At 57.8% G+C, this 327559-nt stretch carries 318 protein-coding genes, 6 tRNA genes, 1 other RNA gene, 2 pseudogenes and 1 riboswitch (1 of these 328 only partly in view); of the genes and pseudogenes, 192 read left to right on the plus strand and 135 right to left on the minus strand.

All coding sequences use genetic code 11. The features are described 5' to 3' along the window. Positions 1-1104, plus strand: the 3' portion of a protein-coding gene (locus HW561_RS01435; RefSeq protein WP_176861444.1) for an acyl-CoA synthetase. The gene continues 786 nt to the left of window position 1, outside the view; the window shows 1104 of its 1890 coding nt (coding positions 787-1890); its start codon lies off the left edge, out of view; it ends in the stop codon at positions 1102-1104. A gap of 12 nt (positions 1105-1116) precedes the next feature. Next, on the plus strand, positions 1117-2043 hold the full coding sequence (locus HW561_RS01440) for an alpha/beta hydrolase (protein ID WP_176861445.1): 927 nt from the start codon (positions 1117-1119) through the stop codon (positions 2041-2043). 1 nt (position 2044) lies between these two features. Here the strand turns inward: HW561_RS01440 and HW561_RS01445 are convergent, their stop codons facing one another. The 14 genes from HW561_RS01445 to HW561_RS01510 form a co-directional block, all read right to left on the minus strand. Beyond that, entirely contained in the window at positions 2045-2881 is an 837-nt protein-coding gene (locus HW561_RS01445; protein ID WP_176861446.1) for an alkaline phosphatase family protein, read from the minus strand. Between the two features lie 159 nt (positions 2882-3040). Next, positions 3041-4678, minus strand: a complete 1638-nt coding sequence (locus HW561_RS01450; RefSeq protein ID WP_176861447.1) for an ABC transporter ATP-binding protein — start codon at positions 4676-4678, stop codon at positions 3041-3043. Next, complete coding sequence (locus HW561_RS01455) at positions 4675-5490, minus strand: ABC transporter permease (RefSeq protein WP_176861448.1); 816 nt, start codon at positions 5488-5490, stop codon at positions 4675-4677. The genes HW561_RS01450 and HW561_RS01455 overlap by 4 nt, the downstream gene beginning before the upstream one ends. Continuing rightward, positions 5487-6443: an ABC transporter permease gene (locus HW561_RS01460; protein ID WP_176861449.1), complete on the minus strand. Its 957-nt coding sequence runs from the start codon at positions 6441-6443 to the stop codon at positions 5487-5489. Before HW561_RS01460 ends, HW561_RS01455 begins: the two co-directional genes overlap by 4 nt. 9 nt (positions 6444-6452) lie before the next feature. Next, on the minus strand, positions 6453-8042 hold the full coding sequence (locus tag HW561_RS01465) for an ABC transporter substrate-binding protein (protein ID WP_176861450.1): 1590 nt from the start codon (positions 8040-8042) through the stop codon (positions 6453-6455). Between the two features lie 237 nt (positions 8043-8279). Further along, complete coding sequence (locus tag HW561_RS01470; RefSeq protein ID WP_176861451.1) at positions 8280-9383, minus strand: glycerate kinase type-2 family protein; 1104 nt, start codon at positions 9381-9383, stop codon at positions 8280-8282. Further along, the gene (dtd, locus tag HW561_RS01475; protein ID WP_176861452.1) at positions 9383-9820 is read right to left on the minus strand and encodes a D-aminoacyl-tRNA deacylase; all 438 of its coding nucleotides are present in this window, start codon (positions 9818-9820) and stop codon (positions 9383-9385) included. The genes HW561_RS01470 and dtd overlap by 1 nt, the downstream gene beginning before the upstream one ends. Before the next feature lie 41 nt (positions 9821-9861). Then, entirely contained in the window at positions 9862-10530 is a 669-nt protein-coding gene (locus HW561_RS01480; protein ID WP_176861453.1) for a nitroreductase, read from the minus strand. A gap of 94 nt (positions 10531-10624) precedes the next feature. Continuing rightward, positions 10625-11716, minus strand: a complete 1092-nt coding sequence (locus tag HW561_RS01485; protein WP_176861454.1) for a TFIIB-type zinc finger domain-containing protein — start codon at positions 11714-11716, stop codon at positions 10625-10627. 35 nt (positions 11717-11751) lie between these two features. Next, entirely contained in the window at positions 11752-12900 is a 1149-nt protein-coding gene (locus HW561_RS01490; protein ID WP_176861455.1) for an SPFH domain-containing protein, read from the minus strand. 22 nt (positions 12901-12922) lie between these two features. Then, positions 12923-13804 (minus strand): DUF2927 domain-containing protein, encoded by an 882-nt coding sequence (locus HW561_RS01495; protein WP_235962740.1) that lies wholly within the window; start codon positions 13802-13804, stop codon positions 12923-12925. A gap of 88 nt (positions 13805-13892) precedes the next feature. Then, positions 13893-15083: a toxic anion resistance protein gene (locus HW561_RS01500; RefSeq protein WP_176861456.1), complete on the minus strand. Its 1191-nt coding sequence runs from the start codon at positions 15081-15083 to the stop codon at positions 13893-13895. 30 nt (positions 15084-15113) lie between these two features. After that, positions 15114-16028, minus strand: a complete 915-nt coding sequence (locus HW561_RS01505) for a 5-bromo-4-chloroindolyl phosphate hydrolysis family protein (RefSeq protein WP_176861457.1) — start codon at positions 16026-16028, stop codon at positions 15114-15116. Positions 16029-16203: 175 nt separating this feature from the next. Further along, positions 16204-17019, minus strand: coding sequence for a pseudouridine synthase (locus tag HW561_RS01510; RefSeq protein ID WP_408015356.1), 816 nt, complete (start codon positions 17017-17019; stop codon positions 16204-16206). A 61-nt stretch (positions 17020-17080) separates the two neighbouring features. Here HW561_RS01510 and HW561_RS01515 point away from each other — a divergent pair, with 61 nt between their 5' ends. Then, the gene (locus HW561_RS01515; protein WP_176861459.1) at positions 17081-17545 is read left to right on the plus strand and encodes a nucleoside deaminase; all 465 of its coding nucleotides are present in this window, start codon (positions 17081-17083) and stop codon (positions 17543-17545) included. Positions 17546-17564: 19 nt separating this feature from the next. On the opposite strand, the gene HW561_RS01520 is transcribed toward HW561_RS01515, so the two are convergent. Continuing rightward, positions 17565-18257, minus strand: a complete 693-nt coding sequence (locus HW561_RS01520) for a metal-dependent hydrolase (protein ID WP_176861460.1) — start codon at positions 18255-18257, stop codon at positions 17565-17567. 58 nt (positions 18258-18315) lie between these two features. On the opposite strand from HW561_RS01520, the gene HW561_RS01525 reads away from it, so the two are divergent. Next, the gene (locus HW561_RS01525; RefSeq protein ID WP_176861461.1) at positions 18316-19023 is read left to right on the plus strand and encodes a ceramidase domain-containing protein; all 708 of its coding nucleotides are present in this window, start codon (positions 18316-18318) and stop codon (positions 19021-19023) included. Here the strand turns inward: HW561_RS01525 and HW561_RS01530 are convergent. From HW561_RS01530 to HW561_RS01540, 3 genes are all read right to left on the minus strand, one after another. Beyond that, positions 19004-19693 (minus strand): SGNH/GDSL hydrolase family protein, encoded by a 690-nt coding sequence (locus HW561_RS01530; RefSeq protein WP_328803222.1) that lies wholly within the window; start codon positions 19691-19693, stop codon positions 19004-19006. The genes HW561_RS01525 and HW561_RS01530 overlap by 20 nt on opposite strands. A gap of 92 nt (positions 19694-19785) precedes the next feature. Beyond that, on the minus strand, positions 19786-20352 hold the full coding sequence (locus tag HW561_RS01535) for a DUF4202 domain-containing protein (RefSeq protein ID WP_176861463.1): 567 nt from the start codon (positions 20350-20352) through the stop codon (positions 19786-19788). Between the two features lie 155 nt (positions 20353-20507). After that, positions 20508-20666, minus strand: coding sequence for a hypothetical protein (locus HW561_RS01540; protein ID WP_176861464.1), 159 nt, complete (start codon positions 20664-20666; stop codon positions 20508-20510). 228 nt (positions 20667-20894) lie between these two features. Here HW561_RS01540 and gatC point away from each other — a divergent pair, with 228 nt between their 5' ends. The 5 genes from gatC (at position 20895) to rnpB (ending at position 24618) form a co-directional block, all read left to right on the plus strand. Beyond that, positions 20895-21182: an Asp-tRNA(Asn)/Glu-tRNA(Gln) amidotransferase subunit GatC gene (gene gatC, locus HW561_RS01545; RefSeq protein ID WP_170325838.1), complete on the plus strand. Its 288-nt coding sequence runs from the start codon at positions 20895-20897 to the stop codon at positions 21180-21182. 3 nt (positions 21183-21185) lie between these two features. Further along, positions 21186-22673 carry an Asp-tRNA(Asn)/Glu-tRNA(Gln) amidotransferase subunit GatA gene (gatA, locus tag HW561_RS01550; protein WP_176861465.1) on the plus strand — a complete coding sequence of 496 codons (1488 nt, stop codon included), beginning with the start codon at positions 21186-21188 and terminating at the stop codon, positions 22671-22673. 38 nt (positions 22674-22711) lie between these two features. Further along, on the plus strand, positions 22712-23425 hold the full coding sequence (locus HW561_RS01555) for a hypothetical protein (RefSeq protein ID WP_176861466.1): 714 nt from the start codon (positions 22712-22714) through the stop codon (positions 23423-23425). Beyond that, positions 23376-24095 (plus strand): N-acetylmuramoyl-L-alanine amidase, encoded by a 720-nt coding sequence (locus HW561_RS01560; protein WP_176861467.1) that lies wholly within the window; start codon positions 23376-23378, stop codon positions 24093-24095. Before HW561_RS01555 ends, HW561_RS01560 begins: the two co-directional genes overlap by 50 nt. A 125-nt stretch (positions 24096-24220) precedes the next feature. Further along, positions 24221-24618: RNase P RNA component class A (gene rnpB, locus HW561_RS01565), an RNA gene on the plus strand. 218 nt (positions 24619-24836) lie between these two features. Here rnpB and HW561_RS01570 read toward each other — a convergent pair. Together HW561_RS01570 and rpmG are read right to left on the minus strand one after the other, a co-directional pair. Further along, entirely contained in the window at positions 24837-25343 is a 507-nt protein-coding gene (locus HW561_RS01570) for a hypothetical protein (RefSeq protein ID WP_176861468.1), read from the minus strand. Positions 25344-25560: 217 nt separating this feature from the next. Beyond that, a complete protein-coding gene (rpmG, locus tag HW561_RS01575) occupies positions 25561-25728 on the minus strand; it encodes a 50S ribosomal protein L33 (RefSeq protein WP_007799108.1) in 168 nt (55 codons plus the stop codon). A 773-nt stretch (positions 25729-26501) separates the two neighbouring features. Here rpmG and HW561_RS01580 point away from each other — a divergent pair. Both HW561_RS01580 and HW561_RS01585 read left to right on the plus strand, forming a co-directional pair. Continuing rightward, on the plus strand, positions 26502-27137 hold the full coding sequence (locus HW561_RS01580) for a DUF1326 domain-containing protein (RefSeq protein ID WP_176861469.1): 636 nt from the start codon (positions 26502-26504) through the stop codon (positions 27135-27137). A gap of 11 nt (positions 27138-27148) precedes the next feature. Next, complete coding sequence (locus HW561_RS01585; RefSeq protein WP_176861470.1) at positions 27149-27979, plus strand: DUF2182 domain-containing protein; 831 nt, start codon at positions 27149-27151, stop codon at positions 27977-27979. A 637-nt stretch (positions 27980-28616) separates the two neighbouring features. On the opposite strand, the gene HW561_RS01590 is transcribed toward HW561_RS01585, so the two are convergent. Next, complete coding sequence (locus tag HW561_RS01590) at positions 28617-29354, minus strand: Bax inhibitor-1/YccA family protein (RefSeq protein WP_176861471.1); 738 nt, start codon at positions 29352-29354, stop codon at positions 28617-28619. Between the two features lie 184 nt (positions 29355-29538). Then, positions 29539-29748: a DUF1127 domain-containing protein gene (locus tag HW561_RS01595; RefSeq protein ID WP_176861472.1), complete on the minus strand. Its 210-nt coding sequence runs from the start codon at positions 29746-29748 to the stop codon at positions 29539-29541. A 127-nt stretch (positions 29749-29875) separates the two neighbouring features. Here HW561_RS01595 and HW561_RS01600 point away from each other — a divergent pair, with 127 nt between their 5' ends. After that, positions 29876-30757, plus strand: coding sequence for a LysR family transcriptional regulator (locus HW561_RS01600; protein WP_176861473.1), 882 nt, complete (start codon positions 29876-29878; stop codon positions 30755-30757). On the opposite strand, the gene HW561_RS01605 is transcribed toward HW561_RS01600, so the two are convergent. Next, entirely contained in the window at positions 30758-31720 is a 963-nt protein-coding gene (locus HW561_RS01605) for an NADPH:quinone oxidoreductase family protein (RefSeq protein WP_176861474.1), read from the minus strand. It abuts the gene before it with no gap. Positions 31721-32062: 342 nt separating this feature from the next. On the opposite strand from HW561_RS01605, the gene HW561_RS01610 reads away from it, so the two are divergent. The 3 genes from HW561_RS01610 to HW561_RS01620 all read left to right on the plus strand — a co-directional run bounded on the left by HW561_RS01610 (position 32063) and on the right by HW561_RS01620 (position 34721). After that, a complete protein-coding gene (locus tag HW561_RS01610) occupies positions 32063-32434 on the plus strand; it encodes a helix-turn-helix domain-containing protein (RefSeq protein WP_176861475.1) in 372 nt (123 codons plus the stop codon). 45 nt (positions 32435-32479) lie between these two features. Next, positions 32480-33271 carry a histidinol-phosphatase gene (gene hisN, locus HW561_RS01615; protein ID WP_176861476.1) on the plus strand — a complete coding sequence of 264 codons (792 nt, stop codon included), beginning with the start codon at positions 32480-32482 and terminating at the stop codon, positions 33269-33271. Positions 33272-33386: 115 nt separating this feature from the next. Beyond that, positions 33387-34721: an 8-oxoguanine deaminase gene (locus tag HW561_RS01620; protein ID WP_176861477.1), complete on the plus strand. Its 1335-nt coding sequence runs from the start codon at positions 33387-33389 to the stop codon at positions 34719-34721. On the opposite strand, the gene guaD is transcribed toward HW561_RS01620, so the two are convergent. Then, positions 34718-36007, minus strand: coding sequence for a guanine deaminase (guaD, locus tag HW561_RS01625; RefSeq protein ID WP_176861478.1), 1290 nt, complete (start codon positions 36005-36007; stop codon positions 34718-34720). The two genes, HW561_RS01620 and guaD, sit on opposite strands and share 4 nt — an antisense overlap. A 139-nt stretch (positions 36008-36146) precedes the next feature. Between guaD and mgtE the strand changes: the two genes are divergently transcribed. Further along, positions 36147-37541: a magnesium transporter gene (gene mgtE / locus HW561_RS01630; RefSeq protein WP_176861479.1), complete on the plus strand. Its 1395-nt coding sequence runs from the start codon at positions 36147-36149 to the stop codon at positions 37539-37541. Continuing rightward, complete coding sequence (locus tag HW561_RS01635) at positions 37538-38095, plus strand: 5-formyltetrahydrofolate cyclo-ligase (protein ID WP_176861480.1); 558 nt, start codon at positions 37538-37540, stop codon at positions 38093-38095. The genes mgtE and HW561_RS01635 overlap by 4 nt, the downstream gene beginning before the upstream one ends. A 3-nt stretch (positions 38096-38098) precedes the next feature. Here the strand turns inward: HW561_RS01635 and HW561_RS01640 are convergent, their stop codons facing one another. Further along, the gene (locus HW561_RS01640) at positions 38099-38329 is read right to left on the minus strand and encodes a putative hemolysin (RefSeq protein ID WP_211198489.1); all 231 of its coding nucleotides are present in this window, start codon (positions 38327-38329) and stop codon (positions 38099-38101) included. Between the two features lie 134 nt (positions 38330-38463). Here HW561_RS01640 and HW561_RS01645 point away from each other — a divergent pair, with 134 nt between their 5' ends. From HW561_RS01645 to HW561_RS01655, 3 genes are all read left to right on the plus strand, one after another. Continuing rightward, positions 38464-39276, plus strand: coding sequence for a TIGR00282 family metallophosphoesterase (locus HW561_RS01645; RefSeq protein ID WP_176861481.1), 813 nt, complete (start codon positions 38464-38466; stop codon positions 39274-39276). A gap of 86 nt (positions 39277-39362) precedes the next feature. After that, complete coding sequence (locus tag HW561_RS01650; protein WP_176861482.1) at positions 39363-41141, plus strand: SLC13 family permease; 1779 nt, start codon at positions 39363-39365, stop codon at positions 41139-41141. Between the two features lie 98 nt (positions 41142-41239). After that, a complete protein-coding gene (locus HW561_RS01655; protein ID WP_176861483.1) occupies positions 41240-41986 on the plus strand; it encodes a YbaY family lipoprotein in 747 nt (248 codons plus the stop codon). A 9-nt stretch (positions 41987-41995) separates the two neighbouring features. Here HW561_RS01655 and HW561_RS01660 read toward each other — a convergent pair whose 3' ends face one another. The 4 genes from HW561_RS01660 to HW561_RS01675 form a co-directional block, all read right to left on the minus strand. Beyond that, positions 41996-43657 (minus strand): FAD-binding dehydrogenase, encoded by a 1662-nt coding sequence (locus tag HW561_RS01660; RefSeq protein ID WP_176861484.1) that lies wholly within the window; start codon positions 43655-43657, stop codon positions 41996-41998. An 11-nt stretch (positions 43658-43668) separates the two neighbouring features. Further along, the gene (locus HW561_RS01665; RefSeq protein WP_176861485.1) at positions 43669-44526 is read right to left on the minus strand and encodes a bile acid:sodium symporter family protein; all 858 of its coding nucleotides are present in this window, start codon (positions 44524-44526) and stop codon (positions 43669-43671) included. Between the two features lie 72 nt (positions 44527-44598). Further along, entirely contained in the window at positions 44599-45333 is a 735-nt protein-coding gene (locus tag HW561_RS01670) for a glutamine amidotransferase (protein WP_176861486.1), read from the minus strand. 16 nt (positions 45334-45349) lie between these two features. Then, positions 45350-47122: an SLC13 family permease gene (locus HW561_RS01675; protein ID WP_176861487.1), complete on the minus strand. Its 1773-nt coding sequence runs from the start codon at positions 47120-47122 to the stop codon at positions 45350-45352. A gap of 110 nt (positions 47123-47232) precedes the next feature. On the opposite strand from HW561_RS01675, the gene HW561_RS01680 reads away from it, so the two are divergent. Both HW561_RS01680 and HW561_RS01685 read left to right on the plus strand, forming a co-directional pair. Continuing rightward, positions 47233-47973 carry a YebC/PmpR family DNA-binding transcriptional regulator gene (locus HW561_RS01680; protein ID WP_176861488.1) on the plus strand — a complete coding sequence of 247 codons (741 nt, stop codon included), beginning with the start codon at positions 47233-47235 and terminating at the stop codon, positions 47971-47973. Positions 47974-48152: 179 nt separating this feature from the next. After that, positions 48153-49442 (plus strand): MFS transporter, encoded by a 1290-nt coding sequence (locus HW561_RS01685; protein ID WP_176861489.1) that lies wholly within the window; start codon positions 48153-48155, stop codon positions 49440-49442. 29 nt (positions 49443-49471) lie between these two features. Here the strand turns inward: HW561_RS01685 and HW561_RS01690 are convergent, their stop codons facing one another. Next, on the minus strand, positions 49472-50161 hold the full coding sequence (locus tag HW561_RS01690) for a nitroreductase family protein (protein WP_176861490.1): 690 nt from the start codon (positions 50159-50161) through the stop codon (positions 49472-49474). A 4-nt stretch (positions 50162-50165) separates the two neighbouring features. Next, entirely contained in the window at positions 50166-51083 is a 918-nt protein-coding gene (locus HW561_RS01695) for a LysR family transcriptional regulator ArgP (protein ID WP_176861491.1), read from the minus strand. An 86-nt stretch (positions 51084-51169) separates the two neighbouring features. Here HW561_RS01695 and HW561_RS01700 point away from each other — a divergent pair, with 86 nt between their 5' ends. The 7 genes from HW561_RS01700 to HW561_RS01730 all read left to right on the plus strand — a co-directional run bounded on the left by HW561_RS01700 (position 51170) and on the right by HW561_RS01730 (position 57670). Next, positions 51170-51769 (plus strand): LysE/ArgO family amino acid transporter, encoded by a 600-nt coding sequence (locus HW561_RS01700; protein ID WP_176861492.1) that lies wholly within the window; start codon positions 51170-51172, stop codon positions 51767-51769. A 40-nt stretch (positions 51770-51809) separates the two neighbouring features. After that, on the plus strand, positions 51810-52718 hold the full coding sequence (locus tag HW561_RS01705; protein WP_176861493.1) for a DMT family transporter: 909 nt from the start codon (positions 51810-51812) through the stop codon (positions 52716-52718). 88 nt (positions 52719-52806) lie between these two features. Next, a complete protein-coding gene (gene betI, locus HW561_RS01710; protein WP_176861494.1) occupies positions 52807-53379 on the plus strand; it encodes a choline-binding transcriptional repressor BetI in 573 nt (190 codons plus the stop codon). Then, the gene (gene betC / locus HW561_RS01715; RefSeq protein ID WP_176861495.1) at positions 53376-54884 is read left to right on the plus strand and encodes a choline-sulfatase; all 1509 of its coding nucleotides are present in this window, start codon (positions 53376-53378) and stop codon (positions 54882-54884) included. The genes betI and betC overlap by 4 nt, the downstream gene beginning before the upstream one ends. An 85-nt stretch (positions 54885-54969) precedes the next feature. Next, positions 54970-56628, plus strand: coding sequence for a choline dehydrogenase (gene betA, locus HW561_RS01720; protein ID WP_176861496.1), 1659 nt, complete (start codon positions 54970-54972; stop codon positions 56626-56628). Positions 56629-56682: 54 nt separating this feature from the next. Then, a complete protein-coding gene (locus HW561_RS01725) occupies positions 56683-57330 on the plus strand; it encodes a thermonuclease family protein (protein WP_176861497.1) in 648 nt (215 codons plus the stop codon). Between the two features lie 100 nt (positions 57331-57430). Continuing rightward, positions 57431-57670, plus strand: a complete 240-nt coding sequence (locus HW561_RS01730; protein ID WP_176861498.1) for a YdcH family protein — start codon at positions 57431-57433, stop codon at positions 57668-57670. 56 nt (positions 57671-57726) lie between these two features. Here the strand turns inward: HW561_RS01730 and HW561_RS01735 are convergent, their stop codons facing one another. Together HW561_RS01735 and HW561_RS01740 are read right to left on the minus strand one after the other, a co-directional pair. Further along, positions 57727-59127, minus strand: coding sequence for a helix-turn-helix domain-containing protein (locus tag HW561_RS01735; protein ID WP_176861499.1), 1401 nt, complete (start codon positions 59125-59127; stop codon positions 57727-57729). A gap of 65 nt (positions 59128-59192) precedes the next feature. After that, positions 59193-60398, minus strand: a complete 1206-nt coding sequence (locus tag HW561_RS01740) for a multidrug effflux MFS transporter (protein WP_176861500.1) — start codon at positions 60396-60398, stop codon at positions 59193-59195. Positions 60399-60581: 183 nt separating this feature from the next. On the opposite strand from HW561_RS01740, the gene HW561_RS01745 reads away from it, so the two are divergent. The 3 genes from HW561_RS01745 (at position 60582) to HW561_RS01755 (ending at position 63201) form a co-directional block, all read left to right on the plus strand. Next, the gene (locus tag HW561_RS01745) at positions 60582-62114 is read left to right on the plus strand and encodes an acyl-CoA carboxylase subunit beta (RefSeq protein ID WP_176861501.1); all 1533 of its coding nucleotides are present in this window, start codon (positions 60582-60584) and stop codon (positions 62112-62114) included. Between the two features lie 219 nt (positions 62115-62333). Next, a complete protein-coding gene (locus HW561_RS23830; RefSeq protein ID WP_268952711.1) occupies positions 62334-62711 on the plus strand; it encodes a DUF6497 family protein in 378 nt (125 codons plus the stop codon). 136 nt (positions 62712-62847) lie between these two features. Continuing rightward, a complete protein-coding gene (locus HW561_RS01755; protein WP_176861503.1) occupies positions 62848-63201 on the plus strand; it encodes a hypothetical protein in 354 nt (117 codons plus the stop codon). An 80-nt stretch (positions 63202-63281) separates the two neighbouring features. On the opposite strand, the gene HW561_RS01760 is transcribed toward HW561_RS01755, so the two are convergent. Further along, complete coding sequence (locus HW561_RS01760) at positions 63282-64433, minus strand: DcaP family trimeric outer membrane transporter (RefSeq protein WP_176861504.1); 1152 nt, start codon at positions 64431-64433, stop codon at positions 63282-63284. A 650-nt stretch (positions 64434-65083) separates the two neighbouring features. On the opposite strand from HW561_RS01760, the gene HW561_RS01765 reads away from it, so the two are divergent. Both HW561_RS01765 and HW561_RS01770 read left to right on the plus strand, forming a co-directional pair. Further along, complete coding sequence (locus HW561_RS01765; protein WP_176861505.1) at positions 65084-65287, plus strand: hypothetical protein; 204 nt, start codon at positions 65084-65086, stop codon at positions 65285-65287. A gap of 116 nt (positions 65288-65403) precedes the next feature. Next, on the plus strand, positions 65404-67449 hold the full coding sequence (locus HW561_RS01770) for an acetyl-CoA carboxylase biotin carboxylase subunit (protein ID WP_176861506.1): 2046 nt from the start codon (positions 65404-65406) through the stop codon (positions 67447-67449). Between the two features lie 88 nt (positions 67450-67537). Here HW561_RS01770 and HW561_RS01775 read toward each other — a convergent pair whose 3' ends face one another. Then, the gene (locus tag HW561_RS01775; RefSeq protein WP_176861507.1) at positions 67538-67984 is read right to left on the minus strand and encodes a DUF4174 domain-containing protein; all 447 of its coding nucleotides are present in this window, start codon (positions 67982-67984) and stop codon (positions 67538-67540) included. A 168-nt stretch (positions 67985-68152) separates the two neighbouring features. Between HW561_RS01775 and scpA the strand changes: the two genes are divergently transcribed. The 6 genes from scpA to HW561_RS01805 all read left to right on the plus strand — a co-directional run bounded on the left by scpA (position 68153) and on the right by HW561_RS01805 (position 73638). Then, positions 68153-70279, plus strand: coding sequence for a methylmalonyl-CoA mutase (gene scpA, locus HW561_RS01780; RefSeq protein ID WP_176861508.1), 2127 nt, complete (start codon positions 68153-68155; stop codon positions 70277-70279). Positions 70280-70406: 127 nt separating this feature from the next. Beyond that, positions 70407-71009 carry a VOC family protein gene (locus HW561_RS01785; RefSeq protein WP_176861509.1) on the plus strand — a complete coding sequence of 201 codons (603 nt, stop codon included), beginning with the start codon at positions 70407-70409 and terminating at the stop codon, positions 71007-71009. After that, the gene (locus HW561_RS01790) at positions 71006-71494 is read left to right on the plus strand and encodes a GNAT family N-acetyltransferase (protein ID WP_176861510.1); all 489 of its coding nucleotides are present in this window, start codon (positions 71006-71008) and stop codon (positions 71492-71494) included. Before HW561_RS01785 ends, HW561_RS01790 begins: the two co-directional genes overlap by 4 nt. Before the next feature lie 45 nt (positions 71495-71539). Beyond that, entirely contained in the window at positions 71540-72220 is a 681-nt protein-coding gene (locus HW561_RS01795; protein WP_176861511.1) for a molecular chaperone DjiA, read from the plus strand. Between the two features lie 4 nt (positions 72221-72224). After that, positions 72225-73226 (plus strand): endonuclease/exonuclease/phosphatase family protein, encoded by a 1002-nt coding sequence (locus HW561_RS01800; protein WP_176861512.1) that lies wholly within the window; start codon positions 72225-72227, stop codon positions 73224-73226. A gap of 37 nt (positions 73227-73263) precedes the next feature. Next, positions 73264-73638 carry a hypothetical protein gene (locus tag HW561_RS01805; RefSeq protein WP_176861513.1) on the plus strand — a complete coding sequence of 125 codons (375 nt, stop codon included), beginning with the start codon at positions 73264-73266 and terminating at the stop codon, positions 73636-73638. Positions 73639-73650: 12 nt separating this feature from the next. Here HW561_RS01805 and HW561_RS01810 read toward each other — a convergent pair whose 3' ends face one another. The 3 genes from HW561_RS01810 to HW561_RS01820 are packed head-to-tail and all read right to left on the minus strand — an operon-like array spanning position 73651 to position 77008. Next, entirely contained in the window at positions 73651-75195 is a 1545-nt protein-coding gene (locus HW561_RS01810; protein WP_176861514.1) for a Ppx/GppA family phosphatase, read from the minus strand. A 49-nt stretch (positions 75196-75244) separates the two neighbouring features. Further along, a complete protein-coding gene (locus tag HW561_RS01815) occupies positions 75245-75934 on the minus strand; it encodes a P-loop NTPase family protein (RefSeq protein ID WP_176861515.1) in 690 nt (229 codons plus the stop codon). After that, entirely contained in the window at positions 75935-77008 is a 1074-nt protein-coding gene (locus HW561_RS01820) for an AI-2E family transporter (RefSeq protein WP_176861516.1), read from the minus strand. 338 nt (positions 77009-77346) lie between these two features. Here HW561_RS01820 and proS point away from each other — a divergent pair, with 338 nt between their 5' ends. Both proS and HW561_RS01830 read left to right on the plus strand, forming a co-directional pair. After that, a complete protein-coding gene (gene proS / locus HW561_RS01825; protein WP_176861517.1) occupies positions 77347-78687 on the plus strand; it encodes a proline--tRNA ligase in 1341 nt (446 codons plus the stop codon). After that, positions 78671-79564, plus strand: coding sequence for a glycosyltransferase family 2 protein (locus HW561_RS01830; RefSeq protein ID WP_176861518.1), 894 nt, complete (start codon positions 78671-78673; stop codon positions 79562-79564). The genes proS and HW561_RS01830 overlap by 17 nt, the downstream gene beginning before the upstream one ends. Here HW561_RS01830 and HW561_RS01835 read toward each other — a convergent pair. Continuing rightward, complete coding sequence (locus tag HW561_RS01835) at positions 79561-79920, minus strand: hypothetical protein (protein ID WP_176861519.1); 360 nt, start codon at positions 79918-79920, stop codon at positions 79561-79563. The genes HW561_RS01830 and HW561_RS01835 overlap by 4 nt on opposite strands. A gap of 384 nt (positions 79921-80304) precedes the next feature. Between HW561_RS01835 and HW561_RS01840 the strand changes: the two genes are divergently transcribed. Together HW561_RS01840 and HW561_RS01845 are read left to right on the plus strand one after the other, a co-directional pair. Next, positions 80305-81600 carry a lipoprotein-releasing ABC transporter permease subunit gene (locus HW561_RS01840; RefSeq protein ID WP_176861520.1) on the plus strand — a complete coding sequence of 432 codons (1296 nt, stop codon included), beginning with the start codon at positions 80305-80307 and terminating at the stop codon, positions 81598-81600. After that, positions 81593-82279 (plus strand): ABC transporter ATP-binding protein, encoded by a 687-nt coding sequence (locus HW561_RS01845; RefSeq protein WP_176861521.1) that lies wholly within the window; start codon positions 81593-81595, stop codon positions 82277-82279. Before HW561_RS01840 ends, HW561_RS01845 begins: the two co-directional genes overlap by 8 nt. On the opposite strand, the gene HW561_RS01850 is transcribed toward HW561_RS01845, so the two are convergent. After that, positions 82263-82700, minus strand: a complete 438-nt coding sequence (locus tag HW561_RS01850; protein ID WP_176861522.1) for a DMT family transporter — start codon at positions 82698-82700, stop codon at positions 82263-82265. The genes HW561_RS01845 and HW561_RS01850 overlap by 17 nt on opposite strands. A gap of 97 nt (positions 82701-82797) precedes the next feature. Here HW561_RS01850 and HW561_RS01855 point away from each other — a divergent pair, with 97 nt between their 5' ends. After that, the gene (locus HW561_RS01855; protein WP_176861523.1) at positions 82798-83205 is read left to right on the plus strand and encodes a c-type cytochrome; all 408 of its coding nucleotides are present in this window, start codon (positions 82798-82800) and stop codon (positions 83203-83205) included. Positions 83206-83208: 3 nt separating this feature from the next. Here HW561_RS01855 and HW561_RS01860 read toward each other — a convergent pair whose 3' ends face one another. Then, positions 83209-83895 carry a hypothetical protein gene (locus tag HW561_RS01860; RefSeq protein ID WP_176861524.1) on the minus strand — a complete coding sequence of 229 codons (687 nt, stop codon included), beginning with the start codon at positions 83893-83895 and terminating at the stop codon, positions 83209-83211. 42 nt (positions 83896-83937) lie between these two features. Beyond that, positions 83938-84600 carry a DNA-3-methyladenine glycosylase I gene (locus HW561_RS01865; protein WP_176861525.1) on the minus strand — a complete coding sequence of 221 codons (663 nt, stop codon included), beginning with the start codon at positions 84598-84600 and terminating at the stop codon, positions 83938-83940. Positions 84601-85015: 415 nt separating this feature from the next. Between HW561_RS01865 and HW561_RS01870 the strand changes: the two genes are divergently transcribed. From HW561_RS01870 to HW561_RS01900, 7 genes are all read left to right on the plus strand, one after another. Continuing rightward, complete coding sequence (locus HW561_RS01870; RefSeq protein ID WP_176861526.1) at positions 85016-85966, plus strand: ABC transporter substrate-binding protein; 951 nt, start codon at positions 85016-85018, stop codon at positions 85964-85966. A gap of 10 nt (positions 85967-85976) precedes the next feature. Next, positions 85977-87029, plus strand: a complete 1053-nt coding sequence (locus HW561_RS01875) for a quaternary amine ABC transporter ATP-binding protein (protein ID WP_176861527.1) — start codon at positions 85977-85979, stop codon at positions 87027-87029. Beyond that, positions 87026-89092 (plus strand): ABC transporter permease, encoded by a 2067-nt coding sequence (locus tag HW561_RS01880; RefSeq protein ID WP_176861528.1) that lies wholly within the window; start codon positions 87026-87028, stop codon positions 89090-89092. The genes HW561_RS01875 and HW561_RS01880 overlap by 4 nt, the downstream gene beginning before the upstream one ends. Positions 89093-89197: 105 nt before the next feature. Then, positions 89198-89863, plus strand: a complete 666-nt coding sequence (locus HW561_RS01885; RefSeq protein ID WP_176861529.1) for an NnrU family protein — start codon at positions 89198-89200, stop codon at positions 89861-89863. Positions 89864-89934: 71 nt separating this feature from the next. Then, the gene (locus HW561_RS01890) at positions 89935-90456 is read left to right on the plus strand and encodes a DUF2478 domain-containing protein (RefSeq protein ID WP_176861530.1); all 522 of its coding nucleotides are present in this window, start codon (positions 89935-89937) and stop codon (positions 90454-90456) included. A gap of 89 nt (positions 90457-90545) precedes the next feature. Next, positions 90546-91793 (plus strand): D-arabinono-1,4-lactone oxidase, encoded by a 1248-nt coding sequence (locus HW561_RS01895; protein ID WP_176861531.1) that lies wholly within the window; start codon positions 90546-90548, stop codon positions 91791-91793. Further along, positions 91790-92914, plus strand: coding sequence for an alanine racemase (locus tag HW561_RS01900; protein WP_176861532.1), 1125 nt, complete (start codon positions 91790-91792; stop codon positions 92912-92914). Before HW561_RS01895 ends, HW561_RS01900 begins: the two co-directional genes overlap by 4 nt. A 35-nt stretch (positions 92915-92949) precedes the next feature. Here the strand turns inward: HW561_RS01900 and HW561_RS01905 are convergent. Continuing rightward, a tRNA-Tyr gene (locus tag HW561_RS01905) sits at positions 92950-93033 on the minus strand. A 116-nt stretch (positions 93034-93149) separates the two neighbouring features. Here HW561_RS01905 and rlmB point away from each other — a divergent pair. The 4 genes from rlmB (at position 93150) to HW561_RS01925 (ending at position 95443) form a co-directional block, all read left to right on the plus strand. Further along, positions 93150-93926, plus strand: coding sequence for a 23S rRNA (guanosine(2251)-2'-O)-methyltransferase RlmB (gene rlmB, locus HW561_RS01910; RefSeq protein ID WP_176861533.1), 777 nt, complete (start codon positions 93150-93152; stop codon positions 93924-93926). Between the two features lie 9 nt (positions 93927-93935). Next, positions 93936-94217, plus strand: a complete 282-nt coding sequence (locus HW561_RS24240; RefSeq protein ID WP_176862234.1) for a hypothetical protein — start codon at positions 93936-93938, stop codon at positions 94215-94217. 105 nt (positions 94218-94322) lie between these two features. Next, on the plus strand, positions 94323-94775 hold the full coding sequence (locus tag HW561_RS01920) for a YHS domain-containing (seleno)protein (protein ID WP_176861534.1): 453 nt from the start codon (positions 94323-94325) through the stop codon (positions 94773-94775). A 197-nt stretch (positions 94776-94972) separates the two neighbouring features. Beyond that, positions 94973-95443 (plus strand): CoA-binding protein, encoded by a 471-nt coding sequence (locus HW561_RS01925; RefSeq protein ID WP_176861535.1) that lies wholly within the window; start codon positions 94973-94975, stop codon positions 95441-95443. A 2-nt stretch (positions 95444-95445) separates the two neighbouring features. Here HW561_RS01925 and HW561_RS01930 read toward each other — a convergent pair whose 3' ends face one another. The 3 genes from HW561_RS01930 to hisF all read right to left on the minus strand — a co-directional run bounded on the left by HW561_RS01930 (position 95446) and on the right by hisF (position 97179). Beyond that, a complete protein-coding gene (locus HW561_RS01930; protein WP_328803226.1) occupies positions 95446-96021 on the minus strand; it encodes a hypothetical protein in 576 nt (191 codons plus the stop codon). 82 nt (positions 96022-96103) lie between these two features. Continuing rightward, a complete protein-coding gene (locus HW561_RS01935; protein WP_176861536.1) occupies positions 96104-96421 on the minus strand; it encodes a phosphoribosyl-ATP diphosphatase in 318 nt (105 codons plus the stop codon). Next, complete coding sequence (hisF, locus tag HW561_RS01940) at positions 96418-97179, minus strand: imidazole glycerol phosphate synthase subunit HisF (protein WP_176861537.1); 762 nt, start codon at positions 97177-97179, stop codon at positions 96418-96420. Before hisF ends, HW561_RS01935 begins: the two co-directional genes overlap by 4 nt. Positions 97180-97296: 117 nt before the next feature. On the opposite strand from hisF, the gene HW561_RS01945 reads away from it, so the two are divergent. Both HW561_RS01945 and HW561_RS01950 read left to right on the plus strand, forming a co-directional pair. Continuing rightward, a complete protein-coding gene (locus HW561_RS01945) occupies positions 97297-97743 on the plus strand; it encodes a DUF302 domain-containing protein (protein WP_235962746.1) in 447 nt (148 codons plus the stop codon). A gap of 198 nt (positions 97744-97941) precedes the next feature. Next, positions 97942-98235, plus strand: a complete 294-nt coding sequence (locus HW561_RS01950; RefSeq protein ID WP_176861538.1) for a hypothetical protein — start codon at positions 97942-97944, stop codon at positions 98233-98235. Positions 98236-98250: 15 nt separating this feature from the next. On the opposite strand, the gene hisA is transcribed toward HW561_RS01950, so the two are convergent. After that, on the minus strand, positions 98251-98988 hold the full coding sequence (gene hisA, locus HW561_RS01955) for a 1-(5-phosphoribosyl)-5-[(5-phosphoribosylamino)methylideneamino]imidazole-4-carboxamide isomerase (RefSeq protein ID WP_176861539.1): 738 nt from the start codon (positions 98986-98988) through the stop codon (positions 98251-98253). Between the two features lie 133 nt (positions 98989-99121). On the opposite strand from hisA, the gene HW561_RS01960 reads away from it, so the two are divergent. Next, the gene (locus HW561_RS01960) at positions 99122-99523 is read left to right on the plus strand and encodes a DUF2147 domain-containing protein (protein WP_176861540.1); all 402 of its coding nucleotides are present in this window, start codon (positions 99122-99124) and stop codon (positions 99521-99523) included. Between the two features lie 4 nt (positions 99524-99527). On the opposite strand, the gene hisH is transcribed toward HW561_RS01960, so the two are convergent. After that, positions 99528-100166 (minus strand): imidazole glycerol phosphate synthase subunit HisH, encoded by a 639-nt coding sequence (gene hisH, locus HW561_RS01965; protein ID WP_176861541.1) that lies wholly within the window; start codon positions 100164-100166, stop codon positions 99528-99530. Beyond that, positions 100167-100754, minus strand: a complete 588-nt coding sequence (gene hisB / locus HW561_RS01970) for an imidazoleglycerol-phosphate dehydratase HisB (protein ID WP_176861542.1) — start codon at positions 100752-100754, stop codon at positions 100167-100169. A 154-nt stretch (positions 100755-100908) separates the two neighbouring features. On the opposite strand from hisB, the gene HW561_RS01975 reads away from it, so the two are divergent. Then, entirely contained in the window at positions 100909-101148 is a 240-nt protein-coding gene (locus HW561_RS01975) for an Lrp/AsnC family transcriptional regulator (RefSeq protein WP_058274459.1), read from the plus strand. A 3-nt stretch (positions 101149-101151) separates the two neighbouring features. Here the strand turns inward: HW561_RS01975 and HW561_RS01980 are convergent, their stop codons facing one another. The 3 genes from HW561_RS01980 to HW561_RS01990 form a co-directional block, all read right to left on the minus strand. Then, a complete protein-coding gene (locus HW561_RS01980; RefSeq protein ID WP_176861543.1) occupies positions 101152-102018 on the minus strand; it encodes a GNAT family N-acetyltransferase in 867 nt (288 codons plus the stop codon). A gap of 84 nt (positions 102019-102102) precedes the next feature. Beyond that, positions 102103-102177, minus strand: a tRNA-Gly gene (locus HW561_RS01985). A gap of 34 nt (positions 102178-102211) precedes the next feature. Beyond that, positions 102212-102286, minus strand: a tRNA-Gly gene (locus HW561_RS01990). A 151-nt stretch (positions 102287-102437) separates the two neighbouring features. Here HW561_RS01990 and HW561_RS01995 point away from each other — a divergent pair. Beyond that, the gene (locus HW561_RS01995) at positions 102438-102590 is read left to right on the plus strand and encodes a hypothetical protein (protein WP_176861544.1); all 153 of its coding nucleotides are present in this window, start codon (positions 102438-102440) and stop codon (positions 102588-102590) included. Positions 102591-102605: 15 nt separating this feature from the next. Here the strand turns inward: HW561_RS01995 and HW561_RS02000 are convergent, their stop codons facing one another. The 4 genes from HW561_RS02000 to HW561_RS02015 form a co-directional block, all read right to left on the minus strand. After that, positions 102606-102989, minus strand: a complete 384-nt coding sequence (locus HW561_RS02000; protein WP_176861545.1) for an MAPEG family protein — start codon at positions 102987-102989, stop codon at positions 102606-102608. A gap of 77 nt (positions 102990-103066) precedes the next feature. Then, on the minus strand, positions 103067-106504 hold the full coding sequence (locus HW561_RS02005) for a pyruvate carboxylase (protein ID WP_176861546.1): 3438 nt from the start codon (positions 106502-106504) through the stop codon (positions 103067-103069). 146 nt (positions 106505-106650) lie between these two features. Further along, a complete protein-coding gene (locus HW561_RS02010) occupies positions 106651-107787 on the minus strand; it encodes an alpha-hydroxy acid oxidase (RefSeq protein WP_176861547.1) in 1137 nt (378 codons plus the stop codon). Positions 107788-107826: 39 nt separating this feature from the next. Next, positions 107827-109626 carry a sensor domain-containing diguanylate cyclase gene (locus tag HW561_RS02015; protein WP_235962748.1) on the minus strand — a complete coding sequence of 600 codons (1800 nt, stop codon included), beginning with the start codon at positions 109624-109626 and terminating at the stop codon, positions 107827-107829. A 182-nt stretch (positions 109627-109808) separates the two neighbouring features. Between HW561_RS02015 and HW561_RS02020 the strand changes: the two genes are divergently transcribed. After that, positions 109809-112355: an ATP-dependent helicase gene (locus tag HW561_RS02020; protein ID WP_176861548.1), complete on the plus strand. Its 2547-nt coding sequence runs from the start codon at positions 109809-109811 to the stop codon at positions 112353-112355. A 405-nt stretch (positions 112356-112760) separates the two neighbouring features. Here HW561_RS02020 and HW561_RS02025 read toward each other — a convergent pair whose 3' ends face one another. Next, on the minus strand, positions 112761-112985 hold the full coding sequence (locus tag HW561_RS02025; protein ID WP_176861549.1) for a DUF1127 domain-containing protein: 225 nt from the start codon (positions 112983-112985) through the stop codon (positions 112761-112763). A 901-nt stretch (positions 112986-113886) separates the two neighbouring features. On the opposite strand from HW561_RS02025, the gene mraZ reads away from it, so the two are divergent. From mraZ to HW561_RS02070, 9 genes are all read left to right on the plus strand, one after another. Continuing rightward, positions 113887-114390, plus strand: coding sequence for a division/cell wall cluster transcriptional repressor MraZ (gene mraZ, locus HW561_RS02030; RefSeq protein ID WP_176861550.1), 504 nt, complete (start codon positions 113887-113889; stop codon positions 114388-114390). Positions 114391-114394: 4 nt separating this feature from the next. Then, positions 114395-115387: a 16S rRNA (cytosine(1402)-N(4))-methyltransferase RsmH gene (gene rsmH, locus HW561_RS02035; protein WP_176861551.1), complete on the plus strand. Its 993-nt coding sequence runs from the start codon at positions 114395-114397 to the stop codon at positions 115385-115387. After that, positions 115384-115752 (plus strand): cell division protein FtsL, encoded by a 369-nt coding sequence (ftsL, locus tag HW561_RS02040; RefSeq protein WP_176861552.1) that lies wholly within the window; start codon positions 115384-115386, stop codon positions 115750-115752. The genes rsmH and ftsL overlap by 4 nt, the downstream gene beginning before the upstream one ends. Continuing rightward, positions 115749-117536: a peptidoglycan D,D-transpeptidase FtsI family protein gene (locus tag HW561_RS02045; RefSeq protein WP_176861553.1), complete on the plus strand. Its 1788-nt coding sequence runs from the start codon at positions 115749-115751 to the stop codon at positions 117534-117536. Before ftsL ends, HW561_RS02045 begins: the two co-directional genes overlap by 4 nt. Positions 117537-117558: 22 nt before the next feature. Beyond that, positions 117559-119040, plus strand: coding sequence for a UDP-N-acetylmuramoyl-L-alanyl-D-glutamate--2,6-diaminopimelate ligase (locus HW561_RS02050; RefSeq protein WP_176861554.1), 1482 nt, complete (start codon positions 117559-117561; stop codon positions 119038-119040). Then, positions 119037-120431 carry a UDP-N-acetylmuramoyl-tripeptide--D-alanyl-D-alanine ligase gene (locus HW561_RS02055; RefSeq protein WP_176861555.1) on the plus strand — a complete coding sequence of 465 codons (1395 nt, stop codon included), beginning with the start codon at positions 119037-119039 and terminating at the stop codon, positions 120429-120431. The genes HW561_RS02050 and HW561_RS02055 overlap by 4 nt, the downstream gene beginning before the upstream one ends. A gap of 36 nt (positions 120432-120467) precedes the next feature. Then, positions 120468-121550 (plus strand): phospho-N-acetylmuramoyl-pentapeptide-transferase, encoded by a 1083-nt coding sequence (gene mraY / locus HW561_RS02060; RefSeq protein WP_176861556.1) that lies wholly within the window; start codon positions 120468-120470, stop codon positions 121548-121550. A gap of 147 nt (positions 121551-121697) precedes the next feature. Further along, a complete protein-coding gene (murD, locus tag HW561_RS02065) occupies positions 121698-123098 on the plus strand; it encodes a UDP-N-acetylmuramoyl-L-alanine--D-glutamate ligase (protein ID WP_176861557.1) in 1401 nt (466 codons plus the stop codon). Between the two features lie 105 nt (positions 123099-123203). Beyond that, positions 123204-123578, plus strand: coding sequence for a glycine zipper family protein (locus tag HW561_RS02070; RefSeq protein ID WP_235962750.1), 375 nt, complete (start codon positions 123204-123206; stop codon positions 123576-123578). Here HW561_RS02070 and HW561_RS02075 read toward each other — a convergent pair. Beyond that, complete coding sequence (locus HW561_RS02075; protein ID WP_176861559.1) at positions 123575-124756, minus strand: BaiN/RdsA family NAD(P)/FAD-dependent oxidoreductase; 1182 nt, start codon at positions 124754-124756, stop codon at positions 123575-123577. The genes HW561_RS02070 and HW561_RS02075 overlap by 4 nt on opposite strands. A 165-nt stretch (positions 124757-124921) precedes the next feature. Here HW561_RS02075 and HW561_RS02080 point away from each other — a divergent pair, with 165 nt between their 5' ends. The 17 genes from HW561_RS02080 (at position 124922) to HW561_RS02160 (ending at position 142528) form a co-directional block, all read left to right on the plus strand. Then, positions 124922-125278, plus strand: coding sequence for a cupin domain-containing protein (locus HW561_RS02080; RefSeq protein ID WP_176861560.1), 357 nt, complete (start codon positions 124922-124924; stop codon positions 125276-125278). A gap of 154 nt (positions 125279-125432) precedes the next feature. Then, positions 125433-126596 carry a putative lipid II flippase FtsW gene (gene ftsW / locus HW561_RS02085; protein WP_176861561.1) on the plus strand — a complete coding sequence of 388 codons (1164 nt, stop codon included), beginning with the start codon at positions 125433-125435 and terminating at the stop codon, positions 126594-126596. After that, a complete protein-coding gene (locus tag HW561_RS02090) occupies positions 126596-127693 on the plus strand; it encodes a UDP-N-acetylglucosamine--N-acetylmuramyl-(pentapeptide) pyrophosphoryl-undecaprenol N-acetylglucosamine transferase (RefSeq protein ID WP_176861562.1) in 1098 nt (365 codons plus the stop codon). The genes ftsW and HW561_RS02090 overlap by 1 nt, the downstream gene beginning before the upstream one ends. Beyond that, positions 127690-129099, plus strand: a complete 1410-nt coding sequence (gene murC / locus HW561_RS02095) for a UDP-N-acetylmuramate--L-alanine ligase (protein WP_176861563.1) — start codon at positions 127690-127692, stop codon at positions 129097-129099. The genes HW561_RS02090 and murC overlap by 4 nt, the downstream gene beginning before the upstream one ends. 76 nt (positions 129100-129175) lie before the next feature. After that, positions 129176-129424 carry a DUF2484 family protein gene (locus tag HW561_RS02100; RefSeq protein WP_176861564.1) on the plus strand — a complete coding sequence of 83 codons (249 nt, stop codon included), beginning with the start codon at positions 129176-129178 and terminating at the stop codon, positions 129422-129424. After that, complete coding sequence (locus tag HW561_RS02105) at positions 129421-129687, plus strand: DUF2484 family protein (protein ID WP_176861565.1); 267 nt, start codon at positions 129421-129423, stop codon at positions 129685-129687. The genes HW561_RS02100 and HW561_RS02105 overlap by 4 nt, the downstream gene beginning before the upstream one ends. A gap of 25 nt (positions 129688-129712) precedes the next feature. Further along, positions 129713-130006: a hypothetical protein gene (locus tag HW561_RS02110; protein ID WP_176861566.1), complete on the plus strand. Its 294-nt coding sequence runs from the start codon at positions 129713-129715 to the stop codon at positions 130004-130006. A gap of 274 nt (positions 130007-130280) precedes the next feature. Continuing rightward, the gene (murB, locus tag HW561_RS02115) at positions 130281-131204 is read left to right on the plus strand and encodes a UDP-N-acetylmuramate dehydrogenase (protein ID WP_408015357.1); all 924 of its coding nucleotides are present in this window, start codon (positions 130281-130283) and stop codon (positions 131202-131204) included. A gap of 111 nt (positions 131205-131315) precedes the next feature. Next, a complete protein-coding gene (locus HW561_RS02120; RefSeq protein WP_176861568.1) occupies positions 131316-132230 on the plus strand; it encodes a D-alanine--D-alanine ligase in 915 nt (304 codons plus the stop codon). Next, on the plus strand, positions 132218-133225 hold the full coding sequence (locus HW561_RS02125) for a cell division protein FtsQ/DivIB (RefSeq protein ID WP_176861569.1): 1008 nt from the start codon (positions 132218-132220) through the stop codon (positions 133223-133225). The genes HW561_RS02120 and HW561_RS02125 overlap by 13 nt, the downstream gene beginning before the upstream one ends. Before the next feature lie 8 nt (positions 133226-133233). Continuing rightward, positions 133234-134568 (plus strand): cell division protein FtsA, encoded by a 1335-nt coding sequence (ftsA, locus tag HW561_RS02130; RefSeq protein ID WP_176862242.1) that lies wholly within the window; start codon positions 133234-133236, stop codon positions 134566-134568. Next, a complete protein-coding gene (locus HW561_RS02135; RefSeq protein WP_176861570.1) occupies positions 134555-134974 on the plus strand; it encodes a hypothetical protein in 420 nt (139 codons plus the stop codon). Before ftsA ends, HW561_RS02135 begins: the two co-directional genes overlap by 14 nt. 347 nt (positions 134975-135321) lie before the next feature. Continuing rightward, positions 135322-136932, plus strand: a complete 1611-nt coding sequence (ftsZ, locus tag HW561_RS02140; protein ID WP_176861571.1) for a cell division protein FtsZ — start codon at positions 135322-135324, stop codon at positions 136930-136932. Between the two features lie 213 nt (positions 136933-137145). Beyond that, on the plus strand, positions 137146-138066 hold the full coding sequence (lpxC, locus tag HW561_RS02145) for a UDP-3-O-acyl-N-acetylglucosamine deacetylase (RefSeq protein WP_176861572.1): 921 nt from the start codon (positions 137146-137148) through the stop codon (positions 138064-138066). Positions 138067-138192: 126 nt separating this feature from the next. Continuing rightward, positions 138193-139056 (plus strand): outer membrane protein assembly factor BamD, encoded by an 864-nt coding sequence (locus tag HW561_RS02150; RefSeq protein ID WP_176861573.1) that lies wholly within the window; start codon positions 138193-138195, stop codon positions 139054-139056. 36 nt (positions 139057-139092) lie between these two features. Further along, positions 139093-140742, plus strand: coding sequence for a DNA repair protein RecN (gene recN, locus HW561_RS02155; RefSeq protein ID WP_176861574.1), 1650 nt, complete (start codon positions 139093-139095; stop codon positions 140740-140742). Between the two features lie 100 nt (positions 140743-140842). Further along, positions 140843-142528, plus strand: coding sequence for a chloride channel protein (locus HW561_RS02160; protein WP_176861575.1), 1686 nt, complete (start codon positions 140843-140845; stop codon positions 142526-142528). Between the two features lie 236 nt (positions 142529-142764). On the opposite strand, the gene HW561_RS02165 is transcribed toward HW561_RS02160, so the two are convergent. From HW561_RS02165 to cobS, 7 genes are all read right to left on the minus strand, one after another. Further along, complete coding sequence (locus tag HW561_RS02165) at positions 142765-142974, minus strand: hypothetical protein (protein WP_176861576.1); 210 nt, start codon at positions 142972-142974, stop codon at positions 142765-142767. A gap of 185 nt (positions 142975-143159) precedes the next feature. Continuing rightward, positions 143160-143504: a DUF427 domain-containing protein gene (locus tag HW561_RS02170; protein WP_176861577.1), complete on the minus strand. Its 345-nt coding sequence runs from the start codon at positions 143502-143504 to the stop codon at positions 143160-143162. A 63-nt stretch (positions 143505-143567) separates the two neighbouring features. Beyond that, positions 143568-145358 (minus strand): aminopeptidase P family protein, encoded by a 1791-nt coding sequence (locus HW561_RS02175; protein ID WP_176861578.1) that lies wholly within the window; start codon positions 145356-145358, stop codon positions 143568-143570. Between the two features lie 72 nt (positions 145359-145430). Next, complete coding sequence (locus HW561_RS02180) at positions 145431-146600, minus strand: winged helix-turn-helix domain-containing protein (RefSeq protein WP_176861579.1); 1170 nt, start codon at positions 146598-146600, stop codon at positions 145431-145433. 301 nt (positions 146601-146901) lie between these two features. Continuing rightward, positions 146902-148779 (minus strand): cobaltochelatase subunit CobT, encoded by a 1878-nt coding sequence (gene cobT / locus HW561_RS02185; RefSeq protein ID WP_176861580.1) that lies wholly within the window; start codon positions 148777-148779, stop codon positions 146902-146904. Further along, a complete protein-coding gene (locus HW561_RS02190) occupies positions 148779-149477 on the minus strand; it encodes an aspartate/glutamate racemase family protein (RefSeq protein WP_176861581.1) in 699 nt (232 codons plus the stop codon). The genes cobT and HW561_RS02190 overlap by 1 nt, the downstream gene beginning before the upstream one ends. 13 nt (positions 149478-149490) lie before the next feature. After that, entirely contained in the window at positions 149491-150477 is a 987-nt protein-coding gene (gene cobS / locus HW561_RS02195; protein ID WP_176861582.1) for a cobaltochelatase subunit CobS, read from the minus strand. 204 nt (positions 150478-150681) lie between these two features. Next, positions 150682-150891: riboswitch (cobalamin riboswitch) on the plus strand. Positions 150892-150966: 75 nt separating this feature from the next. Between cobS and HW561_RS02200 the strand changes: the two genes are divergently transcribed. Next, on the plus strand, positions 150967-151644 hold the full coding sequence (locus tag HW561_RS02200; protein ID WP_176861583.1) for an energy-coupling factor ABC transporter permease: 678 nt from the start codon (positions 150967-150969) through the stop codon (positions 151642-151644). Positions 151645-151862: 218 nt separating this feature from the next. Here HW561_RS02200 and HW561_RS02205 read toward each other — a convergent pair whose 3' ends face one another. Continuing rightward, complete coding sequence (locus HW561_RS02205) at positions 151863-152489, minus strand: J domain-containing protein (RefSeq protein ID WP_176861584.1); 627 nt, start codon at positions 152487-152489, stop codon at positions 151863-151865. A 107-nt stretch (positions 152490-152596) separates the two neighbouring features. Between HW561_RS02205 and HW561_RS02210 the strand changes: the two genes are divergently transcribed. Together HW561_RS02210 and HW561_RS02215 are read left to right on the plus strand one after the other, a co-directional pair. Beyond that, positions 152597-152851 (plus strand): BolA family protein, encoded by a 255-nt coding sequence (locus HW561_RS02210; RefSeq protein ID WP_176861585.1) that lies wholly within the window; start codon positions 152597-152599, stop codon positions 152849-152851. Positions 152852-153118: 267 nt separating this feature from the next. Continuing rightward, a complete protein-coding gene (locus HW561_RS02215; protein WP_268952712.1) occupies positions 153119-154180 on the plus strand; it encodes a glycosyltransferase family 4 protein in 1062 nt (353 codons plus the stop codon). A 105-nt stretch (positions 154181-154285) separates the two neighbouring features. Here the strand turns inward: HW561_RS02215 and HW561_RS02220 are convergent, their stop codons facing one another. From HW561_RS02220 to pepN, 7 genes are all read right to left on the minus strand, one after another. Continuing rightward, a complete protein-coding gene (locus HW561_RS02220; protein WP_176861587.1) occupies positions 154286-155656 on the minus strand; it encodes a hypothetical protein in 1371 nt (456 codons plus the stop codon). Between the two features lie 108 nt (positions 155657-155764). Next, positions 155765-156175 carry a DUF4177 domain-containing protein gene (locus HW561_RS02225; protein WP_176861588.1) on the minus strand — a complete coding sequence of 137 codons (411 nt, stop codon included), beginning with the start codon at positions 156173-156175 and terminating at the stop codon, positions 155765-155767. An 80-nt stretch (positions 156176-156255) separates the two neighbouring features. Then, positions 156256-157512, minus strand: coding sequence for a peptidase T (pepT, locus tag HW561_RS02230; protein ID WP_176861589.1), 1257 nt, complete (start codon positions 157510-157512; stop codon positions 156256-156258). A 149-nt stretch (positions 157513-157661) separates the two neighbouring features. Further along, the gene (gene gatB, locus HW561_RS02235) at positions 157662-159173 is read right to left on the minus strand and encodes an Asp-tRNA(Asn)/Glu-tRNA(Gln) amidotransferase subunit GatB (RefSeq protein ID WP_176861590.1); all 1512 of its coding nucleotides are present in this window, start codon (positions 159171-159173) and stop codon (positions 157662-157664) included. A gap of 100 nt (positions 159174-159273) precedes the next feature. Further along, positions 159274-160446: a hypothetical protein gene (locus tag HW561_RS02240; RefSeq protein ID WP_235962753.1), complete on the minus strand. Its 1173-nt coding sequence runs from the start codon at positions 160444-160446 to the stop codon at positions 159274-159276. Positions 160447-160663: 217 nt separating this feature from the next. Continuing rightward, positions 160664-161092, minus strand: coding sequence for a hypothetical protein (locus HW561_RS02245; protein ID WP_176861592.1), 429 nt, complete (start codon positions 161090-161092; stop codon positions 160664-160666). After that, positions 161089-163641 carry an aminopeptidase N gene (gene pepN / locus HW561_RS02250; RefSeq protein ID WP_176861593.1) on the minus strand — a complete coding sequence of 851 codons (2553 nt, stop codon included), beginning with the start codon at positions 163639-163641 and terminating at the stop codon, positions 161089-161091. The genes HW561_RS02245 and pepN overlap by 4 nt, the downstream gene beginning before the upstream one ends. Positions 163642-163863: 222 nt before the next feature. Here pepN and HW561_RS02255 point away from each other — a divergent pair, with 222 nt between their 5' ends. The 3 genes from HW561_RS02255 to HW561_RS02265 all read left to right on the plus strand — a co-directional run bounded on the left by HW561_RS02255 (position 163864) and on the right by HW561_RS02265 (position 167495). After that, positions 163864-165999: a malate synthase G gene (locus tag HW561_RS02255; protein ID WP_176861594.1), complete on the plus strand. Its 2136-nt coding sequence runs from the start codon at positions 163864-163866 to the stop codon at positions 165997-165999. Between the two features lie 70 nt (positions 166000-166069). Then, positions 166070-166495, plus strand: a complete 426-nt coding sequence (locus HW561_RS02260) for a GlcG/HbpS family heme-binding protein (protein WP_176861595.1) — start codon at positions 166070-166072, stop codon at positions 166493-166495. A gap of 220 nt (positions 166496-166715) precedes the next feature. After that, positions 166716-167495 carry a gamma-glutamyl-gamma-aminobutyrate hydrolase family protein gene (locus HW561_RS02265; protein WP_176861596.1) on the plus strand — a complete coding sequence of 260 codons (780 nt, stop codon included), beginning with the start codon at positions 166716-166718 and terminating at the stop codon, positions 167493-167495. Between the two features lie 47 nt (positions 167496-167542). Here HW561_RS02265 and HW561_RS02270 read toward each other — a convergent pair whose 3' ends face one another. Both HW561_RS02270 and HW561_RS02275 read right to left on the minus strand, forming a co-directional pair. Next, positions 167543-169783: a xanthine dehydrogenase family protein molybdopterin-binding subunit gene (locus tag HW561_RS02270; RefSeq protein ID WP_176861597.1), complete on the minus strand. Its 2241-nt coding sequence runs from the start codon at positions 169781-169783 to the stop codon at positions 167543-167545. Positions 169784-169786: 3 nt separating this feature from the next. Next, positions 169787-170251 (minus strand): (2Fe-2S)-binding protein, encoded by a 465-nt coding sequence (locus HW561_RS02275; protein WP_176861598.1) that lies wholly within the window; start codon positions 170249-170251, stop codon positions 169787-169789. A 99-nt stretch (positions 170252-170350) separates the two neighbouring features. Between HW561_RS02275 and HW561_RS02280 the strand changes: the two genes are divergently transcribed. Next, positions 170351-170929, plus strand: a complete 579-nt coding sequence (locus HW561_RS02280; RefSeq protein ID WP_176861599.1) for a TetR/AcrR family transcriptional regulator — start codon at positions 170351-170353, stop codon at positions 170927-170929. On the opposite strand, the gene kynU is transcribed toward HW561_RS02280, so the two are convergent. Then, positions 170922-172115: a kynureninase gene (gene kynU / locus HW561_RS02285; RefSeq protein WP_176861600.1), complete on the minus strand. Its 1194-nt coding sequence runs from the start codon at positions 172113-172115 to the stop codon at positions 170922-170924. The genes HW561_RS02280 and kynU overlap by 8 nt on opposite strands. Before the next feature lie 172 nt (positions 172116-172287). Here kynU and HW561_RS02290 point away from each other — a divergent pair, with 172 nt between their 5' ends. From HW561_RS02290 to HW561_RS02315, 6 genes are all read left to right on the plus strand, one after another. Next, the gene (locus tag HW561_RS02290; protein ID WP_176861601.1) at positions 172288-172737 is read left to right on the plus strand and encodes a methyltransferase family protein; all 450 of its coding nucleotides are present in this window, start codon (positions 172288-172290) and stop codon (positions 172735-172737) included. A 129-nt stretch (positions 172738-172866) separates the two neighbouring features. Then, positions 172867-174438 (plus strand): Re/Si-specific NAD(P)(+) transhydrogenase subunit alpha, encoded by a 1572-nt coding sequence (locus tag HW561_RS02295; RefSeq protein ID WP_176861602.1) that lies wholly within the window; start codon positions 172867-172869, stop codon positions 174436-174438. 13 nt (positions 174439-174451) lie between these two features. After that, on the plus strand, positions 174452-175906 hold the full coding sequence (locus tag HW561_RS02300; protein WP_176861603.1) for an NAD(P)(+) transhydrogenase (Re/Si-specific) subunit beta: 1455 nt from the start codon (positions 174452-174454) through the stop codon (positions 175904-175906). A 99-nt stretch (positions 175907-176005) separates the two neighbouring features. Continuing rightward, positions 176006-176362 (plus strand): VOC family protein, encoded by a 357-nt coding sequence (locus HW561_RS02305; RefSeq protein ID WP_176861604.1) that lies wholly within the window; start codon positions 176006-176008, stop codon positions 176360-176362. A 107-nt stretch (positions 176363-176469) separates the two neighbouring features. Continuing rightward, the gene (locus HW561_RS02310; RefSeq protein WP_176861605.1) at positions 176470-177744 is read left to right on the plus strand and encodes a DUF3422 family protein; all 1275 of its coding nucleotides are present in this window, start codon (positions 176470-176472) and stop codon (positions 177742-177744) included. A gap of 49 nt (positions 177745-177793) precedes the next feature. Further along, positions 177794-178954: an MFS transporter gene (locus HW561_RS02315; protein ID WP_328803229.1), complete on the plus strand. Its 1161-nt coding sequence runs from the start codon at positions 177794-177796 to the stop codon at positions 178952-178954. A 7-nt stretch (positions 178955-178961) separates the two neighbouring features. Here the strand turns inward: HW561_RS02315 and HW561_RS02320 are convergent, their stop codons facing one another. The 3 genes from HW561_RS02320 to HW561_RS02330 form a co-directional block, all read right to left on the minus strand. Next, entirely contained in the window at positions 178962-179942 is a 981-nt protein-coding gene (locus HW561_RS02320) for an ABC transporter permease (RefSeq protein WP_176861606.1), read from the minus strand. Next, entirely contained in the window at positions 179935-180942 is a 1008-nt protein-coding gene (locus tag HW561_RS02325; protein ID WP_176861607.1) for an ABC transporter permease, read from the minus strand. The genes HW561_RS02320 and HW561_RS02325 overlap by 8 nt, the downstream gene beginning before the upstream one ends. 93 nt (positions 180943-181035) lie before the next feature. Beyond that, positions 181036-182742 carry a peptide ABC transporter substrate-binding protein gene (locus tag HW561_RS02330; RefSeq protein WP_176861608.1) on the minus strand — a complete coding sequence of 569 codons (1707 nt, stop codon included), beginning with the start codon at positions 182740-182742 and terminating at the stop codon, positions 181036-181038. Positions 182743-183027: 285 nt separating this feature from the next. On the opposite strand from HW561_RS02330, the gene HW561_RS02335 reads away from it, so the two are divergent. From HW561_RS02335 to HW561_RS02355, 5 genes are read left to right on the plus strand one after another with little or no spacing between them, the layout of a single operon-like run. Further along, a complete protein-coding gene (locus tag HW561_RS02335) occupies positions 183028-184848 on the plus strand; it encodes an ABC transporter ATP-binding protein (protein WP_176861609.1) in 1821 nt (606 codons plus the stop codon). Between the two features lie 5 nt (positions 184849-184853). Beyond that, positions 184854-186020: an acetylornithine deacetylase gene (argE, locus tag HW561_RS02340; protein WP_176861610.1), complete on the plus strand. Its 1167-nt coding sequence runs from the start codon at positions 184854-184856 to the stop codon at positions 186018-186020. A 43-nt stretch (positions 186021-186063) separates the two neighbouring features. Further along, on the plus strand, positions 186064-187230 hold the full coding sequence (locus tag HW561_RS02345; RefSeq protein WP_176861611.1) for a M20 aminoacylase family protein: 1167 nt from the start codon (positions 186064-186066) through the stop codon (positions 187228-187230). Between the two features lie 15 nt (positions 187231-187245). Then, positions 187246-188409: a M20 aminoacylase family protein gene (locus tag HW561_RS02350; RefSeq protein ID WP_176861612.1), complete on the plus strand. Its 1164-nt coding sequence runs from the start codon at positions 187246-187248 to the stop codon at positions 188407-188409. Positions 188410-188431: 22 nt separating this feature from the next. After that, the gene (locus HW561_RS02355) at positions 188432-189595 is read left to right on the plus strand and encodes a M20 aminoacylase family protein (protein ID WP_176861613.1); all 1164 of its coding nucleotides are present in this window, start codon (positions 188432-188434) and stop codon (positions 189593-189595) included. A gap of 47 nt (positions 189596-189642) precedes the next feature. Here HW561_RS02355 and HW561_RS02360 read toward each other — a convergent pair whose 3' ends face one another. Both HW561_RS02360 and moaA read right to left on the minus strand, forming a co-directional pair. Then, on the minus strand, positions 189643-190941 hold the full coding sequence (locus HW561_RS02360; RefSeq protein WP_176861614.1) for a 3-deoxy-D-manno-octulosonic acid transferase: 1299 nt from the start codon (positions 190939-190941) through the stop codon (positions 189643-189645). Position 190942: 1 nt separating this feature from the next. Continuing rightward, entirely contained in the window at positions 190943-191950 is a 1008-nt protein-coding gene (gene moaA / locus HW561_RS02365; protein ID WP_176861615.1) for a GTP 3',8-cyclase MoaA, read from the minus strand. 90 nt (positions 191951-192040) lie between these two features. Here moaA and HW561_RS02370 point away from each other — a divergent pair, with 90 nt between their 5' ends. Next, positions 192041-192454 (plus strand): hypothetical protein, encoded by a 414-nt coding sequence (locus HW561_RS02370; protein WP_176861616.1) that lies wholly within the window; start codon positions 192041-192043, stop codon positions 192452-192454. On the opposite strand, the gene HW561_RS02375 is transcribed toward HW561_RS02370, so the two are convergent. The 5 genes from HW561_RS02375 to glmU form a co-directional block, all read right to left on the minus strand. After that, positions 192442-193164, minus strand: coding sequence for a DNA alkylation repair protein (locus tag HW561_RS02375; protein ID WP_408015358.1), 723 nt, complete (start codon positions 193162-193164; stop codon positions 192442-192444). The genes HW561_RS02370 and HW561_RS02375 overlap by 13 nt on opposite strands. Further along, positions 193136-193678: a pyridoxamine 5'-phosphate oxidase family protein gene (locus tag HW561_RS02380; RefSeq protein WP_176861617.1), complete on the minus strand. Its 543-nt coding sequence runs from the start codon at positions 193676-193678 to the stop codon at positions 193136-193138. Before HW561_RS02380 ends, HW561_RS02375 begins: the two co-directional genes overlap by 29 nt. 106 nt (positions 193679-193784) lie before the next feature. Next, entirely contained in the window at positions 193785-194081 is a 297-nt protein-coding gene (locus tag HW561_RS02385) for a hypothetical protein (RefSeq protein ID WP_176861618.1), read from the minus strand. A 72-nt stretch (positions 194082-194153) separates the two neighbouring features. Continuing rightward, on the minus strand, positions 194154-195977 hold the full coding sequence (gene glmS / locus HW561_RS02390) for a glutamine--fructose-6-phosphate transaminase (isomerizing) (protein ID WP_176861619.1): 1824 nt from the start codon (positions 195975-195977) through the stop codon (positions 194154-194156). A gap of 3 nt (positions 195978-195980) precedes the next feature. Further along, positions 195981-197333 carry a bifunctional UDP-N-acetylglucosamine diphosphorylase/glucosamine-1-phosphate N-acetyltransferase GlmU gene (glmU, locus tag HW561_RS02395; protein ID WP_176861620.1) on the minus strand — a complete coding sequence of 451 codons (1353 nt, stop codon included), beginning with the start codon at positions 197331-197333 and terminating at the stop codon, positions 195981-195983. Between the two features lie 134 nt (positions 197334-197467). On the opposite strand from glmU, the gene HW561_RS02400 reads away from it, so the two are divergent. The 3 genes from HW561_RS02400 to HW561_RS02410 all read left to right on the plus strand — a co-directional run bounded on the left by HW561_RS02400 (position 197468) and on the right by HW561_RS02410 (position 200703). Further along, entirely contained in the window at positions 197468-198139 is a 672-nt protein-coding gene (locus tag HW561_RS02400) for an HAD-IA family hydrolase (RefSeq protein WP_176861621.1), read from the plus strand. Between the two features lie 39 nt (positions 198140-198178). Beyond that, positions 198179-199369, plus strand: a complete 1191-nt coding sequence (locus tag HW561_RS02405) for a DegT/DnrJ/EryC1/StrS family aminotransferase (protein WP_176861622.1) — start codon at positions 198179-198181, stop codon at positions 199367-199369. A 170-nt stretch (positions 199370-199539) separates the two neighbouring features. Then, positions 199540-200703, plus strand: coding sequence for an isovaleryl-CoA dehydrogenase (locus tag HW561_RS02410; RefSeq protein WP_176861623.1), 1164 nt, complete (start codon positions 199540-199542; stop codon positions 200701-200703). Between the two features lie 53 nt (positions 200704-200756). On the opposite strand, the gene HW561_RS02415 is transcribed toward HW561_RS02410, so the two are convergent. Next, the gene (locus tag HW561_RS02415; RefSeq protein WP_176861624.1) at positions 200757-201362 is read right to left on the minus strand and encodes an OmpW/AlkL family protein; all 606 of its coding nucleotides are present in this window, start codon (positions 201360-201362) and stop codon (positions 200757-200759) included. A 91-nt stretch (positions 201363-201453) separates the two neighbouring features. Between HW561_RS02415 and HW561_RS02420 the strand changes: the two genes are divergently transcribed. The 32 genes from HW561_RS02420 to HW561_RS02575 all read left to right on the plus strand — a co-directional run bounded on the left by HW561_RS02420 (position 201454) and on the right by HW561_RS02575 (position 231019). Beyond that, positions 201454-203019, plus strand: a complete 1566-nt coding sequence (locus tag HW561_RS02420) for an AMP-binding protein (protein WP_176861625.1) — start codon at positions 201454-201456, stop codon at positions 203017-203019. Next, entirely contained in the window at positions 203019-203669 is a 651-nt protein-coding gene (locus HW561_RS02425; RefSeq protein ID WP_176861626.1) for a lysozyme inhibitor LprI family protein, read from the plus strand. The genes HW561_RS02420 and HW561_RS02425 overlap by 1 nt, the downstream gene beginning before the upstream one ends. Then, positions 203666-205270: a carboxyl transferase domain-containing protein gene (locus HW561_RS02430; RefSeq protein WP_176861627.1), complete on the plus strand. Its 1605-nt coding sequence runs from the start codon at positions 203666-203668 to the stop codon at positions 205268-205270. Before HW561_RS02425 ends, HW561_RS02430 begins: the two co-directional genes overlap by 4 nt. Before the next feature lie 8 nt (positions 205271-205278). After that, positions 205279-206166 carry an HNH endonuclease gene (locus HW561_RS02435; RefSeq protein WP_176861628.1) on the plus strand — a complete coding sequence of 296 codons (888 nt, stop codon included), beginning with the start codon at positions 205279-205281 and terminating at the stop codon, positions 206164-206166. Next, positions 206156-208087, plus strand: a complete 1932-nt coding sequence (locus HW561_RS02440) for an acetyl/propionyl/methylcrotonyl-CoA carboxylase subunit alpha (protein ID WP_176861629.1) — start codon at positions 206156-206158, stop codon at positions 208085-208087. Before HW561_RS02435 ends, HW561_RS02440 begins: the two co-directional genes overlap by 11 nt. 78 nt (positions 208088-208165) lie before the next feature. Beyond that, positions 208166-209020: a hydroxymethylglutaryl-CoA lyase gene (locus HW561_RS02445; RefSeq protein WP_176861630.1), complete on the plus strand. Its 855-nt coding sequence runs from the start codon at positions 208166-208168 to the stop codon at positions 209018-209020. A gap of 9 nt (positions 209021-209029) precedes the next feature. Then, positions 209030-209812 carry a crotonase/enoyl-CoA hydratase family protein gene (locus HW561_RS02450; protein WP_176861631.1) on the plus strand — a complete coding sequence of 261 codons (783 nt, stop codon included), beginning with the start codon at positions 209030-209032 and terminating at the stop codon, positions 209810-209812. Positions 209813-210005: 193 nt separating this feature from the next. Then, positions 210006-210371, plus strand: a complete 366-nt coding sequence (locus HW561_RS02455) for an NADH-quinone oxidoreductase subunit A (RefSeq protein ID WP_050602775.1) — start codon at positions 210006-210008, stop codon at positions 210369-210371. Next, positions 210362-210895, plus strand: a complete 534-nt coding sequence (locus HW561_RS02460; protein ID WP_037307875.1) for a NuoB/complex I 20 kDa subunit family protein — start codon at positions 210362-210364, stop codon at positions 210893-210895. Before HW561_RS02455 ends, HW561_RS02460 begins: the two co-directional genes overlap by 10 nt. Positions 210896-210905: 10 nt before the next feature. After that, entirely contained in the window at positions 210906-211511 is a 606-nt protein-coding gene (locus tag HW561_RS02465) for an NADH-quinone oxidoreductase subunit C (RefSeq protein ID WP_176861632.1), read from the plus strand. Further along, entirely contained in the window at positions 211508-211684 is a 177-nt protein-coding gene (locus tag HW561_RS02470) for a hypothetical protein (protein WP_176861130.1), read from the plus strand. Before HW561_RS02465 ends, HW561_RS02470 begins: the two co-directional genes overlap by 4 nt. Position 211685: 1 nt before the next feature. Beyond that, complete coding sequence (locus HW561_RS02475) at positions 211686-211823, plus strand: hypothetical protein (protein WP_176861633.1); 138 nt, start codon at positions 211686-211688, stop codon at positions 211821-211823. Beyond that, entirely contained in the window at positions 211823-213046 is a 1224-nt protein-coding gene (locus HW561_RS02480; RefSeq protein WP_176861634.1) for an NADH-quinone oxidoreductase subunit D, read from the plus strand. The genes HW561_RS02475 and HW561_RS02480 overlap by 1 nt, the downstream gene beginning before the upstream one ends. Next, positions 213046-213525 carry a hypothetical protein gene (locus HW561_RS02485; RefSeq protein WP_176861635.1) on the plus strand — a complete coding sequence of 160 codons (480 nt, stop codon included), beginning with the start codon at positions 213046-213048 and terminating at the stop codon, positions 213523-213525. Before HW561_RS02480 ends, HW561_RS02485 begins: the two co-directional genes overlap by 1 nt. After that, positions 213525-214628, plus strand: a complete 1104-nt coding sequence (gene nuoE, locus HW561_RS02490; RefSeq protein WP_176861636.1) for an NADH-quinone oxidoreductase subunit NuoE — start codon at positions 213525-213527, stop codon at positions 214626-214628. The genes HW561_RS02485 and nuoE overlap by 1 nt, the downstream gene beginning before the upstream one ends. A 32-nt stretch (positions 214629-214660) precedes the next feature. Continuing rightward, positions 214661-214888: a DUF5337 domain-containing protein gene (locus HW561_RS02495; RefSeq protein ID WP_176861637.1), complete on the plus strand. Its 228-nt coding sequence runs from the start codon at positions 214661-214663 to the stop codon at positions 214886-214888. Positions 214889-214895: 7 nt separating this feature from the next. Next, a complete protein-coding gene (nuoF, locus tag HW561_RS02500; protein WP_176861638.1) occupies positions 214896-216194 on the plus strand; it encodes an NADH-quinone oxidoreductase subunit NuoF in 1299 nt (432 codons plus the stop codon). A gap of 4 nt (positions 216195-216198) precedes the next feature. Beyond that, positions 216199-216615, plus strand: coding sequence for an MAPEG family protein (locus HW561_RS02505; RefSeq protein ID WP_176861639.1), 417 nt, complete (start codon positions 216199-216201; stop codon positions 216613-216615). A gap of 29 nt (positions 216616-216644) precedes the next feature. Next, a complete protein-coding gene (locus tag HW561_RS02510; RefSeq protein WP_176861640.1) occupies positions 216645-216995 on the plus strand; it encodes a hypothetical protein in 351 nt (116 codons plus the stop codon). Between the two features lie 98 nt (positions 216996-217093). Continuing rightward, on the plus strand, positions 217094-217498 hold the full coding sequence (locus HW561_RS02515) for a DUF5333 domain-containing protein (protein ID WP_235962755.1): 405 nt from the start codon (positions 217094-217096) through the stop codon (positions 217496-217498). Positions 217499-217501: 3 nt separating this feature from the next. Next, complete coding sequence (nuoG, locus tag HW561_RS02520) at positions 217502-219523, plus strand: NADH-quinone oxidoreductase subunit NuoG (protein ID WP_176861642.1); 2022 nt, start codon at positions 217502-217504, stop codon at positions 219521-219523. A gap of 228 nt (positions 219524-219751) precedes the next feature. Then, positions 219752-220789 carry an NADH-quinone oxidoreductase subunit NuoH gene (gene nuoH, locus HW561_RS02525; RefSeq protein WP_176861643.1) on the plus strand — a complete coding sequence of 346 codons (1038 nt, stop codon included), beginning with the start codon at positions 219752-219754 and terminating at the stop codon, positions 220787-220789. Position 220790: 1 nt separating this feature from the next. Then, on the plus strand, positions 220791-221285 hold the full coding sequence (gene nuoI, locus HW561_RS02530; RefSeq protein WP_176861644.1) for an NADH-quinone oxidoreductase subunit NuoI: 495 nt from the start codon (positions 220791-220793) through the stop codon (positions 221283-221285). After that, positions 221282-221692: a carboxymuconolactone decarboxylase family protein gene (locus tag HW561_RS02535; protein WP_176861645.1), complete on the plus strand. Its 411-nt coding sequence runs from the start codon at positions 221282-221284 to the stop codon at positions 221690-221692. The genes nuoI and HW561_RS02535 overlap by 4 nt, the downstream gene beginning before the upstream one ends. Next, positions 221689-222291: an NADH-quinone oxidoreductase subunit J gene (locus tag HW561_RS02540; protein WP_176861646.1), complete on the plus strand. Its 603-nt coding sequence runs from the start codon at positions 221689-221691 to the stop codon at positions 222289-222291. The genes HW561_RS02535 and HW561_RS02540 overlap by 4 nt, the downstream gene beginning before the upstream one ends. A gap of 4 nt (positions 222292-222295) precedes the next feature. Then, positions 222296-222601, plus strand: a complete 306-nt coding sequence (gene nuoK / locus HW561_RS02545) for an NADH-quinone oxidoreductase subunit NuoK (protein ID WP_005984024.1) — start codon at positions 222296-222298, stop codon at positions 222599-222601. A 6-nt stretch (positions 222602-222607) separates the two neighbouring features. Further along, positions 222608-224758 carry an NADH-quinone oxidoreductase subunit L gene (nuoL, locus tag HW561_RS02550; RefSeq protein WP_176861647.1) on the plus strand — a complete coding sequence of 717 codons (2151 nt, stop codon included), beginning with the start codon at positions 222608-222610 and terminating at the stop codon, positions 224756-224758. After that, on the plus strand, positions 224758-226302 hold the full coding sequence (locus tag HW561_RS02555; protein WP_176861648.1) for an NADH-quinone oxidoreductase subunit M: 1545 nt from the start codon (positions 224758-224760) through the stop codon (positions 226300-226302). Before nuoL ends, HW561_RS02555 begins: the two co-directional genes overlap by 1 nt. Before the next feature lie 15 nt (positions 226303-226317). Beyond that, the gene (gene nuoN, locus HW561_RS02560; protein WP_176861649.1) at positions 226318-227760 is read left to right on the plus strand and encodes an NADH-quinone oxidoreductase subunit NuoN; all 1443 of its coding nucleotides are present in this window, start codon (positions 226318-226320) and stop codon (positions 227758-227760) included. 54 nt (positions 227761-227814) lie between these two features. Beyond that, positions 227815-228564, plus strand: coding sequence for a biotin--[acetyl-CoA-carboxylase] ligase (locus HW561_RS02565; protein ID WP_176861650.1), 750 nt, complete (start codon positions 227815-227817; stop codon positions 228562-228564). Positions 228565-228575: 11 nt separating this feature from the next. Continuing rightward, entirely contained in the window at positions 228576-229355 is a 780-nt protein-coding gene (locus HW561_RS02570) for a type III pantothenate kinase (protein WP_176861651.1), read from the plus strand. After that, positions 229352-231019 carry a ribonuclease J gene (locus tag HW561_RS02575; RefSeq protein ID WP_176861652.1) on the plus strand — a complete coding sequence of 556 codons (1668 nt, stop codon included), beginning with the start codon at positions 229352-229354 and terminating at the stop codon, positions 231017-231019. Before HW561_RS02570 ends, HW561_RS02575 begins: the two co-directional genes overlap by 4 nt. Positions 231020-231028: 9 nt before the next feature. On the opposite strand, the gene HW561_RS02580 is transcribed toward HW561_RS02575, so the two are convergent. Then, on the minus strand, positions 231029-231730 hold the full coding sequence (locus HW561_RS02580) for an NUDIX hydrolase (protein ID WP_176862248.1): 702 nt from the start codon (positions 231728-231730) through the stop codon (positions 231029-231031). 25 nt (positions 231731-231755) lie between these two features. Further along, on the minus strand, positions 231756-232154 hold the full coding sequence (locus HW561_RS02585; RefSeq protein ID WP_176861653.1) for a DUF983 domain-containing protein: 399 nt from the start codon (positions 232152-232154) through the stop codon (positions 231756-231758). A 224-nt stretch (positions 232155-232378) separates the two neighbouring features. On the opposite strand from HW561_RS02585, the gene HW561_RS02590 reads away from it, so the two are divergent. From HW561_RS02590 to HW561_RS02605, 4 genes are read left to right on the plus strand one after another with little or no spacing between them, the layout of a single operon-like run. Next, positions 232379-232846: an EF-hand domain-containing protein gene (locus HW561_RS02590; protein ID WP_176861654.1), complete on the plus strand. Its 468-nt coding sequence runs from the start codon at positions 232379-232381 to the stop codon at positions 232844-232846. 6 nt (positions 232847-232852) lie between these two features. Next, positions 232853-233467, plus strand: coding sequence for an RNA polymerase sigma factor (locus HW561_RS02595; RefSeq protein ID WP_176861655.1), 615 nt, complete (start codon positions 232853-232855; stop codon positions 233465-233467). After that, the gene (locus HW561_RS02600; RefSeq protein ID WP_176861656.1) at positions 233460-233810 is read left to right on the plus strand and encodes a hypothetical protein; all 351 of its coding nucleotides are present in this window, start codon (positions 233460-233462) and stop codon (positions 233808-233810) included. The genes HW561_RS02595 and HW561_RS02600 overlap by 8 nt, the downstream gene beginning before the upstream one ends. After that, positions 233807-234280, plus strand: coding sequence for a periplasmic heavy metal sensor (locus HW561_RS02605; protein ID WP_176861657.1), 474 nt, complete (start codon positions 233807-233809; stop codon positions 234278-234280). The genes HW561_RS02600 and HW561_RS02605 overlap by 4 nt, the downstream gene beginning before the upstream one ends. Before the next feature lie 4 nt (positions 234281-234284). On the opposite strand, the gene HW561_RS02610 is transcribed toward HW561_RS02605, so the two are convergent. Beyond that, positions 234285-235685: a diguanylate cyclase gene (locus HW561_RS02610; RefSeq protein WP_176861658.1), complete on the minus strand. Its 1401-nt coding sequence runs from the start codon at positions 235683-235685 to the stop codon at positions 234285-234287. 88 nt (positions 235686-235773) lie between these two features. Here HW561_RS02610 and HW561_RS02615 point away from each other — a divergent pair, with 88 nt between their 5' ends. The 5 genes from HW561_RS02615 to HW561_RS02635 all read left to right on the plus strand — a co-directional run bounded on the left by HW561_RS02615 (position 235774) and on the right by HW561_RS02635 (position 240152). After that, positions 235774-236058, plus strand: coding sequence for a DUF3572 domain-containing protein (locus tag HW561_RS02615; RefSeq protein ID WP_176861659.1), 285 nt, complete (start codon positions 235774-235776; stop codon positions 236056-236058). 26 nt (positions 236059-236084) lie between these two features. Further along, the gene (locus HW561_RS02620; RefSeq protein WP_176861660.1) at positions 236085-236777 is read left to right on the plus strand and encodes an HAD family hydrolase; all 693 of its coding nucleotides are present in this window, start codon (positions 236085-236087) and stop codon (positions 236775-236777) included. A 118-nt stretch (positions 236778-236895) separates the two neighbouring features. Continuing rightward, the gene (locus tag HW561_RS02625) at positions 236896-238455 is read left to right on the plus strand and encodes a trimethylamine methyltransferase family protein (protein ID WP_176861661.1); all 1560 of its coding nucleotides are present in this window, start codon (positions 236896-236898) and stop codon (positions 238453-238455) included. Positions 238456-238575: 120 nt separating this feature from the next. Continuing rightward, entirely contained in the window at positions 238576-239163 is a 588-nt protein-coding gene (locus tag HW561_RS02630; protein WP_176861662.1) for a heme NO-binding domain-containing protein, read from the plus strand. Beyond that, positions 239160-240152, plus strand: a complete 993-nt coding sequence (locus HW561_RS02635; protein WP_176861663.1) for a GGDEF domain-containing protein — start codon at positions 239160-239162, stop codon at positions 240150-240152. The genes HW561_RS02630 and HW561_RS02635 overlap by 4 nt, the downstream gene beginning before the upstream one ends. Positions 240153-240280: 128 nt before the next feature. Here HW561_RS02635 and HW561_RS02640 read toward each other — a convergent pair whose 3' ends face one another. The 8 genes from HW561_RS02640 to HW561_RS02675 form a co-directional block, all read right to left on the minus strand. Next, positions 240281-240979, minus strand: coding sequence for a CbiX/SirB N-terminal domain-containing protein (locus HW561_RS02640; RefSeq protein WP_176861664.1), 699 nt, complete (start codon positions 240977-240979; stop codon positions 240281-240283). Positions 240980-241050: 71 nt separating this feature from the next. Then, positions 241051-241983 (minus strand): AEC family transporter, encoded by a 933-nt coding sequence (locus tag HW561_RS02645; protein WP_176861665.1) that lies wholly within the window; start codon positions 241981-241983, stop codon positions 241051-241053. A 57-nt stretch (positions 241984-242040) separates the two neighbouring features. After that, positions 242041-242838: an MBL fold metallo-hydrolase gene (locus HW561_RS02650; RefSeq protein ID WP_176861666.1), complete on the minus strand. Its 798-nt coding sequence runs from the start codon at positions 242836-242838 to the stop codon at positions 242041-242043. Beyond that, positions 242835-243641, minus strand: coding sequence for a TatD family hydrolase (locus HW561_RS02655; protein WP_176861667.1), 807 nt, complete (start codon positions 243639-243641; stop codon positions 242835-242837). The genes HW561_RS02650 and HW561_RS02655 overlap by 4 nt, the downstream gene beginning before the upstream one ends. Beyond that, positions 243638-244759 (minus strand): DNA polymerase III subunit delta', encoded by a 1122-nt coding sequence (locus HW561_RS02660; RefSeq protein ID WP_176861668.1) that lies wholly within the window; start codon positions 244757-244759, stop codon positions 243638-243640. Before HW561_RS02660 ends, HW561_RS02655 begins: the two co-directional genes overlap by 4 nt. 3 nt (positions 244760-244762) lie before the next feature. Further along, positions 244763-245389: a dTMP kinase gene (tmk, locus tag HW561_RS02665; protein ID WP_176861669.1), complete on the minus strand. Its 627-nt coding sequence runs from the start codon at positions 245387-245389 to the stop codon at positions 244763-244765. After that, a complete protein-coding gene (locus HW561_RS02670) occupies positions 245386-246552 on the minus strand; it encodes a D-alanyl-D-alanine carboxypeptidase family protein (RefSeq protein ID WP_176861670.1) in 1167 nt (388 codons plus the stop codon). The genes tmk and HW561_RS02670 overlap by 4 nt, the downstream gene beginning before the upstream one ends. 15 nt (positions 246553-246567) lie before the next feature. Further along, positions 246568-247707, minus strand: coding sequence for an SPOR domain-containing protein (locus HW561_RS02675; RefSeq protein WP_176861671.1), 1140 nt, complete (start codon positions 247705-247707; stop codon positions 246568-246570). Between the two features lie 202 nt (positions 247708-247909). Here HW561_RS02675 and HW561_RS02680 point away from each other — a divergent pair. Then, positions 247910-247999: transfer RNA gene (locus tag HW561_RS02680), tRNA-Ser, on the plus strand. Between the two features lie 471 nt (positions 248000-248470). Here HW561_RS02680 and HW561_RS02685 read toward each other — a convergent pair. After that, complete coding sequence (locus tag HW561_RS02685; protein ID WP_176861672.1) at positions 248471-249055, minus strand: hypothetical protein; 585 nt, start codon at positions 249053-249055, stop codon at positions 248471-248473. A gap of 633 nt (positions 249056-249688) precedes the next feature. Here HW561_RS02685 and HW561_RS02690 point away from each other — a divergent pair. Both HW561_RS02690 and HW561_RS02695 read left to right on the plus strand, forming a co-directional pair. Then, the gene (locus HW561_RS02690) at positions 249689-250216 is read left to right on the plus strand and encodes a hypothetical protein (protein WP_176861673.1); all 528 of its coding nucleotides are present in this window, start codon (positions 249689-249691) and stop codon (positions 250214-250216) included. Between the two features lie 2 nt (positions 250217-250218). Further along, the gene (locus HW561_RS02695; protein WP_176861674.1) at positions 250219-250608 is read left to right on the plus strand and encodes a hypothetical protein; all 390 of its coding nucleotides are present in this window, start codon (positions 250219-250221) and stop codon (positions 250606-250608) included. Here HW561_RS02695 and HW561_RS02700 read toward each other — a convergent pair. Beyond that, complete coding sequence (locus tag HW561_RS02700; protein ID WP_176861675.1) at positions 250584-251363, minus strand: MOSC domain-containing protein; 780 nt, start codon at positions 251361-251363, stop codon at positions 250584-250586. The genes HW561_RS02695 and HW561_RS02700 overlap by 25 nt on opposite strands. Positions 251364-251760: 397 nt before the next feature. Between HW561_RS02700 and HW561_RS02705 the strand changes: the two genes are divergently transcribed. The 13 genes from HW561_RS02705 (at position 251761) to HW561_RS02765 (ending at position 266088) form a co-directional block, all read left to right on the plus strand. After that, positions 251761-253080, plus strand: a complete 1320-nt coding sequence (locus HW561_RS02705) for an ABC transporter substrate-binding protein (protein WP_176861676.1) — start codon at positions 251761-251763, stop codon at positions 253078-253080. 81 nt (positions 253081-253161) lie between these two features. After that, positions 253162-254109, plus strand: a complete 948-nt coding sequence (locus HW561_RS02710) for a carbohydrate ABC transporter permease (protein WP_176861677.1) — start codon at positions 253162-253164, stop codon at positions 254107-254109. After that, positions 254106-255044 carry a carbohydrate ABC transporter permease gene (locus HW561_RS02715; protein WP_176861678.1) on the plus strand — a complete coding sequence of 313 codons (939 nt, stop codon included), beginning with the start codon at positions 254106-254108 and terminating at the stop codon, positions 255042-255044. The genes HW561_RS02710 and HW561_RS02715 overlap by 4 nt, the downstream gene beginning before the upstream one ends. Continuing rightward, entirely contained in the window at positions 255041-255229 is a 189-nt protein-coding gene (locus HW561_RS02720; protein ID WP_176861679.1) for a hypothetical protein, read from the plus strand. The genes HW561_RS02715 and HW561_RS02720 overlap by 4 nt, the downstream gene beginning before the upstream one ends. 2 nt (positions 255230-255231) lie before the next feature. Then, positions 255232-256329 (plus strand): ABC transporter ATP-binding protein, encoded by a 1098-nt coding sequence (locus HW561_RS02725; protein ID WP_176861680.1) that lies wholly within the window; start codon positions 255232-255234, stop codon positions 256327-256329. Continuing rightward, complete coding sequence (locus tag HW561_RS02730) at positions 256322-257314, plus strand: ABC transporter ATP-binding protein (RefSeq protein ID WP_176861681.1); 993 nt, start codon at positions 256322-256324, stop codon at positions 257312-257314. Before HW561_RS02725 ends, HW561_RS02730 begins: the two co-directional genes overlap by 8 nt. Before the next feature lie 11 nt (positions 257315-257325). Beyond that, a complete protein-coding gene (locus HW561_RS02735; protein ID WP_176861682.1) occupies positions 257326-258948 on the plus strand; it encodes a dihydroxyacetone kinase subunit DhaK in 1623 nt (540 codons plus the stop codon). Between the two features lie 7 nt (positions 258949-258955). After that, entirely contained in the window at positions 258956-260008 is a 1053-nt protein-coding gene (locus HW561_RS02740) for a LacI family DNA-binding transcriptional regulator (RefSeq protein WP_176861683.1), read from the plus strand. A 28-nt stretch (positions 260009-260036) separates the two neighbouring features. Further along, positions 260037-261092 (plus strand): sugar phosphate isomerase/epimerase family protein, encoded by a 1056-nt coding sequence (locus HW561_RS02745; protein WP_176861684.1) that lies wholly within the window; start codon positions 260037-260039, stop codon positions 261090-261092. Beyond that, entirely contained in the window at positions 261092-262246 is a 1155-nt protein-coding gene (locus HW561_RS02750) for a Gfo/Idh/MocA family protein (protein ID WP_211198490.1), read from the plus strand. The genes HW561_RS02745 and HW561_RS02750 overlap by 1 nt, the downstream gene beginning before the upstream one ends. Before the next feature lie 139 nt (positions 262247-262385). After that, positions 262386-263843, plus strand: coding sequence for a xylulokinase (gene xylB / locus HW561_RS02755; protein ID WP_176861686.1), 1458 nt, complete (start codon positions 262386-262388; stop codon positions 263841-263843). Further along, entirely contained in the window at positions 263840-264793 is a 954-nt protein-coding gene (locus HW561_RS02760) for an aldose epimerase family protein (RefSeq protein WP_268952713.1), read from the plus strand. Before xylB ends, HW561_RS02760 begins: the two co-directional genes overlap by 4 nt. After that, complete coding sequence (locus tag HW561_RS02765) at positions 264790-266088, plus strand: cytochrome-c peroxidase (RefSeq protein WP_176861688.1); 1299 nt, start codon at positions 264790-264792, stop codon at positions 266086-266088. Before HW561_RS02760 ends, HW561_RS02765 begins: the two co-directional genes overlap by 4 nt. Here HW561_RS02765 and HW561_RS02770 read toward each other — a convergent pair whose 3' ends face one another. Together HW561_RS02770 and HW561_RS02775 are read right to left on the minus strand one after the other, a co-directional pair. Beyond that, complete coding sequence (locus tag HW561_RS02770) at positions 266089-267600, minus strand: CRTAC1 family protein (protein ID WP_176861689.1); 1512 nt, start codon at positions 267598-267600, stop codon at positions 266089-266091. Further along, a complete protein-coding gene (locus HW561_RS02775; RefSeq protein WP_176861690.1) occupies positions 267590-268807 on the minus strand; it encodes an ROK family transcriptional regulator in 1218 nt (405 codons plus the stop codon). Before HW561_RS02775 ends, HW561_RS02770 begins: the two co-directional genes overlap by 11 nt. Before the next feature lie 151 nt (positions 268808-268958). Here HW561_RS02775 and xylF point away from each other — a divergent pair, with 151 nt between their 5' ends. From xylF to xylA, 4 genes are all read left to right on the plus strand, one after another. Beyond that, the gene (gene xylF / locus HW561_RS02780) at positions 268959-269978 is read left to right on the plus strand and encodes a D-xylose ABC transporter substrate-binding protein (RefSeq protein ID WP_176861691.1); all 1020 of its coding nucleotides are present in this window, start codon (positions 268959-268961) and stop codon (positions 269976-269978) included. 62 nt (positions 269979-270040) lie between these two features. Further along, positions 270041-271339 carry a sugar ABC transporter permease gene (locus HW561_RS02785; RefSeq protein WP_176861692.1) on the plus strand — a complete coding sequence of 433 codons (1299 nt, stop codon included), beginning with the start codon at positions 270041-270043 and terminating at the stop codon, positions 271337-271339. After that, positions 271339-272142, plus strand: coding sequence for an ATP-binding cassette domain-containing protein (locus HW561_RS02790; protein WP_176861693.1), 804 nt, complete (start codon positions 271339-271341; stop codon positions 272140-272142). Before HW561_RS02785 ends, HW561_RS02790 begins: the two co-directional genes overlap by 1 nt. Positions 272143-272152: 10 nt before the next feature. After that, positions 272153-273460, plus strand: coding sequence for a xylose isomerase (gene xylA / locus HW561_RS02795; RefSeq protein ID WP_176861694.1), 1308 nt, complete (start codon positions 272153-272155; stop codon positions 273458-273460). A gap of 258 nt (positions 273461-273718) precedes the next feature. Here the strand turns inward: xylA and HW561_RS02800 are convergent, their stop codons facing one another. The 21 genes from HW561_RS02800 to HW561_RS02900 all read right to left on the minus strand — a co-directional run bounded on the left by HW561_RS02800 (position 273719) and on the right by HW561_RS02900 (position 297452). Continuing rightward, positions 273719-276658 (minus strand): matrixin family metalloprotease, encoded by a 2940-nt coding sequence (locus HW561_RS02800; RefSeq protein WP_176861695.1) that lies wholly within the window; start codon positions 276656-276658, stop codon positions 273719-273721. Positions 276659-276994: 336 nt separating this feature from the next. Then, complete coding sequence (locus HW561_RS02805; protein WP_176861696.1) at positions 276995-277897, minus strand: FAD:protein FMN transferase; 903 nt, start codon at positions 277895-277897, stop codon at positions 276995-276997. After that, entirely contained in the window at positions 277894-278409 is a 516-nt protein-coding gene (locus HW561_RS02810; protein ID WP_176861697.1) for a nitrous oxide reductase accessory protein NosL, read from the minus strand. Before HW561_RS02810 ends, HW561_RS02805 begins: the two co-directional genes overlap by 4 nt. Further along, positions 278406-279227, minus strand: a complete 822-nt coding sequence (locus HW561_RS02815) for an ABC transporter permease (RefSeq protein WP_176861698.1) — start codon at positions 279225-279227, stop codon at positions 278406-278408. Before HW561_RS02815 ends, HW561_RS02810 begins: the two co-directional genes overlap by 4 nt. Next, a complete protein-coding gene (locus HW561_RS02820; RefSeq protein ID WP_176861699.1) occupies positions 279224-280117 on the minus strand; it encodes an ABC transporter ATP-binding protein in 894 nt (297 codons plus the stop codon). The genes HW561_RS02815 and HW561_RS02820 overlap by 4 nt, the downstream gene beginning before the upstream one ends. Beyond that, positions 280107-281363 carry a nitrous oxide reductase family maturation protein NosD gene (locus tag HW561_RS02825; protein WP_176861700.1) on the minus strand — a complete coding sequence of 419 codons (1257 nt, stop codon included), beginning with the start codon at positions 281361-281363 and terminating at the stop codon, positions 280107-280109. The genes HW561_RS02820 and HW561_RS02825 overlap by 11 nt, the downstream gene beginning before the upstream one ends. Positions 281364-281366: 3 nt before the next feature. Continuing rightward, positions 281367-283274, minus strand: coding sequence for a TAT-dependent nitrous-oxide reductase (gene nosZ / locus HW561_RS02830; RefSeq protein WP_176861701.1), 1908 nt, complete (start codon positions 283272-283274; stop codon positions 281367-281369). Between the two features lie 12 nt (positions 283275-283286). Further along, positions 283287-285464 (minus strand): NosR/NirI family protein, encoded by a 2178-nt coding sequence (locus HW561_RS02835; RefSeq protein WP_176861702.1) that lies wholly within the window; start codon positions 285462-285464, stop codon positions 283287-283289. Next, positions 285455-285919, minus strand: a complete 465-nt coding sequence (locus HW561_RS02840) for a DUF2946 family protein (RefSeq protein ID WP_211198493.1) — start codon at positions 285917-285919, stop codon at positions 285455-285457. The genes HW561_RS02835 and HW561_RS02840 overlap by 10 nt, the downstream gene beginning before the upstream one ends. 89 nt (positions 285920-286008) lie before the next feature. Continuing rightward, positions 286009-286272 (minus strand): hypothetical protein, encoded by a 264-nt coding sequence (locus HW561_RS02845; RefSeq protein WP_176861703.1) that lies wholly within the window; start codon positions 286270-286272, stop codon positions 286009-286011. Next, positions 286229-287782, minus strand: coding sequence for a nitrite reductase (locus tag HW561_RS02850; protein WP_176861704.1), 1554 nt, complete (start codon positions 287780-287782; stop codon positions 286229-286231). Before HW561_RS02850 ends, HW561_RS02845 begins: the two co-directional genes overlap by 44 nt. Then, complete coding sequence (nirJ, locus tag HW561_RS02855; RefSeq protein ID WP_176861705.1) at positions 287757-288971, minus strand: heme d1 biosynthesis radical SAM protein NirJ; 1215 nt, start codon at positions 288969-288971, stop codon at positions 287757-287759. The genes HW561_RS02850 and nirJ overlap by 26 nt, the downstream gene beginning before the upstream one ends. Positions 288972-288976: 5 nt before the next feature. Next, positions 288977-289459, minus strand: a complete 483-nt coding sequence (gene ahbB, locus HW561_RS02860; protein ID WP_176861706.1) for a siroheme decarboxylase subunit beta — start codon at positions 289457-289459, stop codon at positions 288977-288979. Then, entirely contained in the window at positions 289456-289905 is a 450-nt protein-coding gene (locus HW561_RS02865; protein WP_176861707.1) for an Lrp/AsnC family transcriptional regulator, read from the minus strand. The genes ahbB (HW561_RS02860) and HW561_RS02865 overlap by 4 nt, the downstream gene beginning before the upstream one ends. Further along, positions 289902-290891 (minus strand): siroheme decarboxylase subunit beta, encoded by a 990-nt coding sequence (gene ahbB, locus HW561_RS02870; protein ID WP_176861708.1) that lies wholly within the window; start codon positions 290889-290891, stop codon positions 289902-289904. Before ahbB (HW561_RS02870) ends, HW561_RS02865 begins: the two co-directional genes overlap by 4 nt. Positions 290892-290895: 4 nt before the next feature. After that, on the minus strand, positions 290896-292041 hold the full coding sequence (locus HW561_RS02875; protein WP_176861709.1) for a cytochrome D1 domain-containing protein: 1146 nt from the start codon (positions 292039-292041) through the stop codon (positions 290896-290898). After that, complete coding sequence (locus HW561_RS02880) at positions 292038-292424, minus strand: c-type cytochrome (RefSeq protein WP_328803233.1); 387 nt, start codon at positions 292422-292424, stop codon at positions 292038-292040. Before HW561_RS02880 ends, HW561_RS02875 begins: the two co-directional genes overlap by 4 nt. Next, positions 292417-293184, minus strand: a complete 768-nt coding sequence (gene cobA, locus HW561_RS02885) for a uroporphyrinogen-III C-methyltransferase (RefSeq protein ID WP_176861710.1) — start codon at positions 293182-293184, stop codon at positions 292417-292419. The genes HW561_RS02880 and cobA overlap by 8 nt, the downstream gene beginning before the upstream one ends. A gap of 213 nt (positions 293185-293397) precedes the next feature. Next, entirely contained in the window at positions 293398-293811 is a 414-nt protein-coding gene (locus tag HW561_RS02890; RefSeq protein WP_176861711.1) for a cupredoxin domain-containing protein, read from the minus strand. Positions 293812-293866: 55 nt separating this feature from the next. Further along, the gene (locus HW561_RS02895; RefSeq protein ID WP_176861712.1) at positions 293867-295651 is read right to left on the minus strand and encodes a NapC/NirT family cytochrome c; all 1785 of its coding nucleotides are present in this window, start codon (positions 295649-295651) and stop codon (positions 293867-293869) included. A gap of 124 nt (positions 295652-295775) precedes the next feature. Continuing rightward, complete coding sequence (locus HW561_RS02900) at positions 295776-297452, minus strand: cytochrome D1 domain-containing protein (RefSeq protein ID WP_176861713.1); 1677 nt, start codon at positions 297450-297452, stop codon at positions 295776-295778. Between the two features lie 243 nt (positions 297453-297695). On the opposite strand from HW561_RS02900, the gene HW561_RS02905 reads away from it, so the two are divergent. After that, the gene (locus HW561_RS02905) at positions 297696-298889 is read left to right on the plus strand and encodes an NnrS family protein (RefSeq protein ID WP_176861714.1); all 1194 of its coding nucleotides are present in this window, start codon (positions 297696-297698) and stop codon (positions 298887-298889) included. Here HW561_RS02905 and HW561_RS23835 read toward each other — a convergent pair. After that, the gene (locus HW561_RS23835) at positions 298886-299992 is read right to left on the minus strand and encodes a Hint domain-containing protein (protein ID WP_235962757.1); all 1107 of its coding nucleotides are present in this window, start codon (positions 299990-299992) and stop codon (positions 298886-298888) included. The two genes, HW561_RS02905 and HW561_RS23835, sit on opposite strands and share 4 nt — an antisense overlap. Before the next feature lie 347 nt (positions 299993-300339). Here HW561_RS23835 and HW561_RS02915 point away from each other — a divergent pair, with 347 nt between their 5' ends. Genes HW561_RS02915 through HW561_RS02940 form a run of 6 tightly spaced genes read left to right on the plus strand, consistent with a single transcriptional unit; the run spans position 300340 to position 305760 of the window. Beyond that, a complete protein-coding gene (locus tag HW561_RS02915; protein ID WP_176861715.1) occupies positions 300340-300789 on the plus strand; it encodes a c-type cytochrome in 450 nt (149 codons plus the stop codon). Positions 300790-300804: 15 nt separating this feature from the next. Further along, positions 300805-302172, plus strand: a complete 1368-nt coding sequence (locus HW561_RS02920) for a cbb3-type cytochrome c oxidase subunit I (RefSeq protein WP_176861716.1) — start codon at positions 300805-300807, stop codon at positions 302170-302172. After that, positions 302172-302987 carry a CbbQ/NirQ/NorQ/GpvN family protein gene (locus tag HW561_RS02925; RefSeq protein WP_408015359.1) on the plus strand — a complete coding sequence of 272 codons (816 nt, stop codon included), beginning with the start codon at positions 302172-302174 and terminating at the stop codon, positions 302985-302987. The genes HW561_RS02920 and HW561_RS02925 overlap by 1 nt, the downstream gene beginning before the upstream one ends. Positions 302988-302996: 9 nt before the next feature. Next, complete coding sequence (locus tag HW561_RS02930) at positions 302997-304919, plus strand: nitric oxide reductase activation protein NorD (protein ID WP_176861718.1); 1923 nt, start codon at positions 302997-302999, stop codon at positions 304917-304919. Continuing rightward, entirely contained in the window at positions 304916-305479 is a 564-nt protein-coding gene (locus HW561_RS02935) for a cytochrome c oxidase subunit 3 (RefSeq protein ID WP_235962758.1), read from the plus strand. Before HW561_RS02930 ends, HW561_RS02935 begins: the two co-directional genes overlap by 4 nt. Positions 305480-305484: 5 nt before the next feature. After that, complete coding sequence (locus HW561_RS02940; RefSeq protein WP_176861719.1) at positions 305485-305760, plus strand: nitric oxide reductase F protein; 276 nt, start codon at positions 305485-305487, stop codon at positions 305758-305760. An 89-nt stretch (positions 305761-305849) separates the two neighbouring features. Here the strand turns inward: HW561_RS02940 and hemA are convergent, their stop codons facing one another. Then, on the minus strand, positions 305850-307073 hold the full coding sequence (hemA, locus tag HW561_RS02945) for a 5-aminolevulinate synthase (protein WP_176861720.1): 1224 nt from the start codon (positions 307071-307073) through the stop codon (positions 305850-305852). A 182-nt stretch (positions 307074-307255) separates the two neighbouring features. Here hemA and HW561_RS02950 point away from each other — a divergent pair, with 182 nt between their 5' ends. Together HW561_RS02950 and HW561_RS02955 are read left to right on the plus strand one after the other, a co-directional pair. Next, positions 307256-307948 (plus strand): Crp/Fnr family transcriptional regulator, encoded by a 693-nt coding sequence (locus HW561_RS02950; protein WP_176861721.1) that lies wholly within the window; start codon positions 307256-307258, stop codon positions 307946-307948. A gap of 132 nt (positions 307949-308080) precedes the next feature. Further along, a complete protein-coding gene (locus HW561_RS02955) occupies positions 308081-309436 on the plus strand; it encodes an MATE family efflux transporter (protein WP_176861722.1) in 1356 nt (451 codons plus the stop codon). Positions 309437-309442: 6 nt separating this feature from the next. Here HW561_RS02955 and HW561_RS02960 read toward each other — a convergent pair whose 3' ends face one another. The 8 genes from HW561_RS02960 to HW561_RS02995 all read right to left on the minus strand — a co-directional run bounded on the left by HW561_RS02960 (position 309443) and on the right by HW561_RS02995 (position 317013). After that, complete coding sequence (locus tag HW561_RS02960; protein ID WP_176861723.1) at positions 309443-310540, minus strand: M56 family metallopeptidase; 1098 nt, start codon at positions 310538-310540, stop codon at positions 309443-309445. Further along, a complete protein-coding gene (locus HW561_RS02965) occupies positions 310527-310922 on the minus strand; it encodes a BlaI/MecI/CopY family transcriptional regulator (protein ID WP_176861724.1) in 396 nt (131 codons plus the stop codon). The genes HW561_RS02960 and HW561_RS02965 overlap by 14 nt, the downstream gene beginning before the upstream one ends. 66 nt (positions 310923-310988) lie before the next feature. Continuing rightward, a complete protein-coding gene (locus HW561_RS02970) occupies positions 310989-311396 on the minus strand; it encodes a DUF2160 domain-containing protein (RefSeq protein ID WP_176861725.1) in 408 nt (135 codons plus the stop codon). Positions 311397-311404: 8 nt separating this feature from the next. Next, positions 311405-312202, minus strand: a complete 798-nt coding sequence (locus tag HW561_RS02975) for a carbohydrate ABC transporter permease (RefSeq protein ID WP_176861726.1) — start codon at positions 312200-312202, stop codon at positions 311405-311407. Next, a complete protein-coding gene (locus tag HW561_RS02980; protein WP_176861727.1) occupies positions 312199-313062 on the minus strand; it encodes a carbohydrate ABC transporter permease in 864 nt (287 codons plus the stop codon). The genes HW561_RS02975 and HW561_RS02980 overlap by 4 nt, the downstream gene beginning before the upstream one ends. Next, entirely contained in the window at positions 313059-314135 is a 1077-nt protein-coding gene (locus HW561_RS02985; RefSeq protein WP_176861728.1) for an ABC transporter ATP-binding protein, read from the minus strand. The genes HW561_RS02980 and HW561_RS02985 overlap by 4 nt, the downstream gene beginning before the upstream one ends. A gap of 1 nt (position 314136) precedes the next feature. Continuing rightward, entirely contained in the window at positions 314137-315186 is a 1050-nt protein-coding gene (locus HW561_RS02990) for an ABC transporter ATP-binding protein (protein WP_176861729.1), read from the minus strand. A gap of 87 nt (positions 315187-315273) precedes the next feature. Further along, entirely contained in the window at positions 315274-317013 is a 1740-nt protein-coding gene (locus tag HW561_RS02995; protein WP_176861730.1) for an ABC transporter substrate-binding protein, read from the minus strand. A gap of 245 nt (positions 317014-317258) precedes the next feature. Here HW561_RS02995 and HW561_RS03000 point away from each other — a divergent pair, with 245 nt between their 5' ends. From HW561_RS03000 to HW561_RS03045, 12 genes and pseudogenes are all read left to right on the plus strand, one after another. Further along, complete coding sequence (locus HW561_RS03000; RefSeq protein WP_176861731.1) at positions 317259-318620, plus strand: V-type ATP synthase subunit B; 1362 nt, start codon at positions 317259-317261, stop codon at positions 318618-318620. A gap of 108 nt (positions 318621-318728) precedes the next feature. Then, positions 318729-319202: pseudogene (locus HW561_RS03005) on the plus strand (V-type ATP synthase subunit D); the annotation flags it as partial. Further along, the gene (locus HW561_RS03010; protein WP_176861733.1) at positions 319199-319945 is read left to right on the plus strand and encodes a V-type ATP synthase subunit I domain-containing protein; all 747 of its coding nucleotides are present in this window, start codon (positions 319199-319201) and stop codon (positions 319943-319945) included. The pseudogene HW561_RS03005 and the gene HW561_RS03010, both read left to right, overlap by 4 nt. Positions 319946-320027: 82 nt before the next feature. Then, on the plus strand, positions 320028-320996 hold the full coding sequence (locus HW561_RS03015) for a V-type ATP synthase subunit I (RefSeq protein WP_176861734.1): 969 nt from the start codon (positions 320028-320030) through the stop codon (positions 320994-320996). Then, the gene (locus HW561_RS23660; protein WP_211198494.1) at positions 320993-321223 is read left to right on the plus strand and encodes a hypothetical protein; all 231 of its coding nucleotides are present in this window, start codon (positions 320993-320995) and stop codon (positions 321221-321223) included. The genes HW561_RS03015 and HW561_RS23660 overlap by 4 nt, the downstream gene beginning before the upstream one ends. Positions 321224-321235: 12 nt before the next feature. Further along, the gene (locus HW561_RS23665) at positions 321236-321436 is read left to right on the plus strand and encodes a hypothetical protein (protein WP_211198495.1); all 201 of its coding nucleotides are present in this window, start codon (positions 321236-321238) and stop codon (positions 321434-321436) included. A 218-nt stretch (positions 321437-321654) separates the two neighbouring features. Further along, on the plus strand, positions 321655-322113 hold the full coding sequence (locus tag HW561_RS03025; protein ID WP_176861735.1) for a hypothetical protein: 459 nt from the start codon (positions 321655-321657) through the stop codon (positions 322111-322113). 58 nt (positions 322114-322171) lie between these two features. Further along, complete coding sequence (locus HW561_RS03030) at positions 322172-322807, plus strand: hypothetical protein (RefSeq protein WP_176861736.1); 636 nt, start codon at positions 322172-322174, stop codon at positions 322805-322807. After that, positions 322804-324189: pseudogene (locus tag HW561_RS23840) on the plus strand (V-type ATP synthase subunit A); the annotation flags it as partial. The gene HW561_RS03030 and the pseudogene HW561_RS23840, both read left to right, overlap by 4 nt. Before the next feature lie 27 nt (positions 324190-324216). Further along, complete coding sequence (locus HW561_RS24250) at positions 324217-324645, plus strand: ATP synthase beta subunit C-terminal domain-containing protein (RefSeq protein ID WP_408015362.1); 429 nt, start codon at positions 324217-324219, stop codon at positions 324643-324645. Positions 324646-324777: 132 nt separating this feature from the next. Beyond that, positions 324778-325560 (plus strand): DeoR/GlpR family DNA-binding transcription regulator, encoded by a 783-nt coding sequence (locus HW561_RS03040; RefSeq protein ID WP_328803236.1) that lies wholly within the window; start codon positions 324778-324780, stop codon positions 325558-325560. Between the two features lie 71 nt (positions 325561-325631). Continuing rightward, entirely contained in the window at positions 325632-327329 is a 1698-nt protein-coding gene (locus HW561_RS03045) for a Na/Pi cotransporter family protein (protein ID WP_176861737.1), read from the plus strand. Between the two features lie 55 nt (positions 327330-327384). Here the strand turns inward: HW561_RS03045 and HW561_RS03050 are convergent. Further along, a tRNA-Glu gene (locus tag HW561_RS03050) sits at positions 327385-327459 on the minus strand. Between the two features lie 24 nt (positions 327460-327483). Next, positions 327484-327558 (minus strand) — tRNA-Glu (locus HW561_RS03055). Position 327559 lies beyond the last annotated feature (1 nt).

Consider the following 327559-nt stretch of genomic DNA (forward strand, 5'->3'; position numbering starts at 1 on the left):
TGCCCGCTGCCCATGTTCCACGTCTTTGCCGTCCACGTTATCGTCATGGCGGCGGTGTCGTCCGGAGCGCATGTGGTTTTCCCGACGCCTGCCGGCTATCGTGGTGATGGCGTTTTCGACAACTTCTGGAAGCTGATCCAACGCTGGAAGGTGACCTTTATCATCACGGTTCCGACGGCTATTTCGGCCAAGATGCAGCGCCCGGTCGACGCGGATATCTCGTCCGTGAAAACCGCGTTTTCCGGCTCGGCCCCACTGCCAGTGGAATTGTTCCGCCGGTTTGAGGAAGCAACCGGAGTGACCATTGTCGAAGGTTACGGCCTGACCGAGGCCACATGTCTGGTGTCTTGCAACCCGGTGGACGGAGAGAAAAAGATCGGTTCGATCGGAATTCCGTTTCCCTACACGGATGTCAAAATCTTGCAGGACGGCCCGGATGGACCGAAGGAATGCGCGGCTGACGAGATCGGAGAGATCTGCATCTCGAACCCCGGCGTTTATGCGGGCAATACCTATACCGAGGCGGAGAAGAACGCGAACCTCTATCACTTTGACAAATATCTGCGTACCGGTGATCTGGGGCGGTTCGATGAGGATGGGTATTTGTGGATCACCGGTCGTGCCAAGGATCTGATCATCCGTGGCGGTCACAATATCGACCCGGCCGAGATTGAAGAAGCGCTATTGGGTCACGAAGCCGTCGCCTTTGCGGGTGCCATTGGTCAGCCGGACGCTCATTCCGGTGAGGTGCCTTGTGCCTTTGTCGAACTGGTTGATGGGGCATCCGTCACTGAGGACGCGTTGATGGAATATTGCAAGGTCCACGTACATGAACGCGCGGCGCAGCCCAAACACATGACCATCTTGTCCGAGTTGCCCAAAACCGCAGTCGGCAAAGTGTTCAAACCTGAGCTGCGCAAGCAGGCGATCACGCGAATCTACAATGGCGCGCTGGAAAAAGCGAGCGTTGATGCGCGTGTGACCTCTGTGATTGACGACAAGAAACGCGGACTTGTCGCGCAACTTGACGCGAACGGCTCCTCCGAGGACGATGTCAGCAAAGTGCTGGGGTCGTTCACCCGGCCGTGGGAGTGGGCAACCTGATCAGGAGGGGCTATGGATTATGAACGTCTGATTGATGAAGAAACCTGGGCGTTCATAAAACGAACGGCTGAAAGCTATCCCGACGATGCGGTCGATCTGTCCATCGAAGATCAGCGCCGGGTTTATGACAAGATGTGTCAGGACTTTCGCCAACCCCGTCCGGCAGGTGTTGAAACACTGGACCGGTCCGCTAACGGTGTAGCGGTCCGGATCTACACGGCTGGCGATCCGACCCGAACCGTCATCTACTTCCATGGTGGCGGTTTTATTTTGGGCGGTCTCGACAGCCACGATGATGTGTGCGCCGAGATCTGCGCGCAAACCGGATACCGCATCGTGGCCGTGGACTACCGCCTGTGTCCGGAACATGTCCACCCGATACAGTTTCAGGACAGTTGGACTGCGGTTGAATGGGCTGTGCACGAATTCGGCGATCCCCTTGTGCTTGCAGGGGACAGCGCCGGGGGTAATTTGGCAGCAGCTGTGGCGCATTACGCCCGGGGGCGTCTGAAGGCGCCCGTACTGGGGCAGGTTCTTATATACCCAGGACTAGGGGGCGACACGTCCCGAGGTTCTTATGTCGAACACGCCCATGCCCCGCTTTTATCACGCGACGACATACTGTTTTACGAAACGATGCGCTGCGCAGGCGAAGTTCCCAAAAGTGATCCCACTTTTGCGCCGTTACTGGACGCCGATTTCTCGGACCTGCCGCCCACTGTTGTCGTGACGGCCGACTGTGATCCGCTGCGCGATGATGGGTCTGCCTATTGCGACAAGGTCACCGCTGCGGGTGGGCAAGCGTATTGGATCAACGAACCGGGCTTGGTTCACGGATACCTACGCGCCCGCACTACGGTAAAGCGTGCGGCCGACAGTTTCGAGCGGATCTCGGTTGCGATCGAGGCGCTGGGGCAGGGCATCTGGTCTTACGACTAGACTATTTCAAAAACGGTTCGGCCTTCATTGTGGCCGCAATGGGCGCGCCCATACGGTTCAGGATTGTTGGGGCCAATTGCAGTTGGTCAATCACATGATCTGCATCGGGTCCAATCGCGTCTCCAAAGTAATATAGGGCCGTTTCCTGCTGCAACGCGCCGCGCCCGCCATGATGACCACGTTCATCCTGACCATGATCTGCAGTGACGATTACCTCGTAACCCAACTGCCGCCAGCGGGGGATGAAGGGCGCCAGCATCTCGTCCATGACGAAACAGGCGTGATCCATTTCTTCGCAGTCGTGGAAAAAACGGTGACCCATACTGTCCAGCGTGCAGGTGTGCAAAATGCCGTAATCGAGACCAAAGCGCAGGCATAGATTGGTCAATGTGCCGAACAGATCAACGTCCGAAGGCGTCATCTGATTGGCCTTGCCATACCCGGTCATGCTGTGAAACCGGCCATGGTTGATCGTTGTGCTATCGGGTTCGTCATACTCGATGTCGCGAACATAATCGAACGGGTGGCGATTGAAGAACTGCGACCAATAGCTGTGCGTTACGGCCCCGGTCACGCCGCCCCCGGCACGCACCTGGCTGAACACATCCTCGTGGCTCAGACGAAATACATTACCGTTACCCGTACAGCCATGTTCCTGAGGTGTGACTCCGGTGTGGATCGACGCATAGCAACTGGCCGAAGTTGACGGTAAAACGGCGCGCAGCTTCCAGACCTGCGCATCGCCACTCTGCACCCAACCTTCAAGATTGCCAAAAAGTCGACGAAAGTTACGCCACGGGACGCCATCAAGGATGATCAAAAGCAGTTTTCGGTCCATATCAAGGCCTTTGGTAGTCATGGATTTCAGGGAACCCTAGGGGATTCGTGTCTCTCGGACCGTCTGTTCGCGCCCCCGAAGGTAAAATCCCGACGCCTGCAATAAGACCAAGCGCCGGGATTTTGAATTTTCGTCAGAGTGCCGAGAAGAGGGCCGGGATCAGTTCCCGGCGCTTTCCATTTTACGGTGGGCAACAACTTCTTCCAGCCAACCCAAATGCATCTCGGGCACCGAGCTGAGCAGCAGGTCGGTATAGTCGTCAAAGGGCGGGTTCAGCACCTCGCTCTTTGAGCCATAGCGCACGACGCGGCCCTGATACATCACTGCAATCGAATCCGAGATGGCGCGTACCGTCGCCAGATCATGAGTGATGAACAGATACGCCACATCCTCAATCTTTTGCAGATCAAGCAGCAGTTTCAGGATGCCGTCCGCCACAAGCGGATCCAGCGCCGAAGTGACCTCGTCGCAGATGATCATCTTGGGCTTGGCTGCAAGTGACCGGGCGATACAGACACGCTGTTTTTGCCCACCCGACAATTCCGCCGGATAGCGATCCATGAACTTTTCGCCCAGTTCGATCTCGTCCAACAGATCGATGATCCGCTTGCGCTTTTCCGCGCCCCGCATGTTGAAGTAGAACTCCAGCGGACGTCCGATGATGGTTCCAACCGTCTGGCGCGGGTTCATCGCCACGTCTGCCATCTGATAGATCATCTGCAACTCGCGCAGATCCTCGCGCGAGCGTCTTTTCAGATCGGGGCTGAGCTTGCGGCCTGCGAACGTGATCTCACCATCGCGCGGCGGAAGCAGGCCGGTGATCACACGGGCCAGCGTGGATTTACCAGACCCGGATTCGCCCACAACCGCGAGTGTCTGACCCGGATGAAGCTCGACATTGACGTTATGTAGCACGTCGAAATTCAGCCCCTTGTAGCGCGCGGTGATGCCGTCAACGCTCAGCACCGGTTCTGGTGTGGGCTTTTTCTCTTCGTGATCAATCGAGCGAACCGAAACCAGCGCCTGAGTGTACTCTTCCTGCGGGTTGTTGATGATCTGATCGGTGGTGCCGTATTCGACTGTGTCACCCATCTTCAACACCATGATGTCGTCGCTGACCTGCGCCACAACCGCTAGGTCGTGGGTGATGTAAAGCGCACCAACACCAGTATCGCGGATGGCTTCCTTGATCGCCATCAGAACATCGATCTGCGTGGTCACATCCAGTGCCGTGGTGGGTTCATCGAACACCACCAGATCAGGTTCCGGACATAGCGCCAGCGCCGTCATGCAACGCTGTAGCTGACCCCCTGAGACCTGGTGCGGATACCTGTCCCCGATATTGTCAGGATCGGGCAGGCCCAGCTTTGCGAACAATTCACGCGCACGGCCTTCTGCCACTTTGCGTGTGAATTTTTTCTGTTCGACAGCAGCCTCGACCACCTGATCCATGATCTTCTTGGCGGGATTGAACGATGCAGCGGCGGATTGCGAGACATAAGTCACCTCGCCCCCGCGCAGCTTGCGGATATCGCCATGCGTGGTTTTCAGGATATCGCGACCGTTGACCCAGACTTCACCGCCGGTGATTTCAACGCCGCCCCGGCCATAGGCCATCGAGGCCAAACCGATGGTGGATTTGCCGGCCCCAGATTCACCGATCAGCCCCAGCACCTTGCCGCGTTCGAGGTCAAACGAGACCCCGTGCACGATCTCGATGTCACGAGGTTTCTCGCCCGGTGGATAAACAGTCGCGCCGATCTTGAGGTCGCGGACCTTGAGAAGGATATCGCTCATCCCCGGCCTCCTTTCAGTGAGGTTGTACGGTTCAGGATCCAGTCAGCCACGAGGTTGACAGAAATCGCCAGTGTGGCGATGGCGACAGCGGGATAAAGCGCCGCGCCGATGCCATAGACGATGCCGTCCTTGTTTTCCTTAACGATGCCGCCCCAATCCGCCAGCGGCGGTTGGACGCCAAGTCCAAGGAAGGACAGTGTCGAGACGAACAGAACCATGAAGATGAACCGCAGACCCAGTTCCGCGACAAGCGGCGACAGGGCGTTGGGCAGGACTTCCCGGAAGATAATCCAGATCTGACCTTCACCGCGCAGCTTGGCGGCTTCGACGTAATCCATCACAGCGATATCCACCGCGACGGCACGGGCAAGACGATAAACACGGGTGGAGTCCAGCAAACCCATGACGAGGATCAGGATCGGGATGGTTACCGGCACCATGGCGAGAATGACCAGCGCTGTGATCAGTGATGGGATCGACATGATCAGATCAACGGTTCGCGACATCACCTGATCGGCCCAGCCGCCCAGAACAGCCGCCAGAAAGCCCAAGGTCGAGCCGGTCACAAAGCTGAGAATCGTGGCCACTGTTGCGATGAAGATCGTTGTGCGTCCGCCATAGATCATGCGGCTCAGCAAATCGCGCCCGATGTTGTCGGTACCCAGCCAGAACTCGGAACTGGATGGCTCCCACACGTCGCCCACGACCTCGGCCATGCCATAAGGGGCCAGCAAAGGCGCAAACACAGCGATGACGAAATACAGGGCGGTAAAACCCAGGCCGATCATTGCAGAGATAGGGATGTTCTTCATTTCGGATGCCTCAGCCTTGGGTTGGCCAAAATGGCAACGATGTCAGCAATCATGTTCAGCCCGATGTAAATAGCGGCAAAGACAACACCGCAGGCCAGAACCACAGGAACGTCACGCTTGGTCACGTGGTCCACCAGATACTGCCCCATGCCGGGATAGACGAACACCACCTCGACCACGACAACACCAACGACCAGATAGGCCAGGTTCAGCATCACCACGTTCACGATGGGTGCGACCGCGTTGGGTAGGGCATGGCGATAAATGACCATGAAGTTGCTCAGCCCCTTCAATTCAGCGGTCTCGACATAAGCAGACTGCATCACGTTCAGGATCGCGGCACGTGTCATGCGCATCATATGCGCCAGAACGACCATGGTCAGAACCAGAACAGGCAGGGCGATTGCGTTCAGCTTCTGCCCCAGTGACATACTGTCATTGACCATGGCCAGCGGAGAAAACCACCCGATTTTTACGGCAATGAAATAAATCAGAACATAGCCGATCAGAAATTCCGGGATCGAAATCGTGGTCAATGTGACCGCCGAGATCAGCTTGTCCGGCCACCGGTTGCGATAGCGAACGGCCAGAAGACCCAGAAAGATGGCCAGAGGAACCGAGACAAGTGCGGCCCAGAAAGCCAGAAACAGTGTATTGCCCAGACGTTTGCCAACAGAATCGGCAATGTCGAGCTTGTTGGTCAGAGATGTCCCAAGGTCGCCCTGCAGGATACCGCCAAGCCACTCGACATAGCGCGTCAGAGCCGGACGATCGAGGCCCATTTCCTCACGGAGATTGGCAAGAGATTCAGGTGTTGCGGACTGTCCCAGGACGGCTTGCGCAGCGTCTCCAGGCAGGGCTTCGGTGAGGCCAAAAATCAGGGCCGAAGCGCCAAACAGCAAGAGGATTCCCAGCGCAAGGCGCTGGAAAACCAGTTTGAGGATAGGATGCATGCTTATCCCTTACGCATCCAGCCAGCACTTGACCGGTGCCCAGGAATACATCAGGAACCCGTTCGGATCGTCTTCGTAGCCCTGAACGCTATTCGAAACGCCGTCCACAAAGTCGTTGAACATCGGAGCGATCAAACCGCCCTGATCGCGTACGATCATTGCCATTTCCGCATACATCTCGACGCGTTTAGCCGTGTCCAGTTCGCCGCGTGCCTTGAACAGCAGCTCGTCGAATTTCGGGTTGTTGAAACGGGTGTCGTTCCAGTCGGCGCTCGACAGGTACGCGGTGGTGTACATCTGGTCCTGAACCGGGCGACCCGACCAGTAGGAGGCACAGAACGGTTTGACGTTCCAGACCTCGGACCAATAGCCGTCGGAGGGCGCACGCTCGATCTCGATGTTGATGCCTGCGGCTGCAGCGGATTGCTGGAACAGCTGTGCTGCGTCAACCGCACCTGCAAAGGCAGCGTCGGAAACATGCAGAACAATCGGCGATCCATCATGGCCGGACTTTTTGTAGTGCTCTGCCGCTTTGGCTGGATCGTACTTACGCTGCTCAATCTTGTTGTCGAACAGAGGATAGGATTCATTGACCGGGATATCATTGCCCACCGAACCAAAGCCGCGCAGGATCTTGTCGACCATCTCTTCGCGGTTGACTGCGTATTTCAGCGCCAGACGCAGGTCGTTGTTGTCGAACGGCGCAGTGTTCGTGTGCATCGGGAAGACATAGTGCGCGCGACCCGAGACCGAGCGGATCTCCAGATTTGGCGCGCGTCCCAGAAGGCCGGCAACTTTGGGGTCAACACTGTTGACCATGTGTACCTGGCCGGACTGAAGCGCAGCCATCCGGGCGGTGCTGTCATTGATCACCAATACCTCGACCTCATCCACGTGACCGATGCTGTCATCCCAGTAGTTCGGGTTCTTTTTAAAGCTGTGGCGGACGCCCGGTTCGTCGATCTCGACCATGTACGGGCCGGTACCGATACCGGCGTTCGGGTTGTCGAAGCCGCCATCAGGTTGCACAACCAGGTGCCAGTCGGCCATCAGGTAGGGCAGGTCGGCGGTGGGGCTTTCCATTTCAACGGTGAAAACGTCACCATCGGCCTTCATGCCTTTGATGCCTTTCAGCACACCCAGCGCGCCGGACTTGGAATCTTCATTGGCGTGGCGTTCGACCGTCCGCAGGAAATCTTCGGCGGTGACGGTTTTGCCGTTGTGGAACTCGACATCTTTGCGGACTTTGAAGTTCCACGTCTTGGCGTCTGCTGACCCCTCGACGCTTTCCGCCAGACGGCTGCTAATGTTGCCATCTGCGTCAACGTCCACAATTTGGTCACCATAGAGGCGCAGAACCATTCCAGGAACCTGCGTGGCCGCCGGTGCCGGATCCAGCGTATTGGTGCTTTCCCCGCCGAGCATACCCACCTTCATCGTGCCACCTTTTTTGGGTCCGGCAGCGCGGGCCGCGTCGGCAAACATGGTGCTGGCAATTGCGGCGGAAACACCCAGCGCCGCAGCTTTCCCCATGAAATCGCGGCGGGTCATTTTGCCGGCTGTCACTTGTCCGGCCATGTGGTTGAGTTGTTCGTTCATCCAAAGTTCTCCCTATCGAGTGGTTTCAGCCTTTGGGCAGGCTTTTTATTGACGCATGAGTCAACGTTGGCGTATTTCGGATCGCCGGGCAAGTTTTATTGTTCTGCATCGACCCCTGCAAAAGCCGCTTGGGATTTTGCGCGATGACTTCCGTCGCTACGATCGAATTCTGCATTAATCGGCATTCCGCGACAGTTTCATGGCGTTCATCACCAAGGTGAGGGGAAAAGCGTCTAATCATCTGCGTATTGCGACAACAAGGTCCATAACATTTGTGCCAGTGGGACCTGTCACCAGCAATGCACCAGCCTTGTCCAGAAAGTTCCCGCTATCGGCATTCAAGAGCGCTTCGTCGGCACTTTCGACCCAGGTTGAGCCTTGGATGATACCGCCTGCGGCATCTGTCGGACCATCCGTACCGTCTGTACCACCTACGACTACGGTGATTCCGTCAAGGCCGGAAATTTCGCGCGCCAGAGCCAAGGCCAGTGCCTGATTCCGCCCACCCCGACCCGGGGCAGGGGGCAGGACCACGGTTGGCTCACCGCCGAATACCATGACCCCGGTGTTCATCTCGCGCAATCGCGGCCCGAGATGCGCAGCCACTGAAAGGTAATCGTCATGCAGGGTTTCCTCATCAGCCCACACCGTAAGACCCGCTGCTTGTGCAGCTTCAACGACCGCAGCGCGGGCATGAGCGTTCGAAGCAATGATCTGGGTTGTGGCAGTGAATTCGCAGGTCTCGGGCACGGCTCCGATTCCTGACCCGATCACGTTCAGGTCGTCACCGGGCACATCCGATATTGCCAGAACCGTCACTTGCGCACCAGCAAAGTGTGACAGCAAACCGCCCCCTTTGATCCGGGACAATTTACGCCGTTCAGCATTCATCGCTGTGATGTCCAACCCTTCCGACAACAATTGTCGATTCAGCGCCTCGAGATCCTCAAGTGTCTTTCCCGGCAGCAGATCCTCGGCCAATGAGGACGCGCCGCCAGAGACCAGCAACAAAAGATGCGAACCCGGTTGCATTGCTTCGACGGCTTGACGCAGGGCGCGACCGCCCGCAAGGCTGCGGTTGTTGGGCACTGGGTGCGAGGCTTCGATCACTTCAACGGCCTCTGGCAGATCGCGCCCGTGATCATCCTTGGTGACCACAAGGGTCGGAACTGGCTCAAAATGATCCAGTGCGGCGCGGGCCATAGCCGCGGCGGGTTTGCCAACAGCCAGAATACGGTCAGGCGTTGAGATATCCGGCAGGGCTGTCTTGGTTGCCGCGTATCCATCGACAGCTGCCACCCCGGCCTGCCAGAACTTGATCGCTTGCTCCGTAAGGGTCATCAATTCTCGATCCAGATCGTTACCGGCCCGTCATTGACCAGCTCAACAGCCATATCAGCCCCGAATTGCCCGGTTTCGACGGAAATACCGTGTGACGCCAGTTTTTGAGCAAAGGCCTCGTACAAGTGCTTTCCGATTTCGGGGGGCGCGGCGTTTGAGAAACCCGGCCTGTTGCCACTCGATGTGTCTGCAGCCAGCGTGAACTGGCTGACCACAAGGGCAGACCCGCCCACATCAACGATGGAGCGGTTCATTTTTCCAGCGTCATCCTTGAAGATGCGCAACTTGGCGATTTTGGCAGCCAGCTTTCCGGCCTGCTGTTCGTCATCGCCCTGCATGGCGCAGACCAGGATCATCAACCCCGGGCCCGATTTCCCGATGATGGCGTCATCGACCGAGACTTTGGCATGCGAAATCCGTTGTAAAAGCGCGCGCAACAGGAGCCTCCAGCGAAGGTTAGGTCAGTTTGGGTGTGGGTTTACCCGTGCCATTCAACAATGTCACCCAGTGGCGCGCGATCCGTTCGAAAGGCATTTGCCGGATGGTCCGTGTCCGCATAACCAAAGGAAATTGCGCACAGGATCAGCCGGTCATCGGGAATCTGGAAATACTGGCGCAGAAACGGGCTGTAGGCGGCAACTGCCGCTTGCGGGATTGTCGCGATGCCAAGGGCCTGCGCGGCCAATGTAAACGCGGTGATAAACCCGCCGCAATCCAATGCACCGTAAGGGCCAAGTTCAGAAGGGCTGGAGATGATTGCGCAATGAGGTGCGCCGAATAGGGCAAAGTTCTCGGTCATTTGCCGGGCGGATGCTGTGCGATCTCCTCGTTCCACTCCGACCGCCTGGTACAACGCCCAACCACATGCACGACGACGATCCTGATAGACACCAGTGTATGATGTTGGAAATGGCAGATCAGGCGCAGGAGTTCCGGTCTGGGCTTCATTTTGCAAGGCGTGGCGGAATCGATCTGTTGCCTCACCGCTTGTGATCGTCACGTTCCAGGGCTGAGCATTGCACCAACTTGGAACGCATGAGGCGCTGGACAGAATTTGCTCGATCTGCGCCTTGGGCACCGGATCAGGGCGAAAGGCGCGGCACGAGTGTCGCCTTTCGAGAAGAGTATTCAAAGCGGATATCGTCACAGTGTCCTCATCCCCGATTGTGCGAGGCGCAGGATGGAGACTGCTCCGGCGATGTTCAAGGGGCGAGCTGTTTTCGCGGCTGGCCGAAGGAAGATTATTGCTGTCCCGTGGCTATCAGATAGCCGAAACCGGCGGCGACCAGTAGGCCCAGAACCACGGCGATGGTAATCTTGATCGCGGACCATGGCCGCTCTCCCTGCACGCGGCCTGTCCGTCCGTTCACAACGAACCGGTAGGTTTGACCGCGGTATTTATACGCAGCCATCCAGACCGGCAGCAGAATATGCTTGAACGTGACACTCCGGACATCCGTGTCCACTGCATGAATACGTTGACGATCTCCACCAATGTCAAAACGCACGTCGCGTTCAATCACCCGCGCCATGTGCGACCGGGCCTCGGTGTAGCCCTCCTGCAATTCGACAGTATAGGCCTCAGCCCGAAATCCGGCCAGATATTCGGGCTGATAGGGTTCAAGCGCGGGCAGGTCCCAGGGTTCAAGCGCGTCAGTGTACGACTTTGGCAACGAACGTGAGGCCAACACCAGCACATCATCAAAAAACCGCGCCACGCGGCCGGATTTGGGCGTCCAACGGACTTTGGGAACCTGTTGCTGGACGCGCTTTCCATCGCGCATGACTGTACGCGTCTCGTAATAAACCACCCCTCGTTCGCCGCGATAGCTGGATTTGGTGTCGGCGTCGAAGGTCCAGTAGGGCACATAGATGCCCTGCATCTTTCGTCCTTTTCTGGCGTAGTCCTTCAGCCCGTTGGGTGCGAACCACAGTTTGCCCAGCCAGCCGCTCATCGCATTATGGGCCGCTTTTTCGTCCAGCGCGAAAGGCAAAACCCCTTTGGGTTTGATATGGCGGTTCACGCCGGTGTCCGTCACCACCGGCGTGGCGCAGAACGGGCATTCCGCCGCGTGCGTGTTTGGATCGAATTCAACCTGAGCGGCGCAGTTGGGACAGGACAGAACACGCGTTTCTTCGATTTCGCTGTCCGGCAGACGGTCTGCAATGGCGGCGTCGAAATCCAGTTCCCGCAGGCTGGCGCTGCCCCAAGGACCTGTGCCAATCGGTTCGGAATGCCCGCAATGATCGCAGGTGAGGGTGCCATCCCCCGGATTGAACCGGTAATCCGCGCCGCATTGGTCGCAGGGAAAGCGGTGTTCGTCCTTGGTCATCGGGCGGCCTTGTGCTGTGGCTGATCGGGTTGAGTTCAGGCTCCGGGTGGGGGTGGTGGAAGGATCGTGAACAGCTGCGCCAGCTCTTGTACGTCTCCGGCCTTTTTCCAGCCGTCCTGACCCGCAGTCCAGACATGGGTGTCCCGCGTCAGTTCGCCGTCATGGGCCATGCGCCCCATCTTTGCTTTGGAAAATGGTCCGCTGGTCTGCCCGTCAACTGCGATATGCCAGACATGCTCGACTGGCGGAGGAGGTGGCGGTGCCGCGTGCGCTGCGGGTTGCGACGCAGCGGGGGCGGACGCGCCCCACGGGCCGCTCGGCTGACCCGCTGCCATGTTCGACATCTGTTGGGCCATTGCCATGCCCATTCCCATGCCAAGACCTGCGCCCATGCCGCCGCCCTGTCCGGGGTTGTTTGCGGCTGCGGTCATTGCCTCGGCCGCCGAATACTGGGTGAATTTTCCCAGATCACCTGCAAGACCCATAGACGTCCGCTTGTCCAGTGCCGCCTCGACAGCGGGCGGTAGCGAGATGTTCTCGATATAGAACTCCGGCATCCCCAGCCCATACCCTTCAAGGATCGGTGACACTTCGGCTGCAATCAACTTGCCCAGATCGGCCGTATTGGCGGCCATATCCAGAACCGGAATACCAGAACCGGCGATCACTCGGCTGAACTCCTGGACGATGATGTTGCGGATCTGGAAACTGATCTCATCCATGGTGAACTCGCCGTCCGTCCCGACGATTTCCACCAGGAATTTAGCCGGATCCTTAACGCGTACGGTATAGGTGCCGAAGGCGCGGATGCGGGTGGGGCCAAATTCCGGATCGCGCAGCATGATCGGATTCTTGGTGCCCCATTTCAGGTCATTGAACCGGGTCGTGTTGACGAAATAAATCTCGGATTTGAAAGGCGACTGGAACCCGTGATCCCAATGCTGCAGGGTCGTCAGGATCGGCATGTTGTTGGTCTCAAGCATATAGAGACCCGGGGTGAACACATCCGCCAGTTGCCCCTCGTGCACGAATACGGCAGCCTGACCTTCGCGCACGGTCAGCTTGGCGCCGTACTTGATCTCGTGCCCCTCGCGTTCGAACCGCCAAACCATCGTGTCGCGGGTGTCGTCCACCCAATGGATGACATCAATGAATTCTCCGGTCAGAAAATCGAAAATTCCCATTAGGGTTCTCCTGTCCTTGGGGTCAAAGCGGTTGCCCCATCAATTCGCGTGCAATGATCCGCACCACGGGCCGGGCCTGATCGACAGAAACGCCGGTCTCAAGGCGTGGATCATACAACATTGTAAGCAGTTTCTCGTCGTGACTGGTCAGCAGGGCAAACTCATCGTCATCGTTGAAGATCGATGGCCGCGCCGCCGGACTGTCGTTGGACAGCCCCAGGCCCTGCGCAATCTCTTCATGCACACAGCTGCGACGCACCAGATCAGGCAGTTCCGAGCGAATCAGCGTCACCGCACGCACATATTCGTATGGTGATGTATTGGTGGCAGACGCAAACACAAAGCAATCAAAGTTTGCGCGCGGGTTCGCGACCAGTTCCAGCGAGGCCTGACTGATATTCGGAATCAATTTACGCAGCCGTGACACGACATAGGCGCTATCATCCTTGCCCGCAAAGAAGACATGGAAATTTGCCTTGCGACCGGTCGTCGAAATCGGGTGACCGGTCAGTTTGGCCAGTCGCGCCGCATAAGATTTTACCTGCGCGGCATCCTGTTCCCGCGAGGCGGGCAGAACTGAAGGTCCAAACTCGGTCTGTATGCGCACGGGGCCGGACCAACGGCTCAGTTGCCCGTCCGTCTGTCGCGCGCCGACCGAAACCACGTGATCGGGATATTCGCTGTAGAATGCGATAGCCTCGAAATTTCGGGCCAGATCGTCGGCCTCATAAGGTGTATCCGGGCCACCACCGTCGGTGCGCAGCAGCCCGCGTGTCAGCAAATCACGCTCGACCCGCTGATAGAACCGGGCCAGATCCTGACTGGCTGCGGATGGCGGGACGTATGCATTTGGAGCAGGGGCAGGCGCGACCGGGCGCGGCTCGGGCACGATAGAAGACGTCATGGTCTCATCGCAGTTGGCGAGCATCAAAAACAAGGCTATGCCCAGTCCAACTTTTGCAATCCCCAACGGCCGCACGCCCAGCCCGCCCTTAGCCCGAAACCGCCGTTCCGGCGGTGTCGCCGATCCCGTCCTTGCGCGCCTTGGCTGAGGCCAGTGTATCGCGCAGCTCGGTTTCCATCTTTTGCAATTCCACTTCGGCTGCGGCGCGTTTGGCTTTGCCTTCATCGGCAATAGCAAGACTTTCGTTGATGGTGCCGATCAGGTCCGCATTGGCTTGTTTGACCGCTTCGATGTCAAATACTCCGCGCTCCATCTCTTCGCGGATCATCTTGTTGGATTGGCGCAGGTTGGCCGCATTCGATGTCAGCAACTCATTGGTCAGGTCATTGGCGTCCCGGACCGCAGCAGCAGCTTCGGCGCTGCGCTGAATCGTTACGGCCTGTGCCAGCTGCGTTTCCCACAAGGGTACTGTGTTCACCAAAGTCGAGTTGATCTTGGTCACCAACGACTTGTCATTTTCCTGCACCAGACGGATCGAGGGCAGCGACTGCATCGTCACCTGCCGGGTCAGTTTCAGGTCATGCACACGGCGTTCCAGATCGTCGCGGGCAGCTCGCAGGTCACGCAGCTCCTGCGCTTTCATCACCTGTTCCTCTTCTGGCGCGGCCTGAACTGCGGCTTCTTTTTCTGGGATATCTTGGCTGTCCAGCTCGGTCAGCTTTTCTTCACCGGCTGCGATGTAAAGCGCCAGTTCATCGTAAAAATTCAGTGTTTTATCATAGAGCAAGTCCAGAGACTTGATGTCTTTCAACAACGTATGTTCGTGCCCCAGCAAGCTGTCGGTGATCCGGTCGATCTGGTCCTGTACCTCTTCGTATTGCGCAGTGAACTTGGCAAAGGGCGCAGCCTTGCCCAGCAATTTTTCCCACCAACTGCGTTCGCGACGCACATCCAGTTCACTGACCGAGAAACCCCGGATCGTGGTCACGATGTTGCGAAGGCTGTCCCCGGCGGGGCCAACGTCCTTGTTGCGCACATCGGTAAGCATTGCCTGACTGATTTCCTGCAGTTCTGCCTGTGCCGAGGAACCAAACGAGACGATGGAATTGGTATTGTCCATGTCGATCTCGCCCATCCGCTTGCGGATTTCGGCACTCACAGGCTCATCTGCTTCCTCCAGCGAGATAATCTCGGCTTGTGGTTCGGGCAGGGCAACGGCGGTGATTTCCTGTACCAGTGTTTCGGCCTCGACCGCTTTGTTTTTGATCTCATCGGACATGGGGGTGTTCCTCGCTCAAATAGTGGCCGGTCAATCCAACCGGACGCCTTCGCGTTGCAGTCTTTCGCGCAACACGTCGATTTCGACCGTCAGATCACTGCGGTCATCCAATAGCAGTTTGCGCGTGCGCGCCGCGAAATTCTGTTCCAAATCGTCCAGCAAAGCAGAATAATCTGCCAGTGCCTGCGCATCCCGGGTGCGGGCATAGACGTCCGCGAATTTCACCGTCGCGTCGCGCGCGCCTTGCAGGTAGACGGTCAGGTATTTCCGGGCACCGGCCAGATCACGTGGATCTTCCTCGACCGTGCGAAACAGGTCGCGGGCCGTGTCTTGAAAACGCTCGACCCGTGCCTCGATCCGGCGATCGCCCGCGCGCTTGATCGCGTCTGTCATTTCCGTCAGATGAGTCTCGGCATCTTCAACCACGCGCGCGACACGATCTTGCTGAAAGGTGTCGATGCCCTCCATCCCTTTGTCCTTCAAAGGGTCCAGACCAAACGACGCCGAATGCAGCGCGGTCGCTGCTAAGCCAAACAAGATCGGGGCCAACAGGCTGACCTGCGAGGCTGCATCGGCATCCAAATACTCAGTTCGGTACGAGGCCAGAGCCGCGCCAAGCCCAGTCAGGGCACTGGCGAACAGCTTGCGCGGAAACGCCGGTCGCCGGGCTGTGCGGCGGGCGTTAAACGCGGCCTCGGCTCGCAATCCCTCGCGCAGCATGAAAGCGGCCGCGGTGAGCAAACCTGCCGCCACAAGCCCCATCGTCATGCCGATGGCGCCGTCGTTCAAAGATAAGAATACCAGTGGAATGGCGGGCAGGAACAGAATGTTTGCGCGTGCGCCTGCAGGTTCGACCCGCGCGCCATCGAATTGCCCACGCTGTAGTGGCTCATTGGACGAAGGCTCATCCTGGGGGCTGAATTTTCCACCATACCTTTTGGCCATGCGCTATAAGCCCCCCAAAAGGCCAGTGCAGACGCCAAACAGCAGCACCAGAAGGGCCGCATAGGCCAGTTTTTGCACTCCGGTACCGGACATGACGACCCCCAAATAGCAGCATTCACAGAAAATTTAGTGGATGCGCGGGCTTGGCGCTAGGGGGAAGGTTGGCAAACCCACATCACTTGCGAGGTTTCTTGCCTATCGGAGGCCGTTTTCTTTGCGGGCGCGCCGGGCGTTTCGGGGTTTCTTCAGGACTAGCATCTGCATCCAGACCCAATTGATCGCGCATCACGCGGCGTCGAATTTCTTCGACTTCGCCCGGTTTCAGGCTGCCCAACTGAAATGGACCGTATGAGACTCGCAGCAGCCGGTTCACGGTGTAGCCGATATCTTCGATCGCGCGGCGGATCTCTCGGTTTTTGCCTTCACGCAGACCGATGGTCAGCCACGCATTTGCGCCCTGTTGACGATCCAGTGTTACGGTCATCGGCTGGAACCGCTCGCCTTCGACTACCATCCCCTTCCGCAGGGGGGCGAAGTCTTCGTCTTTCGGACGGCCATTCACGCGGACGCGGTATTTCCGCAACCAGCCTGTCGCCGGGAGTTCCAACTGACGTTTGATGCCCCCGTCATTCGTCAACAGCAACAAACCTTCCGAATTCAGGTCCAGCCGTCCGACACTCATGACCCGAGGCAAATCTTCGGGCAGTTTGTCGAAAATCGTGGCGCGGCCTTTTTCGTCCCGGGCGGTTGTGACCAGGCCGGAGGGCTTGTGATACAGCCACAGGCGCGAGGGTTCTGGTTCCGACACCGGTTTACCGTCCACAGTGATTTTGTCTTTGTCGGTGACGTTCAGGGCTGGGCTTTCGATAGCCTTGCCATTGACCGAAACTCGGCCTGCTTCAATCATGCGTTCGGCCTCGCGGCGCGAGGCGACGCCCGCGCGGGCCAGGACTTTGGCGATACGGTCGCCGGGAAGAGGGGTGTTGCTCATGCAAGGGCCATAACGCATCCCGCCCGCTTGCGAAAGGCAGGTTTCTGATGCAGTCAGGGGCATGGTGTTCAGATCGCATATGGACAAAGCGCTGGAACAGGCGCGCGCGGCAGCGGATCGCGGTGAGGTGCCGGTTGGTGCCGTCATCGTCGCACCGGATGGCCGGGTTGTGGCCGCGGCGGGAAACCGGACACGGGAATTGAATGACCCAACCGCGCATGCCGAGATTCAGGCGCTACGGGCAGCTTGCGCCGATGCCGGGTCCGAGCGACTGCCGGATCACGACCTTTACGTCACGCTGGAACCCTGCGCGATGTGCGCCGCTGCGCTGGCCGCTGCACGTATCCGGCGGATTTATTATGGTGCGGCAGATCCGAAATCCGGTGGCGTGGCGCATGGTGCGCGCGTGTTCTCGCACCCGCAATCGCATCATGCCCCCGAGATCTATGACGGCATCGCAAGCGAGGAATCTGCCGCGATTTTGAAGGCATTCTTTGAGGCGCGCCGAAAGGATGCGCCGGACTGATCCGGCACATGCCCCTGGTCTAAAGAGTGATCGCCTGCATCAGCTGGGGTTCGATCACATCGATACCCGGCAACCCGTCAACCAACTCTTGCGCGGATTGTTCGAGAATGGGGAAGGTCTTGTAATGGCAGGGAATCACTGTCTTGAAGTTGAAATACCGCTTGGCGGCATAGGCCGTGGCTTTCATATCCATGGTGAAATGACCGCCCGCCGACAGGATGCCGATATCGGGTTTGTAGTAATCCCCCATCCAATCCATGTCCGCCATGATATCCGTGTCGCCCGAAACGTAAACCATGTGCCCTTCGGCCGCGATCATGAACCCGACCTCGCTGCCGCCGGTGCGCAGCCCATCGGGTGTTGAGAAGGTTGAGCTGTGTGACGCGGGCACCATTGTGACTTTGATGCCGTTCAGATCAACAGTGCCGCCTTTGTTGAACCCAATGGTCTCGATGCCTTCGGCCTCGCTCCAATACCCCATCAAGTCGTACTGACCGACAACTGGCACGTTCAGATGTTTGGCCAGGGGCAGCACGTCTACTACGTGGTCGAAATGCGTATGCGTCAGCAGAATGTGGGTGGCCCCCTCGACGGCCGTATCATGCTGTGTTTCTGGCAGGACGGGGTTCCCCGTCAGCCAAGGATCAATCAGCAGCACCTGACTTTCGGTTTCGATGCGGAAGCTGCCATGGCCCAGCCAAATGATGTTCATCAAAATTCCTCCCAAACATGCTGTTGGAAGCAGCCTAGCATCGGCTATGTAAAATTCCATGGATTGGATGCAGGAAATCGACGGCTATTGTGAGCGGTTGTCGCCCGACTATTGGGCGGAACCCATCAATGCGGTTACGAATGCCGCCTTTTTGATCGCGGCCTGGATCATGTGGCGGCGCGTGCGAGGGCAAGAGATGCCTCTGGCCATGGTTTTGATCGCGCTATTGGCGATCATTGGGATTGGCAGCTTTCTGTTTCATACGCACGCTCAGGTTTGGGCCGCGATTGCGGATACAACGCCCATCGCGCTGTTCATTCTGGTCTATATATTTGCTGTGAACCGGGACGTCTGGCGGATGTCACCTGCTTACGCGTTAGGGGGAACCATGCTGTTCTTTCCCTACGTGATTGCGACGATTCCTTTGTTTCGGTTGGTCCCGGGTCTTGGTGGGTCGGCGGGGTATGCGCCGGTTCCACTGCTGATTCTGATCTATGCGCTTCTGCTGCGGAACAGAGAGCCGCAGGTTGCCCGAGAGATGAGCATCGGTGCGCTCATCCTGATTTCATCCATAGCTTTCCGCGCTTTGGACGCCCCAATCTGCGGTCAATTTTCGATGGGCACACATTTTATCTGGCACATCCTGAATGCAATCACGCTTGGCTGGATGATCGAGGTGTATCGGAGAGTTGTCCTGCGGAAACGTGCTGCAGATAGTTTGATATCGAAGTTACAAACCGGTGGAGTCAGAGGCCTTCGTTCTTGATGATCTCGGCGACCCGCTCGCCGATAATTCGGCTTGATTTGCGCGAGGGGTGGATCAGGTCGAACGAGAAGTAAGAAGGATCCCCGGGATGTGCGACGTCTTGCATGGATGCAAACGTGATCCCGTCTTCCTGCTGGGCCAGCTTTGCGATGCGGGCCTCAAACTCATCACCTTCGGATTTGCAATGCTCGATCGGCGTGATCAGATTCGGGCTGCGTAAATAGCCGACATAGATGACTCGAGTCCCCCGGCTTCGAATCTGCCGCAGGAACTGCGGGATCTGCCCACTTTGACCATCCGCCGAGATCATGTTGTCCAGAACGGCGTCGCATCTCATGCACCCGCATCCTAACATCAGATCGTTACCACCGCCGTTGACGACCGCCCAGTTCCAATTACCTTCGACAAACTGCGCTTGTACGCCGGTTTTGGGTTTTCCTTCCGCGTTGAATTGGGTTTGGAGCCATGCGGCGGACACCGTTCGGTCAACGACCGGAGCGCCGATGTTCTCTTCGATCACATCCGGGATGGAAGAGCCGGATGTTGAGTTCCAAGCCATGAGAGAATCACCGACAGCGATGACTTTCGCAGTCGGTTGGTTGGCTGGCATCTCCTGACACCCAAGCAGATAGCTAAGCAACCCGACAAGGAGAATGAGTTTTCTGGACATGTACGATCTGGATTCCGGAGTTCCCTACTGATCCAATGGGACAGGTAAATGGTAAACGCATTGTTAACCGTACAAAAAAACACGCGGGTTCTTTATCTGTCCTGAAACGCCGCGGCCAGATGATCAGGCAGATCAAACTCGTTCAGAACCCGCGCCCGACCTTCAGCAGACATCTTACGCGCCGTTTTTTCTACAATGCGTTGGATCTTTTCCGCCGAGTGCTTCGCGGCAAAGGGTTGGAAATACCATTTGAGGAAAACAAAGCAGATCACGTCCTCAAGCGCTTGCACTTCGTCGTCGCGCTTGATGCCTTCTTTACGCAACATCCGTGCAGAAGCTTCGGTCTGTTCGGCGCCGTATCCGCCTTTAGTCATCAGCGATTTTACCACATCAGCGTGATGCACCGCCTGTGCCTTGCGCCAGGTCAGATAGCCCACGCGTCCGTCGGGGTATTCGCTGCGCGCCAGTTTCCAACGTTCCACATGTTGTCCGCGCGCCGCGATCTGCAATGCGTCCGAGGCATCCGGGAACAGGCGATCAAGCTCGACGCTCATGCGTTGACCATAAAGCAACGCCTCGGGCTGACCGTCTTCGATGTTGGGGTCTTGTGTGTTGGCCGCATCGATTGCGTCCAGAACCGCTTGCTTGCGCGCGCTCATATTCCGCTCCATTGGCTTGCTTGAACCGCGGCTTAAACGTGCGGTTCTATTGATCATTCCGTGCCATGATAGCGGTTTGGTGCAGCGGGCGCAGCAGCCAATTGCGTGGCAGCCGGGTCAGCGGGGGGTACTCTGACCCGGCTGCAGCGGGCCTTTTACTTGCCCGGTTTAACCTGATCCTGCGTGACCGGCTCCGAGATAGGGGTCGGAAAGGTCAGCGTGCGCGTCAGGTTGCTTGTGTCGATGCCCATCGCCATGACCGGTGCGGCCATAATGGTGGCGGACAGAATTGCGGCTGTGATGAACGTTTTCATTTTTTATCTCCGGTTTTGTGCTGTAATACAAGATAAAAATGAACGGTTCAGTTCAGTTTTTCAAGACGTGAAGTGAACCAATCAGTTTACTTTTTTGCATACCGGCTATTCAATATTGAATGGCAATTAGCGCGGTGGACTGGAATCTTGGACCAGCAGGGGCTCCAGCGGTCTTGCGACCGGTGCGACAGACAGGTAAATGCCCCATAACGTATATGAGGGAAGCCGATGTCGATTGACCAAAGCACCGCCGCCAAAGTGGCCAAACTGGCCCGGATCAAGGTCGAGGATGACGCGCTGCCGGCGCTGGCATCCGAATTCAACACCATCCTTGGATTTATCGAGCAACTGAACGAAGTGGATGTCGAGGGCGTCGAGCCGATGGTGTCGGTCGAGCCGATGCGCCTGAAGCGCCGCGAAGATGTCGTCACCGACGGCAACCAGCAGGACAAGGTTCTGGCCAACGCCCCTGACGCGCGCGAGGGCTTTTTCGCAGTCCCCAAAGTGGTGGAGTAAGACATGAGCGATCTGAACAAACTGGGTCTGGCCGAGGCCCGCGACGCGCTGCGCAAGGGTGACGTGACTTCGGTCGAGCTGACCGAGTCCTGCCTGAAGGCCATCGACGCCGCCGACGCGCTGAATGCCTTTGTCCACAAGACGCCTGAAATCGCGCTGGAACGCGCCAAGGCGGCGGACGCGCGTATCAAGGATGGAGACGCACCATCCATGTGCGGCTTGCCGATTGGCATCAAGGATCTGTTCTGCACCAAGGGCGTGCCTTCGCAGGCGGCGTCCAAGATTCTGGAAGGGTTCAAGCCCGAATACGAATCCACGGTTTCACAGCAGCTGGCTGATGCGGGCGCGGTGATGCTGGGCAAGTTGAACATGGATGAATTCGCCATGGGCTCGTCCAATGAAACATCCATTTATGGCAACGCTGTCAGCCCGTGGCGGCGTGGCAATGACGATGCACAGCTGACACCGGGTGGGTCGTCCGGCGGCTCGGCTTCTGCTGTGTCGGCTGATCTGTGCCTGGCAGCAACCGGTACCGATACCGGTGGGTCAATTCGCCAACCCGCTGCGTTTGTTGGCATTACCGGTATCAAGCCCACCTACGGACGTTGCTCGCGCTGGGGTATCGTTGCATTCGCCTCGTCGTTGGATCAGGCCGGACCGATGACCAAGAACGTGCGCGATGCGGCAATCATGCTGGAAACCATGTGCGGCCATGATCCCAAGGATTCGACCAGCACCGAACTGGCTGTACCGAATTTCGAGGCGATGTTGACCGGCGACATCAAGGGCAAGAAGATCGGTATCCCCAAGGAATACCGTATGGACGGTATGTCCGCCGAGATCGAAAAACTCTGGACCGACGGGGCCGCGATGCTAAAGGATGCAGGGGCCGAGATCGTCGACATCTCTTTGCCTCACACCAAATACGCATTGCCTGCGTACTATGTGATCGCACCGGCCGAGGCGTCCTCGAACCTCGCACGCTATGACGGCGTTCGCTATGGTCGTCGGGCGACTTTAGCACAGGGTGACGGCATCACTGAGATGTACGAAAAAACGCGCGCCGAAGGGTTCGGCCACGAGGTTCAGCGCCGCGTGATGATCGGCACTTATGTACTGTCGGCAGGCTTCTACGATGCTTACTACAACCGGGCGCGCCGTGTTCGAACCCTGATCAAGAAAGACTTCGAGGATGTGTTTGCCGCAGGGATCGACGCGATCCTGACCCCGGCAACGCCGTCCGCCTCGTTTGGTCTGGGTGAAATGACCGAGGCCGATCCGGTTCAAATGTACCTGAATGATGTCTTCACGGTCACGGTGAACCTGGCAGGGCTGCCCGGCATTTCCGTACCTGCTGGTCTGGACAAACAGGGCCTGCCTTTGGGTCTGCAGCTGATCGGACGGCCTTGGGACGAGGGCGATCTGCTCAACACCGCTTATGCGCTGGAGAACGCGGCCGGATTTGTGGCCAAGCCCGGGAAATGGTGGTAAGCCTCAGGCTGCCAGAACAACAGATACGGAGCCGCAGTATGCGCTTTTTGCTTCTGATCCCGACCATCGCACTTGTGGCCGCGTGTGACACGGTCGCACCGGTCGAGGGCACGGGGTTCAACACGCCGCAATACCAGGCGCAGCGTGAGGCGCAGTTGGCCGGGCAGGGGGTCGCGGGCAATCCGTTGCTTGCGCCTGTCGACGTCTCGCAGGAAACACTTGGAAATCCGGGTGCGGTGTCGGCATTCCCAACCGCGACCGGGGCAAACGCTGACATCGCCAATCAGGCGGCGGCAGCCTTGGCGGGGACGCCGGGACAGGAAACGGCGGCTCCGACATCGATACCGGTCGCAGGCAACACAGGTATTTCCGACGAACAGGACTTCGCTGCTGTCTCTGGCCGCCGCACTATCGAATCCGATGCAGCTCTGATCCAACAGAACCGTCAAACCTATGAGGTTGTGGCCCCGACCGCCGTGCCTGAACGAGGTAGCGATGGGCAGCCCAACATCGTGCAATACGCGATCAGTACGTCGAACCCGGTTGGAACCCAGCTGTATAGTCGGGCAGGGTTCAACTTACAGGCCAAGGCGCAGCGCAACTGCGCCCAGTTCCCGTCTTCAGATCAGGCGCAGATTGAGTTTCTGTCCAACGGCGGCCCGCAGCGTGATCGCAAGGGGCTGGACCCCGATGGTGATGGGTATGCCTGCAGCTGGGATCCCAGCCCGTTCCGCAGTGCCGTCAACAACTGATCCGCTGACGCCGATCTGGCACCCATCGCCCAATTTCGGCCCGCGCAGAGATGGGTTGAAGCCGTCACTCATTGTGCTGCACTACACCGCCATGAGCAGCGCCGTTGAGGCGGTGGAGCGTCTTTGTGATCCTGAAGTTGAAGTTTCTGCCCACTATTTGATTGGTGCAAACGGTACGCTTTGGCAGATGGTAAAGGAACAAGAGCGTGCCTGGCATGCCGGGGCCGGAGAGTGGCACAGCAAGGATGACATCAACTCGCGTTCTATCGGCATCGAGCTGGACAACCGGGGTGATCATCCCTTCTCGGCACGGCAGATGACAGTTTTGGAAACGCTGCTGAAAGAGATTATGGTACGCTGGTCAATGCAGCCATCGAGTGTCATCGGTCATTCTGATATGGCCCCCGGCCGAAAATCTGATCCCGGTCCGCGCTTTGACTGGCAGAGACTCGAGCGTCAGGGATTGGCTTCCCGTCGCGGACATGGTGAAGGCCCGCAAGATGCGCCGAACGACATATTCCGTGCTTTGGCGCGGGACGCCGGTTTCAGTGCCAATGTCGACGATGACACACTGCTCACCGCCGTCCGTCTTCGGTTTCGCCCGTGGGGAAAAGGCCCGCTGGAGCCCGCAGACTTTACTCCGCTCGGGCACACCGCCCCCTGGACCTGATCCACTGCTTCATCTGGCTCAAAATACCTCGGGGTTGAATTGGCCGCAGGCCAAGAAGGGGCTGGCCCCTTCACGCCCTTTCCGCACTTGACGCCCATGGCCACACACCCTACCCACGACCTCGCGCGGAGGGCCGGATGGCCGCTGGGGTTTACGCCCGAGAGGAAAGTCCGGACTCCACAAGACAACGGTGCCGGGTAACGCCCGGGCGGGGAAACCCGACGGAAAGCGCCACAGAAATCAGACCGCCCCGGGCTTCGGTCCGAGGTAAGGGTGAAACGGTGGGGTAAGAGCCCACCGCGCCGCTGGCAACAGTGGTGGCACGGCAAGCCCCACCGGGAGCAATGCCAAATAGGGTCCCCGCGCGGGCAGGTCGGCGTCAGCCGATACCACCGCTAAGCACGTCTTGGCCGAGAGGGACCGGGTTGGCAGCTTGAGCCGCGCAGCAATGCGCGGCCTAGAGGAATGGTCATCGAAGGGGGCAACCCCGGAACAAGATCCGGCTTACAGGCCCTCCGCGCGTTTACACTCGGCCATCTGGTGGCGCATAAGCTCCGGTCAGTTGGGCAGTTCTTTCGGTGATGGACATGAACTCATCCGCTGTCCAGGCACGGACCATTTCAACCTTGGACACCGCGTCCGAACAAGCCCACCAAAAGACGGGCGCATAATCATAGCTGCCGAAACAAAAAAGGCCCCCGCCGTTGCCGGTGGAGGCCTTCTTGGAAAGTGGGCAGAATATTAGCTGCAGTTCAACGGAACCGCAAAGCCCGAGCTGCGTTCAGACGTACCCTTGCGGAACACATCACCGGCTGGCAGGCATCCGGTAAATTGCTCAGTCTCACTGCCGAAGCTTGCTCCGATTGAGTTATCAACCCTCACGCTATTGGTCGAAGTGCGCAACACGCCGAACAGGGTGCCGTTAACACTCACGGTGCTGAGAAACAGGTTTGTGTCGCTACCTGACAATTTAACAGCGTTGGCATCTGTACGCCCGCCATTATCGATGGCCACGCTTGCCACTTTGGACGGATCAACCTGGTCTGACAGAATCGAAACCGTAGGCAGTTCTGCCAGTTCCGCAGGAACGTTTGTTGCAGGCGGGACAAAGGCTACGGTTCCCGGGACATCCGAGACCGTGCGCGGCTCGCCATCGATTCCGGTAAACCCGACACCCTGGCGATTAAACGGGTCTTCACAGGCCGACAGAGTCAGGACGGCGATTGTGGACAACAAGATTTTTTTCATGGCGGTCAACATTTTGTGGCGGTTTGCTCAACCGTACTTGCAGGCTGACGTAAAAAGCAAGCCGCAGGTGAATCGATTGGCCGCGATGCTGATGCGTCACTGCAACGGCCCAACTGGCGGACGATGTCAGCCAATGCCTCGCTTCCACATTACAATCGCAATGAAAAAGGGCTCTGCCAAAGCAGAACCCTTTAAAAAGTCCAATTGGAATGGCAGATTACTTAATCTTGCCTTCCTTGTACTCGACATGTTTACGAACAACCGGGTCGTATTTACGAACGGTCATTTTCTCGGTCATGGTGCGAGCGTTTTTCTTGGTCACGTAGAAGTGGCCCGTGCCCGCGGTCGAGTTCAGACGGATCTTGATTGTCGTCGGCTTCGCCATGGTTATCTCCTGCGTCCGAAAAGGCAGGGGCCTTTCGGTTGAATTCCTATGAGCGTGCGCTTTTACCCGGTCGCACGCCCGAGTCAACCTGAATCGGTCGTTCCACCTCACAATTCCTGCACCGTTGGCAATCACAGGTAATCGGGGTCTCGTTTAACCCATTCGGCCGGCTTTTCGTCGCACGTGACCAACTAACCAGCCATTTGGAAAGTGGGGCGCTCCGACTGACCTTCAAGCCAATTTTGAGAACGGGTCTGATTGCCGGGAACAAGCCCGAGTTAAAATCTCACATAACAATGTGTCTTGAACGGCATTTGAAACGGCAACACGCTACCAACTCGGTTCATTTTCACCTGGGCACGAGCACGAGATCAGAACCTTATTGCAGCGCGAAACGAGAACCCTGTTCTTAGCATACTTGCCTCAATGCTTGACCTGACCGACAGGTTCGAAGACTGATTGAGCAGAAATTTGGCAGGACAACCCGCAAAGAGTTACGACTGCGATGCCGATCCGGTCAAGGTACGGCAGGTTGTCCGCAGTCTTTTGGCGGACTGGTCCACAGTAAGGTCCCTGGTCGAAAGATATGGCGATCGGTCCGTTGGTATCCTGCAACCTCACGCCTACGAATTTGGAGTACGCACCCATTCCTGATACTGTGCCGCCGTTCCATCAATTCAAGAAGCCAACTTCAGGCTCGACCAGTGAGGCACCAGAAACGGGCAACGTGCTCTGACAGCAGAGTTTTTAGACACGATATTTTGGGGGCTATCATGACAGATTGGATTATTCAGGGTGAAGAATTGGCCAATTGCAATTGCAACTACGGGTGCCCTTGCCAGTTCAGTGTTCTTCCGACCCATGGAAACTGCGAGGCCGTCGTTGTTTTCAGTATCGACAGTGGCCAATACGGCGACACAGATCTGGCGGGCCTGAAAGCTGCAGGTGTGTACTATTGGCCGGGGCCTATTCACGAGGGCAATGGTCAGATGCAACTGATCATCGATGACAAAGCCAATGCCGATCAACGCGCCGCCCTGCAAGCGATCATGACCGGCGAGGACACCGACGAAATGGCAACCATGTGGTACGTCTACAGCGCGATGTCCCCCACAAAACACGAGACATTGTTCATTCCGATTGAACTGAATTGGAACCGCGAAGAAAGAACTGGATTCGCAAAGGTGCCCGGAGTGTTCGATGTTGAGGTCAGACCGATCCCCCATATCGTCTCGGGCGCACCTCACAGAGCCTCGATACAGCTGCCAAACGGGTTTGAATACCGTCACGCTGAATCCGCCTCGGGGTCGGCCAAAACCAATGGCGGCGCAATCACCCTGTCGTTTGATGCCACGCATGCGCATCTGGCGCACCTGAACATATCGGGTCATGGCGTTTTGGGCGCTTGACCGAGGCTCAGATGTCAAAAACATCCAACCTGCCTCGCGCAGGTGCGGTTGAGCGGATTCTACGAAAAGACAAGGTAATTGTTCTTGGCTGCGTGGTCCTGCTGGTCCTTGGGGCTGGTTGGTACACGATTGCCGGGATCGGCATGACGATGTCCGCGGTCGAAATGACCGGAATGGCCGGTCCAATCGGCGCCCCGATGCAGATGGGAGACCCGCCAAGTTGGAGCCTGTTTCACTGTGTCATGATCTTTTTCATGTGGTGGGTCATGATGATTGCCATGATGACACCCAGTGCCGCGCCCACCGTTCTTTTATTTTCGGCGATCAAGCGTGTGGGACCCGAGAAAGACAGAACAGCCCTGTTCAGCCTGTGTTTTCTGTTTGGTTACCTTATCGCCTGGGCGGCCTTCAGCCTTGCCGCAACCGGCGCGCAATGGGGGTTTGAGAAAATCGGGCTGTCGGATGGCCCGATGATGACGATCCGCTCAAGGATTTTCGCGGGCTTGGTCCTGATTGCAGCGGGTGCCTATCAACTCTCGGGCTTCAAGAACGCCTGCCTTCGACATTGTCAAAGCCCGGCACAGTTTCTGGCGGACCACAACAGACCCGGATGGTCAGGTGCGCTTCGGACTGGCGCTTTGCACGGGTCCTACTGTCTTGGCTGCTGCTGGGCCTTGATGCTGTTGCTGTTTGTGGGTGGGATCATGAATCTCTATTGGATTGTCGCCGTCGCCGGGTACGTCGCGATTGAAAAGCTGATGCCAAGGGCACAGTGGCTTGTCCCGACCTCCGGTGCGGCACTGATCGGCGCGGGCGTCTGGGTGATCGCAACCCTCTTTTAACCGACTCAGGGATCGGCCGAATTACAGATCTCGCCTGACTTTGATTGAAAGGGCGTACCAGTGCCTATTTTCCTTACCAATGCACCGTCAGAAAATTCCTTTTGCATTATGGAAAGATGCAGGAGTGTCACGCTGCGGCCCTTCCGTGCCATGGCAATGGACTCAATACAACTTTCGCATTGTAGGGTCGCCCCACATCAGTCGCGTGCTTGCCGAGTTTCCCGCTTACAATCCCGAGCCAGTAATGCTGCGAAGTGTTCGAGAGCTTTTCGAACCGTTGAAGGGGCGTGAGAGCAAGAGGCGAGGTGGGTTCGTCCAATCCCTCAGTCGATTCGAAGACAGCGTATTCCTATCGATCGGTGTGTGCCCCTGCTTGTGGTCGTTCATACGCGTGGTACTTGAAAGCGCAGAACTTCATTGCGTGGCAATGTAAATTCTCTGAGTAAAGGTTCTTGGGTATGCGCATGTAAACATTCGCTGGTTTTTGACATCCGAAGTTTTTCACTTCCGGATATAAAATACCGACCAACCTTCTACAGTTGCCCAGTCTTAAAAATTGCTTTGTTGGAACAAAAAAATCCTGCCAAAGCAGCGCCCTGGCAGGATTGGTGATGTCTATCAGAGACGAGGGTAAGCTTTACTCTCTGTTCCCCAAAAGTTGTAGCAGGAACATGAACATGTTGATGAAGTCCAGATACAGGTTCAAAGCGCCCATGATGGCGGCTTTGCCCAGCCATTCCTGATCGCCAGCTTGTGCCATCTGCAGGTAGGTGGTCTTGATCTTCTGCGTGTCGTAAGCAGTCAGGCCAGCAAAGATCAGGACGCCCAGAATAGACACCGCGAACATGATGGCGGGGGACTGCAGGAACAGGTTGATCACCATGGCAACAATCAGGCCGATCACACCCATCATCAGGAATGTGCCCATGCCGGACAGATCTTTTTTGGTCACGTAGCCATACAGCGACAGACCCGCAAAGGCGATCGAGGTCACCAGAAAGACCTGCGCGATCGAGACGCCGGTGAAGGCCACAAAGATCCAGCTCATGGACAGGCCCATGACGGCGGCGAATGCATAGAAGAACAACTGTGCAGCTGCGGCTGACATGCGGTTGATGCCAGCGCTAAAGCCAAACACCATGGCCAGCGGGGCAAACATCACGATCCAACCCAGAATGTTAGGGCTCAGCGTGACCGGATCACGGAACACGGACAGCAGCTGCGGGGTGGAGCCAACGGCCCATGCCACAGCAAATGTGATCAGCATGCCGACGGACATCGTGCCGTAGACTTTGTTCATGTGGGCGCGCAGGCCCTCGTCGATCTCGGCGGCGCGCGCGCCGGAAGCCGTCCGGATCGTGTCGAATTGTGCCATTAAAGGGTCTCCCTTCACATATTCCTAATACGCCCCGACGAAGCCGGACCGCTTTCCCTGCAAATATCGGCAACTGCAGGCTGTGTTTCAAGAGTTTACCGCACAAAACCGACTAAAACGCACAACAAAAATGGCAACCCACCGCAGTGGGTTGCCAAAATGATGCTATAGCGCTGATTTTTGGTTACTTATGCCAAAATTGTGGCGCATCCCAAACCGGGCGACGGGCCTCTGTGTCGGCTTCGAGGCGGGTTACGCCGATATCTTTCAGCGCGCGATCATCCAGCCGAGCCAGGCAACGACGTTGACGCAGCAGAGAGACCGCTTGTGTGATCATGCCCAAGCCGAATTTTCTTGAGGGCTTGCAGGGGTGATGGATTGCAATTTGGGTCATAGTAGTTGTCCTTTCTGCAATTTGCGATGGTTTTGTCGATTACCATCAAGTTCCTTGATTGATATGGAGGAATATGACATATTTTAAAAACGAATATTTATGATGGCATCCATAAGGAATCGTGAAGATGCGGAATCTGGACATAACCACCTTGCGCTCTTTCGTGGCAGTGGCGGATCAGGGCGGAGTAACGCGGGCTGCTGGGTTTTTGCACCTGACACAATCGGCGGTTTCAATGCAGCTGAAACGTCTTGAGGAACTGCTGGGGTTGGAGCTGTTGGACCGCAGCGGTCGGACTATCGCGCTGACTGCCTCGGGCGAGCAATTGCTGGCTTATGCCCGTCGTATGATTGCATTGAATGACGAGATTATTTCCAAACTCACCGATCAGGCGTTCGAAGGCGAAGTGGTTCTGGGTGTGCCTCATGACATTGTGTACCCGGCGATCCCACGGGTTCTGCAACGGTTCAACGCGGATTTCCCGCGGGTCCGGGTGCAATTGGTGTCATCCTATTCGTTACAATTGAAAGACATGTACAAACGCGGCGAGTGCGATGTGATCCTTACGACCGAGGCCACGACGGCCGACGGTGCCGAGACCATCGCCGAACTACCGCTGCGCTGGATTGGTGCACCCGGAGGATCGGCCTGGCGCAAGCGCCCTCTGCCACTGGCGCTTGGGCGGCGTTGCCTGTTCAGGCCGCAGGTAATCTCGGCGCTGGACGCGGCCGGGATTCCCTGGGAATTGTCGGTAGAAACCGAAAATGACCGCACTATCGAGGCCACGGTCAGCGCAGATCTGGCGGTGCACGCGATGTTGGACGGGACTGAGGCCGCCCATCTGGAGCAAATCGAAACCGGTGGGGTCTTACCCGAACTACCAGCCCACAAGATCAATCTGTACGGCGGCGATTCCGGACGCGATGCCGTGGTCGAGGCGCTGGCTGCGTTGGTGCGGCAGAACTTCCGTATGCTGGGTGGTAGCCCGCTGAGAGCCGTAGCAGGGTGATCAGGGACAGGGTGTAATCACGATCTTGCCGGTCGATTTGCGCCCTTTCAGTAGCTGTAGGCCTTCTTCGACGTCCCGAAGGGGAAGCACATGGCTGATATGGGGCTTGATTCGACCTTCTGTGTGCCAGCGAAACAGAGTGTTGAAGCTGCGTCGAACGATCTCGGGCCGGAAGTTCAGGTAACCACCGATATAAAAGCCAATCACCGTCAGGTTCTTGACCAGAAGGTGATTGGCTGGAATCTGCGGAACCTCACCCCCCGCAAATCCGATGGGCAGCAAACGTCCCTCTGGGTTGGTGGCACGAAAGGCCGCTTTGAACACATCCCCACCGATCGCGTCATAAACAACATCTGCGCCGCCCAAGGCCTTGACGCGATCCCGCAAATCTTCGGATGCGTCAACAAGGTGATCGGCACCAGCAGCACGGGCAACGGCCAGTTTCTCTTCTCCGCGCGCGTGCGCGATCACGGTCGCACCCATCAATTTGCCAATCTCAACCGCCGTCAATCCGACCCCACCTGCAGCCCCGGTGACCAACAGGGTTTCCCCGGGCTGCAGCTTGGCCCGATGATCCAGCGCGATATGACTGGTCCCATAGGCAATCTGTATTGCCGCGGCGTCCTCAAAACTGGTCGAGTCAGGTAGAAGGATCGCGCGGTCTGCATCGAAAACACCGAACTCAGCCAATCCCCCGTGACCAGAGTAAACCGCAATCCGGTCTCCGCGTTTCAGGTTTGAGACATCGCCCCCAACCTCGTCCACAACACCCGCAATCTCCATCCCTTGCGTAAAGGGGGCAGGGGGCGTGTCTTGATAAGTGCCTTTCTGCATAAGAAGGTCGGCAAAGTTCAATCCGCAGGCTTTTATGGCGACCCGCACCTGACCCGCGCCCGGGCGTGGAACGTCTGTTTCACAAAGTCGGGGCGGGGCCCCTTCGTGTTGAATGCGGTACGCAAGCATATGGCCGCCTCCTCCCTTTTTGGGAATAGGCGCGCGCCAATCCGAAATTGTCAATCAGATTGGCAGGGGGCAGAATACAGACACGCGGGTAGCTTTCCTTTTCACCGCAATTTTGGAACAGCAGGGGGAGGTTTCGCAACGACACAACCACAAACCCTTGTAGATTGTTTCCGATTCAACCTTCTTGAAAAAAAACTCAAAAGCGGCAATATAGGTAGTCAGTGCTGTTTCGGGGGGTGGCACGATCCAAATTAGGGGGCGATTAACTGCAGCCCGCTAATGTTGCGATCACGGATGTCGCGCATTCCCGTACAGATGTTTGTGTAGTAGAGGAGAATACCAATGACTCATCACGTCGATGTCCATGTGGGCAAGCGCGTCAGACATCGTCGCTGGCTGATTGGCATGACCCAGCAACAGTTGGCGCAGCAAGTTGGTATCAAGTTTCAACAGATTCAGAAATATGAAACCGGTGCCAACCGAGTCAGCGCATCCCGCCTGTGGGACATCGCCGAGGCATTGGATGTTCCGGTCAGCTTCTTTTTTGAAGGCCTGGAAGAGGTCAACAAAGAAGACGCAGGGAAAAAGTCGGTACCTGCTGATCTCATGGGTGACAAGGAAGCGTTGGATCTGGTCCGTTCATATTACGCAATTCCGGAAAATCAGCGTCGCCGCCTGTTTGAATTGGCTCGGGTGCTCAGCGACGTCGCCTGACCCGACTGGCTTGACTCTGGGGAGCATTGGTCGCACGGGTGACGTATGCAACGAACCCCACTGAGTGATATGGAAATCGCAGAAGAAATGGCTGACGCAGCGCGCGCAGCCATTCTTCCGCATTTCCGCAATAGCAATCTTGAAACATCCAACAAGCTGGCGGACGGGTTTGATCCTGTAACCGTTGCGGATCGCGCGGCAGAGAAAGCGATGCGGGAGGTCCTGATCCTACACCGCCCGGACGATGGCATATTGGGCGAAGAGTTTGGGCGGGTTGCTGGCAACAGCGGACGTACTTGGGTTCTGGACCCGATTGATGGAACACGCGGTTTTATCAGCGGGACACCGACATGGGGGGTCTTGATTGCGCTTAGCACGCAGGATGGGCCGGTTATGGGCGTGATCGATCAGCCCTATATCGGCGAACGGTTCGTGGGCTCTGCTGATATGGCCCATGTCATCGGCCCCTTGGGAACGTCTGCTTTGAAAACCCGAGCCACCAAGACATTGGATCAGGCTATTTTGTTCACGACGTTTCCGGAAGTCGGAACACCAGAAGATATGGCCGGGTTTCAGGCCGTGTCCAAACAGGTTCAATTGACGCGGTATGGCATGGATTGTTACGCCTATGCTTTGCTGGCTGCCGGCCAGGTCGACCTGGTGATCGAATCCGGGTTGAACGCTTATGACATTCAGGCACCAATCGCCGTTATTCAAGCGGCAGGTGGCATTGTGACTGATTGGCAAGGTAAACCGGCCCATAATGGCGGGCGGGCTTTGGCAGCGGCCAACCCTGACATCCACGCGGCCGCGTTGGAGATAGTGCGCCGCTTCTGATATCTGTTGCTGTGGGGGCAAGCGGCAGATACACTGAACCAAGCTGGTTCTTGTGCCCGTTTTCCACCAGCCTTCGCACTCCTTGCATGAGACGGGCAGATGCAGGAGGGCACCTATGGCCGACATTCTGATAAAAAACGCCGACTCTATTCTGACGATGGACGACACCCGGCGCGAACTTTCTGGCGCCGATATTCTGATCCGCGGCGGTCAGATCGCGCAGATCGGGCACGCGTTGACCACAACCGGCGAGGTTCACGACGCCTCAGGCTGTGTCGTGACACCGGGCTTGGTCAATACGCATCATCACCTCTATCAAACGCTGACCCGCGCGGTTCCCGGTGGGCAGGATGCGTTGTTGTTTGGCTGGCTGCAGACGCTTTACCCGATCTGGGCGCGCTTTGGACCGGAAGAGATGTTCACGTCGGCTCAAATTGGTCTGGCCGAACTGGCGCTGTCCGGCTGCACACTCAGTTCGGATCACCTGTATCTATACCCCAATGGATCACGGTTGGAGGATACTATTGCCGCCGCAGCCGAACTCGGTTTGCGGTTTCATCCGACACGCGGCGCGATGAGCATTGGTGAAAGGGATGGCGGCCTGCCACCGGACAATCTGGTTGAAGCAGAGAGCGATATCCTCGACGACATGATCCGCGTCGTCGATGCCTTTCACGATCCTGCCGACGGTTCCATGTGTCGGGTTGGCCTTGCACCTTGTTCACCATTCTCAGTCAGTCGAGAGTTGATGCGCGATGCTGCCCTGCTGGCGCGGGACAAAGGCGTGATGTTGCATACGCATCTGGCCGAGAACGACGAGGACATCGCCTATTCTCAGGCTCAGTTCGGCTGTCGGCCGGGGCAATATGCCGAAGAGCTGGGATGGACTGGTTCAGATGTCTGGCATGCGCATTGTGTTAAACTGGATTGGGCAGAGATTGATCTGTTCGCCAGAACCGGAACTGGGGTTGCCCATTGCCCCTGTTCGAATTGTCGCCTCGGCTCGGGTATTGCCCCGGTGCGAACCATGCGGGACCAAGGCGTGAAGGTAGGTCTTGGTGTGGATGGGTCCGCCAGCAATGACACTGGCAACCTGATGCTTGAAGCGCGGCAGGCCATGTTGCTGCAACGTGTGGCGAATGGGGCAGATGCCATGTCAGCCCGCGAGGCCCTCGAGATTGCCACGCGCGGCGGCGCAGATGTGCTGGGCCGTCCGGAGTGCGGGCGCTTGATGCCGGGGAAACGGGCCGACATTGCGATTTGGGACACGCATTGCATCGAAAGCGCAGGCAGCTGGGATCCAGCTGCCTTGCTTTTGGCTGGGCCGATGAAGGTCAAACATTTGTTTGTCGAAGGACGTCAAATTGTCCGCGACGGGCAAATTGCGACGCTGGAGCTGCCTAGGGTGATCGAGCGACAGAACACGTTGGCACGCGCGCTTCAGGGCTAAAACCCGGCTGGCCGTCCGCCGATCCAGACCTCGGAAATCGCCCGATCATCGCCCATCATGATGGTCGGGAAAACGGCTTCCCAGATGTCGTCGGCATGCGCTTCGCGTTGCGCAATGGCTGGGGTTGAGGCGAGATCCAGTACGATCAGATCCGCCTCCATCCCCGGTGCGATGTTACCGATACGGTCATCCATGCGCAGGGTCCGTGCCGAGCCGACAGTGCCGAGCCACAGCAATTGCGCCGGGTGCAGGGGCCGCCCGCGCAATTGGCCAATTTCATAGGCTGCAGCCATCGTGCGCAACATGGAAAAGCTTGACCCGCCGCCGGTATCCGTGGCCAGTCCGACGCGATGCCCGTCATGGATCAGGCCGTTCATGTCAAAAAGGCCCGACCCGATAAACGTGTTCGACGTTGGGCAATGGACCAGCGCTGCATCAACTTCGCGCAGTCGGTCACGCTCCCGGTCTTCCAGATGAATGACGTGACCGTAAAGACCGTTCGTCCCCAGAAGGCCGAATTTTTCATAAGTATCAAGGTAATCACGCGCGTCAGGGAACAGGGACCGGACCCATTCTATTTCGTCCGTCTGCTCGCTTAGATGGGTCTGCATCAGGCAATGTGGATGCTCGGCCCAGAGGGCGCCCATCGCTTCCAGTTGTTCTGGAGTGGATGTGGGCGAAAACCGTGGGGTGATTGCGTAGGATAACCGGTCGACACCGTGCCATTTCTCCAACAGCGCTTCTGACTGATCGTAGGCGGTTTGAGCCGTATCTCGCAGCCCGTCAGGCGCGTTGCGATCCATACAGGTTTTGCCCGCCACAACGCGCTGTCCACGGTTTTGGGCAGCGGTGAAGAAGGCATCGACACTCTCGGGGTGTATTGTGCAAAAACTGCACATGGTCGTCGTGCCATGCGCCGTGGTCAGGTCGAGATAGCGGTTGGCGATTTCCGTCGCATAATCGATATCACCGAACTTCATCTCCTCGGGGAAGGTGTAGGTATTCAACCAGTCGATCAACCGCTTGCCCCAACTCGCGATCATTGCGGTCTGCGGGTAGTGAACGTGGGGATCAATGAACCCGGCCATGATCAACCGGGCGCCATAATTTCTGACGTCGGCATCGGGATGGGCGCGGGTCAGATCGTCCGCAGTCCCCAGCGCCGACACGCGCCCATCCTGGATCAAGACGGCTTCGTCCAGTCTGGCTGCGTCGGTTGGCTCACCCTCAAAGGGTGATCCGTCAAAACTCAGAACGCGCCCTTTCAAAAGCGTTTTTTGCGCCATTTTCCCTATTCTCCACCTGTTTGGGGTCGCTCTACAGCATAGGCGGGCGAAAGTTGCGGGTAAATCGGACCATTGTCATTGTTTTCCGGTAGCTGCTTCTTCTATTTAGGGACCAATCGCGGAAAAAAGGGGGCAGCGCATGACGACAGGCATTGACGAGGCCAAGCCAGACCAGCCCCGGGAAGATGACGCCTATGCGCTGGATCGCCGGACTGTTGCGGCGATCCTCTACGCGGTGGATGTGGATGACCGCGCCAAGCTGATCGAGCTGATGGAACCGCTGCACGCCGCCGACATCGCCGACCTTCTGGAACAGATCAACGCGTATGATCGCGCCCGCCTGATCCGGCTGTATGACAAGGAATTCGACGGCGATATTCTGTCCGAGCTGGACGAGGCCGTTCGCGAAGAGATTATTGGCGTTCTGAACCCCGACGTTCTGGCCGAAGCCGTGCGCGAGATGGAAAGCGACGACGTCGTCGACTTGCTGGAAGATCTGGAAGAGCCGCAGCAGGAAACCATCCTGGAGGCGCTGGAAGATTCCGAACGGATTGCGGCTGAACAAGCACTGTCCTATCCGGAAAACTCTGCTGGCCGCCTTATGCAGCGTGAAGTGGTTATGGCACCCGAACACTGGACGGTGGGGCAGGCCATTGATTTCATGCGCGCAAATGATGGCCTGCCCGAGCAGTTCTATCACATCGTTCTGGTAGATCCCCGGCTTAAACCTGTCGCTCAGGTCACGCTGGGCAAATTGATGGCCACACGGCGCGATGTGCCGTTGCACGACATCTCGGAAGAGGAATTCCACGTTATCCCCGCCGATCAGGACGAAGAGGATGTGGCCTACGCTTTCAATCAGTACCATCTGATCTCGGCCCCCGTTGTGGATTCGGACGGTCGACTGGTTGGGGTAATCACCATTGATGACGCCATGGTTGTTCTGGATGAGGAATACGAAGAGGACATGCTGCGTCTCGCAGGTGTCAGCGACGAAAGCTCGCTGTCCGACAGTGTTGCGGCGACCAGCAAGCGGCGCTTGCCATGGCTGGCGGTCAACCTGTGTACCTCCATCTGCGCGTCGCTGGTGATTTCGCAATTCGAGATGGCGATCGATCAACTGGTGGCGCTGGCCATTCTGATGCCGATCGTGGCGTCGATGGGGGGCAATGCGGGCACGCAGTCCCTGACCGTTGCGGTACGCGCGTTGGCGACGCGTGACCTGACCCAATCCAACGTGGCACGGGTGATCCGGCGCGAGCTGTTGGTGGGCATGCTGAACGGGCTGTGCTTTGCCACCATATTGGGAACTGTCGGGATGCTCTGGTTCGACTCGCCGCTGTTGGGGGTCGTGATCGGGTCTGCATTGGTCGTGAACATGATCATCGCAGGCTTTGCAGGTACGGTAGTACCGGTGGTGCTGGATCGGTTGGGCGTTGACCCGGCGCTGGCGTCAGGAACCTTTGTGACAACGACGACGGATGTCATGGGGTTCTTCATCTTTTTGGGGCTTGCCAGCGTGGTGCTACTGTGACCGATCTGACCGAAATCAAAGCAGCTGCCCGCAAGGCGGCCTTTGCCCGCCGCAAGGCCGCGTTCGATATGCGCCCGCCGGGTGCAGCAGGGCGTCTGTCCGAGGTGCTGGCCGGGCATCGCGGGGTGCCTTTGTCGGGCTACATGCCGATCCGGACCGAAGTTGACCCTCTGCCCGCAATGGCCGAAGCTTCGGCCTATGGCTCGGTAGGCGTGCCGGTGATTCAGAGGGCGGGGCAGGCGCTCCGCTTCTCCCGCTGGACACCGGAAGGTAAGCTGAAAGATGGCCCGTTCGGGGCTAAAGTGCCCGAGCTTGATGACTATTTCGATCCAGAGATCCTGATCGTTCCGATGGTTGCTTTCGACGCACAAGGCGGCAGGTTGGGATATGGCGGCGGGTTCTATGACCGTACGCTGGAAGGGCTGCGCGCGAAACGACCCACGTTAGCCATAGGTTTTGCCTTTGACGCACAAGAGGCCGACAATCTGCCACTTGAGCCGACCGATCAGCCGCTGGATATGGTGATCACCGAAAGCCGGGTGCTGACGTTCTAGGCCTCAGTTCTCGAAGTGGCTGCGCAGGTAATCCCAGGCATCCACCTCGGTGCCGTCAGTCAGAATGCAAACGCCATACTCGCTGCCATCGGAGTTCTTGCGAATTTGGTACTCTCCGTCATTCTCGATGCAGAATGTGGCGGCCGGGTTGGCCATTGTTGTCTTTGTCGTGGTCTGTGCCAAAGCGCCTGTGGCGATCAAGCAGGCGATTGCGGCAACTGCAATGCGTTTCACAAAATTCTCCGTCAATATGAATTCGTGCGTTTCAGATTGGCATCTTTGTGTGTGATTGCAATACCGCTTTGATAGCCAGTTATTTGCACGGTTCCGCCTTGTTATTGCCGTGCTCAGCCCCTACGACCCCGGATATGAGGATTTTGTTTCTGGGTGATGTCATGGGTCGTGCGGGTCGCACGGCCATTCAAGAACACCTGCCGCGTCTGCGTGAAGACTGGCGGTTGGATTTCGTCGTGGTCAATGGCGAGAACGCCTCGAACGGGATGGGACTGACTGGCGATCACGCCAAGCTGCTACTGGATGCCGGGGCTGATTGTGTGACCCTTGGGGATCATGCATTCGATCAAAAGGATATGTTGCAGTTCATCGAGAAAGAACCGCGCATCGTGCGCCCGGTGAACTTTGCCAAAGGAGCTCCGGGACGGGGCCATCGCCTTTACACTGCGCCGGGTGGGCGCAAGGTGCTGGTTGTGCAGGTGCTGGGACAGGTGTTCATGAAGCGGCCGTTTGATGACCCGTTTTCGGCCATTGAGCCGATCCTGAAGTCCCATCCCCGCGGCGGACAAGCGCAGGCAATCATCGTGGATATGCACTGCGAGGCGACCTCGGAAAAGATGGCCATGGGGCATTATTGCGACAAGCGTGCCAGCCTCGTTGTGGGAACGCATACGCATGTCCCGACCGCGGATTCTCAGATTCTGCCGGGCGGCACGGCGTATCTGACTGATGCGGGCATGTGCGGTGACTACGACTCGGTCATTGGGATGGAAAAACAGGAACCGATGCGCCGGTTCATCACCGGAATGCCCAAGGCGCGGTTTACCCCTGCCAATGGCGAGGCAACGCTAAGCGGCGTGTTCGTCGAGACCGATGACCGCGATGGTCAGGCCAAATCGGTGCGTATGGTGCGCGTGGGTGGACGTTTGGAACAGGCGGGTCCGTAAACGACACGACGGGCTTGCCCTGTCGCGTTCAATGCGTGAAACTACCGGTCAGGCGCTTGGGCCAGGGTTCGGACAGAATACCACGAATGCAATTCCTTCCACTGACAGAAACCGGCAGCGCAATTCTGGCGCTCATGATTGTTGTGGGCATGTTCATCATGTTCCTGCGCGAGGTCTATCCGACCGAAGTGGTCGCCATCGGCGGCGTCGCCCTGATGCTGGTCACAGGCATCTTGCCGTATCAGAACGCGCTGGCGGTTCTGTCTAACCCCGCCCCTTGGACGATTGGCGCTATGTTCATCATCATGGGGGCTTTGGTTCGAACCGGGGCGCTGGACGCCTTTACCTCGACCGCGCAGAGACAGGCACAGGTGAACCCCCGCGTCGCCATAGCGTTGCTGATGGCATTTGTCGTCATTGCCTCGGCCGTGGTGTCGAACACACCGGTTGTGGTGGTGATGATCCCTGTCTTCATCCAGATCGCGCGCACGTTGAATGTTCCCGCCTCAAAACTGCTGATCCCGCTCAGCTATGCGGCCATTCTGGGCGGGACACTGACGTTGATCGGCACATCGACCAACCTGCTGGTGGACGGCGTTGCGCGCGCGCAGGGTATGAAACCGTTCACGATTTTCGAAGTCACACCTCTGGGCATCGCTCTGGTGATCTATGGCATGTTCTATTTGCGCTTCATCGCACCCCGTCTGCTGCCTGAGCGCGACAGCATGGCCTCGATGCTCAGCGACCGGTCAAGGATGAAGTTCTTTACCGAGGCAGTGATCCCGCCGGAAAGCAATCTGATTGACCGCGAAGTCACGGGCGTACAGTTGTTCAAGCGCCCCGGCGTGCGTTTGATCGACGTGATCCGCGGGGACGAGTCGTTGCGGCGCAATCTCAAGGGCGTCATGCTCAAGGTTGGTGACCGTGTGGTTCTGCGCACCGAAATGACCGAGTTGTTGAGCCTTCAAAGCAACAAAGAGCTCAAGCGTGTGGATCAGGTTTCGGCAGTGGAAACCAAAACCGTCGAGGTTCTGATCACGCCGGGTTGCCGCATGGTGGGCCGCACGCTAGGCGCGCTGCGTCTGCGCCGTCGATACGGTGTTTATGTGCTTGCGGTTCACCGCCGAAATCAGAACATCGGCCGCCAGTTGGATGAATTGGTCGTCCGGGTCGGTGATACTTTACTGCTCGAAGGTGCCCCGGCTGATATTCAAAAGCTGGCGGCGGACATGGATATGGTGGACGTGACCCAGCCATCGGCCCGGGCGTTTCGCCGCAACCATGCACCGATCGCGATTGGGGCGCTAGCCGGGATCGTGGTGCTGGCCGCGCTGGGCATTGCGCCGATCCTGCTACTTTCGATCCTTGCCGTTGCTGTTGTTCTGCTGACCCGCTGTATCGACGCGGATGAAGCATTTTCCTTTGTTGAGGGTCGGCTGCTTGCGCTTATTTTCTCGATGTTGGCCATCGGGGCAGCGTTGAACAGTTCGGGCGCAGTGTCCCTGATCGTTGAAGCCATCGCTCCGGGCTTGAGCACGTTGCCGCCATTCCTGATCATCTGGGCGGTCTATCTGCTGACCTCGGTTCTGACTGAGCTGGTGTCCAACAATGCGGTTGCCGTTGTGGTGACGCCGATTGCCATCGGGTTGGCACAGGCGGTCGGGATCGACCCTCGACCGCTTGTCGTGGCCGTTATGGTCGCTGCGTCAGCGTCGTTTGCAACACCGATCGGATACCAGACCAACATGATGGTTTACGGCCCCGGCGGATACCGGTTTGTGGATTTCATGAAAGTTGGCATCCCACTGAACCTGACGGTTGGTTTTCTGGCGTCCTTGCTGATCCCGTTGATCTGGCCGCTCTGACATCGGCGCAGATCTGCCGCTTGATGCACAAAAACCTTGCAAATGGCCACGGACACACAATCTTTTGTGAATGTGATTTGCAAAAGGGGATTTTGACCATGCTCGGAACCGGAAAGGCCTTGTTGGCCAGCACTGTGATTTGGACTGCTCTGAGCGGTGCAAGCTTTGCTGGAACGGTTGAAGGATCAGCCACCTATCGCGAGCGGATTGCGGTTCCACCCGATGCGACCCTTTTTGTCGAACTTCAGGATGTCTCATTGGCGGATGCGCCCGCCGTTACACTTGCCGCGCAACGGTATGTGGTGAGCGGCGTTCCGGCCCAGTTTAAGCTGACTTTTGATGATGCACTTATTCAAGACCGCCACCGCTATGTAGTGAGGGCGTCGATCAGTCAGGGACAAAAACTGCTCTTTACCACCGACACAGCCTATCCCGTTTTGACCGACGGGGCAGGGAATTCGGCCGATTTGGTGCTGGTGCAGGCGCAGACACAGGTGCAGGGGACAGCTATGTTGGAGAATACGCAATGGACTGCCGCTGTGTTGAATGGCGCACCTATTGAAACGGAAAAACACCCGGAAATCTCGTTTGCACAAGATGGGGCCTTTGCTGGCACCGGAGGGTGCAACCGTTTCAGTGGACAGGCAGAGATTTCAGGCAACCGGATAGAGTTTCCCGATAACATGGCGGCAACTCTGATGGCATGCCCGCCGCCGTTGGACGAGGTTGAGCGGCAATTCCTGAAAGCGTTGCAGAGTGTCACCACTTTTGCGGTGCAAGGCGACGCGCTGGCTTTGCTGGACGCCACAGGTGAGCCTGTCATCAAACTGGTACGCAAACAGTAAGGCAGGCCCTCAGGCGACGGCCCTTGATCGCCCTGCGTTGCGGCCCGAAAAGATGCAGCCACCTAAAAACGTACCTTCCAGTGCGTTGTACCCGTGATAGCCACCGCCTCCGAACCCGGCGACTTCGCCAGCAGCAAACAGGCCAGGCACGACCTGACCGTCAGCACCAATCATCTGGCTGTCAAGATTGGTCTGAAGCCCGCCCAGTGTCTTGCGGGTCAGCACGTGCAGTTTCACTGCGATCAGCGGACCATTGTTAGGGGCAAGGAACCTATGAGGTTTCGCCGTGCGGATCAGCTTATCTCCGCGATAGTTGCGCGCCGCCAGGATCGCCATCATCTGTGCGTCCTTGGAGAACGGATTGTCGACTTGTGAATCGCGTGCCTCGATCTGGGCACGCAGATGGCTCTCGTCAATCAGGCCGCCACCCAGATGATTCATACCGTTGACCAACTCAGTCAGAGTGTTCGCTACCACGAAATCTTCACCCTTGTCCTTGAACGCTTCAACCGGAGCGGTGGCTTTGGACCCTGACAGGATGCGCTGGCGGATGACTTCTTTCCAACTGCCCGAGGTGAAATCAGGGTTTTGTTCCGACCCGGACAGGGCGAATTCTTTCTTGATCACCTTCTGCGTCAGAACAAACCAGCTGTATTCATAGCCGGTTTTCAGAATCTCGCGCAGGGTACCCAGCGTATCGAATCCCGGCAGACATGGCGGCGCCAGTCGGTTGCCTTCGGCGTCGAACCACATCGAACTGGGCCCCGGCAGAATACGGATGCCGTGGGATGGCCAGATCGGATCCCAGTTCCGCACACCTTCGGTGTAATGCCACATGCGATCACCGTTGATCACGTGCCCGCCCGCCTTTTCGCTGATGGGGATCATCCGACCGTCGACGTGGAATGGCACGCCTGCCACCATGTCTTGCGGTGGTTCGCCCAAACGGTCGCGGGGCCAGCTCTTGCGCACCATCTCAAAGTTGCCACCGATCCCGCCAGACGTGACGATGACGGATGGGGCGTATACTTCGAACTCACCCATTTCATCCCGGTTGGTCTGGCCTCCGCGCTGGGCGGGGTCATCGGCCAACACTTCGCCCGACACACCTTTGGCCGTGCCGTTCTGCATGATGATATGGCTGACCTGATGTCGGAATTTCAACTGGATTAAATCGGCGCTGATGTGATCACGGATCCGGCGAATAAAATGCTCCAATACGCCCGGTCCGGTGCCCCACGTGATATGAAACCGAGGGACCGAGTTGCCGTGCCCGTCCGCAAAGGACCCGCCGCGTTCCGCCCAGCCCACAACCGGGAACCAGCGTAGGCCCATGTCGTGTAACCATGGGCGCATCTCGCCAGCGGCGAACTCGACATAGGCCTCGGCCCACTTTCGGGGCCATAGGTCATCTTCCCGGTCGAACTGCGCGCTGCCCATCCAATCACGTAAGGCCAGATCCTGACTGTCGCGGATGCCCATGCGGCGCTGTTCCGGCGTGTTGACCATGAACAACCCACCAAGGCTCCAGAACGCCTGACCGCCCAGAAAGTGCTCGGGCTCCTGATCGAGGACGATCACTTTCTTGCCGCGATCACCCAGCTCTGCCGCTGCCGCCAATCCGGCCAGGCCGCCACCGACAACAATCGCGTCTGCAGTGTTATTGGTCATCAGGTGTCCTTTCAGCGGTTGCGGAACCAGGCGAGAAACGGGATTGCGACGGCGTACATCGTGATGCCGTAAACGGCTGAGGGCAGGGCCAACGGGCTGAACCCGCTGTCTGTGCTGGTGATCAGCGCTGCCAATGTGATGCCTAGCGTCGAGTTCTGAATGCCGGTTTCGATCGAGATCGTCTTGCATTCGCTCCATGATAGGTTTGCAGCCCGCGCCAACCCCAGTCCGATCAAAAGCAAGGCAACATTCAACGAAATCAACCCGGCACCCATGATGCTCAGATTGTCCACAAAAAGCTGCCAGTTTCCAGCGAGCGCGGCGATCACGATCAGGACGAAGAGAACGGTGGCGAGTTTCGACAGGGGGGCATCAATGCGGTTCGCCAATCCTGTCGCGAAATGACGGAGGCTGACACCGATGGCGACGGGCAGAGTCGTGATCAGGAACATCGCGAATGCCAGACCACTGATCGAAACGTCGGGGCCGGCTTCTCCCATGAAATGGGCGATCGACCAGGCAGCAAGAACAGGGACGGTCAGAATTGAAAGCAGGCTGATTACAGCTGTCAGGCTGACCGAGAGCGCAACATCGGCTTTGGCCAGTTTCGACAGGATGTTGCTTGTGACGCCACCCGGGCAGAAACTCAGCAGCATGAAGCCAACCGCGATTTCAGGGGGTAGCGAAAACAGTTTGATGGTGATGAAAGCTGCGACAGGTAGCAAGACGACCTGACACAACGCGCCGATGGCAAACGGATATCGTCTGCTAAGAACGCGCCTGAAATCGGCTATCTCCAGCCCAATCCCCAGAGACAGCATGATAATGGCCAGCGACACAGGCAGGCCGACATTGATAAGCAGATCCAAGAACAACTCCTCCCAAAGCCGTTCGGATCAGCCTATGCGAGGCGGGTTCCAACAGGCAACCGCGCCGTTGGGTCATTCATAGCGTTGGGCAAATCGGCGCAGGATTTCGCCGGGTTGCGTGACATCGGCGGCATGGCATTGATCAATCAGGGGCTGCGCGTCCTCAGGTGGGAAATACCCGTGGTCTTTGTAGATGTTGATGCGTTGCTCAAAGTCTTTCGCATCCGCTTCGGGGTGGAATTGTGTGGCATAGACATTCTGACCCCAACGGATCATCTGAAACGGGCAGGGATCCGATGCCACAAGATGCACGCACCCTTCAGGCAGAGTTTGAACAGCCTCCTTGTGGCCAACAAAGGCCTCGAAGACCGGGTCCAACCCCGCTGTCAGAGGGTCTGCTGCCCCATCATCCGTCAGGTGGCAGATCGAGGGACCGACAGGCTCGCCATACTGATCCTTGCTGACGGAGCCACCCAAATGGGCTGCCAGGATACCAAGCCCGTAACAACACCCCATGAAGGGATGATCATGCGCAGTAATCTGCGGCATCAGCCCCATGATGGCACTTTCAATTCGAGCATCCAGTTCGGATTTCGCAGACGGATCATCACTGATACAGCCAGGACCGCCCCCGACAATGACACCCGCATAGCTGGTGACATTCAAATCTTGCGGCAGGTCTTCGCAATCCAGGCGTATGCGATGCGTTTGTTCCGGCGACAGGCCGGTCTTGTCCAGAATGGAGGCATACTCGGCATCCGAGGCATCACTTTCCGGGCGCAGTTGCAGGATCAGAAAACGTTTCATGCGCTGCCTTTACCCGTCAAAGCGGCCAGAAGACAAGGATGGCCGGAACCGAGACCGCTATGATCAGAATCTCCAAAGGCAGACCCATGCGCCAGTAATCCCCGAACCGATACCCTCCGGGGCCCAGAACCAGAGTATTGTTCTTATGACCGATCGGCGTCAGAAACGCGGCAGAGGCCGCCACTGCAACTGTCATCAGGAACGGGTCAGGCGACACCTCCAAAGTCCGCGCCATCTGAATGCCAACCGGTGCGGCAACGATGGCTGTGGCCGTGTTGTTCAAAACGTCCGACAGCGTCATGGTGACGATCATCAGGACAGTCAGAATGGCCCATGCTGGCAGGCCATCGGTTAATTGTATCAGCGCGTTTGCGATCAGTTCGGTGCCGCCCGACGTCTCCAAGGCGCTGCCCAGCGGGATCATCGACCCCAGTAAAACCACGACTGGCCACTCGATGTGGTTGTAGATGTCAGAGATTGGCATGATCTTGGTCAGCACATAGGCGATCACCACCAACCCCAAGGCGACTGGCAGATAAATCAATCCGACACTGGCCGCCAGAACGGCGGCTGCGAACAGACCGATGGCTAGCCACGCCTTGTCGTTGGCCGTCACGTTCAGACCGCGCTGGGCCAGCGGCAGGCAGCCTAACCATTCGGTGACGTCCACCCCTCGGTCACGGGGACATAGCAGCAGCAGGATGTCCCCCGGCTCAACTTCGGTCTTGCGGACCTGTTCTGTGATCCTGCGGCCCTGACGCGAGATGCCCATCAACACCGTGCTTTGACGCCAGGCCAGGCCAAGCCCCTGTGCCGTGCGACCAGCGATCCGAGCGCTTTCGGGGACGACAACTTCGATCACTTCAAGGCCGTCACCCTCGGCTGTCAGCAGTTCCTGTCGGCGTGTGTCCGAGAAATCGAGGTTCAATGCAGCGCGAAATTCGTCCAGTGCTTCGGGGCTGGCCTCCAGCACCAGCGCATCGCCTTCGCGGAGCGTGGCATGGGCAGATCGCCCATAGCGCCGCTTGCCATCGCGGATCAGACCGATGATCGCTACATCGGATTTCTCGGCGACTTCATATAGTTCGCTGACACGTTTGCCGATGTGGGGGGCTTCGGGCGGAATGGTCAGTTCCGCTATGTACTCGGCAAGCGTTTCTGATGTTTCGGCCTCTGGGCCCCGGTTGGGGATCAACCGCCACCCGATCAGCGACACAAAGGCCAGCCCGGCAATTGCAGCAATACCGCCGACGGGGGCGAAATCGAACATGCGGAATGGCTCGCCCAGTGTTTCGGCCCGGATTGAGGCGATAATGATATTGGGCGGTGTTCCGATCAGGGTCGCCATGCCGCCCAGAATGGTGGCGAAACTCAGCGGCATCAGCGTCAATCCCACCGACCGTCCTGCCTTGCGCGCGGTCTGAATATCGACCGGCATCAGCAACGCCAGCGCCGCCACGTTGTTCATGAAGGCCGACAGCACGGCCCCGATGCCGCCCATCAGCGCAATATGCGCGCCCAACCCACGCGATGCGTCGACCAGAGTTCGGGTGATCAGAAACACCGCCCCCGACCTGACAAGCCCCGCCGAAACCACCAGCACCAGAGCAACGATGATCGTGGCGGGATGTCCAAATCCGGCAAAGGCGTTGTCCGTGGGCACTACCCCTAACGTTACACCAACCATCAGCGCGGCAAAGGCCACAAGGTCATAGCGAAACCTGCCCCAAAGCAGCATTCCGAATACAGTGGCGAAAAGGGCAAAAAGAATGATTTGATCTGTCGTCATGCCGCCAACATACCCGGAGGTGGGCCTTGGGCAAGCCGCTCTCTTGATCCCCAGCCCCGCAAACGTCTATATGTGCGCCAAATACGCAATCACTATCACGAGGACGCAATATGGCAGGCCATTCCAAATGGGCCAACATCCAGCACCGCAAGGGGCGTCAGGACGCCGCGCGGTCCAAGCTGTTTTCCAAGCTGTCGAAAGAAATCACCGTCGCCGCCAAGATGGGCGATCCGGATCCCGACAAGAATCCACGCCTGCGTCTGGCCGTGAAAGAGGCCAAGTCGCAATCAGTTCCGAAGGACGTGATCGATCGCGCGATCAAGAAATCGCAGGCGGGCGACGGCGACGAATACGAAGAAATCCGGTATGAGGGCTATGGCCCCAACGGTGTAGCTGTGATTGTCGAGACAATGACCGACAACCGTAACCGCACCGCATCGACCGTACGCTCGACCTTTTCCAAGAACGGGGGCAATCTGGGTGAGACCGGTTCGGTCGGGTTCATGTTCGAACGCAAGGGTGAGGTCGTTTATCCCGCCACCGCAGGCGATTCCGATGCAATCTTTGAGGCTGCCATCGAAGCAGGTGCTGAAGATGTCGAAAGCTCGGAAGATGGTCACATCATCTGGTGTGCCGATACAGACCTGAACGAGGTATCCGGTGCGCTTGAGACCGCCTTGGGCGAATCCGAGTCCACCAAGCTGATCTGGAAACCCACCACAACGACAGAGTTGGGGCTGGACGACATGCAAAAGCTGATGAAGCTGGTCGATGCACTGGAAGATGATGATGACGTGCAGCGGGTGACCACCAATTTCGATGCGACAGACGATGTCATGGCGCAGCTCTGAGCTACGCTGACCTCTTGCAACAAAACCCGGCCATTTGGTCGGGTTTTTTATTGTGAACCCCCGCTGTTCAATCGGTTATTGGCCGCGACAGTCGAACCTTATAAGCTAAAGCTTAGGTTAAACGATGTGAAAGGCCGGGCGGCGCTTGAAGTCATGCGTTGCATCAAGACTGCAAACCCATGGCGACCGAACTCTCTGAACAGGCAAAACGCAACGTCCCGGTCTTGACCGGGCAAAGCATTCTGTCTCAGGTCGCCTGGACTCTGGGCAGCCCCTCAGTTGTACTGTCGTTCCTTGCCGTTTCCTTTGAACTGCCGATGTTTATCGCGGGGGCGCTGGTCTCTGTACGGATGATCGGAAGCATGATCGCGGACTTTTTCCTGGCGCAATCAATTGCGGCCAAACAGCAAAAGAAACGCGGGATCGCGATGACCGAATTTGCCATTGGCGCCTGTTTGGTTCTGGCAATGGCTGTTGCGTCGACTGGGATAGTGCCCTTGACCGCAGTCGCCTTTATCGCGGTTTTCTTTCTGATCGGTCTGGTCGACGAGATTCAGAACCTGATGCTGACGGATCTGCTTGGCGATCATGTGCAATCGAAATCTCGAATGATCATGCACTACCTGCAACTTGGGGCTGGTGGTCTTGCTGCAATCGGCCTTGCGCTGCTGGTGCATGAGATCACCAAAGAGAACCCGCCTTTTTCCCGGCACTCGGCAGTCATCGGCGTGTCCTTCGCCTTTTTTGTGCTGTCCGGTCTGGCTATTTTGGCAATGTCCGAAGCGGGTGGTCAAAAAGACCGACAACCTCTCTCGGCGCCCGGGCGAAAAATCTCGATCTCCGCCAATATCAAAACTATTCGTGGCATGTTCGACTACGCTTGGTTTCGGCGCTATTTGGTTATGCGAATGCCATTGGTGGTCGTGTCGCTTTCGGTTCCATTCTTTGCCCTGATCGCAGCCGAAGCACACCATGCCTCGGCCAAGGGATTGACGGCGATGATCGTTTCCTCGGCATCGGGGTATCTGGTGTCCGCACCGCTATGGCAGCTGGTAAATATGAAGTCACATCGTGCCGTCATGGTTGCCGGAACGCTCTTGGTGGCCCTTACGGGGACGGTTCTTCTGATCTACCACTATCTGGGGCTTGATCACGAGGTGCATCTGCATGCGATTGCCCTGTTTGTTGCGACCGTTGCGGTGACGGGCATCAGTAGTGCCCGCAAACTATATTTCCTGGACGTCGCGCCCAAGGAACTGCGTGTTCAGGGATCGGCCGCGATCAAGAGCCTTGTCCGGGTGTCCGCTGTCATCGTCTCGGCGGCTTTGGCCGGAATCGCCCATATGCACGAAGTCGCGCTGGCCGTTGCGGTCATCGTCATTGCCAGCCTGATCGCCAGCATCGCATGCTACCGCATGGTTGTTCCACATACAGATGATACGACCGGGCAACAGAAGGTAGCAGAGTAGCAATTGCATGCACTCTGACCTTTTGAGGATCAGAAAAAGGACGAAATCTCCTCAAGCGGCTTTTTCAGCTTTGCCACAGCCGGAACAGTTGCGGTCTCTGACGGGTGTCCGACGGCGATGATCATTGTCGGTTTTTCTGAGGCTGGCCGGTCCAGTGCATCGTTCAGAAACCGCATCGGGTTGGGGGTATGGGTCAGAGTGCTCAGCCCCGCGTGATGCAAGGCGGCCAACAGGAAACCGGTGGCGATGTTTACGCTTTCGGGCACGTAATAGTTCTTGTAGCGGGTCCCGTCTTCGAACTGCCCCCACCGCTGGGCAAAAACCACGATCAACCATGGGGCCACTGTCAGATGTTCCTTGACCGCGTTGGTGCCGATAGGTTCCAGCGCCTTGATCCACTCGTCCCCAGCGCCGCCTTCATAGAACCGCCGTTCTTCTTCTTCGGCCTCGGCACGGATACGCTGTTTCAATGCGGGGTCCGAGATGGCGGCAAAATGCCAGGGTTGATGGTTTGCCCCCGAAGGCGCGGTGCCCGCTGTACGCAGACAGGCTTCAATAACTGTCCGGGGGACCGCGCGGTCGGTGTAGTCGCGTACCGTGTGCCGCTGACGCATCTTATCATAGAAGGCCTGCGCCGCGTTCTGCATTCCGGAATCACTGATCTCACAGCGGTCGGGAAGAAGGATTGGGTCGTAGCTGAGGGCATCGCGTGAAAACATGAGGTTACTCCGAAGGTTTGCCCTTTATCCGGCGGCTTGGAGCCGGGATCAAGACCTTGCGCGCAGCGTGTTGGACCGCGCGGGTCAACGGGGCCAGAGCAGGGGCCAGAACACGACCAACCTGCCAGGTCAGCGCCACATCTAAATGTGCGTTGAAGACAATGGTGCACAAGCGCCCGTCCTCCAGCTCTTCACGCACCAGCCCTTCGGGGTTCATCCCCCACCCAAGCCCTGCAATCGCGGCATCAACAAACCCTTGCGAAGATGGCAGAAAGTGTGACGGTGGTGAGATACGACTTCCTGCCATGTCTGCGATCCACGCTTTTTGCAGGCCATCCTTTCGGTTGAACACAAGGCAGGGTGCGCGACTCAGCGATTTGGCATTCACTCCGTCGCCAAACCATCGTTCTGTGAATTCCGGGCTGGCGGTCGGCAGGTACCTCAGCGTTCCCAGCGCGATGGCGTCGCAGCCTGTCACCGTCTGGCCGCCGACAGTGATAGCCGCGCTAACTTCACCGCGCCGCAGCCATTCTGCCGAATAATCCTGATCGTCAACCACAAGATCGAACAGCATATCGGGAACCTGCGCCATTGCGTCGATGAACCATGTGGCCAGACTGTCCGCAGGCACAGCGATACGCACCCGAGCGGGTCCAGACCCCTGTTCCAATGTCAATTCGCGGGCCAGCTGCGCCTCAAGCAGACCTATATCCTCGGCATATTGGGCTATGCGCAACCCCGCCGGAGTTCCGGTGCAAGGAGAACCTCGGTTGATCAGGGATGCGCCGATGCGATCCTCCAGCGCTTTGATCCGTTGCGAGATGGCCGAGGGCGTCACAGCCAGTTCAGCCGCCGCCGCATCAAAGCTGCCATGGCGCAGGATGGCGGAAAGGGCCGACAATTGGTGGGGGTCCAGCAACATTAGATCAACTTAACTCGGGTCAGCATCTTTAATTTGATAGATCGGACAGAGGGCTTTAGTCAAACACTCCGAACTCAGGAGGAAACATGTCCACATCCCTCATCGCTGGTTTTGCGCTTGGATTCAGTCTGATCCTTGCCATCGGCGCGCAGAATGCCTTTGTCCTTAAGCAAGGGCTACGGCGCGAACATGTTTTCATACTGTGCCTGACTTGTGCAGTGTCCGATGCCATCCTGATTGGCGCTGGCGTTGCGGGCTTCGGCACTCTGGCGCAGGCCGCGCCCTGGTTTGAGACCGTGATGCGATATGGTGGCGCGAGTTTCCTGACATGGTATGGGATGCGCAGCTTCTGGTCGGCTTGGCAGGGTGGGGCCGCGCTTGAGGTCGGTAATGGACAGCGCACCAGTTTGCGCGCCACATTGCTGACCGTACTGGCTTTCACCTGGTTGAATCCGCATGTGTATCTGGACACGGTTGTTCTGATCGGCTCGATCTCGGCGCAGTACGATGATCGACTGGGATTTGCCATCGGCGCAATGACGTCCAGCTTTGTCTTCTTCTTTTCTCTGGGATACGGGGCTAGGGTTTTGTCGCCCGTTTTTGCCCGTCCGCGGGCCTGGCAGGTACTGGATGTGATCATCGGTATTGTCATGCTGGGTATCGCATTGAAACTTGTTATCATGTGAAGGGTTGTTCCCGGCCGGGTTTCGGTGTTCAACCGAGTTTATGACAACACTTGCCGCCTCAGCTCGTCCCGTCGCGGGCATGTTCTGGATGTTTACCGCCGGGCTGTCTTTTGTCGTGATGACCGCGCTTGTGAAGTCTCTGGGAACCACGATGGACCCCATTCAGGCGGCATTCTTGCGCTATGTGTTGGGTCTGGTGTTTCTGTTGCCCGCTCTGCGTTCGATCATGGCAACACATCTCACGCGCCGACACCTGACGCTGTTCGGGTTACGCGGTATTATCCATGCGGTCGCCGTCATGCTGTGGTTCTTTGCCATGACCCAGATCCCCTTGGCTGAGGTCACGGCCATGAATTATATGACGCCTGTCTACGTGACCTTGGGTGCCGCGTTGTTTCTTGGAGAGAAGCTGGCGTTTCGCCGGATTGCCGCCATTCTGGTCGCGCTGGTGGGCGTTCTGATCATCTTGCGTCCCGGTTTTCGTGAAGTGTCGGCCGGCCATCTGGCCATGCTGGGGACAGCACTGACATTGGGTGGGTCTTATCTGCTGGCCAAGCTGCTGGTGCGGGATATTCCGCCATCGGTGATTGTCGCCCATTTATCAATCTGGGTTACGATAGCCTTGATCCCCTTTGCGATTGCCGTTTGGATCCCACCCAGCCTGCGGGATCTTGGCGTGCTGTTTCTGGTGGCCAGCTTTGCCACCGCGGGTCACTACTTCATGACCCTGGCCCTGCAGGCAGCGCCAGTGGCGGTCACGCAACCCGTCACGTTCCTGCAGTTGATCTGGGCGACTATTTTGGGTGCTTTGGTTTTCCACGAAGGTGTCGATGTCTGGGTTGTGGCCGGGGGGACGCTGATCCTCGCCGCTGTCAGCTTCATCTCGTGGCGCGAGGCGGTATTGAATCGCAGGGACTTGACGCCCCCGAGCATCGCGCCCAAGCTGTAGGTCCGGCGCCTCTCAGATTGTTATTGATTGACGAGTCAATAAAAACCCCCTAGCGTCTTATCCTATAGCGTGTGTTCAGGGGGTAGCGATGCCTAAAGTCGGAATGGAGCCAATCCGCCGTGATGCGATCGTCCGGGCGACGATTGCCGAGTTGGGTGTGCAGAAATCCCTCGATGTTACGGTTAGCCAGATTGCCAAACGCGCGGGTATGTCCAGCGCGCTTGCCCATCACTACTTCGGTGGCAAGGAGCAGATTTTCCTCGCAGCGATGCGTCAAATTCTTGCGGATTTCGGTCAAGAGGCGCGGGCAGAGTTAAAAGCAACTGCGCCCGAAGATCGGGCTCAGGCGATCATTCGGGCCTGTTTTGCACCATCCTGTTTCACGCCGGATGTGATCGCAGCCTGGATGACTTTTTATGTGCTGGCGCAAACCAATGATGATGCCCTGCGTCTGTGGCAGATCTATCAGGCGCGTATCCGGTCCAACCTGACCTTTGCGCTGCGCCCTTTGCTCAGTGATCCGGGCCAGGCGGCCGAGAGTATGATTGCCCTGATCGACGGGCTTTATATTCGCGCCGCGCTGAGCGCTCCGGAAGAGCCGCAACTGGCCGTCAACCACGCGACACGGATTCTCAAAACACTGCTCGAGGCTGAAAAATGACAAACCCGAACATTCTGATCCTGATGGTGGATCAGCTGAACGGAACCCTCTTTCCCGATGGTCCCGCTGACTGGCTTCATGCGCCGAACCTGAAGAAACTGGCCGAGCGGTCCACGCGGTTTGCGAATGCATATACAGCCTCGCCGCTTTGCGCGCCGGGTCGGGCAAGTTTCATGTCAGGGCAACTGCCCTCGCGCACGGGCGTGTATGACAACGCGGCCGAGTTCCGCAGCGATATCCCCACCTACGCTCACCATCTGCGCCGGGCGGGGTACTACACCTGCCTGTCGGGCAAGATGCACTTCGTGGGCCCCGACCAGTTGCACGGGTTCGAGGACCGCCTGACGACCGACATCTACCCCGCCGATTTCGGCTGGACGCCGGATTATCGCAAGCCGGGTGAGCGGATCGACTGGTGGTATCACAACATGGGGTCGGTCACAGGCGCGGGTGTCGCCGAGATTTCGAACCAGATGGAATACGACGACGAGGTTGCCTATAACGCCACGGCCAAGCTTTATGATCTGGCGCGCGGCAACGATGACCGACCCTGGTGTGTGACGGTCAGCTTCACGCACCCCCATGACCCCTACGTGGCGCGGAAGAAATACTGGGATCTCTACGAAGATTGCGAGCATCTGCTGCCCGAGGTCGCGGATCTTGGCTACGACAATCAGGACCCGCATTCCAAGCGGATTTTCGACGCGAATGACTGGCGCAGCTTTGACATCACCGAAGAGGATATCCGCAAATCCCGCCGGGCGTATTTCTCCAACATTTCCTACCTGGACGACAAAATCGGCGAAATCCTCGAAGTGCTGGAAACCACCCGGCAAGAGGCGATCATCCTGTTCGTTTCCGATCACGGCGACATGTTGGGCGAGCGGGGCCTGTGGTTCAAGATGAACTTCTACGAGGGCTCGGCCCGTGTGCCGCTGATGATATCTGCGCCTGATCTGCCTGTCGGTCGGATCGATACACCGGTATCGACGATCGATGTCGCGCCGACACTGGGTGCCCTCGCTGGCGTGGACATGGCGGAAATCGCGCCATGGACCGATGGCGAAGATCTTTTGCCTTTGGCCAAAGGGGTTGAACGCACTGCGCCGGTGGCAATGGAATACGCTGCCGAGGCGTCTTATGCGCCGCTGGTGTCCTTGCGTTACGGCAAGTGGAAATACAATCGGTGCGCTTTGGACCCCGATCAACTGTACAACCTGGAAGATGATCCAAAAGAGCTGAACAATCTGGCTGACAGCCCGGAACACGCGGGCACGTTGGAAACCTTGCGCGCCAAATCCGACGCCCGATGGGATCTGGAGCAGTTCGACGCTGATATCCGTGCCAGCCAGGCACGTCGTTGGGTTGTGTACGAGGCGTTGCGTCAGGGCGGCTACTATCCATGGGACTACCAGCCGCTGCAAAAAGCGTCCGAACGGTACATGCGCAACCACATGGATCTGAACACGGTTGAGGACAGCCAGCGTTTCCCGCGCGGCGAATGACTTTGTAATCTTTCGGAAAATTCCCCTGCCGGATGCGACGACTGTATCGAAAACCCGGGTCCGGCGGGCACAGGAGAGTTGAGAAATGGAAGCAGATTTCGTCATCGTGGGCGCAGGATCCGCCGGTTGCGCGATGGCTTACCGACTGAGCGAGGCCGGGGCCTCGGTTCTGGTGATCGAACATGGTGGCACTGATATGGGGCCGTTCATTCAGATGCCCGCAGCGCTCAGTTATCCGATGAACATGTCCCGCTATGACTGGGGCTACCAGTCCGAGCCCGAGCAGCATCTGAACAATCGCCGACTGGCCTGTCCGCGTGGTAAGGTGATCGGGGGGTCATCCTCGATCAACGGGATGGTCTATGTACGCGGCCACGCGCGCGACTTTGACACCTGGGCCGAGATGGGTGCCGAAGGATGGTCTTACGCAGACGTGCTGCCCTATTACAAACGTATGGAAACCTGGCATGACGGTGGTCATGGCGGAGATTCGACCTGGCGCGGAACCGACGGACCCCTGCATGTATCGCGCGGCCCGCGAGATAACCCTTTGTTTCAGGCCTTTGTCGATGCCGGACAGCAGGCGGGATACGAAGTCACCGGCGACTACAACGGTGAAAAGCAGGAAGGCTTTGGCCCGATGGAGCAGACCGTCTGGAAAGGGCGGCGCTGGTCGGCGGCGAATGCCTATCTGAAACCAGCACTCAAGCACGAGAATTGCGACATTGTGCGTGGTTTGGCCACGCGCGTTGTCATCGAAGATGGCCGCGCAACCGGGGTTGAGCTAGTGCGCGGCGGTAAAACGGAAATCATCCGTGCCCGTCGCGAGGTGGTTCTGGCCGCATCATCGATCAACTCGCCCAAACTGCTGATGTTATCGGGGATTGGCCCCGCTGCGCATCTGGCGGAACATGGGATCGAAGTTATTGCGGATCGCCCGGGCGTTGGTGCGAACCTTCAGGATCATCTGGAACTTTATATCCAGCAGGCTTCGTTGCAGCCGATCACGCTGTACAAGCATTGGAACCTCTTCAGTAAGGGTCTGATCGGGGCGCAATGGCTCTTCACCAAAACCGGCCTTGGGGCATCGAACCAGTTCGAAAGCGCGGCCTTCATTCGGTCCAAGCCGGGTGTGGAATATCCTGACATTCAGTATCACTTCTTGCCCATTGCCGTGCGCTATGATGGTCAGGCAGCGGCGGAAGGGCACGGGTTCCAGGCCCATGTTGGCCCGATGCGTTCGCCTTCGCGGGGGGCGGTCACATTGCGTTCTGCCAAGGTCGAAGACGCGCCGGTGATTCGTTTCAACTACATGAGCCATGAGAGCGACTGGGAAGATTTCCGCAGCTGTATCCGTCTGACGCGCGAAATCTTTGGGCAAGATGCTTTCAAACCCTATTCGGGCAAGGAAATCCAACCCGGCGCCGACGTGCAGTCGGACGAGGCATTGAACGGTTTCATCGCCGAACACGCCGAGAGCGCCTATCACCCGTGCGGCACTTGCCGTATGGGACGTGCGGATGACAAAAACGCAGTTGTTGATCCGCAAGGCCGCGTCATCGGCGTGGATGGTCTGCGTGTTGCCGACAGTTCAGTCTTTCCACAGATCACCAACGGCAACCTGAACGCGCCGTCGATCATGGTAGGTGAAAAAGTGTCCGACTCCCTGTTGGGCAAAGACCCTTTGCCGAAGGCAAATGATCGTCCGTGGATCCATCCCGGATGGGCGACCACACAGCGTTAACCTTTCTTAGCAGCCCCCGTTGAATACGTCCGCTATTGGGCGCATATCGGGGGCATGTTAAGAATTTGTTTAGCTTTTGTTCTCGCCCTTCCATCGATGATCCAAGCCGCTGAACGGCTTCAGGGTCAGGTGAAGGTCATTGATGCGGATACGTGGGATGTGGGCGGCACCAGGGTCCGATTGCATGGCATAGACGCGCCTGAACTGGATCAGAACTGCAAAGATTCCCACGGCGCCGACTGGGCGTGCGGCGCTTGGGCGACGCAAGTGGTTCGTCAGCAATATCAGGGGAAGGCAGCAGAATGCGTTCCTCTGGACCGGGACCGATACGACCGCATCGTCGCGCGTTGCGGGGTCGGCGGCGGGGATGTGGGGCAAGAGATTGTTCTGAACGGCCTTGCCTTTGCCTACCGCAAATACTCAGGCGATTACGTTGCCGCCGAAAGCAAGGCCGTATCCGATCAGTCGGGACTGCACGCGTCCTATGTTCAGGTGCCTTGGGTGCATCGCGCGTCAGGCAAAACGCAGCCGTCCCCTTCCTGTCAGATCAAGGGAAATATCTCCTCCAAAGGTGCGCGAATTTATCACATTCCGGGGCAGAGATACTATTCCAAGACCAGGATCAGCGCGGGCAAAGGCGAACGTTGGTTCTGTTCCGAGGCTGAGGCCCGCGCCGCGGGATGGCGCGCATCAAAACGTTAGAACTTGCCGGTTTCCGAGAGGAACTTGATCCGCGTCAAAGAGGTATGATGTCATCATCTTTACCACTGGGTTGTAACGATAGATGAAGGAGCGAACAGGAATGTCTCACACCCCGCATGAACTGGCCGAAGAATTCCCCGACAAGGTCGAACTGATGAGCCAGCTCAAGCAGTCGGACGCGCATTTCTCCCGGCTGGCCGACGAGTACCATGAGGTAAACCGCGTGGTGCACAGGGCCGAAACGAATGTCGAGCCGGTGGAAGAACTGGCCGAGGTTGACCTGCGCAAAAAGCGCGCGGCACTGAAAGACGAAATCTGGGCCATTCTGGCCAAAGCCTAAAAGCCATTGGGCGGCGGGGGTCTGGCGCCCTCGCCGAAGGCTATTGGATAGAACTGTTAGGTGACTTCGTAAGGCAACGTGCCGCGGGTATGTGCGTCTATGGTCAGACGGCGTTCTAGCGGTGGAACCGACCGCTGGTGGCATGTCTGTCGTTCGCATATGCGGCAGGAAATGCCGATAGGTTCGTAAGCGCTGGCGTTATTGATGTCGAGGTTGTCGGCATAGACCAATGCCGGGGCGTGACGCACCTCGCACCCTAGGGCGATAGCATAGCGGCGCACAGGAGCGCCGAACGACCCACCCGATTTCGAAACGTCCCGCGCCAGTGAAATATACCGTACACCATCCGGGGTTTCCGCAAGTTGCAGCAGGAAATGCCCCGGCGTTTCAAAAGCGCGGTGCACGTTCCACAGCGGGCAGGCACCGCCAAAGCGCGCAAACTGCAGACGCGTGGCCGAGTGGCGCTTGGTGATCGTTCCGGCCTGATCGACCCTGACGAAAAAGAACGGAATGCCCTTGGCACCCGGTCGTTGCAGCGTTGAGAGACGGTGCGCGATTTGCTCGATCGAGGCGCCGAACCGGTTGCTGAGCAATTCCAGATCATGGCGGTCTTCCTGGGCGGCTGCCAGAAAGACAGTATAGGGCATCAACGATGCGCCGGCAAAGTAGTTTGCCAGACCGATCTTGGCGATGGACCGTGCCTCGTCACTTTGGAACTTGGCGAAATCCAGCGTCGCTTCAAGCAGTTTGTCCTGACTGATCAGCGCGACCTGCAACAACAGCTGAAAAACCTGCGTCTGCGGCGCGGCGCGAGAAGACAGGCGCAATATCCTGCTTTCGGCATCGTAGCTGCGCAAAGATTCGATGTCTGAAAAAATGACCTGAATGCCCCGTTCTGACAGGCTGTTCAGTGCAGCCTGACGGATGCCGCCGGGACCTTCGGCGCGGTTTGCAAACAACTCGGCGGCGCGATCCATCGCATCGATGTAGTTGTCGCAGTAATGAAAGAAATCGCGGACTTCCTCCCAAGGGCTGGCCTGCATGCGCGCATCTTCGCGCCCCAATGCTTCGTCCAGTGACGCAAGCCGCTCGTGGGTCTGGCGATAGGTTCTGTGCAACTGGATGAATGCGCGGGCAAGGGCCGGGGCATTCGACGCGGTCAGGCGCAGGTCCGCCAGCGGGGGCAGGGTGTCTGCGAAGACCGGATCGGCCAGGGCCTCGCGCATGTCCGAAACCAGGCGCTCGCTGTCACCGGTGCTAAGCTCGGTGACATCCATGCCGAATTCCTGCGCCAGCGCCAGAACAACCGTGGTCGAGATCGGACGGTTATTGTTCTCCATCTGGTTCAAATAGGGTAGCGAGACGCCGAGTTTTGCAGCGAATTCCCGCTGAGTCAGGGTCAGGCGCGTGCGCATCTCGCGCAATTTTGCACCGGCATAAAGCTTTTGGGTGGCCATGGCGTGCCTTTGCAACTTTTCTTTGGCGGTAAGCTAACTTTGCAAACCCTCGGGGGCAAGTCGCCTTAAAGCCCCAATTGCCGTTCGCGCCTGATGACCGTGGTGATTGCGGCAATGGCCAAGAGTGCCGTTGTCAGCATCAACCAAAGCAGTGGCATCGCGCCGGTCTCTTTTGTCAACAAAACCCCGGCCAGTGCACTCAGCCCCGCGCCGCCACCCAGCATGATGGCGCCACTCAGGCCGGACGCGGTCGCGGCCAAATGAGGGCGCACCGACAAAGCACCCGATGTTGCGTTCGGAATAGTCATGCCGTTGCCCACGCCCACAAATGTCATAAAGCCAAAAAAGCTGAGCGCCGTGCCAAACCCGGCCAGAAAAATCACGGCGGAAAGGGCCACGCCCAAGGCGTTCAGCACACTTCCCCACAAAACCATCCGGTTCACGCCGAACCGCACTGAATATCGCCCGCTGACGAAATTGCCCGCAAAGTAACCGACAGCAGGCGCGCCAAAATAGATGCCAACTTCGGCCGCGCTCAGGCCAAAAAGCTCGGTTCCAATAAACGGCGCGCCGCCGAGATAGGCAAAGAACGCGCCAGAGGAAAAGGCCGACGACAACGAATAACCCCAGAACCGCGGGGATTTCAGCAACTCGGGGTATTCTCTGAATTGTTGCACCAAGGTCTTGCCACTTTTGGCAGAGGTTTCCCCGAAGTCTGTGTAGGTCAACGCAAGGGTCAGGGCCCCAACGGCGAAGGGCAGCCAGAAATTGGCTTTCCAGCCAAAGCTCTCTTCCAACAAGCCGCCGATGGCCGGACCGATCATGGGGACCACGGCCATACCCATGGTCACGTAGCCAATCATGGACGCCGCTTGGTCCTGATCATAAAGATCCCGCACTGCCGCCCGGCTGAGAACCATGCCCACGACGATAACTGCCTGAAACATGCGGAAAGCCAAAAAGACCTCGGCGTTGGGTGCGTATATGCATCCAAGTGTAGCCACCAGAAATAGGGACAGCCCCCAGAGCAATACTGGCCGACGCCCCGCCTTGTCCGCAATTGGACCGATCAGGATCTGCAGGATCGCGTTCACCAGTAGATACAGCGCAATCGATAGCTGCATGACCTTGTAATCGGTATCGAAATACAGGGCCATGTTTGGCAGGCTTGGAAGGAACAAGTTCATGCTCAGGGCGGACAGCCCCGAGAGCAAAACAAGTGTGGCAATAGAGGGTGGCGTACGGCGAGCCGTAGACGAGCTAAACTGCATGGTTCACATGTATAGACAGGGAAATCGGGATTGCCAGACACCAGATCATATCAGGTTGAAACTTAGCAAGTTTACACTTTGTCGAAATGTGGTTGCCAAAAATTTGCAAATTTGCTGAAAATTCCTTTGGCCGCGACGCCACACCGGATAGTGTCCGGTCAAATTTTACAGGGGATCATCGTCATGAAAGACATCCTTTCCGAGCTTGAAGAGCGCCGTAACGAAGCCCGTCTGGGCGGTGGCCAAAGGCGGATCGACGCGCAGCATGCGCGGGGAAAGCTGACTGCGCGTGAGCGTATCGAACTGCTGGTGGATGAGGACAGCTTTGAAGAATTTGACATGTTTGTCAGCCACCGCTGCACTGATTTTGGAATGCAAGATCAAAAGCCTGCGGGCGATGGCGTGGTTACCGGCTGGGGCACCATCAACGGTCGCATGGTCTATGTCTTCAGTCAGGATTTCACGGTTTTTGGCGGCTCATTGTCGGAAACGCACGCGCAGAAGATTTGCAAGATTATGGACATGGCGGTGCAGAATGGCGCGCCTGTGATTGGAATCAACGACTCTGGCGGGGCGCGAATCCAGGAAGGTGTCGCTTCGCTGGCGGGCTATGCCGAAGTGTTCCAGCGCAACATCATGGCCTCAGGCGTGGTGCCGCAGATCAGCGTGATCATGGGGCCGTGCGCCGGTGGTGCGGTTTACAGCCCGGCGATGACCGACTTTATCTTCATGGTCAAAGACACCTCGTACATGTTTGTGACCGGACCCGAGGTTGTGAAAACCGTCACGAACGAGGTCGTCACCGCCGAAGAACTTGGGGGTGCATCGACCCACACCAAGAAATCCTCAGTCGCGGATGGCGCGTTTGAAAACGATGTCGAGGCGCTGGCCGAAGTGCGGCGCTTGGTGGACTTCCTGCCGCTCAACAATCGCGAAAAGCCGCCCGTTCGTCCGTTCTTTGACGAACCCGGCCGGATCGAGAGCTCGCTGGACACGTTGATCCCGGACAATGCGAACACGCCTTATGACATGAAGGAACTGATCACCAAGGTGGCGGACGAGGGCGATTTTTACGAAATTCAGGAAGATTACGCCAAGAACATCATCACCGGCTTCATCCGTCTGGAAGGTCAGACGGTGGGCGTTGTTGCCAACCAGCCTATGATTCTGGCCGGGTGTCTGGATATCGACAGCTCGCGCAAGGCGGCGCGGTTCGTACGGTTCTGCGATTGTTTTGAAATCCCGATCCTGACGCTGGTGGATGTTCCGGGATTCTTGCCAGGGACGTCGCAGGAATATGGCGGCGTGATCAAGCACGGGGCCAAGCTGCTGTTTGCTTACGGCGAAGCGACAGTGCCAAAGGTGACCGTGATTACTCGCAAGGCTTATGGCGGGGCCTATGACGTGATGGCGTCCAAGCATCTGCGCGGCGACTTCAACTATGCGTGGCCCACGGCCGAGATCGCGGTGATGGGCGCCAAGGGTGCGACCGAGATTATCCACCGCGCTGATCTGTCCGACGCCGAGAAGATCGCACAGCACACGCAGGATTACGAGGACCGGTTTGCCAACCCGTTCGTCGCCGCCGAGCGTGGTTTCATCGACGAGGTGATCATGCCGCAATCGACTCGCCGTCGTGTCTCCAAGGCGTTTGCCAGCTTGCGTGGCAAGCAGCTGAAGAACCCGTGGAAAAAGCACGACAACATCCCGCTTTAGGCCTCTGGGGTGGGTTGCCCCACCCTAACCCCATTTTTGGAAAGGTTCGGCGGAGCGTTAACAAAATGCCTGAAAAAAGGGCAAGTTTGACAAGAGCCGCTAGTTAGTTGAATGATCCGACCCATCAGACATAGAACCGCGCAGGCCAATAGCACTGCGCGCGCGACCCCGGAAGGAGGAGCCCGCCGGTGGCGGGTCCGGGGTTGCGCCATTGGTTTGATGCTTTCCGTTCTTTCCACATCTGGTTTTGCTCAGACAAGCGCTCTGTTACCGGTTCCCTCGGGGCAGCCGGTTGAATTGAGCGATGTCCTGTTGGACAACAATCCCGGCGAGCTGTGGCTGCGGTTCCGCTTTATCGCGCCAAAGATAGGCGCGTCGATCGGACGGATCGGCTATGACGTCGCCTCAACGGACATGGAACATCTGTGCCAGACGTTGGTCGTTGCCTATGTCGCCCAGCATCAGCTGGAACCCGCGCGGGTGGTTGTGTCGCTGTCCGACCGCCCCATCGAATTCGGTGATGCTGCCCCGGATGCAACACAGTTTTTCGAAGCCTACCGGCTGGAGCAATCCCGGTGTATCTGGGAGGGGCTCTGACCATGACTCACAGCATTCATGATCTCAGAGCGTTTCAGATCAACGGTGCGGCTTTGGAGGTGCGCGACATGACCCCATCCTTAAGCGGATGCGATTTTTCTTTCTCTGTGAATACGTTAGTGGCTGAGGTGTCGGTATGCTGAAACATCGCGGATTTCCCGGGCGTTTGGCCGGCACCGACTTTCAATTTATCGTTCGCCGTGCCAATCCAAAGGGTGTCACCCCGTTAAGTCGGCGTGAGAGATTCCGGGATCGCAGACCGGCAGACCGGCGTGCAGACGCCGCCTTCATGCAGGCACTTTGGGAGCATTTCGGAGATCAGCCTTTTGAGCGCGGTAACCTGGACGCAGGCCGGCTCAGCTGGCTATTCGAGCGCGAGGTCATTCCGGCAGAAGACCCGTTTGATCCGGCAAGTTATGATGCTTTGTTGGTGATCGATCTGGACGCGGCGCGCGCGTCTTTCCCCGATATCTTCGGTGGGGTGGCCTGACCATGCGCAGGCTGGCGTCACACATTCCTATCCGCGAGGATGTAACCCTGCCCGATAACGGGCAGGGCCGGTATGTGTCGTCAGAAGTTCAGCTGAGCAGCAACCTGAACGCGGTTGCCGTCAAAATCCCGCCCGGTGATCACATCGTTCCGTTCTCCATAGATGTACTCGGCGCTGAGCGTCAGATTGTCGGTCGCTTTGTAAAAGGCGTTTACGTGAATCGTTTCCAACTCGGTGAACGACAATGTGCCAGTCGAGGTCGGCAGGTCGTAATCTTCGCGACCGTAGGCGATGCCGACGTTCCATTTTTCACCCAGATCTTGCCGGAACTCGACAGTGAATCCGTCCACGTCGTTGGCCTGCCCGCCGACGATGGGATCGCCAAGACCGATCAGGTAGGGACCAATGGCTTCGCCATTGACGTAGTTGACTTGGAACAGGCCACCTTGCCAGGGTCTGATCGAGCCGGACAAGGTAAAGCCGGTCTGATCAACTTCGACATCGCCGGATTGCGCTTTGCCGTACAGGGCCGATGCGCGGGCAATGTAGGTTCCGTCATTGTATTCCGCCGATGCAGTCAGGACCGGATCATTCGAATTCGATCCGCTGACGTTTTCTTCAACCGAAACCGCAAATGTTGTGTTGGTCCCGAATTTGTTGCTGTAGCGCACCTGTGGAACGCGGGCAAAAGCAATACCGACCGGACCGTTGAATTCAACCGAGGTCGGATAGGTGTCCAATGGCTGGAAGTTGGTCCAGTACTGGCCAATAAGCCAATTGTCCCCGATCGTGATATTGGCGTGGCGCAGGCGCAGTTCAGCAGTACCGTTCGAGGCGAACAGGTCCAATTCCAACTGGCCGCCGATCTCACCGATGCCACTCGGGGTGCTGGTGCGCAGCCCGATGCGCGACTGACGGACTGTAGCGCCGAATGTCCCGGTGGTGGCAGCCGAGGGTTCGCCGATGACGTTCACAAAAGCGGTATCGCCCTGATCGAATTCGAAGTCATAGAAGAAGTCGGCCTTCACGTAGCCGTAGACATCCAGAACGGTGTTTCCGATTCTGAAATCACCGTTAGCCGGGCCGGCACTGTTGGCCTCAAGCGCTTCAACCCGGGCGCGCAGGGCGTCGAGTTCGGCCTGGTTTGCGACATCTTCGGCAAAAGCCAGCGTGCTGGTCACACTAAGAGCAGAGGCAGCAAGCAGGAGTGCCTTTTTTCTCTTTATAATCATGTGGTTGTTTCCTTGTGTGCGAGTGTGCACAAACACCGTTCCACGCAACGGATTGTGAGGGAAATCACGAGAACGGGATGTGAAACGCCAAATCTCTCAAGGAAACGTGTGATTAAATCCAAGGTTTTTCACGCAAGGGTGAACAGATCGGTTAACCCTATGTGTGTGAATAATATTTCTCTGACGGCACAATCGATGGATTGTGATGTTGCCGGTGCAGAAACTCACATTGGTCGGGGAAATTGTAACGGCAACGTGACCGCTTCGGACGTGAACGGTGTATGGCGGATGACATTTGGTGTAGGCGCGAATCTGCGCGGGATTTCGCCGGATGGGCGATTTCCAGCCGGAATCTCAACTGGAAACAATACTTTGTTTGCGGCCTTGATTGTACTGTGCATGGTGGCTAGGCCGTGCGGCTCTACTTTGCCTGCGCCGCACATGCACCTACTATTCCGTACCCCTTCCTTCCGCGGGCAGGCTTGTGTTCCCCACATTGTCCTGCCCGCGTTTTTCTTTGCGCGTGTTTCAGTCATAAAGCAGCAAAAAACTGCGCAAAGTAGGGTTTATCGACGTCTGTTATTGAATAACAACGCTCGGTTCCGGCATCTGCCCCTAAATTCATCAAGAAACCTAAAGGGGCAGACGACATGCAAATCTCACGACTTTTCCTTGTTATGGCAACCTGTGCAGGCCTTGCCGCCTGTGGCGATACCACTGGTGAACAGGCGTTGCTTGGCGGCGGCGCAGGGGCGGTGGGGGCGGCGGTCCTTAGCGCCGACCCGCTGTTTGGCGCTGCGATCGGTGCCGCGGGCAACGTGCTATACTGCAAGACGCAGAACACCTGTAACTAACGATCAATTCAACGGGGCGCGCATCGTCCCGTCCGTCATCGCGCATCACGCCGTCGTGGGGTCAGACACCATGGCGGCGTTTTGCGTTTCCAGAACACCAAGACAAAGGACGTTCCATGTTTAACAAGATCCTGATCGCCAACCGGGGCGAGATTGCCTGCCGTGTCATCAAGACGGCGCGTAAAATGGGAATCAGCACGGTCGCCATCTATTCGGACGCGGACCGTCAGGCGCTGCATGTCGCGATGGCGGATGAGGCTGTGCATATCGGCCCGCCGCCCGCCAACCAGTCCTATATCGTGATTGACAAGGTGATGGACGCCATTCGCCAAAGCGGTGCGCAGGCGGTTCATCCCGGCTATGGTTTCTTGTCGGAAAACTCCAAATTTGCCGAGGCACTGGACGCCGAGGGCGTGGCCTTTGTCGGCCCCCCGGTTGGTGCGATTGAGAGCATGGGCGATAAGATCACCTCGAAGAAGATCGCGCAGGAGGCAGGCGTTTCGACCGTTCCCGGCTATATGGGGTTGATCGAAGACGCTGAAGAGGCGGTGAAAATTTCCAACCAAGTCGGCTATCCAGTAATGATCAAAGCCAGCGCTGGCGGCGGCGGCAAAGGCATGCGGATCGCGTGGACCGACGACGAGGCGCGCGAAGGCTTCCAGTCATCCAAGAACGAAGCGGCGAATTCCTTTGGGGACGACCGGATTTTCATCGAGAAATTCGTGACACAGCCGCGCCATATCGAAATTCAGGTGCTGTGCGATAGCCACGGCAACGGCATCTATCTGGGCGAGCGTGAATGCTCGATTCAGCGCCGGAACCAGAAAGTCGTCGAAGAGGCGCCGTCGCCGTTCCTGGACGAAGCCACCCGCCGCAACATGGGCGAGCAGGCCGTGGCCTTGGCCAAGGCCGTGGGATATGCCAGCGCGGGCACGGTGGAATTCATCGTTGATGGGGAAAAGAACTTTTATTTCCTCGAAATGAACACGCGTCTGCAAGTTGAGCATCCGGTGACCGAGCTGATTACCGGCGTCGATCTGGTTGAGCAGATGATCCGCGTCGCAGCGGGTGAGCCGCTGTCGATCACGCAAGATGATGTGACGCTGACCGGCTGGGCCATCGAAAACCGTCTGTATGCGGAAGATCCCTATCGCGGCTTCCTGCCATCCATTGGCCGTCTGACCCGTTATCGTCCGCCGCAGGAAATTGCGGCTGGCCCCTTGTTGGTGAACGACAAATGGCAGGGTGATGCACCCGCAGGCGACATGGCTGTACGCAACGATACCGGCGTCTATGAAGGCGGCGAGATCAGCATGTATTATGACCCGATGATCGCCAAGCTGTGCACATGGGCGCCAACGCGGGATCAGGCCATCGAAGCGATGCGCGTGGCGCTGGACAGTTTCGAAGTTGAAGGCATCGGTCATAACCTGCCGTTCCTGTCAGCCGTGATGGATCATCCCATATTCGTCAGCGGTGACATGACCACCGCGTTCATCGAAGAACAATACCCCGATGGGTTCCAGGGCGTCGAACTGCCTGAGGCCGAGTTGCGCCGGATCGCCGCCTCGTGCGCCGCAATGCACCGCGTGGCCGAAATCCGTCGGACCCGTGTATCGGGCCGGATGGACAACCACGAACGCAAGGTTGGCACGGAATGGGTGGTAACCGCGCAGGGGCATGAATTTGCGCTTGCCATAGATGCCGATCATGAAGGCTCGACCGTGACATTCGATGACGGCGCGGCTTTCCGGATCTCGTCCGACTGGACGCCGGGGGATCAACTGGCCATTCTGGATGTGGACGGCAGCCCGCTTGTCCTCAAGGCCGGGAAAATCTCGGGCGGGTTCCGCATCAGAAACCGTGGCGCGGATTTCAAGGTGCATGTTCGCACCGCACGTCAGGCCGAACTGGCCAAGCTGATGCCTGAAAAACTGCCACCGGACACATCGAAAATGCTGCTCTGCCCGATGCCGGGCCTGATCGTGAAGGTCAATGTCGAAGTCGGGCAAGAGGTGCAGGAAGGGCAAGCGCTGTGCACCGTCGAAGCCATGAAGATGGAAAACATCCTGCGCGCCGAGAAAAAGGGCGTTGTCTCCAAGGTCAATGCAGGCCCCGGCGACAGCCTGGCGGTTGATGACGTGATCATGGAGTTCGAGTGATCCGGCTTTTGCCACATATCCCGAGGTCCCCGGCGGTTGACGTCGGGGTCATCCTGTGTGGCGCTCGGCCGCATTCAGGGCCAGAGGCTTATCCGCCTTCGCGCCGCTCGCGGATTTCACGTTCGCGCAGCGGAGTTTTGTCGATGGATCTGCCGATTTCGCGCACGCTCCAGGGCGACGGTTTGCGCAGTTTGACCACGCCATCTTTGTCGACAAACACCATTTGGAACCCGCGTGGCCGCAATTGTGACCGGATCGCTGATCGGGTCGAGGGATCTGTATCGGTCAGAACCACGACATCCCGGTCGCGCATCGCGTCTTCTCCGTCCGTCAGCATGTCGATCTGTTGTTGGAACCTCGGATCTGCCGGGGTGTCGGCAAAGACCACGATCGCGCGTTGGGTCCAGAGGAAATCGCTGAGTTCGCTGTCACCCACAGGGCGGACAAACGCATCATCAGCAGGCGCAGCCCCGTCGGCGGCCAAAACAGCCAGCGGGAATAATGCCAAAAAAACAAAGGCAAGCGTACGAGTCATGGGGCCTCCTGTTCCGATGAATATAGCTTCTGCGCGCGCGAATGCGACTGGCGAATTGCACATGACGCTCAAAATGTCGCGCGTTGCCGGGCCTGAAGGGGCGACCAAGAACACATCCACGCGCAGTCCTGGACATGCCGTGGCCCGAAATGACGAGAGGAAAGCTCAATGACCAACACAAAAGACTGGCGCGCGCTGGCCGAGAAAGAGCTGCGCGGACGGCCGCTGGACGACCTGACCACGGAAACGCTGGAAGGCATCGACGTCAAACCGCTTTACACGCAAGAAGACACGTCTGATCTGCCGCATATGGGGACGCTGCCCGGCTTTGGGCCGTTTACGCGTGGCGTCAAGGCGACCATGTATGCAGGGCGCCCTTGGACCATTCGTCAATATGCCGGGTTTTCCACGGCAGAGGAGTCGAATGCCTTTTACCGCCGCAATCTGGCGGCGGGCCAGCAGGGCGTGTCGGTCGCTTTCGATCTGGCCACCCACCGGGGCTATGACAGCGACCACTCTCGCGTGGTCGGCGATGTCGGCAAGGCCGGTGTGGCCATCGACAGTGTCGAGGATATGAAGATTCTGTTTGACGGTATTCCGCTGGACAAGGTCTCGGTCTCGATGACGATGAATGGCGCGGTGATCCCGGTTCTGGCGAGTTTCATCGTTGCCGGTGAAGAGCAGGGCCATGACAAATCCGTGCTGTCCGGCACCATTCAGAATGACATTCTGAAAGAGTTCATGGTGCGCAACACCTATATCTACCCGCCTGAGCCGTCGATGAAGATCATTTCGGACATCATCGACTATACGTCGAATGAAATGCCCAAGTTTAACTCGATCTCGATCTCGGGCTATCACATGCAAGAGGCCGGGGCGAACCTGGTGCAGGAACTGGCCTATACGTTGGCGGATGGTCGTGAATACGTTCGCGCGGCAACGCAGGCGGGGATGGATGTCGACAAGTTCGCGGGCCGTCTGTCGTTCTTCTTTGCCATTGGCATGAATTTCTTCATGGAGATCGCCAAGCTGCGGGCCGCGCGGACTCTGTGGCACCGGGTGATGACCGATTTCGGTGCGAAGTCCGAACGCTCCAAGATGCTGCGGACCCATTGCCAGACCTCGGGCGTCAGTCTGCAGGAACAGGATCCGTATAACAACGTGATCCGCACCGCGTATGAGGCAATGAGCGCCGTTCTGGGCGGCACGCAAAGCTTGCACACCAACGCGCTGGACGAGGCGATCGCCTTGCCCACCGACTTCTCTGCCCGCATCGCGCGCAACACACAGCTGGTGCTGCAAGAGGAAACTGGCGTTACCGACGTGATCGATCCGCTGGCGGGGTCTTATTACATCGAAAGCCTGACCAACGAATTGGTCGAAAAGGCCTGGGCGCTGATGGAAGAGGTCGAGGAAATGGGCGGCATGACCAAGGCGGTCGCCTCCGGCATGCCCAAGCTGCGGATCGAGGAATCTGCGGCGCGTCGACAGGCCATGATCGATCGCGGCGAAGAGGTTATCGTCGGGGTCAACAAATACCGCAAGGAAAAAGAAGACCCGATCGACATTCTGGACGTCGATAACGTTGCCGTGCGTGACGCACAAGTTGCGCGCCTTGAACGTATCCGCGCGACGCGCGATGAGGCTGCGTGCCAGTCGGCGCTGGAGGCCTTGACCACAACCGCCCGGGAGGGGGGGAACCTGCTGGCCGCTGCTGTCGAAGCCGCCCGCGCCCGTGCATCCGTAGGAGAGATCAGCATGGCAATGGAAAAGGAATTTGGTCGCCACCGCGCCGAGGTGAAAACCCTGGCCGGTGTCTACGGCGCCGCTTACGAGGGCGACGAGGGTTTCGCCGCCATCCAGAAATCCATTGAGGATTTCGCCGAAACCGAAGGCCGCCGTCCGCGTTTGTTGGTCGTCAAGATGGGGCAGGACGGCCATGATCGGGGCGCCAAGGTGATCGCCACGGCCTTTGCCGACATTGGCTTTGATGTGGACGTCGGCCCGCTGTTTCAGACCCCAGCCGAAGCCGCGCAGGATGCGGTCGACAATGATGTCCACGTGGTGGGAATTTCGTCTCAGGCCGCAGGTCACAAGACACTGGCCCCGCAACTTGTCGAGGAACTTAAAAAAGCCGGTGCCGAGGATATTATCGTGATCTGCGGTGGGGTCATCCCGCAGCAGGACTACCAGTTTCTTTTTGACCATGGCGTCAAGGCTATTTTTGGTCCGGGCACCAACATTCCCGAGGCAGCACAGGATATTCTGCGTCTGATTGCCGAGGCACGTGACTAAGCAAGAAGGGGGCATTGCCCCCTTTTTCGCCAACACCTGAGGAAATTTCTGGCAGAAGGCCCGTGCGCCTTTGCTTTTTGTTGCGCCGGAGGGCCGTGTGGTTAGGGTCAGGGTTTTAGGAGGCGCTATGGAACTGGATCATATCGCAATCGCCGGAGCCAGCCTTGAAGAGGCGACAGCGCATGTCGAAGACGCATTGGGCGTCCGGCTACAGGCTGGCGGGCAGCACGAGACATTTGGAACCTACAATCGATTGTTGGGTCTGGAAGATGGTTTGTATCTTGAGGCCATTGCCATCGACCCTGAGGCTCCCAACCCGGGGCGGCCCAGATGGTTCGATCTGGATAATTTTTCTGGTCCGCCACGCCTGACCAACTGGATTTGTAGCGTTGCCGATCTCGGGGTTACTTTGCAATCCTGGTCGGCAGAGGCAGGTCAGATCGTTGACCTCGCACGCGGAGAACTGCGATGGCGTATGGCAGTGCCGGAGACCGGGCAACTGCCATATGACAATCTGTTTCCTGCACTCATCCAATGGCAGGGTGATTTACATCCCGCCGAAATGTTGAACCCCAGTGGATGCCGGTTGCAGAGACTAAGTGTTTCTCATCCGATGGCCGACGATTTGGCGCGTGTTCTCGGGCCTATGAAACGCGTCGAGTTTCATACCGGCCCTATCGCGTTGCAGGCCGAGTTTGACACGCCGAGTGGCCCTCGCGTGTTGGAATGACGATCCGACCGGCGAGACCCGAGGACGCAAGCGCCATCGCAGGGATTACCAACGCCATCATCTCGGACACATTGGTGACGTTCACCACTGATGAACGCCATCCTGTGAGTATTGCGGCGGATATCGAATTGCGGGATTCTGCGTTTCTGGTCGCTGAGGTTGAAGGCGAAGTGGTTGGATTCGCCACTTATGGCCCGTTCCGCTCTGGCCCGGGCTATGCCGAATGCCGCGAACACTCGATACAGCTGGCGCCCAAGGCGCGTGGCAAAGGTTTGGGATCGGCGTTAATGAACAGGTTGCAAGAGGTGGCGCGCGCCGAAGGGGTGCATGTCCTGATTGCGGGGATATCCTCTGCCAACCCATCCGCCATAGCGTTTCACGCGGCCTTGGGATTTGCCAAGGTTGGTCAAATGCCCGAGGTCGGATTTAAATGGGGCCAAAGGTTGGACCTTGTTCTGATGCAGAAAATTCTTGCTCAGGAGTGATCTGTTGCACCTGACAGTTCCGAATTGGGACGCTAGGGTGCATTCATGTCGATTTGGACCCGCATATCCGATGCGCTAAGTGCGCTTGCCCAAGGCGAAAGCCTGACTGCCGTCTTTGAAAAGCTGCGTTCGCCGCCCGAACGGTCCGTGGCCTTTACCATCGCCGTGATCGCATTGGGTGCGAAAATGGCCAAGGCCGACGGGCAGGTGACCCGGGACGAGGTGACGGCCTTTCGCGACGTGTTCCAGATTGCGCGAGAAGACGAAGAGGGCGCGGCCCGGGTATTCGACATGGCCCGTACGGATGTTGCCGGGTATCAGGAATACGCGCACAAGATCTCCAGCATGTTTGCCGAGGACAGCACGACCCTTTGCGATTTGATGGAAGGCCTGTTCCATATCGCCATGGCGGACGGATTCTATCATCCGAACGAGAACGAATTCCTTGAAGATGTCAGCCGAATCTTCGGTCAGACGGACGCTCAGTTCATGGCTCTGCGTGCGCGCTTTGTACCGGACGCACCAAACGATCCGTATACTGTTCTCGGGGTGCCGCGCGACATGCCGTTGCTTGAAATTCGCAAGATCTGGCGTCAACTTGTCCGCGAAACGCATCCCGACGCCATGATGGCGCGCGGCGTGCCCGAAGAGGCGGTCCGCTTGGCCGAAAAAAAGATGATCGACATCAACCGTGCCTGGGATGAAATCAACGGCGCGCAGGTCTGAGGAGATGCGGCTGGCGACCTATAATATCGAATGGTTCGCCAACCTGTTTGACCGAAATGACAACCTCATCATCGACGACAGCTGGTCGGGCCGGCACGATGTCACCAAGGCACAACAGGTCGAAGCCATCGCCAAGGTCCTGACCGCCATTGATGCTGATGCGATCCTGATCGTCGAGGCACCCAATACCGGAAAACAACAAAATACCGTTCGCGCTTTGCAGGCATTCGCCGAGGTTTTTGACCTGCGCACGTCCAATGCGGTCATGGGGTTCGCCAATGACACGCACCAGGAACTGGCTTTGCTATTTGACCCCGATGTGGTGTCCGTACGCCATGATCCGAAAGTGGATGTGGCCGAAGCTCATGCGCCGCGATTTGACGGTGAATTTCGGATCGATCTGGATATCGACGCGACCGAGGATATCGTGCGGTTTTCCAAGCCACCGATGGAACTGGCCGTGCAAACGCAGACTGGGTTTGAATTTCGACTGATCGGCGCACATCTGAAATCGAAAGCTCCGCACGGGGCCGGATCGCGGGACGAAGCGATCCGTATATCTATCGCCAACCGCCGCAAGCAGCTGGCGCAAGCCGTCTGGCTGGCCCGCCGGGTCGAGGCGCATGTGGCGGCAGGGGAACCGGTGATCCTGCTCGGTGACCTGAATGACGGACCGGGTCTGGACGAATTTGAGAATCTGTTTGGCCGGTCCTCGGTCGAGATTGTGTTGCAGGCAGGCCTTTATGATCCTCATGCGGTTACGGCTCATACTCCGCGGCCCGGTTCGATCCCGTCGACAGCGCGGTTTGCCCGTCCAGACGAAGGCCGGTTCCTTGAGGCGCTGTTGGACTACATCATGATCAGTACGGATCTGCACGCAAGACGCCCGGCCTGGCGTATCTGGCATCCGTTTCGGGATGCGGCCTGTTGGGCTTCACCTGACCTGCGCGAGGCGTTGCTGGCGGCTTCGGACCACTTCCCCGTCACGCTGGATATCGATCTGTAGCCTTTCATGCCTGCAACAGGTTGCCTATATTCCATCCATGAAACGCATTCTGACAATCGCTGCGATCTCCGCCACACTTGTCCTGCCTGCCGCCGCGCAGGAGGACAACGGACAATCCTTGATGGAACAGGGCGCCGAGCTGTTCTTTGATGGTCTGCGAAAAGAAATGGAACCGGCGTTGGATGACCTGCTGGGATTGGCCAACGAATTCGGCCCGGCAATGCAATCTTTCTTTGCCGAGATGGGGCCGGCGATTGCGGAGCTGGCGGGTGAGATAAAGGACTGGAGCGCATATGAGGCGCCCGAGATGCTGCCAAACGGCGACATCATCATCCGCAAGAAGACACCGCAAGATCCATCCGATGACGCGGAAAAAACTGAAGAAGCGCCGGAGGGCGAGATCGATATCTGACTATCAGCCGGTTCAGCCTTTGATGATGACGCGCTGTTCGGATTTCAACGCGTTGGCGAGTGAGTTCAGTCGGGCTTCGGCCACTTCGGTATATAATGGTCTGGCGGCTTCAGGCAGGAACAGTTCAAGCTCACGTTTTTTGGGGTAGAAGCGCAACCGCCCCATTTTGGCGTCGTTATGCATCCATAACATTGCCCCAAACCGCATCGCCTTGCCCAAGATCTCGGCCTGTTTCTGGTCCTTTTCGTCCAGCAACTCATAAAGTGGCGTAAATCGGTTGCCCTCGCGCTTGTTACGATACCGGTGTTGCAGGGCCAAACCAATGAAAACCCGTTCCGAATGTTTCAGCCCGCCCAGATTGGCGCGGGTGACATTGTCAAAGCAGATCTCGGCCCGGTAATCGGGGTGCGCGCGCCAACTGACGTCATGCAGCAGGCAGGCCGCTTGAATTAGCCGCACCCGGGTCGGAGGGGCGGATTTGAACAATGGCATCACGAAATCGTACAGATGACGGCCAAAACCGGGCAGGCGGGCGTCTTTAGCCTCGGAAAAGCGGCTGGCCTCGATCAGCGGGTCGCGGTCGCGCTGTTCTTGCGACATCTGCTCGTACAATAGCCCTTCGCGAATCCCATAGCTGGAGATGGCGATATCCTTGGGCTTGAACGTTCGGATCAACCGGGCCAGCACGTCCATTGCATAGGGAACCAACGCCATGCGCGAGCTGGACACACTTGCCTGACTGCGCAGTTTTTCCGCGTCGTTTTTTTCGATGAACTTGATCGTCTCCCGAACTTGCTTGGTGGTCATGCGGTATTCATGCAGCACAACAAGCGGGTAACCCCGCCGCAGCATGTCCAGCCGCGCAAATGCGCGCCAGCTGCCGCCGACAAGGAACAGGCGATCCCGCTGCGGACCTAACTGACCTCGCAGGTCTTCCATCGTGGCCTTGATATGCGCTTTGCGCGCGCGCCGCCCGCCTTTGATGTCGCGCAACTTCAAAGGGCCCAAAGCGGATGTTACCCGCTGGCCGACCTCTCCATCGCTGATTTCAGCCAGCTCCATCGAGGACCCGCCAATGTCACAGATCAGGCCATAGGCGCCGGGCCAACCCAGCAGGACGCCCTGAGCCGACAATCGGGCCTCTTCCTGACCGTCGATCACCGCCACATGCAGACCTGTTTCGGCTTTGACCTGTGTGCAAAAATCCAGCCCGTCTTTTGCCTCGCGCACAGCGGCGGTTGCCACAACGTGCAAGCCCGGCAGATCCAGGTCCCGCGCCAATTGTTGAAACCGCCGCAAAGCTGCCAGCGCACGTTCGCGCCCGCGCGGGTTCAGGTGACCCGTCTCTGACAACCCGGCGCCGAGTTCGCACATCACTTTTTCATTGTAGAAATAAGCTGGTGACCGGGCTGCGCCGTCAAAAATGACCATCCGGACCGAGTTCGACCCAACGTCGACAACGCCCACGCGTGACAAGGCCCTGGTCCCAGGGTCATCGAACAGAGGTTTTCCGAAAGGTCCCCAATCCGGGATGTCGGTTTCGACGGTCTGATCCATGTCTTATCCAGATATTCCAGTTTCAGGATGCGAGATTGTTGGTTACGGGTCAATCACTTGTATCAACCTCATCAGAGGTCATGTTCAGAACCCGAATGGCCAGCGCGCGGGTGATGTCGCGTTTTTCAGACAGGGCCAATTGGTCCAGCTGCGCCACCACTTCGGCGGCGGTTTCAAAACGCCGATCCATATGTTTGACCAGATAGGCAATCACGTCGGGGCCGGGATAAAGCTGGCGGTCCACGAATAGCTTTGCCAGCACCGCCCCCAACAGCGCGTCATCCGGCGGATCGAGCGCGACGTGATGGGCACCTTCAACCCGGCTTTGCAGATCGGCAAGGGGTAGCTGCCAGAATTTCGGCGCTAGACGGCCGGTCATCAACAGGGCATGCCCCTCGGCCAGAACCAGATTGTGCAGGTGAAACAGCGTTTTCTGCTGCTCGATATCCCCTGCGATCATGGGAACATCTTCCACCGCCACCGCAGCACGTGCCAGTTCGGGCACGTCCTCGTGGCGTAGCGCGGCGGCCTGAATGATCCGCCCACCGGTTTCGGCGGCCCAGACATGGGCCAGATGCGTTTTCCCAGCGCCTGCCGGACCGCTCAGCACCAGTTTGTTTCCGGGCCAGGACGTGGCCGAGATCATGGCTACGGCCAGCGCATTGGCTGGAGAGACAAAGAAATCCTCGCGCCCCAGCGCAGTTTTGGCCGGTAGATCAAAGCTCAGTTGTCGGGCCATTTATTCGACGTCCTGATCCTGAGCTTCCAGCCCGGTATACAGGCGACTGTCCAGATAGACCGAGGTCGCAAAACGCGCCAGTACCCCCAGCGCGGCAGCGACCGGAACGGCGATCAGCATGCCGACAAAACCGAACAGCGCGCCAAAAACGGACAGGGCCAGCAATAACCAGACAGGGTGCAATCCGACCGAACTGCCGACCAGTTTTGGGGTCAGGAAGTTACCTTCGGTCACCTGACCCAAGGCAAAGATACCTGCAACCAATCCGACCTGGGCCCAATCGCCCCAGAACTGGAACAGCGCCAGCCCAATCGCCAACGACCCGCCAATCAGCGCGCCCAGATAGGGAATGAACGTCACCAAACCCGCGATAAAGCCAACAATCAGACCGAACTGAAGCCCAACGATCATCAAGGCTACTGCGTAATAGGTGCCCAGAATCAAGCAGACCGTTCCCATGCCGCGCACGAAAGAGGCCAGAACGCCGTCAATCTCGGCAGCCAGCCGCTTGATGGTGGGGGCATGGTCCCGCGGCAACAGCTTACCGATCCGGGCAATCATGCGATCCCAGTCCAGCAACATATAGACGGTGACAACCGGCACGATGACCAGCAGGACGACAACGTTTATCGCCGACCCGAGCGAGGCGACGACGGATTGCAGCACGTCACCAGTTTTCGACTTCAGCGTTTCGCCAAGCGACACCAGAAACTGATGCGAGCTGGACTCGCGGTCCAAAATCGACGGGAACTGCTTTTCGATGAAGCCACGCAACTCCTGAAACAGGCTGGGCATAACATCGACCAGATCAATCAGCTGGGTGACCAATGCGGGTACGACCATCAGGATTGCCAAGGCAAACCCGATAAGCCCGACCACTGTAATTACTCCGGTGGCGGCCATGCGGGACAGGCCCAGTTTTTCCAGCCGATCCGCTACGGGGTCCAGGAAATAGGCAATCGCACCACCAATGACGAACGGCAAAAGCACATCGCCAAGCGCCCACAGAATCAACACGAACACCACAGAGGCAACGCCCCAGTACCTAAGTTGATCCTTCACCGGCAAAGCCATGGCGGCCCCCTTGTTACGGCTCTTGCCAGTGTTCTTGGCCTATGGGGCGGGTTGATGCAAGCGGTTCATGGCTTTGATTTTTTGGGCGATGATCCGACGCCACAATCCGTAGCCATAGCGGTCAGAAGGCCTTCATGCCCTGACGATCCAACTCTTTATGCGCCGGGGAAAGGTCAAGTATGTCCAGCTAATAATTGAGTATTCAAAAGCCCCTCGCCAGTAGGCAATCAAAGGATAGACCGACTTGGGATCGCAAAATCGCCAATGCATGATTGCCCCCGGCAAGGCTTTGGCATAATCACTTTTCCAGTCGAATTCTCACCTTTGAAGGTCAAACAATGCGCCTCAGCCGTTACTTTCTGCCCGTTCTCAAGGAAAATCCGTCCGAGGCCCAGATCGTCAGCCACCGGCTGATGCTGCGCGCCGGGATGATCAAGCAGGCCGCTACCGGGATCTACTCATGGCTGCCGCTTGGTTTCAAAGTGCTGCGCAAGCTGGAAAACATCGTGCATGAGGAACAAGCGCGGGCTGGTCATATCGCGATCCAGATGCCGATCATGCAATCCGCAGACCTGTGGCGCGAATCCGGACGTTATGATGACTACGGTCAGGAAATGCTGCGGATGAAGGATAGGCATGACCGGGACATGCTGTTCACACCCACCGCCGAGGAATTGGTAACTGACATCTTCCGTGGCCATGTCAGCAGCTATAAAGATCTGCCGCTGACGCTGTATCAGATCCAGTGGAAATTCCGGGATGAAATCCGCCCGCGTTTTGGCGTGATGCGGGGCCGCGAGTTTTACATGAAGGACGGCTATAACTTCGATCTGACCAAAGAAGACGCGCTGCACGCCTATAACCGCCATCTGGTCAGCTATCTGCGCACGTATGAGCGTATGGGCCTGCAGGCGATCCCGATGCGCGCCGACTCTGGACCTATCGGTGGCGATGATACGCATGAGTTCCTCGTGCTGGCCGATACCGGCGAATCCGAGGTGTTCTATGACAGCGCCGTCACCGATCTGACCTTCGGCGACCGTCAGATCGACTATGATGACCGGGCCCAATGTCAGACAATCCTCGAAGAGTTCACCTCAAAATACGCCCGCACCGATGAAACCCATGACGAGGCGTTGTTCAACCAAGTTCCCGAAGACCGTCGCCGCGTGGCGCGTGGGATCGAGGTTGGCCAGATCTTCTACTTTGGCACCAAGTATTCCGAAGCCATGGGCGCAACCGTCCAAGGCCCGGATGGTAAGCCGGTTCCGGTTCACATGGGCAGCCACGGTATCGGCGTCAGCCGCCTGATCGGCGCGATCATCGAGGCCAGCCATGACGAAAAAGGCATCATCTGGCCCGAGGGTGTCACGCCGTTCCACTGCGGTATTGTCAATCTGAAGCAAGGCGATGATGAGGCGGATGCCGCTTGTGACAAGATCTACAAGGCGCTGACTGCTCTGGGTCTGGATCCACTCTATGACGACCGCAAGGAAAGGGCAGGGGGCAAGTTCGCCACTATGGACCTGATCGGCCTGCCGTGGCGCATCACCGTTGGTCCACGCGGCCTGAAGAATGGTGTGGTCGAGCTGACCAGCCGCCGTACAGGCGAAAGTGAGGAGCTGAGCCCCGAAGCCGCCGTAACAAAGATTGCCGAGATCTATGAGCGTATCGCCTGACCACAGCGACGCGCCGATGATTTCGGTCATCACAGCGACCTATGACCTGCTGTCGCAAGGGCGGCAGGACAGTTTTCGCGGTGTCATCGACTGTATGGCGCGGCAAAACTGCCTGGATGCGGAACATATCATTCAGGACGGGGCATCGTCTGACGGCACCGTTGAATTTATCCGGGATCTGACAGCCGCCGCCCCGCGCACCCGCGTCATCAGCGAACCGGATACCGGCTTGTACGACGCGATGAACAAAGGGGCTCAGGCGGCGCGCGGTCAATATCTGTTGTTTCTGAATTCTGACGACTCGCTGGCCTCGGACGATATTCTGAACCGGGCCACAGATCGGCTTGCAGCGACCCAACCAGACTTCCTCTATGGCGCGACATTGCGCCGGTTCGAGGACGGTAGCGAAAGGATGGGTACGCGGATGTCGCTAAAGGCGGTCCTGCAACGGATGCCCTTTTGCCATAACTCCGTGTTCATAAAGCGCGACGTATTCTTGACGCTGGGCGGTCACGATACTCAGTTTCGTATCGCGGCGGATTACGACCTGATGCTGCGTCTGATTGGCGGTGGTTATCAGGGCGAGCGCATGGACGATCCGATTTCCCTGTTCTGGGACAGAGGCGCGACGAGCGACGATGTTGCAACCGGTCAGGATTATGCGCGTGTCTGGGTAAAATACTATGCAGACTTCCAAGCTGCACAAGGGCTGACCGAGCAGGATTTTGCAGCGTTCTATCGACGCGGCCACATGCCGGCGCGTTTAATTCTCGAACTTTTGCGCCGGTCTGACACACCGGAACCAATCAGGATCGCGGCGCGCCACAGCCTGTCAAAGACCTTGCGCCGATCTGTTCAGTTCTGGCGTAGCTACTAGGTGCCGCTGACCACTGGCCGTGCAGACAGCACGTCACCGTCAGCTCCGTTGCCACGGGCGACAACGATCGGACGACCCAGGCGGCTGACCAGTTCTCTGAGTTCGAACCCTAAAAACCGCACTCCGCACACCCGCGCATCGGTTGCGCGGTCCGTGATGCACAACCGACCCTGTCGAAACGCCAGACGATACCCCTTGTCTTTCAAGATATCAGTCAAATTAGCCCAACTTGCCGCACTGACAAATACCGGGCGGATCGCTGCGCGCAGCAAAGCTGCCGTCTCACAATCGATTTCTGATGATGCGTTGCGGGCCAAAATCGGGCCCGACCCTTCCGTTTTCGTTTGAATATACATGAGCGACCCCCGCTCTTAAAATGTGTTCCCCCACAAGTAGGGTGACAAAGTTTCTAAAAATAAGCAAAAAGCGAAATAAAATTGCTTAGTAAATGTGGTATTTTGAGTTCAGTTCCTCACGCAATGCCCATATTGACTTCATAGCTGAAACAATAGGTCTCTGTCTGTGAAGGGCGTCACAACCGATGGTATAGTCCCTGATTTCCCTATCTCTTTTTACCAGAATTCCCCTCACGCAAACCGGAATTGATTCGCCTTTTGCTGGTGCCGGACGTGGTTCCATGGCTGTGGAAATGCCGATGGCAGTGCAAGCACCCACAACCGGGTTGACCATTTCGCGAAATGCCGAAAGGGTCGCCCCAAAACACAAACCCCGGAGCAGGCATGACCAAAACGCCCCCGCCATTTGCCCCTTTCGAATGGAAAATCGCCTGGCGCTACCTGCGGGCCCGTCGGGCCGAAGGCGGCGTGAGCGTGATGACATGGATCTCGCTGATCGGGATCACCTTGGCCGTTTTTGCCCTGATTGCCACGCTGGCCGTACGCTCTGGGTTTCGGGCGGAATTCGTGGGCACTATCCTTGGCGCCAATGCGCATGTCACGGTCTATTCAACGGGAGAAATTGATGCGCAAGGACGGCCGGTTCGAACCATGTCCGACTACGAAGACAGGGCCGCCAGTATCGCGCAAGTGCCGGGTGTCGAGCGCGCCGCCCCTTTGGTCAAAGGCCAGGTCCTGATCACCAACCGCGACCGCAGCAGCGGGGTCGAAGTCTTTGGCATTCGCCCTGACGACTTGCTTGATCTGCCCGGCGTCGCCCGAAGCGATCAGGCCATCGGCGATCTGTCACAGTTCCAAACGGGCGAAGACGTAATCGCCATCGGCTCGGGCGTTGCGCGTAGCATTGGGGTGACTGTCGGGGATACGGTCAAGCTGACCTCACCCAATGGGGTCAAAACCGCCTTTGGGACCTCTCCGCGTGTCAGTTCCTATCGCGTGGTCTACGTGTTTTCCGCCGGGCGTTTTGATATCGACCGCACCCGCGTCTACATGCCGTTTTCGCAAGCCCAAGGCTTTTTCAATCGCGACGGGGTGGCCGATGAGATCGAGGTGATGGTTGAACAACCCGAAAACCTGAACCCGATCTTGATCCCGATTCTTGAGGCCGCGGGCGAACGCAGCCAGATCTGGACCTGGCAGGACGCGTCAGGTGGGTTTCTGCGCGCATTGGAGGTCGAGGACAACGTGATGTTCATCATCCTGTCGATCCTTGTCCTGATCGCGGCAATGAACATCGTTTCGGGCTTGATTATGCTGGTCAAGAACAAGGGGCGCGACATTGGCATCCTGCGTACCATCGGCCTGAGCGAAGGGTCCGTGCTGCGGGTCTTTTTCATTTGCGGCGCCTTCACCGGCATCATCGGGACAGTGATGGGTGTGGTGCTGGGATGCCTGTTCGCCATCTATATCGACCCCATTTTTTCCTTCGTGAATTACGTGATGGGCGGCGGGGTCTGGGACCCTTCAATTCGTGGCATCTATGCTTTGCCCGCTGAACTCCGTTTGAGCGATGTACTCAAGGCAGTAGGGTTGTCGCTGGGCTTGTCCTTTATCGTCACCTATTTTCCGGCCCGCCGCGCGGCGCGGCTGAACCCGGTTGAGGCGCTGCGCTATGAATGATCTGACGATACGCCTGAACGGCCTGACCAAGACCTATCTGAAAGGCACGCCGGGCGAGGTGCAGGTGCTGCGCGGTGTCGATCTTGAGCTGCGCGCAGGCGAAGCGGTGGCGATGGTCGCTCCCTCGGGTGCGGGTAAATCCACCCTGTTGCACATTGCGGGCCTGCTGGACATGCCGGATACCGGAACCGTCGAGATCGCGGGGCAGGATGTATCGAAAAAAGGTGATCGAACCCGCACGGCGTTGCGACGGCAGGATGTGGGTTTCGTCTATCAGTTTCATCACTTGCTGCCCGAATTCACGGCGCTGGAAAATGTAACCCTGCCGCAACTGGCCAACGGCGTATCCGAAAAAGCGGCGCAGGACAGGGCGATGTCCTTGCTGGATCGTGTGGGCGTTGCCCCGCGCGCAAGCCATCGCCCTGCCGCCTTGTCAGGGGGGGAGCAACAGCGAGTCGCGTTTTGTCGCGCGCTGGCCAATGCGCCGCGCATTCTTCTGGCCGATGAGCCGACGGGAAACCTGGACCCGGATACGTCAGATCAGGTGTTCGATGCCCTGATGTCACTGGTGCGCGAAGAAGGATTGTCCGCGCTGATCGCAACCCACAATCTTGAGCTTGCGGCGCGGATGGACCGGATGGTGCGGCTAGAGGGTGGGGTGCTCAGGCCAGTTGAGTGATAGCCACACCGACGGCCATCACGGCAATGCCCCCCGCACGCATCCATGTCAGCGGCGTGATCTGAGCGCCGAAAAGGCCGTAATGATCTATTGCCGCCGTACTGATCAACTGCCCAAGCAGGACAAAGAACACCGCATTTCCAACACCGAAATGCGGTGCAACATGCGTGATTGACAAGACGTAGAACGCGATCAGAACGCCCGCGAGCAACAAGTGCTTTGGGGCCTGCGCAACTTTGGATAGCGCCTCAAAGCCGGGAAACAGCATCATCACCAAGACGGATGCCGCAAATGCGATGGCAAACAGGATTACACCCGCTGTGGTCGGTGATCCGATCAGTTTGCCAAGGGCCGCATTCAGTGCCGCAAGGATCGGAACTCCAATTCCGGCGGCCAGCATGATGGCTGCATATTGTGTCATTGCCCGGACCTTCTGTATAGGTTTCGTTGATCTGGATCATTGCGCCAACAGCGCGGTCGGGCAAGCCTGCAAATGTCAATCTTGACAGGAGGATACGATGAGTAGGTCGAAACTCAAAGTTGTGTCTATGGCTTTGGTTGCAGCGGCTTCGCAGGCCACTTGGGCACAGGATACGGAAACCGGCGCTGAACTGTATCAGCACTATTGCGCGACCTGTCACGGAATAGAGGCCACTGGCCATGGTCCAATGGCGGGCGTGTTGATCATACAGCCAACAAATCTGAAAACGCTGGCAGGCGGAGACGGGGTTTTCCCGACGGCCCGCGTGGTCGCCCGGATCGACGGACGTGACCCATTGGTCAGCCACGGCAGCCCGATGCCGGTGTATGGCCCTTATTTCGAAGGACAGGATACGGCGATCAAAACACCCGAAGGCCAACCCATCCTCACAAGCCAGCCGATTGTGGATCTGGTCGCTTATCTGGAAACACTGCAAGAGAACTGAAGCTCAGCGGCAGATGCCCTGAACTTTGGCGCCGCTCCACGGGATCACCACATCGCGCTCTCGGCTCTCTTGCGGCAGGGACGCCAAGTCAAAATGCGCTCCAAGCATGTCATGCAGACGTTGGGTGCGATCGGCTGTCGGATCCAGGGCACGGCAGCACACATACTCTTCGACAATCGCGCCCTGTTGTTCATATCCGTATGACAGAAAATCAGGCGAGGTTTCCAAATCGAACAGATAGGGGTCTTTGCGCCCACCATGCTCGGCGGCGGCACGCAGCGGATGATAACCGGTGGTCTTGCGGTTTTGCCACTGCCAGACATGGGTCAATTCATGTGCCAATAGCATTGCGGCGACCAGGTTCATCGCATCTGGGTAATCAGACATATAGTCTTCAAGATACCAGTCGCGGGCAAAGTAGACATTGTTGAATAGGGCAATCGCGGCGGGCTTGCCACTGACAACCCCTTCCTTGATCGGCGGCAGAATGCGTTCGCGGCAAGCAAGACGGGGACGTGCTTCGCGGAAATAGGTCACAGAAGTGACCGGAGCCCCCTCGACCAGACGCACGCGATCCAGATTCAGGGATTTACCCTGAACCGCACCGGCAAAGTCGCGCTCTTGCTCTGTCAGCGGACGACCGCAGGACGCGAGCAGGAGAAGAACCAAAAACAAAGTGCGGATTGCCATATGTTCAAGCCTAGTATGCTGCACCTGTTCCGCAAGTTGTTTTCACAAGCTCAGCGCAAGAACCCGGCTGATTTCCGTCAGGGACCGCCCGGATTGATCCATCCAGATGTTGAAGGCCTCCTGAACGGCGGTCATCGCTTTCTTTGACGTTGCAGGCTTGTCCAGAACACCTTCAGCAATCAGGCGCGCAGTGACATCCTGAGACAACATGAAACTGTCGCGCCCGGCAAACCGCATGGCAAATTGCGCTGACGCCCCACCCAAACGCGAGCCGCGTTTGGCCAACATCGCCAGTAATCCGACAAAGTCGGTAGACGACCAGCTGCCCAGAACTTGCCCCGCGCCCCCTTCCTGGCGCAGTTCCAACAGAAACGCCGCATTGTCGCGAACTGCGGCGATCTTTGTCCCGTTCCGCACGATGCGTTTGTCTTGCAGCAGGGCGTCGAATTTTTCGTCGTCTATGAAAGCGCACCGACCAACATCAAACCCGTCAAAAGCCGTCTCGAACCCATCCCATTTGTTTTCGATGACTTTCCAGTTAAAGCCAGCCTGAAAGACGCATTTGGTGATTGTGGACAGCCAACGATCATCCGGCATCGCGGCAAGCTCGGCTGGACTTTTGGGTGTGCTCAACTTGGCCTTCAGCGCGTCCGGCCCGCCGTGTCGGTTGGCCGCAATTTCAAAGATCTCATCGAATGAACGCATTTCCTTCTCCCTCCACAGTTCGCGTTTTTGTTTTGGTCCGGGTGTGCAAGCGGTATTTTACTGTGTCTGTGTACATCAACAAGGTGCCGAAAGCTTCGCTGCAGCCGGGAGTTGTGGAAATTTCTCAAAGAAATCCTCGACAAACGGTGTAAAAAAGTTTGTGATTGACGCGTCAGTCAACGTTCCGTGTCGAACAACATGGATCAAAGACCGGCTGGGGTGGGTGCATCAGTCGCGCTCGCGGGGGGGAAATGACAGGTTGGCAGGGTACAGGTTTTCCGGTTGTCGCCATCTGTTCGCTTTCTTTGTCCGGCCAAATTTGTGCATGTTGCGACATGGTATTGTCATCAGACAAATCTGCCGGCGGGCTCTGCCTGCCGGGGTGGGCAAAACAAAAATGACAGGGAGAAAATAGATGAAAAAACTGGGTGTGAGCCTTCTGGCTCTTGCGGTCGCAGGGTCGGCGCATGCGGCGGATATGGGCGCCACGGACGAGCCGATCAAGCTGGCGATCAACGAATGGACCGGCCAGCACGTGACCACGCATGTGGCAGGTGAGATGCTGAAAGCCGCAGGATACAACGTTGAATACGTCACCGCAGGCATGATGAATCAATTTCAGGCGCTGGCGGATGGCGACATCGACGCTACGCTGGAAATCTGGTCCTCCAACGTGTCGGATGAATATGCCAAGAAGATTGATGAAGGTACCGTGGTCGAAATCGGCGATCTGGGTCTGGATGCCAAGGAAGGCATCGCATACCCCGCGCACGTGGCCGAGTTGTGCCCGGGATTGCCCGCTTGGGAAGCTCTGAAAGACTGCGCGCAGGTCTTTGCCACGGCTGAAACGCTACCGGGCGGACGTCTGGTCGACTACCCAGCGGACTGGGGGACACCCGGTGCTGACCGCATGACCGGACTTGAATTGCCATTCAAAGCTGTTCCGGCTGGATCGGAGGGAGCCCTGATCGCCGAACTGCGCGCCTCTACCGAACGTAAATCGCCGCTGCTGATCACCTTCTGGCAGCCGCATTGGGCGATGTCGGCCTATGACTTACAGTTCGTCGATCTGCCAGCGGGTGAAGAGGCCTGCTTCAGCGATCCAGCCTGGGGCCCGAACCCCAACGCGATCAACGATTGTGATTTCTCGCCGTCGCGCATTTTCAAAGCCGGCTGGAACGGCATGGAAGACAAATGGCCCGCCGCTTATGAGATTCTGACCAACTATCAGCTGGCGGTCGAAGATCAGCAGCCGATGATGGGTGCAATCGACGTTGACGGCGGTCAGGTCGAAGAAGTTGTCGCAGCCTGGATGGCTGAGAACGAAGACAAATGGCGTCCGGTCGTTGACGCGGCAACCAAGTGAGCCCGCTTAAGTGACTGAAGCTGCTACGCCAGCCATCGCCTGCCGGAATCTCTGGCAGGTGTTTGGCCCCGGCGCTGACAAAGCCCTGACCGACGCGCTGTCTCGGTCAGGGAATGACGCCGACAAAGCCGCCGCCAATCTGCGCGAAAAGGGCTATATCCCCGCCGTTCAGGACGCCAATTTCGAGGTCAAAGAAGGCGAGTTGTTCGTCATCATGGGCCTGTCCGGGTCCGGCAAATCCACATTGATCCGCTGTATCTCGCAGCTGTTGCCCGGTACGGGCGGAGAGATTCACGTCGATGGCGAGAACGTTGTTGGTGCCTCCAAGAAGGCCCTGACTGAGCTGCGCCGCAAGAAACTGGGCATGGTGTTCCAGCATTTTGGCCTGTTCCCGCATATGACGGTCGTCGAAAACGTTGCCTATCCGCTGCGTGTTCAGGGGGTCAGCCGCAAAGAGCGGCTTGCCCGCGCGCAAGAAGTGATTTCTCTGGTGGGTCTGGATGGCCGTGAGGATAGTTTCCCGCGCCAGTTGTCCGGTGGCCAGCGCCAGCGTGTGGGGATCGCACGGTCCTTGGCTGTAAATCCCGACATCTGGTTTCTCGACGAGCCGTTTTCGGCGCTCGACCCATTGATCCGGCGCCAGTTGCAGGACGAATTCCTGCGTATTCAGGCGACGCTGAAGAAATCCATTGTCTTCATCACTCACGACATCGCCGAGGCGCTGAAGCTGGCGGATCGCATCGCCATCATGCGCGACGGTAAAATCGTTCAGATTGGTACGCCGACCGATATCGTTCTGCGCCCGGTGGACAACTACGTGCGCGAATTCTCCAAGGACGTCGCCAAAGGCCAACATGCAAAGGTGGCCTCGGTCATGCGTGACGGCGAAGGCGAACGCGGCCCGGACGATCCCGGCCTGACCACCGCGATGACGCTGGATGCGGCGTTGGCGCATTGCATGGAACTGTACGAGCCTGTGCCTGTAAGGGATGCAAGCGGTGCAATTGTCGGCACGGTACATCCTTCGGATCTGGCCGCCGCGCTGCAGGTGGACGAGACATGACGGCCGTCACGGATCTGCCCCAGCAGCATGTGGCCCGCCTGACGGTAGGGGCGCAAGCGGCGTTGATAACCGTGATTGTCGGTGCAATCTGTCTTGCTCTGGAAGGTGTCGCCCCCTGGTTGGTCAAATGGCCCATCGCATGGGAATTGCCTGCGACTGAATGGGTCGGAACGTTTTTGGACTGGTTCCTGAATGCTATCAAGCCGGCGATGCGGATGTTTTCCGACGTGATGACCTATCCGATGGACGGGGCCAACTATGTGCTGGGCAACACGCCGTGGCCGATCCTGATCGGCCTTGTCACTGCGCTGGGCTGGTATCTGGGCGGCTTGCCCATGGCGGCGCTGGGTTTCCTTGGCCTCAGCTTTGTTTTGGCGTCGGGCTATTGGGCGGAAAGCATGAATACACTGGCGCTGGTCGCAGTTTCGGTTCCCGTTGCGCTGATCGCAGGCGGCGCAATCGGCATCCTCGCCAATGAGGTTCCTCGGGTGAAGTCCGCTGTGCAGGCTTTGTTGGATATCATGCAGACCGTGCCAACCTTTGCCTATCTCACTCCCTTGTTGCTGCTGTTTGGCTTTGGGCCGGTCGTTGGGTTGATCGCCTCGGCCATCTACGCGGCCCCGCCGATGGCGCGCAACGTGATGCTGGGCTTGGAACGCGTGGAACCCGAGATCAAAGAGGCCGCCATCATGTCCGGCGGCACGCGGTTTCAGCAATTGTTTCAAGTCGAAATACCGTCAGCCGCGACGCAGATCATGGTCGGCGTGAACCAATGCCTGATGGCTGCCCTGTCGATGGTGATCATCGCCGCCGTCATCGGCGGGTTCAACGACATCGGCTGGGAGGTTTTGCTGACCATGCGCAAGGCCCAATTTGGCGAGTCGCTGATGGCTGGTCTGGTCATCGTTGTCTTTGCTGTGGTGATCGACCGGATGAGCGGCACCTTGGCCACCGAACGCAAGCGCTATGACCCTCGGGCCGTGTGGGCGATACTGGGCTTTGCCGTTCTGTTCACGGCGGCCTTCTGGGTTTGGCTGCCGAACCCGTCTGACCTAACGCTGTTGGACCCGATGGCCGACGCGGTGGATAGCGGCCTGACGGCCTTTACCCAGAACAACGGCCCATGGTTGGATGCGCTCAAGAACAACTCGCTGTTCTATGTTCTGCTCCCCTTGCGGATTGGGCTGGATCAGGCGGTGCTGCCATTTACTTGGGGCTTCCAGTGGACAACGAGCATGAGCTTTGGCCTCTTCGCTGCCGGCGCAGTCATCGCACTGTTGATGGCTTGGCGCGGACATCTGACCGGGGGGCTGGTGGCTCTGATCCTGATCGGAATGCTGGAAACCGGCATTTCCAACCTGCCATGGCCCTTCGTTCTGACTGGCGCGGCCGCTTTGGGCTGGGTCGCTGGAGGCTGGCGGTTGGCGACACTGTCAGTAGTGCTGCTGTGCACCATTCTGGTCTCGGGCCTGTGGGATCGTGCGTTGCTGTCGCTCTATCTCAGCGGCGCGGCGGTGTTTTCCTGCGCAGTCGCTGGCGGCCTGATCGGTCTGGCCAGCGCGGTTTGGAGCCCGGTCTGGAAGATCGTGCGCCCGATCTGTGACATGCTACAAACCATCCCGCTGTTCGTCTTCCTTATCCCGGTTCTTATGGTGTTCCAGATCGGCGAGTTCTCGGCCTTTCTGGCGATCTGCGCCTACGCAATCGTCCCGATGATCCGCTACACGCGGCACGGACTGGTCAACACACCCGACGAGATGATGGAGGCAGCAATCTCCAGCGGCGCGACCGAGTGGCAGATCATGCGCGATGTGCGTGCGCCTTACGCGGCACCCACCATTCTGCTGGGGTTGAACCAGACCATCCTGTATGCCTTTGCCATGCTGGTGATTGCGGCCCTGATTGGCACCACCGGACTGGGTCAGTCGATCTATCTGGCGTTGGGTCAGGCGGATGTGGGGCTTGGTATTTCAGCCGGTGCGGCAATGGCAATTCTGGCGCTGATTGCTGACCGAATGGTGCAGGGCTTTGCCGAAGAGCGGCGCAAGGCGCTGGGCCTGTAAACAGGGCAGGGGCGGTTTTCCCGCCCCTTTGCCTCACTTGATTTCGGACAAAGACCAGCCGGTCGCCGGGGGCTAAACCGGGCGATAACACGTTCGGAGATTACTATGACCGGTTGGGGCATATTCCTGGCAGCACTCGTTACCTTTCTGCTCAGCCACGCGATTCCCGTGCGCCCTGCTGTGCGTGGTTGGCTGATCGGGACACTGGGCCGGACGGGCTATTTTGCAGCTTATTCCGTGCTGTCTCTGCTGGTTCTGGCGTGGTTGGTTATCGCAGCCGCCCAAGCCCCGTATGTCGAAGTCATCCCGCCCTTTGCGCTCTTTCGCTGGATACCCCTGCTGGTCATGCCAATCGTCTGCTGGCTGGCCGTCGCGGGCTTGGCGATTGAGAACCCGTTTTCGTTCGGCGGGCTAGGGCGTCGCCCTTTTGATCCTGACCAGCCGGGCATCCTGCGCACCACACGCCACCCAATTCTTGCGGCGATGATGCTGTGGGCCGTGGCGCATCTGCTGGCCAATGGCAGTCTGGCGCATGTGATCCTGTTCGGGTTGTTCGCCGGATTTGCGGCGATGGGCATGGCATTGATCGACCGTCGAAAGGCACGCACGCTGGGGGCTGAGTGGACCCGGCTATCCCGCAACACCGCGCGCCTGTCGCTGCGAGCGCCACGCCCTTTGCCGCGCCTCTGGGTGTGGTTGATTTCCATTGCCGTCTATGCGGTTCTTCTTCACCTGCACGCACCTGTGATCGGTCTTTCACCCCTTCCGTAACACGAGGAGTGGCCGGACAGGGTCCGGCGTGCTATCTGAAACGTCACAATTAATACTACGAGGGTCTACAGATGTATCTGGCCTATGTCACAACCACGGATCGCGGCGCGACTGATCGCTTGCTCAGCGCAGTTGCAGAACATCTGCAGGCCGCGGGCGCGCAATTGGCGGGCGTGGTGCAAACCAACACCGACTGCGCCGACAGCAGCAAGTGCGACATGGACGTTCAGGTGCTTCCCGCAGGTGAAACCATCCGCATTTCGCAATCGCTGGGCACGCAGTCACGCGGCTGTCGTCTGGACCCGGCAGCGCTGGAACAGGCGGTAGGATATGTGACCGCATCGCTGGAAGACGCGCCGCAACTGCTGATCATCAACAAGTTCGGCAAGCACGAGGCCGACGGGCGCGGTTTTCGCCCTGTCATCGCCGAGGCATTGGCGCAGGATATTCCGGTTCTGGTCGGCGTGAACGGCCTGAACAGCGAAAAATTTCTTGAGTTCACTGGCGGTGAAGCCGAACAGCTCTCTTCGGATATTCAGGCCATCACCGATTGGTTCAACCGCGTGACCGCCCAACGCGCCGCAGCGGCCTGACCGACGGATTACATTACGTAACGTCCTGATATGCTGACTTGTTCTGCGCCTCCTCGGCTGTAATCTTTCGGGGCAGGAGGAACAGGTGTATGTGGACCAATTGGGCAGGCAATCATAGCGCCAGCACAGAACTGACGCGCCCTGCGACACTGGAGGCGCTGCAAAACACTGTCTCGGGTCCGCAAAGCCTTCGTGTCGTTGGGGCAGGGCATTCGTTCACGCCAATTGTTGCGGGGGCCGAGCGCATTCTGGATCTGTCGGAGCTGCAAATGCCCATGCTTAGCGCTGCCGAGGACGGGCAGATTTGGGTCAATGCCAACGCGCGCTTGCGCGATCTGTCACCGGCGCTCGCTGCTCAAGGCTTGGCCATCCGAAATCTTGGCGACATCAACGCGCAATCGCTGGCCGGGGCAGTGTCGACCGCGACCCATGGCACCGGGCGGGAACTGCCTTGCCTTGCGGCTGAGATCACCGAGGCCCGGCTGGTCGGGGCACAGGGGGACATTCTGACCACGGATGACATCCCGCTGGAGATGGCGCAGGTCACGTTGGGGCTGCTCGGGGTGCTGGCCGAAGCCCGCATCAATGTCGTGCCTAAATATAATCTGCGCCGACAGGTGCGCCTGTCCGCTCTGCAGGACAGTCTGGCCACGATGCATCAAAACTGGACCGAGAACCGGAATTTCGAGTTCTTCTATATCCCGTTCACCGGCAAGACGGTCGAACTGCGCCACGCGCTGACTGATGCGCCTGAATCCAAGGCTCCGCGGGACCTGGATATGATCGCGGTCAAAGTGCTGAAGCTGGCGCGGAATGCGGGCGGCCTTAGCGCTGGCCTACGCACAGCGCTGCTGAAACTGCTGACACTGGCGCAATCCGACGAAGACTATGTCGGCGAAAGCTGGCGCGTTCTGTGCAGTGACCGCCATATTCGTTTCAAAGAAATGGAGTATCACCTGCCACCCGAAGTGGCCGGCGATGTTCTGGCCGAGGTTTTTCTCCGTCTCGAACGGGACCACAAGGATATCTACTTCCCGATCGAAGTGCGTCAGACCGCTGGTGACACCGCTTGCCTGTCGCCCTTTCAGGGCGGCCCCCGTATCTCGGTCGCTATCCACACGGATGCACGGGAAGACCACAGCCGTTTTTTCGATGCGCTCGAGCCGCTGTTTGTCGAAGCGGGTGGCCGGCCGCATTGGGGCAAGATGCATGGCCTAAGTTACAAGGACCTGTCCAAACTCTACCCCGATTTCGACCGGTTTTGTGCATTGCGTGAACAGATGGACCCGACGGGGAAATTTCTGACCCCTGCATTGGCCCGGCTGTTTTTGCCATGAGCGACCGCTACCTCTCTCAGCTGTCCGAAACCCTTCGGCATCACGGCGTGGACCACCCAATTGCAGTGATCGATCTTGACCGGCTCGATGCGAACTGTAGGGCAGCATTAGCCGGGGTGGACACCGGATTGCACCGACGTCTCGTGGCCAAATCTCTGCCGTGCCTGCCGCTGCTGGATCACATTCGCAGCCTGGTCCCAACCTCTGGCCTGATGACATTTTCCGAGCCGATGTTGCACGAGTTACTCGGGGTGGAAACCGGGACCGATCATCTGATTGGCAAGCCTCTGCCAGTCAGGTCCGCCGCCCGTGTGCTGGCGGCGCATTCGGACGCTGTCGACCGGGTGCAATGGCTGATCGACACACCGGAACGGCTGCATGAATATCTGACCTTGTCGGAAGACACCAAATCCCCTCTGCGCCTGTCGCTTGAACTGGATATCGGGTTGCACCGTGGGGGGCTGACGCCAGATCAGGTGGATCAAGTGGCACAAGCGATAACCACGCATCCCTATGCAAGGCTCAGCGGTGTGATGGGGTATGAGGCGCATCTGGCCAAGTTGCCGACCTTTCTCAGATCGCGCGCCAATCGGGTTTGCGCCGAGATTTACCGACAAGCCGTTGCCGCGTTGCCAGATACCGATGGTCAGCTTTGCCTGAACACCGGCGGCAGCCTGACCTTTCAATCCTACAGCTCGGACGGGACGGCGAACGAGGTCGCCTTTGGCTCAGTCCTCGTCAAACCATCAGATTTTGACCACGCCATGACGCAGGATTTTCAACCCGCAGCTTTTGTGGCGACACCCATTCTCAAGGCAATTCCCAGTAACCTCTTGCCGGGTCTCGAGTTTCTGCCGCGCCGCAACAAGACGGACATTGCGGTATCCGGGGGGCACTATCTGGGTCAGCCAGTATTCCCCAGCGGTTTCGCGTATTCTTCGATCTTTGGGCGGTCCAGCAATCAAGAGGTCTGGACCGGTCCAGCCTCGACCCAAGTCGGTCCGGGTGACATCGCCCTGATCCGCCCCAGTCAAAGCGAGGCGGTGCTGAATCAGTTCGGTTCAGTGCTTGCGGTGCGGGGCAATCAGGTGATCCACGAATGGCCTTGCCTGCCAAATTAATGACATCTTGCACTTGATCACACATCTTTGGAAAATGGTGGGCGACCCTGGAATCGAACCAGGCGTGCGTCTCCGCGAGGGAGTTACAGTCCCCTGCCACACCTTGCGGCCTGTCGCCCACTGTCAGGCGTTGCACCTGACGTGGAGGCGTGATTACTAGCGCACCAAAGGAGCGTCAACAGGAAAATTCCGCTTTGGCGCAGGAAACCTATTCCCCGGCCCGGAGGCCAATAAAATGAAGAAACCCAAGTGGGTCGTCGAAAAGGAACAAGCGCGCAAAGCTGCCGCGTCCGAGACCGTCTGGCTGTTCGGTTTGCACGCCGTACGCGATGCGCTGATGAACCCGGAACGCGAGAAATTGCGCCTTATCGTGACCCGCAACGCACAGGCAAAACTGGCCGAGGCCATTGAATTTGCAGGCATCGAGCCCGAGATGGTTGATCCGCGCAAGTTTACGGCCCCCATCGATCCCGGGTCCGTTCACCAAGGCGCAGCGCTCGAGGTCAAACCGCTGGATTGGGGCGGGCTGGCCGAGAACTGCATTGGGCGCGAACATCCGCGTGTCCTACTGCTGGACCGGGTCACTGATCCGCATAACGTGGGGGCGATTCTGCGCTCGGCCGAGGTGCTGGGCGCCAGTGCCGTGATTGGCACACGCCATCACTCGGCGCCCGAAACAGGCGCATTGGCGAAAACAGCCAGCGGTGCACTGGAACGTCAACCTTATCTGCGGATGCGCAACTTGGCAGATACGATCGTCGAGCTGCAGAACATGGGCTTTCTGGTGCTCGGCTTGGATGGCGAGGCCGAAGGCACAATCGAGGCCGTGCTTGGCGATCAGAAGGACCGCCCCGTGGCATTGGTGTTGGGTGCCGAAGGTCCCGGATTACGGCAAAAGACCAAGGAAACCGTGGATCAGCTGGTGAAAATTGACGCAGCCGGTGGGTTTGGATCGCTGAATGTTTCAAATGCGGCCGCGATCGCCCTATATGCATCTCGGCACACAGATTAGGAGAGCGTTATTTCCGGCCCGTCCAAAATTGCCACCTGCTGCTATTGCGGCACGCGCGCTGCTCTGGTCCTCAAGGGGAAAGACCGGCATGAACTGAGCTGTTCCAGCTGCGGTGCCCCGTTGCATAACCTCAAGATGCTGCCCAAGCGCAAGGTTTCCAAGGTCAAAACTGCGCGTGCGGATACCAGCTATTCCGGGTCGCATAAATCCAAACGCAAAAAGAAGAAGAAAACCATGTTTTCTCGCGTACTGGATGAGGCCTGGGATGTGATCGAAGACATCTTCGACTGACCCGACGTGAAGGTGACACAGGCGTTCACAACCACGTCAACGGGGGTTTCTCCCGGTCGGAAAAGTTGCAGTTTGATAGTCTCTGTTTTTGATTCTGTGTTCGTGATGCTGACCCGACGTTCTCTTTTAGGCGCACTGACCGCCTTTGCTTTGGCCCCTGCCGCCTCCGCGCAGGACATGCCCGTTTTTTACGCAACCGACGGGGCTGCGATGGCGGGTTATGATCCCGTGTCGTATTTTGAGGGCACTGTACCCACGCAGGGTCAGCCCGAGATTGCCGTTATGTGGAAAGGGGTGGAATGGTATTTTGCATCCCAGAAGAATCGAGAACTGTTTGAGAGCAACCCGCGCGCTTTTGCGCCCCAGTTCGGGGGCTATTGCTCTTATGCGATGGCTTACGGTGTTCTCAAAAGTACAGACCCTTCGGCCTGGCAGGTCGTTGAAGGTCGGCTGTATCTGACACATTCTCCGGAAGTCGAGCAGATCTGGCGTCAGGATCAGGTTGGTTACATCGCTATGGCCGAGGAAAACTGGCCCGTTGTCCTGTACCACGAGTAGGTGAATCTCGGCTATTTGTGAAAAGTCATCACAAAAATGAGTGCCCCCTCTTTTTTTTGGGTAAATCATGCCTAAATGTCACAGTGACCGCGGAATGGAACTGCCGCGGGTCATTTCACTGTCCCTCGTTCCAAAACTTGCGCCCAAGGTTTCTTGGGCGCTTTTTTCTTTTTGGGGCTCTGATTAGGATGGGGCCCATGCCTGAGTATTCCGACAATGTCCTGAAAACCATTCTGCAACGCACCAAGGTTATTGCGGTCGTCGGCGTTTCGATGAATCCGGTGCGACCCAGCTACTACGTGGCGCGATATCTGTCGTTGAAAGGGTACACGGTGATCCCGGTCAATCCAGGACATGTTGGCAAAGAGCTGTTCGGCCAGACGGTGCGCGCCAGCTTGTCGGAGATTACGAAACCGGTTGATATGGTGGACGTATTCCGCAGGTCCGAGGCCGTTCCTCCGATTGTGGATGAAGCCTTGGATGCATTCCCATCGCTGCGCACGATCTGGATGCAGATCGGTGTTGAACACGCCGAAGCTGCGGCCAAAGCGCGGGCGCGCGGTGTTGAGGTGGTGATGAACCGATGCCCCAAGATCGAATATCAGCGCTTGTTTGGTGAACTGCGCATGGGCGGGTTCAGCACGGGCATCATTTCTTCGAAGCTGTAACGTTAACCGCCGGTATACGGCTTCAATCGGGTGACTTGTTCCTGGCGTCGTTTCTCCAGAACCACTTCGCGCGGGACCCACTCATATCTTGTGTCTTCGACCAGCGGGGACCAGAACAGCACTCCGCCATATCGCCAGGGGTCCAGCACCACGCCATCATTCATTGAATCGCCCCTGCGGCTGACAATGGCCGTGCTGTGATCGATTCGAAACGGATTGTCGGCATTGGCGATGGCGCGGTGCATTGTCAGCGTTTGAAAGTTTTCTTGCTGCAAACGGCGTTCGATATCCTCAGCCCAGTGCCAGCACAGCCCACGCGGGCGCAGGCCCTTGTTGACCTTGGCGTTGTGGATTAGTGGCGGGTCGGTAATCTGATACGCCTGAGCCAACTGCGCGGTATAGGAATAAGCGATCCGGGCGGCTCGGTCGGCCTCGGACGGGTCGACATCGGGCCCGAGGTTGCGTATCTCGGCGGCCAGTCTTTGCACATCCTGCCCATCCGATGGCGGCGGAGTGGCGCAACCTGCCAGCAGCAGGGCACACAGCAGCGTCAGCACAAGCGTAAAAGGTCTGAACACGGATTTGATCCTTCATGCCCTGCGCCGTGGCGCTTTAGGGATCGACTATATTCCGTGCGTCGCGGTGAACAATGCCGGATTTTCAGCGTTGTGGGCGCGCAGCTTTTTCTGCAACGCCACTGATGCCCTGGCGGCGTGCTAGTTCCTCAAGAACCGCGTCCAATGGCACATCACGCGCCGCCAGCATGACAAGCAGGTGATACAACACATCTGCGGCCTCGGCTGTCAGCTTTAGCTGATCCCCTTTGACGGCTTCGATGATGGCCTCGACTGCCTCTTCTCCGAATTTCTCGGCGCATTTCTCGGGGCCTTTGGACAGCAGCTTTGCGGTCCAGCTGGACTCGGGATCAGCGTCCTTGCGCGCCTCAATTGTTGCGGCCAGATCGTGCAGAATGCTCATGCCAACCTCATCGGAATGCCAGCTGCGGCCATGTGTTCTTTGGCCTCGCGGATCGTATACTCACCGAAATGGAAGATCGAGGCCGCCAGAACCGCACTTGCACGGCCTTCAGTCACGCCTTCGACCAGATGGTCCAAGGTGCCAACACCGCCAGAGGCAATCACCGGAACATCGACAGCGTCCGAGATCGCGCGGGTCAGCGGCAGATTGAAACCGGCCTTGGTTCCGTCACGATCCATCGAGGTCAGCAGAATCTCGCCCGCACCCTTGGCGACCACGGTTTTGGCGAATTCAACCGCATCGATACCTGTGGGCTTGCGACCCCCATGGGTAAAAATCTCCCATTTTCCCGGGCTGACGGTCTTGGCGTCGATGGCGCACACGATGCATTGGCCGCCAAACTGGTCCGCAGCCTCGGCCACCACATCAGGATTCGCCACTGCGGCAGAGTTGAAACTGACCTTGTCTGCCCCGGCCAACAGCAGGGCCCGTACGTCTTCCTTCGTGCGCACGCCACCACCTACGGTCAGCGGCACAAAACACTGTTCGGCGGTGCGCCGAACCACGTCAAACATCGTTCCGCGATTTTCATGTGTGGCGTGGATGTCCAGAAAACAAATCTCGTCCGCACCGGCCGCATCATACGCCTTGGCCGATTCCACCGGATCGCCTGCATCACGCAGGCCAACGAAATTGACGCCCTTGACCACACGGCCATCAGCAACATCAAGGCAGGGAATGATACGTGTTTTCAGCATGCGCCGTCCTTTGTTGGCGCACCTCTACCGGCAAAGCACCGCTGATGCCAGACTTGTGATTGTCAGTCCTCTCAAACTCGTGAAAAATGCCCCCAAATTCATCAGGAGATCAATGAGATGCGTAAACTCTTTTTGGCAACCACTTTCATTTTTGGAGGAGCTGTCGCAGCGATGGCAGACGACATTATCAAAGTTAACACGGACAAATCCGTGCCCGAGGCGCTGGATGCGCTTGAAGCTGCGGTTGGAAATGCGGGCGCAACCGTTTTTGCCCGTATCGATCACGCGGCAGGGGCGGAAAAGGTTGGCACGCCGATCCCGGCCAATCAGGTTCTGATCTTTGGCAACCCGGCGCTGGGTACACCCGCCATGCAGATCGACCCGCGCGCGGGGCTGTTTCTGCCGCTCAAGGTGCAGGCTTATGAGGATGAAAACGGTCAGGTCTGGCTGGCCTATGAAGATCCCAAGGAAACCATGGATGAGCTCGACGCGGTCGAAAAATCCCCGGTGATCGAGAAAATGCGCGGCGCACTCGCCAAGCTGACTGCAGCGGCGGCGCAATAGCCAATGCCTTTGCCTGCCCAATTTGGGCAGGCTCCTTATCCATCTCCCCTCTTTTGCTGAAACAGCGCGTTTATGCTATTCTCGGCCTGTTTTATTAGGTTTTTGGAGGGAAGATTGATGATGATCTCATTGAAATCGTTTTGCATTGCCGCTGCTGTGACCTGCCTCACTGTTGGTTTCGCCCACGCGCAGGAATTCATGACGAAGAAAGAACTACTGGCGACCTTTCCGGGCTCAACCCTATACGGCATTTCGAATGCCGACGGCAAAACGCCATGGGCCCAAGCCTACGGCAAAGGGCGGAAAAAGGGTAAGATTGCTGGAAACCATGGCGGAGACACATACGAGGCCACGTGGTTCGTTCAGGACGATCTGTGGTGCGAAGAATCGGAAAACTACTCTTCTTGCTGGCAAGTCGTCCAAACCGGCGACAAAGAGTTTCAAGTCTACAAAGATGGTCAGCCTATGAAGAACCGCTGGAAAATGAAGTAGGAAGTCGCCCAGTCACTAAGCGTGCGACTCATGTCCCTTCAGGACGGTCAGTGCCTCTTTCAGATCAATCGCGCCATCATACAGCGCCCGGCCTGAAATCGCACCGTTCAGATCAACGCCGCAGTCACGCAATGCGATCAGGTCGTCCAGCGAGCTGACCCCGCCCGATGCGATCACCGGGATCGAAACGGCGCGGGCCAGTGCCGCTGTCGCCTCGATATTCGGACCCTGCATCGCGCCATCGCGATTGATGTCGGTGTAAATGATCGCTGCAACGCCTGCGTCCTCGAAACTGCGCGCCAGATCGGTGACCTGCACGTTGGTTTCCTCGGCCCAACCCTTGGTGGCCACCATGCCGTTGCGGGCGTCAATGCCCACGGCGACCTTGCGGGGAAAGGCTTTGGCCGCCTCGCGCACCAGATCTGGGTTCTCGACCGCGACAGTGCCCAGAATCACCCGCGCCAGGCCTTTATCCAGCCAAGTTTCAATCGTGGTCATGTCGCGGATGCCGCCGCCCAGTTGGGCGGGCACGTTGCAGGCCTTCAAAATGGCCTCGACCGGGGCGGCATTGACCGGCTCACCGGCAAAGGCACCGTTCAGGTCGACCAGATGCAGCCAGTCGCACCCGGCCTCGACAAAAGCGCGGGCTTGGGCCGCCGGGTCCTCGTTGAATACGGTGGCCTTGTCCATTTCACCGCGCAGCAGGCGCACGGCCTGGCCGTCTTTGAGGTCGATGGCGGGGTAGAGGATCATTTCGGGCGGCCCTATATCACTGTTACACGCGCGGGATATCGCACAGGCAGGGCAGGGGATGCAACGCGACGCAAAGTCAGTCTTGCCGGAATGTCACCTGCGGGTCAGACTGAGGCAAAACAGGGAGACTATAATGAAGAAATTCACACTTGCTGCGGTATTTGCGACGTTGGCCACAGGCGCGATGGCGGCCGATCCGGTTGACGGGCTCTGGAAGACCGCGCCGGGCGACACGGGCGGTTATCTGCATGTCTCGATTGCCGAGTGCGGCAGCGCCATTTGTGGCACCATCGATACGGCGTTTGATAAAGATGGCAATGAGCAGCTGGAATACGAAAATCTGGGCAAACAGATCATCTGGGACATGATCCCGGAAGGTAACGGCACCTATGCAAACGGCAAGATTTGGGCTCCGGATCGCGACAAGACCTATAGCTCCAAGATGTCACTGGACGGGCAAAACAAGCTGACGGTCAAAGGTTGCGCTGTCGGCGGTCTGGTCTGTCGTGGGCAGAACTGGACGCGCGTTCAGTAAACGTCTAAGGCGCCCAGGTCAGGAAATTCCCGATCATGCGCAGGCCCACATCCTGACTTTTTTCGGGGTGGAACTGCATGCCAACCATCGTGTCGCGGCCAATCACGGCCGTGACCTCTTGGCCATACTCCACATAAGCCAATCGCTGCGCGGGATCGGTGACACGGAAATGGTAGGAATGCACAAAATAGGTGTGATCGCCTGACTTCACTCCGGCAAACACCGGATGCTCGCTTTCCAGAACCAGATCATTCCAGCCCATATGCGGGACCTTCAGCGCGCTGTCTGACGGTTCAATCCGGACTACGTCGCCTGCGACCCAGTTCAACCCGTCCGTCTCGTTGTATTCATGGCCTTTGGTGGCCATCAATTGCATGCCCACGCAGATGCCCAGAAACGGCCGGCCTTTTTGCTCGACCGCCTCGACCATCGCGTCATAGATGCCTTTGTGCCCACGCAATTCAGTGGCGCAGGCCGGAAAAGCCCCATCGCCAGGCAGTACCAAACGATCGGCCTTTGCCACGACATCCGCGTCCGAAGTCACAACAACTTCGCCCGCATCCACCTCGCGCGCCACGCGCTGAAACGCTTTTTCTGCCGAATGCAGATTACCACTTTCGTAGTCGATAATGGCAGTCAGCATTTAGAGCGCACCCTTGGTCGAGGGAATCGCATCCGCCTTGCGCGGATCGGTTTCGACCGCCAGACGCAGGGCGCGCGCGATAGCCTTGAAGACAGCCTCGGCAATGTGGTGGCTGTTGAACCCGTGCAACTGGTCGATATGCAGCGTGATACCGCCATGGGTGCTCAGCGCCTGAAAGAACTCACGCACCAGTTCGGTGTCGAATGCACCGATCTTGGGGGTTGGTAGATTCACGTTCCAGATCAGAAAGGGCCGCCCCGACAGGTCCAGCGCACAGCGCACCTGCGCATCGTCCATTGGCAGGTGACATTCGCCATAGCGACGGATGCCTTTTTTGTCGCCCAAGGCCTGTGTCAGTGCCTGACCCAGCGCGATGCCGGTATCCTCGACCGTGTGGTGATCGTCGATATGGTAATCGCCTTCAGCGCGGATGGTCATGTCGATCAGCGAGTGGCGTGCCAACTGGTCCAGCATATGATCAAAAAACCCGACGCCGGTCTGGTTGTCATAACTGCCAGTGCCGTCCAGATTGACCTCGACCGAGATTTTGGTCTCGGCGGTTTTACGGCTGATCGTCGCGCTGCGCATGGGCGAATTCCTTTTGCTTCAGGCGCGCTTATAGACGGGGTGGGGCGGATTGATCCAGAGCAAGCGTGGCAATCGCTGCAATCTGTTGCAGGGGATTGCACCCGTAAGCCCGCCATGCCAGCCTGCCGCCAACTCAACCAACAAGGCCAGCGCCATGTCCACCTGCGTTTTCATCCAGATCCGTTGCACCCCCGGTACCACCTATAAGGTCGCCGAAGAGATCGCGCTGCGGGAAATTCACTCGGAATTGTACTCGACCAGCGGCGAATACGACCTGCTGCTGAAACTCTACATCCCGGAAACCGACGATGTGGGCCATTTCATCAACGAAAACCTACTGGTGATCCCGAATATCGAGCGTTCATTGACCACCATGACCTTCAAAGCGTTCTGAGGCCTATCCCAACTCAAACGTAGTGACGCCGTAGATACGGCTTAGATCGATGTCCGGCTCGTGGTCGGAATACATCCGCGCCGTTTCGAACACCTTGTCCAGCCCAAGCTGCGCCGCCAGCGCAAAGGCGGCGTCGTTGGGTTGGGGCATGTCGATGAACACCTCGGACCCGCTGTGACCCGCTGGAATGGCAGCCATCAGGCTGGCCAGCAGAGCCTGCGCGATCCCCGCATCATCGGCAAAGAGTGGCCCGATCTTATATCCCGTCTGGCAAGGCCTGAGAGTTGCATATCCTTGGATTTTCCCATTCCCGGAATACATGCGGGACGTATGGCTAGGAGCGTTCAGCCAGCTTCGCAGGAACGCATCACGTGGAGCGGGAAACAGGTGCCGGTCATACGCAATCAGATCCGCCGATGCGTCTGTGATCTCTGCCACATCGGTGTTGCCTGCGGGACCAAGCTTTGCCTGTATCCCGGCGACTGTGCCGCTGAAGCGATAGTTGTTGTAGGCAAAGGTGAAGCCGGATTTGCGATAATTATCCTGCTGCTCGACCACACCGTCCAGCCCCATATTGCGACCAGTGCAATGCGCCAGGGCGTGCTGGGCAATCTCCAGCCCGTGCCCCGAGCCGCGATATTCGGGCCGAACGATGTAGAAGCCCAGAAACGAAAACACATCATCGTAATTCACCGCCGAGACTGACGCGATCATCTCGCCATCCAGAAACCCGCCCAGAAATCCATCCGGGTCTGTGGTGCGGAAACAGGTGGCGTCATGGTGTCCGGGGTTCCAGCCTTCGCGCCCGGCCCAGTCCACGGCATTCTGCAGCTCGTCTGGGGTCAGGGGACGAATGATATAGTCCGACATAGGGGGCTCCGCTCGTGGGGAATTTCACGGTCAGAATGGCGCAACGCCACACGAAGAACCAGCATGTTCGGAGTGGTTAGTATCTGGAGCGGGCGAGGCGATTCGAACGCCCGACCCTAACCTTGGCAAGGTTATGCTCTACCCCTGAGCTACGCCCGCATCAGATACTATGTGCGACCTTTCGGTCTCTCAATGGAGCGGGCGAGGCGATTCGAACGCCCGACCCTAACCTTGGCAAGGTTATGCTCTACCCCTGAGCTACGCCCGCGCCGTTGAGTGAGGAGGGATGTATAAATTCCCACGCTGGCCTGCAAGCGGAAAAACACATCAAAGCGGAAAAATCTTTTTGCGACGGAAGGGCGCTCCTGATCCGTTCAAGAACCAGTGCATATCAAAAAGACAATGGCGGAGGTAAAATAATGGCACGCGTTGAAGACGTTAAGATGGCAGCGCTGGTCGCGATGATTCTGCTGGCCGCAGCGATCTCGGGGCAAGGTAAGGATAGGGTGGGTCAGGTTGAGCCATTTCTTATGCAAGCACCTGCAATCGAAACGCAGGTCTTGGCGGGATAAAACCCGCGGGCCCGGTCAAAGTGCCAGAACGAGGTTCGCAAGGGCTGCCACCAGAATGGCGGCGAAAGTCAAAACCATGCCGATCTGGCGCAGAATCACGATCTGAGGGGTGCGGCCAAACCCATAGGCGTGCAGCAAGCGACCCGCCAGCAGCGTCAGGCCCAACAGGTTCACCATCAAACCGCTCGCGCCCTGTAGCTCGACCATGGCAATCAACAGCAGGGCAAAGGGGGCATATTCGGCGCAGTTGGCCTGTGTCCGCATGGCCTTGATCATCGTCTTGTCACCGCCATCACCGACCGAGATCTTGCCGCTTCGGCGGGTCGCGATAACCTTGGCGCTCAGTGCGACGTAGAGAATGGCTATGAGTGCGGCATAGATCGGGGTAATGGCAAGCATGTGGGGCCTCCGTCGAGTCACAGAAAAGGCCGCACAGTTTCCCGCGCGGCCCTTCCGACATTAGTCAGTTTTACAAGTTATTCCAGTTCGACCAGCAAGTCCTTGGCGTCAATCTGGCTGCCGGGCTGGATATGAACGGCCTTGACCGTCGCATCGCGCTCGGCATGGATGCCCGTTTCCATCTTCATCGCCTCGATGGTCAGCAGCATGTCGCCTTCCTTGACCTCTTGGCCTGCAGTCACGGCCACAGTCGCAACAACACCCGGCATCGGCGCACCAACATGGTTGGCATTGCCGACCTCGGCCTTGGGCCGCGCCTGCGTGGTCGATGTCACCATACGGTTCGGCACCCGGATCACCCGCGGCTGACCGTTGAGCTCAAAGAACACTTTGACCTCACCTTTTTCGTCTGTCTCGCCAATGGCCTGACAGCGGATTTCCAGCGTCTTGCCCGGATCGATCTCAGCCGCGATCTCTTCGCCCGGCTCCATGCCGTAAAAGAAGGTGCGTGTTGGCAGGGTGCGGACCGGGCCATAGATCCGATGGCGGCCCATGTAGTCCAGGAACACCTTGGGATACATCAGATAGCCGTTCAGATCCTCGTCGTCGACCTCTTTGCCGTCCAGTTCCTTGGACAGCTCGGCGCGGGTGGCTTCCAGATCGACAGCGTCAACACCTTTGCCCGGACGTTCGGTATTCGGGGCCTCGTCCTTCAACACCTTGGTGATGATCGTGTCCGGGAACCCGCCCGGAGGCTGCCCCAGATTGCCGCGCATCATGTCCACGACCGAATCGGGGAATGCGACGTCGGTGGCCGGGTCCTCGACCTGCGCGCGAGTCAGGCCCTGACTGACCATCATCAGCGCCATGTCGCCAACAACCTTGGATGAGGGCGTCACCTTGACGATGTCACCAAACATCCGGTTCACATCCGCATACATCTGCGCCACTTCGTGCCACCGCTCTTCCAGCCCCAACGAGCGCGCCTGCGCCTTGAGGTTGGTAAACTGACCGCCGGGCATCTCGTGCAGATACACTTCGGACGCGGGGGCCTGCAGGCTGGATTCGAACGCCGCATACTGACCGCGCACGCCTTCGAAATAGTCGCTGATCTCGCGGATCGCTTTGATGTCCAATCCGGTGTCGCGATCGGTGTGTCGCAGCGCCTCGACCACAGTGCCCAGCGTCGCCTGAGAGGTGTTGCCGCTGAAGCTGTCCATGGCGCAATCCACTGCATCCACGCCAGCCTCGGACGCCGCCAGAATGGTCGCACTGGCGATGCCAGCCGTGTCGTGGGTGTGGAAGTGGATCGGCAACCCGACCTCTTCCTTCAGCGCGCGGATCAGGATCTTGGCCGACGCTGGTTTCAGGAGTCCCGCCATATCCTTCAGGCCCAGCACATGGGCGCCTGCATCGCGCAGCTCTTTCGCCATGCCGACATAGTATTTCAGATCATACTTGGCGCGGTCCGGGTCCAGAATATCGCCGGTATAACAAACAGTGCCTTCACAGATCTTGTTGTTCTCGATCACGGCATCCATCGCCACGCGCATGTTTTCGACCCAGTTCAGCGAGTCGAACACACGGAAGACATCGATACCAGTTGCGGCCTGACGGACGAATTCCCGCACTACGTTGTCAGGATAGTTGGTATATCCAACGCCGTTCGCGCCGCGCAGCAGCATCTGGGTCATCAGGTTCGGCATCGCCTCGCGCAAGTCGCGCAGGCGCTGCCATGGGCATTCCTGCAAGAAGCGATAGGCCACGTCGAATGTCGCACCGCCCCAGCATTCGACCGAAAACAGTTGCGGCAAGTTGGCCGCATAAGTTGGCGCCACCTTGATCATATCGACCGAGCGCATCCGCGTCGCCAGTAGTGACTGATGCCCGTCCCGCATGGTGGTGTCGGTGATCAGCAATTGGCGCTGCGCCTTCATCCAGTCGGCAACCGCCTGTGGGCCTTTCTGCTCCAACAGATTGCGGGTGCCCATTTGCGGTTCAGCCTTGGGCGCGGGGGCCTTGGCCTCTTTCAGGTCGGCGCGCGGTTCGGGGCGGTCTTTGGTTTCGGGGTGCCCGTTTACCGTGATGTCCGCGATATAGGTCAGAACCTTGGTGCCGCGGTCACGGCGACGCTTGAAGGTGAACAGGTCCGGCGTCGTGTCGATGAACTTGGTGGTGTATTCATTCGACAGGAAGGTCGGGTGCTTCAGCAGGTTGATGACAAAGTCGATATTGGTGCTGACGCCGCGAATACGGAATTCGCGCAGCGCCCGGTCCATCCGGCTGATAGCAGCCTGCGGTGTTTGCGCCTTGGCTGTCACCTTGGTCAGCAACGAGTCGTAATACCGCGTGATCACCCCACCCGCATAGGCCGTACCACCATCTAAACGGATGCCCATCCCGGTGGCCGAGCGGTAGGCAGTGATCCGGCCATAATCGGGGATAAAGTTGTTCTGCGGGTCCTCGGTGGTAATCCGCGTCTGTAGGGCGTGACCGGTCAGATGCACATCTGCCTGACTGGCGGCGCCAGTGGCTTCGGCCAGCGTCTTGCCCTCGGCAATCAGGATTTGCGCCTGAACGATGTCGATACCGGTCACTTCTTCGGTGACGGTGTGTTCAACCTGCACACGCGGGTTCACTTCGATGAAGTAGAACTTGCCGGATTCCATATCCATCAGGAATTCAACGGTGCCCGCGCATTCATAATTCACATGGGCGCAGATCTTACGGCCGAGTTCACAAATCTCGGTGCGCTGCGCGTCGCTCAGATACGGGGCAGGGGCGCGTTCAACGACCTTCTGATTCCGGCGCTGGACCGAGCAGTCGCGTTCATACAGGTGATAAATCTCACCATGCTTGTCGCCCAGAATCTGCACCTCGACATGGCGGGCTCGGGTGATCATCTTTTCCAGATACCCCTCGCCGTTGCCAAACGCCGCCTCGGCCTCGCGGCGGCCTTCCAGCACTTTCTCTTCCAGCTCATCCTCAGACTCGATCGGGCGCATGCCGCGCCCACCGCCACCCCAGGACGCCTTGAGCATCAGCGGATAGCCGACTTCAGCAGCTTCCTTGCGGATCGCATCCATGTCATCGCCCAACACCTCGGTCGCCGGGATCACCGGCACGCCGGCCTTGATGGCTACGCGCCGCGCGCTGGCCTTGTCGCCAAGCGCACGCATGGTTTCGGCTTTGGGCCCGATGAAGGTGATGCCGTTTTGCACGCAGGCATCCACGAAATCCGGATTTTCGGACAGCAGGCCATAGCCCGGATGGATCGCGTCTGCGCCGCATTCTTTGGCGACGCGGATGATTTCGTCGATCGACAAATACGCCGCGACCGGGCCCATCCCTTCGCCAATGCGATAAGCCTCATCCGCTTTGAAGCGATGCAGGCCCAGCTTGTCCTCTTCGGCAAAGATGGCAACGGTGCGTTTACCCATCTCGTTGGCTGCGCGCATCACGCGAATGGCAATCTCGCCGCGGTTGGCGATCAGGATCTTGTTGAAGTCAGTCATTTTAGGTCCCGGTCTTTTTGGTTTGGCCGTGTTAATAGGCGGACAATACGGCCACGTACATCTGTAGTTCTGGGTAGAACCGGCATGTTAACGCTCGCAAACGCCGCCCAAGGGCGCTTTTCTTCTACCTTCGCTGCGTCGCAGCATCAACTGTTTGATTTACCCTGCGGCAACTGAGCAAGTGTTTCGGTGCCCATTTGCCCCATATTCGCCAGCATATCCTGCCTCAGTACATCGATGACATGGGCAGGGCCCTTTGGACCCAACGCCGCCAGACCATACAGAAATGCCCGCCCCAACATGATAAAATCCGCCCCCTTGGTCAGCGCGCGCAGAATATCCAGCCCGCTTTCGACACCTCCATCGAAAATCAACGGCAGATCGGACGCATCGCGAATGGCTGGCAGTACATCAATACTGGCCGGAGCGGCGTCGAACTGACGACCCCCGTGATTCGAGACCCAAAGTGCGTCTGCACCCGCTCGTTGTAATCGGTCGACATCTTCGGGGCGTAGAACCCCCTTGACGATAAACGCCCCATCCCAGTGATCGCGCAACCATTTGACGTAATCCATATCCGGAGAGGTGCGCAGCAGATATCCGATATGCGCCGTCGGCGGCAGGTTAAGCGTATTGCCGATGTACTTATCCAGAGTGCGCATATGCGGCACACCGTGGCGCAGCATCCCCATGGCCCACTTTGGCCTGAGCGCGATCTGCGTCAACAAGCGAGGCGTCAGTCGGGGCGGATGCGTCAGCCCGGACCGGGTTTGCCGCTCGCGTCGGGACGCGACAGGAACATCCGCAGTCAGAACCAGTGTCCGGAACCCGGCGTTTCGCGCGCGGCTCAGCAGATCCGCGCGAATTTCAGGATCTCTCGGAGGATAAAGTTGAAACCAGCCGTTGTGTCCCAGATCCGGGGCCAGATCTTCGGGGCATTGGCTGGCAACGGTGGACAATGTGTAAGGAACGCCGACCTCAGCAGCGGCACGCGCCAGAATACCTTCGGCATCTGGCCAGACCAGCCCGGACATGCCGATCGGGGCAATGCCAAATGGCACCGGATAATCCTGCCCCAGAAATTTCGTGCCGGTGTTGAAATCCAACTCACCGTGCAGGATCGAAGGGCACATCTGCACCTGATCCAGGGCGTCTCGGTTTCGCCGCAACGCTGTTTCCGTCCCGGTTCCACTGTCCACATATTCCCAGACAAAATGCGGCAACCGGCGTTGCGCGCGGCGTTTCAGGTCCGGGATACCGGGATATACGCTGTGAAGGTCCATGCGGATTGATCCAACCTGCCACGCGATTCGGCAAGGATTTCAGGCGGCACTCGCCGGTGGCGATGATTTTTGCGTCTCCCTCTGCTGCCCCTGCACGGGCAGGGGGGCTGCGATGTTACCGGGTGCCCCGCAGGCAACCTGCACTTGATTGCGCCCTTTGTCCTTGGCTGCATACAGCGCATCATCCGCCGCGCGCATCAGATCCTGCGGCATGGTCCCATGCGCCGGATAATGCGCAACCCCGACCGAAATCGTGATGCGGGGCAGGGACTTTTCGCCATATCGTACAGAGACGGCCTCGACTGCCTGCCGCAACTTTTCGGCGCGCGTCATGGCGTCTTCTGGTGTATTGTCCGGCAGAATTAGGGTGAATTCCTCACCCCCGGTGCGGCAGGCAACCTCGTCGCGGTCACACCCCTGCTCCAGCGCCGCACCAACCGCCCGCAGAACCATATCGCCAGCGTCATGCCCGTGAGTGTCATTGAACTTTTTGAAATGGTCCACATCCACTGCAATCAGGCTTAGTGGCGCGCCTGTCTGCTGGCTGCGGTTGATACTTTTGCGCAGCGTTTCCGTCATGTGGCGGCGGTTGAATAGCCCGGTCAACGGATCACGAACCGACTGATCATGCAGTTGATCGCGCATCCGTACATTTGCGATGGCCATGCTGATCTGTTCCGCACAGAGCTGTGCCAATTTCTTACTGGCGTGGAAACATTCTTCCCGATCCTCGAGTGCGCGCAGATGCAGCAGGCCTACCGTTTCACCATGCGCCAGAATGGGGAAGCAAAAATAGGGGCGTCCGTCGTGCGGTTCGGCATGCTCGCAAACAAAGTCGATCTCGGAGGCGCCGAATTCGTATGTTCGACCCCGGCGCAGACCCCAGCAACCTTCGGGATGAATATGCGCCTTGTGTGTGCCGCCATTCCAACTGGCGCAGCCATCCAGCACGTCGCGGGAATTGGAATAGACGTACACGCTGCCCTCGGCCTCGGGCAGGATATGGGTCATGAAGCGCGACACCATGTCAAACAGCTCATCCAACGAACGGCTGGATTGCAGCCACTCGTTCAACTCGCCCAGCAGCCGTACCTCGCGTGCCAACCGCAACTGATCGTCCATCAGCTCACGCTCTTTCTCGGCCCGGGCGCGCAGCACGCGGACCTGTTGGAGGTTGGTTCGGTAGAGCACCACAATCACCGCGGTCAGCGCCAGCAAGGCGATACTGCACAGGACAAAAAGGGACAGCCGAACGCGCGTAATGAACAGGTTCCGCACCTGCGTTATGTCAGAATAGAATTCGATCGCCCCCAGGAAACGCCCGTCTTTGATGGCAGGTGTATAGATTTCTGCCACATGACGCGTTGAAGGGGCCGATGCGTCAAGCTTGTCGGTGTCAAAGAAATCAACCTCGGCTATGGGCTTTTCTTCATGGTTGTAAAGGATGTTTCCCATCGCGACGGTGGCGATGAAATCGGTTTTGTTGGTCACCGAGCCTATTTCTGCGGCGCGCGTTGACCAAATCACCTGACCTGTATCATCGAACAACTTGAACCGGTAAATGTCGGACGTTGCCGGCAGCAGTTCCAGAAACTCCTGATCATGTTCCCCAATGACACCGGTTCGAAATGTGACGTCAACATTTTCAAGATGAGACATGACTTGCGTGTTCAGTTGCGCTGCCTGATGGCGCAGGTCGGATTCCAGCATCTTGTCCACCACGGGTGCGGGAACCGCATAGATGCCCCAACCCGCAATCCCGGTCAGCAAGATCAGAATCAGAGTAATGCCCATCAGTTTCAGCCTTGGGGTCCGCCCCGGCCGGTCATTTTCTTGCATATCCTGGCGCTCCCACATCGGTGGATCAAGCATCCCGGCCAATGTTTGACAGAGGGTTAACGCGCCTCTCTAGCCAAACCGGTTCTTGTTTAGAATTGAAGAGAAAGAATTTCTAAAAAACCGTGTGAACAAGCCGTGAACAAACCCTTTCCCTCGACGCGCATCCAGCGTAGTTTGAAATCATGAGCAGTTTTGACGAAATGGACGCCTTCGAAGGCGCATCACTGTCGGCGCGCGCAATGGCGGCGCGATCAATGCAGTATCTGGATGAGCTGAACCCGGCGCAGCGCGAGGCAGTCGAGCATCTCGACGGTCCGGTTCTGATGCTGGCGGGGGCAGGCACAGGTAAAACCAAGGCGCTGACAGCCAGAATTGCGCATCTGCTGAACACCGGGCGCGCGCGCCCGAACGAGATTCTGTCGGTGACTTTCACCAACAAGGCCGCGCGCGAGATGAAAACACGCGTGGGTCGCTTGCTGGGCCAGCCCGCCGAGGGGATGCCGTGGCTGGGCACGTTTCACTCGATCTGTGTCAAGCTGCTGCGGCGGCATGCCGAACTGGTGAACCTGAAGTCGAACTTCACCATTCTAGACAGCGACGATCAACTGCGCCTGCTCAAGCAACTGGTGCAAGCCGCCAATATCGACGACAAACGCTGGCCTGCCCGCATGCTGGCAGGTGTCATCGATGACTGGAAGAACCGCGCCCTGACACCAGACAAAGTGCCAGCGGCGGATGCCGGGGCCTATAACAACAAAGGTGTCGAGCTTTACGCTCAGTACCAGACTCGTCTGCGCGAGCTGAACACGGTGGATTTCGGTGATCTGCTGCTGCACATGGTGACGATCTTCCAGACCCATCAGGATGTTCTGGAACAGTATCAACGCTGGTTCCGCTATATCCTAGTGGACGAATATCAGGACACCAACGTCGCCCAGTATCTGTGGCTGCGTCTGCTGGCCGGGGCGCACAAGAATGTCTGCTGCGTTGGTGATGACGACCAGTCGATCTATGGCTGGCGCGGGGCCGAAGTGGGCAATATTCTGCGGTTCGAGAAGGATTTTCCCGGTGCGTTTGTGGTGCGGTTGGAGCAGAACTACCGCTCGACCCCGCATATTCTGGCGGCTGCGTCCAATGTCATTCGGGGTAACGAGAACCGGTTGGGGAAGGAGCTGTGGACCGACGCTGAGGGCGGGCACAAGGTCAAACTGATCGGTCACTGGGACGGCGAGGAAGAGGCGCGTTGGATCGGCGAAGAGATCGACGCGCTCGTATCAGGCACCTCCAGACTCGCACATGGAAGAAAAAATGTCCGTTCGGTTTCGTCCGAGCAAGAATCTGAAAGACGTTCAAAGAGTGAGTATAACGCTCTCAAACAGCTTAACCTTCAAGAAAACCTTGGAACCAGTAACCTCCCTGAAGATCAAAAAGAAGAAATCCGAAACAAGTTTGAGTTAGACGAAATCGCCATCCTCGTGCGCGCCAGCCACCAGATGCGTGCCTTCGAGGATCGCTTTTTAACCATTGGTCTGCCTTACAAGGTGATCGGCGGGCCGCGATTCTATGAACGGATGGAGATCCGCGATGCCATGGCCTATTTCCGGCTGGTGGTCAGCCCCGAGGATGATCTGGCCTTCGAGCGGATCGTGAACACACCCAAGCGTGGCCTCGGCGATAAGGCGCAGCAGACGATTCAGATGACTGCGCGGGAAAATGGCGTGTCTCTGGTCGATGGTGCGCGGATCGTGGTGGAACAGGGGCTGATTAAAGGCAAGGGCGGTGCGGCCCTGCGGCAGCTGATCGAGGGGCTGGCGCGCTGGAACGCGATGACACGCGGGCCGAGGATCGAGGTCGAAGATGACTCGGTGATCGACGATGGCGCAGCGCCAATGCGCTTTGGCGCGCCCGAGCACACGCATATCGAACTGGCCCAGATCATCCTTGACGAATCCGGTTATACGACTCACTGGCAGAACGACAAAACACCCGAAGCGCCGGGTCGATTGGAAAACCTCAAGGAACTGGTCAACCAACTGGACAATTTCGAGAACCTGCAAGGGTTTCTGGAACATGTCAGTCTGGTCATGGACAATGAAAAGGAATCGGACGGGGCCAAGGTCTCGATCATGACCCTGCACGCGGCCAAAGGGTTGGAGTTTCCGGCCATCTTCCTGCCGGGGTGGGAGGACGGGTTGTTTCCCTCGCAGCGGTCCATGGACGAATCGGGGATCAAGGGCCTCGAAGAGGAGCGTCGGCTGGCCTATGTTGGCATCACCCGCGCTGAAGAGGTTTGCACCATCTCGTTCGCCGCCAACCGACGGGTGTTCGGGCAATGGCAGAACTCGATGCCGTCGCGGTTCATTGACGAATTGCCAGAGGATCATGTCGAGGTACTGACGCCTCCGGGTCTTTACGGCGGTGGTCAGACCAGTGCCGGAATCGAAACCCGTGCGGCCGAAGCGAATGTCTACAACTCGCCGGGCTGGAGGCGGCTGCAGGCGCGGCAGGGGCAGTATGGCATGTCGCAACCAAAAGAGACCCGCAATACGGTGATCGACGCGACTGCACTTGCCAGTTTCACGCTGGGCGAGCGCGTGTTTCATCAGAAATTCGGCTATGGCGGTGTAATCGGTATCGAGGGCGACAAGGTCGAGGTTGATTTCGACAAAGCAGGCACCAAGAAAGTTGTGGCCCGCTTCCTGTCTGCAAAGGACGACGTGCCGTTTTAACCAAAAGGAATGTGCCTGACGGCACATGCTCGATTTTTCTGATGGGCGCCCGGTTCCGACCGTGGCGCCTTTTTCATGTCTGAGGAAATGAAAAACGGCGGTTCCCAGGGAGGAGGGAAACCGCCGTTCTTTGCAACATCAGAGCAGGGAGGAGGAGAGCCCTGATGTATCTGAACCCGGGTTTGAGCCCGGTATGAGGAAGACGCGGCGACGTCAGGGAGGAGGAAGGCGTCGCCGCGCGCTTTCAACATCAGGGCAGGGAGGAGGAGAGCCCCGATGTATCGGCTTCCGGCGTTCGAGGCCGGTATAGGGTGCGGCAGCATCAGGGAGGAGGAGAGATGCTGCCGCTGATTACAGACCCTAAAGGGAGGAGGAAGGGCCTGATCTCGGTTGTTTGTTGTGCGCTTAGCGCGCCGTGTGATCCTCGGCGGCCTGCAGGGCCACCCGGCGGATCATCGAACGGTGCAGGCCCAGATCGGCCAGCTCGCGGTTCGAAAGGGTCGACAGTTCGTTGACCGTCTGACGGTACATGCGATAGCGATCAAAACGTGCTTTTGCTGCTTCGATCAGCGTGCTCAGTCCGCCTGCGTGTGCGCTTTTTAGCGCGGAAGAGTTGGTTGCCACTGCCATGTGAATAACCCGATATCCGTTGTTCTTGCCGATGTGTTCCGGCGTTTGCTTGAGATTGAAAATAGGTGAATGCTGCGATTGCACAATGGGTCACGTGATCAATGCTGCTATGCGGCAAATGCATAGATATCAGATTGTTGCATGCGCGAATGTGAATTGATCTTAAAAACAAGAGCTGGAACCGCGCCTATTGCTGGCGCTGCCCTAAGGTCAGTTTCGCTGGTATAATCTGGTGCCTGATGTTTGTGCGCTGTGCGCTAAGATTTGAGCAATGCGAAAGCCTAATAATTTGGCAGTGGCCGCCATCAGGGTTTGAAGAGCGGGTAACATGGGAAACCATGGGGCTGCGTCATAGAGACTGCTTTGAGTTGATCCGGCCTGCGTGATTCGTCCTGATTTACCGGCTCTTCGCCGATGTTTTGGCGCATTTTTAACTCAGGTGGAAAATTATTGGGAAAATATGGGAAAACTTGGGCAACCCATTATTGCCATATATATTGTGTTCTAATTTTAGTTGAGAACAATATCGGGTGAAATTTTGCTAATTTCCTTTCTGAACGCACTCGTTTAACCTCATTGAATCGATGAGCCAGTTCAATTTATTAGTTGCTTTCCATGAATTCCCATGGCATCCCTTGTTCATCCGATGAGGACGAGGCACATGGGGCACCAAACGACCCCGAACCAAAAATAATCAGGTTTCATACAGGCATCTCGCTTTCATCAATCAAGAGATCCGGCGCGCGGGCGAGCAGACATCCCCCCAGGTGGCGCGCGCAGCTGGACATCCCGCATAGCGGGTCAATGCGGTGGGTTGATCAGTGGCAGCAGATCAACCCGCCGTTTTTACCTTCTGGCGACGTGAATTTTAAGTGGGGCGCAAGCGAAAGGGACAGTCGTCTTGGCGCGCAGGTTTAGAGGTGAAAGCCACCATAAGGTGGACACGAAGGGCAGGGTCTCGATCCCGGCCTCGTTTCGCCGTGTGCTGGAATCTTCCGACCCCAATTGGCAGCCCGGTGACAGTCCCGAACTGGTGATTGTCTATGGCGATCACCGCCGCAAATACCTTGAATGTTATACCATGCAGGCGATTGACGAGGTCGACGCCAAGATCGACGCGTTGCCGCGTGGGTCGATGCAGCGCAAGATGTTGCAACGCCTGTTCCACGGTCAGTCCTTCCCGACCAATGTGGATGAAACCGGACGGCTGGTGCTGCCGGCCAAGCTGCGCAACAAGATCAATCTTGAGGCCGAAGCGTTCTTTATCGCCGCCGGTGATACGTTCCAGATCTGGAAGCCCGAGACCTATGAGGTCGAAGAGCTGGCCAAAGCCGAAGAGTGGCTGGACGACCTGCCCGAAGATTTCGATCCGCTGGAATACCTTGACGGCGTCAGGGACGCGTAGCGGCATGGCCGGTGCTGGAACCCCTTCGAACAAACCTCACATCCCTGTTTTGCTGCGTCCTTTGCTGGCCGCAGTTGAACCGATTTCGGGCGTTTGGCTCGATGGCACTTTTGGTGCCGGTGGATATACGCGCGGTCTGTTGGATGCAGGTGCGGACAAGGTCATCGGTGTAGATCGCGATCCGCTGGCCTTTGAGATGGTCGCAGATTGGGCCGGTGGTTATGGCGACAGGCTGGTGCTGCAGTCCGGTGTATTTTCGTGCATGGATGAATACGCACAGGATCTGGACGGCGTTGTGCTGGATCTCGGCGTATCTTCAATGCAACTGGATCAGGCGGAACGCGGTTTTTCCTTTATGAAGGACGGCCCATTGGACATGCGGATGAGCCAGGAGGGCGACAGCGCCGCCGATCTGGTCAACACCGCGACCGAGGCGCAGCTGGCCGACATCCTGTTTCACTATGGTGAGGAACGCGCCAGTCGCCGTATCGCCAAGTCCATCGTCAGAGCGCGGACGGAAGAGCCCATTACCACGACCCTGCGTCTGGCCGGGATCATCGAATCCTGCCTGCCACGTCCCAAACCCGGGCAATCGCACCCTGCTACGCGTAGCTTTCAGGGGCTGCGCATTGCGGTGAATGCTGAATATGAAGAGTTGTTCCAAGGCCTGATGGCCGCTGAACGGGCTTTGAAACCCGGCGGGCAACTGGCTGTTGTGACTTTTCATTCGATTGAGGATCGGATGGTGAAGCGTTTCTTCCAATCTCGCGCTGGCAAAACCGGTCGTGCCAATCGATATGCGCCCGAGATTGAACAGGAACTGCCGCAATTCACCTTGAAGACCCGCAAGGCCGTTGGCCCGGACGATCAGGAATTGCAGGAAAACCCACGCGCGCGTTCGGCCAAGCTGCGTGTCGCTATTCGAACCGAGGCTCCGGCAGGGGAAATTGACTCCCGTGCCATTGGAATGCCGCAACTGGGGGGAAGGGCAAGATGAAGAGTGTTTTGTATGTGTTGACTGCTCTGGCCGTTTTCGGACTGGCGCTTTGGGCCTATCAGGAAAACTACCGCACCCAACAAGTGTTGAAGGAAACGCAGTCCCTGCAGCGCGAGATCGGGATGGCGCAGGTGCGTCTGGCCGTTTTGAACGCCGAATGGGCCTATCTGAACCGCCCTGACCGGCTGCGCGAACTGGCTGATCTGAATTTCGAACGTCTGGGCCTGCTGCCGTTGCGCGCGGAACAGTTTGGACGTGCCGATCAGATCGCTTATGCCGAAGACCCCGACCTGCCGATTGTCGACCCGCTCGAATTGCAGGCCATCACGGATGTGCAGGCGCTGGGCGAGGTGCAGTTCCCATGACCCGCACGCCGCTCCGCCCGTTGGCCCGTGTTTTGGAGGCCCGCGCCCGTGGGGAAAATCCCAAGGTGATCGAGCGGGAGAATATTCAAAAGCGTCACGAGGATATGAAGGACCGCTCGCGCGCCCGTGCCGAAGGTCGTCTTCTGGTGCTGGGCGCGTTCTTTTTTTGCGCCTTCGCTGTGGTTGGTGTCCGCATGGGTATGCTGGCCACATCCGAGGCGCAGGAACCGCTGGCCAGTGTGCCGGGTGCGGCGATCGCCATGCAGCGCGCCAATATCGTGGATCGCGAAGGGCGTATTCTGGCCACTAACCTGGATACTTATTCCGTCTATGCCCAGCCGCCGCTGATGATCGACCCGGTGGCCGCAGCTGACCAACTGGTTGCGATCTTCCCCGATCTTGAAAAAGAGCGTCTGGTCAAGGACTTCACCAGCAACCGCAAATTTCTGTGGATCAAGAAACGCATTTCGCCTGAACAAAAGCAGGCCGTGCACGATATTGGCGATCCCGGTATTCTGTTCGGCCCGCGCGAAATGCGGCTGTACCCGAATGGCCGTCTGGCAGCCCACGTTCTGGGTGGTGCCGGATTTGGCCGTGAAGGGGTCAGTGCTGCCGAAGTGATCGGCGTTGCGGGGGTTGAGAAGAAATTCGACGACTATCTGCGGGATCCTGCCAACGGCACTCAGCCCCTGCAATTGTCACTGGACCTGACGGTTCAGGCGGCGGTGGAGCAGGTGTTGTATGGCGGCATGAAGATCATGAATGCCAAGGGTGCTTCGGCGGTTTTGATGAATGCGCATACGGGCGAGGTGATCTCGGCCGCGTCGCTGCCTTCATTTGATCCCAACGACCGCCCGCGTCCGCCGACCTCGGGCTTTGACCCATCCGACAGTCCGCTGTTCAATCGGTACGTGCAGGGTGTGTATGAGCTTGGCTCGGTCTTCAAGATTTTCACTGCCGCGCAGGCGGTTCAGCTTGGGTTGGTGAACTCGGATACCATCATCGACACCTCCGGTCCGATGAAGATCGGGCGGTTTCCCATTGGTGAGTTCAACGGCAAGAATTACGGCAAAATCAGTGTGGCGGATGTGATCGTCCACAGCTCGAATCGGGGTACCGGGCGGTTGGCATTGCAGATCGGCGCACAGCGGCAGCAGGACTTTTTGGGCTCGCTCGGCATGTTTGAACCCACTCCGTTTGAGATCGTCGAGGCCGCAGGTGGCGTACCCCTGAAGCCCAAGAAATGGGGCGAGCTGAGCACCGTAACCATCTCTTACGGTCATGGCCTGTCGACCAGCCCGATGCATCTGGCGGCGGGGTACGCGGCGATTGCCAATGGCGGTCACTATGTCAGCCCGACCATCCTGCGCCGCAATGGCCCGCAATACGGCCCGCGCGTGATGTCCGAGAGTACAGCACGTCAGGCGCAAAAAATGCTGCGTAAGGTCGTAACGGACGGCACCGCCAGCTTCGGCGATGTGCCAGGCTACGGTGTCGCGGGTAAGACCGGCACGGCAGACAAGCCGAAGCCGCGCGGGGGGTACTATGACGATAAGGTCATCGCCACCTTCGCCACCCTGTTTCCCGCCTACGACCCCAAATACGTGTTGATTGTGACGCTGGATGAACCCTCAATCGTGGCCTATGGCGAAAAGCGCCGTACGGCAGGCTGGACTGCGGTGCCAGTTGCGGCCGAATTGATTGGTCGGATCGCGCCCCTGCTGGGGTTGCGTCCCCGGCTTGAGCCTGAGGCGGGCGCTGCTATAACGCTGACCTCGAATTAGACTGTCCGACAAGAGGTGGGTCATGGGCACAAGGTCAAAGAAACTCAGCCAACTGGCCCTGACTGCACGTGGTGGCGCGAATCCCGATATCACCGGGCTGACCGTCGATAGCCGTGAGGTCAAGGATGGCTACCTGTTCGCAGCCCTTCCCGGCACTCGGGTTCATGGGGGTGAGTTCATTCAATTTGCCCTGCGCATGGGGGCATCTGCAATCCTGACCGATGCGCAAGGCGCGGACATCGCGGCCGACGAACTGGCTGCATCCGATGCTGCGCTGATCGTGGTCGAAGATCCGCGTCAGGCGCTGGCCGGGTGCGCGGCACTGTGGTTTGGCGCGCAGCCGCAAACCATCGTGGCCGTCACCGGCACCAACGGCAAAACTTCGGTCGCCACTTTTGTCCGCCAGATCTGGAGCGAGCTGGGCCATGCCGCCGTCAATCTTGGCACAACCGGGGTTGAAGGTGCGTGGACCGCGCCGCTTGCCCATACCACGCCCGAGCCGATCACCCTGCATCGGTGTCTGGCTGATGCTGCGAACAATGGCGTAACCCACGCAGCCATGGAGGCATCGTCGCACGGTCTGGAACAGCGCCGTCTGGACGGTGTGCATCTGACCGCTGCCGGATTCTCGAATTTCACGCAGGACCATCTGGACTATCACGAGACATTCGAGGCTTATTTCGCCGCCAAGGCCGGCCTGTTTGATCGGGTCTTGCCGCAAGACGGAACGACAGTGATCAATCTCAGCGACCCCAAAGGTGCGCAGGTCCGCCGGATTGCCGAGGCGCGCGGCCAGTCGGTTTTGTCCGTCGGCCTGGGCGAAGCCGATCTGTGTCTGATGAACCAGAGGTTCGATGCAACAGGACAGGATCTGAGGTTCTCGTGGAGGGGCAAAACGTTTCTGACCCGTCTGAACCTGATCGGCGGATTTCAGGCTGAAAACATCCTGCTGGCCTGCGGTTTGGTTATTGCAGCCGGGGACAACCCCGAGCGTGTTTTTGAAACTCTGCCGCATCTGACCACTGTACGCGGGCGCATGCAGCTGGCTGCAACGCGCGACAATGGCGCAGCGGTGTTTGTCGACTACGCCCACACGCCCGATGCGGTGGCCACAGCGCTCAAGGCGTTGCGTCCCCATGTCATGGGCCGCCTCATTGCGATCGTAGGGGCTGGCGGAGACCGGGACGCAGGCAAACGCCCGCTAATGGGAGCAGCGGCGGCGAACCATGCCGATATCGTTTTTGTCACCGACGACAATCCCCGCAGCGAAGATCCGGCGACCATTCGCGCCGCCGTCATGAAAGGCGCGCCAGACGCGACCGAGGTTGGCGACCGGGCCGAGGCCATCTTGCGCGGCATAGACGCCCTGCAGCCCGGCGATGCCCTGCTGATCGCGGGCAAGGGGCACGAAACGGGCCAGATCGTCGGCGATCAGGTCCTGCCGTTCGACGATGTGGAACAGGCCAGCATTTCGGTGGCCGCTCTGGACGGGAGGGTCGCATGACACTCTGGACTGCGGCAAAAGCCGCCGAAGCCACTGGTGGTCACGCGACCACCGATTGGCAGGTGAACGGCGTTTCCATCGATACCCGGACCCTTCAACCCGGCGACTTGTTCGTCGCGCTCAAAGCGGCGCGGGACGGGCATGACTTTGTCGCTCAGGCGCTTGAGAAAGGTGCTGGTGCGGCGCTGGTATCACACGTCCCCGAGGACGTGGCCAAAGATGCGCCGCTGTTGATCGTCGATGATGTGCAGGCCGGGCTTGAGGCGTTGGGGCAGGCCGCCCGTGCGCGGACTAACGCGCGCGTGGTTGGTGTAACGGGAAGTGTTGGCAAAACTTCGACCAAGGAAATGCTGGCCACGATACTGGAATCGCAGGGCAAGACCCATGCCAGTGTCGCCAGCTACAACAATCACTGGGGCGTGCCGCTGACACTGGCGCGGATGCCGCAAGACACCGCGTTCTCAGTGATCGAGATTGGCATGAACCATCCGGGCGAAATCGGCCCGCTGGCCCGGCAGACCTGCCCAGACGTGGCACTGGTTACCACCGTTGCAGCCGTGCATCTCGAAGCATTCGAGTCTGTCGCTGGTATCGCCCTCGAAAAGGCGGCGATTATCGAAGGTTTGAAAGATGGCGGAACGGCCATCGTGAATGCTGATATCGATCATACCGAAATCCTGAACCAATGCGCAAAAGATCGTGGTGTCAGGATCGTGGATTTTGGCCGCAAGGCCAGCGACTACACGCTGACCCATGTGACACAATCGCCCGAGTCTGTGCACGCTAATGCTATGGTCAACGGTAAGCCCATCACTTTTGACGTCCAATCTGCTGGAACCCATTTCGCCATGAACGCGCTGGGTGCTATGGCCGCGTGTGTCGCGTTGGGCGTGGGTCTGGATCGGGCGATAAACGGCCTGCGTCACTGGTCCCCGGTCAAAGGGCGCGGCGTGCGCGAGAAAATTGCGCTGGCGACTGGCGGACAGATAGAACTGCTGGACGACAGCTATAATGCCAACCCGACATCGATGGCGGCTGCGCTGGACGTTCTGGCCGCATCCCAAGGCGCACGCCGGATCGCATTCTTGGGCGATATGAAGGAATTGGGCGCGCAGGAGCAGGCGATGCATGCCGCCATGGCCGATATCGAGGCGATGGCGCGCGTGGATCAGGTCCATTGCATCGGCCCGTTGATGCAGGCGCTACACACGGCGCTGCCGCAAGAAAAACGCGGTCTCTGGTTTGAGACCAGCGCCGAAATGGCAACGCATCTGCCCGAGTTGATCCGGCAGGACGACACTGTTCTGGCAAAAGGGTCACTTAGCATGGCGCTGGCCCTGATTGTTGACGGATTGCGTAAAATGGGGCAAGGGGGCGCGCTTGATGGGTGACCGGACCCGCGAGCCCGTTGTGAGAAAGGTATTGTAATGCTTTATTGGTTGACCGCCCTGTCGGACGGAGGGGATTTCTTTAACCTCTTCCGCTATATCACGTTCCGCGCTGGCGGCGCTTTTCTGACTGCTTTGATCTTTGGCTTTCTCTTTGGAAAACCGCTGATCAACGTATTGCGCAGAAAGCAGGGCAAGGGACAGCCGATCCGTGATGACGGGCCCGAGGGGCATTTCTCCAAGGCCGGAACACCCACGATGGGCGGGCTGCTGATCGTTGGCGCGCTGGTGACATCAACTCTGGTCTGGGCGCGGTGGGATAATCCGTATGTGTGGATGGTTCTGTTCGTGACTTTGGCCTATGCGGCCATCGGGTTTGCCGATGATTACGCAAAAGTCTCAAAGCAGAACACCAAAGGCGTTTCGGGCAAGATGCGTCTGGCACTGGGAATTATCATCGCGGTTCTGGCGGCGCTGTGGGCGACGCTGCATCATCCAGAGGGGCTGCAGAACCAACTGGCGCTGCCGATCTTCAAGGACACGCTGATCAACCTTGGGATCTTCTACATCCCCTTTGCAATCATCGTCATCGTTGGTGCGGCCAACGCGGTGAACCTGACGGATGGTCTGGACGGTCTGGCCATCATGCCCGCGATGATCGCGGCCTCGACACTGGGTGTGATCGCCTATGCGGTGGGCCGGGTCGACTTTACCGAATATCTGGACGTGCATTACGTGCCCGGTACGGGTGAGATCTTTATCTTCACCTCAGCCCTTTTCGGCGCTGGCTTGGGGTTCTTGTGGTACAACGCGCCACCGGCTGCGGTGTTCATGGGCGATACCGGATCGCTGGCCCTTGGCGGCGCGCTGGGCGCAATCGCCGTGGCCACCAAGCACGAGCTGGTGCTGGCCATCGTCGGTGGCCTGTTCGTAGCCGAAGCGCTCAGTGTGATCGTTCAGGTGCTGTACTTTAAACGCACTGGTAAGCGTGTGTTTTTGATGGCGCCGATCCACCACCATTATGAGAAAAAGGGCTGGGCCGAACCTACGATCGTGATCCGATTCTGGATCATCTCGCTGATCCTCGCGATGATTGGTCTGGCGACGCTGAAAGTCCGGTAAAACTCCCGCCAGGTTCGGCTGGCCTGCGGCCCGCCTGCACCTGTTGGGCCCGGCTCGCGCTGTCGCGCGAGCCTGATCCCGCCCTTGCCATCGGGAATTTCTTCGGTGCAGGGTAGCGGCGCATTCAAGACAACAAAGGTAGGCAGCATGATCCCGGTCAAAGGCTTTTCAGGGCAGAAAGTAGCGGTTCTGGGGCTAGGCCGGTCCGGTCTGGCGGCGGCGCGGGCGTTACGCGCGGGCGGTGCGGAACCAGTTTGCTGGGATGACAATCCCGCAGCCCGCGAAAGGGCCGAAGACGAGGGCTTTGCTTGCTCTGATTTGCGCCGTCAGGGCGCGTTTGATGGCATTGCCACACTGATCGTTTCCCCGGGCATCCCACATCTTTACCCCGAACCGAACCCGGTTGTGGCCGCGGCACTAGAGGCCGGGGTGCCGGTGGACAACGATATCGGACTGTTCTTCCGGTCGTTTTCTGGGCCGGAATGGAACAATTTCGACACCCCGCCGCGTGTGATCGCGGTGACAGGCTCGAACGGCAAGTCGACCACCGCAGCACTGATCCATCACATCCTGACGGAAACCGGGCGCGAGGCGCAACTGGCCGGTAACATTGGTCGTGGTGTACTGGATATCGATCCGGGAGGGGACGGTTCGGTTATGGTGTTGGAACTGTCGAGCTATCAGACCGAACTGGCCCGCGCGCTGACGCCGGATGTTGCCGTGTTCACCAATCTTTCGCCCGATCATCTGGATCGGCACCACGGCCTGGGTGGGTATTTCGCCGCCAAACGTCGCCTCTTTGCCGAAGGCGGACCCGATCGGGCGGTCATTGGCGTTGACGAGGCCGAAGGCGCCTTTCTGGCCGGACAACTGTCCGAAGGCCCCGCTGATGATCGGGTTATCCGTGTCTCGGTTGCGCGCAAGCTGACCGGGCCGGGGTGGCAGGTCTTTGCGCGCAAAGGATTCCTGTCGGAATACCGCAAAGGGCGACAGGCGGGCTCGATTGATCTGCGGGCCATCAAGGGGCTGCCCGGCGCGCATAACCACCAGAACGCCTGTGCGGCCTATGCAGCGTGCCGGTCCCTCGGCCTTGCGCCGCGCGTGATCGAGGATGCGTTGCACAGCTATCCGGGCTTGCCGCACCGCAGTCAGATTATCGCCGAGGCGGATGGTGTGACGTATGTGAACGACTCCAAAGCCACCAATGTGGACAGTGCTGTCAAAGCCCTGAGCGCCTTTAAGAAGATCCGCTGGATCTGCGGCGGGTTAGAGAAAGAAGGCGGCATCGCTGCCCTGAACGGCGCCGCAACAGAAGTCCTGAAGGCGTATGTCATCGGGCGAGAGGCGGCAAATTTTGCCATGCAGCTGGATATGGATGCGCAGGTTTGCACATCCATGGCAGCAGCCGTTGAACAAGCGGTGGCAGACAGCCAGCCCGGCGAAACCGTGCTGCTGGCCCCGGCGGCTGCCAGTTTTGATCAATACGACAATTTCGAACAGCGCGGAGAAGATTTCTCAGAACAGGTCAAAACCCGACTGGGCGAGTAGGTCATTTGCAATTGACCGCCGTTTGAGCGACAGTCCGATGTGATCGGCTTGACGCCACATAAGAATTTGTTTTGTTTCTTGGAAATTCAACACGAGGTCATGAATATGCCAAACCGTAAATCTTTTCTGATCGTTCCCGCCCTTCTTGTGGCCGGGGCCTGTACCAACACCGGTGCTAACTATCAGCCTATTGTTGATGGCCCGATTGGACCGAACTACAACGTGGATCTGCAGCAATGTCAGCAACTGGCTGCGTCTCAGGGCGCTGTGGATGGCAGCACCGCCGGGAACGCGGCCATCGGTGCGGCAGGTGCGGCTGCTGTTACCGGAATCGTTCAGGACAGCAGCGACAATCTGGGCCGGGCTGCCATTGCTGGCGCGCTGGTTGGCGCCGGTGCCGACGTGATCAACAAGAACCAGAACAAGGAAGTCATTGTGCGCAACTGCATGCGCGGACGTGGCTACAACGTGGTCGGCTAACCTTTGGCGGCAATGGCAGTTCCAGCAGCATGGCCCGAGGACCACGCCCACTGGAAATTGTAGCCGCCCAGCCAGCCGGTGACATCCACCGCTTCACCAATCGCATAGAGGCCAGGGATTTCCTTGGCCTCCATCGTTTTTGACGACAATTCATCTGTATCGATCCCACCCAATGTCACTTCGGCGGTGCGATACCCTTCGGTCCCCGATGGCAGAAGCTGCCAATCGGACAGGGCCGCGGTCAGTTCCGACAGTTTTGCGTCGGATTGATCGGCCAGATTGCCGGACATCGAAATATGCTGGCTTAGATAGTCGACCAACCGCGCGGGCAGATGCCGTGCCAGTTCGGTCTTCAACGCCTTGCGCCCACCGTTTTGTCGCTGTTCGCGCAGCAGGTCGAACACAGGCAGATCAGGGATCAGGTTGACCCGGATCGCCTCACCCTCGCGCCAATAGGACGACAGTTGCAGTACTGATGGACCGCTGAGACCGCGATGGGTAAACAACAAGGCTTCGTCGAAACTTGTCCGGTCATTTGACAGCCGCGCGGATAAAGCAACACCCGAGAGGTCGTTGAATTTGCCATCCGAAAAGGTGAACGGAACCAGCGCCGCACGGGTGTCCGTTACGCGTAGATCAAACTGCCCTGCAATGTCATACGCCAAACCGGTCGCGCCCATCTTGGGGATCGACTTGCCGCCCGTGGCCAGAACCAGATTGGTACAGCTCAGGCTCAGGCGCTGTCCTTCGCGCTCGACCTGAAGGCCAAACCCGTTTTCAGTTTTGCGCAAATCCCGGACCGAGCTCTGCACCCACAGATCGGCCCCCGCACGCTCCATCTCGTCCAAAAGAAGGGCAACGATCTGCTTTGAGGACCCATCGCAAAATAGCTGTCCCAGTGTTTTTTCGTGCCAGGCGATGCCGTGGCGGTTCACCAGATCGACAAAATCCCATTGGGTGTAGCGCGCAAGGGCGGACTTGCAGAAATGCGGGTTCCGCGACAGGAAATTCCCGGGGCCTGCATACATGTTGGTGAAATTGCAGCGGCCTCCGCCGGAAATGCGAATCTTTTCACCCGGGGCTTTGGCGTGGTCGATCACCAGCACGCGCCCGCCGCAATGGGCGGCGCACATCATGCCGGCAGCACCAGCACCCAGAATGATCGTGTCATAGGTCATGCGCTGCGCATGGCGTGGATTTCAAACGATGGCAAGAGGCAGAATGTTACGGCTTGTCCCGCTGGTGTCGGGAAAATACCCTTGGCCCCACAACAGTACCATGGCGAGGTCTTGGACCCTTGGTCTGAATGGTGTCTGGCTTTGATCACCGGATGGAGAACCGATATGAACCCCATAAACCTGCAGGATAAACTGGGCCGGTTCTCGACCCACTGGGACCCGCATGTCGTCGCCGATTATAACCAGAATGACGTTATGGTTGTGAAATTCATCGGCGAATACCCTTTTCACAAACACGACACGACCGACGATTTCTTTCTGGTTCTCGAAGGTGAGATGATCATGGATATAGAGGGCGAACCGTCAAAAACCGTCAAGGCTGGTGAGCTGTTTGTTGTGCCGAAAGGCGTCGTACACCGCCCCCGTGCCGAACATGCGGTGAAGGTCTTGTTGATCGAGCCGAAGGGAGAGCCAAATTCCGGTGATTCAGACCGACTACCAGCCCCAAAACCGCGTCTGTGACTGATGCGGGACTGAAAACGACGGCCGGTTCTGCCGGATGGGCGGAAATTCATACATCTGCCTTAATTTACTGGCCCAAACGCCAAAATCGCTGTAGAGTTTCAATCAGATCCCGAAAACGGGGCGTTAACGAGGCAGATAGTGGCGGTATCTCATGACTGAGATGGTGTATGGCGCGGTCCAGGACCAGCGCGGTGAACCGATTCTTCCGAAATGGTGGCGGACGATTGATCGTTGGACGATGTCCTGCGTTCTGATCTTGTTTGTCATCGGGCTTTTGCTGGGGCTGGCTTCGTCGCCGCCACTGGCAGGACGCAACGGGTTCGATCCGTTCCACTATGTCGAACGGCAGGCGCTGTTCGGCGGTCTGGCGTTGATGGCGATGCTGCTGACCTCGATGATGTCGCCCACATTGGTGCGGCGGCTGGCGGTTTTGGGTTTTTTAGCTGCCTTTGTGGCGTTGGTCTTTCTGCCCGTCTTTGGCACGGATTTCGGCAAAGGCGCAGTGCGCTGGTACTCGCTGGGCTTTGCCTCGCTGCAACCGTCTGAATTCCTCAAACCCGGCTTTGTGGTTGTAGCGGCCTGGCTGCTGGCCGCGTCTCAGCAAATCAACGGCCCGCCGGGGCGATTTTGGTCTTTTGCACTTTGCATGGCCATCGTTGCCATGCTGGTGATGCAACCCGATTTCGGTCAGGCCTGCCTGATCCTGTTCGGCTGGGGCGTGATGTATTTCGTCGCCGGTGCGCCGATGCTGTTGCTGGTTGGCATGGCCGGCGTTGTCGTGCTGGGCGGTATGTTCGCCTATTCCAACTCGGAACACTTTGCCCGCCGCATTGACGGTTTCCTGAACCAAGAGGTCGATCCGACCACTCAGCTTGGCTATGCTACCAACGCGATCCGCGAAGGCGGCCTGTTCGGCGTTGGCGTGGGCGAGGGGCAGGTGAAATGGTCGCTGCCCGATGCGCATACCGATTTCATAATTGCTGTGGCGGCTGAAGAATACGGGCTGATTCTAGTGCTGATCATCATCGCCCTTTATTCAATCATCGTCGTCCGCTCGTTGCTGCGCCTGATGCGTGAACGCGACATGTTCATCCGCCTGGCCGGTACCGGTCTGGCCTGTATGTTCGGCGTTCAGGCGATGATCAACATGGGTGTGGCTGTGCGCCTGCTGCCCGCCAAAGGCATGACGCTGCCATTCGTCAGCTACGGCGGTTCATCCCTGATTGCAGGCGGCATTGCAGTCGGCATGCTGCTGGCCTTTACCCGAACCCGCCCACAGGGCGAACTTGGCGATATTCTGCGCGGACGAGGCTGATGAGCAAACCCTACCTGTTGATTGCGGCTGGCGGGACCGGGGGGCATATGTTCCCGGCTCAGGCACTGGCCGAGGCGATGCTGTATTTGGGTTGGCGCGTGCGCCTGTCCACCGACGCGCGCGGTGCGCGCTATACCAGCGGATTCCCTCACACGACCGAAATTGTCGAAGCCTCCTCGGCCACCTTCGCGCGTGGTGGTCTGGCCGCCAAAGCGTTGGCTGGCCCCAAGATCGCCGGTGGTGTCGCTGGCATGACCTTCCAGATGTTGCGGGACAGACCGGACGTGGTCGTGGGCTTCGGCGGCTACCCCTCGATCCCGGCGCTGTCGGCGGCGACCATGCTGAAAATCCCCCGCATGATCCACGAGCAAAATGGCGTTCTGGGTCGCGTGAACCAACTGTTTGCCACCCGCGTTGCGCATGTGGCCTGTGGCGTCTGGCCGACCGATCTGCCCGAAGGGGCTGATGGCATCCACACCGGCAATCCGGTGCGTGCTGCCGTGCTCGACCGCGAGGCGGCGGGCTATATCCCGCCGGGTGAATACCCGATGTCGATCCTTGTGATGGGCGGCTCGCAAGGGGCGCGCATCCTCAGCGACGTGGTGCCCGGCGCCATTGCGGCATTGCCGGAATTCCTGCGCTCCTACATCCGCGTATCTCATCAGGCTCGCGACGAAGATGGCGCGCGCGTTGCAGCCTTTTACGCTGAGCACGGTATTCTTGCCGATGTTGAGCCCTTCTTTCAGGACGTCCCCCGCCGCATGTCCGAGGCGCAGCTGGTCATTTCCCGCTCGGGCGCGTCCAGCGTGGCCGATATCTCCGTCATCGGACGGCCTTCGATCCTGATCCCCTTCGCAGCCGCTGCTGGCGACCACCAGACAGCCAACGCGCGCGGGCTGGTGCAAGCGGGTGGGGCGATCATGATCCCCGAAAACGCGCTTGACGTTTCATCGCTGACCGAGCAAATCACCACGATCCTGACCAACCCCCAAGCCGCCCAGAAAATGGCCCATGCCGCCTTGTCTGTCGGGGCTCCTGACGCGACCGAGCGTCTGGTGGCCCTCGTCGAACAAATGGCGCAGAAAGAGACGACATGACCCCAGCAACCAAACTGCCGCAGGACGTAGGACCGATCCACTTTGTTGGCATAGGCGGGATCGGGATGTCGGGCATTGCCGAGGTGCTGTTGAACCTTGGGTATCAGGTGCAGGGGTCTGATCTGAAAGCGTCAAAAATCACCGACCGTCTGGCCGGTTTGGGGGCCGAAATTTTCGTCGGGCAAAAGGCTGAGAACCTGCAAAATGCTGCCGTGGTGGTCACCTCGACCGCGATCAAACCAGGCAACCCGGAGCTGGATGAGGCGCGCGCCAAGGGTCTGCCGGTGGTGCGCCGGGCCGACATGCTGGCCGAGCTGATGCGCCTGCGGTCCAACATTGCCATCGCCGGAACCCATGGCAAAACCACAACGACCACGATGATGGCTGAACTGATGGTCGCAGGTGATTTCGACCCGACCGTGATCAACGGCGGCATCATCCACGCCTACGGCTCAAACGCGCGGATGGGGCAGGGCGAATGGATGGTGGTCGAGGCGGACGAGTCCGACGGCTCGTTCAACCGCCTGCCAGCCACCATCGCCATCGTCACCAATATCGACCCTGAGCATATGGAGCATTGGGGCGACTTCGACAAACTGCGCGACGGGTTCCACGAATTTGTCTCGAACCTGCCGTTCTACGGCCTCGCTGTCTGCTGCACAGACCATGCCGAAGTGCAGGCGCTGGTCGGTCGCATCACCGACCGCCGCGTGCGCACGTATGGCTTTAACGCGCAAGCCGATGTGCGGGCTGAGAACCTGACCTACAAAGGCGGCGTCGCCCATTTCGACATCCACCTGCAATACGAAGACAAGGTGATCGAGGGCTGCACCCTGCCGATGCCCGGTGATCACAACGTTTCAAACGCGCTGTCCGCCGTGGCCGTCGCCCGCCATCTGGGCATGAAGGCCGCTGAAATCCGTGACGCTCTGGCCAATTTTGGCGGCGTCAATCGCCGCTTCACCAAAGTGGGCGAGGTCGATGGCGTCACCATCATCGACGATTACGGCCACCACCCGGTCGAAATCGCAGCCGTGCTGAAAGCCGCCCGTCAGGCGACCGAAGGCCGTGTCATCGCCGTGCATCAACCCCATCGCTATTCGCGCTTGTCCAACCTGTTCGATGATTTTTGCACCTGTTTCAACGACGCTGACGTTGTCGCCATCGCCGACATCTTCGCCGCCGGCGAAGACCCGATCGAAGGTGCTGGTCGGGATGATCTGGTCGAGGGGCTGATCCGTCACGGTCATCGCCATGCGCGGGCGTTGCTGGATGAAAATGACCTCGAACGCCTCGTCCGCGAACAGGCCCGCCCCGGTGATATGGTTGTCTGTCTGGGGGCCGGGACCATCAGCGCTTGGGCAAATAGTTTGCCCGTAAGATTGCAAAGAAAACAAGCTATTTGACGCCTCATCTAAACTACCGCACAACTTGAGAGTGTGGTAGGCTAATTTCAGATACCGCGCGTCCTTGGAGGGGCGAATGGATTATTCAATACTCTTTGCCGCACTCTGGGCGATTTGTGCCACCATCGTCGCGCTGTTGCCCATGCGGTTGCAGTTCCCTCCGGGTATTGTCCTGCTGATCTGCGCGCCGGTGCTGATCGTCTGGCTGGGCTATGACTATGGCTGGATCATTTCGGTGCTGGCTTTTGCCGGATTCGTATCCATGTTCCGCAACCCTATCCGCCACTACTGGCGCAAGTGGACAGGGCCGGAGGTCAAACAATGAACTGGTCCATCGCGCTTGCCGGTCTTTGGGGAATTGCCGCCAATCTTCTCGCCATGATCCCCAGCAATGACAACCACTGGACCCGCGCCTATGTCCTGATCGCCGTGGGTATTCCGATTGTGGGCTACGTCACCTATCAGAACGGCCCATGGATCGGCCTGATCGTACTGGCGGCGGGCATGTCTGTGCTGCGTTGGCCGGTGATTTACCTGACCCGTTGGACAAAGGCGAAAATGCAGGGCATGAAGGCGGCCGACAAGTAATTCTTCAAGCCGCAGGAGGTCCGCCATGGGGGACATCGCAACATTCACTTATCTACCGCTGACCGCACTTGTTTTTGGAGTATTGGCGGGCTTTGTCGCAGGGCGCTGGATCGGGCTGCGCGGGCTGTTGTGGCTGATCGGCCTGATATCCGCCGTTGCGCTGGTGTTGATCGTGTTCCTGACCACCGTTGGTGCAGGTGAGGAAGAACAGGCCTTTGTCCCCTTCGTCTGGTTGACCGGCGGTGTTCTGCCCTTCCTGTTTGCCATCATCATGGGCGGTGTCGGCGGGCGCAGTCTGGCGGCCCGGGCCAGCGCGTGAGCGCTTTACCAGTCTACCTTTTGGTACTCTTAGGGCTTCTAGGCTGGTGCTTGACCGCTGCTTATTCGGCTCTTCGCAAAAAGCGGAGGCTGATATATGCGGCGGTAACATTGTGGTTTGTTCTTTTCGGTTTGGCGTTGTATTGGCGCTCAGCTGAAACGTATGACATTACTCGAGCGGCCATCGCGTACATTATCTCGATGCATGTTTTGTATGGTGTGGTTGCGATAATCGTATGGGGAATAGGGACTTGGTGGCGGAAACGAAATCAGATTTGAGCCTGAATTGCGTTCGCGGCAAGCTTTCCCAAAGCCGGTCCCTCAGTGACCTCACCTGGCTGCGTGTCGGTGGTCCGGCGGACTACCTGTTCCAACCTGCCGATATCGACGACCTTCGGACTTTCTTGCGTGATCTGCCGAACGATGTGCCGGTTTTCCCCATGGGCGTGGGCTCTAATCTCATCGTTCGGGATGGGGGGCTGCGGGCTGTGGTGATCCGGTTGGGGCGTGGCTTCAACGGTATTTCGATCGATGGCAACTCCGTCACCGCAGGCGCGGCGGCGTTGGACGCGCATGTGGCGCGCAAAGCAGCCGATGCGGGGGTGGATCTGACGTTCCTGCGCACCATTCCCGGCTCGGTCGGTGGTGCGGTGCGGATGAATGCGGGCTGCTATGGCAGCTACACGGCGGATGTACTGCGCAAGGCCACTATTGTCACCCGACAGGGAGATCTCATCGACCTGACTGCCGACGATCTGAACTTCCGCTACCGCCAGTCCGACCTTCCTGATGGCGCGGTCCTGGTTGAGGCGACATTCGAAGGCCCATCCAACGATCCCACGGATCTGCACGCCCGCATGGATGCCCAACTGAAAAAACGCGACGAAACGCAGCCGACCAAAGATCGCAGCGCTGGATCGACGTTCCGCAACCCCGCTGGATTTTCCTCGACCGGGCGGGCCGATGACATCCATGACCTAAAGGCATGGAAAGTGATCGACAATGCCGGGATGCGCGGCGCTATGAAAGGCGGCGCGCAGATGAGCGAAAAGCACTCGAATTTCCTGATCAATACCGGTGGCGCATCAGCCGCAGACCTCGAAGGTTTGGGCGAAGAGGTACGAAAAAAGGTTTACGAAACAAGCGGTATCACGTTAGAGTGGGAAATCATGCGGGTCGGTGATCCGCTGACAGAATAAAGCCCAACCGTCAGACCATAACAGGCAAATCAAGGCGACGGATCAAAGGCATAAAACGCAGTATGGACCACCACATAAGGTCCAGGGACATTGAGGCGCACGAACGTGGGTATGTCGAGCAGGACAAACCCCAAAGTGGCGGTATTGATGGGCGGCCCCTCGGCTGAACGCGAGGTGTCTCTCAGCAGCGGGCGCGAATGCGCAACCGCCCTCAGGGGAGAAGGCATTGAAGTGGTCGAGCTGGACGCTGGTCCCGACCTCTATGCACGTCTTTTGGATATCAAACCCGATGTGGTTTTCAACGCCCTGCATGGCCGCTGGGGCGAAGATGGCTGCGTGCAGGGAATGCTGGAATGGATGCGTATTCCCTATACACATTCCGGGGTGCTGGCCTCGGCGCTTGCCATGGACAAGCAGCGCAGTAAAGAAGCGTTCCGTATCGCGGGACTGCCCATCGCCGACAGCGTGATCGTGCCCAAGGCAGACGTGATGGCAGGCCATGTGATGGCAGCGCCTTACGTGGTCAAACCCAACAACGAAGGCTCAAGCGTCGGCATCTATCTGGTCCACGAAGGTGCCAACGGTCCGCCGAAACTGTCGGATGACATGCCGGAACAGGTGATGGTCGAGCAGTACATCGCGGGCCGCGAACTGACTGTATCGGTGATGGGCGACCGCGCCCTGACCGTGACCGAGATCATGACTGACGGTTGGTACGACTACGACGCCAAGTACAAACCGGGCGGCTCGTGGCATGTATTGCCGGCCGATATCCCGTCCGAGATCTTTGATCTGTGCATGGATTACGCCCTGCGCGCGCACATCCTGTTGGGGTGCAAGGGCGTCAGCCGAACTGATTTTCGCTGGGATGACAGCAAGGGTCGTGATGGTTTGTTCCTGCTGGAAACCAACACCCAACCCGGCATGACGCCAACCTCGCTGGTGCCTGAGCAGGGCGAGCATTGCGGCATGACCTTTGGCCAGCTCTGCGCCTGGATGGTGGAGGACGCCTCATGCGACCGCTGACCGCCACCCGCGCGCCGGTGATCCATCGCACCAAGGCCCTGGCCGGTCCGGATGCAGAATTCGACTCTGCCGACACCAATGACGCTGACGCGCAGCCCATTCTACGTTTAAGCGGCGCACGGATTTTCAAACGCACCGCCCGCCGGTCCGATCCGGCACCATCGCGTTTAAGCTATCGCTTTCAACGCTGGATGTTGACGCCGGGCATTCGCCTGGGCGTCAAGCTGGGCCTGCCGATTTGCGCTATTGCGGCAGCGGTCGGGTTGTACTTTGCGTCCGAAGACCGGCGCGAGGCCGTCAGTGCGTATATCGCCGACATCCGCACCTCGATACAGGAGCGGCCCGAGTTCATGGTCAATCTGATGGCCATCGACGGTGCGGGCGCCGGCTTGTCGGATGACATTCGCGAAGTTGTGCCGTTGGATTTCCCGATCAGCTCGTGGGATCTGGATGTTGAGCAGATGCGCGATACGATCACTGGCCTTGATCCAGTGAAGTCCGCCACGGTACGCATCCGTCCCGGCGGTATCCTGCAAGTTGACGTGGTTGAACGGCAGCCCGTCATCGTCTGGCGCACCCGAGACGGGATCGATTTGCTGGATGAAACAGGCGTTCATGTGGATCAGACCGCCTCGCGTAAAGATCACGCTGACTTGCCGCTGATTGCGGGCAAGGGCGCGGATCAGCACGTGGCCGAAGCATTGGAGATATTCAAAACCTCGCACAGTCTTGGCGACCGCGTTCGCGGGCTGGTGCGCGTAGGCGAGCGGCGCTGGGATCTGGTCCTGGATCGCGGTCAGCGCATCATGCTGCCGACCGAACGTCCGGTACGCGCGCTTGAACGCGTATTGGCGGTGAACGAGGTACAGGACCTTCTGGAACGCGACGTGGCGGCAGTCGACATGCGCCTTGGGCAGCGACCGACAATCAGAATGACCAAAGCTGCCAGCGAAGACTGGTGGAATACAAAAGTGACAGTGGGTAACGGGCAGTAACGAATATGATGACCGATCTTTATCAGTCCCAGCGCGCCATGCGGCAGATGCGCAGACAAGCCATGCAGCGGGGCGTCGTCGCCATTCTGGATGTGGGCAGTTCCAAGATTTCCTGCCTCGTGCTGCGGTTCGACGGCTCGGGTCGACTGAGCGAAGACAATACCATCGGCTCGATGGCCGGTCAGACCGGATTTCGTGTCATCGGGGCCGCAACGACCCGCTCGCGTGGGGTGCAGTTTGGCGAAGTCACCGCCATGCAGGAAACCGAACGCGCCATCCGCACCGCTCTGCAGGCGGCGCAAAAGATGGCCGATATCCGCGTCGATCACGTGATTGCCTGTTTCTCGGGCGCGAATCCACGTTCTTACGGTCTTGATGCGCAGGTCGATCTTGAGGGACAGTTGGTGACCGAAGCCGAAGTGGGCCGGGTCCTGAATGCCTGCGATGTGCCGGATTATGGGGCAGGGCGCGAGGTGCTGCATGCCCAGCCGGTGAACTTTGCGCTGGATAACCGGTCTGGCCTGATTGATCCGCGTGGCCAACTTGGGCAGTCGCTGGCAGTAGACATGCACATGCTGACCGTGGATGCTGTGGCGATCCAGAATATCGTGCGCTGTATCAAACGCTGCGATCTGGAGTTGGCGGGGATCGCCAACTCGGCCTATGTCTCGGGCATCTCGGCGCTGGTCGAGGATGAGCAAGAGCTGGGCGCGGCCTGTATCGACATGGGCGGCGGCACCACCAGCGTGTCGATCTTCATGAAGAAACACATGATCTATGCCGATTGCGTTCGCATGGGTGGCGATCACGTGACCTCGGATATTTCGATGGGTCTGGGTGTTCCGGCTGCTGTCGCGGAACGGATCAAAACCTTCAATGGTGGCGTGCACGCCACCGGAGTCGATGACCGCGACATGATTGATATCGGTGGTGACACCGGCGATTGGGAACACGATCGCCGCACCGTCAGCCGGGCTGAACTGATCGGCATCATGCGCCCCCGCGTCGAGGAAATCCTCGAAGAGGTGCGTGTCCGCCTTGATGCTGCCGGGTTCGAACACATGCCCAGCCAGCAGATCGTTCTGACTGGTGGTGGTAGCCAGATCATGGGGCTGGACGGGTTGGCCACACGTATCCTTGGCCAGCGTGTCCGCCTTGGTCGCCCGCTGCGCGTTCATGGCTTGCCGCAGTCGGCAACCGGGCCGGGCTTTTCCTCGGCCGTGGGCCTCAGCCTGTTTGCGGCACACCCGCAGGACGAATGGTGGGATTTCGAAATTCCGGTCGACACCTATGCGGCGCGTCCCTTCAAGCGCGCGGTCCGGTGGTTCCGTGACAATTGGTAGGATCCTGTGCCGGGTCATCCTCGGCGCAGCATTTTTGCCCGGCTGGGTCTCGGCCCAGACTGTCATCACACCGCAGGCCTTTCTGGATGCCGTCGTTGGCAAGACGCTTGAATTCCACGAGATCCGCAGCGGTGAACTGGTCGGGACCGAGCAATTTCTGAACCGCACCGTGTCGGTCTGGCGGGAAGAGGGCCGGGGGTGCGTTTACGGCCAGATCACCACGCCCAACGGTCAGATCTGCTTTCTCTATGACAATGATCCTGACGGTGTGCCGGTTTGTTGGTGGCCTTTCCTGCACGAAGACCGGCTGTTGGTGCGGCTGGCCTCGCTCTCGGATGGTGAAATTCAGGAAGTGCGCAGCATCACCGAGGACAGCCTGAACTGTCCAAGTACCCCGATCAGTTAAAGAAACGGGTTGCAGCGTCGGGATTTATCCCGCAAGATATCCACAAGGCCCGTCAGAGGCCCTGCGGCAGGACCAGAGCAGTTTTCCGCATTGAAAGACCCGAATGTATATCGTGACGCAAGGATAAGATTGCGCCGCCGATATCGCTTGTCTTGTGGTGATTTGCGTAGTTTCCGCAACATCTGGGAATGCCTGCAAAATACCGCCGTTTATTGCCTTATTTCCTCCATATTTTGTGGAATCACGCAATTTTTGACGTGACCTTTGTCAATTGGATCGGTAGAATCAAAGGTGGATAGGTAAGAAAAACACCGCTTTGGCGGGACAAAAATACAGGCGGACAGAGCATGACATTGAATCTTTCGATGCCCGGGCACGACGAACTGAAGCCTCGGATTACGGTATTTGGCGTTGGTGGTGCAGGCGGCAACGCTGTCGACAACATGATTGAAAAACAATTGGACGGCGTCGAATTTGTGGTCGCCAACACGGATGCGCAGGCACTGCAGCAAAGCCGCTCTTCCGCGCGGGTTCAATTAGGTGTCAAGGTCACCGAAGGTCTGGGCGCAGGTGCGCGCCCGACAGTTGGTGCGGCTGCTGCCGAAGAAAGCATCGAACAGATTGTCGACCATCTGGCTGGCGCGCATATGTGTTTCATCACCGCAGGTATGGGCGGCGGCACCGGCACCGGCGCTGCGCCGATCATCGCGCAAGCCGCGCGTGAGCTGGGCGTGCTGACCGTTGGTGTTGTGACCAAACCCTTCCAGTTTGAAGGCGCCAAACGCATGCGTCAGGCCGAGGACGGCGTGGACTCGCTGCAAAAGGTCGTCGATACGCTGATCATCATTCCGAACCAGAACCTGTTCCGCTTGGCCAATGAAAAGACCACGTTCACCGAGGCATTCTCGATGGCAGATGACGTTCTGTATCAGGGTGTCAAAGGTGTCACCGACTTGATGGTACGCCCGGGCCTGATCAACCTCGACTTTGCCGACGTGCGCGCGGTGATGGACGAGATGGGCAAAGCCATGATGGGCACAGGTGAGGCCACTGGCGAAGATCGCGCCATTCAGGCGGCTGAGAAAGCCATTGCCAACCCTCTGCTGGACGAAATCAGCCTCAAAGGCGCCAAGGGCGTGCTGATCAACATCACCGGCAGCCACGACCTGACCCTGTTCGAACTGGACGAGGCCGCCAACCGCATCCGCGAAGAGGTCGACCCCGAGGCGAACATCATCGTCGGCTCTACTCTGGACACCGATATCGACGGCGGCATGCGCGTTTCGGTCGTTGCCACCGGTATCGATGCCAGCGAAAAGCAGGACGATATCCCGGTTGCGCGCCGCTCCATGTCGGCCCCACTGACCCGCACTGTAGCCGCAGAAGAGCCGATGCATGAAGAAGCCTCGGTTGCTGCTGAGGTTGCAGAGCCCATGCAACAGCCTCAGGAAATCCGCGAACCGTCGCTGTTCGAGACGGCCCAGGAACCTGCATCATCGCAGTTTCAGCCTCGGGACGAGCAGGTAAACGATGATTTGCCACCCCCGGCCTATCAGCCGCGCGTGGCCGAGTTCGAGCCGCAACCCGAACCGGTCGAACAGGCCCCCGAAAGCTTTGTCGCACCGCGTGGCCATGCGGCGGGCAGCCCCTCACCCGAGGCACTGCAGCGTTTGCAGGCCGCGGTTCAGAATGTCCCTTCTTCCAAGCAGCGCCTGGCTGCCTCGCGGCCTCAGGAACCCGTTGCACACCAGCAGCCTGAAACCGAAGAGCGCCCCCGCTTTGGCTTCAACCGCCTGATCGACCGGATGACCGGTCATGCGGCAGATACCCCGGCGCAACCGGCGCGTCAGCAGCCCGCGCTGCGTCAGGCTGACGCTACGGCACCTGCGCATGAAGAGGCCGATCCGGAACAGGAGCGGATCGAAATTCCGGCTTTCCTGCGCCGTCAGGCCAACTGATCGCGGTAACATCTTGAGCGTCCCGGGCCGCCTTTTGGCGGCCCTTTTCTTTTTCTATTCAGATGTTTGTCAGCGTGTAAGCAGCCTTTTGCCGATGTGTCACATACATGTTTCATTCGGTTGCAAAGAGTGAGTTGAGCCTTGACGCAGGCTTCCTTAGTTCAGTGACCAACACAGCCCGCACAGGCTGGACACCACTCGCTGAGGCCCATTTTGCAACATACGCTCAAATCTCCGGTTACGTTTACAGGCGTCGGACTGCATGGTGGTCAGCCTGCGATCATGATCCTGAAACCGGCAGCTGCCGGTCACGGCATCTGGTTCAAGCGGACGGATATCGAGCTGGGCAATATCCTCATCCCTGCGATTTATGACGTGGTCGAACGGACGCAGCTGTGTACCCGCCTGGTGAATGATGCTGGCGTATCGGTGTCGACGGTCGAACATATCATGGCCGCGCTGGCCGGGTGCGGCGTCCACAATGCGCTGATCGAGATTGATGGCCCCGAAGTTCCGATCATGGACGGTTCGTCCATCGACTTCGTGCGCGGGGTCATGGCCAAGGGCGTGCGCCGTCAGGCCAGCCCGGTACTGGCCTACGAGGTGCTCAAACCGATCACAGCGTCGCGCGAAGGTGCCAGTGCATCGATTGCGCCGGCGGACGGGCTGATCATCGACTTCCATATCGACTTTGCGGATGACGCAATTGGCAATCAGACCAAAACGCTGGACATGCGCAACGGATCTTTCGTCCGCGAACTCAGCGATTGCCGCACGTTCTGCCGCCGAACCGACGTTGAAGCCATGCGCGAAAACGGTCTGGCCTTGGGCGGAACGTTGGAAAACGCCGTCGTGGTACAGGGCGATGACGTGCTGACCCCGGGTGGGTTCCGCCGCACGGATGAGGCCGTGCGCCACAAGATGCTGGATGCTCTGGGAGATCTCTACCTGGCGGGTGGTCCGATTCTGGGTCACTTCACCGGCGACAAATCTGGTCATTCGATGACGAACACGCTGCTGCGCAAGCTGTTCGAAACACCCGGTGCCGTGCGCCCGATCCTGTGCACCCCAGCACAGGCGGCCCGTCTGCCCGGACAGGGCCTTGTTCTGGATGAAATCCCGGCAGTTGCCTGATCCGATCAACTCTGACGACAATTGCGCCAGAGGGCGGATAAGGCGTTTTGCACCAGAAATATCTGTGCTAGACCAAGGCTCAATTCGGGGCGAACCCCGTTAAATATGACGACAAGGATGGGCGGTATGGTTGGCAGCAAAGCGGCAGTCAGATTCGCAGGCGCGATTCTTCTGGCAGCAACTTTGACGGCATGTGGTAGCGGGGGAGGGCTGTTTTCCAAAAAGGGCGCCGATCGCAACCAGAATCTGGAAGGCTACACGCCGGAACAGATTTTCACCCGTGGGGAATACGAGCTGTCGCAAAGTCGCTCGGACGACGCGGCGTGGTATTTCTCCGAGGTCGAGCGTCTGTATCCCTATTCGGACTGGGCCAAACGCGCGCTGATCATGCAGGCGTTTTCGTACCATTCCGACCAGAATTACGAAGAAAGCCGTGCGTCCGCGCAACGCTATATCGATTTTTACCCGACAGACGAAGATGCGGCCTATGCGCAGTATCTTCTGGCGCTCAGCTATTATGATCAGATCGATGAAGTTGGTCGCGATCAAGGTTTGACGTTCCAGGCCCTGCAGGCCCTGCGCACCGTGATCGAGGTTTATCCCGACAGCGAATACGCAACCTCAGCTGTGCTGAAATTCGACCTTGCATTTGACCATCTTGCTGGCAAGGAAATGGAAATCGGGCGGTATTACCTGCGTCAGGATCACTACATTGCCGCCATCAGCCGATTCCGCGTCGTGGTCGAGGATTTCCAAACCACATCGCACACCGCCGAAGCACTGTATCGGCTGGTCGAGGCCTATCTGTCCCTCGGCCTGTTGGACGAGGCGCAATCGGCTGGCGCGATTCTTGGCTACAACTACCAGTCTACGGAATGGTACGATGACGCCTACAAATTGCTGACCTCGCGTGGTCTGGATCTCAAGAGCCGTGGTAACAACTGGCTCAGCACGATCTATCGCCAAACGATCAAGGGCCAGTGGTTGTAATCGCCATGGTGACAGGCTGGGGACGCTAAAGACCCGATGCTGCGCGCCCTGGATATCCGCGATATGCTGATCATCGACCGGTTGGAACTGACATTCCAGCCGGGTCTGAACGCTTTGACGGGCGAAACCGGCGCGGGCAAATCGATTCTGTTGGATTCGCTGGGATTCGTATTGGGCTGGCGCGGACGGGCCGAATTGGTGCGCCAAGGGGCCGCCCAGGGCGAGGTCGTGGCGGAATTTGAACTGCCCGAAGATCACCCAGCCCATGCAATTCTGGCCGAGGCCGGTTTGCCCGGCGGCGAGGAACTGATCCTGCGGCGCGTGAATACCGCCGAAGGGCGCAAGACCGCGTGGGTCAACGACCGCCGTTGTTCGGGCGAGGTACTTCGCGCGCTGTCGGAAACTTTGATCGAACTGCATGGCCAGCATGACGACCGGGGCCTGCTGAACCCCCGTGGTCACCGCGCTATGCTGGATGACTATGCCGGATCGGCAGACCACCTTGTCTCCGTGCGCGCTGCATGGACCGGGATGTCGCGTGCGCGCAAAGCGTTGGCCGAGACCGAAGCCGCGCTTGAGGCCGTGCGCAGTGAAGAAGAATTTCTGCGCCATGCCGTATCCGAGCTGGATCAGCTTGACCCGCAATCCGGCGAAGACGCCGATCTGGATGCCCGCCGCCGCATGATGCAGGGGGCCGAGCGTATTCGCGATGACGTGGCCCGCGCCTTTGCCTTGCTGGGAAATGACGGCGCTGAAGGGGCGATGGTTGATGCGGTCCGGTGGCTCGAAGGGGTCTCGGATAATGCGGGTGGTCAGTTGGAAGGTCCCGTCGCGGCGCTGGGTCGGGCCATGATCGAACTGGGCGAGGCGCAGGACGGTGTTGACGCCTGCCTGCAAGCACTGGACTTCAATCCATCCGAGCTTGAAGCCGCTGAAGAACGCCTGTTTGCCATCCGTGCGCTGGCCCGCAAGCATGACATTGCCGCCGACGATCTGGGCGCCTTCGCCGATACCTTGCGCGACCGTCTGAACCGGCTCGAGGCCGGTGATGCCGATCTGGCCGACAAACGCGCCGCCGTCGAGGCCGCTCAGGCCGCATATGACACTGCCGCCGCTCACCTGAGTGCTGCGCGCAAAGCTGCTGCGGGTCAGTTGGACGCCGCCGTCATGGCCGAGCTCGCCCCGCTGAAAATGGAACGCGCGGTGTTCCAGACCGAGATCACCCCAGCCGACCCCGGACCCGAAGGCATCGACGCGGTGGCCTTCACCGTTGCCACCAATCCCGGTGCGCCGTCAGGGCCGCTGAACAAGATCGCCTCTGGGGGTGAACTCAGCCGCTTCCTTCTGGCGCTCAAGGTCTGCCTGTCCGGTGATGACAGCGCCCGCACGATGATCTTTGACGAAATCGACCGGGGTGTCGGCGGTGCCACTGCCGATGCGGTCGGGCGCCGTCTGGCATCGCTTGCGCAGGGCGGGCAGGTGCTGGTCGTGACCCATTCTCCGCAGGTCGCCGCGCGGGCGGCTCACCATTGGCGGGTGCAGAAACACGTCACCAACGGGCAAACCCTGTCCACAGTCATTCCTTTGGCGGAACCGGACCGTGTGGACGAGATCGCCCGCATGGTCGCAGGCGATACCATAACGGAAGAGGCGCGCGCCGCGGCCCGTGCCTTGCTGCAGGCCTGAGGCATCAGTGGCGTTTCTTGATGCCCACACTGTCGCTATCCCACTTTTATATGAACGCTCCGTGGCTTACTAAGGGTTAAAGAATGATCCCCGAGGGCCAATGACCCAATCAACCCGCACCGTTCTGCGCAACCAGCTCAATCAGGCTCTGGCCGCGATCAAGGATGCGTGGAAGGTGATGTTGCGACGCGGGCCCAGCCAGATTCAGTTCTGGTTCATTGCACTGGCCATCGGTATCGCGGCTGGGTTCATGGCGCTGGGGCTTCGCAAGGCGATCGGGTCGCTGCAGGCTTATTTGTACGATACGCAGGATATCCTGTTGCTGCACAGCCATGCCGAAAAACTGCCATGGTTCATGGTCCTGATCATACCCATTGTCGGCGGTTTGATTGTCGGTCTGCTCCTGAACAAGTTCACAGATGACGGACGCGTGCGCTCGGTCGCGGACGTGATCGAGGGCGCAGCCGTCACCGATGGCCGGGTCGAGGTTAAGGCCGGCGTCGCTTCGTTCTTTGCCTCTCTGATCACTCTCAGCTCTGGTGGCTCCACAGGGCGCGAAGGGCCGGTGGTGCATATGGCAGGGGTGATCTCGACATGGGTCAGCAACCGCATCCATGCCGACGGGATTACCGGGCGCGACCTATTGGGCTGCGCCGTGGCCGCCGCAGTGTCCGCCAGCTTCAACGCGCCTATTGCGGGTGCTCTGTTTGCGCTCGAGGTCGTGTTGCGCCATTTCGCCGTGCACGCCTTTGCCCCCATCGTGATTGCCTCGGTGGCAGGGACCGTGATCAACCGGCTGGAATATGGCGACGTTACCGAATTCACGCTCGACACCCCCGGCTCGCTGCAATTCTACGTCGAATTGCCCGCCTTTCTGATCCTTGGTCTGATCTGCGGCTTTGTTGCGCTGCTGCTGATGCGCTCGATCTTCTTTGCCGAAGATATCGGCAGCCATATCCAAAACCGCCTGTCCGTACCCGGTTGGCTGCGTCCGGCAATTTCGGGGGCAATGCTGGGCCTGATGGCGATCTGGTTCCCGCATATCATCGGCGTCGGCTACGAGACGACGATACGCGCCCTGACCGGCGATCTGGTGCTGACAACAGCGATCCTGTTCGCCGTGACCAAGACGGTGGCCGTGGCCATTACCATGGGCGGTCGCATGGGCGGAGGCGTGTTCTCGCCCGCGCTGATGATCGGTGCGCTGACCGGTCTGGCCTTTGGTCTGATTGCCACCGGACTGCTGCCGGATGTGTCCGGAACCCACACGCTGTACGCTTTTGCCGGTATGGGCGCAGTGGCCGCCGCTGTGCTAGGCGCGCCCATTTCGACCACACTGATTGTCTTTGAGCTGACCGGCGACTGGCAAATCGGTCTGGCCGTGATGGTCTCGGTCTCGATGTCCACTGCTTTGGCCTCGCGGTTGGTGGACCGGTCGTTCTTCCTGACGCAACTGGAACGCCGCAACGTGCATCTGGCCGCCGGGCCACAGGCCTATCTGCTGGCGATGTTACGAGCCGGGGCGGTGATGCGCCCCATAGGCGACGACCGCTCGATCACCAAAGACGAGGCACAGGCGCTGATCGATCAGGGTCTCTGCGTACAGGCCAGTGCCACGCTTGAAGCCGCGATGCCCTATTTCGACCGCGACGACATCCCTTGCATTCCTGTGGTCATCGTGGACGATGACGGTCACGAAACGCCCGTCGGAGCGCTGTACCACGTCGATGCGCTCAAGGCCTATAACCGGGCGCTGGCGGCAACGGCGGCCGAAGAACACTCCTGAGCCAAGCCACAGCCCGTCAAAGGCCAACGGCTGAGCGTCGACGGGCGGAACCGTTAAATGGACCAGAGTGGGTGTTGGCGGCTATAGCAATAGTGATCAGTCGCGGCGGTGGTTATGCGCGGGGAATTGGTTCTGCAGAATACTCGAAATAGTATTCCGAATAATCCAGAAGCAATTTTTTGTGGTGGGGCTGATCATCCCTCGTTCTTAAATGTCTCCCAATCCCCTTTAGTCTGTCAGACGGTGCCAATCGAAAGCTTTTGAGCTCCACAGATCGAGCAAATTTGGTTCGCGCGATTGAAATCCGCGAGTTCAGCCAATGCCCTTGATTTATGATTTGCGTGCTGTCGTACCGAGAGGTTGAGTTTTTGCGTGATACAATCATCGCAGATGCATTGTGGAGAAATGCTTTGAACAAGTTCTTTCACGTCATCAAATACAGTCATGCTGCACTCCAATGGTCAAACACTATGAATTGCGACGTCTATGGCAAGAGCAGCTCTGGGCTCCAACCAGCCAACTGAACAGCAGACCCCAAATGATACGGGAACACCCGCGCAGGCCTCAATTCAACCCCACACCGCGCACCAACTCATCCGTGAGGCAAACCGCAAACGCGACCACTCAGTTCTTACAACCGCTCGACCTTGACGGAGTCCACCGGATAAAATGCCAGAAACCCCTTGATCTCGACCATCGCCGGGATCGGGTCTTCATAACTCCAGACCGCGTTTTCCGTCACCGAAGATTTGTTGACGATTGAAAAATGCGTCGCATCGCCCTTGTGCGGACAGTGGGTCACCTTGTCAGTCCGGTCCAGAAAGGCCATCGCGATGTCGGAACGTGGAAAATAGATCACCGGATCCCGGTCGCCTTCCAGCAATTCCAGCGCATTGCTGGTTTCGCCCAGAATTGCACCGCCCGAACGGACGCACCATTTGCCCGTCGCTTTTTGGATCGTGATGTGATCGGTCATTCCTGCTCCTTCATGTGTTCTTTCAAGGCCCCTTGTCTGCCCGATCCATGTAACAGTCCGGTGTCAGAGCGGCGCGGTTGCGGCATCCAACCACAGTTGAGCGTCATCGCCCAGCCTTGGCCGTATTTTTTCCGCAACGTCGCGGTGGTAGGCGTTCAGCCAGTCGCGTTCTTCCAGTGTCAGCATATCAACCACGATCAGCCGCCGGTCAATGGGCACATAGGTCAAGGTGCGCCAACCCAGCATCACACGCTCGGCATCGCCACCGGGCAGGGTGGGGGCCTCTTCCACGACAACAAGGTTTTCGATGCGAATGCCAAAGGCGCCTTCGCGGTAATACCCCGGCTCGTTTGACAGGATCATGCCCGATTGCAGCGGCACATGGCTGACCCGCGACAGGCGTTGCGGCCCTTCGTGAACGCTCAGATACGCGCCAACGCCATGCCCGACGCCGTGATTGAAATCCTGCCCCGCCAGCCACAGCGGCACCCGTGCAACGCATTCGATGTCACGCCCGGCCAATCCGGCCGGCCAGCGCAGCATCGACAGGGCGATCATGCCCCTCAGTACACGGGTAAAGCAGGCTTTCTCCTCGTCACCCACAGCCCCAATCGCAATGGTACGCGTGATGTCGGTGGTGCCGTCCAAATATTGCCCGCCGCTGTCCAGAACCAGCAGATGACCATCCTCCAACCGGCTATCGGTTTCCTCGGTCACCCGGTAATGCATGATCGCGCCATTTGGCCCGGTCCCGGCAATGGTATCGAACGAGATATCCTGCAGCGCGTTGTCCTTGCGGCGGTTATCCTCCAACCGGGTGACCACCTGCGTTTCGGTCAGGCTGTTCGGGGCCTGCGCATCCAACCAGCACAATGTTTCGATCACCGCCACAGCGTCCCGCAGATGCGCCTCGGCGCTGCCCGCGATTTCAGCCGGATTCTTGCAGGCCTTGGGCAGGGCACAGGGATCGCCGCCCTCGTCCATCCGTTCACCTAAGGCATCCGCGACGATCTGGGGCACGGTGCCAGGATCGACCTGTACGCGACCCTCCAGTTGGCCCACGGCGTCCAGAAACGCAGAAGGATCATGCACGGACACCTGCGCGCCCAGATGATCCTCAAGCCCGACCAGCTTTTGGGCGGTCATGAACAGATCGACCTGGCCATCGCTGTGCAGAACGGCAAACCCATGCGCAACCGGGTTGTAGCCAATGTCCGAGCCGCGAATGTTCAGCAACCACATGATTGAATCCGGCAAGGTGATCACTGCAGCCGAGTGCCCGGCCTGCTTCAGATCATTCGCCAGCCGGCTGATTTTACGCTGGGCTGTTTCACCGGCAAACTCAATCGGATGCGCCTTGACCGGACTCATCGGCGGCTCGGGCTGATCCGCCCACACGCGATCCACCAGATTGGCGCATCGCATCAATTCGATGCCGCTGCCGTTCAGCTCTTTCTGCGCGCTGGTAATTTGACCAACGGGATGCAGCCATGGGTCGAATCCAACCTTGCCGCCGTTTGGCAACTGCTCTTTCAACCAGGCGCTTAGGCTGATTTCGGGCCACGGGACCGGGGTAAATTCCTTTGCGACCTGCGCCTTGACCTGCGTGCGATAGCGCCCGTCGATAAACACCCCGGCCACATGTGTCAGTGCCGCGCAAAACCCGGCCGATCCGGTAAATCCGGTCAACCATGACAACCGCTCATCCCGGGGTGCCACATACTCCCCCTGATGCGCGTCAGCGCGCGGGATCAGAAACCCATCCAACCCTTCGCGCACCAGTTCCTCTCGCAATGCAGCCAGCCGAGGCGGGCCCTGTTCCGGGCGCGCAGTCACTTTGAAGGATTGAAACATGATGGCCTCGTTGTTGTCTGGATGCGCGGAAATCTGCGGCTTGCGGTGGTAAATGTCCAGCAACTCGGCCGGTCACTCATCCACTGCGCCGAGGAACTCCTGCAGTGTCCCTATGTAGGTGTCGTAAACGTCGTTGCCGGGAAGGGGAATATGATTGGCGGTTTCCAGAATGGCCAGTGATGCATCAGGAATACCCGCCGCTAGTTTACGTGCCTCCGACAATGGGTGCACTGCACTGTTACGGCCATGCAGAACCAGAGTTGGGCATTGTACTTGCGGCAATAAATGCAGGATCGACGCCGTGTTTCCGCTGTCGCGCTGATATAGCTTCTGTTCGACGGAGTAGAGCGCTTGCATCTCGTCCACAATTTCGCGAACGGTCTCAAGCGGCCCTTCGGGAAAGTAGCTCAGCAACGAGCCGACAGCATAACCGCTGCCCGGGTTCTTCCACCCTTCGATGATCAGATTGCGGATCGAATCCGGCACGGCTACATCATCCCGATGATCGCGACCCTCGGCCCAACCACCGACAATGGCAAGCCTGCTGACGCGTTCCGGATATTGGGTCGCGAATTGCAGGGCCGAGAATATGCCACCAAACTCCGAGACGATGGCAAAGCGGTCAAAGCCAGCGGCATGTGTCACGGTCAGAATGTCTTCTGCGCCCCCTTCGTGGTCGGCGCGGCAGCTATCGCCCCAATGGGACCGCTGGCGTTTGTTGTAACGCAGCATGGTGAACTTTGCGTCCATCGCACTCAGATACGCACGTTCTGAGGTCAGCCGCGATTCTGCCTCCAGATCATAAACGATCGAGCCTACTCTCAGAACCGCCGGGCCCTCGCCGGATACGGCGAATGCAATTGCTTGACCGTCGCTGCCTCGTGCATATTTCAACTGCTGTGTCTGCCGGTGTCTCTCAGGTGTCGGATCGGCATCACGACTGACCTCAGCTGCCATCTGCAGCCCACGCCGCACAATCGTTCGAATGATCCGCTGAGTCTTGCCATCATCGCCAACTGCTTTACGAGCCGCGGCGATACGGGCGCTGATCGTCGATTCCGAGACAAACCGACCGTTCCAGACCCGTTCGATGATCTCCTCGCGTGCCACCAGCTTGCCGGGGCTTTCCGCCAGCAACTCCAACAGGTCAAAGACCTGCGGTTCGACCGGTACAGTCTCGCCATCGCGCAACAGCACGTGACGATCCACGTCCAGAACACAATCTGCAAACTCATAGCGCATGGGCTGAATACACTCCGTTTCGACAGGAGCCACAAGGTTCAATAACTTTCCCAAGGGTTTCTCAGGCGTTTCTCAGGACAGCCTTCAAGCGGGCGGTCATCGCGATCACCACATTAGAGGCAACAGACAGGAGTTCCCCAATGATGCCTCCCTTTGATACCGCATTGCTGCGCCACCCGGCTGCCCGGCACAGATATAGCGTTTCCGGATCGCAAATCGAACCACAAAACAGGATCAGAAAGACCGCGTTCAGATGGCTATCGTGGTTCGCATTTCGTCCGGCAGAACAGGGCCAGCAAATCTAGCTGGCCCGCTTCATCCCCATCACGCGCGCACGCGCACGCGGGTCGCTGTCAAACAGCGCCGCCAGCTGCTCGGTCATCGCACCGGCCAGCTGATCCACATCGGTGATCGTCACCGCGCGGTCATAATACCGGGTCACGTCATGACCAATACCGATGGCCAGCAACTCTACCATCTTGCGCTTTTCGACCATGGCGATCACATCGCGCAGGTGTTTTTCCAGATAATTCGCGGGGTTCACGCTCAACGTCGAATCATCCACCGGCGCGCCATCCGAGATCACCATCAGGATCTTGCGCTGCTCGCGCCGCGCCAGCATCCGCCGATGCGCCCATTCCAGCGCCTCGCCGTCGATGTTTTCCTTCAGCAGACCTTCTTTCATCATCAAGCCCAGATTGGGCCGCGCCCGCCGCCACGGAGCGTCCGCGCCTTTGTAGATGATGTGGCGCAGGTCGTTCAGACGACCGGGCTGCTGCGGGCGGCCATCGTTTAGCCACGCCTCACGCGCCAAACCGCCTTTCCACGCCCGGGTGGTAAAGCCCAAAATCTCGACCTTCACGTTGCACCGCTCCAGCGTCCGCGCGAGGACATCGGCGCAGATCGCGGCAATCGAGATCGGACGTCCCCGCATCGACCCCGAGTTATCCAGCAACAGCGTTACAACCGTATCGCGGAATTCGGTATCCTTTTCGACCTTGAAACTCAGCGGCGTGGTCGGGTTCGCAACCACACGCGCCAGACGGCCGGCATCCAAGATGCCTTCCTCGCGGTCGAACTCCCAAGACCGATTCTGTTGCGCCTGCAACCGGCGCTGCAGCTTGTTGGCCAGACGGCTGACGGCGCCTTTCAAGGGCTCCAGCTGCTGATCCAGATAGGCGCGCAACCGCTCCAATTCCGCAGGTTCCGCCAAATCCTCAGCGGGAATTTCTTCGTCATTGGTGTTCAGATAGACCTTGTAGTCCGGGTCGGCATCGGATGCGGGCGGTGGGGCAGGCGGCTCCATCGGGGCCTCACCCTCAGGCATTTCGGCCTCATCACCCATCTCATCTTCGGCCATCTCATCCATCGAGACTTGTGCCTGAGATTGATCCTGCTGCTCTTCCTGAGTCTGCTCAGGGGTCGCGTCGGCGTCCTGTTCGTCCTGATCGTCCTGACCGGTGCTGTCGGGATCGGGCTGCTCCTCGGCGTCGTCCTCGGCCTGATCTTCCTGCTCGTCGTCCAGCTCATCCGGGTCATCGCCCAACTGGTCGCCGTATCCCAGATCCTTGATCATCTGCCGCGCGAACTTGGCAAACGCCGCCTGATCCGAGAGCACTTCATCAAGGTTCTCCAGCACGCCGCCAGCTTGTTCCTCGATAAACCCGCGCCACAGGTTCATGACATTCTCAGCCGCAGGCGGCAGGTCGCGCCCAGTGGCCAGATGCCGGATCAGATAGCCCGCAGCCACCGACAAGGGCGCATCCGCAGGCTGCTTGCATTGGTCATAGCCGCGCCGGATCGCCTCATGCCCGATCTTGACGTCGATGTTGCTGGCTGTGCCGGGCATATCCCGTGCACCCATCGCCTCGCACCGTGCGGTTTCCAAAGCCTCATAAAGGTCGCGCGCCATATCACCCGGAGGCGCATAGCGATTATGCGTCGCATCGTCATGATACCGGCGCTGCAACGCCAGCGCATCCGCCGTGCCGCGCGCCAGCAAAACCTCTTCCCGCGTCATTCGGCGGCTGACCTGAGGCAACCGCATCGACTCGCCCGATAAGCCAGACGGGTCGACCGTATAGCTCACCGACAACTCGGGATCGTCGGCCATCACTTTAGTGGCCTCGGCTAAGGCCTTCTTGAACGGATCAGCGGGGTTGTCGTTTTGTTTACTCATTAGTCTGCCCCTGCTTCTTGAAGCGTCATTTCTTCACTTGCCAGACGAGCCAGCACGTCCACATGCACATCCAACGCATCTACAACAGTATAGCCCGGATCCTGCCCATCAAAAGCAAGGTTCAGATCGGTACCGGCCAACACGACAGCGTCGGCGTTCAAATCATCCACCATACGGCGGCCTGCATCCAGAAACAGTGCGCGATCCGGATCGGAACAAAATCCGGCGACTGCCATATCCTGATAGGTTTGCCCCAGAGTTTCGATCTCGTCTTCCAGCGCGACCGCCCGGGTTTGCACAAGCTGACCATAGAGATTTGTCTGCATCACAACCCGAGTGCCCAGCAACCCAATGGTCCCAAATCCCTGAGAGGCGAAATAGGCGTCTAAAGGGCTTACAGCCGAAACCAATGGAATTGGAGATAATGGTACTGTCTCATCATAGCAAAAATGCCCACCCAGTGAGGTGATCGCCGCACAATCTGCACCTGCTGCCTGTAACCGGTTCAACAACCCGGCATAGACCTGCGCCTGCGTGTCCCGCTTGTCGGCCAGATTGTTACGGATCAATTCCTGCACATCCGCATTCACGATGGTCAGTTCAAGCGGTTTTCCACGTGCAGCCATGGCCGTGGAAAGTCGCTGATAATACACCACCGTTGCAGCAACGCCGATCCCGCCAATCAATCCGATATGCATGGCGGACCTCCTGTCACCCCAGACTGACGCTCGCAGCGCTTTCCGGCAGTTCCTCATCAAAGCACCGCTGATAGAACTCGGCCACGGTCTGGCGCTCCAGCTCATCACACTTGTTCAGGAAGGACAGGCGGAAGGCATAGCCCACATCGCGGAAAATCTCGGCATTTTGCGCCCAGTTGATCACGGTCCGCGGGCTCATCACTGTCGACAGGTCGCCGTTCATGAACGCGGTCCGGGTCAGGTCGGCGACGGTGACCATCTGGCTGACGGTCTTGCGGCCCTTCTCGGTGTTGTAATGCGGCGCTTTCGACAGAACGATCATCGTCTCGGCATCGTGGCTCAGGTAGTTGAGCGTCGAAACCAGAGACCAGCGGTCCATCTGCGCCTGGTTGATCTGCTGCGTGCCATGATACAGGCCCGTCGTATCACCCAGACCCACGGTGTTGGCGGTGGCGAACAGGCGGAAATTGGGGTTCGGCGTGATGATCTCGTTCTGGTCCAGCAGCGTCAACTTGCCGTCATGTTCCAAAACACGCTGGATCACGAACATCACATCTGCGCGACCGGCGTCGTATTCGTCGAACACGATCGCGACCGGGTTGCGCAGCGCCCAGGGCAGGATGCCCTCGTGGAATTCGGTGACCTGCTTGCCGTCGCGCAGCTTGATGGCGTCTTTACCGATCAGGTCGATCCGGCTGATATGGCTGTCCAGGTTCACACGCACGGCGGGCCAGTTCAGGCGCGCGGCAACCTGTTCGATATGGGTCGATTTGCCTGTGCCGTGATAGCCCTGGATCATCACCCGGCGATTGTGGGCAAAGCCCGCCAGAATCGCCAGCGTGGTTTCGGGGTCGAATTTATAGGTGTGATCGATGGCCGGAACCCGATCACTGTGTTCCGCAAAGCCTTTGACCGCCATGTCGGTATCGATACCGAACACGTCACGGACCGAGATCTCTTCGGTGGGTTTTGCGTTGATATCAATCGATCCGTCAGCCATGCGCGTCGTCCTTATCCTTTGTCCCGTTTCCCGGGTTTGAACTTGTGTGTGGTGCAACATATTCCGGACAAGGGCAAGGGAAAGCCGCGCGCGATGCGGCGTTTGCAAAACCAACAGCAAAAAAACCCTCCAACCATCGTGCGCGTGTCGTTTTTGTGCAAAGCCGCAGTATTTGCCGAGTTGACAGCCGTTCCCTCGGCATGACACTTCTCAGCCGTCCACGGTTCCCAAAAGCCCAAGGCTGAGGGATGAAAAGGGAATACGGTGCGGCACCCACACGGGGTGCCAATTCCGTAGCTGCCCCCGCAACTGTAAGCGGAGAGCGACGCCGATATGCCACTGGCCACATGGCTGGGAAGGCCGGAGTCGCAATTCCCCGCAAGTCAGGAGACCTGCCGTTGACCCCCCGGTGGACACCGGGACTCAACCCGGCTGCTTTATGCCGGATCAACCTGAACGGCCGCCGGGTGAGGCGGCAGGAGATATAAAATGCATATTGAACCGGGCATCGTAGACGGTGCCAAAATCGTACTTTCCTACGCCACCGCAGCCGGTGCGGCGACTTATGCGGCCAAAGAGGCGCTGAGCGCCATCCGCACTTCGGGAGCGGCATCGCTGGCCGTCCGAACCGCCCTGGCAACGGTGTGCACCTTCGTGTTCTTCCAAGTCCTGCCACATTTCGCGGTCGGCGTGTCCGAGGTCCACTTTATTCTGGGTTCGACCCTGTTCCTGCTGCTGGGGGTGGCCCCCGCCGCGTTTGGTCTGGCGCTGGGTCTGTTGTTGCAAGGTGTGCTCTTTGCGCCTTTCGACCTGCCGCAATTCTTCATCAACGTGACCACGCTGCTGGTTCCGCTGTTTGCTGTGCAGGCACTGGCCAAGCGCATCATCGCGCCGGGCACCGCTTATGTTGACCTGAAGTATCGTCAGGCACTGGCACTCAGCACCGCATTTCAGGGCGGTGTTGTCGCCTGGGTCGCGTTCTGGGCATTCTACGGTCAGGGTTTCGGGGCTGAAACCATGGCTTCGGTTTTTGCCTTCGGTGGCGCCTACATGCTGGTCGTGATCATCGAGCCGCTGGCCGATCTGGCCGTGCTGGCTGTTGCCAAATCCCTGCGTGGCCTGAACGGCACCGGTCTGGTGACCCCGCGCCTGTATAACGCAGCCTGATCTAAGCGATCTGTACCACTCTCACGGCCCCTTTTGGGGCCGTTTTTCTTTTGCGTGACGGCAGTGCCTGAAGCAAGCCTGACCTGCTGCTCAACTCGAAACAGCATGCTTTCGCATCAACCGCGAATCCAGATTGATCGCATCAAGCCTCGTTGCTCAGGGGCATAGCAGGCGCGATTCGTATCCCTAATCAGCCACGCATGCGCGACCGGCTGCGATTACTTGAAATTCCGACTGTCCTTGATCTGATCCCAGGCCCAGACGACCTCTTGCAGCTGTTCTTCCTGTGAACGGTCGCCGCCGTTCATGTCCGGATGCAGGACCTTGATCAACTTCTTGTAAGCCTTGCGCACCTCGGCCTTGGTCCAACTGTCATTGGCTTCCAGAATCTCGACCGCACGACGCTCGGTGGGGGGCAGACGACGTCCGCCACCGCCCGAGGTGCGGCCCGGATTCTTGGTTGCGTTCTCCCCCAACACCTGATGCGGGTCCTCGATGCCCAGACGGGCCCAGGCGCGCGCCTCGGGGTCGCCCATGGGTTTGGTCTCGCGCTCCCACACCTTGTCCTTGGAGCGCTGCGCGTTCAGCTCGGCCTCGGTGGTGCCATCAAAGAAATTCCACTTCTGGTTATACTCGCGCACATGCTGCTGGCAGAACCAAAAGAAATCATCCAATACGTCCGGCGCTTTGGGCGCGCGGAACTTGCCCGCCTCCTCACACCCTTCGTGATCGCAGATCCGGACCGAGGTTTCAGACGCGCCCGACATCCCCCGACGCCCGCGCGGGTTCTTTTTCTTGGAAGTGGAAACGGACATATCAAATCCGAAGGGGTCTGATTTCACCATGCTCTGATCCTTACGAACGCATCTTTTCGACTCGGAGGCAGCAGTTTAGTCTAAGCAGCCGAAAGTAGAAGAGGGGGGCGGCAATAAATTTGCCGCTGAGCATAAAAATGAACGTGACCGACGAAATCAGAACTTGCCTGCAAGCCGCCTTTGACCCGCACGAGCTGGACGTGGTCGATGACAGTGAAAGCCACCGGGGGCATTCCGGATATCAAGAGGGCGGTGCCAGCCATTTCAACGTCCGCATCCGCGCCGCCGCGTTCGAGGGGCAATCCCGCGTCGCCCGCCACCGCGCTGTCCATGCCGCACTGGGCGATATTGTCCCGCGCATTCATGCGCTGGCGTTGGATATCGGCGCTTAGGACACTGATGCCCGATGCGTCCGCAAGGCGCCCGTTTCACCGCCGCAGCGACCGGCGGATGTTGCGCCTTGTGATTCTCTTGTGTTTTGTGTGTGAAGTGCAGTCCGGGCCTCTCAGGTTGATAGCTGTTCTTCATGAACAGGCCATGCGTGTGCCAAGCGCCGAAATAACGGGTTAAACGGCCCTTTCGGCATGGATTCGTTGCCTGAACACAGTGCCTGACTTACCCTTTTTGGAATTGGTGGTGACAGTGATTTAGGGTTTGGTTTGAGACTATTATTTGTTCAGGCCGGTTTTGGGCCTGGGGGGGCAGAAAAGGTTATTGCAATGCTGTCGCGGCATTTTGCGCAGCGCGGTATCAGTGTGCATGTGACTGCGTTCAGCATGCCAGAGAACGGCCCTTACTTCGACATGCATGAAACCGTTGAAACCAGCGCCATGAACGGCAGGTCCGGACAGTTTCGCCGCATCGCGCATGTGCGATCGGTTGTGCGTGAGTACCGGCCCGACATCGTCATTTCCTTTCTGACCAAGGTCAATGTCGTCACCTTGCTTGCCACATCCGGCATGCGTATTCCCGTGATCATTTCAGAGCGGAACAACCCACGACTTCAGGATGCCCATCCGATGTGGTCAAAACTGCAGGCGGTCCTGGGGCTGAGGGCGACAAAGGTCGTGGCTCTGACCCACAAAGGACTGGCCGATTTGCAGCCGTCGCTCAGATGGCGCGGCGTTGTCATACCCAATCCGATTGTCCCGTTTGCGCGCGTGGCCTCTGCGCACACGGGCGAGGCTCAGCGCCTGGTGTCCATCGGTCGGCTTGTGCCGCAAAAAGGCTTCGACATGTTGCTTAAGGCGATGCGGCGCATTCACTCGGCCTGCCCAGACGTTACGCTGACCATTTACGGGGAAGGTGCGCAGCGCCCGGCGCTGGAGGCGCAGCGCGACGCATTGGGACTTGAAACAGTTGTTCAGCTACCGGGCAATACGCGGGAAATGGGCGAATGGGCGCATGAGACCGACATTGTTCTTGCAACGTCACGATACGAAGGCTTTCACAACGTTATTGCCGAAGCAACGGTCAGCGGCATTCCGGTCATATCATTCGATTGCGATTATGGTCCGTCCGATTTGATCAATCATGGCCAGAACGGGCTGTTGGTGCCCCCCGGGGACGTCGACAAACTCGCCGAGTCGGCCCTGCGCCTGATACGAGAGCCGGAAACAAGGGCCCTGATGGCGGCCAGATCGCAGGATATGCGCGACCGGCTGTCCCCCGATCGCGTCTTTTCCGAGTGGGATCAATTGGTCTCTGACGTGGCGCAATAGACCGCACCCAAATGTACGCCAAACCTGTCTGCCATCTTGGTAAAAGACCAAGGGGCCGCGAAATGCACCTTGCTGGTTTTGGCCTTTGGGGCGCTGGCCCAGCCGCTATTGGCAGGTATTTGGTGCGTCAAACTCAGGATCAGGCGTGAAAGCAGAAAGCAGTGTTTTTGTCCTCAGCGTTGTCAAACGCCTTGTAAACCTGGCCAACTGCGTTGCGTCTGTGTTCCGAGCGCGCAGATGCGTGCGGATTGCGACGTGATCGTTGATCCAGCGCAGCGTGTTGATCTGGCACCCGACAGCGTCGGCGCAGGCTTCTGCGAATTCACGGATCACGGCAGGTGTTTTGGCTCTTGAGTTGTTTAAAGGCGGACACGGGAAGGTTTTAGTAATCTTGCAATCCTCAACGTTTGCGGAGCCGTCCACATAATCCGGGTGCGGCTCATAATAGAACACCACCTCATTCACACCCTCCACCATTGGGGTGTCGGCGTCGCTTTGCCAATCGGTCTCGGGCAAGCGGGACCACGACCGCATATCAATCACCGATATGCTGTTATCTTCGCGCTGCACCAACTGCACCGGTGCGCCAAACAGCCGGAATTTTCGCGCAGCCAGAGGTACATGTTCGCGCGACCAAATATGTGCTTTGCCTTCGGTCAATTCGATGGCCCTCGCATAGGCTGCCGCAGCCGCCTGCATTGTCGAACCGGGCTGTTTCTGTGTGCGTTCCAGATCCCGTAAAATGCGCTGAATATCCAGGATATTCTTAATTCGGGCCCGCATATCCTCAACATCTGTCACGTCGGTCAATTTGACCATGTCTTTTGGAACTTCGAACGCATCAGGGTGCCAAGACAGTTGGGCCGTCAGCCCCCAGCTATTCTGTATTGGAAGCGCAGAACCAAAAATGTCTTGCGCAGAAACTGTCTCTTTCGACCTGGCATTCGCAGAATCCTGTTCCTTTTTTGCAATGTCGATACCAGTCGGTACTTTGGGGGTGATAGTGACCCCTTGAGCCTCAAGGTCTTTTAGGGTTTCTGAAATAGTCCTTTCGAATTCACCAGCCAGATCCTTTAGCCCGTTGACAAGTTCCGGGTCTGAAAAACCGTACGCAAGGCCCAGACCAAGCATGGCGCCCCTAATACTATCCAAATGTTCTGCATCCGGAGTTTCAAAACCCAATGAGACGCTCAGTTCGGACTCAACGTTGAAGCACCTCCATGAATACTCTTGCTCTAAATTCCAATTGGGGGTCTCTTCAATATACGCCTCGGCGCTGCAACTGATCGGTTTTGAGCCGTCCAGAAAACCGTGCATCCACTGCCACAAGTCCGCGCGGTTTTGACGAAACTCTGTCACGCTTTGCAGCCATTCAGTTTCAAGGCAACGCAGCTCGGTCACCGGGTCGGCCATGGCGTCATGCCACGGCGTGATAACCGCGATACACGCTGCCGCAAACCGTGGGAAAAGTTTCATTCTTTTATAAATCTTAACGTCTGAATTTCATCTATGACTAGAATAATTTTATGTCGAATAAACTCTGTTTCAGTTTGTCCAAACCGCCACCGACAAAGCCGGACCTGATCAGGTCTTTTCGTCCCCTTCCGCTTCCTCGGTCTTTTTCAACGACAAAGGCGGCTCTTTCGCGTCCTCGGAAATTGGCTCAGGGGCTTTGACGGTATCGGGCCCCGGAATCGGGCGCGCCATCGGGGCGTCTTCGATTTCCACGGGTGCCCCAACCGATGCGACACTGCTTTCCGTTTCCACCACGCGGCGAAACACCAGCACATTGCGCCAGTTCACGGTCGACCCGGTCAATCCGGTCCGCTCCTCGCTGGGCAGCAATTCAGCGCGTAGATATTCCCAACCGTCCTGTCCCATCTGGTTCAACAACTGCTCGACCGACGCGGCAAAACGCCCTTCAACCGACTTCACACCCTTGGCTTTGGTGCCTTTCTGGGGGGCGGGGACGACCTTGTATTCGTAGCGCTGCATCAACTGTTCCTAAATGCCTGTTGCGGTCAATGTAACAGGTTGATCCCTGGACGAAAGAGACGTCGCACCGCCAGCGGATTTCAGCCCTGACTGTTGCCTGTACTCTGCGCCGCCTTGGCGACAACCGACAGGCACAGTTCTGTCGCCAGCGCCATGTCCTGCACCGAAATCCACTCCATTGGCCCGTGAATGCACTGCATGCCGGTGAACAGGTTGGGGCAGGGTGTGCCGAACTCGGTAAGGCGCGACCCGTCCGTGCCGCCCCGGATCGGGACGGAAATGGGCTCGATCCCCATCTCACGACAGGCATCGCGGGCCAGATCGACCGGCGTCATGTCCTTTTCCAGCCAATAGCGCATGTTGCGGTACTGGTGCGAAATCTCGCATGTGATCTTGGCGCGTGGCTCTGTCGCCTGCACGGCGGCGCAAACCTGCCGCACCAGATCACCTTGCGCCTCCAGCGCGTCCATCTCGAAATCGCGCAGGATCAGCTTGATCTCCATCTCGGACGAGCCGCCATTCAGGTCGGTGACATGGATGAAGCCTTCGCGCCCGTCAGTGACCTCGGGTGTCATGGTCGCCTGTGGTAGGGTCTGCACGATCTTGGCCGCCAGATGCGCGGCATTCACCATCTTGTCCTTGGCCAGCCCGGGATGGATCGAAACACCTTCGATCTTTATCACCGCGCGGTTGGCCGAAAAACTCTCATACTCGATTTCACCGGCTTCCTGCCCATCCAGAGTAAAGGCAAAATCGGCACCCAGATCCTTGGGCAGCTGTTCGGTAACACCGCGCCCGATCTCTTCATCGGGGGTAAAGGCAATGCGGATGGGTCCATGCGCGATCTCCTTACTCTCCAGCAGGTGCCGCGCCATCGTCATCAGAATCGACACACCGGCCTTGTCATCGGCACCCAGCAGAGTGGTACCCGACGCGGTGATGAGATCATGGCCGACTTTCTCGGCCAGATAAGTGTGCTCGGCAGGTGACAGAACCAATTCGGCGTCGTCCGGGAACGTAATGTCGCCCCCGTTATAGCCCTTGATCACACGCGGCTTCACACCCGTGGCGTTGAACTGCGGTGCGGTATCCACATGGGCCAGAAAGCCCACCGTTGGGCCGGGGGCGGTGCCCGGAATGGTTGCCACCACGACGCTGTCACCGGTCAGTTCGACATCCTGCGCCCCGATCTCGGTCAACTCCTGCTGCAACAGGTTCAGCATGTCGAACTGAATCTGCGTGCTGGGGGTCGTGGGGGATGTCTCGTCGCTCTGACTGTCGATGACCGCGTAGCGGACCAACCGGTCTTCGAGTTCCTGATCAAATCTGTTCTGCATGATACCTCACCTCTCTTACGCGGAAGAAAGGAGGCAATCGGAACTGGAGTCAAGCCGATGGCCTGACCTCGAAAACATGCAAGATGTTAACTCTGCATTATGTACAAATTGTACAAACCGGGTTTCGCGAGGCGTACGATTTGTACGTTTTACGATCCCAGCTTCTTGCTGACCAATTCGTTAACGGCCTTGGGATTGGCTTTGCCACCGGTCGCCTTCATGACCTGACCGACGAACCAACCCGCCAGTTTCGGGTTCACCTTGGCCTTCTCGACCTGTGCCGGATTGGCCGCGATGATCTCGTCCAGCGCAACCTCTATAGCGCCGGTATCGGTCACCTGTTTCATACCGCGTTCTTCAACGATCTGCGCCGGGTCACCGCCCTCGGTATAGACGATTTCGAACAGGTCCTTGGCGATCTTGCCCGAGATGGCATCCGAGGCGATCAGATCAATGATCCCACCCAGCTGCGCCGGCGATACGGGCGAGTCAGTGATGTCGTGATCTTCCTTCTTCAACCGGCCAAACAGCTCGTTGATGACCCAGTTCGCAGCCAGCTTTCCGTTGCGACCCTTGGCGACCTCTTCGAAATACCCGGCGGATTCCACCTCGGCTGTCAGCACCGATGCGTCATAATCTGTCAGAGTGAACTCGCTGATAAAACGCGCTTTTTTGTCATCCGGTAGCTCGGGCAGCGTGGCGGCGATGTCATCCACCCATGCTTGCTCGATCTCCAAAGGCAGCAGATCAGGGTCGGGGAAATAGCGATAATCATGCGCTTCTTCCTTCGACCGCATGGACCGCGTTTCGCCCTTGTCCGGATCGTACAGACGGGTTTCCTGATCGACGGTGCCACCGCCTTCGACGATGGCGATCTGGCGGCGTGCCTCGACCTCAATCGCTTGCTGGATGAACCGCATTGAGTTCATGTTCTTGATCTCGCACCGCGTGCCCAGATGCGAAAAGTCCTGTGTTTCCTGATACTTCTCATACGCGCCCGGCAAGCAGATCGAGACGTTCACGTCCGCCCGCAGGTTGCCGTTCTGCATATTGCCGTCGCACGTCCCAAGGTACCGCATGATCTGGCGCATCTTGGCAATATAGGCCGCAGCCTCTTCAGGTCCGCGAATATCGGGGCGTGAAACGATCTCCATCAGGCAGACACCGGTTCGGTTCAGGTCGACAAAGGACATGTTCGGATCCATGTCGTGGATCGATTTACCCGCGTCCTGTTCCATGTGAATGCGTTCAATCCGCACGATCCGCGCGGTGCCGTCACCCATTTCGACCAGCACTTCACCTTCGCCCACAATAGGCTGATAAAGCTGGGAAATCTGGTAACCTTGCGGCAAGTCAGGGTAGAAATAGTTCTTGCGGTCAAAGGCCGATTTAAGGTTGATCTCCGCTTTCAGGCCCAGCCCGGTGCGCACGGCCTGTTCGACGCAATATTCGTTGATCACCGGCAACATACCGGGCATCGCGGCGTCAACAAATGCCACGTTCGAGTTCGGCTCGGCCCCGAATTGGGTCGACGCGCCCGAGAACAGTTTGGCATTGGATGAGACCTGCGCATGCACCTCCATCCCGATAACCAGTTCCCAATCGTGCTTGGCCCCGGCAATGGTTTTGGGTTTGGGCATTTCGTATGTCAGGTCGAGCATGGCGCGCCTCATTTCCGCAAAAGTCTAAGCCTGCGTATTAGGCCCGGCACGCCCAAGGAGCAAGGGGGAAAGGCAGTCAAACGCGCAAATCCTGCGCCGTTTAGTTCCGCGAAAACTGCAGGCCCGATGGCGTAAAGGTCACGTTCTTGCCACTGCGCAACTCATCCCGAAACAGGTCGCCGATGGCCCGCAGCGCATCCCTGTGACCACGCGCAGCAAACCGTTCGGGTGAGTTGATGCGAACGCTGTTATTGAATCCATCAGCAGCATGCGCCCAAATCAGCGGATGCAATTCGGTCAGGTGATCGCGGATCAGCCAGTTGGCGGTTTCGCGCATCTGGGTGCGAACCAGATCAGCCCGATCATCAAGGCCCAACCCGTTCTGTAAGGTGATTGCACAATAGGCAGACAGCATGTTGATCATTTGCTGATCGGGACGCAGCCGCACGATGTCGCGTATGCCTTCAAGGAAATACTCCACATCCACCCGCGCGCAGGCTTCTTCGTCCAATGCAATGGCGTCGAATTGGACCCAGGTGTAGCCGCCCGCACCCCATGTGTTTTGCGTCCGGGCCGCATTGCGCAGGGCCTGAAGTTCCAGCTCTTCATAGCTGCCGAACCAACGCGGCAGCAGATGACTACCCATCGCGCGCATGTGACGTTGGTTCTGTGGATCCAGCGTGATCAGCCGCTCATATTCATCCGCGACCCGCGCCGTGGCTTTGCGTTGACCAGCCAAAAGCGCGCAGCTTGTGGCTGCAATCAAGGGGCTGTCGGGCAGGGCAGCTTTGCATGCCGGCAAGATGGCGGCAGCCCTGTCAAAATGCGCGGCACAGCGCGACCGGTGCAATGGCGGCAAAGTGGCGTCCGACGCAGTCCCACGCCAAGCCCAGGCAAGGTCGATGTGCGCCAATGCCACAACCAAGGCGATCATCGGGTCGTCGGGGTGTTCAAGCATCTCCCCTTCAAGCTCGGAGATGCCGCCCAATAGATCGTAGTCCGAGATGGCCTTGCCGTCTGACAAGGCGTGCTCTGCAGCCAAAACCACATCAGAGCGCGCGCCAAAGGCCAGCAAGTCGGCGATCGGCATACCGTCGGGTGCAACTTTGCGCATGTCATCCGCCGCGCGCATTTCTGATGACAGGTCTTCCCACCGATCCTGACGCGCCAAATCGCGACCATGTTCGATGGTCGCACGTCCGATCAGGTCTTGGGCGCCCAGCTTTGCGACAGGGATATTGAGTTGCCCCTGATCAGGCAGTGCCGCAGCCAAAGCGGTTTTTGTTGCGCACAGATCAGGCGCAGTTTGTGATAAAGAAGCGTGCAATGGGGCAATAAACGCCCTGAAAAACCGGAACATGGTAGAACTCGAAACTGAAAAACACTGGTAACTGATCTTGAAGTCTGGCCGCAAAATGGCGCCACTTCAAGTCAATTACTTGTTAGTTTGCAGATTTGCAGGTCAATCCGGCCCAATGGCTCGGATCGTTTCAAAAAACAGTGAAATGATGCCGTTCAACGCGAAACCCGGCCGATTGCAGCACGTCTTCAAACTGTCTGTGAGGTGGGACGGACTCATCCGGCAGGCGTATCCGCTTGCCAGATGTCAGAACCACAGTAACCCGAACCGAAAAGTCCCAGCGCGTGTCGAAACGAAAGAAATCAACGTCTTTTACCTCGATCTCCCCCTGACGTTTGCCCGTATGCCAGCGCAGTTGTTCCTGATCCAGGGTCAAGCTGGCACTGCTATCGTGCACAATGTCCCAAATCGCCGGGAGTGTCGCCAGAGACAACAGCCCCATCAGCCACCAGGCGGCGTCAAACAGAATCACAAGCGCAAGCAGTGCGGCATACACACCAATCAGAATCACGACAACTTTCGAAGTCCCGTTCTGGCGGGTGAACGTATACGGGGTCATGCGCCGAGGATGCGGGACACCATCTCGGTCGTGTCGCGCGACAGGTTTGGTGTTTCGGCAATGCGGGTCAGTTGCGCGCGCATCAGGTCCTGACGGCCCGCATCATAGCGCGTCCATGTCTGAAAAGCCGCGCACATCCGCGCCGTTGTTTGCGGGTTCACGGGATCGAGCCGGATCAGCCAGTCCGCCAGCAGTTGATACCCGGTTCCGTCGGTTTGGTGAAAACCTGCATGGTTCATCGCCAACGCACCCATCACGGCCCGGAATCGGTTTGGGTTTTTCCAATTGAAATCGGGGTGTTCGGTCAGTGCACGGGCTGTTTTTGGTGTCGCCTCAGGGGAAGCCATCGATACTTGCAGTCCGAACCACTTGTCCATCACCAGACGGTCATGTTTCCACTGGTCGTAGAACCCGGCCAATTCCTCCTCGCCTTTGCGGGCGCGCAGTAGGCAGGACAGGGCGGTCAATTGCAGGGTCATGTTGTCGGCGTTGGCATAAGCGTCAGCGGCCATGGCGCCACCGTCCAGACGCGAGGTCAGTGCCAGAGCGGCGCTGCCAAGCGCGCGCTTGCCGGATTGCTCGGCGTCCGGGGAATAGGGCGCGTCGACCATTGCTTCGCCATGCAGGCGAGGCAACAGGTCCTGCATGTGCTGAGCCGTTGCCTGTCGCAGCGTTTCAACCGCCGCCCAGATCGCCATCGGGTCAGGTGTGTCGCCGCGTTCATACAGGGTTGCCGCCAGCTCTGACTGAGCTGGCAGACCCAACATCAACGCGCGGTAGGCAGGGTCCAATTCGCCGTCTCGCAGCACAGACAGCAACCCATCGAGGTAATCGGCATCGGGCGCCGCTTCGTCCGAAATCATCCGCAACAGCGTATCCTGCGCCAGCGACCGCCCGGCTTGCCAACGGTTGAACGGGTCGGTGTCGTGGGCCAGCAGAAAGGCCCGCTCGGAATTCGTCTGGTCCTGTTCAAGGATCACGGGTGCCGAAAAATCACGCAGGATCGACGCCACCGGCCTGGCCGCCAGCCCGGTAAACTGGAAGCTCTGTTCAGTTTCGGTCAGTTCCAGAACTTCGGTACTGCGCACCTCATCCCCGTTTGGCCCCAGCAGGCCCACGGCCACAGGAATCACTTGCGGTTGCTTGTCGTCCTGACCAGGCGTCGGTTCAGTCCTTTGACTGAGGGTCAGAGTGTAGGTGCCATCGTCCCAAGCCTCGGCCACCGCAATGCGGGGTGTGCCGGATTGGCTGTACCAGCGCTTGAACTGGCTCAGGTCGCGGTCAGTGGTGTCTTCGAACACCTTCAGCCAATCCTCGATCGTGCAGGCCTGCCCGTCGTGACGGTCGAAATACAGATCCAGCGCCTTGGCATAAGCCTCGTCCCCGACCAAGCGTTTCAGCATGCCGATGATCTCGGCGCCTTTTTCATAGACCGTCGCTGTGTAGAAGTTGTTGATTTCCTGAAAGCTTTCAGGGCGGACGGGGTGAGAGAGCGGTCCGTTGTCCTCGGGGAATTGACGCGAACGCAGGTCGATCGCATCGTGGATGCGTTTCACCGGGGCCGAGCGCATGTCGGACGTGAACTGGGCGTCTCGGAAGACGGTCAGCCCCTCTTTCAGGCACAGTTGGAACCAGTCGCGGCAGGTGATGCGGTTGCCGGTCCAGTTGTGAAAATACTCATGCGCGATGATCGCCTCGATCCGTTCGAAATTGGCATCGGTCGAAGTTTCCGGGCTGGCCAGAACGGCAGAGGAGTTGAAGATGTTCAACCCCTTGTTCTCCATCGCGCCCATGTTGAAATCGTCGACGGCGACGATGTTGAACACGTCCAAATCGTATTCGCGACCATAGACATCCTCATCCCATTTCATCGACTTCTTCAACGCCTCCATGCCGAAGGCGCATTTACCCTCATCACCGGGGCGGACCCAGAGGTTCAGTTCAACCTCGCGATCGGACATGGTGGTGAACTGGCCCGGATGGGCGATCAGGTCGCCGGCGACCAGTGCGAACAGATAGGCGGGTTTGGGCCACGGGTCGGTCCATTCGGCCCAGCCTTCGCCCTTGGCCGTCGGGTTACCGTTAGACAGCAGCACCGGCAGGTCACCGTTGATCCGGACAGTGAAGGTGGACATGACGTCGGGCCGGTCGGGGTAATAGGTGATCTTGCGAAAGCCCTCGGCCTCACACTGGGTGCAATACATGCCGTTGGACATGTACAACCCTTCCAGCGCAGTATTGTTACCCGGATCAATCTCGACCTCGGCCTCCCAGATGAATGGCGCGTCGGGGGTGATCGCGGTCAGTCCTTTGTCGCTAAGCTCGGGTGTGATTTCGCCCCCGTCAATCGCAGCACGAATCAACGTCAGCTCTTCGCCATGCAGAAAAAAGGTGCGGTCGGTGGCGTTTGGATTCGGACGAAACGCAATGCGCGAGGTGACGCGTGTGGCGTGTGGCGTCAGATCAAAGGTCAGATGCACGCTGTCCACCAGATAACCAAATGGTGTGTAATCCTTCAGGTAGATTGTCGTGGGGGCGGCGTCGCGCATCGGGGGGCCTCGTATCGGTTGTGACTGGCGCGACGTTATGGGCTCTGGTTCTGGCCTGCAAGCGGTGCGGGCCTGCTTGTCAGCCAACGCATCAAATGCATGATGATTTCGTTGTGACCTGACGGATTGGCCGAGACAGGTGTGACACGTGTTGCCTATCGGAAACTTCCGTCCTATTTGAGGTCAGTATACAGTGGCGTACAAAGGCAGGAGATGTCGAACATGAGCAGTAGGGAAACCCGGAACGGGCTGCAGATTGCCTGGGAACTTGCGGATTTCATCGAAAATCGGGCGCTGCCAGAGACTGGCGTTTCGTCCGATACGTTCTGGGCTGGCCTTGCCCGCATGATCGAAGAGCTTGGGCCGAAGAACACGGCGTTGTTGGCGAAACGGGCCGAGATTCAAGGCCGCATCGACGCCTGGCACATTGCGCATAAAGGGCGGGCCAACGATGCCGCTGCGTATCAGGATTTCCTGCGCGAGATCGGGTATCTCGTCGAAGAAGGCCCCTACTTCCAGATCGAGACTGCACGTGTAGACCCCGAGATTTCCCACATCCCCGGCCCGCAGTTGGTGGTGCCGATCACCAATGCCCGGTTTGCGCTGAACGCTGCCAATGCGCGCTGGGGCAGCCTGTATGACGCGCTTTATGGAACGGATGCGTTGGGCGATCTGCCTGCGGCGGGTGGCTATGACACCGCGCGCGGCGCCCGCGTTGTTGCCTGGGCCAAGGGGTTTCTGGACGATGCGGTTCCCCTTGCGGTTGGATCGTGGGCTGACGTTACAGGGCTGAGCGTCGAAGACGGGGCTTTGGTCCCCGCGCTGGCCGACTCCAACGCATTTGCTGGGTTCGGAGGGACGGTTGAAAAACCAGATTTCGTGCTGCTGAAAAACAATGGCCTGCATATTCAGATCATGATCGATCCGATCAGCGTTATTGGCGCGTCCGATCCGGCGGGGATCGCGGATGTTCGACTGGAATCGGCACTCTCCACGATCATGGATTGCGAAGATTCGGTGGCCTGCGTCGATGCTGCCGACAAGGTCGTGGCGTATGACAACTGGCTGGGCCTGATGAAGGGTGACCTGACCGAAGAGGTCGCCAAGGGCGGAAAGACCTTTACCCGCAAACTGGCCGGGGATGTCGCGTTCACTACAGCCAGCGGCGGGCAGGCCTCGCTGAAAGGTCGTTCGCTGATGCTGGTGCGCAATGTTGGGCACCTGATGACCAACCCCGCCGTTCTGGACGCTGGCGGCAATGAGATTGGCGAAGGTCTCATGGACGCGCTGAGCACCACGCTGATCGCGATGCACGATCTGCAACGCGACGGGGGCAACTCGGTCGAAGGGTCGGTCTATGTGGTCAAACCCAAGATGCACGGCCCCGAAGAAGTGGCGTTCTCGGTCGAGATTTTCGACATGGTCGAGGACATTCTGGGCCTGCCGCGCAACACCGTGAAATTGGGCATCATGGATGAGGAACGCCGAACCTCGGTGAACCTGAAAGAGTGTATTCGCGCCGCGAAATCGCGGGTCGCTTTCATCAACACAGGTTTCCTCGACCGCACTGGCGACGAGATCCATACCTCGATGGAAGCGGGCCCGATGCTGCCCAAAGGTGACATCAAGAATACACCGTGGATTGCGTCTTATGAGGATCGCAATGTCGATATTGGTCTGGCATGCGGTCTGAAAGGCAAAGCTCAGATCGGCAAGGGGATGTGGGCGATGCCCGACCGGATGGGTGAAATGCTTGAGGCCAAGATCGGTCACCCGATGTCGGGCGCGACCTGTGCCTGGGTTCCGTCGCCGACGGCTGCAACGCTGCACGCGACCCACTATCACAAAGTGGATGTTCTGGCGCGTCAGGATGAGCTGGCTGCCGGTGGTGCGCGCGGTACGCTGGAGGATCTGCTGACTGTTCCATTGCTGGGCGGCCGCAATCTGAGCGAAGAAGAGATCACCCGCGAAATCGAAAACAATGCGCAAGGCATTTTGGGCTATGTGGTACGCTGGGTCGATCAAGGCGTCGGCTGCTCCAAGGTGCCGGACCTCAATGATATCGGTCTTATGGAAGATCGCGCGACCTGTCGGATTTCATCTCAGGCGCTGGCCAACTGGCTGCATCACAATGTGGTCGGCGAAGCGCAGGTGATGGCAGCGATGCAGAAAATGGCCGCCGTTGTGGATCGTCAGAACGAAAGCGATCCGGAGTATACACCGATGGCGCCCAGCTTTGACGGCATCGCGTTTCAGGCCGCTTGCGATCTGGTGTTCAAGGGGCGGGTTCAACCGTCGGGCTATACCGAGCCGGTTCTGCATGCGCGACGGCTGGAGTTGAAGGCCAACTGCGGGTAAGTCTTAGGAAAGGTTGGGGGCCACTGGCCCTCTGGCTGTTCAATGTCCAATTTGACACGAGGAAACGTAAATGTCGGTTTCACTGCGCAAGGCACGTACCATTATCCGTAAAACTCTGGAAAATGGACATGAGATGGAGTTGAAGCCTCTCTCGGTCGTTGTTCTGGACGCGGGCGGTCATGTCATCGCCTTTGAACGTGAAGACGGCGCGGCCCCCGGTCGTTTTGCGATTGCGCATGGAAAGGCTTACGGATCGGTCATGCTGGGCATGGCGGGCACGGCGCAGATGCAACGGGCCGAGGCGCAGGCGTACTTCATGGCGGCTGTAAATGGCGCCTACGGTGGGCAGGTCGTGCCGGTTCCGGGCGGTGTTTTGTTGCGCGATCGCAAGGGTGCGGTGATTGGGGCCGTTGGTGTGACAGGTGACACGTCGGACAACGATGCGGCTGCGGCACTGGCGGGGATTGAGGCGGCTGGCCTGACCGGCGAGATTTAATCCGTGTCAACGCTTCGCGGTGTTGCCGAGATATTATTGGAATAATTTCCCGACCTATACCCCGTGATCGGGATAATGTTTCGATAACTACGTAACAATTGGAACAATATGTGCGAAACTGAACACGTCGTTGCGCTATCACGCAGGGCGTGTTTTGTTGCACGATTGACCCGCTGCAGATAGCTTCCTTGTTAAGCAATACAAAAACAAGGAAAGCGGAATGGCTCGGCCCGTCGTCGGTATTATCGGCAACTCTTACATCATGAACGATCAATACCCGACCCATGCGGGTGGGACGATGAATTCGGATGCTGTGGCCAATGTGTCAGGGTGTCTGCCACTGCTGATCCCCGCCGATCCGCGCTATGTTTCTGTGGATGAGTTGTTGGACGTGTGCGACGGGTTTCTGCTGACCGGTGGGCGCCCCAATGTGCACCCCGAGGAATACGGAGAATCCGCCACGGACGCACATGGTGATTTCGACCGGGCGCGGGATGCGATTACCCTGCCTCTGGTCCGGGCCTGTGTGGACCGGGGCCAGCCATTCATGGGCATCTGCCGCGGGTTTCAAGAGGTCAACGTGGCCATGGGGGGCACGCTGTACCCGGAAATCCGCGACTTGCCGGGTCGAATGAACCACCGCATGCCGCCTGATGGCACTTTGGAAGAAAAGTTCGCCCTGCGCCATGTTGTGAGACTGGCTGACGAAGGCGTGTTCCACCAAGTTTTTAAGGCGTCCGAGGTCATGACGAACACATTGCATGGGCAAGGTCTCAAAACCGTTGGGCAGCGCGTTGTGGTTGATGGCCATGCGCCGGATGGCACGCCAGAAGCGATCTATATCAAGGACGCACCCGGTTTTACGCTGTCGGTGCAATGGCACCCCGAATGGGATGCGATTAATGATCCTGTCTCGCGGCCTCTGTTCGAAGCATTTGGCGCGGCGGTGCGCGGCTGGGCCGCTGGTTCGGATACGCAGTTAATCCAGCAATCTGCGTAATTTAGGCACCGGACCAGCAAGAGAATAACTGGACCGGCGCGTGGTGATCAAACCAGCAAATTGAACTGATTGATCAGCGGCAGGCTGCGCGCGCGTTCTCCGGTCAGATCAAACAGGGCATTGCCCAGTGCGGGCATCGAGGGGGGCGTACCGGGTTCCCCTGCGCCACCCATATGGCGGTTGGTCTCGAGAACGCGCACTTCGACATGCGGCGCAGTGTGCATGCGCATTGCGTCATAGTCGGGGAAATTGGTCTGTTCGACTTCGCCCTCAGCGAAGGTAATTTCGCCGTAGCAAGCGGCCGACAACCCGTACATCATGCCGCCGAACATCTGTGCCTTGACGTTTTCCGGGTCCAGCGCCAGCCCCATGTCACAGGCGATCCAAGCTTTGTTGACGCGGATGGTGCCGTCTTCGTCCACCACCTCGATTACTTGCGCCACCGGTGTACCGAAACTGTAAGTGAAGGCGACGCCGCGGCCGACACCTTCGGGTGTCTTACCTGTCCAACCAGACATCTCGCGCACGGCTTCGAGGCAACCGGCTGAGGGCGCATGTTCGGTCTTCATCAACTCCAACCGGAACTCCAGCGGATCACGGCCGGCGGCATGGGCCATCTCGTCCATGAATGTTTCGTGGAAGAAGCCGTTATGGCTGTTGCCGACAGATCGCCAGAAACCAACGGGAACTGCCAGATCGGCGATGTGGCCGCTCATGCGGTAATTCGGCACCGCGTAGGGTTGGTTGAAAAACCCTTCGACCAGCACCTTGTCCGGGCCGGCTGGGGGCAGGCCGGTATAGCGTTGAACTGCCTGCTGTGTGCAGGATTGCGCCGCGACCTTGCCGTCAATCAGAACTGCTTTGCCGTCTTGGATTGCGCCCCGCATCCGCGCCATCGCGCCGGGGCGAAAGTAGTCGTGGCGCATGTCTTCTTCACGGCTCCAGGTGGTCTGAACAGGGGTGCCGGGCATGGCCATGGCAACCTTGGTGGCAATCTCGCCGAAATCCAGCTCGCCCCGGCGGCCAAAACCACCGCCCAGATACGTGGTGTGGATCTGCACTGCGTCAGTATCCAGATTGGCAGTGTTGGCGACGCGGAACTGGATCAGGGTTGGGGCTTGATTGCCGCACCACAATTCCAGCGCATTACCGGTGAAAAGGGCTGTCGCGTTCATTGGCTCCAATGTCGCGTGGGCCAGAAAGGGCGCCTGATATTCTGCTGTGATTTCAGTCGCGCCTTCGATCAGTGTGCCAACATCACCATCATCGCGCATGGTCGAGTTCGGAGCATCATCAAATGCCTCGGCAATCTTGGCGAAGATCGCGTCAGTCTCAGGCGGATAGGGTGCGTCGCCCCAATCCACGTCTATCGCTTCGACCGCCTGAATGGCCAGCCATGTGTTATTGGCAATGACTGCGACGCCGGTACCCAGATCGACAACCTTCTCGACCCCCGGCATGGATGTCGCGGCGCTGTCGTCAAATCTGTTCATTGCGCCGCCCAGCTTTGGGTTCATCCGAACACTGGCGAATTTCATGCCGGGCAGGCGGACGTCGACACCAAACTCTGCCGTGCCGGTCGCCTTCTCGACCATATCCAGACGCGGCTGGGTTTGTCCCAGATAGCGCCACTCGGACGGATCGCGCAGAGGCACTTCGACTGGTTCCAGCCCAGCCGCGTCCACAGCCAGATCCGTATAGGCGATCTTGTCGCCGTTGGGCGCAATGACATACCCCGAGGCGGTCCGCAGGTCCGCAGGTTCAACGCCCAGTCGGGTGGCCGCTGCCCGCTTCAGCGTTTCACGCGCTGATGCACCGGCGTGGCGCATCCGTTCGAAACCGTCTTTCATCGAGGTTGAACCGCCTGTGACCTGCAGGCTAAGGACTTTGCCCAAAACACCCAGAGCCTCGCCCAGATTGTGCTGGAAATTCGTGATGTCATAGCCTTTGTTGGGCAACCCTTCACCAACCAGGGCCGAGTTGTAATAAGCCGCCGCAGCCGGGCCATGCAGAACGGTGACCTGGTCCAAGTCGACGTCCAGTTCTTCGGCGATCAAGGCAGCCCAAGTGGTTTTCACGCCCTGACCCATTTCCGCACGCGGCGCGAACAGGGTGATGCCGTTCTGGTCAATCAGAACAAACGGGTTCAGGGCAGCCTCGCCCTCACCGGGTATCAGTGGGTTGGGGGCTGGGCGATTGACGAAATAGGCGCCAAAGGCCACGCCGCCGACGATTGCAGCAGAGCCAATCAGGAATGTACGGCGGAGGATTTTACCAATACGTGCCATCGTTTATGCCTCCTTCAGCTTGGCGGCTGCGTCGTGAATTGCGGTGCGGATGCGCGGGTAGGTGCCGCAGCGGCACAGATTGCCCTGCATTGCCTCGTCAATCTCGATGTCCGTGGGGGTCGGGTTTTCTGCCAGCAAGGCAGCAGCCTGCATGATTTGACCGGATTGGCAGTAGCCACATTGGGCCACCTGATGATCGACCCAGGCTTGCTGGATGGATGCCATTGTGTCCGGCGTGCCGACACCCTCGATCGTGGTCACATCGCCCCACACATCGGACAGGGTCACCTGACAGGATCGCACAGCCTCACCGTCGATATGAACCGTGCAGGCCCCGCAAGCGGCCACGCCGCAGCCGAATTTGGTTCCGGTCAGACCGACCTCATCGCGCAGTACCCAAAGCAGGGGCACATCGTCCGGTAAGTCTACCTGATGAGATGTTCCGTTGATCTTAAGGGTGGTCGCCATGGCGGACCTCGTTTGGCTGTGGCAGGGTGCTGACATAATTGGTGAAAAGTGTCAGTGTGTCAATTGACAAAATAGACAAAAAGTGTCAGTGGTTCGAGCATGAAAGATACAAGCGACGATACGCGGCAAAAGGCGATCCTGAACTCGGCCTTCCAGGCTTTTTCAAAGTATGGGTTCCGCAAGACCTCGATGGATGACATCGCGCGCGGGGCCGGGATGTCGCGTCCGGCTGTCTATCTGCACTACAAGAACAAGGAGGCGATCGTCCGCAAACTTACCGAACTGCATTATGAAGAAAAGACCGCTGTTGTGACCGAAGCCCTGAACGGGACTGGGACCATCTCAGAGATCGTTACGCGGGCCATTCATGCGCAGACCGAAGGGATGGCAGCAATTCTGGCGTCTCCACATGGGTTAGAGATGCTGGATACCACCAAATCCATGTCCATCGATATTGTCGAACAGGGCGAGGCGAAGCTGGCGGACCTTTATGCCGCATGGCTTGCGCGGGAACAGGCTGCGGGCCGGGTCCGGCTGTTTGAAAGCCCGGAGGAGACCGCAAAAACCATCACGGTCACACTCAAGGGTATCAAAATGACCGCGTCCGGCGCGGAAGAGTTCGAAAAGCACACAGCGCAACTGGCCGCGCTGATCGGCGCTGGGCTGGAGATCAGGTGACGCGCTGACGGATCTTGTATTCGGGCGTGTCCCATAGCTTGTTGTTCATGATATTTGTCAGAGTATCAGCGGCTTGCATCACATCTTTTTCGTCGATGTAGAGAGGAGTAAAGCCGAACCGCATGATGTCGGGTGCACGGAAATCGCCGATCACGCCACGGGCGATCAGGGCCTGCATTGCCGCGTAGCCTTCTTCGAAACGGAATGAAATCTGGCTGCCGCGTTGTACGGGGTTGCGCGGGCTGGCCAGTTTCAGCTCGGGGCAGGTTGCCTCGACCCGGTCGATGAACAGCTCGGTCAGTCCGATCGATTTGGCGCGAACGTCGGCCATGTCGGCCATGTCCCAGATATCCATCGCGGACGATAGGGCGGCCATTTGGATGACCGGTGGCGTTCCAACCCGCATCCGTTCGATCCCGGTGCCGGGGCGATAATCTAGATCAAAGGCAAACGGAGACTCATGACCAAGCCAACCGGACAGGGCAGGGCGTACATTCGCGGCCAACCGAGGGGCCACATAGATGAATGCAGGCGCACCCGGTCCTCCGTTGAGGTATTTATAAGTGCAACCAACGGCGAAATCGGCGTTGCAGCCGGCCAGATCTACCGGGATTGCGCCTGCGGAATGCGCCAGATCCCAGACTGTTACCACGCCATTTGCGTGGGCCAGTTCAGTCAGAGCCTTCATGTCGTGCATGCGACCGGTGCGGTAATCCACCTCGGTCAGCATCAGAACCGCGATGTCTTCAGTGATATGATCCGCGACGGTTTTAGGATCGACGACGCGCAATTCATAATCGGGGCCAAGCGAACGTAGCAGGCCGTCGGCCATATAAAGGTCTGACGGGAAGTTACCGTTGTCGGACAAGACCACTTTGCGGTCAGGATTCAGTTCCAATGCAGAGGCAACCGCCTGATAGACTTTGATCGACAGGGTGTCGCCAACCACGACACTGCCTGCCTCGGCCCCGATCAGGCGCCCGATCCGGTCGCCCAACCCGGTGGGCATCCCCATCCAGCCAGCCTTGTTCCACCCTGTGATCAGCAGTTCTCCCCATTCGTCACGCATCATGGTCTGAACCCGGTCGCCTGCGGATTTGGGCAATGGACCCAGTGAATTGCCGTCCAGATACAACACCCCTTCGGGCAGGTTGAACATGGCCTTGGTTGCTGCAAAATCGGTCATGAGAGCTCACTACATTGTGTTGCGGATCAATGGTTGCTTTCGGCCTATCTGATCCTCACTTGCCTGTCTATCGATGCGACATCCTGGGGTTTTGCCATTTCCGCCTGAAAGCGATAGGACATCGTACAGAAGCGACATGTATCCGTGCTGTCGTCATTCACAAGGACCGAGTATGCGACGGATCGATGTACCGCCCGTTTGGCTTATAGGTTTTTCCTTGCTGGCCTGGCTGCAAGGACGGTTCATGGATTTCGACCTTTCCCTGCAAGGCGGGATTACCGGTCTTCTGAGCGGTGTGCTGATAGGAGGTGGGATCTTGATGACTGTTTTGGCCATCGTCGAGTTTCGCCGTCACAAAACAACGGTCATTCCGCATGAAACACCCACAGCGATGGTGCAATCCGGTATCTACAAGCGCAGTCGCAATCCTATCTATGCAGGGGATGTGCTGATCCTGGCAGGCCTCATACTGCGGTTTGATGCTGTATTGTCGCTGGTGTTGGTGCCGGTATTCGTCTGGGTTCTGGAACGCCGGTTCATCCTGCCGGAAGAGGACCGCCTGCGCCGCACATTCCGCGCTGACTTTGCCCGCTATGAACGCAAAACACGTCGCTGGATCTAGGATGGTTCACACTATGACACCACGTTACGAATGCTGCGCTTGCGAAATAATGTTGCGCAAGATACATCTTTGCTTAACAAACAATACCGACCACCCGCTCGGCTCGAGTGAAAATTAGGGGGACTGCCAGTGAAAATAGGCACACCAAAGGAAATACTGGACGGTGAAAACCGGGTCGCCATGACCCCGGATTCTGCCGTGCAACTGCAGAAGCTGGGCTATGAGTGCGCCATCGAAAAAGGGGCCGGTCAAGCGGCGGGCTTCTCGGATGACGCGTATAAGGCTGTTGGTGTCGAGATCATCAAGACGGCAGCGTCTTTGTGGAAAACGGCTGATATCGTTGCCAAAGTCCGGGTGCCCAACGAGACCGAGCTCAAGCGACTGACAAAGGGTAAGACGCTGATTTCCTTCTTCAACCCGGCTGGGAACGAAGACGGTATGGAGCTTGCCAAGTCCAAGGGTGCGAACGTGATCGCCATGGAGATGGTGCCACGTATTTCCCGTGCGCAAAAAATGGATGCATTGTCATCCATGGCCAACATCGCGGGCTATCGTGCTGTGATCGAGGCAGGCAACAACTTTGGCCGGTTCTTTACTGGTCAGGTGACCGCTGCCGGTAAGGTCCCCCCCGCCAAGGTGCTGATCGTTGGCGCTGGTGTTGCCGGTCTGGCCGCGATCGGTACGTCGACCTCGTTGGGTGCGATTACATATGCGTTCGATGTGCGCCCGGAAGTGGCAGAGCAGGTCGAATCCATGGGAGCCGAGTTTGTCTACCTGGATTTCGAAGAGGATCAGCAGGATGGCGCGGCGACCGGCGGCTATGCCTCGGTGCAATCTGAAGAGTTCCGTAATGCGCAGCTGGCCAAATTCCGCGAGTTGGCGCCTGAGATGGATATCGTCATCACCACAGCACTGATCCCCAACCGCCCGGCGCCGAAGCTGTGGCTGGAGGATATGGTCAAGGCTATGAAGCCGGGTTCGGTCATTATTGACCTTGCGGCTGAACGCGGCGGCAATGTCGAAGGCACCGTGCCGGACGAGAAGGTCGTGACGGATAATGGTGTAACGATTGTTGGCTACACCGACTTCCCAAGCCGGATGGCGTCGCAGTCGTCGTCTCTGTATGCCACCAACATTCGCCACATGATGACGGACCTGACCCCTGAAAAGGACGGTCAGATCAATCATGATATGGAGGACGACGTGATCCGCGGCTCGACCGTGACGCACGAAGGCGAGATTACCTTCCCGCCACCACCGCCCAAAATTCAGGCGATTGCAGCCCAACCCAAGGTCGAGGTCAAAGAACTTACGGCCGAGGAAAAACGCGCGCAAGAGGTTGCCGCCTTCAAGGCGCAGACCAAACAGCAGTTTACCTTGCTGGGGGTCGGCGGCGCGCTGATGCTGCTGATCGGCTTGATTGCTCCGGCCAGTTTCATGCAGCACTTCATCGTCTTTGTGCTGGCCATCTTCGTGGGTTTCCAGGTGATCTGGAACGTCTCTCATTCCTTGCACACACCGCTGATGGCAATCACCAACGCGATCTCGTCGATCATTATCGTTGGGGCGCTCATGCAGATTGGATCGGGATCGTTCCTTGTTATTCTGCTGGCGGCGCTGTCCATCTTCATGGCCGGGATCAACATCTTCGGCGGCTTCCTCGTAACTCGGCGCATGCTTGCCATGTTCCAGAAATCTTAAGGAGGCCGGGCAAATGGATTATGGCTTCACCACTGCCGCCTATGTCGTTGCGGCTGTCCTTTTCATCCTGTCCCTCGGCGGTCTGTCGAATCAGGAAAGCGCCAAGCGCGCCGTCTGGTATGGCATCGTCGGTATGGCGCTGGCGGTCTTTGCCACGCTGGTTGGCCCCGGGTCCGGCCTGTGGTTGCTGTCACTGCTGCTGATCGCTGGCGGTGGCCTGATTGGTCAATATGTGGCGCAACGCGTGCAGATGACCGAGATGCCGCAACTTGTCGCCGCGATGCACTCACTGGTCGGTCTGGCGGCTGTGTTCGTCGGCTACAACGCGCATTTCGAAATCCAGAACGTGGCGCAGGTCTTTGCCATCGTGGACTCGGCCAAGGATGCAAACCTGTCAGATCTGGGCGCGTTCGCCAAGCTAATTGCCAAGAAGACCCCGGCGGAACTTGGCATCCTGCATGTAGAACTGTTCCTGGGCATCTTCATCGGTGCAATCACATTCACCGGTTCGGTTGTGGCTTATGGCAAGCTGGCGGGCAAGGTTACGTCTGTGGCAACCAAGTTGCCGGGTGGCCATGCGCTGAACGCGACTGCGGCGGCGATCTCGCTGATCTGCCTGATCTGGTACACCGCATCGGGCGGCTTTTTCCCGCTGTTCCTGATGACGCTGGCGGCGCTGTTTATCGGATATCACCTGATCATGGGTATTGGCGGTGCCGATATGCCGGTGGTTGTGTCGATGCTGAACAGCTATTCCGGCTGGGCGGCGGCGGCCATTGGCTTCAGCCTTGGCAACGACCTGCTGATCGTGGTGGGCGCGCTGGTCGGCTCTTCGGGTGCCATTCTGTCCTACATCATGTGCAAGGCGATGAACCGGCACTTTGTCAGTGTGATCCTCGGTGGCTTTGGTGGCCCTCAGGGTGAGCAGATGGCGGTCGAAGGTGAACAGATTGCGATCGAAGCTGATGGTGTTGCCGCAGCCCTGAACGACGCTGACAGCGTGGTCATCATCCCCGGCTATGGTATGGCGGTGGCGCAGGCGCAGCAATCTGTCAGTGAACTAGTCCGCAAGCTGCGTGCACAGGGCAAGAACGTCCGTTTCGCTATCCACCCTGTGGCGGGCCGTCTGCCGGGGCACATGAACGTGCTGCTGGCCGAGGCGAAAGTGCCCTATGACATCGTTCTGGAAATGGATGAGATCAACGACGATTTCCCGGATACGGATGTGGCAATCGTCATCGGCTCGAACGATATCGTGAACCCTGCAGCGCAGGAAGATCCCAACAGCCCCATCGCTGGCATGCCGGTTCTGGAATGCTGGAAGGCCAAGCAGGTGTTCGTATCCAAACGTGGTCAGGGCACCGGGTATTCGGGCATCGAAAACCCGCTGTTCTTCAAGGAGAACACTCGCATGTTCTATGGCGATGCCAAACAGTCGTTGGACAAGCTGCTGCCGATGATCGACTGATCCCGGCCACATACCTCAGCAAAAGGCGTCCCAAGCGGGCGCCTTTTCTTTTTGGGACTGCCTGTTGGTGCTGTACTCTGAAGGTACAGGAGGTGTCCCATGGAGAAAGTGAATGGCATTGGCGGCGTATTCTTTCGCGCTCGTGACCCCGAGGCCCTGTCGTTTTGGTACGAAAAGCACCTGGGGGTTGATCCGGTCGGGCCGGTCCCTTGGAAGCAGCGCGAAGGATACTCTGTCTTCGCGCCATTTGCACAGGATACGGATTATTTTGGTAATGCAACTCAACAGTGGATGATCAATTTCCGGGTTGATGACTTGGCTGCGATGATTGCTCAGCTGGAAGGCGCGGGAATCGAGGTCGAAACACGTGCGGAGTGGGACAGTGAAATCGGAAAGTTCGCCCGTATTCACGACCCCGAAGGCAATCCAATTGAACTGTGGCAGCCAAATCAATGAGATAGCGGATATGTATACCGTTGTATCCACGTAAGTATATGAAATAAAAAGAGAATTGATGTATTCTTCGCGTAACGTATAGTGCGCCGGACCCTACGGAGCGAAGAATGACGCCGATCGATGATCACCCGCTGCGCTACGCGCTTGCCAACGAACTGCACGCACGGCCCTTTCCGATTGCTCAGGTGCCGTGCACGGTTGTCTTTCTGGCTATTAAAAAGCCGACAGAGGCAGTCGGCCGGGACCGAAACCAAGACATCGCACACCTGACCGATTTGTTGGACCGCCATGGCGCACCACATCCGCAGCCCGGTGCCACGCATTACGCGGGCCAGATTGGGCGTCACTGGCTCAAGTGGGAGCAACACACCGAGTTTGTGACGTACACCGCAATTACGCAAAATGTGAGTGAGCGTGCTTTCAACCCTGCCGATTTCGAAGTGTTCCCGCCTGATTGGCTGATGTCCAGTCCGGGGCAAAGGGTGACGTCGGTCCTGTTGCGCGTTGTTCCGCGGCCGGATGACACCCAGGTTACAACGTCCCTGGGCGATTGGTTTGATCCCGAAAGTCTGGCTGTCTCATGTGTGCTGGATGATGCAGCAATCTGTGCCAGCGATTTTCGCATCGATCCCGCTGGGCACATGCGGTTCGCATTGTTTGTCACCGAAGGGACCGGTCGTAGACGGACCGGTCGTATCATTCAGCGACTGTGTGAAATCGAGACCTACAAGGCGATGTCCATGCTTGGCTTTGCCCGGGTGAAAGGTCTGATGCCGCAAATCGGCACGTTGGACCAAAAGCTGACCGAGTTGATGGTTGAAATGACTGACGACAGTACCCATCCCGATGATCTGCTGCCTCAACTGCTGACGACCTCGACCGAGTTGGAAACCCTGTCAGCCCGATGCGCGTTCAGATTTGGCGCTACGGGTGCCTATGAGAAAATCGTCAACCAGCGGATTGAGGTTCTGCGCGAAGAACGCTTTTGGGGTCGACAGAGCTTTGCCGATTTCATGATGCGGCGGTACGATCCGGCCATTCGAACCGTCAAGTCAACCGAAGAGCGCCTGCGGACTTTGTCTGACCGGGCAATCCGTGCCGGAGACCTGCTGCGAACGCGTGTGGATGTGGAACGCAGTGCCCAGAACCAGGCCCTGTTGGAAAGCATGGATCGCCGGGCCGACCTTGCCTTGAGGTTGCAGCATACGGTCGAAGGATTATCCGTCGTGGCGATCAGCTATTACGCTGTGTCGCTGGCAAGTTACCTGCTCTATCCGCTGACACAGGCGGGGATCAGCAAAGGCATGCTGACATCAGCGGTCACCATTCCGGTTGTTGTGATGGTTTGGTTTGCGATACGAACGATACGCAGACGGCTCTGAAAAGAACGCTTGTCACGGGGTCGGGCTTTTGTAGGAGTGATGGTCTTTGGTGACGAACGAACTGAGGTTCCCGGTGATCGGTGTTGTATCTGCGTGGCGGGCTGTGACTGCGATGTTCATCCTGAACGGCGCTTTGTTCGGCATCTGGGCGTCCAGAATTCCGGCTATTCGCGATCATCTGCATCTCGGCCATAGGGAACTGGGCTATGGTTTGCTGTTCATGGCCGCAGGTGCAGTCTGTTCTTTTCCTGTCACCGGCCGTTTGTCCGATAGGTTCGGCGCAGTGGCCCTTACGCGGGTTATTGCGGTTTTCTATACGTTTTCCTTGGCTCTACTGGCCTTTGCGGGCAGCTTCGCGGCACTGGCTGCTTCTCTGTTCATATTCGGCGCGTTCCACGGGTCGATGGATGTGGCGATGAACGCTTGGGCAGCCGAGGTCGAACAAACCTATGAAAAACCACTTATGTCTTCTTTTCATGCGATGTGGAGTTTGGGGGCAGGGCTCGGCGCTGTTAGTGGCTTTGTGGCGGTTCAATTTGGTCTGACGGTCTTGCCGCATTTTCTTCTGGTGGGCGGTGCTGTGGTCGCCTTTGCTCTGATTGCGTCTTGGGTGCCCTGGTCGTCGAGACGATCGGTATTGGCGCAAAGCTCAGTTTTTGCATTGCCCTCTGGCGCGTTGGTCCTTGTGGGCTTCACGGCACTTTGCGGGGCGTTGGGTGAAGGAGCCGTTGCAGATTGGAGCGCGATATTTCTGCGCGACGTTACTGGTGCAGCTGAAAGCGTGGCGGCCTTGGGCTATGCCGTGTTCTCGGTCGCGATGGTGGTTTGCAGGTTGGCAGCAGGATTGGTCATTACCCGGTTTGGGTCTGTCGCATCGGCTCGCATTGGGGGCTTCAGTGCGGCCACAGGCGTGTTTTGCGTTGTTTGTTCCGGTTACGCTTCGCTGGCTCTCGTAGGATTCACTCTAATGGGCGTCGGTTACGCAGTGATCATGCCGTTGGCTTTCAGTCGCGCTGCAAATGATCCAGATGTGCCACCCGGACAGGCGATCGCCAGTGTTGCCACGCTAGGATATGGGGGTTTGTTGATCGGTCCGCCATTGATCGGTTTTCTGGCCGAGCTCTTGTCGTTGCGGATGGCCTTTGCGGTTCTGCTACCGCTGGCCTTGTTGATCGTTGTGTGTGCCGGCGCGCTGAGGCGCGCCGGCTGAGTTTGTATCAACGCCCGCGAATGCGCGGATCCAGTGCGTCACGTAGGCCATCGCCCAGATAGTTGACGCTTAGAACCGTCAACGAAATGGCCAGGCCGGGCCAGAAGACGCGCTCGGGGTATTGTTGCAGATAATCGACGCCATCGAACAGCAACCGCCCCCATGTGGGGAAATCCGGTGGAAACCCGAGGCCCAGGAAAGACAATGCGCTTTCCGTAATGATTGCCGTGGCAATGCCCAGAGTGGCCGAGACCATGATCGGCGACAGCACGTTAGGCAGGATATGTCGCGTGATGATCTTGGAGTTGCTGGTGCCGATTGAGCGTGCCGCCAGAACAAACTCACGCTCTTTGATTGCCAAGACGTCGCCGCGCACGATTCTTGCAGTAGGCATCCACGACGTTATCCCGATGGCGCAGACGATCAGAATGAAGATTCCACGCTCCAATCCGAAGGCAGCCGATAGCGGCTCGCGGAACAGCAGCATCATCACCAACAGCAAGGGCAGCAGGGGCAGGGCCAGAAACAGGTCGGTCAGGCGCATCAGTGGACCGTCCAGCCGTCTGAAGAACCCGGCCAGTACGCCAACAAACGACCCTAGGAACAAAGCCAGCAACATCGCTGTGATGCCCACCGAAACCGAAGTCTGACCACCAGCCATCATTCGGGCCATGATATCGCGCCCCAGTTGATCGGTGCCAAAGGGGTGCCCCCAGTTTGGCCCCTGATTGCGCGACCGGATATCGATCTGGGTTGGATCGATGGTCCACAAGTACGGCCCGAGATATACGGCGACGACGATGAAGATGAACAGCACCGCCCCCAGCATGGCACCTTTGTGCGTCTTGAACTGGTCCCAGACATCGCGCCATTGGCTGCGTGGCGGAGTGGCAAGTTCTTCCAACACGTCAGCTGTAGGCAGCGCTGTCGATGCCGGGGCAAGCCCTTCGTCGGGGACCAGCGTATCGGTGCGATCCTTATTAGTCATAGCGGATCCTCGGGTCCAGAATGCCATAAAGAACGTCAGCGATCAGATTGAACACCACGATCAGCACGGCAAAGATGAAGGTCAGGGTTTGCACCATCGGAAGGTCATTGGCCTGAATGGCACCGATCAGCAACTGGCCGATGCCATTTACCTTGAACACCTGTTCGGTGATGATCGCGCCGCCAAAGATCGCCGGAATACCCAGAGCAATCACGGTGACAACGGGAATCATCGAATTGCGCAGGACATGGACCATGACGACCGTGTATTCGCTCAGACCCTTGGCGCGTGCTGTGCGCACATAGTCCTGATTGAGGTTGTCCAGCATCGATGCGCGCATGAACCGGCTAAGCTGCGCGGTGATCTGCAACGCCAGCACCATGACCGGCATGATCATCTGTTTCAGTTGTACGACGAAGCTGTCCCAACTGTTCACCACGAGGGTGGTGTCATAGATCGACGGGAACCAACCCAGTTGCACCGAAAAGATCACGATCACCAGAACGCCGGAAAAGAACGGCGGGACCGAAAATCCGACCATGGAAACGAATGTCCCCATCTGGTCGAACCAGGAATACTGGCGATAGGCGGAATAGATGCCGATGGGAATGGCGATCAGGATGGCAACCACATAGGCAGTGCCGACGACCCACAGGGTTTGCGGGATACGCTGAACCACGATGTCCATGACGGGCGAGCGGGTCTGCCATGAAATCACGCGCAGGTCACCTTCGGAGAAGGTGGTGCCGAACATCGAATCGACCAGAACCTGCGGTTCGATCCAGAAGAATTGCACAATCCATTTCCAGAACCGGATATGCATCGGCTGACCGAGGCCAAGCGCCTCGCGCATCTTCTCTTTGACTTCAGGGGGAACGGTAAGCGGAACCTGTGCCATCGGGTCGCCTGGGGCAAGCTCGAGCAGCAGGAAAATGACGAGGCTGATGAACAAGAGCGTCGGAACGGCCAGTATCAGTCGTCTTATGGTGAAGTTGAGCATTAAGAGGCGCCTTTATATGCGTCTTCTTGTTGGTGGATATGCGAAAGACCGCGCCCCGATAAAGATCAGGGCGCAGCTTTGCAAGCGTGACGCTTAGGAACCGGTTTTGCGGTACCAGTCAGCAGCATTCCACAGTTCGCTGTCCCACACGTTCAGAACAACGCCACCCAGCGTGTTCGAATGTGCCGACAGGCGGCCACGGTGGACCAGCGGGATCATGCCGCCATTCTGAACGATGATATCGTTCAGCTTCTTGGCGATCTCGGCACGATCTTCCAGACCAGCGGTTTCGGCCAACTGACCGTGCAGCTTGTCGAACTCTTCGTTGCAGAAGCGGCTGATGTTCTCACCCTGCCACTGCGAATCTGGACGCGGAGCCTTGTCGCACAGGCCGTTGCCCAGATAGGACTGCGGGTCGGTGCCATTGAAGGTGTTGGCGTACATTTCAACGTCAGCATAGAACTTCTGGAAGGTATCGGGCGAACCCGGGTCACCACCGAAGAAGACCGATGCGTTGATGTTGCGCAGCTCGGACTGGATGCCGATCTGGCTCCACCATTCCTTGATCAGCGCCTGAAAGTCCTGGCGGACCGCGTTGGTCGAGGTTTGATAGACGATCTTCAGCGGCACGCCATCTTTTTCACGCACGCCATCGCCATCGGTATCGACGATGCCCGCGTCATCCAGCATTTTGTTGGCGCCTTCGATATCCTGCGTGTCGCAGGTCATCGAGGTCGAGTTGAAAGCAGCCGGGGCCGGAACCCAGTTACACGTGACCTTGCCGGCTTGGCCGTAGCCAATCTCAACCAACAGCGGCCGGTCGATTGCCATCGACATTGCCTTGTAAACCGCAGGATCCTGAAGGAATGGGTGCGGATGTGCAGCGGTCGCACGCTCGCCTTCCGGCAGATCAGGCGACGGGTTGGTCTGGTTCAGCATGATGCGTTCGACCAGCGGGCCGAAGCCAGCCACCGGAACGCCTTTGCCGCCTTCCTGCATCTGCGCGATCACTTCGGGCGCCAGTTGCAGGTTCCACGCATAGTCGAACTCGCCTGTTTCCATGACTGCGCGACCAGCGGCAGTTGCGTCGCCGCCACCTTTGAAGGTCACCGATGCAAAGGCCGGTTTGGCCGGATCACGATAATTATCGTTGGCCTTCAGGGTAATCACGTCATTCGGCTTGAACTCGGTGACCACAAAGGGGCCGGTACCGATCGGGTTGAAGTTCTCTGTGGTGCATTCGGGTGCCTTGGCGCCCATGCAATTGGCGAACTGCGCGGCTTGAATGATCGGGCTTTCACCGCCGACAAACGGGCCATAGGGGAATGGTGTCGCCGCGTCGAACGTGACTTTGACGGTCAGGTCATCCACGGCCTCGACCGAAGTAACACCTTCGAACTTGGTCACCTGTGCACAGCCGCCATCAGGGTCCATGCAGTAATCAGCGGTGAATTTCACATCTGCCGATGTGAAGGGGGTGCCGTCCGACCAGGTGATTCCCGGCGTGATCTTCCATGTGATCGAGGTCAGGTCTTCGCTGACGCCGCCATTTTCAACAGTCGGGATTTCGGATGCAAGGAAGGGCACCATGTTGCCGTCTTGGTCATAGCGGGCCAGAGGCTCGATCACCAGTGAGGCCGCTTCTACATCCTTGGTGCCACCGGACAGGAACGGGTTCATGATCGACGGGGCCTGCCAATAGATAATGCTGACATTGCCGTCCGACCCGCGCTCGGCAAAGGCCATCGGGGCCATCGCCGTGCTTGCGATCGCACCAAGCAAAAGGGCTTTGATTTTCATCATACACTCCATGTTGGACACTTGCGTGTCTCGATTTTTCCGCAAGGCCTGCGGATTAGGCGTTGCCGTGGTCGGGGGTAAAGTGCTGATTCTGGATCGCAAAATCAGGTGACACTTAATAAATGCCGTATTCTCCCCAATACGGTTACGCGGGGTATCGAAACAGAACTTTGGAAAAATGCAAGTGTTGCCGTCGGGAAAAATGGCAACGGGTTTGACTTTTCCTGTGTTGCCGACTTAGCGTCGGGCATTCGAACAAAAAAACCTGCCAAGGGGAGCGTGTGCGTGCTGGACCAACCTATTGCACAGATAAAAAAACTTCGGGTCGAGTTTCAAACCAAGGACGGCCCGGTGGTCGGGGTCGAGGACGTTTCGTTCGAAGTGAATCCGGGCGAAACCGTTTGTATCGTTGGTGAATCCGGGTCTGGCAAATCGGTGTCGTCGTTGTCATTGATGCGGCTGGTCGAATTCGGCGGCGGCGAAATCGCGGGCGGAGAGTTGTTGTTCGATCGGCGCGACGGCGCTGAGATGGACCTGTCCAAAGCCGATCAGGATCTGATGAAACAGATTCGCGGCAATGAGATCGGCATGATCTTTCAGGAGCCGATGACCGCCCTGAACCCGGTTTTCACCGTGGAGCGTCAGTTGACCGAAGGCCTGCGCATCCACAAGAACATGTCGAAATCCGAAGCCGAGGAACGCGCGCTGGAACTGCTGCATCAGGTGCGCATCCCCGAGCCTGAAAGACGTCTCAAACAATATCCCCATGAATTGTCCGGCGGTATGCGCCAGCGCGTGGTGATCGCGATGGCCATGGCTTGTGAGCCGCGCCTGCTGATTGCGGATGAGCCGACAACGGCGCTGGACGTGACCATTCAGGCCGAAATTCTGGCGTTGATGGACCGCCTCAAGCGGGAAACCGGTACGGCGGTGATGTTTATCACCCATGACATGGCGGTTGTGGCGCAGATGGCGGACCGCGTTGTCGTCATGTTCCGCGGCAACAAGGTTGAAGAAGGGCCTGTCACCGAAATCTTCGAAAACCCGCAGCACGACTATACCAAATCTTTGCTGGCGGCCGTGCCGAAACTGGGTGAGATGCAGGGCAAATCAGCGCCTGAACCGATGAAACTGTTGGGCGTCGAAGGCCAGAACATTGCGCCTATTCCAGGCACCGACGAGGTCTTGCTGACCGTCAAAAACCTGACTACACGTTTCCCGGTCAAAGGCGGGCTGCTGCGCCGCACCATTTCGAACGTGCACGCGGTTGAGGATGTGTCGTTCAGGCTGAACAAGGGGCAGACCCTCAGCCTGGTCGGCGAATCCGGGTGCGGCAAATCTTCGGCGGGCCGGTCCATCCTGCGCCTGATCGAACCCTTGTCGGGTGAGGTCGATCTGGACGGCGTTGATATCATGAAGCTGGATCAGAACGGGCTACGTAGGGCGCGGCTCGATATGCAGATGATCTTTCAAGATCCGTTTGCATCGCTCAATCCACAAATGCAGCTGATCGATCAGGTCGCCGAGCCGATGCGCAACTACGACGTGGCCTCGGGATCGGAACTGCAGGACAGGGTGGCGCAACTGTTTGACAAGGTGCAGCTGCCCCGCAGTTTCATGCGACGGTTCCCGCACGAAATGTCAGGCGGTCAGCGCCAGCGCATCGCCATTGCCCGTGCCTTGGCGTTGAATCCCAAGCTGATCATCGCGGATGAGGCCGTTTCGGCCCTAGACGTGTCGGTGCAGGCGCAGGTTCTGAATCTGATGATGGAGCTGCAATCGGAATTGGGTCTGTCGTACCTGTTCATCAGTCACGATATGGCCGTGGTCGAACGTGTCAGCCACCACGTTGGTGTCATGTATCTGGGCCGGATCGTCGAGCTGGGACCACGTGCGCGGGTATTCGAGAATCCGCAGCACCCGTACACGCAGGCGTTGATGAAGGCCGTACCCATTGCGGACCCGAACAAGCGCAAGTCGGAAAAGGATCTGAACTTCAAACCAATCCCGTCTCCGATCCACCCCATCGGGTATACGCCCGAACCTTCGGAGTACCGCGAAGTTGAGCCGGGGCATTTCATCCTGACCACTGACAGCGGATATTGAGGCCCATGTCGCAACGTCTGACGCCGCTTGAGATCATGACCAAGCTGATTTCATTCCCGACGGTGAGCCGCGATAGCAATCTGCCTTTGGTCAGCTGGGTCGAGGGTTACCTGCGCGGCCATGGAATCGAATCCCATCGGTGGCCCGATCCGGACCAGCCGCACAAGGCGGCCCTTTTCGCCCATGTCGGTCCTGCCGAGGAGGGGGCGGTGGTTCTGTCCGGTCATACCGATGTGGTGCCTGTGGATGGGCAGCCGTGGGATACCGATCCGTTCACCGTTACAGAACGGGATGGTAAATACTTCGGGCGCGGCACGTGCGACATGAAGGGTTTCGATGCGCTTGCCATCTGGGCATTGGTCGAGGCGCGATATGCTAATGTCAAACGCCCGCTACAGCTGGCGCTGAGTTTTGACGAAGAGATCGGGTGCACTGGTGCCCCACCGATGATTGTGGCCATGCAAGATGTGTTGCCTAAAGGGTCAGCGGTGATCGTGGGTGAACCATCGATGATGCAGGCCGTGACCGGCCACAAGGGCGGCTTTGGATATGCCACGCATATTGTCGGGTTCGAGGTCCACAGTTCAATCATGCACACAGGCGTAAATGCCATTATGGCGGCCGCCCCGTTGATCGACTGGGCGAACACGCGAAACGTCGAAAACATGGCGGCAGAGCCGAGCGACATCGCCGCAGTATTTGATCCACCATGGACCACATGCCATGTGGGGATGATACAGGGTGGGACAGCCCACAACATCACGGCCAAGGATTGCCGATTCATGATGGATTTCCGTGTCGTACCGGGTGAAGAGGCAGGCCAATGGCGCGATGCCTACCTGCAACAAACCCGTCAGGCCGAGGCGCAGATGCAAGCGGTCCATCCGGAGGCACGCATCGAGATTTCCGAGACTTTCGCAGTTCCTGCCTTGGTGCCGGAACAGGACGGCGAAGCCGAGACGCTGGTCCGCGCCTTGACAGGCGACAATGCCAATCATGTTGTCAGCTACGGCACCGAGGCCGGGCAATTCCAGGAGGCAGGCTATTCCGCCGTGATCTGCGGGCCCGGCGATATCGCGCAGGCGCACCAGCCGAACGAATTCATTTCAGTTGCGCAATTTGAAGCGGGTCATGTGTTCATGGCGCGCTTGGTTCAAAAGCTGTCCGATTAGCCTGTTTCAGAATTTTGCCAGCGACTTACAAGGAAGTCTTACTATGCCCGTCAAGAACAGATTTGCTGAAATGCACGGTGAGATCACCAAGTGGCGTCGCCATCTGCACGCGCATCCGGAACTGATGTATGACGTGCACGAAACCGCTGCTTTTGTCGTCGAACGCCTGAAAGAAATCGGCGCCGATGAAATCACTCCGGGGATCGGCAAAACAGGCGTCGTCGCTGTCATCAAAGGGCGCGAGGACACTCAGGGTCGCGTGATTGGTTTGCGTGCTGATATGGACGCACTGCCGATCGAAGAAGCGACGGGGCTGGACTATGCCTCGACCGTGGCCGGCAAGATGCATGCTTGTGGGCATGACGGGCATACCTCGATGTTGCTGGGGGCCGCGCAGTATCTGGCAGAGACGCGGAATTTCGACGGCACTGTCGTGCTGATCTTTCAGCCTGCTGAAGAGGGCGGTGCCGGTGGTCTGGCCATGTGTCAGGACGGCATGATGGATCGCTGGGGCATTCAGGAAATCTATGGCATGCACAACATGCCCGGAATGCCGGTCGGCGAATTCGCCATAAGGCCCGGTGCCCTGCTGGCCTCATCCGATGAATTCGAGATCGTCGTGACTGGCAAGGGCGGCCACGCAGCCGCGCCGCACGATGCGGTCGATACAACGCTGGTGGCATCGCATATTGTTGTTGCTTTGCAATCTGTTGTGTCGCGCACTGTCGATCCGATCAAGCGTGTGGTGCTGACGGTGGGGACTTTTGAAACCGACAGCGTTGCGTCGAACGTGATTGCGCACACTGCGCGTCTTCAAGGCACCGTCCGAACCCTGGACCCCGAGTACCGCACAATCGCAGAGGAGCGCGTGCGCAGGATCGCCGAGGACACCGCCTCGGCCTTTGGGGCCACGGCGCAGATGATCTGGACTCCGGGATATCCGGTTACCGTGAATTCCGAGGCTGAAACTGGCTATGCAGCTGAAGCGGCCGCGGCAGTCGCGGGTAAGGTAAACGACAGCACCGACCCCATTATGCCGTCAGAAGATTTTGCCTACATGCTTGAAGAACGGCCCGGAGCCTACATCTTTGTTGGGAACGGGGACACAGCCATGTGCCACCACCCGGAATACAATTTCGACGACGACGCGATTCCCGCCGGCTGCAGCTGGTTTGCCGAGCTTGTGGAACGACGATTGCCCGTCGCATAAAATAGGGAGAATGACATGCCGATAAAGAACCGCCTCGCAGAGATGCACGAAGAAATCACCGGTTGGCGGCGTGACATTCATCAGCACCCTGAAATTCTGTACGACACCCATCGCACCAGCGCTTTGGTTGCCGAAAAACTGAAAGAGTTCGGCTGTGATGAGGTCGTTACCGGCATTGGTCGCACTGGAGTGGTCGGCGTGATCCGGGGCAAGACGGACACTCAGGGCCGCGCGATCGGTCTGCGCGGCGACATGGACGCGTTGCCGATGCAGGAGCAAACCGGGTTGGACTATGCCTCTGAAACACCTAACGCCATGCATGCTTGCGGTCATGACGGCCACACTGCAATGGTTTTGGGGACGGCCAAATACCTGGCGGAAACGCGCAATTTCGATGGCACTGCAGTGGTGATCTTTCAACCCGCCGAAGAAGGCGGGAACGGCGCCGAGGCTATGTGTAAAGACGGGCTTATGGATCGGTTCGGTATTCAGGAAGTCTATGCCATGCACAATGTGCCGGGCCTTCCGACCGGGCAGTTCGCGATCCGCTCGGGGCCATTGCTAGCCGCCGCCGATGAGTTCGATATTCATCTCGAAGGCCATGGCGGCCACGCGGCCAAACCCCATGACACCGTGGATACAACTGTGATGTTGTCCCAGTTGGTTGTTGCCTTGCAGACCGTTGTGTCACGCAATTCTGATCCGATCCAGCAGGGTGTTTTGTCGGTGACTTCGGTCGAAACATCCTCGAAAGCGTTCAACGTGATCCCGCAATCGGCTAGTGTGCGTGGAACGGTGCGCACGCATTCGAATGAGATGCGCGTGATGATCGAGCAGCGGTTGAAGGAGGTCGCAGAGGGCGTCGCCGTGACGATGGGGGGCAAGGCAACCGTCACCTATACCCACGGTGTTCCGGTTACGATCAATGCCGAGGAACAAACCGGATATGCCGAAGAAGTCGCGGTTTCCGTTGGCGGTAGCTGTGCCGAGGCACCGATGGTCATGGGCGGTGAGGATTTTTCCTTCATGCTCGAAGAGCGACCGGGTGCCTTCATCATACTGGGCAATGGTGACAGCGCCGGGCTGCATCACCCGGAATACAATTTCAACGACGAGATCATCCCGATCGGATGCTCATGGTTTGCAGAAATGGTCGAGCGCCGGATGCCGGCGGCTTGAGCAGAATTAGGAGAGAGAAGAGATGCCAGTCAAAAACCGATTTGCCGAGTTGCAGGATGAAATCACTGCATGGCGACGTGACATTCACGAAAACCCCGAGATTCTGTTCGACACGCATCGCACCAGCGCTTTGGTCGCAGAGAAGCTGAAGGAATTCGGTTGTGATGAGGTTGTCACAGGCATTGGCCGGACCGGAGTGGTCGGTGTCATCAAAGGCAAGACCGACAGCACCGGAAAGGTGATCGGCTTGCGCGCCGACATGGATGCCTTGCCGATCCATGAGGCAACGGGGCTGGATTATGCCTCAAAAACTGCTGGCGCCATGCATGCTTGCGGTCATGATGGTCACACCGCGATGTTGTTGGGGGCGGCAAAATACCTGTCCGAGACCCGCAACTTTGATGGCACGGCTGTGGTGATCTTCCAACCCGCCGAAGAAGGCGGCGGCGGTGGTCGCGAGATGTGTGAAGACGGCATGATGGGCCGCTGGAACATTCAAGAGGTCTACGGCATGCACAACTGGCCGGGCCAGCCGGTGGGCAATTTTGCTATCCGCCCCGGCTCGTTCTTTGCGGCGACCGATCAGTTCGATATCACGTTTGAGGGTCGCGGTGGCCACGCCGCCAAACCGCATGAAACCGTGGATACGACGGTTTTGACGGCTCAGGCGGTATTGGCGTTGCAGACCATTGCCTCGCGCAATGCCGACCCGATCGACCAAGTTGTTGTATCGGTGACGTCGTTTGAGACCTCGTCGAAGGCGTTCAACGTCATTCCGCAGAGCGTACAGATCAAAGGCACCGTGCGCACCATGAGCACAGAGATGCGCGATCTGGCTGAAAAGCGGATCAATGAAATCTGCAACGGTGTCGCCGCCACATTCGGGGGCACTGCCGATGTCACCTATATCCGCGGCTATCCGGTGATGGTGAACAGTGACGAGCAAACAGACTTTGCCGCAGAGGTCGCCCGTTCGGTTTCAGGGGCCTGTGACGAGGCGCCATTGGTCATGGGCGGGGAAGATTTTGCCTTCATGCTCGAAGAACGCCCGGGCGCCTATATTCTGGTTGGCAATGGTGACACTGCAATGGTGCACCACCCGGAATACAACTTCAACGACGAGGCTATTCCAGCCGGATGCAGCTGGTGGGCCGAAATAGTCGAACAGCGCATGCCTGCTGCGTGATCATGATACGTGAAGGGGGCTTGCCCCCTTCATACACCCGACGATCTTCATTCAAGATCGAGTTTATCGCAAAGCGTATCGATGACTGTGTTCAAGGCGTCTTTTTGTGTGCTTACACAGGCATTTGCGGCTTCGCGCGCCTTGGTCAGAGCGGTGTCATCTGATAGCCAGCATGCAATTGCGGTTGTTAGGTCTTGCGCTGATTGCACCTCAACCGCGCCGCCACTGGCGACAAGTGGTGCGAAGGTTTCCGCAAAGTTGAAGTAGCCCGGACCAGTGATCACGGCGGCGCCGGCCTGCGCGGGTTCAAAGGGATTGTGGCCACCGATTTCTTTCAGCGAACCGCCGAGGAACACGATCGGGCACAACGCGTACCATGTGCCGGTTTCACCGAGTGTGTCAGCCACATAGGCCTGAGTATTTTCGGTGATCGCTTTCCCTTCTGACCGGAAGGCCGAGGTCAGGTCGGCCTTGCGCAGAAGCGCAGCAACGTCCCCGCGACGGTCCGGGTGGCGCGGAATTAACAAAAGCAGAAGATCGGGCCAGCGTTCCAGCAGTTGGCGGTGCGCGGCCAGAACCGTTTCCTCTTCGCCCGCATGGGTCGAGCTGGCGATCCAGACCGGGCGGTCTGCAATCTGGGTGCGGATGTCTTCCAGGACCGCGGTGTCGACCGGCAGGGGATCGGACATCGCCTTAAGGTTGGTGCCGGGCTGAACCCGTTCAGGGCGTGCGCCCATGGTCGTCAGATTGGTGGCGGTCTTGTCGTTTTGGGTCAGAAACAGGTTGAAATTATCCAGAATGAAACGCGCCGTTTCAGGTCGCTTTTTCCATCCTGCAACGGATTTGTCAGACAGTCGCGCGTTGAGTAAGGCCAACGGCACGCCACGCCGTGCGCTTTCGACGATCAGGCGCGGCCATATTTCGCTTTCAACGAATACACCGGCACCGGGTTTCCAATGATCCAGAAAACGCTGCACAGGTCCGGCGGTGTCCAACGGCGGGTACTGGTGCCGTGTCCGAGGCGGTATGCGCCTTTCTATCAACGCAGCCGAGGTTGGTGTGCCCGAGGTGATCAGGAATTCCGCGTCGGGCAGTCGTTCACCTAGCCGGTTGATCAGGCTGAGGACTGACAAACTCTCGCCGACGCTGGCGGCATGGAACCAGATCAATCGCCCATCAGGTCGGGGCAGGCTGGCGTGACCAAGTCGTTCCTGTTGGCGCTCTGTAGGTACATCCGCAGCTTGCAGTTTGTTTCGAACGGTCCGCCACGCCAATGGCGCCGCAATCGTCGTCAGCCCACAGTACAGCCGGTACAAAAGCGTCGGACGGCCATTTTGGTTCGGCACGTCAGCCGCCCGTGTGGCTCATATGGCGGCTCATCTGGCCGTCAACTGCCTGTCGAGAATAGTCGAAGTCGTGACCCTTGGGCTTGAGGGTGATCGCCGCGCGGATCGCGTCTTCAAGCGGCTGCTCGGTTTCGGGATGGTCCCGCAGCGCGCCGCGCAGATCGGCCATATCCTCTTGCCCGAGGCACATATACAGCTCACCCGTACAGGTTAGGCGCACACGGTTGCAGCTTTCGCAGAAGTTATGAGAAAGCGGGGTGATAAAGCCAATCTTCTGACCGGTTTCTTCAAGCCGCACGTAACGCGCTGGTCCACCGGAGCGCTCGGCCAGATCACTGACCGTGTAATGGTTTTCATACTCTGCCCGCACGTCCTTGAGGGACCAGTATTGATCCAGACGGTTTTCATTGCCGATATCGCCCATTGGCATGACCTCGATCCAGGTCAAATCCATGTCGCGCTCGGCGCACCATCTGGTGATATGTGGCAGCTCTTCCTCGTTGAACCCTTTCAGGGCCACGGCATTGATCTTGATCCGCAAGCCCGCCTTTTGCGCCGCATCGATTCCGTTCAGTACCTGTTTCAGCCGGCCCCAACGGGTGATCTGGCTGAATTTGTCATCGTCCAACGTGTCGAGTGAGATATTCACCCGGCGCACGCCAGCCGCATACAGGTCTTCGGCAAAGCGGTGCAGTTGCGAACCGTTGGTTGTAAGCGTCAGTTCTTTCAGCGCGCCGCTGTCCAGATGGCGGGTCATCGCGTTGAAGAATGTCATGATGTTGCGGCGCACCAGCGGCTCGCCGCCGGTAATGCGCAACTTCTCAACACCCATCTTCACGAAGGTCGAGCACATGCGATCAAGCTCTTCCAGCGTCAGCAGGTCTTTCTTTGGCAGAAAGGTCATGTTCTCGGACATGCAATACACACAGCGAAAATCGCAGCGGTCTGTGACGGAGACGCGGAGATAATTGATGGCGCGTGCGAACGGGTCGATAAGCGGAGCTGTCATGCGTTATAGGTAAAGCTGGAACCGGTCCGCGACAAGGGTGAACTGTGCTTTGGGCTGGTACAGATGCGCACAGGGCTATAGGTTTTGGGTATGAAGTATTCGCTTATTGTATTTTGTGTTCTGCTGGCCGGATGTGATGCCGTGCGATCGACAACGGATCGTGTGTTCGGTGGTAAAGACGCGCCTGCCGAAACTGCGCCCGCCGTCGTCGAGGATATCCCCGAGGTACAGCCCGCCGCAGCCAACGCCAGTTGGGTCGGCGCCAAGAAGACTATTGCCGGATTAGGAGATCCGACAACACCCGGCCGCTGGATGCAGACACCGCTTGTCGATGCCGAGGTTACGGCCCGGGTGGTTGTTCCCCGAACCGGGGCGCAGGCTTACATCACACTGGTGCCCGCCAAAGGCCCGGAAGGCGGCGGAAGCCGGCTGTCTTTGGATGCGATGCGCGCGCTGTTGGTGCCGTTTGATGAGTTGGTCGAGGTTGAAGTCTACGCCAATTGATCCTTCAGATACTTTCCTGCTTCGCGCCGGGCGAAGGGTTTCATGGCATCGCCATGTTTGCCTAGAAAGGTAACCACGCGCTCGGGATCGTGCTTGGACAACTCGCGCAGCCACCAGGCTATGGATTTCTGAATGAACCAGTTGCGATCCGGCACATAGCCAGCAGCCCAGCTAAGGATACGGTCTCGTCGTTGCAGGTCGTCCGGCTTGGGGTGGTTCTGTTTGGTCCAGGGCAGGGTCGCCACCAACGCGGCGCGTCGGGTCCACATGTGGTCCGAGGTGGTCCAGACCTCGACTTGATTCAGGCGTGAAGGATCAGCCGTCAACCGTTTCTGCATCGCCATACAGGCGTGATCTGACACGGCCCAGGAATCGAAATCGGGCAGCCAGCTTTGCAACAAGTCCCACACCTCTGCGTCTGGACGGATTCGTGCCTGGGTCAGCAGTTTCGCAGCGGCGAGGCGACCTTCGTGGATATTTGTCTGCCAAAGCGCATCGGCCAGTTTGACCCGAGAGGGTACGTCGAGCACTTGCCGCCACGTTTTTGTCAGGTCGTTCAAGATAGGGTTAGCGACACCCAGATGGGGCCGGTCCACCTTGTGATATCCTGCCATCTGCTCGGCCCGCTCGGGATCAGCATAGGCTTTGATTTGATTCAGGTGAATGTCCAGCAAGGTCATTTCAAACAGGAACTCCGGTGGGTTTTCCATCGATTGTGTGCTGGTTCTTTTCGCCCCAGTAGGCGCGGATATCGTCATCCGATTTTTTGTCGACCCATTTCTGCATCGTGTCGCGTTCGGACTGATAGTCCATGAAGGGAACCGCATATCCGCACGAGGTCTGCACCATATCGACGCTCAGGTCATAGATCTGCCGTGCGCTGCGATGGCTCGGGAAGTGCCCGGCCAGTTCGGTCCAGTCGTCATCTTCTGCGTGGATCGTCTGCGCAGTGCCGTAGGCCCGCAGGATCAGAGGGCGTGCCGTGAACGAGCACCACATCAACGTCATGCGATTGACCTCGCGCAAGTGCCCCGCGGTTTCATTGCCACTGCCGGTCAGGTTCATCCAGATGATCCGGTTTGGTCCCAGAACCCGTAGCGAATCCATACCTTTGGGTGAAATGTTGACACGACTTTTGGTGTCGGCAGTCCCGACAAAGAATATGTGCTGCTCTTCGATGAACTTCTGGTGGGCCGCGTCGATCTGCGGGAATTGTTTGGCCATGTGGCTCTCCAAAGAGGGCGGGGATCGCGATATGTCCAGAACACTATGGAGCGCAAACTGTGCGGTCTAGCCCTGTCGGTTCTTCTGTCGAAGCTAAGTGACGTCACTAATCGCAATGGGCTTGCAGCAGCGCATCCAGGTGTTTTGGGTAGGTCTTGTACCCGGTGAACACAAAGACATCATCATCTTTTGGTGTCCGGAGGTCATTCTCTTTGTCCCAGCACCGAGCCCAGTCTTGCAGGTGCTCGGTCAGGTCGCCAATTGCGGACGTCAGATCCGGGCCGAGATCAAAGTCATCCGAGGTGATCAGATTGAGGATCTTCTGATTGTTGTCCCGTAAGTGTCTGGCGTGACGAAAAACCCTGCCATTGGCCAGATACTGCTCGTATTCGCGCTTCGACATTCGCATCAACGCCATCAACTGCCCAATTTCGGTATGTCGATTGTCGCTGCCCAAAACCGGACCCTCCGTTACTTATTCTACGGTCACAGACTTCGCCAGATTGCGCGGCTGATCCACATCCGTGCCCTTGGCCACTGCCGTATGATAGGCCAACAGCTGTGCGGGAACCGAATACAGGATTGGCGCCAGGCTAGGGTGGATATGGGGCATGCGGATTGTGCTCCAAACGCCGTCTTCGGCCTCGGCGATGCCATCATCGTCGGACACAAGGATAACCTTGCCCTTACGCGCCATCACCTCTTGCATGTTGGACACAGTCTTGTCGAATACGGCATCGCGCGGGGCCATGACCACCACGGGCATATGCTTGTCGATCAATGCAATGGGGCCGTGTTTCAGCTCGCCCGACGCGTAACCTTCGGCATGGATATAGCTGATTTCCTTGAGTTTCAAGGCACCCTCCATCGCCAACGGGTACATCAGGCCACGCCCGAGGAATAGAACGTCGCGCGCCTCGGACAAGCGCTGGGCGGATTTGCGGATGGCGCGGTTCTGGTCCAATGCGGTATTCAGCACCGAAGGCAGCCCGCGCAGGGCCGCGGCATGATCGGCCAGTTCCTCATCGCTCAGTGTGCCACGGTCGGCGGCGGCCTTCAGTGCCAGCATCAGCAAAACGCTCAGTTGGCAGGTGAAGGCCTTGGTCGAGGCGACGCCGATCTCGACACCCGCGTGGATCGGCAGGGCTACATCGCTTTCCCGGGCAATCGAGCTTTCAGGTACGTTGACGACCGAAACGATCTTGTCCGCCTTGCCCTCGCAATAGCGCAGCGCGGCCAAAGTATCCGCCGTTTCCCCCGACTGGCTTACAAACAAGGCAAGGGTGCGGTCGGTGATCGGAGGCTCGCGATAGCGAAACTCGCTGGCGATATCGACCTCGACCGGCATCTTGGCCAGTTGCTCGAACCAGTATTTCGCGGTCAGGCAGGCATAGAACGCGGTGCCACAGGCGACCATGGTCAGACGGTCCAGCTTGGAGAAATCCAGATCGGTGTCGGGCAATACGACCTGATCCGCGCCAGTGGGCATGTAAGAGCGGATCGCTTCGGCCACCACGATCGGTTGCTCGGCGATCTCCTTGGCCATGAAATGCTTGTGCTCGCCTTTGTCGGCGCGGGCGTGATCCAGCTTGATCTTGCGCATCTCGCGATTGGCTAGTTCTCCAGCCTCGTTGCGAATTTCCAGCGAAGTGCGCGTGAGGACGGCACGGTCACCTTCTTCCAAATAAGTGATCTTGTTGGTCAGCGGGGCAAGCGCGATGGCGTCTGAGCCGACAAACATCTCGCTGTCGCCATGCCCGATCGCCAGCGGTGAGCCCTTGCGCGCGGCCACGATCAGGTCGTCCTGACCGTCGAACAGGAAGGCCAGCGCGAACGCGCCTTGCAGCCGATCGATGGTTTTGAACGCGGCCTCGATGGGTGACAGCCCGGATTTCAGGAAATGCTCGGTCATCAGGGCGACGGTTTCAGTGTCCGTTTCGGTTTCGAACCCGATGCCGTGCTCGGCCAACTCGGCGCGCAATTCGCGGTAATTTTCAACAATCCCGTTATGCACTACGGCCACTGGCCCAGCCTTGTGCGGATGCGCGTTGTTGACTGAGGGCGCGCCATGCGTGGCCCAGCGGGTATGACCGATCCCGGACTTTCCGGGCAGAGGGTCATGCACCAACAGGTCGCTCAAGTTGACCAATTTGCCAACCGCGCGTCGACGCCCAAGTGCCCCGCTGTTAACAGTCGCGATACCCGCACTGTCATAGCCGCGGTATTCGAGCCGTTTCAGCGCCTCGACCAGAATAGGGGCTGCTTCGTGCTGTCCCAGAACGCCAACAATTCCACACATGGTTCAGGCTCCTTTGTCTCGGCGAGCCTTCTTCGCCTTCAACATGTCAAACAATTTACGCGCATATCCCGGTTTGTTGTCCTGCCGGGCACGCGCCACGGCAAGTGCTTCGGGCTCTACGTCACGAGTAACGACAGTACCAGTTGCGGTCATCGCCCCATCGCCCAGCGTAACCGGCGCGACCAGCATTGTGTTCGAGCCGATGAAAACATTCGCGCCGATTGTCGTTTTGTGCTTCATCACGCCGTCATAATTACAGGTGATCGTACCTGCGCCGATATTTGTCGCGGCCCCAACCGAGGCGTCGCCGATATAGCTGAGGTGATTGATCTTGGCGCCTTCGGCAATTTCGGCATTTTTGATTTCGACAAAATTGCCGATACGCACGTTTTCCGACAATTCCGTGCCGGGGCGCAGGCGGGCATAGGGCCCCACAATGGCACCGCGGCTGACATGGCAACCTTCAAGATGCGAAAATGCCCGGATCGTTGCGCCACTTTCGACTGTCACGCCGGGGCCGAACACCACGTTAGGTTCGATAACAGTGTCGCGTCCAATGACCGTATCTGCCGCCAGATAAACGGAGTCAGGGGCCATCAGTGTGACGCCCAGATCCAATAGCTCGGCACGTGCGCGCGCCTGGAACACGGCATCGGCCGCAGCCAGATCCGTGCGGGAATTGACGCCCAGTGTCTGCGCCTCGTCACAGGCAACCGCCGTGACGTTCAGGCCCTTGGCACGTGCGATTTCGACCACGTCGGGTAAATAGTACTCGCCGGCTGCATTGTCATTGCCGACGGCTTCGATCAGCGAAAACAATAGCTGTGCATCACAGGCCAAAAGACCAGAATTGCAGAAAGTTATGGCGCGTTCTTCTTCCGTGGCATCCTTGAATTCGACGATCCGTTCAAGGGTGTCACCTTTCATCACCAAACGACCATAGCGGGCAGGATCGGCGGCCTCGAACCCAAGAATGACCAGATCATTCTTGGCGCGAGCCTCAATCATCCGCTCTAGCGTATCGGGCTGCAAAAACGGGGTGTCGCCATACAGGACGACAACGTCACCCTGGAATCCTTCAAGCGCATCGTGTGCCTGAGCGACGGCATGGGCAGTGCCCAATTGCTCTTCCTGAACGGCAATCTGGGCGGTTTCGTCTTCGTCTTGGGCGATCTTGGCTACCGCCTCGGACCCGTGGCCGGTGACTATCACTGTCCGTTCAGGCGACAGAACAGATCCGGCGCGCATCGCGTGAACCAGCATCGGCGTCTGGGCGATGGGATGCAGGACTTTTGGAATATCCGAATTCATCCTGGTACCTTTTCCGGCGGCAAGGATGACAAGGGCAGTGGTCATGAAATCGTTTTCTCTTTGTGTTTTGTTGTTGTCCGTTTTATCCGCTGAGGGCAAAGGCGCAAGCGGTTCGGCCATCAAACAAGATTGCCGTTTGCAACACGACAGGGCGGAAACCCGCCGAGCAAGGAGATAAAATGCGCACTGTCATCTTCGATCTGGACGGCACTTTGGCGGATACATCCGGTGATTTGCTGGCTGCGGCCAACCATTGTTTCCGTGAAATGGGTCATGGCGATGTGCTGAATCAGGCTCAGGATGCCGGTATAGCACTGCGGGGTGGGCGGATGATGCTGAGCCATGGCTTGAGGCGTGTCGGGGCACATGATGAAAGCACGATCAACTCCTATTATCCCGTGTTGCTGGACGCCTACGCCCAAGATATTGATACACACACACAGTTTTATCCCGGTGCGCTGGACGCCGTAGCAGCCCTGAGCGCTACGGGGTATGGCGTCGGCATCTGTACCAACAAGCCAGAACATCTGGCAGAACTGTTACTGACCCGGATGGGGGTGCGTGACCGGTTCCTGTCACTCGTGGGGGCGGATACGCTGTCAGTACGCAAGCCAGACCCCGAGCCGCTGCGCGAGGCGGCGCGGCGTGCGGGTGGGCATCCGGACCTCTGCGTCCTGATTGGTGATTCCGATACGGATCGTAACACCGCGCGGGCGGCCGGGGTGCCTTCGGTGCTGGTGACCTTCGGACCGTCCGGTGATGATATGGCTGCGCTAGAGCCTGAGGCGCTGTTGCATCATTTTGATGATTTGCCAGAAATGGTGCGGGGCCTGATCGGCGTTGCGGCGTGACCCTTTGACCTAAACGTGTTGGAGCCTGAGAACAAAACCATGAGCGATAACTTCACCGGCAACTTTACCCAACAGGAACCTATTCCAGAAGAGGCGATTGACGCGGCTTTGGCCGTGCTTCGTCATGGGCGGTTACATCGCTATAATGTTGCACCCGGAGAGTTGGGCGAGGCTGCTTTGCTGGAGCAGGAATTTGCGGCCCAGATGGGAGCGAAATACTGCCTTGCAGTGTCCTCGGGGGGGTATGCGCTGGCGACGGCGTTGCGGGCGGTTGGCGTAAAGCCCGGTGATCCGGTTCTGACCAACGCCTTCACGCTTGCGCCGGTACCGGGTTCAATTGCCTCGGTCGGGGCTGTGCCTATTTTCGTCGGCGTCACCGAAGATCTGACAATCGATCTGGATGATCTCGAGGTCAAGCTGGACAGGGCGCGCGTGCTGATGCTCAGCCATATGCGCGGGCATTTGTGTGATATGGATCGACTGATGCAGATGTGTGATGCAGCGGGCGTAACGGTGATCGAGGACTGCGCACATACGATGGGGGCCGCCTGGCGCGGGCAGTTGTCGGGACGTCAGGGCGCGATTGGGTGCTATTCGTGCCAGACATACAAACATGTCAATTCCGGTGAAGGCGGGTTGTTGATCACTGACGACGAAGAACTGGCAGCCAAGGCAACGATGTTGTCAGGGTCTTACATGTTGTACGAGCGTCATCTGGCGGCACCTGGCCCGGAAGTGTTCGAGCGGATCAAATACACCACGCCCAATGTTTCAGGTCGGATGGACAACCTGCGGGCGGCCATCCTGCGACCTCAACTGCGGGATCTGGACCGGCAGGTGCAGCGTTGGAATGAACGTTATGCCGTGATCGAAAGCGGATTACGCGATACGCCGGGGCTGACGATTGTGGATCGGCCCGAGGCCGAGACTTTTGTCGGGTCTTCTATTCAGTTTCTGCTGCTGGATTGGTCGCCGGAACGCATTGCCGAAGTCATCCGCCGCTGTGCGACGCGTGGCGTGGAAGTGAAGTGGTTTGGTGGGGCCGAGCCCAGCGGGTTCACCTCGCGCTATGATAGTTGGCGTTATGCGGAAAGCGAGCGGATGCCTGACAGTGACCGTATTCTGACGGGGATCATGGACATGCGCGTGCCGCTGACCTTTTCGCTGGAAGATTGCCAGTTAATCGCGCGCATCATCCGGGCCGAGGTGGGCGCTGTTTATCAGTCGTAGCCTAGCGGAGTGCGCATACTGCGCACGCTTGATAGTTTAAGTAACGCCGCCCTGATGGGGCGGCGTTTTGCATTTCTGATGCCTGTCATTCGTAAAGATTGACCGGTTGGGGATTCGCTGATATTCAGTTATTGAACACTTGTTCATTAATGCGGAGGAGGAGAGCGCGTATGTTCACGGCCATGATGAAATTCGATCTGGGTGAAGATGTGAACGCGCTGCGCGAAATGGTGCATCGCTGGGCGCAGGAGCGGGTCAAGCCGATGGCGGCTGAGGTCGATGCGACAAACGCCTTTCCGAACGAACTGTGGAAAGAGATGGGCGACCTTGGCCTGTTGGGCGTCACAGTTTCTGAGGAATACGGCGGCGCAGGCATGTCCTATCTGGCGCATACGATCGCGGTGGAGGAAATCGCGCGGGCCTCGGCCTCGGTTTCACTGTCTTACGGCGCGCATTCCAATCTGTGTGTGAACCAGATCAAGCTGAACGGGACTGAAGAGCAAAAACAGAAATACCTGCCGCGCCTGATCTCGGGGGATCATGTTGGTGCGCTGGCCATGTCCGAGGCCTCGGCCGGATCGGATGTCGTCTCGATGAAGTTGCGCGCGGAGAAGCGCAACGATCACTACCGGCTGAACGGCAACAAGTACTGGATCACCAACGGGCCGGATGCGGATACGTTGGTTGTGTATGCCAAGACCGACCCCGATGCTGGATCCAAAGGCATCACCGCCTTTCTGATTGAGAAAGAGATGAAAGGGTTCTCGACCTCGCCGCATTTCGACAAGCTGGGGATGCGTGGATCGAACACGGCTGAACTGATCTTTGAAGATGTCGAAGTGCCGTTCGAGAATGTCTTGGGCGAAGAGGGTCGGGGCGTGGCTGTTCTGATGTCTGGCCTGGATTATGAGCGCGTCGTGTTGGCCGGGATCGGCACCGGGATCATGGCTGCCTGTCTGGATGAAATCATGCCTTACCTGTCCGAGCGCAAACAGTTTGGCAAACCGATTGGCAGCTTCCAACTGATGCAGGGCAAAATCGCGGACATGTACACAGCGATGAACTCGGCCCGGGCTTATATTTATGAGGTCGCGAAGGCCTGCGACCGGGGCGATGTGACCCGTCAGGACGCGGCGGCATGTTGTTTGTATGCCTCCGAGCAGGCGATGGTGCAGGCGCACCAAGCTGTGCAGGCAATGGGTGGTGCGGGGTTTCTGGCTGATGCGCCGGTCAGTCGTATTTTCCGGGATGCCAAGCTGATGGAAATAGGCGCGGGCACCAGCGAAATTCGCCGGATGCTGATCGGGCGCGAGTTGATGAACGAGATGCTCTGAAAAAGAAAAACGCCCCGCGGTCGAAGGACCTGCGGGGCGTTTCTGTAACGGGATCAGAAGCGATGGACGTAGGAAACGCCGACCAGCCAGGGATCGATTTCGGCAGTGCCGATATCGGCGCCATCCAGCTTGACGTCCGAGTCGATGTCGAACCAGCGTACGTTCAGGCGAATGGCACCATTGTCTGTGACCATGTAATCGAGACCGGCCTGCAGCGAGACGCCGAACGAGTTGTCAACTTCGAGATCGCCCAACGGCGAGCTTTCGTCGAAAAAGATCGTGTAGTTCAGGCCGGCACCTACATAAGGCTTCCAGGCGCTGTTGGTCGGAAAGTGATAGTTCAGCGACAGGGTGGGTGGAAGGTGCTTGACGCTGCCAGCGTCGGTGCTGCCCCCAAGGGTGATATCGTGGCTGAACGGTGTCGCGGCGAGCAACTCGATCCCCAGATTGTCACGGACGAAATACTCGGCGGTGAAGATCGGGCGGGTGTCAGCGTCGATCTCGGCTTTGGATCCGGCCAGCGTTCCGTTGTCGGACTTGGGGTCCAGATAGCCAACACCGATACCAAGCGTCCAGTCGCCCTGCGATTGGGCAAACGCCGGCGCAGCCAACGCGACAAGCGCGGTAGAAAGGGTCAAAGCGGCGAGTCTCTTTGTCATATTCTTGCCTTTAGTTCTGTTAATGCATCCCGTTTGGCAGCGGTGGGTGACGCGCTCTCTGATCTGTATCAAATTCATGTGAGGTCTTTAGATGCGGGCACACAGCGAAGTGGCAGAAAAACAAGGGGTTTCTGCTGTGGTAGACGCTAAGCACATACCGGGATTGCGCCCGGCGGGTGGCTGGGACCTGCCCGACCAGCTGAACATGGCGCATCAGTGCCTGAATCATCCGTCTGATCAGGTGGCCCTGATCGATTTGGCCGGATCGTCCGAGACCCGTGTCACCTTTGGACAGCTAGAGCAGATGACCGACGGCATCGCCCGCGCGCTGCTGACACAGGTGCTGCCCGGCGACCGGGTCGGGGTACTGCTCAGCCAATCGCCCTGGTGCGCAGCGGCGCATTTGGCGGTCTGGAAGATTGGTGCGATTTCCGTACCCTTGTTCAAATTGTTCAAGCACGACGCGTTGCGGTCTCGTGTCGGTGATGCTGGCGTAAAGATCGTTCTGACGGATGCCGAAGGAGCGGATCTTCTAGGTGATCTTGCCGAACAACTGATGGCATCTGGGATCGGAGAGCCGGGTCCACGCCTGCCTTTCGCGTCTACTGACCCCGAAGATCCGGCAGTGTTGATCTATACATCAGGCACCACGGGCAGCCCCAAGGGGGCATTGCACGGACACCGCGTGTTGACCGGCCATCTGCCGGGTGTTTCGATCAGCCATAACCACCTGTGCGACGGTGACTGCCTTTGGACACCCGCCGACTGGGCCTGGATCGGCGGGTTGTTCGACGTACTGATGCCCGGTCTGGCGCTGGGCATTCCAGTGGTGGCGGCACGATTGGAGAAATTCACCCCCGAAGCCTGTGCCGATGTGATCGCGCGGGGCGGCGTGCGGAACGTGTTCTTCCCACCAACCGCGTTGCGAATGTTAAAGGCCGCTGACCAGACGATCCCGGGCTTGCGCTCGGTCGCGTCGGGTGGTGAGCCGCTGGGGGCTGAGATGCTGGCATGGGGTGAGCAGGCATTCGGCTTGACGATTAACGAATTCTACGGCCAGACCGAATGCAACATGGTTGTGTCGTCCTGTGCCGAGGAGTTCCCGGTGCAGCCCGGCTGTATCGGTAAACCGGTGCCGGGGCATGAGGTGGCGGTGGTCGATGAGGATGGCAACCCGACGGATGAAGAGGGTGACGTGGCGATCCGGCGCGGATCAGCCTCGATGCTGCTGGAGTACTGGAACCGGCCCGAGGCGACGGCTGAGAAGTTCCGGGGCGACTGGTTGATCACAGGCGATCGTGGTGTGTGGCAGGGCGATTATCTGCGCTTTGTAGGCCGTGATGATGACGTGATCACCTCGTCTGGCTATCGTATCGGCCCGGCTGAAATCGAGGATTGCCTGCTGACCCACCCGGCGGTGGCGACGGTGGGCGTGGTTGGCAAGCCCGACAAGCTGCGGACTGAGATCGTGAAGGCTTACGTGGTGTTGAAACCGGGGGCCGAGGTCTTGGGTGCTGAGTTGCAGGACTGGGTCAAGGACCGTTTGGCGCAGTATTCCTACCCCCGCGAGGTGGCGTTTCTGGGGGAGCTGCCGATGACGGTAACGGGGAAGGTGATCCGGAAGGAACTAAAGGCAAGAGCGGCGGGGGAAGTGTAATGAGGCTGGGAGACTCATTAAGACTGATTGGTCCACTATTCATCGTGGCGTTTGTCCTATGTTTCCCAGCTAAGACATCTCATGCGTATGAGATCAGTTCGGAGCAAAACGACGGATATTCCATTGAAACTAAAATAATCGAAGATTGCTTGCGAACGGCACGAGAGGCTTTCGAAAAGAAAAAGCCTCAGCGAGCAATCCCAGATGCAGTTTACGAGTGCATTGGCAATGCCGCCGGGGATTGCATGGAGCGTACGAACTATTCGACCTATGGAATGGTCATGTGTTTCGATGCAGAGACCATTTTTTGGGATACCATGTTGGATCAAAATTATACTGCCTTGGCTGAATGGGCTGAGAAACTGCATGGCCATGTTTCCCCCGATGATCATGCATTCAAATGGACAGCGTCAGAGACCCTAGAAAAGATGAAAACTGAATGGAAAGTGTACTCTGAGGCTGTTTGCCGTTTTCAAGCCAGTGATTATTGGCGAGGAACGGCTGCCGGACCGACCAGAGGCGCATGTTGGATGCGCAGAACCGCTGAGCAGGCATTGAAGATGGATCGGAAAGTAATGGGCATCTGTAGTTGGCAACAAGGCAGCATCATACGCGAAATTTGCGAAGCACGCGGGGTAGCCCAAAAATGAAACTCACATCCAAAGCCATGCCCACCTCCGAGGGCTTCAAATCAAACCGCGACGCGCATCTCGACGCGCTGGCGCAAATCTCTGGCGCTGCCGAAGCAGCCCGGATGGGTGGTGGCGAAAAGTCCCGTGCGCGCCATGAATCGCGAGGTAAGATGTTGCCGCGACGCAGAGTGGCGAACCTGCTGGACCCGGGGTCTCCGTTTCTAGAAATAGGGGCGACGGCGGCACATGGGATGTATGGTGATGCCGCACCCTGTGCCGGGGTCATCGCAGGCATTGGCCGGGTGCAGGGGCGCGAGGTCATGGTGGTGTGCAACGATGCCACCGTGAAGGGCGGTACCTATTACCCGATGTCTGTCAAGAAACATCTGCGCGCGCAGGAGATCGCCGAGGAAAACCAACTGCCCTGCATTTATTTGGTTGATAGTGGCGGCGCCAACCTGCCCAATCAAGATGAGGTGTTCCCCGACCGCGACCACTTTGGCCGCATCTTTTACAATCAAGCACGGATGAGCGCGAAGGGCATCCCTCAGATCGCGGTTGTGATGGGCTCGTGTACTGCTGGTGGCGCCTATGTACCGGCGATGTCGGATGTGACGATCATCGTGCGCGATCAGGGGACGATTTTCCTTGCCGGACCGCCGCTGGTAAAGGCGGCGACAGGTGAGGTGGTCAGCTCCGAAGATTTGGGCGGCGGCGATGTGCATACACGCCTGTCCGGCGTGGCCGATTATCTGGCAGAGGACGACGCACACGCATTGGCGCTGGCGCGACGTGCGGTTGGGTCGCTGAACAGGCAAAGGCCGCAGACCGTGGATTGGGCCAGCCCCGAAGATCCGGCCTATGACCCCGAAGAAATCCTGGGCGTTGTGCCTGCCGATCTGCGCACGCCTTATGACATCCGCGAGGTAATCGCGCGTTTGGTCGATGGCTCTCGGTTTGACGAGTTCAAGCCGCGCTTTGGCGAAACGCTGGTGACAGGGTTTGCCCATGTCAAAGGCTGTCCGGTCGGAATTATCGCCAATAACGGCGTGCTGTTTTCCGAGGCCGCACAAAAGGGTGCGCATTTTGTCGAGCTGTGTTCGCAGCGAAGTATCCCGCTGGTGTTCCTACAGAACATCACCGGCTTCATGGTCGGGCGGAAATATGAAAACGAAGGCATCGCGCGGCATGGGGCCAAGATGGTGACGGCGGTGGCCACCACCAACGTCCCCAAGATCACCATGCTGGTGGGCGGATCGTTCGGGGCCGGGAACTACGGAATGGCAGGGCGAGCCTACCAACCCCGGTTCCTGTGGGCATGGCCCAATAGCCGTATCTCGGTCATGGGTGGCGAGCAGGCGGCGGGCGTGTTGGCCACTGTCAAACGCGACGGGATCGAACGGCAAGGTGGTGAATGGTCAGCCGAGGAAGAGGCGGACTTTAAACGACCCACGCTTGAGATGTTCGAAGAGCAGTCGCACCCGCTCTATGCCTCGGCGCGTATGTGGGATGACGGAGTTATCGACCCACGCAAAAGCCGCGAAGTGTTGGCTCTGTCGCTGAATGCTGCGCTGAATGCTCCTATTGAGGAGACACGCTTTGGCGTGTTCAGGATGTGAGGTCCGGGATGAGTGATTTTGATGACTTGAAGCCAAAAGATAGAGAAAACATTGATTTTCTGCTGGAAAAATCTGGCTTCGACATGGCGGGTTGGGTTCAAAAAAAAGTTGACGAACAATTACGAATAGGAGTGAGTCCGCGACAGCCGAAATGGGCTCCGCGATCTGATGGATCGCATTGGGCTTGGAAACAGGGCGATAAAATCGTTCTGTCCGTATGGCATGATCCCCTTCACCTTATCGAGAGAGACGGGAAGGTAGTTGCTACGAGTGCAGATCGTGCAAGGGACATCCGCGAAGGAAAAAACCAAAAGGCTTTAGAATTCGCTGAGATCATCGCGGCAGCGGTAGAAGAAAAACTCTACATCCAGACAATTGTCCTCCTTCCGAAGAAAACAGGGAACCCTGGCAAGAAAATGGAAAGCTCGGGAAAGCGGGAATTCGACTCCGCCCCGTGGACCGTTACCGCATTTAATGGTGAGACCGGTGAATATGAAGTTACTCGTGGCAAGCATCCATTTCCTGATCCGATGCCCATTGATCCGGAGCTTCGGGCTTTTGAAGGTGAGAAGCGCGGGAGATTTGTTTCAGGGCGATACAGAGAACGGCGCTTGCGAGAGCAAAAAGTCAAGAAATTCAAGCAAGATCATGGCCGTCTGTTTTGTGAGGTGCCAGACTGTGGGTTCGATTTCGAATTGGCCTATGGCGAAATAGGTCGGGATTTTGCCGAAGTGCATCACCTTAATCAACTAAGCAAGGCACCGGAGAATGGTACGGGGACGGCGCTAGATCAATTCGCTGTCGTTTGTGCGAACTGTCACCGGATGATTCATCGGGGTGGTGAATGCCGGGCGTTGAAAGAAGTCTCTCCGAAGGGAGCTAGGAATGTTCAATAAAATCCTGATTTCCAACCGGGGTGAGATCGCTTGCCGTGTTATGGAATCGGCCCAAAAGATGGGTGTGTCTTGCGTCGCGGTCTATTCAGACGCCGATGCTTCGGCCAAACACGTGCAGATGGCAGATGAAGCCGTTCATATTGGCGGTGCGGCTCCGGCGGACAGTTACCTCAAGGGCGATGTGATCATTCAGGCGGCGTTGGATACCGGGGCGCAAGCGATCCATCCCGGCTATGGCTTTCTGTCTGAAAACCCGGATTTCGTGGATGCGGTGGAGGCGGCTGGCCTGACATTTATCGGACCGTCGGCGGATGCGATCCGCAAGATGGGCCTCAAGGACGCAGCCAAGGTGTTGATGGAGCAGGCCGGTGTGCCCGTGGTTCCGGGCTATCACGGGGACAACCAGGACCCTGAGCATCTGGCCGGTGCCGCCGACACAATCGGCTACCCAGTTCTGATCAAAGCGGTTGCGGGTGGTGGCGGCAAGGGGATGCGGCTGGTCGAAAGGCCCGAGGATTTTGCCGCAGCGCTCGACAGCGCGCGGGGCGAGGCGCGGACAGCTTTCGGCAATGACGCGGTTCTGGTTGAAAAATTCGTTTCCAAGCCGCGTCATATTGAGATTCAGGTGTTTGGTGACGGCACCCACGCGGTGCATCTGTTCGAACGCGATTGCTCGTTGCAGCGGCGCCATCAGAAGGTGATTGAAGAGGCTCCGGCCCCCGGCATGACCGCTGAAATGCGTGAGGCGATGGGGCATGCAGGGGTGCGCGCCGCCGAGGCAATTGGCTACAAGGGCGCGGGCACCGTTGAGTTCATCGTTGATGCCTCGGACGGGCTGCGCCCGGATCGGTTCTGGTTCATGGAGATGAACACACGCCTTCAGGTCGAACATCCTGTGACCGAAGCGATCACCGGTGTGGATCTGGTCGAATGGCAGTTGCGCGTGGCGGCAGGTGAAACCCTGCCAAAACGTCAAGAGGAGTTGTCCATCATCGGGCACGCGTTCGAAGCACGGCTTTACGCCGAGGATGTTTCAAAGGGGTTTTTGCCCGCAACGGGGTTGCTGACACATCTGCAGTTCCCCGAAGGATGCCGGGCTGACAGTGGGGTGCGGGCCGGGGATACGATCAGCCCGTGGTACGATCCGATGATTTCCAAGGTCGTTGTACATGGGCCGACGCGTGCCATCGCTTTGGAAACATTGCATCGTGCGCTGCGCGGCACCGAGGTCGGTGGGACGGTTACCAACCTGGCCTTTCTGGGCGCGCTGACACGGCATCAAGGATTTGCCTCGGGCGATGTCGATACGGGCCTGATCGGTCGGGATATTGATGTGTTGGTGAAGGAGGCTGAGGCTGCTCCGACAACTTTCGTTGCGGCGGCGATGCATGCGCTAGCGCTGATTGAAACGGCGGGAGAGACCGGATTCACCTTGTGGGCTCCGCTGCATCGTGCGGTGCAGTTGATGCGGGGCGGCGAAGTTGTCGACCTGGATGTGCAGGTCGAAGGGCCAGACCGGCAAGTCTGGCAGATCGCCGAAACGACCGTTGTTGCCCAGCGACAGGATGGAAGGTGGAGCATCAACGGCCAGCCGATGCCCCGCGTCGCGATCGCGGGTGCTGAGATCACGGTTTTCGAAGGCTACGGACAAGCTTTTGAAATAGTCGACCCGCTGGACCGGGATTCCGGTGCGGCGGGCGACACCAATGTGGTTGAGGCGCCGATGCCTGGTCTGGTCAAGGCGGTGTTTGCCGTTGGTGGTCAGGCTGTGATGGAAGGTGACCGGTTGGCCATTCTGGAGGCCATGAAGATGGAGCATTCTTTGCTGGCCGCACGTGATGGTGTGGTGGCCGAAGTGCTGACCGAAGCCGGTGCGCAGGTCGAGGCCGGCGCCGCGCTGGTGCGATTGGAAGAGGAGTGATCTGTCCTTGTGCTGCGTCTCGTGGCACAGTCGGGCCAACCATTGGTAAAACGATAACAAATTGCGAGGAGCGCTGTGATGGGTGAACGGGTCGAGATCTTTGAGGTGGGGCCGCGCGACGGGCTTCAGAATGAAAAGCGTGAAATCCCGACAGCCGAGAAAGTGGCCCTTGTCGATTGCCTGTCGCGAGCGGGTTTCAACCGGATCGAAGTGGCCAGCTTTGTGTCTCCGAAATGGGTGCCTCAGATGGCGGGCAGCGCAGAGGTTCTGACAGGGATCAAGCGGACTGATGGTGTTCGATACACGGCCCTGACGCCGAATATGCGTGGGTATGAGGATGCTTTGGCTGCCAAAGCTGATGAGATCGCGATCTTTGCATCGGCGTCCGAGGGATTTTCGAAGGCCAATATCAACGCAACCATCGCCGAGTCGATTGAACGGTTCGCCCCGATCCTTGAAGCCGCACGGCATATCGATCTACCCGTTCGCGGATATGTCTCGTGCGTGACGGATTGTCCGTATGATGGCCCCACCCCGCCCGAGAAGGTGGCCGAGGTCGCGGATCTGCTGTTCTCGCACGGCTGCTATCAGATTTCGTTGGGCGATACGATCGGGCAGGGTACGCCGGACACGATTGCCCACATGCTGCTGGCTGTCCGCGAACGGGTACCTGTTACGCGGCTGGCTGGGCACTTCCATGATACGAACGGCCGGGCCATCGACAACATTGATGCGTCACTGGCGCTGGGCGTCCGGGTGTTTGACGCGGCGGTTGGTGGATTGGGCGGGTGTCCCTATGCGCCGGGTGCTGCCGGGAACGTGGCGACCGAAGCGGTTGCGGCACATCTGGAGCGGCTTGGATACGAAACGGGTTTGGATGCAGAGGTTCTGGAAGAGGCTGCGCAGATGGCCCGGGCAATGCGAGAAGATTGAGATACGGGCATGTTTGAAACGATCACAGTGGCGACAGACGCGCGTGGCGTTGCAACGCTGACGCTAAACCGGCCGGAAAAGCACAACGCGATGTCGGCTATGATGATTGCGGAACTGACACAGGCGGCGGGTCAGCTGGGCAAGGATGACACGGTGCGCGTGGTTGTTCTGACCGGCGCTGGCAAAACATTCTGCGCTGGGGGTGATCTGGGTTGGATGCGGGATCAGATGGCCGCAGATTCAGCCACGCGGTTTACCGAGGCGCGTAAGCTGGCGGAAATGCTGCAAGCACTCAATACCCTGCCCAAGCCTTTGATCGGGGCGCTGCAAGGCAACGCTTTTGGTGGTGGTGTCGGATTGGCGGCTGTCTGCGACGTTGCTATCGGCGTGAACAGCTTGAAAATGGGCCTGACGGAAACCAAGCTGGGATTGATCCCGGCAACCATCGGTCCCTATGTGACCGCCAGAATGGGCGAGGCGCGAGCCCGGCGTGTCTTTATGTCTGCCCGTCTTTTTGATGCAAACGAAGCTGTTGATCTCGGGCTGTTGACCAAAGCGATCTCCTCTGTTGATCTTGGTGACGCGGTCGAGGTTGAAATTCTGCCTTACCTGTCCTGCGCCCCAGGTGCGGTGACTTCAGCCAAGGAATTGGTGCGGCAATTGGGTCCTCGTATTGACGATGCCGTGATAGACCAGACGATCACGGCTCTGGTACAGCGTTGGGAAACCCCCGAGGCACAGGAAGGGATCAGCGCCTTTTTCGACAAACGAAAACCTGTATGGAAAACTTAGGTTTAGCGCCAACTACCTGAGGTGTGGATTCGCCGCAACTGCGGGCCGGGTGCAGCGGAGAGCAAGCGGAATATTAGCCTCCTGCGTGATTGTGTTCGGTTGACCCTCTGACCCCACAGGGATAGAGAATGTCCAGTCAACACGCCAATTGACGGCGCACCCTCTCGAGGCTTGCGCAGGAAAGGAGCTATTCGTGGAAGACCTGTTGCGGGAATATCTCCCGATCCTGGTGTTTCTTGCCGTGGCCGTCGGCCTTGGAATCGTCTTGATTCTGGCGGCTGTGGTACTGGCTGTCCGCAATCCCGACCCCGAAAAAGTCAGCGCCTATGAATGCGGGTTTAACGCGTTCGATGATGCGCGGATGAAATTCGATGTCCGATTCTATCTGGTCTCGATTCTTTTCATCATCTTCGATCTGGAAATCGCCTTTTTGTTCCCATGGGCCGTGGGCTTCAAGGACATCAGCGATGTCGGCTTCTGGTCCATGATGGTGTTCCTGGGTGTTCTGACCATCGGCTTTGCCTATGAGTGGAAGAAGGGAGCGCTGGAATGGGAGTGATGACGGGTGCAAACACCGCCGGCGTCGACAAGGAAGTCGCCACCCAGGCCCTGAATGCCGAGCTGCAGGACAAGGGGTTCCTGCTGACTTCGACCGAGGACATCATCAATTGGGCCCGTACCGGGTCGCTGCACTGGATGACCTTTGGTCTGGCCTGTTGCGCGGTAGAAATGATGCACACCTCGATGCCGCGTTACGATGCGGAACGGTTCGGCATCGCCCCTCGCGCATCCCCGCGCCAGTCAGATGTGATGATCGTGGCTGGAACGCTGACCAACAAGATGGCCCCAGCGTTGCGTAAGGTCTACGACCAGATGCCCGAGCCGCGCTATGTGATCTCGATGGGTTCGTGCGCCAATGGTGGTGGATACTACCACTATTCCTATTCCGTTGTGCGCGGCTGTGACCGGATTGTACCGGTCGACATCTACGTCCCCGGCTGCCCTCCGACGGCTGAGGCACTGCTTTATGGCCTGATGCAACTGCAACGTAAGATCCGCCGTACCGGCACGATTGTACGCTGAGGAGAGGCAGATGAGCGAAGCACTCAAAGAACTCGGCGCGCAGCTGGAACTGAAACGGACAGATTGCGTTTTGTCCTGGGATGTGACCCACGGCGAATTGAATGTAGATGTCGCGCCGTCGAACCTGGTCGAATTTATCGAATTCTTGAAATCCGATCGCAGTTGCCAATTCTCAACACTGGTGGATATCACTGGCGTCGACTATCCCGAACGCGCCAAGCGGTTCGACGTGGTCTATCACTTCCTGTCGATGTACCAGAACCAGCGCATCCGCCTGCGGGTGTCGATCCGTGAAGAAGACATGGTTCCGTCCATTGTCGACGTCCACCCCTCGGCCAACTGGTTCGAGCGCGAGGTGTTCGACATGTTCGGCATCCTGTTTTCGGGTCACCCGGACCTGCGGCGCATCCTGACCGATTATGGTTTCCGCGGCTATCCGCTGCGCAAGGATTTCCCGACCACCGGCTATACCGAGGTCCGCTATGACGAGGCGCAGAAGCGTGTCGTATACGAGCCCGTGTCGCTGGTACAGGAATACCGTCAGTTTGATTTCATGTCCCCGTGGGAAGGCGCGAATTACATTCTGCCCGGGGATGAGAAACAGGAGTCTGAATGATGGGTGGCATCTGGTGGCTGATCCTTTCTGCACTGACCATCATCCCGATGGTGAAGATATTGCCGTTTTTCGGGATCAACAAATACTGGTGCCTTCTTTGTCTGGTCCCGTTTGGCACAATCGCGTTGCTGTGGTGGGTGGGGATGAAACTGCAAGAGTTGGAGCGCCGCTGAGATGCTGACGATGCTGGGGGAACTGATTGCTTTGGGGGCTTTAGGCGCCCTGCTGGCAGGGGCCGCAGCCAAAGCGCTTGAGGCGGAAAAGGTCCGGGTTCGGGCCGATGCGAAAAAGAATAAGAGGGGACGGCGTTGATGGACGGCTCCAGATATGATGACGGCAGTTCGGACGCGCTGAGCGGCGAGCAGAAAATCCGTAACTTCAACATCAACTTTGGGCCGCAACACCCTGCGGCGCACGGTGTTTTGCGCCTGGTGCTGGAGCTGGACGGCGAGATTGTCGAGCGCTGCGATCCGCATATCGGCCTGCTGCACCGTGGCACTGAAAAGCTGATGGAAAGCCGGACTTACCTGCAGAACCTGCCGTATTTCGACCGTCTCGATTACGTGGCGCCGATGAATCAGGAACATGCTTGGTGTCTGGCCATCGAAAAGTTGACCGGGGTCGAGGTCCCGCGCCGTGGCTCGCTGATCCGGGTACTGTATTCCGAGATCGGGCGCATTCTGAACCACCTGCTGAATGTGACCACGCAGGCGATGGACGTTGGCGCGCTGACCCCGCCGCTCTGGGGTTTTGAAGAGCGCGAAAAGCTGATGGTATTCTATGAACGCGCCTGCGGTGCCCGCCTGCACGCGGCCTATTTCCGCCCCGGCGGCGTGCATCAGGACCTGCCGCCGGAACTGCTGGATGATATCGAGACGTGGAGTCACGAGTTCCCCACCGTTCTGGATGACATCGACGGGCTGCTGACTGAAAACCGCATCTTCAAGCAGCGCAATGTCGATATCGGTGTGGTGACTGAAGATGACATCCAAAAATACGGCTTTTCGGGCGTTATGGTGCGCGGATCGGGTTTGGCATGGGATCTGCGTCGCGCGCAGCCCTATGAATGCTATGACGAGTTTGAATTCCAGATTCCCGTTGGCAAGAACGGTGATTGCTACGACCGCTATCTGGTGCGCATGGAAGAGATGCGCCAGTCGCTGCTGATCATCCGTCAGGCCATCGCCAAGATCCGCGACTGCCCCGGTGACGTATTGGCGCGTGGCAAGATCACCCCGCCGAAACGGTCGGACATGAAGACCTCGATGGAAAGTTTGATCCATCACTTTAAACTGTATACCGAGGGCTTCCACGTGCCTGCGGGTGAGGTTTATGCCGCCGTCGAAGCCCCCAAGGGTGAGTTCGGCGTCTTCTTGGTCGCCGATGGAACCAACAAACCCTACCGCGCCAAGCTGCGCGCGCCGGGTTTCCTGCATCTGCAAGCCATGGACTACGTCGCGGGGGGACATCAACTTGCTGACGTCGCCGCCATCATCGGCTCACTGGACGTTGTGTTCGGGGAGATTGATCGGTGATGCTGCGGGCATTGATCATCGGATTGGCAGCTTTGACTGCGGCGCCCGTGTTGGCGACCTCGACCCATCCACAAGCGCTGGTGCTGGAAGTCATGCGCGAAAACAAATGCCGGCTTGAGACGTTGCGCGCCGAAGAATTGTTCTCGGCCCATGACCTGCGCCCCGAAGATGTCAGCGCGGTGGTGAATTCCTGGGCCGAGCAGGGGCTTGCAGGTTTGGACGGCCCGACATTCGAGATCGCGCCCGCCCTGTGTGGTGTGCACGGATTGGACGCTGATGATACCCAGGGCCGTGCCGACGTGCTGTATGACTTTGTACGCCTGAATGGCTGCCGTATGGACGCGGAAGTGGCCGAGATCAAGCTGCGCCCCGCCGGGTTTACTCGGGCTGAAACACCGGGCCTGATTGACGCGCTGATCACTTCGGGTCGCGCCCATCAGCAAGACCCTTATATTATCGTGATCGGAGATGCCTGCTGATGCTGCGCCGTTTGCACTCAGAACAACCTGAAAGCTTTGCCTTCACCAGTGCCAACCAGCAATGGGCTGAAGCGCAGATCACCAAATACCCCGAGGGCCGTGAGGCCAGCGCGGTCATCCCGCTGCTATGGCGTGCGCAGGAGCAGGAGGGCTGGCTAAGCCGTCCGGCGATTGAATCCGTCGCTGATATGCTGGGCATGGCTTATATCCGGGTTCTTGAGGTTGCGTCCTTCTACTTCATGTTCCAACTGCAACCAGTTGGGTCCGTTGCGCATATACAAGTGTGCGGCACGACCTCATGCATGATCTGCGGGGCCGAGGATCTGATTGCGGTTTGCCGCGAAAAGATCACCGCAAAGCCGCATGCTCTGTCCGCTGATGGTAAGCTGAGTTGGGAAGAGGTCGAATGCCTCGGGTCGTGCACGAACGCGCCGATGGCGCAGATCGGCAAGGACTACTACGAAGATCTGACGGCCGAGAATTTTGGCAAGATCATCGACGATCTGGTCGCTGGCAAAGTGCCGACACCAGGCCCGCAAAACGGGCGCTATGCGGCAGAGCCGTTGAAAGGCCTGACCAGTCTGGCCGAACATGACGCTGACAAACCGCAGTACAACGCCAGTGTCGAACTGGCGATGGATCTGGGCGATACGGTCAAGCGTATTGACGGGACCGAGGTTCCAATTCTGACCCCTTGGTTGGGTAAAGACGGCAAGGCGACTGCGACCAAGGCCGCTCCGAAGCCTCCAAAGGCACCTGCGCCGGCCAAGCCGGCCGTGAAACAGGCGGCAGAGGCCAAGGCCGAGATCAAGGAAGACCAGCCCGAGACGCTGACGGGTGCACGGGATGGCAAGGCGGATGACCTCAAGTTGTTGAAAGGTGTGGGCCCCAAATTGGAGCAGACGCTGAACGAGCTGGGTTTCTACCACTATGACCAGATCGCGGTCTGGACGCCTGAACAGGTGGCTTGGGTTGATGCGCGGTTGACCTTCAAGGGCCGGATCGAACGCGACGGCTGGATTGAGCAGGCGGCCAAGCTGGCGGCTGGTGAAGAAACCGAATTTGCCAAACGTGCCAAAGAAGACGGCACTTACGAAGACTAAAGACGCTTGCCCGTTCAGGGCATAAAGATGAGATGGACAAAGACAAAGAACAGGCCATAGCCCGCAAGGGTCGACATATCGGGTTGGTCATCGCGGTGACCACGGTGATTTGGCTTGCCATGACGATGTTCATCGGCCCCGCGCTGAAATTGCCGGGGCGTTATGCGCTGCTGTTTGATTTTGCCGCTCTGGCAGGGTTCATCTATGCGGGCGTCAACATTTTTCAACTCTGGCGCATGCGCCAGGATAGCCAAGGGTAAGCGAGCGATGCTGAAGGATCAGGACCGGATCTTTACCAACATCTACGGGATGCATGACCGGACGTTGCGGGGCGCGCAAGCGCGCGGGCATTGGGATGGCACCTCTGGCCTGATCGACAACGGGCGCGATTGGATTATCCAGACGATGAAGGATTCCGGCCTGCGCGGCCGCGGCGGTGCGGGATTTCCGACCGGTCTGAAATGGTCGTTCATGCCTAAGGAGAGCGATGGACGACCGGCTTATCTGGTTGTGAACGCGGATGAATCCGAACCCGGTACCTGTAAGGACCGCGAAATCATGCGCCACGATCCGCACACGCTGATCGAAGGCTGCCTGATCGCGTCTTTCGCGATGAACGCACATACCTGCTACATCTACCTGCGCGGCGAATACATTCGCGAGCGTGAAGCGCTTCAGGCCGCGATTGACGAGGCGTATGACGCCGGTCTTTTGGGCAAGAATGCGGCTGGTTCCGGCTGGGACTTCGACCTGTTCCTGCACCATGGGGCAGGGGCCTATATCTGCGGTGAAGAGACCGCTTTGATTGAAAGCCTTGAGGGAAAGAAGGGCATGCCGCGCATGAAGCCTCCGTTCCCGGCGGGCGCGGGCCTGTATGGGTGTCCGACGACCGTGAACAACGTGGAATCCATTGCCGTTGTGCCAACGATCCTGCGCCGCGGGGCCGACTGGTTTGCCGGCTTTGGTCGCCAGAACAACGCGGGCACCAAGTTGTTTGCGATCTCGGGCCATGTGAACAACCCCTGTGTTGTCGAAGAGGCGATGTCGATCCCCTTTGAACAGCTGATTGAAACGCATTGCGGCGGTATTCGCGGCGGCTGGGACAATCTGTTGGCCGTGATCCCGGGTGGTTCGTCGGTTCCGTGTGTGCGTGGCGAGAACATGCGTGATGCGATCATGGACTTCGATCATTTGCGCAACGATCTGGGCTCGGGCCTTGGAACGGCGGCGGTGATTGTGATGGACAAGTCGACCGACATCATCAAGGCGATCTGGCGCTTATCAAAGTTCTACAAACACGAAAGCTGTGGTCAGTGTACGCCGTGCCGCGAAGGTACCGGCTGGATGATGCGGGTCATGGATCGTTTGGTGCGTGGTGAGGCCGAACTGGAAGAGATCGACATGCTGTTTGATGTGACCAAACAAGTCGAAGGCCACACGATCTGTGCTTTGGGCGATGCGGCTGCTTGGCCGATCCAGGGTCTGATCCGCAACTTCCGTGAAGAGATTGAAGACCGTATCAAAGCGCAAAAATCGGGCCGTATGGGCGCGATGGCAGCGGAGTAAACGTATGGAAAATTTCGCCGAATATTCTCATGCTATCACCTCGCTGGTGGTATTTACCCTTGTTGTGCTGGTCATGGCGCCATTTTCGGCATTGGCCAAGCAGGGCAAAGGGTTGGCTCCGGGGGCCACGCCGCAACAGGACTATTCGGACAACGCCTACCGTTTGAACCGGGCCTATCTGAACGGCACCGAGACGCTGCCAGCATATGTTGCCGTCACGATGGCGGCCATCCTGTTGGGCGTTAGTCCGTTTTGGGTAAATCTGCTGGCGTCTGTCGCTTTGGTGGCGCGGCTTGTCATGCTGGTGGTTCATATTCGCGGGGTGGGCAAACCCCACAGTGGATTGCGGTCGGTGCTCTTTGTGCTTGGCTGGGCCTGTATGGTCGTGATGGGGATTATGGCATTAGTGGCGGCATTCTGATGATGATTGAAGTAAAGACCTGGAAAGCAATGACAGTACGAAAACCTCTTTTGGCCCTGACTGCACTGTCACTGGTGACTGCGTGTGGCTTGGTGACACCATCCAGCGACCGCATATTGTTTGACGGCAAGGCCTTTCGGGCCAAGGCCAAGGTTGTGGACAAGAAGGTCTCTCCGGCCGATTTTACAGTGACAGTTAATGGGGCTTCGGCTTCGCTTGATGGTGCGCGCGAGGCGGGGCGGTACGAAGGAACCAAGTTCTGCGTTCAGAATTTCGGCTCGTCACGCATTTCATGGAAAGTCGGTCCAGATACTGAGCCGCAGAATCTGCGTATCAGTGACGACAAACTGACATTTGCAGGAACCTGCCAAAGACCATGAGCCGCGTTCTCGCATATCACGACATGATCCGGGGCATGCTATTGCATAGCAAGCCGACCGTCAGTCGTCTTGGGGAACCCAAGACGAAAGGAATACTCATGTCTTTTGCAAAAACGCTCGCTCTGACCGCTCTTTTAACACTGCCTGTTGCCGCAGAGGCTAAGCCGCCCTTGAGGGATGTCAAAGAGATCGACAACGAACTCTACTACATCGCGATTGCAAATGAGATTTCGGATTATTGTCCGTCGATCAGCGGGCGACGGTTGAAAGCGATCGGGGTGATGTGGGGATTGAAGTCCAAGGCCAACAATTTGGGGTACTCGGACACGGAAATCCGGGCTTACGTGGAATCCGATGCCGAGAAGGACAGGATGCGCGCCAAGGGTAAGGCGTTTCTGGCCCAGCAAGGTGTCACTTATGACAATCCAAACTCTTTTTGCACGCTGGGGCGGGCAGAGATTGAAAGAAACAGCGCCATTGGCGTTTATTTGAGGGCGAACTAGACCATGTCTGACCTCCGCAAAGTCAACATCGACGGGCAGGAAATCGAAGTCGATGGTGCGATGACCCTGATCCAGGCCTGTGAAGAGGCTGGTGTCGAGGTGCCGCGCTTTTGCTATCACGAGCGTCTGTCGATTGCCGGGAACTGCCGGATGTGTCTGGTCGAGGTTGTTGGAGGTCCGCCAAAACCGGCGGCCTCCTGCGCGATGCAGGTGCGTGATCTGCGTCCGGGTCCTGAAGGGCAACCACCGGTGGTCAAGACGAATTCACCTATGGTCAAAAAAGCCCGTGAAGGGGTGATGGAATTCCTGCTGATCAACCACCCGCTGGATTGCCCGATCTGCGATCAGGGCGGCGAGTGTGATCTGCAGGATCAGGCGATGGCATACGGTATTTCGGGAACGCGCTTTAAGGAAGCCAAACGCGCGGTGGACGATCTGGACCTTGGTCCGCTGGTCGGCACGGCGATGACGCGTTGCATCAGCTGCACGCGGTGTGTGCGTTTCACCACCGAGGTGGCCGGGATCACCCAGATGGGTCAGACCGGGCGTGGCGAAGATTCTGAGATTACCTCGTATCTGAATCAGACGCTCGATTCCAACTTGCAGGGCAATATCATCGACCTGTGCCCGGTTGGAGCGCTGACGTCCAAGCCATATTCCTTTACGGCCCGCCCGTGGGAGTTGACCAAAACCGAATCCATCGACGTGATGGATGCACTTGGTTCCAACATCCGCGTGGACACCAAGGGTCGCGAAGTGATGCGGTTTCTGCCGCGCAATCATGACGGCGTGAACGAAGAGTGGATCAGTGACAAGACTCGCTTTGTCTGGGATGGCCTGCGTCGTCAGCGGCTGGATCGTCCATATATTCGCGACAACGGCAAGTTGCGCCCGGCGACATGGCCTGAAGCGTTGACCAAGGCAGCCGACGCCCTGAAGGGGGCAAAGAAACCTGCGGGTATCGTCGGCGATCTGGTCCCGGTCGAGGCCGCCTTTGCGCTGAAGCAGATGATTGAGGGGCAGGATGGCATCGTCGAATGCCGCACTGATGGTGCTAAATTGCCAGCAGGTAATCGCGGCGCTTATGCAGGAACCGCTGCGATCGAAGATATTGATACGGCCGAGCGTATCCTTCTGATCGGCACCAACCCGCGTGACGAGGCTCCGGTACTAAACGCACGTATCCGCAAAGCTTGGGCGCATGGTGCCGAAGTGGCCTTGATTGGGTCTGCCGCGGATTTGACCTATCAGTATCATCATATGGGCGATGACCGGGCAGCTTTGCAAAAGGCCGTCGACATGGGCGGCGATGACGAGATCAAAGCCAAGCGGTCTCTGGTCATCGTTGGACAGGGTGCTCTGCAAGAGGCCGATGGTGTTGCTGTTCTAGCCGCCGCGCAGGCCATTGCTGCGAAAACCGAAAGTGGCTTGCTGATCTTGCACGCTGCTGCCTCACGCGTCGGTGCGATGGATGTAGACGCGACCAACGAAGGTGGCATGGACGCGGTCAACACGGCGGATGTGATCTATAACCTCGGCGCGGATGAGATCGAGATCGGCGAAGGTGCCTTTGTGATTTATCAGGGCAGCCATGGCGACAGGGGCGCGCACCGCGCCGATGTGATCCTGCCGGGCGCGGCTTATACCGAGGAAAACGGGTTGTTTGTCAACACGGAAGGCCGCCCCCAACTGGCGATGCGCGCCGGGTTCGCACCGGGTGAGGCCAAAGAAAACTGGGCGATCCTGCGGGCGCTGTCAGCCGAAGTTGGCGCGACCCTGCCATTCGACACCCTGGCGCAGCTACGGACCGTCCTGATTGAGGCCGTGCCTCATCTGGCACGGATCGACGAAGTCATCGGGAATGAGGTTCAATCGCTGGAGGCCGGGCCTCTGGGCAAGGCGACGTTCCGGAATTCGGTCAAGGATTTCTATCTGACCAACCCGATTGCGCGGGCGTCTCAATTGATGGCGGAACTGTCGGCATCGGCCGAGGCCCGCAAGGGCCAGAAGATCGCGGCGGAATGACCTGCACCCTGATCATATCGTCTTCTTGCCACCCAATGGCGTCGTTGCACGCATACGGTTGTGCGATGCAAACAACCGCGCGTGGGAAGCAGATGAAGTGGAATAATAAAGCTGGCGCAGCGGCCTTGGATGCTGTTTACACCAACGCGCCGACCCAGCCGCTGAATGCGCAGGCACATGGCCTTTGCATCGCTCGCGGAAAACGGAATACCCACGGTGTGAGGACCAATGGCTGAATTCTTTAACACCCCAGGCGGAATAGCCATCATCATTCTGGCGCAAGTGCTTGCAGTCGTTGCCTTCGTGATGATCTCGCTACTGTTCCTCGTTTATGGCGACCGCAAGATCTGGGCCGCGGTCCAGATGCGTCGGGGCCCCAACGTGGTGGGCGTCTATGGCATTTTGCAATCGGTGGCCGATGCACTGAAATACGTGGTCAAGGAAGTGGTCATTCCGGCAGGGGCCGACCGCGCCGTGTTCATTCTGGCACCACTGACCAGCTTTGTATTGTCGCTGATCGCCTGGGCGGTGATCCCATTCAACGATGGTTGGGTTCTGTCGGACCTGAACGTGGCGGTCCTTTATGTTTTTGCCGTGTCCTCGCTTGAGGTTTATGGCGTAATTATGGGCGGTTGGGCGTCGAACTCAAAGTACCCATTCCTTGGTTCGTTGCGCTCTGCTGCTCAGATGATTTCCTACGAGGTGTCCATTGGCCTGATCATCATCGGCGTGATCATCTCGACAGGTTCGATGAATTTCGGCGCCATCGTAGCAGCGCAGGATACCGGATATGGTTTCTTCGGCTGGTACTGGCTGCCGCATTTCCCGATGGTCTTCCTGTTCTTCATCTCGGCTCTGGCCGAAACCAACCGCCCACCGTTTGACCTGCCCGAGGCGGAATCGGAACTCGTGGCTGGCTATCAGGTGGAATATTCCGCGACGATGTTCCTGTTGTTCATGGCAGGTGAATACATCGCCATCTTCCTGATGTGCGCGCTGACGTCGCTGCTGTTCTTCGGCGGCTGGCTGTCACCCATTCCGGGTCTGCCCGACGGTGTGCTGTGGATGGTCGCCAAGATGGCGTTCTTCTTCTTCCTTATCTCGATGGTCAAGGCCATCACACCCCGTTACCGCTATGACCAGCTGATGCGGTTGGGCTGGAAAGTGTTCTTGCCGTTTTCGCTGGGCTGGGTGGTCTTTGTGGCTTTCGCGGCGAAATTCGATTGGTTCTGGGGTATCTTCGCCCGCTGGAGCGTAGGAGGCTGACATGGCAAATATCGATTACACCCGCGCCGCCAAGTACTTTCTGCTTCAGGATTTCTGGGTCGGTTTCAAACTGGGGATGAAGTATTTCTTCGCCCCCAAGGCGACCCTGAACTACCCACATGAAAAAGGCCCGCTCAGCCCACGGTTCCGGGGTGAGCACGCGCTGCGCCGCTATCCCAATGGCGAAGAACGCTGCATCGCCTGCAAACTGTGCGAAGCGATCTGCCCGGCGCAGGCCATCACCATCGACGCCGAACCACGCGACGATGGTTCACGCCGCACCACGCGCTATGACATCGACATGACCAAGTGCATCTATTGCGGTTTCTGCCAAGAGGCTTGCCCGGTCGATGCCATCGTCGAAGGTCCGAATTTCGAATTCGCCACAGAAACCCGCGAAGAGCTGTTCTACGACAAGGAAAAGCTGCTCGATAACGGTGAACGTTGGGAAGCCGAGATTGCCCGCAATCTGGAAATGGACGCGCCGTACAGATGAGCGATACTCCTCAAAACCCATTTGAGCAGATGCTCAAGCAGGCACAAGAGATGGCCAAGGCGATGAACCCGGGGCTCGAGAATTTCTCGCCCAAAGGGTTCGAGGCGTTGTGGCCGACCATGCCCAAAGAGGTCATGGAGATGATGTTCGGCAACACTGTCAACAAGGACGGGTTGGATGCCAAGACCCGCCTTCTGCTGACACTGGCAGGGTTGACCTGTCAGGGCGCGCAGGCAGATGCGGCGATACGTCAAACCGTGCGCCACGCGTTGGAAGCCGGTGCCAAGAAACAAGAGATCGTGGAAGCGATCGGTCAGATGTCGGTCTTCGCCGGCATCCCGGCCATGACCCGCGCGCTGGAGCTGGCGCAAGAGGCCATGGGCGAAAACAAGGATGAGGATCAATGACCGTCTTTGCCTTCTATCTGTTTGCCATCAGCGCCATCACCGGCGGGCTGTTCACGGTGATCAGCCGACAGCCGGTGCACTCGGTGCTGTGGTTGATCCTGTCCTTCCTGTCGGCGGCGGGGCTGTTCGTGCTGCTGGGCGCTGAATTCGTCGCGATGTTGCTGATCATCGTCTATGTTGGCGCGGTCGCGGTTCTGTTTCTCTTTGTGGTGATGATGCTGGACGTGGACTTTGCCGAACTGAAGGCTGAGATGGCGCGCTATATGCCGCTAGCTCTGTTGATCGGTCTGGTGATCCTGATGCAGTTCGTGATGGCCTTTGGCGCCTGGGACAGCGCACAGGGCGCGGCGGCCAATCTGGCGCAGCCGGTTCCGGTGGATCGCCACAACACTGAGGCTCTGGGTGTAATTCTTTATGATCAATACTTCCTTCTGTTCCAACTGGCGGGCCTGATCCTGCTGGTGGCCATGATCGGCGCCATCGTTTTGACGCTGCGCCACCGCAAGGACATCAAGCGTCAGGACATCATCGGCCAGATGATGCGCGACCCGGCCAAGGCGATGGAATTGAAAGACGTGAAACCGGGGCAGGGACTTTAAGACGATGATCGGACTTGAACACTATCTTACGGTCGCGGCGACACTGTTCGTCATCGGCATCTTCGGTCTCTTCCTGAACCGCAAGAACGTCATCATCCTGCTGATGAGCATCGAGCTGATGCTGCTGGCGGTGAACATCAACCTCGTGGCGTTTTCCAGCTTCCTCGGCGATCTGGTCGGGCAGGTTTTTACGCTGTTCGTGCTGACCGTGGCGGCGGCCGAGGCGGCGATTGGTCTGGCCATTCTGGTCTGTTTCTTCCGCAACCGTGGCACCATCGCGGTTGAAGACGTCAATATGATGAAGGGGTAAGAGAACATGGAAACCACCATCCTCTTTGCCCCGCTTGTGGGCGCGCTGCTGTGCGGGTTCGGCTGGAAGTTCATTGGCGAGAAAGCCGCCATGTGGACCGCCACGGGCTTGCTGTTTCTGGCCTGTCTGCTGTCATGGATCGTATTCTTTACTTTCGACGGCCACACCCAGCAAATCGAAATCATGCGCTGGATCGAAAGCGGATCGCTGTCGACAAGCTGGGCGATCCGTCTGGATCGGTTAACGGCAATCATGCTGATTGTAGTAACGACCGTTTCGTCCCTCGTGCATCTTTATTCCTTCGGTTACATGGATCACGACCCGCAATGGCGCGAGGGCGAGAGCTATAAGCCGCGCTTCTTCGCTTATCTGTCGTTCTTTACCTTCGCCATGTTGATGCTGGTGACAGCAGACAACCTGGTTCAGATGTTCTTTGGCTGGGAAGGTGTTGGCGTTGCCTCATACCTGCTGATCGGCTTTTATTACCGTAAGCCGAGCGCGAACGCCGCTGCAATGAAAGCGTTCATCGTCAACCGGGTGGGCGATTTTGGCTTTGCGCTGGGTATCTTTGCGCTGTTTTTCCTGACTGACAGCATCAACTTCTCGGATATATTTGCCTCGGCTCCAACGCTGGCGGACACGCAACTTCATTTCCTGTGGGGTGAATGGTCCGCGATTGAGGTGATCTGCGTCCTGCTGTTCATCGGTGCCATGGGTAAATCGGCGCAGTTGATCCTGCACACATGGTTGCCGGACGCGATGGAAGGTCCGACACCTGTGTCGGCGCTGATCCACGCTGCGACCATGGTGACTGCAGGTGTCTTCCTTGTTTGCCGCATGTCGCCGCTGATGGAGTTCGCGCCGGGCGCAACCGGATTCATCACCTTTCTTGGCGCATCGACGGCGTTCTTCGCCGCGACCGTGGGTCTGGTTCAGACTGACATCAAGCGCGTCATCGCCTATTCCACCTGTTCGCAACTGGGCTACATGTTCGTGGCGGCAGGCGTGGGCATGTACTCGGCCGCGATGTTCCACTTGTTGACACATGCTTTCTTCAAAGCGCTTTTGTTCCTTGGGGCTGGCTCGGTCATCAATGCGATGCACCACGAGCAGGAGATGACGGAATACGGCGGATTACGTAAGAAAATCCCATATACTTTCGCGGCGATGATGATTGGAACGCTTGCCATTACAGGGGTGGGCATTCCGCTGACCACCTTTGGTTTCGCTGGCTTCTTGTCCAAGGATGCCATCATCGAAAGTGCCTTTGCCGGTGGCACTGGCTATGCCTTCTGGATGCTGGTGATCGCAGCTGCGTTTACGTCCTTCTACAGCTGGCGCTTGATTTTCCTGACCTTCTATGGTGAGGAACGCGGCGACAAACACACGCACGAACATGCGCATGAAAGCCCGATGACTATGTTGATCCCGCTGGGTGTCCTGTCACTGGGTGCAGTATTTTCCGGGATGATCTGGTATGGCAACTTTTTTGGCCATGCAGACAAAGTTGGAAAATTCTACGGCATCCCCGTTGCTGAGGCGTCGGAACATGCTGAGGCCGGCGATCATGGCAATGCAGATGCGGGCCACGGAGAAGACGTCGCGCATGCCGATACATCCCATGGTGATGAAGCCGTGGCAGATGACGATCACGGCGAAGAAATGGCCGAAGGCGATCACCACTATGTCTTCGCGGGTGAGCCTGGCGAAGGTGCGATTTACATCGCGCCAGATAACCACGTTCTGGATGATGCCCACGCGGCCCCTAAATGGGTCAAGGTATCGCCCTTTGTTGCGATGCTGCTTGGTTTCATCGTGGCCTATTGGTTCTACATCGTGAACACGTCGCTGCCGGCACGTCTCGCTGCAAACCAACGCCCGCTTTACCTGTTCCTGCTGAACAAATGGTACTTTGACGAAATCTACGATGCGATTTTTGTCAAACCCACTCTGGCGCTTGGCCGGTTCCTGTGGAAGCGCGGTGACGGAAACACAATCGACGGCTTCCTGAACGGGGTCGCAATGGGCGTTGTCCCCTTCTTTACCCGCCTCGCAGGCAAGGCACAGACGGGTTACATCTTTACTTACGCCTTCTGGATGGTTCTGGGCATCGCCGCCCTTGTCACCTGGATGTCGATTGGCGGAGGCGCACACTAATGGACAATATCCTCTCCATCGTCACTTTCATCCCGGCCATAGCAGCAGGTATTCTGGCGCTGTTTCTGCACGGGGATGATGTGGCGGCGCAGCGGAACGCCAAGTGGATTGCGCTGTTGGCAACCACGGTGACATTCCTTGTCTCGATCGGCATTTACACGAGCTTTGATCCCTCAAACACCGGCTTCCAGATGGTGGAAGAAGGTCAGTGGCTAATGGGCCTGAAATACAAGATGGGCGTCGACGGCATCAGCGTGCTGTTCGTGCTGCTAACCACCTTCATCATGCCGTTGACCATTCTGGCCAGCTGGAACGTGACTGACCGGGTCAAGGAATACATGGTTGCATTCCTGTTGCTGGAAACACTGATGCTAGGTGTTTTCATGGCGCTGGATCTGGTGCTGTTCTACCTGTTCTTCGAGGCAGGTCTGATCCCAATGTTCCTGATTATCGGCATCTGGGGCGGGAAAGAGCGGATCTACGCTAGCTTCAAGTTCTTCCTGTACACCTTCCTCGGCTCGGTTCTGATGCTGGTGGCCATGGTTACAATGTATGCGGATGCGGGTACCACGGATATTCCGGCACTGATGACCCATCAGTTCTCGTCCGAAGGGTTCAGCGTGTTGGGTGTCTACGTCGTGGGCGGCCTGCAAACGCTGATGTTCCTCGCCTTCTTTGCCAGCTTTGCGGTGAAGATGCCGATGTGGCCGGTGCACACCTGGTTGCCGGATGCGCACGTTCAGGCGCCGACAGCGGGCTCGGTGGTACTGGCGGCGATCCTGTTGAAAATGGGTGGCTATGGTTTCCTGCGCTTCAGCTTGCCGATGTTCCCAGTGGGCTCGGCAGTGATGACGGACGTGGTTCTGTGGATGTCGGCCATCGCGGTTGTCTACACCTCGCTGGTGGCGCTGGTGCAGGAGGATATGAAGAAACTGATCGCTTATTCCTCGGTCGCGCATATGGGTTTTGTGACCATGGGGATTTTCGCAGCGACGCAACAGGGTGTGGATGGGGCGATCTTCCAGATGCTCAGCCACGGGTTCATCTCGGCGGCATTGTTCCTGTGCGTTGGTGTGATCTATGACCGGATGCACACCCGCGATATCGAGGCCTATGGCGGTCTGGTGATCCGCATGCCTGCCTATGCGCTGGTCTTCATGCTGTTCACCATGGCCAATGTAGGCCTTCCGGGAACCAGCGGGTTTGTCGGCGAGTTCCTGACACTGATGGGTACGTTCCAGAAGAACACTTGGGTGACGGCTGTGGCCGCGACCGGCGTGATCTTCTCGGCTGGTTATGCCCTGTGGCTGTATCGTCGGGTTGTTTTTGGTGATCTGATCAAGGAAAGCCTTAAGTCCATGACAGATATGAGCACACGTGAACGGCTGATTTTTGCGCCGCTGATCGTGATGACCATCCTGTTGGGGGTTTACCCGTCGCTGGTGACCGATGTGATTGGCAACTCGACCGCCGCACTGATTTCGAACTATGACACGGCTCTGGCCGCGGCTGAGGCCGCGACCCAGACGGCCGCTTCGCATTAAGGGGGCTTTGGAGATATGATCCAAGCTGATCTGACAATTATCCTGCCGGAGATCATTCTGGCGATTTATGCGATGGTGGCGCTGATCGGGGCTGTCTACACGACCAAGGACGCGTTGGCGCCGGTGTTGGTCTGGACGACAGCCGGGCTGATGGCATTGCTGTCCTTCTGGATTGCCACTAATGGTGATGGCACGAACGTAGCCTTCAACGGCATGTTTGTTGACGATGGTTTTGCACGGTTTGCGAAGGTTGCGATCCTGCTATCCGCAGCTGCTGTTCTGGTGATGAGCCAGGATTACATGTCCCGCCGGGATTTGTTGCGGTTCGAATTTCCGTTACTGGTAGCTCTGGCAGCCGTTGGCATGATGATGATGGTCAGCGCAGGCGATCTGATGTCGCTTTATATGGGGTTGGAGTTGCAGTCGTTGGCGCTCTACGTCGTGGCCGCACTGCGTCGGGACAGTGCGAAATCGACCGAAGCGGGGCTGAAATACTTCGTGCTGGGCGCGCTCAGTTCCGGTCTGCTGCTTTACGGTGCGTCGTTGGTCTATGGCTTTACCGGCACTACGCTGTTCTCGGGTATCATCCAGACGGTACAGGTGGGCGATGTTTCCGTTGGCCTTTTGTTTGGTCTGATCTTCCTGATCTCGGGGCTGGCCTTCAAGGTGTCCGCCGTGCCGTTCCACATGTGGACGCCTGACGTGTACGAAGGCTCGCCCACGCCGATCACGGCCTTCTTTGCGACCGCTCCCAAGGTGGCCGCGATGGCATTGTTCGCACGGCTGATGCACGATGCATTCGGCGGCGTTGTCAAGGATTGGCAGCAAGTGATCGTGCTGCTGTCGGTTCTGTCGATGCTGTTGGGTGCAGTCGCTGCCATTGGTCAGCGCGACATCAAACGCCTGATGGCCTATTCGTCGATTGCCCATATGGGCTATGCGCTGATCGGTCTCGCCGCCGGAACCGAGCTGGGCATCAAGTCCATGCTGATGTATCTGGCCATCTACGTGACAATGAATATCGGCACCTTCGCCTTTATCCTGATGATGGAGCGTGATGGTAAACCTGTCACGGATATCGACGCCCTGCGTCAATACTCCAAGCGCGATCCGGGCAAGGCCCTGGCCGTATTGATCCTGATGTTCAGCTTGGCGGGTGTTCCGCCGATGCTTGGCTTTTTTGCCAAGTTCGGTGTCTGGCAGGCTGGTGTTAGTGCAGGGCTGACCGGATTGGTGATTGTTTCGGCCATCTCCTCTGTGATCGGTGCATTCTATTATCTGCGGATCGTGTTCTACATGTATTTCGGGGCGGAAAACGAAGATCCGATCGAAACCCGCTCGTCGCCCGTCCTGTGGGTGGCTTTGATGGGGTCGGCGGCTGTGATGCTGATCGGTGTATTTTATCAGTTCGGTATTGAAGGTGCAGCAGCCGCTGCAGCCGCTACGCTTGTTAACTGATTTTGGTAACACACGAACACAGGGGGCTCGGTCTGAGGACCGAGCCTTTTTGACATGAGCGAATGGCCTCAGGGATATGGCCTGCATGTGCTGCAGGAGGTGGATAGCACCTTGAACGAGGCAGCGCGCCTTGCGCCGACCGCTCAGGGACCCGTCTGGATCATGGCGCATCACCAGACTGCGGCGCGCGGTCGGCGTGGTCGTGCTTGGGCCAACCCAAAGGGCAATTTGGCTGCAACGTTGCTGACGCGTCCGCAAGGCCCGCCCGACCAGGCCGCGCTGCGCAGTTTTGTGGCCGCTCTGGCACTGTTTGATGCTTGCGTTGCCGTCACCGGACGTGCGACCGGATTGTCGTTGAAATGGCCCAATGATGTGCTGCTGAACGGCGGTAAGCTGGCGGGTATTCTTCTGGAAAGCACGGGGCAGGGGCGTGGAGTCTCGCACCTGTCTGTTGGTATTGGCGTGAATCTGTCTGATGCTCCGGGTGCGGATCTTGTGGAACCCGGCGCCGTGCGCCCGGTCTCGCTGCTGTCTGAGACCGGAGCACATGTGTCACCCGAGGATTTCCTGACCGATCTGGCAGTTGCCTATGCCCGGTACGAAACCCAATTCGCCACCTACGGGTTCGAACCAATCCGCACAGCGTGGCTCGCCCGTGCGGCCCGGTTGGGCGAGGTCATCACCGCCCGCACCGCAGCGCTTGAAACGGTGGGCACTTTTGAAACGGTGGACGCGGGGGGCAACCTTGTCCTAAACACCGCAAAAGGCCGCGTCAGCATTCCCGCGGCGGATGTGTATTTCTGAAGGGGGCGCAGATGCTTCTGGCCATCGACTGCGGCAACACAAACACCGTTTTCTCGATCTGGGACGGCGAGAAATTCCTATGCACCCTACGCACCTCGACCCATCACGCACGCACGGCGGATGCCTATTTCACATGGTATTCAACGCTGGTGAAACACTATGAGATCGAGGCGGATATAACGGACGTCATCATTGCTTCGACCGTACCACGCGTGGTGTTCAACCTGCGCGTCTTTGCGGATCGGTTCTTTGGGTGTCGGCCTTTGGTTGTGGGCAAACCTGACTGCCTGTTGCCGATGGACCCGCGCGTCGATGAAGGGACCGTTCCGGGGCCGGATCGACTGGCCAATGCAGCCGCTGCGTTTGATCGCCATGGTGGCAATGTGGTGGTGGTGGATTTTGGCACTGCAACCAATTTTGATGTCGTTGCTGCGGATGGCGCCTATGTGGGCGGTATCATCGCGCCCGGCGTGAACCTCAGCCTTGAGGCCCTGCACCAGGGGGCAGCAGCCTTGCCGCATATCGATATCACGCGTCCGGACAAGGTGATTGGCACGAATACGGTTGGCTGTATCCAGTCGGGCGTATATTGGGGCTATTCCGGGCTGATCGAAGGACTTATTACCCGCATTAAGACGGAATATGGAATGCCGATGAAAGTTGTTGGAACCGGAGGTCTTGCACCTTTGTTCGATCAGGCCGACGTTGGATTCGACGCAATCGAAGATGATCTGACGATGCACGGCCTGACCGTGATCCATCGCTATAACAAGGAAAATGGCTCGACATGAGCAGCGAAAGATTGATCTACCTGCCGCTGGGCGGCGCGGGTGAAATTGGCATGAACGCCTATGTTTATGGCTACGGCAAACCCGGTCAGGAGCGATTGATCCTGGTGGATCTGGGCGTGACCTTTCCCGATATGGACACAACGCCCGGCGTTGACCTGATCCACGCCGATATCAGCTGGCTGCGTGAACGTGCCGATCGTCTGGACGCAGTGTTTGTCACCCACGCCCACGAAGATCATGTCGGCGCAGTAGCGCATTGTTACGGAGCGCTGGGTGCACCGATCTACGCGCGTGCCTTCACCGCCAATATTGCGCGCCGCAAGATGGATGAGCATGGGCATCCCGAGGACGCCGTGCAGATCGTGTCTGCCTGGCCACAGCAGGTTGATTCCGGTCCGTTCAAAGTTGGTTTCCTGCCGGTATCGCATTCGATTCCCGAAAGCTCGGCCCTGGTGATCGATACGCCTGCGGGTCGGATCGTGCACTCCGGTGATTTCAAGCTGGATGCAAATCCCGTTGTTGGCGAGGCGTTCGACCCCGACCTGTGGGCCGACGTTGCCAAATCAGGGGTCAAGGCGCTGGTGTGTGACAGTACCAATGTGTTTTCGACCCATGCCGGGCGCTCGGAATCCGAGGTCGGCCCCGAGATTACCAAGTTGGTGCAAGAAGCCAGTGGCATGGTGGTGGCGACGACCTTTGCATCGAACGTAGCGCGGGTCAAAACTCTGGCCGAAGCGGGCGAACGGGCCGGGCGGTCCGTTGTTCTGTTGGGTCGCGCCATGCGTCGAATGATCGAGGCGGCGACGGAAACCGGTATTCTGACCGATTTCCCAAAGGTGGTTAGCCCTGAAGAAGCCGTGGATATGCCGCGTCAGAACCTGATGCTGTTGGTCACCGGTAGTCAGGGCGAGCGTCGCGCGGCCAGCGCGCAACTGGCCCGAGGCAAGTATCGCGGGCTGGAGTTGAAAGAGGGCGATCTGTTCCTGTTCTCATCCAAAACCATTCCCGGTAATGAGCGTGGCGTGATTTTCATCATGAACCAGCTCAGCGAAAAGGGCGTGGATGTCGTGGATGACGGCTCGGGCTTATATCACGTTTCAGGCCACGCCAATCGGCCGGATCTGGAAACGATGCACAAGCTGATCGATCCGCAGATGGTGATCCCGATGCACGGCGAACATCGGCATTTGCGTGAACATGCCAAGCTGGCCGAAGCAGGTGGCCGGACGGGTATTCTGGCGGTGAATGGCACCATGCTGGATCTGACCGGCAATGCGCCGAAGGTGACGGATTACATAGAAACAGGGCGGACCTATCTGGATGGTACCGTCAAGGTTGGTGCGCTGGATGGGGTCGTGCGCGACCGTATCCGCATGGCTTTGAACGGTCACGTCGCCGTTACGGTCATTTTGGACGAAGAGAATGAGCCGCTGGGTGAGCCATGGTGTGACACAATGGGCTTGCCCGAGATCGGAACATCCCGCGCGGCGTTGGTCGAGGTGTTGGAAGAAGATCTGAACCAGTTCCTGATGCGGGCCGGGGGCAAGACCCTGCGCGACGACGATAAGTTGGAAGAGGAAATGCGCCGGATCGTGCGGCATACCGCAAAGGCTGAAATCGGCAAAAAACCCGAAGTGACCGTGGTGATCAGCCGAATGAAGTGATCGGGGCTGTCAGTCTGTTTCCGGCATGGGGTAACCCTTGAGCCGCAGAAACAGGCTGGCCTCATCATTGTTCAGATAAAACGGAACGGATGTCGGCGGCTCAGGATCTGTGACCCGGGCCGCGATTTCGGCCAGAACGACTTCGGTAATGAAAGGCAGGTCCAGGTCACGCGCCTTGTCCAGCTTGACCCATTGCAGGTGAGATAGCTCATCCGAGGCGTGGCTGAAATCATCCAGATCGCCTTGGATCGCATCAGCATCGACCAGAAAGAACCTTGCATCAAACCGGCGCGGGCGCCCGGGGGGCGTCACAGCGCGAAACACAAACTGCAACGCATCGGCAGATGGCTGGAACCCCATTTGTGCAAAGCCTTGCCAATCGGACGGAGCCGCGTCGCGCCAAGACCCCGGAGAACCGAGAATGAGCCCGGTCTCTTCCCACAGTTCCCGTATTGCGGCGGCGGCGAGGGCCAGTTGCAGCCCGGGTTCGGATTTCTCGGCCAGACGCTCAGTGCACAGCGCGGGCAATGCCGCGGCCATAGGCACATTGGCATCAGCCGGATCAACTGCACCGCCGGGGAAAACGAACTTGTTCGGCATAAAGGCCGCTTTGGCGCCGCGCTGACCCATCAAGATAGACGGATCGGTCAAACGATTACGCAACACGATCACGGTTGCTGCGTCCCGGATTGCGGTTTTGTCCGTCGTCATATTGCGCCCGATCTGTTTGCCGAGGTCACGACGATTTTTCAAACCCATGCATCCGCCGAGCCCATTGATACGCGACAACAGCCCCCTTCATTCTGGGCAAAAGGAACAGCGACAGCGCGATACAACCGATCGAGAAGCCGATGGCCATGGTCCAGGGATCGGGGCGCCAGTTCACATAAGAGATGTGCAAGGCAGGCGCGAGCAGGTGCCCAACAAGCAGGATGGTCAGATAGGCCGGACCGTCGTCGGCGCGGTTATGAAACAGCTCTTCCCCACAATTGGAGCAATTGTCATTGACCTTCAGGTAGCTGTGCAACAGCTTGCCTTCACCGCAATTGGGGCACTTGCAACGAAATCCTTTGACCAGAGCGGGCCATGTCGGACGCTCATTTTCGGCCGTGGTGTCGATCGTCTGATCCGTCATAATATAACTCGCGCGTTCATGTTTGGCAGATAGTGCGCCTGTTTCCGTGGATATTAAAGGGGGGTGCGTCGCTTTGCACCGTCCGTCAGTCAAAAAACGCCATGAGCAATCTGATTTGCGCTTGTCGAAAAGAATCTCATTTTCTGCGACGGAAACCCACAGCTGCCGCGTTTGAATGGATATGAGCAGCGGCGATGGGGCCGCGTCAACAAGGGAAAACTAAAATGAACTACTCGAAATTCATCCCGGCAATTGTTCTTTCGGCGGTCGCAATCACAGGTACATCCGTTTTGGCGGCAGGCCCAAAGGACCGCGAACCAGTGTCCTTTCAGGAGCTTGATGCCAACAACGACGGGCAGGTGACCAAGGAAGAGATGGAAGCCCATCGTGGCCAACGTTTCACAAAGGCTGATGCCAACGGTGATGGCCAGCTGAGCGTCGAGGAAATGCAGGCCGCTGCCCAGAAAAGGGCAAATGACCGCGTCACGAGCATGTTCAAGGACCACGATGCAAACAGTGACGGATTCCTGAGCGCAGATGAGTTGCCGAAACCGCGCCGGGCTGACAAGATGTTTGATCGGATTGACGCGGATAACAGCGGCGGAATCTCGGAACAGGAATTTGCCGATGCAAAAGACAAGAAGGGCCGGCATAACAAGAAGCATGACAAGTCGGGCTCAGACGACAACTGATGCGGGATGGAGGATCTGACCTCCCATCCGCAAGACGTTCGCGGCGTTGAGTGCGCCGCGAACGACCTCAGCGACGATGCGTTGCTGAGACGCTTTGCCGATGGCGATGCAGGGGCCGCGCGTCTTTTGACGGATCGTCTTGGACCACGCAGCCTTTCGGTTGCATTGCGCATGTTGGGGAACCGGGCCGAGGCCGAGGATGTGACTCAGGATGCGATGATGCGGCTTTGGCAGATGGCGCCCGACTGGGTGCCGGGGAATGCTAAGGTGTCAACGTGGCTATACCGGGTAACGCTGAACCTGTGCGTTGATATCCGGCGCAAGAAACGGCCCGACAGGCTATCCGACGTGCCCGAACCCGAAGATGGTAAGGCTAGCGTGGTTGACCGGATGCAGGACGAGGCCCGCAAAGATGCATTGCAGTCGGCTTTGGCGGAATTGCCCGAGCGGCAGCGACAAGCGGTTGTCTTGCGGCATATCGAAGAATTGCCCAACCCCGAGATTGCCGGGGTCATGGGCATTTCAGTAGAAGCGGTAGAAAGCCTGACTGCGCGTGGAAAGAGAGCGTTGGCCGCAATTTTGGCCGAACGACGAGATGAACTGGGGTATGACAATGGCTGACGAAGACATGGAACTGGATCATCTTTTCGCCCGCGCAAGGCAAGAGCGTCCGGCGCTGCCCGATGATTTGGCGGTTCGTATCCAGACTGATGCCGAGGCGGCTCGGTTAAAACGCCTTGATCCAAAGGTGCGGCCAACGCGCTGGTTCTGGCGATTGTTTGCGAATGTCGGTGGCTGGCAGGGCTTTGGCGGGTTGGTCGCGGCCAGTGCGGCCGGGATCTGGATCGGCTTTTCTGCCCCAACTTTTCTGCCCGATCCCGCAAATCTTTTGGTGTCGCAGGATACCACCTATCTGATGGCCGATCTGGGATATGACACGACCTTTCTGGAGAGCACGGAATGAGCGCTGAAACCAAACCACACCGCCGATGGATGTCCATTGCACTGGCCGTCTCGCTGGCTCTGAACCTGTTGATCGTGGGCGTCGCGCTTGGGACGATGCTGCGGCTGAGAGGTGGTGAGCATGCCAAAGGGCCGCCAGGCTTTAGCCCTGCATTGTACCGCGCTTTGTCCAAAGAGGACCGCAAGGCGATGCGAGGTGAATTGTCTGGGCTGCACAAAAAGGGTTCGAACCACCGGTCCGAGGATTTTGAGTCGCTCAGCCAGGCCTTGCGTGCCGTGCCGTTCGATCCGTCTGTCGTCGAGGTTCTGTTACAGCAGCAAGCCCAATCAACAGCCGAATTGCATGACGCGTTGCAGGCGCAATGGTTGGCCCGGGTCACTGCCATGAGCGATGATGAGCGACAGGTCTATGCAGACCGTCTGGCAGAGGTTGTTGAACGCGGCCCACACAGAAACAAGAAAAAGGATTGAAGGATCAGGCGGCGCTTTGCCTGATCCTGACCTGATTTCGCCCCGCTTTTTTGGCGGCGTAAAGCGCCTTGTCGGCGGATTTCAACAGATTTTCCGTAGTCTCTGGGTCGTTGCCTTGTGACCAGAGCTGGGGAACTGATACCTTCAGGCCGATACTGATCGTAACCGGGATTGGATCGTGCTGATCGGGAAGGTGGAACGGTGCCTTGCAGATGCTGTCGCAGATCGCCTCGGCCAGTTTCAAGGCCTGAGGTCGTGAAATGTTTGATGCCCCAATCATGAATTCTTCCCCTCCGATGCGGGCGACGAAACCGGTTGTACCAAGGAGGTTTTTCATTCGGGTTGCCGCCTCGGTCAGAACCAAATCGCCGCTTGCGTGTCCAAAACTATCATTTATCGCTTTGAAATGGTCCAGATCCGCCAGCATGACGGCAAAGCCACGCCCGGTTCGCACGGCCTGATGCGCGATCTGGCCAATTGCGCGCATTGCGTAGCGCCGATTGTGCAGGCCGGTCAGCGGGTCAATCCAGGATTCCGCAATCCCCTTTTTCAATGAAGCACGCATTTGGTCCATCCGGGCCTTGCGAGTGATCTGATTTTCAAGCCGCAGCTGTATCTCCTGAGCGCAAAAGCCCCCCAGACAGACAGCGTCTGCTCCACGATCCAGTGCTTCGGACGCCTTGGACGCATCGTTGTCGTTCAATACCCCGATCAAAACTGTGTGCCGCGTGGCACCGCGCGACCTCAGATCGGCCAGAATGTTCAATCCGGACGGATTTGCATCCAGCTCGACCACGATCGCATCCGGGACTGAACCCGAAAGAAGACCCTGAAGGTTTGATTGTGTGTGCCATGATATGTTGTGACGGGTTTTTCCGATCAAAGCCTTGTGCCACAAAGCACCGGTTCGGGCGGTGTGGGTCAGTATGTCCACACGAGCCGCCTTGGGCGGAGCGATCAAACCTGTCTCAGGCTCTGCAAAACCCATTGATTGCGGGCCGTCATTGACCTGCAGGTCCTGTGTATCGGCGCGTGCGCGCAGCAAGCTGCGGATGCGGGCTAGCAGCAATGTGTCCTTGAACGGATGCGCCAGCACATCGTCCAGCCCATCCGCCAGTGCGCGCAATCGGGCCCCTTTGTCGTTCTGCGGGGCAATCGCAACGACCGGAACATCGACCAGATCCGGTTCGTTCATGACCAGTTTCTTGACATCCGCCGCCGTTCCGTCGGGCAGGGTCTGTGCGGTCAACACCAGATCTGGACGCGTGCGCCGGACCAGCGCTGTCAAACCTTTTAGCTTTTCCCCCTGTACCACGTGATACCACGCCGCCGTCAGTTGAACCTTCAACATGATGCGGTTGGTCGATACCCCGTCGAGGACAAGGATGGTTCCCTGCACGGACATAGTTGTTCACCGTTGATTGCATGCGTGAACAAAGTGTTTATGAGTCTGGTTAATAAACCCTTTCCAAGAACCACTCAGAGGCCAGTTTATGCCGCTATCCGCCGATTCCGCCGAAACACTCGCGTTGACTGCCCTCGGCTGGCTTGTCGGAAACGACGAATTGCTGCCTGTTTTTCTCGGCTCAACGGGCGCCGCAAGCCAGGATCTGCGCGCCAGCGCCGGTGATCGGGATTTCATGGTATCGGTATTGGATTTTCTGGTGCTTGACGACTCGTGGGTCATGGCGTTTTGTGACGCCAATTCGGTTCCCTATGATTTGCCCGCTCAGGCACGTGCGGTTTTGTCTGGCGGCGCCGACACACACTGGACCTGAACCCACCTATTTTGCAGGAGTTCCCAATGCCAATTGACGCCATCGTGTTTGACAAGGACGGCACGCTGTTTGATTTTGCAGACACATGGGGTGCGTTTGGACGCTCTTTGCTTTTGCGACTGACGGATGGAGATAAAATGCGTGCGGCCGAGCTGGGGCGCGTCATTGGTTTCGATCTGGAGCAGGAACAATATGCCCACGACAGTATCGTGATCGCCGGCACGGTCGAAGAGATTGCGGACGCTCTGATTCTGCACGTCGAGGATATGACAATCAACGAATTGGTTGATCTGATGAATGTCGAGGCGGCAGCGGCGCCGCAGGCACCGGCAGTCCCGCTCAGACCATTTCTTGAGGGATTGCAGAAATCGGGGATCAAGCTGGGTGTTGCGACAAATGATAGTGAGCATCCCGCGATACAACATTTGGAATCGGCTGGGATTCGAGATCACTTTGACTTTGTGGCGGGCTATGACAGTGGCCACGGTTTCAAGCCGGGTCCGGGGCAACTTCTGGCCTTTGCGGCGCATGTCGGGGTTGATCCTGCGCGGATCGCAATGGTGGGGGACAGCCTTCATGACCTGCAGGCCGGACGAGCCGCAGGCATGACCACAATCGGTGTTTTGACCGGCCTGGCCGAGGCTGATGCGCTTGCACCGATGGCAGATGTGGTGTTGCCGGATATCGGACACATTCCGGAGTGGCTGGCGAAAAACTGAACGACGCAGAGTGAAATTCGGCAATCCGGGATAAAAAACCGACAAACTCTGTCGCAGACAGAGCGGCTTGCTGGCCGTCTTCAAGGCTTGCTTGGGAAAAGCAAAGCAGGAGATGACGATGGCCGACACCACATCCCACAAACGTCGTGGCGGAGGGCGTGCCGGGGCTGCCGCCCGCCGGGGCAGCGCGGTAATCGACCAGATGCCGTGGGATCCGCCCATCAATATCGACCGCCCGACCGAACCGTTGGATCCGGCGGGGATCGAGGCGATTCATGACGGTGCGATGCGCATTCTCGAAGAGATCGGTGTCGAGTTCTTTAATGAAGAAGCCATCGGAATCCTGCGTGAGGCCGGCTGCACGATAGAGGGGGACAACGTCCGGATGGGCCGCGATTTCGTGATGGAAATGGTGGCCAAGGCACCAAGTCAATTCTCGATTACGCCAAGAAATCCGGATCGGAAGATCGAGATCGGCGGTAAGAACATGGTGTTCGGCAATGTCTCGTCCCCGCCGAACTATTGGGACATGGAGATCGGCACCAAAGTTCCCGGCAATCGCGAGATGTGTCGGAATCTGTTGAAACTGACGCAGTACTTCAACTGTATTCATTTCGCGGGTGGCTACCCGGTTGAGCCCGTTGATATCCATGCCAGCGTGCGACATCTGGATGTGCTCTACGATAAGTTGACGCTGACGGATAAGGCGATGCACGCCTATTCCTTGGGCAAAGAGCGCGTTGAAGACGTGATGGAGATGGTCCGCATCGCAGGCGGCCTGAGCCACGAGGAATTCGAGGCCACGCCGCGAATGTACACCAACATCAATTCGACCTCACCTCTGAAACATGACCACCCGATGATCGACGGCTGTCTGCGTCTGGCGCGGCGAGGGCAAGCCATCGTTGTGACACCGTTTACGCTGGCCGGGGCCATGGCGCCTGTGACAATGGCGGGCGCCGTGGCGCAGTCGCTGGCCGAGGCGCTGTGTGCAATTGCGCTGTTCCAGTATGTGCGCCCCGGTATTCCTTGCGTCATTGGTACGTTTACGTCGAATGTGGACATGAAATCCGGCGCCCCCGCCTTTGGGACACCTGAATACATGCGCTCGACCCAGATGACCGGACAGATGGCGCGATTTTATGGCTTGCCTATGCGTTCTTCTGGCGTCTGTGCCGCAAACGTCCCAGATGGGCAGTCGGTGTGGGAGACTTCGAACTCGCTCTGGGCGGCGGTGCAATCGGGCACGAACATGGTGTACCACGCGGCAGGCTGGCTTGAGGGTGGCCTGATTGCCAGCCCTGAGAAGTTCATCATGGATTGCGAAATCCTTCAGCAAATTCAGCGCTATATGAACCCGGAATTGACAGCGACCGGGCCGGATGAAATCGCGCTGGATGCGATCCGATCGGTGGGCAATGACGGTCATTTCTTCGGTATCCAGCATACTCAGGACCGCTATACCACCGCGTTTTATCAACCTTTCCTGAGTGATTGGAAAAACTACGAAGGTTGGGACGTCGCCGGGGGGATATGGACCGCAGAGCGCGCGCATCACATGTTCAAGGAAATCGTTTCCAGCTTTGAACCACCTGCTCTGGATGATGGTATCCGGGATGAGCTTGCCGATTTCGTCGCGCGTCGCAAAGCCGAAGGGGGTGCGCCTACGGATTTCTGAATTGCCGGAAAAAGTCCCACCCTGATACTTGATTGCATTGGCGTTATCTTTGGGTGGATGTTGGCTGTTTGTTAAGGTTTGTCAGACCACATTGTAGGTATAAGCAATCTGGGGCACCTTATGCATGGTCTGATCAATCGGGCAATTCAGTCCTTTGTATGCGCAACCTATGGGCAATCGTGCTGGTTGCGCGTGACCGAGGCGGCCGGGTTGGGATTTGTCGAGTTTGAGGCAATGCTTGTCTACGACAACGACATGTCAACCCGGATCTTGCACGCATTGAGCGCTGATCTTAATCGGCCACAAGCTGAAATCCTCGAAGATGTCGGCACTTACTTGGTGTCGCACCCGAATACGGAGGGGTTGCGCCGTCTGTTGCGATTTGGTGGAGTAACCTATGTAGAGTTCCTGCATTCCCTCGATGATCTGGCGGATCGTGTCAGGCTGGCTGTGTCCGACCTCACCCTGCCGACGTTAGAGCTGCGAGAACTTTCTTCGACAGAGTATCAGTTGTGCTGTTTTCCGGGGTTGCCGGGTTACTCCAGTGTCATGGTCGGCGTCCTGCGTGCGATGGCGGATGATTATGGTGCGCTGGTGATGTTGTCGCATGACGGACAGCAGGGAAATGCCGAGGTTATATCGGTAACACTGGTAGAAAGCGCCTTTGCTGCGGGTCGCCACTTTGATTTGGGGGCCAGAAGCGGATGATGAACACCGAAGATCTGGCTGGTTTGTTGGAAACCCTTTGTCCGATGTTCCTGCTGGTGGATGACACCGGACATATCAAACAAGCAGGGCCGACCTTGCAAAAACTGCGCCCCAACGCGCCGCTGGTCGGACAGAGTTTTCTGGATGTGTTCGAACTGATCCGCCCGCGAACCGTGACGACCGTTCCGGCGTTGATGTCGATGGCCGGGGCGAAGCTGAACCTTAAGTTTCACGATGAACCGCGCACTGCCCTTAAGGGGTTGGTCGCGCCGCTGCCCAATGGGGGCGGGGCGGTTATCAACCTGTCCTTTGGCATCTCGATCCTGGATGCAGTGCGTGATTATGCGCTGACAAGTGCGGATTTTTCCGGTACCGACCTGGCGATCGAACTGCTTTACTTGGTCGAGGCAAAATCAGCCGCGATGGAGGCCTCTCGGTCCCTGAACCTCCGGCTTCAGGGGGCAATGCTTGCAGCGGAAGAACAAGCCTATACCGACACATTGACCGGTCTAAAAAACCGGCGCGCCATGGACTATATGCTAGCGCATCTGGTGTCGACCAATTCGGCCTTTGCGTTGATGCATCTGGATCTGGATTTTTTCAAATCCGTGAATGATCGGTTGGGGCACGCCGCTGGCGACTACGTTTTGCAACAAGCCGCCCACATTATGGTTGAGGAAACGCGCAGTGACGACACTGTGGCCAGGGTGGGCGGAGACGAGTTTGTCATCATTTTCAAAGGGATGACCAGAGAAGAAACCCTGACCGCAATTGCTGACCGCCTCATCGCGCGGTTGAATGAGCCGATGACGTTCCAACGACAGTCTTGCCGGATTTCTGCAAGTATTGGGACCGCCTTGTCCATCCACTTCGACGTGCCAAACGCAGCTGGAATTCTACATGCAGCCGATCTTGCATTGTATCAGGCAAAGAGGGACGGGCGGTCCTGTCACTGCTTGTATTCGACCTTATCCAGTGCGCAGCCCTGACGGCATCAATAACAACGGCTGAATGAATGTGCGGCAGCGGACTGGTGGAACATCCTGCGCAACCGCAGAGCTTGGGTGTTTGTTCCGGTTAGGATATTTCAGCCATCCAGCGTGAGCGGGCACTGTCGTTAGGCGAGCTCAAAAGCTTGGCGCAGTTTTTTGGCAATTTGGCGTTGGATCTGGGGCAACTCACCCACTACGGGCAGGAGGGAGCCTCGAAAATTTGCGCTCTCCAGTTCTTCCGGCACATCCTCAATAACATGCCCGCCGGTGCACGCAAAGAACGGCAGACACAGCGATTGTTCCCGGGTGCCGCTGGCGGCTTCGGAGATGGATGGGGGTTCTTCGACAAACCCAACCCGAATGGAATTAAATGCCAGGGTTTTGCCCAACTCGGACGCGAATGTCGAAGCGACAAATGATGGGTTGCGGCTCCGCCCTGACCCATGTGCAGCTAGAACCAGATCCGTTGAATGGGCTTCCCAGTGTTTTTCAGACAGTGCCTCGCGCAAGGCATCCGCAGCCAGTTCAGGTAGCTCTGGATCTATGCCCAGAGGGTCGAGGATGCGCAGATTGTGGTCTCCGATACGTTTGGGCAGCGCACTGGTCACGAACCAACCGTTGGCCATGAACAGGGGGTAAATCACTGAATCCTCGGGCAGGCTGTCCATCTTTGCCTCTAGCTTGCCGGGGGCGGCCAGAGTTGCTGAGTGCACTGTCACTCCGCGTGCCAACATGTTGACTTGGTTGGCGTATGCAGCCAGCGCCATCTCAGCAGGATCCGGGTCAGATGGCTGACCATGGGCGACGATGATGGCGTGCGGCATACGCGGGCTCCTGTCTGGTTGTGCGATAGGTGTTTCGCCGAGGCGGAATGTCAATCCATGATGCGTCAGGATTAGCCCAAAAGGGTCAGCCAAAGCCAGACAGTCAGGATGGACGCTGCCGTGCCGATCAGGACCGAGGATGCAGCGACACGTTTGGCCCGGCCATACATGTTGGCAAATATGTAAGCATTGAAACCTGGTGCCATGGCAGCATTTAGAACGCCGGACCGGAACAAATCCTGCGGCAATCCTGTTGTTTTTCCGAACATCCATACAAGGCTTGGGTGCACCATTAATGAGATACCGCAAACAAACGCAATGGCGCGCAAATCCCCTTCGGGCCTGTATTTAACCAAGACCCCGCCCAGAGCAAACAACGCCCCGGGAAGTGCCGCGCGGGTGACCAGGCCAAGGGCTTCGTCGACCACCGCTGGTATCGCAAGACCCGATAAATTGACCAAGAACCCCAGCGCGATTCCAAGGATCAGCGCATTCTTGAACATTGCGGACAACACGGATCGGGCCATGCGCGTGCTACCGTGACCGCGGTTCCGAACGATTTCCATCACCGTAATGCCAACGCCGTAGCAAAAGGGGGAATGGAAGGCGATGATCGCATAGTTGCCGGTCAGGTTTTCGGGGCCGTAGGCACGCTCGGTGATGGGCAGGCCCAGAAGGACCGAATTTGAAAACAAGCAGCAGAACCCGATGGCGACACAATCTTCCCATTCGCGGCCAAAGATAAAACGCGCACCAAACAAACCGGCAGTAAAACACAGGGCAGCGGCTGAGTAGAAACTGGCCAACAGGCGGGGATCGAAACTGGCGCTGAGATCCAGATGCGCAATGGCCAAAAACAGCAGGCAAGGAATAGCGAAGCCTTGGGTGAATTTCATCAACCCTTCGACATGGGCTTCTTTGAAGTAACCAAAGCGGGTCGCTGCATACCCTGCGCCGATCACAAGAAAAACCGGAAGGATTACGTCAATCAGGTTCTGGAGCATGCGATCCACATCGGCTGTGCGCCAGTCTTTGATATCGCGTGCACGCTGGGCAGGGCTTTATAGCTCTTGATGGATCACCATGCCGTCATAGGCCGGGGTGATGTGATCGGGTGTTTCGGCATCGACCGTGGCATAGTCGAGATCGATATGCATGTTGGTCAGCACCGCTTTCTTCGGTTGCAGTTGATCGATCCAACCCAGTGTTTTTTCCAGATGTACGTGGGTCGGGTGTGGCGCGCGGCGCAGCGCGTCAATTACGAGGCAGTCGAGCCCCTCCATCTCGGGCCAGGCGTCCTCATAAATCTCGGCTACATCAGGTAGATAGGCGAGCCGTCCCATACGAAAACCCAGCGAGTCTATCGAGCCGTGGTTGACCTTGAATGGTCGAAATGGGATCGGCCCACCAGGGCCATCGATTTCGAAGGCACCATCAATGGTTTTAAGGTCAAGGATCGGTGGGTAGGGCGACCCTTCGGGTTGGATGAAGGCATAGCCAAACCTGCCCAGCAACGCGTTCTGCGTGTCGCCATCAGCCCAGACAGGGACGCGCGTCTTCATGTTGAAAACGATCATCCGCAGATCATCAATACCGTGGACATGATCTGCATGCGAATGGGTGTAAACCACGCCATCCAGCCGCCCTGTGCCAGTATCCAGTAACTGACTGCGCATATCCGGCGTGGTGTCGATCAGGACTGACGTCGTACCCCCGGGGCCATCCCGTTCGACCAGCATCGAGCAGCGACGGCGGATGTTTCTTGGGTTCTGAGGATCGCAATCACCCCATTGTCCGCCAAGTCGCGGTACACCGCCCGACGATCCGCAGCCCAGAATGGTACAGCGCAGCGCAGTCATGCAGCAGCCTTGTAACAGGCTGCTTTGTTGAAAAGCCGGTCGAAGTTGGCCTGCGTCTGGGCGGCAAATGCGGCGTAGTCCATGCCGAACACTTCGGCCCCTTTGCGGGCCGTATGTGCCGTGTAGGCCGGTTCATTTCGTTTGCCGCGATAGGGCGGTGGGGCCAGATAAGGCGCGTCGGTTTCGACCAGAATGCGGTCAACGGGCGTGCTGGCAAAGATGTCGCGCAACTCCTGACTTTTGGGGAAGGCGGCGATACCGGACATGGATAGGTGAAATCCAAGATCAATGGCTGCTTTCGCCAGTTGGGCAGAGGAGGAGAAGCAATGCATGACGCAGGTATAGGGCGCGTTGCGGTATTCCTCGGCCAGAATGCGGGCCATGTCGTCATCAGCAGCGCGGGCGTGGATGATCAGCGGCAAGTTGGTGCGCTGGGCGGCCTCGATATGGATGCGCAGGGATTGTTTCTGCATCTGGGCGCTGTCTGCGGTGTAATGATAATCCAAACCGGTTTCGCCGATGCCGACGAATTTTGGATGCTGCGACAGCGCGACCAGTTCATCGACTGTTGCCATCGGTTCCTCGGCAGCACTCATCGGGTGCGTGCCGGTCGCGTAAAACACGGGCGCGTGGGCCTCGGCGATGGCGCGGACGGTTGGTTCGTTGCGCAGGCGCGTGCAGATCGTGACCATGCGGGTCACGCCAGCCTCGGCCGCGCGGGTGATGATTTCGTCCAACTGCCCGTCAAAATCGGGGAAATCCAGATGGCAATGGCTGTCGGTAATCTGGGGGGTGTCGCTCATCTGCTCTGACCGGCGGTTTCCTGTATCTTGAACACCGTATCTAGGACCAGAGCGGCAGGGTCAAGGTTCACCGCTTGCCCGTGTCGCCCGCGTGCTGTGATCACGGCTGCGATCTCGGCCCAGCGACGCGCTTGATCAGGCGAGGCGGATAGTCGGGCCAGCGTCTCTGCCTCGTTCGGGGCGGCCTCAGGCAGTGGTGGCGCACCAGTTGCACCTGTCATCGCCAGTCGTGCCAACGCCACGTCGATCAGTGTCAGCAGTAATTCGAACCGGTCCGCCGCGCCGCGTTGGGCAGCAGCCTCGGCCAAAGCCAACGCACGTTGTCGATCAAGCCGGGGGAGGGTGCCCAGTATTGCGATCAGTTCGGTGTAGATCTCCAACCCGCCCAAATTGATCAAACGGACTGCATCGCCCACCGACCCGGCGGCCAGCGCCGCAAGGTGATCTGTCTGAGACGCCAACTCAGCCCCGCTTTGCGTCAGCGCGGCTTGCATGTCCTCGGCCCCAAGCGGAGACAACCGCAATGTGCGGCAGCGCGACCGGATGGTCGGAAGCAGACGGGAGGGTTGGTGTGACACCAACAAAAGGGTCGTGCGTGCGGGTGGTTCTTCGAGCATTTTCAGAAGGGCGTTGGCCGCGCTGACATTCATCTCATCAGCTGAATCAACGATAACGATCCGGCGCCCGCCATCAGCGGAGGATAGGCCGAAGAATCGCCCGAGCTTGCGGATGTCATCCACAACAATTTCGTTCCGTAACCGGCCCTGATCGTTTACAGAACGGGTGATTGCGGCCAGCCCCGGCTCGGCGCCTGCAAGGATACGATGGCAAACCGGATGGTCGGGATCTATGCCCAGCGTTTCAGGCGGAGGAGGTGCGCCAAACAGCCCGTCGTCGTCTGTCGGCGGTGTGGCCAGCAGGAACCGCGCAATCCGCCATGCCAAGGTCGCCTTGCCAATGCCGCGCGGCCCGGTCAGCAGCCAACCGTGATGCAAACGATCCGAATTGTAGGCGGATAGAAAAGCCTGCTCGGCCGCATCCTGCCCAAACAGGCAGAGCGTTTCGCGTGGATGCGGGGCGCCGGGCGCCTTATCCGGGGTTGGGGTGTCGTCGCTCATGGTTTACCGCAAAGCTGCCATGACAATGTCTGTCACATCCTGCGCAACGCTGTCCATGTCCCGGTTGCCATCCACGACGCGAAATCGGTCCGAGAATTCATCCGCCAGCGCAAGAAATCCGGCGCGCATCTGCTGTTGCAGGGCAGGACCAAAATCTTCGAAACGCTCTTCTGTGCCTTGCCGACCTTTGGCGCGGGACAGGCCGGTATCAGGATCCATGTCGATCAACATGGTCATGTCCGGTTCGCGTCCGATCATCAGGCTGTGCAATTGATCCACCAGCCCGCGCAGATCACCGCGCGACAGGCCCTGATACATGCGGGTGCTGTCTGCGAAGCGGTCGCATATCACGATCTTTCCCGCAGCCAGCGCGGGTTCGATCGTGCGTTCCAGATGATCGCGGCGGGCTGCGGTGAACAGCAGAATTTCGGTTTCCGCAGACCAGCGGTCAGGATCACCCTCTAACACAAGACTGCGGATTTCCTCGGCCCCGGGCGAACCACCCGGCTCGCGGGTCAGGACAACCTCATGGCCAGAACCTTGCAGGTGCTCAGCCAGCATCCGTGCCTGAGTCGATTTGCCTGATCCGTCAATACCTTCGAAGGTCAGAAACAACCCCGCGTGCGTCACATCGACTCCAGCGGTTTGTTGATGACGTCCTTCAGAACAATTCCACCGACGGTCAACATGCGCACTAAAAATCCACCGATCGCCACATCCTCGGCCGCGACCAGAGGACGGCGGATTTCCGGTAGACCTTCAGGTTTGATCACCAGTTCGGCCAATTGCTGGCCTTTGGCAATCGGGGCGTTGATGGGGCCTTCATAGACAACTTCAGCCTCGACATTCTGAGCCCCCAAAACCGGGAACAACACAGCCAGATCCCCTTCGGGCACGAGGCCGACGGTTTTCTTGTCACCCATCCACAGTTTGGCTTCGGCTATCGGCGTTTCCTCGTTGGCAACTGTCCTCTCGACAAAATTACGAAACGACCAGTTAACGACGGACTCAGCCTCCTTAGCGCGCTGAGCGGTGCTGTCGAGACCCGTCAAAACAAAGATCACGCGGCGGTCGCCTTGTTTGGCGGATCCAACCAACCCGTAACCGGCTTCCTGAGTATGACCGGTCTTCAAGCCATCCGCGCCGATATTCAGCTTTAACAACGGGTTGCGGTTGCGTGCATTCGAAGGTGCGCGACCGTCAAACTCAAACACTTCCTCGGCGAACAGTGGGTAGTATTCCGGGAAATCGCTGATCAGCCGATCCGCCAGTACCGCCAGATCATGGACCGACATCATATGACCGGCTGCAGGCCAGCCATTCGAATTGGCGAAGTTCGAGTTGTTCATGCCCATCTGCTTGGACCGCTGAGTCATGTACCGGGCAAATCCCGCCTCGCTCCCGTCGGGGCTGAGCGCTTCGGCGATGACCACGCAGGCATCATTGCCCGACAAGACGATGATCCCGCGCAGCAGGTCTTCGACCCGGACCCTGTCTTGCGTGTTCAGGAACATGGTCGAGCCACCATAGCTCATGGCGTGTTCTGACACCGGCAGCGTTTCATCCAGTGTCAGGCGCCCGTCCCGCAACGCTTCGAAAGCCACATAAAGCGTCATGAGTTTGGACATGGACGCAGGCGGCAACGGTTGATCCGCGTCTTTCGACAACAAAACGGTGCCGGTTGTCTGATCCATCACATAAGCCGCACGGGCCGAGGTATCAAAGGCGTGAACAGGTAAGGCTATTAAAGCCAACCCTAAGGTCAAAACGGATGTTCGCAATGAGGACAGCACGCGGGGCCTCCTATATCAGTTGGACGCGGTGAACGCGTCAGTAAAGCCAAGATCTTTTACGTCGTTCTGGATGGCCTTACGCTCGGCGCGGGTTGAGGCGGGTCCTACGAGAACCCGCCAGACTGTTTTGTCTTCGGTCTTCAATTCGCGCACGTCAGCCGACATGCCGTTTCTGCGAATTTTCTCTGCCGCGCTGTTAGCGTTGGCCTCGACGCCGAACGTGCCGATCTGAACATATGGCTTCGTAAGCGAGGAGGCGGTTGTCGCAGCCGCCGCCGTTGTAGCAGCCGGAGCGGCTTCGGTGGCGTCAATTGCTGCAGCGGCGCCCGCGATGGGATCAAGAGGGGTCTCGGTGATCTCGTTCGGCTCTTTCTTTTGCCACCATTTCCGTTTGGCGGGTTTCTCTGCTGGCGCTGCGACCGGGGCATCCGTCAAAGTCGGAGACGTCACGGCCTCTGTCACAGTTTCAGTGGCTGTCTCGGTGGCCTCTTCAGATACGACAGCAGCCGCGCCTGCGGTCCCGGCAACCGCTGCCACGGGTTCTTTCTTTTGCCACCACTTCCGCTTGGCCGGCTTTTCAGGTTCAGCAGCGGCAGGCTCGACAGAGGTGTCCGATGTGGCTTCTGCCGCAGGTGCAGCTGTATCCTTCTCCGCGCTTTCGGCGGTTGGAGCGTCTTCTTCTGGCGCAGGCGGCGTCTCTTCGACCGCTTCGCGGCGTAGCGCTACGACGTTGATCTTTGTCGGCGATCCGGCCAGCATGCCCAATTTTTCCGCCGCCGCAGACGATACCTGCAGGGCCGGACCCGGTTGACTGCGTTCGCGCCGGAACAACGCGCCGATCACGGTCTTGTTGTTGGCGTCGTTTTTTATCACCACACGCTCGGGTTGGGTGACATCGGGGTGCGCGACCCAGATCCCGCCCAGTGACGGGCGCCCATCCCACAGACCGGCTTCTGTCACCTCGAACACATCGGGCGCTTCGACATCGCGCTGAGACCCGCTGGTTATTTGCGGCAAGAGTTCGATCGCGTCAGAATTTTCCTCGGGTTTTTCGGTCGATCCCGGAAACTCATCACATCCAGAAAGCACTGCCAAAGTCAAAGCCAGAAACGCCAGCCGTTTGGGCCCTGGGCGTGTCTCAATTGCTCGCTTCATCTAATCATCCCTTGCCTGAAGGGGCCTCGTTTTCCGAGCCCCGCCGCCGGTCGACTGGTTCTGTGCGCCAGCCTGCTGCGGTCTTTCGTGCGGATCATAACGTGGGTGCCGTGCCATGGAAAGACTGCTGCGCGGGCTTCGGCAAGATTTCCCGATTTCGACTTGCCTCTGATTTGAGTTGGCCTTAGACCCTGCTTCACGCGGGGAGGTGGCAGAGTGGTCGAATGCGGCGGTCTTGAAAACCGTTGAACGTGAGAGCGTTCCCAGGGTTCGAATCCCTGTCTCCCCGCCATAAAAACATGACGAACTCGACCACCTGAAACCGCGCGAGCGAATCCGAAGATATGCGGGTTCCCATAAGATTTCCCACGATCATGTTCCGTTCTTGTTCTGCCCCACAGGGTTTGAGCCTATTTGGCGAGTCGCTTTTGGCTATCCAAGCGGTGAAACGCACAGCGGCAACGCCCGTGCCAAGATCGATTGGTTGCTGATCGCGCAGTTGGGATCTAAGGCGCCGAGGTTCTGAATTCTACCGGAATCGGGAACGCAGATGATTGTTCTTTCACCCGACAGTGACACCACTCGGGGCACAATTCTGCCGGGACCGTTTTCAGGTGCGCCACTCGATGGGAATTTCGAGGATGATGTGTCAGGCAAGGCAACGCCGACGTATCGCAGGGCGATGTCGCTGCACAGGCAAGACAGACCGTTGCTGGCTTCAATTTTGGCCGACGTTGTCGTTGACTACTTGAATAGCGCCATTTCAGTGACGGTGTGGGTAAAGCCAAAAGGCCATGAGGCGCGTAAATCTTGGCATAATGACGTATGTCATCAGGATTACTACGATGGCTACTGCAATTCCATTTGCCAAAATTGTCGGAATTGATCCGAATTCTGGAACGTACGCAAGGACGGCATGTACCAATAATATCGTCGGAAAGAGTGCAACATATGTTGCTATGGCCATCTTATATGCCGGCGGCCTCGCCTCTGCATTAGCTGAGACAGGCAAGGTGAACCAGGTTTCCAGTCCGGTTAGCCAGGTCCGCTGAGGCTCACCTTCCGTAAACTCATCGGCGGCTGCAACGAGACGTGTGTGCTTGTTAGACACATCCCAGGCATGCAAGTTCTCATCGCTGTCGAAGGTACAGATCACTCGATATGCTGGCTGATGCGGTGGTGTCGGACGAACGACATGAACGCTGTTGATTCCAGGAGCGTTACCCATCGCGTCGGTAATATCACGGATCGCAGCTTCAAGCTGATGCTCTTTTCCGATCCTTGGCACCCGATCAATGATTTTCGTCGCACCCTCGCTAAGACGATTGCCAGCGTCATCGCTTACCATTCCCGGTCTCCTTAATAGCTTTGCCGCCTCGTTATGACCGCATTTGACTGCCGCTAGGTGCGATCTTCCAAACAATTTGAAGAAGGAAGTAAGCAAGTGGCCACGGAGCCGTCGTTCGCTGCTGTTGCATCATCAAATGTCCACAATGGCAACTTTGCGCAAGAAGCGTATTTTGCAAAGTCAAAACTGTTCCGAAAAGCAGACTTTCATGCTTGGAACGACTTTGGCGCAAGGAGCCCTGCACGGCCATTTGTTGTGCGAGACAATACTGCGCTGGGGCATGCTGAACGTTGGCTTTGGCACATGACAACTCCACGAAAATGTGCCCATCGCTGCACCACTTCGGTGTTGTGGCCAACTTCTCTAGCGAGATGGGATAGGAAGTTTGAATAACGTCATTGTATAGATTTGGTGTAAGTCATTTAGGATATGAGTAAATTACTCATTGCTACTGGTGGCCAATGACCATTGAATCGCGTTCAATCGCCAATGTAGAGGCGATCAAATGACTGAACCGACGGCTGCTCTTGCATTTGTAGCCACGTTGCAATCCTGAGCCTTGGAGCGGGCGGTGGTCTAAAATCTTTTAACTAATCAGAAATAATACCTCCTCTGAAAGTGCGCGGAGGTTTCATGCAACACAATTTCGGGGACTTCCTCAGACATGGCGGCAATGGCCAGTATATCATCGCGCGCCGACATGGGCAGGCTGTTGGCCGCCGGGTTGTGCTTTCGCTCAAATCGACCTTCCCAAATTACTCTGCTCTCCACGCCGATTTCAGCGTTCGTCTTGATCAAGTAATTGCTGAGAACACCCGGATTCTGCTGAACGCGCTGACACCGCCGGACACTGTGCCGCTCGTGACCGAAGCCGATCTGCGCGATGTTTCAGACGCGAAAGACGAGGCTCTTGGCGCGTGGGACTCGCGGTTGGAGAGCGTATTCAGCGCGTATCACACCCACCCGCAGCGGTTGCGATCTCTCCGCACTGCCCAGGAGGAACGCCTGCTGCGCGCTTTCGCAGGGCAGATCAACCAGCTTCAAGATGGGCATTGGGTGGTTTTGGACGCTGATCGTAATGTTGTCGCCGCTAGCAATCGTAATCTGGGAATTGGTGACGAACCAAATGAGCCCGCCCTCATCATTCGACCTTTGGGGTGACCATGACTACCCGATTTGAACAACTACTGGTACAGGCCCAGACTGGGCGCGGTGCCGATTGGATTTCCCAGGCAGAGATTCTCGAATTCAATGAGTTCATAGAAGCGCGCGGTTTTGGCGTTGCTCGCATGGAGGTCAAACGCGCGAAGGGTGGAACCGTTCGCCGGAGCCTATTTTACGGCATCTTGCCCGCACCGATTGGTGATGACCCCGAACACTGGCTCAATCATTTTGATCCGGTTCGCTCCGCAGCGTATGTCCGCGAAGCTGTCCAGTACGTAAGGGCAGGCGGAGCATTGTTTGACCACAAACTCTGGGCAGAGCAGCCCTGGCCACCACGTGCAACATGTGACGTGGTCAGGACATGTTACACACACATTTTCCCCGGTTGATCCAAGCGAAGGGTGCCACCTTCTGCCACCTCAACGTAGACCCCCATATCTGTATGACCCAGTTGCTGACGAATAAGATATGGGAGTTTCAGGTCCCGAATTGCGGTGTCTGGATTTACCTCGGTTGCTGCGCACCTTTTTGTGCGCGACAGAATGCGCAACCTGACATTGCCAAATTTCAGAATGGCCCCTACGCCATTCAATTCGGCAAAAGGTGCGAGGCCGTCGATCTCGATATTGGCGCGAAATCGGGCGGGGTTGATTTCTGTCTTCAGCTTCTGTCCAAGCGCGTTCACCGAGGCGATATTCAACAGGGAAATTGCATTCATCATAGCGGGTGACACCACTGAGACATCTGTAAAGCGATGCGGTTCTGAAGACACGAAAATGGGTGGTTCCGGGTCGGACAGTGCCAAAACTCTGTGAAGGAACTTGGCAGCATCCGCGCGCCCTTGTTGTGTTCGCATTTCAAACCAGTGGGTGTTGGCGGATTCTTTGACTTGGAGCACGTGGCTTTGAGAATCAAAATGCGTCTGCAAACCGGCCAGTGCGGCTTCTTTTAACAGAACAACAAAACGATCTTTGGGTAGTGGTTCCGGGTTGCGAGGGTCGAAGCCCGAGTTGTAACGGGCAAACCCAAAGAGCCGATCACCGGGAACGCCTTCGGACGCTCTCAATGTGACCGAGTTCAGAGGTTCCGCACTCAAGCCTTTTACCGGAAACCGGCTCAAACAGGTGATCGTGAGTTTGGACATGTGTCTGCACCTATTTCAAAAATGCGCTAACAGTCAGCCCGTGTCGTAGGAGCGCCGATCCTAATCTCTATATGCCTTCAAAGGGTTTTTTGCGAATGTATCGCCGAAAGAGACTGGCCGAATTGACATAAACTGTGCTTTTGGCGCTCGTTTTCAGTTTCTGAGGACATTCAATTACAGCATTAACTTCGCTGCATCTGTGTCGGGTGGTGCAATGGATTGTCGCAAAAAGCATAATTACTACAATATATTAAACGTAGTACTTATAAGTTCATCATTGCGATTTGAGGTACGAACCTCAGAAATACCTAGACTTGAGGTACGCACCTCAAATAGCTTTGGTAATATGCCGCGATTCGCACATCCTCGATTGACGGCGCAAAAAAGGGAGGAATGGATGACTTACTCAAAACTGGCATCGGCCAGCGCAATAGTCTTTGCCGCTACTACTCTTTCTACCACGGCACAGGCCGAGGACTTGACGCTGTGCTGGGCGGCATGGGACCCAGCCAACGCGCTTGTTGAGCTCTCGAAAGAATTCGAAACAGAGTCCGGCAATACTATGAACTTCGAGTTCGTGCCGTGGCCAAATTTTGCGGACCGTATGCAGAACGAGCTGAACTCGGGGGGGAAGCTATGTGACCTGTTGATTGGTGACAGTCAATGGATTGGTGGCGGCGCTGAAAACGGTCACTACGTCAAACTGAATGACTTCTTCGATGCCGAAAGCATCAGCATGGATGATTTCGCGCCGGCCACAGTTTATGCGTATTCAACCTGGCCAAAAGGAACGCCAAACTACTACGCGTTGCCGGCGATGGGTGATGCAAACGGATGGTTCTATCGCAAGGATTGGTTCGAGAACGAAGACATTAAGGCGGCTTATAAGGAAGCCACTGGTCAGGATTTACGCGAGCCGGAATCCCAAAAAGAGCTGTTGCAGATTGCACAGTTCTTCCAGGGTCGGGAAATTGACGGGAAAACTGTGTACGGCGCTGCGATCTTTACCGAGCGGGGTTCGGAAGGGATCACAATGGGCGTGACCGGTGCGTTGTACCCTTGGGGTTTCAAATATGAAAACACCCCGGGTTCCTATGACATGGAAGGTGCGGTGAATTCACCCGAAGCGGTTGAGGCGTTGGAATTCTACAAAGAGTTGTACAAGACCGCGACACCTCCGGGGTATACGAATTCGTACATGAGCGAGAGCCTGGATGCCTTCAAGTCAGGGCAGGTCGCCATGGCGATGAACTGGTTTGCGTTCTTCCCTGGCCTGTTTGCTGATCCCAATACCGGCGGTGAGAAGATCGATTTCTTCGTGAATCCGCCGCAGAACGTTGCGGGGTCAACACTTGGTGGTCAGGGAATCTCGGTCGTCAGCTATTCCGATAAGCAAGATGCGGCGCTGGACTACATCAAGTGGTTCGCACAGCCCGAAGTTCAGGCGAAATGGTGGGAACTGGGGGGCTATTCGGCACATAACTCGGTGCTGCAGGATCCGGGTTTTGTGGACAGCGCGCCGTTTGCCGGTGACTTCCTGTTGGCAATGAATGACGTACAGGATTTCTGGCAAGAGCCCGCATATGCGGAACTGCTGTTGGCAATGCAAAAGCGTATCCATGACTATGTGGTTGCGGATCAGGGCACCGCGCAAGAAGCGCTGGATCTCTTGATTGAGGATTGGACCGAGACCTTCGAAGACGAAGGCAAACTCTGATCCGGTGACAGCGGCAGAGCGGTCATCATGTCCGCTCTGCCAGCAACAACTGGCCAGCAACCTACAGGAACGGACAAAGATATGTCTGACAGGACAATAGATCGCGTTGCGCAGGCAACGCCTGTGCGAGCTGCGCGAAAAATTCGGGGGCTGTCCGATCGTGCAATTGCCTGGATATTCATATCGCCAACAATTTTCCTGCTGCTGGCGATCAACATCTTTCCGTTGATCTGGACCATCAAGCTGAGCTTTACCAATTTCAAAGCCAACCGGATCGGCCGTGAGATCAAAGATGTCGGGTTCCGGAACTACGAACGTATCCTGACTGATTCCGACACATGGCTGAACATGCAGGCAACCGCTCATTTTTTGTTCTGGACAATCTTTTTCCAGGTTCTGATCGGGTTTGCCTTGGCTTGGCTAATCAACAAAAAGTTTAGAGGGAACGATCTTTGGACGACGATTATCGTATTGCCAATGATGCTGTCGCCCGCTGTCGTGGGGAATTTTTGGAAATTCCTGTATCAACCACAAATCGGTTTGTTTAACTACATCATTGCCTGGTTCACTGGGAAAGACCCATCAAGCTTTGAAATGTTGGGCTCAGTCCAATTGGCGCCCTGGTCTATCGTCATCGTAGACACCTGGATGTGGACGCCCTTCGTGATGTTGATCTGTCTGGCCGGGCTGCGCAGCATTCCTGACTATATCTACGAGGCTGCCGAAGTTGACCGGGCCAGTAAGCTTCGGCAGTTCTTCACCATAACAATTCCAATGGTCTTGCCATTCCTGATGCTGGCGGTTCTTTTCCGCGGGATCGAGAACTTCAAAATGTTCGACCTCGTGGTTCAGCTGACAGGTGGTGGACCCGGATCAACGACAGAGCTGACTTCGATCAATCTGAAAAGAGAAGCTTTTGAAAAATGGCGCACGGGCTATGCCTCAGCCTACGCCATTATCCTGTTTGTGACTGTGTTTGGTTTGGCCTCCATCTACGTAAAAGCGTTGAACAGGGTGAAGCAAAGATGAGCAGTTTCTCCGTCACCGAACCCTCAAACCGCTCCAAGTGGATCGCAGGTTTTCTGGTCATCTCTTATGCGCTGATCACCATGATCCCGTTGGTCTGGATCCTTTTGACCGGTTTCAAATCTCCTGCAGATGCTATCAGTTATCCACCCAAGGTCGTCTTTGACCCGACGTTGGAAGGCTATGTGAATCTGTTCACGACAAGAACGCGGCAGACGCAGGAGTTCTTGAACGCGAACCCGCCGCAGAACTGGGCTGACGAGATCGTGCGCCAGTACGATATGGTCATCGTTGGGCCGTCCAAGTTTGGTGAGCGTTTTATGAATTCGGTGATCATCGGGTTCGGCTCGACGTTTCTTAGCATCTTCCTTGGAACATTGGCCGCCTACGCCTTCAGTCGGTTCAAAGTTCCTCTGAAAGACGATTTGCTGTTCTTCATCCTGAGTACGCGAATGATGCCGCCGGTTGCCGTGGCAATTCCGATCTTTCTGATGTTTCGGAATCTCGGTCTCAGTGACACGCATCTTGGGATGATCCTGCTCTATACCGGCGTGAACATCTCGCTCGCGGTCTGGCTATTAAAGGGGTTCATTGATGAAATCCCAAGAGAGTATGAAGAAGCAGCGTTGATTGATGGGTACACGCGGTTTCAGGCGTTTTACAAAGTGGTCTTGCCGCAGGCGGCAACAGGCATAGCCTCGACCGCTATTTTCTGCCTGATCTTTGCATGGAATGAATATGCGTTTGCGGTTCTTCTGACATCTGCGACTGCGCAGACGGCGCCGCCGTTTATTCCGACCATCATCGGTGTTGGGGGATTGGACTGGCCGGCTGTCGCCGCTGGCGCGACAATATTCCTGATCCCCGTGATGATTTTCACAATCCTGATGCGCAAACACCTGTTGCGCGGGATTACATTCGGAGCTGTACGCAAATGAACGCTTTTTTGTCAGGTCTGATCCAATTTCGCCGTGGCCCATGGGAGATGGTCGCGACGATCCTGATCGCAGCCGGTGTCTTAATGCTCATGCAACCGTTTGTTCTCTGGGCTTTCACCTATTCATTTATCGTAACGCTGATCGGGACAGTCATGTTCATCATCGTCAGCCATTTTCCGGAGTAGAAATGGCCCAGATCGTAGTCAAAAACGTAAAGAAGATGTTTGGGGATTTCACGGCCGTCCGTGAAAGCTCGTTCACGATTGAAGATGGTGAGTTTTTCATGCTGCTTGGGCCGTCAGGTTGCGGCAAGACAACAACCTTGCGGATGATCGCTGGCCTTGAACTTCCAACCTCTGGCGAAATCTATCTGGATGGGGAAGAAATCAGCCAAAAACCCCCGTCAGAACGCGATATCGCTTTTGTTTTTCAGATGTTTGCGCTGTATCCGCACATGAACGTGCGCAAGAACATCAGCTATCCGCTGATTTCACAGGGAATGCCGCGTGCCGCCGTAAAGAACAAGGTCGAAGAGGTCGCTGGAATCCTGGGCATCCGAGACATTCTGGATAGCCCGGTCGGAGGGCTTTCTGGTGGAGACAGACAACGCGTAGCACTTGGGCGCGCAATCGTGCGCGAACCAAAAGCGTTCATGATGGATGAGCCATTAGGTGCCTTGGACGCAGAGTTTCGCGAGCACATGGCCGAAGAATTGCGCGCCCTTCATGATCGCATGGGCGCCACGACCGTGTACGTCACGCACGATCAACTGGAAGCCATGCAAATGGGTGACAAGATCGTTGTGATGAATAATGCGGTGATCGAGCAATTTGGCACGCCTCAGGAAATTTATGACAAGCCAGCGACAATGTTTGTTGCGGGTTTCATCGGGTCGCCATCCATGAACTTCCTGCCATTTCAGAGCAGGTTGGAAGCGGGCTCTGAAATGGTTCGGCTGAACGGCCACGATGAGCAGGTTCCCAAACTACTTGAAGGGGCAGAGGGCGAACTGGTTTTTGGCGCCCGACCAGAACATGTTTTTTTGTCGGACCGCAGTAGTTACCGCGCAAAAGTTGTTGCGGCGGAATATCTGGGTACGACCCAGATCGTAACTTTGCAAAGCCCGAATGGCGAAGTGAAAGCCCGAATTGATGCACGAGAAAATGTAAGGCTTGATGAGCAGGTCGGTCTGGAGTTTCGTTCGTCGGCGATCACTCTTTTCGAGCAATCAACCGGTCGTGCGTTGAAATCCACTCTCAACGAAGAGGTGTTGGGAAATGGCTGAAGTAATTCTGGACAAGATCTCCAAATCCTTTGGCAGCGTGAAGGCGGTCGATGACATTTCGATGGCGATCCCGGATGGAGCGTTTGTTGTTTTACTCGGCCCGACCGGTGCCGGAAAAACGACGACGTTAAGACTGATATCCGGATTGGAAAAACTGGATGCTGGATCAATTCGTATAGGCGGTCGGGACGTCGGGTTTGAAACGCCCGCGCAACGCGACATAGCCATGGTTTTCCAGCAATACTCGCTTTACCCACACATGACTGTTCGTGAAAACCTGTCTTTTCCCTTGCGTTCGCCGATATTGAAAACGCCCGAGGAAGAGATCGAAAGGAAGGTGAACGAAGTCGCGGACATACTTCAAATTCCACATAAACTGGACAACAAAGCGACCGAACTGTCGGGCGGCGAAATGCAACGCGTTTCGATTGGACGGGCGCTGGTCCGTGATCCTCAGATTTTCCTGATGGACGAGCCGCTCAGCTCACTGGACGCCAAGCTGAGGGCAGATCTGCGTATTGAGCTAAAACGTATTCACGCGGATTTGGGTTCTACCCTTCTTTACGTAACGCATGATCAGGTCGAGGCCATGACCATGGCGACCCATATTGGTGTGTTGGAGAACGGTAAGCTGGTTCAATATGGCACGCCCCGCGACATCTATGAAAACCCGGGCAGTGTGTATGTTGCCAGCCGATTGGGCCTGCCCAGAATAAATATTCTTCCATCCGGCCTGTTTGGTGGGGATCATAAAGGTCCTCAGATCGGACTCCGCCCCGAGAACATTGTGGAAGGCGAGGGGGCCGACGTCCGTGTGGTCCGCGCGGAACATCTGGGTGACCAGACGAGGCTGCATCTGGACCTGAACGGTCACCCAGTCGTGACCCTGATAGATGTTCATCAGGATTATCCCGCGGGAAAAGTCATCAAAATTCGACCTCAAAATCCATTGTATTTCGACGCGCTTGGCACGCGTGTGAATTAAGGAGCAAAAGGATGACCCAGTTCCTAAACACAAAAGAAACTCTTGTTACAGACGCTATAGACGGTGTTCTGGCCGCCTCCGGAGGGGCGCTGACACGGTTGGACGGATATCCGCATATCAAAGTCGTGTACCGATCTGACTGGGGCAAGTCGAAAGTTGCCCTTGTTTCCGGTGGTGGGTCCGGCCACGAGCCTGCACATGCCGGGTTTGTTGGCGCAGGTATGCTGACGGCAGCCGTTTGCGGGGAGGTTTTTGCCTCGCCTTCGGTTGAGGCCGTTCTGGCGGGGATCTTGGCGGTGACTGGCGAGGCCGGTTGCCTGCTGATCGTCAAGAACTACACCGGCGACCGGTTAAATTTTGGTCTGGCTGCGGAACGCGCTCGTGCCTTGGGGCGCAAAGTGGAAATGGTGGTTGTTGATGATGACATCGCCCTTCCGGATCTGCCGCAACCTCGAGGCGTGGCGGGAACCTTGTTTGTACACAAGATAGCTGGCGCCCTTGCCGAAAGCGGGGCGGACCTCGATACGGTAAATAAAGCCGCGAAGTACGTTATTGCCAAAGTCGTCAGTATCGGCATGAGCCTTGATACTTGCACTGTCCCCGGGTCGCCCAAGGAAGACAGGATCGCGCCGGGCAAAGCGGAATTGGGATTGGGTATTCACGGTGAACCCGGTGTGGAACAAGTGGATTTTGCCAATGCAGTGACGGCAATGTCGACCGTGGTTGAAAAGCTGCAACAGCAGGTTGGGTCAGGTGCGAGAGTTGCTTTGCTGAACAACCTTGGATCAACGACTCCTCTGGAAATGGCCGTCTTGACACACGCATTAACTGAAACCGGCGTTGCGGGTCATATCATTGGGCCAGCACCCATGATGACCTCATTGGATATGCACGGGTTTTCCGTGTCGATCTTGCCGGTGGGCCCGGATGAGTTATCGTCCCTTGAGGCGCCGGTTGATCTTGCGGCATGGCCAGGTGTCAATTCTATCGAGCAGATAAGAATTGCACCTCTGCCGGACGGTTTGACTCCGATTGATCCAATCCCTTCGCACAACCCAAAAACGAAGGAAACGATCGTTAAATTGGCTGAGCTGTTAATAGGGGCTGAGAAGGGTTTGAACGAGCTGGATGCCAAGTCAGGTGACGGTGACACGGGCAGCACTCTGGCGACTGCGGCCCGGGCATTGCTGGGGCGTTTGAACCGTATGCCACTTGCAGATCTTACGCAGCTTTTTCCTGCTCTTGGTAATGAGCTAAGCCAAACTATGGGGGGATCGTCAGGCGTCATTCTTGCCATCTTCTTCAATGCCGCCGGGGATGCCTGTGCTGGTGGAGTCTCTATACCAAAGTCCCTGATGGAAGGCCTGAAACGCGTGAGCCAAGTTGGTGGGGCCGAAATCGGCGACAGAACAATGATAGATGCGCTTGCCCCAGCGCTTGAGGTGTTGCCAGTCGGAATTGCCCAAGCCGCGAAGGCAGCACGAAAAGGGGCAGACAGTACGGCGCATATTCGCCGTGCGAAAGCAGGTCGTGCAGCCTATGTTCCCGAAGAAAACCTGATTGGGCACAACGACCCTGGTGCTGAAGCCGTCGCTTTGTTGTTTGAAGGATTGGCGCAGGAGATAAAGGGCTGAAAGACTCGTGGAAGACCAAAAGCTGGAATTGGTGAAAAAGCCAACGGTGAATGACATCGCACGTGTCGCGGGCGTAAGCCTGGCGACAGTGGACCGTGTCCTGAACAGACGTCCCGGCGTCAGGGCGGTGACCGTTCAAAAAGTGCAAAACGCGATTGATGAGTTGGGTTACATTCGTGACACTGCTGCAGCGAACCTTGCGCGCAACCGTGTCTACAACTTTTTGTTTGTTCTGCCAGATACCGACAACGAGTTTGTCGAGGCATTGAGTACCCAGATCATTGAACAATCGCGGGATCAGTTCATCGAACGAACGCGCATGACAATTAAAAAGGTCCCGCCCTTCGATCCTCAGGGCATTGTGGAGTTTTTGGATGCAATCAATTCGCGCGACGTGGACGGCGTCGCAGTTTTTGGTCCGGAAACGCCATCTGTCCGCGACGCGGTAAAGCGGGTTAGAGACAAGGGCATTCCAGTCGTCGCGCTGGTGTCTGATCTTCCAAGTTCGGACAGAGATCACTTTGTTGGCGTTGATAACGTATCTGCCGGTCGCACCGCCGCCCAGCTTATGGGGCGGTTTGCTCATCGCGGGGGGAAAGTTCTGGTCCTGACCGGCTCGCGGTTGGCACGGGATCATCTGGAGCGTCGCCAAGGCTTTGATCTGGTTGTCGCGGAAGAGTTTCCACACCTCGAAGTCGTGGCGTCCGTTGAGGGTCGGGATGACCCGGAACTGATTTACAATATGATGCCGGAGATTTTTGAAACTTATCCGGATTTGGTCGGGATATATTCGTCAGCCGCCGGCAATGCGGGTCTGGTCCAGTTCCTGTCCGAAAGCAAGGTTGTCAAGGATCTGGTCATAATCGCCCATGAGCTTACGCCGCTTAGTCGCGAAGCACTTAGCCGCGGTACCTTCGATGCTTTGATCTCACAAGACACCGGGCACATTGTGCGATCCGCAGTGCGTTTGCTGCGTGCAACATCCGATACGGTGCCGTTCAACAAAGCTCAGGAACGCATTCGCATCGACATCTATCTCAAGGAAAATTTGCCGCTATAGACGCCAAAATATTGGGGAGGAAAGAAAGATGAAAACGATAAAAGGGCCGGCTCTGTTTCTGGCGCAGTTTGCGGGTGATGAACCCCCCTTCAACTCCTGGGATGCGATTACGCGTTGGGCGGCAGATTGCGGATACAAGGGCGTTCAGGTTCCCACTTGGGATGGTCGGTTGTTCGATCTGGAAACTGCCGCATCCAGCGTTGGTTATTGTGATGAGTTCAAAGGAAAAGCCAGAGAGAATGGTGTCGAGGTCACCGAGCTGTCAACTCACTTGCAGGGGCAACTGGTTGCCGTTCATCCGGCATACGACACAGCATTTGATGGGTTCGCAGCGCAAAGCGTTCGGGGAAATCCGAAAGCCCGGCAAGAATGGGCCGTGGATCAGGTCAAAAAAGCCCTTTCAGCCTCCAGGAACCTGGGGATTTCCGCGCATGCGACGTTCTCGGGGGCGTTGGCGTGGCCATACGTGTATCCTTGGCCGCAACGACCAGCTGGCCTGATAGAAACAGCTTTTGACGAGCTTGCGCGGCGTTGGGTACCAATCCTGGATCACGCGGAAGAGTGCGGCGTAGATGTCTGCTATGAGATCCACCCGGGTGAGGATCTGCATGACGGCGTAACTTATGAGATGTTCCTTGAACGGACTGGCAATCACGCACGGGCTTGCATGTTGTACGACCCATCGCACTACGTTTTGCAATGCCTTGATTACCTGGACAATATCGACATCTACAAGGATCGAATCCGGATGTTCCACGTCAAAGATGCCGAGTTTAATCCAACCGGTCGTCAGGGTGTGTATTCCGGGTATCAAAGCTGGGTAGACCGGGCAGGGCGATTCCGATCCCTTGGTGATGGGCAGGTGGATTTTGGAGCCGTCTTTTCCAAAATGGCGGCCATTGATTTTGACGGCTGGGCCGTGGTCGAGTGGGAATGTTGCCTGAAACACCCCGAGGATGGTGCGCGAGAAGGGGCGCAGTTTGTTTCGGACCACATCATTCGTGTGACGGAAAGAGCCTTTGATGATTTCGCGGATGGCGGAGCAGACGAAGCTGCAAATCGCAAAATGCTGGGGATTGAGTGATGGTAAGTGGACGCAACGAGGAAACTTCGGAACGCATTCGCCTCGGTATGGTTGGCGGCGGCAATGACGCCTTCATAGGGGGCGTACATCGCATTGCGGCGCGTCTTGATGACAAGTTCGAACTTGTCGCCGGGGCCTTGTCCTCAACGCCAGAGAAATCCCGGGAAAGCGGTAAGGCGCTGGGCCTCACGCGCGTTTATGACGACTTCAAGCAGATGGCTATGCGCGAAGCGCGATTGAAATCAGGGATCGAAGCCGTTTCCATCGTTACACCCAATCACGTTCATTATGCTGCGGCACGTGAGTTCCTTAAGCGTGGTATCCACGTCATTTGCGACAAGCCCCTGACATCTACTCTTGGAGATGCAAAGAAACTGGTCAAAGCGGCTGAAAGTTCCGACGCTTTGTTCATTCTGACGCATAACTACACGGGCTATCCGATGGTTCGGCAAGCGCGGGACATGATTGCTGATGGTGCTATTGGAAAGATCCGAGTGGTTCAAGTTGAGTATCCACAGGATTGGTTGGTTGAACACCAAGACTTTAAACAGGCGGAATGGCGAACTGATCCTGAACGCTCTGGTGCGGGCGGCTCGACCGGGGACATAGGAACACACGCATACAACATTGCCTGCTTTGTGACGCAACTAGAGGCCGAAAGTCTTGCCGCTGATCTGCAGGCTTTTGTGCCCGGGCGTAAGGTTGACGACAACGCGCATGTCCTGCTTCGGTTCAAGGGTGGAGCCCGCGGAATGCTATGGTCATCGCAAGTGGCACCCGGAAACGAAAATGCTCTGCGTTTGCGCGTCTATGGTGAAAAAGGAGGGTTGGAGTGGGCCCAAGAGGACCCCAATCACCTATGGTTTACGCCATATGGCGAGCCGAAGCGCTTGATAACGCGCAACGGTTCTGGGGCAGGGGAGGCCGCCAACCGCCTAAGTCGGGTACCTCCGGGGCACCCCGAGGGATATCTGGAGGGATTTGCCAATATATATGGCGAAGCTGCCGAGGCGATTTATGCGCATAGAAAAGGTATCAAGCCCGACGCTTCGGTTGTTTTTCCAACGGTTCAAGATGGTCTCAACGGCGTGAAATTCGTAGCGGCCTGTGTGCAAAGCTCGGCCCGAAATTCTGCATGGGTTAAGCTCGAATAGGACAGTTGGCAAAGGTTGGACTGACCTACAGCCCGGACGTGTATCAGGGTGTCGTCGGATGGAAATGATCTAAAAAATAACAGTGAATACACCATTGCAGGTAGCATTTTCGGCAATGTGTGTTGAGGAGGAATTTCGAGTGTATCTCGGTTTGGATTTGGGGACATCAGGTCTTCGTGGGATTCTAGTAGATGATGAATGGCAGATCGTTGCCGAGGCAGAAGCAGGCATCGAAACGTCTACGAAAAAGCCGGGTTGGTCGGAACAATCACCGGAAGATTGGATTGATGCCTGCAAGCATGTTGTTACGAAACTGCGTGAAGCGAACAAACTGGCGTTCTCCGCAGTGCGGGGTATCGGGCTAAGTGGTCACATGCACGGTGCGACTTTGCTGGGTTCGGACGGCAAGGTGCTCAGGCCATGCATCTTATGGAACGACACAAGGTCTGCGCACGAGGCGGCGACCCTCGACCAGATACCAGAAATGCGGGCAATCACAGGGAACATTGTTTTCCCCGGATTTACGGCCCCCAAACTGGAATGGGTGCGTGCGCATGAGCCAGACGTGTTTGCGCAAGTTACTAAGGTTTTGCTTCCAAAAGACTATCTGCGCTTTTGGTTGACCGGTGAGTATGTCAGTGAGATGTCCGACAGCGCAGGAACTTCGTGGTTGGACGTCGGAGGGCGTCATTGGTCGCCGAAAGCGCTCGACTTAAGTCATATGAGCGTGGACCAGATGCCGCGGTTGGTGGAAGGCAGCGCGCCCGGGGGCGAGCTCAAGTCCAAACTGGTGCAAGATTGGGGGTTGTCCGGGCCAGTCTTGGTTGCAGGCGGTGCAGGTGACAATGCCGCGGCAGCCTGCGGCATTGGAAGCATCAGTGAGGGGACAGGGTTTCTGTCTTTGGGCACCTCAGGAGTCCTGCTTGTTGCGAAAGACAGCTATGCCCCTGCTCCTGAAACTGCGGTACATTGTTTTTGCCACGCCATCCCAGAGCGATGGATACAAATGGGTGTCATCCTTTCGGCAACAAACAGTATGAACTGGCTTTCCCGCAATCTTGGTCAGCCGGTTGGATCTTTGGCTCAGGCCTTGCCAGACACTTTGGACGGACCTTCGGCGATTACGTTCCTGCCTTATCTGTCTGGCGAACGGACACCGCATAATGATAGCGATATTCGTGGTGCGTTCCTTGGGCTTGATGTGTCTTCTGAGCCGGTCGATCTTACGAAATCCGTGATGGAAGGTGTCGCATTTGCCATGAGGGATTGTCTGGAGGCGCTCAAGAGCACGGGAACACAAGCTAGCAGCTTGCTAGCCGTAGGCGGGGGGGCGAGATCCCGATACTGGCTAGAGGCTCTCGCGACCGTGCTAAAGGTTCCGCTTGCTTTGCCTGAAGGCAGTGAATTCGGGGCCGCGATTGGGGCTGCCCGTCTGGCTGCGTGTGCAGTGAGCGGAGCAAGTCCAAACGACGTCATGACGCCCCCCGAAATTGCCGAGATTATTGAGCCGCGCGCAGACCTGCTGGATGTCTACGAAAAGGAATACCAACGTTACAGACAATACTATGCGGCTTTGTCACCATTGGCTGCACGATGAACTCGCGTCAGGACAAAGACGCCCATATTGAGAGAGCCGTTCTTAACGATGGTGGCATGAAGGTTTCCCTGTTGAATTATGGGGCGATCACCCAAGGGTGGTGGATCAATGATACCCCGTTGATTTTGGGCTATGATAAGCCGCAGGACTATTTGACGGATCCATTTTATTTGGGTGCGATTGTCGGACGAGTTGCCAATCGCATGGGTGGCGCGCAATTCAAACTGGGCGACGTTCAGTATGCGTTAAGCGCGAATGAAGGATCAAACACACTCCATGGCGGAGTGGCAGGTTTGTCCCGCCAACATTGGAGCCTTGAACAAATTTCTTCGGTTGAAGCCGTCTTAAATTACACTTCACCTGACGGTGAGAACGGATTTCCGGGAGAAGTCAGGTTTGAGGTTCGCGTATACCTAAGTTTCCCGCGTCTTACGTATTCAATTTCTGCGCAGGTGGATCGGCCGACGCCTATCAGTGTTGCACAGCACAATTACTATTCGTTGGGAAGCGACCGAAATGTTTCCGACAACTGTCTGAAACTGGCTTCAAATGGGTTTCTCGATATCGATAATCAGGGAATCCCCTCTGGGCTGGTTCGAGGGGTGCGAGAAAACGGGCTGGACTTTATTTCATCAAAACCGATCGGTGACACCGCAATGGACATAGATCACTATTTTGTTTTTGCTCCAAATAGGGACCATCAGCGCCCGGTGGCGGAGGTCGGAGCGCCTTCGGGTTTCAAACTAAGTGTTTACTCCGACCAGCCGGGGGCGCAGGTTTATACCGCCGCTCACTTGTCCGATCCTTTCCAAAGTGGCGCAGGGTTGTGTATCGAGCCGTCAGGATATCCCAATGCCCCCAACATTTCCTCTTTTCCGGCGATCATTTGCTCGCCGGACAATCCGTATCATCAAACCCTTATCTTGGAAATTTCTGGGGGTCATGCGTGAAGCGTAATTTATCAGCGGCCGCTTTCGGTGTTTGGTTTGCATTCAACGCTGCTAGCGCACAAGAGCTTGGACCGCGACCAGAGTTTGTCGAACCAGACATTGAAAAAGCCCAGTTGGGGCAGCTGTTGTTCTATGATCCGATCCTGTCCGGAAACAGGAATACCAGCTGTGCCACATGTCATCATCCAAATCTGGGCACTTCGGATGGTCTGTCACTTGGGATCGGTGAAGGTGGGATTGGGCTGGGAACAGAGCGCAGGATCGATTCGAACAACCGGCCGGAACAGCGCATTCCGCGTAATTCCCCAGGACTTTGGAACCTTGGGGCAAAAGAATTCACCACGTTCTTTCATGACGGCAGGCTTGAAACTGATCCTGATCAGCCAAATGGCATCAGAACGCCCTTGGGCACTCATATGAGATCAGGTTTCCAGTCAGCCTTGGCAGCACAGGCGATGTTTCCCGTGTTGTCGCCCGATGAAATGGCCGGCCACTATTCTGAAAATGACGTGAGCAAGGCAGTCCGTCTTGGACTTCTAACTCAGGACGGGGGCGCTTGGGACCTGATTGCCGCCCGTGTCGCGGCAATTCCGGAATATGAACAACGCTTCGAAGATGTCATGCCTGATCCGGAGATTACCTTCACGGCGATCGCAAATGTAATTGCCGACTTCATTGCCTTCGAATGGCGGGCTGACAACAGTCCGTTCGACCGGGCGATGCAAGGCAACGAAGAGCTATCCGACGAGGCACAGCGCGGTATGCAGCTTTTCTACGGTAAGGCTGCATGCAGCAGCTGTCATTCGGGTTGGTTGCAAACGGACCATGCGTTTCATTCAATCGCAATGCCACAGATTGGACCCGGAAAAGCGGCGCGATTTGAAAACCATGTTCGGGATGACGGACGCCTACGTGTCACCGGCAATACAAGTGATGCCTTTGCGTTTAGGACACCTTCGTTGCGAAACGTGACGCTGACGGCGCCATACGGTCACAACGGCGCCTTCGCGAAACTTGAGGATGTGATAAGACATCATCTCGATCCGGTGAGATCACTCAACGCATATTCGATGGAATTGGCGGTATTACCTGATTTTCAGGGTGCAGAAGATCAGTTGCCTCTGCTTGATACAGGAAACATGCAGGCAATTGCCGAGGCCAACGCCTTAAACCCCACAAGCCTGACAGACCAAGACATAAGCGCGATACTGAGTTTTTTGAGCAGTCTTGAAGATCCCGCCGTTCGATTGGGTGTTCCAAAGGAAGTTCCAAGTGGGCTGGTGGTCGATCAGTGACTAACGTTGAATGCGGACGATTTGGCCGGGGCTGACATCCTGCCATTCAGTTACGTCGCCGTTGGGCCAAACCATCCGCAACTCAACAAGATCGGCATCCCCCAGGCCAAAGTGATGAAGCCCCGCAATGCCGCTGGCATGCCCGCCGCCAATTGTGATTTCGCGGGTTTGTACCCCGAGCTCGGTTCTGACCTCGATAAAACCACCAACAGCTAAACGATTGGCTTGTTTTTGGGCGACATCCACCAAAAGCCAGTTCCCAATCTGGGACTGATTTTGATATACCTCCAAGTCTTCGCCACGGTTGACGACCACCAGATCCAGCAATCCGTCGTTGTTGAGATCCGACAAACCAGCACCACGAGATTTTGCCATCGAGGCGACGCCAGCCTTGGCTGAGGCCTCGACAAACTGGCCGTCCTCTTGCTGCAACAGCATGTTGTTGGGGTCACTCAGCGCTGCGTCGGGCATCTGCTCTACATTTCCTTTGGCGACAAAGATATCGTCCAGCCCGTCGTTGTTTACGTCACCAAATTGGGCATGCCAGCCAGTCGATGGCCGACCATCATCCCCCAGATGGGGTCTATGGGCTGTCGTACCCTTGCCATAGGTCGCATCGCGCCAAGTAGGGCCCTTGGCCTCAGGATCAAAAACCTGAAACTTCTGGTCGCCCATGGACGTCAGGTAGATGTCCGCAAAACCGTCACCCGTCAGATCTCGCGAGGCGATCCCCATTCCCCAGATAGAGTAGGGCAACCAACCATCGTCCTGCGAATACAGACGTGGCTGGGGTTCCATCGCCCATAATTGCTCTTGTCCGTTTCGCACATAGTAATGCCGGTCGTTGCTGACGCGCAGATCTGCACGCCCGGTTCGCGCCCAGTCTGAAAATAGCACGGACAGAGAGCAGTGGCCGGGCTCAAGGTGCTCGGGCTCTCGATATGTCTTCCCTTCGGGTCGATAGAGAACCGTTGGTCCGCATGTCTCAAAAGGGCCCTCGGGATTGAACCTGTCCACATAGGTGCCGAACGCCAATGTGGGCAGGGATTGATCCGCCTCCCAGGTCGCTGAAAAGCCAGTTGTCCAATGATCTTCGGACTGAAATCCAAAGCTGTCGAAAGGGTTGAATGTGCAATCTGGCCCGCCTTTGAGAATGACGTCGGTTCCGACACGTAAAACGGCCAGATCCAGAACACCGTCGCTATCAACATCCAGAGGGTAAGCCCCGGTCACGCCAGTTAGCGACAATTGGTCAGGAGTATCTGCGCGAAACGAGATGTCGTCCTGCGATGTGTTTCTGTACAGTTTGGCGGGATTGGAACCACCCGCAACAAAAAACTCGGGCAGATCATCTCCGTCGCAATCAAACACGGCCACTCCGCCGCCCACGAAATGTTCCCAACCTCCGTCATAAACATGTTTCGCAACGTCGATCTTTCCAAATCGTGGAACTTCGGTTTCCCCGCTGGCCGCCGTTGCGAAGACAATCAGGATAGTGAGTTCAAGACGCATGCGCCGCCAGTTCCTTTACTTTGAGGATTGAGACCTGCTCGATCCCATAAGCCGCCGCGCCTTTGGCCCACATCAGATCGCCCCAGTGATTGACTTTGATTTCCGGTAGCGGAGCATCGACATTCACAACGCCGCTTTGAAGGCGGTTCATCACCTCCTCGGAGCAAAGGTGCTCAAAGCTCATCTGAGCCCCGGACAGGATAATGCACTCGGGGTCAAACAGGTTGACCAGATTGGACAATCCCAGACCAAACATCTGGCCCGCGCGCTCAAGAACTGAAATCGCCCTTTGATCTCCTGATCTGGCGCTGTCCCGGATATCTGCAACTGTTTCTGTGCCTTTGCCTTGACCGGCAACGGTCACTTCACGGATGAGCGCATAGTCACCGACATACGCTTCAAGACATCCACGTTGTCCGCATTGGCACAAGGCACCATCAAGTTGAACTTTGATGTGTCCGAACTCTGCCCCACAGCCTCTTTCTCCTCGGTAGAGCTTGCCGTCCAACACGATACCAAGACCCAAGCCATGTTCGATCGTGACCACCAGGAAATTCCGCAAACCTTTGCCCAGCCCAAAGTGCTGTTCTGCCTTTGCAACGAGGTTCGTGTCATTTTCTATAAACGCGGGGAAGGGAAGCTCTGCCTCCAATAACCGACTTAAGTCAACGTTCCGCTCTGTAAGCGATGACGACCAATGCACAAAGTTTTTGTCGGCTTCGACAAGGCCCGCAATTCCGATGGAAACGCCGGATAGATGCCGGAGTGACCCATCCATCAACGCGCATGCCTCCTCCAGCGCAGTGCGAATGGCACTCACGAAAGCGCTTGGGGTCATTCGGGCGTGATCAAGGGGGTGATTGTGCGATGCGACTTCATTGCCTTCAAAATCAACGATGATGACTGAGATCACGTGACGCGCGATCTTGAGCCCGGCAACAATAAAAGAACTGCCATCCAGTTGGAGCGAGACCCTGGGCCGCCCTCTCTTTGCAGTCTTGGATTGTGGTTCACCTTCGATCTCTTTGATCAGGCCAGCGGATATAAGGTCGGCGGTTGCGGCAGTAATCGTCGCGGGGCTGGTTTGTAACGCGCTGGCGATATCAATTCGGGAGATCGCCCCCTTTGCTCGAATGTGCTCCAGAACGCGCAGACGGGTCAGATTTCTTTGGTCCATCGAATTTGGAGAAGCGCTGCTTTTCAGCATGGTGTCCTCGCGAATCTAGTTGCCGCTTCAATCTATTTGGAATTTGGGGCTTCTAATAGACTAAATATTTTACCGGCTGAAATAAATATGATATTCAAAGTTGTGAGAGTCACGAATCAAGAAGCGATGACTCAGCAAATGGGAGAAAATCATGAACCGAATTCTCAGCTTCTCAGCTGTAGTTGCACTGTTGGGTACTACTGCGTTCGCGGAACCAGTTGTTGGCGTTAGCTGGTCCAACTTTCAGGAAGAACGTTGGAAAACAGACGAGGCTGCGATCAAATCCGCGCTTGAAGCCGGTGGCGCCGAATACCTTTCGGCGGATGCGCAATCGTCTTCCGCAAAACAGCTGTCAGATGTCGAAAGCCTGATCGCGCAGGGTGTCGATGCCCTGATTATTCTGGCGCAAGATGCTCAGGCCATTGGACCAGCGGTTCAGGCGGCAGCTGATGAAGGTATTCCTGTAATCGCGTACGACCGTCTCATCGAAGACGACCGTGCCTTTTACCTGACCTTTGACAATGTCGAAGTTGGACGGATGCAGGCACGCGCGGTTTTTGACGCTATGCCCAAAGGCAACTACGTGATGATCAAAGGCTCGCCCACCGATCCGAACGCGGATTTCCTGAGGGGTGGTCAGCAAGAGATCATTCAAGCCTCGGTCGAGAGCGGAGACATCGTTATCGTCGGTGAGGCGTATACCGATGGCTGGCTTCCAGCCAACGCGCAGCGAAACATGGAGCAACTCCTGACCGCGAATGAGAACAACGTTGACGCGGTCGTCGCATCAAATGACGGAACCGCCGGCGGCGTCGTTGCGGCACTTACAGCACAGGGCATGGAAGGTATTCCAGTCTCGGGGCAGGATGGCGATCATGCTGCTTTAAACCGGGTTGCGCTGGGCACTCAGACCGTTTCGGTTTGGAAGGATGCCCGCGAGCTTGGTAAAGCAGCCGGTGAAATCGCAGTCGCACTGAGCAGCGGAACAAGCTCGGCCGACGTCGAAGGCGCGGTAAGCTGGACATCACCGGGTGGCACAGAGATGAGCTCGGTCTTCCTGGCGCCGATTCCGATCACCAAGGACAACCTGTCGGTTGTTGTCGATGCCGGTTGGATCCCGTTGGAGGATCTGTGTCAGGGCGTTGAAAACGGCCCTGCACCTTGTAACTAAACCCACAGTCCCTGGCCTACACTGTTGGGCCGGGGACCATTGCTGAATATGAAAGATCGGATATGACCGAAACTTCGTCTCAGCCGGTACCTCAGAAAGCTAAGCCCAGCCTGTTCCAGCAGTTGGAACTGGACATGCGGCTTTTGGGAATGATCGGCGCATTTATCATCCTTTGTATCGGGTTCAACATCTTCACCGATGGGCGGTTCTTGACGCCTCGAAACCTGTTCAACCTGTCGATACAGACGGTGTCCGTCGCCATCATGGCCTGTGGAATGGTCTTCATTATTGTCACACGCCACATCGATCTTTCCGTTGGCGCATTGTTGGCAACAGCATCAGCAGTGATGGCGGTAACGCAAACCGAGTTGCTGCCGCATATTCTGGGGATGGGTCTGGGCAACCCGGCGACGTGGGCGATCACGATTGTGGTCGGTCTTCTGGTCGGAACGCTGATCGGGGCGTTTCATGGTTGGATGGTTGGATATCTGACAATTCCCGCCTTCATTGTGACGCTTGGTGGATTTTTAGTCTGGCGAAACGTAGCGTGGTATTTGACCAGGGGACAAACGATTGGACCTTTGGACAGCACATTCCTGATGTTCGGTGGGACAAACGGTACGTTAGGAACAACGACAAGCTGGATGTTTGGTCTGTTCGCCACGGCAATCGCGATCTGGGCGCTCTGGGGCGGCAGACGAGCGAAGGCCGCCCATGGTTTCCCAGTCAAACCTGTATGGGCTGAGACCACTTTGGCTGGCATTATTGCGGTCGCGATACTCGGATATGTGTACGTCGTAAACAGCTACGCTATTCCGACCCGCAGGCTGCAACGGATGTTTGAAGCCCGTGGCGAAACGATGCCGGAAGGCCTGGTTGTTGGGTACGGCATTCCGATTTCGGTTCTTATTCTGATTATCGTTGCCGTCAGCCTGACTATTGTGGCGCGCAAAACCCGGTTTGGCCGGTATATCTTTGCCACTGGTGGAAATCCGGATGCGGCTGAGCTGTCCGGAATCAATACGCGACTGCTGACGGTAAAAATTTTCGCACTGATGGGTTTTCTCTGTGCCGTTTCGGCTGTGGTCGCTTCGGCGCGATTGGCCAACCACTCCAACGATATCGGTACACTGGATGAACTACGGGTGATCGCAGCTGCTGTCATCGGAGGAACTGCACTGTCGGGCGGGATAGGGACCATCTATGGCGCGATACTCGGTGCGTTGATCATGCAGGCGCTTCAGTCCGGTATGGCGATGGTCGGCGTAGATGCACCGTTCCAGAACATCGTTGTCGGCGGCGTACTGGTCTTGGCCGTCTATATCGACATCGTCTATCGCAAGCGATTGGGGGCAAAGTAATGCAAGCTCAGGAAACGCAGAAAACGCCTCTGAGTTCGGGTCGCGGTTCGGGAGCGGCGCCATTGGTTGAAATGCGTGACATTTCGATTTCCTTCGGCGGGGTCAAGGCGGTGGACCATGTGTCGGTTGATCTCTACCCGGGCGAGGTTGTCGGCCTGCTGGGGCACAACGGGGCAGGGAAGTCTACTTTGATCAAGGTTCTGTCTGGTGCCTATCAGATGGACCATGGAGAGATCCTGATCGATGGGAAATCGGTTGAGATCAACAATCCACGGGATGCGCGCGCAAACAACATCGAGACAATCTATCAAACGCTCGCTTTGGCCGACAATCTGGATGCGACTTCAAACCTTTTCCTTGGCCGGGAAATGATAACGTCTTTTGGGCTGGTCAACGATGCAGCCATGGAGGCCGAGTGCCGAAAGATCATGGCACAGCTGAACCCGAACTTTCAGAAATTCAACGACCCTGTTTCTGCACTGTCTGGTGGTCAGCGGCAGTCTGTGGCCATCGCGCGCGCGGTCTATTTCAACGCCCGCATTTTGATCATGGATGAGCCCACCGCGGCGCTGGGTCCGCATGAGACACAAATGGTCGCAGAGCTAATCCATCAACTAAAGGCGCAGGGCATCGGGATTTTCCTGATCGATCATGATGTCCACGCTGTCATGGACTTGTGCGATCGCGCGTCCGTCATGAAGAACGGGCAATTGGTCGGAACGGTGGATATCCCCGATGTGACCGACGACGATCTTTTGTCGATGATTATTCTGGGTAAGAAACCCGGGCAAAAAACGGAATAAGGTACTCGCCATGACAAGCGGATTCTTTGAAGGGATCGAAAAGGTCCGGTACGAAGGCACGGATAGCAGAAACCCTCTCGCCTTCCGCCACTACGACCCTGACGAAATCGTTATGGGTAAACGCATGGAAGATCACCTGAGGTTTGCAGTGGCGTGGTGGCATTCCTTTGCATGGGAAGGTGGAGACCCCTTTGGCGGGTCAACTTTTGTTCGCCCGTGGCACCCGCAGGACGACATGGGACGTGCGCGGATGAAAGCGGATGTCGCCTTTGAGATGTTCGAGATTCTGGGCCAACCTTACTTTTGCTGGCACGATGTAGACATTAGACCCGAACAGGGGAACTTTGCTGACAATCTTAAAACGCTGGATGAAATTACCGATTATATCGGTGAAAAGATGCAGTCAGCTGGAACCAAATTGCTTTGGGGTACTGCCAATATGTTCAGCCATAGACGCTGGATGGCAGGGGCCAGCACCAATCCCGATCCGGATGTTTTTGCTTTTGCGGCCGCCACAGTGAAATCATGCATCGATGCCACCCATAAATTGGGCGGTGAAAACTATGTACTTTGGGGCGGGCGAGAAGGGTACGAAACTCTGCTCAACACCGACATGAAAACAGAGCTCGATCATATGGGTCGGTTTCTGAACATGGTTGTGGAGTACAAGCACAAAATCGGGTTCAAAGGTACCATACTGGTCGAACCCAAGCCGCAGGAACCGTCGAAACACCAATATGACTATGATGCCGCAACCTGCATCGGGTTCCTCAGGAAGTACGGACTTGAAGACGAGGTGAAGCTGAACCTCGAACAGGGTCACGCAATCCTTGCCGGTCACAGTTTCGAACATGAAATTTCCGTAGCCGCAGCAGAAGACATGTTGGGCTCTATCGATATGAACCGGAACGACTACCAGTCCGGGTGGGACACAGATCAGTTCCCGAACAACACACCAGAGGTCGCTCTGGCCTATTACTATATTCTGAAGGCTGGCGGGTTTTCGACTGGTGGAACCAATTTTGACGCGAAGTTGCGCCGACAATCGATCAACGCAGAAGATCTTGTCGCAGCACATGTCGGTGGTATGGACATATGTGCCAGAGGGCTAAAGGCTGCTGCCGCAATGATTGAGGATGGTGGCCTTGAGGCCGATTTGGCCCACAGGTATTCCGGTTGGAACTCCCCGGAGGCGCAGTCCATGTTGGGCAGCAGTCTTGAGGAAATCTCTTCTCGTGTTCTCAGAGAGAATATCAACCCAGAGCCGCAATCTGGTCGACAGGAATTGTTAGAGAACCATGTGAACAGGTTTGTCTGATTTACACTGACGAAAGAAACTGGTCTGGGGCGAGCAGGGGGCGACCTCTGCCCCCCACACCAATCCCAATCAAACAGTGAACCCTGATTTGGAATCTTGCCGTAAGACACGCGACCAACGGTAGCTTATACCCGTGGCGCTTGCGTTTGTGGGTTCGGATCTCATTGTTGGCTACGATGTGATCCGAACCCTCTTGCACTCAAATGCTCGAACCGGACCCCATGGCACTGGCAGGCAGTACCATGGGGCCCGACCAACTCAGATCAGGAAGGAGTCTTCTTCCATCATGTTGGCAAACAGCAGATCGGGAAGAATTTGATCATCGGGCTCAGCGGCCGCGTCCAAAGGTGAGGCTGGAACGTCGCCAGACGCATGAAGACTGACAAAATCAAAATCATCCAAGCCCGGCAAACCCGTCGAACGCGCGTATTCAGCAGTATCTTGCGGCAACGCTTTGAATTCCAGCTCATCGGCTGAGGCGTCCCAGTCGAGAGCGTCAACACCAACGGAATTGAGGGCGACCTTTTGATTAACCGAGATCGATGGGGCGATTTTTGGAGGAACGGGGCCGATAAACCCACTTTCATCGAGATCGACACCGTAGAACGCTTCCACATCGACGGGGTCGGTGAAGTTGACCGCAGTTACAAACTCGCCCTGAGCGTCGAGTGTCCAGTCTGAATAGGTTCCGTCGACGTTTTTCCACAGCAGCCGATAGCCGTCAGTCGTGTCTTCGACCTGGATCGCTTCCCAACCGGCAAAGCTGTCAGGGCCCCTGAACTCACCGTTCTGGGTGACTTCGATGCTGCCGTCGATCAGGTACATGCCCCGTGTTGACGAGGCCAGCTCTGTCGAGCCGGTGCTTTCGATCGTCGTGTTGAAATGCCCGACTTCTCCGTCGTCGTTGAGATCGACGCCATAGAACTCTTCCACATCGATTAGATCGACGAGATTGGTGAAGTTGACAGCGGACACAAACGCGCCCTGAGCGTCGAGCGTCCAATCCGAATAGGTGCCGTCGGCGCTTTTCCACAGCAAGCGATAGCCGCCATTTGAGTCTTCGACCTGGATTGCTTCCCAACCGGCAAAGCTGTCAGGGCCCCTGAACTCACCATTCTGGGTGACGTCGATGGTGCCGTTGATCACGTACACGCCACGTGTCGACGAGGCGAGGGAAATGTCGTTGTTCTCGATCGTCGTGTTGAAATGCCCGACTTCTCCGTCGTCGTTGAGATCGACGTCGTAGAGCGTTTCCACATCGATTAGATCGATGGGGTCGGTGAAGTTGACCGCAGTTACAAACGCGCCCTGAGCGTCAAGTGTCCAGTCCGAATAGGTGCCGTCGGCGCTTTTCCACAACAACCGATAGCCGCCATTTGAGGCTTCGACCTGGATCGCTTCCCAACCGGCAAAGCTGTCAGGGCCCCTGAACTCACCGTTCTGGGTGACTTCGATGCTGCCGTCGATCAGGTACATGCCATGCGTCGATGAGGCCAGGGTTGTCGAACCGGCGCTTTCGACTGCGGAGACAAAATGTCCGACTACGCCATCGTTGTTGAGATCAGCCCCATAAAATTCTTCGACGTCGACGACATTGGTAAATTCGGTGGCGGATACAAATTGTCCCAGACTGTTCAATGTCCAGTCCGAATAGGTCCCGTTGCTGTGTTGCCACAACAAGCGATAGCCGCCACCAGAGGTCTCGGTTTGGATCGCCTCCCAGCCAGCAAATGAGTTTTCCCCTATAACCTGACCATTCATTGTAACAGCGATATTGGATGAACCGCCGTTCAGCACATAAATCCCGTGGGCTGCGTGTTGCAGCACGGTGTCCGTCGTGTCGATATCGGAAATCAATGTTGCGGATGTCAATCCTGCCAGATCGTATTGTTGAGCTCCATTCAGAAACTGAAACAGTTCAACGTTCGACACGGTAAAAGTGACATATGTCAGGACATTCAGAAACTCGTAGCTGCTACCGTTGTTAATGAACAGATAGCTGCTTGTCGCACTGATGAACCTTATGGTGTCAATCCCCGAACCACCGTCAAACGATCCGGCATTGTTGTTCACGATAGCGAGGTCGTTTCCTTCATTGCCGTTTACCGTATCGGCACCAGCCCCATTGGCAACATGAATGGTGTCGTTACCCTGGCCGCCGTTAACGGTGTTGTTGTTGGAGCCGTTGGAAAATGAATAAATCAGATCGTGGCCACCGTTGCCGTTCAGGACATTCTCTGCGGTATTCCCGGCAATCGTATCGTTGCCAGAGCCACCCGAGGCGTTTTCGATGACGACACCGTGCGCAATGGTAAAGCCACCCTGGACCCCATACACATATGAAACACCGCCACCGCCAAGCACGGAGTAATCCAACGAAGCCGGGCGCAGGTCGATCTGAGCCCCACCGCTGCCGGTATGTCGGATCGTATCAATGCCGCCGGTGTCCCAAATCGCCTGATACCCAACGCCCGACGTGTTGTAGGACGCAAGGTTATAGCTGTTGGTGCCACCATTGTTTGACGTATTTGCGCCATACATCGCTTGCAGTGCCGCGATGTCCAAAGCACCAAGCCCTGTAGATCCGCCCCATTTCGCATCAAGTGGCAGAAGTCCGTTGGCATCGGTCCAACCGTCATTGTAGGACATGACAGTGAAAATACCCTGGTTCAGATTGCCAGCGCCGAATGAATTGAATTCGGATGTAACGCCATTCATCACCGTGGTGCCAAGACTGGTATCGTGCGGGTGCCCCAGACCTAACGCGTGGCCAAGCTCATGCAGCAATGTCGTGAAGAAATACCCGCCAGGATCGCCGTTGCCATTGGAGCCAGCATCCCAATAATCGGTACTGAATGCGCCAATTGAGGGATTCTGACCCGGTCCAGAATGAAAGCCCAAAAGGTTCGGATTATCGGGATCCAAAACGGAGCCAGGGGCGATCACTTCATAAATGTCTGCGTCTTGCTGATTGAAGACCTCAACAAACTGGATGTTGGCGACTGCTTCTATCGCTGCAAGGGCAGCCTTGAAGTCAGCCTTGTATTCAGAGGTCCAGTATTGAGTATTGCTAAACTGGTGGAAGTTGTACTTGATCGTAGTCGTCGTATTCGCGAGGCCGTCGCCATAGGCAACAGTTCCCTGAATTGCGCTGAGTGGGGAGAAAGGAGAAGGGCTTGGGATATTAGATACAGTCATAGCTGGGCCTTAAGAGGTATCAACATGAGGTTAATTTCATGCGTAAGTTGTCATTTTTATGGCAGTTTTCCCGCTTTGACGGCGAAAGTGAACACTTTCTTAAGATGTGTCCAGAGGGTTCTGTTTCATGCGGGCCGAGTGTGATGTGCCCTCAACAACGGTTGCAGATCGTCAGCACCATTCGAGCGATTGCCGTGATTGTGCAATGAGGGGTTTCCGCCTCGTTAGGTGCGTCAGGGAATGCGTTGCAACCCAAATCAAGGAAAGGATGGCGACGTATCATCACGTAGCCTTGCCAAAGCCGGATGTTCCGCCGCAGCGTCAAGATTTCAGGGATTAGATCAACAATTCGAGCTTTGCGTCTGGAAAGTTTCGCAATACGGCGTCCACTTGCTGGTGTGGAACCAGGCACAGCGCGGTTGACAGGCCGTCGGCGATAACCGCCTGAGGGGCAGATATCGACAGGGTTTTGTGAAAGGGGTTCGAGCCGTTCGGATTCAGAATGTGGCCCTGTCCGCTCCCAAGCAATGTACCTTCCGGAGCTGAGGTCGCGACCGCTCTGTCGCGAAGACTCAAATGCTTCTGCACGGAACCTTCGGGCCCGGCCAGACCGACGCGCCATTGGCGTCCGTCCATCCTTTGTCCCATGGCCGCGATTTCGCCCATGTCCACGAGAACATCGTGCAAATCGAACGATCGGAGCAATGCAGCAATACGGTCGGTGATAGCTCCCTGTGCAATCCCATTCAACGTCAGGGCCGAGACGCCCGGTTGTGGCAATCGAATTGCAGCTGTTTCAATGGATACGTTGTGCCACCCGGTCGCTTCTCTGGCTGATCGCACTTCGGATGCGGATGCGCCGGTTGCCAAAGCGTACCACACGGGCTGAATACTTGGGTCGAACGCTCCATCGGATGCGTCATGCAGGGCTGTGCACAAGCTGAGGACAGTCAACAATTCGGGTGCCGGGGCAAAGAGGTGTCCATCTCGGTTCAACCTGCTGAGCTCGGATTCAGGACGATACAGGCTAAAGATGCCCTCCAGCCGCGCCACTTCTGTTTCTATGGCGTTGACGATCGGTGCGGCTTGCGCGTCGGTCAATCCTTCCAACCGCAGACTGGCCGCAGCACCCAGAGCAGTACCGCGCCACCGGGCAGTGGGTGCCGTGGCCGCGCTTGTGGGCAGGGCTGCACAGGCGGCAGAGATGGACAAGAAACGACGGCGGGACAAATGGATCATGCGGGTGTCTCCAGTATCAGGTCCAGATTGACGGGTCCCAACACTTCGGTATCCGGGATGTCATTCAAGGGCAGCGCCGCGCCGCCATATCTAAGGATGAATGCTTCGGCATCCTCTGGGTCGGCAAAAGGGACAACCTCACGCGCACCCATGCCGCCCGCCACATCAGCGCCCACGACAAAGGTCGCACTATCCGCTGCGATCCAGTTTGAGATGCCAGGCTGCCGCCAGTTGGGTGCGACCCCCATGTCGCTGACATACACGGCAGTGATCTTGGCGTCGCGCTCGGGGCTTTTCAGATACGCCACCATGTCGCGTACCTGTGCAAAGAACAGCGGCGTGGGGTAGCCTTCCAGATGGATCTGCCCTTTGGGGCCGCCATGCTCGGCGATGTTCATCTGGCAGAAAAAGCTGAGCGCATCGGGCGTCAGATCTATCGGATCGGGGGCGGCCACTTGTTCTTCTTTGCAGGCGGCCAGCGCCAGCAGGGCGATCAGGGCGAGGCGCTTCATGGCTCGACCCTCCGGAATGCGGCGCGGGCAAGGAGGAATCCCAGCACTGGCCATATTAGCAACGAGGCTGGCGCTGCCCAAACGGGCAGGGCTTGCGCGGCGCCGGTCATGCCTGACGCCATCGCTACGCCTTCAGTGGCGGCAATGTTCCACAGACGGAATGCGTCGGCCGGGTTGGCCACCATCACCCATGGAAAGACGGATTGGGTGAAGGTGCCGCCTTCATCCATGACGACGGCCCCCAACAGGCCCAAATCATAGAGGACGACAAAGATCAGCCAAAGCCCGGCCGACAGACCTGCCGCTGCCGTGGCGCCCCGCGCCAACGCAGACAGCAGGTATCCCAACGCCAGGAACACGGCGCCCAGCAGAACAGAGGTAAGGATCAGGCGTACCAGCGCCATCAGGCTCTCCGGGCCTGCGCCACCGAACCACACGGCCACGGCCCCGGCTGTGCCGAAACCGATGGTCATAGCAAAGGCCAGCGCGGCAAGGTGGGCGGTGAATTTACCCAACAGGATTTCTCCGCGTCCGGCAGGGTAAGACAGCAAAAGGGAAAGACTGCCCCGGTCCACGTCACCTGCAATGGCGTCGAAGGCGATCATCAGTGCCAGAAGGGGCGCGAGGTACACCGACAGCGTGGTCATCGAGGCGACCGAAACAGTCAGCATGTCAACGCCCAGTGTTCCCGTTGGCGCGCTGCCCGCAAAAGTCAGGGCCAGCGCGAACAGCACCATGATAAGTGTCGCGACCAGCAGCCAGCGATTGCGGCGCAGGATCAGCATCTCGGTGCGGGTAATGGCGAGGAAGCGGGTCATTGCAAATCCTCCTGAGCGTAATGGCGATACAGGTCTTCCAGCTTGGGCGGTGTCATTTCCACATCCGCCACCGCGTCGCCCATGCCGGCGATACGGCGCAGGGCTTCCATCTTGTCCTCCGGTGAACAGAGCAATTCGACCGACGCGCCGTTAATACGATTGCCACCCAGTTCAGCGGCCAATGCGTCCGCGTTGTCGCTGGCGCGCACCCGCAATCGGATTGGCAGGCCGGCCAAGGCCGACAGGTTGTTCAATGTGTCGTCGGCAACCATTTGCCCCTTGCGCATGATCGCGATGCGATCCGTGCGGGCCTCAACCTCGGTCAGCGCGTGAGAGGCGATTAGAACGGCCGTGCCCTGCGCCGCCAGTTCATCAATGATGGCGTAGAGATCCTGCCGCGAGATCGGGTCCAAGCCCGATGTGGGCTCATCCAACAGCGCCACTTTCGGTTGACCCAGCAGAACTTGCGCCAGACCCAGACGTTGCCGCATCCCCTTGGAATAGGTTCCGATCCGGCGGTCCAGCGCGTCGCTGAGGCCAACGCGGTCCAACAGGCCGGGCACGTTGGCATTGGAGCCCGACAATTGCGCAAACAATGCCAACTGCTCCCGCCCGGTCAGGGCCGGGTGGAATGAGACCGCCTCGGGCAAATAGGCCGTATCCCGCCGCGCCTGAGCGCTGCCGGGGGTCGCTGTACCAATTCGAATGGCTCCGCCCTCAATCGGGATCAAGCCAAGAATGGATTTGATCAGGGTGGACTTGCCCGCGCCGTTATGGCCCAGCAGCGCAACGCGCTGACCAGGGGTTAGGGACAGGGTAACATCATCAAGAACGCGGGTTTTTCCGCGATCCTTGCAGACGTGGTCAATCGTCAGGGCCTTATCCGTCATGAGGCACCTTTTTCATAGCTGGGGGTTCAGGGGCATTCGTCAGTGGGTTGCTGTCGATCACGCCGCCCGGCAGCAAGGCCGGGAAAGCGGATTGCGACCAGCGCACCAGCTGCACGGCAGGAGAGCCGAGCAACAATTTGGCTGAGGGTTGGGTCCACAGCACATGGTCCATACTGTCATTGGGCCGATAGGGGGCATCGGCGATGCCATCGCCATCCACGTCCAGGGCGGCAAAATCGGACCAGTAATTGCCGCGCCCGTCTTCGGACCACTCGACCCATTTGGTCGAGACGTATTTGACTTGCGTCCGGTTGCCGACAAAGGCGTTGCCAACGATGCGGTTACGTTCGGACCCAGCGGTGAAATGGATGCCGATGCCGCAACCCTGGAACCAGTTGTCGGTGAATTCGTTCTTGTTGGAATTATAGAGGAAGGTGCATTTTTCCTTGGCACCTTTCACCACATTGCCGGTGATGACACTTTTGTTGGCGTAGTTCATCATCACGCCATGTTCGCGGTCGTTGATCGAGACGTTGTTTGCAACTCTCACATTGGTCGAAAACATCACCGCATAGCCCAGATCGTTACCGATCGAGACATTGTCGCTGACCACGGAATCATCGGCATACATGTAATGCACCGCAAAGCGCAGATCGCGGAACCGGTTGCCAGTGAACGTGTTCTTCTTGGACGAATTCACAAAGACCCCGTCGCGCCCGTACCGGATGTCATTGTCTTCAACCACAGCACCCGGCGCGTTCCAGACATAGACGCCATTGCCCCGGTCATTCATTCGCCGGTCCTGACGCCCTTCGATCCGGTTGCCACGCACGATACTGTCTTTGGCGCCGTGAATGTCAACGCCATAGAGGTTACCCAACAGTACGTTATCCTCGACCACCGGCGCTTTGGCCGTTTTGGTCAGTTGGATACCGCTGTCGATCCCGTCATGGCTTGAGCCCGAGCCGATCACCTTCAGACCGCGCACGGTTACACCCGGTCCGGTCACGGTGATGACGCTGCCCGCGCCTTGTCCGTCAATGGTGGCTTGTCCCAACCCGTCAATGGTGACGGGCCGGTCCAGAACCAGAGTTTCGGTGTAAACACCGGGGCTCAGGCGAAGGGTATCTCCATCCGCCGCCTGCGCCAGTATTTCATTGATGGCCCCCGCTCGGTTGGGCACATCCCAATCCGCCGCCCAAAGAGGCGAGCCGAGCAGGAGCGGTATGAGCAGGGGCCAACGCATCGCTTATGCTCCCTGCGGCTCGACCAGCATCCGGCCGCGCATTTCCATGTGCAGCGCGTGGCAGAACCACTGGCAATAGAACCAGTGCACGCCTGGACGGTCGGCAGTAAAGGTGACCGAGGCGGTCGCCTGCGGCGCGACTTCCATCGCAACGCCGTAGTTACCCAGACAGAAGCCGTGGGTCACGTCGTCCACGTCATCGAGGTTGGTGACGTAGACCGTCACCTCGTCTCCCTGTTTGACGGTGAACTTCTCAAGGCTGAAGGTCGGTGCCTGCGATGTCATGTAGACCCGCACCTTGTTGCCGTCGCGGATCGGTTCCTCGGCGCCATCCTCTAGGTCAATACCATCGGCCTCGGCCTGTTTGCGGGCGTCTTCCCAAGTGATATCGTTACGATCCCAGATGTTGACCGGGTTGACGATATCGCGACGAACCATGATCGAGTCATGCGGCTCGGCGAAGGTCGGGCCGTCGTGAACCACCTTCATCTCGTTGGTCGAGATGTCGATCAGCTGCTCGTTCTCAGGCTTCAGCGGACCTGTGTTCAGGAACCGGTCTTTCGAGAACTTGTTCATCGAAATCAGCCACTTGCCGTCGGCCTCTTTGGTTTCACCCATGGTGGTCGAGTTGTGACCCGGTTGATAATGCACATCGACCTTCGAGATAATCGGGTCCACATCGGCGCCACCGTAAGCCTCGATAGCCTTGTCGATGTTCCACTTTACGATCTGACTGTCGAGGAACAGCGTGGTGAACGCGTTGCCTTGACCGTCATAGGCGGTGTGAAGCGGGCCAAGACCCAACTGCGGTTCACCCACAATGCACGACCTTGGGTCAGCATCGCTTTCGAACAGGGCGTCCAGCTTGGTGACGTCCATGATCGACACGGTCGGCGACAGTTTACCGTTGATGCAGACGTGTTTGCCGTCTGGCGCGGTGTTGATGCCGTGCGGCGAGTTCGGGATCGGGATGTAACGGGTGTACTTCTTGTTCTGACCCTTACGCCCGTCCAGAACCTTGACGCCTTTCAGCTCCTGATAGTCACCGGCCTCGATACCTGCTTCGATTTCCGCAAGGTTGAAGACAACGACATGGTCCAGTTCGTTCTCGGTCATCTCGGCCAAGTTCATACCCATTTCCGAGTTGTACGAGGTCGAATAGGCGTATTTGCCCTGATAGTCGCAGTCAGTATTGTCGAGGTTACCCGACACCATTACCTGCCACGCCACTTCCATGGTGTCGCCGTCCAGCGCGGTGAAGATGTTCACGTATTGCGACGGGTCGTCCAGCACTGTGCCGTCATTGACCAACGGCGTTTCATCCTCACCATTGGCAAAGACATAACCGGTGCGTGGGAATTTCTGCGGACGCAGACCGTGGATCGCCTTGGCGTTGGGGATCTCGGTGATCTTGTCGCATTTCATCACATCGCAACGCACGCGTGCGACGCGGGTGTTGGCCTTGTCGTTCATGAACAGATAGCGGCCGTCATAGGTGCCGTCCGTGAACGACATATGCGGGTGGTGAAGGTCACCGTTATCATAGGTTTTCATGCCGCGCTTGGCGAGGAATTCCTTGGTTTCAGGCAGCAGACCATCGGTCATGATCTTCAGCGATTCATTGGTCTGGCCCCAACCGGTGGCCGAGCAGCGGTTGAACACCGGAATCCGCATCAGTTCGCGCATGGACGGGAAGCCCAGAATGCGCAATTCGCCGGTCTGACCCGAGGACCAGAAGCCATAGTATTCGTCCAGCTCACCGGGCTCCAGATTGGCATTGGCGGCAGCGCTGGCTTCCTTTGCGGTCATCAGGGTTGAACCCAGACCGGTCCCGGCCAGCACAGCGCCGGTTGCGGTTGCACCCAGCATGCCACGGCGTGTGACGTTCAGTTTCTTGTCATGTTCCGACATGATGTTTCTCCTTTAGGAAACGGATTGCGGTTTGGCGTTCGGATGGTTCGCCGGTGGTTGTCCGAGAGGGGTCTTCAGATCGACCGACCCTGTCTTGGCCCGCCGTTTCAACTGGCGGATAACGACGGGACATTTGTCCTCGGACTGGTAGAGCACCTGACAATGCAGGCAGGTGACGCACTCGTTTGGGTTTATCTCACCGGTGGGGTGGATCGCCTGAACGGGGCATTCGTTGGCGCAGGTCTGACAGGGGGTGCCGCAATCCTTGTAGCGGCGCAGCCAGTCAAACATGCGCATCCGGGCCGGGATCGCCAGCGCTCCGCCCAGCGGGCAAAGATAGCGGCAATAGAACCGTTCGATGAACAGCCCGATCCCCAGCAAGAGCAGCGCAAAGACCACAAAGGGCCAGTCGCGCATGAATTTCAGAATGATCGCGGTCTTGAACGGCTCGATCTCGGCATATTTCTCGGCCAGCGGGATCGACACAAAGCTGAGGCCGAAGAGACCAAGGAAGATCATGTATTTCGCAGGCCACAGCCGCTCGTTCAGGCCCCAGGGCAGGGTCCATTGCGGCACTTTCAGCGCGCGCGCGATCTTGTTGGTCAGCTCCTGCAAGGCGCCAAACGGGCACAACCAGCCGCAATAGGCGCCACGACCCCAGAACAGCAGGGCGGCGGCGACGGCGAACCATTGGATGAAGACCAACGGATCCAACAGGAAGGCATCCCAACTGAACCCGGTGCGCAAGCTGCCTGCCAGTGCCATCAGGTTCACCACGCTCAGCTGCGCATTGGCGTACCAGCCGATGAAGAACAGGGTCATGGTCAGATAGCCGATGCGGAACCAGTAGAAGAACCGCGCATTCATCGTGGCATGGAACTGGAAGAAGAACGTCGCGGACAGCACCAACAGCATGGCACCCAGACCGGCGATCTCGACCGTGCGGTCTTTCCAGATGCGTTTCCACAGGGCGGCCTTGGCGGCGGCCTCTCCGGTCGCATCGTCGACAACGGAAGGGGCGGTAACGGGCAGTAGGTATTGTGCTGGCAGCTTGTAACCCACATCGAAGGTCAGAAAGGTTTTTTCAACCGCACCCACGGCCCGTTGCACCAGCAATTGCAGGCGGAAAGGTTCGGCGGGATCAAATTCGGCATCGGCGGGGATTTTGAAGATGTCCAACTCGGTGAAGCTTGGCGCATCAGGGGCTGCAACACTGCCCAATCGCCGTTGTTGTTTGTCGAAAAACCGCACCGAGTTGTCGCCTTGGATCAACTGAATCCGGTCGAATATCCCGCCGCGTACATAACCTGACCCCTTGAAGCTGTATGCCCCGCGTCCCAGCACCAGCAGGGCCTGTTCACCGTCTTCCAGCCAATCCGTCAGGTTCTGATATTCGGCCTCACCCAACAGGGACTTGCCGATCGACGGCACGGACACCAATGCCATATGCATGTCGATGAACGTATCATCCGGTTCCCCTGGCTCGGGGCGTTTGATGGCGCGTTGATCACCGGTGGCCTCGAAGGCGGCGTTGACCTGTCCTATGTCCAGCGTCAATCGTCGGACCGAACCGTCACCTGACAGAGTTGCCCAGTCGTATACGGCGCCCTGCGCCATATCGAGCTCGCGTTTTGGCCCATCAGCCTGCAACGGTGACAATCCACCCAGACCCAACGCCCGCGACACCTTGATGCCGCCGCGCACAAGGCTGTCGTCGATCACCATGATGGTCACAGTGGCGCCCGAGATGATGTCGAGGTCATGCCCCTCACCCCCCGTTTCGGCCTCACGTTTGAGGTCGAGACCGGTGTAACCTTCGGTTAGTTCGATCATGCGTGAATTGGGGATGCCGATCAGAACAATAGGTTCCGAGTGTTTGACCAGTTGGACACCGGTCAGAACCGCGTCATCGTCGATGGCCGCGACCACGTGGATGGGTTTGCCAGAGTACCCGGTGGTGCCGACAAAATCAGAGGTCAGGAAAGCCCAGGCCACGGTCTCTCCGCCCTTGAGGACGGGGGCGACCTTTACGTCTTCGCGCACGGGGCCGAAGGCATCGGCACCAGGGGTAAGGTCGGCTGGATCAAGGTCAGGAAGGAAGCTGGCAAGGCTGTCTGCCTGGGCGTTGATCGCCATTAGACAGGACAGAGTGAAGGCCAGCAGGAATTGGATCGCGCGACTTACGACCATGGCGCACCTCCGATAAATGGGGTTACCGCCATGGACGCGCGCGGGGCGCGTTCGGTTCTATCTTGGGGCGCGAACGGGGGTCCGCGGGTTGCGGGCCACAGCCAGTCCGAGTTGTACGAATAGTACAAATCCCTGGTTTGGTTACGTACGTATTGTACATATCCCACCCGCGCCATTTCCGGCAGGTCAGGCAGCGGGGCCGTCCCGGTTACCGCACAAAGGGCGCAGTCGGCACATTTCGGGCAAGGCGCAGTTGGATCATCGGTGCCCTCTTCAAGGTCGACCTCGACCCAAACCGCGCCTGCCTCCGAGCAGATCTCCACCCACATGCTTTCCCCGGGACTCGCCAGCGCCGGGCCAAGCATTTGCAACAACAGAAGGAAAATGCCTGCCACACCACAAGCCGCGCGAAACGCGCGGGCAGGAAAGGTGTGCAGATGGCAAGAGGCAGGCATGGAGAATCCAACTCGGCAGTCTTTCCTGAGTCTTAGAGTGTTCTTTCCGATGCAGACTTGACTTAGGTCAGGTTTCGCAAAATTGACAGCTACCCGCCGGCCTCATCCATCAGCCCGCGAACCCATCGCCCCACCAGCCACGACGCAGGAATACCAAGGGGGACTGACCACAGGATTGCAGTGACAGGACCGATTACACCGAACCCGGCGCTATGCGCGATCAGCCCGGCCAGAAACAGGTTGATGGCCACGGTCAGAGCCGTCGCCGGGTACAGCAAAATGGCCAGTTTCCAGACTGGCCATTTCCCGTCAGTGGCTGGTGCCTTCCGAGAAGGTGATCTTGTTCCAGACATTGTATTTCCCTGAAGGTTTACGCATTGGCAGCCGCCGAACCTCTTCCAGCGTCTGTGCATCATAGACGATCACCGCGCCGTCATCCTCCCAGATCGACACCAGTGCGTGGCTGCCATCCTTGGTGAATTCAACATGTGCCACCGTCTTGCCGGGGGCGGGGCGCAGTGTTTTGACGATCTCCAGTGTATTCTTGTCGATCACATGCATGGCATCCTTGTTGGGGCCAAAGAACACATCGGCCCAGACATAAGGCGAATTCTCATGGCTGCGCATGAAGAACCCGGGCCCTTCGGTTTTGATCCGTTTGACTGTTTCCCAGCTTTCCATGTCGATCACCGACACCGTACCATCGGTCAGGTGCGGCGTGGCCATAACGGTCGTGTCGCCATGCTTCCACGTGATGCCCGAGCCCAGATGCGGCATGCCCGGCAGATCCAGATCGGCGACCTTTTGACCAATGACAAGATCGATCACCTGACCGCCTTTGCCATCACGGGACGCGCCCATGACGTACTCATAGCTCTGGTCGAAAAAGAAATCGTCCAGATAGTCAGGTGTGGTGATCTTGCGTACCGGAAAGGGGTCGGGGTTCTTGAATTGTCCTTCGATGCGGAAATCATGACCCAAACCGGATTGCGGCGGGTTGTCACCATAGAAGACCTCCCAGATTTCAGGCACGTCTTTCAGGGCCAAAACGAAACTCTCGCGCGGGGGGGCTTGATAGACGGCGGACACCCGACTGGGTTTGCCCTTTTTGCTTTTGATGTCGATGACCTTAGCCACCGACAGATCATCCGTGGACAGCAGTGTCAGGCTGTTGGGCAGATAATTGGCAATGGCCACCCATTTACCATCGCCCGACATGGCGATGTTGCGGCTATTGACGCCTGCCCGCACCCGGCCCACCTGCTTCAATGCCCAGATGTCATACTTCTGCACCCAACCATCGCGGGACATGATGAAGACATAGCGTCCGTCGGGGCTGAATTTCGGTCCGCCATGCACGGCAAAAGGGGTTTCGAACCGGTCCAAGACCTCGAACGTGTCGCCGTCCAGAACGCTGACATGGTGATCGCCGGTTTCCACCACCAGTGTGATGTTCATCGGGTCGCTGGACCATATGGGCGCGTCGACCGACGCATAGTCTTCGTCCAACGTGCGGCTGGCCATGATCTCTGCCTCGCCCCATACGGGATTGGTTTCCAAAGGCGATTTTAGCCAGCCCGCCAGTTCTTCGATCTGTAGGGCATCCAATTCACGTGAAAAGGCAGGCATCTGCGTTGCGCCGCGCCCCTCGGCAATCACCGAGGCCACACGCGGCCCACGCATCCGTTTCAGTGTCTCTGGGATGAGTGCCGGGCCGACGCCGCCCAGACGGTCTTCGCCGTGACATGAGGCGCAGTGTTCCTTGTAATCCGCTACTGCGTCGGCCCAGGCAGTTCCAGCTAGCAGAAAAGAGCAGAGCGTGCCTATCGAGATGGTCTTAAAAGAACTGGTGCGCCGGATCATGACGTTTCCCCCGGAAAGGTGTGACCTGAAGGCGCTCGCCCGCGTCATTCACGCCGATTTCTTCGTTTGACAGATAGCAGGCCGGATCTTCAGCCCAGGGATCTCCGGTTACTTGCAGGGCTCGGATACGGGTGTTGCCACCGCAGACGTCCTTCAATTGGCAAGCACCACAACGCCCTTTCAGCGGGCGCGGGCGGGTGCGCAGCATGGCCAGCATCGGATCACCGCTGGCCCAGAGTTCTGAAAACGGCTTGGTCTTCACATTGCCAACCGTGTAGTCGGACCAGTAGGTATCCGGGTGAACCCGGCCCAGATTGTCGATATTGGCAACGCCGAGACCGCTTGAGTTGCCACCCCACCGAGCCAGGTGTTCTCGCACATGCGCCTCTTTTTCGGCATCGAAATTCGCGTGCACCCAGTTCAGGAAATACCCCGCATCCGCATCATTGTTGCCGGTTACAACATCCAAAGGACGCCCGCCCGAGGCGGCCTCCCACGCGCGCTCCAACAGCAGGTCCAGACCTTTGCGGGTTCGTAGATGTTCCGCATCCTCGCCCCGGTTTTTGTCACCGCGCCCGGCATAGACCAGATGAGACAGATAGAACTTGTCCACGCCCTCGTCATCGCACAGTTGCAGAAGGTCGGGCAGGTGATGCTGGGTGCCCTCGGTCAGGCAAAAGCGCAGGCCAACCTTGATGCCACGCTTCTTGCATTCGCGCACGCCGCGCAGGGCGTCGGCAAACGCTCCCTCGACGCCCCGGAACCAGTCGTTTGTTGCTCCGATCCCGTCCAGAGAGATGCCGACATAGTTAAAGCCAACATCGGCGATCATATCCGCTGTCTCGTCATAAATCCGAGTACCGTTGGTCGACAGCGCCAGCATCGGCACCAGATCGCGGGCACGTTTGGCGATGTCGAAGAAATCAAACCGGTCCAACGGTTCCCCACCCGAGAGGATCAGGGCCGGGACGCGAAAATGGCCCAGATCCTCAAGGGTTACCATGGCTTGCTCGTGACTGAGCTCACCCGGGAATGCCACATCCGCCGAGACGGTGTAGCAATGGCGGCATTTCAGGTTGCAGCGCCGCGTCAGGTTCCAGATCACCACAGGTTTCACCGCGCCGGGACGGCGTTTGCGTACCGGGGTCGGTTTGACCAGCTGGTGCATATATTCGGTCAGGCGGAACATGGATCTCAGCCTTTCGTTTTCAGGCGCAACCCGGTTTTCTTCAGGATGCGTGTGGAATAAAGAATGTCTCTCGCCCGGCAGGCGTCGCCCAGAATGACGCTGATTTCGGCGCGCTTTTCTTCGACCTCGACGCCGTCTGCACCATGGACCATGGCGAACAAGTTGTAAGGCCAGTCGGGCAGGGCGCGGGGACGTTCATAGCAATGGGTGACAAAGGGCAGGGCGCCGATCTGGGCGCCCAGTTCGGTGATGCGATCATCGTCCACATCCCAGACTGTCATCCCGTTCGAGGTCATGCCCAGTTTATAGTGGTTCGGCGCGGCGGCGATGCGTCGGATCACGCCCCGCGCCTTCATCTCGGCCAAACGGTACAGAAGCGCATCTTCGTCCAAGCCCAGACCATCGGCGACTTGGGCATAGGGGGCGGGCACAAGAGGCAGTCCGCCCTGAAGCGCCTCGATGATCTGTCTGTCTGTTGCGTCGATCATGCTGCCACCCGGAAGCCGATGAAAAATTCCTGCAATTTGGGAAACCGGAGAACTGCGATCCCCGTTTCCCGCTCGATGGCATCGGCAGTGGCCTCGATCCCCTCGGGGGTTTCGGTGGCCAGAACGAACCACATGTTCAACCGGTGCGTACGTTCATAATTATGCGCCACCTCCGGATGTGCATTGACTTTGGTCAGGACGGTTTCAAATTCGTCCACCGGCACCGCCATGGCGCACAGACAGAACGCCCCCCCCATGGCGGTGGCGTCGAAGAACGGGCCGAAACGGGTGATCACGCGATCCTGTTTCATTCGCGTCAGTCGAGCCAGAAGATCGGCCTCGGCCAGTCCCAATTCTTCGGCCACGGCGGCATAAGGGTGGGGGGTCAACGGCAGGTCATCCTGCATTCGGTTCAAAATGGCGCGGTCGGTTGCGTCCAGGGTCATGCGGCCACCTCTTTGGGTTGGATCAGCGCGCCGGTCTGCTTGAAGCAGCGAGTCGAGAACAGCACCTTGTGGTGTGCACCCGCAAGCTCTGGCAGCTCGGTTGCCCCGGCCAGAACCTCACGGGCTTCGGGGCGCGAGCGGGCGTGGATCATGGAGTAAAGGCGATAGGGCCAGACGTCTTGAACCGGGCGCCGCTCGTAACACAGCGTTACGCCGGGATGGGCGGCAAGGGTCGGGCCAGCGCGGTCGATCTGTTCCGACGGCAGGTCCCAGACGACCATCGCATTGGCCGACCACCCCAGCGCCCGGTGGCGCACGATCACACCCAGACGCGAGATAATGCCAGCGTCATGCAGCACTTGAATACGTCCCAACAACATATCTACGCTCTGGTCCAAAGACTGGGCCAGCGCGGTGAAAGGGTCGGCAACAAGAGGCAAGCCCGTACTGAGCGCCTGCAACAGCGTGCGGTCGCCTTCTTGCATCACGGTTCGATCAACGCGGCGCGGAGAAGGGACAGATGGTCTGCCAACGGCCATTCGAAAACCCAGATCCACGTTGAACGGACGTACCAACCGCAGGTCCAGCACGCGCAGCCCGGTTCGACGACTGATCCGCGCCAGTGTGTCGTTGACATGTGCCCGGTCCGGTCCGGTGGCGACGAACCAGAGATTCCAGTCATCCTCGCGCTGATAATTGTGGTTCACGCCCGGTTCCATGTCGATCTGGGCGGCAATCTCTTCCAGCTGTTCCTCGGGGGCGGAAACGGCGGCCAGAGTGCTGGCTGAAACCGCACCCGGCGCGATGGTGGCGCCAACTCGCGTGATCCGTCCGGTGGCGCGCATTCGGTTGAGGCGGTCGATCACCTCGGCCTCTTCCAGACCCAGCACGTAAGCCAGCACCTGAAACGGGCGTTCGGTTATGGGAAAGTCGCGCTGGAACTCGTCCAACAGGCGGCAGTCAATCGGGTCAGTGATGTGCTCCATCGTCTCAAAGCCCCGTCTTGTGCGCGCGAGCTGTGAAAAAGATTCCCGACGGGCTGTCCGCATCGATTTCACGCAGTTTTTCAAATGTTTGCGTGTCGTAGATCATGACTTTGTTGGCATCGCGCACACTGATCCAGACCTCGTGCCCGCGCGGCGTGAACTCCATATGCAGCACGGCGGGGCCGGGTTTGAATTCGTGGATGATTTCTTTACTGACTGAATCGATCACTTGAATGGTGTCGTTCAGGGGATGGGCGAAATTGACCCAGACCTGTCGCCCGTCGGGCCGCGCCATGGCAAAGACTGGCTGGCCGTGCGTCTTGGTTCGCCCGGTTTCAGATAGGGTATCTGCATCAATCCACAGAACCTCGTGGTGGCCCACAGCGGGCAGGACGAAGTCGCTGCCCGTTAGCGCCCAGCCTTCCAGATGAGGCATTTTGTAGACCGGCATTTCCTCTTGTCCGCGGCCGTAATTCGGGAGCACACGGATTGGTTCGGGCGTCTCGGACCACAGATCCAGCGCCGTCAACCCATCCTCGCCGAACAGCCCGGTGATATAGGTGCGCCCATTGGCGGTGATTAGTGCGTCATATGGGTTTTTGCCCATGTCGGTGATTTTGGTGATCGCGGGCGTGCCCTGAGCGAAATCGGCGATCCATGTCTCGCCGGTGTCCCACATGGTGAAGACAAAGCGGCGGCCCGGCGCATCGACAAGTCCAATGGTCTTGCTGCCTGTGGGGATATCAGAAACCATCTCCAGCGTGTCAGCATCAAAGACGCGCACGCCGCCGGGTTCATAATTCGATACGGCCACCAATGTACCGTCATCCGAAATTGCGCCGCCGATGGCATTGCCCGCCTGCACGACGCGGTTCTCGATCTGACGCGTTACGATGTCGACCTTGGTCAAACCACCATCACGTCCGAACACATAGGCAAAGCGTTCGTCCGGCGAATAGACCAGCGAGGCATGGGACAAATCACCCAAGCCTTCGATCCGCGCCAGCGCCGCGCGGTCAGATTGGTCGATCAGCAGGACCGAGCCCTTGGCCCGTTCGATCACCAGCCCCAGATCGCCGGTTGCAGTTGGTTCAGCGTTTGCCGCTGTCATCATCAAGGTGGCTACAAGGCCAAGGACGAGATGTTTCATTGTGCCTCCGGTTCCAGAAGATAGCGGGCGATCCATTCGGCCTCTTCCTGACTGATCAGGGGGCGCCATGGGGGCATCGCGGTATCGGGGATGCCATCAAGGATCACGCCGGTCAGGACGTCCGCTTCGTAGTGTTCAAGAGTTTCTGTCCGCAGGTCAGGACCGAGGCCACCTTTCAGCGATAGACCATGGCAAGAACCGCAATCCTGATGCACGAGACGTTTCAAAGCGTTGGGATCCAGCGTTTCGGCAGCGAACGCTGATGTGGCCAGAACTACCGCCGATGTCAGAACAGCCCGCGCGACCCAGCCGGTCCGCGCAACGCCGTCATCAGAAGTGGCCTGGCGCAGTCCAAGCTGCTGTCCGTGAACAAGACTAGCCATGGGCCTGAGCCTGTTCAAAGAGTTCGGCCATGGGCTGTTCGGCATAGAGTGAAACGACCTGACCGATGATGAACAATGTGGGCGCTTCAAGATCTGCTTTGCGCACATCCGAGGCGATTTGGTCAAGCCGGGATACGAGGCGGCGTTCCTCTGGAGTGGTCGCGCTGCCAACGGCCATAACAGGGGTTGAACCGGGCAAGTTTTCGGTCATCAAGCCCATGGCGATCTGGCCGATATTGGCGACGCCCATATAGACGACGAGCGTGGATTCAGGATCAGCTAGACGTTTCCAGTCGAGATCCAGAACCTTGTCGGCCTGACGGTGGCCAGTGACATACTGGACCGAGGTCGCCAGCCCGCGATGGGTCAGCGGAACACCGGTCGAACAAGACGCCCCCTGAGCCGCTGTGATACCCGGGGCGTATTCGACGGCGATGTCATTGGCCATAAGATACGCAGCCTCTTCCGAGCCGCGGCCAAAAATCATCGGATCGCCGCCTTTCAGACGGGCGACAGTGTGGCCGGCATCGGCTTCTTCCAGCAGAATTTCGTTGATGCGGTCCTGAGGGACTGTGTGGCACTTCGGGGCCTTGCCCACGGGGATCAATCGCGCACCTTCGCTGTGCTGGGAAAGGACCTCGGCCGAGACCAGCCGGTCATAGACCACCACGTCGGCTTCCTGCAGCATCCGCAGGGCGCGCAGGGTCATCAACTCGGGGTCACCTGGCCCGGCACCGATCAGAAAAACCTTACCGCTCATGAGTAAACTCGCTTGTTCTGAATGTCTTCGGAACCCGTGTTTTCCGGCAGGCCCCACGCTCGAATCCGGTGGGAAGTCGGGACGTTGCTAGGTAAACCGGGCGTGTCATGCGGGCAGATTGGTGCAATCGTAAACCAACCTCCTTGACATAAGTTAAGGAGCGCGGGATTTGCGCCCGCGCTCCTTAGATCTTGCCTGTATGTCTGCCTCGGCTCAGGGTTCGACTGTGATCATTCCGATCATGTTCTGTGTCTCCCAATGCGGTCCGCACAGATAGTCCTGCGGGCCGGGTATAAGGAAGGTCATGTCGACTTCTTCCTCGGGGAACAGCCTGTCGCTCTCGGGTTCGCTGCCGTCTTTGAGCAATACGCTGTGGCTGGTGCGTTTATCCACGTTCACCCACCGGACCGTGGTGCCCGCTGTCACTGTAAGTTGGGCGGGGCAGAAGTTGTATTTGTACATCAGCACCACTTCGGCATCTTCGACGGCAGATGAGGGCTGATTGTACAGCTCGACATACCGCTCTTCGGCTTCGGCGCAGATGGCGGAGGCTTCGTCGTCGACGGCCAGGACGGGCGTGGCCGCGAACAGCAGCAGGGCTGCGGGAAGAAGGCGTTGGGGGTTCATGGTCCATGTCTCCTTTCCAAGAGGGTCAGGGGCCGGATCATCCGGCCCCCATCCGTTACTGTTTCACCACGTTGACGGCGGCTGTGTCGTCATCCAGCGCCAGGCTGGTGTTCAGCGTCACATGGTGGAACCGAGCGGCGGCAAAGTCGTCGTGGATCGCAAAACCGACCGTGTAAGTCTGACCTGGCTCCAGTGGGACGTCACCCGGCGCGCCAGAGTTCAGCGGGCGGGTAAAGACCACGGTCCACATGCCACCGGACAGGTTGGCTGAGGCGGCGATTTCACCGTCATTGACCACGCGCTGCTCTAGCAGATAGCCGTTGGAAGCGCTGCCATCGGCGTAGACACGCATCAGGTCAAGGAACGTACCATCAGCCAGATACTGCTCGATCTGAGCTTCGGCCTCCAGTTTGTCCCAACCACCCAGAGCTTTGCCCCGGCGGCCTTTGACCTCGACCTCGGTCCGGCTTTCGCTGATGTATTTGCTCACAGTGTCCTGTGCAGTCATGCGGCCTGCGATGTCGCCATTGGCTGCGATCGCATCTGCCTCGGGCGCGAAGGGCATATAGGTGTTGTCCGCGTGGCACGAGGCCCAGCAGCCGACCTGATCACCCAGCTCGATCCCGGTGCCGGTGATCATCATAGCGACCTTGATCTGGTTGTCGGGGTCCATCTTGCCACCGTCGACAAACGGGGCGGGGTTGTGGCCCGCATCCGGCCATTGCAGACGGATGTACAGATTTTCGTCGTCATGCGCCGCTTGAATGGTGGCGTCGATCACACCGCGTTTTCCGGGGATCGGGGTTGGTTCCAGCTCACCACCTGCAACGATCTTGTTGCCGATCGTGTCCAATTCCTTTGCGTGACAGGTTGTGCATTGATCGCCACCCTTGGTCAACGGACGGGCGCCGCCGTGGAATTTGCCGTTTTGCACCCATTCAAACGAGGCTTGACCGGGGTAGAACAGTTTCAGATCCGCACTGGCCACTGCATTCCAGTCGATATCCGCACCGACATCACTGCCACCACCCGAAGGTGCAGCGGAGGCCTCGCCACTGGCGTTGGCGCGTTCTTCGGCCACGGCCGCATCAACTGCCGCAGCGATCTGGGCCTGCACGGCCTCTTGCTGGGCTGTTCTGGCGGCTTTTTCTGCATCGGCCTCGGCAGCTTCCTTGGCTTCGATCCGTTCAAGGCTCGCCATGTACTCTGGCGGGATCTGGCGGATAAAGGCCGGGTTCGGGGCCTCAAGCTCTTCCAGATACTCGTCGGTTGCCCGATCGCGGATGTTGGAATGTGCGATGCCTTTGTGGCAATCGATGCAAGTTTGACCCGTCTCCATCGCGTTCATGTGCTGTTGACGCGCACGCGGTCTTTGAAACTCGGGCATCATCGACTCGAAATCGTGGCAGTTGCGGCATTCGCGCGAGTCGGTGGCCTTCATCCGCTCCCACTCGTTCATCGCCAGATGGATGCGCTTGGCCTCGAATTTTTCGGGCGTGTTGATGGTGCCGACTAACTTGCCATACAGTTCCTTGGACGCCTTGATCTTGCGGATCATCTTATGGGTCCAGTCCTTGGGCACGTGGCAGTCGGAACAGACCGCGCCGACGCCCGAGCGGTTCACGTCATGGATCGTACCTGTGTATTCCTCATAGACGAAATCGCGCATTTCGTGGCACGAGATGCAGAAATCCTTGGTGTTGGTGGCTTCCATGGCGGTGTTGAACCCGCCCCAGAAGATGATGCCGGCGGCGAAGGCCACGGCAATCCCGGCCACCGGCATTCCCCATAGGAAATACCGGCGCCAGATCGGTTTTTTCTTTTCCGGTTCCGAGGTCATATCCGGGCTCCGTTTTGGCTGTCTTGTCTGGCCTTGTGTGGCAGGCCGGTGAGTTTGGCTGTTTGGTCAAACGAAGAAAGGGCGGGCGAGGGGCCCGCCCTTTCCGGTTTTGGTCGCGAACCCGTCAGGTGACGTGGTTCGACCGGTTGTAGACGTTGAACTTCCCGGTCGGAGCATACAGCCCTTTGACACGGCCGATTTCCTCAAGCGTCTCGGCGTCGTAGATCACGATCTCACCGTTGGGTTCCAGCGAGTCCGAGAGGTTCCAGTTGGATACCCAGACTTCTGTACCGTCGGCGTTGAACTCGAAGTGAACGGCAGCGTGCCCTTCCTGCTCGGTCAACTGGATCGTTTTCACGATCTCGCCGGTCTCTTTCGAGATGACTTGTACCGATTGCTGAATCTCAGGCTCGGGATGTTTGGTCTGGTCGGCCCATACATACTTGGAATTCGGGTGTGTACGGACAAACAGGCCGGGGCCGTCGGTTTCGACTTCGTAGCAGGTCTTCCAGGCATCCTCGGGACGATTTTCCGGGTCGTTGCCCCAGACAGTCACAGTGCCAACGCCAAGGTGGGTTGTGCCAGCAACCGGACCACAATTGGGATCAACCCAGTTGGCGCCGGGGCCGGGGTGCGGCAGGGCGGCAACGTCGATCATGGCCTCAAGCTTGCGCTCTTTGGTGTCGACAACAACCATCTTGTTCGATGCGTTTGCAGCGATCTGGAAGTACCGACCTGTCGGATCAAAGAACCCATCGTGCAGGAACTTGGCACTGTCGATCTTGTCGATGCGCAGGTTGTCGAGATCCGAGTAGTCCACCTGCCACATCTGACCCAGCTCTTTCACGGCAACCAGCCAGCTGGTTTCGTTCGGAGTGGTGTAGATGGCGGCCACGCGAGCCTCTTCGACATAGTCGCCGTCGACATTCACGCCGCGGGTCGAAACCACCTTGAGGGGCTCCATGGTGACGGCATCGGAAATCACGAAGTGCGGAGGCCAGTAACCACCACCAATGATATACTTGCCGTCGCCGGATACGGCCACGTCGCGTGCGTCATAGGCAACTTTGACTTCGGAAACCAACATCTTGTCCGGCGTCTGCCAGAGGTCGATCTTGGTCATCTTGCCGTCGCGGCCCATGGTGTACCAGAAACGACCGGGTTCTTCCGGCTCGGTCACCTTGTGGTGCTCGGACGCTTTGATCACGTGCACCGCGTACCCTGTCGGAATGTGCGTCAGGACCTCTTTGGTGTCGCCGTCAACGATGGCCACTTTACCGGCGTCACGTTCGATGACGACAAAGAAGTTTTCCCAGTTGCGGCCATGCAGAGGCTCGGTCGGGTAGTCGGCTTCTTCGACATAGACCTTGCGGGTCTCTTTCATCTGCGCCAGCGACATCTCAGGCGGCTTGGGGGCCTCCATCTGAATATAGGTCGCCATATCCTTGATTTCCTGCTCGGACATAATATCCGAGAAGTTGTTCATACCGCCCTCGGTTCCCCAGGCGATGATTTTCTCAAGGCGCTCCTGACCCAGCTTAAGGGTACCACCTTCGGTTTCGGTGCCGTCGGCTGCGGTTTTTTTCCAATGAGGCTCAAGGTTTTTACCTGTGGCGCCTTTGCGCAGAACGCCGTGGCAGCCTGCGCATTGTTCGAAATAGAGCTGTTTGGACGATTCAAAAGCTTCGTCGCTTAATGTTGGCTCTTCGGCGAAGGCTGGTGCAGCGACGCTGCCCAGCAGCATTGCCAAACCGACCCCAAAGGCGCGGCCAGTTTTGTTGTAGCTGATTCCAAGTGACATGATCACTCTCCATTTGCGTGGTGAGGCAGGGCGGAGATTGAAGCAGGGCGACTTAGCGCTCCTTGACCAAAGTCAACGGGAAAGGTTGAAAGCGGCAAAGAAAGGCCATATCGGGCAAATAAATGCCGTTAAAATCTGTGTTTTAGGGTCATATTTTAATGTCTTTTGATTTTGGTTAAGTGGGCGGCAGGCGCCTGCTGCTAGGCCTTGAGGAGGCAGTTCAGAAGGCCAAGGAGAGCAGGCATGTCGACAATCATCACGCGCGTTCTGGGCGAAGGGTTCCGGGTCTTTTTCCTGTTCGCCGGGCTGTACGGCCTGTTCGCTGGCGGAGCCTGGGGGCTGTGGTTGATAATGCAAACCGGTGCGATTCCCTATCAGGATACGACCTATTCCATGGCACCCTCCATGTGGCACGGCCACGAGATGATATTCGGCTACGCCACAGCGGCGTTAGGCGGGTTCTTTTTGACGGCGGTGCCGAACTGGACCGGTACCCCGGATGCGCGCGCGCGCTTTATCGCTTTGGCGGCAGGGCTGTGGCTGGTCGGACGGAGTGCAATGTGGTTTTCGGCATCCTTGTCGCCGTGGTTGGTCGCGGGGCTTGACCTGGCTTTCGTACCGATTCTGGCGGCAAAGATTGCGACCCAGTTGATCCGCCGCCCGAAACCGCAGAACATGGTCTTCCTGATCTTGCTTAGTCTGATCTGGGTTGCCAACCTGATGATGCACCTTGAATGGACCGCAGTGACTGACGATACGCTGCAGGCCGGTTTGCGAGCAGGCCTTCTGACCCTGTGTGGGATGATCGCCATACTGGGCGGGCGTATCACACCTGCGTTTACGCGCAACGCGATGAAACGCGCAGGTGTGACCGAAGCAGCATGGCCTGTCAGTCACACAATGCTCGAACGGAGCAGCCTCGTGCTGGCCTTACTGCTGCCACTTGTGACGTTGTTTTCTACAGACAGCGTGCTGACCGGAGTGTTGGCTTTGGCATTGGGCGTTGCGCAGGCGGTCCGACTGTCGCAATGGCGCGGGGGCTGGGCCTTTCGTCAGCCGCTTTTGTTTGCACTGCATCTGGCACTTGGAATGCTGTGCTTCGGTCTGATTTTGTGGGGTCTCGCGGTGCTGGGATACGGGAGCGAAATCGGTGCCCTGCACGTTCTTGGTATCGGTTGTGTTGGTGGGATGACGCTGGCGGTCATGACCCGTGCTGGACTTGGTCATAGCGGGCGCGAGCTGGTGGCCCCCAAACCCGCGGTTGTGGCCTATGGCGCAATCGCGGTCGCCGCGCTGATCAGATGGTTGGGTACGGGGCTTGGAACGGAATACATGACCGCGATGCTGGTCGCAGACGGGCTGTGGATCTGTGCGCTGGGACTGTATCTGATTGCGATGTGGTCTGCGCTGACCGGCCCGCGTGCGGCGCGCGGTTAGCGATTGATCAGGGGGCGGTCATTTTTGATGTGACGATCAATCATGTTGCGGATCTGCCGACCCCTGGCTGGAATCTGGCGGGCCGAATCGGGCGCGTGGTCCGGTCGTTCAAGAGACGGAAACAACTCAAAAATTTCAGCACGTGCAGCGGGTGGCAGACTGCTTATCGCTTGTGGTCCAGTGAACAGGCTTTCGGACGGGGCACCTTCGGCGAAAATGATCTCGTGCCGGTCAAACAGCACATGATAATAGGTGAGCGATTCGGTTGCGTCTTCCATGGCGATGCCTGGCACGTCAATCAGCATGTGTGCGGGCACCAACACCTCTGCGGCATCGAACATGCGCACAGCGATCGGCGAATGTACCAGCATCCTGTGTTGCGGCGAAACCAGCAGATCGCGTTCAGGTAGGGCGCTTCCAAGCGCACCGGCCTTGATCCGGATAGGTCGCAGTTGCGGCTTTGCCTCCAACTCGTTGCGTTCCAACCGGCGCGCACCAATCCAGCGGATGCGCTGTGGTCCGTGATCCGCAGTGATGACTTCATCTCCGGCGGACAGATTCTCGATCGGTTTCTGGCCAGAAGGTGTCAAAACCCATGTGCCAGCCGTGAAACAGGGCACATCGACAATGGCCCCGGGGTCCGTAGTGTCCGGCGCATTGGTTGGCGTGACATTGGACACCTGCATCGAATAGGTGGTGCCGGGGACCAGAGGCTCTGAGGTGATGTACCCCACCAAAGTGCCGTCTACCTCGACACGGAACACATCGATCGTTCCGCCACCGGGCTTGGTGAGCTCGTAGGACTCTTCAAGATAGATATTGCCTGTGGAGAATGTTGTCGTGCCGTCGAGATTGGTCACAACACCCGTTTGCGTCGCATCGTCGCCGTTTTCGTTGTTGTACCTATCGCCGTTGAACACCGTTCCGGTATCAGGCAGGCCGGAGCCACCATTTAGAATGGTGCCGCCTGCTGCGTCTTCTACATTAAAGACGCGGCGGTCGGTGTCCGGGTCATACCCGGTGCTTAAGGTTACCGTATCCGGTCCAACAAAATTGACCGATATGACACCGGGCGCGTAGCCAATATAAGAGTAATTCGCCATAATCTAGCCTGCCAGTCTTAACTTGTTACATTGTGCCGCTGACGAAAGCTGTTTGCAGCGTTCAGGGCAACTATCCTCTTTTGGACTTTGTCAGATATTCCTGAATAAAATCACTCATATTTGACATTTTAACGACCATTTGGGGAAATAAAACCGAAATTGATTAAATAATGAACTGATTTGAGCCGGGATCGTCCGTGTCTTCTCATCCTTTAGGTAAGATCCACGGTTCCGGTCATTTGCCGTACTCATGATTTCCTGGCGCTGGTCTTGACTTTCGTTAAGGCAACACCAAGGCCCGCCAGCCATGGTGTTCCCACCAGCAAAGCGGCGCAAAGGAGAGCGCAATGCGAGACGTCATGACAAAGAGCATGGCCCGCAATATATTCTATGGCGGATCACTGTTCTTCATTTTAATATTTCTGGCCCTGTCGGCCCATTCCCACTACTACATCGTCAATTCCGAGAACTCGGCTAAACTTGACGACAGCGTGGTGCGGGGCAAACACGTCTGGGAAAAACACGCCTGTATCAATTGTCACACTATTCTGGGTGAAGGGGCATACTTTGCCCCCGAAGTCGGTAATGTGATGACCCGGTGGGATGTTCTGGATGACCCGGAATCGGCCTTTGAGGTCCTCAAGGGCTGGATGGAGGCGCAGCCTACCGGCATTCCCGGTCGTCGGCAGATGCCGCAATTCAACCTCAGCGATGAAGAGATCCGCGATCTGAGCAACTTCCTGATCTGGACGGACAATATCGACGCTCAGGGCTGGCCGCCGAACGACGCGGGCTGAGAAGGGAACAAGACAATGAAATACGAATCCCAAAAAGTGGCCTACGCCTACTTTGCCGTAGCAATGGGCCTGTTCGCGATTCAGGTCATCGGCGGTCTACTGGCCGGCCTGATCTATGTATCGCCCAACTTTCTGAGCGAGCTGCTGCCGTTCAATATCGTGCGGATGCTGCACACCAACTCGCTGATCGTCTGGTTGATCCTGGGCTTCTTCGGTGCGGCGTACTTCCTTATCCCGGAAGAAGCTGAGCGTGAGATCCACTCGACCAAGCTGGCCTATCTGCAACTGCTGATCCTTGTGGTCGGGACGCTGGGCGTGGTTTTGACCTATGTCTTCAACCTGTTCGAAGGCAACTGGCTGCTGGGCAAAGAGGGGCGCGAGTTCCTTGAGCAACCCAAGTGGGTCAAAGCAGGTATCGTCGTGGCCGCGCTGATCTTCCTTTACAACGTGTCGATGACCGTTCTGAAGGGTAAGAAAACCGCGATCACCAACATCCTGCTTCTGGGCCTTTGGGGTCTGGCGCTGCTGTTCTTGTTTGCCTTCTACAATCCGGGCAACCTGAGCCTCGACAAGCAATACTGGTGGTATGTTGTCCACCTGTGGGTCGAAGGTGTGTGGGAACTGATCATGGCGTCAATCCTCGCTTACCTGATGCTCAAGCTGACGGGTGTTGACCGCGAGATTGTCGAAAAATGGCTGTACGTCATCGTTGCCGCCGCCCTGTTCTCGGGCATCCTCGGCACCGGACACCACTACTACTGGATCGGTAGCCCCGGTTACTGGCAGTGGATCGGCTCGATCTTCTCGGCGCTTGAGGTAATCCCATTCTTCGCGATGATGGCCTTTGCCTTCGTCATGGTCTGGAAGGGCCGTCGTGACCATCCCAACAAAGCCGCGCTGTTGTGGTCGCTGGGTTGTGCCACGCTTGCCTTCTTTGGCGCTGGCGTCTGGGGCTTCCTGCATACACTGCACGGGGTGAACTACTACACCCACGGCACACAGATCACTGCGGCCCACGGTCACCTGGCTTTCTACGGTGCTTATGTTGCTCTGAACTGCGCGATCTTCAGCTATGCGATGCCGATCCTCAAGAACCGCGATCCCTATAATCAGGTTCTGAACATGGGCAGCTTCTGGCTGATGACCAGCGGCATGGTCTTCATGACCTTCGTGCTGACCTTTGCCGGTACCGTACAAACGCACATGCAACGTGTGGTCGGTGACTACTTCATGGATGTGCAGGACCAGATCGCCATCTTCTACTGGATGCGTCTTGGTGCTGGTCTGGTCGTGGTCCTTGGTGCGCTGTTGTTCATCTACGCGATCTGGGTTCCCCGGAAAGAGATCATTGAACCCGGCGCTGCCGAAACACCCGCGGAGTGATGCATATGGATGGCTCTGTTAAACTGGGAACGGGGGCGGCTGACGCCCCCTTCTACCTGGCTCAAAGCGACGAATGCGAAGTGTTCGCCGCGGCCTATACCAACAATCTGCCGGTCCTGTTGAAAGGACCGACAGGCTGCGGCAAGACCCGCTTTGTGGCCCACATGGCCGCCAGTCTTGGCCGCCCGCTTTATACCGTGGCCTGCCACGACGATCTGGCCGCCGCCGATCTTATCGGTCGCTACCTGTTGAAAGGTGGAGAGACCATCTGGGTTGATGGCCCGCTGACCCGCGCAGTGCGCGAAGGTGCGATCTGTTACCTTGATGAGGTGGTCGAGGCCCGCAAAGACGTCACCGTCGTGCTGCACCCGTTGACTGATGACCGCCGTATGCTGCCAATTGATCGCACCGGCGAAGAGCTGGAAGCCGCGCCCGGCTTCATGCTGGTGGCCTCGTACAACCCTGGCTATCAAAATATCCTGAAAACCCTGAAACCCTCGACCCGGCAACGCTTTATTTCGGTGGAATTCGATTTCCCGGCGCCCGAGATGGAGGCGCAGGTTGTCGCACAGGAGAGCGGTTTGCCGCTGGAACGCTGCAAGCCATTGGTTCGGCTGGCAGGTAAGCTGCGCGGCCTCAAGGGGCAGGATCTGGAAGAAGGCGTTTCCACCCGTCTGGTTGTCTATGCCGCGACGCTGATCGCACAAGGCATGTCCACCGACCGCGCCATTCTTGCCGCAATGATTGAACCTCTGACTGATGATGAGGACGTCAAACGCGGGCTCCTCGATCTTGTCACGGCTGTCTTTGGGTGAGGCCGGCCAATGGTCAAGATCGATTTTGAGCCATGGGAGCCCGAAGAAACGATCGGGAAACTGTGGCACACCCTTGCCAGTCGCCTTGATGCACCTGAGGTGCATGTTGGAGCCGCGGTCGACCTTTCTGAGGTCGCAGGGCGGCTGGCAGTCCTTTTCCGAGGACTTGGGGGTAGCCCGGGTGTTGAATTGCGCCCGGTCTCACCCGAGATTTCACGCCACCGCCTGAGCTGGCGCCGCCGTCTGGCGACCGAGGCAGAATTGCTGCCGCGCGCTTCGTTTGACGGTGAAATTCTGCGCCTGCCAGATCGGTTGGCGGTATTCCCCTCGCGCGAGGCCAACGGCGCGCTATATGTCTGGCTGGCCGCGGCCGCCGCCCATGCGGGAACGCGGACTGACGAGGATGATCCTTTACGCGCTGATCTGCGCGCTTTGTCCGCCGCACAAGATATGGTCGCAGCTACGCTGAATGATGCCCCCGGCCTGCGCCCGCTCTATGCTGAGTTGTGCAAAGGTTTGCTGCATCAGCGCAATATCACGAATCTGCCACCTGTCGAGGCTGCGGTGGAAGAACTGGTGCGTCGCATGCTGGGCGATCCCGAACCGCTTTCCCCGAAGGCTTTGCAGCTGCAGGAATTGGACGCTGACCTTATCGCGCCACGCGACTATCAGCATTTCCGCCCGGTTCCCCTGTGGCCGGAACTGCGCGCTGTAGGGTTTTCGGAGCACCACGAGGTCGAAAGCCGCGACACCGAAGGCCCGCCCGAAGAATCGAGTGAGAAAACCCACCGCGCCCGCCGTCGCAAGTCCGATCAGGCCGAGCGTCAGGACAGCCTGATCCTGCATAAATTCGAGGCCATCCTCAGCTGGGCAGAGTTCCTGAATCTTAATCGCCGCGTAGACGATGACGACCCGGACAATGCCAAAAAAGCGGCTGATGATCAGGACGAGATCGGGTTGGGTCAGATCTCCAAGGCTCCGCCAACCAAACTGAAGCTTCACCTCGATCTCGCGCCAGAGGATGTGAACCGCGAACGTTTGTCGGGCCGCATTCTCTATCCCGAGTGGGACGTGCGCACGGGTGCTTACTTGCCCGATCACGTCAACGTCCTGACCTCGGATGCTGATATCCGCGAAGACGCCGCTGAGTTTGGCAAAGATCCCGCGACTGCCCGCCGCATTCGCGCCGTCAAACGCCAGTTCGAAGCGTTGCGCCCGGGTCGCGTCATGACCCGGGGCCATCTGGACGGCGATCAACTGGATATCGAGGCCGCAGTGCGTGCCGAAACCGACAGACAGGCCAGTGGTGTAAGCAATGAGCGTATCTGGATGCAATCCAGACCCGAAGCGCGCGATCTGGCTGTATCAATCTTGCTCGACGTCAGCCGTTCGACCGAAAGCGCAGTAACCGGCCGGGCCGTGATCGACATTGAACGCGAGGCGCTGGCCGCGTTGGCCTGGGGTCTGAACGCCTGTGGCGACGACTTTGCCATCCACGCATTCAGTTCGTTGAAACGCCAGCGGGTCTATATCCAGCGTTGCAAACGCTTCGACGAACCGATGGGGACATTGGTCGAACAACGCATCGCCTCGCTGCGCCCCGGGCACTATACCCGCCTTGGAGCGGCGATCCGGCATTGCTCGGCTGATTTGGCGGCTCAAACCCGTAAACGTCGCCTGCTTTTGGTCATCACCGATGGCAAGCCCAACGATCTGGACCACTACGAAGGTCGTCATGGAATCGAGGACACCTGCATGGCCGTCCGCGAAGCCCGCCGCGCCGGGCAGTCGGTTTTTGGCGTCACCATCGACAAAACAGGCAAAAGTTGGTTTCCGCGCATGTTCGGGCAGGGTGGTTTCGCGGTCATCCCGGACCCACACCGCCTGACCATGGCTCTGCCACAGATCTATCGCCAACTGGTCGGAGCATGAGCGACGGTGGTGTACAGCCCGGAAGTCTTGTCGACGAGCTTCCCGGCGAATTGATGATGTGGGTGCTGATTATCAGCGAGTTGCTGGTATTCGGCGCAGGCCTCATCGCATTCATGGCTGTGCGCCTGACCGATCCAACCGGTTTTGCCGAGGCGCAATCCCATCTCTATAGAACAGGCGCCGCGTTCAATACTGCCGTGCTGGTCTCGTCTGGATATCTGGCAGCTCAGGCACTGCACTGGCGTCAAGCGGCCCGACGTGGGGCAGCACGGCTGGCGCTGATCGGCGCTGCGCTGTTGGGTGTCGTGTTCCTGATCATCAAGGGAACCGAATATGCGGGCAAGCTGGGGCAGGGCATCACCTATGAAACCCATCCGTTTTTTATGTTTTACTATCTGCTAACCGGGTTTCACGCCGCCCATGTTTTGGCTGGTGTCGGTATCTTGCTACTGGTCGCCTGGCGCGATGATCCCCGTAACATCGAAGCGGGCGCACAGTTCTGGCACATGGTTGATCTGGTCTGGATCATGCTGTTTCCAGTGATCTATCTGCTAGGGTGATAGACATGAGGCCTGATCCACATTCGTTTAACATATCATCTGAACGACTTGTATTTGCGTGGCTTATTCTGCTGGCCTTCAGCTTTGCGTCAGCCGTGTTGACTATGCTGCCCGTTCCGTCCGCAGTTGGCGGTGGTGGCATTATGTTTCTGGCGCTCGTCAAGTCGCGTGTGATTTTGTCACGCTATCTGGGACTGGCCCAAAGCCCGGCCTGGCTGCGTGGTTTTACCATCGTTCTCACTGGATTCTCAGTGCTTGTTTTTGGCCTCTACCTGATCTGACGTTACAAAAAATACTTGTGCACCGTCAAAAAAAGACCGCCGCGAAAAATGCGGCGGTTTTTAAGTTCAGGGCTTGCAATTGGGGGTCGTTATTGTGCGGCCATCGGCATCCGGGCGATCTGACAGCGCTGCCACAAGGCAGACAACGCACCGACCAGATGATCAATGTCTGCATCCGTGTGGACGGGTGAGGGGGTAATGCGCAAACGCTCAGTGCCTTTGGGAACGGTGGGGTAGTTGATTGGCTGGATATAGATGCCGAATTCTTCCAGCAGCGTGTCCGAGATGAACTTGCATTTGACCGGATCACCTACCATCACCGGTATGATGTGGCTGGGGTTGGGCAAGTGCGGGATGCCTTCGGCGTCCAACCGGGCGCGGACTTGCGCCACGCGAGCCTTCTGAGTGTCGCGTTCGATATTCGACTGCTTCAGATGCTGGATTGATGCGGCAGCACCGGCGGCAATCGCTGGGGGCAGAGCAGTGGTAAAGATGAACCCGCTGGCAAAGCTGCGCACGAAATCGCACAGCGCGGCCGAGGCGGCGATGTAACCCCCGACAACGCCGAACGCTTTGCCCAGCGTGCCTTCAATGACAGTCAATCGATCCATCAGGCCTTCGCGTTCTGCAATACCTCCACCGCGTGGACCGTAAAGGCCAACGGCGTGCACCTCGTCCAGATAAGTCATGGCGCCGTATTTGTCGGCCAGATCGCAAATCTCTTTGATCGGGGCGATGTCGCCATCCATCGAATAGACAGATTCAAAGGCGATCATCTTGGGCGCGTCTGGATCAGCGGCCGCCAGTTTTGCTTCGAGGTCTTCCAGATCATTGTGTTTCCAGATGACCTTTTGAGCCCGAGAATGGCGGATGCCTTCGATCATTGACGCATGGTTCAATGCGTCCGAGAAAACGATCAGCCCGGGGATCTTGCCGGCAAGGGTGCCCAATGCAGCCCAGTTCGACACATAACCAGAGGTGAACAGCAACGCCGTCTCTTTTCCATGCAAATCGGCCAGTTCGGTTTCCAGCAGCACGTGATCATGTGTGGTGCCGGAAATGTTGCGTGTACCTCCGGCCCCTGCGCCACAGCGGTCCAGCGCATCATGCATGGCGCCGATGACCGCAGGGTGCTGACCCATGCCGAGGTAGTCATTGGAACACCAGATCCTGACATCTCGTTGTGTCGGCCCATCGGTTTGGCGTGCATTCGGGAAAGAACCGCAGCGTCTTTGCAGATCGATGAAAACGCGGTAGTTTCCCTCTTCCCGCAGTGCATCAAGGCTCTGGGTGAAATGTCGCTCGTAGTCCATCACGTGTACTCCCCGGAATACTGGCTCTGCGGCTAGATTAGGCTGTGGTGACCTGGTGCGACATGACAATAGTCAAGTTGCGGTGCGGGAAAAGGCTGGTGCGCGCCGGGGCGCTTTGGCATAGCTATAGTTTGGGATGGATTTGTCGGATTTACAGGCCGACGGGCAGAGGGGATGCCTTTTTGGCACATGAAGTACAAAAATCGATTGCGCGGCAGTCTTTGCTGCTCAAGAGCTTGCCAGAGCAGCATGTAGGTACATTGCTGAGCCACGCGATCTGGCGGGTATACGAACGCGGCGAGACGATATTCCTGCAAGAGGAAAAAGCACAGGCTGTTCACGTCGTTCTCGCGGGTTGGGTCAAGCTGTTCCGCATGTCGCCAAACGGATCCGAGGCCGTCGTCAGCGTCTTTACCCGCGGCGAAAGCTTTGGTGAGGCTGTGGCCTTGCGCAACGTGCCTTATCCCGTCTCGGCCGAAGCGGTATCCCCATGCGAGGTGATGCATATCCCGATACCGGTTCTGATTTCGTTGATGAAGGAAGATCCCGAGATTGGCATTTCGATCCTGGCAGCCACGTTCACCCACCTGCATTCTTTGGTGGCGCAGCTGGAACAGCTCAAGGCGCAGACCGGTGCGCAGCGGGTTGCGGAATTCCTGCTTAATCTGTGTGATTGTGAGGCTGGCGACTGCGAGGTGGTGCTGCCTTATGACAAGATGCTGATCGCCGGGCGTTTGGGGATGAAACCCGAAAGCCTGAGCCGTGCCTTCACACGCCTCAAACCGATCGGTGTGAAGATCAATCGCAATCATGCCGAAATTTCGGACATATCGGTTCTGCGGGATTATTCCGTAAGCGATCCGACGGAAACCTAAGTGAAGGGCAAGATGGTATACCTGAACGTGCCGGTTGACGGATCTCCCGTTACTGTTCGGTCTCATTAGAACGCGGGCGAAACCATGGCCAGCCAGTCGTCGGGTAACGCAGTTTTTTTAAATGGCAGTTTGATGCGTCACGTGACGCGTATGTCGTTGACCACCAGTATTGGCCTGATGGCCATTTTTGCCGTCGACTTTGTCGATATGATCTTCATTTCGATGCTCGGCAGCGACGCTCTGGCGGCAGCGGTTGGGTATGCCGGGACACTGCTGTTTTTCACCAATGCCATCAATATTGGCCTGTCGATCTCAGCCGGGGCCCTTGTTGCGCGCGCGCTTGGCGCAGGCAGACCGGAGCAGGCGCGCCACTACGCATCGAGTGTGGCGGTACTGGGCCTGACAGTCGGGTTGGTCACGTCGGTTTTGGTTCTGTTGAACCTCAGCTTTCTGCTGTCCCTGTTGGGCGCTGAAGGAGAGGTTCTGAGGCTTGCCACCCGCTATGTGTCGATCATTTTGCCGACCATGTGCGTCATGTCCATTGCCTTGGTCGCCATGGCGGTGTTGCGCGCCTACGGTGATGCGCGTCGGTCGATGATGGCAACGATCTATGGTGGTGTCGTGAATGCCGTTCTGGATCCGATCCTGATCTTTGCCGTTGGGTTAGGACTGGACGGGGCGGCAATCGCCTCGGTTCTGGCGCGGTTGTGCATGTTGGCAGCAGCGCTATGGCCTGCCTTGCGTATGCATCGCGGATTCGCCCGCCCTTCACTGAAACAGGTCGCGTTGGATTTGGGCCCGGTGCGTGCCATTGCGGTTCCAGCGGTTTTGACAAATGTTGCCACGCCGATCGGGAACGCCATCGTGGTGCGCGAGATCGCTGAATATGGAACGGATGCAGTGGCAGGCATGGCTGTGATCGGACGGCTACTGCCTGTCGCATTTTCGGTTATTTTTGCTCTGTCAGGCGCAATTGGACCCATCATCGGGCAGAATTTCGGAGCCGAAAGGTTTGACAGGGTACGCGAGGCTTTTTTGGCCGGGATCAAGTTCACGGCCATATATGTGCTTGGGATGGCAGCGATCCTGTTTTTACTGCGTGGTTCGATTGCGGATCTCTTCGTGGCACAGGGTGAAACCCGCGTGTTGATCTACCTGTTCTGCGGCCCACTGGCCTTGGCAGCCTTTTTCAATGGGGTCATCTTCGTTTCGAACGCCAGCTTTAACAATCTCGGGCATCCGGTTTATTCGACATGGATAAATTGGGGGCGCCACACAATTGGAACCTGGGTGTTCGCCTCTGTCGGGTCAACTCTGGCGGGGGCATCGGGCGTTCTTTTGGGACAGGCATTTGGGGGCATTATCTTCGCGGCCATCAGTTGGGTATTGGTCGCGCGTGTCGTGTCCCGGTTGGAACGCGCACAGGCCATCGACCCGTTTGCGGAGCAGAACCGTCTTCAGTCATTGTTTGGACGCCGTGGGTGGTGACAGGGGTTAGTTGCCCTGATTTCGCGCCTCAAGCCGTTCCAGATTAACGACCGTTGACAGCATCAGGCGGTCATGGCTCCAGTCATGGGTTTGCTGGATCGAGGCCGAGCCCACAGCCAGAAGGGCCGCAAACGTCAGCGTCAGGCCCAGAAACACAACGGGCAGGGGGGCCGACACTTGTGGTGCGTCCGTCAGTGCGATTACACGTTGGCGCAAGACCCGTTTGGCTTTACCGCCCGTCACCAGAGCCACGTTCAAGACACGCGGACGACCCATCGAGACGGTGCGCGCGCAATAGTCCAGAAGGCAGGCGGTGTATTCCCGGGCATTGATCCGTTTGCGGGCAACTACCGACTGGTCACAGGCCAATTCCCGCAACCGGTCGAACTGATACTTGAGCATCAGGTAGGCTGGATTCCAGAACAACACCGGACGCAGGAGTTCAAAACCAATCTCCCATTCGACGTCACCGGCCCGGATATGCTGAAACTCGTGCGCCAATGCAAACCGCAGCTCGCGCGGGGTGTCCAGCAGGTGGCTGGGCAACACGACGTGGCGGCGGCGCAAGCCCCGGACAGCAAACGGGATGGTGATACGATCTGACAGGCGGATATCTACACAGGCAGAACGGCGCCAGAGAAAGCTGGAATTGACGGTCTTGCGGATGGCCACGGCATCACGGATGGCGCGGACCGCGAGCAGGCAGGCGACAAGTGTCAGGGCGATCAGTGTAATCGTCATCAGGGGATGTTGTCCCGACAGAACAAGATCGATCCATCTTTCACGTGTGTTCAGCAGAGCCTCGAACTGAGTTGCCGGCATGCCGATGTCGCCCCGAAGATAGGCGGCCACGGCAATATCGCCGAGGGCCACGGCCCGATCGGGCCATGCAAGGGCGGCAAGCGCTGAGACGCCCAGTGCCAGCAGGGGGCTGAACACGACGCAAATACAAAGCGCCTTGAGGGTGCGTAACTGCGCGACAAATCCGTAACGCAGTGATGTGCGGACCAAAACAGTACGTGCAACAAGCCAGATCACGGCGGACAGACCCAGCACGATGTTCATTTCCAGATAGGCGTCGAGAACCGGTTTAACCGCTGTCATTTTGCAGTCTCCTTTCTACCAGTGCCCGAATATCCTCAAGATCGGCTTCGCTCAGACCGGCATCGTCGACCAGACGCGCAACCAGCGTGGCAGGCGTGTCGTCGAACAAAGTGCGCGACAAATTCTGCAGCGAACGTGCCTGATACCTGTCTTTTTCCAGAAGCGGCCGATAGATCAGGGTTTTGCCATCCTTACGGCTCTCGACAAAACCTTTATCGTCGAGGATGCGCAGGATGGTTGCACCCGATGTATAGGCCAGATTGCGTTCTGGCGGCAGGCAGTCCAGTACATCACGCACCGAGCCTTGTCCGATGGCCCAAAGCTCGTTCATGAACTCCAGTTCGACCTCGGTCAGCAGATTAGTCGTCTTTTTCTTACGCATCGGTCTCGGTGTCGCCATTTTTTAGTATGCCTGCCAGACAAGCATCCTTTCGCGCTTTCTCAAAGCCTAAACTTTCCAGAACACAAAAATGCCCCAGCCGACGGACAGGAAAAGCGGTGTCCAGACCGGTTGTCCCACGAGTCCGAGCCACGCCAGAAAGATGTAGACCGAACCCAGCAGGGTAATGAACAACCGATCACCCAAAGTTGTCGTCAGGCCCAGAACACCGCGCCGCTCGATCCCGTCGCGGTATTTAAATCCTTCCAGAACGCCGATCAGGGCCATGGCCGAGAAGATGCCAACAAAAATGGCCAGCGTTGCAGGTGTCCAGGCCATCCAGAAATCGGGCCACAGAGGGGCGGTCCAGGAGAACCCTTTTTCCTCTTGCTGGCCGACATTGCCCCATCCGGCCGCAGCTTGAGCTAGGGCCGAGGTGGGAACGAGGAGAGGGAGGGAGAGAAGGAGTTTGCGCATATCGAACCTCATACGCGACCCATCGCGAAACCACGCGCGATGTAGTTGCGGACAAACCAGATGACGATGGCACCGGGGATGATGGTGAGCGTCCCGGCAGCGGCCAGTAGGCCCAACTCATACCCTGCGCTTGAGGCCGTGCGAGTCATCACAGCGGCGATGGGCTTGGCCTCGACCGCCGTCAGCGTTTTAGCCAACAGCATTTCCACCCATGAGAACATGAAGCAGAAGAACGCCGCGACGCCCACGCCTGCTTTGATGTTCGGCAGGAAAATCGTCACGAAGAAACGGGGGAAGGAATAGCCGTCCACATAGGCGGTTTCGTCCAATTCCTTGGGAATGCCGCGCATGAACCCTTCCAGAATCCACACTGCCAACGGCACATTGAACAGCGTGTGCGCCAGAGCCACGGCCAGATAGGTGTCGAACAGGTGGATCGACGAATAGAGCTGGAAGAACGGCAGCGCGAAGACCGCAGCCGGAGCCATCCGGTTGGTCAGCAGCCAGAAGAACAGCTGTTTGTCGCCCAGGAACCTGTAGCGCGAGAACGCATAGGCGGCGGGCAGGGCGACACAGACCGACAGGATCGTGTTCAGCGTTACGTAGCTGATCGAGTTGATATAGCCCCAATACCATGTCGGGTCGGTAAAAATGGTGATGTAATTTTCCAGCGTAAAGGTCTGGGGAAACAGGGAAAAGCCCGACAGGATCTCGTTCGTTGTCTTGAAGGACATCGCCACTAGCCAATAGATAGGCAACATGAGGAACGCGATATAGAGGATCGGGATGATGGATCGCTTTTTCATTCTGCGTCATCCTTTGTCATCAGAGTGTAGAAGACCCAGCTGACCAGCAGCGTGATAGCGAAATAGATCAGGCTCATCGCCGCCGCCGGGCCGAGATCGAACTGTCCCAGAGCGATTTTTACAAGGTCAATTGACAGCAGTGTCGTCGAGTTGCCGGGGCCACCGCCTGTCAGAACGAAAGGTTCTGTGTAAATGTTGAAGCTGTCCATAAAGCGCAGCAGGATTGCGATGGTCAGAACCGTCTTCATCTTGGGCAACTGGATATAGCGGAACACGGACCACGGGCTGGCACCGTCGATTTTGGCGGCCTGATAGTAGGCGTCTGGGATCGACACCAATCCGGCATAGCACAGCAGCACGACGAGTGAGGTCCAGTGCCAGACATCCATGACAACGACGGTAATCCAGGCCGACAGCGGCTGTTGGGTCATGTCATAATTGATGCCCAGAACGTCATTCAGGAAATATCCCAGCAGGCCGATTTTGGGCAGTGTGAAGATGTTCCACATCGACCCCACCACGTTCCATGGGATCAGCATCGGCAAGGCCATCAGCACCAGACAGACCGGCACCCAGAAGCCTTTGCGCGGCATCGAAAGTGCTACGATGATACCCAAGGGTACCTCGATTGCCAGAATCATGCCGGTGAACAGGAACTGACGGCCTAGTGCGGCCTGAAACCGGTCGGACCGCAGGATTTGTTCGAACCAGCCCAGCCCTTCCCAGAAGAATTGGTTGTTCCCAAAGGTTTCTTGCACCGAATAGTTGACCACCGTCATCATCGGCACCAGCGCGTTGAACGCGACCAGCGCGAGAACGGGCAGGACAAAGAACCATGCTTTTTGGTTTTCCGTTCTCATTGGACTCGCTCCTCGGTTGCGATCCAGCCGTCGCGGTAGACGCGCGATTGTTCAGGTTTGAATTGCAGGAACACTTGCGAGCCCGGTTCGGGAACGCTGTGTTCAGTCACGGCCTTGAGGGCGGTGTTGCCGACCATCGCGCTGACCACATAGTGGCGGCCGATGTCAGACACTTTGGTTACGTGCGCCGGAATGCCGGTCTCGCCAAAGCTCACATATTCTGGGCGAATGCCCAAATCTGTACGCCCTCCGGAGCCGAGCGTGGCCCCCTCAAGTACCACTTCGTGCCCTTCAAAAATTGCGCGGTTGCCTTGCGTCTCACATGGCAGAACATTCATACCGGGAGATCCGATGAAATGGCCGACAAACGTGTGCTGAGGCCGTTCGAACAACTCGACCGGCGTGCCGATCTGAACCACTTCGCCGTCCTGCATCACCACGACCTCGTCGGCAAAGGTCAGCGCCTCGGTCTGGTCGTGGGTCACGTAGATCATTGTTGCTTTGACGCGCTGGTGCAGCTCTTTCAGTTTTGAACGCAGTTTCCATTTCAGATGCGGGTCGATCACCGTCAGCGGCTCATCAAACATCACCGCGTTCACGTCGTCGCGGACCAGACCGCGCCCCATCGAGATCTTCTGTTTGTTGTCGGGACTCAGACCGGAGGCCTTGGTGTTCAGCATATCCGCGACGTCCAGCATCTCGGCAATTTCATCAACGCGGCGCTTGATGGTTGCGGCATCGACACCCCGATTTTTCAATGGAAAGGCGAGGTTTTCACCAACGGTCATCGTGTCGTAGATAACTGGAAACTGAAAAACCTGCGCGATGTTGCGTTGATCGGGCGGCAGGGCTGTAACATCGCGGTCATCGAACAGGATCTGTCCCTCAGACGGGGTCAGCAGGCCCGAGATGATGTTAAGCAGCGTGGATTTCCCGCATCCCGACGGCCCAAGCAGTGCGTAAGCACCGCCATCGCGCCAGGTTACGTCGATCTCCTTCAACGCATAGTCGTCTGGGCCTTGCGGTGACGGCATGTAGCTGTGTTTCAGGTTTGAAAGCTTGATCTGTGCCATGTCAGGCCACCCTTTTGCCGTCTTGGCCGAAATACCGGCAATGGGCCGGGTTCATGTAGAAACTGTGATCCTCGCCCACCTGATAGGGGTGAACACCTGCTGCCAGAGATACCCACGCATCATCGCCATGTTGGAAATGAGCGCTGGAGTCTGAACCCGATAGCTCCGTCACGATCACCCGTCCGGTCAGTTCTACATCCGTGTCCGAATTGCGGAATGGCGTCACGCGATGCGGTCGAACTGCAACCGTGTATTCTCCATCTGCAATGTTGGTGACAGTCCATCCGCCACCGCCTGCGAGTTGCGCCTGTGCTCCGGATACAGTGATGTGCGCCACGTTGATAGGTGGGTCCGAGAACACGCGCGCGGCGGCAATGTTCTCGGGGTTGCGGTAAATGTCAGCGGTCGGACCGAACTGAGTGACACGGCCATCTGCCATCAGGGCGGTATGGCCACCAAGCAGCAGCGCCTCTTCCGGTTCCGAGGTCGCGTAGACTACGACAGCGCCCCGGCCCGCAAACAGATCAGGCAACTGTTCGCGCAGTTCTTCGCGCAGCTTGTAATCAAGGTTCGCCAGCGGTTCGTCGAGGAACACGGCCCTGCTTTCCTTTGCGATGGCGCGGGCCAAAGCGGTGCGTTGCTGCTGTCCGCCCGACAACTCGTGCGGGCGCCGATTCAGCATCGGGCGCAATTGCAGCAGGTCGGCGGCCTCTTCGACGCGGCCTTCGATCTCGCTTTGCGGCATCCTTGCGACCCGTAGCGGAGAGGCGATGTTGTCGAAGACGGTCATATGTGGGTAGTTCACGAAAAACTGGTGCACGAGGCTGATTTTACGCTTTTGCGTGCTCAGGCGCGTCACATCCTGCCCGTCCATCAGGACCTTGCCAGAGGCGATCGGGTCCAGCCCGGCCATCATCTTGATCAAGGACGTTTTGCCTGATCCGGTTGCACCCAGCAGCACATTGAAGTGGCCCGTATGCAGTGTCAGGGTCGTGGGTTTGATATGGGTGACGTTACCGACCCGTTTGGTCGCGTCTTGAAGTTCGATCATGTCTGTGGGTTCCGGTCCCGCAGCGCACTGCGCTGTCTTGGTCTCAAATTGGGGATGCCTGATGCGGCATCCCCGGGTTTCAAAGGCTTACTGAGACTGCCAGCGCTGAACCAGTTCGTCATAGTTGACGGTCTGGCCTTGCGGCTTTTCGTTCTCCAGCTTGGCCTTGGGCGAGCCCGCTTTTTCCAGCCAGAAGGACGCATCCTGCGGCTCGTTCAGGCGAGGACCACAACCACCGTAGACACCGGCGCTTTCATCCGCGGCCTGCATGCGACCCATGGTGATGTCCATTTCCTCGGCCAGACGATCCATCGCCTCTTGCGGGGTAAACGCACCCGAGTTCACGTCACCGATCTGCTGCCACCAGATCTGGGCCAGCTTCGGATAATCCGGTACGTTGATGCCTGTCGGCGACCATGCCACACGGTCAGGCGAGCGATAGAACTCGACCAGACCACCCAGCTTGGGTGCGCGTTCGGTGAACGACTCGTGATTGACCGAGCTGTCGCGGATGAAGGTCAGACCCACATGGGACTTCTTCACATCAACAGTCTTGGACGTCACAAACTGAGCGTAAAGCCAAGCCGCCTGAGCACGATCCGCGGGGGTCGATTTCAGGAAGGTCCACGACCCAACGTCCTGATAGCCAACCTTCTGGCCATCTTCCCAGTAGGGGCCATGCGGGCTGGGCGCCATCCGCCACAGCGGCGTACCTTCGTCATCCACGGTGTTGTTGCCTTCGGATTTTGGCTTCACCATGTCCGCAGTAAAGGCGGTGTACCAGAAGATCTGCTGGGCCACGTTGCCTTGACTGAGCGCCGGTAGCGACTGATAGAAGTCATAGGACGCTGCACCCGGAGGGGCGTAGTTCCGCAGCCATTCATCCCATTTGCGGATCGCGTAGACCGCAGCCGGACCGTTCGCAGCACCACCGCGCGAGACGGACGCCCCAACAGGGTTACAAGTGCCCGCTTCCATACGGATGCCCCACTCGTCGACGGGGATACCGTTCGGCTCACCCTTGTCGCCCGCACCAGCCATCGATAGCCAAGCGTCAGTCATGCGCCAGCCCAGATCGGGCGCGCGCTTGCCGTAGTCCATGTGGCCGTAAATCGCAGTGCCGTCGACTTCTTTCACGTCATTGGTGAAGAAATCGGCGATGTCTTCGTAAGCCGACCAGTTGACCGGAACACCCAGATCATAGCCGTACTTCTCTTTGAACGCGGCCTTGTTGGCTTCGTCATCGAACCAGTCCTTACGGAACCAGTAGAGGTTGGCGAATTGCTGATCGGGCAGCTGATACAGCTTGCCGTCCGGACCGGTGGTGAACTGGATGCCCATAAAGTCTTCCAGATCCAGCGTCGGAGACGTCGAACCCGCCCAGTCACCAGCCATCATGTCGGTCAGCGGATAAGCCAGTTGCAGACGTGAGTGGGTACCGATCAGGTCGCTGTCATTGACATAGCCGTCATACAGGTTCCGGCCGGTTTGCAGCTGGGTCTGTACGGCCTGAACCACTTCGCCCTCACCGAGGATCTGGTGGTTGACCTTGATACCGGTGATATCTTCGAACGCCTTGGTCAGCACCTCGGATTCGTAGGAATGCGTCGGGATGCCTTCGGACAGGACGTTGATTTCCATGCCAGAGTAAGGCTGTGCAGCTTCGATGAACCACTGCATTTCACCCATCTGTTCGTCTTTCGACAGGGTCGATGGTTGAAATTCGTCGTCGATCCAGCGTTGTGCTGCGGCTTCGTCGGCCCAAACGGGACCGTGCCCCGCAATGACGGCAGCCGCCGCCACTGCGGAAAGTAGATGTCTCCGCATCTGTTTCCTCCCAAAAAATTATGGTTATCCGGCGCAGACCGGATGACGCACAGCATCAGCGATTTTTTGCGTACGTGTCAAACTAAAAATTTAGTAAATGACTTTGAGGTATGTTCCGGGCGGCGAAATCACCTTCGGTTGCCAATTCATGAATTCGTTGTAAGCTGTTTCCATAGTTGCAAAAAATGCCGCTGACCTACGCGGCGCCGATTACTGAAAATGACTTAGACGCATGAGGATAGGCAATGTCCCAAAGCCTTTTGAAGTACACGCGTGTTCTGGAAATCGTCGGGGACACGATAAAGATCCAGATACCTGTCAAAAAGACCGGCGAGCCCGCTGTCCGGTTCAACGATCTTGCGGTGATCGAAACGGTGGATGGCCGTAAAACACTGGCCCAGACGATCTTCATCGACAGGGACGTGGTGACGTTGCAGGTGTTTTCCGGCACCAAGGGAATCTCGACCGAAGCAACGGCAACGTTCGTCGGTCATCCGATGCAGACGTCGTATTCGGCCAATATCCTGGGCCGGGTTTTTGACGGGGCCGGGGAAGCAATTGATGACGGCCCGGACTTGTCGGCTGAACCAAGAATCGACATCGGTGGACCTACAGTGAATCCGGCCGAGCGCGCCGTGCCGAACAAAATGATCCGTACTGATGTGCCGATGATCGATGTGTTCAATACGCTGGTCGACAGCCAGAAAAGACCAATCTTTTCGGTATCGGGTGAGCCGTTTAACGCCTTTCTCAGCCGAATCGGCATTCAGGCAGACGCCGACATCGTGGTGTTTGGCGGCTTGGGTCTGATCTTTGATGACTACTATACGTTCCGAACATCTTTCGAAGATGCGGGCGTATTCTCGCGCACGGTGATGTTCGTCAATCAGGCGATGGACCCGCTGGTCGAGCGTCTTCTGGTGCCGGATATGGCGCTGGCTGTGGTTGAAAAGTTTGCCGTCGAAGAAGGTAAACGGGTTCTTGTTCTGATGACCGACATGACCGCCTATGCCGACGCAATGAAAGAGGTCGGTATCAGTCAGGAGCGTGTGCCATCCCAACACGGCTATATAGGCGATCTCTATTCCCAGCTTGCCCGTCGTTACGAAAAGGCATGTGACTACGCAAAAGGCGGGTCAGTGACCGTTTTGACCGTGACGACGATGCCGGGCAATGATGTGACCCATCCCGTGCCGGAAAATACGGGCTACATTACTGAGGGGCAGCTTTATCTGCATTCCGGTGTGATTGATCCGTTCGGCAGCCTTTCGCGCCTCAAGCAAAACGTGATCGGCAAGAGCACGCGTGAAGATCACGGTCAGATCATGAACACGATGATCCGCTTTTATTCGGAAAGTCGCGATGCGGCTCAGAAACAGGCGATGGTGTTTGATCTGTCAGACTACGATCACCACTTGCTGAAATTTGGTTCCCTGTTCCGGACGCGGTTCATGGATATCAACGTCTCGATCCCGTTGGAGGAAGCATTGGATCTGGGGTGGAAAACTCTGGCCGAATGCTTTGCGCCAGAGCAATTGCTGATGAAGCAAGCGCTGACCGACAAGTATTTCCCAAAGGATGCCAATGGCGGGGTTGCAGCTGAATAAATCGTCACTCGCCCGCGAGCAGACGCAGTTGAAAAGCTATGAGCGGTTCCTGCCGTCGCTGGACCTTAAGCGGCAACAGTTGATGGCAGAACGCGTCAAGGCTCGCGAAAATGTACGCCGCTGCAAGATGAGGTGCAGGACCTAACCCGTCAGGTAGGGGAAAAGCTGCCAATGCTGGCACAGCAGGGGATCGATCTAGACGGGTTGGTCGAACTGAAAGACTATAAGATCTCAGAGGTCAACGTGGTTGGGGTGACGATGCCTTGCCTCGATCGAATCAAAGTTGCCGTGCGGCCCTACTCGGTACCGGCCAAACCCCACTGGGTCGATGCCGCCGCGCGATTGTTGCACGACATGATCGAAGCGCGTCTGCGGGTCAAAATTACTGAGGACTGTGTGCGGGTCTTTGACAAGGCAGTCGCAACCATCACTCAGCGGGTCAAGCTGTTCGAAAAAGTTCTGATCCCGCGCGCCAAAGCCAATATCAAGAAAATCCGTATCTATCTGAGCGATGAACAGATGCAGGCGGTTGTGCGCTCGAAAATCTCCAAACGCAAACATGAGCGGGAGGCTGTCTCATGACGGTTGCGCGGCTCAAAAAACTGTCGCTGGTCGGGCCTGCGGGGCACAAGACGGGTACGCTTGAAGCACTTCAGGACTTGGGGTGCATGCATGTTCTGCCTTTGGTGGTACCACCAAGCGAGCCAGAGGAGATCAGTGAACGCGGCGCGCGCGAAGCCTACAAAGCACTGCGTTTCCTGACTGAAATCTCCGACCCGCGCCGACAGATACAACGCGATCCTGACTTTGATATGGATGTGTTCGTCAAAGACGTTCTTGATTTGATGCAACGTCGTCGGCACATGATGGATCGGCGGGACTTTCTGGCGCATCGTATCGTGCAGGTGTGCCCTTGGAGTGATCTGGATTTTCCGCCAACAGATGAATTGGCGGGCAACCGTTTGTGGTTCTACCAGCTTCCGCTGAAGCATCGCGACACCCTTGCCAGCGTAAAACTGCCCTGGGCCATTCTGGAAAGGGATCATCGGTTTATTTACGTCGTCCTGATCTCACCAGACGAACCGGATGATGACATACTGCCGGTACCTCGAATTCAGGTGGGGTCTCTGCCCATTCACGAGTTGGAGGCGCAATTGGAAGAGGCCGAAATTGCGCTGGAGGCATTGGAGGCCGAACGGGTGGCGCAGACCCGGTACCTGACCTTGATGCGTCGAAATTTATCTGTCGCGGAAAGCGCGGCCGAGCTGGCCCATGCAACACAGAAAGTGCGCGACGAAAAGTCGGTGTTTGCCGTGCAGGGTTAGGTGCCAGAGGATCGTGTGGAGGCCGTTTTGAACATGGCGGACGCCAACGGTGCGGCAGTGTTGATCGAAGAGCCCGGGCCAGATGACGCCCCCCCCCACATTGTTGGAGCAACCTGAAAACCGAAGTGCAGCGGTCGATCTGGCCCTGTTCTATCAGGTGCCCGGCTATCAGGACTGGGACCCGAGCGTCATTGTTTCTGCCTCGTTTGCGATCTTCTTTGCCATGATTGTTGCAGACGCGGGATATGGCGTGGTTATCCTGCTGGGTCTGCTGGCCTTTTGGAAGCGACTTGACAGGACGTCTGCCCAGAGGCCGTGGCGGCGTTTTGGATTGATCATATCCGGATCGACCATTCTATACGGTGTCATGGCCGGTAGCTATTTTGGAGTGTCTCCGGATCAAGGATCAATCTGGGCCAGGTTCAAAGTGCTGGATCTGAACAATTTCAGCGCGATGATGATGGTTTCTATCGTCGTGGGCGTTTTGCACCTGGTATTGGCGAATGCGCTGGCTGCGCGGGCAGCCTGGGGGCACCGTAAAGCGATTGCCAATTTGGGATGGATCGCAGCATTGATCGGTGGGTTTGTTTTGTGGCTCAGCTACATGAACGATAAAGCGCCGGCGCCGGGGGCGATAACTATGGGCGTTGGAGTTCTGGCCATCGTGCTGTTTTCCAGCGAACGCGTTATCAAACGGCCAATCGATTGGCTGTGGCGTTTGATCGAGGGGCTGCAAAGCCTTGCTGGAGCCATGGGCGCTTTTGGAGATGTCCTTAGTTATATGCGCCTATTTGCGCTGGGCCTTGCCTCGGCCTCGCTGGCGATAACCTTCAACGATCTGGCCGTGTCAGTGATGCATACGCTCAAAGGCTCGGGCATTCTGTTTGGTCGGCTTATCCTGATCATCGGACACGTTTTGAACTTCGCCCTCGCGATGATGAGCGGCGTCGTACACGGATTACGCCTCAATTACATCGAATTCTTTAAATGGGGTTTGCCGGACGAAGGCATCGCCTTTCGCCCGTTCGCCCGCAAGGAGGTTCAGGAATGAATGAGCTTGTTCTTACATTGGGTTGGCTGGGGATTTATGCGCCCATGGCGCTGGGTGCCGCTGCCAGCGCGGTTGGTTGCTCTATCGCAGGTCAGGCCAGTATCGGCGCCATGACCGAGACCGAGGGCGGCTATGGCCGCTTTGTTGGGGTTTCCGCCTTTCCATCGACGATGGTGATCTACGGGATCGTCATCATGTTCACCCTGAACCGCGACGTCACGCCTTAAAACGCAGGTGGATTGTTCGGGATCGGTATCCTGTCCGGCATTGCGCTGATGTATTGCGGTATCTGGCAGGGCCGGGCCTGTGTTGCGGCGATCAACGCGACCAAGGAAAAGCCCGAGATCTTTGGTCTTGCTCTGGCCCCGGCTGCCATCATCGAAGGTTTTGGCGTTTTTGCCTTTGTCTTTGCCCTGGTGATCAGGGCGGGGATCAGTTGATGGCACGGGAACGCATGATTTCACACGGTGTAGATACCCTGATCGAAAAGCTGCGCAGCGATGGGGTGGCCGCCGGTGAGGCAGAGGCAAAAAAGCTGCGTGCGGATGCCACAGCCTAGGCTGCACGGATTCTCGCCGATGCCAAGCGCGAAGCAGAGGATTTCAAGAAAAGGGCGCGCGCGGATTCGGATAACTACCGCGCGGCTGGCGAAGAGGCTTTGAACACTGCCATGCGGGATGCCGTGTTGACGATGAAGGCCGGGCTGACCGATCGGTTCAAGGAAGATGTCGAACGTCTTGTCACCAAAGAAATGGCCGATTCTGATTTGCTGAAACAGATGATCCTCGAGATTGTCGGCCGTGCCGGAGAAGGTGCAAATCTGGAAGGTAGGATTCAGGTTATTTTGCCTGCCAGAATCACAACGCAGGAAGACATCAAACAAAACGCGGATGATATTCAGTCCGGTAAATTGACAAAATATGTGCTGGGTTTGACAGCCAAGATGTTGCGCGAAAACGTAGAACTGCACCTCTCTGACAATGAACAGGATGGCATACGGGTGCGGGCCGAGGACCAGGGTGTTGTGCTGGACCTGACAGACAAGGCGGTCGCCGGGTTGTTGATGGAACATCTGCAACCCCGGTTCCGGGCCGTGCTGGAAGGGGTCATCCGCTGAGATACCGAACCCCGACGCCTATATCGCCTTGATCTGTAGTCTTCCGGGGTCTGAGCGGTTGTTTATCGCCAAGCAGCCGCCGCTGTCGCGTCTCAGGTTGGACCGGCGCCTTAAGGCGCTGACGCCGGAGGATGCAAACGTGCTGGACGTGTTGGAGCATACGCCGAGTTGGAGCGCCTATGACATGAACGTCACCGACTCGCAGGCGATCCAGCGGTGCAAGCAGGCACTTCGCGAAATTCCGCAACCGACATTGCGCAAACTGTTCATGGAGCGGATGGAGATACGTTCGGTGGTCGCTGCCTTGCGTCTGCGCCAACGTGGTGAAGGGCCTCCGTCAGGATCCTTTGGGGTAGGGCGTTGGGGGCGACACATCCCTGCCAACTGGAGCGATCCGAGCTTCCGGCTCGAGACGCCAATGCCTTGGATAAATGAGGTCAATCAACTGCTGGACAGTGAAGATCCGTTGGGTCTGGAACGTCTGCTTTTGTCACTCAGCCACACCCAACTGAAACGGCACGCTGCCCGTCACACTTTCGATTTTGAGGCGGTCGCCATCTACGTGTTGATCTGGAACATTTTCAACCGCTGGGCACAAAGCAGCGCGGAAGAAGCAGCCAAGAGATTTGAGAAACTGGCGCAACAGGCCATGGCCAACGTTGCAGATATCGACTTTGAAGGAGTAAGCACATGACAGCCCCAAGCTCAGCCTTGCTAACGGCGACGGCCCGCGTTGTCTCTGTGCAGGAAGGGCTGGTGCGGATACAGGCCAATCCGGACGCGGCAGGCAAGCCGGGTCAACTGGTCAAGAACGAAGCCGTATTCATCCTGCCCACTCGGCCCGGTCCGGACGGTCGTCAGGAACGGCTCAAGGCCGAGGTTTTGCGGGTGCGCGGAGACACGGCGGATGTTCAGGTTTATGAAAGCACAGATGGCGTGGCCGTTGGTGTTCCTGTCGAACAATCCGGGCAATTGCTGTCGGTTGAGCTGGGGCCGGGTTTGCTGGGGCAGGTTTTTGACGGGCTGCAATCGCCATTGCCCAAAGTGGCTGCCGAATTCGGAACGTTCTTGCCACGCGGCGCCGATGTTGCGCCGCTGGACGATCAGACCAAGCGGTCTTTCACTCCAACAGTGAAGGTGGGCGACACTGTCACCGCGGGGGACAGTATCGGAACCGTGCCTGAGGGGCATTTCAATCACAAGGTCAAGCTACCGTTCAACTGGTCTGGTGATTACAAGGTGGTCTGGGTGCAGGAGGGCGCAGCCAATATACGCGATATCGTGGCCCGGCTGGAGGACGCGCAGGGCGGAGAACATACGCTAACCCTGGCGCAGAAATGGCCTGTTCGGCGCCCATTGCCCGAAAGCATTCTAAAAAGAGCTTTGTCCGAGCGGTTGTATCCGACCGAGCCGGTCCTGACGTCGCAACGGTTGATTGACACGTTTTTTCCGGTCGCGCGCGGAGGTACGGCCTGTATTCCGGGGCCGTTCGGGGCAGGTAAGACCGTGTTGCAGAACCTGATTGCCCGCAATGCAAAGGTGGACATCGTGATCGTCGTGGCCTGCGGTGAGCGCGCGGGGGAAGTGGTGGAAACCATTTCCGAGTTTCCAAAAATGACCGACCCGACCACCGGCGGCAGCCTTATGGACCGAACCATCATCATCTGCAACATCTCGTCCATGCCGGTTGCCGCGCGTGAGGCTTCGATTTTCACCGGCATCACGCTGGGCGAATGTTATCGCCAGATGGGCTATGACGTTCTGCTGATCGCCGACAGCACCAGCCGTTGGGCGCAGGCGATGCGCGAGACCTTGGGCAAGCTGGAAGAGATCCCCGGCGAGGAAGGATTCCCAGCCTATCTGGAAAGCTCGATCTAGGGATTGTATGAACGGGCCGGGGTGCTGAAGACCAACGACGGAGATATGGGCAGTCTGACTCTGATCGGAACGGTCTCGCCTGCGGGTGGCAATTTTGACGAACCGGTCACGCAATCGACCCTCTCGACCGTCAAGTGTTTCCTCGGGTTGTCATCCGAGCGTGCTTATAAACGCTTCTACCCGGCGGTCGATCCGATGCTGAGTTGGTCACGCTATCTGGATCAAATGTCCGACTGGTACGACAGGAACGCCGAGCCCGGTTGGACGGCCAAAGTACGCGACTTGCTGGCTCTGATCGAAAAGGGTGAGCAGATTGACCAGATGATGCAGGTGACTGGCGAAGAAGGCGTAACAATCGAAGATTTTGTGACGCAACAAAAGGCGCTGTTCGTCGACATGGTCTATCTCCAGCAGGACGCATTCGACAAGGTGGACGCGACTGTGCCTCTTGAACGGCAGAAAAAGACGTTCAAGCTGATCTATGATGTGACCCAATCCACGGCAGAATTCGCTGACAAGGCAGAGGTCAGGAAAGTGTTTACGCACCTAACGGATTTGGTGAAGAACTTTCACTATGCCGCTGAAAACGCCCCGGAATACAAATCGATCTGGCAACAGATCGAAAACCTGTGCCGTGACAAATTCAATCTCTGAGATTGTGGCTGATATCCAACCTGGAACGTGGGTCTCACAAATCAGAGTCAAATAGAAATCCCACAGATATGACTTGATAAGGACCGATTTTCGTGTCTTTCTGTGGGGATCTTTGGATTTTCGGAGTAAGTTGTGAAAAAGCGCGCGCCCAATACGCATCGCGAACTGGAATTGCTGGACGCATTGCGGCGTCTGGGCGGGACGGCGCGAAATTCAGAGCTGGCCAATATGTTAGCCGTATCCGAGGAAACCGTACGACGTACGATAAAGGCGCTGTCCAAGGCAGGTACAGTAGAACGGGTCCATGGTGGCGCCTATCTGGCCGGTGTGCAGGGAGATCCCAGCTTTTTTCGCCGTATCTCGCAGCATGCCGAAGAAAAGCGCCGTATCGCCGGGCATATCGCCAAAATGGTACAAGATCAAATGACAGTGTTTCTGGATGTCGGTTCGACAACGGCATTTGTTGCCGAAGAACTGCGACGGGCCGGGAACCTGACAATCGTGAGCAACTCGATAGGTATCGGGCAGGCTCTGGCAGGGATAAACGGCAACCGGGTGCACCTGCTTGGCGGAGAAATGCAAAGTGATGAGCGCGGGACATTCGGCCATGTGGCCCATCGGCAGGTGCAACGTTACGCATTTGACCTTGTGGTCCTGAGCACCGACGCGATCTTGGATCGCAAGGGGTTCTTGTATCAAAGTTTGGCCGAAGCTGATCTGGCATCCGTCGTCGTCCGGAATGCGGATCATGTCGTGATGGCAGCTGCGCATTTCAAATTTGGTGAGACCGCCCCATATGTTGGCCCAGATCCGCGAATGGTCCATACACTGGTGACGGACCGAGCGCCCAAAGGCACTTTGGCGGATTCAATTGGGCAATGGGGCGTAAACGTGCACGTCGCTGACGGGCCTTAGTTTCGTGCCAATTTGTTACTTCTGCGCAGGTTTTGCGCGCAAACCGTTGAAATTCGACCGAGGATGAGTGGATGGCAATCCTGAATTTCCTGATTCAGTTGGCTGGGGCAACAATGCTGTTGCTGTTTGCCGTGCGTATGGTGCGCACCGGGATCGAGCGGAGCTATGGCGCCTCGTTTCAGCGGGTGATGACCGAGCAGCAGAGCTTTGTGCAGGCCTCGATGGTTGGGGTTGCGATGGCGGTCGTATTGCAAAGCGCGACGGCCGTGACCTTGCTGACATCAGGGTTTGCCGCCAGCGGTTTGCTGGCCTTTTCGACCGGTCTGGCAATTGTTTTAGGTGGCGATCTGGGCTCGGCCCTGGTGATCCAGATCCTGTCCTTTCGGATGGATTGGTTGATCCCGATGCTTTTAGCTGTCGGCGGTTATCTGTTCGTCAAAACCGAAGCGAAGAAAGCGCGCCAACTGGGGCGGATTCTGATGGGCATCGCCTTTATCCTGATCTCTCTGCGCTTTTTGCGAGAGGCCATGGATCCGATCCGCGACAGTGCGTTTTTACCCGCCGTGGCCGATTATCTGGCTCGGGACTATATCACCGCATTTCTAGTTGGGGGCGCGCTGGCCTTTGTGATGCACTCGTCAGTGGCCGCAATCCTTATGTGTGTGACGCTTGTGCAAATCGGGGCCATCCCGTTCGAGGCGGGGTTGTCACTGGTCTTGGGGGCCAATTTCGGGTCGGGGTTCATCCCCGTATGGTTGAGCCGAGGGATGGATATCTCGGCGCGCCGCATCCCATATGCCAATCTTGCGCTTCGCGGAACGTGGGCTGTTTTGGCGCTGTTTGCCTGCAATATAACCTTACGATCCGGAGTGTTGGATGTTCCCGGCAGCGGGCAGATGTTGGTGACCGCTCACTTGGCGTTCAACGCGTTTCTGCTACTTCTGGCTTTGCCCTTCTGCGGGCGCTTGCAGCCATTGGTCGAACGGCTACTGCCCGAGCCTGAGGCGCGGACAGCAGCCGCAGAACATGGCCGTCCCGTCAGCATGCTGGACCCGCGCGACATCGGCAATGCCAGCCAAGCGGTGTCCAGCCTCAAGCGTGAACTGCTGCATATGTGCGATCTGGTTGATGCCATGTTCCGGCCAACGCTGGAATTGTACAAGTCCGGCGACAAGGACCAGATCCGCGCCATCCGGGCCATGGACGGTGAGGTCAACGAGTGCCTGTATCGGATAAGAACTTTTGTTGCTGCGATTCCAACTGAGAGTTTCGGCAAACAGAACGCCAAACTGGCCCGGGATATGATGGAATACGCAATCCGTCTTGAAACGGCCGGGGATGTTGTTGCCAAGCGATTGACCGCATTGGCGGATGACATGCGCAAAACCGGGGCGTCGTTTTCGAAAGAGGGTTGGTCAGAACTGGTGCAGATGCATGAAGGCATTCTGGCCAACGTCAGGCTGGCGATCAATGTACTGATCTCGGACGATCTGGAAAGCGCGCGATTGCTGAGCCAGGAGAAAAGCGAGATCAAGCGGGTCGAGCGGGACAGCCGCAAACGTCACCTGCGCCGGTTGCAGCACGGTGAGAGCGCAAGTTTCGAAACCAGCGATATCCACCTCGAAACTTTGCGCGCATTTCGCGAATTCAACAGCCATATCTCTGCTGTGGCCTACCCGATTCTTTACCGGCACGGTCAACTGCTGGAGACACGTCTGATCGAAGATTTGCCGCAGATGGCAATGGATGAACGTAACCGGTCGTCCTGAAAGGGCGCAAAGCGCAGTCGCTAACCTTTTGAAGTCTTGGAGGTTTCAAGGAAAGTGGTAGCCCGTAGGGGAATCGAACCCCTCTTTCCAGGTTGAAAACCTGGCGTCCTAACCGATAGACGAACGGGCCATCTGGTAGTGGCATAAGCACAAGTGGTAGCCCGTAGGGGAATCGAACCCCTCTTTCCAGGTTGAAAACCTGGCGTCCTAACCGATAGACGAACGGGCCA

The organism is Ruegeria haliotis, assembly GCF_013377785.1.
Lineage (GTDB): Bacteria > Pseudomonadota > Alphaproteobacteria > Rhodobacterales > Rhodobacteraceae > Ruegeria > Ruegeria haliotis.

What these genes read in the sequence shown, in the direction of transcription:
- HW561_RS01440 (WP_176861445.1), top strand. Translation starts at nt 1,117, where the DNA reads ATGGATTATGAACGTCTGATTGATGAAGAAACCTGGGCGTTCATAAAA.
- HW561_RS01445 (WP_176861446.1), bottom strand. Translation starts at nt 2,881, where the DNA reads ATGGACCGAAAACTGCTTTTGATCATCCTTGATGGCGTCCCGTGGCGT.
- HW561_RS01450 (WP_176861447.1), bottom strand. Translation starts at nt 4,678, where the DNA reads ATGAGCGATATCCTTCTCAAGGTCCGCGACCTCAAGATCGGCGCGACT.
- HW561_RS01455 (WP_176861448.1), bottom strand. Translation starts at nt 5,490, where the DNA reads ATGAAGAACATCCCTATCTCTGCAATGATCGGCCTGGGTTTTACCGCC.
- HW561_RS01460 (WP_176861449.1), bottom strand. Translation starts at nt 6,443, where the DNA reads ATGCATCCTATCCTCAAACTGGTTTTCCAGCGCCTTGCGCTGGGAATC.
- HW561_RS01465 (WP_176861450.1), bottom strand. Translation starts at nt 8,042, where the DNA reads ATGAACGAACAACTCAACCACATGGCCGGACAAGTGACAGCCGGCAAA.
- HW561_RS01470 (WP_176861451.1), bottom strand. Translation starts at nt 9,383, where the DNA reads ATGACCCTTACGGAGCAAGCGATCAAGTTCTGGCAGGCCGGGGTGGCA.
- HW561_RS01485 (WP_176861454.1), bottom strand. Translation starts at nt 11,716, where the DNA reads ATGACCAAGGACGAACACCGCTTTCCCTGCGACCAATGCGGCGCGGAT.
- HW561_RS01490 (WP_176861455.1), bottom strand. Translation starts at nt 12,900, where the DNA reads ATGGGAATTTTCGATTTTCTGACCGGAGAATTCATTGATGTCATCCAT.
- HW561_RS01495 (WP_235962740.1), bottom strand. Translation starts at nt 13,804, where the DNA reads ATGACGTCTTCTATCGTGCCCGAGCCGCGCCCGGTCGCGCCTGCCCCT.
- HW561_RS01500 (WP_176861456.1), bottom strand. Translation starts at nt 15,083, where the DNA reads ATGTCCGATGAGATCAAAAACAAAGCGGTCGAGGCCGAAACACTGGTA.
- HW561_RS01505 (WP_176861457.1), bottom strand. Translation starts at nt 16,028, where the DNA reads ATGGCCAAAAGGTATGGTGGAAAATTCAGCCCCCAGGATGAGCCTTCG.
- HW561_RS01510 (WP_408015356.1), bottom strand. Translation starts at nt 17,019, where the DNA reads ATGAGCAACACCCCTCTTCCCGGCGACCGTATCGCCAAAGTCCTGGCC.
- HW561_RS01515 (WP_176861459.1), top strand. Translation starts at nt 17,081, where the DNA reads ATGGTGTTCAGATCGCATATGGACAAAGCGCTGGAACAGGCGCGCGCG.
- HW561_RS01520 (WP_176861460.1), bottom strand. Translation starts at nt 18,257, where the DNA reads ATGAACATCATTTGGCTGGGCCATGGCAGCTTCCGCATCGAAACCGAA.
- HW561_RS01525 (WP_176861461.1), top strand. Translation starts at nt 18,316, where the DNA reads ATGGATTGGATGCAGGAAATCGACGGCTATTGTGAGCGGTTGTCGCCC.
- HW561_RS01530 (WP_328803222.1), bottom strand. Translation starts at nt 19,693, where the DNA reads ATGTCCAGAAAACTCATTCTCCTTGTCGGGTTGCTTAGCTATCTGCTT.
- HW561_RS01535 (WP_176861463.1), bottom strand. Translation starts at nt 20,352, where the DNA reads ATGAGCGCGCGCAAGCAAGCGGTTCTGGACGCAATCGATGCGGCCAAC.
- HW561_RS01540 (WP_176861464.1), bottom strand. Translation starts at nt 20,666, where the DNA reads ATGAAAACGTTCATCACAGCCGCAATTCTGTCCGCCACCATTATGGCC.
- gatC (WP_170325838.1), top strand. Translation starts at nt 20,895, where the DNA reads ATGTCGATTGACCAAAGCACCGCCGCCAAAGTGGCCAAACTGGCCCGG.
- gatA (WP_176861465.1), top strand. Translation starts at nt 21,186, where the DNA reads ATGAGCGATCTGAACAAACTGGGTCTGGCCGAGGCCCGCGACGCGCTG.
- HW561_RS01555 (WP_176861466.1), top strand. Translation starts at nt 22,712, where the DNA reads ATGCGCTTTTTGCTTCTGATCCCGACCATCGCACTTGTGGCCGCGTGT.
- HW561_RS01560 (WP_176861467.1), top strand. Translation starts at nt 23,376, where the DNA reads ATGCCTGCAGCTGGGATCCCAGCCCGTTCCGCAGTGCCGTCAACAACT.
- HW561_RS01570 (WP_176861468.1), bottom strand. Translation starts at nt 25,343, where the DNA reads ATGAAAAAAATCTTGTTGTCCACAATCGCCGTCCTGACTCTGTCGGCC.
- rpmG (WP_007799108.1), bottom strand. Translation starts at nt 25,728, where the DNA reads ATGGCGAAGCCGACGACAATCAAGATCCGTCTGAACTCGACCGCGGGC.
- HW561_RS01580 (WP_176861469.1), top strand. Translation starts at nt 26,502, where the DNA reads ATGACAGATTGGATTATTCAGGGTGAAGAATTGGCCAATTGCAATTGC.
- HW561_RS01585 (WP_176861470.1), top strand. Translation starts at nt 27,149, where the DNA reads ATGTCAAAAACATCCAACCTGCCTCGCGCAGGTGCGGTTGAGCGGATT.
- HW561_RS01590 (WP_176861471.1), bottom strand. Translation starts at nt 29,354, where the DNA reads ATGGCACAATTCGACACGATCCGGACGGCTTCCGGCGCGCGCGCCGCC.
- HW561_RS01595 (WP_176861472.1), bottom strand. Translation starts at nt 29,748, where the DNA reads ATGACCCAAATTGCAATCCATCACCCCTGCAAGCCCTCAAGAAAATTC.
- HW561_RS01600 (WP_176861473.1), top strand. Translation starts at nt 29,876, where the DNA reads ATGCGGAATCTGGACATAACCACCTTGCGCTCTTTCGTGGCAGTGGCG.
- HW561_RS01605 (WP_176861474.1), bottom strand. Translation starts at nt 31,720, where the DNA reads ATGCTTGCGTACCGCATTCAACACGAAGGGGCCCCGCCCCGACTTTGT.
- HW561_RS01610 (WP_176861475.1), top strand. Translation starts at nt 32,063, where the DNA reads ATGACTCATCACGTCGATGTCCATGTGGGCAAGCGCGTCAGACATCGT.
- hisN (WP_176861476.1), top strand. Translation starts at nt 32,480, where the DNA reads ATGCAACGAACCCCACTGAGTGATATGGAAATCGCAGAAGAAATGGCT.
- HW561_RS01620 (WP_176861477.1), top strand. Translation starts at nt 33,387, where the DNA reads ATGGCCGACATTCTGATAAAAAACGCCGACTCTATTCTGACGATGGAC.
- guaD (WP_176861478.1), bottom strand. Translation starts at nt 36,007, where the DNA reads ATGGCGCAAAAAACGCTTTTGAAAGGGCGCGTTCTGAGTTTTGACGGA.
- mgtE (WP_176861479.1), top strand. Translation starts at nt 36,147, where the DNA reads ATGACGACAGGCATTGACGAGGCCAAGCCAGACCAGCCCCGGGAAGAT.
- HW561_RS01645 (WP_176861481.1), top strand. Translation starts at nt 38,464, where the DNA reads ATGAGGATTTTGTTTCTGGGTGATGTCATGGGTCGTGCGGGTCGCACG.
- HW561_RS01650 (WP_176861482.1), top strand. Translation starts at nt 39,363, where the DNA reads ATGCAATTCCTTCCACTGACAGAAACCGGCAGCGCAATTCTGGCGCTC.
- HW561_RS01655 (WP_176861483.1), top strand. Translation starts at nt 41,240, where the DNA reads ATGCTCGGAACCGGAAAGGCCTTGTTGGCCAGCACTGTGATTTGGACT.
- HW561_RS01660 (WP_176861484.1), bottom strand. Translation starts at nt 43,657, where the DNA reads ATGACCAATAACACTGCAGACGCGATTGTTGTCGGTGGCGGCCTGGCC.
- HW561_RS01670 (WP_176861486.1), bottom strand. Translation starts at nt 45,333, where the DNA reads ATGAAACGTTTTCTGATCCTGCAACTGCGCCCGGAAAGTGATGCCTCG.
- HW561_RS01675 (WP_176861487.1), bottom strand. Translation starts at nt 47,122, where the DNA reads ATGACGACAGATCAAATCATTCTTTTTGCCCTTTTCGCCACTGTATTC.
- HW561_RS01680 (WP_176861488.1), top strand. Translation starts at nt 47,233, where the DNA reads ATGGCAGGCCATTCCAAATGGGCCAACATCCAGCACCGCAAGGGGCGT.
- HW561_RS01685 (WP_176861489.1), top strand. Translation starts at nt 48,153, where the DNA reads ATGGCGACCGAACTCTCTGAACAGGCAAAACGCAACGTCCCGGTCTTG.
- HW561_RS01690 (WP_176861490.1), bottom strand. Translation starts at nt 50,161, where the DNA reads ATGTTTTCACGCGATGCCCTCAGCTACGACCCAATCCTTCTTCCCGAC.
- HW561_RS01695 (WP_176861491.1), bottom strand. Translation starts at nt 51,083, where the DNA reads ATGTTGCTGGACCCCCACCAATTGTCGGCCCTTTCCGCCATCCTGCGC.
- HW561_RS01700 (WP_176861492.1), top strand. Translation starts at nt 51,170, where the DNA reads ATGTCCACATCCCTCATCGCTGGTTTTGCGCTTGGATTCAGTCTGATC.
- HW561_RS01705 (WP_176861493.1), top strand. Translation starts at nt 51,810, where the DNA reads ATGACAACACTTGCCGCCTCAGCTCGTCCCGTCGCGGGCATGTTCTGG.
- betI (WP_176861494.1), top strand. Translation starts at nt 52,807, where the DNA reads ATGCCTAAAGTCGGAATGGAGCCAATCCGCCGTGATGCGATCGTCCGG.
- betC (WP_176861495.1), top strand. Translation starts at nt 53,376, where the DNA reads ATGACAAACCCGAACATTCTGATCCTGATGGTGGATCAGCTGAACGGA.
- betA (WP_176861496.1), top strand. Translation starts at nt 54,970, where the DNA reads ATGGAAGCAGATTTCGTCATCGTGGGCGCAGGATCCGCCGGTTGCGCG.
- HW561_RS01725 (WP_176861497.1), top strand. Translation starts at nt 56,683, where the DNA reads ATGTTAAGAATTTGTTTAGCTTTTGTTCTCGCCCTTCCATCGATGATC.
- HW561_RS01730 (WP_176861498.1), top strand. Translation starts at nt 57,431, where the DNA reads ATGTCTCACACCCCGCATGAACTGGCCGAAGAATTCCCCGACAAGGTC.
- HW561_RS01735 (WP_176861499.1), bottom strand. Translation starts at nt 59,127, where the DNA reads ATGGCCACCCAAAAGCTTTATGCCGGTGCAAAATTGCGCGAGATGCGC.
- HW561_RS01740 (WP_176861500.1), bottom strand. Translation starts at nt 60,398, where the DNA reads ATGCAGTTTAGCTCGTCTACGGCTCGCCGTACGCCACCCTCTATTGCC.
- HW561_RS01745 (WP_176861501.1), top strand. Translation starts at nt 60,582, where the DNA reads ATGAAAGACATCCTTTCCGAGCTTGAAGAGCGCCGTAACGAAGCCCGT.
- HW561_RS23830 (WP_268952711.1), top strand. Translation starts at nt 62,334, where the DNA reads ATGCTTTCCGTTCTTTCCACATCTGGTTTTGCTCAGACAAGCGCTCTG.
- HW561_RS01755 (WP_176861503.1), top strand. Translation starts at nt 62,848, where the DNA reads ATGCTGAAACATCGCGGATTTCCCGGGCGTTTGGCCGGCACCGACTTT.
- HW561_RS01760 (WP_176861504.1), bottom strand. Translation starts at nt 64,433, where the DNA reads ATGATTATAAAGAGAAAAAAGGCACTCCTGCTTGCTGCCTCTGCTCTT.
- HW561_RS01765 (WP_176861505.1), top strand. Translation starts at nt 65,084, where the DNA reads ATGCAAATCTCACGACTTTTCCTTGTTATGGCAACCTGTGCAGGCCTT.
- HW561_RS01770 (WP_176861506.1), top strand. Translation starts at nt 65,404, where the DNA reads ATGTTTAACAAGATCCTGATCGCCAACCGGGGCGAGATTGCCTGCCGT.
- HW561_RS01775 (WP_176861507.1), bottom strand. Translation starts at nt 67,984, where the DNA reads ATGACTCGTACGCTTGCCTTTGTTTTTTTGGCATTATTCCCGCTGGCT.
- scpA (WP_176861508.1), top strand. Translation starts at nt 68,153, where the DNA reads ATGACCAACACAAAAGACTGGCGCGCGCTGGCCGAGAAAGAGCTGCGC.
- HW561_RS01785 (WP_176861509.1), top strand. Translation starts at nt 70,407, where the DNA reads ATGGAACTGGATCATATCGCAATCGCCGGAGCCAGCCTTGAAGAGGCG.
- HW561_RS01790 (WP_176861510.1), top strand. Translation starts at nt 71,006, where the DNA reads ATGACGATCCGACCGGCGAGACCCGAGGACGCAAGCGCCATCGCAGGG.
- HW561_RS01795 (WP_176861511.1), top strand. Translation starts at nt 71,540, where the DNA reads ATGTCGATTTGGACCCGCATATCCGATGCGCTAAGTGCGCTTGCCCAA.
- HW561_RS01800 (WP_176861512.1), top strand. Translation starts at nt 72,225, where the DNA reads ATGCGGCTGGCGACCTATAATATCGAATGGTTCGCCAACCTGTTTGAC.
- HW561_RS01805 (WP_176861513.1), top strand. Translation starts at nt 73,264, where the DNA reads ATGAAACGCATTCTGACAATCGCTGCGATCTCCGCCACACTTGTCCTG.
- HW561_RS01810 (WP_176861514.1), bottom strand. Translation starts at nt 75,195, where the DNA reads ATGGATCAGACCGTCGAAACCGACATCCCGGATTGGGGACCTTTCGGA.
- HW561_RS01815 (WP_176861515.1), bottom strand. Translation starts at nt 75,934, where the DNA reads ATGGCCCGACAACTGAGCTTTGATCTACCGGCCAAAACTGCGCTGGGG.
- HW561_RS01820 (WP_176861516.1), bottom strand. Translation starts at nt 77,008, where the DNA reads ATGGCTTTGCCGGTGAAGGATCAACTTAGGTACTGGGGCGTTGCCTCT.
- proS (WP_176861517.1), top strand. Translation starts at nt 77,347, where the DNA reads ATGCGCCTCAGCCGTTACTTTCTGCCCGTTCTCAAGGAAAATCCGTCC.
- HW561_RS01830 (WP_176861518.1), top strand. Translation starts at nt 78,671, where the DNA reads ATGAGCGTATCGCCTGACCACAGCGACGCGCCGATGATTTCGGTCATC.
- HW561_RS01835 (WP_176861519.1), bottom strand. Translation starts at nt 79,920, where the DNA reads ATGTATATTCAAACGAAAACGGAAGGGTCGGGCCCGATTTTGGCCCGC.
- HW561_RS01840 (WP_176861520.1), top strand. Translation starts at nt 80,305, where the DNA reads ATGACCAAAACGCCCCCGCCATTTGCCCCTTTCGAATGGAAAATCGCC.
- HW561_RS01845 (WP_176861521.1), top strand. Translation starts at nt 81,593, where the DNA reads ATGAATGATCTGACGATACGCCTGAACGGCCTGACCAAGACCTATCTG.
- HW561_RS01850 (WP_176861522.1), bottom strand. Translation starts at nt 82,700, where the DNA reads ATGACACAATATGCAGCCATCATGCTGGCCGCCGGAATTGGAGTTCCG.
- HW561_RS01855 (WP_176861523.1), top strand. Translation starts at nt 82,798, where the DNA reads ATGAGTAGGTCGAAACTCAAAGTTGTGTCTATGGCTTTGGTTGCAGCG.
- HW561_RS01860 (WP_176861524.1), bottom strand. Translation starts at nt 83,895, where the DNA reads ATGGCAATCCGCACTTTGTTTTTGGTTCTTCTCCTGCTCGCGTCCTGC.
- HW561_RS01865 (WP_176861525.1), bottom strand. Translation starts at nt 84,600, where the DNA reads ATGCGTTCATTCGATGAGATCTTTGAAATTGCGGCCAACCGACACGGC.
- HW561_RS01870 (WP_176861526.1), top strand. Translation starts at nt 85,016, where the DNA reads ATGAAAAAACTGGGTGTGAGCCTTCTGGCTCTTGCGGTCGCAGGGTCG.
- HW561_RS01880 (WP_176861528.1), top strand. Translation starts at nt 87,026, where the DNA reads ATGACGGCCGTCACGGATCTGCCCCAGCAGCATGTGGCCCGCCTGACG.
- HW561_RS01885 (WP_176861529.1), top strand. Translation starts at nt 89,198, where the DNA reads ATGACCGGTTGGGGCATATTCCTGGCAGCACTCGTTACCTTTCTGCTC.
- HW561_RS01890 (WP_176861530.1), top strand. Translation starts at nt 89,935, where the DNA reads ATGTATCTGGCCTATGTCACAACCACGGATCGCGGCGCGACTGATCGC.
- HW561_RS01895 (WP_176861531.1), top strand. Translation starts at nt 90,546, where the DNA reads ATGTGGACCAATTGGGCAGGCAATCATAGCGCCAGCACAGAACTGACG.
- HW561_RS01900 (WP_176861532.1), top strand. Translation starts at nt 91,790, where the DNA reads ATGAGCGACCGCTACCTCTCTCAGCTGTCCGAAACCCTTCGGCATCAC.
- rlmB (WP_176861533.1), top strand. Translation starts at nt 93,150, where the DNA reads ATGAAGAAACCCAAGTGGGTCGTCGAAAAGGAACAAGCGCGCAAAGCT.
- HW561_RS01920 (WP_176861534.1), top strand. Translation starts at nt 94,323, where the DNA reads ATGCTGACCCGACGTTCTCTTTTAGGCGCACTGACCGCCTTTGCTTTG.
- HW561_RS01925 (WP_176861535.1), top strand. Translation starts at nt 94,973, where the DNA reads ATGCCTGAGTATTCCGACAATGTCCTGAAAACCATTCTGCAACGCACC.
- HW561_RS01935 (WP_176861536.1), bottom strand. Translation starts at nt 96,421, where the DNA reads ATGAGCATTCTGCACGATCTGGCCGCAACAATTGAGGCGCGCAAGGAC.
- hisF (WP_176861537.1), bottom strand. Translation starts at nt 97,179, where the DNA reads ATGCTGAAAACACGTATCATTCCCTGCCTTGATGTTGCTGATGGCCGT.
- HW561_RS01945 (WP_235962746.1), top strand. Translation starts at nt 97,297, where the DNA reads ATGCGTAAACTCTTTTTGGCAACCACTTTCATTTTTGGAGGAGCTGTC.
- HW561_RS01950 (WP_176861538.1), top strand. Translation starts at nt 97,942, where the DNA reads ATGACGAAGAAAGAACTACTGGCGACCTTTCCGGGCTCAACCCTATAC.
- hisA (WP_176861539.1), bottom strand. Translation starts at nt 98,988, where the DNA reads ATGATCCTCTACCCCGCCATCGACCTCAAAGACGGCCAGGCCGTGCGC.
- HW561_RS01960 (WP_176861540.1), top strand. Translation starts at nt 99,122, where the DNA reads ATGAAGAAATTCACACTTGCTGCGGTATTTGCGACGTTGGCCACAGGC.
- hisH (WP_176861541.1), bottom strand. Translation starts at nt 100,166, where the DNA reads ATGCTGACTGCCATTATCGACTACGAAAGTGGTAATCTGCATTCGGCA.
- hisB (WP_176861542.1), bottom strand. Translation starts at nt 100,754, where the DNA reads ATGCGCAGCGCGACGATCAGCCGTAAAACCGCCGAGACCAAAATCTCG.
- HW561_RS01975 (WP_058274459.1), top strand. Translation starts at nt 100,909, where the DNA reads ATGTCCACCTGCGTTTTCATCCAGATCCGTTGCACCCCCGGTACCACC.
- HW561_RS01980 (WP_176861543.1), bottom strand. Translation starts at nt 102,018, where the DNA reads ATGTCGGACTATATCATTCGTCCCCTGACCCCAGACGAGCTGCAGAAT.
- HW561_RS01995 (WP_176861544.1), top strand. Translation starts at nt 102,438, where the DNA reads ATGGCACGCGTTGAAGACGTTAAGATGGCAGCGCTGGTCGCGATGATT.
- HW561_RS02000 (WP_176861545.1), bottom strand. Translation starts at nt 102,989, where the DNA reads ATGCTTGCCATTACCCCGATCTATGCCGCACTCATAGCCATTCTCTAC.
- HW561_RS02005 (WP_176861546.1), bottom strand. Translation starts at nt 106,504, where the DNA reads ATGACTGACTTCAACAAGATCCTGATCGCCAACCGCGGCGAGATTGCC.
- HW561_RS02010 (WP_176861547.1), bottom strand. Translation starts at nt 107,787, where the DNA reads ATGGACCTTCACAGCGTATATCCCGGTATCCCGGACCTGAAACGCCGC.
- HW561_RS02015 (WP_235962748.1), bottom strand. Translation starts at nt 109,626, where the DNA reads ATGCAAGAAAATGACCGGCCGGGGCGGACCCCAAGGCTGAAACTGATG.
- HW561_RS02020 (WP_176861548.1), top strand. Translation starts at nt 109,809, where the DNA reads ATGAGCAGTTTTGACGAAATGGACGCCTTCGAAGGCGCATCACTGTCG.
- HW561_RS02025 (WP_176861549.1), bottom strand. Translation starts at nt 112,985, where the DNA reads ATGGCAGTGGCAACCAACTCTTCCGCGCTAAAAAGCGCACACGCAGGC.
- rsmH (WP_176861551.1), top strand. Translation starts at nt 114,395, where the DNA reads ATGGCCGGTGCTGGAACCCCTTCGAACAAACCTCACATCCCTGTTTTG.
- ftsL (WP_176861552.1), top strand. Translation starts at nt 115,384, where the DNA reads ATGAAGAGTGTTTTGTATGTGTTGACTGCTCTGGCCGTTTTCGGACTG.
- HW561_RS02045 (WP_176861553.1), top strand. Translation starts at nt 115,749, where the DNA reads ATGACCCGCACGCCGCTCCGCCCGTTGGCCCGTGTTTTGGAGGCCCGC.
- HW561_RS02050 (WP_176861554.1), top strand. Translation starts at nt 117,559, where the DNA reads ATGGGCACAAGGTCAAAGAAACTCAGCCAACTGGCCCTGACTGCACGT.
- HW561_RS02055 (WP_176861555.1), top strand. Translation starts at nt 119,037, where the DNA reads ATGACACTCTGGACTGCGGCAAAAGCCGCCGAAGCCACTGGTGGTCAC.
- mraY (WP_176861556.1), top strand. Translation starts at nt 120,468, where the DNA reads ATGCTTTATTGGTTGACCGCCCTGTCGGACGGAGGGGATTTCTTTAAC.
- murD (WP_176861557.1), top strand. Translation starts at nt 121,698, where the DNA reads ATGATCCCGGTCAAAGGCTTTTCAGGGCAGAAAGTAGCGGTTCTGGGG.
- HW561_RS02070 (WP_235962750.1), top strand. Translation starts at nt 123,204, where the DNA reads ATGCCAAACCGTAAATCTTTTCTGATCGTTCCCGCCCTTCTTGTGGCC.
- HW561_RS02075 (WP_176861559.1), bottom strand. Translation starts at nt 124,756, where the DNA reads ATGACCTATGACACGATCATTCTGGGTGCTGGTGCTGCCGGCATGATG.
- HW561_RS02080 (WP_176861560.1), top strand. Translation starts at nt 124,922, where the DNA reads ATGAACCCCATAAACCTGCAGGATAAACTGGGCCGGTTCTCGACCCAC.
- ftsW (WP_176861561.1), top strand. Translation starts at nt 125,433, where the DNA reads ATGACTGAGATGGTGTATGGCGCGGTCCAGGACCAGCGCGGTGAACCG.
- HW561_RS02090 (WP_176861562.1), top strand. Translation starts at nt 126,596, where the DNA reads ATGAGCAAACCCTACCTGTTGATTGCGGCTGGCGGGACCGGGGGGCAT.
- murC (WP_176861563.1), top strand. Translation starts at nt 127,690, where the DNA reads ATGACCCCAGCAACCAAACTGCCGCAGGACGTAGGACCGATCCACTTT.
- HW561_RS02100 (WP_176861564.1), top strand. Translation starts at nt 129,176, where the DNA reads ATGGATTATTCAATACTCTTTGCCGCACTCTGGGCGATTTGTGCCACC.
- HW561_RS02105 (WP_176861565.1), top strand. Translation starts at nt 129,421, where the DNA reads ATGAACTGGTCCATCGCGCTTGCCGGTCTTTGGGGAATTGCCGCCAAT.
- HW561_RS02110 (WP_176861566.1), top strand. Translation starts at nt 129,713, where the DNA reads ATGGGGGACATCGCAACATTCACTTATCTACCGCTGACCGCACTTGTT.
- HW561_RS02120 (WP_176861568.1), top strand. Translation starts at nt 131,316, where the DNA reads ATGTCGAGCAGGACAAACCCCAAAGTGGCGGTATTGATGGGCGGCCCC.
- HW561_RS02125 (WP_176861569.1), top strand. Translation starts at nt 132,218, where the DNA reads ATGCGACCGCTGACCGCCACCCGCGCGCCGGTGATCCATCGCACCAAG.
- ftsA (WP_176862242.1), top strand. Translation starts at nt 133,234, where the DNA reads ATGACCGATCTTTATCAGTCCCAGCGCGCCATGCGGCAGATGCGCAGA.
- ftsZ (WP_176861571.1), top strand. Translation starts at nt 135,322, where the DNA reads ATGACATTGAATCTTTCGATGCCCGGGCACGACGAACTGAAGCCTCGG.
- HW561_RS02150 (WP_176861573.1), top strand. Translation starts at nt 138,193, where the DNA reads ATGGTTGGCAGCAAAGCGGCAGTCAGATTCGCAGGCGCGATTCTTCTG.
- recN (WP_176861574.1), top strand. Translation starts at nt 139,093, where the DNA reads ATGCTGCGCGCCCTGGATATCCGCGATATGCTGATCATCGACCGGTTG.
- HW561_RS02160 (WP_176861575.1), top strand. Translation starts at nt 140,843, where the DNA reads ATGACCCAATCAACCCGCACCGTTCTGCGCAACCAGCTCAATCAGGCT.
- HW561_RS02165 (WP_176861576.1), bottom strand. Translation starts at nt 142,974, where the DNA reads ATGACTGTATTTGATGACGTGAAAGAACTTGTTCAAAGCATTTCTCCA.
- HW561_RS02170 (WP_176861577.1), bottom strand. Translation starts at nt 143,504, where the DNA reads ATGACCGATCACATCACGATCCAAAAAGCGACGGGCAAATGGTGCGTC.
- HW561_RS02175 (WP_176861578.1), bottom strand. Translation starts at nt 145,358, where the DNA reads ATGTTTCAATCCTTCAAAGTGACTGCGCGCCCGGAACAGGGCCCGCCT.
- HW561_RS02180 (WP_176861579.1), bottom strand. Translation starts at nt 146,600, where the DNA reads ATGCGCTATGAGTTTGCAGATTGTGTTCTGGACGTGGATCGTCACGTG.
- cobT (WP_176861580.1), bottom strand. Translation starts at nt 148,779, where the DNA reads ATGAGTAAACAAAACGACAACCCCGCTGATCCGTTCAAGAAGGCCTTA.
- HW561_RS02190 (WP_176861581.1), bottom strand. Translation starts at nt 149,477, where the DNA reads ATGCATATCGGATTGATTGGCGGGATCGGCGTTGCTGCAACGGTGGTG.
- cobS (WP_176861582.1), bottom strand. Translation starts at nt 150,477, where the DNA reads ATGGCTGACGGATCGATTGATATCAACGCAAAACCCACCGAAGAGATC.
- HW561_RS02200 (WP_176861583.1), top strand. Translation starts at nt 150,967, where the DNA reads ATGCATATTGAACCGGGCATCGTAGACGGTGCCAAAATCGTACTTTCC.
- HW561_RS02205 (WP_176861584.1), bottom strand. Translation starts at nt 152,489, where the DNA reads ATGGTGAAATCAGACCCCTTCGGATTTGATATGTCCGTTTCCACTTCC.
- HW561_RS02210 (WP_176861585.1), top strand. Translation starts at nt 152,597, where the DNA reads ATGAACGTGACCGACGAAATCAGAACTTGCCTGCAAGCCGCCTTTGAC.
- HW561_RS02220 (WP_176861587.1), bottom strand. Translation starts at nt 155,656, where the DNA reads ATGAAACTTTTCCCACGGTTTGCGGCAGCGTGTATCGCGGTTATCACG.
- HW561_RS02225 (WP_176861588.1), bottom strand. Translation starts at nt 156,175, where the DNA reads ATGCAGCGCTACGAATACAAGGTCGTCCCCGCCCCCCAGAAAGGCACC.
- pepT (WP_176861589.1), bottom strand. Translation starts at nt 157,512, where the DNA reads ATGCAGAACAGATTTGATCAGGAACTCGAAGACCGGTTGGTCCGCTAC.
- gatB (WP_176861590.1), bottom strand. Translation starts at nt 159,173, where the DNA reads ATGCTCGACCTGACATACGAAATGCCCAAACCCAAAACCATTGCCGGG.
- HW561_RS02245 (WP_176861592.1), bottom strand. Translation starts at nt 161,092, where the DNA reads ATGACCCCGTATACGTTCACCCGCCAGAACGGGACTTCGAAAGTTGTC.
- pepN (WP_176861593.1), bottom strand. Translation starts at nt 163,641, where the DNA reads ATGCGCGACGCCGCCCCCACGACAATCTACCTGAAGGATTACACACCA.
- HW561_RS02255 (WP_176861594.1), top strand. Translation starts at nt 163,864, where the DNA reads ATGAGCAGTAGGGAAACCCGGAACGGGCTGCAGATTGCCTGGGAACTT.
- HW561_RS02260 (WP_176861595.1), top strand. Translation starts at nt 166,070, where the DNA reads ATGTCGGTTTCACTGCGCAAGGCACGTACCATTATCCGTAAAACTCTG.
- HW561_RS02265 (WP_176861596.1), top strand. Translation starts at nt 166,716, where the DNA reads ATGGCTCGGCCCGTCGTCGGTATTATCGGCAACTCTTACATCATGAAC.
- HW561_RS02270 (WP_176861597.1), bottom strand. Translation starts at nt 169,783, where the DNA reads ATGGCACGTATTGGTAAAATCCTCCGCCGTACATTCCTGATTGGCTCT.
- HW561_RS02275 (WP_176861598.1), bottom strand. Translation starts at nt 170,251, where the DNA reads ATGGCGACCACCCTTAAGATCAACGGAACATCTCATCAGGTAGACTTA.
- HW561_RS02280 (WP_176861599.1), top strand. Translation starts at nt 170,351, where the DNA reads ATGAAAGATACAAGCGACGATACGCGGCAAAAGGCGATCCTGAACTCG.
- kynU (WP_176861600.1), bottom strand. Translation starts at nt 172,115, where the DNA reads ATGACCGATTTTGCAGCAACCAAGGCCATGTTCAACCTGCCCGAAGGG.
- HW561_RS02290 (WP_176861601.1), top strand. Translation starts at nt 172,288, where the DNA reads ATGCGACGGATCGATGTACCGCCCGTTTGGCTTATAGGTTTTTCCTTG.
- HW561_RS02300 (WP_176861603.1), top strand. Translation starts at nt 174,452, where the DNA reads ATGGATTATGGCTTCACCACTGCCGCCTATGTCGTTGCGGCTGTCCTT.
- HW561_RS02305 (WP_176861604.1), top strand. Translation starts at nt 176,006, where the DNA reads ATGGAGAAAGTGAATGGCATTGGCGGCGTATTCTTTCGCGCTCGTGAC.
- HW561_RS02310 (WP_176861605.1), top strand. Translation starts at nt 176,470, where the DNA reads ATGACGCCGATCGATGATCACCCGCTGCGCTACGCGCTTGCCAACGAA.
- HW561_RS02320 (WP_176861606.1), bottom strand. Translation starts at nt 179,942, where the DNA reads ATGACTAATAAGGATCGCACCGATACGCTGGTCCCCGACGAAGGGCTT.
- HW561_RS02325 (WP_176861607.1), bottom strand. Translation starts at nt 180,942, where the DNA reads ATGCTCAACTTCACCATAAGACGACTGATACTGGCCGTTCCGACGCTC.
- HW561_RS02330 (WP_176861608.1), bottom strand. Translation starts at nt 182,742, where the DNA reads ATGAAAATCAAAGCCCTTTTGCTTGGTGCGATCGCAAGCACGGCGATG.
- argE (WP_176861610.1), top strand. Translation starts at nt 184,854, where the DNA reads ATGTCGCAACGTCTGACGCCGCTTGAGATCATGACCAAGCTGATTTCA.
- HW561_RS02345 (WP_176861611.1), top strand. Translation starts at nt 186,064, where the DNA reads ATGCCCGTCAAGAACAGATTTGCTGAAATGCACGGTGAGATCACCAAG.
- HW561_RS02350 (WP_176861612.1), top strand. Translation starts at nt 187,246, where the DNA reads ATGCCGATAAAGAACCGCCTCGCAGAGATGCACGAAGAAATCACCGGT.
- HW561_RS02355 (WP_176861613.1), top strand. Translation starts at nt 188,432, where the DNA reads ATGCCAGTCAAAAACCGATTTGCCGAGTTGCAGGATGAAATCACTGCA.
- moaA (WP_176861615.1), bottom strand. Translation starts at nt 191,950, where the DNA reads ATGACAGCTCCGCTTATCGACCCGTTCGCACGCGCCATCAATTATCTC.
- HW561_RS02370 (WP_176861616.1), top strand. Translation starts at nt 192,041, where the DNA reads ATGAAGTATTCGCTTATTGTATTTTGTGTTCTGCTGGCCGGATGTGAT.
- HW561_RS02375 (WP_408015358.1), bottom strand. Translation starts at nt 193,164, where the DNA reads ATGGAAAACCCACCGGAGTTCCTGTTTGAAATGACCTTGCTGGACATT.
- HW561_RS02380 (WP_176861617.1), bottom strand. Translation starts at nt 193,678, where the DNA reads ATGGCCAAACAATTCCCGCAGATCGACGCGGCCCACCAGAAGTTCATC.
- HW561_RS02385 (WP_176861618.1), bottom strand. Translation starts at nt 194,081, where the DNA reads ATGTCGAAGCGCGAATACGAGCAGTATCTGGCCAATGGCAGGGTTTTT.
- glmS (WP_176861619.1), bottom strand. Translation starts at nt 195,977, where the DNA reads ATGTGTGGAATTGTTGGCGTTCTGGGACAGCACGAAGCAGCCCCTATT.
- glmU (WP_176861620.1), bottom strand. Translation starts at nt 197,333, where the DNA reads ATGACCACTGCCCTTGTCATCCTTGCCGCCGGAAAAGGTACCAGGATG.
- HW561_RS02400 (WP_176861621.1), top strand. Translation starts at nt 197,468, where the DNA reads ATGCGCACTGTCATCTTCGATCTGGACGGCACTTTGGCGGATACATCC.
- HW561_RS02405 (WP_176861622.1), top strand. Translation starts at nt 198,179, where the DNA reads ATGAGCGATAACTTCACCGGCAACTTTACCCAACAGGAACCTATTCCA.
- HW561_RS02410 (WP_176861623.1), top strand. Translation starts at nt 199,540, where the DNA reads ATGTTCACGGCCATGATGAAATTCGATCTGGGTGAAGATGTGAACGCG.
- HW561_RS02415 (WP_176861624.1), bottom strand. Translation starts at nt 201,362, where the DNA reads ATGACAAAGAGACTCGCCGCTTTGACCCTTTCTACCGCGCTTGTCGCG.
- HW561_RS02420 (WP_176861625.1), top strand. Translation starts at nt 201,454, where the DNA reads ATGCGGGCACACAGCGAAGTGGCAGAAAAACAAGGGGTTTCTGCTGTG.
- HW561_RS02425 (WP_176861626.1), top strand. Translation starts at nt 203,019, where the DNA reads ATGAGGCTGGGAGACTCATTAAGACTGATTGGTCCACTATTCATCGTG.
- HW561_RS02430 (WP_176861627.1), top strand. Translation starts at nt 203,666, where the DNA reads ATGAAACTCACATCCAAAGCCATGCCCACCTCCGAGGGCTTCAAATCA.
- HW561_RS02435 (WP_176861628.1), top strand. Translation starts at nt 205,279, where the DNA reads ATGAGTGATTTTGATGACTTGAAGCCAAAAGATAGAGAAAACATTGAT.
- HW561_RS02440 (WP_176861629.1), top strand. Translation starts at nt 206,156, where the DNA reads ATGTTCAATAAAATCCTGATTTCCAACCGGGGTGAGATCGCTTGCCGT.
- HW561_RS02445 (WP_176861630.1), top strand. Translation starts at nt 208,166, where the DNA reads ATGGGTGAACGGGTCGAGATCTTTGAGGTGGGGCCGCGCGACGGGCTT.
- HW561_RS02450 (WP_176861631.1), top strand. Translation starts at nt 209,030, where the DNA reads ATGTTTGAAACGATCACAGTGGCGACAGACGCGCGTGGCGTTGCAACG.
- HW561_RS02460 (WP_037307875.1), top strand. Translation starts at nt 210,362, where the DNA reads ATGGGAGTGATGACGGGTGCAAACACCGCCGGCGTCGACAAGGAAGTC.
- HW561_RS02465 (WP_176861632.1), top strand. Translation starts at nt 210,906, where the DNA reads ATGAGCGAAGCACTCAAAGAACTCGGCGCGCAGCTGGAACTGAAACGG.
- HW561_RS02470 (WP_176861130.1), top strand. Translation starts at nt 211,508, where the DNA reads ATGATGGGTGGCATCTGGTGGCTGATCCTTTCTGCACTGACCATCATC.
- HW561_RS02475 (WP_176861633.1), top strand. Translation starts at nt 211,686, where the DNA reads ATGCTGACGATGCTGGGGGAACTGATTGCTTTGGGGGCTTTAGGCGCC.
- HW561_RS02480 (WP_176861634.1), top strand. Translation starts at nt 211,823, where the DNA reads ATGGACGGCTCCAGATATGATGACGGCAGTTCGGACGCGCTGAGCGGC.
- HW561_RS02485 (WP_176861635.1), top strand. Translation starts at nt 213,046, where the DNA reads ATGCTGCGGGCATTGATCATCGGATTGGCAGCTTTGACTGCGGCGCCC.
- nuoE (WP_176861636.1), top strand. Translation starts at nt 213,525, where the DNA reads ATGCTGCGCCGTTTGCACTCAGAACAACCTGAAAGCTTTGCCTTCACC.
- HW561_RS02495 (WP_176861637.1), top strand. Translation starts at nt 214,661, where the DNA reads ATGGACAAAGACAAAGAACAGGCCATAGCCCGCAAGGGTCGACATATC.
- nuoF (WP_176861638.1), top strand. Translation starts at nt 214,896, where the DNA reads ATGCTGAAGGATCAGGACCGGATCTTTACCAACATCTACGGGATGCAT.
- HW561_RS02505 (WP_176861639.1), top strand. Translation starts at nt 216,199, where the DNA reads ATGGAAAATTTCGCCGAATATTCTCATGCTATCACCTCGCTGGTGGTA.
- HW561_RS02510 (WP_176861640.1), top strand. Translation starts at nt 216,645, where the DNA reads ATGACAGTACGAAAACCTCTTTTGGCCCTGACTGCACTGTCACTGGTG.
- HW561_RS02515 (WP_235962755.1), top strand. Translation starts at nt 217,094, where the DNA reads ATGTCTTTTGCAAAAACGCTCGCTCTGACCGCTCTTTTAACACTGCCT.
- nuoG (WP_176861642.1), top strand. Translation starts at nt 217,502, where the DNA reads ATGTCTGACCTCCGCAAAGTCAACATCGACGGGCAGGAAATCGAAGTC.
- nuoH (WP_176861643.1), top strand. Translation starts at nt 219,752, where the DNA reads ATGGCTGAATTCTTTAACACCCCAGGCGGAATAGCCATCATCATTCTG.
- nuoI (WP_176861644.1), top strand. Translation starts at nt 220,791, where the DNA reads ATGGCAAATATCGATTACACCCGCGCCGCCAAGTACTTTCTGCTTCAG.
- HW561_RS02535 (WP_176861645.1), top strand. Translation starts at nt 221,282, where the DNA reads ATGAGCGATACTCCTCAAAACCCATTTGAGCAGATGCTCAAGCAGGCA.
- HW561_RS02540 (WP_176861646.1), top strand. Translation starts at nt 221,689, where the DNA reads ATGACCGTCTTTGCCTTCTATCTGTTTGCCATCAGCGCCATCACCGGC.
- nuoK (WP_005984024.1), top strand. Translation starts at nt 222,296, where the DNA reads ATGATCGGACTTGAACACTATCTTACGGTCGCGGCGACACTGTTCGTC.
- nuoL (WP_176861647.1), top strand. Translation starts at nt 222,608, where the DNA reads ATGGAAACCACCATCCTCTTTGCCCCGCTTGTGGGCGCGCTGCTGTGC.
- HW561_RS02555 (WP_176861648.1), top strand. Translation starts at nt 224,758, where the DNA reads ATGGACAATATCCTCTCCATCGTCACTTTCATCCCGGCCATAGCAGCA.
- nuoN (WP_176861649.1), top strand. Translation starts at nt 226,318, where the DNA reads ATGATCCAAGCTGATCTGACAATTATCCTGCCGGAGATCATTCTGGCG.
- HW561_RS02565 (WP_176861650.1), top strand. Translation starts at nt 227,815, where the DNA reads ATGAGCGAATGGCCTCAGGGATATGGCCTGCATGTGCTGCAGGAGGTG.
- HW561_RS02570 (WP_176861651.1), top strand. Translation starts at nt 228,576, where the DNA reads ATGCTTCTGGCCATCGACTGCGGCAACACAAACACCGTTTTCTCGATC.
- HW561_RS02575 (WP_176861652.1), top strand. Translation starts at nt 229,352, where the DNA reads ATGAGCAGCGAAAGATTGATCTACCTGCCGCTGGGCGGCGCGGGTGAA.
- HW561_RS02580 (WP_176862248.1), bottom strand. Translation starts at nt 231,730, where the DNA reads ATGACGACGGACAAAACCGCAATCCGGGACGCAGCAACCGTGATCGTG.
- HW561_RS02585 (WP_176861653.1), bottom strand. Translation starts at nt 232,154, where the DNA reads ATGACGGATCAGACGATCGACACCACGGCCGAAAATGAGCGTCCGACA.
- HW561_RS02590 (WP_176861654.1), top strand. Translation starts at nt 232,379, where the DNA reads ATGAACTACTCGAAATTCATCCCGGCAATTGTTCTTTCGGCGGTCGCA.
- HW561_RS02595 (WP_176861655.1), top strand. Translation starts at nt 232,853, where the DNA reads ATGGAGGATCTGACCTCCCATCCGCAAGACGTTCGCGGCGTTGAGTGC.
- HW561_RS02600 (WP_176861656.1), top strand. Translation starts at nt 233,460, where the DNA reads ATGGCTGACGAAGACATGGAACTGGATCATCTTTTCGCCCGCGCAAGG.
- HW561_RS02605 (WP_176861657.1), top strand. Translation starts at nt 233,807, where the DNA reads ATGAGCGCTGAAACCAAACCACACCGCCGATGGATGTCCATTGCACTG.
- HW561_RS02610 (WP_176861658.1), bottom strand. Translation starts at nt 235,685, where the DNA reads ATGTCCGTGCAGGGAACCATCCTTGTCCTCGACGGGGTATCGACCAAC.
- HW561_RS02615 (WP_176861659.1), top strand. Translation starts at nt 235,774, where the DNA reads ATGCCGCTATCCGCCGATTCCGCCGAAACACTCGCGTTGACTGCCCTC.
- HW561_RS02620 (WP_176861660.1), top strand. Translation starts at nt 236,085, where the DNA reads ATGCCAATTGACGCCATCGTGTTTGACAAGGACGGCACGCTGTTTGAT.
- HW561_RS02625 (WP_176861661.1), top strand. Translation starts at nt 236,896, where the DNA reads ATGGCCGACACCACATCCCACAAACGTCGTGGCGGAGGGCGTGCCGGG.
- HW561_RS02630 (WP_176861662.1), top strand. Translation starts at nt 238,576, where the DNA reads ATGCATGGTCTGATCAATCGGGCAATTCAGTCCTTTGTATGCGCAACC.
- HW561_RS02635 (WP_176861663.1), top strand. Translation starts at nt 239,160, where the DNA reads ATGATGAACACCGAAGATCTGGCTGGTTTGTTGGAAACCCTTTGTCCG.
- HW561_RS02640 (WP_176861664.1), bottom strand. Translation starts at nt 240,979, where the DNA reads ATGCCGCACGCCATCATCGTCGCCCATGGTCAGCCATCTGACCCGGAT.
- HW561_RS02645 (WP_176861665.1), bottom strand. Translation starts at nt 241,983, where the DNA reads ATGCTCCAGAACCTGATTGACGTAATCCTTCCGGTTTTTCTTGTGATC.
- HW561_RS02650 (WP_176861666.1), bottom strand. Translation starts at nt 242,838, where the DNA reads ATGACTGCGCTGCGCTGTACCATTCTGGGCTGCGGATCGTCGGGCGGT.
- HW561_RS02655 (WP_176861667.1), bottom strand. Translation starts at nt 243,641, where the DNA reads ATGAGCGACACCCCCCAGATTACCGACAGCCATTGCCATCTGGATTTC.
- HW561_RS02660 (WP_176861668.1), bottom strand. Translation starts at nt 244,759, where the DNA reads ATGAGCGACGACACCCCAACCCCGGATAAGGCGCCCGGCGCCCCGCAT.
- HW561_RS02675 (WP_176861671.1), bottom strand. Translation starts at nt 247,707, where the DNA reads ATGAAGCGAGCAATTGAGACACGCCCAGGGCCCAAACGGCTGGCGTTT.
- HW561_RS02685 (WP_176861672.1), bottom strand. Translation starts at nt 249,055, where the DNA reads ATGGTAAGCGATGACGCTGGCAATCGTCTTAGCGAGGGTGCGACGAAA.
- HW561_RS02690 (WP_176861673.1), top strand. Translation starts at nt 249,689, where the DNA reads ATGCAACACAATTTCGGGGACTTCCTCAGACATGGCGGCAATGGCCAG.
- HW561_RS02695 (WP_176861674.1), top strand. Translation starts at nt 250,219, where the DNA reads ATGACTACCCGATTTGAACAACTACTGGTACAGGCCCAGACTGGGCGC.
- HW561_RS02700 (WP_176861675.1), bottom strand. Translation starts at nt 251,363, where the DNA reads ATGTCCAAACTCACGATCACCTGTTTGAGCCGGTTTCCGGTAAAAGGC.
- HW561_RS02705 (WP_176861676.1), top strand. Translation starts at nt 251,761, where the DNA reads ATGACTTACTCAAAACTGGCATCGGCCAGCGCAATAGTCTTTGCCGCT.
- HW561_RS02710 (WP_176861677.1), top strand. Translation starts at nt 253,162, where the DNA reads ATGTCTGACAGGACAATAGATCGCGTTGCGCAGGCAACGCCTGTGCGA.
- HW561_RS02715 (WP_176861678.1), top strand. Translation starts at nt 254,106, where the DNA reads ATGAGCAGTTTCTCCGTCACCGAACCCTCAAACCGCTCCAAGTGGATC.
- HW561_RS02720 (WP_176861679.1), top strand. Translation starts at nt 255,041, where the DNA reads ATGAACGCTTTTTTGTCAGGTCTGATCCAATTTCGCCGTGGCCCATGG.
- HW561_RS02725 (WP_176861680.1), top strand. Translation starts at nt 255,232, where the DNA reads ATGGCCCAGATCGTAGTCAAAAACGTAAAGAAGATGTTTGGGGATTTC.
- HW561_RS02730 (WP_176861681.1), top strand. Translation starts at nt 256,322, where the DNA reads ATGGCTGAAGTAATTCTGGACAAGATCTCCAAATCCTTTGGCAGCGTG.
- HW561_RS02735 (WP_176861682.1), top strand. Translation starts at nt 257,326, where the DNA reads ATGACCCAGTTCCTAAACACAAAAGAAACTCTTGTTACAGACGCTATA.
- HW561_RS02745 (WP_176861684.1), top strand. Translation starts at nt 260,037, where the DNA reads ATGAAAACGATAAAAGGGCCGGCTCTGTTTCTGGCGCAGTTTGCGGGT.
- HW561_RS02750 (WP_211198490.1), top strand. Translation starts at nt 261,092, where the DNA reads ATGGTAAGTGGACGCAACGAGGAAACTTCGGAACGCATTCGCCTCGGT.
- HW561_RS02760 (WP_268952713.1), top strand. Translation starts at nt 263,840, where the DNA reads ATGAACTCGCGTCAGGACAAAGACGCCCATATTGAGAGAGCCGTTCTT.
- HW561_RS02770 (WP_176861689.1), bottom strand. Translation starts at nt 267,600, where the DNA reads ATGCGTCTTGAACTCACTATCCTGATTGTCTTCGCAACGGCGGCCAGC.
- HW561_RS02775 (WP_176861690.1), bottom strand. Translation starts at nt 268,807, where the DNA reads ATGCTGAAAAGCAGCGCTTCTCCAAATTCGATGGACCAAAGAAATCTG.
- xylF (WP_176861691.1), top strand. Translation starts at nt 268,959, where the DNA reads ATGAACCGAATTCTCAGCTTCTCAGCTGTAGTTGCACTGTTGGGTACT.
- HW561_RS02785 (WP_176861692.1), top strand. Translation starts at nt 270,041, where the DNA reads ATGACCGAAACTTCGTCTCAGCCGGTACCTCAGAAAGCTAAGCCCAGC.
- HW561_RS02790 (WP_176861693.1), top strand. Translation starts at nt 271,339, where the DNA reads ATGCAAGCTCAGGAAACGCAGAAAACGCCTCTGAGTTCGGGTCGCGGT.
- xylA (WP_176861694.1), top strand. Translation starts at nt 272,153, where the DNA reads ATGACAAGCGGATTCTTTGAAGGGATCGAAAAGGTCCGGTACGAAGGC.
- HW561_RS02800 (WP_176861695.1), bottom strand. Translation starts at nt 276,658, where the DNA reads ATGACTGTATCTAATATCCCAAGCCCTTCTCCTTTCTCCCCACTCAGC.
- HW561_RS02805 (WP_176861696.1), bottom strand. Translation starts at nt 277,897, where the DNA reads ATGATCCATTTGTCCCGCCGTCGTTTCTTGTCCATCTCTGCCGCCTGT.
- HW561_RS02810 (WP_176861697.1), bottom strand. Translation starts at nt 278,409, where the DNA reads ATGAAGCGCCTCGCCCTGATCGCCCTGCTGGCGCTGGCCGCCTGCAAA.
- HW561_RS02815 (WP_176861698.1), bottom strand. Translation starts at nt 279,227, where the DNA reads ATGACCCGCTTCCTCGCCATTACCCGCACCGAGATGCTGATCCTGCGC.
- HW561_RS02820 (WP_176861699.1), bottom strand. Translation starts at nt 280,117, where the DNA reads ATGACGGATAAGGCCCTGACGATTGACCACGTCTGCAAGGATCGCGGA.
- HW561_RS02825 (WP_176861700.1), bottom strand. Translation starts at nt 281,363, where the DNA reads ATGCGTTGGCCCCTGCTCATACCGCTCCTGCTCGGCTCGCCTCTTTGG.
- nosZ (WP_176861701.1), bottom strand. Translation starts at nt 283,274, where the DNA reads ATGTCGGAACATGACAAGAAACTGAACGTCACACGCCGTGGCATGCTG.
- HW561_RS02835 (WP_176861702.1), bottom strand. Translation starts at nt 285,464, where the DNA reads ATGGTCGTAAGTCGCGCGATCCAATTCCTGCTGGCCTTCACTCTGTCC.
- HW561_RS02840 (WP_211198493.1), bottom strand. Translation starts at nt 285,919, where the DNA reads ATGCCTGCCTCTTGCCATCTGCACACCTTTCCTGCCCGCGCGTTTCGC.
- HW561_RS02845 (WP_176861703.1), bottom strand. Translation starts at nt 286,272, where the DNA reads ATGTCTGGAACAAGATCACCTTCTCGGAAGGCACCAGCCACTGACGGG.
- HW561_RS02850 (WP_176861704.1), bottom strand. Translation starts at nt 287,782, where the DNA reads ATGATCCGGCGCACCAGTTCTTTTAAGACCATCTCGATAGGCACGCTC.
- nirJ (WP_176861705.1), bottom strand. Translation starts at nt 288,971, where the DNA reads ATGTTCCGCCTGACCGAATATATGCACCAGCTGGTCAAACCGACCCCG.
- ahbB (WP_176861706.1), bottom strand. Translation starts at nt 289,459, where the DNA reads ATGATCGACGCAACAGACAGACAGATCATCGAGGCGCTTCAGGGCGGA.
- HW561_RS02865 (WP_176861707.1), bottom strand. Translation starts at nt 289,905, where the DNA reads ATGACCCTGGACGCAACCGACCGCGCCATTTTGAACCGAATGCAGGAT.
- ahbB (WP_176861708.1), bottom strand. Translation starts at nt 290,891, where the DNA reads ATGGAGCACATCACTGACCCGATTGACTGCCGCCTGTTGGACGAGTTC.
- HW561_RS02875 (WP_176861709.1), bottom strand. Translation starts at nt 292,041, where the DNA reads ATGAAACATCTCGTCCTTGGCCTTGTAGCCACCTTGATGATGACAGCG.
- HW561_RS02880 (WP_328803233.1), bottom strand. Translation starts at nt 292,424, where the DNA reads ATGGCTAGTCTTGTTCACGGACAGCAGCTTGGACTGCGCCAGGCCACT.
- cobA (WP_176861710.1), bottom strand. Translation starts at nt 293,184, where the DNA reads ATGAGCGGTAAGGTTTTTCTGATCGGTGCCGGGCCAGGTGACCCCGAG.
- HW561_RS02890 (WP_176861711.1), bottom strand. Translation starts at nt 293,811, where the DNA reads ATGAACCCCCAACGCCTTCTTCCCGCAGCCCTGCTGCTGTTCGCGGCC.
- HW561_RS02895 (WP_176861712.1), bottom strand. Translation starts at nt 295,651, where the DNA reads ATGACCTCGGAACCGGAAAAGAAAAAACCGATCTGGCGCCGGTATTTC.
- HW561_RS02900 (WP_176861713.1), bottom strand. Translation starts at nt 297,452, where the DNA reads ATGTCACTTGGAATCAGCTACAACAAAACTGGCCGCGCCTTTGGGGTC.
- HW561_RS02905 (WP_176861714.1), top strand. Translation starts at nt 297,696, where the DNA reads ATGTCGACAATCATCACGCGCGTTCTGGGCGAAGGGTTCCGGGTCTTT.
- HW561_RS23835 (WP_235962757.1), bottom strand. Translation starts at nt 299,992, where the DNA reads ATGGCGAATTACTCTTATATTGGCTACGCGCCCGGTGTCATATCGGTC.
- HW561_RS02915 (WP_176861715.1), top strand. Translation starts at nt 300,340, where the DNA reads ATGCGAGACGTCATGACAAAGAGCATGGCCCGCAATATATTCTATGGC.
- HW561_RS02920 (WP_176861716.1), top strand. Translation starts at nt 300,805, where the DNA reads ATGAAATACGAATCCCAAAAAGTGGCCTACGCCTACTTTGCCGTAGCA.
- HW561_RS02925 (WP_408015359.1), top strand. Translation starts at nt 302,172, where the DNA reads ATGCATATGGATGGCTCTGTTAAACTGGGAACGGGGGCGGCTGACGCC.
- HW561_RS02930 (WP_176861718.1), top strand. Translation starts at nt 302,997, where the DNA reads ATGGTCAAGATCGATTTTGAGCCATGGGAGCCCGAAGAAACGATCGGG.
- HW561_RS02935 (WP_235962758.1), top strand. Translation starts at nt 304,916, where the DNA reads ATGAGCGACGGTGGTGTACAGCCCGGAAGTCTTGTCGACGAGCTTCCC.
- HW561_RS02940 (WP_176861719.1), top strand. Translation starts at nt 305,485, where the DNA reads ATGAGGCCTGATCCACATTCGTTTAACATATCATCTGAACGACTTGTA.
- hemA (WP_176861720.1), bottom strand. Translation starts at nt 307,073, where the DNA reads ATGGACTACGAGCGACATTTCACCCAGAGCCTTGATGCACTGCGGGAA.
- HW561_RS02955 (WP_176861722.1), top strand. Translation starts at nt 308,081, where the DNA reads ATGCGTCACGTGACGCGTATGTCGTTGACCACCAGTATTGGCCTGATG.
- HW561_RS02960 (WP_176861723.1), bottom strand. Translation starts at nt 310,540, where the DNA reads ATGACAGCGGTTAAACCGGTTCTCGACGCCTATCTGGAAATGAACATC.
- HW561_RS02965 (WP_176861724.1), bottom strand. Translation starts at nt 310,922, where the DNA reads ATGCGTAAGAAAAAGACGACTAATCTGCTGACCGAGGTCGAACTGGAG.
- HW561_RS02970 (WP_176861725.1), bottom strand. Translation starts at nt 311,396, where the DNA reads ATGCGCAAACTCCTTCTCTCCCTCCCTCTCCTCGTTCCCACCTCGGCC.
- HW561_RS02975 (WP_176861726.1), bottom strand. Translation starts at nt 312,202, where the DNA reads ATGAAAAAGCGATCCATCATCCCGATCCTCTATATCGCGTTCCTCATG.
- HW561_RS02980 (WP_176861727.1), bottom strand. Translation starts at nt 313,062, where the DNA reads ATGAGAACGGAAAACCAAAAAGCATGGTTCTTTGTCCTGCCCGTTCTC.
- HW561_RS02985 (WP_176861728.1), bottom strand. Translation starts at nt 314,135, where the DNA reads ATGGCACAGATCAAGCTTTCAAACCTGAAACACAGCTACATGCCGTCA.
- HW561_RS02990 (WP_176861729.1), bottom strand. Translation starts at nt 315,186, where the DNA reads ATGATCGAACTTCAAGACGCGACCAAACGGGTCGGTAACGTCACCCAT.
- HW561_RS02995 (WP_176861730.1), bottom strand. Translation starts at nt 317,013, where the DNA reads ATGCGGAGACATCTACTTTCCGCAGTGGCGGCGGCTGCCGTCATTGCG.
- HW561_RS03000 (WP_176861731.1), top strand. Translation starts at nt 317,259, where the DNA reads ATGTCCCAAAGCCTTTTGAAGTACACGCGTGTTCTGGAAATCGTCGGG.
- HW561_RS03010 (WP_176861733.1), top strand. Translation starts at nt 319,199, where the DNA reads ATGACGGTTGCGCGGCTCAAAAAACTGTCGCTGGTCGGGCCTGCGGGG.
- HW561_RS03015 (WP_176861734.1), top strand. Translation starts at nt 320,028, where the DNA reads ATGACGCCCCCCCCCACATTGTTGGAGCAACCTGAAAACCGAAGTGCA.
- HW561_RS23660 (WP_211198494.1), top strand. Translation starts at nt 320,993, where the DNA reads ATGAATGAGCTTGTTCTTACATTGGGTTGGCTGGGGATTTATGCGCCC.
- HW561_RS24250 (WP_408015362.1), top strand. Translation starts at nt 324,217, where the DNA reads ATGTCCGACTGGTACGACAGGAACGCCGAGCCCGGTTGGACGGCCAAA.
- HW561_RS03045 (WP_176861737.1), top strand. Translation starts at nt 325,632, where the DNA reads ATGGCAATCCTGAATTTCCTGATTCAGTTGGCTGGGGCAACAATGCTG.